This window comes from Okibacterium fritillariae (genome assembly GCF_052783725.1).
The window spans coordinates 1,935,132-2,396,504 of the sequence record NZ_CP199917.1 but is presented as its reverse complement, the minus strand read 5'-3'; the positions used below and the strand labels follow the sequence as shown (position 1 = coordinate 2,396,504).

The following is a 461,373-nucleotide window of genomic DNA, read 5'->3' as shown; positions in this document are numbered from 1 at the left end:
CCGCTCGACGAAGCCACCGCCACGAGCCTGGCCGCCGCGCTCTCCGCGCCCGGCACACCCGTTCGCGTCAGCAAGGTCGAGTCGAAGCCCTACTCGCGTCGACCGGCGGCGCCCTTCACCACGTCGACCCTGCAGCAGGAGGCCGCGCGCAAGCTGCGGTTCTCGGCCCGTCAGACGATGAGCGTCGCTCAGTCGCTGTACGAAAACGGTTACATCACCTATATGCGAACCGACTCGGCGTCCCTGTCGAGCCAGGCCATCAATGCGGCCCGTGCGCAGGCGACGAGCCTCTACGGCGCCGAGACCATTCCCGACAAGCCGCGTCAATACGCCGGCAAGTCCAAGAACGCTCAAGAGGCACACGAGGCCATCCGCCCCTCGGGTGACACCTTCCGCACGCCGTCCTCACTCGCGTCGACGCTGCACGGCAACGACTTCAAGCTCTACGACCTGATCTGGAAGCGCACCGTCGCCAGCCAGATGGCCGATGCCAAGGGGCAGACCGCAACGGTCACCATCGAGGCGACCGCCGACAAGGTCGCCGAGTTCACGGCATCCGGCACCGTCATCACGTTCCGTGGGTTCCTCAACGCCTACGAAGAGGGCCAGGACGAAGACCGCAACGCCGACGCCAGCGCCAAGGAAGCGAAGCTCCCGCCGCTGACCGAAGGCCAGCAGGTCGCACTGCGCGACGTCGAGGCGAAGGGCCACGAGACCAGCCCGCCGCCCCGCTACACCGAAGCAAGCCTCGTCAAGCAGCTCGAAGAGCTCGGCATCGGCCGCCCGTCGACATACGCGCAAACCATCGCCACCATCATGGACCGCGGATATGTGACGCAGCGGGGGCAGGCACTCATCCCCAGCTGGATCGCGTTCAGCGTCGTGCGTTTGCTCGAGCAGCACTTCGGCGACCTGGTGCAGTACGACTTCACCGCCGCGATGGAAGAAGATCTCGACCGCATCGCCAACGGCAGCCAAGACCGCACGGCCTGGCTGCAGAACTTCTACTACGGGGGCGACGACCACACCGGTCTCCGTCAGGTCATCGACAACCTCGGAGAAATCGACGCGCGCGACATCAACTCTCTGCGCATCGACGACGACATCACCCTGCGTATCGGCAAATACGGCCCTTACCTCGAGGTTCCCGACCCCGACAACGCCGAGGGCACGCCGCGCCGCGTCAACATCCCCGAAGAACTCGCGCCCGACGAGCTCACACCGTCCAAGGCGCGCGAGCTGATCGACGCGCCCGTCATCGGAGACCGCGTTTTGGGCGTCAACCCCGAGAACGGCAAGCAGATCGTGGCGAAGGACGGCCGCTTCGGCCCCTATGTCACCGAGGTCGACCCCGAGCCCGCAGAAGTCGCAGCGCCCGAAGCGGATGCCACCACCGTCGACCCGGCAACCGGCGAAGTGCTCGAGGGTGCCAAGAAGCCCGCCAAGAAGAAGGCGCCGGCCAAGAAGGCCGCCGAGAAGCCGCGCACCGCGTCTCTGTTCAAGTCGATGTCGCCCGACACCATCGACTTCGATACCGCCATGCAGCTGCTCAACCTGCCGCGAGTCGTGGGCAACGACCCCGAGAGCGGGGAAGAGATCACGGCCCAGAACGGCCGCTACGGCCCCTACCTGAAGAAGGGCGCCGACACCCGTTCGCTCACGAGCGAGGACGAGATCTTCACGATCGACATCCCCGGAGCCGTCGAACTCTACGCCCAGCCCAAGTACGGTGCGAAGCGCGCGTCGAGCGCCCTGAAAGAGTTCGAGGCCGACCCCGAGAGCGGTAAGCCCATCAAGGTGAAGGACGGCCGATTCGGGCCCTACGTCACCGACGGCGTCACGAACGCGACCATCCCCAAGGCCGAATCGGTCGAAGAGATCACGTTCGACCGTGCCGTTCAGCTGCTGGCCGACAAACGCGCAAAGGGTCCGGCCGCACCGCGGGCGAAGAAGGCCCCGGCGAAGAAGGCTCCGGCCAAGAAGGCCCCGGTGAAAAAGACGGCCGCTGCGAAGACGACGACGGCGAAGGCGACCGCGGCCAAGACGACGGCCGCGAAGACGACGGCCGCGAAGACCACCGCCGCGAAGACCACCGCCGCGAAGGCGCCGGCCAAGAAGCCCGCCGCCAGGAAAACTGCCGCCACGAAAACGGCCGCCGACACGAAATGAGCGAGCGACCGCATCCCGGCCTCTTCGTCACCATCGAGGGAGGGGACGGCTCGGGTAAATCGACCCAAGCCGCCCTCCTCGAACAGTGGTTGACCGACGAGGGATACACCGTGGTTCGCACGCGCGAACCCGGCGGCACCGAGGTCGGACTGCTGCTGCGTGAAATCGTGCTCCACCATCGGGGGGACATCCCGCCGCGCGCCGAAGCGCTCCTGTATGCCGCCGATCGCGCGCAACACGTGGCCACGCTCGTCCGGCCCGCCTTGCAGCGCGGAGACATCGTCCTGCAAGACCGGTACATCGACTCCTCCGTCGCCTACCAGGGCGCAGGCCGCACCCTCGGCGGCGACGAGATCCGCGCCCTGTCCGACTGGGCAACCGACGGTCTCGCACCCGACATCACCCTTCTTCTCGACCTCGACGAAGAAACGGCCCGGGCGCGGATGGGGGCAACCGAACGGCGTTTCGACCGCCTCGAAGCCGAGAAACAAGACTTCCACCGCCGGGTGCGCGGGGCTTTCCTCGCGATCGCCGACAACGAACCCGACAGGGTCGCCGTGATCGACGCCGCCGAACCCGTCGAACTCGTCGCCGAGACGATCGCCGCACGCATCCGCCCGCTTCTGCCGTAAGGGACGTCGCTCCGAGCGCCCGTCCGCTGTCAGGGGCCGCCGGTAAGGTGGAACCGTGGGAGCTTGGGACGACATCATCGGGCAGACGGACGCCGTCGAGCTGCTGACCGACGCCAGCCGCAACCCGCAGGCCATGACGCACGCCTGGCTCATCACGGGGCCACCCGGGTCGGGCCGCTCCAACCTGGCCTACGCGTTCGCCAAAGCGCTCCTCAGCCGCGTGCCCGGCGGCGACGAGCACACCGACCAGCAGGTCGACGCACGCACACATCCTGATCTGACATCCCTGTCCACCAGCAAAGTCATCATCTCGATCGACGAGGTGCGACACCTCGTCACCGGCGCCTCCTATGCGCCCTCCGTCGGCCGCTACCGTGTGCTCGTCGTCGAAGACGCCGATCGGATGGCCGAGCGCACCTCCAACGTGCTCCTCAAAGCGCTCGAAGAGCCGCCCGAGCGCACCGTGTGGATCCTGTGCGCACCGAGCGAAGCCGACCTCATTCCCACCATCCGCTCACGCGTGCGCAGCGTGCGGCTGCGCGTGCCCGACGTCACCGAAGTGGCCGCGCTCCTGCAGCGCCGAGACGGCGTCGACGCCGAGACGGCCGAGCGCGCCGCCCGGCACGCCCAGAACCACATCGGCATGGCGCACCGTCTGGCCACCGACGAGACGGCGAGACAGCGGCGCGACGAGACGCTGCGCGTGGCGCTCACGGTGCGCACCGTTTCAGACGCCGTCGTGGGCGCCGCCACCCTGCTCGAACTCGCCGGCTCCGACGCGAGCGCCTACACCGAGCAGCGCGACGCCGAAGAACGCGAAAACGCCCTACGCTCGCTGGGCATCGAACCCGGCAAACCCGTTCCGCCCGCGCTGCGCGCCCAGATCCGCGGTCTCGAAGAAGAACAGAAGCGCCGGGCCACCCGCAGCCTGCGCGACGGCATCGATCGCATCCTCGTCGACCTGCAATCGGTCTACCGCGACATCGCGCTGCTGCAATTCGGCATCGACGACACCATCATCAACCGCGAGCTGCTGCCGCACCTGCGACAATCAGCAGAATCATCGAGCCAGGCCAGCACCATGGCCACGCTCGACGCCATCGCCACCGCCCGCCACCGCATAGAGGGGAACGTCGCGCCCGCTCTGGCTCTCGAAGCCATGCTCGTCGCGGCACAACGCTGACATGAACAACGACGATATGGGCAACGCCGACCAGAACGCTCCGGGTGCCGACCACAACGCTCCGGGCGCCGGAAACGATGCTCCGGGAGCGCGCCACACCTCGCACGGCTCGACCCCGTGGGAACTCAGGTCTGCTGACACGGCCATCGAGGGCCGCCGCCCGCGCCGGTCTCTGCGCCGCCGCGCGGCCAGCGTCGTGGCCACCGTCACCGTCGCCGCACTCGCCCTGAGCGGCTGTGTCACGGCCTTTCTCCCGAGCGACCATAACGGGGGCGGCAGCAGCACCTCCACGCCCGTAGCCGAAGACGTGGCCGCCGACCTCACACCCTTCTACAGCCAAACCCTCACCTGGAAGAGCTGCGAAGGCGGCGATCTCGAGTGCACCACCTTCGACACCCCCGAGAACTGGGATGACCCCTCGGCCGGTTCCGTCGAGATCGCCGCCGTGCGCTCCCGAGCCACCGGCTCCGACCGCGTCGGCTCTCTGCTCGTCAACCCGGGCGGACCCGGCGGCTCCGGCTACGACTTCGTCGCCGACAGCCTCGACTTCGCCACCGACCAGAAGCTGCAGGCATCCTTCGACATCGTCGGCTTCGACCCCCGCGGCGTCGGCCGATCGACACCCGTCACCTGCTTCGACCCGAAAGCGCTCGACGCCTACCTCTACGACATCCCGGCCAACGCGCGCGGAACAGAGGCGTGGCAGCAGGAGAGCGCCCAGAGCGCCACCGACTTCGGTCAGGCCTGCGCCGACAACACGGGCGAGTTCCTGCACTACGTGAACACCGTGCAGTCGGCCCACGATATGGACCTGCTGCGCGCGCTCGTCGGCGACAGCAAGCTCTACTACCTCGGCTACTCCTACGGCACGTTCCTCGGCGCCACCTACGCCGAGCTCTTCCCCGACAAAGTCGGCCGCCTCGTGCTCGACGGCGCCATCGACCCCTCGGTCAGCAACTTCGAGGTCACCAAGACGCAGTCGATCGGCTTCGAGAACGCCCTCAAGGCCTACCTCGAGAGCTGCCTCGCCGGCTCCGACTGCCCCTTCACCGGGTCGGTCGACCAAGCCATGACGCAGATCCGTGCGCTGCTCGAATCCGTCGACAAGACGCCCATCCGCAACTCGGACGGGCGCATGCTCGGCTCGGGCACCCTCGTCACCGCCATCATCTACCCGCTCTACTCGCAGTCCAGCTGGAGCTACCTCACCCAGATGTTCGACGACGTCATGAAGGGCTCCGCCAGCGTCGCCTTCACGCTCGCCGACGGCTACAACGGGCGCAACCCCGACGGCACCTACGCCGACAACTCCACCGAGTCGTTCACGGCCTACAACTGCCTCGACTACACCTACGACGCCGACCCCGCCGTCATGGCCGAGCAGGCCGCCGAAATCGAGAAGGCCGCGCCCGTCATCGGCAGCTACATGACCTACGGCGACATCGGATGCGCCAACTGGCCCTACACCGACGGCGCAGAGCGGGTCGCCATCAACGCCCCCGGCGCCCCGCCCATCATGGTCGTCGGCACCACCAACGACCCGGCCACGCCCTACGAATGGGCCGTCTCGCTCGCCGACCAGCTCGAGAGTGGATTCCTCCTCACCTATCAGGGCGAGGGGCACACCGGCTACAACAAGGGCTCCGACTGTGTGGACAAGGCCGTCGACGACTACCTGGTCAACGGCACCGCGCTGAGCTCCGATCCGAAATGCACCTGATCACCAAATAAATGACACGCCGATGGCCGCGGTGGGGCTGTGCCCGATTCACACTCGGGCCCAGAAACCGCTAAGATCATTCCTTGTGTTGCCGTACACGCGAAAGCGAACGGCAAACACGCCGCCCTAGCTCAGTCGGCAGAGCGATTCACTCGTAATGAATAGGTCAGGGGTTCGATTCCCCTGGGCGGCTCCACTTCTTCATCCCCTCGTGCGGTCCACGAACACGCACTAAGCTTGCGCCGTGACTAAAGACGGCACGCTCCGCTGGGGCATCCTCGGACCAGGCGGCATCGCACACGCGTTCACCGCAGACCTCATCCAGAACGGCCTCATCGTGCAGGCCGTCGGCTCGCGCCAGCTCATCAAAGCGCAAGAATTCGCCGACGAATTCGACATCGCCAACGCGCACGGCAGCTACGAAGACCTCGTGGCCGACCCCGACGTCGACGTCATCTACATCGCCACGCCGCATCCCTTCCACGCCGAGAACGCCCTGCTCGCGCTGAACGCCGGCAAGCACGTCCTCGTCGAAAAACCCTTCACCCTCAACCAGGCCGAAGCGGAACGCGTCGTCGCGCGCGCCACCGAGCTCGGCCTCGTCGTGCTCGAAGCCATGTGGACCCGCTTCCTGCCGCACATGGTGCGCCTGCGCGAGATCCTCGCCGAAGGCCTCCTCGGCGACCTGGTGGGCGTCGTCGCCGACCACACGCAGTCACTGCCGCAGAACCCCGAGCACCGCATCAACAACCTCGAGCTGGGTGGCGGCGCGCTCCTCGACCTCGGCATCTACCCGATCTCCTTCACGGTCGACGTGCTCGGCCTCCCCGACACCATCCAGGCATCGGCGGCCTTCGCCGAGACGGGCGCCGACTCCACCGTCGCCACCGTGTTCGGATACGACGGCGGCCGCACCGCCACGAGCTTCAGCACCAGCACGGCCAAGGGCACGAACGTCGCGTCGGTGCTCGGCACGCGCGGGCGCATCGACCTCGACGCCGTGTGGTACTCGCCGACCACGTTCCGCCGCTACGACGCCGACGGCGAGCTGCAGGAGACCTACACGTCGACCGTCGTCGGCCGCGGCATGCACTATCAGGCGCTCGAGCTCGAGCGACTCGTCGCCGAGGAGCACCTGACGGGCGACATCCTGCCGACCAGCGAATCCATCGCGATCATGGGTGTTCTCGACGAGATCAGACGCCAGATCGGGCTCGTCTACCCGGGCGAGCGCGACACCGCGGTCTGACGCCAGGGGGTCGCCGCCCCGAACTCCGCACAGATTCCACAATCGATGGGGCGAAACCGCGAACCCCGGTTTAGGATCTTCGGGTGCGCGAAACCTCTGACGACACCACCGAACCTTCTTCGGAACCGTCGACGAACCCGCGCGGCATCGGAGCCTTCTTCGCCCGCCACCGCACCGCCTGGCTGATCACGGCCGCCGCGGCCGGCTTCGCGCTCATCGGCTCGGGGGCCGTGGCCGTCGGCGCGGCAACGTCGCCCGTCGTCACGTCGAGCGCGCAAACGGCAGAAGTGCAAGAAGTCGCGCCCTCGACATCCGCGAGCCCCGCGCCCACCCCGACCGCCACCACGCCGCCGCCGCGCCCCGTGCCCGCCGACGCCGTGCCGGCGTCGAAACTGCGCACCTGCTCCGTGCAGGGCCTCACGACCGACCCCCGTTTCGGCAACATGCAGGCGCAGGCCCTCAACGCCGACACGGGGGAGGTGCTCTTCGACCGCGACGCCGGCACGCCCAACCGCACCGCCAGCGTCTTGAAGCTGCTGACCACGTCGGCCGCCCTCGCCGCCCTCGGCCCCGACTACCGCGCCACCACGCGTGTCGTGCAGGGCTCCGAGCCGGGCACCATCGTGCTGGTGGGCGGTGGAGACGTGACGCTCACGCGTCTGCCCACGGGTCAGGAATCCATCTACAAGGGGGCGGCGCACCTCGACGACCTCGCCGCGCGCGCCAAAGCCGCCTACGAAGCATCCAACCCGGGTGTGCCCATCACGAAGATCGTGCTCGACGCGAGCTACTTCGGCGGCGACGGCTGGCAGCCCAGCTGGGAGACGTCGGAGCGCTGGAACGGCTGGATGTCGATCATCACGGCCCTGCAGGTCGACGGTGACCGCGACAACCCCGTGTTGCAGGATTCGCCGCGCAGCACCGACCCGGTTGCACGCGCGGGAACGGCCTTCGCCAGCTACTTCGGCGGCGTTCCCACGGTCGTCGGCACGGCTCCGGTCGGCGCGGCCGAACTGGCCCAGGTGCAGTCGCAGCCGGTTTCGGTGCTGGTGAAGCAGACGCTCGTGCCCTCGGACAACTCGGTCGCCGAGATGCTCGGCCGCCTCACGGCCATCAAGCTCGGCGCCGGCAACACGTTCGACGCCATCCGCCAGGCCACGCCCCAGGCGCTGCAGGCCTACGGCATCGACGTGTCGGGCATCGTGACGGTCGACGGTTCCGGGCTCAGCGACAACAACGCCGTGCCGCCCACGTACCTCACGCAGCTCATGTTGAAGATCAACAAGCGCGAGGGCAACCTCGGCAACATCTACGACGGCCTGCCGGTGGCGGGTCGATCGGGCACCCTGTCGTTCAGCGACCGCTTCAACGGCGGCAACACCGTCGCGCGCGGTCACATCTTTGCCAAGACCGGTTCGATCAAGACCGGCTACACCCTCTCGGGCATCGTCAAGGCCAAGGATGGCAGCACCCTCGTGTTCGCGATCTTCGCCCTCGGCAAGGTCTCGGCAACCGCTCGCCAGGCCATCGACACGCTCGCGACCGGCTTCTACAATTGTGGAAACAATCTCTCGAACAACTGAAGCGGGGTAGTGAGCGGATGTCGCGGGCACTCTTCATTGTCGACGTGCAGAACGATTTCACCGAGGGTGGCGCTCTGGGCGTCGACGGCGGCATCCAGGTGGCGGGTGCCATCACCGAGTACCTCGCGGATCACGCCGACGACTATGCGCTCATCGTGGCCTCGCGTGACTGGCACGACGCCGACAACGACAATGGCGGCCACTTCGCGGTCGACACCGACCCGAACTTCGTGGACACGTGGCCCGAGCACTGCGTCGCCGGCACGCCCGGGGCTGACTATCATCCGGCTTTCGTCACCGACGAGGTGGACGTGCACGTGCATAAGGGGCAGGGCGAGCCCGCTTATTCGGCCTACGAGGGAGTCGCCGAGAATGGCAGCGCCGTGCCCGCGCTCGTGGAGGAGCGAGGCATCACCGATATCGACGTGGTGGGCATCGCGACCGACCACTGCGTGCGCGCGACCGTGCTCGACGCGCTGGCGCATGGCCGGCGCGTGCGGGTCTTCGAGGACCTCGTCGCGGGCGTGGCACCCGAGAGCACCGTCGCCGCGCTCGAAGAGATGAAGGCCGCGGGGGCTGAAATCATGGGGCGCCCCACGATCGACCTCGTCGAAGCGTCGCTCACGACCGAACCCCGGTGACGCCACCGGCTCGCTGACGGCGGGCCCTCGACGCCGACTGAGCTGCGCCGACGCCAGGGTCGCCTCGACCAGCTAGCCCGCTAGCCAGCCAGCCCGTTATTCGCCCTCGTGCCGCTCGAGGAACGCGTACACCTCGGCGTCGTCGACACCCGGGAACGTGCCGCTCGGCAGCGGCGACAACACGTGCGCGTGCAGCCGCGCACTCGGCCATGCCTGATCGGCCCAGCGCTCGGCCTGCTCGGGCCGCGGGGTCTTGCAGCACGACGGGTCGGGGCACGTCGACACGGCGCGCGCCGTCGTCTCGCGCCCGCGGAACCACTTCGCCTGCGCGAACGGCACGCCCACCGAGATGCTGAACTCCCCGTCGCTCGTCGTGCCCGTCTGAGTGGCGCACCAGAACGTGCCGGCGGGCGTATCGGTGTACTGGTACAGCTCGGTGGTGCGGTTCGTGCGGTCGAACGCGGCGCGGGCGCTCCACCGCCGGCACAGAATCTGGCCCTCCACGGCGCCGGTGACATCGGTGGGCAGGGGCAACCCGTCGTTCTCATAGGCCTTCGCGATCGCGCCATCCTCGTCGACCCGCAAGAAGTGCAGGGGCATATCGAGCGTGGATGTCGCCAGGTTCGTCATGCGCAACGCCGCCGCCTCATGCGTCACACCGAAGGCGTCGCGAAAGTCCTCGACCGCGAGGTTGCGATCCTTCTTCGCCTTCGCGAGGAACTCGACGGCGGCCGTGCGCGGCATGAGGCAGGCGGCCGAGAAGTAGTTGATCTCGAGACGCTGCTGCAGGAACTCGGCATAGCTGGCGGGGCGTTCGTGGTCGAGCAGCCGGTGCGCCATGGCCTGCAACGCCATGGCCCGCAGGCCGTGCCCGCCGGGGATGGAGGCAGGTGGCAGATAGATGCGTCCGTTCGCCAGGTCGGTGACACTGCGGGTGGAATGCGGAAGATCGTTCACGTAGATCAATTGGAAGCCGAGGCGTTCGGCCATGATGCTGACCGTGCGGTGCGTGACGGCGCCGACGCTGTGCCCGGCCGCCTTGATCTGTTTCTCGGCGAGGGCGTCGATATCGGGCAGATAGTTGTTGCGGGCACGCATCCACGCCCGCAGCTCGGTGTTCGCACGCCGGGCCTCCTCGGGGGTGGCGATGGCGTCCGAGGCGCGGCGCTGCAGCTCGCGGTGCAGGCCCACGAGCGCCGTGAGCGCATCATCCGCCATGCCCTTGGTCGGTTTCACGCGGGGGAGCGCCAAGCTGCTGTAGAGGGCGCTGCGTTGCGCACGGTCGAGCTCGATCTCGAGGGCGGCGCGCGGGCTCGGGGGTGCGCTGTCGAGCAGCGTGGCGAGGCTGACGTCGAGGGCCTGGGCGAGCTCGCCGAGCTGAGACAACCTCGGCTCGCGCTTGCCGTTCTCGATGAGGGAGAGCTGGCTGCCCGCGAGGCCGACTCGCGTTCCGAGGTCGTCGAGGGTGAGGCCTCGCTCGAGGCGGTGATGGCGGATGCGGTGGCCCAGAGTCACCGGATCGGTAGCGTCGCTGCTCATTTCTTCACGATAGCGAAAGAACGGCGATTCTTAACACCTTGGGTTAGCGAAAGTCTGCCGATTGCTGCATCAGGCTGGAGTCACGGATCACCGACGACCGGCCTGACGCCGAGAAGGAGACGCGACCATGACGATCGCTCCCGACCGAAAAGAACGTGCCACCATCGAGCGCGCGGACGCCGGCCTTCGCTCCGCCGGACATCGCTCCACAGCCGCTGCTCCCGCCACCGCCACCGCTGCCGCCACCGCTCCCGCCTCGGCCCCCGTTGCTCGCGCCACTCGGGCCGAGCGGACAACCCCGGCCGCCGACAACCCCTACGAGGGCCGCGGGCTGGCCGGGTTGCGCGCCTGGGTGGCCGAGGTCGCCGCGCTGACGACGCCCGACAGCATCCACTGGTGCACGGGTTCGACGGCCGAGAATTACGAGCTGACGCGGCAGGCCGTGGCCGACGGTTCCCTGTTGCAGCTCAACCCCGAGTGGCGCCCCAACAGCTACCTGGCGCGTTCGGCGGCCTCCGATGTCGCCCGCGTCGAGGCGCGCACGTTCATCTGCTCGGCCGACGAGGCGGATGCCGGCCCCACCAACAATTGGCGCGAGCCATCCGCCCTGCGCGCCGAGCTCGAGGGCGTTCTGGCGGGCAGCATGCGCGGCCGCACCCTCTACGTCGTCCCGTTCTCGCTCGGCCCCGTCGGCGGCCCGCTCTCGCTCATCGGCGTGCAGCTGACCGACTCGCCCTACGCCGTGCTCTCGATGGGCATCATGACGCGTACCGGCGATCGCGTGCTCGACCAGATCGCCGCGGGAACCCCCTGGGTGCGCACGCTGCACTCCCTCGGCGCGCCGCTCGAGGAGGGCCAGTCCGATGTCGCCTGGCCCTGCAACGACGACAAGTACATCGCGCATTTCCCCGACACCCGCGAGGTCATCTCCTACGGGTCGGGCTACGGCGGCAACGCGCTGCTGGCCAAGAAGTGTGTGGCCCTGCGCATCGCGTCGGTCATCGGGCGCGACGAGGGATGGCTGGCCGAGCACATGCTCCTCATCCGCATCACGTCGCCCGAGGGCAATCGCTACCACGTGGCCGCGGCGTTCCCGTCGGCGTGCGGCAAGACGAACCTGGCCATGCTGCGCTCGTCGCGCCCCGGATGGCGGGTCGAGACGCTCGGCGACGACATCACGTGGATGAAGCCGGGCGCCGACGGCCGATTGTGGGCGATCAACCCCGAGGCGGGTTTCTTCGGCGTTGCGCCGGGCACGGGCGAGGCGACGAACCGCACGGCCGTCGAGACGCTGTGGGGCAACACGATCTTCACGAACGTGGCCCTGCGCGACGACGGCGACGTCTGGTGGGAGGGTCTCACCGAGACGCCGCCCGCGCACCTCGTCGACTGGCGGGGCGAGCACTGGACGCCCGACGCGGGTCGACCGGCCGCGCATCCGAATTCGCGGTTCACGGTGTCGGCGTCGCAATGCCCGACGCTCGCCGAGGGATGGGATGAGCCCGTCGCCCTCGACGCGATCGTGTTCGGCGGGCGGCGCGCCACCAACGTGCCGCTCGTCACCGAGGCGAGCGACTGGGCGAACGGTGTGTTCTTCGGCGCCACGATCTCGTCGGAGAAGACCGCGGCGGCCGAGGGCACGGTGGGCGAGTTGCGCCGTGACCCGTTCGCCATGCTGCCGTTCTGCGGCTACAACATGGCCGACTACTGGGCACACTGGCTGCGCGTCGGCCGCACGCTGTCGCCCGCGGGCACGCCCAAGATCTTCCAGGTCAACTGGTTCCGCAAGGGTGAGGATGGCTCGTTCCTCTGGCCCGGCTTCGGCGAGAACATGCGCGTGCTCGAGTGGATGGTGCGCCGCATCGAACGCTCTGTGCCCGCCGCCCAGTCGCCCCTCGGCCTCGTGCCGGCGCCCGGCGACCTGAACGTCGACGGCCTCGATGTCGCACCGGATGCCCTCGCCGAACTGTTCGCGGTCGATCGAGAGTCCTGGCTGGCCGAGGCTCAGCTGACCGAGGACTTCTTCGACACGTTCGGCACCCGGGTTCCCGCGGCCCTGCGCGCGGAGCTAGCCGCCCTGCGCTACCGCCTCCGTCAGGCGGAGTAGCGCCCCACAGACGACGAAGCCGGACTGCGGCCCGCTGGGGGCCTGGGCAGTCCGGCTTCGTTTTGTGTGCGGGGGGCATGACGCGGCATCGAGCCCCGCCGAGCAGTGCCGAGCAGCGCAGAGCAGAGCAGTGCCGAGCAGCGCAGTGCCGAGCAGTGCCGCTACACGAGCAACTGGTGCTTGGCGAGGTCGCGGTAGAGCGGCGTGGTCTGCACGAGCTCGGAGTGTGTGCCCACGCCGACGACCTTGCCCTGGTCGATGACGACGATCTGGTCGCTGTCGACGACGGTGGAGAGGCGGTGCGCGATGACGATCATGGTGCGGTCTTCGGCCACCGCGTCGATGGCTTCGCGCATCTTCTGCTCGTTCGCGCCGTCGAGGGACGACGTGGACTCGTCGAGCAGCAGGATCGGGGGAGCGGACAGCAGCGCGCGGGCGATGGCGAGCCGCTGGCGTTCGCCGCCCGACAGCATGATGCCGTCTTCGCCGACGAGGGCGCTGAGCCCGGCCGGGTCGCGATCGAGCACGTCGCCCAGGTTCACCGAGCGCAGCACGTGCACGCACGCTTCGTCGGTGGCGTTGGGCGAGGCCAGCAGCAGGTTGTCGCGCAGTGTTCCAGCGAGCACGGGTGCGTCTTGCTCGACGTAGCCCAGCTGGCCGCGCAGCGCCGTGCGCTCGAGGGTGCGGATATCGACGCCGCCCATGCGCACGCTGCCCGACTCGGGGTCGTAGAAGCGCTCGATGAGTCCGAGGATGGTGGACTTGCCGGCGCCGGACGGACCGACGAGGGCGGTGCGCTTGCCACGAGGGACCTCGAAGCTGATGCCCCGCAGGATGGGGTCGCCCGCAACGCGCTTGGTGACGGTGGTGGAGATCGCCGCAGCATCTTCGGCCCGTGCATCGGCGATCTGGGTTTCTGCGTCGGCGAGCTGGGCCTCGACGGCGGCGAGTTCGGCAGCGCGCGTCTCGTCACGGGCGACCGTGTCGACGCCGCCGATGGCGTCGGCGACGACCGCCGAGGTGGGCTCGCCCGTTGCGGGGACGAGGGCCGAGTCATCCGCACCCGGCGGGATGGCCGCGGGGGAGTAGCGGAACGTGACGTCGACGAACTCGACGGCGGGTGCGTCGTGGTTCCACGAGCCCGGGTCGGCGACGGTGCGCGCGATGGCCTCGTCGTTGGCGTTCTCGAGGGGCAGGTCGATGATCTCCTGGATGCGGCCGAGCGCGCCGAGAGCCTGGTTGGTGGCGCTAATGGCGCCGAAGGCCTGGCCGAGCGGCATGATCATCATGAACAGGAACAGGATGAACGCGACCAGGTTGGCCACCGTGATGGCGCCTGAGGCGACGCGGAAACCGCCGACGCCCAGCACCACGAGGAACGACACCTGCATGGCGACGCCGGCGACGGGCACGACGAGGGCAGAGATCTTGGCCACGTCGATGCCCATGTCGAAGGCACCCTTGGCGTCCTTCTCGACGCTGGCGATCTCGCGCTCGGTGGCATTGGAGGCGCGCACCGTGCGCACCGAGCTGATGGCGCGCTCGACGGCGGCGGCGAGGTCGCCGACCTTGGCCTGGGCGCGCGCGCTGGCCTGGCGGATGCGGCCCGAGAGCACGGTGACGACGACGACCGACACGGCGATGACCAGCACGGTGAGGCCCAGCAGGACGGGGTCGATGATGAGCATGGCGATGAGCGCGCCGACGAACGTGAGTGAACCGCCGATGGCCTCGACGAGACCCTGCGTGAGCACGGCGCGCAGCAGCGTGGTGTCGCTGCCGACGCGGGAGACGAGGTCGCCGGTGCGGCGCGTGTCGAACTCGGAGATGGGCAGGTGCAGCATGCGCGCCACGAGACGGCGGCGGCTCGAGAGCACGACGCCCTCACCCGTGCGCTGCAGCAGGTAGTGCTGGTAGCCCGAGATGATCGACGACACGACGACGAGCGCGATGAGCCCCCACACGAGTCCGCCGAGCCCGCCGCCTTCGCCCACGACCGAGATGACCTGCGACACGAGCAGCGGCTGTGCCAGGGATGCGGCCGCGCCGAGGATCGACAGGCCGATCACGAAGTAGAGCACCTTCTTGTGCTCGAACAGATAAGGGAGCAGCTGCCCGAAGGTGGCGCGCGGCCCCTCGGGCGTGCCGCCACGGCGCCCGAAGGGGCTGCGGCGGGCGGAGGACGTGCGCGGGGTCTCAGAGGATGACATCTGTTCTTTCATCTGTCGTGGTTCGTGATCGACCCCTCTAATCTACGTCTCTTTCCCGGGCAGAACGTCTGCTCGAAGACGCCTGTGAAGAACGAGGCGTGAATGCGTCTGTAAAGAGCGGGCAGACGACGAAAACGGGGGCGGATACCGGGCCGAAGCTCCGACATCCGCCCCCGTTCGGCCGCGCGAGGCGGTCAGGAGCTGTGCTGGCTAGGCGACGTCGTTCTCGTAGTCGACGTCCTTGGTCTCCTTGCTCAGGAAGAGCGCGATAAGCGTGAGCACGGCGGCGGCGCTCAGGTAGGTGCCGACGAGGAACACGCTGCCGTCGGCCAGCTGCCACAGGAAGACGGCGATGAACGGGGCGACGGCCGCACCGAGGATCGACGACACGTTGTAGCTGATCGCCGAGCCGGTGTAACGCACGTTGCCGGGGAACAGTTCGGGCAGCTGCGCACCCATCGGGCCGAAGGTGAGGCCCATGAGCGTGAAGCCGATGACGAGCAGCGCCATGACGCCCACGAAGCCGGCGCCGAACAGCGGCACCCAGAGCAGACCGAAGACGAGGATGCCGAGGGTCACGGTCATGAGCATCTTGCGGCGACCGAACTTCTCGGCCAGCGGCCCGGCGACGAGTGTGAAGATTCCGAAGAACACGACGCCGACGATGAGCATGATGAGGAAGTCGTTGCGGGCGTAGCCGAGCCCGGGCACGAACGTGTCGATCGCCTCGGCCGACATGGGCTTGCCCTTGGCCTCGGCGCCCGCCTGAGCGGCCTCGAGTGTGGAGGCGGTGGTGCCGAACGTCAGCGTGAACGTGGTCATCAGGTAGAACAGCACGTAGGTGGCCAACATGATGAACGTTCCGAGGATGAGCTGACGCCAGCTCGTCTTGAACACGCGGGCGAGCGGCAGCTTGGCCACTTCACCCTTCTCGACGACCTTCTGGAACGCGGGCGTCTCGACGAGCTTCAGACGCACGTAGAGGCCGACGATGACGAGTACGGCCGAGATCAGGAACGGGATGCGCCAGCCCCACGCCGCGAACGCCTCGGGGGAGAGGCCCACGCTCAACCACAGGAAGATGAGGTTGGCGATGATGAAGCCGATGGGGGCGCCCAGCTGCGGGAACGTTCCGTAGATGGCGCGCTTGTTCTTGGGGGCGTTCTCGGTGGCGAGGAGGGCTGCGCCGCTCCATTCGCCGCCAAGGCCGAGGCCCTGCGCGAAACGCATGATGACGAGGAGGGCCGGGGCCCAGAACTCCCAGCCGGCGACCTGGGCGGTGGGCAGGCATCCGATCAAGACGGTGGCGATGCCCATGGTCAGCAGGGAGGCGACGAGCGTGCCCTTGCGGCCGATGCGGTCACCGAAGTGGCCGAAGAGGATGGAGCCGATGGGGCGCGCGACGAAGGCGGCACCGAAGGCGGCGAACGACGAGAGCAGGGCGGTGGCCGGGTCTTGGTTCGGGAAGAAGAGCGCCGGGAAGACGAGCACGGCGGCCGTGGCGTAGACGTAGAAGTCGTAGAACTCGATCGACGTGCCGACGAGGCTCGCGATGACGACGCGCGAACGCGGATTGACGGGGGCCGGGGCGGCGGATGCGGATGACGAAACTGATGTGGACATTGACCTGTGCTTACCTGCGTAGCTGTGAAGGTTCGCGCGCGAGCGGCTGCGGAACCACGAAACACCGTTGGGCGGGTGCGCCGGTCTCGCGCGGGCCGCCTCGGAAAAGGGGGAGATCCGCTTGTGGCGGACCTGAAAACCATACGCCAGCGCGGCGTGTCGCGCTAATCGGCGCGGATCTCAGGTCCGCCGAGCGTGCGACTAGCCCCGCAGCTCGCGCAGGAGGACGGCGGTCGCCACGGCCGCCTGAGCCGCCTCGCGCCCCTTGTCCTCTTTCGAGTCGGGCAAGCCGGCGCGGTCGAGCCCCTGCTTCTCGTCGTCGAGCGTGAGCACGCCGAATCCGACCGGCTTGCCGGTCGCGATGGTCACCTGCGTCAGGCCGGAGGTCGCGGCATCCGACACATATTCGAAGTGCGGGGTGCCCCCGCGGATGATGACGCCCAGTGCCACGACCGCGTCGGCCCCGGACTCGAGGGCCACCTTCGAGGCGACGGGCAGTTCGAAGCTGCCGGCCACGCGCACGAGGCGGTGCGTGACGCCCATCTCGTCGAGCGCCTTCTCAGCGCCCGCGATGAGCCCGTTGGTGATGACCTCGTGCCACTGACCCGCGATCACGACCACGTTCAGTCCGGTTCCGTCGACGTGCAGGTCGGGCTGTCCTTCGCCACTCATGTGTTCCTCTTTCTCTCGGTTCTGTGTTCGGCGTTTTGTGTTCGATGTTCGATGTTCGATGCAGACCGCATCGGATGTCGCGGGTCTAGTTGTCGTGCAGCGCGATGATGTGTCCCATGCGATCGCGCTTCGTGCTCAGGTAGGCCTCGTTGAACGCGCCGACCCCCACTATGAGAGGAACGCGCTCCGAGACCATAACGCCGTGCATCGTGAGCTGGCGCTCCTTCTCGGGGTTGTTGGTCAACAGGCGCACCGAGGTCATGCCCAGGTCGTCGAGAATCGCCGAGGCGGCCTCATAGTTGCGGGCGTCGGCGGGCAGCCCGAGCGCCAGGTTGGCGTCGAGCGTGTCGAGACCGTCCTCCTGCAGGCGGTAGGCGCGCAGCTTGTTGACGAGGCCGATGCCGCGACCCTCCTGACCGCGCAGATAGATGACGACGCCACCGTGGCGCTGGATGGTGTCGAGTGCGGCATCGAGCTGCGGGCCGCATTCGCATTTCAGCGACCCGAAGGCCTCGCCGGTCAGGCATTCGCTGTGCACGCGCACGAGCGCGCCCTCGGCCGCGGGGTCGCCCGAGACGATGGCCACGTGATCGGCGCCCGTGCGGCGGTCGTGATAGGCGCGCATGCGGAAGCTGCCGTGCGTGGTGGGCACGGTGGTCTCGACCTCGAAGCGCACGGCGGGGTCGGCGGGCGCAACGTTCTCGCCGGGCGCGGTGCCGTCGCAGAGGGCTTCGGCGTCGGGGTGCTCGACGATGTAGGCGATGAGATCGGCGATCGTGATGACGGGCAGCCCGAATTCGGCGCCGAGCGCGAGGAGGCCGGGCAGGCGGGTCATCTCACCCGTGTCCTCGACGACCTCGCAGATGGCGCCGACGGGGGTGAGGCCCGCGAGGCGCATGAGGTCGACCGCGGCCTCGGTGTGGCCGGGTCGTTCGCGCACGCCGCCGTCGCGCGCCCGCAGGGGCACGATGTGGCCGGGTCGGATGACGCTCGTGGCGGTCGACAGCGGGTCGCCCAGCACGCGCAGGGTCTTGGCCCGGTCGGACGCCGAGATGCCCGTGGTCACGCCCGTCGCGGCATCCACCGTCACCGTGTAGGCGGTCTGGCGCAGGTCTTCGTTGCGCGCCACCATGGGCGGCAGTTCGAGCCGGTCGGCGTATTCGTTCGACATGGGCGCGCAGATGTAACCGCTCGTGTGCCGGATCGTCCAGGCTAACCACTCCTGTGTGGCATATTGCGCCGAGAGGATGACGTCGCCCTCGTTCTCGCGCCCCTCATCGTCGGCCACGAGCACGGGTTTGCCCGCGCGCAGCGCCTCGAGCGCCTCGGGAATCGTCGACAGGCTCATGAGTGGGTTTCCGTTCTGCGGGTGGTGATGGCCAGCATGCGTTCCATGTGGCGGGCCAGGATGTCGGTCTCGATGTTCACGGTGTCGCCCACGACGCGCTCGCCGAGGGTCGTGGCCGCGAGCGTCTCGGGGATGAGTGACACCTCGAACCACTGCGCGGGTTCGGCCGGGTCGCTCACGGCCGAGACGGTCAGCGAGACGCCGTCGATGGCGATGGAGCCCTTGTCGACGACGAGCGGGGCGTGCTTCTCGTCGAGGCTGAAGCGCAGCACGCGCCAGGCGCTGCCGTCGGTGATCGAGAGCAGCTGCGACGTGCCGTCGATGTGTCCCTGCACGATGTGGCCGCCGAGACGGTCGCCCACCTGGGCGGCGCGTTCCAGGTTGACGCGACGCCCGACATCCGCGCCGGAGAGGGTGGACATGGCCAGGGTCTGCGCCATGACATCGGCCGTGAACGAGTCGGGGGTCTGGTCGACGACCGTGAGGCAGACGCCCGAGACCGAGATGGAGTCGCCGTGTGCGGCGCCCGTGACGGCGAGCGGCCCGCGCACGGTGAAGCGCGCGGCGTCGCCCGTGTGCTCGATGGCCGTGATGGTGCCTGTTTCTTCGATGATTCCGGTGAACATCAGTGCGTCCCTTCTGGGCGGGCGGTGACCACGAGGTCGTCTCCCAGCCGTTCGATCCCGTCGATGACGAGGCGTCGTTGTGCGTCGATGGTGCCGACCCCGAGGTCGGTGGTGGCGAGGCGCCCGCCGCCCAGCAGCGTCGGCGCGAGGTAGATGAGGTAGCTGTCGACGAGGCCCGCGCGCACGATGGCGCTGGCCAGGGTGGGCCCGCCCTCGACGAACAGGGTGCGGATGCCTCGGGCACGCAGTTCGGCGAGGTCGGCCGCGAGGTCGCCCCCCGACAGTGTGACGAGTTCGTGCGGATGCCGGCGCACGGCGGCGTCGGCCGGAACGGGTCGCGTGCCGAACACCACGGGAACGGGCTGCGTGTCGAGCAGCGAACCGTCGTCGGCGCGCGCCGTGAGCGACGCGTCGTCGGCCAGGATCGTGCCCGTGCCCACGGCGATGGCATCGGATGCCGCGCGCCGGCGGTGCACATCGGCTCGCGCCTCGGGCCCCGTGATCCACTGGCTGGTGCCGTCGTCGGCGGCGGCACGACCGTCGAGGCTCGACGCCCACTTCACGGTGACGAGCGGCCGGCCGAGGCGTGCCGTGACGAGCCAATCGCCGAGCAGTTCGGTGGCCGCTGCCTCTTCGAGACCCTCGATGACCTCGACCCCGCCGGCGCGCAGCCGTTCGGCGCCCCCGCCGGAGTGACGGCCCGGGTCGGCCACGGCGTAGACGACGCGCGCGACGCCGGCCGCGAGGAGGGCCTCGGAGCAGGGCCCCGTGCGCCCCGTGTGATTGCAGGGCTCGAGTGTGACGACGGCCGTGGCCCCGGCCGCGGCGCCCGCGGGCAGCTGCGACAGGGCGTCGACTTCGGCGTGCGGCGTTCCGGCACCGCGGTGCCACCCCTCGGCGATGACAGCGTATTCGCCGGTCGCGGGATCGGGCTGGGCGGCCAGGATGACGCAACCGACCTGCGGGTTGACGCCTCGCGCCGGCCCGTTGCCCGCGTCGTCGATGGCGCGGCGCATGGCGCGTCGAAGCTCCGCCTCGGTGGGGGCTGGATTCCCGGTCATGTCGTCCTTGTGGTCTCTGTCGAGACGGACTCCGGGTGCGTTCTGAGCGCTCGCCGTCTGGGCGCGCGCTCTCGCCGGCCGCCGACATCGGTCGACGACCCGTGCTTCCTCTCATCCGGACTCGAGCCTGCTGGTGCAGACCCATAACCGTCGGTTCCGGAATTCCACCGGATCGGCCCTCGATGCGTTCTCGTCGCCGTGGGCCGGAGCCTCGGCGGCAGGAACGTTTCTCGGGTTCGCGGACTATCACCGCCGGTTCGGACTCTCACCGACCCCGGAGCACGTTTCTGTTGCTGACTCTACCGAACGCCGCCGACCACGGGGTTATTCCGAGCGTCTTCGCGGCCTAATCCGACGAATTGTGACGGCGCCAGCGCTCGGCCTGCGTGGCGTCGGCGGGCGCCCCGTCGACCAGTTCGCGCGCCGTGCGCGAGTCGAGGATGAGGTCGGTGATGAGTCCGGCGGCGAGGGCTCCGCGCAGGCTCGCGAGCTTCGAGGTACCCGCCACGATGCACACGCGGCGCGACACCCGGCGCAGCACCTGCAGGTCGGGGCCCGAGGAACGTTGGTTGAGCGCGATGCCGTCGTCCGAGCCATCCTCGCGGAAGAAGACCGTCGCCACGTCGCCGACCACCTTGGCCTCGGCCAGGGACGCGAAATCGTCGTCGTCGAGGTAGCCGCCGATGTAGACGTGGCTCGGCACCCCGGCGAACGGCGAGCCGAGGCCGAAGACCGCGACATCCATGCCGGCCTGGATATCGATGACACGGTGGATGCTGCGCTCGCGCCACAGTGCCTTCTTGGTGCCCGGGTCGTCGAAGAACGCGGGCACGGGGAACTGCTGCACATAGGCGCCATAGGCCCCGCCGAACCGTTGCAGGATTTCGCTGGCGTAGAGGATGCCGGTGGTGCGCGGGTTGGCGGCGCCGTTCAACTGCACGATCGACGAGTTGTGGGTGGCCTTGGCCACGAGGTGCCGCGAGACGGCGCTCATGGTGCTACCCCAGGCCACGCCCATGGTCATGTTCGAGTCGAAGAAGCTGCCGAGAATCCGTGCAGCCGAGATGGCCACGCGTTCAAGCCGGTCGACGTCGCTCGTGAGCTCGGGAACGGGCACCACGTGGGCGACCACGCCATACCGTCGGCGGATGTCTGCCTCGACCTGTCGGGGCATGTCGAGGGGCGAGCGCACCTGGATCTCGACGAGGCCGGTTTCGCGGGCGTGACTGAGCAGCCGGGAGACCGAGGAGCGCGAGGTGTGCAGCTCGGAGGCAATGGCCTCCATCGTGAGGTCTTGCATGTAATACAACTGCGCGGCGGTCAGTGCGTCACGCGTTTTCGGCGTCAGTGCCGTGGTGGGCGAAGGAACCATGAGGCCATCCTTGCACGTTTGTGCACGAGATTTGACCGAGTGTGATCGAGGGCGTTCACTGATACGGACACAGACACAGTGCCGTGCTCCACACCCCCTGAAGCAATGGCGCGTAACAAGAGGAGTGACCGTCGTGAACGCCGCATCATCTTCATCCGCAACCCGTTCCAGCGTCCAGAGCCTGACCGAGCGTCCCCACGCCCAGGTTCTCGTCATCGGCGGCGGCATCAACGGCATCGCAACTTTCCGCGACCTGGCCCTGCAGGGCGTCGACGTCGTGCTCGTCGAGCGCGGCGACTACTGCTCGGGCGCCTCGGCCGCGTCGTCGCACATGATCCACGGTGGCGTGCGCTACCTCGAGAACGGCGAGTTCCGCCTGGTCAAGGAGTCGGTCACCGAGCGCAATGGCCTGCTCAAGATCGCGCCGCACTACGTGAAGCCGCTTGAGACCACCATCCCCATCTTCACCACCGTCTCGGGTGTGCTGTCGGCTCCCGGCCGCATCCTCACGCACAAGGGCGGCAAGCCGAAGGAGCGCGGGGCTGCGCTCATCAAGATCGGCCTGACCATGTACGACTCCTTCTCGCGTGACGGCGGCGCCGTTCCCCGCCACCGCTTCCACGGCCACAAGAAGTCCATGGCCGACCTGCCGAAGCTCAACGACAACCTCAAGTACACGGCCACCTACTACGACGCCTCGGTGCACGACCCCGAGCGTCTGGCCCTTGACGTGCTGCGCGACGGCCTGGCCCAGGGCCCGCACGCCCGCGCCGCCAACTACGTCGAGGCCGTCGGTGCCTCCGACGGCGGTGTCGTGCTGCGCGACGTCGTCTCGGGCGAAGAATTCACCGTGAAGGCGGATGTCGTCGTCAACACGTCCGGCCCCTGGACCGACCTCACCAACGAGGCCCTCGGCGAGAAGACGGCCTACATGGGCGGCACCAAGGGTTCGCACATCGTGCTCGACAACCCCGAGCTGCTCGCCGCCACCAAGGGTCGCGAGATCTTCTTCGAGAACAACGACGGCCGCATCGTGCTGATCTACCCGCTCAAGGGCAAGGTCATGGTCGGCACCACCGACCTCGAGGCGGATGTCCGCGAGCCCGCCGTCTGCACCGAGGAAGAGGTCGACTACTTCTTCGGGCTCGTGAAGCACGTCTTCCCGACCATCGACGTCAACCGTGAGCAGATCGTCTACCGCTTCTCCGGTATCCGCCCGCTGCCCGGCCACGGCGACACGGCCCCCGGCTTCGTGTCGCGCGACTACCGCATCGTGCCCTCGACCTTCGGCACGGCCACGCTGCTCAGCCTCGTCGGCGGCAAGTGGACCACGTTCCGCGCCCTGGCTGAGCACCTCAGCAACGAGGTCCTCGAGCGCCTGCACCAGACCCGCAGCGTGTCGACGCTCGGCATGCCCATCGGTGGCGGCCGCGACTACCCGACCACGGATGACGCGCGCACCGTCTGGGTCACGAGCCACGGTCGCGAGGTGAGCCGCGCCCGCGCCGACATGCTGCTCGAGCGCTACGGCACGCGCGCCGCCGCCGTGATCGACGAGCTGGCCGAATCGGGCGACACCCCGCTCGAGCACGCCGCCGAGTACAGCGTGCAGGAGATCGAATACCTCGTGCGCACCGAGTCGGTCGTGCACCTCTCCGACGTGCTGCAGCGCCGCACGAGCCTCGCCTTCACGGGCCAGGCCACCGACGCGCTGCTCGCCGAGCTTGGCTCGATCACGGCCGGTGTCCTCGGCTGGTCGAACGACGAGACCGCCGCCGAGATCGCCGAGGCCGCGCGCATCCTGCGTGAGGCGCACGGTGTCGCGGTGGGCAGCACCAGCACCAAGGAGGACGCGCTCAGCAAGTAGTCGGTCTGCGGGGAGGCCCGGCGCCCTCGGGTGCGGCCTCCCCGCAAACCAACATTGAACGCATTCTCACGCGGAAGTCTTGTTTGCACGCTAGCGCGGTCGCTAGCGTGCAGATAGGTCGATATATAACCCGGAAGGGTCACCCGCCAGGGGAGGCCCGAGAGTACTCGCAAGGAAGGTCAACGTGGACGTCAATTTGGGAACGATATTCCTCTCGGAAACCGTGGGAACAGCGATGCTGCTCCTGCTCGGTGGAGGTGTAGTCGCAAACGTAGTACTCGCTAAGTCCAAGGGCTTCGACGGCGGTTGGTTGCTGATCAACTTCGGATGGGGCCTCGCGGTCTTCTCCGGTGTGATCGTCTCCTACGCCTCCGGAGCCCACCTCAACCCGGCCGTCACGGTCGGCATCATCACGTCGGGCGCCGAAGAGTTCGTGCCCGGCATCCCCGTCGACTTCCTGTCGACGATCGTCTATCTCGCGGCACAGATGCTCGGTGCCATCATCGGTGCGGTGCTCGTGTTCCTCGCCTACAAGAAGCACTTCGACGAGACGGAAGACGCCGGCGCCAAGCTCGGTGTGTTCTCGACGGGCCCCGGCATCCGCAGCTACGGCTGGAACTTCCTCACCGAGGTCATCGGCACCTTCGTGCTCGTGTTCGTCGTGCTCGGCTTCGGCCGCAACGGTGACGCCGCCGGTCTTGCCTCGCTCGGTGCCCTTCCGGTCGCCCTCGTCGTGATCGCCATCGGTGCATCGCTCGGTGGTCCCACCGGATACGCCATCAACCCCGCACGTGACCTCGGTCCGCGCATCGTGCACGCCCTGCTCCCCATCAAGGGCAAGGGCACGAGCGACTGGTCCTACGCGTGGGTTCCGGTCGCCGGCCCCCTCGTCGGTGGTGCCATCGCCGGTCTCGCCTCGCAGGTCCTCCTGCCCGTCCTGACCTGATCTGATTTCTTTTCTCTTCGCCTGATCGACCCGGTGCGGATGCGCGCCTCACCCCGACGCGCATCCGCCCACCCGAATAACCCTCTACAAAGGAGTAACTCTCATGACGGACTACGTCATCGCCATCGACCAGGGAACGACCTCGACGCGTGCGATCGTTTTCGACAAGAACGGCAACATCATCTCGACCGGTCAGCTCGAGCACGAGCAGATCTTCCCCAAGGCCGGCTGGGTCGAGCACGACCCGAAAGAGATCTGGAACAACACGCGTGAGGTGATCGGTACCGCGCTATCGAAGGCGAACATCACGCGCCACGACATCCAGGCCATCGGTATCACCAACCAGCGCGAGACCGCCGTGGTGTGGGACAAGAACACCGGCGAGCCCGTCTACAACGCCATCGTCTGGCAGGACACCCGCACGCAGTCGATCGTCGACCGCCTCGCCGGTGACGAAGGCCTCGAGCGCTTCAAGTCGAAGGTCGGCCTGCCGCTCGCCACCTACTTCTCGGGCACCAAGATCGTCTGGATCCTCGAAAACGTCGAGGGTGCGCGCGAAAAGGCCGAAGCCGGCGACCTGCTCTTCGGCACGACCGACAGCTGGGTTCTCTGGAACCTGACCGGCGGCACCGACGGCGGCGTGCACGTGACCGATGTCACCAACGCCAGCCGCACGCTCTTCATGGACCTCGAGACCCTCAGCTGGGATGACGAGATCCTCGAGATCTTCGGTGTGCCCAAGTCGATGCTGCCCGAGATCAAATCCTCTTCCGAGGTCTACGGCCACGCGTCGGGCCACAGCCTGCTGCGCGAGGTTCCCATCGCCGGCATCCTGGGCGACCAGCAGGCCGCCACGTTCGGTCAGGCCGCGTTCCAGCAGGGCGAGGCCAAGAACACCTACGGCACCGGTAACTTCCTCATCTTCAACACGGGTGAGGAAATCATCCACTCGGAGAACGGCCTGCTCACGACGCTCGGCTACAAGCTGGGCGACGCCAAGCCGCACTACGCGCTCGAGGGTTCGATCGCCGTCACGGGTTCGCTGATCCAGTGGCTGCGCGACAACCTGGGCATCATCAACTCGGCGCCCGACGTCGAGAAGCTCGCCGCGACCGTCGAAGACAACGGTGGCGCCTACTTCGTGCCCGCCTTCTCGGGTCTCTTCGCGCCGTATTGGCGTTCGGATGCCCGCGGTGCCCTCGTCGGTATGACCCGTTACGTGAACAAGGGTCACATCGCCCGCGCTGCCCTCGAGGCGACGGCCTACCAGACCGCCGAGGTGCTGGATGCCGTCAACGCCGACTCCGGCGTTCCGCTCACCGAGCTCAAGGTCGACGGCGGTATGACGGCCAACGACACGCTCATGCAGTTCCAGGCCGACATCCTCGGCGTTCCCGTCGTGCGCCCTGTCGTCGCCGAGACCACCGCGCTCGGTGCCGCCTACGCTGCCGGCCTCGCGGTCGGCTTCTGGAGTGACCTCGACGACCTGGCCAAGAACTGGCAGGAAGACAAGCGCTGGGAGCCCTCGATGGACAAGGGCGAGCGCGACCGCCTCTACCGCAACTGGAAGAAGGCCGTCACGAAGACCTTCGACTGGGTCGACGAGGACGTGCAGTAATTCTCAGGCAGTGATTCCCGGGTCGGTTGCGATCCGCTGAGAGAGAAAAGAGCCCCGAGGCTGATGCCTCGGGGCTCTTTCGTGTGCGGGGACGCCGCTCGGGAACCGAACGAGGGGATCGCGTATCGGGACCGGTGGCGCGGCCGCTCAAGGTGACTGCGCGCACGGCGAGGCGCCCGCGCCGACGCCTGGGGCTGAGACGTGGTGCTGAGACGTGCGGCGCGGGGGAGCGCCGGAGCCGGTCGGTCTAGAGGACGCCGGCGGTGGCGAGGCCCGCGAGGGCGATGAGGGTGGTCGAGACGGCGGCGATGCCCGCGGCGGCCTCGAGGATGCTCTGGCGGCGCTGGCGAAGTTGGAGGGTCTTCTCGAGGGAGCCGGGCTCGAGGCTGGCCTGCGCTTCGCGGCGCGTGTCGAACGTGCCGATGACGTTGCCGCGCGCGTCGGTAGCGATGTAGCGACCGTTGAGATGTTCGATGAGACCCGCGTAGTTGCCATCGGCGTTGCCGACGGTGAGTCGGTCGTCGATCTCGGTCCAGCTCGCGGGGGCGAAGGTCGTGCTCATCGTCGGTGATCTCTCTCTGTGTGCGCCAATGCTGACGTCATTCAGAGTATAGGTAGTTAGAGACTCTAGCTAAATAAAAAGAACCGGTTGCGGAAGTAGCCGTTGTCGTGCGAGTGTCGCGCCGTTGTGCGCCGGGCGCGCGACGTTGGTCGGCGAGGCTCGCGCGCCGACGTGCGCCTTTAGATCGCCTGGCGGCGGGGGAGGAGCCCCACGCGGTCGTAGACCGTGCGCAGAGTCGTATTGGCGTGCTCGGCCGCGCGGTCGGCGGCGGCGGCGAGCAGACGATCGAGCTCGGCGGGGTCGGCGAGCAGTTCGTTCGTGCGAGCGCGGATGGGCTCGAGCGTGGACGTGACCACCTCGGCGACACCCTTCTTCAGGTCGCCGTAGCCGCGGCCCGCGTACTCGCTCTCGAGCGTCTCGATCGGGGTGCCCGAGAGTGCCGAGAAGATCGTGAGCAGGTTCGAGACGCCGGGCTTCTCGTCGCGGTCGAAGCGGATGGCGTTGTCGGTGTCGGTCACCGCGCGCATGATTTTCTTGGCCGTGACCTTGGGCTCGTCGAGCACGCGGATGAGGCCTGCGTCGGTATCGGCCGACTTCGACATCTTGGCCGTCGGGTTTTGCAGGTCGTAGATCTTGGCCGTGGCCTTCAGGATGTAGGGCTCGGGCACCGTGAACGTCTCGCCGAAGCGGTGGTTGAAGCGCCCCGCGAGGTCGCGCGTGAGCTCGAGGTGCTGGCGCTGGTCTTCGCCGACCGGCACGACATTTGTCTGATAGAGCAGGATGTCGGATGCCATCAGCACGGGGTAGGTGAAGAGGCCGACGGATGCCTGGTCGGCGCCCTGCTTCTGCGACTTGTCCTTGAACTGGGTCATGCGCCCGGCCTCGCCGAAGCCCGTGATGGTGTTGAGGATCCACGCCAGCTCGGGGTGGGCCGCCACGTGCGATTGCACGAACAGCGTCGACTTGGCGGGGTCGATGCCCGCCGCGATGTATTGCGCGGCCGTGGTGCGCGTGCGCTCCCGCAGCTCGGCGGGGTCTTGCGGCACGGTGAGGGCGTGCAGGTCGACGACGCAGTAGTAGGCGTCGAATTCGTCTTGCAGCGCGACCCACTGCGTGAGCGCCCCGATGTAGTTGCCGAGGTGCAGCGACGACGACGACGGCTGCATGCCGGAGAAGATGATGGGCTTGGTCATGAGGTTCTGGTTCTTTCTAAAGGGCGTAATCGACGACGACGGGGGCGTGGTCGGACCAGCGCTTGTCGTAGGCCTCGGCCCGGTCGACCGTGTAGTTGGTGGCGACGGCTGCGAGTGCCGGGGTGGCGAGGTGGTAGTCGATGCGCCATCCGGTGTCGTTGTCGAAGGCCTGACCGCGCCACGACCACCAGGTGTAGGGCCCTTCGGCCTCGCCCACGGATTGGCGGCCCACGTCGACCCAGCCGAGACCCGTGCCGGTCGACCCGTCGGCGCCCTCGACCTGCTCGCCCGCGGGCCCCAGGAAGCGGTCGAAGTAGGCACGCTCGCGCGGCAGGAACCCCGAGCGCTTCACGTTGCCCTTCCAGTTCTTGATGTCGAGCTTCTGGTGCCCCACGTTGAGGTCGCCGAGCACGAGCGCGTAGTCGGAGTGTTTCGCCAGCTCGGGCAGGCGCTCGGACATGGCGTCGAGGAATTTCCACTTCTCTTCTTGTTTCGGTGTGTCTGCTTCGCCCGAGTGCACGTAGGTGCTGACGACCGTGACGACCGTGCCGTTGACCTCGTAGTCGGCCTCGAGCCAGCGGCCCGCGCTGTCGAACTCGGCGGCGCCCAGCTCGACACGGTGGATGTGGGCGCGGTCTCGGCTGGCGAGTGCCACGCCCGCGCGGCCCTTGGCCGTTGCCGGGTCGTGCAAGATGTTCCAGTCGGGGCCGAGCAGGCCCTCGAGGTCTTCGGTGGAGGCGCGCACCTCTTGCAGCGCGAGGATGTCGACGCCGCGCCCGTCGAGCCACTCGCCCATGCCCTTGCGGAACGCGGCGCGCACGCCGTTCACGTTGACACTGGCGATGCGGAGAGGAGCTTTCGACGACATGGACCCAGCTTATAGGGGGCCTCCGACACCCGTTCGGCCGGTCGGACGGGTGGCCGTCGGGGCGGGCATCGCGCCCGTCGGGGAGGCCTCGGCCAGGGCCTCGCGCGCGGCCTGCCACTCGCGGTGGGCCTGGCGCAGGCGTCGGCGGGAGAGGGGGCGCGACATCCATGAGGCGTTCTCGTATTCATCGCGGGCATCGCGCAGCTCGGCCTCGGCAACGACGAGGCGCGCGCGGCGTTCGGCGTCGAGACGCTCGGCGCGCGACATCCGGTGCAATTGCACGCCCCGGTCTTCGACGCTGACGGCGATCCACGAGGCGGCGAGCAGGATGATGCGGCAGATCGCGTTGAACCAGATCAGCAGGCCGATGAAGACGGCGAACGTGGCGAGAAGCGGATTGCGGGACGCCGCCTGGATGACCCAGCCGCTGAAGACGCTGAGCGCCGAGAGGGCCACACTGCCGATGAGCGCCCCGCCCGCCAGATCGCGCCACGGAATGGGGATGCGGCTGAGGATGCGATACATGGAACCGATGGTGATGAGGTTGACCATGACGGCGACGAGCAGGCCGATCGCGCCCGCGGCGACCGTGCTCGCGCCCGAGTTCGAGTCAATGCCGAAGAGGAAGAGGACCCAGGTGACGGCCTGCGTGCTCAGCACCGAGAACACCGCCGAGGCGAACAACATGAGGCCGAATACGAGGGCGAGCCCGAGGTCGACGACCTTCTGCAAGAGATAGGGGCGGCTGTCGCGGGGGAGGGAGAAGACCGAGCGGATGGCCTGGCGCGTGTAGGCCAACCAGCTGATCGCGGTCCAGAGGAGGCCGACGAGGGCGACGGTTCCGGTCCATCCATACAACCCGAGGCCCAGCAGATCGTCGGTGTTGATGAGGCCGCCGGGCCCGATCAGACCGGGGATGGCGCGATCGATGATGTCGACCAGCGCCGAGTAGATGGCGGCATTCGATGTGAGCCAGATGCCGGCCACTGAGAACACCACGACGAGTGCCGCGAAGACGGCGAAGAGTGACTGGAAGCTCATGCCGGACGCCAGAAGGTTGCCGTCGTTGAGGTTGTAGTTCGTAACGACGCGGTAGATCTTCTGGCGCTGCACCCACCGGGTCACGCGCGTGGCCTGCTTGACCGGCCGGTCGAGCCGTTTCACGAGCGCGTTGTCGCTCTGTTCGATGGCGCGCTCGAGGGGTGTGACGCCGGGGCCGTCGGATGCGGTGGGCGGCACACTCTCGTCGCGGGGTGCTGGCACCGTCACAGCGTAGCGAAACCGTTGGGCGGATTACCCGGCAGAGGCGGCGAACTCTTGGCAGAATGGGGGAACCGCGACTCGCCGAGGGTGGCGGGCCGCACCGACAGAAGCCACAGGGATCACCACATTGAGCATCGCCGACACCAGCACATCATCGTCATCGACGCCGTCGCCGACCGCGCCGACTCGCGACGTCGAGGCCGTCCGTTACACGCTCGCCGAACAGGGCTCACCGTGGATTTTCGTGGTCGCCGAGCGCAGCGCCGTCGCCATCAAAGCGCCGTCCGAGCCCGATGTGGTCGAGGGTTTGTGGGCGCTGATGCGGGGCGGCGAGTCCCGCGCCGACGCGTTGGCCGCGCTCATCCCCGAGTTCTCGGGCGAGCGCCGAACGGCCTTCGCGGTGGTCGGTGACGACGAGCCCACCGCGGCCGCCGATGCGCAGAATGCGGGTGCCACGGTCACGGTGATCGCCCACGGGCGAGCGGCCGTCGATGCGCTCGCCGCGGCCGGCACGCGCCACGCCGGCGACGAGCGCAGCGGCTGGGAGCGCATCGAGCCCGACGGCGACGCGCCGTGGGCACGCGAAGTTCTCGCCGGTTCTCGCAAATTCGCACTGGGTGATCTTGCTCAGCAGGCGGGTGCGGATGCCGTGGGCGTCTCGTTCCCGCTCGATGCCGGTGTCGTCGTGGCGAACCGCCTCGACATCGTGCTGGCGGGGGCCGAAGATGCCGACGGGGCAGGCTCCGACGCCGCGGACATCGCTGCTGCGGACATCGGTGCGGCGGACGCCGGCGCCGCGGCTCCCGCTGCCGCTGCTCCCGCTGCCTTGGGTCCCGACGCAGTGGATTCGGACGCGGCGGCCAATGACGCCGCACGCGCCGCTGCGCCGAGTGCCGTCGACGAGACCACACGCCTCGAGCCGCTGGAGCGGACCTCAGGTACCTCGGACGATGTGTTCTCCGAGGAGACGGTCCTGACTCGTCGGCCCGCGGCCTCGGCCGAGCCACGGGTGCTCGACGTGAGTGACCAGGCGGGCGGCATGGACGGTGAGCCGTTGACCAAAGCGCCGGGTGTCGCCGCATCCATCGAAGCAGAGACCGAGACGGTCATCCGCCCCCGACGCAGCGTGGTGCCGCGACTGGCCGACGACAGCCTCCTGCAGCACGATGGCGAGACCGTGCTGCGCCCCGACATCGCACGCCCGGTCGAGGACGAGACCGTGTTCCGCCACGTGCCGTTCGTGCCCGACGACCCGCAGACCGTTATGTACGGGTTCCGCGTCAACGGAGGGCAGGCCTACCCGCTCGACGCCGTGCACTACTTCGGGCGCAACCCGCGGCAGCCCCGCATCCCGTTGCCCGACCCGTCGCGGCTCGTACCCGTCGTGTCGTCCACGAAATCGGTGTCGGCGACACACCTCGAGATCAAACAGGTGGGCGACTCGATCGTGGCCACCGACCTGAAGTCGACCAACGGCACGAGCGTCAATCTGCCGCACAAACACTGGCAGCGCCTGCGTCAGGGAGAATCGATCGTGGTCGTGCCCGGCACGCTCGTCGATATCGGCGACGGTAACGTGATCGAGATCCTGCCGCCCTGGCGCGGCGAGTAGCGCGAGTCGTTCGGGCAGCCAGGGCAGCCCGAGCAGCCGGCCGAGGCATCCAGCCGCCCACACCCGAATTCCGCACCGCCCGAGCCCGAACAAGGAAAGAGAATCGTGGGGAGACGACTGCCGTCACAGCCGCCGACGCTGCCCGGGTTCTCGTTCGTGCGCATTCTCGGGTCGGGCGGGTTCGCCGACGTCTTCCTCTATGAGCAGGACAGCCCCAGGCGTCAGGTGGCCGTGAAGGTGATGCTGGCCGAATATGTGAACAACCACGTGCGCCAGATGTTCGCGGCCGAGGCCGATCTCATGGCGCAGCTGAGCGCACATCCCTCGATCTTGACCGTCTATCAATCGGGCGTCGCGGGCGACGGGCGGCCCTATCTCGTCATGGAACTGTGTTCGCAGACGCTCGGCACGGGCTATCGCAACAACCGGCTGTCGGCCGCCGAGGCGCTGCGCGTGGGCATCAAGATCGGTGGCGCGGCCGAGAGTGCCCACCGCACGGGCGTGCTGCACCGAGACATCAAACCGTCCAACATCCTCATGACGGCATATGGCAATCCGGTGCTGAGTGACTTCGGCATCGCGGGCGCGGTCGACGAGATCGATGACGACGCCGTCGTGGGCATGAGCGTGCCGTGGACCGCCGCCGAGGTGCTGCGCGCCGACACCAACGGCACCATCGCGAGCGAGGTCTTCTCGCTCGGCGCCACCGTCTACACGCTGCTCGCCGGGCGGTCCCCCTTCGAGATCGAAGACGGGGACAACTCCTCGGCGCAGCTCATGTCCCGCATCAACCGCGGGGTCGTGACGCCCATCGGCCGCGACGACGTGCCCGAGAATCTCGAGCGCGTGCTGCGCAAATCACTCGCCCGCAGGCCCGAGAACCGCCACCGTTCGGCCATGGAATTCATTCGCGAACTGCAGGCCGTCGAGGCCTCGATGGGTCTGGCGCAGACCCAACCCGACGTGAGCGTCGACGAGTGGGCGGATGTCGCGCCCGACGATCCCGACGACCGCACGCGCGTGAACCCCATCCGCGACGTGCAGCCCGTCGCGCGTCGACGACGTGCGCGCGGCGCCACGGCGGGGCCAGCGCAGGACGGGGGAGCGCAGCCCGGCAGAGCGCAGCCCGGGGGAGAGCAGCGCGAGACAGAGCGGGGGGCCGGTCGTGCGACTGCACGCGCGAACGCCGGATCGACGCGCACACGTGCGCGGGGTGGCGCGGCCGACGCGCAGTCGCGCTCGAACCGCCGCGGAACGGCCGCCGCCGCACCCGCCGCTTCCTGGCGATCGGGTCGATGGTTCGTGGCGGCGATCGTGGCGTGCGCCCTCCTCGTCGTCGCGCTGGCCGCGACCGCCGTGTACGTGGTCGTGCGGGCGGGAAGCGCCGAAGCGGTTCCGGCCGTGAGCGATGTGGTCGCGACATCCACCGACGGATCGTTGACGTTCAGCTGGCCCGACCCGGGCATCAGAGACGACGACGTGTATGAGATCGAGGTCGACGACAACAGCGCGAGCACCCAGCGCAGCACGACATTCGTCGTGGCGGGCGAACCCGGGGACACCGTCTGCATCACGGTGCGCGTGAACCGCGACGGGTCGCTCGGCACCCGCAGTCCCGAGAGCTGCGGCGTCGTTCCCGAGGCGGGCGCGGGCACCGGATGATTCGAGCATTTCTCGCCCGACGCGGCGCCGCCCTCGCCACCGTCCTGGCGGGCGCGCTGGTGATCGCGCTCATCGCCGTGATCTCGCTCGTGAGCACCGGCTACCGCGCCGACAAGCTGAGCCTCGACGACGACTCGGTATGGGTGACCAATCAGAGCCGTCAGGCGATCGGCCGCGCCAATGTGCGCGTGGGCGAACTGAACGCGGCGCTCGCGGTCGAACGCGCGGGCACCGGTGCGACGGGAGTCGACGTGGTGCAGGACGGCTCGACCGTGCTGCTCGTCGACCGCGCGGCGGGAAGCGTCGGACGCGTCGACCTTGCCACGGCAACCGTGGACGAGCCCATACCGCTTCCTCCGGGGGCGTCCGACGTGCACGTGGCCCGCGGGCGCATCGTCATCGCGCGCGGCGGCGACCTCTGGCTGGTGCCGATCGGTGCGCTCGAGGACTTCCGCTCCGACGACGAGCCGACGGTCTCGCTCGGCGCCGATGCCCTCACCGCGGTGGCGCCCACGGGCGACATCTTCGTCTACCGTGCCGAGACCGGGCGGCTCTCGCACCTTGGGCCGGGCAGCGCTCGGGTCGACGATGCGACGACGATCGCTACGGGCGCCACCGACAGCCCGCAAGACGAGGCAGAGGGCGGGGCGCCGGACACGGCGGATTCCCCGGGGGCCCTGCAACTCACGGCCACGGCCGGGCGGTATGCACTGCTCGACCGCGACGCCGGGGTGCTGCACACGGCATCCGGTGCGACCGACCTCACCGAGATCGACGGGTGGGATGCGGCCACAGCGGTCCTTCAGCAACCCTCTGCCGCGCGCGACTCCGTGCTCGTCGCCACCGCCGGTTCGCTCGTCGATGTGCCGTCGTCGGGGGCGCCGCGCGTGCTCGCGACCGGATCATTCGGCCCCGCCGTGGCACCGGCAATCGCCCCGAATCCCGCCGCGGGCGTGGGCGGAGAATGCCTCGTCGGCGCCTGGCAGAGCGGTTCCGTCGCAACCCTCTGCGGCCGACCGTCAACCGGCGACACGGCCCGGCTCTCGACCGTGACCGGACTGGCTCCCGGCGCAGACCTGGCCTTCCGGATGCTCGACGACCGCGTGGTGCTGAACGACCGCGTGGGCGGCGGCTCGTGGGCCGTCCTCGACGGCAACCGGTCGATCGACAACTGGGACGACCTGCTGGCCGACACCGACACCGAGGAGCAGGTCGAGGAGAACACCGACGACACCCCGCCCGAATACGACGAGGAACAGAAACCGCCGGTCGCCGTCGCCGACAGCCTGGGCGCGCGGCCGGGGCGTTCGACGCTCCTGCCCGTCCTGCTGAACGACTACGACCCGAACGGCGATGTGCTCGTCATCGACAGCGTCGGCGAGGTGCCGACCGACACGGGGCGCCTCGACCTCGTGAACGACGGGCAGAGCATCAAGCTGACGCTGACGCCGGAGGCCCGGGGCGACATCCGATTCGCCTACTCGATCAGCGACGGTCGCGGCGGAACGGCGACGGCCGATGTGACCGTGACGGTTCGCGGGGACGACGAGAACGGTCCGCCCGCGCAGGTGCGGCCGACGCGCACGACCGTGGCGGCCGGTGGTCGCGTGAGCACCCAGGTGCTCGGCGATTGGGTCGACCCCGACGGCGACCCGATCTACCTCACGCGCGCCAGCGTCGAGGCCCCTGACCTGGCCCAGTTCACGCCGGCGGGCGAGGTCGTCTACACCGACGGCGGCACCGGGGCCGAGGCCCGCGACATCCCGCTGCTCGTGTCGGATGGCCGGGCAGAAGGTTCCGGCGTCCTGGCCGTGAGCATCACACCAACGGGCCAGGTGCCCATCGTCGCCGAAGGGTTCGCCGTCACCGCCTACGCGGGCGAGGACGTGCGCGTGACACCCCTCGACCACGCGCGCGGCGGGTCGGCGCCCCTGCGCCTCGTCAACGTTCCGAGCCGCGACGGGTCGACGATCGTGCCCGACTACGATCTCGGCACGTTCCGCTTCACGAGCAGCGAGGCACGCACCCATCTGCTCGAATACACCGTGACCGACGGCGTGCTCACCGAAACCGGCCAGGTGCGTGTCGACGTGCTGCCGAACCCCACGGGCGCGGCACCCGTCACGGTTCCCCACACGGCGTTCGTGCGCGAGCAGTCGAGCCAAGACGTCGCCGTGCTCGAGCAGGACTTCGACCCGGCCGGCGGGGTGCTCGTCGTCACCGGGGCCGACGAGGCGCCCGTCGAGAGCGGCATCCGTGTCGAGGTCATCGAGCAGCGGCTCGTGCGCATCACGCTGACCCGGCCCCTCGATGCACCGACTCCCATCGGTTACCACGTGTCGAACGGCACAGCCGAGAGCGACGGCACCATCACGGTCATCCAGGTGCCGACGCCGGCCGTGCGCCAGGCACCCATCGCCAACCCCGACACGGCCTCGGTGCGCGTCGGCGACGCCATCGACATCCCCGTGCTCGCCAACGACCGGCACCCCGACGGCGACGCCCTGACCCTCGACGCCACACTCAGCCGACAGGTGCCCGGCAACGCGGGGCTGCTCTTCGCCTCGGGCACGGTTCTGCGCTATCTGGCGCCGCGAGAACCCGGAAACTACACGGCGACCTATCGCGTGCGCGGGCCCGATGGGCAGTGGGCCGACGCCGACGTCACCCTCACCGTGCGCGAGGCCGACGCAGCCGCGAACCGGCCACCCGTGCCGAAGACCGTCACGAGCCGCGTGCTCGCGGGCGACACCGTGCGCGTTCCGATCCCGCTGCAGGGCATCGACCCCGACGGCGACTCCGTCAAGCTCGCGGGGCAGGCCAGCAACCCCGAGAAAGGTGCCGTGACGGGGTCCGGCGCCGATTGGTTCGACTACGAAGCGGGCGCGTACTCGACCGGCACCGACGAATTCTCGTACACGGTCGTGGACACGCTCGGCCAGACCGCCACCGGCACCGTGCGCATCGGCATCAGCCCGCCCCGGGACGGGGCCCGCAACCCCGTCGCCACCTCGGACGAGGTCACGACACGGCCGGGGCGCACCCTCACCGTGCGGCCGCTCGACAACGACTCCGACCCCGACGGCGATTCCCTGACGATCACGGGCATCACCCCCACGACCCCCGGTGCCACGGCCGAGGTGCGCGGCAGCACCATCCGCGTCACGGTTCCCGACGGCCGCGGCCGCTACGGATTCGTCTACGACATCGAGAATAGCCGCGGTGGCGCGGCGTCCAGCTTCCTCACGGTGGTAGCCGACCCGGATGCCCCGGCCGCCCGGCCCCTCGCGCGCGACACCGTGCTCTCGCTCAGCGATATCCAGGACGCCGACGAGGTGACGGTCAATCCGCTGAAGAACGTGTTCTTCGCCGAGGGGGAGGTGTCGTCGCTCGACCTGACGATCCCCGGCGACTACGCCCGGGCGGCTCGTGTCACCGATGCGAAGCGCGTCGTCGTGCAGGTAACCGACGCCAGCCAGATCATCCCCTTCGTCGTGGCGCACCCCGACGATGCCGCCATCACCGCGACCGCGTTCATCTGGGTGCCCGGCAAGAGAGATGCCGTGCCGCAGCTCAAGGCGGGCGTGAAACCCATTCGCGTGACGAGCGGCGAGAGCGTCGACATCCCCCTCGCCGATCATGTGATCGCACCCGACGGTCGCGACGTGCGTCTCACCGACACCGCCACGGTGCGCGCCACGCACGGCGACGGCTCGGCGCTGACGGTGGATGACCGCACCCTGCGTTTCCGCAGCGCCGACGGGTACTTCGGGCCGGCGTCGATCTCGTTCGAGGTCACCGACGCGGGTGGGGCCGGGGGCGCGGCGAAGGCGGCCACGCTCGTGCTGCCCATCGACGTCATCCCCGCGCAGAACCAACCGCCCGTCTTCACCGGCGGCCAGATCGACTTCGAACCCGGGCAGTCGAAGGACATCGACCTGACGAAGCTGACGCGCTACCCCTACGCCGACGACCTCGACCAGCTCGACTTCAGCGTGCTCGACCCGCGCGCGACCGGTTTCGACGTGGCGCTGTCCGGGCGCACCCTGACGGTGACGGCCCAGCCCGGTACGCCGAAGGGATCGGCGTCGAGCGCGCTCATCGGGGTGCGCGACGCCGCGAACCCCGGCCAGAACGGGCGCCTCGAGCTGCGCGTCGTCGCCTCGACGCGGCCGCTGGCCCAGCCCGCGACCGACCAGGTCATCGCGCCGCGCGGGCAGACCACGTCGGTCAACGTTCTGCAGAACGATCAAGCCACCAACCCCTTCCCGGGCACACCGCTCACGGTGGTGGCGGTGCGCGGGGTCGACGGGCAGAACGTTCCGGCGGGCGTCAGCATCACGCCGTCGGCCGACCGCTCGACGCTCTCGATCCAGGTGTCGGGCGATGCGGCCGCCCGCGATACGACCGTGCAATACCAGGTCGCCGATGCCACGGGCGACCCGGCCCGCCACACCTGGGGCACCGTGCGCATCAGCGTGCAAGACGTGCCCGACCCGGTGAGCGCCGTGCGCGTGACCGGATTCGATGACCGCGGTATCACGCTCACCTGGGCGCCCGGCGCCGCCAACAACGCCAGCATCACGGGGTTCCGAGTGGGCGTGCGCCCCACGGGCGGAGGCGCCGCGACCACGACGGTCTGCGCCGCGACCGCCTGCCGTGTGCCGACGCCGGGCAACGGCAGCGACAATGCCGTGCGTCTCGACGTGGTCGCCGAGAACGCCATCGGCGCCTCGACCCCGACCGCGCTGGCGGACCGCGTCTGGTCCGACGTCATCCCCGCAGCTCCCGACGGCATCACCGCCGAACCCCTCGACGGCGGCCTCCGCATCGGATGGAGCGCCGTGACCATGCCGTCGGGCGCGAGCCCGGTCGGCACCTACGTCGTGACGGTCGGCGGGCGCGAGCGCAGCGTCTCCGCCGCCGCGAGCTGCTCGGGCGGTCGCTGCACGACCGACGTGCAGGGCCTGTCGAACGGCAGCCGCGTCGACTTCACCGTTTCGGCGCGGAACGACGCCTACCCGGCCCTCTCGAAGTGGAACAGCGCCGCGGGCCAGGGCATCCCCTTCGGAGCGCCGAGCGGGGGAAGCGTGCGCGCCGACGGCGACTCCGGCAGCGGAAGCGTGACGGTGTCGTGGTCGGGGTTCGGGTCGAACGGCGATCCCATCGCCGGTTACTTCGTGGAGCGCCTGAATAGCGCGCAAACGCCGTCGGGCTCCGGCGCGTGCCGAGTATCGAGCCCCGCACCGGGAACCGTCTCGCCGCCCGTCAGCGGGGGATCGGTGGCCGAGGTGCGCCCCGCGGGAGGCGGCGCGACATCCACGGTCTTCAGCGGGCTCGACGAAGCCAACACGACCTACTACTTCGCCGTGTGGGCCTACAACCGCGCGGGCTGCGCCGTCTCGAATGTGGCCGAGGTGCGCATCCGGCCCACGCCGGGCGACACACCGCGCGCGGACGGGGTCATGGTCGAAACCGCTCGCTCCGTCTACGACTACCGTGTCACCAACCTGCAGCCGCGCGCCGACCGCTACCAGATCGCCACCGTCGATGCGTCCGGCAACCGCGTCGGTTCGTGGGTCGCCTTCGCCGCCGGCTCGTTCCCGCGCGAGGTGCTCGGCCTGCCCACCGGCCAGCAGGTGCAGTTCGCGCTGCGGGCCTGCAACGTCTACGCCGTCGTCGAAGTCTGCGGCGACCCGGCCGTCGTGACCGCGCCCGAGACATCCCTCGCGTTCCGGCCCGTCGACCTGCGTTACGACGGCGCGGCCGGCGCCTACAGCTGGACCGCACTTCCCGCGAACGGGCCGGACTACCCGGCCACGAGCCTCTGCGTCGATCAGGCCAACCCCGAGAACACGGGCACGAGCACCGCCACCGGATGCTCGTTCCCCGCGCCGCCCGTCGACCCCGCGTTGTTCATCACCATCGGCGGCAAGAGGGTTCAGGTGACCCCATGACGCGTGCCCCGGCATCCCACCCCCGAAAGGATCCCTCGTGACCCTCACCCCCGAAGAGGCGCGCTGGTTCGCCAGCACGTTCGACTCCCTCGTCGCGAACGTGGAACAGGTGCTGCTCGGCAAGAGCCACGTCGTGCGGCTGGCCTTCACCACGCTCATGAGCCGCGGCCACCTGCTGCTCGAGGACGTGCCCGGCACGGGAAAGACCTCGCTCGCGCGCGCCATCGCCGCCTCCATCGACGGCACGCATTCGCGCGTGCAGTTCACGCCCGACCTGCTGCCCGGCGACATCACGGGCGTCAGCATCTATGACCAGCGCAGCGGCAGCTTCGAGTTCCACCGCGGGCCGATCTTCGCCAACATCGTGCTGGCCGACGAGATCAACCGGGCGAGCCCGAAGACCCAGTCGGCGCTGCTCGAGGTGATGGAGGAGCTGACGGTGACGGTCGATGGGACGACGCATCCCGTGCATCCGCCATTCATGGTGCTCGCCACCCAGAACCCGATCGAGCAGGCCGGAACCTACCGCTTGCCCGAGGCCCAGCTCGACCGGTTCCTGCTGAAGACGTCGATCGGATACCCCGACCACCAGTCGACCATGCAGATCCTCGAGGGCGCCGCGGCTCCCGCGACGATCGCGCCCGTCGTGCCGGCATCGACCATCCGCGACATGTTGGCCATCGCGCGCACCACCTTCGTCGACCCGACGATCAACGACTACATCGTGCGCATCGTCGAGGCCACGCGGCAGGCCGAAGAGGTGCGGCTGGGCGCGAGCGTGCGCGGCGCCCTGGCGCTGCTCGCCGCGGTGCGCACCTGGGCCGTGTCGCAGGGGCGCACGTTCGTCACGCCCGACGACGTGAAGGCGCTCGCCGAACCCGTGCTCGCGCACCGTCTGGTGCTCGACGCTGAGGCCGAGTACGACGGGGTCACGCCGTCGAGTGTCATCTCGCAGGTGCTGATCGACGCACCGCCGCCCGGAGGCGGGGTCGGCCGTGCCGACTAGAGAACGCGCGGCGCCGCAGAGCACGACGCGCCTGCGCGACCTGACCTCGACCTCGTTGCGCGCCGATGCCACGGGCGACGCGGGGCGAACGGTCGATGCCCGCCTCGCCGTGGCGCGCGCCCTGCGTCGGGCGCGCCATGCGGTGGGCGCGGCGTGGTCGGCGATCACGGCGGTCGTCACACCCCTCGGCTGGGCGGTCGGCGTGCTGGCCCTCGCGGGGCTCGGTGCCGGCTACCTTCTGGGCTGGACGGAATTCGTCGTCATCGGCTGGGCCGCCGTCATCGCGGCAGCGGTCGCCGCCCTCTTCCTGATCGGCCGCATCCGCCACGAGGTCACGCTGCACCTCGCCGACGACCGCGTCGTGGTGGGCTCGACGGCCGTCGGCCAGCTCACGATCGAAAACCCCGGCCTGCGGCTGCTGCCCGCCATCACGGTCGACGTGCCCGTGGGGGAAGCGACCCTCGACGTGCCCGTGCCGCCGCTCGCGCCCCGGCAACAGATCGAAGAACTCTTCCGCGTGCCGGCCACGAGGCGAGGCGTGTTCCCGGTGGGGCCCGCCCGCGCCACCCGGCGCGACCCGCTCGGACTCGTGCGCCGCGAACACGCGTGGGCCGAGGCATCCGCCCTCTACGTGCACCCGCCGACAGTCACGGTGCCGAGCCTCAGCACGGGTTTCGTGCGCGACCTCGAGGGCAGCCCGACGCGTGACCTGACGAGCGACGACGTGTCGTTCCACGCGCTGCGCGAGTACGCGCCGGGCGACGAGCGGCGCAGCATCCACTGGCGGTCGACGGCGAAGACCGGCCGTTTCATGGTGCGTCAATTCGAAGAGACCCGCCGCAGCCACCTCATGGTCGCCCTCTCGGGCCGCGCCGACGAATACGCGACCGACGACGAGTTCGAGCTGGCGGTGAGCGTGGCCGCGTCGCTCGGTGTGCGTGCCATCCGCGACACGCGAACGGTCTCGGTCGTCACGGGCGAGGTGACCCCCGAATTCTCGCGGCGCACGGTGCGTTCGGTGCGCGCCTTCGCCTCGGTCACGCCCACGCGTCTGCTCGATGACCTGGCCGCGGTGGAGCTCGAGGAGCGCGCACTCGACCTCGCCACCACGGCCCGCGCGGCCGCCGACACCATCGGCGGCATCTCGCTCGCGTTCCTCGTGTGCGGCAGCGCCACAGACCCCGCCGCGATCCGCGAGGCCGCCCGCCACCTTCCCCTCGGTGTGGATGTCGTCGCCATCGTCTGCGAATCGGAGGGCGTGCCCACGCAACGGGCCTCGGCCGGCCTCACGGTCGTGACGATCGGATACCTCGACGATCTGCGGCCGGCACTCAACCGGGCGGTCGCGCGATGAGCGGCGCTGGCGAGCGGCCGGGCACACCGGTTCGAGGCGGTGTCGCGGTTGGCGATGCGCGGCCATCATCGACGCCCGACCTTCCGACGGCGTCGGCACCCGGCTCGGCGCGGCGGGCCCAGCGCCCGGCCCGACGCGCGCATTCCGAGCGCCCGGGCTGGCCCTGGCTCGTGGCGCGCGTGTTCCCGCCCCTTCTCGCCACGGTCGTGGCCCTCGCCGCATTCTGGCCCGTCTACCAATCCGTCGAATTCGTGCGGATGGCCGCCGTCACCGTCGTCGTCGCGGGTGTCCTCGCCGTGCTGGGCGCCCGATTCCGCTGGTCGCCGCTCCTCGTCGCGGCCGTCACGGTCGGCATCGTCCTCGTCGCGGGTGTGCCCCTCGCCATCCCCTCAGAGGCGACCGCCGGCGGATGGCTGCCCACGGGTCCCGCGCTCCTGCACCTGCTCGAGGCCACGGCGTTCTCCTGGCGGCAACTGGTCACGATCGTGACCCCCGTCGGCGCCTACCAGGCCCTCCTCGTCCCCGCCTTCCTCCTCGTTCTCGTGACGGCCGTGCTTTCGGCGTCGCTGGCGCTTCGGTCCCGGCATCCCCGGCTCGCTCTCGTGCCTCCGTTCCTGCTCCTGGCGGCCGCCATCGCACTCGGGCCGACCGAGGTGGCACCGGCCTACACGATCGGCGTGGGTGCCCTCCTCATGCTCGTGTCGGCCCTCTGGGCAGTCCTCCTGCCCGACGGGACCCTGCGCGAACACTCCATCGGCCGCCGCCGCTCGCTGCGTCTGGCGGTCACGCGTGTGACCGCCATCGCCGTCGTCCTCGCCGTCGCCCTCGCGGGAAGCACCGTGCTGGCCACGGTGTTCGCACCCGCCTCCGACCGGGATGTCCTCCGCGCCCACGTCGAGCAACCGTTCGTGCCGCGCGACTACCCGTCGCCGCTCGCGGGCTTCCGGTCCTATCTCGACCCCGCGACCCGCGACGAGACGCTCCTGACGGTCGAGGGGCTCCCCGCCGACGCGCGCCTCCGCCTCGCCACCGTCGACACCTACACGGGAGTCGTCTACGCGGTGGGCGATGCCTCGACCGGGTCGGCCGCATCCGGTTCCGAGGAGGCCGCCGGGGAGTCCGGGCCGGCCGACGGGTCGGGCATCTTCACGCGCGTCCCCTACCGCCTCACGCCCATGGCCACCGGAACGCGCGTGGACCTCACCGTGCGCGTGGACCAGTTCGCCGACGTCTGGGTTCCCGACGCCGGTGCGCTCGAACAGCTCCGCTTCCACGGCCCGCGCGCCGACATCCTCACCGACAGCTTCAGCTACAACGCCGCCACCGGAACCGCCGCGGTCTCGGCGGGTCTGCGCCCGGGTGACTCCTACCGCCTCACGGCTATCCTCCCGCCCGCGACCGACGACGTGGATGTCTCGAGCCTCCGACCCGGCACGGCCCCCCTTCCCGAACCCGCCGCCGTGCCCGATGCCCTCACCGACTGGCTGACGCGCACGGTGGCCACCCTCGCCCCCACCGACGCCGATTCAGGACCCGCCCCGGGCACCGGCACCGACCCCGGCACCGGCTCCAACCCCGGCACTGCCGCCACGGCCGTCACCCCCGGCGCCTCGCTCCAGCGCGCCCTCGACGCCCTGGCCGCGAGCGGCTACGTCAGCCACGGCCTCGACCCCGACACCCCGCGCAGCGTCTCCGGTCACGGCGTCGCGCGCCTCGAAACGCTCTTCACCGAGCAGCCCATGATCGGCGACCAGGAGCAATACGCCACGGCCGCCGCCCTGATCGCGCGCCAGCTCGGATTCCCGGCACGCGTCGTCCTCGGCTTCCGCCCGAACGGCGACGCCGGCACGAAGGCTCCGGCTACCGCCGCCGGCACCGATACACCGGCCACCGGTCCCGGTTCGGATTCGGCCGGACCCGTCGCCGTCACGGGCGCCGACATCGACGCCTGGGTCGAGATCCAGGACTCCTCGGGCCGCTGGGTCACGATCGACCCCACACCCGCCGTGCGCGACATCCCCGAGCGCGCCCCCGACGAGCCGACCCCCATCTCGAAACCGCAGACCGTCGTTCCGCCGCCCGTCGTCGAGGACCCGGAGGAGATCGCCCCGGCAGCGCCCGACAGCGAGGTCTCGGATCCGCCCGCCGAGCAGCCGTGGTGGCTCTCCGCTCTCCGCGTTGCGCTCGTCGTGGCCGGCTGGACGCTCCTCGTCGCGGCGATCCTCGCGGCTCCGTTCCTCACCGTCATCGCCGCGAAGGCGCGACGCCGCCGCACCCGCCGCCGGCGGGGGAGTGCCGACGCCCGCATCCGTGCCGGCTGGCTGGAGGCGCGCGACACGGCCGTCGACTACGGCATCGACATCCCGGCCTCGGCCACCCGCCGAGAAGCCGCCGCACGCATCGGCACCAAGACGGCCGTCACGCTCGCCTCCGTCGCCGACCGTGTCTCGTTCTCGCCCGACCGCCCCGACGATGACGACGCCGACAGGGTGTGGCAGGGTGTCGACGAACTCCGCCGCCGCGTCGCCGAACGCCACACACGGCGCGAACGCCTGCGCGCCCGCATCTCCCTCGCGTCCCTCCGCCGCCGGCGCTGACCCGCCAGCGCTGACCCGCCGGCGCTGACCCGACCGCGCTGACCGACCGCGCTGACCCGCCGGCGCTGCCCGCCCGCGCTGCCCGCCCGCGTTGGCCCGCCCGCACCGGCCGGCCCGCACTCATCCGCCCCGCCCCGCCCACGCAAGAACGCCCGCCCGCACCTCTCGGCACGAACGGGCGTTCTCAACGCATCTGACGCGTCAGGCGCGGCCGCGCATCACGGCCTGCTTCACTTCGGCGATGGCCTGCGTCACCTGGATGCCACGGGGGCATGCGTCGGTGCAGTTGAAGGTCGTGCGGCAGCGCCACACGCCTTCCTTGTCGTTGAGGATGTCGAGGCGCACGTTCGAGGCATCGTCGCGCGAGTCGAAGATGAACCGGTGCGCGTTGACGATCGCGGCGGGGCCGAAGTACTGCCCGTCGGTCCAGAACACGGGGCAGCTCGACGTGCACGCGGCGCACAGGATGCACTTGGTGGTGTCGTCGAAGCGGGCACGGTCGGCGACCGACTGGATGCGCTCCTTGCCGGCGCCGGGCTTCGACGTGGCCTGCAGGAAGGGCTGCACTTCGCGGTAGGAGGCGAAGAACGGCTCCATGTCGACGACGAGGTCCTTCTCGAGCGGCAGACCCTTGATGGCCTCGACATAGATCGGCTTCGAGATGTCGAGGTCTTTGATCAGGGTCTTGCAGGCGAGACGGTTGCGGCCGTTGATGCGCATGGCGTCGGAGCCGCAGATGCCGTGGGCGCAGGAGCGACGGAACGTGAGCGAACCGTCCTGATCCCACTTGATCTTGTGCAGCGCGTCGAGGATGCGGTCGGTCGCGAACATCTCGACGTCGTAGTCGACCCACTTGGGCTCTTCGTCGACCTCCGGGTTGAACCGGCGGATGATGAGCGTGACGGTGAAGGGTTTGAGGGCGTCGTCGGCGGGGGCGTCGGCGGGAGCGTCGAGTGTGGCGGTAGCCATGTCTAGTACTTCCTCTCCATCGGCTGGTAGCGCGTGATCGTGACGGGCTTCCAGCCGAGCGTGATGTGGTCTGCCGCGTCGGACGACAGGGGGTCGCCGGTCAAGTAGGCCATGGTGTGTTTCATGTAGTTCTCGTCGTCGCGCTTCGGGAAGTCGTCGCGCATGTGGCCGCCGCGGCTTTCCTTGCGGTTGCGGGCCGAGTAGACGACGACCTCGGCGAGGTCGAGCAGGAAGCCGAGTTCGATGGCCTCGAGCAGGTCGGTGTTGAAGCGACGACCCTTGTCCTGCACGGCGATGTTGCGGTAACGGTCGCGCAGGTTGTGGATGGTCTCGGTGACTTCGGCGAGCGACTCGTCGGTGCGGAACACCTGGGCGTTGCGGTCCATGTGCTCTTGCAGCTCTTTACGGATGGTCGAGAGGCGCTCGGTTCCGTTGGAGTTTCGGGCGTTCTCGACGAGCTCCTGCACGAAGGCGGCCGGGTTTTCGGGCAGCGGCGTGAAGTCGACGTTCTGCACGTATTCGACGGCGTTGTTGCCGGCGCGTTTGCCGAACACGTTGATGTCGAGCAGCGAGTTGGTGCCGAGACGGTTGGAGCCGTGCACCGAGACGCAGGCGCATTCGCCGGCCGCGTAGAGGCCGGGCACGATGGTGTCGTTGTCGCTCAGCACCTCGGCGCGGACGTTGGTGGGGATGCCGCCCATGGCGTAGTGGGCGGTAGGCATGACGGGCACGGGCTCGACGACCGGGTCGACGCCCAGGTAGGTGCGGGCGAACTCGGTGATGTCGGGCAGCTTCGTCTCGAGCACCTCGGCACCGAGGTGCGTACAGTCGAGGTAGACGTAGTCCTTGTGGGGGCCGGCGCCGCGACCCTCGGCCACCTCTTGCACCATGCAGCGGGCGACGATGTCACGCGGCGCAAGGTCTTTGATGGTGGGGGCGTAGCGCTCCATGAAGCGCTCACCCGAGGCGTTTCGCAGGATGGCACCCTCACCGCGCGCACCCTCGGTGAGCAGGATGCCGAGGCCCGCCAATCCGGTCGGGTGGAACTGGAAGAACTCCATGTCCTCGAGCGGCAGGCCCTTGCGCCAGATGATTCCGACGCCGTCGCCCGTGAGGGTGTGCGCGTTGGAGGTGGTCTTGTAGATCTTGCCGAAGCCGCCCGTGGCGAAGATGATCGCCTTGGCCTGGAAGACGTGGATGTCGCCCGTGGCGAGCTCGTAGGCGACGACGCCCGACGGCTTCTTGACGCCGTCGACCTCGGTCATGATGAGGTCGAGCGCGTAGTACTCGTTGAAGAAGTTGATGCCGAGGCGCACGCAGTTTTGGAACAGCGTCTGCAGGATCATGTGACCCGTGCGGTCGGCGGCGTAGCAGGCGCGGCGCACGGGCGACTTGCCGTGGTCACGCGTGTGGCCACCGAAGCGGCGCTGGTCGATCTTGCCCTCGGGCGTGCGGTTGAACGGCAGACCCATGTTCTCGAGGTCGATGACGGCGTCGATGGCCTCTTTCGCCAGGATCTCGGCCGCATCCTGGTCGACCAGGTAGTCGCCACCCTTGATGGTGTCGAACGTGTGCCACTCCCACGAGTCCTCTTCGACGTTGGCGAGGGCCGCAGCCATACCGCCCTGCGCCGCACCGGTGTGCGAACGCGTGGGGTAGAGCTTCGAGATGACGGCCGTCTTGGCGCCCGGGCCGGCCTCGATGGCGGCGCGCATTCCGGCACCACCGGCTCCGACGATGACGATGTCGAATTGGTGGTAGTGGACTCCGTCGATGACGGTGGATTCAGCGGTCGTGTCGGCCGAGAATGATGAGGTCACAGGTACATCCGTAATTCTGGTGGGTGGTGAAGCGGGGCCGGAATTCGTGGGGCTGAGGCCAGCTCGTGGTGCGAAGGGATCAGCTCGTGGGGCAGAAGGACGCGACCAGGTCGGCGGGGGCGCCGGCGGGGCACGGGTCGAACGTGAAGACCACGAGCGTGCCGAGCACGATGAGAACGACGGCCGAGACGAAGATGGCGCCCTTCAAGATCTTGCCGACCGTCTGGTTGCGCGAGTAGTCGTTCACGAGCGTGCGCATGCCGTTGGAGCCGTGGATGAGCGCGAGCCAGAGCATCGCGACATCCCACCACTGCCAGAACGGGCTCGAGAGCTTGCCGCCCACGAACGCGAAGTCGATGGCGCTCACGCCGTCGCCCACCATGAGGTTCACGAAGAGGTGGCCGAAGATGAGCACGACCAGCACCACACCGGAGGCGCGCATGTAGATCCAGCCCCACTTCTCCCAGTTCACGCCTTTTTTGGGCGCCGGGCGGATGGGGGTGCGGGGGGCGTCGATTGTCGTCGTCATGATCTGGCCCCTTCTAGTGCGAGAACACGTTGATCAGGTGCCGGGGCACGAAACCGAGCATGGTGATGACCCAGAGGCCGATGACCACATAGAACATGACCTTCTGGTACTTGGAACCCTTGGACCAGAAGTCGATGAGCACGATGCGCAGGCCGTTGTAGGCGTGATACGCGATCGCACCGACGAGGGCGACCTCACCGAGGCCCATGATGGGCGTCTGGTAGGTGCCGATGACGGCGTTGTAGGCCTCGGGGGAGACCCGGATGAGGGCCGTATCGAGGATGTGGACCAGCAGGAAGAAGAAGATGGCGACACCCGTGATTCGGTGAAGCACCCACGACCACATGCCTTCGCGACCGCGGTACAGAGTACCTGCGGGTCGTTTGGGACCGGACTGAGTTATCGGTGGAGTCCCTGCCGTCTTCAGTGACACGAACGACCCTCCCTGACTTTTGCGGCTGACGGTGGCCGTCATGGCCTCCGTCGCGTCAAATCGGCGCGTAATGGAAGTCTATGTCGTTCACCTGTGTAGCGCCGGTTAGGTGTGCCTAAGAAGGGGGGTCGAATGCGGGGAATCGTCACGCGCCGCCGCTATGGTGAGGGCATGACGACTGCCCTCGAACGCTTCTACAGTGTGATCCCCGCCGGCGGGATCGGTTCCCGCCTCTGGCCCCTGTCTCGCGCCGATGCGCCGAAGTTCCTGCACGACCTCACGGGGTCGGGTCAGTCGTTGCTGCGCGCCACGTGGGATCGCCTCGAGCCGCTCGCCGGCCCCGACCGCATCATGGTCGTCACGGGGCGAGCCCACCGCGCCGCCGTCGAGGGTCAGCTTCCCGACCTCGACGACCACAACATCGTCCTCGAGAGCGAGCCGCGCGACTCCACGGCCGCGATCGCCCTGGCTGCAGCCATCCTCATGAAGCGCGAACCGGATGTCATCATCGGCTCGTTCGCGGCCGACCACGTGATCCGCGGCGATCGCCTCTTCCGCAGCACCGTCACGCAGGCCGTGCAGACCGCCGAGGCGGGCTACATCACGACCATCGGCATCCAGCCCACCGAGCCGGCCATCGGCTTCGGCTACATCAAGACGGGCACGCAGCTCGATGTCCCGGGCGCCGAGCTCGCCACGAAGGTCGATTCGTTCGTCGAGAAGCCCGACCTGAAGACGGCCAAGCGCTACCTGCACTCGGGCGACTACCTCTGGAACGCGGGCATGTACATCTCCCGCGCCGATGTGCTGCTCACCGAACTTGAGCGGCACGAGCCCGAGATGCACGCGCTCGTCATGGAACTCGCCGAGGCCTGGGATGATCCCGCCACACGCGGTCCCGCCGTCGACCACATCTGGCCGCGCCTCAAGAAGATCGCCATCGACTACTCGGTGGCCGAGCCCGCCGCGGCCGCGGGTCGCCTCGCGGTCATCCCCGGTCACTTCGACTGGGACGATGTGGGCGACTTCGCCTCGCTCGCCAAGCTCAACTCGTCGGGCCGCAAGACCGATCTCGCGATCCTGGGCGAGAACGCGCGAGTGCTCTCGGATGCCTCGAGCGGCATCGTCGTCAGCCAGTCGAACCGCGTCATCAGCCTCATCGGCGTGACCGACATCGTCGTGGTCGACACCCCCGACGCGCTCCTCGTCACCACGAGTCAGAACGCGCAGCGCGTGAAGAGCGTTGTCGACGCCCTCAAGCTCTCGGGTCGCGACGACGTCCTCTGATCTAACGTCCTCTCCTCTTCCGCATCGGTTTCGGCCGGGGTCTGGCATCGCGCCGCCCCGGCCGTTATCGTTGGTGCCATGAAGTTGTAACGTCGGCACATCCGGCCCGTTCGCGGTTGCGCTCCCCGTCCTCGTTCCCGAGGGTGTCGGTCGAGCAGAGCACCCGGCGGGCATTCCCCATCCGGATGCCGACGCACGTGCCCTGCCCCGGGCGCCGTGTCCTCCTGCCGCCGCCGTCGCTCGTTCGCGCATCCTCGCGCCTAAAGCGTCGGTCGCGCCCGGCCGAGAACGGTGCCGCCCGGCCTCCGCACGTGACGACCCCTCGGGTTCGTCGGCTCCGCCCACGAAAGGCGGTCCCTATGCGACCACAGCACGACACCCATTCCTCCTCCGCACGAACGAACGAGGTTTACCCGGCCGAAACCGCGACCGTGCCCGGAAGGTCAGCCCTCGTCGACTACCTCAAGGTCAGCCACGTCGACCGGCGTTTCGGCGACCGCCGCGTGCTCACCGACGTCTCCTTCAGCGTGCCGGCCGGCAGCCGCACGGGCCTCGTCGGCGAGAACGGCTCGGGCAAGTCGACCCTGCTCGGCATCGTCGCGGGCGAGGCCGAGGCGGATGCCGGCAACATCCTGCGTCCCGTGCGCACCGGCTATCTGCCGCAAGAGGTGCGATACGACCGCAGCGAGAGCGTCGGGGCGCTACTCGAACGCGCGCTCGCCGAGGCGCGCGGTCTCGAACGCGAGCTCGAAAAGGCGGCGGCGGCGCTGGGAGAAGGCTCCGAGGCATCCGCCCGCCGTTTCGACCGCGCGCTGACGGCGGCCGAGCGCGCGGATGTCTGGTCGGCCGACGCGCGTCTCGCCGAGGCCGTGCAGGCGCTCGGCGTCGACACGATCCCGCGGCAACGCCTGCTCGACGAGGTGTCGGGCGGCCAGCGCTCGCGCCTCGCCCTCGCCGCCGTTCTGACCTCGCGGCCCACGGCCCTGCTGCTCGACGAGCCGACGAACCATCTCGATGACGCGGCTGCGGCGTTCCTCACGCGCGTGCTGCACGGATGGTCGGGGCCCGTGCTCTTCGCGAGCCACGACCGCGCGTTCCTGGACGAGGCCGCGACGACCCTGGTCGATCTGGACCTGCGCGATTCGGCCGACGGGGTGACCCAATTCGGGGGAGGTTTCTCGGAGTATCTCTCGGAGAAGCGGCTGGCGCGGGAACGCTGGGAGCGCCGCTATGCCGAGGAGCAGGACGAGCTCGACCGGCTGCGCGGCGAGGCGCAGGAGACGGCGCGCGCGGTCTCGCACAACGCGCCGATCTCGGACAACAACAAGATGGCGTTCGGGATGCGGGGCGACCGCGTCGTGCAACAGATCAGTCGCCGCATCCGCAACGCCGCCGGCCGGCTCGAACGCCTCGAGGCCGAGCAGGTGCGCAAACCGCCGGCACCGCTCACCTTCCAAGGAATCCCGTCGGGCACGACGGTCTCGGCGGACGAGGGTGCGCTGGTCGACCTCCGCGATGTCGAGGTGGCCGGGCGGCTGTCGCTCGACCGCCTGACCGTCGCGCCGCGCACGCGCCTGCTCATCACGGGCGCGAACGGCTCGGGCAAGTCCACGGCGCTCGCCGTTCTCGCCGGGCGCCTGCCGCTGGCATCCGCCCGGGGCACCCGCCGTCAGCGCCCCGGCCTCCGCATCGGCCTGCTCGAACAAGACGTGCGCTTCGCCGACCCGGATGCCTCACCCCGCCGTCTCTACGAACGCGCCCTGGGCGAGCAACGCGCCGAGCGCACGCCCCTCGTCTCGCTCGGGCTCGTGGCGCCGCGCGACCTCGACCGCCCAGTCGGCGTGCTCTCGGTGGGGCAGCAGCGGCGCCTCGCGCTCGCCCTCATCATCGCGCGGCCGCCGCACCTGTTCCTGCTCGACGAGCCCACCAACCACCTCTCGCTCGCGCTCGCCACGGAACTCGAGGAAGCGCTCGACTCCTACCCGGGCGCCGTGGTGCTGGCGAGCCACGACCGGTGGCTGCGGCGGCGCTGGACGGGGGAGGTGCTGCCGCTCGTCTGAACACCGCAGTGCGCAGGCGCGCGGGCGACTTTTCCCTGCTGCTCATGTGAGCAGACGCGTGCACCACCCAAATGTTTCGGCCTAATATCCGGGGAGGAACTGCTTTGTAACGCTTCTGCGGCAAAGCCCGACCCGGCATCGTGGCCTCCGTAACATTGGGTAACGTATGCCCATATGGCTCCGAGAAATCTTCCGGAGCAGCATTCATGGAGGAAACCTTGACAATCACATTCCGTAAGGCAGCAGCGAGCTCCCTCGCCGGTGTCGGACTCGTGGCACTTCTGGCCGGCTGCGGATCAGCACCGTCGTCGGACAACACCTCCGGTGGTGCCGCCGCTTCCGACTTCCTGCCGTGCATCGTCTCCGACGCCGGTGGCTTCGACGACAAGTCCTTCAACCAGTCCTCGTACGAGGGCCTGGTCGAGGCGGCCGACACCCTGGGCGTCGAGCCCAAGGACGTCCAGTCCGACAAGGAAGACGACTACGCTCCGAACATCACCAACCTCGTCGACCAGGGCTGCGGCCTGATCGTCACGGTCGGATTCGCCCTCGCCGACGCCACCAAGGCCGCCGCCGAAGAGAACACCGACGTCGACTTCGTCATGCTCGACGACAACTCGATCGACCTCGAGAACGTCAAGCCGGTCGTCTACGACACCGCGCAGGCCGCGTTCCTCGCCGGCTACACGGCCGCCGCCTACTCGAAGACCGGCGTCGTCGGCACCTTCGGTGGCAGCCAGTTCCCGACCGTCACCATCTTCATGGACGGCTTCGCCGATGGCGTCGCCTACTTCAACGAGCAGAAGAGCAAGGACGTCAAGGTCGTCGGCTGGGACGTCAAGGGCCAGACCGGTTCCTTCACGGGCGGCTTCGAGGCCAACGACACGGCCAAGCAGCTCGCCAACGCGCTCATCGACCAGAACGCCGACGTGCTGCTGCCCGTCGGTGGCCCGATCTTCCTGTCGGCCATCGAGGCCGTCAAGGACTCGGGCAAGGACATCGCGATGATCGGTGTCGACGCCGACCTCTACGAGACGGCTGCTGCCGACAACGGCCTGTTCCTGACCTCCATCCTGAAGCAGATGAAGTCCGGTGTCACCGACATCGTCGAGGCCGCCGGTAAGGGCGACTTCGACGCCACGCCGTACGTGGGCACGCTCGAGAACGACGGCGTCGGAATCGCCCCGTTCCACGACTACGAGTCCAAGGTCCCCGCCGACCTGCAGGGCGAGCTCGACACCATCAAGGCCGGCATCATCGACGGCTCGATCACGGTCGAGTCGCCGTCGTCGCCGAGCACCAAGTAACACCCGCACACAGCACCAAGGCGAGGGGGGCCCAGCCGCAGGCTGGGCCCCCCGACCCGTTCTCTACGACGTAGGATTCAACAACATGAAGCTCGAACTGCGCGGCATCACGAAGAGGTTCGGATCTCTCGTAGCCAACGACCACATCGACCTGGTGGTCGAACCGGGAGAGATCCACTGCCTGCTCGGCGAGAACGGTGCCGGCAAATCCACCCTGATGAACGTGCTCTACGGTCTCTACCAGGCCGAAGAGGGCGACATCCTGCTCGACGACAGCGTGCAGCACTTCGAGGGCCCCGGCGACGCCATGCGCGCCGGCATCGGCATGGTGCACCAGCACTTCATGCTCATCCCCGTGTTCACGGTCGCCGAGAACGTCATGCTCGGCCACGAAGAGACGAAGGCCGGCGGTCGCCTCAACCTCGACGCCGCCCGCGCCCGTGTGCGCGAGATCTCGGCCCGCTTCGGGTTCGACGTCGACCCGGATGCCCTCGTCGGCGACCTGCCCGTCGGCATCCAGCAGCGCGTCGAGATCATCAAGGCCCTGTCTCGGGATGCCTCGGTCCTCGTGTTCGATGAGCCCACCGCCGTGCTTACGCCGCAGGAGACCGACGAGCTCATGACGATCATGCGCCAGCTGAAGAGCGAGGGCACCTCGATCGTCTTCATCACCCACAAACTCCGCGAGGTGCGCGAGGTCGCCGACCGCATCACGGTCGTGCGTCTCGGCAAGATCGTCGGCGAAGCATCCCCGACCGCCTCCAACTCCGAGCTCGCCGCCCTCATGGTGGGCCGCAACGTCGAGCTCACGGTGCACAAAGAGCCCGCGCGCCCGGGCGCCGCCAGCCTCGTCGTCGAACACCTCGACGTCATCGACGCCAACGGTATCAAGGTCGTCAACGACGTCAGCTTCGAGGTGCATGAGGGCGAGATCCTCGCGATCGCCGGCGTGCAGGGCAACGGCCAGACCGAGCTCACCGAGGCCATCCTCGGCATCCAGCCGCGCACCAACGGCTCGATCAGCCTCAACGGCACGCGCCTCAACGGCCAAAGCGTGAAGAAGGTGCTCAACGCGGGCGTCGGCTTCGTGCCCGAGGACCGCACGCACGACGGCCTCGTGGGCGAGTTCACCATCGCCGAGAACCTCATGCTCGACCGCAGCGACCAGCAGCCCTTCGTCAAGGGTGGCACGCTGCAGCTGAAGGCCCTCAACGACTTCGCCGAGGAGAAGAAGCGCGAGTTCGACATCCGCGCCGAATCGATCACCACGCACGCCGGACGCCTGTCGGGCGGAAACCAGCAGAAGGTCGTGCTGGCACGCGAACTGAGCCGCGAACTGAAACTGTTCGTGGCCTCGCAGCCCACGCGCGGCATCGACGTGGGCTCGATCGAGTTCGTGCACAAACGCATGGTCGAGACGCGCGACGCGGGGGTTCCCGTGATCGTCGTGTCCACCGAACTGGACGAAGTGGTGGCTTTGGCCGACCGCATCGCCGTGATGTACCGCGGGAGCATCGTCGGCATCGTTCCAGGGGATACCCCGCGAGACGTACTGGGCCTCATGATGGCCGGAGAAACGGGAGTAGCCGCGTGAGCGACAACAACCAGCAGAACACCCCGGCGCCGGCCTCCAAGCCCGCGCCGAAGCCCGACACCGAGGCGCCCCGCTCGAACAAGATCCTCAACGAGATCCTCGGCGGCAGCTTCCTCATCTCGATCCTGGCCGTGCTGCTGGCGCTCATCGCCGGCGCCATCCTGATCGCCGCCACCAACGAAGACGTGCAGACGGCATCGGGCTACTTCTTCAGCCGCCCCGGCGACACGCTCGGCGCGATCTGGCAGGCCGTCTCGGGCGCCTACTCGGCGCTCTTCCAGGGCTCGGTCTACAACTTCCGCCGCGACAGCTTCGCCGACGGCATCAAGCCCCTCACCGAGACGCTCACCTTCGCCACGCCGCTCATCGCGGCCGGTCTGGGTGTCGGCCTCGCCTTCCGCGTGGGCCTGTTCAACATCGGTGGCCGCGGCCAGATGCTCATCGCGGCCGCGTGTGCCGGATGGGTGGGCTTCTCGTTCCAGCTGCCCGCACCGTTGCACATCACCCTCGCCGTCCTGGCGGGAATCGCGGGTGGCGCCATCTGGGGCGGTCTCGTCGGCTTCTTGAAGGCACGCACGGGCGCGCACGAGGTCATCCTGACGATCATGCTCAACTACGTGGCGTTCTACCTGATCAGCTACATGCTGCGCACGCCCGGCCTGCTGCAGGCACCCGGCTCGCCCAACCCGAAGTCGCCGCCCATGGCCGAGACGGCCGTGTTCCCCGCGCTCTTCGGTTCGAAATACAACTTGCACCTCGGGTTCATCCTCGTCATCGTCGCCACCGCCCTGGTCTGGTACCTGCTCAACCGCTCGAGCCTCGGCTTCCGGTTCCGCGCCGTGGGTGAGAACCCGAACGCCGCCAAGATCGCGGGCATCGACGTCAAGAACACCTACGTCTACGCCATGCTCTTCTCCGGCGGGCTCGTAGGTCTTGCCGGCGTCTCGCAGGTGCTCGGCACCGTGACGGGCGGTTTCTCGGGTGGCATCGACGCGGGCATCGGCTTCGACGCCATCACCGTGGCGCTGCTCGGACGTTCGAAGCCCATCGGCATCTTCTTCGCCGGCATCCTGTTCGGCGCGTTCAAGGCCGGCGGATTCTCGATGCAGGCCGCCGAAGGTGTCCCCGTTGACATCGTCGTGGTCGTGCAGTCGCTCATCGTGCTGTTCATCGCCGCCCCGCCGCTCGTGCGCGCGATCTTCTTCCTGCCGAAGCCCGGCGGCCGCGCCCGCAGAGTGCTTCCCAACGTTTCGAAGGAGGTGGCCGCGAAATGAGCGTCACCACACCCAACACCCCGCACGAGACGGTCGACCCGGTCGACGACGGACTCGAGAAAGCGGTCGTGAAGAAGTGGAAGGCTCCCATCGCCTTCGCCATCTTCGTCATCATCTCGGCCCTCTTGTTCTTCGTGGCCCGCCGCGACGGCGTCACCGAGCTGCGCTTGTCGGCCGAGAACGACGCCATCAAGCTGCCGTCGATCGAGGCACCCGTCATGGCCACGGGCATCGTGGTCGTCATCCTGCTCGCGCTCATGACCGCCGGCGCGTTCTGGCTCGCGAACCAGGCCAAGCGCATCCCGCTGTGGCTGACCGCGGTCTTCGGAATCGTCTTCATGTACGGCTTCCTCACCTGGGCCGGCGCCGACAAGTCCATCCCGATCACGGGTCTGCTGCTCGGCAGCGTCGCCCTCAGCGCGCCGCTCATCTTCGGTGCCCTCGGCGGCGTCATCTCCGAGCGCGTCGGCGTGGTCAACGTGGCCATCGAGGGCCAGCTGCTCGCGGGCGCGTTCCTGTCGGCGTTCGTGGCCTCGATCACGCGCAACCCCTTCGCGGGTCTGCTCGCGGCCATCGTGGCCGGTGTGCTCGTGAGCTTCGTGCTCGCGGCCTTCGCCATCAAGTATCTGGTCGACCAGGTCATCGTCGGCGTCGTGCTCAACGTGCTGGTGGCGGGTCTCACGAGCTTCCTCTACTCGACCGTGCTGTCATCGAACACCGAGGCTTTCAACACGCCGCCGCGTCTGCCGCGCATCCCCATCCCGCTGCTGAGCGACATCCCCATCCTGGGCCGCGTGCTGTTCGACCAGACGATCATCATCTACCTGATGTACATCGCCATCGCGCTCGTCTTCTACGGCCTGTTCTTCACCAAATGGGGCTTGCGCCTGCGCGCCGTCGGTGAGCACCCGCAGGCCGCCGACACGGTCGGCATCCGCGTGAACTCGACGCGCTTCTGGAACGTCTCGATCGCGGGCGCCATCGCGGGCCTCGGCGGCGCGTACTTCACGCTCGGCTCGGTCGGCGGATTCACGAAAGAAATGACGGCGGGTGCGGGCTTCATCGCCCTGGCCGCCGTGATCTTCGGCCGCTGGGACCCCATCCGCGCCACGCTCGCGGCCCTGCTCTTCGGTTTCGCGACCAACTTGCAGAACACGCTCGGCGCCATCGGCTCGGGCGTGCCGAGCGAGTTCCTGCTCATGCTGCCCTACCTCGTGACGATCTTCGCGGTCGCCGGCCTCGTCGGCCAAGTGCGAGGGCCCGCGGCATCCGGTAAACCGTATATCAAGTCTTAGCAAGCGACAGGTCGGAGAACCACACGATGAGTCAATCAACCATGCATTCGAGCGACGAGGTGCACTCGGGCGATATCGACTGGGGCCAGCTGCGGGATGCCGCCATGGAGGCCATGCAGAAGGCCTACGTGCCCTACTCGAAGTTCCCCGTCGGCGTGGCCGCCATCGCCACCGACGGACGCATCATCGCGGGCTGCAATGTGGAGAACGCCAGCTACGGCCTGACGCTCTGCGCCGAATGCGCGCTCGTCTCCACGCTGCACCTCACGGGCGGCGGCCAGCTCGTGGCCTTCACGTGCGTCGACGGCCAGGGCAACACGCTCATGCCGTGCGGCCGCTGCCGCCAGTTGCTGTACGAACACGCCGTTCCGGGCATGCTGCTCGAAACCCTCAGCGGAATCCGAACCATCGACGAGGTGCTGCCGGATGCGTTCGGCCCCCGCACCCTCAACGCCTACACAGAAGAGAACCATGAGTAACACGACCCCCGCCGCATCCGCTTCGTCCGCCGTCGAGTCCTTCGACGCCGTCGACCTCATCCGCACCAAGCGCGACAAGGGCGAGCTGTCGACGGCCGAGATCGACTGGCTCATCGACGCCTTCACGCGACGCTATGTGGCCGACGAGCAGATGTCGGCCCTCGCCATGGCGATCCTCCTGAACGGCATGACGCGCCGCGAGATCCGCGACATGACGCTCGCGATGATCCGCTCGGGCGAGACCATGGACTTCTCGAACCTCGGCAAGGTCACGGTCGACAAGCACTCCACGGGCGGCGTCGGCGACAAGATCACGCTTCCCCTCATGCCCCTCGTCGCGTCGTTCGGCGTCGCCGTGCCGCAGCTCTCGGGCCGCGGCCTCGGCCACACGGGCGGAACGCTCGACAAGCTCGAGTCGATCCCCGGCTGGCGCGCCGAGATCTCGAACGAGGAGATGTTCGCCCAGCTGCGCGACGTGGGCGGCGTCATCTGCGCCGCGGGCAAGGGACTCGCCCCGGCGGACAAGCGCCTCTACGCGTTGCGCGACACGACGGGAACGGTCGAGGCCATCCCGCTCATCGCCTCCTCGATCATGTCGAAGAAGATCGCCGAGGGCACCAGCGCGCTCGTGCTCGACGTGAAGTTCGGCTCCGGCGCCTTCATGACCGACTACGACAAGGCGCTCGAGTTGGCGCAGACCATGGTCGACCTCGGCAAGGATGCGGGCGTCAACACCTCCGCGCTGCTCACCGACATGAGCGTTCCCCTGGGGCTCGCCATCGGCAACGCCAACGAGGTGCGCGAATCGGTCGAGGTGCTCGAGGGTGGGGGACCGGCCGACATCGTCGAACTCACGGTCGCCCTGGCCCGAGAGATGCTCACGCTCGCGGGTCAGCCCGATGCCGACGTCGAGGCCGCACTGGCCGACGGTCGTGCCATGGACACGTGGCGTCGAGCCATCCGTGCCCAGGGCGGCGATCCGGATGCCGCGCTGCCCGTCGCGCGCAACACCCACACGGTCACGGCCGACGCCGACGGTGTGCTCGGCAAGCAGGAGGCGCTGCCCTTCGGCATTGCCGCCTGGCGCCTGGGTGCCGGGCGTGCGCGTCAGCAGGACCCGGTGCTGCACGCATCCGGTATCGACCTGCACGCCAAGCTCGGCGACACCGTCACGAAGGGTCAGCCGCTGTTCACGCTGTCGGCCGACGACGAGGCCCGTTTCCCGCGCGCACTCGAGGCGCTCGAGGGTGCCTACGAGATCCACGCGCCCGGAACAGTGGTGCACCGCTCGCCCCTCGTCGCTTCCCGCGTGTCCTAGTCCACGAGTACGCTGAGACCGTGACTACGACCGAAGAATTCCTGCTCCCCGGCGGCATCGACCTGCGCCAGCTGCCCAAGATCTCGCTGCACGACCACCTCGACGGTGGCCTGCGACCCCAGACCATCCTCGAGCTCGCCGACGCCCACGGCGTCGACGTTCCGGCCGGCACCTCGTCCGAGCTCGCGCAGTGGTTCCTCGACCAGTGCAACGCCGGCAACCTGCCCGACTATCTCAAGACGTTCGACCTGACCATCGCGGTCATGCAGACGCGCGAGGGGCTGGCCCGCGTGGCCCGCGAGTTCGTGCAAGACCTGGCCGAAGACGGCGTCATCTACGGCGAGATCCGGTGGGCGCCCGAGCAGCACCTGCAGCAGGGCCTGTCGCTCGACGAGACCGTCGAGGCCGTGCAAGAAGGCATCGAGCAGGGCATTGACGATGTCTCGCGCGAGGGCTTCGACATCCAGATCGGTCAGCTCATCACGGCCATGCGTCACGCCGACCGCGGCCTCGAGATCGCCGAGCTGGCCGTGCGCCACCGCGAGAACGGCGTCGTCGGCTTCGACATCGCGGGGGCCGAGAAGGGCTTCCCGGCGTCGAAGCACCGCGCGGCATTCGACTACCTGCAGTCCGAGTTCTTCCCCGTCACGGTGCACGCGGGCGAGGCCGACGGCCTCGACTCGATCAAGAGCGCCCTGATCGACGGCCGCGCGCTGCGCCTCGGCCACGGTGTGCGCATCGCCGAGGACATCCACACGGTGCGCTCCGACGACGAGAACCAGTACGTCTCGCTCGGCCCGATCGCCCAGTGGGTGCGCGACCGCGAGATCCCGCTCGAGACGAGCCCGTCGTCCAACCTGCAGACGGGCGCCGTCGAGGCGTGGGGTGAAGACCTGATCGACCACCCGATAGACCTGCTCTACCAGCTGGGCTTCCGGGTCACGGTCAACGTCGACAACCGCACCATGTCGGGCACCACGCTCACGCGCGAGCTCGGCCTGCTGTCCGACGCCTTCGGCTACGACCTCGACGACCTCGAGACGTTCCAGCTCAACGCGGCCGCCGCGGCCTTCCTGCCGATCGAAGATCGCGAAGAGCTGTCCGAGGCGATCGAAGAGGGCTTCGAGGACGCCCAGAACTCACTCTCCTAACAGCCGCGCCGACCCCGGACGGGCTACTCTGACAGGGTGGCCCGCCCCGGGCCGAGCGCGACAGGATGTGTGATGTCATGACCCTTCCCCCTCTTCCGGACAACGCGGTGCGGTTGGGTGTCGCGGTCGACGACTGGCGAGCGGCCATCCGCGCATCGGGTGACGCCCTCGTGGCGGCCGGTGCGACGCTCGACGCCTACACCGACCGCATGATCCAGGTGATCGACGAATTCGGCAGCTACATCGTCATCGCTCCCGGCCTCGCCCTCGCGCATGCCCGGCCCGGCGCCGACATCCTGAGCGACGCGCTCTCGGTGGTCACGCTCGCCGAGCCCGTGTCGTTCGGGCACCCGCACAACGACCCCGTGCGCGTCATCCTCGGCCTCGCCGTGACGACGCCCGACAGCCACGTGACGAGCGTTGCGAGCCTCGCCAATGTGTTCAACGACAGCGCGGCCATCCCCGCCTTAGCCGACGCGCAGAGCATCGACGAGGTGCGCTCGGTGCTCGGCATCGCCGTCGATCCCGCAGCCTGACCGTCCATTTTGTAGGAAGAGAGTCCACGATGAAGATCGTCGCCATCTGCGGTGCTGGGGTCGGCACCTCCGCCATCCTCAAACTCAACGCCGAGCGCGCGCTCGAGCGTCTCGACCTCGAGGCGGATGTCTCGGCCACCGATGTCGCGAGCGTGCAGACGGTCGGCGCCGACGCCCAGATCATCCTCACCTCGCCCGAGCTGGTCGACCGCATCGGCAAGACCTACGCCGACGTCATCGTGATCGAGAACTACTTCGACCTCGACGAGCTCACGCGCAAGCTCGAGATCGCCCTGGGCTGAGGCGACCTCGCGCCGTGTGCATGAACGGCGAGAAACAGTGACGGCGCCACGATCGGCGGTGCCCCGCCATGCGGTGCCGCGGCCATGCGGAGCCCCCCAAGACAAGGCGGTGAGCCAGGTGGGCCGACCGGCCGACACGCCGACCGGCCGACACGCCGACCGGCCGACACGCCGACACGCGAAAGGCCGCCCGACGTTTATCGGGCGGCCTTTCCTTGTGCGCGGAGCGACTTTGACGCTCACGCTCCAGCGTTTAGCGCGCGATGACCTCGTCGGCGATGCGCTGCAGATCGGCGCGCAAGGCCTCGATGCGGTGCGCCGCGGCCTCCGGCTCGCTCTGCTCGCTGCGCGCGTCGAGATAGAACTTCAGCTTCGGCTCGGTTCCGGAGGGGCGTGCCATGACGCGCGACCCGTCGGCCAGGTGGAAGCGTAGCGCGTCGGTGGGAGGCAGCTGCTCGAAACCGTCGCTCAGGTCGTCGATCTGCTCGACCTTCACCCCGCCGAGCTCGGCGGGCGGCTGGTCGCGCAGCGCCGCCATGATGCGGCCGATGATCGACAGGTCCGTGACACGGATGGACAGCTGGCCGCTGGCGTAGACGCCGAACGTCGACGCGAACTGCTCGAGCAGCCCCGCCACGTCGGTGCCGGCCGTGTGCGCCTCGGACGCCAGGTCGAGGAACGCGAGCGCGGCCGAGATGCCGTCCTTGTCGCGCACCACACCCGGGTTCACGAGATAGCCGAGGGCTTCTTCATAGCCGAAGATGAGCCCGGGCACGCGTGACACCCATTTGAAACCGGTGAGCGTCTCGGCGAAGCGCAGCCCGTGCGCCTTCGCCACCTCGCCGAGGGCGGGGGAGGAGACGATCGAGCAGGCGAGGACGCCGTCCACGCCGTCGCGTTCGGCCTGCTGGGCGGCGTGCCAGCCGAGCAACCAGCCGACCTCGTTGCCGGTCAGCTGGCGGAACCCGGCGGGTGCCGAGGTGTCGGGGATGGCGACGGAGAAACGGTCGGCGTCGGGGTCGTTCGCGATCACGAGGTCGGCATGCGCGTCGCGGGCCGCCTGGAACGCCAGGTCGAGCGCGCCGGGCTCCTCGGGGTTGGGGAACGACACGGTCGGGAACGCGGCATCCGGGTCGCGCTGTTCGACGACGGGTTCGACGGGCGGGTAACCGGCGGCGTCGATCACGCGCGAGAAGGTCTCCCATCCGACGCCGTGCATGGCCGTGTAGACGACCCGCAGCGGCGAGTCGAAGGAGCGCACGGGCCCGGCGGTGGCGGCGACATAGGCATCGACGACCTCTTCGGGGGCTGTGTCATAAGAGGTCGAGCGCGGCAGCTCGAGCACGTTGCCCGTCTCGGCGACGCGCAGGATGTGGGCGGCGATATCGGCGTCGGCGGGCGACACGATCTGCGAGCCGCGGTCTTCGTCGCCGAGGTAGACCTTGTAGCCGTTGTCGGCGGGCGGGTTATGGCTTGCCGTGACCATGACGCCGGCCGAGGCGTCGAGGTGCCGCACGGCGAACGCCAGCACGGGGGTGGGAAGCAAACGGGGCAGCAGGATGGCGCGCACCCCGGCACCGGCCATGATCTCGGCCGTGTCGGTCGCGAAGACGCGCGAATTCTTGCGGCCGTCATAGCCGATGACGACGCTCGCGGTCTGGCCGGGCGCCGCGCGCTCGATCAGGTAGGCGGCGAGACCCGCTGCGGCCTGCGACACGAGCACGCGGTTCATGCGCGCCGAACCGGCTTCGATGCGGCCGCGCAACCCGGCGGTGCCGAACTCGAGGCGCGTGTCGAACCGCTCGTGCAACTCGTCGAGCGCGATCTCGTTGCCGGCCTCGGCATCTTTCAGCAGCAGCTCGATCTCGGTGCGCGTCTCGTCGTCGGGGTCTTGCCCCGCCCAGGCGCGCGCGGCCTGCAACACCTGGTCGCGGTCGAGCGTCATTACAGCGCCCCCACGATGCGGGCGAGCAGGGCGCTGATGACGGGCTCGGCTTCGCGGCCGGCCTCGATGACCTCTTCGTGCGACAGCGGCGTCTTCTGGATGCCGGCGGCCAGGTTGGTGATGAGCGACATGCCCAGGATTTCCATGCCGGCCTGGCGGGCGGCGATGGCCTCGAGCGCCGTCGACATGCCGACGATGTGCCCGCCGATGGCCTTGGCCATCTGCACCTCGGCGGGGGTCTCGTAGTGCGGCCCGCGGAACTGCGTGTAGACGCCCTCGTCGAGGGACGGCTCGATCTCGTGCGCCAGCTGGCGCAGGCGGCTGGAGTAGAGGTCGGTCAGGTCGATGAAGGTCGCGCCCTCGAGCGGAGAGTCGGCCGTGAGGTTGATGTGGTCGCTGATGAGCACGGGCGTGCCGGGCTTCCAGTGCTCCTTGATGCCACCGGCACCGTTGGTGAGGATCATGGTGGTCGCGCCCGTGGCGGCGGCCGTGCGCACCGAGTGCACGACGCGGCGCACGCCGTGGTTCTCGTAGTAGTGGGTGCGGGCGCCGATGACGAGCGCGCGCTTGCCGCTCGGCAGCAGGATGCTGCGCAGGGTGCCGGGGTGGCCGGCCAGGGCGGGCTTCGAGAATCCGACGATCTCGTCGGCCGGGATGGTGGCCGTGGTCTCGCCGAGCAGTTCGGCGGCCTTGCCCCAGCCGCTGCCGAGCGTCAGGGCGATGTCGTGGCGGTCGACGCCGGTCTTCTCGGCGATCTGGGCCGCAGCGTTGCGGGCGATCTCGAAGGGATCGGTGGCCGGATCGTCGAGGGGGTGAGAGAAGTGTTCAGACATGAATCCACTCTATTGGCTGGCGCGGGCGCGGCCAGGGCTTGACGCTCGCCTGAGCCGGTGTGGCGACATCCGTGCGCGCGTGAGCGGATCCGTTTTGGTGCGCATCGTCGTGACCCGCGAGAATGGAGCAATGGCTTATGAGTTCGAGCGCAAACAGCGAATCGCCGTCCTGGGTGGCGGCCCGGGCGGTTACGAGGCGGCCCTCGCGGGCGCTCAGCTCGGGGCGGATGTCACGCTCATCGAGCGCACGGGAGTGGGCGGTTCGGCCGTCATCACCGATGTCGTGCCCTCGAAGTCGCTCATCGCCACGGCCGAGGCCGCCATCAGCATCTCCGAGGCCGAAGACCTGGGTGTGCAGTTCTTCAGCCGCAGCGCCGAGGGGCGCCCCGTGCGGCCCGAGGTGGCCGTCAACCTCGCGGCCGTGAACAAGCGTCTGCTGGGTCTCGCGCGCCAGCAGTCCGAAGACATGCGCACCAACCTCGTGCGCGAGGGCGTGCGCATCATCCAGGGCGAGGGCCGGCTCGACGGGCGCAACAACGTGGTCGTCTCGACGGGTGGCGATGCGCCGACCGACTTCGACGGCGTCGAGGCCGACACGATCGTCATCTCGGTGGGTGCGAGCCCGCGTCAGCTTCCGTCGGCCAAACCCGATGGCGAACGCATCCTCACGTGGACGCAGCTCTACAACCTGAAGAGCGTGCCCGAGCACCTCATCGTCGTGGGGTCGGGTGTCACGGGCGCCGAGTTCGCCAGCGCCTACACGGCCCTCGGCTCGAAGGTCACGCTCATCTCCAGCCGCGACCAGGTGCTGCCGGGCGAAGACGCCGACGCGGCAGCCGTCATCGAGAAGGTCTTCAAGCGCAACGGCATGACGGTGCTGTCGAAGTCGCGCGCCGACAGCGTGGCGCGCACCGAGAACGGCGTCGTCGCCACGCTCTCCGACGGGCGCACGGTCGAGGGCAGCCACTGCCTCGTGGCCGTGGGGTCCGTGCCCAACACCTCGGGCATCGGGCTCGAAGAGGCGGGCGTGCAGCTCACCGAATCGGGCCACATCCGCGTGAACCGCGTGGCGCGGACATCCATGCCCAACATCTATGCGGCCGGCGATTGCACCACGCTGCTGCCGCTCGCCTCGGTGGCCTCGATGCAGGGCCGCACGGCCATGTTCCACGCCATGGGCGACGCCGTGAGTCCCATCGAGGTGCGCAACGTGGCCGCCAACATCTTCACGCAGCCCGAGATCGCCACCGTCGGCTGGACGCAGAAGCAGATCGAAGAGGGCATCGCGCAGGGCGACATCTACAAGCTGCCCCTGGCGTCCAACCCGCGCGCCAAGATGATGGGCATCAAGGATGGCTTCGTCAAATTGTTCGCGCGCACGGGGTCGGGCACCGTCATCGGCGGCGTGATCGTGGCGCCTAAGGCATCCGAACTCGTCTTCCCCCTGGCGCTCGCCGTCGAGCACCGGCTCACGGTCGATCAGGTGGCGCGCGCCTTCGCGGTCTACCCGTCACTTACGGGCTCGATCGCCGACGCGGCCCGCGCCATGCACATCGTTCTCTAACGCATGGGCGGTGTGCTGGTCGGTTTCGGCATCATCGGCTTCGTCATCCTGGTGGGGTATATCGCCGGGCGGCTGAAGATCGGTGGGCCCGACGCCGGCTACACGCTCAACCGCATCGCGTTCTTCGTCACCAATCCGGCGCTGCTCTTCACGGTTCTGGCGCACGCCGACCTGCACGTGGTGTTCTCGTCGTTCATCCTCGTGGCCGGCATCGCGGCCGTGGCGGTGGCGCTGGTCTACGTGCTCGTGGCGCGGCTGTGGTTCAAGTCCAGTGCCTCCGAAACCACAATCGGCGCCATGGCCTCGGGCTACGTCAACGCCAACAACATCGGCATCCCGGTGGCCGTCTACGTGCTGGGTGACGCACAATACGTGGCACCCATCCTGCTGCTGCAGCTCATCGTCTTCGCGCCCATCGCGCTGGGCGTGCTCGATGTGGCGGACCGCGGTTCGGCGTCGTTCCGCACCATCGCCACGCAGCCGTTCCGCAACCCCATGATCATCGCGTCGGTCATCGGCGTCATCGTGGCGGCGACCGGGCTGCCCGTGCCCGACGAGGTCTACGCGCCCTTCGAGCTGCTGGGCGGCGCGGCCGTGCCCCTCATCCTGCTGGCGTTCGGCATGTCGCTCAACGGCCAGCGCCCGTTCCAGGCGGGCACGGGCCGCAAGGCCGTCCTCGTATCCTCGTTGCTCAAGTCGGTGGGCATGCCCGTCGTCGCCTACCTCCTCGCCCATTTCGCTTTCGGGATGTCCGGGGCGCCGCTTTTCGCGGCCGTCGTGCTCGCGGCCCTGCCCAGCGCGCAGAACGTCTTCAACTTCGCGAGCCGTTACGGTCGCGGAGTCGTCCTCGCCCGCGACACGGTCCTGCTGACCACGATCGCCTCGGTCCCGGTCCTCCTCGTCATCGCGGCGCTCCTCGCCCCGCTCTAGAACGACCTTGTCGCGGTAAGTGCGCCTGTGCTGTCACCTCAGAAACGCCGCACCGCGTCGTCGGAATCGGGGGAGCGAGCGACGACGTCACCAACGGTCGTTCGTTCAGCGCACCACGCGGCGACGTCAACGCTCGCGTAGCCCAGGATCGTGAGCAACCGCTCGAGAACTCGACGGTGTTCGGCGTTATGGATCGGTTCATGGTGACTCACTCGGTTGCGAAAATTGCGGGCCTGATTGAGCAGCACGTAGAGGTCCGAACGGCGTCCCCGGAAGAGTGGGAACGCGTGTCGGAGAGCCTTCTGCCAGAGCGAGCGTTCATAGTCGACTCCTGCTGCCTTGTCGCCACTCTTCAGCAGACCGGTCCAGAATCCGAAGTCGAGCGCTGCGACGATGTCGTCGGGAGTCGGCGGAGGGAGGCGGCGACGATTGCGTTCCGTCTCCAGTCGTCGAATCTTCTGCCGGAGATCGGCTTCCTGCCGATCGACCAACCGAAGCTCCTGGCTGTTCCACCAGTCCGCGCGTCCAAACCGCTGCGCCAATTGGTCGTTCATGGCGTTCCTGGCCGTGATCTCGACGATATGAAGGGGCCCGAGATAGGCGGCCGCGAGGGCCATGTTGTACACGTATGTGTCGAGGGGGTCGGCGCGAATGCCGCCGCATGTTCGTCGTGGGGCCAGCACATACCCTGTCAAGCGTGGCCGAGAGAGCAGGCGCGTGAGCTCCGAGCGCTGTCGCGCCGTCACGGTGTTTTGATCGGGGATGGCCACGGGATCACCATAGACAACTCGCCCGCGCCTAGTTAGGCTCGTCCTGTACGTGCACGAGACACACCCGGCCATTCGGGTCCCTCGTGCCTAAACTGAATGGCCTCGATGGGAGCCCGACTTGTCGGGCTCCTTTCTTGTTTACAGCTTCAGCCGCGCGATTGCAGCGATCTCCTCTCGAGATTTTCGCCACGCGCGCTCCGAAGCGTGGCACCTACGCCTTTCCACGCATGCGCCGGACCACCCCGAAAATGGTCTAGGGCGTCTGCGCAGCGGAGGCGTGTCGCCCTCTACTCCGAGATCGTCAGCAGCTGGTGGCCGCTCGACACGGTCGTGCCGACCTCGGCCTTGACGTTGCCGACGACGCCGTCTTTGTGGGCCGTGATGGGCTGCTCCATCTTCATGGCCTCGAGCACGAGCAGCAGGTCGCCCTTGACGACGCGTTCACCCTCGGACACCTGCAGCTTCACGATGGTGGCCTGCATGGGGGAGGAGACGCTGTCGCCCGTGGCGGTGACGACGGAGCCGGAGCCGCCGCCGCGTCGACCGGGAGGCGTGGCCGAACGACCCGCGCCAGACGCGCCGGCCGAGCCGACCTGGCCGAGGCCCTCGGGCAGGCTCACGGCGATGCGCTTGCCGCCGACCTCGACGACCACGGTGTCGCGGCCGCCCTGCGGCGAGGAGGGCTCGAGTTCGCCGTTCCAGGGCTCGATGTCGTTCTCGAACTCGTTCTCGATCCACAGCGTGTAGACACCGAACGTGCCGTCGGCGGCCGTGAAGGCGGGCTCGCGCACGATCTTGCGGTGGAAGGGCAACACGGTGGGTAGGCCGGCGACCTCGAACTCGTCGAGGGCGCGGCGGGCGCGCTCGAGTGCCTGCTCGCGCGTGGCGCCCGTGACGATGACCTTGCCGAGCAGCGAGTCGAACGCGCCCGAGATCTCGTCGCCGGCCGTGACGCCCGAGTCGACGCGCACGCCGGGGCCGCCGAGCGAGGAGAACACGTGGATGGGGCCGGGCTGCGGCAGGAACCCGCGGCCCGGGTCTTCGCCGTTGATGCGGAACTCGAACGAGTGCCCGACGGGGGCCGGGTCGCCGTAGTCGAGCGTGCCGCCCGCGGCGATGCGGAACTGTTCGCGCACGAGGTCGATGCCCGTGACCTCTTCGGAGACGGGGTGTTCGACCTGCAGGCGCGTGTTGACCTCGAGGAACGACACCGTTCCGTCGACGCCGATCAAGAATTCGCACGTGCCGGCGCCCACGTAGCCGACCTCTTTCAGGATGGCCTTGGAGGCGCGGTAGAGCTCGGTGTTTTGCGCCTCGGTGAGGAACGGCGCGGGGGCCTCTTCGACGAGCTTCTGGTGGCGGCGCTGCAGCGAGCAGTCGCGCGTCGACACGACGACGACGTTGCCCTCGGCGTCGGCCAGGCATTGGGTCTCGACGTGGCGCGGCTTGTCGAGGTACTTCTCGACGAAGCATTCGCCGCGGCCGAAGGCGGCGACGGCCTCGCGTGTGGCCGATTCGAAGAGCTCGGGGATGGAGTCGCGGTCGCGGGCCACCTTGAGGCCGCGACCGCCGCCGCCGAACGCGGCCTTGATGGCCACGGGCAGGCCGTGGGTGTCGACGAAGTCGAGCACCTCCTGCGCGCCCGAGACCGGGTTGATGGTGCCGGGGGCGAGCGGCGCGCCCACCTTCTCGGCCACGTGGCGGGCCGAGACCTTGTCGCCCAGACGTTCGATGGCCTCGGGCGAGGGCCCGATCCAGACGAGCCCGGCGTCGATGACGGCGCGCGCGAAGTCGGCGTTCTCGGCGAGGAAGCCGTAGCCCGGGTGCACGGCGTCGGCGCCGGACCGTCGGGCCACCGAAAGAAGCTTCTCAATGGAGAGGTAGGTGGTGGCGCTCGTGGCACCGTCGAGCGCGTAGGCCTCGTCGGCGAGTTTCGCGTGCAGGGCGTCGCGATCCTGATCGGCGTAGACGGCGACACTGCCGAGGTTGCTGTCGCGCGCGGCGCGGATCACCCGAACGGCGATCTCGCCCCGGTTGGCAATGAGGACTTTGGAGATAGATGGCACAGTCCCTTAGCCTATTGCCCTTTTCGCGAGGTCCTTTGGTCATTCCTCACAAAAATGCCGGTCGAACCAGGGCGCACATCGACAAGCCTCAGCGGTTGCGCAGCGACGACCAGGAGCCGCCCAGGGCGTTCACGGTGCGACGGAGCGCGGGCAGCGACATCCCCACCACGGTCGACGGATCGCCCTCGATGCGCTGGATGAACGGGGCCCCGAGGCTGTCGATCGTGAAGGCGCCCGCGACCTCGAGCGGTTCGCCCGTCGCGATGTAGTCGTCGATCTCGTCGTCAGTGATGTCGTCGGCGAAGGTCACGGTGGCCGAGGTCGTGCCGCCCGTCGCGCCGTTCAGGCGGCCGCCGCGGTGGTCGATGACCCAGAGGCCCGAGTGCAGGGTGCCCGTCGCGCCGCGCTGCATCTGCCAGCGTTCGCGCGCCCGCTCGGGGGTGTGTGGTTTGCCGTAGGCCACGCCCTCGATCTCGAACGCCGAGTCGCCGCCCACGACGAACCCGTCGAGCACCTCGGATGCCTCGGCCGCCGCCTCGACGACCGCCTCCGCCTTCACGCGCCCCAAGAAAGCGACCATCTCGGCGGGGGACAGGGTGCCGTGCTCGGCCTCGTGACGTTCCACCGCGGCATCCTCGTCGACCTCGGAGGGGATGACGACGGGTTCGACGCCCGCCTGGCGCAGCAGCATGAGCCGGGCGGGGGAGGTGCTTGCCAGGTAGAGGGTCACGGCGATCCTGTCTTTGTGTCGGGCGGTGGGGCGGAGGGGCCGGGTGGGCACGGCAGTGTTGGTGTGCCGCGGCATCCGTGTAATGCTCGACGGATGAGCATTTCAGGTGACACCGCCGACAGCATCGTTCTCGAGATTAGCAATGTGGCCCACGGGGGCGTCTTCGTGGCCCGCCACGAGGGCCGCGTGGTCTTCGTGCCCGACACCATGCCGGGCGAGACGGTGCGCGCGCGCATCACGGATGACTCGAAGAAGAGCTTCTGGCGCGCCGAGACGCTCGAGGTGCTCACGCCCGCGCCCGAGCGGGTGCCGCACATCTGGTCGGCGGCCGCGATCGACCGCGCGCCCGACGAGCGTGCCGGCGGAGCCGAGTTCGGTCACATCGCTTTGCCGCACCAGCGCGAGTTGAAGCGCCGCGTGCTCGTCGACGCCCTGCAGCGTTTCGGCGGCATCGAACGCGACGTCGAGGTCGAGGCGGCCCCGGGCGACGACGAGGCCAACGGTCTCGGCTACCGCAGCCGCGTCAGCCTGCACGTCGACGAAGAAGGCCGCGTGGGCCCGTTCGCCGCGCGCAGCCACCGCGTCGTGCCGGTCGACGACCTGCCGCTCGCCACGAGCGCCGTGCAGCAGGCCGCACCGCTCGGCACCCCGATGCCCGGCCTCGAACGCGTCGATGTCATCGCACCGTCGGTGGGCGCCACGCGCGTCGTCGGCACCGACCCCGACGGCCGCCGCCGCGCCGGTGAGCCGCTCGTCGAGCGCGTCGGCACGCGTGAATTCCAGGTCGCCGAAGAGGGCTTCTGGCAGGTGCACCGCCACGCGGCGGATGTGCTCACGCGCGCCGTGCAAGACATCCTGGTCGACGACGAGTTCGACCCCCAGGCCTTCAACCTCGACCTCTACGGCGGCGTCGGCCTGTTCGCGGCGGCCCTGGGTGACAAGTTCGGTCGCACCACGCGCATCACGACCGTCGAATCCGAGACCACGGCCACCGACTGGGCGGCCGAGAACCTCGCCGAGTGGGTGGGTGCGCAGGCCATCACCGACCGTGTCGACCGCTACCTGCAGCGGCTCGTGCGTTCGGTGGGGGCCTCCGAGCGGCGTCGTCTGCAGGCCGCCACGATCGTGCTCGACCCGCCCCGCTCGGGTGCCGGCAAGAACGTCGTGTCGGCTCTCGTCGACCTGCACCCCGCCCAGATCGTCTACGTGGCGTGCGACCCGGTCGCCCTCGCTCGAGACCTCGGCTCGTTCCGCGATGCGGGCTACGAGCTCGACCGCCTGCGCGCCTTCGACCTGTTCCCGCACACGCACCACCTCGAATCGGTGGCCCTCCTCCGTCCGACGAACCGTTAGGCCCGTCGTGTCGGGCTACGATGAGCACGTGGTACGCGTGGCGATAATCGACGATCATGAATCGGTCCGACTGGGGCTGGCCGCCGTGTGTGCGGCGTCCGGTTACGACGTGGTGCAATCCGTCGCCACCGTCAATGATTTCCTGAGCCGCTCTCAGGCCACGCGCGGTCCCTCGGCTGACGTCGTCATCCTCGACCTGTCGCTCGGCGACGGTTCGCGCATCGCCGACAACGTGCGCCGCGTGCACGACACGGGTTCGGCGGTGCTCATCCATTCGATCGCCGATCGGATGGCCGGGGTGCGTGAGGCTCTCGCGGCTGGCGCGGCAGCCGTCATCCCCAAGTCGTCGCCCACAGGCACGGTCGTCTCGGCCATTCGCACGGTCGCCAACGGACAGGTGCTCAACAACCTCGAGTGGGCCAGCGCCATCGATGCGGATTCCGAGTTCGCGCAGGTGCAGCTGGGCCGGCGCGAGCGCGATGTGTTGCACCTCTATGCATCTGGCCTGCCGATGAAAGACGTCGCCGCCCAGCTCGGCATCGCGCAGTCGACGGCCAAAGAATATCTGTCGCGCATCCGCACCAAGTACGTCGATGTCGGGCGGCCCGCGCCCACTAAAGTAGATCTATTGCGCCGAGCCGTCGAAGACGGCATTCTTCCGGATCTCGGCCCGGGTCAGGGCGACGCGTAGAGACAGACGGGGGGTGCTGGGTGACAACGGGAATTCCCGAGAACATCAACCGCGTCGCGGCTCCGCGACAGCGGCTGTTCAGCACCGAGCGCGTCGAACGTCTCTATGACCGATCCGTCGCCGCCATCTCACTGCTGTTCGGTCTGCAGACCTTCTCGGTCGTCCTGAGCGACGGCAGCCTGATCGACGGTCCGGCCGGAAACGCCACCCTCATCCTGGTCTTCGGCACCCTCACGCTGTTCATCGCGGCGGGTTTCGCCGGTCGTTTCGCGCGACCGATGGCCACGCTGTTCGCGTTCGTCTATCTCGCCGCCGTCATCGCCTGGCCGTTCCTCACGGGCGGTGCCCAAGCGGCATCCGACACCGAACCGTGGCTGTGGTACCTGTGCGGGGCCGTTGCCTGTGCAACCGCCGCGCTCGCCTTCCCCACGGCGCTCGCCATCGCCTACAGCGTCGCCACGCCCGTGATCTACGGCGTCGTGCGCACCATCGGTCCGGGCGGCCAGATCGTCAACGCCGAGATCGGCGTGTTGGATGCGTCCTACGGCGCCATGATCGGGCTCATCATCGTCATGCTGGGCGTCACATTTCGGCACGCGGCCCGCGCGGTCGACGAGGCCCGGGTGACGGCCCTGAACCGCTACGACGAGGCGGTGCACCAGCATGCGCGCGAGGTGCAGCGCATCGAGGTCGACGCGCTCGTGCACGACATGGTGCTCGCAGCGCTGCAGGCCGCCGAGCGCGCGACGACGCCCGCACAGTCCCGGGCCGCCGTGGCTCTCGCCGAGAACGCCATCAAACATCTCGCCACGCACGGTGACACGCTCACGGCAGCCTCCAGGGACGACGGCGATCTCGAACCGACCTACGGCACGGGCGAATTGGTCGCCGCCATCTCGCGCGCGGCCCGGTCGCACAGCGTGCCCTTCGAGGTGCACGACGAGACGAGCGAACACTTCCCGCTGCCGGCGCGCGTCCTCGCCATTCTGTCGAGCGCTACCGAGCAGGCCATGGCCAACAGCGCGCAGCATGCCGGCAGCCGTGTGACTTCCCGCACGGTCACCCTCCGCACGACGGCCGGCCGCGTCGAGATCGTCGTGCGCGATGACGGCGTCGGTTTCGATCCGACGATGGTCGACGAGCGTCGCCTCGGTTTGCGGGTGTCCATCATCGAACGTGTCGTGAAATCGGGCGGCAGCGTCACCATCGACAGCACGGCGGGTTCGGGGGCGACCATCGTCATCCGCTGGGCACCCAATCAGACCATCCAGCCGCCGCGCCCCGCGGCCGCCGATGAGATCGCCGAGCGGGGAGCCGTCTCGTGATCGCGCTCAACCGCTACGCCCTGCTGGCCTTGGCCGCGGCGTTCTCCATCTACAACGTCATCCGGGGTGTCATCACTCTGCCGCAGGCCGAATCGCCGTGGCCGAGCATCGTGGGCATGGCGCTCTACCTCGTCGTCACGGTCATCAGCCTGTGGCCGTCGTCGCCGACCGCCATGCCGCTGTGGCTCGCGAGCCTCAACCTCGGCACGGCCGTCGCCCTCCCGCTGCTCGTGACGTCCCAGCTCGATCCGTCGGTCAACAACGGCTACGCCACGTGGCACGTGGCATCGATCGGCGCCCTGATGACCATCACGGCCGTGCGGCGCCGCGAGGCCTTCGCCTGGATCGGCATCATCTTCCTGACCGCCCAGTCCATCATGTGGGCGGGGGCGGGCGTGGCCCTGCAGATCGGCATCCCCGGCAGCATCCTGTGGGTGGCGCTGGCATCCGTGCTGACGCGGTCGCTCGTGCGGGTCGGGCGCGACGAGCAGAACCTCGCGATCGCCGAACGCGAGGCCGCGCAGTGGCAGGCGGCGCAAGACGCCCACCACGAGGAACGGCGTGTGCGCCTCAAGCAGGCCGAACGGGTCGCCCTGCCGACGCTGCGCAACATCATCCTCGCGGGCGGCTCTCTCAGCCCGCAGGAGCGCGCCGAGGCCAAGGTGCTCGAGGCGGGGCTGCGCGACGAGATCCGCGGTCGCATGCTGTTGAACGATGCCGTGCGGGCGCGCGTGGCCGAGGCCCGCCGCCGCGGAAGCGTCATCTCGCTGCTCGACGAAGGAACCCTCGACGAGATCGCCGAGGAGGACCGCCAGCGCGTGCTCGACCGGGTGGCCGAGGCCGTCGCATCGACGAGGGCCCACCGCATGATCGTGCGCACCGCCCCGGTGGATTCGCCGACGGCGGTCACGGTCGTGGCGCTCAACCCGTCGGGCGACCCGGACGACGACGAGGACGAAGTGCAGCTCTGGCTCGAGATTCCCCGCAAGGCGGCCGTCGAGGCGCACTGACCTCGGTCGTCCCGGCCGTGCGTGGCGTCCCCGCCGTACGTCTCAGCACCGCCGTGTGCGTGGCGTCCCCGCCGTGTGCGTGGCGTCCCCGCGGTGTGCGGCGTCGCTGCGCCCGGAACCCGTGTCTGTCCGTTAACAGTCGGAAGGGCCGGCTCCAGAGGAACCGGCCCTTCACAAACCCCAGGTCGAACGGTAACCCGAATACCAGTCCGACCCGCCCCCAGTCATTCGTACATACCCTTGTTCACACGAGTGACTGGTGGTGAATCTCTTGCGAGAGCCACCTAGCACTACTTATTGTGGCGGTCGGCCGCGAAGCGTACCAGTCGGCATTTCGGAGGACACCCCCGTGTTCGTGGGGTGGGCTCGCGAGCTTCGCCGAGGCGTGTGCGAGGCCGGGGAGGTCAGCCGCTGAAGCCGCGCCAGTGGCCGGGGCCGGGCACGTGGGGCCGACGCAAGCCGCGCTGACTCCGCTGCCACGCGGTCACGCGCACGGGGCGGGGCGCGGCTGCCGCGGCATTCGCGCGGGCCTGCAGCGTGGCGAGGAGCACGGCCGTGACGGCGGCGAGCTCGACATCCGAGGGCGCTCCCGACACCACGCGGAACGCGGGGGATGCCGCAGCCGGCGTGGGCGATCCATCCGCCGAGGTTTCGGCCGGGGCGGCACTCACAGCGGGATGTTCCCGTGCTTCTTGGCCGGCAGGCTCGCCCGTTTGGTGCGCAGGGCACGCAGCGCCTTGATCACGGAGACGCGCGTGGCGGCCGGCTCGATGACGCCATCGAGTTCACCGCGCTCGGCCGCGAGGAACGGGCTGGCCACGTTGTAGGTGTACTCGTTGGCGAGCTTGGTGCGCACGGCCTGCACGTCTTCGCCGGCCTCTTCGGCGCGCTTGATCTCGCCGCGGTAGAGGATGTTGACGGCGCCCTGGCCACCCATGACGGCGATCTCGGCCGTGGGCCACGCCAGGTTGATGTCGGCGCCCAGCTGCTTCGAGCCCATGACGATGTACGCGCCGCCGTAGGCCTTCCGCAGGATCACGGTGACGAGCGGCACGGTGGCCTCGGCGTAGGCGTAGAGCAGCTTGGCGCCGCGGCGGATGACTCCCGTCCACTCCTGGTCGGTGCCGGGCAAGTAGCCGGGCACATCGACGAGCGTGAGGATGGGAATCGAGAAGGCGTCGCAGAAGCGCACGAAGCGCGAGGCCTTCTCACCGGCCTCGATGTTCAGGGTTCCCGCCATGGCCTGCGGCTGGTTGGCGATGACGCCCACCGTGCGTCCCTCGACGCGGGCGAACCCGATGACGATGTTGGGCGCGAACAGCGGCTGCACCTCGAGGAAGTCGCCGTGGTCGACGACATGCTCGATGACGGTCTTCACGTCGTAGGGCTGGTTGGGGGAGTCGGGGATCAGCGTGTTGAGGCGGCGGTCGTCGTCGGTGGTCTCGAGCTCGACGACGGTGTCGAATTCGGGCAGCTCGGCCAGGTTGTTGTCGGGCAGGAAGCTCACGAGCGAACGCGCGTAGTCCAGGGCATCCTGTTCGTCGCTGGCCAGGTAGTGGGCCACACCCGAACGTGTGTTGTGGGTGAGCGCGCCACCCAGCTCTTCCATACCGACGTCCTCGCCCGTGACGGTCTTGATGACGTCGGGGCCCGTGACGAACATCTGGCTGGTCTTGTCGACCATGATGACGAAGTCGGTGAGGGCGGGGGAGTAGACGGCGCCACCGGCGGCCGGGCCCATGATGAGCGAGATCTGGGGGATGACACCCGAGGCGGCCGTGTTGCGGCGGAAGATCTCGCCGTACTTGCCGAGGGCCACGACACCCTCCTGGATGCGGGCTCCACCTGAGTCGAGGATGCCGAGGATGGGGACGCCCGTCTTGAGCGCGAGGTCCATGACCTTGATGATCTTCTCGCCGGCCACCTCGCCGAGCGACCCGCCGAAGACCGTGAAGTCCTGCGAGTAGACGGCCACCTGCCGGCCGTGGATGGTGCCCGTTCCCGTGACGACCGCGTCGCCGTAAGGCCGGGACTTGTCCATGCCGAAGGCGTGCGTGCGGTGGCGCACGAACTCGTCGAGCTCGACGAAGCTGCCCGGGTCGAGCAGCAGATCGATGCGCTCACGGGCCGTCATCTTGCCCTTGGCGTGCTGCTTCTTGATGGCGGCTTCACCCGACGCGGTCACCGCCTCGTGGTAGCGACGCGAGAGGTCGGCCAGCTTGCCGGCCGTCGTCATCATGTCGGGGGTGTCAGGGGCGCCCTGGACCTCGGTCGGTTGAGCAGCGTCTTTGGCGTTCACGTCAAGGTTCTCCGTCACGGGCTTCACTCTACCGTGCACGGAGGGGCCCCAACCGTTGGAGGAACCCCACAAGGTGCGCGCACGAGCCTTGTCGGTATCGCGTTTCCGAGCGCATCGAGCGCATCGAGCGCGTCGCGCGCGTCCGAGAGCGTCCGGATGTCGCGGGCCGCCGTCTCGCGCACGCTTCCGTACTCTTGGGCGCATGCCTCTTACCTCAGCACTGCTTCCTCGGTCGTCCGCTGCGGCCGGCCGGCTCGTCGCGCTGCCGCACGCCCAGTCGACGAACGACGAGCTGACGGAGCGCGTCCACACGGCACCGTCGGAGTGGCCGCATCTCTCGGTCGTGGTCACCGACGACCAGCGCGCGGGCCGGGGACGCCTCGGACGTGTGTGGGTGGCCGAGGCGGGAACGTCCCTGGCCGTTTCGGTACTGCTGCGCCCACAACCCGCCTTCTCGCCCGACGTCTACGGCTGGATCCCGTTGGCCGCGGGGGCCGCTATGACGCTGGCCGTGCAAGAGGCGCTCGCCGAAGCATCCGGTACCGGCGACGATGCGGATGCCGTGGCCGAAGCCGCCGCCCGCCGCGTGCAGCTCAAGTGGCCGAACGACGTGCTCATCGAGGGCCGCAAGGTGGCGGGAGTGCTCTCGGAACTGCTCGCGCTGCCGAACGCCCCGGCGGTCGTCGTCGGCGTGGGCCTCAACCTCTCGATGACGGCCGAGCAGCTGCCCGTGCCCACCGCGACGTCGCTCGCGCTCGCCGGGGTGCGCGACATCGACGTCGACGCGGTGCTCGCACGGTTCCTCACCGAGCTCGACGGGATGCTGCGAGCCCTGCAGCGGGCCAACGGTGACGCGGTCGCGGCCGGCGTGCACGCGCGCGTGGCCGCACTGCTCGGAACGGTGGGCCGCGACATCCGTGCCGACCTGCCGGGGGGTGACGCGCTCGAGGGCCGGGCCACGGGTCTCGCCCCCGACGGCCGCCTGCTCGTGCGCCGACGCGACGCCGGCGTCGGGCACCCCACCGAGGTCGCCGTCGCGGCGGGGGACATCACCCACCTCAGGCTGACCGGTTCGGGAGAGACCCTGGGCTGACCGGCGCGTACACCCGCCGAGGCATGCGCGGTGCGGTACAAAGGACACATGGCCCAGCAGCAGACGAATACGGAGACATCCGCGTTCGACGTGCTCTCGCGCCCCGTGGTTCCCACCGAACGCGTCGTCGCCCGGCTTCGCCCGCACGGCCGCAGGCTGCTCTGGCCGGCGCTCGCGCTCATCCTCGGCTCGGGTGCCGCGGCCTACGCCTTCGGCCTCTTCACCGAGACCTGGCAGATGTGGACCATCGCGGGCCTCCTCGCGGCCTGGGTGCTCCTCGCCGTCCTGCTGCCCTACGCGCTCTGGCTCAACCGCCGCTACATCATCACGACCCGCCGGGTCATCTCGCGCCGCGGTTTCTTCGTGCGCGAGCGCACCGAGATCTTCCACGGTCGGGGTTACTCCACGGCGCTGCGTCGCGGGCCGTTGCAGTCGATGTTCCGCTCGGGCACGCTCGTGCTGACCTCGGGCATCGACAAACCGCTCGTGCTCGCCGACGTGCCGCGCGCCGACCTGGTGTCCGAGGCGCTCAACGAGCTCGTCGAGCGCAGCCAGACCGCGGGCGCCTCGCTGCGTTCGTCGGCCGGTTCGATCGTGCCGCCGCGCCCGCCGCTCCCCGGCAGCTAGCTCGACCTGACCGCCGCACGCGGCGCGGCGCGCGTTCCGCAAATGCGGCAGGATGGTTCCTGGTGGAACGGCCGACCCCAGGCCGTGCGACGTGAGGAGCGATGATGGTGACAGTCGGTGTGATCGGCGGCGGACAGCTGGCACGGATGATGATCCCCCCGGCGGTGAACCTCGGCCTCGACATCCGCATTCTCGCGGAGCAGGAGGGCATGTCGGCGGCCCTCGCGGCGACGGCGGTCGGCGACTACCGCGACCTCGACACGGTTCTGGCGTTCGCCGAGACGGTCGACGTCATCACCTTCGACCACGAGCACGTGCCCGCCCCGATCCTGCGCGAACTGCAGGCCCGCGGCATCCCCGTGCACCCCGGCCCCGACGCCCTGCACTTCGCCCAGGACAAGATCGCCATGCGCGAGAAGCTGTCCGAGATCGGCGTACCCGTTCCCGAGTGGGCGGCCGTGACCGACGCCGAGGAGCTCGCCGCGTTCCTAGCCGACAACGGCGGTGCGGCCGTGCTGAAGACGCCCCGCGGCGGCTACGACGGCAAGGGTGTGCGCGTCGTGCGCTCGGCCGACGAGGCCGCCGACTGGTTCGCCACGCTCGACGAGGATGGCCGCGGCGGCGCCCTCCTGGTCGAAGAACTCGTCGACTTCCGCCGCGAGCTCGCGCAACTCGTGGCCCGCCGCCCGAGCGGACAGATCGTGGCCTGGCCCGTTGTCGAGACCGTGCAGAAGGACGGCGTGTGCAGCGAGGTCTTCGCGCCCGCTCCGCGTTCGGCCGGCCGCGTCGCCGAGATGGCCGAACAGATCGCCCTGACGATCGCCGAGACGCTCGGCGTGACGGGTGTGCTGGCCGTCGAACTCTTCGAGACCACCGACGACCGCATCCTCGTCAACGAGCTCGCCATGCGCCCGCACAACTCCGGGCACTGGACGCAAGACGGCTGCACCACGAGCCAGTTCGAGCAGCACCTGCGCGCCGTGCTCGACCTGCCGCTCGGCGCCACGGGATGCCACGACGACCACACGGTCATGGCCAACATCCTGGGCGGCCCCACCGAGGGCACGCTCGCCGACCGCTATGCCGCCGCACTCGAGGCCCACCCCACCGTCAAGGTGCACAACTACGGCAAGGAGCCGCGCCCGGGCCGCAAGGTCGGCCACGTCAACGTTTCGGGTTCCGATCTCGACGAGGTTGCCTACCAGGCGCGTGCCGCAGCCGCCTTCTTCCAGGACTGAACCTTACGATGGGGGCTATGTCTCCGCTCTCCTCATCTTCTCCCGTCGTCGGCGTCGTCATGGGCAGTGACTCCGACTGGTCCGTCATGCGCGATGCGCGCGACGTGCTCGAGGAGTTCGGCGTGCCCTACGAGGTCGAGGTCGTCTCGGCCCACCGCACGCCCGAGAAGATGATCGACTACGGGCGCCAGGCCCGGGGCCGCGGCATCCGTGTCATCATCGCCGGTGCGGGAGGTGCCGCGCACCTGCCCGGCATGCTCGCGGCCGTGACCGAGCTGCCCGTCATCGGTGTGCCCGTTCCCCTCGCGCGCCTCGACGGCCTCGACTCGCTGCTCTCGATCGTGCAGATGCCGGGCGGCGTGCCCGTCGCCACCGTGTCGATCGGCGGGGCCAAGAACGCCGGGCTGCTCGCCGTGCAGATCCTCGGCACCTCGGATGACGAGCTCGCCGACGCTATGGCCGCCTACCAGGTGGGGCTCGCCGACACCGTCGCCGAGAAGAACGACGCCCTCAAAAAGACCCTATGAGCACCTATACCGCGCTGCCGATCCGGCACCCCAATACGCAGTCGCGCACAGTGATGACGCGGCGTGCCTGGTGGCTCGTCGCGATGAACTTCCTCATCCCGGGTTCGGCCCAGGTGCTGGCGGGCAATCGCCGCCTCGGCCGCATCGGCCTCATCGCGACGCTGACCATGTGGGTGCTCGTCGTCGCGGCCCTGCTGCTCTACCTGGCCACTCCGCAGACGATCTACAACCTCGCGACGAACTCCTACGCCCTGCTCCTGGCCCAGATCGTGCTCGTCGCCTACGCGTTCCTCTGGATCGTCCTCACGATCAACACGCTCTCGCTCGTGAAGCTCATCCGAGCGCGGCCGTCGTCGCGGGCCTGGATCGCGCTCGCCACGGTCGCGCTGCTCGTGGTGTCGGTGGGCGGTGCGGGAGCGGGCGCCTACTACGCGGGCATCACCCGCGGAACGCTGCAGTCGATCTTCGGCGGCGGCGCGGCATCGGTGCCGCCCGTCGACGGGCACTACAACATCCTGCTGTTGGGCGGTGACGCCGGCCCCGACCGCGAGGGTTTGCGCCCCGACAGCATGTCGGTCGTGTCGGTGGATGCCGAGACGGGTGCCGCCACCATGATCGGCCTGCCGCGCGACCTGCACAACATGCCCTTCTCCGACGGCTCGCCCATGAAGAAGCTCTATCCCAACGGGTACGGCTACAACGGCCGATGCGATGTGAGCGCGTGCATGCTGAACTCCGTCTACACCGAGGCCGAGGTGCGGCATCCCGACCTCTACCCCGACGCCATCAAGAACGGGTCGCGTCCCGGCATCGAGGCCACGAAAGAGGCCATCGAGGGAACGCTCGACCTCGAGATCCAGTACTACGTGCTCATCGATATGCAGGGCTTCAGTGACCTCATCGACGCGCTCGGCGGCGTGGACATCACGGTGCCGAAGCGCGTGCCCGTCGGCGGCGACGAGAACCTCGTGGGTGTCGCCGAGTGGATCGAGGTGGGCGACCACCACATGAACGGCTACTACGCGCTCTGGTACGCGCGGTCGCGGCACGGTTCGAGCGACTACGAGCGCATGGAGCGGCAGCGGCAACTGCAGGCGGCCATCCTGAAGCAGTTCACGCCAGCCAACGTCCTGAGCAAATTCCAGGTCATCGCGCAGGCCGGGTCGCAGGTCGTGAAGACCGACATCCCGCAGGACATGCTCGGCTACTTCGTCGAGTTGGCGCTCAAGACCAAAGAGCTGCCGATCACCAACATCGAGCTCACGCCGGCCTCGGGTATCCAGCCCGAAGAGCCCGACTTCGACAAGATCCGCAGCATGGTGGATGCCGCGCTCAACCCCGCATCGCCCGCACCGTCCGGCGGCTAGCCGTCACAAGATACGTGGAAGGGCCCTCACACAGGATGTGAGGGCCCTTCAGTGTTTCGAAGATGCCGTGTGCCGTCCGTGCTGCCCGTGACGCCCGTGACGTCCGCGCCGCCCGGTGGCTCGCGCGCAGGCGCACAATGCTGATGAAGGCTCCGGGGAAGCGGCCGGCATCCGGTGTGCGCAGCGGCGCCTAGAGATCGGCGTGCAGCTGCCAGACGCGTTCGGCCGAGTCGCGCCAGCTGAACGCCCGCGCACGGTCGGAGCCGGCCACGCTGAGGCGCGAGCGCAGGTCGCTGTCGTCGAGCACCTGGGCAATGGCCTCGGCCAAACGCTCGGGGTAGCCCTTCTTGCCGCCGCGTTCGACGACGAGCCCGGCGCCGCCCGCAACCTCGACGAGCGCGGGGTCGTCGGAATGCACGACGGGCGTGCCGAACGACAGCGCTTCGACGAGCGGCAGCCCGAAGCCCTCACGGATGCTGGGGTAGACGAACACGGTCGCGCGATCGAGCACGACGGCCAGGTCGGCGTCGGACAGGAAGCCCAGCGAGCGCACGCGGCCCTCGGGCAGCCCGGCCTCGTCGGCGACGGACGCCAGGGTGAGGTCCCCCCAGCTGTCGGGCCCGATCACGAGCACGGGCAGGTCGGGAGCATCCGTCGCACCCAGGCCGCTGATGAGCGACAGGAGGCCGCGGCGCGGGTCCAACGTGCCAAACGTGAGGATGTATTCATCGGGAAGTTCGAGGTTGCCCGCGCGCCACTCGGCGTCACTCGTGAGCTGCAGACCCGAACCGACGGCGCCCGGGATGACGCGCACGCGGTCGCCGAAGTCGATGATCTCGGCGAGCTGCTCGGCCACGGCGTGCGTCGGCACCACGATGGCGTCGGCGTGCTTCTTGGCGCGCTTGGCCATCGACTTCGTGAACGACACCGACGTGGGCGTAAGCGACTTCGGATGCGTCCACGCCAGGGTGTCGTGGATCGTGACGACCGTCTGCTTGCGGTCGTAGGCCCGGTTGTGCCGCACCAGGGGGGCGAGCAGCGTGGGCGAGTGCACCATGCCGTCGCCGTAGCCCGCCACGAGGCCCAGCTGCCACGCGGCCGACAGCTCGCGTCGGGCCAACGTGGTCTTGTGCAGCTCGGCGAGACCGGGCAGGCGCGTCTCGACATCGGCGATCTTCTCGGGCGGCAGGCTCGACACGATGCCCTCGACCTGGCAGTTGCGCGGGGCCGTGAGGATGAGGGCCTTCGTCATCTCTTCGGTGTAGCGGCCGATGCCGCCGGGAACGGGCGCGACCATCTGGTCGACCACCATGGTCAGTGTCGTGGGCATGAGTGCTCCTGCTCCGGCCGGGGCCTAGGCCTGGGCCGGGGTGGACGTGTCGGCCGGGCGCGCGACCGCGCCGGTCTCGACGGCCTCGTGCAGGGCCTCGCGCCAGTCGCGCAGGGGCGACAGCCCGGCGGCGGACCAGCCGTCGTGGCCGAGCACCGAGTAAGCGGGGCGGGGCGCCGGGCGCACGAAGCTCGCGCTGTCGGTCTTGCCCACACGCTCGGGGTCGAGGCCCACCTCGCTGAAGATGGCGCGCGTAAAGTCGAACCACGAGCCCTGGCCCGCGTTGGTGCCGTGGTAGACGCCCGCGGGGGCGTCGGCGTCGGCGAGGGCCACGATCTGGCGGGCGAGGTCTTTCGTCCAGGTGGGCTGGCCCAGCTGATCGGTGACGACGCTGACGGTGGGGTGGCTCGCCGAGAGACGGATCATGGTGGCGGCGAAGTTGGGGCCGTGCTGGCCGTAGAGCCACGCCGTGCGCACGATGTAGGTGCCGTCGGGGTGCTCGTCGAGCGCGAGCTTCTCGCCCGCGGCCTTGGTGCGGCCATAGGCCGAGATGGGGGCGTGCGGGGTGTTCTCGGCATAGGGCGTCGTCGCCGAACCGTCGAAGACGTAGTCGGTGGACACCTGGATGAGCTTGGCCCCGGCTTCGCGCGCCGCGATCGCCAGGTTCTGGGCCCCGAGTGCGTTCACCGCGTAGGCGGCTTCCTCGTTCGTCTCGGCGTCGTCGACCTTGGTGTAGGCGGCGGCGTTGACCACGACATCGTGGCCGGCGACGGCCTGGCGCACCGCGTCGAGGTCGGTCACGTCGAGGTCGGCGCGCCCGAGGGCGGTCACCTCACGGCCCTGCAGAACGTCGATCAGGTCGGTGCCGAGCATGCCGGATGCTCCGGTGATGAGGTAACGCGTCATGGTGTCCTTCGCCAGCTGAGTCGGCGACGAAATGGCCGCCGAATGTGCGACCCCAGTCTAGCGAGGGGCCACCCTAGCGTCGGCTGAACAGGCCGGTGAGCTGCCGCATCCGACGCTGGAAACCCCACAGCGTGACCTTGCCCATGGCCTCGAAGATGATGTTGCCGCTCATCTTCGATTCGCCGATCTCGCGCTCGCGGAACACGATGGGGACTTCTTCGATGCGGAAGCCCGCCGTGTCGACGCGCAGCGTCATGTCGATCTGGAAGCAGTAGCCGTGCGAGTTGACGTTCTCGAGCGAGAGCGCGCGCAGCACCTCGGCGTTGTAGACGCGGTAGCCGGCCGTGGCGTCTTTCACGCCGACGCCCAGCGCCAGACGCGCATAGACGTTGGCCGCGCGGCTGAGGATCTCGCGGCGCATCGGCCAGTTGACGACGCGTCCACCCGGCACCCAGCGCGAGCCGATGACGAGGGCCGAACCGCCCTGGGCGATGGGTCGAGCCTTGGCCCGGGCCACCATCTCGGGCAGCGTCTCGGGCGGGTGCGAGCCGTCGGCATCCATCTCGATGAGGTAGTCGTAGCCTTCGCCGAGGCCCCAGGCGAAGCCCTGCAGATAGGCCGAGCCGAGGCCCAGCTTGCCCGTGCGGTGCTTCACGTGGATGTGCGGGTCGGCCGCGGCCATGTCGTCGGCCACCTGTCCGGTGCCGTCGGGGCTGCCGTCGTCGACGACGAGCACATGCCCCTCGGGCAGAACCTCGCGCACACGCCCCACGATCTTCGGCAGGTTCTCGCGCTCGTTGAACGTCGGGATGATGACGAGCGCGGATGCTCCGGAATCGCTGGGTGTCACGGTCGTGCAGCTCCCTTGTCGCTGGCGGGCGCGGCGGTGCCGGCGTCGTCGATCGGATGTCCGGGCTCCTCGAACAGCGAACGCTGTCCCTCTTCGACGCGCGCGCGGGAGGACAGACCGTCGCTGCGGTGCATGCCGTAGACCCAGTAGCGGTAGAGCAGGAACCGGAAGATGGTGCCGAGCACGAGTCCGATCACGTTGGCCGAGATGTTGTCGGCGATGATGTTGTCGAAACCGAGCAGGTGGTGCGACACCCACAGGCAGAGCAGGCTGATGAGCAGGCCGCCGACGGCCACGACGACGTATTCGAGCAGCTCGAGCACGAAGTTCTTGCGGCGGTGCTCGCGGAAGGTCCAGTACCGGTTGCCGATCCAGTTGAAGACGATGGCGACGCTCGTGGACAGCACCTTGGCGCCGAGCGCGGTGCTCCACCATCCCTCGCCGAATACGCCGAGGCGCAGGAGGTTGAACAGACCCGTGTCGATAGCGAAGCCGATGAGGCCGACGACCCCGAATTTCAGGGCGTACAGCACGATGCCGTGCCAGGCGCGTTCGGCCAGCTGGCGTATTCTTCTCATCAGACCTCGGAGGGGATCGTCGCGTGAAAGCGACCTCATTCGGTGACCTTCGTCGGTCTCTTCCGGACAGCGTCGCCGTGCAGATGCACGATGACAGACTCATCATCGTATCCGAGGACCGCCTGCATATTGGCTGACCATTCGGCGTGCGTCGTCCATCGACCGCGCGTATATCGTGACGGGCCGCTCATCTCTGCGCTGATCAGCCCGGTCTTGCTAGGATTTCGAGCGTGCAAATACGCGAACTCCGAGTCCCCGACAGTTACGAGATCACCCCGAAGCAGTTCGGCGACGACCGGGGCGTGTTCCTCGAGTGGTACCGCTTCGACAAGCTCGAAGAGACCATCGGGCACTCGCTGAACCTCGCCCAGGGCAACACGTCCGTGTCGAAGCGGGGCGTCGTGCGCGGCATCCACTTCGCCGACGTGCCGCCGAGCCAGGCCAAATACGTCACCGCCACGCACGGTGCCGTGCTCGACTATGTGATCGACATCCGCGTGGGTTCGCCCACCTTCGGCGAGTGGGACACGGTGCTGCTCGACGACACCGACCGCCGCGCCATCTACCTGGCCGAGGGCCTCGGCCACGCCTTCGTCGCATTGACCGACGACGCCACCGTGAGCTACCTCGTCACCTCCACGTTCAACGCCGAGCGCGAGCACGGCATCAACCCGCTCGACGCCGAGATCGGGCTCGTCTTCCCCGAAGAAGCGGGCGAACCGCTGCTGTCGCCGAAGGACACCGACGCCCCGGGGCTTTCCGAGGCCGCCGCGCAGGGACTCCTGCCCACCTGGGAGGCCGCCCGCGCCTACTACGAAACGCTGAACAAGGGACAGGGACACTAGATATGCGCGGAATCATCCTCGCCGGCGGGTCCGGCACGCGGCTGTGGCCGATCACCAAGGGCATCTCGAAGCAGCTCATGCCCATCTACGACAAGCCCATGATCTACTACCCCCTGTCGACGCTCATGATGGCCGACATCCGTGAGGTTCTGATCATCACGACGCCCGAATACAACGAGCAGTTCAAGGCGTTGCTGGGGGATGGCTCCGAGCTCGGCATGCGCATCGAATACGCCGTGCAGCCCTCGCCCGACGGCCTCGCCCAGGCGTTCATCATCGGCGAAGAGTTCATCGGCGACGAGAGCGTCGCGCTCGTGCTCGGCGACAACATCTTCCACGGAACGGGTCTCGGCTCGTCGCTGCGCACGCACAGCGAAATCGAGGGCGCCACCATCTTCGCCTACCACGTGGCGAACCCGAAGGCCTACGGAGTCGTCGAGTTCGACGAGAACTTCACGGCCGTCTCGATCGAAGAGAAGCCCACCGAGCCGAAGAGCAACTACGCGGTTCCGGGCCTCTACTTCTACGACAACAACGTCGTCGAGATCGCGAAGACCATCGAGCCGTCCGCGCGCGGCGAGCTCGAGATCTCCACCGTCAACGAGCGCTATCTCGACGCCGGCAACCTCAGCGTGCAGGTCCTCGACCGCGGCACCGCCTGGCTCGACACGGGCACATTCGAGTCGATGATGCAGGCCTCCGAATACGTGCGCGTGATCGAAGACCGTCAGGGCTTCAAGGTCGGCTGCATCGAGGAGGTCGCCTGGCGCGCCGGCTGGATCGACGACGACCAGCTCGCCAAGCTCGCGGCGCCCCTCGTCAAGAGCGGCTACGGCACCTACCTGCAGGGTCTGCTCGGCGCCTGATCAGCGCTCGATCCATCTCGCAGAGACGGATGGCGGGGTCCTTCGGGGCCCCGCCATTTTCGTGCGCCGCGGCAGGGCCGCCCCATGCCAGCCGATATCGAACATCGGCTGGCGTCGGATCTCCGGTCGCTCCGAATGTCAGCTGGCGTCGTCGGGACCGACGACCGTGCCGGGTGCCTCATGGAGCGGCTTCGGGTAATCGTCGCGATAGCGGGCGACGATCGAGCTGCGCTCCTGGTCGAGCTGCGCATCCGATTCGATCGGGGTCCAGGCCGTTCGCGCGTGCACGCGGTGATTCACGATATCGTCACGCACCGGCACGGCGTCGTTGAGGTACAGCGAGAAGTCGGTCTTCAGATCGAAGATGCCGTGGTGCTGGTCGGCCTCGCGCAGGGCAAAATCGCCCGGGGTGTCGACCTTCGAGAGCCTCCACCCGTTCCAGCGCGCGAAGGCAGACATCCACATGTCTTCGAGGAAGAGGTATCGCTCGGGGAGGGCGTCGAAGAACGCCCGGGAACGCACGAGCCGGGAGTCACACGCCGCGCCGCCCGTGCCGATGTAATTGGCCTCTTCGCCGTGATGCAGGGTGCGGCGCGCGTAATAGGTGCCGTCGTAGCGGTACGCCCACCACCCGGTGATCGAACCGGGTCGATAGGCCGCCAGCAGGTCGCGCAGGAAGTACGGGCTGACCACTTCGTCGTCGTCGAACATGACGAAAGGACCGTCGTATCCCGTGCGGGTGAGCTCCCGCATGGCGAGGAACCGCCCGATGCCGCCCATGTTGATGCCGCTGGAGTGCAGCTCGATGCTCGAGATGTTGCGGAAGATGCGGTGGGCGAAGACATCCTGATAAAGGTCATCGTTCTCGGGGGCGTTGTTCCACAACACGAGGCGGATGGGGCGGCCGACGTTCTGCGCCTCGAGCGTGTCGAGGATTTCGCTCATCCGGGAGGGACGGTGCCACAGGCACATGACCACGGGCAAGGCGTCCACGCGGGGGCGCCCGGACACGACTTCGAGGCGCACGCCGAACTTCACGTCGCGTCGATACCCCCACCAGCGGCGTTTCTCGTCGAGAGCACGAGCGCGGTCGTGCGCGACGCGAACGGCGGTCTGCGCGCCGGAGCTCGTTGCTCGAGCACCCTTCAGTGCCGCGCGGGCCACCGGTCCCAGGCCGAGCCGTTGCGCGGTGCGGCCGACGGCATTGCGGAGCGCCACTCAGGCGCCCTTCCTGAGGCTCCAGCGCAGCCGCGCCCAGAGACCGAAGCGGATGGCGATGCGCAGGGGTGCTTGATACCAGTGCGGGTAGCGCCGCGAGAGGAAGAGGTAGGCGCTGGAGTGGTGAGCGGCGAGCATTTTCCCGGACTCCTGAGAGGTCGAACGGGCGCCCATGTGCACGACGCTCGCCTCGGGAACGTAGCGGATGTCCCAGCCGGCTTCGCGCAACCGGCGGCCGAGGTCGACGTCCTCGAAGTACATGAAGTAGCTCTCGTCGAAACCGCCGATTCCGTCGAATGCCGAGCGGCGCAGCAGCAGGCACGCGCCGGAGAGCCATCCGACCGACGACGCGAGCGTCGGGCCGGCGACGTCGTTGTGGTAGCGCTGCGTCCACGGGTTGTTGCGCCAAATGCGCGAGAAGAGGGCGTGGCCGGCGCCCGTGACGAGCGACGGCTGTGCCCGGGCGGACGGGTAGACGTCGCCCTCCTCGGTCAGGATGCGCGGACCGACCGCTCCGACGCGCGGGTCGGCGTCGAGCGCCGCGGCGAGCGTGGCCACGCTGCCCGGAGACACGATGACATCCGGGTTGCTGATCAGCACATACTCGATGTCGGGTTCGAGCGAGGCGACGCCCGCGTTGATCCCGCCGCCGTAGCCGTGGTTGTCATCGAGCAGGAGAAAACGCGCCCCCGCCTCCTCGGCCTGCGCGCGCGTGTCGTCGTGGCGCGGGGAGGCGTTGTCGACGACGACCGCTGCCTCGGCGGTCGTCCCGCCCTCGTGCAAGGAATGGAGGAACGGGCCGATCTGGTCACCCGAGTTGTAGGTGACCGTGACGACGGCGATCTTCCGGGTGCCCACGGGTCAGGACAGCTCGGCCATCTCGGGGCGTGCATGCACGATCCCGACGGCCAAGGGGTAGTCCGGCGTGTTGAAGGAGGTCGCCTGCGGAAGGTCGTGCAGGTGACGGCCACTCATGTCCATCAGGGAAGCGTTGATGAAGTACTTACCCGTGCCGAGGTTGACATCGTGAAGCGTCAGCTCGACGGTGCGACGCCCTCGCAGCGGCTGGAGCTCGATGCCCAGGCGCTTGGATGTCGTGCCGTAGGCGACCTGGCCCAATTCGTTGTCGATCTGGATGGCGCAGACCCAATCGGTGAGCCCGGTGGGATGCTCGAGCTCGACGCGGATCTTGAGATCGGCCCCCGGTGCGACCGGATCTCCGACCGCGTGACCCGCGGCAAACGCCGTGACGCCCACGACGGTGCCCTCATCGATGGGCGCGACCTCTTCGTGCTTCTCCTTGGCGGTCTCCTGCTCCTGCTCCTTCTCGCGCAGACGGCGTCCCTCGAGGATGTCGCGGAAGTCGGCGACGGCCTCGCGGGGATTGCCGTCGAGCACGACCTGGCCCTGGTTCAGCAGGATTGCACGGTCGCAGAGTTCGACGACCTGGCCGAGCGAGTGGGTGACGAGGATGATCGTGCGCCCCTCCTGCTGGAACGAACGGATCTTGTCGAGGCATTTGCGCTGGAAGGCCTCATCGCCCACGGCGAGAACCTCGTCGACGAGCAAGAGGTCGGGGTCGGTGTGCACGGCGACCGAGAATGCGAGCCGCACGTACATGCCCGACGAATAGAACTTAACCTGGGTGTCGATGAAGTCGCCGATGCCCGAGAACGCGAGAATCGAGTCGAACTTCTCCTCGGTCTCCTCGCGACTGAGACCCAGAATGGATGCATTGAGGAAGACGTTCTCGCGCCCCGTCAGGTCGGGGTGGAAACCCGCTCCGAGCTCGAGCAGGGCCGCGATGCGCCCGCGGCGTTTCACCGATCCCTTGGTGGGGTCGATGATCCCGCCGATGACCTTGAGCAGCGTGCTCTTGCCCGACCCGTTGTGGCCGATCAGGCCGACCGTGGTGCCCGCCTTGATATCGATGCTGACCCCGTTGAGGGCCCAGAAGTCTTCTTTGTGACGCTTGCCCGCGCGCCCGAGCGTGACGATGCGCTCTTTGAGCGAGTTGTCTTTGCGAATGGTGAAGCGCTTGGCGACGTTGTCGATCTCGACGATGTTCGGTCGCGTGTCGACGGGAGTGGATTCGCTGATGTCGGTGCTCATGGATTCGACCTACAGTTCCTGTGCGAAGTTGCCCTGCAGCTTGGCGAAGACGCGCTGCGAGATGAAGAGGAAGACGAGCCCGACGAGGATAGCGATGACCATCTTCAGCATGAGGCCGCCGGGGGCCGAGCCGGCGATGTCGTGACCCGAGATCCAGAACGTGCGCTGGAAGCCGAGAATCGCCAGGGTGATCGGGTTGTTGGTGTAGATCTGCACCGCGAGCTGCGAGATGCCGGGCGTCTCGGTGACCATCTTCCAGGAGTAGACGATGGGGGAGGCCCACATGAGCAGCATGACGACGACCTCGACGAGGTACTGCACGTCACGCAGATAGACGTTGACCGCCGACAAGAGAATGGCGAACGCGGTAGCCCAGATCAGCAGGATCGCCAGCGCGGGCAGGAAGTAGATCGCCTCTTTCGAGAAGGGCGGGCTGCCGAACACGAAGCAGGCCACGATCAGGATCACGAGCTGGATCATGAAGTTGAAGAGCGCCGAGCCGACGGATGCGAGGGGGAACACCTCTCGCGGCAGGTAGATCTTCTTGATCAGGCCGGCGTTCGTGACGATCGACGACGTTCCTCCCGCGACGATTTCGCTGAAGAGGCCGTAGGCGGTCAGACCCGTGTAGACGTAGATGGCGAACTCGGGGATGCCGCGCTCGGCGCCGAGGATTTTGCCGAGGACGATGTAGTAGATCGCGAGCTGCGTAAGGGGGCGCACGAGCGCCCAGATGAAGCCGAGGCTCGAATCCTTGTAGCGGGATTTGATGTCCCGTCGCACGAGCAGAGAGAGCATCTGCCGGTGCTGCAGCACGCCGCGCAGCGATGCCCAGGTCGAGACGACCTTGCCTTCGGACGAGCCGATGGCGACGAGGGGCTGCTTACTGAGCGCGTCGAAACGTTCCTGAGCTTTCATACCTATGTGATCCGTTCCGCTCCACGGGCAAGAAAGCCGACGGGAGCACAGTACAACTCAGGTAGCGTACCCCACCCGTCTGCGGCGGCGGGGTACGCCTCGCAGCACTCGTTCAGCGTCGACGGATAGTGCCGCGCACGTTCCGGGCTGCCTGTCCCACCCAGTCGGCGGCCCGGACGACCCGGCGCCCGTGCAGCTCGTGGTACTGGTTCTCCAGGGCGCGAATGTGCTCGTCGCGCTCCCGCAACTCGTCTTCGAGTGCGTTCATCTTGTGGGCGCCCGTGTGCAAGAGCGTGTCCAGGTCGCTTTCGAGGCGGGCCTTGTCTGCCTCGGCTGCAGCCCGGGTCTCGCGCAACTCCGTCTCGAGGGAGGCGATGTGGTCGAGCTTCTGCACGAGGCTGACGGCGGCCGCACGACCGACCTCGATGGCACCCTCGGGAAGCGCGACATCCGGGATGGCGGGCAAACCCAGGTCGGCGATCGTGCGGTCCACCGTGAGCGTGCCGTCGGCCAAACCCTGCTCGATCTGCTCGGCGCTCGGGTGGCGCGCGATATAGAAGGAGACGAGCGTCCCGTCTTGCAGGCGACGGTAGTCCCGCATGCCGTGGTGATTCGGGCTCGGCACCAGACCGCTCTCGGCATAGGCCCGGCCGGAGTTGTCCACCTTGCGATAGAACTGGTCGAAGGATCGCCAGGGAAAATGCAGCACCTCGATGGCGAACGCGGGGTCGGGCTCGCCCTGGCTCTCGATGTTGACGAAGTGGTTGCCCTGAGACACCTCGACGTTCGGGTCGCCCACGTGTACCGAGTCGGGGGTTGCGTGAGCGTGCAGCCCGATCGTGAGCAGATGGTCGACGCTGCGCTGGTCGCGGTAGATCAGCCGCTCGAAACCGGTACCCGACGCGGCGGGGGCGCCGGTCATATCGATGACCGGCACGACGAACGAGCCGAGGTCGGTCGGGATGTTCTCGAACGCCTGCTTCAGCGTCAGCGAGCGGTCGACCGGCACCCAGAACTCATCGGTGTCGGCGTTGATGACCCAGTCGGCGCCGTGCAGGGTCGCCGCATCCCTGGCCATCCGCGTGACGGCCTCGCCCTGGCGTTTGTTGTGGTGCGGATTGTGACGCAGATCGATGACGCCGGCATCGGCATAACGCTGCAGGATGTCAGTGGTGCCATCGATCGACCCGTTGTCGGTGACGATCAGCAGGTCCACGCCCTGAGCGAGGTGATGATCGACCATGGCCTCGACGATGTCCGCCTCGTCGCGGACCATCAGTGTCATGACGAGTTTCATTCGTTCGGTTCCTTTACTCAGACGACTCGGGGCGGACGGGGGGCTCGACCCGTGGCCATCCACGAGCCTCTAGTATTGGCTAATACCCGCGCGAGGTCGAACCGCCGCGCTGCCTGGTGGGAGAACTTCACAGCCAGGGGCGGCACACTCGATCCTCGCGAGGCCGGGCGCGAACCGGCCGCGGGCAGACACGCGATGAGTACGGGAGAAAACACGGAATGGTAGAGACGAAACCGGGCGTTGTATCGGTGATCCTGGTGAACTTCCGGGGATCAGCAGACACCCTCGAGGCCATCCGTCAGCTCGAGCTGCTCGACTGGCCCGCCGACCGACTCGAGATCATCGTGGTCGAAAACGCCTCGGGCGACGACAGCCTCGAGATCCTCAAGAAGGGTGCGCCTCAGGTGCGCCTGATCGAGTCGTCCGAAAACCTCGGCTTCGCGGGTGGCTGCAACCTCGGTGTGCGCGAGAGCTCGGGCGAATACCTGGCGTTCCTCAACAACGACGCCAAGCCCGACAAGAACTGGATCCGCGCGGCGGTCGAGCGTTTCGAGAAGTCGCCCTCCATCGGCGGCGTTGCCAGCAAGGTGCTCGACTGGGACGGCAAGCTCGTCGACTTCATCGACGCGGGCCTGACCTGGTTCGGCATGGGCTACAAGCCGCTCACGGCGCAGCCCGCACCGAAGAACGACAACGACGCTCCCGAGAACGTCCTCTTCGGCACCGGCTCGGCCATGTTCGTGCGGCGCGATGTATACGACCAGCTCGGCGGCTTCGACGAGCGTTACTTCATGTTCTTCGAGGACGTCGACCTCGGATGGCGCCTCAACCTCCTCGGTTATCACTTCGCCTACGAGCCGAAGTCGCTGGCCTACCACAAGCACCACGCGTCGATGGAGAACTTCGGCGCCTATAAAGAGACCTACCTGCTCGAGCGCAACGCGCTCTACACGATGTACAAAAACATGGGCGACGAGGCTCTGCGCAACAACTTGGCGCCCGCGCTGCTCTTGGCCACGCGCCGAGCCGTCGCGCGCAGCGAACGCGATTCCACCGAGTTCGATCTGCGCAAGCCCGGAGGCGACCGCGACCAGAACATCGAGTTCTCTCGCGCCGCCGTATCCACCCTCTACGGGGTCGACCAGTTCGTCGAGCACCTCGCCGACTTCCGTGGCTCGCGCGCCCAGATCCAGGCCACGCGTCAGGTCTCCGATCAGGCCATCTGGCGCCTCTTCGGCGAGACCAACGCCCCGTCGTTCGGCGGTGAGCACTTCATGCGTGGCTACAGCAACATCATCGAGACCTTCCCCGTGCTCGACGCTCCTGATTCCACGCACGTGCTCATCATCACGGGCGACCCGATCGGGCCCAAGATGGCCGGCCCGGCCATCCGTGCCTTCCACATGGGCGAGGCCCTGGCGGTCGACAACGCGGTGCGGCTCGTGACGCTGTCCGGGGTCACCCCGGTCGACGCTCCGTTCGAGATCGCCCACGTCTCTCCGGGCAGCGAGCGGGAGATGTCGAAGCACGAGGAGTGGGCCGACGTCATCATCTTCCAGGGGCTCGCGCTCGCGCTCTTCAAGACGCTGCGCGACAGCTCGAAGATCATCGTCGCCGACGTCTACGACCCCATGCACCTCGAACAGCTCGAGCAGTCGCGCGAGCTGGGTGCGGCGCAGTGGGACCTCCAGGTCACGAACGCCACCGATGTGCTCAACCAGCAGCTCGAACGCGGCGACTTCTTCCTCTGCGCCTCCGAGCGTCAGCGCCACTTCTACCTCGGCCAGCTGGCCGCTTTGGGTCGGGTCAACACGCTCAACTACCAGGATGACCCCGATCTGACCGACCTGATCAGCGTCGTTCCGTTCGGCCTCTCGTCGACGCCGCCGTCGCACCAGGAAGACGTCATGAAGGGCGTCATCCCGGGCATCGGTAAGAACGACAAGGTCCTGCTGTGGTCGGGTGGTCTGTACAACTGGTTCGATCCCAAGACCCTCATCCGGGCGGTCGCGCAGCTCGCCCAGACCGAGAAGTCGGTCAAGCTCTTCTTCCAGGGCACGAAGCACCCGCACCCCGGCGTCCCCGAGATGTCGATCGTGGCCGAATGCCGCGCGCTCGCCGCCGAACTCGACGTGCTGAACACCGCCGTCTTCTTCAACGACTCCTGGGTCGACTACACGAGCCGCCAGAACTATCTCACCGAGGCCGACGCGGGAGTCTCCACGCACTACTCGCACGTCGAGACCACGTTCTCCTTCCGCACGCGCATTCTCGACTACCTGTGGGCGGAGCTTCCCATGGTCGTCACCGAGGGTGACCACTTCGCCGATCTGGTGCGCGCAGAGGGATTGGGCGTCGCGGTGCCGTCCGAGGACGTCGACGCTCTGGCGGCGGCGCTTGAGCGTGTCCTGTTCGACGAGGACTTCCGTCAGGAGTCGATCGAGAACGTTCGTCGAGTGCGCGAAAGCTACACCTGGGAGAAGGTTCTCGAGCCCCTCACCTCGTTCGTGAAGGACGCGCGTCACGCCGACGACCTCATCGCCTCGGGCATGGTGTCGGTGGCCTCCACGGGGGTGCGCCAGCAGCGCCAGACCTTCGCGCCCTATGGTGCCAAGCGCAACGCGCAGCTCGCCTGGTTCTACCTCAACAACGGTGGGCCGAAGGTGCTGGTGTCCAAGATCAACGCGAAACTTCGACGCCGCTAAAGCTTCAAGTTATACTTCGACGTGAGAGTGCCCATAGCGCTCGCTTTGTTTGCTGTCATGTCGAAGGGCGCTCGCGTTGTCTCTCCCCAAAATCGCATCCTCGATTGTCGCGGTGCTCGCCCTCATCGGCTCGATCGTGTTGACGGCGCCCGCGGCTCCGGCCCAGGCGGCAAACGGCGCCGACTTCCGCGCGGACATGATCATCTCGGACGAGGCGTTCTTCAACAACAACGCCATGACCGAAGCGCAGGTCCAGTCCTTCCTCGAATCCAAGGAGGCGGGCTGCACCGCCAAGAACGGCCAGCCGTGCCTCAAGGACTATCGGGTCACGAGTTCCGATAAGGCCCCGCAGGGTGCGAACCACTGTGGTGCCTACACGGGCGAGGCCAATGAGCGCGCGTCTCGTGTGATCTGGAAGGTCGCCCAGGCGTGCCGCATCAACCCGCAGGTCCTGCTGGTCACGCTCCAGAAGGAGCGCGGTCTCGTGACCAACACGGCTCCGATCTCGGCCGACTACAAGGTGTCGATGGGCTACGCCTGCCCCGACACGGCGGCGTGCGACACGCAGTTCTTCGGCTTCTTCAACCAGATGTACAAGGCCGCCTGGCAGTTCCGCCAGTACACGGTGAGCCCCAACTACTGGCGGTACAAGATCGGCAACGTGTCGGTGCAGTGGCATCCGAACGCCGCGTGCGGCTCGACGGTCGTCAACATCAAGAACCAGGCGACAGCCAACCTCTACAACTACACGCCCTACCAGCCCAACGCTGCTGCCCTGCGCAACATGTACGCCGTCGGCGACAGCTGCTCGTCGTACGGTAACCGAAACTTCTTCGCGTACTTCACCGACTGGTTCGGCAGCACCAGCTACCAGAAGCCGCTCGTGGGTTCCGTCGACAACATCACAGCCAGCTTCGACACCGTTCAGGTGCGGGGCTGGGCTCTCGACCCGGACTCCAAGGCCAACCTCGCCGCGCTCGTCAAGATCGACGGCAAGGATGCTGGAATGCTCAACACCGACAAGAGCCGGCCGGATGTGGCGCGGGTCTACCCGGACTGGGGCGCCCAGCGCGGGTATGAGGGTGAGTTCACTGTCGCGGGCGGCGGTAAGCACGAGGTCTGTGTGCTTGCCGTCAGCGCCTCGCAGATCACGCCCCTGAAGTGCTCGACCGTCGATGTGCCCTCAGCGTCGCCGACAACGGCGCTCGACGTCGTTTCGGGCATCGGAAAAGTGCACATCGAAGGATGGGCTTTCGATCCCGAACAGCCGCAGAAACAGCTCGAAGTGCATGTCTACGTCGATGGACGTGGAACGCCGTATGTCGCAAACAGCCCCCGCGCCGATGTCGGCCGCGTGTACCCGGCCGCTGGGCCGAACCACGGGTTCAACCTCGATATCGCCGCGAGTGACGGAACGCACGACGTGTGTGTCTTCGCGATCAACATCGGTAAGGGGTCAAACAAGCTGCTGACCTGCGAGTCCGTCACGGTGCGATCTGGCGCCCCGATTGGCGTGGTTGACAGTGTGGCGGTCAAGCCGGGCAGCGTGACGGTCACCGGCTGGACCCTCGACCCGGACACGGCCGCTTCGAATGACGTGCACATCTACGTCGACGGAAAGGGGCAGTCGCTGACCGCCTCCGCGAACCGGCCGGACATCGCGCGCGTCTACCCCGGATACGGATCCGCGCACGGTTTCTCGAAGTCCTTCGACCTGAAACCGGGTGCCCATTCAGTGTGCGTCTTCGGTATCAATAAAGTCGGCCCGGGCGGGAACACCTTGATGAACTGCTCCGACGTCACGGTGCCGGGCGGGTCTCCGTTCGGTGTTGTGGACTCGGTTAGCGTGTCGGGCAAGGACATCACGGCGCAGGGTTGGGTCATCGACCCCGATACCCAGGCCGCGGCCGATGTGCACCTGTACGTCAACGGCAAGGGTTACTCCTTCCCGGCCAATGCGGTGCGGCCGGATATCGCACGCATCTACCCGATGTATGGCGGAAATCACGGGTTCGCAAAGACGGTCACCGTCGACAAGGCCGGCTCGTACAGTGTGTGCGCCTTCGGTATCAACACCGGATCCGGTTCGGACACGCTGATGTACTGCACAGACGTGACAGTCCGGTAGCGTTCCGCGTTCGGTGAGGTGCGGCCCGGTAGGCTCCTACGGGGCGTCACCGGAGCCATCGGATCGGCGTGCCTTACCGATCGAGATGCTCTGAGGACTACCCGTGAGAACACCACTGCCCGGCGCGCGCAAGCTCTACGTCGACGCGCACATCCGCTTCGAGAAGTGGGTCGAACCCACTGAATTCGGCCTGCCGAACGCTCGCGTTCTGTGGGTCTTCCCCGGAGTGATCGCCCTGCTCTTCGTGGTGCTCGTCGCCCTGGGCGTTTCCGGCTCCTCGACGGGGGTGTACTGGTCCGTCTTCGGCTCGGGCGGGGCCGACCCCGACCTGCTCAACGGTGTACCCCGTCCCATCCGCAGTGACGAGTGGCTCGTGCAGTCGAGCTGGGTCGTCTCTCAAGTGCAGCAGGGTTTTCCCGCCCTGAATCAGACGTTCCCGGGTGGCATGGACGCCACCGTGCAGAACGACCTGCCCGCGTGGGACTGGTCGACGCTCTTCCGGCCGCACCTGCTGGGTTTCCTGGCTCTTCCCCTCGACCAGGGCATGGCCATCCGCTGGTGGTTGCCTGGCTTCTCGGTCGTCGTCGGCGCGTATCTCTTCATCGTCACGATGCTGCCCAAGCGGCCTCTCACCGCGGCCCTCCTCGCGATCGCGGTCTACTACACGCCGATCTTCCAGTGGTGGTACATGCCCACCACGCTGTGGCCCGCAGCCCTCGCTTTCATCGCCATGGCGGCAACCGTCTGGTGTCTCCGGAGCCCCCGCCTCGGTGTGCGTATCGCGTGGGCCGCTGTGACGGGCTATCTGGCCGTGACCACCGCCATGTCGATCTACGCGCCGTTCATCGTGCCGGCGGCCCTCGTCGTCCTGTTCTTCTTCGTCGGTGCCTGGATCGCCGAAGCGAAACGACAAAGCCTCGGTTTCCGCGGGTCTTTCCGGCGAGTGCTGCCCCTCATCCTCGCGGCCGTCGGCGCCGGCGTTGTGCTCGTGGTGTGGATCCTCACGCGGTGGTCGACCATCCGCGCCCTGTTCGCGACCGTGTACCCCGGTCAGCGACTGGAGCCCACGGGAACCGTCGACGCCAAACGTCTCATCGGCCTGCTGGGTGGGCCGTTCAACGAACTGCTCGCGGGGGACACCTCGGGTGCACAGGGCATCACCCTGGGGCCCAACCAGTCCGAAGCGTCGAGCGTCGTCCTCTACGCGTTGTTCTTCCTCATTCCGCTCTGTTGGCTCATCGCGGCGGACTGGCGCAGCAAGCGTCACGTCAACTGGATCGCCGTCAGCATCGCCGGGTGCACGGTCTTCGTCTTCGCCTTCCTCTTGATTCCCGGTTGGGACCCGATCGCGCATCTCCTGCTCGTCGACCGGACCACGGAAGCGCGCATGCGCCTCGCCTTCGTCATGTTGGGCATCGCCTCGATCGTCGTGATCGTCAAGCGCCTCGATCGCCGAGACATCGCCCTGCCGGGTGGGGTCGTATGGTCCTCCGTCGCGGTGACGGCGTCGTCGATCGCGCTCGTCGCGGCCGTTCTGACCGTGCGCAACCCGGCCGCGCTCGCGCTCGCCACGAACTGGCGCATCACCGCGGTTCTGATCGTGCTCGGGGTCTTCTTCATCCTGAAGCGGTGGGCCTTTGCCGGGGCGGCAGCCATCCTCATCGCGGCACTCTTCGTCGGATCGGGCATCAGCCCGCTCTACCGCGGCGTCTTCGACCTCAATGACACCGAGGTCGGCCAGGCCGTCCGCGCGGTCGACGAGAAGGACCCGGGGACCTGGGTCGGCATCGGCGCTTTCGTGCCGACGGCCGTTCTTGTCGAGTCGGGCGTACGCGCGCTGAACGGTGTGCAGACCTACCCGCCGACCGAGATGTGGTCCATGATCGATCCCGACAAGCGTTCGGAGAACGAGTGGAACCGTCTGGCCAACGTCAATTGGGAGCTCGGTGCCGGTGAACCCGTCGTCACCAACCCTGTGCGGGATCAGATTCGCGTGAGCTTCGACGCCTGCAGCGATTTCGCTCAGAAGAATGTGTCATACGTCCTGTCGGAGACGCCCATCGATTCCGAGTGTGTGACGGCCGTCGAAACGGTGTCCGAAGGCAGCTCCTCGTTCACGATCTACCGGGTCACGAACGGCGGTTAGACACCGGTCCGGCGACGGGTGTGGGTCCGGTACGTGACGGCCGGACCTGTCAGCGGGCCGATTACGCGCCGGCCGTTCCCGTCAGCGGCTCGTCGCGCCCGTCGGCGTCCTCTGAACTCGCCGGTGCATCTGTCGATCCTGCGCTCTCGGCGGGAAAAACGAAACGGCCATACGTCACGTAGCGGAAGGCCGTGGCGAGAATCTGGCCGATGAAGGTGCCGAAGATGTTGTCGGCGACCGGATCATCGAGATGGAGCACATATCGGGAGAACCCGAGACAGGCCAATTGGAGGCCGCCCGCGATGAGGTTGATCGTGATGAAGATCGCGATCTGCCTGACGGACACGCGCGTCGGGCGGTCTCGGTAGGTGAGTAGCTTGTTGCCGACATAGGTCGCGGCAGATGCCGTGGCGATCGAGATGATCTTGGCCAGCAGGGGAAGGTCGTGCAGAGGGCCGTGCCCGCCCCAGTAGACCAACAGGTTATAGAGCCCGGCATCGACGAGGAAAGCTATGCCGCCGATGAACAGGAACGAACTTCCCCGGGCGATCTCGATCAGCGCTCGGCTTCTCGGCATGATGATGTCTCCTTGAACCCCGGTGCGAGATGGTATGCCGGCCGGGCCCGACTCTGCACGATTCTACGTGGCGCAGGCGTGTGCACCCCGTGCAGGTCTATGGGGAGACCACCAGGCGATAGAGGGGCACGCGATGGCGGCATTGGGAGCGTGCCTCCGTCACCCTCCTGCGCCTCTCGGCTATGCTCGGGGACGGCTCAAATCATCCTGTGCCCCACTCGTCTTTATCTTTACCGTGATCTTTATGGAGTCTTTCGTGCCCAGCTTTGACGGCCTCACCATCGCCTGCATCGTTCCCTGCCACAACGAAGAAGTCGCCGTGGGAACGGTCGTCGCCGATCTGAAGCGCGCGCTGCCGACGGCCGACATCTATGTCTATGACAACCGCTCCACCGACAGAACGGTCGAGGTCGCCCTGGCGGCCGGCGCCATCGTGCGGCACGAGCACATCAAGGGCAAGGGAAACGTGGTGCGCCGCGCCTTCGCCGACATCGAGGCCGACATCTACCTCATGATCGACGGCGACGACACGTACGACGCTTCGGCTGCCCCCCGAATGATCGAGACTCTGCTCGCGGGCCCCTACGACCACGTGTTGGGCGTGCGCAAAGAGACGACCTCCACGTCGTACCGCCCCGGCCATTCCACGGGCAACAAGGCCTTCAACAACCTGATCTCGGGTGTCTTCGGCGCGCGCGTAAACGACATGCTCTCGGGCTACCGCATCTTCTCCCGCCGCTTCGTGAAGTCGTTCCCCGCCGTTTCGCGCGAGTTCGAGATCGAGACCGAGCTCACGGTGCACAGCGTCAGCCTGCGGGTGCCGCAAACCGAGGTCGAGGTGGGCTTTAAAGACCGGCCCGAGGGCAGCGAGTCGAAGCTCAGCACCTACCGCGACGGCTTCAAGATCTTGAACCTCATCGTGAGCCTCGTGCGTCACGAGCGACCCGTGCTCTTCCACGGCCTCATCGCCGCGCTGCTCGCCATCATCTCGATCATCGTGGCGATTCCCGTGGTCATCGACTTCTTCCAGACGGGGCTCGTGCCGCGGCTGCCTACGGCGGTGGCGGCATCCTCGCTGTTCGTCATCGCGGCACTCGTGCTGTTCCTCGGTTTCGTGCTCGACGGCATCACCAAGTCGCGGCACGAGAACGCGCGGTTGACCTACCTCGAGTTCCCGGCCGTCGGCCACAAGGCCCGCTAGGTTCACCGATTCCTGTTGCCGCCGATTCGTTGACCCGCCGACTCCTGACGAGAACCGCTTCGTGACCCTCACCGTTTCCGTCGCGCTGTGCACCTACAACGGCGCACGGTTCATCGGCGAGCAGTTGTCGAGCATCCTGGCGCAGAGCCGGCTGCCCGACGAGATCGTGGTGTCCGACGACGGTTCGCGCGACGACACGCTCGCGATCGTCGAGCGGATGGCTGGCACAGCGCCCCTTCCCGTGCGCGTGCTCTCGGGGCTCGAACCGCTCGGGGTGACGCGCAACTTCGAGCGCGCCATCCGGGCCACGTCGGGTGAGATCATCGTGTTGAGCGACCAGGACGACATCTGGAAGGCCGACCGCGTCGAGCGCTGCCTGCGCGTGTTCGACAAGCAGGATGATGTCGACTTCGTGTTCGGCGACGCGCAGATGGTCGATGCGGCCGGGGCAGACCTCGGCTACACGCTCTTCGAAGCCCTCGAGTTCCGGCCCGACGAGCGCCGCGACGTGCAGTGTCCGTCGGCGTTCGACACGCTGCTGCGACGTAACGTGGCCACGGGCGCGACCGCGGCATTCCGGCGTCGGTTGGCCGACGCCGCCATGCCGTTCCCCGCCGACTGGGTGCACGACGAGTGGCTCGCCATCATCGCCTCGTTGACCGGCCGCCTGGCCGTGATCGACGAACCGCTCATCGACTACCGGCAGCACGGCGCCAACCAGATCGGCATGCGCAAACCCGGTTTCGCGCAGAAGGTGTCGCGCGTGCTCGAACCGCGCGGCGACCGCAACCGGGCGCTCGTGCGCCGCACCGAGGCCCTCGTCGAACGCATGCTCGAGGCCGATTTCCCGGCCGAGCACGAACACCTCGAAGCGGCCGAGGGCAAGCTGCGCATCGAACGCGTGCGCGCGGCGTTGCCCAAGAACCGCCTGCTGCGGCTGCCGACCGTGCTGCGCGAGGCCAAGACGGGCGACTACGAGCGTTATACGAGCCAAGGGCGCGCCGAGGTCTTACGCGACCTCCTCCAGCCCGCCTGACGGCTGCCTGGGCCCTACTCCAGCGGCGGCTGCGGCACGAGGGCGTCCTTCGAGCGCAGGCGGCGGCGCCAGCTCTGACCCTGGGACGCGTTCGCTGCACACACCACGAGCAACAGCCAGCCGGCATCCAGCAGGGCGAAGCTCTCGGCGGCCGACGTGGCGATGACGACCACGAGCACGAGCGCCGGCCACGTGTAGGTGACGACGCGGCGGTTGGAGGCCAACAGCCAGGAGCGCACGAACGCCAAGCCGATGAGCGCGACGAAGGCCAGCAGCCCCACGAGCCCCACCTGCAGGTAGACGTCGAGGAAGGCGTTGAGGCCCGTGGAGTGCCCCTGCGAGAGCGCGAAGTCGATATTGGCGAAGGGCGGGATGCCGGTGCGCCAGAATCCGGCCCACCCCCAGCCCTCGAGGGGATGCACGGGGATGAGCTGCCACATCTGGATCCAGAGCGAGTAGCGGTATTCGAACTCGCTGCCGACGTTCAGCAGGTTGATGACGCGCACGCGCGCGAAATAGGTGGCGACGGCACCCACCACCGTCAGGCCGAGAAGCGCCCACTGCAAGCGCAGCCGCACATCGGGTTTGGCCTTGCGCAGCCCGTAGAGGGCCAACGTGGCGAACAGCAGCACCGTGACGACCAGCCAGGTGACGGGCGAGCCGCTGAAGAGCAGGGCGGCCCCGCCGAGGATCGCCGAGAAGATGAACAAGCCTCGGGTGATGGAGCGCGTGCGCCACTCGATCACGAACGTGACGATGGCGATGAGGGCCACGAAGCCCAGCATGTTGCGCGTGCCGAAGATGCCCTGGATGGGGCCGCCGAGTGCGAGCGCACCGTCGACGCCGAGGAAGCGGAACGGCACGTCGAGGATGAGACCCGACAGTAGCTCGACTCCGAAGGACACGACGAGCAGGAATCGCAGCACCGTGCCGACCGAGCGCACGATCTGGATCAGGTCGCGCGTCAGGACGATGGTGATGCCGAGGAACGCGAAGGCCGCCTGATAGAGCACGCTCGACGCCGTGACCCACTGGTACTCGGTCCAGAACGCCGAGAGGCCGCACCATCCGATGAAGATGAGGATGGAGATGGGCAGCAGGCCGTGCCATTCGATGGCGTCGCGCCGGGCGATGAGGATGCCGATGCCGAGCGCCACGAGGACCACGAGGGCACCGATGAGCCCGGGCCAGCCGATGATCGAGCGGATGGCGGGTGTGGCGAAGGCCAGGCCGAAGGTGATCAGGCTGAACGCGGCCGCCGCGTGCGGGCTCTGAAAAGCCTCGGGCACCTCGCGTACGGCCCGCGGCCCGCGACGATCACTCACGCCGGTTCGACCTCGTAGCGCACGGGGTCGGCGGCTGCGGCATCCGAATCGATCACGGGGTGCTGCTTCGATTTGAGGGCGAAGAGCGTGAGCAGCACCCATCCCGATTCGATGAGGATGCGGCTCTCGGCGAAGCTCTGCACGATGAGCACCGTGATGATGAGCAGCGGCAGCAGGCTGAGCGCCGTGTAGGGCCGGTCGTCGCGGAGGTCGAAGCGGGGCCGGTCGACGGCCAGGAACCACACGCGCCACAGCGTGGCGAACACGACGGCCGCGAAGACGATGACACCCAGGATGCCGAGCTGCAGCCAGACGTCGAGCCAGGCGTTGTGCGCCTGCAGCTGCACGACACCGTGCCGCACCACGAGGGAGTCGAACGGTTTGACCCACGGCACCCACGGGCTCGAGAAACCGAGGCCGAACACGGGGGTCTGGGCCGCGAGCGACTGCACCGTGTCCCAGATCTCGAGTCGGCCCGTGAGGTCGGAACTCTTGCCGAGCAGGCCGAGCAGCGGGCGCGAGAACACCGTGGCGCCGAGAACGAGGCCGGCACCCACGACGACCACGCCGAGGCTCAGGGCGCGCCGGGCGGCGGCCGATGCTGCGTGCCGGAACCCGAGGGCCGCGGCCAGGGCCACCGCGGCGATGGCGGCGGCCACGATCATGGTGCTCGACCGCGTGAGCAGGAACTCGAGCACCGCGAGACCCAGCCAGAACCAGCCGCGGAAGCCGCGCGCGGTCTTGCCGGCCAGCTGCAGCGCAAAAACGATGATGCCGATGAGCGCGATGACGCCCAACAGGTTGGCGTTGCCCACGATGCCCTGGATGCGGTCGCCCGTGAACAGCTCGTTGCGCGACCAGTAGGACAGCGCCGGATGCTTGCCCTCGGTGCCGATCAGCGTGACGGGCAGCAACGGATGCCGCAGCACCACGCTCACGAGCAACTCGAACAGGATCGACAGCCCGAGCACCCACTTGACCGCGGCGCCCAGCGCCCGCAAGACCTCGGGCCAGCTCAGCATGGTGGCCACGAACAGCCCGGCGAATGTGCACACGACGACGCCCAGCAGCGTGAACGCGCTGGCCCCCGGATAGGCCGACCACGCGAGCGACGCGAAGGCGAGCAGCAGATAGGCGATGAGCGACTTGGGCAGGCGCGTCGAATCGATGCGCGGGCGTTGCATGACGAACAAGACGACGAGCCACACCGTGACGGCCACCGCGATGATCGAGAAACCCCACATGGTGAAGGCGTTGCGTAGCGCATCGCCGGCGAAGGCGACGAAGAGCGCGGTCGCGGCGGCGGCCCGAACCTGGAGTCGCCAGGTGCTCTCCGACGCTGGCGGGAGAACACGCGTGCGGGTCATGGGTTCTACGGTAGCGCGTCGAAGCCGTGAGGAGACGGGGGAGGGCATGGGAATCCACCGCCCCGGCGCCCGGCAGCCACGATCATCCGGCGTTTAGACGAACGCGGCCTCGCCAGTGATGGCGCGGCCGACGATGAGCGCGTTCATCTCACGGGTGCCCTCATAGGAGTAGAGCGCCTCGGCATCCGCGAAGAACCGGGCCACGTCGTAGTCGAGCACGATGCCGTTGCCGCCGAAGATCTCGCGCGCCCACGCGACGGTCTCGCGCATGCGAGCGGTGCAGTATGCCTTCGCGAGAGCCGAGTGTTCGTCTCGTTGCGTGCCCGCGTCGTGCATCTCGGAGACGCGCACGCACATGGCGAGCGACGCCGTGATGTTGCCGAGGCACTTCGAGAGCAGGTCCTGGATGAGCTGGTGCGCGGCGATGGGCTTGCCGAACTGGATGCGCTCCTTCGAGTAGCGCACGGCCGCCTCGTAGGCCCCGATGGCGACGCCGACGCTCGACCAGGCCACCCCCGCACGGGTCAGCCGCAGCACGGCCGCCGTGTCGCGGAAGGAGTTGGCGTTCTGCAGGCGCAGGCGCTCGGGCACCCGCACGTTCTCGAGCGTGATGTCGGCGTTCTGCACGGCGCGCAGGCTGATCTTGCCCGCGATCTTGGTGGCCGTGTATCCGGGGGTGTCGGTCGGCACGATGAAACCCAGCACCTTGCCCGTCTCGGCGTCCTTCGCCCAGATGATGGTGATGTCGCTGAAGGTGGCGTTGCCGATCCAGCGCTTTTGGCCGTTCAGCAGCCAGTCTCCCGTGTCGGCGTCGCGCGTCGCGGTGGTGCGCAGGCCCTGCGCGCTGTCGCTGCCCGAGAGGGGTTCGGTCAGGCCGAAGGCGCCGATGATCTCGCCCGACGCGAGTTTGGGCAGCCACTCGGCACGCTGCTCGTCCGAGCCGCAGACGCCGATCGAACCCATGGTGAGGCCGTCTTGCACGCCCAGGAATGTGGCGACCGAGGCATCCACGCGCGAGAGTTCGAGGGCGAGCATCCCCCGGAACACGGCCGAGTTCGCGAACGGCGCGGTCTCGGGCCACGAATAGCGGGCGGCGTCGGTAGCAAAGAGCCCCGGCAGGATGTCATGGGGGAACTCGGCCTTCTCCCACGCCTCGTTCACGACCGGTTTCACCTCGCGTTCGAGGTGCTCGCGCAGGCGGCCGAGCGCCTCGCGCTCATCGTCGGTGAGGGTGGACGCGAAGTCATAGAAATCGCTGGCGAGGGTGTCGAACGGCATGTCGTGCTCCAGTGCTCGAGAGGCGTGATCGGATGCCCGTCGAGGCGACAGCGCGTCGACGAGCGTCACGGTCAGCCTAGGCACGCGATCGCGGGGTGCCTCAATCGCTTGGGTGTTTGGACGAAAGCGTGCGCGAGCCCGCCGGGCGGCTTTGTAGGGTGCCGCCAACCGGGCCGGGTCGGCCGGTCACGCGCGCCGCACCGACTGCGCCCGACTGCGCGCGACCACGTCCGACGTGTTAGCCCGCCAGCTCCCGCATGCGCTCCTCGGCGCTCGGCAGGCTGCGCCCGAAGGTGCGCCGATAGTCGTTCGGTGTGGTGTGCAGCACCTTGACGAAGTGGTGCCGCATGACGGATGCCGAGCCGAAGCCCGACTCCTGGGCCACGCGCTCGAGCCCGTCGTCACCGTGTTCGAGCAGGTGCTGGGCGCGCAGCAACCGCTGGCGGTTGAGCCATGCGGCCGGGGTGGCCCCGAGCTCGGCCCGGAACCGGCGCGCGAACGTGCGCTCCGACATATGCGCCTTCTGCGCCAGTAGCTCGACGGGCAGTTCCTCGGCCAGGTTCTCGAGCATCCAGTCGGTCACGGCCGCCAGCGAGTCGCTCGCCCGAGTGGGCACGGGGTAGGGGATGTATTGGGCCTGGCCCCCGTCGCGGTGCGGCGGCACGACCATGCGACGCGCGATGACGTTGGCCGCGGCCTGGCCGTGTTCGCGCCGCACGAGGTGCAGGCACGCGTCGATGCCGGCCGCGGTGCCGGCGCCCGTGATGACGCCGCGGTCCTCGATGTAGAGCACGTTGGGATCGACCTCGGTGAGGGGAAACTGGGTGGCCAGGCGCGCGCTGTGGTCCCAGTGCGTGGTGCTGCGGCGTCCGTCGAGCAGCCCCGCCTCGGCCAGCACGAACGCGCCCGTGCAGAGGCTCAGCACCCAGGCGCCGCGGGCCTCGGCGCGGCGCAGCAGGTCGAGGGATGCCTCGTCGATCGAATTCGCGACCGAGGTCATGTTCGCGACCACGGCGATGAGGTCGGCGTCCTCGGCCGCCTCGAGCCCGTGCTCGACCGTGATGTCGAAGCCCAGGCTCGTGCGAATGGGGCCGGGGTGGGCGGTGACGACCGTGAAATCGAACGGGGGAGCGCCTTCGCGGGTGCGGTCGATGCCGAAGACCTCGCACACGACGCCGAACTCGAACGGGGCGACGCCGGGGGCCACGAGCAGGGCGACTTTTCTCAGCATGGGTGGTCCGTTCGTCGAATGGCAGGAATAACGCGAAGTGTGGCAACTCTGCCACTCGTGGCAGAAAAGCGCAAGGAGAAGGATTACTGCCATGACCTCCTCCTTCCTTCTCCTCGCCGGGCTCGGCGTCCTCGCCCTCACCGCCTCGGCCTACACGATCGTCGACCTCCTGCGGGACGGGTATCGCCGCCGGGCAACCCTCAACGGACCGGAACCCGACCGCACGATGCCGCGCTCACCGGAGCGCTCGCCGGAGAGCCTGTCCGACTCCGCTGTCGGCCGTCCCCGCTTCCCCGCCCGCGATAAGGTAGCGAGGAAAACGTCGACGTCCTCCGCGGCGAAAGCGGCCGCGCGCCGCACCGCTCGGGCGTCGCATCACGCGATGGAGGGCGAATGACCTGGTTGGTCACCGGCGGTGCCGGATATATCGGAGCTCATGTGGTTCGAGCATTCCAACGGGAGGGCATCGGGGTCGTCGTCCTCGACGATCTCTCGTCGGGCCATGAGCGCTTCGTGCCGGCCGATGTGCCGTTCGTGCGGGGCAGCATCCTCGACGGCGCCCTTGTGCTCGACACCCTGCAGAAGCACCAGATCACGGGCGTCGTGCACGTCGCGGGTTACAAATACGCCGGCGTCTCGGTACAGCGCCCCCTGCACACCTATGAGCAGAACGTCACGGGAACGCAGGTGCTGCTCGCCGCCATGGACGAAGCGGATGTCTCGAGCATCGTCTTCTCGTCGAGCGCCGCCGTCTATGGCACGCCCGACACCGACCTCGTCACCGAGGACACCCCCAAGAACCCCCAGTCGCCCTATGGCGAGTCGAAGCTCATCGGCGAGTGGCTGCTGCGCGACCAGGGCGTGGCCCGCGGCCTCGCCCACACGAGCCTGCGCTACTTCAACGTGGTCGGGTCGGGCTATCCCGATGTCTACGACACGAGCCCCCACAACCTGTTCCCGCTGGTGTTCGAGGCGCTGCTCGAGGGGCGCACCCCGAAGATCAACGGCAACGACTACCCGACCGCCGACGGCACCTGCGAGCGTGACTACATCCACGTGGCCGATCTCGCGACCTCGCACGTGGCCGCCGCGAAGCGCCTCGACGCCGGTCAGAGCATCGAGCCCGTCTACAACCTGGGTTCGGGCGACGGCGCCTCGGTCGGCCAGATCATGTCGACGGTCGCTCAGGTGACGGGCATCGCTTTCGAGCCCGAGATCACCCCGCGCCGCCCGGGCGACCCGGCCCGCATCGTGGCCTCCGGCGAGAAGGCCGCGCGTGACCTCCACTGGACCATGCGGCACACGCTCGCTGAGATGGTCGAATCCGCCTGGTCGGCCCGCAAGGCCTCCGCCGTGGCCGACGACGCCGCGGAATAACGAGTCGTGCTCGGATGTCTCGCGAGGGGCATCCGGGCCGCGACACGCCGATGAACCCTCAACAACTCTCCATCCGAACTTGAGGGTTTACTATCCGCGACTTGACGGCAGGGTAATGACAACGGTGTAATTATGTCGAGGCACCGGTCGGTGCATAGGGGATTTTCACCAGAAAGGGGCAGCCATGGCACCCGAGTATCGCGCTGGCGTCCCCGACGACTGGTTCGTCGATCCCGTTCAGCTCGGCGTGCCCGGGGTGCGCAAGCCCGTCGAGGACGACGCGCTCGCCTGGCAGACCGATTCGCTCTGCGCGCAGACCGACCCCGAGGCCTTCTTCCCTGAAAAGGGCGGCTCGACCCGCGATGCCAAGCGCATCTGCTCGAGCTGCGAAGTGCGCTCGCAGTGCCTCGAATACGCTCTCGAAAACGACGAGCGCTTCGGAATCTGGGGCGGCCTCTCCGAGCGCGAGCGCCGCAAGCTCAAGAAGCGCGCGGGCTAACAGCGCGCTTTCGGCGGGGCGGCGAATGTAAGCCACGCCACCGCGCCTGACGGGTGCAACCAGAACGCGAGCTTAGGGTTGAGCCGATGTCTCCCCGAGTAACAGCGATCATCGTCGTCCACGACGGAACAGGTCCCACCGCGTCCCCCCGTGCACACGACCCCGCCGACGACCAGCGGCACCTTCGTCGTACCCTCGACGCCCTCGCGGCGCAGACGCGTCGGCCCGACAACGTGATCGTCGTCGCCTGCGCCACGCCCGAGGCGGAGCTCGAGCTCGTGCGCCGCGCCGTGCCCGATCGCATCGTCACCTCGAACGACCGCTTGTCCTTCGGCCAGGCGGTGGCCGCGGGTCTGCGCGTCGCCGAGCCGCCCACCTCCGACGACGACTTCCTCTGGCTGCTGGCCCAGGACACGGCGCCCGAACCCGAGGCGCTCGCCCGCCTCGTCGGTTCGCTCGAGGTCTCGCCCTCGGTGGCCGTCGCCGCCCCCAAGAACGTGGATTGGCCCGACGGCTCGACGCTCGTCTCCTTCGGTCAATCGATGACCCCCTTCGGCACGACCGTCGAGCTGGTCGAGAACGAACTCGACCAGGGACAACACGACACCGCGAGCGACGTCCTGGGCGCCGCTCCCGCGGGTCTGCTCGTGCGCCACCGCGTCTGGGACGAGGTCGGCGGCTTCGACCCCGGGCTGCCCACGACCGACGACGGCCTCGACTTCTCCACGCGCGTGCGCCTGGCGGGACACCGCGTCGCGCTCGTGCCCGACGCCGTCATCCTCACGGCCGGTGACGGTGTCGCGGGCCCCAACCGCTCGACGCGTGCGCACGCCCGTCGCCGTCGCGCCCGTGCCGCCCGCACCGCCCAGCTGCACCGCCGCCTCGTCTATGCGCCCACCGCCGTCGTCTGGCTGCACTGGCTGAGCCTCGTTCCGCTCGCCGTGCTGCGCGCCGTCTGGCGCCTACTCTCGAAAACCCCCGAGTTCGTCGGCGGCGAGCTCGCGGCCGCCTTCGTCACGGCCTTCGGCGGCACCAAAGTGCTCGCGGGCCGCAAACGCCTGAAGAACGGCAAGACGGTCGGATGGTCGTCGGTGCAACCGCTCCGTCTGCCCTTCGCCGAGGTGCGCCGTCGCCGCCGCCTGAGCCGCGAGGCCGGCCAGGTCGTCTACACGGTCGAGCGCAGCGAACTCCGCTTCTTCTCGGGCGGAGCGGCGTGGGTCGTGCTCGCCTCCGCTCTCGGGGGCGTCATCGCGTTCTTCAACCTGCTGCCCGCGACGGCCCTGCAGGGCGGTGGACTGCTGCCCCTGTCCGAGCAGGTCCCCCAGCTGTGGCAGCACATCGGCTATGGCTGGCGCGACATCGGGCTCGGCTTCGTCGGTGCGGCGGACCCGTTCTCGGCCGTGCTCGCGGTGCTCGGGTCGATCACGTTCTGGGAGCCCTCCTACGCGCTCGTGCTGCTGTGGCTGCTGGCCTTCCCGCTCGCCACCCTCGGCGCGTGGTTCGCCGCCACCCGTCTCACCGAGCGCAGCGGCTACCGCATCTTCGCGGCCATCGTGTGGACGCTCGCCCCCACCTTCCTGTCGTCGCTCGCCGACGGTCGCCCGGCCGCCGTGCTCGTGCACCTCCTCCTGCCGTGGCTGTTCTATGTCGGAGCCGTCGTGGCACGCTCCTGGGCCTCTGCCGGCACGGCCTCGCTTCTGCTCGCGGCAACGGTCGCCGCGGCGCCCTCGCTCGCGCCCGCCATGGCCGTCTTGTGGGTGCTCGCGCTCATCCTGTCGCGCAAGGCCATCGTGCGGGTGGTGTGGACGATCATCCCCACCGCCGCGTTGTTCGCGCCGCTCTTGTGGCAGCAGGGCATCGTGGGCGGCACCTGGCTGCGCCTACTGGCGGATCCGGGTGTGCCCATCCTCGGCCCGCAGCCGACCGGATGGCAGCTCGCCCTCGGTTTCCCGGCCGGTGACGAGGGCGGATGGCTGGCGTTCGGCGAGTCCCTCGGACTGCCCGCCGAGGTGCTGCACGTGCTCGTGCCCGTGCTGCTCGCGCCCCTCGCGCTCCTCGCCCTGGCCGCCCTGTTCCTGCGCGGCAGCGTGCGCGCGGCCGTGCTGCTCTTCGTGGGGCTGCTCGGCCTCGCCACCGCGGTCGGCGCCTCGCACCTCATGCTCACATTCGTCGGATCGTTCAACACCTCGGTGTGGGCCGGCCCCGCGCTCAGCCTCTACTGGATCGGCCTCGTGGGCGCGGCCGTCGTCGGCCTCGACAGCCTGCGCCGGGCCGGCCGTGCGCCCGCCGTCGTCTCGGCGCTGCTGCTCGCCGCCGTCGCCGTGCCCCTCGTCGCCGCCGGCGCCCTCGGCACCTCGGTCGTGCAGCGCACCGACGGCCGCACCCTGCCCGCCTATGTGGCCGCGGCCGCCGCCCAGGAGCCCCGCGCCGGAACCCTCATCCTCACGCCCCAGCCCGACGGTGGCCTCGCGGCTCAGCTCGTGCGCGGAGCCGGAGAGACGCTCGACCGGCAGTCCACGATCGTGAGCACCGACCCCGTGGTCGAGGACGACGATCTGCGCCTGGCCACCCTCGCGGGCAACCTGGTGTCGCAGTCGGGCTACGACCTGCAGGCGGGCCTGGCCGAGAACGGCATCCGCTTCATCCTCGTCGCGCCGCCCGCCACCAACCGCGGCGAATCGGCGACCACACGTTCCGAAGAGCTGCGCGTGCGCGCGATCTCGGCCCTCGACGGCAACGCCCAGCTGGCTCACGTCGGTGAAACAGGGCGCGGGATGCTGTGGCGCAACGACGGCGAGGCCACCACGGGCCCGGCCCCCGAGACGGCCCCGCTCTGGTCGAACATCGTGCTCATCGGCACGGGCGTCGTATTCCTCATCGCGCTGCTGCTGTCGATCCCCACCGCGGCGTCGCGCCGTGCCACCGAGTCGACGCCCCGCACGGTCGGCCGCCGCGACCGTATCCGCCCCGAACGCCGCCGCCGCCGGGCCAAGAAGCCCGCGGTGGATGCCACCGAGGTGGGTGTGACAGCCGCGGGCACCCAGCATCCGGAGCCCATCGAGGTTGCCGCAGAGGATCTGCCGGACGACCGGACGGTGGCAGACGCCCCCGACGAAGACCGAACCGCCGAGCGAGAGGAACACCCCCGTGGCTAACACACGTCGCGCGGCAGCCGTGGGCGGCCGCATCGTCTCGGGCGTCGTCGGCCTCGCCCTCGCCGGAGCCGCCGTCTTCGCCGCGGGAACGGTGCAGCTGCCCGACCTCGGTCGCGAGGCGCCGCGCACCTCGATCACGCCCGAGGGCGCGAGCCAGCTGCGCGCGTGCGCCGGCCCGCTGCTGCAGCTCGCCTCGACCGATACGGCCCTCGCGGCCGTGCAATCGATCGGGGCCGCCAACACCACGCTCTCCGGTCGCGATGCCGCCCAGGAGCCCCTGGCCTCGCCCGACAACACGTCCGGCGATGCGTCGGGCCTGCCCCTGCGACTCACCGCACCCACCGACGACAGCTCCGACGCGGCCGCGCTGCTCGCGGGCGCGCAATCGCAATTCGCCGACCAGGAGAACGTCTTCGGGGCCGCGGCCGCCGATTGCGCCGAACCGTCCGCGAACAGCTGGGTCGTCGCCGGGTCGACCGAGGTCGGCCGCACCAGCCTGCTCGTGCTCACCAACCCCACGGCCCAGGATGCCGTCGTCGACCTCGAGTTCTCGGGCGAGAACGGTCCCATCCAGGCGCCCGGCTCGCAGGGCATCATCGTGCAGACCGGACAGCAGAAGGTCTTCTCCCTCGCCGCCTTCGCGCCCAATGTGGTCATGCCCGTCGTGCACGTGACGACGCGCGGCGGACAGGTCAGCGCCGTCATCCAGCAATCGGTCGTGCGCGGCTTGACCCCGACGGGTGTCGACTGGGCCGGTGCGACGGTTGCTCCGCGCACCGAGGTCACGATCCCCGGCTTCGTCGTTCCGGGCGATATCCCCGCTTCGGCGAATGACGACGCCTACGACGACCAGGCCCCCGTCATCCGTGTCTTCGTGCCGGGGGAGGACGACGCCGACGTGGCGCTCAACTTCATCGGCGAGGGCGACGACCAGAATGCGCCGGCTCCGCTCAGCGTCACGGTGCCGCACCAGTCGGCGGGCGAGATCAACCTCGCGAGCCTCGACCCCGGCAACTACACCATCGTGCTCACGTCGACGCAGCCGCTCGTGGCCGCCGGGCGCTCGACCGCCGTCGCGGGCGACAAGAGCGACTTCACGTGGTCACCCGCCTCGGATGCCCTGGGCGCGGCCGCCTCGTTCGCCGTGCCCGCCGGGCAGAACCCCGTGTTGCACCTCTCGAACCCGGGATCGACGGCGCTCGACGCGACACTGGATGGTGGCGGCGAGAACCGTTCGCTCACCGTGATGCCCGGCACCGCCGTGACCGTGCCGCTGACCGAGAATTCGGGTTACACGTTGACGGGGGCCGTCGGGGCCTTCGGGCGCGTCGTCTATTCGGGGGACCGCGGAATCGCGGGCTTCTCGATCGCGCCGACCAATCCGGCCGCCGACACCGTCACGGTCTACGTGCGCTGATCGCCGCTCCACGCGGGGCGGATCGAGCGGCGTGCGTGACCCGAGCGGGTTGTGCGGTCTGAGCGCCTGGTGACTCTTTAGAGGAAGCGGAACCGCTCGGGGCCCAGGTCCCACGGGTCGCGGCCGAGCATCTCGGCCGTGGCGCGGAACACGCAGCTCTCGATCATCATGCGCTGGTGCAGCTCGTCGTCGCGGTGCAGGCGGCTGAGACGCTGGATGGGCAGCCGATAGAGCACGATGCGCCGCGCCGCCGGGAACGTGGCCCAGCGGGGGACGCCGCCGCCCTCGGGCGCCTCGGCGGGCATGGGCGCCACCTCGTAACGCACGTTCGACAGCTCTTCGGGCCAGGAGCCGCGCAGGAATTCGGCCGTCGACGCGACCGTCGAGTCGAACAGGTCGAGGCGGTTCTGCAACATGGGCAGGTGCGGCCCGGTGACCGCGCTGCGGCCCGAGCGCCCATGCCGGTCGTGTCGCACCGCGCGCTGGGAGGCGTTGCGCTCGGGGTAGGAGCTTCCCCGGGTTTGTCTGGCCATGCATCCAGTGTAGGCCGCTGTCAGGCACAGCCCGGCCCCCAGCTTGTACGCTGTCTGACTGTGACCGAACGACTCTGCACCAAGGTGGGATGCCGCCGCCCGGCCGTCGCCACGCTCACGTACGATTATTCGGATTCCCTGGTCGTCGTCGGTCCGCTCGGCCTCACGCCCGACCCGCACAGCTACGACCTGTGCGCGCTGCACGCCGACCGCCTGAGTGTTCCCCAGGGGTGGTCCGTCATACGCCATGCGTCGATGCGAGAATAAGACCATGAGCATCGCAACCCCCGACGTGGCCACGAGCCCCGCATTCAAAGTCGCCGACATCTCGCTGGCCGAGTCCGGCCGCCACCAGATCCGCCTCGCCGAAAACGAGATGCCGGGCCTGATGTCCCTGCGCGAGGAGTTCGGCCCCTCGCAGCCGCTCGCCGGCGCCCGCATCGCCGGTTCGCTGCACATGACCGTGCAGACCGCCGTGCTGATCGAGACCCTCGTCGCGCTCGGCGCGCAGGTGCGCTGGGCCAGCTGCAACATCTTCTCGACGCAAGACGAGGCCGCCGCAGCCATCGCCGTCGGTCCCACGGGCACGCCCGCCGAGCCCGCCGGCGTGCCGGTCTTCGCTTGGAAGGGCGAGACGCTCGACGAGTACTGGTGGTGCACCGATCGCATCTTCGACTGGAGCGCGGAAGCCTCCGCCCAGGGTGCCGACTTCACGGGCCCCAACCTCATCCTCGACGACGGCGGCGACGCCACGCTGCTCGTGCACAAGGGCCGCGAGTTCGAGCTCGCCGGCGCCGTGCCCGAGACGACGGATGCCGACAGCCACGAGTACTCGGTCATCCTGGGTCTCCTGCGCCGCTCGCTCGCCACGTCCACCGACCGCTGGACCACGGTCGCCGCCGAGTTGCAGGGCGTCACCGAAGAAACCACCACGGGTGTGCACCGCCTCTACGAGCTGGCGCGCAACAGCGAGCTGCTCTTCCCGGCCATCAACGTCAACGACTCGGTGACGAAGTCGAAGTTCGACAACAAGTACGGCATCCGCCACTCGCTGCCCGACGGCCTCAACCGCGCCACCGACGTGCTCATCGGCGGCAAGGTCGCGTTCGTCGTGGGCTACGGCGACGTGGGCAAGGGTGCCGCCGAGGCTCTGCGCGGCCAGGGTGCGCGCGTCATCGTCTCCGAGGTCGACCCGATCTGCGCCCTGCAGGCGGCCATGGATGGCTACCAGGTCGCGCGCCTCGAATCGGTCGTGTCCGAGGTCGACATCTTCGTGACCGGCACGGGCAACCTGGGTGTCATCCGCCCCGAGCACATGCTCGAGATGAAGCACCTCGCCATCGTCGCCAACGTCGGTCACTTCGACAACGAGATCGACATGACGGGCCTCGAGAAGATCGAGGGCGTCGAGAAGGTCGAGATCAAGCCGCAGGTGCACGAGTGGCGCCTGCCGACCGGCCGCAGCATCCTGGTGCTGTCCGAGGGCCGCCTGATGAACCTCGGCAACGCCACCGGCCACCCGTCGTTCGTCATGAGCAACTCGTTCACCAACCAGGTGCTCGCTCAGATCGAGCTGTGGGTGTCGAACGACAACTACCCGATCGGTGTCTACGTGCTGCCGAAGCACCTCGACGAGAAGGTCGCGCGTCTGCACCTCGACGCGCTGGGTGTCGAGCTCACCGAGCTGAGCCCCGAGCAGGCCGCCTACATCGGCGTGTCGGTCGAGGGCCCCTACAAGGTCGACCACTACCGCTACTAAGCGATCGTGAGGGCGGGCGTCTGGCTGAGAGCCGGGCGCCCGTTCGTCATTAACAGATGAAGGTTCTCGTCCATCGTTCGCACGAGGGTTCCGGCCGGGAGGCGCTCGCGCGTTGGCACGGCGGTGAGCCTGTGCGCGGGGCTGGCTCAGCGGGCAGGCCTAGCGGTCGGGAAAGTCGTGCGGCAGCCCGCGGAGGGCGGGTTCGAGGCGCGCGAGCCGCTGCTTCTCGAGGTGCAGGGCGGCGAACTCGCGATCGCGGCGGAGCGCCGATACCCCCGCGAGGAAGATCTCGGGAGCCACGGGTGGCACGGGGGAGACGTAGGCGGAGACCTCCGCTGCCAGCTCGTAGCCCCGGCGGGCCCGCGATTCGGGGGTCAGCTTGTCGGCCTCGCGCAGGTATTGCGCCACGCGGCGCGCCAAGGGGTCTGGCAGGCGACCCACGTCGGCGAGAGGCGCCCATCGGGCCAGCTGGGGCGGCAGGCCGAGGGCGGGGTCGGGGATGCGCGGCACGCGTTCGTGTTGCGAGTAGGTGCCGGCGAGCAGATCGCCGAGGCGTTTCGATCGCTCCGAGAGCAGACCCGTGATCGCGGCGACACCGCCGAACGTGAGGTAGATCTCAAAGAAGCCGACGAGGGCTCGGATGAGGGCGTGGCGGAACGATGTGGCGCCCCCGTCATCCCGCACGATGCGCGCGCCGATGATCAGGCGGCCGAGCGAGCGCCCGTGCGTGACGGTCTCGACGACGCACGGAACGATGACCGTGGAGGTGACGAGGATGACCGAGGACAGCGCGGCCACGGCGGCCTGATCGAGCTCGACCGCGACGCTCGCCGCGCCGAGCAGCAGGAACCCTCCGAGCAGCAGCAGACCGCTCACGAGAACGTCGACGATATCGCCGACCGCCCGCAGCATGAAGCCCGTGGGCCGCACCTCGAGGGCGACGGCCTCACCCGTGATGAGTTCGGAGCCGGGATCGACGCGCGAGCGGGACCCGCCCCCGGGGGTGTAACTCGACGCCGACATGAATAGTATCTAAGCAGATGGATCTGGATGCCTACACCGCCGCCCACCGACAGGAGTGGGACCGACTCGACGCCCTCGGCGCGAAGCGGTCCTTCAGCGGTGCCGAAGCCGACGAGCTGATCGAGCACTACCAGGCCGGCGCCACCCAGCTGTCACAGATCGCCAGCGTCGCCGGCTCGAGCGTGCAGGGGGCCCGGCTGAGTGTCTCGCTGTCGCGGGCGCGCATGCGGTTCACCGCGGCATCCAGCAACGTGCTCAGTCAATTGCCGCGCTTCTTCGTCGTGCAGCTGCCGGCCGCGCTCTACCAGCTGCGCTGGCTCACGCTCATCGTCGCGCTCGTCACGGTGGTCGTCGCCGCCCTGTGGTCGTTCTGGGTGCTGAACGACCCGCAGGTGCTCGCCAATTTCGGCACCGACGCCCAGTTGCAGAAGATCGCCAACGACGAGTTCATCAACTACTACTCCGAGAACCCGGCGGCCTCCTTCGCTGGCCAGGTCTGGACCAACAACGCCTGGATCGCCGCGCAGTGCATCGCGTTCGGCGTGACGGGCATCTGGGTGCCCTACATCATCCTGCAGAACGCCCAGGGCCTCGGCACGACCTCCGCCGTGCTGTTCAGCCAGGGCGAGGCCGACACCTTCTTCCTCTACATCGCGCCGCACGGGCTGCTCGAGCTCACGAGCGTGTTCGTGGCCGCGGCCGCCGGCCTGCGCATCTTCTGGGCCTGGGTGGCGCCCGGCGGCCTGCCCCGCGCGGTGTCGCTCGCGCGCCAGGCCCGCTCCATGTTCACGGTCGTGATCGGGCTCGTGCTGTCGCTGTTCGTCTCGGGCATCATCGAGGGGTTCGTCACGCCGCAGCCGTGGCCGTGGCCCGTGAAGATCGGCATCGGGGCGCTCGCGCTGGCCGCGTTCCTGGCCTACATGCTCGTTCTCGGGCGGCGCGCCGTCCGGGCGGGCGAGACGGGTGATCTGTCGGCCTTCGAGGCGGGCGCCGAGCGCATCTACGCGGCCTAGGAGCCGGGACGCACGACAGCTTCCTGCGCCGCTGTGCCGCTGTGCCGCTGTGCCGCTGTGCCGCTGTGCCGCTGTGCCGCTGTGCCGCTGTGCCGCCTCGAGCAGAAAAGCGCAGCGGCTCGAGACGGCACGGCAGTCGGGCGTTACAGCTGGCCCGTAGCTTTCAGCTGCAGGTACAGGTCCGACAGGGCGGGCGGCAGATCCTCGGGTGATCCCGTCACGACCTGAGCCCCGACCTGTGTGAGCGCCGTGCGCACGCGCTCGATGTCGAGCAGCTGGCGTTCGGCGGCGGCGGCCCGATAGACGTCTTCGAGCGTGGCGCGGGAGGCCGCGGCATCCAGCGCTTCGGGGTCGGTGACCGAGGCCACGACGACGCGGTGCCGACGGGTCAGCTGAGGCAACATCGACAACAGCCCTCGGGATGCGGCGGGCGCGTCGATCGTGGTCAGCAACACGACGAGCGCCCGCTGGTTCGTGATCTGGCGGATCTCACCGGGAACGGACGCCCAGTCGGTCTCGATCAGCTCGGGGTCGACCGGAGCCAACGCATCGACCATGCGCGACAGCAGGGCGGCTCCCGTGGCGCCCTGGATGCGCGCGCGGACCCGACGGTCGAAGGCCAACACGTCGACGCGGTCGCCCGCCTTCGAGGCGAGGGCCGCGAGCAGCAGGGATGATTCGAAGGCCGTGTCGATGCGCGGCTCGTCGGCGATGCGAGCGGCCGAGGTGCGGCCGGTGTCGATGACGATGACGATGCGGCGGTCGCGTTCGGGCCGCCAGGTGCGCACCACGACGTCTTGGCGGCGGGCGGTCGCGCGCCAGTCGATCGAGCGCACATCGTCTCCGCGCACATACTCGCGCAGCGAGTCGAACTCGGTTCCGGCGCCGCGCACCATGACGCTCGTCGAGCCGTCGAGTTCGCGCAGCCGCGCGAGGCGCGAGGGCAGGTGCTTGCGCGCGTTGAAGGGCGGCAGCACGCGCAGGGTGCCGGGGGCGCGCAGCGTGACCTGGCGCGCGGCCAGGCCGAGGGGCCCGAAGCTCCGCAACGTCACGGTCTCGACGTGGCGTTCGCCGCGGCGCGTGGGCGTCAACCGGCTGAGGATCTGTCGTCGTTCACCGGCCGGGATGATGAGTCGCGGCCGGATGCCGGGCGCACCGGCCGAGGGTTGCCAGGCGTCGCGCACGCGTACGCGCAGCGTGCGCCGACCGGTGTTGGTGACGAGCAGTTCGGTGTCGGCGGCCTCTCCGAGTCGCACGCGCTCGGGCAGGCGGCGTTCGAGCGTCGTCGCGCGCGGGGACGCCGCGGCGGCCAGGTCGATGGCGAGCAGCACGACGACGAGCACGAGCCACGCGCCGAGAAGCAGGCCGGGTTCGCCCGTGGCTTGGCCGAGCACGACGACGGGCACGAGCCCGAGCGCCGTGAGCCAGACGAGGCGGCCGGTGATCGCCATTTAGATCGGCACCTGAACCTGCTGCAGCACCTGACGCAGGATGGTGTCGGTGCCGACGCCCTCGAGCTCGGCCTCGGGTCGCAGCTGCAGACGGTGGCGCCACACGGGCAGCACCATGGCCTGCACGTGGTCGGGCGTGAGTGACGGGTAGCCCGTGAGCCAGGCCCACGCCTTGGCGGCGGCCAGCAGCGCCGTGGTGCCGCGGGGGCTGACGCCGAGCCGCACGGAGGGGCTGCGGCGCGTGGCGCGCGCGAGGTCGACGACGTAGCCGAGCACATCGGTCGAGACGCCCGTCGCCGCGGCGGCCGCCTGGGCCGCCACGAGGTCGGCGGGCGAGAGCACCGCGCGCAGGCCGGCGCCCGCGAGGTCGCGCGGGTTGAAGCCCGCGGCGTGGCGGCGCAGCACCTCGATCTCGGTGTCGCGCTCGGGCAGGTCGAGCACGAGCTTCAGCAGGAAGCGGTCGAGCTGCGCCTCGGGCAGGGTGTAGGTGCCCTCGTATTCGATGGGGTTCTGCGTGGCGGCCACGAGGAAGGGGGTGGGCACGGGCTTCGCGAGACCGTCGACCGAGACCTGGCGTTCCTCCATGGCCTCGAGCAGCGCCGACTGCGTCTTCGGGGGCGTGCGGTTGATCTCATCCGCGAGCAGGATGTTCGTGAACACGGGGCCCTCGCGAAACTCGAACTCGCCCGTTTTGGCGTCGTAGACGAGCGAACCCGTCACGTCACCCGGCATGAGGTCGGGCGTGAACTGCACGCGCTTCGTGTCGAGCTGCAGCGCCGTCGACAGCGAGCGCACGAGCAGCGTCTTGGCCACGCCGGGCACACCCTCGAGCAGCACGTGCCCGCGGGCGAGCAGCGCGATGATGAGGCCCGTCACGGCGGCATCCTGGCCCACGACGGCCTTCCCGACCTCGAGGCGCACGGCCTGCAGGCGTTGGCGCAGGTCGTCGTCGGTGGGGCTGGACGGCGAGGTGGCGTCGGTCATGAGTTCCTCCCAAGAGGGTCGGTGGCGTGGCGGATGTCGCGTTCAAGATCGTTCAGGCGGTCGGACAGCGCGACGACGTCGCGGTCGGAGGTGGGCGGCGCGTCGACCAGCAGGGCCCGGATCTCGGACGGATGCCGCCCGAGCGTGGCCGCGGCAGTATCGGCGACCTCGACGACCGCCGACGAGCGGGGCAGTTTGAGGCGTGCGGCGATGCGGCCGGTCGCCCCGATGCGCAGCGCGTCGACGGCGCGACCGCGGGCCGAGCTGCGCTGATAGAGCCGCGCGCGCCCCTCGCGGGTCTCCCCGGAGGGCACGGTCACGGGCAAGTCTTCGACCACGAGCGGGCCGAAGCGTCGCCCGCGCCAGAAGATGGCGACGAGCGCGGTGATGGCGAGAAGAGAGGTGGCGGGCACGAGCCAGTCGGGCGTCAGTGCCTGCAACGTGGGCGGGCCGCTCGCCTCGAGGTCGGCGGTGGTCGGCAGGTACCAGACGAGGTCGCCGGTCTCGCCCAGCAGATTGAGCGCCAGGGCCGCGTTTCCGCGCTGCACGATGTGCTCGTTGTCGAAGACGGCGCGCGGGCCCACGATGCTGATGCCGTCGTTCGTCACGACAAGGGGGTAGCTCGGGGCGTCGGCCGGGCCGCTGCCGAAGCATCCGATGCTCGTGTCGTCGTCGATGCCGAAGGACAGGCCGGATGCCATGCTGCCGGCTCGCTCGGCCGCCGGGACCGTGCAGGCGGCCGCGGGTGCGTCGGCCGCATCCTCGTCCTCATCGGGTGAACCGGCGAGCCGCACGCTGGGGGCGACAGCCTGCAACATGCCGAAGTCGGGCGCAATGAGCACCGTGCGGCCCGCCTCGGAGACGATCTCTGAGAGCCGGTCGCTGTCGAGATATCCCGCGCCGTCGAACACGGCGAGCGTGGCTCCCGGGTTCTCGACGAGTGCGGCATCGGCCTCGGCCGCGGTGTCGGCGACGTGCACGGTCACGCCCTGGTTCTTCAGCACCTCGATGACGGCCTTGGCGCCGTCGGGCGCGGGGGAGTCGGCCGCGAGCGGGATGCTCGTGCCCGACGCCCCGCCGCGCAGGATGGCGGACAGCAGCACGACGCCGAGGGCGACGATGCCGAGCAGGATCCAGAAGGTGTTGCGGCGGAAGAACTGCCGGACGGTCGGCGTCTCGGCGGACGATTCGGAGGCGGTCCGCGCCAGGTCGCTCGCGGGGGAGTCGGTCGGGACCGAGGCGCCGGGGACAGAGTTGATCGGGGTCGTCATCGAAGACCTCCCGCCGCGGATGCCCCGTCGACCGGCGCGGAATCGAATCCGACCGGCGCCTGGCCGGCCAGATCGTCGTCGAGTCGGGCGATGTCCGCATAGCGCTCGGCCGTGCCCGGTTCGCCGAGGTAACGCACCTCGTCGAAGGCGCGCGCGGTGTGGGCCAGCCGGTCGGAGAAAGCGGGGAAGGATGTCGCGGCGCGCGTGGCGACCTCGTGCGCCGTCGTTCCGGGGGTGACCGTCACGATCGTGCGCTCGGACAGGTTGCGGGCCAGGGCGCGGAAACGCTCGGCGATCGCGAGCGACCAGTCGCCCGCCTGGGCGGCACGCTCGGCATCGACCCGGATCTGGCGCGCATCCCGCTCGTCTTCGGCGCTGAATACGCCGGGTTCGCCGGCGCTGCGGCGGTTGAGGCGGGGAACTCCCCAGATGAGCAGTGCCACCACGATCGCCACGACCACGATGGTCACGACGATGGCCGGCAGCAGGCCGTCGGGTGTGCCGCCGCCCCCGGTGAAGAGCGACATGAGCCACTCCCAGATGGCCTGCGAGATGCGGTCGAAAAGGCTCGGCTGGGCCTCGGCGTATCCCGGTTTCGAGAGTTCCTCGAGCAGCAGGCGTTTGGCTTCGGGCGCGTCGGGGTCGACCGGAACCGCGAGCGCGACATCCCGAGCCCAGGCCGAAACCCGGGTCAGTGCTGCCGCCTGCGCGCTGCCGGCCCCCACGACGATGCCCGCGATCACGCCCCGTTACCGCCCCAGGTGCCGGGGCCGGTGTTGCTGCCGGGGCCGCCGCCGGGGTAGCCCTGCGCCGGGCCGCCCTGCTGCTGCTGGCGAGGATCGCCCTCGAATGCATACGGGTTCTCGGTGTCGGAGGCCTGGCCGCGTTCGCGGCTCTCGACGAAGCGCATGAGCTGCAGGTCGAGTCCTTCTTTGCGCATGCGCAGGTCGATGTAGATGAGCGCGCTCGTGGCGCTCTGAGCCACGGCGGTCACCGACGACGTGATGATCGACAGCAGCGCCAACACGATGTAGAGCACGATGATCGTGGTGATGTTGTTGTCGGTAATGGCCGAACCCGTCGGGTCGAGCGACCCCGCCACGACCGAGAAGATGACCGAGACGGGCGTGGTCACGACCTGGCTGACGGTGCCGACGATGAAGGCGACGAGCAGCTGAATTCCGAGCGTCTTCCAGAAGTACCCGGTGGTGAGCGACCACGAGCGGCGGATGGCGGCGGCGAAGCCGAGGCGTTCGAGCACGATTCCGCTCGGGACGAGCGAGAGCTTGGTCGACAGCCAGAAGACGGCCGCAATGAGAACGAGGAACCCGAGGATGCCGACGGCCACCGAGGCCCCGACGAACCCACCCCCGAGCGACACCAAGAGAACGATGAGCCCGATCAGGAGGCCGATCGCGAGCAGCATGGCGAGCGAGGCGACGAGCGTCCAGGCCACGAGCGCCCAGAACCTGGGCCAGGTCGCCTTCCACGCCTCGCCGAGCCGCAGCTTCTCGCCGAGCGTCGCCCGAGCCACCTCGGTGACGATGACGCCCTGCAGGAACACGGCGCCCGCAATGGTCAACAGGAACGGGATGAGGCTGGCGAGCACGATCTGCAGAACGGCGCCGGCCGCGATGGTGTCGCGATCTTCGACGGCCGCCTGCGCGATGCGGCCGAAAGCGAAGTAGCTGACGAGGCCGACGACCAACAACGTGAGGATGGTGGTGACACCCGTGATGAGCAGGGCGCTGCCGAAGGTGGTCTTCGGGTTGCGGCGCAGCGTCTGGAACGGCGCACTGATGAGCGTGCCGAAGGACAGCGGGCGCAGCGGGATGAGGCCGGGCTTGGGCGGGGGAGCCCAGCCCTCGTTCTGCTGCCCGAACGGCTGTTGGCCGTAGGGGTTGTTGGGATCGAACGGTGCCTGCTGGCCGAACTGCGGCTGACCGTATTGCTGGCCGTAGGGTGCCTGCTGACCGTATTGGGGCTGACCGTAGGGCTGCTGCTGACCGTCGGGCCCGGGTTGCCCGTACTGCGGCTGCTGGCCATACGGTTGCGGCTGCTCGCCATACGGCTGCTGCTGCCCGGTCGGCTGCCCGTACGGCTGCGGCGCCTGACCCTCGGGCAGACGCTCCCCGTAGCGCGGAGGAGTTTCGTCGCCCCGCCCCCCGGCGGAACCGTTGGTGTTCGAATCGGCGCCGGGTGAGCGCCATCCATCGTCGTTGGTCATCCAGCGAATCCTCACCGCTCACGGACAGGGTCTTTCCACCATGCTGTCATAGTGCGGGCCCGGTTTACCATCGATCGGACTGCGGCCCCTCAGCGTCCGCCGTTAGGATGACTCGACGACCACTCGCCTTATCGGGGCGAGTCACCCAACTGTGACGTGTCCAGGCGCGCAGGCGAAACGAGAACGAGGCGAATGAGCGCACGCATCTTGGTGGTTGACGACGACACCGCGTTGGCCGAAATGATCGGCATCGTGTTGCGGACCGAGGGTTTCGACCCCGAGTTCTGCGCCGACGGCGACGAAGCCGTCGAGGCCTTCCACCGCACCAAACCCGACCTGGTGCTGCTCGACCTCATGCTGCCCGGCATCGATGGCATCGAGGTGTGCAACCGCATCCGCAGCGAGTCCGGCGTGCCCATCATCATGTTGACGGCCAAATCCGACACGGCGGATGTCGTGAAGGGCCTCGAATCGGGCGCCGACGACTACATCGTCAAACCGTTCAACCCCAAGGAGCTGGTGGCCCGCATCCGCACGCGCCTGCGGCCCGCTCCCACCGAGACCAACGAATCCATCACGGTAGGGGATGTCACGGTCGACGTCTCGGGCCACGAGGTGCGCCGCGGCGACCAGACCATCGGCCTGACCCCGCTCGAATTCGATCTGCTGCTCGCGCTCGCGTCGAAACCGCAGCAGGTGTTCACGCGCGAGATGCTGCTCGAGCAGGTCTGGGGCTACCACTACAAGGCCGATACCCGCCTCGTCAATGTGCATGTGCAGCGGCTGCGAGCCAAGGTCGAGCTCGACCCCGACAACCCCAAGATCGTCATGACGGTGCGCGGCGTCGGCTATCGCGCCGGCTCCGTGGCCTGACCGAACTCCCATGTCTCAGACCGGCCAGGCGCGAAGCAGCCAGGCGCGAACCAGCGGGGCGCGAACCGGCTCAGCGCTGACGGGCACCCAGCGCGCGGCCGCGTTCTTCCGCTCCTGGCGCTCGTGGCCGACCTCCCTCGTGGCCACGTGGCGCCGGTCGCTGCAGTTCCGCACGGTGGCGATCACGTTCGTGCTCGCCTTCCTCGCCGTTCTGATCACGAGCATGTACATGTCGTTCTCGATCGGCAACGACCTCTTCCAGTCGCGCCTCAACCAGGTGCTGGCCGAGTCGAACCGGGCCGTCGCGTCGGCTCAGCGCATCCTCGATTCGTCGAATGCGGAAGACAAAGCGGCGGTGCAAGACCTCATGATCTCGGCGCGCACCGAGATCGCCCAGGCATCCTCGTCGCAGCTCATCGCCGGATATCGCGCGCCCGGCCAGGAGTCGACACCGCTGGCGCCGCAGGACTTCGAGGCGGCCCGGCTCGGCGGCGATGTCATCAGCGAGGATCTGCGGGAGAGCGTGCGGTCGAGCGCCACCGATCAGTGGTGGCAGTCGACCACGCTCACGGCCGACGACGGGTCGCAGAGCGCGGGCATCATCGTGGGCTCGGAGGTGACCGTGCCGGGTGCCGGCCGCTACGAGATCTATATCGGCTACGACCTGGCCGACTCCGAGCAGACCCTCTTGTTCGTGCAGCGCACGCTCATCCTCGGCGGGCTCGCCCTCATGCTGCTGGTCGGCGCCGTCGCATGGGTGGTGGTGCGCCTCGTCGTGACGCCCATCCGGGTCGCGGCCGACACGAGCGAGCGGCTGGCCTCGGGCGACCTGGCGGTGCGCATCCCCGAGCGGGGCGAAGACGAGCTCGCCACCCTCGCCCGGTCGTTCAACGGCATGGCCGACAGCCTGCAGGCGCAGATCAAGAAGCTCGCCGACCTGTCGATGGTGCAGCAGCGCTTCGTCTCGGATGTCTCGCACGAACTGCGCACGCCGCTCACCACCATCCGGCTCGCGGGTGACGTGCTGTTCGATCAGCGCGACGACTTCCCGCCCGCCACGGCCCGCACCGCCGAGCTGCTGCACACGCAGACGCAGCGCTTCGAATTGCTCTTGAGCGACCTGCTCGAGATCAGCCGCTACGACGCCGGTTCGGTCGAGCTCGAGGCCGAGGCGGTCAGCCTCGTGCACCTGGCCGAGGACTCCGTCGAGGAGATGCGCAGCCTGGCCGAGTCGAAGGGCAGCGATCTGCGCCTCGTCGCGCCGGGCGGCTACTCCGAGGTCGAGGTCGATCCGCGCCGCATCCGCCGCATCGTGCGCAACCTGGTGGGCAACGCCGTCGAGCACGGCGAGGGTCGCCCCATCGTGGTCACGGTCGACAGCAACGAGCGCGCCGTGGCTTTGTCGGTGCGCGACTACGGTCTCGGGATGTCGCAGGCCGACGCCCGGCGCGTCTTCGACCGTTTCTGGCGCGCCGACCCCTCCCGCAAACGCACCATCGGCGGAACGGGCCTCGGCCTCGCCATCTCGCTCGAGGACGCCCAATCGCACGGCGGAGCGCTCGAACTCTGGTCGGAGGAGGGCCGAGGAACCTGCTTCCGTCTCACCCTGCCGCGGCGCTTCGGCCAGGCCTACTCCGTGTCGCCGCTGCCGCTGCCGCCCGAGGATGCCGAGGGCACGGCGCCGACCTTCGCCGATGCCCCCGCCACCGACGCCTTCGACGCCGTCGATCTGCCCTCGGAAGCCGACTACCGACGGGAGAACCGGCTATGACCGCCCCACGTTCATCCATCCTCGCCCTCCTCGTCGCGGGCCTGCTCGTGCTCACGGGGTGCGCCGTCATCCCGCGCCAGGGCCCCGTCGAACAGGGCGAGAGCGTGCAGGAGGACACCGACCCCGGGTTCCTCTTCGTGCCGAAGGGCCCCGAACAGGATGCCGATCAACAGGCCATTCTCGAGGGCTTCGTCGAGGCGGCATCCAGCCCGTTGAACAACTACGAGATCGCGCGCGAATTCCTGGCCCCCGGCGCCAAGGTCGACTGGAATCCCGATGCGAGCGTCACGGTCGACGAGCAGTCCAAGCGCCTCTACTCGGCGGTCGACGATCGCACGATCGCGCTCACCACGACGGCCACGGCCGATGTCAGCGCTGCTGGCGAATATCGTGAAGCATCCTCGAATGAGCCCGTCAGCCGCAGCTACCACTTCACCGAGGTCAACGGGCAGTGGCGGTTGAGCGAGGTGCCCGACGGGATCGTGCTCGAACGCAGCAAGTTCGACAGCGTCTTCAGCGCCCACGCGCTCAGCTTCTTCGACCCGAGCTGGACCTACCTCGTGCCCGACCTGCGCTGGTTCCCGTCACGCGCCTCGACCGGCACGCGCATCGTCACGGCGCTGCTCGACGGTCCGAGCGAATGGTTGCAGCAGGCCGTCGTCACGGCGTTCCCCGAGGGCACGGCGCTCAGCAAGGACTCGGTTCCGCTGCGGGGGACGACGGCCGAGATCGACCTCAACCGTGAGGCCCTGCAGGCCGAGACCATCGCGCTGCAACGCATGCAGGCGCAGGTCACGGCGAGCCTCACGGGTGTGTCCTCCATCACGGCCGTGCAGATCTCGATCGCGGGCACGGTCGAAGAGATCCCCACGCTCACGGTGGCCACGCCGCGCGTCGACTCGCGCGCCCTCGTCTTCGACGGCAAGACGTTCGGTTTCCAGAACGCGTCGGCCATCCAGCGCATCGAGGGCCTCTCGACCCAGATCGAAGGGGTCAACCCCCGCGCGGCCACCGTCAACGCGGCGCAAACCCAGGCCGCCGTCCTCACAGCCGGGGGAGTGGCGTCCGTGCGATCGGGCGCCTCGTCACCGACCATGGTGGATGAACGCGCCAACCTCATCGCCCCGGCGCTCGACAATTTCGGCTACGTGTGGACCGTCCCGTCCGACCGCCCGGGAGACGTGCACGCCATCGCGGCCGACGGCACCCAGACGCCCGTCGTGACGAGTTGGCCCGAGGCCTCGCAAATCGTGTCGCTGCAGGTGTCACGGGATGGCACGCGTGTGCTGGCCCTCCTGCGGAGCGGCGGTCAGAACCGACTGCTCGTGGCCGGCATCGAACGCAACAATGCGAACCTGCCGCTCACGCTCGGCGAACCCGTCGAGCTGACGATCGGCTCGGGCACGGCCATCGGTGCCACGTGGGTGGACAGCGTGTCTGTCGCGTCGGTGACCGCGGGCGAGGGCGACGAGCGCACGGTCGTGCAGCAGGCGGTGCGCGGGCAGTCCGAGCAGCTTCCCTCCAGTGAGGGCGCGATCGCGGTGGCGGGCGGCAACACGGCCCGGCAGCTGCGCACGCTCGACGCCGACGGCGAATTGTCGATCTTCCAGGGGTCGTCGTGGCAACAGGTGGCCGACGGCATCCGTTTCGTGGCGACGCAGATGGGCTCGCCCGACTAGCGTTTCGTTCTCCACAGCCGCGATCCGGCCGTCCTTTCCACAGATCGTCAATCCGCGGTTCGGTGGATGCTGCCACGCGGAATGCTCGTGGCATGACCGATTCCGCCCCCGCTCCCGAGCGGCACTCCCCGTTTGCTGCTGCCCTCGGGTGGGCCCTGCCGCTCAGCTGTGTGGGCTGCCAGATGCCCGACCACCCCCTGTGCGGGTCCTGCCTGCGCCGCGCGGCCGCATCGGCGCCGCCGCCGCGCACGCTCCCCGACGGCACGATCGTGTTCGCGGGCAGCTCCTACGCCGACGAGGTGCGGCGGGCTATCGTCGCCTTCAAGACCGAGGGGTTCACGGTCATCGATAAGCGCCTCGCCGTGCTGCTGGGCGCTGCGGTGACGGCTGCGTGTCTCGACATCGCCGACGCCGATCCGGCGGGCATCCCTCCACCCGTCGCCCGTCGGGCAGACGCGCCTCAGGCTGGCGCCACTCCGCTCGCGGCGGTGCGCGAACGCGACGGCCTCGCCACGCGACGCCGTCCGGTGCTCTACGTGCCCGTCCCGTCTTCCCGCCGCGGCTACCGAGCCCGCGGCTATCGGCCGGTCGACCGCGTCCTCGGCCGCACCGGCCGCATCGCGACGCCCGCGCTCGCCTATCTGCGCCAGCCGTCCGATCAGATCGGTCTCGACGCCGACGAGCGCGCGGCCAACATGCGGGGCAGCATCCGCACGACGCGCCGCGTCGCGGGCCGCACGGTCATCCTGATCGATGACGTCTGCACAACCGGAGCAACCCTCACAGAAGCCGCGACGGTGCTCCGTGACGCCGGCGCTCGCCGCGTGTCTGCCGCCGTGATCGCCGCCACGCCGCTCCGTTCGCTGTTGGCACAACCCGCCCAGACTGTCAGTGACTTCTCCGAGGAGGGGGACTACGGTGGGGCGAAAGGCGTGGAAGAACCGCCCGAACTTTCAGGCGGCACGCCCTATCGAGGAGGTCGCTATGGAAACTAACATCGTCGGACTAGGTCTCGGACTCACCGATCGATTTCGCGATTACGTCGAAGAGAAATCCGAGAAAATCGAGCACCTCAACGAGAAGGCCTTGGCCTTCGAGGTAAAAGTCTCGCGTCATAACGACAAATCGGGCCGCGCGGGTGACGACCGCGTCGAGCTCACTCTCATCGGCCCCGGCCCGCTCGTTCGCGCCGAGAGCTCGGGTTCCGACAAGTACGTCGCCTTCGATCTCGCGATCGCCAAACTCATCGAGCAGGTGCGCCGCGCCAAAGATCGCCGCAAGGTGCACCGCGGAAAGCACCGCACCTCGCTGCACGCTGCGGCCGCCGAAGGCTTCAGCGGCATCGACATCCAGCCCGCCGACGGCGAGATCATCGAGGCTGTCGCGACGGGTGCCGTGCCGACACAACGGGTCGACGACGACGAGCAGCCCGAAGACTACAGCCCCGTGGTCATCCGCCAGAAGGTCTTCCCGGCCGAGTGGATGACGGTCGACGACGCCGTCGATCGCATGGAACTCGTCGGACACGACTTCTTCCTGTTCATCGACGCCAAGACCGACCGCCCGAGTGTCGTCTACCGGCGCAAGGGCTGGGACTACGGTGTCATCGGCCTCGACGAAGAGGCGGGCGCCTCGCAGAAACGAGCCTGAGCCCACGCCGTCACGCGCATAATCGCGCGCGCTCTCACGAACGCCGCGTGCAGCCATCCGAGCTGCACGCGGCGTTCACTGATTTACAGCGTGTGCACACCGATCGCCCCGCTAACATAGAGTGCGGTCCGGGCAGAATTGCCCGACGTCAGTCGTGCACACGGCACGACGCGCTCACACGATCGGAGCCCCCGGGCACCGAACATCGCGCGGCGCAGATGACGCGCACCGAGACAACTGGAGTTCAATTCGTGGCCTCAATTCTGGAGAAGGTCCTTCGCGTCGGCGAAGGTCGCACGCTGAGGAAGCTAGAGAACCTCGCGAAAGCGGTCAACGCGCTCGAAGACGACTTCGCCGACCTCACCGACGAAGAACTGAAGAACGAAACCGCCGAGCTGCGCGGCCGGCACGAGAAGGGCGAGTCGCTCGACGACCTGCTGCCCGAGGCGTTCGCCGCCGTTCGCGAGGCCTCCAAGCGCACCCTCGGCCTGCGCCACTTCGACGTGCAGCTCATGGGTGGCGCCGCGCTCCACCTCGGCAACATCGCCGAGATGAAGACCGGTGAGGGCAAGACGCTCGTCGCCACGCTCCCGGCCTACCTCAACGCCATCGCGGGCAAGGGCGTCCACGTCATCACGGTGAACGACTACCTCGCCACCTACCAGTCCGAGCTCATGGGTCGCGTCTTCCGCGCCCTCGGCATGACCACGGGTGTCATCCTCTCGGGCCAGACCCCCGTCGAGCGCCGCGAGCAGTACGCCGCCGACATCACCTACGGCACGAACAACGAGTTCGGCTTCGACTACCTGCGCGACAACATGGCGTGGCAGTCGGCGGACCTCGTGCAGCGCGGCCACTTCTTCGCCGTGGTCGACGAGGTCGACTCCATCCTCATCGACGAGGCCCGCACCCCGCTCATCATCTCCGGCCCGTCGTCGGGCGAGGCCAACCGGTGGTTCACCGAGTTCGCGCGCATCGCCAAGACGCTCACGCCCGGTGAAGACTACGAGGTCGACGAGAAGAAGCGCACCGTCGGCGTGCTCGAGCCCGGCATCGAGAAGATCGAGGACTACCTCGGCATCGACAACCTCTACGAGTCGGCCAACACGCCGCTCATCTCGTTCCTCAACAACAGCATCAAGGCCGTCGCCCTGTTCAAGAAAGACAAGGACTACGTCGTGATGAACGGCGAGGTCATGATCGTCGACGAGCACACCGGCCGCATTCTGATGGGTCGCCGCTACAACGAGGGCATCCACCAGGCCATCGAGGCCAAGGAAGGCGTGGCCGTCAAGGCCGAGAACCAGACGCTCGCCACGGTCACGCTGCAGAACTACTTCCGCCTCTACGAGAAGCTGTCCGGCATGACCGGAACGGCCGAGACCGAGGCCGCCGAGTTCATGTCCACCTACAAGCTCGGTGTCGTGGCCATCCCCACCAACCGCAGCATGCAGCGCATCGACCAGTCCGACCTCGTCTACAAGAACGAAGAGACGAAGTTCCAACAGGTCGTCGAAGACATCGCCGAGCGCCACGAGAAGGGTCAGCCCGTCCTCGTCGGCACGACGAGCGTCGAGAAGAGCGAATACCTCTCGCGCCTGCTTGCCAAGAAGGGCATCCGTCACGAGGTCCTCAACGCTAAGAACCACGCGCGTGAGGCCGCCATCGTGGCCCAGGCCGGGCGCCTCGGCTCCGTCACGGTAGCCACCAACATGGCCGGCCGTGGAACGGACATCATGCTGGGCGGCAACGCCGAGTTCCTCGCGGTTCAGGAGATGAACCAGAAGGGCCTCAGCCCCGTCGAGACCCCCGACGAATACGAAGCCCAGTGGGACGACGTGTTCAAGGCCGTCAAGGCCGAGGTCGGCGAAGAGGCCGAGAAGGTCATCGCCGCCGGTGGTCTCTACGTGCTCGGCACCGAGCGCCACGAATCGCGACGCATCGACAATCAGCTGCGCGGTCGTTCCGGCCGTCAGGGAGACCCGGGCGAGAGCCGCTTCTACCTGTCTCTCACCGACGACCTCATGCGCCTGTTCAATTCGGGTGCCGCCGAAGCCCTCATGGGCCGCAACGGCGTGCCCGACGACATCGCCATCGAGTCGAAGGTCGTCAGCCGCGCCATCCGCAGCGCACAGTCGCAGGTCGAGTCGCGCAACGCCGAGATCCGCAAGAACGTGCTCAAGTACGATGACGTCCTCAACCGCCAGCGCGAAGCCATCTACTCCGACCGCCGGCACATCCTCGAGGGTGACGACCTGCACGAACGCACGCAGAAGTTCCTCGAGAGCGTCATCGACGAGGTGCTCGACGTGCACGTGGCCGACGGCAACGGTGACGATTGGGACTTCGACGCCCTGTGGGTCGAGCTGAAGACGCTCTACCCGATCGGCCTCACGGTCGACGAGGTCGTCGCCGAGGCCGGCCGCAAGGGCAAGCTCGACCGCGACTTCCTGCGCCGCGAGATCCTGTCCGATGCCAAGCTGGCCTACAAGCGCCGCGAAGAGCAGCTCGGCTCCGAGGCTATGCGCGAGCTCGAGCGCCGCGTCGTGCTGCAGGTCATCGACCGCCGCTGGCGCGACCACCTCTACGAGATGGACTACCTGAAGGACGGCATCGGCCTGCGCGCCATGGCACAGCGCGACCCGCTGGTCGAGTACCAGCGCGAGGGCTACGCCATGTTCCAGCAGATGATGGGACAGATCCGCGAGGAGTCCGTCGGCTACCTCTTCAACCTCGAGGTCGAAGTCAACCGCCCGTCGGCCGACGACATCGCGGCCACGGTCTCGGCCAAGGGACTCGAACGCCCCGCCGGCGAAGAAGAGAAGCTGAGCTTCACGGCTGCCAACGACGCGGGCGAAGTCGAGGTGCGCAACCAGAAGGGCCAGATCGAGAAGGCGGCCACCAACCGCGCACAGCGTCAGGCCGAGAGCCAGAAGGCCGCGGCTGCAGCGGACGGCGACGAGGCCCCCGAGGCCCCCAACCGCCCGCAAGAGGCACCCAAGGCTGGTGGTGCCCGCGGCGCCTTCGGCCAGTCATCCGGTGCAGCACCCGCCGCCGCCAACCGTGCCGAACGTCGCGGTCAGGCCAAGAAGAAGTAACCATACGACCGCTGCACCGCCACGCGAATGGCGACACAGCGGCTCAAGTGAGGCGATGGGCGCCACCCCCTGGGGTGGCGCCCATCGCTCGTTAACGGGGCGTCGGCTCGTCACAGCACATGGATGGCGCTCGCGCGCCACCGGCCGCGCACCCACTCGATGCGCAGGGCCACGGCACGCGTGCGGTCGCGCATCGTGACCGTCACCACGCCGTCGACAATGGTGTCGCCGGTGTGAAAGGCGCTGACGCGGGTGCCGAGGATCACGGGGCGCTTACCGACCGCTCCGCGCACCCGGCGCGCCCGGCTCGCCACCGTGACACGGATGCTGAGGTGCTCATAGACCTCGCGCGTCACCCATCGGCCCAATTGCTCGAGGTCGCGTGCGCCCGCGATCACCTCGATGGCCGACAGGGCCAGGTTCTCGAGCACGGGTTCGGGGGTCGCGCGATCACGCGCAGCTCCCTCCGATGCCCCCTGCCCAGCAGCCGCAGCAGCAGCAGCAGGAGGGGGAGCGCCAGCACCGGGGGCAGCGGCAGGATCCGCATCGGGTGAATGGGGGGGCCCTGTGTTCGGTGAGAGGTGAGGCCGATCGGCCCGCGGATACCTCGGTGCCCAGACCCACCTGCGCGGGTGAGGGCCGCGACCGCCCCGGCACGCGTGTCGCTGCCGCCCGGGCCGGGCTGCGGATGGGAGCGCCCGCTCCGGCTGCGGACCTGTCGCGGAGATCGTCGTGTTCGGTTGTGGAGGTTGTCTGTGTCGTGTGTGTCAGGTGTGTTGCCGTGGGGGAGTCGGACGGGGTGTTCGGAAAAGGCGGTGTCATTCGGCTCCTTGATCTCTCGGCGCCGGCCGAGAGACATGATGCCCTCCCGGCGCGCGCCGAGTGACCGTCAGGAATTCTGACGGTCGGTTCGGATACGGTGCCGCCGGGTGGGGGAGGAGCGACGAAGGGCAACTCAACCAGGTGTGCCACCGGTCGGTCTAGAGCATCGTTGCCCTGTGGACAACCGAGCAGGGTCGCTCCGCCCGCATAGACTGGTCGGGTGTCAACGCTCAGTGATTTGGTTCATGCCCAGGGTCTTTCCTCCGATGCCGAGGTCGACTGGTTGCACATGCTCGTGGGCGATGCTCAGCTGCTCGCCGATCTCGCCTTCGCCGATATCGTGTTGTGGATCCCCACGCCCGACGAGGGGTTCATCGCCGTGGCGCACTACCGGCCGTCGAGCGCGGCCACCCTGTTCTATCGGGACTTCGTCGGCCAAGCGATCAAACCGCAGTGGCGCAAACAGGTCACCGACGCCTTCGAGTCCGGCAAGATCATCGACTCGTCGGCACCCGATTGGTATGAGGAGACCCCGACGCGCGTGCGAGCGGTTCCCGTCATCCGCCGTCTGACCTCATCGGGCTCGGAGAACGCGCCGACGCCCATCGCCGTGCTCACGCGCCACACCAACCTTGGCGAGGCGCGCACGCCCAGCCGCCAGGAGCTCACGTTCAACGACTGCGCCAACGATCTGTTCCAGATGATCGCGACGGGTGACTTCCCCGACCTCTCGGCTCCGACCGGTCCGCGCCGAGGAGCCCCGCGCGCCTCTGACGGACTCATCCGCCTCGATGTCGAGGGCATCACCACCTTCGCCAGCCCCAACGCTCTGTCGGCCTTCAACCGCATGGGCTTCGCCGAAGAACTCGAGGGCGAATCGCTCGCCGAGGTCACGACGCAGATCCTGCCGTCCAAACAGGACATCGACGAATCCCTGCCGCTGGTGGTCACGGGTCGTGCTCCCTGGCGCACGGACATCGAAGCCCGCGGCGTGACGGTGTCGTTGCGCGCGATTCCCCTGCGCCACAACGGCGAGCGGGTCGGTGCCATCGTGCTCTGCCGCGACGTGTCCGAGCTGCGGCACCAGGAGCGCGAGCTCATCACCAAAGACGCGACGATCCGTGAGATCCACCACCGCGTGAAGAACAACCTCCAGACGGTCGCGTCGCTGCTCCGCATCCAGGCCCGGCGCACTCACTCCGACGGGGCCCGCGAGGCGCTCACGCAGGCTATGCGCCGTGTTGCGGCCATTGCGGTCGTGCACGACACGCTGTCTGAGGGCCTCAACCAGCAGGTCGACTTCGACGACGTCTTCGATCGTGTGCTCATGCTCATCGCCGAGGTGGCGTCGTCGCACAACACCACCGTGCACCCCAAGAAGACGGGCGCGTTCGGTGTCTTGCCGAGCGAATACGCCACGCCGCTCGCCCTGGCCCTCACCGAGCTGGTGACGAACGCCGTCGAGCACGGCTTGGCCGGCCGCGAGGGCGAGGTCGAGATCGTCGCCGAGCGCACGGATGAGGGTCTGTCCGTGCTCGTGCGCGACAACGGCTATGGCCTTCCCGAGGGCAAGGTCGGCTCGGGTCTCGGCACGCAGATCGTGCGCACACTCATCCAGGGTGAGTTGGGCGGCACCATCGATTGGCACACCGTCACGGGCAGCGGCACCGAGGTCACTATCGAGATGCCGTTCCGCTACATCGAGACGTCTTAGCGCCACATACAGAAACGTCCCGGTGCGAACCTGGTGAGGATTCGCACCGGGACGTCGGTGCTGTGTGCGGAATGCGGCGGTGCTAGGTGGCCGCGTATGAGTCTGTGGGGGAGTGCGCGACTAGGAGGCGCGGCGGGCGCGGGCGGCGCGACGCTTGAGGGCGCGACGCTCGTCTTCGCTGAGGCCGCCCCAGACACCCGAGTCCTGACCGGTCTCGAGCGCGTACTGCAGGCACACCTCCGTGACGGAGCAACGTGCGCACACGGCCTTCGCCTTGTCGATTTGGTCGACAGCCGGGCCCGTGTTCCCGACGGGGAAGAAGAGTTCGGGGTCCGCCGTGAGGCAAGCAGCCTTATCGCGCCAATCCATGGGGGTGCTCCTTTTGTGATTCTCGGGGATGTCGACCGATCGGTCGAGAGTTCGTCGAGGCCGAGTTGCAGAGTGGTTTCCGTCTGGATGTCTTGTGCAGCGTTCGCACCCTCCGAAGTCGTGTTTTCATGAGCACGCCACAAAACGCGTCGATGTGACGCGAATTGTCGTGTGAAATGAACCCAGTAGACTTCGGTATCATCGCCCGCTCGCAGCGGTTCGATAAAGAGGGTGCTCTTCGTGCACCGATCACCGATCGGAATGTGCTCACCACCCTGTGAGCGTCAACTCAGCCTCAAATATGGTCGCATACTGGGTGTGGCAAATCAATAGTTTTGTATGGGATTCGTGGTGACTTCGCACATGTCTGATTCTGAGAGTTCAACTTCCGTTCACGGGCGACACGCCGGTGGACCGCTGTTTACGGCACTCATCATCCTGCTGTTCATCGAGGCGGCGGGCATGATCGCGGTGACCTGTTGGCTCGTGGTGGACCTCTTCACGCTCACGCCCGACTCCTACACGAGCGCTATCGCGATCCTCGTTCTCGCGATTCTGGCGTCGATCTGGATCAGCGCCGTCGCTGTCTCGTCGATTCGCCGTGCGCCGTGGATTCGTGCGGGCGCCGTCATCTGGCAGATCTTGCAGCTGTCGGTCGCGGTCGGCGCGCTGCAGGGCACGTTCGCGCGCGCCGATATCGGCCTCGCTCTGCTGATCCCGTCGCTGCTCGGCCTCGTCCTGCTGTTCATGCCGCGGGTGGTCGCCGCCGTCAAGCGTCCCGACGAATACCCGGCCGAATAGCTCACCGTTCAGGCTGGGCGGCGGCCTGCGGCCGCGTGATTAGGCGTCGACGCCGAGCTTCTTGCGCAGCGACGCGACGTGTCCGGTGGCCTTGACGTTGTAGAGCGCCAGCTCGATGAGCCCGTCGGTGCCGATGACGAAGGTCGAACGCAGCACACCCGTGACGACCTTGCCGTAGAGGTTCTTCTCGCCGTAAGCGCCATAGGCCTGGTGCACGGCGAGGTCGGCGTCGCTCAGCAGCGGGAACGTGAGTTCATCGCGCGCGGCGAACTCGGCCAGCTTGGCGGGGGAGTCCTTCGAGACCCCGAGCACCGTGTAGCCCGCACCCGCGAGCGACGCGATGTTGTCGCGAAAATCGCACGCCTGCGTGGTGCAACCGGGCGTCATGGCGGCGGGGTAGAAGTAGAGGATGACCTTCTGGCCGGCGTAGTCGGCGTTGCTGACCATCTCTCCGTCTTGGTTCTGCAGCGAGAAGACGGGGGCCGGGTCGCCGGCGGACAAACGGATGCTTTCGGTCATGCATCCATTCTAGGTTCGCGGTCTGACAACGCCGTCGCGCGGTCGAGTTCGCGGGCCCGGCGGAAGCTCACGCCGGTGAAGCCGCGCGATCGCGTTCGCGAACGACCGCGCGAGCTCAAGCGAAGGTCGTGAGCAACCGCTGCAACGAGTCGAGCCGGGCCGGGCCGTTGTCGCCGAGTTCGCCCGATTCGGCCGCTTCGATGATGGCGCAATCGGGGGCGTCGGGCAGGTGCGTGCACCCGCGCGGGCAGCGTTCGGCCACGACGGCGAGGTCGCTGAAGGCTTTGAGGATGTTGTCGGTGTTGATGTGCCCGAGACCGAAGGAGCGGACGCCGGGCGTATCGATGACCCATCCGGCCCCCTCCGGCCGCTGGAAGCGGTAGGAGATCGTGGAGGAGGACGTGTGCCGCCCACGGCCCGTCACGAGGTTCACGTGGCCCGTGGCGCGTTCGGCCGTCGGCACGAGTGCGTTGACGAGCGTGGATTTGCCCACGCCCGAGTGGCCCACGAAGACCGTGCTGTGCCCGACGAGGGCCGCGCCGATCTCGTCGACGGGCATGGCGCCCTGACGCGAGGTGTAGACGGGGAAGTCGAGTCCCGTGAAGTTCTTGAGGAACTCGTCCGGGTCGGCGAGGTCGGTTTTGGTGATGCAGAGGATGGGCTCGATGCCGGCGTCGTAGGCCGCGATGAGGTAGCGGTCGACCAGTCGGGCCCGCGGTTCGGGGTTCGCGGCGGCCACGACGAGCAGCATCTGGTCGGCGTTCGCCACGATCACGCGCTCGACCTCGTCGGTGTCGTCGGCGCTCCGGCGCAACAGGGTGGAGCGTTCGCGCACGCGCACGACGCGCCCGAGCGTGCCCTCGTCGCCGGTGAGGTCGCCCACGACATCCACCTGATCGCCCGTGACCGGTTTCATGCGCAATTCGCGGGCTCGGGATGCCGAGATGCGGTGTTCGTTGTCGCCGTCCTCGTCGACGAGCAGCGAGTAGCGCCCGCGGTCGACGCCGAGCACGCGCGCGATCTGGGCGTCCTCGTGAGCCGGGCGGGTCTTGGTGCGCGGCCGGTTTCCCTTGGGGTTCGGCCGCACCTTGATACGCGATTCGTCGTAGTCGGGCTCGTCGTCCTCGCCCGTGTCCCACCAGGTCATCAGGCGTCCTGCTCCGTCTCGGGGGATGACACGGTCTCGGGGGATGACACGGTCGGTTTCAGGGGTGACGTGGCGGACGACGTGACGGGCGAGGCCAGCTGGCCAGCGACGGGCGCGGCCGGCACGGCGGACCCCTGCAACATCTGGCCCCACAGCTCGGTGAACTGCGGCAGCGTCTTGGCGGTCGTCGCCACGTTCTCGATCACGACGCCCGGCACGGCCAACCCGATGATGGCGCCGGCCGTGGCCATGCGGTGATCGTGGTAGCTGTGCCAGAGGCCGCCCTGCAGCGGCTTCGGCTCGATGAAGAGGCCGTCCTCGAGTTCGGTCACGGAGCCGCCCAGCGCATTGATCTCGGTGGCCAGCGCAGCGAGGCGGTCGGTCTCGTGGTGGCGGATGTGGCCGATACCCGTGATGGTCGACGGCGAATCGGCCAGCGCGGCGAGGGCCACGAGGGGAGGAGCGAGTTCTCCGCCCGTGGTCAGGTCGAGCGTGACGCCCGAGATGGTTCCGGATGCCTCCACCGTCAGCCTGTCGCCGTCCCGTGTCACGGTCGCGCCGAAGTGGGGCAGCAGCTCGATGAGGTCGGCGCCGACCTGCGTCGTGGTCTCGGGCCATCCGGTTATGGTCACGCGGCCACCGGCCACGAGCACGGCGGCCAAGAACGGCGCGGCGTTCGAGAGGTCGGGTTCGATGTCGATCGTGCGCCCGGCAATGGGCTGCGGGGCGACCTGCCAGTGACCCACCTCGGGCTGCTCGACGAGCACGCCGCGGGCCGCCAGGGCGTCGATGGTCATCTCGATGTGGGGGATGCTGGGCAGTCGTTCGCCCGCGTGCGTCAGGTCGAGCCCCTCGTCGAACCGTGCGGCCGCGAGCAACAGGCCCGACACGAACTGGCTCGAGCTGGAGGCGTCGATGGTGACGGCGCCGCCGCGCACCGAACCCGTGCCGTGCACCGTGAAGGGCAACGAGCCGCGGCCGTCGTCGTTGATGTCGACGCCGAGCGCCCGCAGCGAGGCGATCATGGTGCGCATGGGGCGACCGCGCGCCGACGAATCGGCGTCGAACGACGTGGGCCCGAGCGCGAGGCCCGCGACGGGCGGAACGAAACGCATGACCGTGCCGGCCAGGCCGCAGTCGATCGTGGTGCTGCCGAACAGCTCGCCCGGCGTGACGCGCCAGTCGGCCCCGAAGGGACCGGCCCCCGGCACCTCGTCGATGGTGGCGCCCAGGGCACGCAGGGCGTCGACCATGTTGCGGCTGTCCATGGAGTGCAGCGGCGCGCGCAGGAGCGACTCGCCGTCGGCCAGGGCCGCGAGCACGAGCTCCCGGTTGGTCAGCGACTTCGAGCCGGGCAGGCTGAGCGTGGCGTCGAGCGGCGCGTCGGCCACCGGAGCCGGCCAGCTGCCGTCATCCGGGACCTTGTCGCTCTCGCCGAAGATGTTGAACTCGGGCGCGGAATATTTCGATTCGAGCATCGTTTACCTAGGGTAGCGGCGAAATTGCCGCGTGATGTCGAACGGAAGGCGAGAGCGGATGTCAATCGCAGTGCTCGAGCGGGAAGCCGATCAGGTCGCAGCCCTAGACTGGGACTCGATGACTACCGTCGATGACGAGGCTACGCCGAACGAGCCCACCGAATCAGAAGTTCGCGCGCTGTTCGAGGAGCAGGCACTGCCGTTCCTCGATCAGCTCTACGGTGCTGCGATGCGCATGACGAAGAACCCGCCCGACGCGCAAGATCTGGTGCAAGAGACATTCGCCAAGGCATACGGGGCGTTCGGTCAGTTCCAACAGGGCACCAATCTCAAGGCGTGGCTCTACCGCATCCTCACGAACACGTACATCAACGTGTATCGCAAGAAGCAGCGCGAGCCCTATCAGGGCACCATCGACGACCTCGAGGACTGGCAGCTGGGCGGCGCCGAGTCGACCACCGCGTCATCCTCGCGTTCGGCCGAGGCCGAGGCCATCGACCACATGCCCGACAGCGCCGTGAAAGATGCTCTGCAGTCGATCCCCGAAGACTTCCGTCTGGCGGTGTACCTCGCCGATGTCGAGGGCTTCGCCTACCAGGAGATCGCCGACATCATGAAAACCCCCATCGGGACGGTCATGAGCCGCTTGCACCGTGGCAGGCGCTTGCTCCGCGACCTTCTCGCCGACTATGCGCGCGACCGTGGTGTGGCCGCGCCCCCCGCAAGGAGAGCACGATGAGCGACTGCGGTTGCGACAAGGCAAAGAAAGACCTCGAGGAGTACCTGCGGAACGAAGTCTGCAGCACCGAGGCCTCCGATATCCGAGCGCATCTCGAAACGTGCGTCGACTGCCAGAACGAAGCTTTGGTGGCGCGCACGCTCACCGAGGCCGTGCAGCGCGCCTGCACCGAGGTGGCCCCCGAAGAGCTGAAGAATCAGGTCCTCGCCCGCCTCCGCGAGGTGCAGGGCACGCACTAGCGGCGCGCTCGTGCCTTTAGCGCCTGCTCGGGCGCCGGAGGCACGACCCTTCATGACTCGGACTATCGAGGCTGCTTTCTCGTGTATCGACGCACTACGGCGGCGTGCACAAGAGTCAAGCAGGCAATGCCGACGACAGTGCCCAGCGCGACCGGGGCCAGGTTGTGCCACACATCGAGCCAAGAGAAGGTTGGGCTCCCCGACTCTTTGATGACGGCCACCGCAAACGCGATCACAATCGAGACGCAGCCCGTTGCGATGTACGAAATGACCGATGCCCTCACGTCCCGCGGGTCGGACTTCTTTGCCCATTTACCGAGCAGAGCCCTCGCGGTCATCGCCGCTTCTTACACGCGCTGTCCCAGTTGATCCCAGACGTCGCTACGTGAACCCCGAGACTGCACGCGGCGCCGCCGATGCCCCCGGTTGCGGCGCCAGCCGCACCGCATACCACCACCGTCCCCACACCCTGAACGAGGAAGCTTCCCCACCATGCCTGGGGGCACGCGGCGCGTGTCTGAATGGCGTTGACCTGCGAAGTCGCGGTCAAGACATTTCCATCGAACGATAACGTCGCCGGCCGCGAAGCGCCGTGCCCGACAGTCGTCACGGGCGCCGCGATGTTGAACAGAGTAGCTCCGTTGCCGTCAATTACGTGTGCGGACGTGGCGTCGGCCGCCAAGACTACGCGGTCGCCGGGAGCGAGGGCCAGGCGCGCTGTCATCGCGCCGCGAATCGGAACGCTGAGGCCCGTGGTCACTGTTCGAATGAACCCGTCACTGCCTTGAATCGAGCTGAATTCACTTGTCGGGGTTTGCACGTTTGAAGAGGGTGACGCGGATGCGGATGCGGGCTGCCCCAGCGTTAGTGGAATAAGAGCCATCACAAGGACGAGCGTTCCGGCGAACGTCGCGCGATGAGCGTGTGCAAAAGCCATTCTGTCTCCTTCGACGATGAAGGCGGACGCCTTCGGTACGGTCAGGATAATGAAATGTCGGAAGATGTTGAATGGCGACGGAAAGGATTGAGTAGGAGAGCCGCGAAGTTGAGTAGCGCGGCCCCTGGTCTGAGTACCCGAAGTCGGCGCGGCGTGCGTAAAGAGACCGCGCCCAGGTGCGCCCTGAGTATCTACTCAGTCGTGGGTGGCCTGGTCGAAGCGGGATTCTTCGATGTCGAGGAGTTGCTGGGCGCGCGCGAGCGTGCGAGAGCTGTAGCTGCCGGCCGAGCGGGCGTCGAGCAAGGCGGCGCGTTCGGCGTCGAGCACGATGCGCCGCAGCTCGCGGTATTGCTCGTGCGGGCCGACGTCTGACGAGGCATCCATGACCTCGGATGCCGCAGCCGACCGGGACTCGCTGTCGCCACGCACGCGGTCGACGACTTCGGGGTCGTAGTCGCCGCCATCCGCCCGTTTCAAGTCGGGGTTCTTGAGCGCCTCGACGCCCACCGACGACATGTCCTGGATGAGCGAGGCATACTCCTGGCGGTCGGCCTGCTCGTCGCTGCCGCGCACGCCCAGGAGGCGGATGACGGCGGGCAGGGTTCCGCCCTGCAGCAGCAGCGTGATGACGGCGATGAAGAACGCGAGCAGGATGAGCTGCGGGCGGTAGGGCATGTCGGCGGGCAGCGACTGGGCTGCCGCCAGGGTGACGACGCCGCGCATGCCGGACCAGGCGAGAACCGCCCCGCCCCGCCATCCGAGGCCCTCTGACTGCAGGAAGTCGAGGTCGGCCGCGCGTCTCGTGAAGAAGAGAGCCGCGCGGTTGCGTCGGTGCGGTTCAATGGCATCGTCGGGCATGGCGTCGAAGCGCCGGCGGGCGGCCTCGAAGCGACCCGACTCGCGGGCGGCACGGCGGCCCTCGCGGCGCAGGAGCGCGATGAGCGGCACCACGAAGAGGAACCGCAACACGATGAGCACGACGGTCACGAGCAGCGCCAACACGAGCGTGCGCTCGACCGAGAGCACGTTGTCGTCGACCGAGGCGATGAGCGTCGACAGCTCGGCGCCCATCAGCAGGAACACGCCGTTCTCGAGCACGAATTGCAGTGTGCGCCAGTTGAGGCGCTCGCTGATGCGGTCCTGCGCCGAGAAGTAACGCGCGCTCTGGTGGCCCGTGACGAGACCGGCGACGACGACCGCGAGCACGCCAGAGGCATTGAGCTCCTCGGCGGGCAGATAAGCGATGAAGGGCACGGCGAACGAGATGGCCGTGGTGAGCACGCTGTCCTTGAGCTTCGAGCGCACGAACACGGTCACCAGGCCGATCACGAGCCCCACGACGAGAGCGACGGCGACGGCGTAGAAGAAGTCGCCGACGACGCCCCAGAGCGAGACGGCTCCGGCGGTTGCGGCGATGGCGGAGCGCAGCAGCACCAGGGCGGAGGCGTCGTTCACGAGACCCTCGCCCTCGAGTACCGTGACGAGGCGGGGTGGCAGGCCGAGTTTCTTGCCGATGGACGTGGCGGCCACGGCATCCGTGGGGCTGATGACGGCGCCGAGCGCAATGGCGGCCGCGAGGTTGAGGTCGGGCAGCAGCCAGAAGAGCAGCAGGCCGACGCCCAGCGCGGTCACGACGACGAGCAGCACCGACAGGCCCGTGATGGCCTTGAGGTTGCGGCGGAAGTCGACGAGCGGAACGTTGACGGCCGCCGAGTAGAGGAGCGGCGGCAGCACGCCGGCGAGGATCCACTCGGGCGGGATGTCGATCGACGGCACGCCCGGAATGAAGCTGTAGACGACGCCCACGACGACGAGCACGAGCGGCGCGGCCACGCCGAGGCGCGACGAGAAGGCCGAGACGGCGACGATCGTGACGAGGGCGACGACGGCGGTCAGGGCGAGGTCCATGCAGTCAGCCTAAACCGCCGCGCGCACGACGCATCCCCGGCCCCGCGAGACGTGTGTCGGGCGGAACCGGGGATGCGAGGAACCATCGATTACTGTTGGCGGAGCGCGTCTTTCAGCAGCGTGGACTGCTCGATGCCGTGGCGCTTGGCCGAACCGGTGGCGGGCGAGGCGGACGCCGGGCGGGAGACGACCCCGAGTGAGCGGTTGCCCAACTGCTGCGAGAGCTCGAACTCCATGAACGGCCACGCACCCTGGTTGGCGGGCTCGTCTTGCACCCACACGACCTCGGCGTTCGGGTAGCCGTCGACGATGTGCTTGATCTCGGCAGCGGGCAGCGGGTAGAGCTGCTCGACGCGCACGAGGGCGATCGTCTCGTCGGGCGCCTTCTCGAGCTCGTTGGCGAGGTCGTAGTGGATCTTGCCCGAGTGCAGCAGCACGCGCGTGACGGCGTTCTTGTCGGTGATGCGCTGGTCGTCGATCACGGGCTGGAAGACACCCGAGGTGAAGGCCTCGACGTCACTCGTCGCACCGCGCAGACGCAGCATCGACTTCGGGGTGAAGACAACGAGCGGGCGGCGGGGGCGAGCGTAGGCCTGGCGGCGGAGCAGGTGGAAGTACGACGCGGGCGTCGACGGGCGGGCCACGGTCATGTTGTTCTCGGCGCACAGCTGCAGGTAACGCTCGATGCGGGCGGACGAGTGGTCGGGGCCCTGACCCTCGTAACCGTGGGGGAGCAGCAGCACGAGGCCGGAACGCTGATCCCACTTCTGCTCGGCGCTCGACACGAACTCGTCAATGATCGTCTGGGCGCCGTTGCCGAAGTCGCCGAACTGGGCTTCCCACAGCACGAGCGCGTCGGGGCGCTCGACCGAGTAGCCGTATTCGAAGCCCATGACGGCGTATTCCGACAGCAGCGAGTCGTAGATCCAGAAACGGGCCTGGTCGTCTGACAGGTTCGCGAGGGGCAGCCATTCCTGGCCGTTGAGGCGGTCGTGCAGCACGGCGTGGCGCTGGACGAACGTGCCGCGGCGCGAGTCCTGACCGCTCATGCGCACCGGGGTGCCCTCGAGCAGCAGCGAACCGAGGGCGAGCAGCTCGCCGAAGGCCCAGTCGACCTTGCCGTTGCGGCTCATCTCGAAGCGCTTCTGCAGCAGCTGCTTGAGCTTCGGGTGCACCGTGAAGCCTTCGGGAGCGTTGTTGAACGCGTCTCCGATGTGCTCGATGACGCTCTGCTTCACGCCGGTCTCGTCGGGCTCGCCCGAGTAGCCGTCGTCGTCCTGCTCCTGCACGATGACGGGAATCGAGGATGTCTGGGCCGCGTGCGTCTCTTGGAAGGCCCGCTCGAGGCGGTCCTGGAAGTCGCGGTGCGACGCGTCGTACTCCTCTTGCGTGATGTCGCCGCGGCCGATGAGCGATTCGGTGTAGAGCTTGCGTACCGAACGCTTGGCCTCGATGAGGTTGTACATGAGGGGCTGCGTCATCGAGGGGTCGTCGCCCTCGTTGTGGCCGCGTCGGCGGTAGCAGACGAGGTCGATGACGACGTCTTTGTGGAACGCCTGACGGAATTCGAAGGCCAACTCGGCCACGCGCACGACGGCTTCGGGGTCGTCGCCGTTGACGTGCCAGATGGGCGCCTGGATGGCCTTGGCCACATCGGTCGAGTACACCGAGGTGCGGCCTTCTCCGGGGGGAGTCGTGAAGCCGACCTGGTTGTTGACGACGATGTGGATGGTGCCGCCCGTGCGGTAGCCGCGCAGCTGCGACAGCTGCATGGTCTCGAGCACGACACCCTGGCCGGCCATTGCCGCGTCGCCGTGCACGAGGATCGGCAGCGTGGAGAACGTGCCGATGGGCTTGCGGTCCTGCTTGGCGCGGACGATGCCCTCGAGCACGCCGTCGACCGCTTCGAGGTGCGACGGGTTGGCGGCGAGGTAGACGGGCAGCTCGGAGCCGTCCGCTGCCCGGAAGGTGCCCTCGTTGCCGAGGTGGTACTTCACGTCACCCGAGCCGTGGCTGTCGCGCGAGGACTGCGTGCCCTCGAACTCGCGGAAGATCTGGCCGTAGGTCTTGCCGGCGATGTTGCTCAGCACGTTGAGGCGGCCGCGGTGGGCCATGCCGATCGCGGCGCCGTCGAGTCCGGCCGAAGCCGCACCCTGCAGGATGGTGTCGAGCAGGGCGATGGTGGACTCGGAGCCCTCGAGGCTGAAGCGCTTCTGGCCCACGTACTTGGTCTGCAGGAAGGTCTCGAACGCTTCGGCCTCGTTGAGCTTGCCGAGGATGCGCATCTGCTCGTCGTGCATGGGCTTGGCGTAGGGGCGCTCGACCTTGGACTGGATCCACCTGCGCTGGGCCGGGTCTTGGATGTGCATGTACTCGAGGCCGATGGTGCGGCAGTACGAGTCGCGCAGAACACCCAGGATGTCGCGTAGCTTGGCCTGGCGCTTGTCGCCGAACTCACCCGTGACGAACTCGCGGTCCAAGTCCCAGAAGGTGAGGCCGTGGTTGGCGATGTCGAGGTCGGGGTGCGAGCGCTGCACGTATTCGAGCGGGTCGATATCGGCCATGAGGTGGCCGCGCACACGGAACGCGTTGATGAGCTCCTGCACACGGGCCGTCTTCGACACCGTGTCGCTCAGGTCGACCGAGATGTCGGAGGCCCAGTCGATGGGCGCGTAGGGGATGCGCAGCGCCGCGAAGATGTCGTTGTAGAAACCGCGCTGCCCGATGAGCAGCTCGTGAACCTTTTTCAGGTATTCGCCCGAACCGGCGCCCTGGATGACGCGGTGGTCATACGTGGAGGTCAGCGTGATGGTCTTGCCGATGCCGAGCTCGACGAGCGTGTGCTCGGACGCGCCCTGGAACTCGGCGGGGTATTCGAGGGCACCGGCGCCGATGATGCAGCCCTGGCCCTTCATGAGGCGGGGCACCGAGTGCACGGTGCCGATGCCGCCCGGGTTAGTGAGCGAGATCGTCACGCCCTGGAAGTCGGCCGCCGCGAGCTTGCCGCCGCGGGCGCGCTTGACGAGGTCTTCGTAGGCGACGAGGTATTCGCCGAACGTGAGGGTGTCGGCCTTCTTGATGCCGGGAACCATGAGCGAGCGCGTGCCGTCGGGCTTCGGCAGGTCGATGGCGATGCCGAGGTTGATGTGCGCGGGCGCGATGACGCTGGGCTTGCCGTCGATCTCGCCGTAGGCCACGTTCTGGCTCGGGAATTCTTTCAACGCCTGGATGAGCGCCCAGCCGATGAGGTGGGTGAAGCTCACCTTTCCGCCGCGGGCGCGCTTGAGGTGGTTGTTGATCACGATGCGGTTGTCGATCATGAGCTTGGCCGGGATGGTGCGCACACTCGTGGCCGTGGGCACCGTGAGCGAGGCATCCATGTTGGTGGCGAGCGTCTTGGACATGCCGCGCAGGGGAGTGACGGTGTCTTGCGGTTCGTCGGCCGGGGTGTCAGAGGAGACGGTCTTCTGGGGGGCCGTGACGGGCGCGTCGGCCGGGATCGGCGCGGGTTTGGCGGGGGCCGAGGTGGTGCGGGCCACGGGCTGGGCCTTCGACTCCTCGGTGGACTGCGTGGCGGTCGCGGCCGAGGTCTGGGGGGCGGCCTGCGGCGGGGTGCCGAGCGCGGGAGCCGAGGTGGTGGGCGCGGCCGGCGTGCCGGGCTTCTGCGCCTGGTCGGCGGCGGGCGCGGATGCGGGGGCCGCCGGAGTTGCGGACGCCGACGTGGCCGGGGCCGAAGCTCCCTGCCCCTTCACGGCGTGGTAGCGCTCGAGGGTGGGCCACCACGACTCGTCGACGGAATTCTTATCGACGACGTACTGTTCGTACAGTTCTTCGACGAGCCATTCGTTGGCTCCAAATTCGGCCGACGAACCCTCGTCGGTTCCTACGCCGGTCACCTGGCTCGACACTAAGGATCGCCCACTCTCTCCGTTGATATCTGATCGACGAGGCGCAGTCCTACGACGCTCGTCGCGTCCAATCATCAAGCCTAAACCCTTCCCCGGACCGTCGCATTGTCAGGAGGTGGCGTTAGCGTTACAGGTATGGAGTTCTACGGCCAAGCGCCCGCCTTCGATCTGACCTATTCCGATGTGTTCCTGGTGCCCTCGCGCTCCGGCATCACGAGCAGAATGGATGTCTCGCTCGCCACCGACGACGGCACGGGTGCCCAGATCCCCATCGTGTCGGCCAACATGAACTCGGTCACGGGCCCGCGGCTGGCGGCATCCCTCGCCCGACGGGGCGGACTCGGCGTGCTGCCGCAAGACCTGCCGCTGCAAGACCTCGACCACGCCATCCGGTGGGTCAAAGACCAGCCGACCGCGTTCGACACGCCCGTGCGCATGACAGCCGACGCGACCGTGGCCGATGCGCTGCTCGCTCTGCCGCCCGTCTCGGGGCACGGCGTCGTGGTCGAAGACGATCACGGGCGCTTCCTCGGCGCCATCCCCTCGACCCGTCTGGGCTCGGCGCTCGCCGATGCCACCCTCGGCAACCTGCTGCACGGTTCGGTCGCCTCGATCGACGCCGACGACGTGCCCACCGCTCGCGCCGCGTTCGACATCATGGTCGCCGCCGACCTCGACTTCGCGCCCGTGCTGCGGCACGGCATCGTCGTCGGCACGCTCAGCCGCACCTCGGCCCTGCGCTCCACGCTCTACACGCCGGCGCTCGACAGCGATGGGCGACTCGTCGTGGCCTCGGCGCTCGGCATCAACGGAGACGTCGCGGCCAAGGCATCCGCTCTGGCCCGCGCGGGCGTCGACGTGCTCGTGCTCGACACGGCACACGGACACCAGGAGGGCATGCTCGAGGCGCTTGCCACGGTGTCGAAGCTCGACCTCGGCATTCCGCTCGTGGCCGGCAACGTCGTGTCCGAGGCCGGTGTGCGTGACCTCGTGGGCGCGGGCGCCACCATCATCAAGGTGGGCGTCGGGCCGGGCGCCATGTGCACGACGCGCATGATGACGGCCGTCGGGCGGCCGCAGTTCTCGGCCGTGCTCGAGACCGCCGAGACGGCGACCGAGCTGGGCGCGCACGTGTGGGCCGACGGCGGGGTGCGCTACCCGCGCGATGTGGCCCTCGCGCTGGCCGCCGGGGCATCCAGCGTCATGGTCGGCTCGTGGTTCGCCGGCACGATCGAGGCGCCGGGCAACCTGCGCACCGACGACGACGGCCGCCTCTACAAAGAGAGCTGGGGCATGGCCTCGACCAAGGCCGTGGTCGAGCGCTTCGGCCGCCTCGACCCCTATGAGCTCGCGCGCAAGATGCTTTTCGCCGAGGGCATCTCGTCGTCCAAGATCTATCTCGACCCGCTGCGGCCCTCGCTCGAAGACCTGCTCGACATGATCACGTCGGGCCTGCGTTCGTCGTTCACCTACGCGGGTGCCACGTCGCTGGCCGAGTTCCGCGAGCGAGCCCGCGTGGGCCTGCAGTCGGCGTCGGGTTACGAAGAAGGCAAGGCCCTCCCCGTCTCCTGGTGAGACACAGAGTTCGCCGGTATAGTTGGGCGAATAATGGATGACCCTCCTTCATCGTCTGTGTCCCTGCCCTCCTCTTCTGAGCCCTCTGCCTCGGGTCCCTCTGCTTCGGGTCCCTCTGCTTCGGGTCCCTCTGGCTCGGGCCCCCTCCGCGGCGCTCGCGTGCCGAGCACCCGAATCGGGGTGGTGTTCGCGTGATGTACGAGTGGATCATGCTCGGCGTGGGCGTCGTGCTCACGATCGGCACCGGCCTCTTCGTGGCCAGCGAGTTCGCGCTCGTCAACCTCGACCGTTCCGACCTCGAAGCCCGGCGCGAGCGCGGCGAGACGAAGCTCAGCATGACGATCGCCGCGCTGCGCATCACCTCGACGCACCTGTCGAGCGCGCAGCTGGGCATCACGCTCACCACACTGCTCACGGGTTACACCATGGAGCCGGCGCTGTCGTCGCTCCTGGCGGGCCCGCTCGGCGCCGTCGGTCTGCCCGAGGACGTCGTGCCCGTGATCGCCACACCCATCGCGCTCGTGATCGCCACGCTCGCGTCGATGGTCATCGGCGAGCTCGTGCCCAAGAACTTCGCGCTGGCCCTGCCGATTCAGACCGCCAAGCTCGTCATCCCCTTCCAGACCCTCTTCACGACCGTGTTCAAACCGGCCATCGTCGTGCTGAACGGCAGCGCCAACGGGCTGCTGCGGTCGGTCGGCATCGAGCCGAAGGAAGAGCTGTCGGGCGCCCGCACGGCCGAAGAACTCTCGAGCCTGGTGCGGCGTTCCGCCAGCGCTGGTGTGCTCGAGCAAGACACGGCCACATTGCTCAACCGCACGCTGCAATTCGCCAACCACGACGCCTCCGATGTGATGACGCCCCGGCCGCGTGTGGCGTGGGTGCAGCGCACCGACTCCGCCCAGGCCGTCGTCGACCTCGCCCGGTCGACGGGTTACTCCCGGTTCCCCGTGGTCGACGAGGGCATCGACGACATCGTCGGCGTCGTGCACGTGAAGCAGGCCGTTGCCGTGCCGCGTGCCCGACGTTCCGAGGTGCCGGCATCCGCCCTGATGACCGAGGCGATCCGGGTGCCAGAGACCATGCGCCTCGACACGCTCCTCTCCGAGCTGCGCGGACGGGGCTATCAGATGGCCGTCGTGCTCGACGAGTACGGCGGAACGGCCGGCGTCGCCACGCTCGAAGACCTGGTCGAAGAGATCGTCGGCGAAGTGGTCGACGAACACGACCGCACGCGCGCCGGCATCGTGCGCGCCCGCGGATCGATCGCGTTCCCCGGCAGCCTGAGGCCCGACGAATTGCTCGAAAGCACGGGCATCCATGTGCCCGAGGACGGGCCGTATGAGACCGTCGCCGGTTTCGTGATGAGCGAGCTCGGCCGCCTGCCCGAACAGGGCGACGAGGTCGAGACCGCCGACGGCACGCTGAAGGTGGAACGCCTCGACGGGCGTCGCATCGACCGTTTGCGCTTCACCGAACGCCCCGTCGACGAGAGCGACGAGGCCGACGGGCGCGACGGGTCGTCGGCCCGCGCCGCTCGATCAGCCGAGCGCGAAGCCACGCGCGCGGCTGACCGCGCCGAACGGGCGTCCGACCGAGCCGACCGCGCCGCAGACCGAGCCGACCGTGACGCCACGCGCGACGCGACACGGGAAGCCGCCCGCGCCGCGCAGGCCGAGAAACGCGAACAGACCGCGACCACCGCGAAGTCGGCCCGCACCCGCGCGGCCGACGCCGTGCTCGAGGGCCGTGGCGAAGCCGCCGAGCCCGTCGAACCTGTCGAGCGCGATAAACGCACCACCACGAAGAAGGGAGACCGATCATGAGCGATTGGGCAGGAATAGCCTGGCTCGTCGTGCTGCTGCTCGGCAACGCCTTCTTCGTCGGCGCCGAGTTCGCCGTCATCTCGGCCCGCCGCTCGCAGATCGAACCGCTCGCCGAGCAGGGCAAACGCAGCGCCATCACGGCGCTCTGGGCCATGGAGCACGCCACGCTCATGCTGGCCACGAGCCAGCTCGGCATCACGGTGTGTTCGCTGCTGATCTTGAACGTGTCCGAGCCCGCCATCCACCACCTGCTCGAGGTGCCGCTGGCGCTCACAGGGCTGCCTGAGGAGTTCATCTCGACCATCGCGTTCGTCATCGCGCTGATCGTCGTGTCCTACCTGCACGTGGTCTTCGGCGAAATGGTGCCCAAGAACCTGTCGTTCTCGATTCCCGACCGCGCCGTGCTGCTCTTGGCGCCGCCGCTCGTGTTCGTGTCGCGCGTGTTCAAGCCCATCATCTGGTCGCTCAACGCCGTCGCCAACCTCGTGCTGCGGCTGTTCCGCGTCGAGCCGAAAGACGAGGCTGCCTCGACATTCACGCTGGATGAGGTGGCCACCATCGTCGGTCAGTCGACGCGAGAGGGCGTGCTCGAAGACTCGACCGGCGCGCTCGTGGCGGCGTTCGAATTCACCGAGAAGAAGGCCCGCGATGTGGCCGTGCCCCTCGACCAGCTCGTGACGCTCGGCGAGAACGCGACGACCGAAGACCTCGAGCGCTCGGTGGCCCGCCACGGGTTCTCGCGCTACGTGGTCGTCGACGACGAACAGGCTCCCGTGGGCTATCTCCACCTGAAAGACGTCCTGAAGCTCGAAGCCGACGAAGAGCCGGGCGAGGAGACCCTGCCGATCCCGTCGAAGCGCGTGCGGCAGTTGGTGTCCATCTTCGACGACACCGATCTCGAAGACGCGCTCACGTCGATGCGCCGCAGCGGTTCGCACCTCGCGCGCACCTTCGACTCCGAGGGCACGACCACGGGTGTGCTGTTCCTCGAGGACATCATCGAGGAGCTCGTCGGCGAGGTCGAAGACGCCACGCAGCGCGGGCAGCGCCAGCGCGGCTGACAGCGCGACGGCGTGACGACCTGACGGCCTGACGGCGTGACGGCCTGACGGCCTGAGGACCTGGCATTCGGCTCGACACACGAAAGGCGGCCACCCCGAGGGGATGGCCGCCTTTCGCATGCCAGCGCCAGAGCGCCCGAGGCCGAGCTAGCTGCGCGGCGCGCGCTCGTACTGGCCGGGCAGGTAGTCGAGCGTGTCGCCCAGCTCGAAGGCTGCACGGGCCGCGAAGTGCGGGTCGCGCAGGAACTCGCGGCCGGCCATGACTGCGTCGGCGTCGCCTGTTGCGACGATCTTGTCGGCCTGGGCCGGCTCGGTGATGAGTCCGACGGCCGAGACGGGCACGCCGGCCTGCTGCTTCACGTGCGCGGCGAACGGCACCTGGTAGCCGGGTCCCACGGTGATGTTGGCGGCCGGCACGTTGCCGCCCGACGAGATGTCGAAGAGGTCGGCGCCGGCGTCTCGGGCCCAGCCGGCCACGGTGGCGGTGTCATCCTCGTTCCAGCCGCCCTCGGTCCAGTCGCTGGCCGAGAAGCGCACGAAGAGGGCCAGATCGCCGGCGACCTCGCGGATGGCCTCGACCACGCGCAGCAGCAGGCGGGCACGGTTCTCGAGCGATCCGCCGTATTCGTCGGTGCGGTCGTTCGACAGGGGAGACAGGAACTGGTGCAGCAGGTAGCCGTGGGCGGCGTGGACCTCGAGCACGTCGAACCCGGCCAGGCGCGCGCGCACGGCCGCACTGCGGAAGTCCTCGACGACCTTCTCGATGCCGTCGGCGTCGAGCGCCTCGGGCGTGGCATAGTCGCCGAACGGAACGGCCGAGGGGCCGACGGTCTGCCATCCGCCGTCGGAGAGGGGCACCGAGCCGTGGCCCGTGTGCGGTCCCCACGGCGCGAAGGTGGAGGCCTTGCGACCCGCGTGAGCGAGCTGGATGCCGGCGGCGGCACCCTGGGAGTGCAGGAAGTCGACGATGCGCACCCAGGCATCCTTCTGCGCGTCGTTCCAGATGCCGGTGTCTTCGGGCGAGATGCGGCCCTCGGGGCTGACGGCCGTGGCCTCGGTGACGACGAGCCCGGCGCCGCCCGACGCGTACTGGCCGAGGTGCACGAGGTGCCAGTCGACGGGGATGCCGTCGCGCTCCATGACCGAGTACTGGCACATGGGCGCCACCCAGAGACGGTTGCGCAGTGTGAGGGTGCGGACGGTGAGGGGGCTGAAGAGGTGAGACATCCTGCTCCTTGTGAGGCTGAACGAGCGGACCGACGGGGAGAGCCGCCGATCGACAGTGATGAGAGCGACGCGGTGCGAGCACACGCGCGCCACAGGGGACAAGCGGCCTGCGCCGCCAGATATTCCGGCCGTAGGGTGGAGGCATGAGCGAGTGGACGGCATTCACCGACGACGACGCGGCACGCTGGATTTCCGTGCCCGCACCCGACGACGACAAATACTCGCGGGGGGTGCTGGGCGCGATCACGGGGTCGACGTCCTACCCGGGGGCCGCCGTGCTGAGCGTGCAGGCGGCGCACCGCACGGGCGTGGGGATGGTGCGCTACCTGGGGCCGCGGCATCCGAGCGAGTTGGTTCTGGCCCGGCGGCCCGAGGTCGTCACGGCCGACGGACGCGTGCAGGCCTGGGTGATCGGCTCGGGTATCGACGAGCAGGCGTTGAAGCCGAAGCGTCGCGCCCGCATCATCCGTGCCCTCGAATCGGGCGACCCCGCCGTGATCGACGCGGGTGTGCTGGGCCTCTTCGCCGAACATCGCTTGATGGGGGGAGATGGTGGCGGGCGCACGAAGAGCATTCTGACGCCGCACTTCTCCGAGCTCGTGGTGCTGCTCGGGCGCGCGGGCATCGATACCGACGTGGATACCGTGAAGCAGGCCCCGGCCGACTGGGCCGTGCGCGCCGCCGAGGCCTCGGGTGCCGTGGTGCTGCTGAAGGGCAACACCACCTACATCGCCGACCCGGATGGCGCACGCCTCACGGTCTCGGGCGCGCCGTCGTGGCTCGCGACCGCCGGCTCGGGCGATGTGCTGGGCGGAGTCTTGGGCGCGCTCGTGGCCACCCACCGTGACGCGATCGACGCGGATGCCGGGGCCCTGGCACCCCTGGCCGCCACGGGAGCGCTGCTGCACGCGCGCGCCGCCGAGCTCGCGTCGGCCGGGGGACCGATGGCCGCGCTCGACGTGGCCGACATCCTCGGATCGGCCATAAAAAGTTGGCTGAATTCGCCCTCACACTAACGTTCAGGTAACCCATCGGCGTCGCCCGGATTCACGGGCACTTCTCCGACCGCCCCGACATTCCGGGCCCGTGGCGCATAGCCTGTTCATAGAATGTTCCCAGTAGTAGCCGCGGTTCGCTTCCTACGGTTGAACCACATCTACCGCCACAGGGAGCAGATCACCATGAAGACCAGTACTCGACAGAACACCGCCGTAGCACTCGCCGGAATCGCCGTGATCGGTGGCCTCGCGGGGTGCTCCTCCGCCGGAGCCGACGCCGAGGGCACGGGCAGCACGTCCGGCAGCGGCAGCACGAGCGCGAGCACGCCCGCGGCGGGCGCCACCTCGGAATCGTCGTCGGGCGCGGCCGGCTCGGGCGCCGACGCCAGCGCGCTGAAAGACGGCACCTACACCGAAGACGGCTCGTACAACTCCCCGGGTGGAGAAGAGTCGATCACCGTGAAGCTGACCCTCGCGGGTGGTGTGGTCGAGGACCTCGACGTCACGTCGAACGCCACCAACCCGAACTCGAAGAAGTATCAGGGCGAGTTCGTCGACGGCATCAACGACATCGTCGTGGGCAAGTCGATCGACGACCTCAACGTGTCGAAGGTGGCCGGGTCGTCGCTCACGAGCGGCGGGTTCAACGACGCCATCGACAAGATCATCGCCGACGCCTCCTAGTGTCGGGCGAGGCCGTGGCACCGACATCCGCCCCGCGTGGGCCCGAGCCTTACGTTTTCGACGCCATCGGCACGCGGTGGCAGATCGACACCGACCGTGAGGTGCCAACGGCCCTGCGCCAGGCGATCGCCGCGCGCATCGATCAATTCGACCGCGATTACTCGCGATTTCGCGAGGATTCGCTGGTGACGCGGCTGGCGCGGTCGGCGGGGGCCTATCGGGTTCCCGCCGACGCGCAGCCGCTCATCGAGGTGTATGAGCGGCTCTACCGCGTGACGTCGGGGGCCGTGACGCCGTTCGTCGGGGACGCGCTCGTCTCGTTGGGGTACGACGCGCAGTATTCGCTCGTGCCCACCGCCGCCGAGCCCGCCCCCTCGACCGTGCTGCGACTGGCGGATGTCGTCGACGACACGTCCGCGGTGCGGGCCGGGTCCGTCGTGCACACCACACGTCCCGTGACCGTCGACGTCGGCGCGGCCGGTAAGGGCTATCTCGTCGACCTCGTCGTGGCGCTGCTCGATGACGCCGGCTTCGACAGCTTCACGGTGGATGCCTCGGGCGATCTGTTCCGTCGCGGTGCGCCCATCCGCGTGGCGCTCGAGCATCCGTACGACCCCTCGAAGGCCGTCGGAGTCGTCGAGCTCGGCGACGCCGCCCTGTGCGCCTCGGCTACCAACCGCCGGGCGTGGGGCAACGGCCTGCACCACGTGATCGACGGCCGCACGGGGCTCCCGACGCCGCAGGTCGCCGCCACCTGGGCCCTGGCCGCCGACGCTCGCACGGCCGACGGCGTGGCCACGGCCCTCTTCTTCACCGACCCGTCGGCACTCCGCGAGGAGTTCGGTGCCGACGGGGTCCGCATCTTCTCGTCGGGTCGCCTCGAACGCACCCCCACTTTCCAGGGAGAGATCTTCGTATGAAACGACTGCTCGATGTGCGCTTGGGGCGCGTGGGCATGTACACCCTCGTGATGGGCGTGCTGTTCGCTCTCCTCGCGGTCACGCTCATCTTCTCGGTGCTCTCGCCCGACCTCATCTCGTTCGACCCGCTGGTGCTGCTCGGCAGCGCCGCGGCCGCCGTGCTCACGTGCCTCGTTGCGGGTCGCGTGTTCGGGCTGCTGTTCCGGGTGCGCCCGCAAGACGGCTCGGCCATCATCACGGGCCTGCTGCTCTTCTTCATCCTGCAGCCGTCGCTCGAACCGGCGGGTCTCGGCGGCATCGTGCTGGCCGGCGCGGTCGCCACGGCGAGCAAATACGCGCTCGCGGTGCGGGGACGCCACATCTTCAACCCGGCGGCCTTCGGCGCGTTCTTCGTCACCGTCACGGCCATCGACCCGTCGATCTGGTGGGTGGCCACCACGCCGCTCCTGCCGTTCGTGGCCATCGGCGCCTTCCTCATCCTCTACCGCACGCGCCGGCTCGGCATCGGCGGATGGTTCATCCTCGTCTCGCTCGTCATCGTCACGATCCGCCTGCTCCTCTTCGGCCAGGATGTCGGGGGAGCCGTCGGCACGGCCCTGGCGTCCTACCCGATCATCTTCATCGCGGGTTTCATGCTCTCGGAGCCGCTCACTCTGCCGCCGAGGCGCTGGCAGCAATTCGTCGTGGCGACCATCGCGGCCGTGCTGTTCGCCATCCCGTTCAACCTGTTCGAGGTGCTGTTCTCCTCGCCCGAACTGGCCCTGCTCGTGGCGAACCTCGTGGCCTTCGGCTTCGGCCAGCGCCGCCGCATCCGCCTGAGCCTCGTCGGCCAGCGGCGCCCGACGCCCGGAACCGTCGAGCTCACGTTCCAGCCGAGCGCGCCCGTGCGCTATCACGCGGGCCAATACCTCGAGGTCACGGTGCCGCACGGGCCCGCCGACAGGAGGGGCAGCCGCCGCGTGTTCAGCCTCGTGTCGGCGCCGTCGGCCGCGCATCCGACCGATGCGCCGACACCCGTCGCCATCGCGTTCAGCCTGCCCGAGCCGGCATCGTCGCTGAAGCGCGCCCTCGTCAGCCTCGAGCCCGGCCAGCGCATCTCGGCCACGGGCGTGTGGGGCGACTTCCTGCTGCCCGCCGACCCGGCCGCGCCCCTGCTGCTCGTCGCCGCGGGCATCGGCGTCACGCCCTTCGTCTCCCAGCTGACCGAGGCGCAGCGACGTGGCGAGAAGCGTGACGTCGTGCTCGTCTACGCCGTATCGGATGTCGAGGCCCTCGCCTATCTGCCCGAGCTCGAAGCCTCGGGGGCCCGCGTGTTCATCTCGGCGCCCGAAGCACCCGACACGCTGCCGACCGGGTGGAAGTACATCGGCGCGGGGCGTATCGACGGCGACCGGTTGCGCGAGCATGTGCCCGACCTGACCGAGCGCACGACGCTGATCTCTGGCCCTCCCGGCCTCGTCGACGCGCTGAAGCCCGCGCTGCGGCAGGCCGGTGTGCGCCGGGTTCACAGCGACTACTTCTCCGGGTATTGATCGGCGGCGGGGCGCGGCCGAACAATAGGATGAGGGCGATGTCTTCCGAACCGTCTTCGTCGTCCGCCGCCGTGCCCCGCTCCGTGCCTGGGGCTGCATCCGCGTCCGGATCTGCCGATGCCGCGTCTGCCTCGGGGCAGGGTGACGCGCCCCGAATGTCGCCGACGTCGTCCCGCGCATCCGGCGGCGTGCCGGCCGCGGACTCCTTCCCGGCCGATGGCTTGCTCTGGTCGGCCCCCGTTCTCTGGGTGGCCTTCGTCGTCGTCCACGTCATCGTCTCGCTCGGCGTCATCTACGCCCCGAACACGCCGCTCAACGACGTCACGGGTGTCTACCTCGGCTGGATGCGCGAGGCGCTCGCCGGGGGACCGGTCGTCGGCATCGACGCCGTCTGGGTCTACCCCATCGCGGCGCTCGTGCCCATGGCGATCCCGCTTCTCGGCGGCACGAGCGTGGTGGGCTACGGCTTCGCCTGGCTCGTGCTCGTGGCTGCGTTGGACGCCGTGGCGTTCTGGTTCCTCCTCGGCAGCGCCCAACGCGGCACCCGCACGCGTGCCCGCTGCCTGGCCGCCTGGTGGTGGCTCGCGTTCCTGCTGCTGTTCGGCGTGATCGGCGTTGCCCGGCTCGATGCGCTCACGGCATCCCTGTCGCTCATCGCCATGCTCATCGCGGTGAATCGCCCGATCGTCGCGTCGGTGCTGCTCGCCGTGGCCACGTGGATCAAGATCTGGCCGGCCGCGATCCTGGCGGCGGCCTTCATCGTGTTGCGCAGTCGCTGGCGCGTGGCCGCTGCGGCCGCCGGCACCTCGGTCGCCATCGTCGCCGCGGCGCTCATCGCGGGCTCGGGCCTCACGGTCTTCAGCTTCATCACCGAGCAGACGGGCCGCGGCATCCAGATCGAATCGCCCGTCGCCGTGCCCTACCTCTGGGCGACGTCGTTCGGGGCGCCCGGTTTCACGACCTACTTCGATCGAGAAATCCTCACCTTCCAGCTCACCGGAACGGGCGCGGGCGTCGTCTCGACCCTCATGACGCCGCTGCTCGTCATCGCCCTCGCCGTCGTGGCCTGGTTCGGATGGCGCGCCACCCGGGCCGGCGCCTCGGCCGTGCGCCTCTTCCCCCAGGTGGCCCTCGCGCTCGTGCTGGTGTTCATCGTCTTCAACAAGGTCGGGTCGCCGCAGTACCTCTCCTGGCTCGTCGCGCCCGTCGCGGCGCTCATCGTGGTCGGCGGCCGGCGCGCGCCCCTGCTGGCCGGACTCACGCTGGTCGTCGCGGCCATGACGCAGATCATCTACCCCTACTACTACGACGCGCTCGTGCAGACCCAGACGTGGATGGTGCTGCTCATCACCCTGCGCAACGCCGGCCTCGCCGTCATGCTCGTCATCGTCGCCGTCGAGATCTGGCGCGCGGGCTCCGAGGCCCGGGCCGCGGTCCCACTCGCATCCGCCTAACTATCCGAGGAGAAATCATGTTGGTCGCCTTCAGCGTCGCCCCATCCGGCGGTTCGAACGAGGATGCCTCGGTGCACGACGCCGTGGCCGCCGCCGTCAAGATCGTGCGTGAATCGGGTCTGCCCAACCACACCGACTCGATGTTCACGACACTCGAGGGGGAGTGGGACGAGGTCTTCGACGTCATCCGCCGCGCCACCGAGGCCGTCGGTGCGTTCGGCCCGCGCGTCTCGCTCGTGCTGAAGGCCGACATCCGCCCCGGCCACACGGGCGAATTGACGGGCAAGGTCGACCGTCTCGAGAGCGCCCTCGACCGCATCCGGGAGTAGCGCGTTCGGTGGCGGGGCGGTGCGGTCGCTTGACTCCTCCGCTGCCCGCCGGTCTGTCCGTTTGGCCCTCGCGCCGGGTTGCGGATTCACCGCTTCGCCGCCGCTTCATCGCCACTCCGTGTCGCCGCCGGAACCCGATGATCGAATCGATTCGATTCCGGATCGGAACGCGCCTAGACTGAGCGCATGCCTGCCGCCACCGACGGGTCGACACCGCTGTCGTCGACCCGCATTCGTCTTGCCCTGATCGCCCTCGCCATCGGGTCGTTCGGCATCGGCACGACCGAGTTCGTCGCCATGGGTCTGCTGCCCGATATCGCGCGCGACCTGCTGCCCGCGCTCTTCGCCGATTCGGCCGAGCACGCCAACGCCCAGGCCGGCTGGCTCATCAGCGCCTATGCCCTCGGCGTCGTCGTCGGCGCGCCCACGATCGCGGCCTTCGTCGCCCGCTACCCCCGGCGTTACGTGCTCGTCATCCTGGGCGCGGCCTTCACGATCGCGACCGTCGCCACGTCGCTCGCGCCCACCTTCGAGACGGTGCTCATCTCGCGTTTCATCGCAGGCATCCCGCACGGCGCCTACTTCGGCATCGCCTCGCTCGTCGCGGCCCGGCTTATGGGTCCGGGCCGGCGCGCACGCGGCGTTGCCCTCGTCATGTCGGGCCTCACGATCGCCAACATGATCGGCGTGCCGCTCGCCACCTTTGTCGGCCAATCGTTCGGCTGGCGCTCGGCCTACTTCCTGGTCGCCATCGTCTTCGCCCTCGCCACCGCGGCCGTGTGGTTCGCGGTGCCGCAGCAGCCGGGCGACGCGGGTCAGACCATGCGCAAAGAGCTCAAGGCGTTCACGCGCGCCCAGGTGTGGTTCGCGCTGCTCATCGGCTCGATCGGTTTCGGCGGTTTCTTCGCCGTCTACAGCTACATCGCTCCCATCGTCACCGATGTCACGGGCGAGAGCGCCGGCCTCGTGCCCTGGGTGCTGTTCGCCATCGGCCTCGGCATGACCATCGGCAATTTCGTGGGCGGCCACATCGCCGACAAGAGCGTCAAGCTCTCGCTCTTCGTGTTCTTCCCGCTCATGCTCGTGGTGCTCGTCGGCCTCGCTCTCACGGCCGCGTGGCTGCCGGCGCTGTTCTTCTTCGTGTTCGCGACCGGTTTCGCGGCACAGGGCATCGGCCCCACCATCCAGACCCGCTTGATGGATGTCGCGGGCGACAGCCAATCGATCGCCGCCGCCCTGAACCACTCCGCCCTCAATATCGGCAACGCCCTCGGAGCGTTCCTCGGCGGTGTCACCATCGCGGCCGGCGCCGGCTACCTCTCGCCCGTCTGGGTGGGCGCCGTGCTGACTGTCGCGGGTATCGCCCTCGCCGTGCTGAGCTACGCCACCGAGAGCCGCAGCGCCGCATCTCGTGGCGTGAAACCGCTCGACCAGAATGCAGAACGGGCGGATGCCGCAGCATCCACCCGTTCGTAAGCTCGCCCTCGCGGGGCCGGCCCGCCGCTAGTCGACGATGATGCCGTCGAGGATGGCGCGCTTGCGCAGCGCCACCTTGGTGCCGACGTCGTGGCCGGCGAGGCGGTACTTCTCGCGGATGCGCTTGAGGTAGCTCTTGGCCGTCTCTTCCGAGATGCTGAGCTCGAACGCGACTGTCTTGACGGGTTCGCCGGCGGCATAGAGCGCCATGACGCGGCGCTCCTGCGCGCTGAGCTTCGGCCCACCCGACACGGTCGCGTTGAGCGCCAGGTCGAGTTCGGCCGAGATGTAGGACTCGCCGCGGTTGGCGGCACGGATGGCCTCGGCGATCATGGAGGCGTCCTCGCTCTTGACGAGGTAGCCGACTGCGCCGGCCGCCAGCGCCTCGCGCACGACGGCGGGGTCGGAGTACGTGCTCATGAGCACGGTCCTGACGCCGGCGGCCTTCAGCGTGGACAGCTTGAGCGAGACGGGGATGTTGTCCTTGAGGTCGAGGTCGAGCAGCACGACGTCGACGGGGAACTCTTTCGCGGTCAGGAGTTCGGGCCAGGTGGGCACGGCGACGACCATGTCGATGTCGTCGGCGGCGCTGCGCACCCACTCGGTGAGGGCTCCGAGGAGCATCCTGTGATCGTCGACGATCGCCAGGCGGATGTTGCTCAGGGTGTTCGGCATCGGTTCTCCTGTCAGTGACGGCTCGGTGTGCGAGCGGCAGGGCTCTCGACCGTGCATTCAATTTCTACCGTAATTCCGAGCGGGCGTGCGGCATCGACATAGCTTCCCACACGCGAGAATCCCAGCCAGGTGCCCGGTTCGACGGCCGTGCGGCGCACGCCCTCGACCACGATGACGAGCGGGAAACGTTGCGTGGGCGTGTCGACGGGCGGCAGCGGCAGGGCCGGGAAACGCAGTTCGACCGACGGAACCTGTCTCGGGTTGGCGCTGATGAGCAGCCAGAGGGCGCTCAGCAGACCGTCGCGTTGCCGCTGATCGAGCGTGGCGGCGAGGCCGTGCGGGTCGACGACGTCGATCGAGTCGCCCAGGAATTCGGATTCGGCGATGGCGTGCACCAGCCAGCTCGTGCTGCGGTTTTGTACGAGGTGTTGCCGCAGCTCGGTGGCGAGCTCCTGCGCCCGCGAGGCGCGCGCGGGTGTCAGCGGCAGTGGTTCACGCCCCGAGGACACGTCGGCGAAGAGTTCTTCGACCTCACGGTCGAGCGCCGCGAGCTCTTCTGTTTCGAGCATGCTGACGCCGAAGGCCGGCGCGGCGACGGTCGACTGGATGAGCACACGGTCGAGCGCCATGCGCACCATGCGCCGGTAGGACGCGACGACGGCGCACCCGACGAAGGCGGGCCCGACCGTGAGGGTCAGCGTGAGCAGCTGCGGCGCGATGGTGGCGGGGGAGGAGCGCTGCTCCGAAAGGAACACGGCGACGAGCGCGAGGCCGAGCAGGGCCGTGACCACGGCGACCTCGCGCGCCGGACGGAGCGTGACGGCGGCGAGAAGCGCACCGCCGACCGCGACGGACGCCGAGGGGTAGAGCCGGGCTCCGCTGAGCCCCCAGATGGCCGTGAGGTCGAGCGCCACGGTGGCGCCCAGGGCCGCGAGCAGCAGGATGAAGACGGGCAGGTCGAGCAGATAGCCGCGGCGCCGCACGAGCCAGGCGATGAGGGCGACCGAGACCGCGAAGACCGCCCACGCGGCCACGTTGAGGGGCAGACGCGGGTAGTCGCCGAGGTGCGTGAGGAACCGCCACAGGCCGTTGGCCACGATGAAGGCGCCCGCCACCGCGAGCCCGCTGCCGAGCTGGGACGTGCCGAGGTTCGACCGCACGCGTTCGGTGCGGCGACCGGCCCGGGGGTTGGTGTCGAGGGGAACGCTCATTGTTTCGTGACCTCCAGGACGACGGTCGTGCCGGCGCCGCGTGCCGAGAAGACGCGCACGGTGCCCCCGATGTCGTCGAGCCGCGCGATGACCGATTCGCGAAAACCGAGTCGTCCGCCGGGGATCTCGTCGGGGTCGAATCCGACCCCCGCGTCGGTCACGACGGCGCGTGCGGCGGTCTCGTCGTCGCTCAGCGTGACATGGGCCCGGGTCACCTGCGCGTGACGGCGCACGTTCTCGAGGCACTCCGACAGAGCGAGCACGAAGGCCTCGAGGTGTTCGGGCGGCAGGTCGACCTCGCCCGCGCCGTGCCAGTCGATCTCGAGGCCGCGCCCGTCGAGTCGCGAGCGCAGCCCGGCGAGTGACGCCCCGACGGGCACCTCGGCCGTCGTGGTGAGTGAATAGTCACCGGATGCTTCGGGCTGCGGTGTCTCGCCGAGGCGCAGTCGTCTGAGCAACTCGCCGTCGGATTCGGCTTGCCGCCGCAGGGCCTCCCCGTTGACGCCGACACCTGAGTGAGCGAGCAGTGTGAGGGTGGCGAGTGCCGTGTCGTGCAGCAACCGGGCGTCGCGCAGCCGGCGCGCCTCGGTCTCGCTCGCGCGGCGCTCGATGTTGTAGGCCCGCCCGATGCGGCCGATGCGACGCATCACGCGCGGGAAGCTGGCGCCCAACCATCCACCGAATGTGGCGGCGACGCCCCAGCCCGTGATGATGAGCGCGACGCCGCCCGACAGGTTGGCGGGGGTGCCCGCGAGCAGCGCGAGGTAGAGGGCGATCGTGAGCATGAATGCGACGGCACCCAGGATGATTTCGCGCCAGCTGACGACGAGGACGGCCGCGACGCCGCCGATGCCGAGCGCCGCGATGAGGCCCATGGCGGACGAACTGCCCACGTTCCAGGCGCCGTCCATGAGCACGCCGATGGTCAGCAGCGACACGAAGCCCAGCGAGACGACGGCGACGATGAGGAAGTCTCGGGGACGCCACGCGGCGAGGGCGTGGGCGGCCGCGAGGAGCACGAGGGGAATGCTGGCCACGATGGGCTGCTCGGGCGCGAGCACGCCGGGGATCCAGAGGATGACGAGGCTCACGACCGTGCCGATGAGCCCGAAGGCGGCGGCGCTCACGGCCAACAGACGGCCCATCTGGTAGGAGAAGCGGTCCTGTTCCCGCCTCGAGAGCCGGGCCTCGGCCGCGCCGAACGACGTCCGGGGGAGGGTGCCCGCCGGGCCCCTGCCGGCGGCGACTCGAGGCGCGCGTGGCATACGAAGAATCCTATCCGGCGCGGGTGACGCGGCGGGTGCGGGTTCGTCAGGCCGCGAGCAAGCGCGCCAGGTGCCGCGCCACGGCCTCGTGTTCGATGAGGAACCCGTCGTGACCGAACGAGGACGACAGCACGGTCGCGTCCGCGTCGATCGACGTGCGGATGCCGCGGGCGATGCGGCTCTGCCCCTCGACGGGGAACAACCGGTCGGAGTCGATGCCGATGACCACGGTGCGCGCCGTGACACGTTCGAGCGCGGCATCCACCCCGCCGCGCCCGCGGCCCACGTCGTGCGAGTTCATGGCCTCGACGAGCACGAGATAGCTGTTGGCGTCGAAGCGCCTCGTGAACTTGTTGCCGTGGAAGTCGAGGTAGGACTCGACGGCCCAGCGCCCGTTGTCGCCGAGCGGCGAGATCTCGGACTGCCACGACCGCCCGAACCGCTCGTTGAGCTCTTCGGGGCTGCGGTAGTTGAGCAGCGCCATGCGCCGGGCCAGCGCGAGCCCCCGGTGCGGCCCCTGCCCGACGGCCGCATCGTAGTAGTCGCCACCCGCCCACTGCGGGTCGATGCGGATGGCCTCGAGCTGCAACGAGTTCAACGCCACCTGATCGGATGTCGTCACGGGGGGCGCCGACAACAGCCCGAGCCGCGCGACCCGTTCGGGATGCGTGACGGCCCACTCGAGCGCGTGCATGCCGCCCATCGAGCCGCCGATGACGGCGAAGAACCGGTCGATGCCGAGCGCGTCGGCGAAGAGCGTCTGCGCGGCGACCTGATCGCGGATGGTCGTGAAGGGGAACCGGGCACCCCACTCGGTGCCGCCGGGAGAGAAGGAGGACGGACCGGTGGAGCCCTGGCATCCGCCCAGCATGTTGGGGGCGACGACGAAGTAGCGGTCGGTGTCGATGGCGAGGCCGGGCCCGACGATGCCGTTCCACCAGCCGCCCGTCTTGTGCCCGGGGCCGCCCTGGCCGACGACGTGGCTGTCACCCGTGAGGGCGTGCAGGATGAGGATGGCGTTGTCGCGCTCGGGCGTGAGCTCGCCCCAGCTCTCGTAGGCCAGGCGCACATGCGGCAGGTGGCCGCCCGATTCGAAGTCGAGGGGGCCCAGCTCGGCGAAGCGGCGGTCGCCCGGCCGGTCGCCGTCGCGCCAGGCGCCCGAGGCCGGCGGCTTGCCGAGCACGGTGCGCGCCTCCGCCTCGGTGACGAAGCGCGACGGAACGGTGTCCGCGGAAGTCTGCCAGTCCATGTCTTCAATTCTGTCGGTACGACGCCGCCCCGGTGTCCATGTTACGGACGCCGGGGCGGCGGGGGAGGTGGCGCTAGGCCTGCGCGCGGACCGCGCGGTTGCTACACGCGCGCGGCGTCGGCCACGCGCTTGGCCGCGGCGAGCGCCTGCGTGAGGTCGGCCTTCAGGTCGTCGATGTTCTCGAGTCCCACCGAGAGGCGCACGAGGCCGGGCGTGACACCCGTCGTGAGCTGCTGTTCGGGCGTGAGCTGCGAGTGGGTGGTCGACGCGGGGTGGATCACGAGCGAGCGCACGTCACCGATGTTGGCGAGGTGCGAGAAGAGGGTGAGGCTGTTGACGAGTTCGCGCCCGGCATCCACCCCGCCCTTCAGCTCGAAGCTCAGCACGGCGCCGACACCCTTGGGGGCGTAACGGTTGGCCGCGGCATACCAGGGGCTCGAGGGCAGGCCCGAGTAGTTGACGCTCGCGATGTCGGGGTGCTGGTCGAGCCACTCGGCGATCTCCTGCGCGTTCTGCACGTGACGCTCGATGCGCAGCGACAGCGTCTCGATGCCTTGGATGAGCAGCCACGCGCTGTTGGGCGAGATGGCGGCACCCAGGTCGCGCAGCAACTGCACGCGCGCCTTGATGATGTAGGCCAGGGAGTCGCCGACCGCGGTCGTGTAGCTGGCGCCGTGGTAGGACGGGTCGGGCTCGGTGAGCCCCGGGAACTTCTCGACGTTCTTCGACCACTCGAATTTTCCGCCGTCGATGATGATGCCGCCGATGGTCGTGCCGTGTCCGCCCAGGAACTTGGTCGCCGAGTGCACCACGATGTCGGCGCCGTGCTCGAGGGGGCGGATGAGGTAAGGCGTGGCGATGGTGCTGTCGACGATGAGCGGAAGTCCGGCGTCGTGCGCGACATCCGCGACGAGACGGATGTCGAGCACGTTGATCTTGGGGTTGCCGATGGTCTCGGCGAACAGCAGCTTGGTGTTGGGGCGGATGGCGCGCGCCCACTCTTCGGAGTCGTCCTGGTTCTCGACGAACGTCGTCTCGATGCCGAGCTTCTGCAGCGTGTACTTGAACAGGTTGTAGGTGCCGCCGTAGATGGACGACGACGACACGATGTGGTCGCCCGCCTGCGCAATGTTGAGCACGGCGATGGTGGTGGCCGACTGGCCGCTGGCCACGAGCAGGGCGCCCGTGCCGCCCTCGAGGGCCGCGAGACGCTGCTCGACGACATCCTGCGTGGGGTTCTGGATGCGCGTGTAGATGTTGCCGAATTCGGACAGCGCGAACAGGTTCTGCGCGTGCTCGGCGTTGTCGAAGACGTAGCTGGTGGTTTGGTAGATCGGGGTGGCCCGGGCCTTCGTGACCGGGTCGGGCTGCGCGCCCGTGTGGATCTGCTTGGTCTCGAATTTCCAGTCGGGGTTGTTCAGGTCGGTCATGAGATCTCCCGGGTCATGGTGCGGATGATGCGAGCGGATGTTCGTGCGGATGTCTGGGGTACTGCGGCGATGCGGTGCAGTGCCGACGCGACGGTGCGTGGTGGACGACGTGTGCGGTGCCTCGCTTCGAGACTAGGAGTGCGGCCGGGTGCGGGCAAATGGCCCGCAACGTGGCGCAATGTGGGGCAACGTTGCCGCTCGCACCGGCGATACGCTGAGGGTATGACGACGACGACGACCAGACGTGCAGTGGTGACGGGTGCGAGTTCAGGCATTGGGGCGGCGACCGTGCGGTTGTTCCGCGAGCGCGGCTGGGAGGTCGTCGGCGTGGCCCGCCGTGCCGACCGGCTCGAGGCGCTCGCCGCCGAGACCGGCTGCGACTGGGTGGTGGCCGATCTGACGAACCAGGCGGATGTCGATGCCCTTGCCGCGCGCGTGGACGAGATCGGCGACATCCATGTTCTCGTCAACAACGCGGGCGGCGCGTTCGGGCTCGATTCGGTCGAGGACGGCGACGTCGACGACTGGGCGCGCATGTACGACATCAACGTGCTCGGCACGAAGCGCGTCATCTCGGCGCTGCTGCCGGCCCTGCGCCGCGGAATCCCCGAGGGCGGATCGGCATCCATCGTGGGTGTGACATCGATCGCGGGCCACGTGGCCTATGCGGGCGGCGGCGGCTACAACGCGGCCAAGTTCGCCGAGCGCGCGCTCTTCGAGGTGCTGCGGCTCGAGCTGAACGGTGAGCCCCTGCGTGTCATCGAGGTGGCGCCCGGCATGGTGCACACCGAGGAATTCTCGCTCGTGCGCTTCGGCGGCGACCAGGCGAAGGCCGATGCCGTCTACTCCGAGGTGCCCGACCCGTTGTACGCCGACGACATCGCCGAGACGATCGTGCACGCCGTCGAGCTGCCGCCGTTCGTCAACCTCGACCTCATCACGGTGAAGCCCGTCGCCCAGGCCGCGCCCTACAAGGTGTCCAAGGGCGCGCTGCGGGTGCGTCAGGCCGACGAAGACTGACTCAGGCCGATCAGGCCTATCTGGCCGACCGGGGCTGAGCTCGCCAACTCGGGCCGACCCGGGCGTTCAAGCCACGGGCGACGTGGCGGATGCCGCATCCGCCACGACCTCGTCGCTGAACGCCAGCTTCGGCACGAAGAACAACAGCACGGCCGCGACCAACGCGCCGCCGCCGCACACCGACCACACGACGAGGTAGCCGCCGAGGCTCGACGCAGTGGACGTGACGGCGCCCGCCGCGCCCGCGAACAGCACGATGCCGAACGTGGCCGACGCGAACGACCCACCGATGGTCTTGGTCGTATTCGTCAGGGCCGACGCCACCCCGGTCTGCCCGCGCGGTGCGGCCGCCGCGGCCGCGGCGGGCATCGCTCCGACGAGCGCCCCCGAACCGAGACCCGCGATGGCCATATTGGTGAACACCTGCCACGTCTCGAGATGGAACGGCAGGAACAACAGGTATCCGCCCGACACGAGGAACGCGGCGACGATGAGCGCGATGCGCGGGCTCGTGCACTTCGACACGAGCGGGAACAGCAGCGCGCCGACGATCATCGACAACAGATAGGCGCCGATCAGGATGGATCGCTGCGACGCGCTCAGCCCGAGCCCGTAGCCGTTCACGGGGTCGGTGCCCGCATAGGTGCTGAGCGGTGCCTGCGCCCCCAGCAGGCTGATGCCCACGAGGCCCGCCGTCAGCTGCACGGGCCACATGGTCGGCTGCCGCAGCACGCGCAGGTCGATGGCCGGGTCCTTCTGCCGCAGCTCCCACCGGCCGAACGGCACGATCGCCGCCACGCCGACCAGGATGATGGCCCACACCCACCACGTCTCGGGCCCGTTCAGCCGCAAGAAGGTGAGGCCCGAGGTCACGAGCAGCAGCGACAGCGAGAGCAGCACGAAGCCCACGACGTCGAGCGTGCGCCCGGGCAGGGGTTCCGATTCGGGCACCTTGAACAGGATCACGAAGAACACGGCCGTGACGGCCACGGCCGGCACCATGAGCGCGAGCGTGACGTTCTCGCTGAGCGCCGCGAAGATGCTGCCCGCGCCGAGCGCGCCGAGGATGGCCCCCGCCTCGAGCGCCACGACGAGCAGTCCGGCGGCGCGGCGCGTATCCGATGCCGCCTGGCCGCTCGTCCTCCCGCGCTCGAAGATGAGGGCGATCTCGAGCGGCAGCCACACCACGTAGAACCCCTGCAGCGCCCAGGCCGCGAGGAACGACCAGAAGTCGTTCGCGAAGCACAGCCACCACGTCGCGCCCGCCGTGAGCACGGTCGCGATGAGAAGCATCCGTTTGTGGCCCATCATGTCGCCGAGCTTGGCGAGCACGGGCACGACGAGGGCCGACAACAGCAGCTGCGCGGCCTCGAACCAGTTGAAGTCGGCGTCGACGATGCCGAGGTGCGCCACCAGGTCGCTGATGAGCGGCACGTAGTAGCCCTGCAGGATGCCGCTCGTCAGCTCGACGAAGAAGAACCATCCGATGAGGGATGCACTGACCCCCACCATCGAGCGCGGCAGGCGTGAGGTGCGGGCGGGCGGCGTCGTCATTGTCGGATGCTACAGCGAGCCCGGGAAGGCCGCTAGCGTTGGAACATGACGAACGATGTGACTCCTCCCGCCGCCGAGAACACGCCCGCCCCCGAGCGCGAGGTGCTCACCTGGGATGACTTCGGCGAGGCCACGCGCACGCTCGCGCACGACGTCCTCTCCTCGGGTTTCACCCCCGACATCGTCGTCGCCATCGCGCGCGGCGGCCTGCTTCTCGGCGGGTCGATCGCCTACGCCCTCGGCGTGAAGAGCTGCGGCGCCCTCAACGTCGAGTTCTACACGGGCGTCGACGAGCGCTTGCCCGAACCCGTCGTCATCCCGCCCATGCTCGACGGAGGTTCGCTGCGCGACAAGAACATCCTGCTCGTCGACGATGTCTCGGACTCGGGCCGCACGCTCGCCCTCGTGCGCGAGCTGGTGGGAGCCTCGGGCGCCCGCGTCAAAACCGTCACGCTCTACACGAAGCCCGGCACCGTGCTCGTGCCCGACTACTACTGGAAGAGCACGTCGCAGTGGATCACGTTCCCCTGGTCGGCGCTCCCTCCCGTCGAGGTGGGCGACGCCGCGGCTCGCTAAGCTGACGGGATGAGCATTCACCTCGTGGGCGGACCGATGCCGGCCGACACAGAACCGGCCATCTACGGGGCGTTCATCGCCGAAGCCGCCGAGCGGGCCGTGCACGGCGAGCGCCTGATCCCGCGCATCGCCGTCGTCATCGTGCACGACGGCAACGGCACCGACGACGCGGCCGCCTGGCGCCGCACGCTCGAGCGCTCGGGCGCCTGCGAGCCCGTGGTCGCGCTCGTGCGCGAGGGCGGAACACTCGAACCGACCGCGCTCGTCGACATCGACGGCCTCATCGTCGCCGGTGGCCTCACGCCCGCCTACGCCGTCGCGCTCGAACCCGTCACGGGTGAGATCCGCCGCCAGGTGGCCGACGGGCTGCCCTACCTCGGCTATTCGGCCGGTGCCGCGCTCGCCGCCGACCGCGCCCTCATCGGCGGCTGGCAGATCGGCGGGGTGCCCGTCTGCCCCGAGGATGCCTCAGAAGAACTCGACGACGTCACCATCCAGCAGGGCATCGGCCTCATCGACGTGACCGTCGACGTGCACGCCGCGCAGTGGGGCACGGTGGCCCGCGCCATCGCCGCCACCGAGGCGGGGCTCGTCGAGGGTGTGCTCGCGATCGACGAGGCGACGGCGCTCGTGGTGGGCGAAGGCCCGCTGCGCGTGGTCGGCCCGGGTAGCGTCTGGCAGATCTCCGGCAGCGAGAACGGCGTGCGCGTCGTGACGCTCGCCGAGGGCTGATCGACCGCCCCGTATGAAACATTCGCTGGCCGAACTGGCCGCCGACGGGTCGATGGATGCCGCGTGGGCGGCAGCCCTCGAACCCGTCGAGGACGACATTCACCGTCTGGGCGACTTCCTGCGGCAGGAGACGGCCGAGGGGCGCGGATACCTGCCCGCGGGCGAGAACGTGCTGCGGGCCTTTCGGGCGCCGCTTCGCGACGTGCGGGTGCTGATCGTCGGTCAAGATCCCTACCCGACGCCCGGGCATCCCATCGGTCTGTCATTCGCGGTCGAGAAGCACGTGCGACCCGTGCCGCGCAGCCTGCAGAACATCTATCGCGAGCTGGCGGATGACACGGGGGTCACGCCGCCCGAACACGGCGACCTGAGCGCATGGACCGACAACGGCGTGATGCTGCTGAACCGTGTGCTGACGGTGCGACCGGGGGAGGCGGCATCCCACCGCGGGAAGGGCTGGGAGGCCGTGACCGACCACGCCATCCGCACGCTCGTGGCGCGCGACCAGCCGCTCGTCGCCATTCTGTGGGGCAAGGATGCTCAGGGGCTCAAGCCGTTGCTCGGCGACACCCCCGTGATCGAGAGCGCGCACCCGAGCCCGCTATCGGCTCGGCGAGGATTCTTCGGGTCGAAACCGTTCTCGCGTGCCAACGAGCTGCTGGCTGGGCGCGGCGCGAAACCGGTCGACTGGACGCTTTACACTTGAGCCGTGCTCGAAGAGGAATACCAGCCCCGACGCCGGCTCCCGCCCCACCTGCGGAAGAAGCCCAGCGAAGAACCGCCGTTCGACTATGAGATCCGCGACGCGCGGCTCGAAGACATGCCCGACGTGCGCGAGATCTACAACCACTACGTCGCCAACAGCGTCGTCACCTTCGATGAAGATGCCATGACGCTCAAGGAGTGGAAGACCAAGTTCGAGCGCCTGCACAAGGCCGGCATGCCGTTCATCGTGGCCGTCTCGCCGAGCGAACAGATCCTCGGCTATGCGCTTGTGGCGCCCTGGAAAGAGAAGCGCGCCTACCGCTACACGGTCGAGAACTCGATCTACCTGCGCGCGGCGTCCACGGGCAAGGGACTCGGGCGCGTGCTGCTCGGCGAGCTCATCGAACGGTCGAAGGCGGCGGGGCTCAAAGAGATGCTGGCCGTGATCGCCGACAAGGGCGCCGAATCATCCATCGCCCTGCATGAGAAGTTCGGTTTCGTCGAGATCGGGCGCATGGGGCGCGTGGGCTTCAAGTTCGAGCGTTGGCTCGGCACCGTGCTCATGCAGAAGTCGCTCAAGTAGCGCTTAGCGGCCCGAGACGCGCCCGGCGACATCGAGCACGAGCCCGCGGGGGAGGACGCCCGCACCCACGGCCTGCACCTTGTTGCGCAGCCCCGACACGACACTCGCGGGGGTGCGTGCGCGGTCGAGCGCCCGGAACGTGGTCTGGATGACCTGATCCACCGTCTCGCGCGGCCCGAACGACTGGTCGTCGTTGCCCGCCACGGCGAAGAACTCGGTCTCGGTGGGGCCGGGCGACAGAGCCAGAACCTTCACGCCCGTCTCCTTGAGCTCGAACGCGAGCGCCTCGGTGAACGACAACACGAAAGCCTTCGTGGCCGCATAGATCGCGAAGTCGGGCACCGGGGCGTGACCGGCGACGCTCGACACCGTGAGCAGCACGCCCGTGCCGGGTTTCGTGGCGGCGTGCGCCGTGAGATGCGGCAGCAGCGCGTGCGTGAGCTTGACGAGCGCCGTGATGTTCAGGTCGATCTGGCCCGTGGCATCCTTCGACGAGGAGCGCAGGAACGGGCCCGCCACGCCATAGCCCGCGTTGTTGACGAGGCTGGCGATGCGGATGCCGCGCCCCTCGAGCCCCGACACCACCTCGTCGACGCCGCCCGGTGCCGCGAGGTCGGCCGCGATCACGGTGGATGTCGTGCCGTACCGTTCTCCGAGCTCATCCGCGAGCGCCTGCAGCTTGTCACGGCGGCGCGCGACGAGCACGAGGTCGGCGCCGCGGCGGGCGAACTCGGCGGCGAAACCGCGCCCCAGGCCACTCGAAGCGCCCGTGATCAGAACAGTGGTACCCATGGGGTCGAAGACGAAAGCCATGGGGCGAGAGTAGCGCGCCGGGCCGGGCGTGGGCGGCGAGTAGGCTCGGAACGTGTACGAGATTCATGATTTGGGTGCCGTCGAACTCTGGGTGTCGCTGCAACGGGGCGAGCTCGGCCCCGTCGAGGTCACCCGCCATTTCCTCGAGCGCATCGAGGCCATAGAGCCTCAGGTGGGCGCCTTCTTGCAGGTCGACGCCGACGCCGCCCTCGAGCGGGCCCGCTTCGTCGAGAAGGAGGTGCCGCAGACGTCGCCGCTCTGGGGCATCCCTCTGGCCGACAAAGACCTCGTGCAGCGCGCCGGCACGGTCACCACCTTTGGCTCGAAGGCCTTCGAGGGCGTGGTGTCGCAGGCCTCCGACGAGATCGTGCGCGTGCTCGACGACGCCGGTTCGATCAGCCTCGGCAAGACGAATACGCCCGAGTTCGGCCTCTTCGGCTACACCGAGAACGCGATCGCCGAGCCCACGCGCAACCCCTACGACCTCGACACCAACGCGGGAGGTTCCTCGGGCGGTGCCGCAGCAGCCGTGGCGGCGCGCCTGCTGCCGTTCGCGCCCGCGAGCGATGGGGGAGGCTCCATCCGCATCCCCGCCGCCGCAACGGGCCTGGTCGGCATCAAACCGTCGCGCGGCCTCGTGCCGTCGGGCTCCGGCATCGATTCGCTGGCCGGGCTCGCCGTCAAGGGTCCCATCGCCCGCAGCGTGCGCGATGCCGCCATGCTGCTCGACGCCATGATCGGGCGCGAGAACGGGCGCATCCCGCATCCCTATGCCCTGCGCGCGCCCGACGACGACGACGGCGATCTGTTGGGTGTCGCGATCCGGGGTGAGGGCCGCTTCAACATCGGCGTGCTCACCAACACGCCGTGGGATGACGCCTACGACATCGTCGTCGCACCCGAGGCCCGCGCCGCCGTGGCCCAGGCCGTCGAGCTGCTGGCCACGTTCGGGCACGGCATCGAGGAGGTCACGCTCGACCACGGCAACGTCTACCCGGATGCCTTCCGCACGGTGTGGCGCGTGTCGGCCGCCACGCTGCCCGTCGACGGCGACCGCATCGCCCTGCTCGAGCCCATCACGCAGGAGTTGCTGCGCGCCGGCCGGCAGATCGGCGCCCGCGAGCTGTCGCAGGTCTTGTCGGTGCTCGGCCGGTTCGAGCGCAGCGTCATCCGCCAATTCGCCCGCTTCGATGCCGTGCTGAGCCCCAGCCTCGCGCTCACACCCCGGCCGAACGGATGGCACGACCAGACCGACCCGGCCCGCAACTTCGAGCAGCAGGTGCTCTATGCCCCGCACACCTCGTTCGTGAACGCCTCGGGTCTGCCCGCCATCACGCTGCCCGTCGCGGTCACGGCCGACGGACAACCCATGGGCGTGCAGCTCATCGGTCGCCCCGGTGGCGAGGCCGCGCTCATCTCGATCGGCACGCAGCTCGAGCGCAAGCTCCGCTGGCAGAACCGGATGCCGGCGCTCGCCGCGTCCCGCTGAGCCCGGGTCGCGTCAGGCGTCGAGCGTCAGGCGTCGAGCGTCGGCACGGCGCTCAGCAGGCGGCGCGTATAAGGATGCTCGGGCCGCCCCAGCACACGAGTGGTCGGCCCCTGCTCCACGATCTCGCCCTCGGTCATGACGGCCACGCGGTTGCTGAGGTGCTGGATCACCCCGATGTCGTGCGACACGATGACGAGCGTGAGCCCCAGCGACGCCCGCAGCTCGGCGAGCAGGTCGAGGATGCGGGCCCGCACCGTGACGTCGAGCGCCGACAGCGGTTCGTCGCCGACGAGCAGGCGCGGCCCGTGCACGATGGCGCGGGCCAGGGCGATGCGTTGACGCTGCCCGCCCGAGAACTCGTGCGGATACCGCGAGGCCGCTTCGGCGTCGAGCCCGACGGCCTCGAGCACCTCGACGACGCGCCGTCGTTGATCGCCCTCGCTGTGGATGCCGAGGCCCGTGAGCGGTTCGGCGACGATGCGTCCGACGCTCATGCGCGGATCGAGCGACGCATACGGGTCTTGGAAGATGATGCCGGTCTCGCGGCGCAACCAGCGCAGCTTCGCGGCCGGGCCGGGTTCGACCGCACGGCCGTCGAAGGTCACGGTGCCGCTGCTCGGGGCATCGAGTGCGAGGAGGAGGCGCACGAGCGTGGACTTGCCCGAACCGGACTCGCCGATGACCGCGAGTGTGTCGCCCTCGTAGACGTCGAGGTCGACGGGTTTCAGCGCATCGGTCACGCGCCCCGGCTGGAAGAGGTTCTCGCGCGGCGACACGAACCGCCGCGACAGCCCGCGCGCGCTCAGCAGCGGCGTGCGGGTCGGGATGTTCGTCTCGTCTCCGTGGGCGGCCGCGCGCGGCGTCGAGCCGCGCCCATCGCGGGCCGCCGCATCGTCGCCGGTCAGACCGTCGTCGGGGTTCCGGGCGTCGCGGCCCGGCACAGCTTCGTCGCGGCTCACAGCGCCCCCTCGTCTGTCGCTCGGTCGTCGTCGTGATCCGTTATAGCACCCGCCGTCCACGTCGTCGCCCGTGCGGCCTCGAGCAGCGCGCGCGTCACCGGGGATGCCGGATCGTGCAGCAGCGTCTCGATCGACGCCTCCTCGACCACCCGCCCCTCGGCCAGCACCGAGGCGCGATCGACGGTGCGCTGCAGCACGGCCAGGTCGTGCGTGATGAACAGCAGCGACATGCCGCGCTCCCGCTGGATGCGTGCGAAGAGGTCGAGGATCTCGGCCTGGATGGTCACGTCGAGCGCCGTCGTCGGCTCGTCGGCGATGAGCACCTCGGGGTCGGCCGCCAGGGCGATGGCGATGGCGACGCGCTGCCGCTGTCCACCCGAGAGCTGGTGCGGGTAGCGGTCGACGATGCGGTCGGGCTCGGGCAGGCGCACGAGGGTGGCGAGCTCGATGGCGCGCCGCCGGGCGTCGTGTTTCGAGGCATCCGTGTGTCGTCGGATGGGGGTCATGATCTGGCGGCCGACCGTGCGGATGGGGTTGAGGGCCGTGCGCGGTTCTTGGAAGACGATGCCGAGGCGGCGGCCGCGGATGCGCGCGAGCTCGCGTTCGGAGAGCCCGACGATCTCCACGTCGCCCAGACGGATGCTGCCCGTCACACGCGCCCCGTCGGGGAGGAGCCCCAGCAGCGCGAGCGCCGTGAGCGATTTGCCCGAGCCGGATTCGCCGATCAGGCCAAAGCGTTCGCCGCCGTCGATATGGAACGACACGTCGTCGACGACCACGCGGCCACCCACCTCGATCGTGAGGTTCGACACGGTCAGGCCCGACGCGGCCAGGTCGGCCGCAGCGGGATTCGCGGCGGCGGGATTCGGCGGTGTGGAATTCATCGGTTTCCTCCCTGGCGCACGCGCGGATCGGTGGCGTCGCGCAGCCCGTCGCCCAGCAGGTTGAAGCCCAGCACGGTGAGCGTGATGACGAGCCCCGGCCACAGCACGGCGAGTGGGTGCACGCCGATGTAGGGCTGCAACTCGGCGAGCAGGCGGCCCCAACTGGGCGTCGACGCGGGTGCGCCGTAACCGAGGTAGGAGAGCCCCGCCTCGGCGAGCACGGCCAGCGCCATCGACCACGACAACTGCACGATGAAGACGGGCGCGATGTTGGGCAGCAGGTGCCGCGTGAGCACCCGCCCGCGACCGAGACCGGATGCCGTCGCCGCCAGCACGTATTCGCTGCGGGCGATGCGCCGGATTTCGCCGCGCGAGACCCGGGCGATGTTCACGCCGAAGCTCACGCCGACGGCCACGATGACGACGCCGAGCGAGCCGCCGAACACGCTCGCGAGCATGAGGGCCACGAGGATGGTGGGGAACGCGATGAGGATGTCGATGAGTACGGCGATGCCCTCGCGCACCCAGCGCGCCGTTAGCGATCCGAGAGCCGCCAGCGCCACGCCGACGACGGCCGCGATGAGCGCCGAACCGACGGCCACCTGCACTGTGGTGCGGCTGCCGGCGAGCAGCACGCTGAAGATGTCCCGCCCCACGTTGTCGGTGCCCATGAGATGGGTCAGCGACGGCCCGAACCACTGGTCGTACGGGTTCGCGGCCCCCGGATCGTAGGGCGTGTAGACGAGCGAGACGCCCGCGGCCGCGACGAGCACGACAACGGCGACGACGCCGTAGAGCCCCGACGGTGTCGCGAGTAGGGCCCGCCACCACGTGCGGCGACCGGCCGGCCTGCCGCCGCGGCGTGCGGCGGATGAGCGACGCGCGAGCTGTCGCACGCGGCGCGGGTCGGGTGTGGGGGCGCCGGTCTGGATGGTGGTCATGCGGTCTCCCGCTGTCGGGGGTCGAGCAGCCGGTGCACGATGTCGACGACCGTGCCGACGACGAGCACGATGGCCGTCAGGGCCAGGAGCTCGCCCTGCACCTTGGTGAGGTCGCGATTGCCCACGTCGGACACGAGCATGCGCCCGATGCCCGGCAGGCTGAAGAGCTGTTCGATGATGATGGCGCCCACGATGAGGCCCGCGACCTGCAGGCCGAGCACCGAGACCACGGAGAGCGCCACGTTGGGCATGCCCTGCGTGATGAGGGCCCGGGTGCGCGTCATCCCCGTCGCCGCGGCCGTGCGCACGTAGTCCTCACCGCTCGCCTCGACGGCGGCCGAACGGATGAAGCGCAGCAGCACGGCGCCCTCGATGATGCCGATCGTGAGGGATGGCAGGACGAGGGATTGGAGGGCGCGACCGGGCTCCTCCCATCCATCGAGCGGGAAGCCCTGCGGGGGCAGCCAACCGAGCCACACCGCGAAGATCGCGATGAGGACGAGCCCGGCCCAGACGGCGGGCACGGCGGCGAGGCCCTGCGACACGAAGCTGACGACCGTGCCCGAGACCCGGCGGCGGCGAACGGCCGCGAGGATGCCGAGGGGAACGCTGAACAGCAGTGCGATGACGAGCGAGAAAACGGCGAGCGGCACGGTGACCTGCGCCTTCTCGGCCAGCTCGTCGGCCACCGACGACGACGTGATGAGTGACGAACCCAGGTCGCCCCGCAGAAGCCCGCCCAGCCAGTCGCCGTATTGCACCAGGATGGGGCGGTCGAGCCCGAGAGACAGCCGAATCGCGGCCACCTGCTCGGGCGTCGACTGCGTTCCGGCGATCACCTGAGCGACGTCACCCGGCAGAATGCGCAGGGTGAAGAAGATCAGGGCGCTGGCCACCAGGAGCCCGACGACGAGGAGCAGCAGCCTCGTCAGGACGAAGCGGATCACTCTTTGACGGCTAGTTCGCCGAGGTCGAGACGCGTCGAGGTGCTGTCGGTCGGGAACCCGGTGACCCCCTTGCGCACGGCCGTGAGCGTCACGGCGTTGTACAGCCAGTCGGCGCCGGCCTGCTCGCTGACGATGCGCGCCGCCTCCTTCAGCTTGGCGGCCGCCGTCTCGGGATCGGCCGCGGCGACCGACTCCTGGTAGAGGCGCTGCACGTCGGCGTTGTCGAAGCCGAAGTAGTAGTCGGGGTTGGCCCAGTTGCCGAAGTCACGCGATTCGGCGTGGTCCACGTAGCTCAGTTGGAAGTCCTTGTTGGTGTAGACGTCGTTCAGCCAGGTCGCGAACTCGACGCTCTTCACGTTCAGCGTGATGCCCACCTTCTCAAGCTCGGAGACGAGCAGCGTGGCCACGCTCGTGCCGTAGAAGGACGGGATGGTGAGGTCGAGCGTGAGGTTCGACTGGCCGGCCTCGGCGAGCAGCTCCTTGGCCTTGGTCGGGTCGTAGGGTGCGACATCCGTCAGGTCTTCATAGCCCGGGTCGAGCTCGGGGATGGGCCCGCCCTGTTCGACGGCGGCGCCGCCCACGGCCTTGACGACGGCGGCGTGGTCGATGGCCATGCGGATGGCCTGGCGCACGCGCACATCGTTCAAGGGCGCGACCTTGTTATTGAACGCGAGCGTGTACTTGTCGGTGGTCTTGCCGCGCGCGATCTCGATGTCGGCGTTGCCGTCGAACTGCGTCGCGAGGTTGGCGTCGACGGCCGTCTGCACGTCGAGGTCGCCGGCCAGCATGGCGTTGATGCCCGCGTTGGCGTCGGTGATGTAGCGGAACACGACGCTCTTCACCCGGGCCTTCTCGCCCCAGTAGTCGTCGTTGCGCTCGAGCGTCAGGCTGTCGCCCTGCTTCCAGCTCTTGAGCGTGTAGGGGCCCGTGCCGACCGCGGTCGTGGACAGGTCGTTGGTGGCGGCCTCGTCGAGCACCAGGCCGGCGCGGCCCGCGAGGTTCCACAGCAGGTTCGAGTCGGGGGCCGAGAGCGCGAGCGTGACGGTGTCGTCGTCGGTGGCCGTGATCGAGGTCACGTTGGCCAGATCGGTGTGGCCCTGCATCCCCTCGTCGTCTTTGACCTGCGAGATCGACCAGACGACATCGTCGGCCGTGACCTCGTCGCCGTTCTGGAACGTGACGCCGTCGTTGAGGTCGAACGTGTAGGTGAGGCCGTCGTCCGAGACCTCGTGCGACTTCGCGATGGTGTCGACGATCTCGCCGGCGGCCGTGCGCGACACGAGCCCCTCGTAGACGTTGTCGATGAGCACCTGGTCGAGGGCGATGCCGTCGGTGGTGCGGATGTCGAGGTCGGTCGGCTCGAGCACCAGGCCCACGTTGACCGTGGCGTCGGCGTCGGGGCTGCCAGACTCGGACGAGCCTCCGCCCGGCGTGCAGGCGGTGAGGACGAGGGCTGCGGCGGCGACGGTGCCGGCGGCGGCGAGGATTCGGGGGGAACGCATGTCGATCCTTTCGGGATGCTTCTGCAGTGCAAGTGTCGGTCATCCCGCCCGCCCGGCCGGGGCCCTCACGGGGCGGCGGTAGAAAGGCGGAGATGAGAGGTGCTGTCCTGGCCGACGGGGCCCGACCGGTGGTGCGGGTGCGTGGCTTTCGGACTCGAGGTGGCTGGCGGCTGCGGCTGGTGCTGCAGGGGCCTGATGCTGTCGATGGTGCGGATGGGCGCGCTGCCCGGGAGAGCGGCGGCGTTGCCGGTTTCAGCGCGCTGCGGGGAGGGTGAACCTTGCCCGGGCACGTGATCGCCGGCGCGAAATGCGCGGCGTCAAGAGAGCGTACCGGATGCCGGGACCTGACCCGGAATCGGCGCGGACTCGTCCACGAAATCGCGGATGGCTTCGGCGAGTCGCACGGGAGCGAACTCCTGCACGTTGTGCCCCGCCTCGATCCGTACCGAACGTGAACCGGGAACGCGGTCGAGGAATTCCCGCTCGGTCGCGTCATCGAGGAAACCGTGCGAGGCGCGCACGAGCAGCACGGGGATGTCGAGCCGCTCGAACGACGCCCACACGCTCGCCAGCTCGAAGGTGAGGGGCACGCGGTCGCCCAGGTTGGCGAGGTGGTGCTTGAAGATGATGGTGCCGTCGGGCTGCTCGCGCGTGTTCAGCCACACGCCGCGCTCGAGGGCCCGGCGGTCGGTGCCGATGCCGAACGCGATCGCGCGGTCGACGATCTCGTCGCGCGAGCGGAACGGCTCGGGCGCCTGCAAGAAATCGCGCACCGACTGGGCACCCTGCTCGTGCAGTCCCGGCGTGATGTCCACGATCACGAGAGCGTCGACGGATGCCGCATCCTCGGCCGCGATGACCGCCGCGGTCAGGCCGCCGAGCGATTGGCCGACGAGCACCTGGGGGCCCGGGCCACCCGTGAGCCGTTCGATGAGCGGGCGCAGCGACCGGGCGTTGGTGGCGGGGGAGTAGTCGGCGTCGTCGCGCCACGCCGAATCGCCGTGACCCGGCAGGTCGACCGCAACGGCGTTCTGCCCGAGCGCCTGCACGGTGGCATCCCACGTGTGGGCGTTGAGGCCCGCGCCGTGCAGGAACGTGACCTCGGGGCCGCCGTCGCCCCACTGCAGATAGGAGATGGCACGGCCATCCGGGTCGATCACGCTGTCGCGCCGCCCGGGCAACGGCACATGCTCGGGGGTGTTGCGGATGCCGCGGTGCTCGAGTTCGCCGGCGAGGAACCGGAATTCGTCCGGGCCGTCGACGTCGCTGTGATCGAGAGTCATGCCTCTAGTCTCTGACATCGGGGGCGGGCGCACGAGTCGGCGGGTCGGATCGTGACCTCTCGTGACATCTCCAGACGCGCGGGGAGAAGATAGGGGTATGAGCACCCCGCGCCGCTACCCCCTGCCCGGCACCTACAACTTCCGCGAGGTGGGTGGCTATCACGCGGGGTCGTCGACCACGAAGTGGGGCAAGCTCTACCGGTCGGATGCCCTGAACCGCCTGACCGACGAGGCGCGTGACGATCTGCGGCAGCGTGACATCCGCACCGTCATCGACCTGCGCGACGACGAGGAGCGGCGGCACAACCCCAGCCTGCTCGAGGGGCTGCCCGTGCGCGTCGTCGAATCGCCCATCTTCAGCGGGTCGGCGTCGTCGTTCCTGGCCTCCGACATCACGCTCGCGCGGCTCTATGAGACCGTCGTGACCGAGAATGCGGATGCCATCGTGCGCGCCATCCGCGTGATCGCGTCGTCGGGCGACGGCGACGGCGACGGTGCCGTTCTCGTGCACTGCACCGCGGGCAAGGACCGCACCGGGCTCGTCGTGGCGTTCGCGCTGCTGGCGGTCGGTGTCGACCGCCAGGAGGTCGTCGCCGATTACGCCATGACCCAGCAGAACTTGCCCGACTCGCTCATGGCGCCCATCATCGCGCGGTTGAAGGCGATGCACGTGCCCGACTCGACCACGATCGACGAGCTCGTGTCGGGGTCGCCCGCGCATGTGCTCGAGGAGACCATCGACCTCGTGGTGCGCCAGCACGGCAGCGTGCGCGCGTTCCTGACCGACAACGGGATGACCGAGGGCGAGCTGGATGACCTCGCCCACGTCCTGCTCGAGCGCGCCTGAACGAACGCCCCGAGAAGTTCTCAAGATAGGTAAGGCATGCCTATACTGAGAGCCTTATGACGAACGATTCCGTCCTCCCCGAGCACGCCGACAACGGCTCTTTCGCGCACCTCGGTCACGGGGCCCACGGCGGACGTCACCGCACGCGCGTGCAGTATCTGCTCGCGGGCGACGAGACGGTTCTGGCCGAGATGCAGGCGCTCGCCGCCACGTTGCCGCTGTGCGCAACGGGCCGCATTTTCGTCGAGGTCGCCTCAGAGGCCGATGTGTTCGAGCTGTCGGCGCCCCCGCGCATGACGGTCACCTGGTTGGCGCGCTCGACGCGCCGCGGGTCGGCCGGTTCGGGCCGTGCCTGCGCCCGAGGCGAGGCCGTGTCACGCGCCGCGCGCGCCTGGGCGAGCGAGATGCTGTGCGACGATCCCGAGTCGGCGCACATCTGGCTGGGCGGGGACGAGCGCGGGGTGGCCGAGACGTATCGGCACCTGACTGTGGGGCTCGACATCCTGCCCGATCACATTCACGGCGCAGCGCGGGCCTAAGACCCGGTTGGCCGGCGGCAGCCGATTGCTCAGCCGCCGCCGACGTCAGTGTCGGCGCGTCTAGCCGCGCGGGCTCGCGCCGAGCTCCTTGTCGACCTGCGGCAGAACCTCGGTCGCGAAGAGCTCGATCGAGCGCATCATGAGCGGCTGCGGCACGCCCGACCAGTCCATCTGCAGGGCGTGGCGGTCGTAGTCGAGGTGCTGGTGCAGCGCGATCATCCGGTCGGCGACCTCGTTGGGGCTGCCGGCGAAGATGGCGCCGCGGGGTGCGGCCTGCGCGTCGAACGAGGCGCGGTCGGGGGTCGCGAAGCCGCGTTCGGCCGAGATGCGCGCCATGCTGTCGATCCAGTAGGGGAAGAACGTGTCGCGCGCCTCTTGGCTCGTGGGGGCGATGAAGCCGGGGCCCGAGATGGCCACCTTGAGGGCGTTGGCATCGTGGCCGGCCTCGGTCGCGGCGCGGCGGTAGAGGTCCACGAGCGGTGCGAAGCGCTCGGGGTAGCCGCCGATGACGGCGTAGTTGATGGGCAGGCCGAGAACGCCGGCGCGGATGCTGGACTCCGGGTTTCCGCCCGTCGCCACCCAGATGTCGAGGTCGTGTCCGTCGGGGCGGGGCAGGATCTGAGCATCCGTCAGCCCGGCGCGGAACTTGCCGCGCCACGTGACGCGTTCCTGGGCGCTGATGCGCAGCAGGAGGTCGAGCTTTTCTTCGTAGAGGGCGTCATAGTCCTCGAGGTTCTGACCGAAGAGGGGGAACGATTCGATGAACGACCCTCGCCCGGCGGTGAGCTCGGCGCGGCCGTTCGACAGCAGGTCGATGGTGCTGAACTGCTGGTAGACGCGCACGGGGTCCTCGGTCGAGAGCACCGTCACGGCGCTGCCCAAGCGGATCTTCGACGTGACGGTCGCGGCGGCGGCGAGCACGGTTGCGGGGGAGGAGATCGCGTAATCGGGGCGGTGGTGCTCGCCGATGCCGAACCAGTGCAAGCCGAGTTCGTCGGCGAGCTTGATGCGCTCGATCGTATTCGCGAGCTGTTGACGGGGTGAGATCTGCTCGCCCGTGACGGGATCGCGGTGGATGTCACCAAAACTGTAGACGCCTAATTCCATACTTATGAATACAACCAGAGCTTAGAGAATATTCCGGCATTCTCTCGGGGATTCGCCGGACCACGTTGCGGGCTTTAGGTAAGGCAAGCCATACTTAGGTAGTGCTTACTACGACGGATGCCCCGACCGCCGCCCCTGCCTCCGAGCCCGTGCTGCCCTACCGCTGCTTCACCGTCCGCGTGAAACGCGTCGACCGCCTCACGCCGCACTTCATCCGCGTGGCTTTCCACTCCGACGACCTGCAATACTTCGGCACCGACTGCCTCGACCAGCGCATCAAGGTCGTGCTGCCCTTGGCCGAGACCGGCCTCGAGACGTTCCCGCAGGGCGGTGACTGGTGGGATGCCTGGCGGGCGCTGCCCAACGAGCAGCGCAACCCGTTCCGCACCTACACCGTGCGCGCCGTGCGCCCCGCCGAGCGCGAGGTCGATGTGCTCTTCGTCTCGCACGGCGACTCCGGGCCGGCCTCCTCGTGGGTCGCGAACGCCGTGGCCGGCGACGAAGCCATCCTGGTCGGCCCCAACGCCCTGAGCGCCGACAGCGCCTCGGGCATCGCCTGGAACCCCGGTGCCAGCCGCCGCCTGCTGCTCGCGGGCGACGAGACGGCGGCCCCGGCCATCCTCGCCATTCTCGAGTCCCTGCCGCAGGACGCGACGGGCAGTGTGTTCATCGAGGTGCCCGACGCGGCCGATGTGCTGCCCGTGGTGGCGCCCGAGGGCGTCGAGGTGACGTGGTTGCCGCGGGCTGATGCCGCGAGCGCAACGACGCACGTCACGCCCGCCGGCTACGGCGCCCGCCTCGTCGAGGCCGTCAACGCGTGGGTCGACAAATTCTGCCTCGACTGCGAACCCGTGGCCGACGCATCCGCTCTCGCCCGCGCCGTGGCCGATGACGAGGGCGAGACCGACAACGGTGTGCTGTGGGATGTCCCGGCCGACACCGCAGCCGGCGGCACCGCATCCGACGCCGCCGCGGGCGACCAGAACGCCGCCGACGCCCCGCGCCGCGACGACCTCTACGCGTGGCTCGCGGGCGAGGCCGGGGCCATCAAGACCCTGCGCCGCCACATCGTCACCACCAACGGCATCGATCGCCGCCAGGTGGCCTTCATGGGTTACTGGCGCATCGGCAAGAGCGAGATCTAGCCCCAACCAGCTCGAACTCGGCCCACCCCGAAACACGGCCCACCCCGTCATTCCACCCGCTCCGGGCTAGAACCCCTGTTGCTCCGACGCCCGTGGCACACCCTCGCCGTGCCTCGGCACCGTTCCACCCGCCCTCTCGAAAGGACCCCGTGACCACCTCACGCCGCCTCCGCCTCCCCGCCCTGGCCCTCGCCGCCCTGACCGCGACCGCGCTCCTCGCCGGTTGCTCGTCCGCGACCGAACCCGCGTCGACCGCGGGCGGTTCCGCCGACGGCGCCTTCCCCGTCACGATCGACTCGACGCTCGGCGAGGCCGTCATCGACGCGAAGCCGAAGCGCATCGTGACCATCGGTCAGGGGTCGGCCGACACGGCCGTCGCACTCGGCACCACGCCCGTCGCCGTCGAGGAGCAGGTGTGGGGCGGCGACGCCGACGCGCAGCAGCCCTGGGTGCGCGAGGCCATCGAGAAGCGCGGTGACGCGCTGCCGACCACCTTCACGGTCACGCCCGAGATCGACATGGACGCCGTCGCCGAGGCCGAACCCGACCTCATCCTGGCGCCGCAGTCGGGCATCACGCAGGAGCAGTTCGACGTCCTCTCGCAGCTGGCGCCCACGGTCGCCTACCCGGGCGAGGCGTGGTCGACCGCCTGGGACGACCAGATCGAGATCGTGGGAGAGGCACTCGGCCAGAAGGACGACGCCGAGAAGCTCATCGACGACATCCGCTCGACCCTCGGAAAGGTCGGCGAGGAGCACCCCGAGTTCTCCGACCTGACGTTCGCCTACCTCTACACGGGCGAGCCGGGCACGCTCGGCGTCTTCCAGCCGAACGAGCCGCGCGCCGCCATCCTCGAGCTCATGGGCTTGAAGAGCGACCCGATCGTCGCCCAGCAGGAGGTCACGGCCGGCACCGCGTCGAGCGTGTTGGGGCTCGAGAACGCCGACCTCTTCAACGACACCGACCTCATCTTCAGCTGGTTCTCCGACGCCGAGGAGCAGGCCACGATCGAGGCGCAGCCGCTCTATGCGCAGATCCCCGCCGTCGAGCGCGGTTCGGATGTCGTCACCTACGACAAGCAGTTCGTCAACGCCGCGAGCATCATCACGCCTCTGTCGGTGCCGTGGGTGCTCGACGAGTACGTCGACCTCATCGCCGACGCCGCGACGCGCGTTCCCCGCTAGGCCGCATTCAGCCCCGCTGGGCCCCGCTCATCCCCGCCGCTCGCCGCGCGAGCACCCCGCATCATCCACGTTCAGGAGAACCCCCATGTCCACCATCTCGTCCCGCCGTCTCGGGCTGCGCGCCCTCTCGGCCACTCTCGCCGCGGGCGTCGCCCTCGCCGGCCTCGCCGGATGCTCGACCGCAGCGTCGACCGACACGGGCTCGTCGTCGTCATCCGATGCCGCCTTCCCGGTCACGATCGACTCGGCGCTCGGCAAGGCCGTCATCGAGAAGAAGCCCGAGCGCGTCGTGACGATCGGCTGGGGCTCGGCCGACACGGTCTACTCGCTCGGCACGACCCCCGTGGCCATCGAGGCCGACCGCTGGGCGGGCGACAAGGATGGCCTGCTGCCCTGGTTCCGCGAGGCCGTCGAGAAGAACGGCGACACGTTGCCGGCCACGTTCGACGTCTACCCCGAGATCGACGTCGACAGTATCGTCGAGGCCGACCCCGACCTCATCCTGGCGCCGCAATCGGGTCTCACGGCCGACCAGTACGACGTGCTCTCGCAGCTCGCCCCCACGGTCGCCTACCCCGACCAGGCGTGGCAGACCCCCTACGACACCCAGATCGAGATCATCGGCAAGGCGCTCGGCAAGACCGACGAGGCGAAGGGTCTGGTCGACGAGATCGACACGACGCTCGCCGACGCCGCGGCATCCCACCCCGAATACGCCGACCACACGTTCGCCTACGTCTATGCGGGCGGCGACCCGGGAACCCTGTCGTTCTACCAGAAGGGTTCGGCGCGCGTCGACCTGCTGTCGGCCCTCGGCCTGAAGATGGACGAGACGGTCGCGAAGCAGCCCATCACACAGGGCACCTTCACGTCGGTCGTGGGTCTCGAGAACGCCGACATGCTGAAGAACGTCGACCTGCTGATCACCTGGTTCAACGACGAGGCCGAGGAGAAGGCCACCGAGCAGCAGCCGCTCTACGCGCAGATCCCCGCCGTGCAGCGCGGCTCCTACATGGTGTCGCTCGACCGCCAGCTGGGCATGGCCGTCTCGGCTCTGACGCCGCTGACGGTGCCGTGGGCGCTCGACACGTACCTGCCGCAGATCGATGAGGCGCTCGCGAAGGTCGGCGAGTAGCCTCACCGCATGACGGCCGTCTCCACACCCCGCGCGAAGGCGCCGCACGACGATGTTTCCGTCGCCGTGCGGCGTCGTCGCGCGTGGGCGCGGTCGGCGGGGCTCGTGACCGCCGTCGTGGTGCTGGGCCTCCTCGTGCTCGTCAGCCTCTCGGTCGGCTCGAAAGAGATCCCGCTGGGGGATGTCTGGGCGGCACTCTTCGGCAACCCGCCCGACGACTACACCGCCACCGTGGTCGAGTCACGTATCCCGCGCACGCTCCTGGCCGTCGTGGTCGGAGCGGCGCTGGCCGTGGCGGGAGCGGTCATGCAGGGCATCACGCGCAACCCGCTCGGTGACCCGGGACTTCTCGGCGTCAATTCGGGCGCCGCCGCCACGGTCGTCACGTCGATCGCGTTCTTCGGCGTCTCGGCCGCGGGCAACGTCTGGGTGGCGCTGCCCGGCGCTGTCGCCGCGGTCGTCATCGTCTATGCCATTGGCCACGGCCGGGGACATGGCTCGCCGGCGCGCCTGGTGTTGGCGGGTGCCGTCGTCACGGCCGTCTTCTCGGCCTATGTGCAGGCGATCTCGCTCAGTTTTCCCGATGCCTTCGCCGCCTACCGGTTCTGGGTCATCGGCTCGGTCGCGGGCCGCGGCTTCGACACGTTCTGGAGCATCCTGCCGTTCATCGTCGTGGGTCTGGTGCTCTGCCTGAGCCTCGTCGGGCGGCTCAACGCCCTGGCGCTGGGCGAGGATTCGGCGGTCGCTCTCGGCGCGCGCCCGGGTGTCACGCGGCTCGTCGGGGGAGCGGGCACCACGCTGCTCGCGGCGGCCTCGACGGCGGGGGTCGGCCCGATCGGCTTCGTGGGTCTGGCCGTGCCGCATATCGTGCGCGCGCTCATCGGCGGCGATCACCGCTGGTTGCTGCCGTTCTGCGTGGTGCTGGGGCCGACCCTCGTGCTCACGGCCGATGTCGTGGGGCGCGTCATCGCGCGGCCCGACGAGCTGATGGTGGGCGTCATCACGGCGTTCATCGGCGCGCCCGTCCTGTTCGTCGTCGTGCGCCGGCTGGGAGCTCGCGCATGACGCGCGTCGATGCGGCGGCCATCGCGGCGGGGGGCGCGGCGGGCGGTGCGTCCCGCACGCCGGCTCGCACGTTCCGGCTGGGCTCGTGGCTCTCGTTCCGCTACCGGCTGCGCCCTGTCGTGGTGTCGGTGTTGCTGGTCGTCGTCACCGTCATCCTGGGGGTCGCAACCCTCACGCTCGGCCGCCTCGGCATCGCGCTTCCCGACCTTCCGGGCGCCCTGCTCGGCGATGTCTCGGGCAAAGAGAAGTTCATCCTGGGGGTCATCCGCGGCCCCCGTCTCGTGGTCGCCCTGGGCGCGGGTTTCGCCTTCGGGGTGGCGGGCAGCATCTTCCAGCGCGTGACGCGCAACCCGCTCGGCAGCCCGGATGTCATCGGTCTGACGGCCGGGGCATCGGCCGGCGCCGTGTCGGTCAGCCTGTTGTGGCCGAATATCATCCCCGTGCCCGTCGGAGCCCTCATCGGCGCCGTCGCCGCCATGATCGTCGTCTATGCGTCGACGGGTCGCGGTTTCGCCGCCCCGCAGCGCCTCATCGTGGCGGGCATCGGCGTCTCGGCGTTGTCGCTCGCGTTCGTGCAATTCGTGCTGAGCCGCGCGCAGCAGGAGCAGGCCACGGTGGTCTCGGGATGGTTGAACGGCAGCCTCGAGGCCAAGGACTGGTCCGATGCGGCCGTCGTCTGGTTCTCGGTCATCGTCTTCACGGTCTTGGCCCTCGCCCTCGCGCCGCGCACCCTGCTGGTCGAGCTGGGCGACGACATCGCGGATGGCGTGGGCGCCCGCTCGTCGGCCACGCGCGTGTTCATCGTGCTCATCGCCATCGCGCTGTCGGCGGCGGCCGTGAGCGTCTGCGGCCCCATCGCCTTCATCGCGCTGACGGCGCCGCACATCGCCCGGGCGCTCACGCGCGACGCGGGCGCGGGCCTCGTGGCCGCGGGCCTCACGGGTTCGGCCCTGCTCGTCGCCGCCGATCTGCTCGTGCAACAGGCGCCGCTGCCTCAGCAGTTGCCGGTCGGCATCGTCACGGCGGGGATGGGCGGCCTGTTCCTCGGCTTCCTCCTCATCCGCCAGTGGCGCCGCACGGGCTGACGCCCGCTAACCGCGCTTCTTCGGCAGGTAGCCGCCCTTCTCCAAACCGGCCTCGATCTCGAACCGGTTTTTCAACGGATTGCGCCCGCTCGCCGCGTAGTACAGCGGGAACAACATGCCGTGGGTCTTCCACTGCTGCTTGTGCACGGCCTCGTGTTCGAGCACATCGTCGGACACGTTGTGGTCGGTCAGGTAGCAGGCGCCCACGCAGCTCCCACCGCGCCCGAACGTCCACTTCGGCATGCCCGTGAACACGAAGAGCCCGTTGCGCCGCTGCACCCGCCCGGTACTCCAGATGGTGCCCCACACCAACCCGACGAGTGTGGCATAGAGGTAGCCCAGCCAGGAGAGGGGAGAGCTCAGGAGCGTTCCTCTCACGCCTCGGCCCGGTAGGTCTCGAGCAGGCGCAGCCAGATCTCGCTGATCGTGGGGTAGGACGGCACGGCGTGCCACAGTCGGGACAGCGGCACTTCGCCGACGACGGCGATGGTCGCCGAGTGGATCAGCTCGGACACGTCGGGTCCGACGAAGGTGACGCCGACGATGACCTGGCGGCTCTCGTCGACGATCATGCGGGCTTGGCCCTCGTAGCCGTCGGCGTGCAGCGCGCTTCCCGCAACGTTGCCGAGCGCGTAGTCGACGACGCGGATGTCGAGCCCCTGGTCGGTGGCCTGCTTGGCGGTCAGGCCGACCGATGCCACCTCCGGCTCGGTGAACACGACCTGCGGAACCGCCTGGTGGTCGGCCGTCGCCACGTAGTCACTCCACGGCACGGGGTTGGATGCCTCGTCGCCCTGCGCGCGCGCCGCGATGACCATGCCGGCGGCCCGCGCCTGGTACTTGCCCTGGTGGGTGAGCAGCGCGCGGTGGTTCACGTCGCCGGCGGCGTAGAGCCAGCCGCCCTCGACGTCGGTGACGCGCATGGTGTCGTCGACGCTCAGCCAGTCGCCGTCGCTGAGGCCGACGCTCGAGAGCCCGAGGTCTTCGGTGCGCGGTGTGCGGCCTGTGGCCACGATGATTTCGTCGGCGACGACGTGTTCGCCGTCGTCGAGCGTCACGGTGACCTCTCCGCTGTCGGCGCGCGACACGGTGGTCGGCGAGCCGTGCACGATGGTGGCACCGCGCGAGCGCAGTTCGGCGGCGACGAGGTCGCCCGCGAAGGGTTCGGAGGCGCCGAGCAGCCCGGAGCGCGCGATCACGGTGACGGTCGAGCCGAGTGCCTGGTAGGCCGTGGCCATCTCGGCCGCGACCACGCCGCCGCCGATGATGACGGTGCGGGCGGGGATCTGTTCGACGGCCGTGGCTTCGCGGCTCGTCCACGGTGCCACGTCGGCGAGGCCGTCGATGTGGGGGAGGAGCGCGGCCGAGCCGGTGCAGACGACGACGGCGTGGGTGGCGTGCAGCGTGCGCGTGCCGTTCTCGGTGGTCACCTCGACGACCTTCTCGCCCGCGAGGCGTCCGTGTCCGCGCACGAGGTCGATGCCCGCGCCGGTCAGCCATTCGACCTGGCCCGAGTCGTTCCATTCGCTCGTGAACGAGTCGCGGCGCTTCAGCACGGCGGCCACGTCGAGCGTGCCGGTCACGCCCACCTTCTCGGCGGCGTGCAGGGCCTGACCGGTGCGCAGCAGGGCCTTCGACGGCATGCAGGCCCAGTAGGAGCATTCGCCGCCGACGAGTTCGCTTTCGACGATGGCCACGCTGAGTCCGGCTTTATGCGCGTAGTCGGCCACGTTCTCGCCGACGGGGCCGGCGCCGATCACGATCAGGTCGTAGGTGTGTGAGGTCATGGCTATCTTCCTTCGAATTGCGGGGTCGTTCGGGTGAGGAATGCTTCCATCCCGATGCGGGCGTCTTTCGACGCGCTCAGCCGGGCCAACAGCGCGGGGAGCTGCGCTTCGGCGGCGGCGTCGGGCCCGCGGTGGGCGAGCTTGGCGTTCTGCAGGGCGGCTTGCACGGCGAGCGGGGCTTGGGCGGCGACGCGTTCGGCCAGGGCGATGGCGTGTTCGAGCTGCTGCCCGTTCGGCACGATGTCCTGCACGAGCCCCAGCCGGCGCGCCTCGTCGGCGTCGAATTCGTCGCCCGTGAGCACCCAGCGCATGGCGTTCGACCATCCCGCGGTCTTGGCGAATCGCGTGGTCGCGCCACCGAACGGCAGGATGCCGCGGCTCACCTCGAGCTGGGCGAACCGCGTCCCCTCAGCCGCCACGACGATCTCGGAGGCGAGGGCCAGTTCGATGCCGAGCGTGAAGCAGATGCCCTGCACGGCGAGCACGACGGGTTTCGACAGCTGCGTGCCGTCGACCTGCCATGGGTGCAGTCCGTCGGGCGGCACGATGTCGAGCGTTCCCGACTGCACGCGCGGACCGATGTCGGCCAGGTCGAGTCCGGCCGTGAAGTGCTCGCCGACGGCGTAGACGACGCCGACCCGCAACTCGGGGTCTCGGTCGAGCAGTCCGTACGCCGCGGACAACTCGCTGAGCATGCGCGCGTCGGCGGCGTTGCGTTTCTCGGGACGGTTCAGGCCGATCAGCAGCAGGTGACCGCGTAGTTCGACGAGCACGCGCGCGTCGGAGTCGGGCACAGGCGTCGTTGCAGGTGTCATATCGCTCACGTTACCCGCCTCCCGTCCGCGGTCAGCGGGCGAGTGCTCCGATGATCCGCAGGATGGTGCCCAGGTCGTCGTCGGCCGCGTCGGCACTGGCGGGCGCAAACCCCGTGAGGCTCGCACCGACCAGCGTGAAGCGCTCTTTCAGGGCCACGATCGCGGGCACGAGCGTGGCGGGTTCGACGCCGAAGGGTTCGGGCCCGGTGATGCCGGCGATGCGGGCGGGGTCGAGCACATCGAGATCGACGTGCACATAAACGCAACGCGCCCCGGATGCTTCGACGGCGGCTACGAGGTCATCCCCCGTCGTGCGTTCCACCGTCAGGGCGGTCATGCCCGACCCCTCGATGAAGGTGGCTTCGGCGTCGTCGAAGGACCGCGCACCGGCCAGCACGATGCGCTCGTCGGCCACGGGATGTTCGGCCGTCAGCGGCCAGGCCCCGTCGCCCATAACGGCACGCAGAACCATGCCCCCGAATGCGCCGGATGTCGATGACTCGGGTGTGTTCAGATCGCCGTGTGCATCGAACCACACGACGGCCAGGTCGCTGCCGTGCGCGCGAGAAGCGTGGTCGATGGCGCCGAGCGCGACACCGCAGTCGCCGCCGACGACGAGCACGGGTTCGGCTTTCGCGGCACCCTCGGTGTTCTCCGCGGCGCTTGTCGCGCTACCGGTGTCGGGCCCGCTGTCGGCGCTCTGCGCGGTGTCAGCCGCGGCGGCCTCGTCGCCCTCGCGGGCGATCCGGTCATACCGCTCGAGCGTGGCGACGACGGCCTCGCGCACCATCTGAATCGACGACGCGCGATGAACGCCGGTGTCCATGGCCGACCCGGCTTCGAGGGGCACCTGGACGACCTCGGTGCGCGAGGCGGGCAGGTCGCCCCGAATCGCCTCGGCCCCGTCGATCAGCTGCATGGCCCGAGCGGAGGGCGAACCCTGCCACTCGGGCACCACGAGGTAGCGCATGGGTTTAGCTCCGCAGCCCTGAGCTTAGAATCCGGCGCCCGGCGTGTAGGGCGGGTTGGGAGCCTCGACGGCGGCGCGGCTGGGGCTGCCCGACTTGAGCGCGGCCAGTCGGGCCTCGACCTCGGTCAGCTCGCCGAGGTCGTCGAGCGATTCGAACTGGGCGTCGAGGCTGGAGGCCGACAGCTCGGCCTGGCCCTTCACCTTGGCCTCTTCGCGGCGGATCTTCTCCTCGAAGCGGCTGACCTCGCTGGTCGGGTCCATGATGTCGATGCTCTTGACGGCGTCGTGCACGCGGGCCTGCGCCTCGGCCGACTTGGCACGGGCGACGAGCTCGTTGCGCTTCGACTTGAGCTGCTCGAGCTTCTGCTTCATGCCGTTCAGCCCGTTCTTCAGCTGATCGACGACCTGCGTCTGCGACGCGATCTGCGGCTCGGCGGCCTTGGCCTCGTTCTCCGACCCGATCTGGCGCTGCAGGGCGACCTTGGCCAGGTTGTCGAACTTGTCGGCATCGGCGGCGTGCCCGCTGCTGCGGTATTCGTCGGCCTTGCGGCTCGCGGCGATGGCCTTGTTGCCCCAGTCGGCCGCGGCCTGCACGTCTTCGCGGTGGTCTTCTTCGAGCAGGCGCAGGTTGCCGATGGTCTCGGCGATGGCGCTCTCGGCGTCGGCGATGGAGGCGGTGTAGTCACGCACCATCTGGTCGAGCATCTTCTGCGGGTCTTCCGCTCCGTCGAGCAGGGCGTTGATGTTCGCCTTCGCCAACTGCGTGATCCGGCCGAAAATGGACTGCTTCGCCATGGTGCTCCCTCTCGTCAAGCGGTGTGATTCCCACTCTAGGGCGGGCCACCGACACCGGCATCAGCTTTTGCAGAGAGAACGCACAGAATAGGATGTCGCGCTCGCACGCCCTTCTGTGTCACCGTGTTACACACCCGTTGCCCCTGTCGGTGGTGCGGGGCAGGATAGGAACACCACCACCACTCGCACTCAGAAAGGGGGCCACCCATGCACGATCTCCACACCGATCTGCGTCTCGCTGTCATCGAGGTCGCGAGCATGCGCGAGCACGCCCCCGATTACGACGAGTTCGTGGCCCAGCTCATCGGGCGCACCGTGTCCGAGGCCGAGAACGCCGGGTGGCAGGTGTCGCGTCACGCGGCCGCCGATCTCGGGGCCGAGGCCCTGCTCGAGGTCACCGACAAGGCCGACGCCATCGTCATCCTCGGGGGAGAAGACATCCACCCGCGTCATTACGGCGAAGAGGTCGGCTACCCCGGCGAGGGCGTGCACTACGACGACGCCGATCTGGCTCAGATCGCCGTGGCCCGCCGTGCCGCCGAGCGCGCAACGCCCCTCCTCGGCATCTGCCGCGGTCACCAGGTCATCAACGTGGCCCTAGGCGGCACGCTCATCCCCGACCTGGGCGACGAGAGCGGCCACCGCAACATCGACGTCCCCATCGAAGACGTGCTCACGCCGCACGAGATCCAGCTCGAGCGATCCTCCACTCTGGCGCTCCGCCTCGGCGGCGCCGCGGTCACCGTGCAGAGCGCCCACCACCAGGCCGTCGGCCGCCTGGGCGAGGGCCTCATCGCGGTCGGCTGGTCGCACGACGGCCACGTCGAGGCCATCGAGCACGAGGTCCTGCCCATCACGGGCGTGCAGTTCCACCCCGAGGCGCCGTCCTCGCCCGCCGGTCAGCTCGCCGGACTCCTCGAGGGTCTCGCGCGCGAGGCCGAGCGCGCCCAGCTCCTGGCGGCTTAGGCTCCCATTCCACGCGTGGCATCCGCCCCGTGTCGGCGCGGTCGCCTAGCGTTGATCCCATGCACGACGACCGCTACTCCACCGATGTCCTCGCCGGCGACTGGAAGGGCCGCAACAAGCCCGTCATCCCCACGCAGCCGGCCACACTCGACCTCGTCGTCGAAGACATCCGCACGGGATGGGCGGGTGCCATCACGCGCGTCGAGGGCAAGATGGTCGAGCTCGAAGACTGGAAGGGCCGCCGCCGCACGTTCCCCCTGGGTGGCGGCTTCCTGCTCGAGGGGCAACCGATCACACTGGTCGCGGCGCCTCGGGCGTCGGCCGGGCGGGCGCGCACGGCATCCGGGTCGTTCGCGGTCGAGCAGGAGCGCGCCCGGGTCGCCCGCAGCAGCCGCATCTTCGTCGAGGGCAAGCACGACGCCGAGCTGGTCGAGCGCGTGTGGGGCGACGACCTGCGCATCGAGGGCGTGGTCGTCGAGTTCCTCTCGGGTGTCGACGACCTCGACCAAATCGTGCGCGACTTCACACCCACCCGCGAGCGACGCGTCGGTGTGCTCGTCGACCACCTGGTGCCGGGCTCGAAGGAGAGCCGCATCGCCGAGACGGTGGCGCGCGGGCCTTTCGGTGCGCACGTGCTGGTGGTCGGGCATCCCTATGTCGACGTCTGGCAGGCCGTGAAGCCCGAGCGTCTGGGGCTCGCCGAGTGGCCCACCATCCCGCGTTCGATGGAGTGGAAGAAGGGCATCTGCAAGGCGCTCGGATGGCCGCACGAGACGCAGGCCGACACGGCCCGGGCCTGGCAGCGCATCCTCGGTCAGGTGCGCACCTTCGCCGACCTCGAACCCCAGCTGCTCGGCCGCGTCGAACAACTCATCGACTTCGTCACCGAACCGACCGCGTAAAGCAGCGGAACGGAACGAATTGCATCGCCGGAACGGCGAGCCACAAACACGGTGCCTCTGACAGGATTTGAACCTGCGACTTCTTCCTCCGGAGGGAAGCGCTCTATCCACTGAGCTACAGAGGCGGACTACTCGTAGAATCTACCAGACATCCCGCGCCCGCCATCGCCCCGCTCAGGGGGTGATCGGGCCCCGCAAACGCGTGCGAAGATATCTCACATGCAGCGCACCGTATCGGCCGACCTCCGCTTCGACCTGGGTGCCACGAGCGATGTGATCCTCTCGCTCGCGGTGGCCGCCGCCACCGGGCTGTTCACCGAAACGCTCACGTGCATGCGCAACGGCGAGGCGGTTCCGGTGACCGAGCTCATCGACCGGCACGGCGCCCGTCTGCACCGCGTGCGAGCGGATGCCGGCAGCTATGTCGTGCGTTACGACGCCGTCATCGCGGCCGATCGCCTGCCCGAGCCCCTCGACCCCGTCGACGTCATCCGCTACCTGCGCCCGTCGCGCTACGCCGAGTCCGACCGCATCGCCTCGTTCGCCGCCCAGACCTTCGGGGGAGCGCAGGGTTTCGAGCTGCTCGACCGCGTCGTCGACTGGGTCTCGAACACGCTGTCCTATGTTCCGGGTTCGAGCGTCGGCACCGACAGTGCCATGTCGACGTTCGCGTCGTCCGAGGGTGTCTGCCGGGACTACGCGCATCTGACGATCGCGTTGCTGCGCGCCCGCGACCTGCCGGCCCGCATGGTCTCGGTCTATGCCCCGGGGCTCTCGCCCATGGACTTTCACGCCGTCGTCGAGGCCTATGTTGACGGCGCCTGGTATGTGGTCGACGCCACGCGTCTCGCGCCCCGGCAGTCGCTCGTGCGTATCGCCACGGGCCGGGATGCCTCGGATGTCGCGTTCCTCACCAACCACTGGACGGGCCTCACCCTCGGCGACGTCTCGGTCACCGCAACCGCCGAGGCGCTCCCGCGCGACGACGGCTGGTCGCGCGTCCAACTCGGCTGAACCGCTGACCGACGCGTTAACGCACGAATGCCCCGGCCGAAACCGGGGCATTCGTCATCCAGCGTCTAGGACGCGGGCAGGTGGGGGATCGCCGCCATGAGCAGCTGCTGCGCGTCGCCCGGCTCGAGGAACTCGTCCGACGACAGCGTCAGCCAGTAGGAGCCGGTGAAGACCTGCGCCTGGCCCTTCGCGCCGTCGACGGTGAAGTAGCCCTCGACTTGGCTCGGGTCACCGTAGGTCGGCACGGATCCGCCGGCGGCGAAGGCGATGTTCTTGAGTGACGTCAATTGGTCGGCCGTGAGCTTCGCCAGCCCGAGGTCGATCGTGTAGTCGCTTGTGCCGTTCTTCCACTGGCAGGTGAGGCCATTCATGCCAGCGATCTGGCCGGCCTTCGAGTCCACGGCGGGAGCTGCCTTCGGCAGCGCGACGTAGTTGGGATTGTAGTTGTACACGTCCTGTGCCGAGAGCAGCTGGTCGCACGTCACGCCGACGGGGGCCGAGATGACGGCATCCGACGTGGGGGCGGCGGTCGCGGCGGGGGTCTCGGTGGCGGTCGGGGTGGCGCTCGCCGTCTCGACAGGGGTGGGCGAGCCGGTCGAGCCCGACGACGCGCCGCACGCGGTCAGCGCGGTGAGAGCGACGATTGCGGCGACGGACAGTGTGGCGGCGCGCGATGCGCGGGCTACCCGGGGCGACAGGGCCATGACTTTTCCTCCTGTTGAGCGGTCTCGTGAACCATACCAAGCACAGATCACGTGCTCCGTTATATAGCCCCGATTCCGCGTTCGATTCCCGGCAGATGGTTACATTCGGTGCACGGTAGAGTTGATCGCTGTGACTCCCGCAGACCTCTCCCGCAGCCTCTTCGACCTCCTCGTCCCGCTCGTCGAGGGGCGACGACCGGGTGCCGCAGCCGAGCTTTCGCCCACCGATGTGGTGCTCGAGCGCCCGAAGAACCGCGAGCACGGCGACTGGTCTTCCAATATCGCGATGCGCTTGGCCAAGAAGCTCGGCACCAACCCGCGCGAGCTGGCTACCGAGATCGCCGAGCGCCTCGCTTCGGTCGACGGCGTGCAGGGCGTGGATGTCGCGGGCCCCGGTTTCATCAACGTGCGCCTCGACGCGGCCGCCGCCGGCCAGATCGCGCACACCATCGTCGAGCGCGCCCACGACTACGGCCGCAACGAGTCGCTCGCCGGGCACGTCATCAACCTCGAATTCGTGTCGGGCAACCCGACCGGTCCTCTGCACCTCGCGCACACGCGTTGGGCGGCCGTGGGCGATTCCCTCGGACGCGTGCTGCGCGCATCCGGAGCCGAGGTCGGCACCGAGTACTACATCAACGACGCGGGCAACCAGATGGACAAGTTCGGCCTCTCCGTGCAGGCCGCCGCCTTCGGTGAGCCCACGCCCGACAAGGGCTACCCCGGCGAGTACATCGGCGAGCTCGCGGCGCGTGTCGTGGCCGCCGACCCGTCCCTGCTCGAGCGCCCGCGCGACGAGACGCTGGCCGAGTTCCGCGAGCGCGCCTACCACCTGCAGATGGCCGAGATCAGAGACTCGCTCGAGCGCTTCAACGTGCACTTCGACGTCTTCTTCACCGAGCAGACGCTGCACGAGAAAGACCCGGCCACGGGCCGCAGCGCCATCGACGACGCGGCCGAGCGCCTCAAGGCCCAGGGCCACGTGTTCGAAGACGACGACGCCGTCTGGGTGCGCACGACTGATTTCGGCGACGACAAAGACCGCGTCATGATCCGCGGCAACGGCATCTACACCTACTTCGCGGCCGACGCCGCCTACTACCTGTCCAAGAAGGACCGCGGCTACACCGAGAAGATCTACCTGCTGGGTGCCGACCACCACGGCTACGTCCACCGCCTGCGCGCCCTGTCGGGTGCCGCGGGAGACGACCCCGACGTCAACATCCAGGTCCTCATCGGCCAGATGGTCACGGTCAACGGCGCCAAGCTCTCGAAGCGTGCGGGCAACATCGTCGAGCTCGACGACCTGCTCGAGTGGGTCGGCGCCGACTCGCTGCGTTACGAGCTGGCACGCTATCCCAGCGACACGCCGCTCGACCTCGACGGCGAGCAGCTGCGCAAGCGCAGCAACGAGAACCCCGTCTTCTATGTGCAGTACGCACATGCGCGCACGCGTAGCGTCGCCCGCAACGCGGCCGAGGCCGGTGTCGACCGCAGCGTGTTCCGCCCCGAACTGCTCGAGCACGAGACCGAGTCGGCGCTCCTCGGCGCGCTGCAGGAGTTCCCGCGCATCGTGGCCCAGGCCGCCGAGCTGCGCGAACCGCACCGCGTCGCGCGCTACCTCGAAGAGATCGCCGGCCTCTATCACCGCTGGTACGACAATTGCCGCGTCATCCCGCTCGGCGAGCAGCCCGTGGAAGACGTGCACCGCACGCGGCTGTGGCTGAACGACGCCACGGGCACGGTGCTGCGCAACGGGCTCGACCTGCTCGGTGTGACGGCACCCGACCGCATGTAGCGGAGAAGGTCAGAGTGGGGGGAACGATGGGGGAGCAGGAGCAGATGAGCGACGGTTTCGATTTCGCATTCGAGGAATCCGATGTCCCGCGGCGCGCCCGCTTCGGCTGGGTGCTGTGGCTGTTCCTCATCCCGGCCATCGTCGGCGTGGGATGGCTGGCGCTCTGGATGCTCGACAGCGCGCTCAGCGACGTCGCCGAAGGTGTCGTGAAGAAGCAGATCGAGGACAACCTGCCCGCGGGTGTCGTCGCCGATGTCGATGTCGAGATCAGCGGCCCGCCGTTCATCTATCAATACGTGACGGGCGTTTTCGAGACCGTGACGGTGACGGCTCGGGATGCGACGATCAATGACATCCCGATCTCGGCCCGGGCCGTTTTGAGCGATGTACCGAAGGACACCACCGAACCGGTGGGACACGTGGACGCCTCGTTCTCGATCTCGCAGCAGGCGCTCGATGTGCTCGCCGAGGCCCCCGACGCCGACCAGGCCCTCACGCTGGGTGACGGCGTCGTCACCTACGACTCCACGCAGACCATCCTGGGCTTCTCGATTCCCTACACGCTCACGGCGACGCCCACGGTGGCGGGAAACGCCGTCGAGCTGGTGCCCGAGAAGGCGTCGGTCGATGTGGGGTCGCTCAACATCGACGTGCAGCCCGTCATCGACCTGCTCCTGCAGCAGCAGCCCCTCTCGATCTGCGTCGCATCGCGTCTGCCGGAGGCCGTCACGTTGACGGGCCTCACCGTGACCCCCGACAAGGCCACCGTCACGGCTTCGGCCGACGACGTTGTTCTCTCTGGCAGCTCGCTCCGCACGCCGGGCACCTGCGGCTAGCCAGCCCGGTTCATATGCCGTTCCGAGGATGATCTCTCGGTAGGTTTGTTCTCCACAGCGCGCCCCGCGCAGAATCGTCCACAGCCCCTCCGCGGGTTCGTGGCCCACAGACGTTCTCGGTACACTTTGGGAGTCGTCCTCTGCCGGGCGACTGCTCCCTCCGCACGATTGGTTCCCCGGTGGCAACACACCCCCTCGCACCCGACTGGCTGGCCCTGCCCGACGACGCCAATGACTTAGGCGACGGTCTCTTCTCGGCCAACACCGAGCGCGACCAATACGGCCAGATCCAGGTGGCCGGTGTCACCGCGGGCGAGCTCGTCGAGACCTTCGGCACTCCTCTCTATGTCGTCGACGAGGCCGACGCCCGTGCCCGTGCCGCCCGCACGCTCGCCGCGTTCCGTTCCGCCGTCACCGCCCGAGCCGAGTCTGCAGCTCGCGCCGGTTCTGTTTCGCGCGCCGGCTCGGCCCCCGAAGCGCCCGCCGGGTCCGACTCAGGCGCCGCAGGTTCCGGTGACACGCCGCGCGTGCCCGATGTGACGATCTATTACGCCGCGAAGGCGTTCCTGTCGGCCGAGGTTGCGCGATGGATGATCGACGAGGGCCTCAATATCGACGTGTGCTCGGGCGGTGAGCTCGCTCTGGCTCTCGCTGCCGGCGCACCGGCCGCTCGACTCGGGTTCCACGGCAACAACAAGTCCCTCGCCGAGATCGAACGCGCCGTCGCGGCGGGCATCGGCACCATCGTGCTCGACAGCCTCGAAGAGATCGAACGGGTCGCCGAGGCATCCGCGCGCCACGGGCGCCGCCAGGGCGTCCGCCTGCGGGTCAACAGCGGCGTGCACGCGCACACACACGAATTCCTCGCCACCTCGCACGAAGATCAGAAGTTCGGGCTGCCGCTCACCGACACGGCAGCCGCCGTGGCCCAGATCCGCAGTCACGACTCGCTCGACTTCCGCGGGCTGCACTGCCACATCGGCTCACAGATCTTCGACGCGTCGGGCTTCGGCGAGTCGGCCGCCCGCCTCCTCGTCGCTCACCGCGAACTGCTCGAGGGTGGGCCGGTGCCCGAGCTCAACCTCGGCGGCGGCTTCGGCATCGCTTACACGACGGCCGACGACCCGCAGCCCATCGAGCAGATCGCCGCGGGCATCGCCGACGCCGTTTTCCGTGCCGCCGCCGACCTCGGCGTCGAGGTGCCGAACCTCGCGTTCGAGCCGGGCCGCAGCATCATCGGCCCCGCCGGCATGACCCTCTACACGGTCGGCACGCGCAAAGACGTGCAGGTCGCGGGCGACGACGGCTCATCGTCGGTGCGCCGCTACCTGAGCGTGGACGGCGGCATGAGCGATAACGCCCGCCCCGCCCTCTACGGGGCCGACTATTCGGTGCGCCTGGCCAACCGGGTATCCGACGCACCGGCTGCGCTCGTGCGGCTCGCCGGCAAGCACTGCGAATCAGGCGATATCGTCGTCAACGCCGACTTCCTGCCGGGCGACGCCGCCTCCGGTGACATCGTCGCCGTGCCCGCCACGGGCGCCTACTGCTGGTCGCTCGCGAGCAACTACAACTATCTCGGTCGTCCCGCCGTCGTCGCGGTCGTCGACGGCACCGCGCGCGTGATCGTGCGTGGCGAGACCGAGGCCGAACTACTGGCGCGTGACGCCGGATTGGACGCACGATGATCGAATACCGCACGCTCCGGGTGGCCCTCCTGGGTGCCGGCTCCGTTGGTTCGCAGGTGGCGCGTCTGCTCCTCGAGAACCGCGAAGAGTTGGCGGCCCGATCGGGAGCCGACCTGCAGCTCGTCGGCATCGCCGTGCGCAACCTCGACGCCAAACGGGATGTCGAGCTGCCTCGAGAGCTCTACACGACCGACGCCGAAACCCTCATCGTGGGCGCCGACATCGTCATCGAGCTCATGGGCGGCATCGAGCCGGCCAAGACCTACATCCTGCAGGCCCTCAACGCCGGGGCCGACGTCATCACGGGCAACAAGGCGCTGCTCGCCGAGCACGGTGCCGAGATCTTCGGTGCGGCCGAGCAGGTCGGGGCCGAGGTCTACTACGAGGCAGCCGTCGCCGCAGCCATCCCGATCATCCGTCCGCTGCGCGACAGCCTGGCCGGCGACAACATCAAGCGCATCCTCGCGATCGTCAACGGCAGCACCAACTACATCCTCGACCGCATGGATCGCTTCGGCGACAGCATGGCCGACGCCCAGAAGACCGCCTTCGAGCTCGGGTTCCTCGAGGCCGACCCCACGCTCGACGTCGAGGGATACGACGCCGCGCAGAAGGCCACCCTGTTGGCCAGCCTCGCGTTCCACTCGAGCGTGCCCGCCAGCGGTGTGCACCGCGAGGGCATCAGCCAGATCACGCCCGAGCAGATCCAGGCGGCGAAAGACGCCGGCTACGTCATCAAGCTCCTCGCCATCGCCGAGCGCATCACCGACGAAGACGGCACCGAGGGTGTCTCGGCCCGGGTCTACCCCGCGCTCGTCGACCGCAATCATCCGCTCGCCTCGGTGCACGGGGGCAACAACGCCGTCTTCGTCGAAGCCGAGGCAGCCGGCCCCCTCATGTTCTATGGCGCGGGAGCCGGCGGCGTGCAGACCGCCTCGGCCATCCTCGGCGACCTCGTCTCGGCGGCCCGTCGCCACGTCGCCGGCGGCCCCGGCCTTGGCGAGTCGACGCACGCCGACCTCCCACTCCTGCCCATCGGCAGTGTCACCACCAAATATCAGATCAGCCTTCTCGTCACCGACCGTCCGGGCGTCCTCGCCCGGATCGCTGGCATCCTCAGCGACGGTGGCGTCTCGGTCGAAACGGTCCAGCAGACCGTCCAACCCGGCGAAGAAGACGACGCCACCGGCACCGCCACCCTGGTGATCGGAACCCACGCGGCCCGCGAGGCCGCGCTGCAGGCAACAGTCGAGGCGTTGACGGCCAGCGAAGACACGCAGGCCGTCGTCAGTGTTCTACGAGTTGAAGGAGCCGAATAATGGCGAAGCAGTGGCGCGGAGTTCTGCACGAATATGCAGACCGTCTCGACATCAGTGACAAGACCCCCATCATCAGCCTCGGCGAGGGTGGCACGCCGCTCATCGCCGCCCGGGCCCTCTCCGAGCGCACGGGCGCCCGCGTCTACGTGAAGTTCGAGGGCATGAACCCCACGGGTTCGTTCAAAGACCGCGGCATGACGATGGCCGTCTCCAAGGCCGTCGAACACGGCGCCAAGGCCATCATCTGCGCCTCCACCGGCAACACGTCGGCCTCGGCTGCCGCCTATGCCGCGCACGCCGGCATCACGGCCGCCGTGCTCGTGCCCGAGGGCAAGATCGCCATGGGCAAGCTCAGCCAGGCCGTCGCGCACAACGGTCAGCTCATCCAGATCCAGGGCAACTTCGACGACTGCCTGAACATCGCGCGTGACCTCGCCGAGAACTACCCCGTGCACCTCGTCAACTCGGTCAACAACGACCGCATCGAGGGCCAGAAGACGGCGGCGTTCGAGATCGTCGAGGTGCTCGAAGACGCGCCCGACTTCCACTTCATCCCGGTCGGCAACGCGGGCAACTACACCGCCTACACGCGGGGCTACACCGAAGAGCTCGAGCGCGGCGCCACCACCAAGCTGCCCCGCATGTTCGGGTTCCAGGCATCCGGCAGCGCCCCCATCGTGCGCGGCGAGCTCGTGCGGCATCCCGAGACCATCGCCAGCGCCATCCGCATCGGCAATCCCGCCTCGTGGGAGCTCGCCCTCACGGCGCGCGAGAAGACCGACGGCTACTTCGGCGCCATCGACGACGACAAGATCCTGCTCGCGCAGAAGATCCTGGCCTCCGAGGTCGGCGTCTTCGTCGAACCCGCGTCGGCCATCAGCGTCGCCGGCCTGCTCGAACGCGCCGAAGCCGGCCAGGTCCCCGCGGGCAGTACGGTCGTGCTCACGGTCACGGGTCACGGGCTGAAGGACCCGCAGTGGGCCCTGCGCACCGAAGACGGTGGCCAGGTCACTCCCACCATCGTTCCCGTCGACACGGCCGAGGTCGCGAGCGTGCTCGGCCTCGTCGCCGAACGTCAGGCGTGACCACCACCCCGCGCCGGGTGGCGGTGAAGGTTCCGGCCACCACCGCCAACCTCGGCCCCGGCTTCGACACGCTCGGTCTCGCACTCAGCGTCTACGACGAACTCGACGTGCAGGTGCGCGACGAGCCCGGCGCCCATGTCACCGTGCACGGTGTCGGCGCGGGCGAGGTCCCGACCGACGAGAGTAACCTCGTCGTCTCCTCCATGGCCTACACGTTCGAGGCCATGGGGCGACGCATGCCCGGCGTGAACGTCACGGCTCGCAACACCATTCCGCACGGGCGGGGGCTCGGCTCGTCGGGCGCCGCCGTCGTCTCGGGCATCATGGCCGCGAAGGGCCTGCTGCAGGGTGACGTCGAGATCGACGCCGACACGCTGTTGCGCATCGCGACCGACCTCGAGGGCCACCCCGACAACGTGGCGCCGGCCCTGTTCGGTGGACTCACGATCGCGTGGCTCACGACATCCGGGCCGAAGCAGAAACGGCTCATCGTGCACCGCGGCGTGGCCCCGCTCGTCTTCGTGCCGCAGTTCACCATGTCCACGAAGCTCGCGCGCAGCCTCCAGCCCGCCTCGGTGCCGCACGAAGACGCCATCTTCAACGTGTCCCGTTCGGCGCTGCTCATCGCGGCCCTCACGCAGAGCCCCGAGCTCATGCTCGCCGCCACCGAAGACAAGCTGCACCAGAACTACCGCGCGGCCGCCATGCCCGAAACGGCCAAGCTCGTCACACTGCTGCGCAACGCCGGCTACGCGGCCGTCGTCTCGGGTGCCGGGCCCTCCATCCTCGTGCTGGCGGATGGCCCCGGCCAACGTCTCGCGGCCGCCGAACTCGTCGCCACCCAGGCCGACACGCCGTGGCAGGCCATGATGCTCGCGGTCGACTTCAAGGGCGCCACGGTGACCCCGGTCGACGACGACGAGCGCCTCGCTTCCGAGAGCAGATGAGGCATCCGACGCGCCAGCGCAACCCCCGGTGCGCGTGGCGGGAGGCCCGAAGTTTGAGTGCTACAGTGGTAGCGATCCCGGGGGAAATGCCGTTCAGGTAAATCTGTCCGTCGGGTGAATCCGCACATTCAATGCTGTTGCCTCCGCAACGTGTGCTCTCTACCGTGTTCACTCGAACGTTCTCTCTCCGGTAGGCACGTTCAGGAGAAGCCCCCAGACGCGTAGGCAACCGGCGCTCCCGACGAGCCGTATGCGCCCGGGCGGGGGGAAGGAAAATACTTTTCGTGACTGACGTCAACATCCACACACCCGTGGAATCCGGCGCTCCGCTGACCTCGCTCAAAGTGGCAGACCTCCAGGTCCTCGCCGCGCAGCTGGGAATCCCGGGCGCATCCAAACTCCGTAAGGGAGCCCTCGTCGAGGCGATCCAGGCAGCGCAGGGCGGCGCACAGCCGACCATCGCGGCCGAAGGTTCCGCCGCGGCACCCGCGATCGACGCGGTACAGGTCCCCGAATCATCCGCCGCTGTGACGGCCGACAGCGTGGCGACGCAGCTGCCCGCCACCGAGCAGGCGCCCGAAACCGCCGCCGCTCCGGCTCGCAAGCGTGCACCGCGTCGTGCCACCACACAGACCGCTCTCGAGGGTGCCCAGGCGCCCGCGACGGGCCCCGTCTCGGCGGTCGGCCACGTGAATGCCGACCAGCCCGCGCAGATCCCCGCGACTCCGGCCGACGACTCGGCCGCTGGCGCGCCTGAGGCCGCGGACTCGAGCAACGGCACCGACGCCCAGAACGGCACAGACGCCCAGAACGGCGCCGACTCCCAGAACGGCACCGACGAGCCCCGCCGCGGCAACCGTCGCCAGCGCGGCAACCGTGCCGACCGCGGCACCGAGCAGGAAACGCTGCCCGACCTCGGCATCGAGCTGCCCAACGAGCCGCGCAAGAACGGCCGCAAGCAGAACGACAACGCCGAACAGGGTGACGAGCCCACCGGCCGCGGGCGCAACCGCAACTCTCGCCAGGGCCGCGCGGCCCAGGGTGCCGACGCGCAGTCGTCCGACCAGGTCGACGACAAGCAGCAGAACGACGATGCCTCCGACCGTCAGGGCGGCGACACCGATGGCGACAACGGCCAGGGCGAGCGCCAGGGCCGCGGCCGCAACCGCAACCGCGCACGTAACGGCGACGGCGACAACGCCCAGAACGCCGGCAACGGCAACGGTCGCGACAACAACGCTCGCGCCGACCGCGGTGACAACCGCGGCGACGCTCGTGCCGACGACAAGAACAACGGCAACCCCCGTCAGCAGGGCCCCGCAGCGGGTCAGGACGACGAAGCAGGCCGTGGCCGCGGGCGTTACCGCGACCGCAAGCGCGGCCGCAACGGCGAAGACGTCGAGCCCGAGATCGCTGAAGACGACGTCCTCATCCCCGTGGCCGGCATCCTCGACGTGCTCGACAACTACGCTTTCGTGCGCACGACCGGTTACCTCGCCGGCCCGAGCGACGTCTACGTCTCCCTCGGCCAGGTCAAGAAGTACGGCCTGCGCAAGGGCGACGCCGTGGTCGGAGCCATCCGTCAGCCGCGCGACAACGAGAACAACGCCCGTCAGAAGTACAACGCGATCGTCAAGGTCGACTCGGTCAACGGCCTGAGCGTCGAAGACGCCGTCGAGCGTGTCGAGTTCGGCAACCTGACTCCGCTCTACCCGCAGGAGCGTCTGCGCCTCGAGACCGAGCCCAACAAGCTCACGCAGCGCATCATCGACCTGGTCGCCCCGATCGGCAAGGGCCAGCGCGGCCTGATCGTCGCGCCCCCCAAGGCCGGCAAGACCATCGTGCTGCAGCAGATCGCCAACGCCATCGCGACGAACAACCCCGAGGTGCACCTCATGGTCGTCCTCGTGGACGAGCGTCCCGAAGAAGTCACCGACATGCAGCGCACGGTCAAGGGCGAGGTCATCGCCTCGACGTTCGACCGCCCGGCCGAAGACCACACCACGGTCGCCGAGCTGGCCATCGAGCGCGCCAAGCGTCTCGTCGAGCTGGGCCACGACGTCGTCGTGCTGCTCGACTCGATCACGCGCCTCGGCCGTGCCTACAACCTGGCCGCGCCCACCTCGGGTCGCGTGCTCTCCGGTGGTGTCGACGCCGCGGCGCTCTACCCGCCGAAGCGTTTCTTCGGAGCCGCCCGCAACATCGAGAACGGTGGATCTCTCACCATCCTCGCCACGGCTCTCGTCGAGACCGGGTCCAAGATGGACGAGGTCATCTTCGAAGAGTTCAAGGGCACGGGCAACTCCGAGCTGCGCCTCAGCCGTCAGCTCGCCGACAAGCGCATCTTCCCGGCCGTCGACGTCAACGCGTCGTCCACCCGTCGCGAAGAGATGCTGCTCGGCGCCGACGAGGTCAAGGTCACGTGGAAGCTGCGTCGCGCCCTCGCAGGTCTCGACCAGCAGCAGGCCCTCGAGGTCGTCCTCGGCAAGCTGAAAGAGACCTCGTCCAACGTCGAGTTCCTCGTGCAGATGCAGAAGACCATGCCGCAGCCGACGGGCCACAGCCACAGCCACGAGCGCGACCACCGCTAGCCTTCTCACCGAACCCGCCTGACCCGCGGCATCCGCTCTGGATGCTCTCGGGCAGGCGGGTTCTCTGATGAGGCAGGATGGTTCAACGGGAGGAAAGCGACATGTTCGAATCGGTACAGGTGCTGCTCGACGAGCACAAAGATCTGCAAGACCAGTTGGCCGACCCGGCGGTACACGCCGACCCGGCACGCTCGAAGAAGATCAACCGGCGTTACGCCGAGTTGTCGCGCATCCAGGCGGCGTACAACACCTGGCACCAGGCGCAGGAAGACCTCGCGGCCGCCCGCGAGCTGGCCAAAGAGGACGAGGCGTTCGCCGAAGAGGTGCCCTCGCTCGAGGAGCACCTGGCCACCTCGCAAGAGAAGCTGCGACGCCTGCTGATCCCGCGCGACCCGGATGACGGGCGCGACGTGATCATGGAGATCAAGGGTGGCGAGGGCGGCGCCGAGAGCGCGCTGTTCGCCGCCGACCTGCTGCGCATGTACATGCACTACGCTGAGTCGAAGGGCTGGAAGACGGAGCTCCTCGAGCGCACCGAATCCGACCTCGGCGGCTACAAAGACGTGCAGGTGGCCATCAAGTCCAACGCCACCGACCCGTCGCAGGGGGTCTGGGCGCACCTCAAATACGAGGGTGGCGTGCACCGCGTGCAGCGCGTTCCCGCGACCGAGTCGCAGGGACGCATCCACACCTCGACGACGGGTGTGCTCGTCTTCCCCGAGGTCGACGCGCCCGAAGAGGTCGAGATCAGCCAGAACGACCTCAAGATCGATGTCTACCGCTCGTCGGGCCCCGGCGGACAGTCCGTGAACACGACCGACTCGGCCGTGCGCATCACGCACCTTCCCACGGGCATCACGGTGGCCATGCAGAACGAGAAGAGCCAGCTGCAGAACCGCGAGGCCGGCATGCGCGTGCTGCGCGCCCGCATCCTCGCGCGTCAGCAGGAGGAGCAGGCGGCCCTCGACAGCGCCGCGCGCAAAACGCAGATCCGCACGATGGACCGCTCGGAGCGCATCCGCACGTACAACTTCCCCGAGAACCGCATCGCGGACCACCGCACGGGATACAAGGCGTACAACCTCGACTCTGTGATGAACGGGGCGCTCGAGCCCGTCATCGAGTCGGCAATCCTGGCCGACGAAGAGGCCCGTCTCGCCGACATCGGCGACCAGAGCTAGTCCACAACACCCCGTTAAACCGACAGAAGGCCGACCCGATCATCCGGGTCGGCCTTCTGCGTGCGATCGTGTCGATTGCACAGAGAGCCACTGGCCGGCCGACGGTGATCGCCCGAGCCCGCGCACCGCGGGTGGTCACTCGGAGGCGGGAGCCGCCTCCGCGTCGTCGCCCAGTTGAGCACGCTCGATGGGCGTCGCCTGATTGCGGGGCCGAGCCGTCGCCGGGATGCCGGTGATGATCGAATGCGGGGGAGCGTCGCGCGTCACGACGGCGTTCGCGCCCACGACCGAATGCGCGCCGATGACGATATCGCCCAGAACCTTGGCCCCGGCTCCGATCATCACGCCGTCGCCGATCGTCGGATGACGCTTCTGTCGTCCGAGGCTCTTCCCGCCGAGCGTCACGCCGTGATAGATCATCACGTCGTCACCCACCACTGCGGTTTCGCCGATGACGACACCCATACCGTGATCGATGAAGAATCGTCGGCCGATCTGGGCACCCGGATGAATCTCGATGCCGGTCAGGAAGCGAGCGAACGCCGACCCGGCGCGGGCGGGCAACCGGATGCCGCGCCGCCACAATCGCGCGTTGAACCGGTGCGCCCAGATGGCGTGCAAACCGGGGTAGGTCAGAAAGATCTCCACCCGGCCGCGCGCGGCAGGATCGTGCACGCGCGCGGCTGTCAGGTCTTCCCTGATGCGGGTGAAAACACTCATAGAGTGTCGAGCCTAGTCGCTGAGGCCAGCCCAGAGAGGCGTCGAGATGTAGCGCTCACCGGTGTCGCAGACGATGGCGACGATCTTCTTGCCAGCGTTCTCGGGGCGCTTCGCGAGCTCGCGGGCGGCCCAGATGATGGCACCCGACGAAATACCGGCGAGGATGCCCTCTTCGGCGGCGAGACGCTTGGCGACGTCGATCGAGTCTTCGAACGACACGTCGATGACCTCGTCGTAGACGGTCGTGTCGAGGATCTCGGGAATGAAGTTGGCGCCGATGCCCTGGATCTTGTGCGGCCCGGGCTTGCCACCGTTCAGGATGGGGGAGTCGAGCGGTTCGACGGCCACGATCTGCACGTCGGGCTTCAGCTCCTTGAGCACCTGGCCGACGCCCGTGATGGTTCCGCCCGTTCCGACGCCCGCGATGAAGATGTCGACGTCACCGTCGGTGTCGCGCCAGATCTCCTGCGCCGTGGTCTTGCGGTGGATCTCGGCGTTGGCCTCGTTCGCGAACTGCTTGGCCCAGATGGCGCCGGGGGTCTCGTCGACGATCTCTTTCGCCTTCTCGACGGCACCCTTCATGCCGAGCGCCGGTTCGGTGAGCACGAGTTCAGCGCCGAAGGCCCGCAGCAGCACACGGCGTTCCTGGCTCATCGAGGCCGGCATCGTGAGGATGACTTTGTAACCGCGGGCCGCTCCGACGAGTGCCAGGGCGATTCCGGTGTTACCGCTCGTGCCCTCGACGATCGTGCCTCCGGGCTTCAGGGCGCCGGATGCTTCGGCCGCGTCGACGATGGCGACGCCGAGGCGGTCCTTCACGCTCGACCCGGGGTTGTAGTACTCGAGCTTGGCTAGCACGGTCGCGCCCGCGCCATCCGTGACGCGGTTGAGCTGCACCAGGGGCGTGTTGCCGAATGCCTCGGTGATGTTCGAATAGATCTTGCCTGCCACGATCTGCCTCCCTGTGCGGTGTGCCGCACGACATCCTTCTGGTGCACGCCGTTCGGCGCATCCTCAAGCCTATTCGTCTGAATGGGGTGTGGGTCGAAGATGACGAGACGCTCGTCATCTTCTCGGCTCAGCCCCGAGATGAGGGTCCGCCGCCTCTGCGCTAGGCTTCCGGGCGGAACGGTCGCCGTCAACGGCCGTCAGCGTATGCCTCACACACCTTCTTCCCCCCAGCCCTCCTCGAGCCCGTCGCCCGAGCCCGTCGCGCTCCTGTCTGAGCTGCGCGATTCGGCCGTCGAGCGTCTCGCACGCGCGGGTGTGCCCAGCCCGGATGTCGACGGCGAACTCCTTCTCGGCCACGTGACGGGCCTCGGCCGCGGCGAGTTGCAAGCCGCCTTCATCACGGGGCGTCGCGCAGACGCCGACGCCGCGACCGCGCTCGAGTCGTTGCTCGAGCGCCGCGCCGCGCGCGAACCCCTGCAGCACATCCTCGGCGTCGCCTGGTTCCGCTCGCTCGAATTGCGCGTCGGCCCCGGGGTCTTCGTACCCCGCCCCGAAACCGAGGGCGTCGTGCAGATCGCGATCGATGCGCTGCGCCAGGTGCCGACCCCCGAACCCGTCGCGGTCGACCTCGGCACGGGCTCGGGCGCGATCGCGCTGGCGATGGCGACCGAGGTGCCGAACGCGCGCGTGCACGCCGTCGAAGCCTCCGTCGACGCCTTCATCTGGGCCCGCGAGAATTTCGCGGCGGTGGATGCATCCAACGCCCGCCTGGTCTTCGACGACATGGGTCGCACGCTGCCCGAGCTCGACGGAACGGTCGACGTCGTCATCTCGAACCCGCCCTACGTCCCGGATGACGCGATCCCACGTGACCCCGAGGTGCGACTGTTCGACCCGGCCATGGCTCTCTATGGTGGCCCCGACGGCCTCGACCTCGTTCGCTCGCTCGAACGCACGGCGCACCGGCTCCTCCGCGAGGGTGGGCTGCTCGTCATCGAGCACGGCGAGCTCCAGGGCGCCGACATCCGATCGATCCTCACTGAACGCGGGTGGCGCGCCGCCGCCACGCACGTCGACCTGACGCTTCGCGACCGCACCACGACGGCCGTCCGCTAGAGCGGCCTACGGTCGCGCCGCAAACTCCTCGACCGCGGCCATCAAGCCGTCGGTGTCGTACCCGTCGGCCGTCTTCGTCAGATGGAAGGCCGTGATGCCCACGGCGCGCGCGGCCTCGACGTTGGCGTGCGAATCATCCGCGAAGAAGGCATCGGATGCCTCGACCCCCAGCCGGCCGAGCGCGCGCGTGTAGATGCGGCGCTCGGGTTTCGCCGCCCCCAGCACGGCCGAGACCAGGTCGTTGTCGCCGCCAATGATCTCGGCGGCCTCCGGGGCCAACACCGACAACTCCTCGCGGAAGATGATCGGGTTGTTGCTCAGCAACGCCGCGGTGCCGAGCTCCGAGGCGCGTTTCAACGCCGCGATCGACCCCGGGATGATCGTCATGGCCGACTTGCGCGACTCGCACCATTGCTCGCGCGTGAGCGGCACCCCGGTCACTTCGGCGAACGCCTCGAGGTATTCGTCGCCCGTGGCGAACTCGCCCGCGTTGGCCGCCCGTTCGAACCCGCCCACCCACCAGGTCGAGGCCAGGTGGTACTGCGTCGACCCCGTCAGCCGCGCCAGATTGGGCAGCCGCTTGAGAAAATCGTAGTCATAGAGGGTCTTGTCGCAGTCGAAGAAGAACACGGATGGTTTCACCCATCCAGTATCTCTCTCCGTTCTCACACGCGGCGGCCCGTTCGCTCTCGGCGGGTGACGGTAGAATCGATCCCAATGTCCCGCATTCATGACTGCTCTGACGACACCGAGCTGCTGATCGGCATGCGAATGGCCCGAGCCGCGATTGCCCGCGGCGAGCTCGTGGTCATTCCCACCGACACCGTCTACGGTGTGGCCGCCGACGCTTTTTCCCCCCGCGCCGTGCAGCGTTTGCTCGACGCCAAGGGCCGCACGCGCCAGTCGCCGCCGCCCGTTCTCGTCCCCGGCATCCACACGCTCGAGGCCCTCGCTGCCGAGGTGCCCGACGCCGTGCGCGATCTCGTCGAGGCGTTCTGGCCGGGCGGTCTCACCATCGTGCTTCCGGCCCAGCCGTCGCTCGCGTGGGATCTGGGCGATACCGACGGCACGGTCGCCGTGCGCATGCCGAGCCACCACATCGCGCTCGAGCTGCTCGAAGAAACGGGCCCGCTCGCCGTTTCCTCGGCCAACCTGACGGGTCTGCCAGCCGCCACGACGGCAGCAGAGGCCGAGCGGATGCTGGGCGACAGCGTCTCCTCTTACCTCGACGCGGGCCCCTCGGGCGACACCGCCTCGACCATCGTCGACGCCACGCGCCTGCAGACCCCGGGCGGCCGCGTCACCGTGCTGCGCGAGGGCGCGATCAGCCGCGCCCAGCTCGCCGAGGTCCTGGGCGACCTGCTCGAACCGCTCGACGCCGCTCCCGCAGTCGACGCGGCCCCGGCCGTCGACACCGAGCCGGCCGACTCCGAGCCGGCCGACACCGAGCCGGCCGACTCCGAGACAGCCCGCGACGCATGATCCAGTATCTGATCATCGCCGCGATCACGGCGGTCATCACATTCGTCGTCTCCCTGGCGGTGTATCGCGGGGCCCTCAAGTACAAGCTCTACCCGACCATCCGCGAACGCGACGTGCACACGCGTCCCACTCCGCGCCTCGGCGGAGTCGCGATGTTCGTGGGTGTGATCGCGGCCTTCGTCATCGCCTCGCAGAACCCGTTCTTCGCCTCGACGTTCGGCAGCCCGGGCCCCATCCTCGCCATCGGGGGAGCGGCGCTTCTCACGGTGCTCATCGGTGTGGCCGACGACATCTGGGACCTCGACTGGATGATCAAGCTCGCGGGTCAGTTCCTCGCCGCGGGCCTCATCGCCTGGCTCGGTGTGCAGATCTACTCGCTCCCGATCGGCGGCCTCACGGTCGGCTCCTCCTGGATGTCCTTCACGATGACGGTCTTCGCCATCGTGCTGGTCATGAACGCCATCAACTTCATCGACGGGCTCGACGGCCTGGTCGCGGGTGTCGCGCTCATCGCCAACGGAACCTTCCTCATCTACGGCTACCTCCTCGTGCGCGAGACGGGCCAGACGAGCTTCTTCAACCTGTCGCTCCTCATCTCGGCCGTTCTGGTCGGTGCCTGCGCCGGATTCCTGCCGCTTAACCGGCATCCCGCCCGCATGTTCATGGGCGACGCGGGCGCGCTCCTCGTCGGCCTGCTCATGGCCACGAGCGCCGTCGCGATCACGGGCACGGTCGACCCCACGTCGCTCGGCCGCAGCCAGCTGCTCGGAATCTACATCCCGATCATTTTGCCCTTCGCCATCCTCGTGGTGCCCTTGCTCGACTTCGGGCTCGCGGTCTTCCGCCGTCTCCGAGCCGGCAAGTCGCCGTTCAGCGCCGATCGCAAGCACTTGCACCACCGCCTGCTCGACATGGGCCACACGCACTTCCAGGCCGTCCTCATCTTCTACGCGTGGACATCCGTCATCGCCATCTCGTGCCTGCTGTTCTTCGTGTTCCAGCCCTATTGGGTGGCCCTCGTGTTCCTCATCGCGGGTGTCATCATCTGCGCCGTGGTCACGCTCGCGCCCCTCGGTCGCCGCAAGACCCTCGAGTTCTCGGCCCAGACCGTCGGCGCCGACGATCCCGCGTTCGAGCGCGTCCGCGAATTCGACCCGCTGGATGCCGCGAGCGAAGACCGGCCCCACGACGCGCCCATCTCGCACGAACTCGTCGCCGAGGTCGTCGCGGTCGCCGAAGCCCAACGCACTGAACCAGAAGCATCCCCGGTCCGACGCTCGGACGATGACGCCCCCGCCCCGAAGGACACCCCATGAGCTCCAACAAAGTATTCGTCGACGCCCTCAAGTACGGCGCGCTCCTCGCCCTCGGCATCGCCCTGGTCGGGGGAGTGATCGGTTTCTTCCTCGACGGCAGCCGCGGCGTCGTCTCGGCCCTGATCGGCACGGCGCTCTCGGCCATCATGCTCGGCATCACCGCCGGCAGCATCCTCTTCGCCAATCGCTTCCACGGCTCCGACCTCTTCGTGGGTGCGTTCTTCGGCATCGTGCTGGGTGGATGGCTGCTCAAATTCGTGGTCTTCCTCGTGCTGGTCTTCCTCCTCGCCGATCAGCCCTGGGTCAACCGTGTGATCATGCTCGTCTGTGTCATCGTGGGCGTCATCGGCTCCCTCGTGGTGGACATGGTGGTCGTCGCTCGTTCGCGCGTGGGGTATGTCAGCGACGCACAGTTGCCCGGAGACCAGAAAAACGCGCAATAACGGGCAAACCGATTCGTCAGCACGCCCAAATGTTGATAGGCTCACTGGAGATTCCCCAAGCATATTTACACGCATTTCGCGTGAGTTGTTTGGCGTCTTCCGAATGTTCGTCGCTCGGAGAGCAGTTCGCTCTCCGCCCCGAAACAGGAGATAGCGCTGTTAGGTAACGCTGTGCTGTTAAGTAACTCGGTGCTGAGTAGCTCCGTTCACTTCAGCGAAAAAATCAACTCTGTGATCAACGCCCCGATCTTCGCGGCTGCTGGCGACGACAACACGTTCCACGGTCCGACCATCAACGAGTTCTTCCCCGAGATCGTTCTCTTCGAAGGCACGCCCTTCGCGATGAACCGGATCATGATCATCCGACTCATCTCGGTGCTGGCAATCGTGGTCCTCTTCTGGCTCGGCACGCGCCGCATGAAGATCGTTCCGGGCCGAGGCCAGTCGATCATCGAGATGGGCCTCGACTTCGTGCGAGTCAACATCGCCGAAGATCTTCTGGGCAAGAAAGACGGCAAGCGATTCCTGCCGATCATCACGACGATCTTCTTCATGGTCCTGTTCATGAACATCACGGGCATCATCCCGTTCATGAACATCGCCGGAACGTCGGTCATCGGCGTTCCACTGGTGCTGGCGCTCGTGGCCTACGTCACATTCATCTACGCCGGCGTCAAGAAGCACCCGGGTGCATTCTTCAAGAACGCGCTCTTCCCGCCCGGAGTGCCGAAGTTCCTCTACATCATCGTGACCCCCATCGAACTGGTCTCCACGTTCGTGCTGCGCCCCATCACGCTGACGCTCCGACTCCTTATGAACATGGTCGTCGGGCACCTGCTCCTCGTCCTCTTCTTCGGAGCAACCTGGTTCTTCTTCTTCAACGCCGACGGCATCTTCAAGGCCTTCGGTGTGGGCACGCTCGCCTTCGGTTTCGTCTTCACTCTCTTCGAGATCCTGGTGGCGGTCCTGCAGGCCTACGTCTTCGCACTACTTACGACTGTTTACATCCAGCTCGCGCTGGCTGAAGAACACTAAACGACGTCAGCATCCGCTGACATCGCCATCACGGAAGGAAACAACACGTGGACGCAACAACCGTTCTCGCCGAGATCAACGGAAACATCGCGACGGTCGGTTACGGTCTCGCTGCAATCGGCCCGGCCATCGGCGTGGGTATCGTGGTCGGCAAGACCATCGAGGGTGTCGCCCGTCAGCCTGAGCTGGCCGGTCGTCTCCAGGTTCTGATGTACATCGGTATCGCCTTCACCGAGGCGCTGGCCTTCATCGGCATCGCGACCTACTTCATCTTCACCAACTAAGCCCTTCGTCATTCGTAGCAAGGAGGCGTGATGATTCACGCACTAGTGAGGGCCGCCGCAGAGGGTGAGGCCTCGCCCAACCCGCTCATCCCCGAGCTGTACGACATCGTTTGGTCGTCGGTCTGCTTCATCATCATCCTCGTCGCGTTCTGGAAGGTCTTCCTTCCCAAGATGCAGAAGATGCTCGATGAGCGTTCTGCCGCCATCGAGGGCAACATCGCCAAGGCCGACGAGGCTCAGCGTGACGCCGAGGCTGCTCTCGAGCAGTACACGGCTCAGCTCGCCGACGCCCGTCAAGAAGCCGCCGCCATTCGTGACCAGGCTCGTGTCGACGGTCAGCGCATCCTCGCTGAACTGAAGGAACAGGCTGCCACCGATGCCGCGCGCATCACGCAGAGCGCCCAGGCCCAGATCGAAGCCGAACGTCAGGCAGCGGTCGTCAGCCTGCGCAACGAGGTCGGCTCGCTCGCGATCGACCTCGCGTCCGGCGTGATCGGCGAGAGCCTGTCCGACGACGCCCGTGCAACCGCGGTCGTCGACCGATTCCTGGCCGACCTCGAAGCATCCGAGGCCTCGAACCAGGCAGAGAAGGCGTAACGCATCATGGGTAGCGCGACTAGAGAAGCACTGCACGAATCGCTGCGCGAGTTGGACTCGACGGGAGCCGTTGGCGACAACGGTTCCGGTCGCGACCTGACGACCGTCAGCGAGCTGTTCGCCGTCGGCCGCGTCGTCGCTCGCACGGCGCACCTGCGCTCGGCCCTGTCCGACAAGGCCGCACCCGCCGAGGTGAAGCGTCAGCTCGTGCAGACGGTCTTCGGATCGTCTGTCTCCGAGCGCACGCTGCGCCTCGTCAGTGCCGCCGCTGCAGGCCGCTGGTCCGACGAGGACGGCTTCGTCGCCGGCCTCGAAGAGCTCGGCATCCGTGCCGCTGTTCAGTCGGTCGGGTCGGACGTGTCGATCGAGCAGGAGCTGTTCGAATTCGGTCGCTACGTCGCAAGCGACGCCGAACTCGAGCTCGCGCTCGGTTCGAAGCTCGGCGACGTGCAGGCCAAGGTCGCTCTCGTCGAATCCCTGCTCGCGGGCAAGGCGTCGCCGCAGACGGTCGAGATCGTCCGTCAGTTGGTGCAGCAGCCGCGAGGTCGCCGCATCCGCACGCTTCTGCGTTACGCGGCCGGCATCGCCGCCGACCAGAGCAACCTCACGGTCGCAACCGTCACGGCTGCGACACCGCTCACCGAGGGGCAGCTCGCCCGGCTTCGCGCCGGACTCAGCTCGCTCTACGGTCGAGATGTCAAGATCAACGTGATCGTAGACGCATCCATCATGGGCGGTCTGCGGGTGCAGGTCGGTGACGATGTCATCGACGGCAGCGTTGCATCTCGCCTGCACGACCTGAAGCTCCAGCTCGCCGGCTGATACCGCCTCACCGCTGATCCAGTCGCACACAACACAGACGCACGATCCCTGGGATCGACACATCGGAAGCGCGAACCGTTTCCGCAACTCAAAGGAAAATGATGGCAGAACTAACGATTAGTCCTGATGAGATCCGCAGTGCTCTCAAGGACTTCGTCGCCGCATACGAGCCGGGCAAGGCCGGAACGACCGAAGTAGGCCACGTGATCGACGCCGGCGACGGCATCGCGCACGTCGAAGGCCTGCCCGGCGTCATGGCCAACGAGTTGATCCGCTTCTCCGATGGCACCCTGGGCCTCGCCCAGAACCTCGACGAGAACGAGATCGGCGTCGTCATCCTCGGTGAGTTCGCCGGCATCGAAGAAGGCATGGAAGTCACGCGCACGGGCGAGGTCCTCTCGGTCCCCGTCGGCGACGGCTACCTCGGCCGCGTGGTCGACCCGCTCGGCAACCCGATCGACGGCCTCGGCGAGATCGCCAGCGAAGGCCGCCGCGCCCTCGAGCTGCAGGCGCCCGGCGTCATGCAGCGTAAGAGCGTGCACGAGCCCCTGCAGACCGGCATCAAGGCCATCGACGCCATGATCCCCGTCGGCCGCGGCCAGCGCCAGCTGATCATCGGTGACCGCCAGACCGGTAAGACGGCCATCGCGATCGACACCATCATCAACCAGAAGGCCAACTGGGAGTCGGGCGACACCAACAAGCAGGTGCGCTGCATCTACGTCGCCATCGGCCAGAAGGGCTCCACCATCGCTTCGGTGAAGGGTGCCCTCGAAGACGCCGGAGCCATGGAGTACACGACGATCGTCGCGTCCCCGGCCTCCGACCCCGCCGGCTTCAAGTACCTCGCCCCTTACACCGGTTCGGCCATCGGCCAGCACTGGATGTACGGCGGCAAGCACGTCCTCATCATCTTCGATGACCTGTCGAAGCAGGCCGAGGCCTACCGTGCCGTTTCGCTCCTCCTGCGTCGCCCGCCGGGCCGCGAGGCTTACCCCGGCGACGTCTTCTACCTGCACTCTCGTCTCCTCGAGCGTTGCGCGAAGCTTTCCGATGAGCTCGGTGCCGGATCGATGACGGGTCTGCCCATCATCGAGACCAAGGCCAACGACGTCTCGGCCTACATCCCCACCAACGTGATCTCGATCACCGACGGCCAGATCTTCCTGCAGTCCGACCTCTTCAACGCCAACCAGCGTCCCGCGGTCGACGTGGGAATCTCGGTCTCGCGTGTCGGTGGTGACGCTCAGGTCAAGTCGATCAAGAAGGTTTCGGGAACGCTGAAGCTCGAGCTGGCTCAGTACCGCTCGCTCGAAGCATTCGCCATGTTCGCGTCCGACCTCGACGCAGCCAGCCGCCGTCAGCTCGCCCGAGGCGCCCGCCTCACCGAGCTGCTCAAGCAGCCGCAGTACTCGCCCTACCCGGTCGAAGACCAGGTCGTCGCGATCTGGGCCGGCACCAACGGCAAGCTCGACGAGGTCCCCGTCGAAGACATCCTGCGCTTCGAGCGCGAGCTGCTCGACTACCTGGGTCGCAACACCGACGTCCTGTCCAAGCTGCGCGACACCAACGTGCTGAGCGACGACATCGTCACCAACCTCGAGTCGTCGATCGACACCTTCAAGAAGGAGTTCCAGACCGGCGAGGGCAAGCCCCTCAACTCGGTCGGCTCCGAGAAGTTCGAAGAGCTTCCCGCCGAAGAGGTCAACCAGGAAAAGATCGTCAAGGGACGTCGATAACCGATGGGCGCACAGCTCCGGGTCTACACGCAGAGGATCAAGTCTGCGCAGACGACCAAGAAGATCACGAGGGCGATGGAGTTGATCTCCGCCTCGCGCATTCAAAAAGCGCAGGCGCGAGTCGCCGCCTCCGGCCCGTACAGCCGCGCGATCACGCGTGCTGTATCGGCCGTGGCGACCTACTCCAACGTCGACCACGTGCTCACCACCGAACCCGAGAAGATCGAGCGCGCAGCGGTTGTCATCTTCGCCTCGGACCGCGGTCTCGCCGGTGCATTCAGCTCACAGGTGCTTCGTCAGGCCAATGAGCTCACCGAGCTGCTGCAGTCTCAGGGCAAAGAGGTCACCTACTTCCTCGTCGGTCGCAAGTCGGTGGCGTACTTCGCCTTCCGCAAGCGCGCCTCCGAGGGGCAGTGGACCGGCGGCACCGACTCGCCGTCGTTCGAGACGGCGCAGGAGATCGGTCAGGCCCTGCTGAAGAGCTTCCTCACGGATGCCTCTGAAGGCGGAGTCGACGAGATCCACGTGGTCTACAACCGCTTCGTCAGCATGGTCACGCAGACCCCCGAGGTCGTCCGTCTCCTGCCGCTCGAGGTCGTCGAGGGTGTCGAAGAACCCGACTCCAAGACCGTCCTGCCGCTGTACGAGTTCGAGCCCGACGCCGCAAACGTGCTGGATGCGCTGCTCCCGGTCTACATCGAGAGCCGCCTGTTCAACGCCATGCTGCAGTCGGCGGCGAGCGAGCACGCTGCCCGCCAGAAAGCCATGAAGTCCGCGAGCGACAACGCGGACAAGCTGATCACCGATTACACCCGTCTGCGCAACAACGCGCGTCAGGCGGAGATCACCCAGCAGATCGCCGAGATCGTCGGCGGCGCCGACGCTCTGTCGGGCGCCAAGTAAGACTCGACGGATAAAGAGAGAAGAAGAGCAATGACAGATACAGCGACAGCTGAGGCGGGAAGCGCCGGAGTGGCCACGCTCGCCGCCGGCCGCATCGCTCGCGTCACCGGCCCCGTGGTGGACATCGAGTTCCCCCACGACTCGATCCCCGAGGTCTACAACGCCCTCGAAACGACGATCACCATCGGCGACGAGCACACCGACATCACCCTCGAGGTTGCCCAGCACCTCGGTGACGACCTGGTTCGCGCCATCGCCCTGAAGCCGACGGACGGCCTCGTCCGCGGCCAGGAAGTGCGCAACACGGGCGCGCCGATCTCGGTTCCCGTCGGTGACGTCACCAAGGGTAAGGTCTTCGACGTCACGGGCAAGATCCTCAACGGCAAGCCCGGCGAGACCGTCGAGATCACCGAGCGTTGGCCCATCCACCGCCGCCCGCCAGCGTTCGACCAGCTCGAATCGAAGACGCAGCTCTTCGAGACCGGCATCAAGGTCATCGACCTCCTGACCCCCTACGTGCAGGGTGGAAAGATCGGTCTGTTCGGTGGTGCCGGTGTCGGTAAGACCGTTCTGATCCAGGAAATGATCCAGCGCGTTGCGCAGGATCACGGTGGTGTGTCGGTGTTCGCCGGTGTGGGCGAGCGCACCCGTGAGGGCAACGACCTCATCGCCGAGATGGAAGAGGCGGGCGTCTTCGACAAGACCGCCCTTGTCTTCGGCCAGATGGACGAGCCGCCGGGAACGCGTCTGCGCGTGGCCCTGTCGGCCCTGACCATGGCGGAGTACTTCCGTGACGTGCAGAAGCAGGACGTGCTGTTGTTCATCGACAACATCTTCCGCTTCACGCAGGCCGGTTCCGAGGTGTCGACCCTTCTGGGTCGTATGCCTTCGGCCGTGGGTTACCAGCCGAACCTCGCCGACGAGATGGGTGTTCTCCAGGAGCGCATCACCTCGACGCGTGGTCACTCGATCACCTCGCTGCAGGCGATCTACGTGCCGGCCGACGACTACACCGACCCGGCCCCCGCGACCACGTTCGCCCACCTCGACGCCACCACCGAGCTGTCGCGTGAAATCGCGTCGAAGGGCCTCTACCCGGCCGTCGACCCGCTGACCTCGACCAGCCGCATCCTCGACCCCCGTTACTTGGGCGAGGACCACTACCGCGTGGCCACCACGGTCAAGCAGATCCTCCAGAAGAACAAGGAACTGCAAGAGATCATCGCCATCCTCGGTGTCGACGAGCTCTCCGAAGAAGACAAGGTCACCGTTTCGCGGGCCCGTCGTATTCAGCAGTTCCTCTCGCAGAACACCTACATGGCGAAGAAGTTCACCGGTGTCGAGGGTTCCACGGTTCCTCTCAAGGAGACCGTCGAGTCGTTCGACGCCATCGCCAAGGGTGAGTTCGACCACGTGGCCGAGCAGGCCTTCTTCAACGTCGGTGCAATCTCCGACGTCGAAGAGAAGTGGGCTCAGATCCAGAAGGAGAACGGCTGATCATGGCTTCCTCGAAGCTGCAGGTCAGCGTCGTCGCCGCCGACCACGAAGTGTGGTCGGGCCAGGCGTCGATGGTGGTCGCGAAGACGGTCGAAGGCGAAGTCGGCATTCTGCCCGGACACGAGCCCATGCTCGCTGTCCTGGCAGAGGGCCAGGTCCGCGTGACGACCGACAATGGTCAGAAGATCACCGCTGATGCGTCTGACGGATTCCTCTCCGTCGAGAACAACACGGTGACCGTCGTGGCTGGCAACGCCAGCCTCGTCAAGTAACTCCTCCTCTCTTCACCGCGTACGCCCCGTGCTTGTCATCCTGCCTCCGTCTGAGACGAAGCGGGATGGCGGCACGGGGCGTTCGTCGTACCTGGAGGACTTGCGTTTTCCCGCCCTGACCGCGTATCGGCAGTCGCTCATCGAGCAGCTCGCCGACCTTGCGGGCGACCCCGAAGCATCCATGAAGGCCCTGAAGATCAGTGCCCGGCAGATCGGTGAGATCGAGCGCAACCGTGGGCTGCACGAGGCCCCCGTCATGCCCGCCATCGACCGTTACACGGGCGTGCTCTTCGATGCTCTCGGCGCCCCGACACTCACGGCCGACGAACGTGCGTTCGCACACGCGCACGTGGCGGTGCATTCGGCCCTCTTCGGCCCGGTCGGCGCACTCGATCCCATCCCCGCCTACCGCCTTTCGCACAGCTCCAGGCTGCCTGAGGGGGGACTTCGGCAGCAGTGGGGTCGCGGCATTCGCCACGAGCTCGCGCAGGTGCCCGGTTTGGTGCTCGACTTGCGCTCGGAGGGGTATTCCGAACTGGGGCCCCTCGAGTTGTCTCCCGAGCGGCTCTATGTGCGCGTGATGGCACGCGGCGCCAATGGTGAAACTCGAGCGCTGAACCACTTCAACAAGAAGACCAAGGGGGCGTTCACCCGCGCCCTGGTGCAGAGCGGGCTTCGATTCGAGAGCGTCGCTGGACTGCGCGACTGGGCCGCCAGCGTCGGCTTCGAGCTCGGGGAGCCCACCCCCGCGCACGAGATCGCCCTCATCGCACCGTCTCCGGAGATGGCACGCGCGGTTTCGTGACCTGGAAGGCGATGCTCTCGTGGCGAAGGAGCCAGAGCTTCGTGTCGAGCCCCGCGCCGCGGTCATAACCGACCGGATCGCGACGGGTGCCGAGCACCCTGTGGCACGGCACGAGGAGCGGCACAGGATTGACGGCGACGGCCGCGCCCACCGCACGGCCGGCTCGAGGCACACCCACAGCAACCGCGATTTCCCCGTAGCTCATCGTCGCGCCAAACGGGATGCTGGCGAGCGTTCGCCACACGGCGTGCTGGAACGCCGTGCCCGAGACCTCGACGTGCAGGTCGAAGGACACCCGGTCGCCGTCGAGGTAATCGAGGATCTGCTTCGCCGCGTCGACAAGGAATGGCGGGGGAGGCTTCGTGGCCGCTCGAGGCGAGTTCAGCGACTCGGGTTGCCAGGATTCGCGGCCGATGTCGCACCCGGTGATGAACTCGCCCTCGGACTGGAGAGTGATGTTCCCCAGAGGGGACGGAAACGCGATGAAGGCTGGCATGGGGCTCCGTTCGTAGTGAGTCCAGGCTAGGGATAGCGTGCGGGGGCGGGGGAGCGCGGATGTCATCTGTGGAGAAAAGGGCGCTGAGACGGGTTGTGGAGAACAAGGCGTCGTAGGGTGGATGGCATGAACGACATGCTCTACCGTCCGCTCGGGCGCTCCGGTTTGATGGTCTCGGCCGTAGGAATCGGCTGCAACAATTTCGGGCGAGCCGACACGATGACCGAAACGCAGGATGGCACGACATCCGTCGTGGATGCAGCGCTCGACAGCGGCGTGAACTTCTTCGACACGGCGGACGTCTACGGAAAGCGACCCGGGCTCAGCGAGGAGCTTCTCGGGCGCGCGCTGGCGGGCCGTCGCGACGACGTGGTCGTGGCCACCAAGTTTGGACACGCGACGCTCGACGGCGGCATCGATCAGCCCTCGGCCCGCGGGTCGAGGCGTTACGTGCGACGCGCGGTGGAAGCATCCCTGCGCCGGCTCGACACGGAGTGGATCGACCTCTATCAGCTCCACACCCCCGACCCGATCACACCCATCGACGAGACGCTGAGTGTGCTCGACGACCTCATCACCGAGGGCAAGGTGCGCTACATCGGCCACTCCAACCTGAGCGGGTGGCAGATCGCCGAGGCGGACTACGAAGCGGTCCTGGGCTCGCATCCCCGCTTCATCTCGGCGCAGAACGAGTTCAGCCTGATCGTCCGGGATGCCGAACGCGAGGTCCTTCCGGCAGCGCGCCGCTTCGGGCTGGGTTTCCTGCCCTTCTTTCCGCTCTATAACGGACTCTTCACGGGCAGGTTCTCGCGCGATGGCGGTCCAGCCGATTCGCGCATCATGCGCATTCGCAGACACCTCCTCGACGATGCTCCCTGGGATGCCATCGAAGCGCTCGAATCCTTCGCCGAGACCCGCGGGCGCACTCTTCTCGAGGTCACTTTCGGGTGGTTGCTGGCCCAGCCGAGCCTCGCGAGCGTCATCGCGGGCGCGACCTCACCGGCGCAGATCCGCGAGAATGCCGCCGCCGGAGTTGCCTGGACGCCAACGCCCGACGAGGTTGCCGAGATCGACCGGTTGTTCCCTGGCCCCGCGCAGACGTCCTAGCTCATCGACAGAACTCCGCGCTCGTCCGGCACCCGCAACCCGCCACCCGGCACCGGGCGCCCAGGCCCCGACCGGTGAGCGTGACCTCGGCTGAGCTCGGCTATCGAGCACACCCAGGGCTGCGCTCAGCTATTGAGCACGGCCAGGGCCGCGTTCAGAGTCGTTGCAAAGAGAACCCACGCCCAGTAGGGGATGAGCATGACGGCCGACGCTTTTCGGATGGGCCAGAACCGGATCATGGTGACGAGGACGGCGATGTCGAGCAGCACGATAATGGCGAGTGCGATCCACAGCGCTGCGGGACCCATCGCGGGATATAGCCCGAAGAAGACCGGGGTCCAGATGCTGTTGAGAACGAGTTGCACAACATAAGCGGTCAGCGCGGGGCGAGTGTCGACGCTGTGGCGCCGACGCCAGACGAGCCATGCGGCCACCGACATCACCAGGTACAGCACAGTCCACACGGGGCCGAACAGCACGTTCGGCGGGTTCCAGGGGGCCTTCTCAGCCGTGGCATACCAGCCGTCGACGTTCCCCGCGGTGCCGATCGACCCGATCGCGGCCACGGCGAACGAGATGGCGATAAACACGACCAGCATGAGGATGTCGCGGCCGATGCTCGCCGATCGCCCCGGCGTTGCGCGTGACGCGGTGTCGTTCGTGCGAGTGTCGGGGTTCCTGTCGGTCATGGTGTTGCCTCCTCGATGTCGTCCCTCCAACTTAGTAAGCTAGCTGACTATTGTGAAGGGCTTGAACCGGCGTGCGCCGTATGCCACTGAGACCTGCTCGAAGACACTAGACTTTTGCACACTGCCTTGTTCCCCTGCCGAAAGGACCCCGGGTGACCGACATCGACGTGCGAACCGGTTCGGGCGCTGTCGACCTCTCCGACGGGCGCACTCTGTCCCTGAACTGGGCCGCAGTCACCGACACCGGCCGCAAACGCCAGGTCAACCAAGACGCGCTCATCGTCGAGCTGCCCGTCTTCGCCGTGGCCGACGGCATGGGCGGTCATGACGCCGGTGAGGTCGCGAGTGCGGCCGTTGTCGAGCGATTCCGCGGGCTCGTCGGCGAAGGCAAACACGTCGACCGCGAGACCATCGAAGAGGCTCTGCGCGACGCCGTCGAGGACATGTTCAACCAGGTCGGTCAAAGCGATCTCGGCACCGGCACGACCGTGACGGGGCTCATGCTCGCCAGCACGCCGAGCCCCGGGTGGACCGTGTTCAACATCGGCGACTCGCGGGTCTACCGGCTGCTGGGGGACGAGCTCATCCAGGTCACACTCGACCACTCGGTCGTGCAAGAACTCATCGCCATCGGCGCCATCACGCCCGACGAGGCCGAGACGCACCCGCACGGCAACGTCATCACGCGCGCGGTCGGCTTCACCGAAGATCCTGTGCCCGATTACACGGATGTCCCCGCCACCTCGGGTGCGCGCTGGCTCGTCTGCTCAGACGGACTGACGAAAGAACTGACCGACTACGGCCTGCAGCATTTCCTCATGCGCGCCGAGTCGCCGAAGGAAGCCGTCGAGCTCATGGTCACGGCGGCCCTCGACAACGGTGGCCGCGACAACGTCTCGGCCATCGTGCTCGACGAGCTCATCACGCCGTAGCGCGCGCCCCGCTGAGGCCGTCGACCACGCGCCGACGGCACCCGCCCTCAGAGAGACGGCGAGACCCGGATCATGCCGACCGGCTGGCCGCCGCCCAGAACCTCGAGGTGCAGCTGCGGCAGGAGATCGTCGACGTCGTTCTGGCTGAGCGCGCCCGCATCGGTCAGCAACCGCAGGGCGACGACTGTCGCCGCGCGCAGGCTGCCGTCGAGGATCTTCGCCGCGACGGTCGTGCCATCGGGGGCCGCCATGACCATGACGCCCTCGGCCCCGAGCTTCGCGAGCACGCCCAGGCGATCGATGACCAGTGTGTTGTCACGCCCGACGCCGTCGAGCGCCCAGCCATCCGCCAGAACGGCCTGCGTCAGGATTCCCGCGTTGCGGTACAGCGCGAAGGGCGACGTGGGTGACGACGTGCGCACCCGGCCGATACCGCGGGCGAGACCGGCGAGGCTGATCGCGTGCACGGGCGCCCCGCATCCGTCGACCGCCGTGGCCTGGGGCTTCTCGCCCGTGAAGCGCTCGATCACGTCGAGGATGGCGCGCTGCAGCGGGTGGTCGACGTCGAGGTAGGTGTCGATGGGCCAGCCGTTGGTGGCACAAGCGAGCAGCATGGCGGCGTGTTTGCCCGAGCAGTTCATGTAGACGGGGGAGGGGCCGCTGCCGTCGCGCACCAGCTCGTCGCGAGCGGCCCGATCGGCCGGCCAATCGGCGGGGCACTGCAGCGCATCCTCGGTGAGGCCCGCCTGGGCCAGGATGCTGCGCACCACCGACACGTGGCGCTGCGTGCCCGCGTGGCTCGCCGTCGCCAGCACGGCCGCCGCACCGCGCAGGCCCACACCCGCGTTCATGACGGCGATGGCCTGGAACGGCTTGAGGGTGGAGCGCGGGATCACGGGCGCCTGCGGGTCGCCGATCTCACGGATGACGTCGGCGTGCTGGTCGATGACGATCGCCGAACCCAGGTGCCGCGACTCGACGAAGCCGTTGCGCACCACCACCGCGAGCTCTCGGGCCGAGGATGCGGGGAAGGTTTCTGCGGTGATGTCTGACACGTGTTGGTTCTCCGTTTTTCTGCGGCGCCCGACGCTCCGCCGCAACAAGCGTAGCGGCCCGAGCGCACCTGTGCCGAGCGTGGCAGACTGGTGCCATGACCGGTCCCGAGCATGTGTACACGATCAGCGCCGAGTGGACGGGTAACACCGGAACGGGCACGTCGAGCTATCGCGAGTACAGCCGCGATCTGACGGTGCGCGCGTCGGGCAAACCCGACATCCTGGGCTCGGCCGATGTCCCCTTCCGCGGCGACCCGGCGCGCTGGAACCCCGAGGAGCTGCTGCTCGCGGCCCTCGCCCAGTGCCACATGCTGTCCTACCTCTACGTCGTCACGACCGTCGGGGTCGTCGTCACCGACTACCGCGACGAGGCCCTCGGCACCATGATCGAAGACGGCAAGGCGGGCGGCGAGTTCACGCAGGTCGTGTTGCGGCCCGTGGTGACGGTGGCTGAAGCATCCATGGTGGATGCCGCGCGCACGGCGCACAAGCGCGCCTCAGAGCTGTGCTTCATCGCGCGTTCGATGAACTTCCCGGTGCTGCACGAGCCGGAGATCCGCGTCGCGTCCTAGAGGCCTGTTCGGCGCCCGCTAGAACCGCCCGCGCCGGCTAGAACCGCTCGCGCCGCAGGATGTTGCGCTTGAACTTCTCCATGGCGTCGGCCGGGGGCGACTCGTTGTAGGCGTGCGCCAACTCCTGGCCCGTCAGGGCATGGATGGCCGCCATGATCTCGTCGGTCGCCGCTCGCCTCGCGCGTCCGCTCGTCGCCGGCCCGTGGTGCGACACGTCGATGGGCTCGCCGAAGACGACGCTGACTTTTTTGAGCTTCGGCATCTTGGTGCCGACGGGCATGAGCTCGTCGGTGCCGATCAGACCGACGGGCACGACGGGGGCGCCGGTCGACAGGGCGAGCCAGGCCACACCGGTGCGGCCGCGATAGAGGCGACCGTCGAGCGAGCGGGTGCCCTCGGGGTAGATGGCGAAGGCGCTCTCGGATTCGAGGATCTTCTTGCCCTCGTCGAGTGCCTCCTGCGCGGCCGCTCCCGCACCGCGGCGCACGGCGACGGCCCCGATGGACTCGAAGAAGACTCGAGACATCCACCCCTTTGCGCCGGTGCCCTCGAAGTAGGTCGATTTGGCGAGGAACTGCACGCGCCGCGGCGTGACCACCGGGATGGCGATGCTGTCGATGAACGACTGGTGGTTGCTGGCCAGGATCACCCGACCGTGGCGCGGCACGTTCTTGCGCCCGACGACCTTGGGTCGGTAGATGAGGCGCGCAATGGGCATGAGCACGAGGCGCCCGAGCGCATAGACGGGGCCCGACGACGACGCGACGTCGGCGGTTTCTCGTGTTTCTTCCTCGGCTGGCACGCAGATGAGGCTACAGGGCAAGACATTCCACGGCCGGAATGGTCCGGTCCTCCGCGTGTTGCGTGACGGGCGGGGCGGATGATCGGAGCACGATCGGGTGCGGCAATACACAGTTTCGTCGGGCAGACTAGTCGCATTCCCCTCCAACGAAAGTGATCGTCGTGCAGAAACGTGTTCCCGCGCTGTTGGCCGCTGCCGCAGCATCCGCCCTTCTGTTGAGCGCATGTTCGGGCGGCGCCAGCCCCACCAGCACGCCGTCGGCCTCATCGAGCGCCGCCGCCACCGCGTCGCCGTGCAAGGACACGCCGTCGGGCAGCGAAGTCGAATCGGTCAAGGTCTCGGGCAACCTGGGAGAAGCGCCCACGGTCGAGATCCCCGCGCCTCTCGCCATCGACGCCACGCAGCGCACCCTGGCGGTCACGGGCACGGGCGACGAGACGAAGACGGGCGACACCGTCGAGGTCTCGATCACCATGTACAACGCTCAGACGGGCGCCGAGGTTGCACCCATGCAGAAGGCCGCCGCCACGGTCGACGACACGAAGTTCCTGCCCGGGTTCGTGCGCGCCATCGAGTGCGTTCCGGTCGGTTCGCGCGTGGTGGCCCTGGTCGACTCGGCCGACGCTTTCGGCACGACCGGCTCGAGCGACAGCGCCGTCAAGGCCGACGAAGACGTCGTCATCGTGGCCGACATCCTGAGCATCACCCCCGACCGTGCCACGGGCGAACCGCAGCCCGAGGTCGAGGGCATGCCCAAGGTTACGCTCGACGACTCCGGCCGCCCCACCGTCACGATTCCCGACGCCGAGGCGCCGAAAGACCTAAAGCTCGCCGTGCTGAAGCAGGGCGACGGCGAAGAAGTGCAAGAGGGCGACACGGTCTCGGTGCAGTACCAGGGCACCAACTGGTCCACGGGCAAGGTCTTCGACGAGAGCTGGGGCAAGCAGATCGCGTCCTTCCAGACCACCGGCGTCGTGAAGGGCTTCTCGCAGGCCCTCGTCGGCCAGAAGGTCGGCTCTCAGGTGATCGTCGTCATCCCGCCGGCTCTCGGTTACGGCGACGCCGGCCAGCCGAGCGCGGGCATCAGCGGCACGGATGACCTCGTCTTCGTGATCGACATCCTGCAGACCACGCGCTAAGAGGTTCTGCCGCCACACATGGCTGCACGCGACGCCCCGGATGCCGACAGGCCCGGGGCGTCGCGTCGTTAACGCGTGCGCGTGCCCGGTCGTGTTCGCGCCTGTGCCGGCCTCGGTGCGAGCATTCGCGCCCGGGCAGAGGTCATGCTTCCGACCCGCCGGACTAGGGTGGACAGCATGCGACGCGTCATCATCCTCGGCAGCAGCGGTTCCATCGGCACCCAGGCCCTCGACGTCATCCGGGCCAACCCCGAGAAGTTCGAGGTCGTCGGCCTCGGCACGGGCTCCAACGCCGCCGTGCTGGCCGAGCAGGCCGAGGCGTTCGGCGTCGAGCACACGGCCCTCGGTGCCGACGAGGCCGAGCAATTGGTGCGGGATGTCGACGCCGACGTCGTCCTCAACGGCATCACCGGCTCGATCGGCCTCGGCCCGACCCTCGCCACGCTGCGCGCGGGAAAACAGCTGGCCCTCGCCAACAAAGAATCGCTCATCGTGGGCGGTGACCTCGTGAAACAGCTCGCCGCGCCCGGCCAGCTCGTGCCCGTCGACTCCGAACACTCGGCCATCGCCCAGGCCCTGCGCTCCGGCACGGCCGCCGAGGTGCGTCGACTCGTGCTGACGGCATCCGGTGGCCCCTTCCGCGGGCGCACGCGCGCCTCGCTCGCCGATGTGACGCCTCAGGAAGCCCTCGCCCACCCCACGTGGGACATGGGCCTCATGATCACGACCAACTCGTCGACCCTCGTCAACAAGGGCCTCGAGGTGATCGAAGCTCACTTGCTGTTCGACGTCGCCTATGAAGACATCGCCGTGACCGTGCATCCGCAGTCGATCGTGCACTCAATGGTCGAGTTCGTGGATGGTTCGACGATCGCGCAGGCCTCGCCGCCGAACATGCGTCTGCCCATCTCGCTCGGCCTGGACTGGCCCAGCCGCGTCTCGGGCGTCGGCACCCCACTCGATTGGACGGCGGCGCAGAGCTGGACGTTCGAACCGCTCGACGACGAGGCCTTCCCCGCCGTGTCGCTGGCCAAGAAGGTCGGGCGCGCCGGGGGCACCTACCCGGCTGTGTTCAACGCGGCCAACGAACAGGCCGTGCTCGCGTTCCACGACGGTCGCATCGGCTATCTCGACATCCTCGACACGGTCGACCAGGTCGTCGACGAGCACGCCGAGGTCGACACGCTCACGCTCGAGTCACTGGCCGCCGTCGAGCAGGACGCCCGCCGGGCGGCCGACGCCGTCATCGCGCGCCGCAGCACGCACGGCTAAAACCAGCGCCGAGCGCCCGGGGTCGGCAGGGCCTAGGACGCGTCCCAGCCGGCCTCTCGCAGCGCCTTGCGGGCCTCCTCGCGCGCCGAGTAGGGCGTGCGCACACCGCGGATGTCGCGGTAGTCCTGGTGTCCGGGACCGGCCCAGAGAATCGCGTCGCCCTCGCGCGCCAGCGAGACGGCCTCGCGGATGGCGGTCTCGGGCGGCGACACCTCGTGGATGTCCCCGTCGGGTCGGGCCGCCCGAGCGCCCTCGACGAGCGTCGCCCGGATCGAGTCCGGGTCTTCGAAGCGCGGGTGGTGATCGGTGATCACGAGAATGTCGCTGCCGAGCACGGCTTCCTTCGCCATGTCGTGCCGCTTGGTCGCATCGCGGTCGCCGTCGGCGCCGAAGACCATGATCACGCGGCCCGGGGTGACGCGCCGCACGGCCGCGAGCGTCTTCTCGAAGGCATCCGGGCTGTGACCGAAGTCGACATAGACGGTAGGGCCGGCGTCGCCCGACACGCGTTCGGTGCGGCCGGGCAGGAAGGCCTTCACACCGCCGTCACGCGTCAGTGCGGCATCGATGTCGGCGAACGGGATGCCGCCCTCGACCATCATGGCGATCGCGAGTCCGGCGTTCGCGGCCATGTGGGCCCCGATGAGCGGAATGCGCGAGTGCAGCGTGCCGTGGGCCGCGTGCGTGAGCGAGAACTCCGTGTATTCGGGCTTCTCGTCGCCGATGGTGACGGTCCAGTGCGCCTCGGTGTCGGGGAGCGACGTGATGGTCACGACGGGGATGCCCGCGCGCTTCACGAGACCCTCGCCCCATTTGGTGTCGAGCGATACCACGCCGCGGCGAGCTCGGTCGGGCTGGAACAGGGCGACCTTCGCGTCCATGTAGTCGTCGAAGTCGCGGTAGTCGTCGAAGTGGTCGTGGCTCAGGTTAGTGAAGGCCGCGACGTCGAACATGATGCCGTCGACGCGGTGGCGGCTGAGGGCCTGCGCGCTGACCTCGACGGCCACGGCTTCGACGCCCGACTCGCGCATGCGGGCGAGCAGCGCGTGCATCTCGCTCGACTCGGGCGTGGTGAGGCGCGACACGATGGTCAGGTCGCCGATGTGGCGCTCGGCCGTAGAGCTCAGGCCCGTGACGAGGCCGACCTGCTGCAGGATGCCCTCGAGCAGGTGCGCGGTCGACGTCTTGCCGTTGGTGCCCGTGATGGCGTAGAGCGTGGGCATGTCGGCGGTGGTGTCATAGACCCAGGCCGAGATCATGCCGAGCACGACGCGCGGCGACTCGGTGATGAGGATGGGGAGACCCGCGTCTCGGGCCAACTCGGCGCCCGCGGCATCCGTCAGAATCGCGACGGCACCCTTGTCACGCGCGTCGGCGGCGAAGGATGCTCCGTGCCGGTTCGCGCCCTGGATCGCGACGTAGACCTCGCCCCGCTGTAGATCGTTGGTGGAGAGGGTGATGCCGTTCAGGCTGACCCCGTCGATGTCGCCCTCGACCCCGAGTCCGAAATGCGTCGCCAGATCGGCGAGAGATTTCACGGGCGGGGTGTCGGGCCGGAGTACCGGCGGCATACGCGATTCCACGGAGATTCGTCCTTCTTTCTCGCTTGCCTGGTGGGAAGCCATCCCATCGTCTCATAGCCCGCACAGCAACTTTCGAGCGCCGGGCGGTATCGTCGCAAGGTGGAATCGGCGCTTCTCTATGTTCTCGGTGTGCTCATCGTTCTGGTGGGCCTCATCGTGTCTATCGGCCTGCACGAAGTGGGGCACCTCGTGCCCGCCAAACTCTTCGGGGTCAAGGTCACGCAATACATGATCGGCTTCGGGCGCACGCTGTTCTCGCGGCGCCGGGGTGAGACCGAGTATGGAATCAAGCTCATTCCCCTGGGTGGTTACATCTCGATGATCGGCATGTATCCGCCGTCCAAGACCGGTGGGGCCGCGCGCAATGCCACCACCAGCGTGTTCGAGGCGATGGTGCAAGAGGGCAGCGCGGTCAAGACGCGGCGCGATGCCCGGCAGGCCCAGGGCGGGGCTGCGGATGACTCGGGCGACGCGCTCGAGGGTGCCCCGGGAGCATCCGTGCCCATCGATCAGTCGCCAGATGCTCGCGTCGAGGTCGTCTCGGCCGGGGCCACCGATTTCCCTCCTCTCGACGAGGGGGAGCGGCGTCGCTTCTTCGGATCGATGGCCGAGGATGCCCGCGAGGCCAGCGCCGAGACCATCGGCGAGGGTGAAGACCACCGTGCCTTCTACCGCCTGCCGGTCTACAAGCGCATCATCATCATGCTGGGCGGCCCCTTCATGAACCTCGTGCTCGCCTTCGTGTTCTTCGGCATCTCGCTCGTGGCCTTCGGGGCGCCCGTGCAGACGACCACCCTGTCGATGGTGAGCGAGTGCGTGCTTCCCGCGGGCAGCACGAAGACGTCGTGCGATGCCTCCGACCCCCTCGCCCCGGGGGCCGCGGCCGGTCTCAAGCCGGGCGACACGATCGTGTCGATCGACGGCACGCCGGTCTCGAGCTGGGCCGAGTCGACCGAGATCATCCGCCAGTCCTCCGGTGACGCGCTCGACGTCGTCATCGAGCGCGGGGGTGCCGAGCAGAGCGTCACGCTCACGCCGCTGCTGACGAAACGTTACGTTCTCGACACCGCCAACCGCGTGGTGAAGAACGCCGATGGCTCGCCGAAGACCGAAGAGGTCGGCTTCGTCGGCATCTCGTCGACGCAGGAGGTGCAGCAGCAGCCTATCACGGCCACGGGTCCGATGGTCTGGCAGAGCATCTCGGGCGTCGGGGACATCATCATCCACCTGCCCCAGCGCATGGGCGATGTGCTGAACGCGGCGTTCGGGCCGGGCGAGCGCGACCCGAACGGCCCCATCAGCGTGGTCGGCGTCGGGCGCATCGCCGGCGAGGTGGCGGCCTCCGACCAGATCCCGTTCGTGTCGAAGGGGGCCTCGCTGTTCGCGGTGTTGGGGTCGCTCAACATCGCGCTGTTCGTGATCAACCTGGTGCCGCTCATGCCGCTCGACGGCGGACACGTCGTCACGGCGCTATGGGAGGGCATTCGCCGGTTCTTCGCCAAGCTGTTCGGGCGGCCCGATCCCGGTCCGATCGACGCGGCCAAGCTCATGCCCCTGACGTTCGTCGTGGTGATCTTCTTCATGGCGATGAGCGCCATCCTCATCTACGCCGACATCGTGAAGCCGGCGAACCTCTTCGGCTGACGGCTGACGCCTGACGCCTGACGGCTAATGCCTGACCGCTCATGGCCGCAGGCCCACCCGCTCGTGTACTCCCGGGGGAGTAGTGCCTCCTCGATGCTCGTTCGGCGGGCCGATTCGTCCGGTATGAGCGACGGGTACGCTTCAGGAATGACGCCGCCCACTCTGCCCGCTTCGCCGCTCGACGGGCGTCTTTCCGGCCCGCCGCGCGCCGTGCGGGTGTGGGTGCCTGTCGTGGTGTCCCTGGTCGTGCAGGTTCCGATAGCAGTCCTCCTCCTTGTCCATCAGATCGCCGGATCCATCGACGCCGACGGTCCCGATCGCGGCCGGGGGCCGGAACTCGGCAACGGTGTGGGGCCCGGCTCGGGACTCGTCGAGTTCGAATCCGCGGGCAGCGCGATCTGGGTTGCCGTCGTGGCACTCCTCCTCGCGGTACTCACAGCTCTCGCGCTCGCCGTCATCCGACGCTATCCGCGCACCGTCGTCGTCGCCATCATCGCGGCCACCGCCGGCGAGGCGTTGCTCTCGCCGATCGGCCCGCCGTTCGTCTCGGTGGCCTTCGCCGTGATTCTCGCGGTGCGCCACGGCGCTCGGGCGTGGGCTTACATCGCTCTCGCGACGGCCTGGATGCTCGTGCTCTTCGTCGGCCCGTTGACGGGCGCACCGTGGTCCGCGCATCTCGTGGCCCCCACCACCCTGGCCCTCCTCGTCGTCGTGGGCGCGGCCGAATTCTCGAAGCGTCGCAGTGATGTGCGCCAGAAGCTCCACGACGATGCCCTCGCCCGGCGCCGTGCCGACGAGGCTCGACAGGAGGCGGCGGGTCAGCAGGAGCGGGTTCGCATCGCCCGCGAATTGCACGACGTGCTCGGGCACTCGCTCTCGCAGATCACCGTTCAGGCCAACGCGGGACTGCACCTCATGGACCGAGACCCGGCCGAGGCGCGACGTGCGCTCGTCAACGTGAAAGAGACCTCGGCGGCGGCGCTCGCCGAGGTGCGTAATGTGCTCGGCATTTTGCGCGACCCGGCGCCCGGCTCTTCGGCCGTGCGCGATCACCGGTCCGGTCCGGCTCGGCCGCATCCCGCCTCCGAGGCCGATACCGACGTCCCGCCGGAACCCGGCTTTGCTCCGCGAACGCCCGGCCCGGGCCTCAGCCAGCTCGACAACCTCTTCGACACGGTGCGCGCTGGTGGGGTCGCGGTCCACGAATCGCTCTCGCTCGGAGACGCCGCGACGATTCCGCTGGGTGTCGGCCAATCCGTCTACCGGATCGTTCAAGAATCCCTCACGAATGTGGTGCGCCACAGCGCGGCGCGCTCGGCCCGCGTCCGGGTCGATCGCGAGGGGGACGCGTTAACCGTGACGGTCGAGGACGATGGGACGGGCAGGACGGCAGCTCTGTCGTCGTCGCCCGACGCCACCACGGCAGCGCCCGGCAACGGCCTGCTCGGCATGCGTGAGCGCGCCGAGCTCCTGGGCGGCACGTTCGCTGCCGGGCCCACGCCCACCGGCGGCTGGCGCGTCGTCGCCAGCGTGCCCGTGCAGGTGCGCGCATGATCCGCGTGTTACTGGCCGACGACCAGGCCCTCATCCGTGCGGGGTTCCGCGCCATCCTGCACGCCGAAGACGGTATCGAGGTCGTGGCCGAAGCGTCGTCGGGCGAAGAAGCGGTGGCGCTCGCCGCCGTGCACCACCCCGACGTCGTGCTCATGGATATCCGCATGCCGCACGGCGACGGCATCTGGGCCACCGGCCAGATCGTCGCCGATCCCGCCCTCGCCTCGACGCGTGTGGTCGTCGTCACGACGTTCGAACTCGACGACTACGTCATCGACGCGATAGCCGCCGGCGCGAGCGGGTTCCTCGTGAAAGACACCGAGCCCGTCGAACTCATCCGGGCGGTGCGCGTGGTCGCCTCGGGCGACGCGCTGCTCTCGCCCGGGGTGACGCGCACATTGCTGCAACGCGTGTCACCCGCGCTGAAGCAAACGGTCGATGCCACGGCGCTCGCCCCGCTCACCGAGCGCGAACGCGAAGTGCTCGGCCTCGTCGGCCGGGGGCTCAGCAACGACGAGATCGGCGCGGCGCTCTTCCTTAGCCCGCTGACCGCCAAGACTCATGTGTCCCGCATCATGCAGAAACTCGACGCCCGCGACCGCGTGCGACTCGTGGTCGTGGCCTATGAGTCGGGGCTCGTCGCGCCCGGGTGGGGGTAGCGCGGCCGCTCGTGCGCCTGGGGGAGTAGTAGCGAAGCATCCCGACGGCAGATGTGGTGCGAGCCGGGCCCGAGGAGGCTGGACTCAGGACGGTCGACGAGCGACCGCCGAGGAGGAAAGATGCTTCACACCGCACTCGCCACACTGGCGCAGCACTATCCGGGCTACGGCCCCGGCCCGGGAGCACACTTGTGGTTCCTGCTCATCCCGTTCTTCTGGCTGATCCTGGCGGTCGTCCTGCTCGCCATCTTCGGACGCCGCTGGTCGAAGCGCGCCGGCGAACGCCGCGAGTACATGCGCCAGCACTGGCAGTCCGAGGCCCAGGGCGGCGCCGAGAAGGTGCTGGCCGAGCGTTTCGCGCGCGGCGATATCGACGAGGTCGAATACCGAGCCCGGCTCGAGGTCATCCGCGCGTCCAGCCTGCACGCGACACAGGGCCCCGGTGCGGGCCCCGGTTTCGGCGGTGGTTTCGGGCCCGGCGCGGGCACCGGCCCGGGGATGCCGCCACAGCGCTGATCGCGACAGCCCGGCTCGCTGCGGCACGGCCCGCAGTGTAGCCGGGCGGTGCGGCGCAGGCATCCCTCACCGATTCGCAGCGCGTGCACACCAAGAGGACCTAAACTGAGCGAGTGGTAGCAGTCAATTTGGGTCTCCCTAAAGTCCCTGAAGTTCTGGCGCCGAGGCGTAAGTCCCGTCAGATCAAGGTCGGTAAAGTTCTCGTCGGTGGCGACGCTCCCGTGAGCGTGCAGTCGATGACCACGACGCCCACCCCCAACATCAACGCGACACTGCAGCAGATTGCCGAACTCACGGCATCCGGCTGCGACATCGTGCGGGTGGCCGTTCCGAGCCGCGACGACGCCGAAGCTCTTCCGATCATCGCGAAGAAGAGCCAGATCCCGGTGATCGCCGACATTCACTTCCAGCCGAACTACGTCTATGCGGCCATCGACGCCGGTTGCGCCGCGGTTCGTGTGAACCCCGGCAACATCCGCAAGTTCGACGACCAGGTCGGCGAGATCGCGCGCCGCGCGAAGGCCGCCGGCGTATCGGTGCGCATCGGTGTGAACGCCGGTTCGCTCGATCCCCGCCTGCTGCAGAAGTACGGTAAGGCCACGCCCGAGGCTCTCGTCGAGAGCGCCGTGTGGGAGGCGAGCCTCTTCGAGGAGCACGACTTCCACGACTTCAAGATCTCGGTCAAGCACAACGACCCCATCATCATGGTCAAGGCCTACCGCCTGCTCGCCGAGCGTGGCGACTGGCCCCTGCACCTCGGCGTCACCGAGGCCGGCCCGTCGTTCCAGGGCACCATCAAGAGCGCCACGGCGTTCGGCATCCTGCTGTCCGAGGGCATCGGCGACACCATCCGCGTGTCGCTGTCGGCGCCTCCCGCCGAAGAGGTCAAGGTCGGCCTGCAGATTCTGCAGTCGCTCAACCTGCGCGAGCGCAAGCTCGAGATCGTCTCCTGCCCGAGCTGTGGCCGCGCCCAGGTCGACGTCTACAAGCTCGCCAACGACGTCACCGACGGCCTCGAAGGCATGACCGTTCCGCTGCGCGTGGCCGTCATGGGCTGCGTCGTCAACGGTCCCGGCGAAGCGCGCGAGGCCGACCTCGGTGTCGCCTCCGGCAACGGCAAGGGGCAGATCTTCGTCAAGGGTGAGGTCATCAAGACCGTTCCCGAGTCCGAGATCGTCCAGACCCTGATCGACGAAGCCAACCGGCTCGCCGCGGAGATGCCCGCCGACGACACGTCGACCGGCAGCCCGGTAGTGACGGTCGGTTCCTAACGAAGGCAGTGGCCGCATGACCATTACCCCGCCTCCCGCAGCCGGACCGATCGGTGCGCCTCCCGCGCCCGGTCCGGCGTCCGGCGCGGGCACCGGTCCCATCACGCCCGACGAGTTGCAGCGCGCGCGCCGCATCTTCGACACGATCGTGGCGGGTTACAGCCAGAAGGTCGTCGGTCAAGACAGCCTGCGCACCACGCTGCTCGTGGCGCTGATCACGGGCGGCCATGTGCTGCTCGAGAGCGTCCCCGGTTTGGCGAAGACGACGGCGGCCGAGTCGATCGCCGAGTCGGTGTCGGCCAGTTTCCGCCGCATCCAGTGCACGCCCGACCTCCTGCCCGCCGACATCATCGGCACGCAGATTTACGATCCGTCCACGGCCACGTTCGGCACGCAGCTCGGGCCCGTGCACGCCAACTTCGTGTTGCTCGACGAGATCAACCGGTCGAGCGCCAAGACGCAGTCGGCCATGCTCGAGGCCATGCAGGAGCGGCAGACGACGATCGGCGGGGAGAATCATCCGCTGCCCTCGCCGTTCCTCGTGCTCGCCACGCAGAACCCCATCGAGCAGGAGGGCACGTATCACCTGCCCGAGGCCCAGCTCGACCGCTTCCTCGTGAAAGAGGTGCTCGGCTACCCGAGCCCCGCCGAAGAAGCCGAGATCGTGCGCCGCGTCAATGCCGGCGTCTATGAACCGGGTGGCACCCACGGCCAGGCCGTCACCCTCGACGATGTGCGTTTCCTGCAAAAGCTCGTCCACCGCGTCTATCTCGACCCCGCCGTGCTCAACTACATCGTGCAGGCCGTCTATGTCACGCGTCACGCCGAGCAATACCTTCCGCCGGCACTCGCGGGGTATGTCGAATACGGTGCCAGCCCGCGCGCCAGCATCGCCTTCGCCAGCGTGGCCCGTGCGCTTGCGCTGCTGTCCGGCCGAGGCCACGTGATCCCCGAAGACGTGAAGAGCTATCGCTATCAGGTGTTGCGGCACCGACTCATCCTCGGGTTCGAGGCTGATGCCGACGGCGTGACGCCCGAGACCATCATCGACGCGATCTTCGGCGCCATCCAGGCACCCTGAGCGCCCCCGAAGCCGAAACGTGCCTGCGCTCCTGCCCCGCGTGAAGACCACGCTGTCGATCGTTGCCCATCGTCGGGTGCGCGGCTGGCTCGACGGTGAGTATCGCTCGGTTTTCCACGGCAAATCCCACGACTTCGACGACCTGCGGCCCTACGTGCCGGGCGACGAGATCCGCGACATCGACTGGAAGGCGACCGCTCGGCACGGGTCGCCGCTCACGAAGCGGTACATCGCCTCGCGCAAGCAAGCCGTCATGATCGTCGTCGACTCGGGGCGCGACCTGGCGGCCGTGAGCGCGTCGGGCGAACCCAAGCGCGACCTCGCGATCCAGGCGGCCGGCGTGCTGGGCTACATCGCCCACCGTCACGGCGACCAGGTCGGACTCGTCACCGGTGACGCGGCGGGCAGCGCATTAGTGCCGTTGGGCGGCACCGAGGGGCACCTCGAACGGCTGCTGCAGATCATCCACGCCCGCGCCAGTCTGCAGGGCAGCCCGAGCGACTTCGTAGGCCAGCTCGACTACGTGGCCCGGCGGTTCCGGCGCCGCATGCTGCTCGTCGTCATCAGCGACGATCAGGCCTTGGCGGGCACGGGGCACGGCACGAGCGGCACCGGCGGCACGAGCAGTGCCAGCGGCGCGAATGCGCGCACGCAGAGCACACCAGGTGCCCCCGCATCCGATCTGCGCCCCCTGCTGCGACGCCTGCACGCGCAGCACGAGATGATCTGGGTGTCGATCGCCGACGCCGACCTCGTGGCGGCGACCCCGCGCGGCGCCGAGCTGCTCGACGTGCAGACGTTCGGCGAGCTGCCCGAGTTCCTGCGCCGCGACCCGCAGGTGCGGCGGGAGTACGCCGAACGCGCGACCGCGCAGAAGACCGAGACCCGAGACATCCTCGATCGCATCGGCATCGCGTCGACACGCATCGAGTCGACGCGCGACGTCGTGCCGAAGCTCTTCCGCCTGCTCGAGAGGCACAATCATGCCGGGCGGTGAGTACTATCCGCTGGCCGACTTCTCGCCGTGGTGGGCCGTCATCGCGGTGGCCCTCGTGCTGCTCGCGGCCGCCTGGTATGCCTTCGTCATCTGGTTCCCGCGCTGGAAGCACCGGCCGAGGGGCGCCGCGGCGATTCCCGAGCCGGCGCCGTGGCAGCGTCAGCAGCGCATCAGCGAGCATTACCTCGCCGAGATCGACCGCGTCGAGCGTGACTACGCCGACGGGCGCGTCGATGTGCGGGCCGCCCACGTGCGCCTGGCCGAGATCGTGCGGCGCTACACGCTCGAGGCCCGCGGCATCCCCACGCTGCCCATGACGCTGCAGGAGCTGCGGCAGGCACGTCTGCCCGAACTGGCCGAGGTCGTGCAGGGTCTCTACCCGAGCGAGTTCGGGGCCGAGGCCTCCGGTTCGGTGCACGGTTCGGCCCAGGCGGCCCGGCGGGCGGTGACGTCGGCATGGAACTGAGCTTCTGGTGGATGCCGCTCCTCTGGGCGTTCGTGATCGCGGGCGTCCTGGCCCTGGCCTTCGTTCTCACCCGTCGGCGGATGCGGCGACGCCCGGCCCGCGCGGCCGTCCCCGTCGCCCACACCGAACGTCTCACGGCGTTGCCCGCCTACCGCCGCGCGCTCACGCGATACCGCGCGCTCCTGGCGCTGAGCGTGGCTGCCGTGGTCGTGGCTCTCGCAGCCGCCGTCGTGCTGAGCGCACGCCCCGTGGCGGTGTCGGCCTACCAACCCGAGCTGCGCAACCGTGACATCGTGCTGTGCCTCGACGTCTCGGGTTCGATGGTCGACTACGATGCCGAAATCGTGGACACGTTCAGCGATCTGGTGGACGAGTTCGACGGCGAGCGCATCGGCCTCGTGCTCTTCAATGCCTCGGCGGCCACGGCCTTCCCGCTGACGAGCGATTACGCGTTCGTCGAGAAGCAGCTCAGCGAGCTGGGCGACAAGATGAGGAATGCAGACGAGGACTACTCGTTCGCGAACGGAACGCTGCTCGGCAACGGCTCCTCGCTCATCGGCGATGGGCTCGGCTCGTGCGTCATGCGCTTCGACGACATCGGGCAGGAGAGGTCGCGCTCGATCATCCTGGCCACGGACAACTTCGTCGCGGGCGAGCAGATCGTCACGCTGCCCGAGGCGGGCGAATTCGCCACCGAGAACGACGTCACCGTCTATGGCATCAACCCGGGCGATGTCGCCAGCAAGTCCTACATCAAGGATCTCGCCGACGAGTTCGAGAAGGTCGTCACCGACACGGGCGGGGCCTACTACGCGCTCGACGACCCGGGTGCGATTCCCGCCATCGTCGGGCAGATCCAGTCTGAACAGGCCGCCGATATGACGGGCGCCACGCAGATCGTCAAGACCGACATCCCGGTTTGGCCCATCGTGGCGGGTCTCGTCGGCACGGCCGGCCTCATGTTCCTCGGGTGGAGGCTCAAGCGATGATCGTCCACCCCATCTTCACGCCGCCCGTGCTCATCGTCGTCTTCGGCGGGCTCGCGGCCTTCGCGCTGTGGCAGGCGGCCCGCAACATCCGCCGCCCGGGCGGGTGGCACTGGTTCGTGCGGCTCGCGCTGGTGGGCCTCCTCTTCGGCATGTCCTTGCGGCCGGGACTGCCCGAGACCGAGCATCCGCCCGTCGCCGCCGCCCAGACCGACGTCTACTTCGTGCTCGACACGACCTCGAGCATGGCCGCCGAGGACTACGGCGACGGCCAGCCGCGCCTCACGGGGGCCAAAGCCGACATCGAGGCCATCGCCGACCGTCTCGCCGGTTCGCGATTCTCCCTCATCACCTTCGACGCCGACACCGTGCAGCGCCTGCCCCTCACCACGGATGCCTCGGCCCTCGCGTCGGGCGTCGCCTCCACCACGCAGGAGATCAGCGTCTACTCGCGCGGCAGCAGCATCGGCGCGCCCGCCGCGTTCCTCGAGAAACAGCTCGCCGCCGACAAGGACGCCGCTCCCGACCGCACGCGCATCGTCTACTACCTGGGCGACGGCGAACAGACCGTCAGCACGGCGCCCGAGTCGTTCGCGCCGCTCGCCGACCTGGTCGACGGGGGAGCGGTGCTGGGCTACGGCACCGACGAGGGCGGGCCCATGCGCACGTTCTCGGGCTACCGCGACGAATTCTTCGGCGACGATCAGTCGGATGATTCGGGGTCGGATGATTCGGGGTCGGATGGTGCGGGGTCGGATGGTTCGAGCACCGACGACCCCGGCACCGCCGACGACTACATCCAGTACTACGGCCCGAACGGCCAGGAGACCGCCATCTCGAAGATCGACGAGAAGGCGCTCGGCACCATCGCCGGGCAACTCGGCGTCGAGTACGTGCACTCCGAGCCCGGCAGCGACGTCGTGCTGCAGGCGACGCGCGGCATCGATGTCGGGGCCGCGACATCCGCCCCCAGCGGGCCGCCCTCGGCGCCCGAGTTCTATTGGCTGCTCGCCATCCCGTTCGGCCTGCTGTTGCTGACCGAACTCGTGCCGCTGCTGCTCGCGCTGCGCGCGCTGCGTCGCCCCACCAGCAGCAGCCCGGCCCCGACGGAGGTTTCCCGATGACCCTGTTCGAGCACGACCTCCAGTCGCCCCAGCCGGTGTCGCCCGCGCACGGCGGGCCGCACGAACCCCCGCGCCGACCCCAGCCCCCGCAGCATCTCGTCCGGCGCACACGCCGCCGCCTCTTCTGGTGGTCGCTGCCCGTCGTGCTCGTCATCCTCGCGATCGCGTGGAAGCTCGTGAGCCTGCAACTCGTGACCGACGGCGCGAAGAACGACTTCGAGGCCGGTGACTACGAGGGCAGCGCCGACCGTTCGGGCTCCCTGCTCGTGGGCAACGTCGTCGAGCCGTGGATCCCGTACTACAACCGCGGAACCGCCCTCGCCACGTTCCAGAACTACACGCCCGCCACCGACGACCTGGGCGAGGCGCTCACGCGGGCTCCGGCATCCGAACGCTGCATGGTGCGCGTCAATCTCGCGCTCGCGTGGGAACAGCAGGGGGATGCTTACCGCGGCGCCGGCTATGAGGAGGGGGCCATCCGTCTCTACGAGACGTCGCTCGCCGTCATCCGCGACGGAGCCGCCGACGGGTGCCAGACCGACGAGACATCCCGCGCGCTCGAACAGCGCGACACGCTGCAGACCGCCGACGAGCGCGTGCAGGCGAAGATCGATCAGCAGCCGCCGCAGGTGCTGCCGCAGCCCGGCCAGGATGACGCCCAGGGCGAGGGCTCATCGGGGGAGAGCGACCCGAGCGCCGAGGAGAAGCTGCAGGAACGCGGCGATCAGGCGGCCGAAGAGAAGGCCCAGCAAGACGCCGAGGAGCGCGGTCGCGGCGGCGCCGGACGCACGACCGACAAGCCCTGGTGACCTCGTGACCGCGCCCGCCCGGCGCGGTCACCCGACGCGCTCGACCGGCCCCTGCCACTAACATGGTCAGGTGGTCACGCGTCTCAGTAATTACTTCCTCCGCACCCTCCGTGAAGATCCCTCCGATGCGGAGGTGACGAGTCACCGGTTGCTGGTGCGCGCGGGCTACATCCGCCGCCAGGCCCCCGGCGTCTTCGCCTGGCTGCCCATCGGCCTGCGGGTCAAGAACAAGATCGAGCAGATCATCCGCGAGGAGATGGCCGCGGCCGGCGCGCACGAGGTGCATTTCCCCGCCCTGCTGCCGCGCGAGCCCTACGAGATCACCAACCGGTGGACCGAATACGGCGACGCCCTGTTCCGCCTGCACGACCGCAAGGGTGCCGACTACCTGCTGGCCCCCACGCACGAAGAAGCGTTCACGCTCCTCGTCAAGGACCTCTACGGCAGCTACAAAGACCTGCCGCTGTCGATCTTCCAGATCCAGGACAAGTACCGCGACGAGGCCCGCCCCCGCGCCGGCCTCCTGCGCGGCCGCGAATTCACCATGAAGGACGCCTACTCCTTCGACTACACCGACGCGGGCCTCGACGCGAGCTACCAGGCCCAGCGCGACGCCTACGAGCGCATCTTCCAGCGCCTCGGCCTCGAATACGTCATCGTCAAGGCGGATGCCGGGGCCATGGGTGGCTCGCGCAGCGAAGAGTTCCTGCACCCCACGCCCGTCGGCGAGGACACGTTCGTGCGCTCCGACCACGGCTACGCGGCCAACGTCGAGGCGTTCACGACCGTCGTCCCCGAGGCGCTCCCCATCGAGGGGCTGCCCGAGGCGGTCGTGCGCGACACACCCGACACCCCCACCATCCAGACGCTCGTCGACGTGGCCAACGCCCAGGCGCCCCGCGACGGAGAGCCCTGGACGGCCGCCGACACCCTGAAGAACGTGGTGCTCGCGCTCACCCACCTCGACGGAACGCGTGAGCTCGTCATCGTGGGCCTGCCGGGCGACCGCGACGTCGACCTGAAGCGCGCCGAGGTGGCGTTCGCCCCCGCCGAGGTCGAAGCCGCCACGGCCGAGGACTTCGCCAAGCACCCCGGTCTCGTCAAGGGCTACATCGGGCCCGGCGACCAGCGCGGCCTCGTGCTCGGCGAGAACGGCAGCACGGGCATCCGCTACGTGCTCGACCCCCGCGTCGTCGACGGCACGTCGTGGATCACGGGCGCCAACGTCGAGGGCAAGCACGTCTTCGGCCTGGTCGCCGGTCGCGACTTCACGGCCGACGGCGTCGTCGAGACGGCCGCCGTGCGCGAGGGCGACGAGGCACCGGATGGCTCGGGCCCCGTGCACCTCGCCCGCGGCATGGAGATCGGCCACGTGTTCCAGCTCGGCCGCAAGTACGCCGAAGCGCTCGGCCTGAAGGTGCTCGACGAGAACGGCAAGCTCGTCACGGTGACCATGGGCTCCTACGGCATCGGCGTCACGCGCGCCCTGGCGATCATCGCCGAGGGCAACAACGACGAGAAGGGCCTCATCTGGCCCGAGAACGTCGCCCCGTTCGACGCCTACGTCATCGCCACGGGCCGCGACCAGGCGGTCTTCGAGGCCGCCGACGGCGTAGCCCAGGCGCTCGAGGGTGCCGGCTACGACGTGCTCTACGACGACCGCCCCAAGGTGTCGCCCGGTGTGAAGTTCGGCGATGCCGAGCTCATCGGCGTGCCGAAGATCGTCATCGTCGGCCGCGGCGTGGCCGACGGCGTCGTCGAGCTGTGGGACCGCCGTTCGGGCGAGCGCACCGAGGTGCCCATCGCCGAGGTCGTCGAGCGCCTGCAGGCCCAGCGCACAATCTGAGTCACGCTCGACTCTCTACCGCAGGGGCTCGTTCGAAAGCCCGCTCGTCGTCCTGCACGTCTCCTCGCTCACTGCGTGGTGTCGTGCGGGCCCCGAGTCCGGTACGCTAGCAAGTTGTTCCGTTCTTGGTGAACGGATGTATCTGAATAGAGGAGGCCGCCGGTGGATATCGACCTCACCGTTTTGAAGATGATGGAGCGGGAACGAGAGATCCCGTTCGACGAGCTCGTGCACATCATCGAGCAGGCGATCTTGACCGCCTACATCAAGAGTGAGACGCAGGGCGGCCAGGATGCTCCAGAAGCCCGGGTCGAACTCAACCGCAAGACCGGCCACGTGTCGGTTCTCATTCCCGAGCGCGACGAAGAGGGTGTCGTCATCGGTGAGTCCGAGACCATGCCGGATGACTTCGGCCGCATCGCCGCTTTCGCCGCCAAGCAGGTCATCAACCAGCGTCTGCGCGATATCGCTGACGACGCTGTTCTCGGCCAGTTCAAGGGCCGCGAGGGCGACATCGTCGCCGGTGTGATCCAGCAGGGTCCGAACCCGCGTATGATCCACGTCGACCTGGGAACGGTCGAGGCCATCATGCCTCCCGAGGAGCAGGTGCCGGGCGAGGACTACAAGCACGGTTCACGCATCCGTGTCTACGTCACCTCGGTGGCGAAGGGGCAGAAGGGTCCGCAGATCACGGTCTCGCGCACCCACCCGGGTCTCGTGCGCAAGCTGTTCGCGCTCGAGGTTCCCGAGATCGCGTCGGGCGTCGTCGAGATCATCTCGCTGGCCCGCGAGGCCGGCCACCGCACGAAGATCGCGGTCAAGGCCAACGACCCGAGCGTCAACGCCAAGGGCGCCTGCATCGGCGAGCTCGGCCGCCGCGTGCGCGCCGTCACCGACGAGCTCGGCAACGAGAAGATCGACATCGTCGACTACTCGCCGAACCTGCCGGTCTTCGTCGCCAACGCGCTGTCGCCCGCCAAGGTCTCGAGCGCTTTCGTGCTCGACGAGGCCACCAAGGCCGTTCGCGCCCTGGTGCCCGACTACCAGCTCTCGCTCGCGATCGGCAAGGAGGGCCAGAACGCCCGCCTCGCCGCGAAGCTGACGGGCGCGAAGATCGACATCCAACCGGATTCCGTAATGGAATCCGATTAGAGGTCGATCTTCGCGCCGGGGAGAGACGGCGAATCAGCCGTCTCTCCCCGGTCTCGGGCTTCGCCCGAGCACAAGCGCAGCTATTCAGCCACCACCGCGCGGCCTCTAGCCCATGCAACCCCAACGCATCACCCCGAAGGCCCCGGCCTCGAAGTCTCCCGCCCCGAAGGCCCTTGCCCCCAACGCTCATCACACCCCCCAGCCACTCACCCTTCCCCCCAAAAGTGAGTGGCTGAACCCATGTCAGGAGGGGAGTGCTACGATGGAACCACTACGAACGTGCGTCGGATGCCGTTCACGTGCCCCACAAACCCACCTCTTGCGATTCGTCGCGCGCGGTACGGAGCTCGTCGTCGATGAGGCGGCGGTTCTGCCCGGTCGAGGGGCATGGATCCATCCGAATCTCGATTGTTACCACCTCGCAGAGAAACGCCGAGCTTTCGGTCGCGCTCTTCGCGCTGGTAACGCCATCGACACGACACACCTAGAGAAATGGCTGAACGGCTAATGGACAACTAATGAGCGGCTCGAAATGAGACCCGTCCGTAAGTGAGGTCTGCCCTGTCCGGGGTCAGACCCAGACAGGAGAATAGTGGCTGGAAAACCACGCGTACACGAGATCGCATCCGAACTCGGTGTCGACAGCAAGGTCGCCCTTGCGAAATTGAAAGAGCTTGGCGAGTTCGTCAAGTCCCCGTCTTCGACGATCGAACCCCCCGTCGCGCGCAAGCTGCGTGCGGCGCTGGAGTCCGAGGCGTCGAAGGCTCCCGCAGAGTCTGGCGCACCCGCGCCCAAGGCTCCCGCGGCCAAGGCTCCCGCAACGGGTGCCAAGTCCGCGGCGAAGCCGTCGTCGGGCCCCACGCCCGCAACGGCCAAGAAGGCTCAGGATGCTCCGGCTCCCGCGCCCGCCGCGGCAACCCCCGCTCCGGCCGCTCCGGCCCCGGCTGCGCCCGCCGCACCGGCCGCCGAGAAGCCCGCCGCCGCATCCGCTCCGACGCCCGCAGCTGCCGCGCCGAAGACCGAAGCTGCTGCAGCGCCTGACGCCGCCTCGGCAGAGTCGTCGGCCGCTCCCTCGTCCTCCAAGCCGACCCCTGGCCCCGCCGCTCCTCCCCGTCCGGGTGGCGCAGCAGGTGCCCGTCCCGGCGCCCCGCGTCCGGGCAACAACCCCTTCGCGTCGTCGCAGGGCATGGGTCAGCGCCCGCCGCGTCCCGGCAACAACCCCTTCGCCAGCGCGCAGGGCATGGGCCAGCGTCCGACGCCGGCCAACATTCCTCGCCCGCAGGCTCCTCGCCCCGGCAGCCCCCGTCCCGGTCAGCCGGCTCAGGGTCAGCGCCCCGGCGGTCCCGGTCGTCCGGGTGGAGCCGGTCGCCCCGGTGGCGGCGGCTTCCAGCGTCCCGGCGGTGCCGGTGGCGCCCCCGCGGCTGGTGGCTTCCAGCGTCCCGGCTTCGGCCCCTCGCGTCCCGCGGGTGGCGGCGGCGGTCGCGGCCGTGGCCCCGGTGGTGGAACCGCCGGTGCGTTCGGTCGTGGTGGCGGCAAGAGCAAGTCGCGCAAGTCGAAGCGTACGAAGAGGCAGGAATTCGAGCTGCGGGAGGCCCCGTCGCTGGGTGGCGTGAGCGTTCCCCGCGGCGACGGCAACACGGTCGTCCGCCTGCGACGCGGTGCCTCGATCTCGGACTTCGCCGACAAGATCGACGCGAGCCCCGGAAACCTGGTCACGGTTCTCTTCCACCTCGGTGAGATGGCCACGGCCACGGAGTCGCTCGACGAGGCCACCTTCGAGGTGCTCGGCGACGAACTCGGCTACAAGATCCAGATGGTTTCGCCCGAGGACGAAGACCGCGAGCTGCTCGAGGGCTTCGACATCGACCTCGACCAGGAGCTCGAAGACGAGGGCGACGACCAGCTGGTCATCCGTCCCCCCGTCGTCACGGTCATGGGTCACGTCGACCACGGTAAGACCCGTCTGCTCGATGCCATCCGTAACGCCAACGTCGTCGCCGGCGAGGCCGGTGGCATCACGCAGCACATCGGTGCCTACCAGGTCGTCACCGAGCACGAGGGCCTCGAGCGCGCCATCACCTTCATCGACACCCCGGGTCACGAGGCGTTCACCGCCATGCGTGCACGTGGTGCGCAGGTGACCGACATTGCGATCCTCGTGGTCGCGGCCGACGACGGCATCATGCCGCAGACGGTCGAGGCCTTGAACCACGCCCAGGCGGCCAACGTGCCGATCGTGGTCGCGGTGAACAAGATCGACAAGCCCGACGCCAACCCCGCCAAGGTTCGTCAGCAGCTGACCGAATACGGTCTGGTTGCCGAGGAATACGGTGGAGACGTCATGTTCGTCAACGTCTCGGCTCGCGAGAACGTGGGCATCCAGGACCTGCTCGACGCCGTTCTGCTCACCGCAGACGCCGGGCTCGACCTGCGCGCCAACCCCGATAAGGACGCACGCGGTGTGGCCATCGAAGCGAAGCTCGACAAGGGCCGCGGTTCGGTTGCCACCGTGCTCATCCAGTCGGGAACGCTGCGCGTCGGAGACGCCATCGTCGCCGGCACGGCTTATGGCCGTGTGCGAGCGATGGTCGACGAGAACGGCGACACCGTCGCCGAGGCCGGCCCGTCGCGCCCCGTGCAGGTTCAGGGTCTGTCGAGCGTTCCCCGCGCCGGCGACACGTTCCTCGTCACCGAGGAAGACCGCACCGCCCGTCAGATCGCCGAGAAGCGTGAAGCCGCCGAGCGCAACGCCTCGCTGGCCAAGGCCCGCAAGCGCATCAGTCTCGAGGACTTCACCCGCGCACTCGAAGAGGGCAAGGTCGAGTCGCTCAACCTCATCATCAAGGGCGACGTGTCGGGTGCTGTCGAAGCGCTCGAAGAATCGCTGCTCAAGATCGAGGTCGACGACAGCGTGCAGCTGCGCATCATCCACCGTGGTGTGGGTGCCGTCACCGAGTCCGACGTCAACCTGGCGACGATCGACAACGCGATCATCATCGGGTTCAACGTCCGCCCCGACCCGAAGGCCCGTGAGCGCGCCGCCCGCGAGGGTGTCGACATCCGGTTCTACTCGGTCATCTACAACGCACTCGAGGACGTCGAGCAGAGCCTCACCGGCATGCTCAAGCCCGAGTACGAAGAGGTCCAGTCGGGTGTGGCCGAGATCCGCGAGGTGTTCCGTTCCTCCAAGTTCGGAAACATCGCCGGTGTCATCGTCCGCTCCGGAACGATCACGCGAAACGCCAAGGCTCGCGTCATCCGCGACGGCGTCGTGGTCGGCGACAACCTGGCCATCGAATCGCTGCGTCGTTTCAAGGACGACGTCACCGAGGTGCGCACGGACTTCGAGGCCGGTATCGGTCTCGGCAAGTTCAACGACATCCAGATCGGCGATGAGATCGAAACCACCGAGATGAAGGAAAAGCCGCGCGGCTAATCCCCACCTCCGAACCGGAGCCGGTCGGTCGCCTCAGGGCGGGCCGACCGGCTCCGGCCGTTAACGGATGTCCGAGCCACAACGGGGCGCGCAGGCATCCGATCACCGAGCGATAAGCTCGAACTCGCAGATTGAAAGAAAGAGGACACCATGGTCGATCACGCACGCGCCCGCAAGATGGCTGACCGCATCAAAGTGGTCATCGCCGAACGCCTCGACCGCGGCATCAAAGACCCGCGGCTCGGGTTCGTCACCATCACCGACGTTCAGGTGACGGGCGACCTGCAGCACGCCAGCGTCTTCTACACCGTCTACGGTTCCGACCAGGAGCGTGCTGACACGCAGGCCGCGCTGAAGTCCGCGACCGGCATGCTGCGCTCCGAGGTGGGCAAGAACATCACGGCGCGCCTGACGCCGTCGCTCGAGTTCATTCTCGACGCCATCCCCGAGAACGCTCAGCACATCGAAGACCTGCTGCGCACGGCGCGCGAGCGTGACGCCGAGGCGCTGAAGTTGGCGCAGGGCGCGAGCTATGCAGGTGACGAGAACCCGTATGTCACCGATGACGACGAAGACGAAGAGGCGGATGCTGCCGCGGCCCCCGTCGCGGCCAGTGCCCCTGTCGCAGCCGACGAGACCGCCGCGTCTGACGCGAGCATCTCGGAAGATGACGAAGCCGTCTCGGGCAACGACGACGCGAAGTAGCGTGAGCGTTCGTCGGCGCTGAGCCGAGGAACAGAACTGATCGGTAGACCGGCGGGCACAGGGTGTCCGCCGGTTTGCTGTTCCTGTCGCGGCGTCGGTCTCGGGCAGCAGCCGGAGCTACGGCAGGACGTAGCCCTCGTCTTCGGGCACGGCCAGGCCATCCGCGATGAGACCGGCCAGTGCGCGTTGCAGCTGGTCGACGTCGGGCCAGAGGCCGGCGATCTCGGCGGGGGTGACGGGGCGATGCGTGTGCCGCAGCTCGGCCATGATGAGCCCGCGCACGTGGCGGTCCGAGCCCTCGTACTTCTTCTGCACGGCCTTCTTCTGGCCCGTGTACTTCGGGTAGCCGGCGGCGCGCCAGCGGCAGATGTCGCGGAGCGGGCAGTCGTCGCACTGCGGGGAGCGGGCGGTGCAGCGGATGGCGCCGAGCTCCATGATGCCCGCGTTGAACGCACGCGCGTCGGCGAGATCATCCGGGAGCAGTGCCGTCATGGCGGGGAGGTCGCGTTTGGCCGACGGGGGACCGGGCTGGCCGTTGCCGTGGACGGCGCGCGCGATGACCCGGCGCACGTTCGTGTCGACGACGGGGTGCCGCAGGCCATAGGCGAAGACGCTGACGGCCCGCGCGGTGTAGTCGCCGATGCCCGTGAGCGCCAGCAGCTGATCGACGTCGGAGGGCACGACGCCGCCGTGTCGCTCGGTGATCTCGACGGCCGCGCGATGCAGCCACAGGGCGCGCCTCGGATAGCCGAGGTTAGCCCAGGCGCGCACGGCCTCTCCGGGCGGCGAGGCGGCGAGGTCGGCGGGTGTCGGCCAGCGGGCGAGCCACTCCTCGAGGCGCGGGATGACGCGGGCCACGGGGGTCTGCTGCAGCATGAATTCGCTGACCAGGGTTCCCCACGCCGTGAAGCCGGGGCGACGCCAGGGCAGGTCACGGGAGTTCTCGGCGAACCACGCGATGATCGGCGTCGCGACATCCAGGCCCGAGGATCGCTCATGTGCGGCGGCGTCGGACAGCGGCGACTCGGATGATTCGGGCATCGGTTTCAGAGTACCCGCTGGTCGAGCGCTCGAACGCCTGTCGGGTGTGCGGAGTAGGCTGAAAACATGATGCTGGCGAATACTCCGAGGGTTGTCCTTCTGCGCGATCTGCGCGACGAGATCTCGCACAACTACGGCGTCGGGCGCACGATCGTGGCGGTCGACGGCATCGGTGGTTCGGGGTCGGCGGAGTTCGCCGACGGCCTGGCCGAGGTGTTCCGCGAGCAGGGTCGCGCGTCCTTCCGCGCCTCCATCGACGACTTCCACCGGCCGCGCACCGAGCGCTACCGCCGCGGAGAGAACGATCCTCACGGCTACTTCGAGGACTCGTTCGACTACAGCCTGTTCCGCCGCGTGCTCATCGAGCCCTATCGTCTGGGTGGCAGCGCGGGCTTCCAGCTCGTGGGCTTCGACGAGCGGCGCGACCAGACGGCGCAATCGGCCTGGACGACCGCGCCACGCGACGCCGTGCTGATCGTCGACGGCGTCTTCCTCAACCGCACCGAGCTGCGCGGGCTGTGGCACTACTCCATCCGCCTCGACGTGCCCTACGGCGAGGCCTACCGCCGGTTGCACGAGACGCTGGGGGTCGACGCCGATCCCGAGGCTCCCTCGAACGCGCGCTACGTGGGCGGGCAGGATCTGTACCAGGCCGAAGGCGATCCGCGCACGCGGGCTTCGGCCGTGATCGACAACGCCGACCCCGCGCATCCACGTCGCTTGTTCCTCGATAGCTGCTGACCGAACTGCCGACGGCTGTTCTGCCCGCACGGCTGGCGGTTGTTCGGTATGCACGGCTGATGGCTCCGCTGAGTCCCGGCACCGACCCTCGACCCGCCCCCGCGCGGGCCGGCACACGGGTTATGGCAAGATTCTTGCGGGGCTGAACGAGGAGTGACGAACGTGGTGTCTGCAATTCTGCTGGTCGACAAGCCGATGGGCGTGACCAGCCACGACGTCGTCGCCAAAACCCGCCGCGCGGCCGGCACGCGCAAGGTGGGGCACGCGGGAACGCTCGACCCCATGGCGACCGGCCTCCTCATCCTGGGCATCGAATCGGCCACGCGGCTGCTCACCTATGTGGTGGGCGCCGACAAGGAGTACTTCGCGACCATCCGCCTCGGGCAGACGTCGTCGACGGATGACGCCGAAGGGGAGCTGGGGGAGCGCGCAGAGTCAGCGGCGTTGGCCGCGGCATCCGACGACGCGATCGCTCAGGGCATCGCCGCACTCACGGGCGAGATCTCGCAGCGGCCCTCGAGCGTCAGCGCCATCAAGGTCGACGGAAAACGGGCCTACGCGCGCGTGCGCGACGGCGAAGAGGTCGTGCTCGCCGAGCGCGTCGTCACGGTCTCCACGTTCGAGGTGCTCGAGCGACGCGACGAGGACGGCTTCGTGGACCTCGACGTGCGCGTCGAATGCTCGTCGGGCACCTACATCCGTGCCCTTGCGCGCGACCTGGGCGAAGCGCTCGGCGTCGGCGGACACCTCACGGCGCTGCGGCGCACGCGCGTGGGCTCCTTCCACGTCGACGGCGCGCCCACGCTGGCTGATGTCATGGCCGAGGGGTTCGATGTCGCCGGAGCGTCCATCACTCCCGCGGATGCCGCCGCTGCCCTCTTCCCGGTCGTGCACCTCGACGAGCACACGGCCGTCGACCTGGGCCACGGCAAGCGCATCCCCGCCGACATCCTGCCCGACACCGACGGCCCGATCGCCGCGATCGCTCCCGACGGGCGCCTCATCGGGCTCGTCGAGAAGCGGGGCGGCGCCGGAAAGACCGTCGTGAACTTCCCGCCTGATCCGGCCCAGGGAGGCACGAAATGATCGAATGGTTCACCTACGTGCAGGTGGGAGTCGCCGTCGTGGCGGCGCTGATCTGCTTCATCGCGGGGCTCGCCGGCAAGAAGCCCAACGATCTCACCATGGGGGCGACCGCCCTCGTCGAGGTGCTCCTCATCGTGCAGCTCGTCGTCGCCATCGCGGCTCCGTTCGTCGGCAACGAGGCATCCGGCAGCGTGCCCGAGTTCTACGTCTACCTCATCTCGGCCCTCATCCTGCCCGCCGCGGCCGGGTTCTGGGCGCTGCTCGACCGCAGCAAGTGGAGCACCGTCATCCTGGGGGTCGCGTGCATCGCCATAGCCGTCATGGTCTACCGCATGTACCAGATCTGGGCGGTCCAGGGCGCCTGAGCGCGGGCGGCCTGCGGCAACGAGAATAGAATCGATACGACATGACTGAGCAGAGCGCACCCGCCCCCGCACCCGCCGGAACCCCCGCATCCGGTCGCATCACCGGCATCGGCCGACTCCTCGTGGTCGTCTACGCCATCCTGGCGCTCGGCGCCACCGGCCGCTCGGTGTTCCAGCTGGCCACCAAGTTCGACGAAGCCCCCGTGGCGTATTCGCTGTCGGCCGTCGCCGCCGTGGTCTACATCGTCGCGACCGTGGCGCTCGTGCTTTCCCGGCGCGGTGCCGCGCGCCTCGCCTGGATCACCATCGGCTTCGAGCTCGCCGGTGTGCTCGTCGTGGGCCTCTGGAGTGTGCTCGACCCGGCGCTCTTCGCGCACCCGACCGTGTGGTCGTACTTCGGCGTGGGTTACCTGTTCATCCCGCTCGTGTTGCCCGTGCTCGGCCTGATGTGGCTCGCCGGTCAGCGCAAGCGCGAGCGGACGGCCGTCTGATGCTCTACACCGATCTCAGCGAGATCCCCGCGGGTTACGGCCCGTCGGCGGTCACGATCGGCAAGTTCGACGGTGTGCACGCCGGGCACCGCGCCGTGATCGGCGAACTCCTGGAAGAGGCATCCGCACGCCACGCGCGCAGCGTCGTCGTCACCTTCGACCGGCATCCGCTCGCGCTGCTGAAACCCGAGAAATGCCCGTCGTCCCTCGTCGGCAACCGACAGAAGACCGACCTCATCGCGCAGACGGGCGTCGACGACACCGTGCTGCTGCGCTTCGACGAGGCGTTCAGCCAGAAAAGCCCCGACGCCTTCGTGCGCGACATCCTGGTCGAGGCCCTGCACGCCGTCGTCGTGCTCGTCGGCGCCGACTTCCGCTTCGGTCACAAGGGCGCCGGCACGGTCGACACCCTCACCGAGTTCGGCCGGCAGCACGGCTTCGAGGTGCGCGTCGTCGAAGACGTCGCCCCGAAAGACGGTCGGCGCGTGTCGTCCACGTGGATCCGCGAACTGCTGGCGCAGGGCGAGGTGCGTCAGGCCGCCGAGTTGTTGGGCCACCTGCCCACCGTCAGCGGCGTCGTCGTGCACGGCGCAAAACGCGGCCGCGAGCTCGGCTTTCCCACCGCCAACCTCTCACCCGACTCGGATGGTCTCATCCCGAGCGACGGCGTCTACGCGGGCTGGTTGGTGCGCGGGGGTGCCTCCTACCCGGCCGCCATCTCCGTGGGCAACAACCCCACCTTCGACGGCGTGCCGCAGAAACAGGTCGAGGCCTACGTGCTCGACGAGACGCTCGACCTCTACGACGACGTCGTCGACGTGAAGTTCGTCGAGCGGTTGCGTGGCCAGGTGGCCTATCGCGGCATCGAACCGCTCATCGAGCAGATGCACGAAGATGTCGCCAAGGTGCGAGAAATCCTCACTCAGACTGCCTGAGGAGCTCCGGCCTGGCGCCTTGACCGCGCCGGCACGGAGCCGCGACGGGGATGGCGCATTGCGGCAAGCTACGCCAGCTCGGGCCCGCGGAACGGCGCATTACCCGGCGCCTCGATATGCGTGCGCGCCAGCTTCGCCGGGTTGGGCCCCTGCGCCTTGCGGCCCGCGAGATAGAGAATGATGCTCGCGGCGTCGGCCACGATGGGTGAGCCGTTGCCGATGCTCCAGCCCGCGTCGGCCGCCACGAGGCGACGGTTGCGCAGCAAGAGCCGGGCGTCGCGGCCGGCCGTGGCCTGCGCCATTCGAGCCACCTGATGGGTCGACTCGGGCGCGAAACCGAGCGGCACCGAGAGCGGCTGCAGGGCGTCGTACCCGTGCACGATCACTTCCATGAGCTCGCCCGGGCTGGTGCGACCGACCCCCTTCGACTTCTGCGCCGCGATGCGCCGAAGCTCGGCCACGAGCATGGGGATGCTGCGCGCCTGCCCCTCGCGCCGCGCGATGTCGTCCATCGAGGCCATGGGGTTGAGGTGCCGCTTCTGCGCCGTCGTGACGAGGATGTCGCCCACGAAACGGTGGGTCGGGCTGCCGACGCGCCACACGAGGTGGCCCACGACGTCGCGTGTCGACCATCCGTCGCACAGGCTCTGGAAGCCCCACTGCTCGTCGCTGAGCGTGTCGAGCGCGTCGGCGACGACCCCGAGGGCCATGCCGATCGGGCGCCCCCGCGATGCGGTGCGGCCGGAGTGCAAACGCTGAGCTGCCATGGAGCAACTTTAGTCCGAGGTGCGCTCGGGGGACAGGGTGCGAGTGCGGCGGGGCGCACCAACGGCCGCGGGCCAACCCCGCCAAAACCTGCTCACATGAGCAAAACACCTCGCATGTGTTGAAACGAGCAGGGGCCGGCCCTAGCCTGGAGGGAGCCCCCTCGGGCGCCCACCACGATCGTGAAGGAGTGCAGCATGTCCGACAGCGACGAACTCCTCTCCATCCGCGCGGCCGAGCTCTACTACGACGAAGACAAGACGCAAGACGAGGTCGGCCAGATTCTCGGCCTCACGCGCTGGAAGGTCGGGCGGCTGCTCGCCCAGGCCAAGGAAAAGGGCTACATCCGCATCGAGATCGTGCACCCGCGCGCCCGCAAGCTCGGCCTCGAGCGCGAACTGCGCGATGCCTTCGGCCTGGCCGACGCCATTGTGGTGCCCGTCTCGGGTGCCAAGAACGACGCCGAGATCCGCGACCGGGTCGCCCAGGGTGCCGCCGACTACCTCACCGCTCTGCGCCCCGTTCCGCGCACGCTCGGCATCAGCTGGGGCCGCACGCTCGACGATGTCGCCGCCAAACTCACCGACGGCTGGGCTACGCGTGTCAGCGTGGTGCAGATCAACGGCGGCGTCACCCTCAACCAGCGCGCGGGCACGGCCGCGGCAACGGCCGTCTCGATCGCCAAGAAGGCCTCGGGCGACGCCACTCTGCTGCCGAGCCCCGCCATCCTCGAACGCCTCGAGACGAAGAAGAGCATCGAGGGCGACCGCATGGTCGCACAGGTGCTGGGCATGGCCGCCGAGGCATCCGCTTATCTCTATTCGGCCGGTGTGGCCGGGCCCGACAGTGCCCACGTGCACAGCGGCTACCTGACCACCGAGAACGTGCGCGAACTCGTGCGCCGCGGCGCCGTGGGGGATGTCGTGGGCCGCTACATCGACGCCAACGGCATGATCGTCGACCCCTCGCTCGACGAGCGCACGCTCGGCCTGAGCCTCGATCAACTGCGCGCCGCACCCACGAGCATCGCCGTCATCGCGGGGCTGGCCAAACAAGCCGTCGCCCGCGCCATGGTGTCGTCGGGCCTCTGCACGGTGCTCGTCACCGACGAAGAGACCGCCCGCGCGGTGCTCAACCCCTAAACCTCTGAACCTCTGAACCCCAGCACCACAGAACGAGAAGAGACCTCATGCACGACGCCGGAAAAGAACTGGCACGGCCGACGGCCCTCGAGATGCTCGACGGCCCCATCACCGACGCGAGCCTGCGCCGTTACCTCGACGGCATCCCGGGTGTCGACGCCGTGGGCCTCGAGCAGCGCGCCGCCGATCTCGGCAGCCGCAGCATCAAGACCACCTCGAAGGCCTGGGCGCTCGACACCATCATCCGACTGATCGACCTGACCACGCTCGAGGGTGCCGACACCCCCGGCAAGGTGCGCTCGCTCTCGGCCAAGGCCGTGACGCCGGATGCTTCAGACCGCAGCACCCCGCAGGTGGCGGCCGTGTGCGTCTACGGCGACATGGTGCCCTACGCCGTCGAGGCGCTCGGCGCCCACCACTCCGTGGGAGGCGAGGGCGGCATCAACGTGGCCGCCGTCGCGACCGCGTTCCCGTCGGGCCGCGCCTCGCTCGCCGTCAAGCTTGCCGACACGGCCGACGCCATCGACGCTGGGGCCGACGAGATCGACATGGTCATCGACCGCGGCGCGTTCCTCTCGGGCCGCTACGGCCAGGTCTACGACGAGATCGTCGCCGTGAAAGAGGCGTGCCGCCGCAGCGACGGCAGCTACGCGCACCTCAAGGTCATCCTCGAGACCGGCGAACTGAACACCTACGACAACGTGCGCCGCGCCTCGTGGCTCTCGATCCTGGCGGGCGGCGACTTCATCAAGACGTCGACCGGCAAGGTCTCGCCCGCCGCCACGCTGCCCGTCACGCTGCTCATGCTGCAGGTCGTGCGCGATTGGCACCTGCTGACGGGCGAGAAGGTGGGCGTGAAGCCCGCCGGCGGCATCCGCTCGTCGAAGGATGCCATCAAATATCTCGTGACGGTCGCCGAGACTGTGGGCGAGGAATGGCTGCAGCCGCACCTGTTCCGGTTCGGCGCCTCCAGCCTGTTGAACGACGTGCTGCTGCAGCGCCAGAAGCTCACGACGGGCCACTACTCGGGCGCCGACTACGTGACCATCGACTGACCCGCAGCCGGCCCACCCCACCCACTTTCGCTCTGCCAGCATCCATAGAAAGGCACGACATGAGTTTTCTCGACTACGCCCCGGCGCCCGAGTCCACCTCCGTCCTGAACCTGAAGAAGCAGTACGGCCTCTTCATCAACGGCGAATTCGTCGACGGTCGCGGGGATGGTTTCGCCACCATCTCGCCCGCCACCGAGAAGCACATCGCCCAGATCGCCACGGCCACCGACGCCGACGTCGACGACGCCGTGCGCGCCGCCCGCCGCGCCTACGACACCGTGTGGTCCACCATGTCGGGAAGCGACCGCGGCAAGTACCTCTTCCGCATCGCGCGCCTCGTGCAGGAGCGCGCCCGCGAGCTCGCCGTGGCCGAGAGCCTCGACAACGGCAAGCCCATCAAGGAGAGCCGCGACGTAGACGTGCCCCTCGTGGCCGCCTGGTTCTTCTACTACGCCGGCTGGGCCGACAAGCTCGACCACGCCGGCCTCGGCGCCAACCCGCGTTCGCTGGGCGTTGCCGGTCAGGTCATCCCGTGGAACTTCCCGCTGCTCATGCTGGCGTGGAAGATCGCGCCCGCCCTCGCCGCCGGAAACACCGTCGTGCTGAAGCCCGCCGAGACGACGCCGCTCACGGCGCTCATCTTCGCCGAGATCCTGCAGCAGGCCGAACTGCCCGCGGGTGTCGTGAACATCGTGACCGGTGCGGGAGCGACGGGCCGCGCGCTCGTGGCCCACCCGGGCATCGACAAGGTGGCGTTCACCGGGTCGACCGCCGTGGGCCGCGAGATCGCCCGCACCATCGCGGGAACCTCGAAGCGCGTCACGCTCGAACTGGGCGGCAAGGCCGCCAACATCGTCTTCGACGACGCGCCCATCGACGAGGCCGTCGAGGGCATCGTCAACGGCATCTTCTTCAACCAGGGCCACGTGTGCTGCGCCGGCTCGCGCCTGCTCGTGCAGGAATCCATCCACGACGAGGTCATCGAGCGCCTGAAGCGCCGCATGTCCACGCTGCGCGTTGGCGACCCGCTCGACAAGAACACCGATGTCGGCGCCATCAACTCGCGCGAACAGCTCGACCGCATCCGCGCGCTGAGCGACCAGGGCGAGGCAGAGGGCGCCGAGCGCTGGAGCCCCGACTGCGAGCTGCCCACCGACGGCTTCTGGTTCAAGCCCACCATCTTCACGGGCGTCTCGACGAGCGACACGATCGCGCGCGAAGAGATCTTCGGACCGGTGCTCTCGGTCCTCACGTTCCGCACCCCGGCCGAGGCCATCGCGAAGGCCAACAACACGCCCTACGGCCTGTCTGCGGGCATCTGGAGCGACAAGGGCAGCCGCATCCTGGCCGTGGCCGACAAGCTGCGCGCCGGCGTGATCTGGGCCAACACGTTCAACAAGTTCGACCCGTCGTCGCCGTTCGGCGGCTACAAGGAGTCGGGCTACGGGCGTGAGGGCGGCAAGCACGGGCTCGGCGCCTACCTCGCCACCGCGGCATCCGGCACGTCGCTGCCGTCGAGCATCGCGCCCTCGGTGCCGGCCGAGCTGAGCGCGCCCGCCGAGCCGACCACGCCCGCCGAGCCGACCGCCGCCGAGCAGGCATCCACGACCGAGACCACCACCGCCCCGAACGGAGCAGCAGAATGAGCCGCCTGACCGTGCCCAAGACGTACAAGCTCTACATCGGCGGAAAGTTCCCGCGCAGCGAATCCGGCCGCACCTACGAGGTGCGCGCGGCCGACGGCGGGTTCCTCGCCAACGCCGCCCAGGCCTCGCGCAAGGATGCCCGCGATGCCGTGGTCGCCGCGCGCGCCGCGGTTTCCGGATGGTCGGGTGCAACGGCCTACAACCGCGGACAGGTGCTCTACCGCATCGCCGAACTGCTCGAGGGCCGTCGCGCCCAGTTCATCGACGAGATCGTGCACGTCGAGGGCGTCTCGCCGGCCGAGGCCGCCGCGCAGGTCGACGCCGCCATCGACCGCTGGGTCTGGTACGCCGGCTGGGCGGACAAGTATCAGCAGGTCACGGGCAACGCCAACCCGGTCTCGGGCCCGTACTTCAACCTGAGCGTGGCCGAGCCCACGGGCGTCGTTGCGGTCATCGCGCCGCAGCAGAACAGCCTCATCGGCCTGGTCGGCGTCGTCGCGCCGGCGCTCGTCGCAGGCAACACGGTCGTCGTCGTGGCCTCCGAGGCCGCGCCCCTGTCGGCCATCAGCCTGGCCGAGGTGCTCGCCACGAGCGACGTGCCCGGGGGAGTCGTCAACATCCTCACGGGTTCGCCCGCCGAGATGGCGCCGTGGCTCGCCGGCCACGCCGACGTCAACGCCATCGACCTGACGGGTGCGGCCGAGCTCGACTGGGTCGACCTCGAGATCGCGGCCGCCGAGACGCTCAAGCGCGTGCTGCGGCCCGCCGGCGGTGTGGATGCCGCAGCCCCCGCCCTCGAGCGCATCACGTGGCTCACCGAGACGAAGACCGTCTGGCACACCAAGGCGCTCATCTAGCGCACCCTGCCGAAGCGCTCTGCGCCTCCCTTCGACGGCCCCGCCCCGTGCTCGCATGCACAGGTCGGGGCCGTCGTCAACGCATCGGACGGTGTCGGTGGTCACGCGTAGTGTCGGAACATGGACCAGCCTCACGCATCTTCCCGCCACATCCTCGTCACCGGTGCCACCGGTTACATCGGCGGGCGCCTGGTTCCGCGGCTGCTCGAGGCGGGGCACACGGTCACGGTGCTCGCGCGCAGCCCGCAGAAGCTGAGCGATGTGCCCTGGGCGTCGGAGGTGACGGTCGTCGAGGGCGACCTCTCCGATCGCGAAGCCGTGCGGCGCGCGGTCGATGGCGTCGACGTCGTCTATTACCTCGTGCACTCCATGGGGCAGAAGGGCGACTTCGAGCAGGCCGACCGCGAGGCCGCAGCCACGATGGCCGAGGCATCGGCGCGTGCGGGTGTCGCACGCATCGTCTACGTGGGCGGGCTGCATCCCGACGACCCCCACCTGTCTCGCCACCTGCGCTCGCGCGTCGAGGTGGGCAACGTGTTCCTCGAGTCTGCGGTGCCCTCGATCGTCTTGCAGGCGGGCGTCGTCATCGGTTCGGGTTCGACGTCGTTCGAGATGATCCGCCACCTCACCGATGTGCTGCCCTACATGCCCGCGCCCAAGTGGGTGCGCAACAAGATCCAGCCCATCGCCGTGCGCGATCTGCTCTACTACCTGGTCGAGGCGGCCGTCGTGCCCGGTGAGATCAACCGCACGTTCGACGTGGGCGGCCCCGATGTGCTGCGCTACGGCCAGATGATGAACGGCTACGCCCTCGAGGCCGGTCTGCGCCAGCGGGGCATCGCCGCCCTGCCCGTGCTGACACCGTGGCTGGCGTCGCAGTGGGTCAACCTGGTCACGCCCGTGCCGCGCTCGCTGGCCGTGCCGATCATCGCGTCGCTGCAACAGAACTGCGTCATGCGCGAACACGATATCGACGGCGTGATCCCACGCCCGCCCGAGGGCCTGCTCACCTACCGCCAGTCGGTGCGCCTGGCCCTGCAGCGCGTGAAAGACGGCGAGGTCGAGACCAGTTGGCGCAACGCATCGGTCGAGGGTGCACCGAGCGACCCGCTGCCGAGCGACCCCGATTGGGCCGGTCACACGGTGTGCATCGACAAGCGCCAGCAAGAGACGGATGCCTCACCCGCCGAGTTGTGGCGCGTCATCGAGGGCATCGGCGGCGAAAACGGGTGGTACTCGTTCCCGCTAGCCTGGGCCATCCGCGGCTGGATGGACCGCATCGTCGGGGGAGTGGGCCTGCGCCGCGGCCGCAGCAACCCCGCGCGACTCAACACGGGCGACGCCCTCGACTTCTGGCGCGTCGAGCACATCGAGCGTGGGCGCCTGCTGCGGCTGCGCGCCGAGATGCGCGTGCCCGGTGGTGCCTGGCTCGAGATGGGCGTCGAACCGCGCGGCGACGGCGGCTCGACCTACACGCAGCGCGCCGTCTTCTTCCCCAAAGGACTGGGCGGGCGCCTCTACTGGTATTCGTTGGTGCCGTTCCACGGCGTGATCTTCACGGGCATGGCCAACCGCATCACGGCGGCTGCCCTCGCCCAGACGAAGAAAGACGTCCCGACGGACGAGAACGTCCCGGCCTAAGCCTCCTCGCACCCGGCGCGGCACACCGTAGCCACGCCGGTGCCACACCGGCGTCATCCAGGCCCCGCAGAGTAGACTGGTCACGCGCCCGTCGTTTGTGATGCCGAGCCGCGAGTCTTCTCGCGTTGATCGATCATCCCCGCGCCGCCCGCACTCATCGACCACCGGCCTGTCGGCCGGTACTTCGACTGCTCAGGAGGAGCATGCCGTACTCCGGCTTCGGCCAATCATCGGGGGGCCGTTCTGCCGGCTCCCGCTCGTCAGGGGGCCGTTCGACCGGCCGCGCCACCACCCGGGGCGGTTCCTCGGGCCGCTCGAGCCGTGGGCAGGGCAACCGCCAGTCGTCCCGCCACGACGACGCCGCGCCCATCATCCCGATCCTCGCCCGCAAGGTGCGCGAGGTCGAGGCCAAGGCGCAGAAGGGCAAGGTCGGCCCCACCAACCGCACCAAATTCCAGGTCATCGCGTTCCTGGTGCGCGAAGAGCGTGCCAAGGTCAAAGCCGACCAGGAGATGGACCCGGCGATCCGCACCGAGCTGCTCAAGCGCCTCGACGGTGTCGCCACCATCCTCGCCAAGACCGCCGCGCGCGACACCTCGCTCATCACACTGCTCGAAGCGGATGCCGCCACCACCCCCGTCGCCCAGAAGCTGCGCCGCGACTGGCTGCTCGAATCGGGGGCCGAGCTGAGCCCCGACGAGCTCATCATCACGACGACCAAGCCCGCGCCCGCCGAGGTCGTTCCGCCCGAATTGGCGCAGCGCCAGGTCATCCCGCAGTCGGTCAAGGCCCGTCAGCTGGCGAACCCGTTCCTGCCGCCCGACTTCAGCAAGGTTCAGCCCACCGAGGCCCCGCGCCGTCGCCTCGACAGCTGGGAACTCATGGGCCCGCTGTACAAGGCGTTCGAAATGGGATCGGGTGGGTCCGTCGCCTCGATGGAACTGCCCGAGGCCCCCAAACTCGACCGCATCTCGCCTCCCGGCCGCGAGGTCATGAAGCACCAGGCGCGTTTCGTCGAGAGCGTGCGCCTCGGCCACCGCAGCTTCCTGCTGGCCGATGAGCCCGGCCTCGGCAAGACCGCGCAGTCGGTGCTTGCCGCGTCGGTCGCCGACGCCTACCCGCTGCTCGCCGTCGTGCCCAACGTCGTCAAGATGAACTGGGCGCGCGAGGTCGAGCGGTGGACCCCCAATCGCCGGGCCACCGTCATCCACGGGGATGGCGCCACCCTCGACGCCTTCGCCGACATCGTCGTCGTCAACTACGAGGTTCTCGACCGGCACCTCGCCTGGCTCGGCACCCTCGGGTTCCGCGGCATGGTCGTCGACGAGGCGCACTTCATCAAGAACCTGCACTCGCAGCGCTCGCAGCACGTGCTCAACCTGGCCAACCGCATCCGCAGCAACACGCCGGGCGGCGACCCGCTCATGCTCGCGCTCACGGGAACGCCGCTCATCAACGACGTCGAAGACTTCAACGCCATCTGGCAGTTCCTCGGCTGGGTCAAGGGCGACCGTCCCTCGCCCGAGCTCATGGAGCGGCTCGAAGAGACGGGTCTCACGCCCGCCGACCACGGCTTCTATCCCGCGGCCCGCACGGCCGTCATCGACATGGGCATCGTGCGCCGGCGCAAGACCGACGTGGCGAAGGACCTGCCCGACAAGCTCGTGGCCGATCTGCCCGTCGAACTCGACGACGAGGTGGGTCGCAGCATCCGCCAGGCCGAGCGCGAGCTGGGCGATCGCCTGCGCGCGCGCTACGACCGCATCATCGAGGCGCGCCCCGACCGCCCCGACCGCATCACGCGCTTCGGTGAGCCCGACGAAGACATCATGCGCCTCGTGGCGCAGGGCGAACTCGACGAGGCCAAGGGTTCGGGCGGCGCCGAGAACGTCTTCACCATGGTGCGCAAGATCGGCCAGGCCAAGGCCGGGCTCGCGGCCGACTACACGGCCCAGCTCGTGCGCTCGGTGGGCAAGGTCGTGTTCTTCGCCAAGCACATCGACGTCATGGACACGGCCGAGCGCGTCTTCGCCGAGCGCGGCCTCAAGACCGTCTCGATCCGCGGCGACCAGACCACGCCCGTGCGCCAGAACGCCATCGACGCGTTCAACGGCGACCCGGATGTGCAGGTCGCGGTGTGTTCGCTGACCGCCGCCGGCGTGGGCCTCAACCTGCAGGCCGCGTCGAACGTGGTGCTCGCCGAGCTCAGCTGGACGGCCGCCGAGCAGACGCAGGCCATCGACCGCGTGCACCGCATCGGCCAGGGCGAACCCGTCACGGCCTGGCGCATCATCGCGGCGCACACGATCGACACCAAGATCGCCGAGCTCATCGACTCGAAGCAGGGTCTCGCGGCCCGCGCGCTCGACGGCAGCGATCAGGATGTCGCCTCGAGCGATTCGGTGCAGCTCAACGCCCTCATCCACCTGTTGCGGTCGTCGTTCGAGGTCATCTAGTGGCGGGGCGCACGTCACGCCCGGCCGCCGGTGGCGGCGACGGGCGCAAGAGCGCGTTCCAGCGCGGCCGTGAGGCGGCGGCTCGGGGCGACTCGTTCCGCTCGGGTTCCGGTGGGGCTTCGGCCTCCTCCGGTGGGCGCGGCCGCGGCCGCACGCCCGAACCGATCCCGACCCGCCCGGCGCTCGCGCCCGCCCTCGTGGCGGCCATCGCGTTGTTCGCGGGTGTCGCCCTCATCGGCAACACCTGGTTCGTCGTCATCCTCTATGTCGTGGCCATCTTCGCCGCGATCATGGCCGTCTATGCCGTGCAGGCGGGCAAACCGTTCTGGCTTGCGCTCTTCGTTCCGGTCATCGTGCTGTGGAATCCGATCTACCCGCTGCCCTACGCGGACTGGTTCGCCAGCAGCGAGGGGCTGCCGTGGATACTCGCGCAACCGATCGCGGCCGTGTTGCTCGTGCTCGCGGGCATCTTCATCCGGGGCGAGCGCATCCCCGAACGCGACTGAGCGCGCATCCAGCGCATCCAGCGCGCCAGCGCCGACAACGAGAAAGGGCCGATCGCACAAGCGATCGGCCCTTTTCCTCACCGGGGAACTACACGCCGAGGCGCTGCTTCACCTCGATGACGGACGGGTTCGTGGCCGTCGAGCCGTCCGGGAAGATGACGGTGGGCACGGTCTGGTTGCCGCCGTTGGCCTTCTCGACGATCTCGGCGGTGCCGGGCACCTCTTCGATGTTGACCTCGGTGTAGCCGATGCCGGCCGACGTCAGCTGCTGCTTCAAGCGGTTGCAGTAGCCGCACCACGAGGTGCTGAACATGGTGATGGTTCCGTTTTCGGGGGTGTAATCCATGATGTCGATCCTCTCAGACGCTGGGGCGCGCTATCTTGGTTGAAGCGCAGACGCTGCCTCTTTCATTCCCCCAGCACTAGAGGAAACGAACTTTATGAGAATTGGTGTGCTCACCAGCGGTGGAGATTGTCCGGGACTCAACGCGGTCATCCGCGGGGCCGTGCTCAAGGGCACGAAGATCTACAACCAGGAGTTCGTGGGCATCCGCGACGGCTGGCGGGGGGTTGTCGAGGGTCTGACGATGCCTCTCGATCGGCACAGCGTGCGCGGTCTATCGAAGCAGGGCGGCACGGTGCTCGGCACGAGCCGCACCAACCCGTTCGAGGGTCCGCACGGCGGCCCCAAGAACGTGCAGGCCACGCTCGACCGCCTCGGCATCGACGCGCTCATCGCCATCGGCGGCGAGGGCACCCTGGCCGCGGCCAAGCGTCTCACCGACGAGGGCCTCAAGATCGTGGGCGTGCCGAAGACCATCGACAACGACCTCGACGCCACCGACTACTCGTTCGGCTTCGACACGGCCGTCGAGATCGCCACCGAGGCCATCGACCGCTTGCGCACCACGGGCGAGTCGCACAAACGCTGCATGGTGGTCGAGGTCATGGGCCGCCACGTCGGCTGGATCGCGCTGCACGCCGGCATGGCCGCCGGGGCCCACGCCATCCTGATTCCCGAGCGCCCGCAATCCGTCGAGCAGATCTGCGATTGGGCGAAGAGCGTCGCCGATCGCGGCCGCGCGCCCGTCATCGTCGTGTCCGAGGGTTTCACGCTCGACACCATGGAATCGGCGCACTCCGAGAAGGGCCTCGACGCCTTCAACCGCCCCCGCCTGGGCGGCATCGGCGATGTGCTCGCCCCCATCATCGAGGAGCGCACGGGCATCGAGTCGCGCTCGACCGTCCTCGGTCACCTGCAGCGCGGCGGCGTGCCGAGCGCTTACGACCGCGTGCTGTCCACGCGCCTCGGCATGGCGGCCATCGACTCGGTCATGAACGGCGAGTGGGGCACCATGGTGGCGCTCCGCGGCACCGACCTCGTCAACGTTCCGTTCGCCGACGCGCTCGGCGGGTTGAAGAAGGTCCCCGCGGCGCGCTACGACGAGGCCGCGATCCTCTTCGGCTGATCGGCTTGCCGATACAACGGGCCCCGGATGCTTCAGCGTGACGCTAGGACATCCGGGGCCCGTTTCGTGCAATCTGGCGCTTAGGCCTCGGCGCCAGCCTCGTCGGCCAACCCCAGCACGTCGAGAATCCACGCGAGCTCGTAGGCGCGCTCGTGCCAGGCGTTGTACCGCCCGCTCACGCCGCCGTGCCCGGCGCTCATCTCGGTTTTCAGCAGCACGGGTGCCCCGACCTCGCGCAGCCGCGCCACCCACTTCGCGGGTTCGACGTAGAGCACACGCGTGTCGTTGATGCTCGTCACGGCCAGGATGCGCGGGTACTGCACATCGTCGCGCACGTTCTCATACGGGCTATAGGACTTCATATAGGCATAGACGTCGGCGTTGTCGAGCGGGTTGCCCCATTCATCCCACTCGATGACCGTGAGGGGCAGCGACGGGTCGAGGATGCTGGTGAGCGGGTCGACGAACGGCACGGCGGCCAGGATGCCCGCGAAGGTTTCGGGGGCGAGGTTCGCGACGGCGCCCATCAGCAGGCCTCCCGCGCTGCCACCCTCGGCGACGAGTCGCTGCGGCTCGGTGTAGCCCGCCTCGATGAGGTGGTGTGCGGCATCCACGAAGTCGGTGAACGTGTTCTTCTTCGTGAGCGTCTTGCCGTTCTCGTACCAGGTGCGACCCATCTCGCCGCCGCCCCGCACGTGCGCGATGGCGAAGACGACGCCGCGGTCGAGCAGCGAGAGCCGGGCGACCGACATCGACGGGTCCATGCTGGCCTCGTAGGAGCCGTAGCCGTAGAGCTCGAGCGGCGCGGGCAGTGTGACGCCCTTCTTCCAGACGAGCGAGATCGGAACGCGGGTTCCGTCGGCCGCCGTGGCCCATTCGCGCTTCTGCTCGTAGTCGGAGGCGTCGTAGCCGCCGCGCACGGGCTGCTGCTTCAAGAGCACGCTCGTGCCCGTGACCACGTCATAGTCGAAGACGGTCGAGGGTGTGACGAGCGAGCCGTAGCCGTAGCGCACGGTCGGCTGCGACCATTCGGGGTTGGAGGACGCGCCCACCGAGAACAGCGGTTCGTCGAACGACAGCTCGCGCGGCACGAGGTCGTCGATCGACGAGTCGGCGTCGAGGGGCCACACGGCCAGGCGCGTGAGGCCGTCGCGGCGGTAGCCGAACAGCAGGTGTTTCTCGAACGCCTCGACGTCTTCCAGGCGCACGTCGTCGCGGTGGGGGAGGACGGCGCGCGCGTCGGCCGGCCCGGTTCCCGGGTTCGACGGGGACACCGTGACGAGCTCGAAGTTCAGCGCGCCGTCGTTGTGCAGGATGAGCAGGTGGTCTTCGCCCCCGATCACGGCGTGCTCGACCGAGTATTCGACGTCGTCGCGCCGCGGCCATACGACGGTCGCCTCGCCCTCGGGGTCGGCGGCGTCGAGCAGGTGCCACTCGCTCGTCACGCTCGACGACGACACGAAGACGATGTATTTGCCCGAGCGGGTCGTGCCGGCCCCCACCCAGAAGCTCTCGTCGGGTTCGGTGAACACGGCCACATCGTCGGATGCCGCGCTGCCCACCCGGTGACGCCACACGGTGTCGGGCCGCCAGCTGTCGTCGACGGTCGTGTAGAACACGTAGCGCCCGTCGGGGGAGAACGATGCCCCGTGGAACGTGTTGGGGATCTCGTCGGGCAGGTTCTGCCCGGTTTCGAGGTCGCGGATCTTCAGCGTGAAGCGCTCGTCACCCGACGTGTCGACGCCGTAGGCGAGGTAGCGCCCGTCGAGCGAGACATCGTAGGAGCCGATCGAGAAAAAGTCCGAGCCGGCCGATTCGACGTTGCCGTCGAGCAGGATCTGTTCGCCCGGCACGGGTTCACCGGCGACGAGCTGCGGCGGCGTCCAGTCGTTCGGCGAGTCGAGCGGAGCGCGGCAGTTCAGCGTGTACTGCTGCCCCTCGACGCTGCGCGAGTAGTACCACCACGAGCCCTCGCGCACGGGCACGCTCAGGTCGGTCTCCTGCGTGCGGCTCTTGATCTCGTCGAAGATGCGTCCGCGCAGGCCTTCCAGGTGGCCGAGCTGCTGCTCGGTGTAGGCGTTCTCGGCCTCGAGGTGGCCGATGACGGCGGGGTCTTCTTTGTCGCGCAACCACTCGTAGGGGTCGATCACGGTGTCGCCGTGGTGTTCGCGGGTGCTCGGTCGTCGGGCCGCGGTGGGCGGCGTCAGTTCTGGCATGACTTCAGGCTAGTCGGCGCGGGCGCGCGCGTTCGATCACGCAAGGGGCTGTGCGCTCCCAGCGAGCGGGCATAGTGTCGTTTTCATGACGACTACTCCGGTTCATGCACTCAACGACGGCAATCAGCTTCCGGCCATCGGCTTCGGAACCTACCCCCTGAAGGGCGACGAGGGCGCGGATGCCGTGGCCAGCGCGCTCTCGTTCGGCTACCGTCTTCTCGACACCGCGGTCAACTACCGCAACGAGGATGCCGTGGGCCGCGGCATCCGCCAATCGGGTCTGCCGCGCGACGAGGTGCAGGTCACGACGAAGTTGCCGGGCCGCCACCACGCCTACGAAGATGCGCTGCGCTCGTTCGAGGAGTCGCGCAAGCTGCTGGGTGTCGAATACGTCGACCTCTACATCATCCACTGGCCGAACCCGTCGGTGGGCAAGTTCGTGGATGCCTGGAAGGCGCTCGTGACCCTGCAGAACGACGGCCTCGCCCGCTCGATCGGCGTGTCGAACTTCACGCCCGAGCACATCGGCCAGATCGTGGATGCGACGGGTGTGGTGCCAGCGGTCAACCAGATCGAGGTGCACCCGTACTTCCCGCAGGAGGAGCTGATCTCGTTCCACCGCGAGCACAACATCCTCACCGAGGCGTGGTCGCCGCTCGGCAAGGGTTCGGCGCCGGGGGAGGAGCAGGTGGTGCAGGATGCCGCCGGGGCCCACGGTGTGAGCCCCGCTCAGGTGCTGCTGCGCTGGCACACCCAGCGCGGCGTGGTGCCCATCCCCAAGTCGTCGAAGCCCGAGCGTCAGCGCGAGAACCTCGACATCTTCGGCTTCGAGCTGAGCGACGACGAGGTCTCGGCCATCACCGCTCTCGGCCGCACGGACGGACGCCTCTTCGGGGGTGACCCAAACACGCACGAAGAGCAGTAGACCACCGCGCGGGAGGCGATGCATCCCGCAACTGCCCGGGTCGGCGCACATATCGGCGTATATGCCGTGTGTGCCGCCCCGGGCAGTGTCATGCCCACGGGTGTCCCCGTCAAAGTTGACGCCCGCCGCGCGGGGTGTAAGTATCAATACGGCCTCGCCAATTGGCAACCTCACCCGCACGAATTCTCCCCGAACTTTGGGTGAACGGTGTGTGGCGGGGGCGTCCCGAACCAGAGAATCGTGCCGGTGGACATCACCCTCATTGTTGTACTCGTCGTAGCGTTCGCGCTCTTCTTCGACTTCACGAACGGTTTCCACGACACCGCGAATGCGATGGCCACGCCCATCGCCACCGGTGCCATGAAACCCAAGGTCGCGGTCGGTCTCGCCGCCATCCTCAACCTGGTGGGAGCCTTCCTCTCCACCGAGGTGGCCAAGACCATTTCCGGCGGCCTGATCAAAGAGGGCGACGGTGGCGTGCTGATCACGCCCGAGCTCATCTTCGCGGGCCTCATCGGCGCCATCGTCTGGAACATGGTGACCTGGCTCTTCGGCCTGCCGTCCTCCTCGTCGCACGCGCTCTTCGGCGGCCTCATCGGTGCCGCCATCGTGGGCTTCAGCTTCGGGGCCATCGACTACGGCGTGCTGCTGTCGAAGGTCATCCTGCCCGCCCTCATCGCGCCCGTCACGGCCGGCCTCATCGCCTTCACGGCCACGCGCCTCGCCTACGCCATGACGCGTCGCTACGACGGCAAACCCGACGGCCGCGACGGCTTCCGCTACGGCCAGATCTTCACCTCCTCGCTCGTCGCCCTCGCGCACGGCACCAACGATGCGCAGAAGACCATGGGTGTCATCACGCTGACGCTCATCACGGTCGGCGCCCAGGCTGCCGGCACGGGCCCCGAATTCTGGGTCATCGCGGTCTGCGCCCTGGCCATTGCGCTCGGCACCTACATGGGCGGATGGCGCATCATCAAGACGCTCGGAACGGGACTCACCGACGTGAAGCCCGCCCAAGGTTTCGCGGCCGAGACCGGCACGGCGGCCACCATCCTGGCGTCGTCGCACCTCGGTTTCGCGCTCTCGACCACGCAGGTCGCCTCGGGCTCGGTCATCGGCTCGGGTCTCGGCCGCCGCGGCTCGAAGGTGCGCTGGGGCACGGCCGGCCGCATCGCGCTCGGCTGGTTGCTCACCCTGCCCGCCGCCGGCATCGTGGGCGCGCTCGCGGCCCTGATCGCGCACCTCGGCCCCATCGGCATCACGATCGACGCCATCATCGGCATCGGCGTGATCCTCGGCATCTTCCTGCGCTCGCGCAAGGACAAGGTCGACCCGCACTCCGTCTCCGAGGTCGCGGCGTCGGGTCAGGCCGTCAAGATCAAGCGGAACCCCAAGCCCAAGAAGGTGCGCAAATGATCGACTGGGGTGCGTTCCTCATCGTCTTCGTCTCGGCCATCATCGCGACGATCATCGTCGTGGGGCTGTATTCGCTCGGACTGCGGCTCTTGACGCGCGCGGGCCGCGTGCCCGTCGTCGGCCCCGCCGAGTTCACCGACGCCATCACGGTCATCACCGAGGCCGAGGCGCAGCATGCCGCCAAGCGGGCGGCCAAGGCGGCGCGCAAGAGCCCGCTCACCGACGCGCAGAAGAACATGGCCCGCTTCGGCGCCTACCTGTGCTTCGCGGCGTGTGGCGCGGCCGTGCTCTACGGCATCTACCTGATCGTCCCGTACTTCCACCAGTAGCGCGCTGGGTCAACGAGAAGAGCGGATGCCGAGGCATCCGCTCTTCGTCGTTGGGGGCGCGTGTCAGTCGGTGCCGCGCACCCGACCGATGGCGTTCATGACGTGATAGATCACGATGGCGGCGATGGTGCCGAGCGCGATGCCGTTGAACACGAGCGAACCGGCCGTGAACGAGAAGTTCGCGATGCCGACGATGAGCGCCGTCGCGGCCGTGAACTGGTTCTTGGGCTTCGAGAAGTCCACGCGGTTGTCGAGCCAGATCTTCACGCCGATGATGCCGATCAGGCCGTAGAGCGCCGTCGTGACGCCGCCCAGCACGCCCGCGGGCACGGTGGCGATGAGCTCTCCGAACTTGGGCGACAGGCTCAGCAGGATGGCGAAGAGGCCGGCCACCCAGTAGGCGGCCGTCGAGTAGACGCGCGTGGCGGCCATGACCCCGATGTTTTCGCCGTAGGTGGTCGTGCCCGAACCGCCGCCGAAGCCGGCCAGCAGCGTGGCGAGGCCGTCGGCGAAGAGCGCCCGGCCGGTGACCTTGTTGACGCTGGGGTCGGTCATCTGGGCGACGCCGCGGATGTGGCCCACGTTTTCGGCGATGAGCACCAGCACGACGGGGATGAAGGCCGGCAGGATGGCCCAGAGCGCCGGGTTCTGGAACGGGTTGTCCATGATCTGGAACGCGGGGAGCCCGATCCAGTCGGCCTTCTCGACCTTGCTGAAGTCGAGCTGGCCCTGGAACGCCGCGGCGATGTAGCCCACGACGACGCCCACGAAGATCGAGAGTCGCCCGAGCATCCCGCGGAAGAGCACGGTCGTGAGGATGACGGCGGCCAATGTGATGAGCGCCGTCAGGGGGCCCTTGTTGTAGTTGTTGAGGGCTGCGGGCGCGAGGTTCAGGCCGATGAGCGCGACGATGGCGCCCGAGACGACGGGAGGCATGAGTGCGTCGATCCAGCCGCTGCCCGTGACGCGCACGATGAGGCCGATGATCGCGAGCAGCAGGCCCACCAGGAAGATGCCGAAGAGCGCGCTGCCCATGCCCTGAGCCTGCACGGCGACCATGATCGGCGCGATGAACGCGAACGATGAGCCGAGGTAGCTCGGCAGGCGGTTGCCCGTGATGAGAAGGAACAGCAGCGTGCCCACGCCCGAGAAGAACAGCGTGGCGCTCGGCGGGAAGCCCGTGAGCACGGGCACGAGGAACGTGGCGCCGAACATGGCGACCACGTGCTGGGCGCCGAATCCGATGGTGCGCGGCCAGCTCAGGCGTTCGCCGGGCTGAACCACCTCCAACGCTCCGACGTTCTTACCGTCTCCGTGCAGTTTCCAGGGCAGCGCCATCGTTCTCCAGCTTTCGTCGCGGGGCGGGGGTGGGGTCCGGCGACGTTGCCGGCGAGAATTGCTCTCGTTACCGTATCGGTCCCTAGCGCATTACGATGAAATCTTCCCGCACATTCTCCGAGAGGACGCCTTCGGTGGCATCGACTCCCACGCGTACGACCCCCACGCGCTCAGCCCCCAGCCGGATCGACACCTTCTTCGACATCACGAAACGTGGGTCGAACATCGCCACCGAGATCCGCGGTGGTGTCGTCACCTTCGTGGCGATGGCCTACATCGTCATCCTCAACCCCATCATCCTGTCGAGCGGTCAGGATGTCGCGGGCAACGCCCTCGGCTTCCCGCAGGTCGCCGCGGTCACGGCGCTCACCGCCGGCGTCATGACGATCCTGTTCGGCATCGTCGCGCGCCTGCCCTTCGCGTTCGCGGCCGGTCTCGGCATCAACTCGTTCCTGGCCGTGAGCGTCGTCGGCCAGGTGACGTGGCCCGAGGCCATGGGCCTCGTCGTCATCAACGGTCTCATCATCGTGCTGCTGGCCGCCACGGGCCTCCGCCGCCTCATCTTCAACGCCGTGCCCGTGCAGCTCAAGATCGCCATCACGGTGGGTATCGGCCTCTTCATCGCGTTCATCGGCTTCGTCGACGCGGGCTTCGTGCGCACGACGGGTTCGGCATCCCCGCCCATCGGTCTCGGCATCGCGGGGTCGGTCGCCACCATCCCGACCGTCATCTTCGTGGTGTCGCTGCTCATCACGGGCATTCTCGTGGCGCGCAAGGTCAAGGGTGCGCTGCTCATCGGCATCGTGGCGTCGACCATCATCGCGGTCATCGCCGAGCTCATCTTCAAGGTGGGCGCCTCGAACGGCGGCGAGAACCCGGCCGGCTGGAACCTCAGCGTGCCCGCCCTGCCCGCGCAGATCGTGAGCCTGCCCGACCTCAGCCTCATCGGCCAGGTCAGCTTCGGCAGCTTCGAGCGCATCGGCGCCCTGGCCGCGCTCATGCTCGTCTTCACGCTCGTCTTCACCAACTTCTTCGACGCCATGGGCACCATGACGGGCCTGTCGCGCGAGGCGAACCTGGCCGACGCCGAGGGCAACTTCCCGCGCCTGCGTTCGGCCCTGATCGTCGAGGGCATCGGCGCCGTGGCGGGTGGCGCCACCTCCGGGTCGTCCAACACGGTCTTCATCGAATCGGGTGCCGGCATCGGCGAGGGCGCCCGCACGGGTCTCGCCAACGTGGTCACGGGTCTGCTCTTCATCCTGGCCATGTTCTTCACGCCGCTCACGCAGGTCGTGCCGACCGAGGTCGCCGCCGCCGCGCTGGTGATCGTCGGAACGCTCATGATGGCGCAGATCAAGGACATCGTCTGGACCGAGTTCTCGGCCGCCCTGCCGGTGTTCCTCACGGTCACGGTCATGCCGCTGACCTACTCGATCGCCAACGGCATCGGTGCGGGCTTCATCTCCTGGGTCATCCTGCGCGCGTTCAGCGGCAAGGCCCGCGAGATCAGCCCGCTGTTGTGGGTCGTGGCGGCTGGGTTCGCGATCTTCTTCGCGCGCGGCCCGATCGAGATGCTCATCGGCTAGCAGCCGGCCGGCCGTGTTCGTCCGAAGCCCCATCGACCGCTCCGTGCTGTCGGTGGGGCTTCGTACACTGGATGCATGAGCGCCCCATTCGGTCAGTACCCGCCCGCCCGTCAGACCATCGTTCACCTGAGCGATCCCCACTTCTTGGGCGGCAACGCGCCCCTCTACGGGGTGGTCGACACCGAGCAGCACCTCGCCCAGACGCTCGAGCAGATCCGCGCCATGCAGATCCGCCCCTCCGCCCTCGTCTTCACGGGCGACCTGGCCGACCTCGGCGAACCGGATGCCTACTCCCGCCTGCGTGCGCTCGTCGAACCGGTCGCGGCCGACCTCGGCGCGCAGCTCATCTGGCTCATGGGCAACCACGACGAGCGGGCCGAGTTCCGCGCGGGACTGTTCGGGGCGGCCGGCTCGTCGCAGGCGCCAGGCTCGACGGCACAGACGGATGCTTCCGACGCCAGGGTTTCCGCGCCCGCTCAGCAGGGCACCGACGCCCCGGTCGACGTCGTCTACGACCTCGACGGCCTCCGCTTCATCGGTCTCGACTCGTCGGTGCCGGGTTGGCACCACGGCGCCCTCGGTGACGACCAGCTCGAGTGGCTGGCCGACGTCTTGTCAGAGCCCGCCGAGCACGGCACGATCGTGGGGCTGCATCATCCGCCCGTGCCGTCGCCGCTGTCGTTCTTCGACATCCTCGAGCTGCAGGAGCAGCACCGCCTCGAGAGCGTCCTGCGGGGCAGCGACGTGCGCGCCATCCTGGGTGGTCATCTGCACTACAGCACGCATTCGGTGTTCGCGGGCATCCCCGTGTCTGTCGCCGCGGCTACCTGTTACACCATGAACCTCACGCGCCCGCTCGACCACCCGGGCGGCGTCGACGGCGGCCAGTCCTTCAGCCTCGTGCACGTCTACGACGACCGCGTCACGTTCTCCACTGTGCCCGTGGGTGACTACCCGGCGTCGAACACGTTCCCGGCCGATTTCGTCGAGCGGATGTCGCGCCTCACGCCCGCCGAGCGCCTCGAGGCCTTCTCGCGCAAACGCTGAGCCCGTCGTTCTCCCCAGCGTCGGAACGCCGTTTTTCTCCACAGGTGCGCGCCCTGCCGAGACAGCGCCACGGCCCCCGGAGTAGGGTGGAGGCATCCGGTCACGAGCCGGATTTCCTCTGCGTCGGCCACAAATTCGGCGCGCCCCGATGAGGCAATGGAGCCACAGTGAACCCTTTCCGAAGTGCGAAGAAGACGTCGACCGCCACGCGTGCGATCGACCACCCCTACCTGCAGGAGGCCGAGATGCCCGAGACCGATACCGCTACGCGCGTCGAGTCCGATTCGCTCGGCAGCATGCAGATCCCGGCCGACGTCTATTGGGGCATCCACACGGCCCGCGCGCTCGACAACTTCCCGATCTCGAAGCGGCCCATCTCGGTCTACCCCGACCTCATCGTGGGCCTCGCGTGCGTCAAGCAGGCGGCCGCTCGGGCCAACGTCGAGCTCGGTTCGCTCGATGCCGAGAAGGGTGAGCTCATCGATCGCGCCTGCCAAGAGGTCATCGAGGGCCGGTTCCACGACCAGTTCGTGGTGGGCGTCATCCAGGGCGGCGCCGGCACGTCGACCAACATGAACGCCAACGAGGTCATCACCAACATCGCGCTCGAGCTGGCGGGCCGCGAGAAGGGCGACTACGCCTTCCTCTCGCCCATCGACCACACCAACCGCTCGCAGTCCACCAACGACACCTATCCCACGGCCATCAAGATCGGCCTGGCGCTGTCGCTGCGCACCCTCCTCACCGAGCTCGAGCTGTTGCGCCGCTCATTCTCGGTGAAGGCCGACGAGTTCCGGCACGTGCTGAAGGTCGGGCGCACGCAGCTGCAAGACGCCGTTCCCATGACCCTCGGGCAAGAGTTCCACGGCTTCGCGACCACGTTGGGCGAAGACCACGAGCGCCTCGGCGAGACCACCTGGTTGCTGGCCGAGGTCAACCTCGGGGCCACGGCCATCGGCACGGGCATCACGGCCGATCCGCGCTACGCGTCCACCGTCATCCGCCACCTCAACGACATCACGGGCCTCACGCTCGAGACCGCGCCCGACCTCGTCGAGTCGACGAGCGACGCCGGCGCGTTCATGTCGTTCAGCGGCACGCTCAAGCGGTCCGCCATCAAGCTGTCCAAGATCTGCAACGACCTGCGCCTGCTGTCCTCGGGTCCCCAGGCCGGCTTCGGCGAGATCAACCTGCCGGCCAAGCAGGCGGGTTCGTCGATCATGCCGGGCAAGGTCAACCCCGTCATCCCCGAAGTCGTCAACCAGGTCGCCTTCTCGGTCGTCGGCGCCGACATGACCGTCACGATGGCGGCCGAGGCCGGGCAGCTGCAGCTCAACGCCTTTGAGCCCGTCATCGCGCACTCGCTCTTCCAGTCGATCACGTGGATGGCCGGGGCGTGCCACACCCTGCGCGTCAACTGCATCGACGGCATCACCGCCAACCACGAGCGCCTCGAGACCATGGTGGGCTCGTCGGTGGGCGTCATCACGGCGCTCACGCCCTACATCGGTTACACGGCCGCGGCGGCCCTCGCCAAGACGGCCCTGCTCACGGGTCGCAACATCGCCGACCTCGTCGTCGAGTCCAAACTCATGTCGCGCGACGAGGTCACCAAGCAGCTGTCACCGGCACGCCTGTCGGGCCTCGAGGTCATCACGACCGCCATCCCCGTCATCGACGGCAGCGCGGCGAGCGAGAAGGCCTCGACGCAGGCGCACTCAGACCATGCGGCAATGGGTGGTGAGTTCGCCGATACCCTCGACGGACACGGTGACCGTTGACCGGTCCCGCAAGAAGACCTGGGGGTCGCGGCTATAACCCGCGCCCCCGGGGCTGCCCGTCGAGATGAGGGTGCCCGGCAGCAGCGTGATCGAGCGCGAGATCTGCTCGATCAAGATGGCCACGCTCCGCACCATGTGCGACGTGTCCGAGTCCTGCATCACGTGACCGTCGAGCACCGTGCCGACGTGCAGGTTCTGCGGGTCGGCGATCTCGTCGCGCGTGACCACGAGCGGCCCGGTCGGAGTGAAACCGTCGAAGCTCTTGCACCTGGTCCACTGCGCCTCTGAATACTGGATGTCGCGCGCCGTGATGTCGTTCACCACCGTGTAGCCGAACACATAGTCGAGCGCATCGTCGCGGCTCACGTTCTTGGCCGGCTTGCCGATGATCACGCCGAGCTCGGCCTCGTAGTCGATCGACTCGGACAGGCTGCGCGGCCACGTCGTCGTGCCACCGTGCCCCGCCAGTGAGTTCGTCCACAGCGAGAACAGCGTGGGGGAGTTGTCGGTCTTCAGGTTGAGCTCGCTCGAGTGGGCCGCATAGTTGAGGCCCACCGCGATCACCTGCGGCGGTCGCAGAACGGCGGATGCGTGCGTGAAACCGCCGAGCGGATAGACACGTTCGTGCTGCCACCCCGCCGCCTCGACGGCCGCGCGGATGCGTGCGTCCTCGGAGTCGCCGCGCTCGATGAGCTGTTGCAGATCGACGGGGGAATCCTCGACGAGATCCTCGACGTATTGGACGAGGTCGTCGTGTCGCACCACCAGCCTCGTCGTCTCGGAACGGTCGTCGGCAATGAGATGGGCGTACTTCACCCCTTCAGGCTATCGGGTCGGATGACCCCCGTTCGGGTTTTGTGCGATTCGTTCACCCAGGCGAGAGCGCTTATTCTAGGTCGATGACGTACCCGACCCCGCGCGACGACCCGAACTCGTCGCACGGCCGGTTGCCCTCCGGCCCACCCATCCTCAACGCGCCCCCGGGCGCGCCCTCCGCCCCGAACAGCGCCCAGCCCGAGCAGCAGCATGCCTACGCCGCCCCCGATCGCTCGGGTCAGCAGGCGCCGCTCGCCCCACAAGAACCGCCGCTCACCCCGCGCGATCCCTACGCCACCGACGGTCGCGCCCCCGGCGCCGACGCCCAGAACGCACCGTCCTCCGCCCCCAATTCGGGGCGTTATTACCCGCCGCAGCCCGTCTATGGCGGCCCCGGGTTCACCCAGCCGGCGCGCGACGCGCAGCCGCAATACGCGCAGCCGGCCAAGGCGCCCTACTTCGTGCAGCCCGTCTGGTCGCAGCGCGTCAAGCCGTCCTCCGTCATGGCCGTCCTCGCCCTGTCCGCGATAGCCGTGCTCGGCCTGCTGCTCGGCGGGCTCATCATTTACTTCGTCTCGCAGCTCGGCGCCATGGCGGTCGGACTCTCGTTCTTCGGCGCGCTCATTCCGCTCGCCGTCGTGCTCGCCGCCGTCGCCTGGGTCGACCGGTGGGAGCCGGAACCCCGTCTCGCGCTCGTCTTCTCGTTCCTGTGGGGTGCCGCGGCCGCAGCATCCATGGCCCTACTCGTCGGGCTCGGGGTCGAGGTCGCCGCCTATCTGGCCACGGGCTCCGGTCCGGGTGCGTTCTTCTCGGCCGCCATCCAGGCACCCATCGTCGAAGAGATCGCCAAGGGTCTCGGCATCCTCATCGTCTTCTATGCCGCGCGCCGCCACTTCGACGGCCCGCTCGACGGCATGGTCTATGCGGCCGTCATCGCCGCCGGGTTCGCCTTCACCGAGAACATCCTCTACTTCGCGCAGGCGCTGTGGGATGGCGGCTTCAGCGGTTTGAGCGTCACCTTCGTGCTGCGCGCCGTGCTCTCGCCGTTCGCGCACGTCATGTTCACGACCATGACGGGTCTCGCCCTCGGTTTCGCCGCCCGACGTTCCACGTCTCTCGGCGCACTGCTCTACTTCCTGGTCGGCCTCGTGCCGGCCATTTTGCTGCACGCACTCTGGAACGGTGCGCTCTTCTTCATCGACTCCCTCGGCAGCTACATCGTCTACTACCTGCTCGTGCAGGTGCCCCTCTTCGCGGGCGCGGTCACGCTCACGGTGCTGGTGCGCCGCCACGAGATCAAGCTCACGCAGGCGCGACTCAACGAGTATGCGGCCGCCGGCTGGTTCACGCCCGCCGAGGTCACGATGCTGGCCACCTGGTCGGGTCGCCGCCGCGCCCGCGCCTGGGCCGCGACGCTTCCGGGCGACAAGGGCAAGGTCATGCGCCAGTTCGCCCGCGACGCCACGCGCCTCGCCTACACGCGCCAGCGCATCATCACGGGCCGCAACCACCTGGTCAACCGCCGCACCGAACAAGAACTCCTCGCCGCGGTCACCACCGACCGCGCGGTCCTTCTCGGCCCCTAGCCCGGCTCACCTACCCCCGCGAGGCAGATCGTGGGCTAACACAGACTCATCGCCCGGTGCTGCGGCACTGCCTGCAAGTCTCCCGGGCGACGAGTTATGTTCTCAGAATGCTCCCGTCGCGCCAGAAATGCAACACTTTTCTGGCGATCGGATGACGCGCCGCACCGCCCGCCGGGACCGCCCCGTTTTTGACTCCCGAGCCTCGCTCGGCTTGGATGGTTGCATGACTGATTCTGCGAAGAGCAAGCCCGAGATCGAAGCCCCCTCCGGCCCCGCGCCCGAGACCCTCGAGGTCGTCGACCTCATCATCGGCGATGGCGACGAGGCGGCCGCGTCCTCCACCGTCGACGTGCACTACCTGGGCGTTGCCTACGACTCCGGCGAGGAGTTCGACTCCTCGTGGAGCCGCGGCCAGTCCATCAACTTCCCCCTGCGCAACCTCATCGCCGGCTGGCAGGAAGGCATCCCCGGCATGAAGGTCGGCGGGCGCCGCCAGCTCACGGTTCCGCCGCACCTGGCCTACGGCCCGGCCGGTGGGGGACACCCGCTCTCGGGCGAGACCCTCATCTTCGTCATCGACCTGTTGGGTGTGAAGTAACCCTTGACCGTCGAAGAGATGGTGCTCTCGCTGAGTGACACCATCCCGGACTTCCCGAAGCCGGGAATCCTGTTCCGCGATCTGACCCCCGTGTTCGCCGACGCCGACGCTTTCCGCGCCGTCATCGACGACCTGGCGGGGCGCTTCGCGGGGCGGTATGACGCGGTGGCGGGCGTCGAGGCGCGCGGCTTCTTGCTGGCCTCGGCGTTGGCCTATGCATCCCACACGCCCCTCGCGATCGTGCGCAAGGCCGGAAAGCTCCCGGGCGAGGTGCTGAGCGAGGACTACGGCCTCGAATACGGTGCCGCCACGCTCGAGATCCGCCCCGGGCAGTTGCCGCAGGGTTCGCGCGTGCTGATCCTTGACGATGTGCTCGCCACGGGCGGGTCGTCGAACGCGGCGGCCACGCTCATCGAGCGCGCGGGCTACGTCGTCGCCGGCATCGGGCTCGTGCTCGAACTCGACGGCCTCGGCGGCCGCCAAGTGCTCTCCGACTACGACGTCTACTCGATCGTGGCCGAATAGCCCCGACAGCAAGAGCAACACGCACAGCGAGCACGATAGACACGCTCCACACACGAAACGCGCCGCCCCGAGGGACGGCGCGTTTCGTGTGTCACGGCGCGAAGAGCAACGCGGGCGGTCAGACGAGACCGGGGTTCAGCCATCCGACGATGTAGAGCACCACGGTGATGAGCGGCAGGGTGCCCTGCACGATGGCCGGCTTGATGCGGCCCGGGCCCGTGGTGGTGAGAACGATCGCGGCGGCGAGCATGGATGCGACGGAGAACAGTCCGATCGCGAATCCGGCCTGCTGCACGCCCACGCCATAGAGGATGCCGCCGAGCAGGGCTCCGACCGCGAGGAAGAGGTTGTAATACCCCTGGTTGTACATGAGTGCCTTGACGGCGGGCTGGTCGGCTTCCTCCTGCGACGACAGGCCGAAGCGGCGCCAGACGGTCGGGCGGGAGAACGCGTACGACTCCCAGTAGAAGATGACGATGTGCAGAACGGCCGAGAGCGTCGCCGCGATAGTTACCAGGATCACCATGACCCGAGCGTAGGACGCCCGGGTGCCGCGCGTCGGCACGCCGCGCCGCTCTCATTTCGGCCGATCCGGGAATGGAGTGGCCCATCTGACGTTGTCTTTACGGTGAGAAAGGATGTGCGTTGAAACTCTCCGTACTCGACCTGGTGCCCGTTCGCACCGATCAGAACTCCTCAGAGGCGATCGCCGCGTCGATCGGGCTGGCTCAGGCCGCCGACCGTCTGGGGTACACCCGCTACTGGGTGGCCGAACACCACAACATGGCGTCCGTCGCTTCGACGAACCCGCCCATCATCATCGCGATCCTGGCGTCGCGCACCGAGCGCATCCGCGTGGGGTCGGGCGGCGTCATGCTGCCGAACCACGCGCCGCTCGTCGTGGCCGAGCAGTTCGCCGCTCTCGAGGCCGTCGCTCCGGGCCGCATCGACCTGGCCCTCGGCCGCGCCCCCGGCAGCGACCCCGTCGTCACGGCGGTGCTCAACCGCTCGGGTGCCACCTCCGATGTCAACGCGTTCCCCAACTCGGTCGGCGACATCATCGCCCTGCTCTCGCCCGAGGGTGCCACGGTGCGCCTCACGTCCGGCCAGGAGTACGGCCTCAAGGCCACACCGCGCGCCACGAGCGTTCCGGATGTCTGGCTGCTGGGTTCGAGCGACTACTCGGCGCAACTCGCCGCCTCGATGGGCCTGCCCTACGTGTTCGCGCACCACTTCAGCGGCGAGGGCACCGAGCGCGCGCTCGACCTCTACCGCTCGCAGTTCCGCCCGTCCGAGTTCCTCGAGGCGCCGCGCACGTTCTTGACCGCCAACGTGGTCGCCGCCGACACGGCCGACGAGGCCGCTCTCCTCGCGCTGCCGCAGATGCAGCAGATGGCGCGCCTGCGCACCAATGATCCGCTCGGCGCCCTGCTGACGGTGGAGGAGGCGCTCGCCGCCGACGTCACCGACCTGCAGAAGGAGTTCGTCGAGCGCATGCGCGGCACCTGGATCGTCGACGACGGTGCCGGTGCGGCCGCACGCGTGCGTCAGCTGGGCGAGCGTTTCGGTGTCGACGAGGTCATGGTCTCGCCGGGTGCGTCGGCCCGCCAGGGCACCGCTCCGGATGCCGCGCCCGCCCGCATCCGCACGCTCGAACTCCTGGCCGAGCAGCTGCTCACGAGCGACGCGGCCTGATCCGTCGCACTGCACACGCATGAAGAAGGGCCCCGGATGATTCCGGGGCCCTTCTTCTGTGTCCGATGCTCCTCGATGTCGGGGAGCGCGGGGTGACCGGTGGGTCAGAACCCGCCGAAGTCTCCGCCGCCGAAGTCGCCGCCGCCACCGAAGTCGCCGAAGCCGCCTCCGCCGAAGTCTCCGCCGCCGTCGGCCGAGATCGTGTCGGCACCGGGGTCGCCGCCCGCGTCGGATCCGGCGCCCGAGTCGGCCCCGGCATCCTGCGAGCCGTCGCCCGAACCGTCCTGTGAGCCGTCACCCGAGCCATCGCCCGCCGCATCGTTGCCGCCCATGTCGTTCGGCAGGAACGCGGACATCAGCGCCGAGGCCACGAAGAAGCCGGCCACCGTGCCCATCAACGAACCGGCGAACATGCTGCCCATGCCGGGCCCGCCGCGACCGCCCTGGTTCGAGAACGAGCGCTCGAGCGTGCCGGGCTGGCGCATCTCGGATCGCGTCGCCGACGAGGCGAGAGCCGCGGGGGAGTCGTCGCGCGGGGCGTCACCCTGCGGCGCGTTCTGGCTGAGCTCCTGGAACACCTGCTGGCGCTGCTCGTTCGTCAGCTTGCCGAACGCCTCGCGGTGCACCTCTTCGATCTGCTCGGGGGGAGCCGTGCGCAGCAGGTAGCGGTAGCGCTCGATGGCGATCTCGTCCTCGCTGCGAGCTTGGCCGTTCTGGCCGGCGCCGTTCTGCCCGGCGCCCTGCTGACCGGGATTCTGCGGCCCGCCCTGCGGCGCGTACCCGCCCTGCGGCTGATCGTAGGACTGCTGCCCGTAGCGGTACTGCCCCTGGCCGTACTGCCCGCCGGGGTTTTGCTGATTCTGCGGGTTCTGCTGGTTCGGTTCTTCGCGTCCGAGAAGTCGGTCGAGGAATCCCATGTCGGTGGCCCTTCAGCTATGAACGAGGTATGTTCACACGAGCCTAGGCACGCGGCATCCCGGATGTCTGTGCCCCCACTGTGAGAGCACTGGCAGCGCCCAGCCTCTGATAGACTCGCTCAGTTGCCGTCTGAACGGCCGCGGATAAAGAGAGCCACAGCATCCCGCTGGTAGGCACCGCGCAACGAGAGAAAGGGGATCGGCTCTATGGCACTTAATGGAGAAGCTAAGAAGGCGATCATCGAAGAATATGCGACCCACCCTGGCGACACCGGTTCCCCCGAGGTTCAGGTAGCCATCATGAGCGCTCGAATCAAGGAATTGACCGAGCACCTCAAGGAGCACAAGCACGACCACCACTCGCGTCGTGGCCTGCTTCTGCTGGTTGGTCAGCGCCGTCGTCTGCTCGGCTACCTCGCCGACGTCGACATCGCCCGCTACCGCACGCTCATCGAGCGTCTCGGACTGCGCCGCTAATTCTCGTCAGAGAACGAAGGCGTTGCGGGTCTCTTCGCTGAGACCGCGATCTTCTTCACGAATGGCCGTCACCCTCGGGTGGCGGCCATTCGTCGTTCCCGCCGCAGGTCCCGGGCGCGCACATCGTCACCGCCGAGCCCGCCGCCGAGCCCGCCACCGGGCGCGCGCATGCGGTCGTTGCACTCGTCACCGGTTCACGGCGTGCGGCGAGACCCCGTCGGGTCGGTGCGCGACGGCCCCACGCGCTCCTCGTCGGCCGGGCGCACGAACAACCAGCGCGGTTTCGGTTCGATGAGCGGCCGGAACACGCGGCGCACGGGCGCGGTCGACAGAACGACGGCGATGCCCACGGCCGCGACGAGCATGATCACGAGCCAGACATCTGGATCGAGCCCCTGCCGCAGCATCCCGGATTGTCGGATGGGATAGAGCACGAAGCTGTGCAGCAGATAGACGTACATAGTGGCCTGCCCGAACCCTGTCATCCAGGTCTGGCGCCGCGGCACGAGCACGAAGAACGCCGCGCTCATTAGCACGGCGAGGGAGATCAACCCGAGTCTCACGAGCCCGGCCCACCACACGCCCTCGCCGAGACCCTGATACGAGTCGTCGTAGAAGAACCACAGCCGCAGGTCGATGTCCCGCCACACGTCGATGAAGGCGACGAACACGGCCGCGAGCGCCGCGAAGAGGCCGAGCGCCACCGCACGCACCGGCCAGGTCTGCCGCTCGGTCACGCGCCACCGGTCGACGAGCTTCCACGACCGCAGTTTCCAGCCCAGCACGAAGAACGGCAGGATGCCGAGCGTGCGGCTGAGCGAGAACGTACTGTCCACGTTGTCGAGATAGCCGACGCCCACCGAGACGACCACGGCCCAGAGCAGAGGCCACCGGATGAGCGCGAGATACGGCAGGATCAGCCGGAAGATGCCGAGCGCCAGCAGGAACCACAGCGTCCACGACGGCTGCGTGGGGTTCACGTTGAGCTCGCCCTCCACCCCGAACTGCACGAGCGTCCAGATGCTCTCCATGATCAGATACGGCAGCAGGATGTCGGTGATCACGCGCGCCATCTGCCGCCGCCCGGGCGGGTCCGACTTCGAGAAGTAGCCGCTCACGATCGCGAACGCGGGCATGTGGAACGCGTAGATGAGCAGATAGACCGTGAGTGCGGCATCCGAATCTTCGGTCAGGCGCTGGATGCCGTGGCCCATGACGACCAGCACGATGCAGGCGAACCGCGCGTTGTCCCAGAACGGCACGCGTTTCTTCTGAGGGCGGGCGGCGGATGGCGTGGCGCCCGGCTCGGTCTCGTCGGGGGAGAGCGTCATGACTCCTCGTTTCGGTCGGCACCAAACCTATCGCGACGTGCACCGCCCGGCCCCGCTGTTCGGCCCGTGAAAACGCGTCACGGCACGCCCGGCCCGAGCCCCCGGCATCCGCCCGTTCCTGAATGCAATATGTGCGCCTCCGGTGCAAACGAACCCTTCTCTGGTAGAATTTCGATGTCCGTTCACCTGTGATCGGGCGTGAGTAACACGGAGCAGGCCGGCAGGAAGCTGGTCCTCGGTGGTGAACTCCCTTCCCTCGGTCGACAGATCTGGTCCCCAGATCCGTTCGATGCGCGCGGGATGGTGGCTTTCTACTGGAGATCAGCCAAGTCCCAAAAGTTCGGCGACTTGAGTACGTACTGCCTGTTCCTGCTTTGGTATGTCTGAATCGGGCGCGAATGACCGCGCCCCCTGCCGCGTGAACCCGCGGCACCAACGTAAGGAGTGACCTGTGGAAGGTCCAGAAATCAAATTCGCCGAAGCCGTGCTCGATAACGGCTCCTACGGCAAGCGAACGGTCCGCTTCGAGACCGGTCGCCTCGCGCAGCAGGCTCAGGGAGCCGTCGCTGCCTACCTCGATGAAGAAACCATGCTTCTCTCGGCCACCTCGGCCTCGAAGCACCCGAAAGACAACTTCGACTTCTTCCCGCTGACGGTCGATGTCGAAGAGCGCAGCTACGCTGCCGGCAAGATCCCCGGTTCGTTCTTCCGCCGCGAAGGCCGTCCCTCCACCGAGGCCATCCTCGTGTGCCGCCTCATCGACCGCCCGTTGCGTCCGTCCTTCGTGACCGGCCTGCGCAACGAGGTCCAGATCGTCGTCACCGTGCTGTCGATCGCCCCCGGCGAGTTCTACGACGCGCTGGCCATCAACGCGGCTTCCGCCTCCACCCAGATCTCCGGCCTGCCCTTCAGCGGCCCGATCGCCGGTGTGCGCCTCGCCCTCATCCCCGGTGCCAACAACGGCTCCGGTCAGTGGGTCGCGTTCCCCAAGGCTGAGCAGCTCGAAGAGGCCGTTTTCGACCTCATCGTCGCCGGCCGCGTCGTCACCGACGCCGAGGGCAACCAAGACGTCGCGATCATGATGGTCGAGGCCGAAGCCACCGAGAACAGCTGGAACCTCATCCAGGGCGGCGCCATCAAGCCCAACGAAGAGGTCGTGGCCGAGGGCCTCGAGGCCTCGAAGCCCTTCATCAAGGAGCTCGTCGCGGCACAGAGCTCGCTCGCCGCCCAGGCTGCGAAGGAGATCGCCGACTACCCGGTGTTCCTGCCCTACAGCAAGGAAACCTACGACCACGTCGCGGGCCTCGCCTACGACGACCTGGTGAACGTCTACCAGATCGCCGACAAGGTCGAGCGTCAGAACGCCGACGACTCGCTCAAGGAGCGCGTCAAGGCTTCGCTCACCGAGCGCGTCGAAGCCGGCGAGATCGACGGCGAGGTCCTGCGCGACTTCTCGGCGGCCTACAAGTCCGTCACCAAGGTGGTCGTCCGCGGCCGCATCCTGCGTGAGGGCATCCGCATGGACGGGCGCGGCCTGGCCGACATCCGCCCGCTCGACGCCGAAGTCCAGGTCATCCCGCGCGTTCACGGTTCCGCCGTGTTCCAGCGTGGCGAGACCCAGATCCTCGGTGTCACCACCCTCAACATGTTGAAGATGGAACAGCAGATCGACTCGCTCTCGCCCGTCAAGAGCAAGCGTTACCTGCACCACTACAACTTCCCGCCCTACTCCACCGGTGAGACCGGTCGTGTCGGCACCCCGAAGCGTCGCGAGATCGGGCACGGCTTCCTCGCCGAGCGCGCTCTCGTTCCGGTTCTGCCGAGCCGCGACGAGTTCCCCTACGCCATCCGTCAGGTCTCCGAGGCGCTGTCCTCCAACGGCTCGACCTCGATGGGCTCCGTCTGCGCGTCGACCCTGTCGCTGCTGAACGCCGGTGTGCCGCTGCGAGCACCCGTCGCCGGCATCGCCATGGGCCTCGTGTCCGACACCGTCGACGGCCAGACGCGCTACGCGGCTCTGACCGACATCCTCGGTGCCGAAGACGCGCTCGGCGACATGGACTTCAAGGTCGCCGGCACCAGCGAATTCGTCACCGCGATCCAGCTCGACACGAAGCTCGACGGCATCCCCGCCTCCGTGCTCGCTGCCGCTCTGACGCAGGCGAAGGATGCCCGCACCACGATCCTCTCCGTGCTCAACGCGGCGATCGACGCTCCCGACGAGATGGCGCCCACGGCTCCTCGCGTCATCAGCGTGCAGATCCCCGTCGACAAGATCGGCGAGCTCATCGGACCCAAGGGCAAGACGATCAACGCCATCCAGGACGAGACCGGCGCCGACATCTCGATCGAAGAGAACGGCACCGTCTACATCGGCGCCGTCGACGGTCCGTCGGCCGAGGCAGCTCGCGCCCAGGTGAACGCCATCGCCAACCCGACCAACCCCGAGGTCGGCGAGCAGTTCCTCGGAACCGTCGTGAAGATCGCCGCCTTCGGCGCGTTCGTCTCGCTGCTCCCCGGCAAGGACGGCCTGCTGCACATCTCCGAGGTGCGCAAGCTCGCCGGTGGCAAGCGCGTCGAGAACGTCGAAGACGTGCTCGGTGTCGGCCAGAAGATCCTCGTCGAGATCACCAAGATCGATGACCGCGGCAAGCTGTCGCTCGCACCGGTCGTCGCCGAAGAAGCTGACACGCAGTCGAGTGCTGCCGCCAGCGAGGGCCCCGAGGCTCCGGCCGAAGGCTAAACCCTTCCCGGTCACACGCCGCTGGAGTATCTCTCCCAGAGCTCCGGTGCGTGCGACCTGTCGCCCACGGCGACTCACGAACGCGCTCGTCCCACATCGGGGCGGGCGCGTTCGTCGTTGTCGAATCGTTATGATCCAATCTGTCAAGGGCGCGCGAGATATCCATTGCGGCTGTCGGAAGTGACCTACCCTCGAAGTAGGCGATGGGGGTCGCCTGATACGTGTCCGGGCAGTACCGCAGGCGAGAGGGGGCGGAGATGGCGAAGTTCATCCCGCGGCTCTTCACCGTGTCCGAACCGGCTGAAGCGGCGGTCGATGAGACCGATTCCGCCCTTCCCCTGACCTCCGGCGTCGCCGTGCGGACCGGACGCCATGCGGCTCGAGCGAACGCGGTCACGGCGACGGCCGAAGCGGTCGCCGAAGCCGAGGCCGAGTCGGTTGCAACGGGCGGCATCGACGCGATCGCTGCGGTAGAAGCACGGTTGCGTGCCTCTGCGCCCGTCGTCACCGGCGTGGTGCCGGCAGACGCCAGCGTTACCACCGGGTCGACCCCGGCACAGACCACTCCGCGGGCCGATGTGCCCGCCCACCCGTCCGCCCCGATCCCGGTTCTCGGTGATGGCGTGGGGGCGAGCATCCGCAACACCGTCGGCGACAGCGACCTCGAGGTCTTCCCGGTCTCGCTCGGCACCAGCGTGTTCGGGTGGACGGCCGAGTCGGCAGCGTCCGAGGCCATCCTCAACCGCTACGCCGACTTCGGCGGCAACTTCATCGATACGGCCGACAGCTACTCGGGCGGGCGCAGCGAACACATCATCGGGCGCTGGATGTCGCGTCGGCGCAACCGCGACGACATGGTCGTCGCCACGAAGATCGGCCGCCACCCGGACAGCCCGGGCCTCGGCCCCGTGAACATGGTGCGCGCCGTCGAGGCCAGCCTCGAGCGGCTCGACACCGACCACATCGACCTGCTCTACTTCCACGACGACGACGATTCCGTGCGGCTCGAAGACGCCCTGGGCACGGCTCAATGGCTCATCGAGACGGGCAAGGTGCGCTACCTCGGCGTATCGAACTTCACGCCCGAACGCCTGATCGAGGCACGCATCCTCGCGGCGGCCGGTTACCCGCGCTTCGAGGCCATCGAGACGCACTACAGCCTGCTCACGCGCGAGCGTTACGAGGGTGGCCTGCAGCTCGTCGCTCAGGGTCAGGGGCTCGGCGTCATGCCGTACTACGCGTTGGAAAACGGGTTCCTCACGGGCAAGTACCGCTCGCGCGCCGATTTCGCCGACCGTTTGCGGTCCGCCAAGGCCGCCGAGCACCTCGGCCGACGCGGCCTGCGCGTGTTGAAGGCTCTCGACCAGGTGGCACTCGAGATCGGTGTGAGTGTGACGACCATCGCGATCGCGTGGCTGCAACACCGCCCGGGGGTCGCAGCGCCGGTCGTGAGTGCATCCCGACCCGAGCAGGTCGATGCCATCGTGCAGTCGGCCGGCGTGCAGCTCACGCGCACGCAGGTGCTCGATCTCGAGCGCGCCTCACGGAACTAGGGCCGCGTCGACTTTTGTCGAGATGCCCTGCGGGCTCCCAGGCGCGCACCCCACCCCTGTCGTAAGCTGAATGCTGGAAAACGTACCCCGTCGACACCGACGATCCCGGCGCCGAAGGCGGGAACGCGGGCCGCGCGGGGCCAAGGAGTAGCACCGGTGTCACACTACATTTACCTCGTCCGCCACGGAGAACAACAAAACGCCGAGCACGGCATGCCCGATGGGCCGCTGTCCGCTCGGGGGCGTCGTCAGGCGCAGCTCTTGGCCGAGCGGCTCGGGGGAGTGCCCATGGATAACGCCTGGCATTCGCCCCTGCAGCGGGCATCCGAGACGGCCAAGATCATCGCCGAGCGCTTGCCCGCCCTCGAGCCCGAGCCCTCTGCCCTGCTGTTCGACTGTGTTCCCTCGGGCAAGACGGCCAATACGCCGGCCGCCTACGATGCGTTCTTTGGATCGGTGACCGACGACGAGGTCGACGCAGGGTCGGCGCAGATGTCCGATGCCGTGGCCGAGTTCCTGGCGCCCGTGCGCGGCGAGCGTCACGATCTGCTCATCACGCACAACTTCGTCATCGGATGGTTCGTGCGCGAGGTTCTCGAGGCGCCCGAGTGGCGATGGACGACGTTGAACCAGGCCAATTGCGGGCTGACGATCATCCACCAGAAGGCCGGACGGCCGTGGACGCTCGTCACGCACAACGATCTGTCGCATCTGCCGTTCGAGATTCGCACGGGGCTGCCCGACACGATCCCGGCCTAGAGCGGATTCGCCGGTACGGGCAGGGCCTCGGGCGCAGTCGTGTGGCGCTTGGTAGGTTTGAGGTATGACAACGAGAGTCGCCGTCGTCGGCGCCACCGGAAAGATGGGCACCCTCATTCGTGAGCTGGTCGAGCAGACCGACGGCTTCGAGGTGGTGGCCACGCTCGATTCCTCATCGCCGCTGACCGACATGGATGATGCCGACCTCGTCGTCGACGTCACGTCGCCGGCGGTCAGCCCTCAGGTGGTGCAGCACGCCGTCGAGCGAGGGCTCAAGGTGCTCGTCGGGTCGTCCGGGTGGTCGAGTTCGCGCATCACGTCACTCGAGGCGCAGGTCGCCCAGTCGACCAGCGGCGTCGTCATCGTCCCGAACTTCTCCCTCGGATCCGTTCTGGCTACGGCGTTCGCCGCCATGGCGGGCCGTTTCTACGACTCGATCGAGATCATCGAGGCGCACCGGTCGTCCAAGGTCGACTCGCCGAGCGGCACGGCCGTGCGCACCGCCGAGCTCATCCAGGCCGCCCGCGCCGGTCAGGGCCCCGTCGAGGCGCCGCACACCGACCAGCGCGCCCGCGGCCAGCAGGTGTCCAGCATCACCATTCACAGCCTGCGCATGCGCGGCGTGGTGGCGAAGCAGGATGTCGTGTTCGGCGGCACCGGCGAACTGCTCACGATCTCTCACGACACGCTCGACCCGTCGGCCTATGAGCGCGGCATCGTCATCGCACTCGAGGCGGCTCGATCGGCCGTCGGCGTGACCGTCGGCCTCGACAGGCTCCTCGACCTCGATCTGTCGGCGTCGCGTTCGGCGGATGCCGCGGCCCCCGTCGACGACACCGCCCCGGGCCCCGAGAACACCTCGGGCCAGGCCGCTCAGGCGGCGACCCCTCGATGACCACGCGCCTGCTCGTCGGCGTCATGGCCGTGCTGTTGCTGCTCTACATCGTGCTGGTCGGCCAGCGGGCCGTGCTCCTCGTGGCCACGGGCGAGCCGATCGCCATCGTCATGGGCGTCGCACTGATGGTCATCCCGCTCATCGGATTGTGGGCACTCGCGCGTGAGCTGCTGTTCGGCATCCGCGCCGACAAACTGGGGCGCCAGCTGGGCGACGAGCACGCTTTGCCCGACGAGGAGCTGCCCGTGCGTCCGTCGGGCCGACCTCTGCGTGAGGCGGCTGACGAGGTCTTCCCGCGCTATCGCGCCGAGGTGGAACAGAACCCCGAGGATTGGCGAGCGTGGTACCGCCTCGGCCTCGCCTACGACGGGGCGGGCGATCGTCGCCGTGCCCGCCAGGCGATCCGCGAGGCGATCAGCCTCGAGCGCCGCGCCGTGTGAACCCCATCGGCATCACGCTGTGGCCGGACTCGAGTCAGGACGTTCAGCGTTCAGCGTTCGGCGTTCCGCGTTCGTCTGAGCGCCACCGCGGGGTGAGGCGATGAGCCTCGACCGAGGCGCTACCGAGAGACGGGGCCGGGCGGTTAGCCTGCTGCCAGCGCCGCGTCGACGGCCTCCTCGACCGTGCGGTGCGTGAACGTGAACCCCGTGCGCTCGAGCACACCGGGTTCGATGCGCTGATCGATGAGCAACAGATCGTCGGCCGCCTGCTGCAACGCAGCCTTGAGCGCGAACTTCGGCGCACGCAGCAGGTAGGGCCGCTCGAGTCGCCGTGCGAGGTGGAACATGAGGTCGTTGGCGCTCGAGGGCGTGGGCCCCACGAGGTTGACGGGCCCGTCGATGTCGGTGTCGAGAACGTGTCGGATGCCGCGCACCTCGTCGTCAAGACTCACCCAGGGCCAGCGCTGTGTGCCCGAGCCGAGGGGCCCGGCCAGGCCGAACCGCGTGAGCGGCATGAGCGGTTTGAGAATTCCCCCGAGGGCCAGCACGACACCCGTGCGCAGGCGCACGGTGCGCACCGAGTCGGGTGCCTTCAGCGCCTCGGCCTCCCAGCGCACGCATACGCCCGCGAGGAACCCGTCGCCGTAGCTCGACTCCTCGGTGAGGGTCTCACCGGGCCGGGACCCGTAATAGCCGGAGGCCGACCCGCTCGCGAAGATGGCCGGGGGAGTGCTCGTGCGATGCAGTGCCTCGACGAGCGTGCGTGTCGCCTGCACGCGCGACGACAGGAGTGTGCGGCGGTAAGAGGCCGTCCACGGCAGCTTCGAGATCGACGCGCCCGACAGGTTGACCACGGCATCGACGCCGTCGAAGGCCGACACGTCGAGCCGACCGGCGGCGGGATCCCACGAGACCTCACCGGCGCCCGCGGCGTCGCGCCGCACGAGATGGACGACCTCGTGCTGATCGTCGCGCAGCGAGCGCGTGAGGGCCGTGCCGATGAGACCGGATGCTCCGGCGATGAGAACGCGCATGTTTAGGCCAGGCTCGCTTCCAGCGTGATGGTGATGCCGGTCAGGGCCTGTGACACCGGGCAGTTGACCTTGGCGTCTTCGGCAATGCGCTCGAAGGTTTCTTCGTCGAGACCCGGCACGACGGCCGACACGAGCAGGTGGCTCGACGTGATGCCCGTGCCCGGCTGGAAGGTGACGGCGGCCGTGGTCTGCACGCGCTCGGGCGGCGTTCCGTTCTCGGTCAGGGCGTTCGAGAACGCCATCGAGTAGCACGCGGCATGCGCGGCGCCGAGCAACTCCTCGGGCGTCGTGACGCTCGCCGAACCCTCGGATCGTGCCTTCCAGTCGACGGGCAGGCTCGCGGCCTTCGACGAATCGAGGGTGACCGTTCCCGAGCCCTCGAAAAGCGTTCCGTTCCAGACCGTCGTGGCTTCGCTGGTAACCGCCATGGTGCACCTCCGTGAGTTGTTCAGGCGCTCGATACGCCTGCCGTCAGCCTAACGAGGGCGTCCGACATCCGGGTAGGGTTGACGCGTGCCAGAGATTGAATTCCGTTCCGATGTAACCGTCGAGCTCGTGCGTTCGAGCGCCTCCGATTCCGATGTGCTGTTCGCCGCGCGCGTGTCGACGCAGGGTGAGCAGACGCTTGAGGCCGCGCAAGACGGGCACGACGCGACATCCCGCGATCGGGGTCTCATCAACTACCTGATGCGCGACCGCCACGGCTCGCCGTTCGAGCACAACTCGATGACGTTCTATGTGCAAGCTCCCATCTTCGTGTTCCGCGAGTTCATGCGGCACCGCATGGCCAGCTATAACGAAGAATCGGGCCGCTACCGCGAGCTGCGCCCCGTGTTCTACGTGCCGTCCGACGAGCGCAACCTGGTGCAGGTCGGCAAACCCGGTGCCTACGACTTCCTGCCCGGCACGCCCGAGCAGACCGCGCTCGTGCGCGACGAGACCGTGCGGGCATCGACGCAGGCCTTCGAGGCCTACCAGCGCATGCTCGACGCCGGCGTCGCCCGCGAGGTGGCGCGCATCGTCCTGCCGCTCAACATCTATTCGTCGATGTACGTCACGGTCAACGCACGCTCGCTCATGAACTTCCTGTCGCTGCGCACCAAGCGCGAGGGCAGCCAGTTCCCGTCCTTCCCGCAGCGTGAGATCGAGATGTGCGCCGAGAAGATGGAAGACGTGTGGCAGAAGCTCATGCCGCTCACGCACGAGGCGTTCCAGAGCAAGGGCCGCGTTGCGCCGTAAGGCTTCCGGGCGTTCGGCGTTCGAGGCGCCGGCACCGGGGCGGCGGATGTCGTCAGCCCCCGTCGAACCGGTAACCTAAGACCGTGAGTGTTGAGAATCCTTTCGGGCAGGTCCTCGTCGCGTTGGTGACACCGTTCTTGAGCGACGGAGAGGTCGACTGGCCCGGCGTCGAGAAGCATATCGACGACGTTATTTCGGCCGGTGCCGACGGCATCGTCGTCACGGGCACGACGGGTGAGACATCCACCCTCACTGACCCCGAGAAGCTGCGCCTCGTCGAGGTGGGCAAGTCGGTGTCGGCGGGCCGCGCCAAGATCATCACGGGCGGTGGCTCCAACGAGACCGCGCACGCCATCGAGCTCTACAAGGCCAGCGAGAAGGCCGGGGCCGACGGTGTCATGATCGTCACGCCCTACTACAACAAGCCCACGCAGGCCGGCATCCTCACGCATTTCCGCATGATCGCCGACGCCACCGATCTGCCCGTCATCCTCTATGACATCCCGGGTCGCACGGGTGTGCCCATCAAGTACGAGACGATCCTGCGGGCCGCGAAGCACCCCAACATCCTCGCCGTGAAAGACGCCAAGGGCGACTTCAGCGAGGTCAGCCGCGTGCTCAACCAGACCGACCTCATGTACTTCTCGGGTGACGACGCCAACGCGCTGCCGCACATGGCGATCGGCGCGGCGGGCCTCATCGGCGTGACGGCCAACATTGCGGCGCGCCCCTACCGCCAGATGGTAGATGCCGTCAACGCGGGCGATCTGCACACCGCAACGCTCGCGCACCAGCAGCTCGAGCCCCTCGTGCGCGCCGTCATGACGCACGTTCCTGGCACCGTTGCCGCCAAATACATCCTGCACGGCCTCGGCCGCATCCAGACCCCGCGCGTGCGCCTGCCGCTCGTGGGCCCGGAAGAGGCGGAAGCCGCGCAGATCGAAGACGAACTCGCCCTCGTGCGAGACATCCCGGGTGTCGACCTCTCGAGGTTCCGCCCAGACCGCAATGCGGCCGCCGGAGGTGCCCTGCCCAAAGTGCACGGCACCACACGGTAGCCCCATAACTCAACAAGGAGGGCGCATGCCCGTTTCCGTATACGAACCGCCGGCTCTCGAACCCGGCACACTCCGCGTCATCCCGATCGGCGGTCTCGGCGAGATCGGTCGAAACATGACCATGTTCGAGATCGACGGCAAGATCCTCATCGTCGACTGCGGCGTGCTCTTCCCCGAGGAGCACCAGCCGGGCGTCGACCTGATCCTGCCCGACTTCAGCCCCATCAAGGACCGCCTCGGCGACATCGTGGGCGTCGTGCTCACGCACGGTCACGAAGACCACATCGGCGCCGTTCCCTACCTGCTGCGTCTGCGCAACGACATCCCGCTCATCGGCTCGGGCCTCACGCTTGCGCTCGTCGAGGCGAAGCTCAAAGAGCACCGCATCAAGCCCTACAGCCTCACCGTGACCGAGGGGCAGACCGAGAAGCTCGGCCCATTCGACCTCGAATTCGTGGCCGTCAACCACTCCATTCCGGATGCCCTCGCCGTCGCCATCTCGACGAGCGCCGGCACGGTGCTCGCCACGGGTGACTTCAAGATGGACCAGCTGCCGCTCGACGGCCGCCTGACCGACCTGCGGGCGTTCGCGCGCCTCGGCGAGAAGGGCATCGACCTGTTCATGGTCGACTCCACCAACGCCGATGTTCCCGGTTTCACGCCGCTCGAATCATCCATCGGGCCCGTGCTCGACCAGGTCATCCAGAAGGCCACGCGCCGCGTCGTCGTCGCCAGCTTCTCGTCGCACGTGCACCGCGTGCAGCAGGTCCTCGATGCGGCCGCCGCCAACGGTCGCCGCGTCGCGTTCCTCGGCCGCAGCATGGTGCGCAACATGGGCATCGCCGCCGACCTCGGCTACCTCAAGGTGCCGAAAGACGTGCTCATCGACTACAAGAAGGCGAAAGACCTTCCCGACGATCGCATCGTCTACATGTCGACGGGTTCGCAGGGCGAGCCCATGGCCGTCCTCAGCCGCATGGCCAACCTCGACCACGCGATCGAGCCGGGCCCGGGCGACACCGTCATCCTCGCCTCGAGCCTCATCCCCGGCAACGAGAACGCCGTCTACCGCGTCATCGACGGCCTCACCAAGCTGGGCGCCACCGTCGTGCACAAGGGCAACGCCAAGGTGCACGTCTCCGGCCACGCGGCCGCGGGCGAGCTGCTCTACTGCTACAACATCCTGAAGCCCAAGAACGTGCTGCCCGTGCACGGCGAATACCGCCACCTCGTGGCCAACGCCAAGCTCGCTATGCAGACCGGCATCCCCGAAGAAAACACCATCCTCGGTGAAGACGGCACGGTCGTCGACCTCAAGGATGGCGTGGCCAAGGTCGTCGGTCAGCTCGATCTCGGTTTCGTCTACGTCGACGGCTCGACCGTGGGCGAGATTACCGACGCCGACCTCAAGGACCGCCGCATCCTGGGCGAAGAGGGTTTCATCTCGATCATCGTCGTGGTCGAGGCCGCGACGGGCAAGGTCGTGGTCGGGCCCGAGATCCACGCGCGCGGTTTCGCCGAGGACGACGCGGTGTTCAACGAGGTCAAGCCCAAGATCGTGTCCGCCCTGGCCGAGGCCGCGAAGAGCGGGACGCGCGACCCGCACGCCCTGACTCAGGTCGTGCGACGCACGGTCGGCCGCTGGGTGAACACGTCCTACCGTCGCCGCCCCATGATCGTTCCCCTCGTTATCGAGGCGTAGCAGCGATTGCCCCTCGAAGCCCCGCCGGTCTGGATGACGGCGGGGCTTCGTCGCGCGCCGGCGCGGCCATCGCCGTTCGAGTGGGTGCGCGAACGCGGGGATGTCTGGTCGCACGGTGCGGTGGCGAGCGGGGCGGCCAGCACCGCGATCAGTACGGCGGCGACCTGGCCCGGAGCGCGGTCATGTGTTGGCTCTGCATTCCGACACGCCGCCGGGCCCAATATTTACTGCGGGGGCGCAGGGGGGCCGGGCGGTGCTCCTGAGGCGGAATGACGGGGGAGTCGACGGGCCCAGTGTTTCAGGCCCGATCTGGGGGCCCTCGCGAGCCCCGTTCGGCCCGCGCGGGTGGCATCGCGCTGGATACCATCGAGCCACGGATAGCCCGCACGCACGAAGGGTGCGGCATCCGTCGTCAGTCCGGCCTCGTGGTGCGGGCGAGCCGGAAGATCTTCGGCGGGGGAGGGCCTGCGGGCCGCAAGGGGAACGTAATGGGTGTGTGGCGTCGGATCATTCTGCCGATCGTGCGGGTCGTCCTGGTGGCGGCGATAGCGGCCGCCCTCGTCAAGATCGCGTTCTTCCCAGATGCGTCGGCCGAGAGCGCGCCGGCAGAGGCCTCGGCGTCGATCGAAGAACCCGTCGTCACGGCTGGATTGTCCTCTCTGCAGAACTCATTGACCGTGCCGGCAAGCGTTCGAGCCGATACGGCAGTCGACGCCAAGGCCACGCTGCAGGGCTCGGTCTCCGAGTTGACGGTCACGATCGGGCAGAAGGTCTCGGCCGGCGAGCGCATCGGGGCCGTCCGTCAAGAAACGCCCGTCGACCCGGTGACACGCATGGCTCCCGACGGCACCGAGACAGTTGTTCCGCAGAAACCCAAAGTGGTCGCCGAAGCCATCGTCGCGCCGGCCGCCGGAACGATCAGTGCGCTCCCGGTCATCACCAAGCAGGAGGTCGCGGTGGGTGATGTGGTCGCGAAGATCACCCCCGATGCGTTCATCGTGCAGGGTTCGCTGAAACCAGAGGACCTCTATCGCCTGTCGTCGATTCCCGGCGAGGCGAGCGTGAGCCTCAAGGGTGGTCCGGGCGAATTCACCTGCACATCCCTGCAGATCAGCGACCCGGCGACAGCGGGGGATGGTTCGGCCGCGAACGGTTCCGACCCGTCGGGCGAGGCAACCGGCGGCGGCGGTGCGACGGCGCTGACCTGCCGTGTCCCCGCCGAGGTCCGGGTGTTCTCGGGCCTGACGGGCGCGCTCACCATCCAGGCCGGATCGGCCGAGAACGTCGTGACACTGCCGACGACCGCCGTCAAGGGAAACGCCGACAGCGGGTCCGTGTGGGTGCAAAATGCCGAGGGCGAGGCTGAGGAGCGGCCCGTCAAGCTCGGGATCACCGATGGAGTGCAGATCCAGATCGTCGAAGGCGTCGCCGAGGGTGACACGGTTTATGAGTTCGTCCCCGGCACGGATGTCACCGATCCCGAGTCGACGGGGTGCGCCCTCCAGCCCGACGGCAGCGAAATCTGCGACGAGGGTCTCGTCCCGTGAGCCTCGTCGCGGCACAGGGGATCGGGCGCGTCGTCGAGCGCATCGATGACGAACCTCTCACCATCCTCGCCGACGTCTCGTTGAGGGTCGAGGCGGGTGAGCGTGTGTCGATCGTCGGACGATCGGGGTCCGGCAAATCCACCCTCCTTAATCTGCTGGGCATGCTCGACCTCCCGACCAGCGGCGCGCTCGAGATCGCGGGGGAGGACGTGCTGACCCTGTCCAATCGCCGGCGCGATCGCCTGCGCGGTGCGAACATCGGCTTCGTCTTCCAGCAGTTCAACCTGCTCGACGGGCGAACCGCCTCGGAGAACGTTCAATTGCCGCTCGTCTACGCCGGTGGCTCGAGCTATTGGCGGCGGGAAGCGCTCGCCGATGAGATGCTCGACCGCGTGGGGCTGTCCCACCGGCGACGGTCCCTGCCGCATAACCTCTCGGGCGGCGAACAGCAGCGCGTCGCCATCGCGCGCGCCCTCGTCAGGCGGCCGAGACTGATCCTCGCCGACGAGCCGACAGGTGCGCTCGACGTCGAAACGGGCATCTCGATCATGGGGTTGCTCGACGAGATCGTCGCCGAAGAACAATCCGCGATCGTCACCATCACCCACGATCCGGCCATCGCCGCGCTCAGTGAGCGTCACTATCGGCTGGCGTCCGGGTCCCTCGAAGAGGCGGTATTCGCGTGAACGCCGTCGTGACGAACGTCCTCGGCGTGCTCGTCGAAGCCTGGCAAGAGATCCGGGTGCACCGGGCACGGGTTCTGCTCTCGCTCCTCGGGGTGGCCATCGCCGTGTGCGCGTTGAGTGCTTCTGTGGCCGCGGCGAGCCTGGCCCAGCAGGCCATCGCCGAACAGAATGAAGTGTCGGGCGGGCGCGATGCGACGCTCTCGGTCAACGCCTACCCCTCGGATGCCTCGCCCGCGGCTCTTGACGCCGTAGACGATGCCTGGGCGAGATCGGTCGACAGGCACCGCATGGACTTTGTCTCCAACGTCACCAATACGGGTCTGCCGATGCGCTTCCCGGGCGGCGGCGAGATCGACACGAACTTCACGGTCGTCAGCCCGTCCTACCTCGAAATGCACCGGGTGCGCCTCGCCGACGGCTCCTGGTTTGCGGCCGACGACGACGACCGCCTCGTGCCGGCTGTCGTCGTCGACAAGTACTTCTACGAAGCGCTCGGCTCGCCCCCGCTCGAGAGCCACCCGGTGGTGTCGATCGACGGAGATCCGGCGCACCGCGTCGTCGTCATCGGCACGTTCGTGCCGCCCTACGACAGCGGTATGCCGGCGGCGTACATCCTGCCAGGCGGGGCCGAGAAGGTCCTGCCGCAGGACGTCCTGTCGGGCAGCGGTCGCACCTTCGAGGCGTGGGTGCCTCCGGCCGACGTCGACGTGCTGCGGGGCCAGCTCGAAAGCGAGCTGAAAGCATCGCTCGGATCATCGGTGAGCGTCGATGTCACGCGCACCGATGCAGGCGCCTACACCAATGGCGAAGACCCTCTGCTGCCGCTCCGCATGCTGACCAACGCCGTCGCGGTCGTCATCCTCATCCTCGGAGCCCTGAGCTTGTTGAACATCTCCGTCGTCACCATGCGTCAGCGCATCCGCGAGGTGGGCATACGTCGGAGCTTCGGGGCGTCATCCGCGCGCGTGTTCTCGGCGGTGCTCCTCGAGAGTGTGCTGGGCACGCTGGTCGCAGGTATCGCGGGCGTGGCAGCGGCGATCCTCATCATGAGTCTCCCAGCCGTGCGGGAGCTCTTCGCTGCCGGGGGATTGAGCGATCCACCCCCGTTCCCGATGGATGCCGCGCTCCTCGGAATCGGCGCGGCGCTCGCCGTCGGGGTGCTCGCCGGAGCCCTGCCGGCAACGATCGCCGTGCGGGTCAGGGTTATCGACGCGATCCGTTCGTGATGGCCGACCGGCCGCGTCAATACGGGCGATCGTCGGTGGTGCGGGCTAGCGTGGACGGTATGGCTCCGAGTTCAGCACCGACGGGCCGCGGCCGCACGAAGGCTAGCGGCAGCGCATCCAGTGCGCCCAAGAAGGGCGCGGCGACGAAAACGTCGACCTCCACGCGAGCCGGTTCCGGCAGCGCGGCGGTCAAGGGGGCTGCCGCCAAGACAACCGCCTCGGCGAATAAGGCCTCGTCCCGCACGGTCGCCTACCCGACCGCCGACGAACAGGCGCCGAGCACGAACATCCTCGCCCGTGCCTGGATGGGGCTTGCTCACCTCGCGGGCGGGGGCGCTCGCGCATTCGGCCCTGAGAACCTCGCCAAAGACGAGCGTCGCGACGGCGTCCCGTTCTTCATCCTCCTTCTGGCTGTCGCCGGTGTCGTCATCGAATGGTTCGGCGTCAACGACCCCGTCGCGCAGAATCTCGACGCCTACACCTTCGGCGGCATCTTCGGTCGTGCGGCCTTCATCATGCCCATCGTCATGTTCGCCCTGGCCGTGTGGCTGTTTCGACACCCCAGCTCCGTCAATGACAACGGCCGCATCGGCATCGGCGTAGGCCTCGCGGTCGTCTCGATCTCCGGGCTGTGCCACTCGTTCTCGGCCCTGCCCAACCCGAGCGACGGCATGCCCGCCCTCGCGGCCGCCGGCGGCGTCATCGGTTGGCTCTCCGGTGCACCGCTCACGGCCCTGCTCACGCCCATCGGCTCGGGCATCATCCTGTCGCTGCTCCTCTTGCTCAGCCTGTTCATCATCACGAAGACGCCGCCCAACAAGGTCGGCCAGCGCTTCCGCGAGCTCTACGCGTGGATGTTCGGCACCGACATCGTCGAAACCGCCGAGCGAGACGCGGCGAAGCGTTCCGCCGCATCCGACGATGACGAGGCTGTCGACGCCGCAGACACCGATTCGCTTCCGTGGTGGCGCCGCAACAAGAACCAGCGTGAAGAAGACCCCGATTTCGAAGCGTCGTCGGACGACGCCGTCACCGAATTGCTCGGCGGCAAAGCCGGCCGGGGCGTCGGTGGCTTCGATACGGCACTCGAGCGGCCCGACGACGAGCGTCCCTCGCCCATCGTGCCCGCCACGCCTCTTCCCACCGACGAGGGCATGACCGCCGTCATCGGCGACCTCTCCCGTGCCGAAGCAGCACTCGGCGAGTGGGAGCACTCGAAGCGCGTGGCCGGAGCGGGCTCGGCGACGCCCAGCACCTCAGGCCTGCGCGACGACGGGCCCGAGAGTGTCACCGAGGTCCTGCCCGGTATGGGCAGCATCGGTCTGCTCGACGAGGATGGCCTCGGCACGCCCGAGCCGTCCGATTCCCCCGAGAATCCCTACCGTCTGCCGTCCGTTACCACGCTCGCCGCGGGTGAGCCGGCCAAGCAGCGGTCCGAGGCCAACGACGAGGTCGTCCGCGCCATCACCGAAGTCCTGACCCAGTTCAGCGTCGACGCGCGGGTCACGGGCTTCTCCAGAGGCCCGACCGTCACACAGTACGAGATCGAACTCGGCCCCGGCGTCAAGGTCGAGCGGGTCACGGCCCTGTCTAAGAACCTCTCCTACGCCGTCGCATCGAACGAGGTCCGCATCCTGTCGCCCATCCCGGGCAAATCGGCCATCGGTGTAGAAATCCCCAACAGCGACCGCGAAATCGTCACCCTCGGTGATGTGCTCCGCTCGGGGGCAGCCGTCAAGAGCACGCATCCCATGACGATCGGTGTGGGCAAAGACGTCGGCGGCGGCTATGTCGTGGCCAACCTCGCCAAGATGCCTCACCTCCTGGTCGCGGGTAGCACGGGGTCTGGTAAGTCCAGCTTCGTCAACTCGATGATCACGAGCCTGCTGATGCGGGCGAAGCCCAACGAAGTGCGCATGGTCCTCATCGACCCCAAGCGTGTCGAGCTCGCGCCCTATGCCGGTGTGCCGCACCTCATCACGCCCATCATCACGAACCCCAAGAAAGCCGCCGAGGCGCTGCAGTGGGTCGTGAAGGAGATGGACATGCGTTACGACGACCTGGCGTCGTTCGGCTTCCGCCACATCGACGACTTCAACAAGGCCGTCGTCAACGACGAGATCGTGCTCCCCGCGGGCAGTGAGCGCGTCCTCAAGCCCTACCCCTACCTGCTCGTCGTCGTCGACGAGCTCGCCGACCTCATGCTCGTTGCCCCGCGCGATGTCGAAGAGTCGATCGTGCGCATTACGCAGCTGGCGCGAGCATCCGGCATCCACCTCGTCCTCGCCACGCAGCGCCCGTCGGTCGACGTGGTCACGGGTCTGATCAAGGCCAACGTGCCGTCTCGACTGGCCTTCGCCGTGACGAGCGTCACCGACTCGCGAGTCATCCTCGACCAGCCGGGCGCCGACAAGCTCATCGGCCAGGGCGACGGCCTGTTCTTGCCCATGGGCACGTCCAAGGCTATTCGTGTGCAGGGTGCCTGGGTGAACGAGGCCGAGATCGAAAAGGTCGTCAAACACGTCACGCAACAGGCCCGCCCCGACTATCGCAAAGACGTCGAGGCCGTGGTCGAGCGCAAGGAGATCGACGCCGATATCGGAGACGACCTCGAGTTGCTCCTGGCAGCGGCCGAGCTCGTCGTCTCGACGCAATTCGGTTCGACCTCGATGCTGCAGCGCAAGTTGCGCGTCGGTTTTGCCAAGGCTGGTCGCCTCATGGACCTCATGGAATCCCGCGACATCGTGGGCCCCTCCGAGGGTTCCAAGGCCCGCGATGTGCTGGTAACGGCCGAGCAACTGCCCGCTTTGATGGCGCGCATCAAGGGAGAAGACGGCCCGTCGGCGCCGTCCTTCACGCCGCCGTCCGCGAACAACGGGGGTGCTGCAGGAATGGCTTCCGGGGCTGCCTCCACATCTCAGGGCTCGCCCCACAGCGACCCCGACGATTCGGATGACCGCTACCACGACGATCCGGTCGCGCGAATGTCTCACGGGTATCCTGAGGTCGAGGGCGAACCCGATGAAGACGCCTGGCAGCTGACCGGCAGGGAGTAACACATGGCGTCACGCGACGCGTCGTTCGAACAGGGCGGCCAGCCTATCCGCGATCCGGCTGCTCGGCCGTCCAACCTCAACCTGCCGAATGCCATCACGGTGGCCCGCATCATTCTGGCCCCGATCTTCGTCTGGCTTTTGTTGGCCGACAACGGCGAGAATGGCACGCTGCGGTGGGTCGCCGGCATCCTCTTCATTCTGGCGATCGCCACGGATGGCATCGACGGCGCGATCGCCCGCCGCCGCAACCTGGTCACCGATCTCGGCAAGCTCCTCGACCCCATCGCCGACAAGGTGCTGACGGGAGCCGCCCTGGTGGCCCTCTCGAGTCTCGGAGAGCTTCCCTGGTGGATCACGGCGGTCGTGCTCGTGCGCGAGGTCGGCGTCACCGTGCACCGCATGATCGTCGCGAGCGACCATGTCGTCGCAGCCGCGTGGATGGGCAAGCTCAAGACCGTCATGCAGGCTGTCGCCATTTCGCTCGCGCTCCTCCCGCTTGCCGGCGTCGTGGGGGAGTGGGTCGTCGTGCTCAACATCATCACGATGACCGCGGCCGTGGTGCTCACGATCGCGAGCGGCATCGACTACGTTCTCACCGAGGTGCGCGGTCGACGCTCCCCGCGGTGACGCTGACGACATGACTCGCGCACTCGACTCGGCCGCCATCGTCGCCCTACTGCGTGACAAGGGGTGGTCCATCGCGGTTGCCGAGTCGCTGACGGGTGGCCTTCTCGTCTCGGCCTTGATCGACACCCCCGGGGCCTCTCGCGCGGTCCGTGGCGGCATCGTGGCATACGACACCCGCCTCAAACACTCGCTCGTGGGCGTCGACGCTCAGCTGCTCGCTGAGAGCGGCGCTGTTCATCCGGATGTCGCACATCAGCTCGCCGACCGCGTGCGTCATGCCGCCGCCATCGACGGGGCTTCGGCGGATGTCGGCGTCGGAACCACGGGCGTCGCGGGTCCCGACCCGCAAGACGGTCAACCGGTCGGAACGGTCTTCGTGGGCATCAGCATCCGGGGCGAAGTACATGTCGTCGCTCTCCAGCTCGAGGGAACGCGCGACGAGATCCGACGCTCGACGGTCGAGCAGGCGCTCCGCGAGCTACGGACCGCGCTCGAGAGGCTCTGAATCGACGTCCGATGCGGGCTCGGCGCATTCGGATCCCTACCCGAATAACGAGCTGGAATAGTTCTCGTTTCGGTCGCGTTACAGGTTACTGATTCACAAGAAAAGCCCAGTGATCGTGGTTAGTGTTTTTTTCACGGCAGCAGGTATTGTTAGCCATCCCCGAAGCGCATGCTCCGGCGGTCGAAAGGGCACCAGGCCCGCGGGCTCACGGGTTTCGTCCCTGAGGTTCAGGGCACAGAGAGGGAGGCTGCAATGGTTTTAGTTCGTCAAGAGATCGGCGACGTTCTTCGCGACTTCCGCCTGCAAAAGGGGCGCACGCTTCGTCAGGTCGCGAGCAAGGCGAGCGTCGCGCTCGGTTATCTCAGTGAGGTAGAGCGCGGTCAGAAAGAGGCGTCGAGCGAGATTCTCGCCTCGGTTGCCGAAGCGCTCGAGACTCCGATATCGACAATCATGCGCGAGGTCGGCGATCGCTTGGCCGTCATCGAGGGCATCGATCCGATTCCCGACACCGTTCCCGACGCTTTCGTCGCCGAACTGGATGCCGATCTGGTCACTCGCTAAACCGGCCCTCCTCGATTGCCCGGCTTCGGCCTCAGCTTCAGAAACCCCGCCTGACACCAGGCGGGGTTTCTGCGTTCCCCCGGCGTCGGGTTCTGATCTGGTTCTCACTGTCGGCCGTGCTTGATAGCGTTGAGGACGTGAAGCAGAGTGAGTTCAAGCAAGCGATCGCCGATGAATTCGGTGCCGGCTACGGTCGTGTCCTCGCCGCTGATCTCGTCCTCGGGGATATCGGGTCCCGCACCGCTAACCAGGCCATTGCCGACGGCGTTCCCCCTCGTGAGGTCTGGCTTGCCCTGTGCCGGGCCACCGATGTGCCTCGCGAGCGCTGGTATGGCGTGGGAACGCCTCCACCGCGCGCCTGACACCATTACGTCGTGCTCGTCGCGCTCGTCGTGCTCGTGGTGGCCGTCGCGCCCGCTGCGCCCTTTATGCCCGTTGTCGTTCGGGATGCTTGCGCTCCCGGTACCTTCCCTGCCGAAACGGTATTCGACACGCCCGAACGATTCTCTCGAACATCCGTTCGGATCGCGCTAAGCTCCTCACAGGAGCGGAAACTCGGATTTCTCCACAGATCGCCTCGTGCCATTCGCAATGTCGGTGGTGGGTCGTACTGTCGAAAACGTCGAGGAGAAACCTCCAGCCTTGTCACCGGCCGCCCTGGTCGCGACAGCCTATAGGCGCATCGAGAACGAGCAGAGAAAAGAGTGACGACATGCCTTCACCCGCAGATCGTGAAAAATCATTAGAAACCGCGCTGGCCCAGATCGATCGCCAGTTCGGCAAGGGATCCGTTATGCGGTTGGGCAGCGACGAGCGCGCTCCCGTCGAGGTCATTCCGACCGGATCGATCGCGCTGGACGTCGCTCTCGGCATCGGGGGCATCCCGCGCGGCCGCATCGTCGAGATCTACGGCCCCGAGTCGTCGGGTAAGACGACCCTCACACTCCACGCCATCGCTAACGCGCAGCGTGCCGGCGGCATCGCCGCCTTCATCGATGCCGAGCACGCGCTCGATCCCGAATACGCCCGCAAGCTCGGCGTCGACATCGACGCGCTGCTCGTGTCCCAGCCCGACACGGGTGAGCAGGCTCTCGAGATCGCCGACATGCTGATCCGTTCCGGCTCGATCGACCTCGTCGTCATCGACTCTGTCGCGGCCCTGGTGCCGCGTGCCGAGATCGAGGGTGAGATGGGTGATTCGCACGTCGGTCTCCAGGCTCGACTCATGTCGCAGGCCCTGCGCAAGCTCACCGGTGGGCTGAGCCAGACCAAGACCACGGCCATCTTCATCAACCAGCTGCGCGAGAAGATCGGTGTCTTCTTCGGAAGCCCCGAAACGACCGCCGGTGGTAAGGCGCTGAAGTTCTACGCTTCCGTCCGCATGGACATCCGTCGCATCGAGACGTTGAAAGATGGCACCGAGGCCGTGGGAAACCGCACGCGCGTCAAGGTGGTCAAGAACAAGATGGCTCCGCCCTTCAAGCAGGCCGAGTTCGACATCCTCTACGGCATCGGCATCTCGCGAGAGGGCAGCCTCATCGACTTCGGTGTCGAGCACGCCATCGTGAAGAAGTCCGGCGCCTGGTACACCTACGGTGGCGACCAGCTCGGTCAGGGCAAGGAAAAGGCGCGCGACTTCCTGCTGAAGAACCCCGACATCGCCAACGAGATCGAAGACAAGATCAAGTCGAAGCTCGGCATCGGTGGGGCGGCCCCGCTCGAAGAGGCCGAGACGACGGATCAGCTCACCGCCCGCCGCGGCGCCTGATCGCTGCGCGACACTGTCGCGCAGCACCCATCCATAGAGCGAGAAGGAGGTCACCATGGTGGTCAGATTCACAGCAGGTCCCGCAGACGAGAGCGACGCGGGCCAGCACGAACTGGCTCCGGTGATCTCCTTCTCGGCGTCGCGCAAGGCGAAACGAGGCGAAGAGCATGGCCGGGCTCGGGGAAACCATCCCGCCGGCTCCGCCCTCGATCCCGTCGATGACACGGCACCCAGCACCGGCGATGGCTCGAGCACTTCGGGCGTCGAAGCTGTGGCTCCTGTCGGCTCGCGCCGACCGTCGACACGCCACGACGTCGCCACGATCGCGCCCGTGTCGGCTTCTTCGACACCGCACGCCGGTGAGTTCTCACCCGCTCCCGGCGAGGAGCGCTCCGCAGGGGGACACCTCTCCGGGTCCGCGGCTTCGGGCACCGGGCCCGGTGACATCGGCGGTGAGTCCGCACGGCGGGCGCCGGTGGCGAGCCTCGCCCGCAAACGCGGTGGCGCCGACGTCTCCGCGATTGATGACGACATGGTCGACGAGCTTCCGCCGTCGATCGACGACGTCGAAAACGCCATTCTCAAGAAATTGCGGCGTCGAGGCCTCAGTGAGGCCGAGATCCTCGCCGAATGCCTGGCCCTCGACCTCACGGCGCACCAGGCCAACGAGCTCCTCGAGCGCCTCCGCGAACTCGGTTACGTCGACGATCGGGCCTTGGCCGAGCAGCTGCGTTACTCCCACTACGAGCGCAAGAGCCAGAGCCGTCAGGTCGTGGCGCGCCTCATGAGCACGCGCAAGATCCCCGCCGAAGTAATCGATGAGGTGCTCGAAGACATCGACTCCGACGACGAGCTGAGCGCAGCCCGCGAGGTGGCCGAGAAGCGGGCGTCGCAGATGACCTCTCTCGACGACGCCACGATGGAGCGCCGCCTAGTGGGGTTCCTCGCACGGCGCGGCTATCCGGGCGGGGTCGTGCGCACGGTGGTCGGCGAGATCATCCGCGGGCGCCGATCCAGCGTTCGCTTTCGCTAGTCCGTAAGCTAGTCCCATCATGAGTGACCTGCTTGAAGCCCCACGCCACATCAGCCCCTCCGTCGCGGCCCACAAGTCCGACGGAAGTGCGCGCACCTACGAGGTGCGCACATTCGGGTGCCAGATGAACGTGCACGACTCCGAGCGCCTCAGCGGTTCTCTCGAGGCCGCGGGATACGTCAAGGCCGACGGCGTCGAGGCCGACATCGTCGTCATCAACACGTGCGCGGTGCGAGAAAACGCCGACAACAAGCTCTACGGCAACCTGGGCCACCTCGCCTCCGTGAAGAAGCGGCACGAGGGCATGCAGATCGCCGTCGGCGGATGCCTCGCCCAGAAGGACAAGAACACCATCCTCGAAAAGGCCCCCTGGGTCGACGTCGTCTTCGGCACCCACAACATGGGCGCCCTGCCCAACCTCCTCGAGCGCGCCCGCCACAACGACGAAGCGCAGATCGAGATCCTCGAGTCGCTCGAGACCTTCCCGTCCACGTTGCCCACCAAGCGCGACTCCAGCTACAGCGGCTGGGTGTCCATTTCGGTGGGCTGCAACAACACCTGCACGTTCTGCATCGTTCCGTCACTGCGCGGCAAGGAGAAGGACCGCCGCCCGGGAGACATCCTCGCTGAGGTGCAGGCCCTCGTCGACGACGGGGCCATCGAGGTCACCCTGCTGGGCCAGAACGTGAACAGCTACGGCGTCGAGTTCGGCGATCGTCAGGCCTTCGGAAAACTGCTGCGTGCCGCCGGCCAGATCGACGGTCTCGAGCGCGTGCGCTTCACGAGCCCCCACCCCGCCGCCTTCACCGACGATGTGATCGACGCCATGGCCGAGACCCCCAACGTCATGCCGCAGTTGCACATGCCCCTGCAGTCGGGCTCCGACCGCATCCTGAAAGCCATGCGGCGGTCCTACCGCTCGAGCAAATTCCTCGGCATCCTCGACCGCGTTCGCGAGAAGATGCCGCACGCAGCGATCTCCACCGACATCATCGTCGGGTTCCCCGGAGAAACCGAAGAGGACTTCGCCGAGACACTGCGGGTCGTCGAGGCCGCGCGTTTCGCAACCGCGTTCACGTTCCAATACTCCGTGCGCCCCGGCACCCCCGCAGCAACCCTGCCCGACCAGATCCCCAAAGCGATCGTGCAGGAGCGTTACGAACGGCTCCTGGCCCTGCAAGACCGCATCTCCCTCGAAGAGAACCGCGGCATCATCGGCCGGCAGGTCAACGTGCTCGTCGCAACGGGCGAGGGTAAGAAAGACTCCGAAACCCTGCGCATGAGCGGCCGAGCCGAAGACTCCCGCCTCGTGCACTTCGACCTGCCCGAGGGGTCCGACGTCCCGCGGCCCGGCGACGTCGTCACGGTGACCATCACGCAGGCTGCGCCATTCCACCTGATCGCCGATTCTCTCGACGGAGCGCCTCTCGTGGTCCGCCGCACGCGCGCAGGCGACGCCTGGGATCGCGCCCAAGCCGACAGCTGCGGCGCTCCGACGCCCGCCGGCGCCGTGACGTCCTCGTCGGCCGCCGGGGGAGCCGTGTCCCTTGGGCTTCCGACCATCCGTATCGGCTCGCGCGAACCGCTCACGAGCCCCGGTGTCGGCACGATGCCCATCTACCACCCCGACGACGCCCAACGGTGACCGACGGCTCCACCGGCGGCGGCGCGCCACTGATCGTCGTCGTCGGCCCGACCGGAACCGGCAAGAGCGATCTCTCACTGGCACTCGCCGAACGCCTCACCGGCACGACCGGCGACGTCGAGATCGTCAACGCCGACTCGATGCAGCTCTACCGCGGCATGGACATCGGCACCGCCAAACTCCGACCGGAGGAACGCCGCGGCGTCCCGCACCATCTCCTCGACGTCCTCGACGTCACCGAAGAGGCGACGGTCGCCCGCTACCAGCCGACCGCGCGGCAAGCCATCCGGAACATCCTCGACCGCGGCAAGACCCCCGTGCTCGTCGGCGGGTCGGGGCTCTACGTGTCGAGCGTCATCTACGAATTCGATTTCCCCGGCACCGATCCGGTCATCCGGCAACGACTCGAAGACGAGCTGGCGGCCGTCGGCCCCGGCATGTTGCACCGGCGGCTCACCGTCATCGACCCGACCACGGCCGAACGCGTCGGGCCGCATAACGGTCGTCGCATCGTGCGCGCCCTCGAGGTCGCCGAAATGACGGGGGATGCCCCGAGCGCCGCGCTGCCCGACGAGCCCACGCCGTGGCATCCCAGCGTCATCCTCGGCCTCCGAGCGCCCCGAGAGCAGCTGGTCGAACGCCTCGACCGCCGCGTCGACCGCATGTGGGCGGACGGTCTCGTCGCCGAAGCCGACGCCCTGCGGCAGGCGGGCATCGAGCGCGGGGTCACCGCCAGTCGCGCGATCGGTTACGCCCAGGCCCTGGCGCAACTCTCCGGCGAACTCTCGGCCGACGAGGCGCGCGCCCAAACAGCTGCACTCACCCGCCGTTACGCCCGGCGCCAGGTGAGCTGGTTCAAGCGCTACCCGCACGCGCACTGGCTCGACTACGACGACCCACGACTCGTCGACCACGCCTTGCGCCTGATCGCGGAGCATCAGGCCCCGTAGGTTGGATCGCACGGGAGGGCTCCAATCGCCCGATGTTCCTGACATGACCGATGTTCCTGACATGCCCGACGTTCCTGACTTTCCTGACGTTCCTGACGTGTTCGACGTGCTCGACGTGCCCAGAGTGCCCGATGTGCCCCGGGGTGCCAGGGATGCGCCCTCCGTCGCCATAAACTGGTCCCATGTCGACGCTGCACTTCACCAAAGGCCACGGTACGGGCAATGATTTCGTCCTGTACTCCGACCCCGTCGGTGAGCGCGAGCTGACGCCCGCGCAGATCGCCGCGATTTGCGACCGGCATTTCGGTGTGGGGGCCGACGGCATCATCCGCGCGGTCCGCTCGGCGAACATCGACGCGGGTGCAGCGGCCCTCGCCGAGGACCCTGACGCCGAATGGTTCATGGACTACCGCAACGCCGACGGCTCGATCGCCGAGATGTGTGGCAACGGCATCCGTGTCTATGTGAAGTACCTCATCGAGCAGGGCCTCGCCACCATCGAGCCCGGCAGCACCATGGCCGTGGGCACGCGCGCCGGCGTGCGCGACGTGCAGGCGTCGAACAACGGTTTCCAGGTCGACCTCGGCCGGTGGCGCCTCGACGGCAACGAGCCCCTCGTGCGCGCCAAGAACCTTAAGGTCGCACGCCCGGGCCTCGGCATCGATGTGGGCAACCCGCACGTCGTCGTCGCCCTCGCCGACGACAGCGAGCTCGATCAGGCCGACCTCAGTTACATCCCGCACCTCGAGCCCGAACAGCTCGCGGGCGCCAACGTCGAATTCGTCGTGCCGGCAGAGCCGCTCGTGAGCGACGGGGTCGCCCGCATCCGCATGCGCGTGCACGAGCGGGGCAGCGGCGAGACGCTCTCCTGCGGAACCGGTGTCGCGGCGGCCGCGCTGGCGACCCGTCACTGGGCCGGTCAGGCGGCGCCGAATCACTGGCGCGTCGACGTTCCCGGCGGAACCCTCGGCGTGCGCATGTTCCCGACGCAAGACGGCGAGCACGTCTCACTCTCAGGGCCCGCCGAACTCGTCTACTCCGGGTCGCTCGAGATCAACTGAGCACCGGAGCGGCGGGCGCGCAACACGCGATAGCCCTTGCCGGTCGCGGCGCGCGTCACGTGGAAGTCGTCGGGAAGCGTGTCCGAGAGCCAACGGTGCAGGCTGTCCGAGCCGAGGTTGCGCTGCACCACGAGCCAGGCGTCCGAGGACGGCTCGAGCCGCGGCATCCACTTCTCGAGCATGCCGTGCAGCTCGTTCTTGCCGACACGGATGGGCGGGTTCGACCAGATCGTGCGAAAACGCACGTCGTCAGGAACATCTGAGGGCAGAACGGCGTTGATGTTGGTAACGCCGGCCTTCTCGGCATTACGACGCACCAGATCGAGGGCGCGCTCGTTCACATCGACGGCCCAGACCCGCGCATGCGGGCTCGACAGGGCCAGGGTCAGAGAAATCGGCCCCCAGCCACACCCGAGATCCAAGAAGTCGCCACCCGGCGGCGGCTCGGGAGTATTGGCCAACAGAACCTGAGTCCCCTGATCGAGACGGTCGGGGCTGAAAATGCCTGACGCGGTGACCAGATCGAGGTCCTGCCCCGCGAGCTTCACCGACAACGGTCGGAGTTTCAGCTCGCTCTCCGGCACCCCGGTGAAGTAGTGATCGCTAGACATACAGGCAACCTACAAGAGGAAGAGGAAGTAAGGTTAACCGGATGAATGAACCCCGCACGCTCCCCGAAGACGAGGCGCGCAACGATGACGTCGTAGCGCGGGTCCTCAACAGTGCCGCCAGCACATCGGCGGGCTTCACGCTCTTCGGTGCCAACCGTGCGGCAGCTCTCCAAGACGAGTCCACGGCTCGCCACACCGACCCGAACGGCGTCAACCACGACGGCGACCAGTTCGACCGCTCCGACCGGCAGGCGCTTCGACGCGTCGCGGGTCTCTCCACCGAGCTCGAAGACGTCACCGAAGTCGAATACCGTCAGCTGCGCCTCGAGAACGTCGTCCTCATCGGCGTCTACTCCCAGGGCACGCTGAGCGACGCTGAGAACTCCATGCGTGAACTCGCCGCACTGGCCGAGACGGCTGGCGCGCTCGTGCTCGACGGCCTCCTGCAGCGCCGTCCGCACCCCGACCCGAGCACCTACCTCGGCAGCGGTAAGGCCGAAGAGCTGCGCGGAATCGTGCAGGCGCTGGGTGCCGACACGGTCATCGCTGACACCGAGCTCGCCCCCAGCCAGCGGCGTGCCCTCGAAGACGTGGTGAAGGTCAAGGTCATCGACCGCACGGCCGTCATCCTCGACATCTTCAGCCAACACGCCAAGAGCCGCGAGGGCAAGGCCCAGGTCGAGCTCGCCCAGCTCGAATACCTCCTGCCGCGACTGCGCGGTTGGGGTGACTCGATGAGCCGACAGGCCGGTGGCCAGGTCGGTGGCGCGGGTGCCGGTATGGGTTCGCGTGGCCCCGGTGAGACGAAGATCGAACTCGACCGTCGCCGCATCCACACCCGCATGTCGAAGCTGCGCAAGCAGATCATCGCCATGAAGCCGGCCCGTGAGGCCAAGCGTGCCAACCGTCGCCGCAATGCGGTGCCGTCGGTTGCCATCGCCGGATACACCAATGCCGGCAAGTCGAGCCTGCTCAACCGCATCACGCGCGCCGGTGTGCTCGTCGAGAACGCGCTGTTCGCCACGCTCGACTCGACGGTGCGTCGCGCCGAGACCGAAGACGGCCGGCTGTACACGCTCGCCGACACTGTCGGTTTCGTGCGCAACTTGCCACACCAGCTGGTCGAGGCGTTCCGCTCCACGCTCGAAGAGGTCGCCGATTCGGATGTCATCGTCCACGTCGTCGACGCGTCGCACCCCGACCCTGGCAGCCAGATCGCCACGGTTCGGGATGTCATCGGCGAGGTCGGTGCCCGCGATATCACCGAGTTGATCGTCTTCAACAAGAGCGACCTGATCTCGGATGACGACAGGCTCGTCCTGCGCGGCATCGAGCCCAACGCGATCTTCGCGTCCGCACGCACGGGCGAGGGCATCGAGGAGATCCTGTCGCGTATCTCCGATCTGCTGCCGCGCCCGGCGGTCGACCTCGAGGTCGTGCTGCCCTACGATCGCGGCGAACTCGTCGCGGCGCTGCACGAGCGCGGTCAGGTGCTCGACACCCGCTATGAAGAAGAGGGCACGCGTGTGCACGCGCATGTGTCCGAGGAGCTTGCCGCCCAGCTCGGCGAGTTCACGGTCGCCCGCCAGCAGACGGCTCCGCAGTAGAGTCGTCGCACATCCCGGCGCAGCCCGGCACAGCCTGGCACGACAACGCGAAAGCCCCCTCGACGCATCGAGGGGGCTTTCGCGTGTCGGAGGGCCGAGACGGCTCGGCCGCTAGACGGCCCGCAACACGGCGACGATCTTGCCGAGCACGTCGGCCTGGTCGCCGAGGATCGGCTCGAAGTTGGAGTTGCGGGGGAGCAGCCACGTGTGACCGTCGCGCTGGCGGAAGACCTTGACGGTCGCCTCGCCATCGAGCATGGCGGCGACGATGTCGCCGTTCTCCGCGGTCTGCTGCTGGCGCACGACCACCCAGTCACCGTCGCAGATGGCGGCGTCGATCATGGATTCGCCCTGCACCTTGAGCATGAACAGGTCGCCCTTGCCGACGAGCTGGCGGGGGAGAGGGAACACCTCTTCGACCTGCTGGTCGGCGGTGATGGGCACGCCGGCCGCGATGCGACCGACGAGGGGCACCATGGCCGCGTCGCCGACGGGCGTCGCATTCTCGAAGTCCACCGACGGCGACGACGTGGGCAGGTCGATGAGAATCTCGAGCGCACGAGGGCGGTTCGGGTCGCGACGCAGGTAACCGCTGAGCTCGAGCTGGTTGAGCTGGTGGGTCACGCTCGACAGCGAGGCGAGCCCGACGGCGTCGCCGATCTCGCGCATGCTCGGCGGATAACCCCGCTGGCTGACCGACCTCTGGATGACCTCGAGGATGGCGATCTGCTTCTCGCTGAGGCTCTTGCGGCGGCGCGTTCCGCCCTTCTCGCCGGGGTCGGCACTCGGCTTGTTGAGGGTCATCTCGCTCCTGTCGCACCAATGTCAGTGGTCCCTGGTTGAGTAACAACCATCAGTCGAAACTGTATCCATATCAGGGCGGCTGAACAAACATCTGTTCGAGTGTGTCGCCGAATTTGAAACCTAAAAGTTCGAATCAAAGGTTGAATGTTCGAACATTCGAAGATATATTCGGAACAGAGATTCGTTCCCGGCCCTCCCGGCCGAGGGTCGGGAACGCTCTCGTAACGGACACGACCCCGTGACCCCAGGAGGACACCATGTACACCGCAACCGCTCAGCGCCCCACCGCCTTCGGTATCACCGAATTCGGCGCCCAGGTCTCGCCGCGCGTCGCACCCACGGCGCCCCGGCTCAAGATCACCCGCCGCGGCCGCCTCGTGCTCAGTGCGCTTGTGGCTGCGCCCCTGGTCATCGGAGCCGTCGCCGTCGGCATGAACGCGGGAGGTGCCGTCGCGAACTCGTCGACTGGCCACACGTCGTTCGACTACGAGACCATCGCCTCGGGCGAGACCCTCTGGCACCTCGCCGAGACCGTCGCGCCCACCGCCGACCCGCGTGACGTGATCGCCGACATCATGCGCCTGAACGGGCTCGAGACGGCAAGCGTCGTCCCCGGCCAGCGCATCGCCATTCCCACGCAGTACAGCTAGAGGCGGCACAGCTCGAAGCGGCACGGCTCGATGCAGCACAGCTCGGTGCAGTACCGCCCGACCCGGCACGGCCTGACGCCGTAACCCGGGAAGGCGTCACCTAAAATAGCCAGGTGACTTCTCTCGACGATCTGCCCGTCCGCGACGACCTGCGCGGTAAGACCCCCTATGGCGCACCGCAGCTCGCCGTGCCCGTGGCCCTGAACGTCAACGAGAACACGCATCCGATTCCCGAGGGCGTGGCCACCGACATCGTCGCGTCGCTGGCTGCCGCGATCCTGGGCGTCAACCGCTACCCCGACCGCGAGTTCACCGAGCTGCGCACGTCTCTCGCCGCCTACCTCGGTTACGACCTGTCACCGGAGAACCTCTGGGCCGCCAATGGGTCCAACGAGGTGCTGCAGCACATCCTGCAAGCATTCGGTGGCCCCGGCCGTTCGCTTCTGGGCTACGTTCCCACCTATTCCATGTACTCGATCCTCGCCTCGGGCACGGGAACGCGATGGATCGGCGCCGAGCGCGACGAGCGCTACGAGCTCACCCCCGAGACCGCCGTGGCGGCGATCCGGCGCGAACAGCCCGACATCGTCTTCCTGTGCTCACCCAACAACCCGACGGGCACGCCGCTCTCGCTCGAGACCATCGAAGCCGTCTACGCAGCCAGCACCGGCATCGTCGTCGTCGACGAGGCCTACGCCGAATTCTCGACCACGGGGGAGGAGAGTGCGCTCTCCCTTCTCCCCGGCCGCCCGCGACTCCTTATCTCGCGCACCATGAGTAAGGCCTTCGCGTTCGCCGGCGTTCGCGTCGGTTATCTCGCCGCCGACCCCGCGGTGATCGACGCCCTCCGCCTGGTCCGCCTGCCGTACCACCTGTCGGCGCTCACGCAGGCTGCCGCCGTCGCCGCTCTCCGCCACAGCGGCGAGATGCTGCGCATGGTCGACGAGATCATCGGGCAGCGCGATCGCATCGTCGACGGGTTGCGCGACTTGGGCTATGACCCGTTCCGCACGGGCAGCAACTTCGTCCTGTTCGGGGGTGTCGACGACCCGCAGGCCACCTTCCGCGCGCTGCTCGATCGAGGCGTGCTGATCAGGGATGTCGGCATCCCGAATTCTCTGCGCGTGTCGGCGGGCACCACGGCCGAGACCACGGCCTTCCTCGACGCCATGGCCGCACTAAACTCGAACGCATGAGCGACACACACCGCACCGCCCGCATCAGCCGCACCACCAGCGAGTCCTCGATCGAGTTGCACCTGGACCTCGACGGCACGGGTCAGTCGACGATTAACACCAGTGTGCCGTTCTACGACCACCTGCTCACGGCCTTCGCCAAGCACTCGCTCACCGACCTCACGGTCACGGCCACGGGCGACACCCACATCGACGTGCACCACACGGTCGAAGACATCGGCATCGCGCTCGGCCTCGCCATCCGTGAGGCGCTCGGCGATAAGGCCGGCATCTCCCGCTTCGGTGACGCCCTCGTGCCCCTCGACGAGGCGCTCGTGCAGGCCGTCGTCGACATCTCGGGCCGCCCCTACCTCGTGCACACGGGGGAGCCCGCGGGCTTCGAGCTCCACCTCATCGGCGGCCACTTCACGGGCTCCATGGTGCGCCACGTCTTCGAGGCCATCACGTTCAATGCGGGCCTCACCGTGCACGTCACGGTTCTCGGTGGCCGCGATCCCCACCACATCGCCGAGGCCGAGTTCAAGGCCTTCGCGCGCGCCTTCCGTGAAGCCAAGGCGCTCGACCCGCTCGTCTCCGGCATCCCCTCCACCAAGGGTGTGCTGTGAGCGCCGACAGGCCTCGCGTCGTCGTCCTCGACTACGGCAGTGGCAACGTGCACTCGGCCGTCAAGGCTCTCGAGCGAGCGGGGGCGGATGTCGAATTGACGGGCAACCGTCAGCGCGCGCTCGAGGCCGATGGTCTCCTCGTTCCGGGCGTCGGTGCCTTCGCCGCCGTCATGAATTCGCTCGAGGCCTCCCGCGGGGGCGAAGTCATCGATCGCCGCCTGGCGGGCGGCCGGCCGGTGCTCGGCATCTGCGTCGGCATGCAGGTCATGTTCGATCGCGGCCTCGAGCACGGCGTCGACCGCGAGGGTCTCGGCGAATGGCCGGGCGATGTTGCCAAGCTCAACGCGCCCGTGCTGCCCCACATGGGCTGGAATACTGTCGAGGCGCCCAGCCACTCCCGCCTGTTCGCGGGTCTCGACGACGAGCGTTTCTACTTCGTCCACTCCTACGCCGCGCGCGACTGGACTCTCGAGGTGCAGCCCCCGTTCCCCGAGCCCGCCGTCACGTGGTCAAACCACGGCGAGCGGTTCGTCGCGGCGGTCGAGAACGGCCCGTTGAGCGCCACGCAGTTCCACCCCGAGAAGTCGGGGGAGGCCGGCATCCGGCTGCTGCGCAATTGGATCGACGGGCTGAAGGACAACTAGTATCAGGTGCTTGTGCGCGAGACGCCGCGCCGTCACTTCCGAGCAAGGGAAACAATGAGCGAGTTCAACGAGACGCCCGATCTGGTGTTGCTTCCGGCCGTCGACGTCGCCGACGGCAAGGCCGTTCGTCTGACGCAGGGCGAGGCCGGCAGCGAGACGAATTACGGCGATCCCGTCGATGCGGCGGCCGACTGGGCCAACCAGGGCGCCGAATGGATTCACCTCGTCGACCTCGATGCGGCTTTCGGTCGCGGCAACAACGCGTCCGTCATCCGCAAGGTCATTAAGCAGGTGCGCGGCGTGAACGTGGAGCTGTCGGGCGGCATTCGGGATGACGCATCCCTCGAAGCCGCGCTGGCCACGGGTGCCAAGCGCATCAACCTGGGCACGGCCGCCCTCGAGAACCCCGAATGGGCCGCCAATGTCATCGGCCAGTACGGCGAAGCGATCGCCGTGGGCCTCGACGTGCGCGGCACGACCCTCGCGGCTCGCGGCTGGACCCGCGACGGCGGCGACCTGTGGACCGTGCTCGAACGACTCGAAGACGCGGGCTGTGCGCGCTACGTGCTGACCGATGTCACGAAGGACGGCACGCTGCAGGGCCCCAACGTCGAGCTGCTCACGCAGGTCATGGAGCGCACGAACCGCCCGGTCATCGCGTCGGGCGGCATCTCGAGCCTCGACGACATCCAGGCGCTGCGCGATCTCGTGCCGCTCGGCCTCGAGGGTGCCATCGTGGGCAAGGCTCTCTACGCCGGCGCGTTCACGCTGGCAGAGGCGTTGGATGTCGCAACCGACTGATCCTCACGACGCCCACGCGGCCTCGCACCACCACGGTGCGGCCGATGCTGCGTCGAACCACCTGACCGACTCGGCCGGCCAGCCCTGGAAGGGCCGCAGCTTCCAGTCGAACGACCACTCGTCCGACGACGGCTCGGCTCCCGAACATCTCGCCGAGGCCTTGCGCCGTTATCGTGCGCGCGAGGTCACCGAGGTCGAGGTCGTCGACGCCTTCCGCTCGTCGCGCCTGCTGATCCCGCTCGTCGCCCACGCGGGCGAGGAGGGCGAAACCGAGGCGGGCCTGAAGGTCGACAAGACGCAGGAGCTCTCGATCGTCACGGTCCAGGGCCCCGACGGGCGCACGGTCATGCCGGTCTTCTCGTCGGTCGCCGCGATGTCCCGCTGGAACCCGACGTCGCGCCCGGTGCCGGCCGACGGCGTTCGTGTGGCGTTGGCGGCGGCGAGCGAGCACACCGATCTGGTGGTCCTCGACCCCGTCAGCGACACCGAGTTCGCGATCCGTCGCCCGGCCGTCTGGGCCATCGCGCAATCGCTCGAGTGGATGCCGAGCTTCACCGATCCCGATGTGCTCCAGTCGTTCCGCCAGAGCGTCGCGTCCGAGCTCGCGGTCACCGACGTGCATCTGCGTGCGGGCGACCCCGACGCCCGACTTGCGGGCCCGGAGGTCGTCGTTACCCTCGAGCTCCTGGCCGGCCTGACGCGCCCCGAGCTCGACGCGGTCCTTGCGCGGCTCGCCCAGCGCTGGGCGGCCGACGATGTCATCGCCACGCGCGTCGACTCCTTGGCCGTCACGCTCTCGTCCACCCCGCTCGACGCGCACTGACGCATGACGAGCGCTGACGCTCAACGAGCACTGACTCTCAACAAGCGCTGACGCTCAACGAGCACTGACTCTCAACGAGCACTGACTCTCAACGAGCACTGACGGTCGACGAGCGCTGATCGTCGACAAGCGCTGTTGCTGATGCCGAAGCGCGCGGCCTCGGCGTGAGCATCAGCCCGCGATCGGGCCCTGGCCTAGTTGACGGGGCCGGTGTACTTCTCGCCCGGACCCTGCCCGATGGCGTCGGGAATCGCGGATGCCTCGCGGAATGCCAACTGCAACGACCGCAGGCCGTCGCGCAGGCTGCGCGCGTGCATGTCGCTGATCTCGGGGGCACCGGCGGTGATGAGACCGGCGAGGGCGTTGATGAGTTTGCGCGCCTCATCGAGGTCGGTCTGGGTGTCGGGGTCGTCGGCGAGGCCGACCTTGACGGCCGCGGCGCTCATGAGGTGGACGGCCGTGGTGGTGATGACCTCGACGGCGCCCACGTCGGCGATGTCCCGGACGGCCTGGTTGCTCGCCTCTTCGTAGCTCTGGCCCTGGTAGCTCTCGCCCTGGTCGACGTTGCCGTCGTTGCTGTTCTCCACACTCATCCTCTGCTAGACTTCTGTCGGCTCCGAAGTTCATCTTCGGTACGAAAGAGGAAATTTTCCCACCCGCGCTTGACCGCTTCACTAGGTTACCGGGTTGTAACGCTCCGCCGAGGCCGATGCAGAAGAACGAATCGTGAGGTTCGATCATCCGCTCGGGCACGGTAGTCAGGGTGTGGCTCGATGGGTAAACGATGATCGGCAGAGGTGTCGCATCATCCGATCGCCCCTCGATGCGGTTCAACTTCTCTCTCGCCTGAATCAGATACGTGTCTGGCTCAGTAGCCGTTCGTTTTTCATCAGAGGAGTTACGCATCAGCGATCCCCGTACAAATGACCGCATCCGAGTTCCCGAGGTTCGTCTCGTGGGTCCCGGCGGCGAGCAGGTCGGCGTTGTCAAGATCGAGGTCGCCCTTCGGCTGGCTCAAGAAGCTGACCTCGACCTGGTTGAAGTTGCCCCCAATTCCAAGCCCCCCGTGGCGAAGATCATGGATTACGGCAAGTTCAAGTACGAGGCTGCGCAGAAGGCCAAAGAGGCCCGGCGCAACCAGGCCAACACGATCCTCAAAGAGGTTCGTTTCCGCCTCAAGATCGACACCCACGATTACGAAACGAAGCGCAAGCGCGCCGAGGGCTTCCTGCAGGCCGGCGACAAGGTGAAGGCAATGATCCTTTTCCGTGGCCGCGAGCAGTCCCGACCCGACCAGGGTGTGCGCTTGCTTCAGAAGTTTGCCGAAGATGTTTCGGAGTTCGGCACGATCGAGTCGACCCCCACCATCGACGGACGCAACATGGTCATGGTTATTGGCCCGTTGAAGAACAAGTCGGAAGCGAAGGCTGAAGCCAACGCACAACGAGCTGCCACCAAGGCAGCGAAGCAGGAGGAAAACAATGCCTAAGCAGAAGACGCACTCGGGTGCGAAGAAGCGTTTCAAGCTCACCGGTAGCGGCAAGATCAAGAAGCAGCAGTCGGGCATGCGCCACAACCTCGAGCTCAAGTCGAGCCGTCGCACGCGCCGCCTGAACCAGGATCAGATCGTTTCCAAGGCTGACCACAAGAACATCAAGAAGCTTCTCGGCCACTAGACGCCACGCGTCCTGAACCGAACACCCCGTTAGGAAGATAGAGAAATGGCAAGAGTAAAGAGGGCCGTCAACGCCCACAAGAAGCGTCGCGTCATCCTGGAGCGCGCCTCGGGTTACCGCGGACAGCGTTCGCGCCTGTACCGCAAGGCCAAAGAGCAGGTCACGCACTCCCTGGTCTACTCGTACCGCGACCGTCGCGCCAAGAAGGGTGACTTCCGTCGCCTGTGGATCCAGAGAATCAACGCCGCGTCGCGTCAGAACGGCCTCACCTACAACCGCCTCATCCAGGGTCTCGGCCTCGCCGGCATCCAGGTCGACCGCCGCATCCTGGCCGAGCTCGCCGTGAACGAGCCCGCCACGTTCGCCGCGCTGGTCGAGAGCGCCAAGCAGGCCCTTCCCGCCGACACGTCGGCCCCGAAGACCGCCGCCTAGGCATTTCTTCTGCACGAGAGGGACGCACCCGAGAGGGTTGCGTCCCTCTCGTCGTTAACGATGAGCCCGGCCGCGACAGGCCGCTCCCGCGCCCGCTTGCGCCCCCTCGGTAGACTCGACACGTGCTGGATAATCCGAGATCTCCCCGTGTTCGTTCCGTCGCGAAGCTCGCCAAGCGTGCCGCCCGGCAAGAGACGGGCCTGTTCCTGCTCGAGGGGCCGCAGGCCGTCGCCGAGGCGCTGACCTTCCGCCCCCAGCTGCTTGTCGAGCTCTACGCCACGCCCACGGCGCTCGAGCGTTACACCGACGTCGCCCAGACGGCCGTCGATGCGGGCGTCGATGTCGAGTTCGTCACCGAAGACGTGCTCGACCAGATGGCCGACACGGTCACACCCCAGGGCTTCATCGCCGTGGCGCACCAGTTCCCCACGTCGATCAAGGACATCTTCGCGGGCGACCCGAAGCTCGTCGTCATCCTCGAAGAGGTGCGCGACCCCGGCAACCTGGGCACCATCATCCGGGCAGCGGATGCCGCGGGCGCCGACGCCGTGATCCTCACCGGTCGCACGGTGGACCTGTACAACCCGAAGGTCGTGCGCTCCACGACGGGATCGCTCTTCCACCTGCCCATCGCGGTGGGCGCCGAGCTCGAAGCCGCGCTCGTGCGCGCGCACGCCGCCGGCCTCAAGACCATCGCGGCCGACGTGAAGGGCGAGAGCCTGCTCGACGTGCGCGCCGACGGCGACCTCTCGGGGCCCACGGCGTGGGTGTTCGGCAACGAAGCGCACGGGCTGGAAGACGACCAGCTGACCCTCGTCGACCGCGTCGCCTCGGTGCCCATCTACGGGGCCGCTGAGTCGATGAACCTGGCCACGGCCGCGAGCGTCTGCCTCTACGAGAGCGCCTTCGCCCAGCGCGCCTGACCGGCCGAGGCGCGCGCTAGGCGCGGGCGAGGCACGTGTGAGCGCGGCCCAGGCGCGCGCTGGGCGCGGGCGAGGCGCCTGTGAGGACGGGCGAGACACGTGTGAGGCGCGGGCGAGGTGCTCGCGACACACGGTCGACGCGCGGGCAGCGCACCGATGTCCGAGAAGTTCTGTCGCGGCATCCGTGGGGGACTGGAGCGGCTGCAGCGCCCTGTTCGCGCGGCACACCCCCGTTTCGGTGCCCCCTGCTTGGGTCACGAATCGGTAACGACCGAATTCTGACACGCGCCTGAAACACGGTGTCATCTAGCGTGGCCTCATGGCTCCCACAGATGAGACGAACCCGAGCGCCTCCACAGGATCGACGCCGATCAGCCGCTACGAAACGACGAGCAATCCGATCGTGGCCGGCCGCGGTGAACCCCTGGTGGTCGTCGAGAACGTCGAAAAGCACTACGGCGACTTCCACGCGCTGAAGAACATTAACCTGACCGTCAACAAGGGTGAGGTCGTCGTGGTCATCGGCCCGTCCGGGTCGGGCAAGTCCACGCTCTGCCGCACGATCAACCGCCTCGAGACCATCTCCTCGGGCGAGATCCGCATCGACGGCACCAAGCTCCCCTCCGAGGGCAAGAAGCTCGCAGCGTTGCGGGCGGATGTCGGCATGGTGTTCCAGTCGTTCAACCTCTTCGCGCACAAGACCATCCTCGAGAACGTGACGCTCGGCCCCATGAAGGTGCGACGGCAGAAGAAGGCGGATGCCGAGAAGGCCGCCAAGGTGCTGCTCGAGCGCGTCGGCATCGAGCAACAGTCGGCGAAGCTGCCCGCGCAGCTCTCGGGCGGACAGCAGCAGCGCGTCGCCATCGCCCGCGCCCTCGCCATGAAGCCCAAGGTCATGCTCTTCGACGAGCCGACGTCTGCGCTCGACCCCGAGATGATCACCGAGGTGCTCGACGTGATGACGCAGCTGGCTGCCGAGGGCATGACCATGATCGTCGTCACGCACGAGATGGGCTTCGCCCGCAAGGCCGCCGACCGCGTGGTCTTCATGGCCGACGGCGAGATCGTCGAAGACACCACCCCCGAGGAGTTCTTCGACCACCCGAAGAGCACGCGGGCCAAGGACTTCCTCTCCAAACTCTTGACGCACTGATCACCGGTGCACCCCGAGAGGCGACGCACCGTCGCCGTCCTCCCTTGAAAGGAACAGCAATGCGCAAGAAGCTCACTCTCCTCACGGCCGGGTTCGCCACCGCGGCCCTGGCACTGACCGGATGCGGCGGATCCACCGCCATCTCGACCGCGCCCGCCGGTTCGGGCGACACCGAGACCGACAGCTCGCTCTTCGAGGTGGCGTCCGACGTCACGCTCGAGGGCAGCCCCACCTTCGACAAGATGAAAGAGGCCGACAAGGTCATCATCGGCGTGAAGGAAGATCAGCCCGGCCTCGGCTTCCTCGACGCCGGCACGGGCGAGCGCAGCGGCTTCGACATCGAGATCGCGCGCTGGATCGCAGCATCCCTCGGCTTCTCGGCCGACAAGATCGACTACAAGGCCATCCCGTCGGCCAACCGCGAGTCGGCCATCGTCAACGGCGACGTCGACTACTACGTGGGCACCTACTCGATCACCGACAAGCGCAAGGACCAGGTCGGCTTCGCCGGACCCTACTTCGTGACCGGCCAGGGCCTCCTCGTCGAGGCCGACAACTCCGACATCAAGAGCGAAGACGACCTCGCTGGCAAGACCGTGTGCTCCGCGACGGGTTCCACGCCCATCCAGAACATCAAGGACAACTTCCCCGACACGAAGACCACCGAGTTCGACACGTACTCGCAGTGCGTCGACGCGCTGAAGGACGGACAGGTCGACGCCGTCACGACCGACCAGGCCATCCTCATCGGCTATGCCGCCCAGGACCCCGACGCCCTCAAGGTCGTCGGTGAGCCTTTCTCCACCGAGAAGTACGGCGTCGGCATCGCCAAGGACGACACCGCCCTGCGCGAGTTCATCAACACCATGTTCACCGACGGCGGCGAGACCTGGACCAAGATCTACGACGCCACGCTCGGCGAGAGTGGCACGAAGGTCGACCAGCCCGAGGTCGAAGCGTACTAAGCAGCATCCGCGACCCCCGGTCGTAGCGTGTCGGGGCCGGTCAGCCGGCCCCGACACCACCCCACCGCCCGCGCGCCCCCGTGCGGCCAGAACGGAAGGAGAGTGTCACACCCGTGGACACCCTCTTCAACAACCTCGACATCTTCGTCGACGGTTTCCGGATGACATTCGTCCTCTTCTTCTTCTCGGCGATCTTCGCGCTCATCCTCGGCACCATCGTCGGTGCCATGCGCGTTTCGCCCGTCACGCCGATGCGAGCCGTCGGCACCGTCTACGTCAACCTGGTGCGCAACACCCCGCTGACGCTGCTCATGTTCTTCTTCGCGTTCGGCTATCCCAAGCTGGGGCTGCCGGATGTCGGTTACACCACGCTCGCGATCATCGCGCTGAGCCTCTACACCGCCACCTACGTAGCCGAGACGCTGCGCTCGGGCATCAACACCGTGCCCGTCGGTCAGGCCGAGGCGGCGCGTGCGATCGGCCTGCCATTCGGGCAGACCATGTCCCTCGTCATCCTTCCGCAGGCGTTCCGGGCAACGGTGCCCCCCATGATGAGCGTCTTCATCGCCCTGCTGAAGAACACGACCATCGCCGCCGGCTTCTCGGTGGCCGAGGCCGGAACGATCCGCCAGGTGCTCTCCGAGCGCGGCGAACCCCAATTGACCGTGCTGCTCTGGGTGGCCCTGATCTTCATCCTCGCCGTGGGCGTGTTGTCCCTCCTGCAGCGCTATCTCGAGAACAAGTGGAGGGTCGCGCGATGAGTTCCGTCCTGTACGACACCCCCGGCCCCCGCGCCATCCGCCGCAACCGCATCCTCGGAGTGGTCACGGTGCTCGTGGTCGCCGCCGTGCTCGCCTTCGTCGTCTACCGCCTCTTCGAGACCGGCCAGTTCGAGGCGAAGAAGTGGGAACTGTTCACGCTGCCGCTCGTGCACCAGAACATGTTCAACGCCCTGCTGAACACGCTGCAAGCCTTCGCCTACGCTGCCGTGCTGTCGCTCATCCTGGGCCTCGTGCTCTCGCTCGGGCGCATGTCGGTGCACAAGTGGGTCAAGTACCCGGCCACCGCGTTCATCGAGCTGTTCCGTGCCGTGCCACTGCTCATCCTGATGTTCATCCTGTACTACGGTCTGCCGCCGCTCGGGGTCGAGGGCATCACGCCGTTCATCGCCGTGGTGACGGGCCTGACGTTCTACAACGGTTCGGTCCTCGCCGAGGTGTTCCGCGCGGGTGTGGAGGGTCTGCCGATCGGGCAGGCCGAGTCGGGCTACGCCATCGGTCTGCGCAAGAGCCAGGTCATGCGCATCATCCTGCTGCCCCAGGCCGTGCGCAACATGCTGCCCGTGATCATCTCGCAGCTCGTCGTGGTGTTGAAGGACACGGCGCTCGGGTTCCTCATCACCTACCAGGAGCTGCTGTTCCTCGCGAAGTTCTACGGCTCGCAGGGTCAGTACGGTTCGCCCATCATCCCGTCGGCCATCGTCTTCGGCACGATCTACATCCTGTTGTGTCTCGCGCTCGCGGGTGTGGCGAAGCTCGTCGAGCTGCGCCTGCGCTCGAAGGTGGGCGTGGCGACCAAGGCGGCCGGGCAGGAGATCGACGCCGGCGTCTAAGATGGTGAACCGTGTCAGACACCACTCCCATCTCCGAAGAATCCGTCCAGGCCGCGGTTGACGCGGCCCTCGCGGCCATCGCCGGCGCGGCCGACTCCGAGCAGTTGAAGGCCGTTAAACAGGCCCACACCGCCGAGGCGTCGCCGCTGGCCGCCCTGAACGCGCAGCTGCGTCAGGTCGCCCCCGAAAATAAAGCCGCGTTCGGCAAGCTCGTCGGCGGCGCTCGCGGGCGCGTGAATCAGGCGTTCCAGGCTCGCGAGGCCGAGATCGTGGCCGAAGAGGCCGAGCGCCAGCTGGCGGCAGAGGCCGTGGATGTCACGGCCCTCCCGTCGCGCCGTGCGGTGGGTGCGCGTCATCCGCTCTCTGTTCTGCAGGAAGACGTCGCCGATGTCTTCGTCGGCATGGGGTGGGAGATCGCCGAGGGGCCCGAGCTCGAGAACGAGTGGTTCAACTTCGACGCGCTGAACTTCGACGCCGACCACCCGGCCCGCGCCATGCAGGACACGTTCTTCGTCGACCCCGTCGAGCGGCACCTCGTGCTGCGCACGCACACGTCGCCCGTGCAGGTGCGGTCGATGCTCGAACGCGATCTGCCCGTCTACATCCTGGCGCCCGGTCGCGTGTACCGCACCGACGAGCTGGATGCCACGCACACGCCCGTCTTCACGCAGTTCGAGGGTCTCGCCGTCGACAAGGGCCTGACCATGGCGCACCTGCGTGGAACGCTCGAGCACGTGGCCAAGATCATGTTCGGGCCCGAGGCGAAGATCCGCCTGCGCCCCGCGTTCTTCCCCTTCACCGAGCCGAGCGCCGAGCTCGACCTGTGGCACCCCACCTTCGTCGGCGGCGCCCGCTGGATCGAGTGGGGTGGCTGCGGCATGGTCAACCCGAACGTCCTGCGCGCCGCGGGCATCGATCCGGATGTCTACTCCGGTTTCGCGTTCGGCATGGGCATCGAACGCACACTCATGTTCCGGAACGACGTCAGCGACATGCGAGACATGATCGAGGGCGACATCCGGTTCTCACAGCACTTCGGAATGGTGGTTTAAGACGATGCGGGTTCCGCTCAGCTGGTTGGCCGAATACGTCGACCTGACACCCGGCACGACGCCGGAAGACGTGCACGAGGCGCTCGTGCGCGTCGGGCTCGAAGAAGAAGAGATCCACACGTTCGACCTGACCGGGCCCATCGTGGTCGGTCAGGTGCTCGATTTCGTCGAGGAGCCGCAGAAGAACGGCAAAACCATCCGCTGGTGCCAGGTGCGTGTTGCGCCGGGCGACGGCGAAGAGGCGGTGCGCGGCATCGTCTGTGGCGCCGGCAACTTCTTCCCCGGGGACAAGGTGGTCGTGACCCTTCCCGGCGCCGTGCTGCCCGGCCCCTTCCCGATCGCCGCGCGCAAGACCTACGGGCACGTGTCCGACGGCATGATCGCGTCGTCGCGCGAGCTCGGTCTGGGCGACGACCACGACGGCATCCTGCGCCTCACGACCTTGGGGCTCGACCCCGAGGTGGGCACCGACGCCATCGCGTTGCTGGGGCTCGACGATCAGGCCGTCGAGATCAATGTCACGCCCGACCGCGGTTACGCGTTCTCGATCCGTGGCGTCGCCCGCGAGTACTCGCACGCGATGGGTGCGGCCTTCCGCGACCCCGCGCTCGCCGTCTCCGACCCGCTCGCCGGCGCGCTCGAGGGCTTCTCCGTCTCGATCGACGACCAGGCGCCCATCCGCGGCCGCGCGGGCTCGTCGGTGTTCGTCACGCGCGTGGTGCGCGGTGTCGATGCCACGCGTCCGACGCCGCCCTGGATGGTCGCGCGCCTGAAGCTTGCCGGCATCCGCTCGATCTCGCTGCTCGTCGACATCACCAACTACGTCATGCTTGAGCTCGGCCAGCCCATCCACGGCTACGACTTCGACGCGCTGCAGGGTGGCATCGTGGTGCGCCGTGCCGCCGCGGGCGAAACGATCGTCACGCTCGACGATGCCACGCGCACGCTGCACGCCGAAGACCTCCTGATCACGGATGGCTCGGGCCCCATCGGCCTGGCCGGCGTGATGGGCGGAGCCGCCACCGAGATGAGCGCCGAGACGACCAACGTGCTCATCGAGGCCGCCAACTTCGACCCCGTGTCGATTGCCCGCACGGCTCGCCGGCACAAGCTGCCGAGCGAGGCGTCGAAGCGTTACGAGCGCGGAGTCGACCCGCAGATCGCCGTTGCTGCCGCCGCCCGTGTCGCCCAGCTCATGGTCGACCTCGCCGGGGGAGTGGCCGACACGACCGGTTCCGTGTTCAGCGACATCCCCGACCGCCAGCCCATCGAGCTGCCGGCGGGCTACGTCGCGGGCCTCGTCGGGTTCCCGATCAGCGCGGACGACGAGAAGCAGGCGCTCGCCGAGATCGGTGCGACGGTCGCAGACGGTGCGGATGCCGCATCCCCGGTGTTGCTCGTCACGCCGCCCAGCTGGCGCCCCGACATCACCGACAAGTCCGATCTGGCCGAAGAAGTCGCCCGCATCATCGGGTACGAGCACATCCCGGCCGTTCTGCCGGTCGCGCCTCCCGGTCGCGGGCTCACGGTGTCGCAGAAGGTGCGTCGCCGCGTGGCCAACGCGCTCGCCGCCGACGGTTTCACCGAGGTGCTCGCCTACCCGTTCGTGTCGGCTGCCCAGAACGACCTGTTCGGCGCACCCGACGAGGCCGAGGTCGCGGGCATCAAGCTCGCCAACCCGCTCGACGGCACCGTGCCGTTCCTGCGCACCTCGCTGCTGCCCGGTGTGCTCGACATCGCTCGCCGCAACCTGTCGCGCGGCTTCACCGACCTGGCACTCTATGAGCTGGGCTCGGTGTTCCGCCCCGAGGCGGGGGTCGACTACGGACTCGTCGACCTCCCCGGCGTCGAGGGCCGACCCGATGCCGAGACGCTCGCCGCACTCGAGGCGTCGATCCCGCGTCAGCCCCGGCACGCCGCCCTGCTCGCGCTCGGCAGCCTGATCCCGAAGCAGCCGGGGCAGCCCGCCGTGGCCGCGGGAATCGCCGATGTGCTCGACGCCGCACGCGTGGTGGCCGCGGCATCCGGAGCTCACCTCACGGTGCGCCAGGGTGCGCACAAGGCGTTCCACCCCGGTCGCACCGCCGAGCTCTTCGTCGGTGAGCAGTCCGTCGGTTTCGCCGGCGAACTCCTGCCGCAGATCGCCGCCGAGCTGCACCTGCCGCGCGTCGTCGCGCTCGCCGAGCTCGACCTCGACGCGTTGACCGTCGCCGGTTCGGGCGTTATCGAGGCCGAGCCCGTGCGCGCCATGCCCGCGGCCACGCAGGACCTGTCCCTGCTCGTCGACGCGGCCGTGCCCGCGGGGGATCTGCTCGAGGTCGTGCGCGTCGGCGCGGGCGAGCTGCTCGAAGACATCCACCTGGTCGACGACTACCGCGGTGCGGGTGTGGCCGATGGCGCCAAGAGCGTGACCTTCGCGCTGCGGTTCCGTGCGGCCGATCGCACGCTGACGGCGGCCGAGGCCTCGGAGGCGAAGCTGGCCGGCGCCGAGCGGGCCAAGGAGACATTCGGCGCGACCGTGCGCGAGTAACGCTCGCGCTCACGCACGGTGCGCCTGCCGCACCGGCTGAATTGTGAACGGGTCGTCTTCCTCGTGGGGGCGGCCCGTTTGCGTGCATCGATACGCCGCCAGGCGCACCATTCATGCATCCAGGCCGGCTCTGACGCTCTGTCGCTGCGGCCCATGCACGGGATGCCGCGTCCCGCAGGCTCCCTCCGCTGGAAAAGGCGGCCTCAACCCCTGTAAGGTGATCCCATGGTTTTCGTTCGGCGCATCGACCTGCTTCAGGTCACCACGGCACAGGGTTCCGCCCGTGCGCGCCGACGCCGCTCGAGCGACCGAGTCTAGGCGACGCTCACCCGACCCTGCCGTTCTTCCGAACGAAAGCGTCAGAGGGCGTCGCCGATAAGGCACAGACCCCCGTCGCTTCTCGTCAATAAGGTAGAACCATGGCTTTCTCTGTAGCCGTAGCCGGTGCATCCGGTTACGCCGGTGGTGAGTTGCTGCGCTTGCTCGCGGCCCACCCCGAATTCCGCATCGACACCGTCACCGCGCACTCGAATGCGGGCCAGCCGCTCGTCCAGGTGCATCCGCATCTGCGCTCGCTCGCGCATCTCACGCTCGTCGACACCACGCCCGAGACGCTCGCCGGCCACGACATCGTCTTCCTGGCGCTGCCGCACGGCAAGTCGGGCGAGTTGACGGCGGCGCTCGACCCGTCGACGCTCGTCGTCGACTGCGGGGCCGACCACCGTCTGACCTCCGAAGAGGATTGGGCTGCGTTCTACGGCGGCGACTACTTCGGCGCCTGGGCCTACGGCGTTCCCGAGCTCATCGTCGGCGACGGCAAGCAGCGCGACCACCTGGTGGGCGCCACCCGCATCGCCGCTCCGGGCTGTAACGCCTCCACCGTGGCGCTCTCGCTCGCCCCCGGCATCGCGGCGGGCGTCATCGAGGCCACGGATATCGTCTCGGTGCTTGCCGTCGGGCCCTCCGGCGCCGGCAAGGCGCTCAAGACCAATCTGCTCGCGGCCGAGATCCTCGGCTCGGCCAACCCCTACGCGGTCGGTGGCACCCACCGGCACATCCCCGAGATCGCGCAGTCGTTGCGCGGCGCGGGGGCCCAAGCGGTCTCGCTGTCGTTCACACCCGTCCTCGTGCCCATGTCCCGAGGAATCCTCGCGACATCCACGGCTCGTATCGTCCCGGGCACTCCGGCAGAGGCCGTGCGCGCCGCGTGGCATGACGCCTACGGCGACGAGACCTTCGTGCACCTTCTCCCCGAGGGCGACTTCCCGCGCACGGCCGACGTGCTGGGTGCCAACACGGCGCTCATCGGCCTCGCGATCGATGAGGCAGCCGGCCGCGTTGTCGTGGTCGCGGCCGTCGACAACCTCGTCAAGGGCACCGCGGGTGCCGCCATCCAGTCGGCGAATATCGCCGTCGGCCTGCCGGAATCCACCGGCCTGAGCGTGAACGGAGTTGCACCGTGAGTGTGACAGCAGCCAACGGTTTCCTCGCGGCGGGCGTCGCCTGCGGCCTCAAGAACTCGGGCGGCCTCGACCTCGCGCTCGTGCAGAACGTGGGCCCCATCGCATCCGCCGCCACGGTCTTCACGAGCAATCGCTGCCAGGCCAACCCCGTGCTGTGGAGCAAGCAGGTCATGAGCGACGGTCAGGTTCGGGCGATCGTGCTCAACTCGGGCGGCGCCAATTGCTACACGGGCAGCCAGGGGTTCCAGACCACGCACGCCACGGCCGAAGCGGTCGCCGACGCCCTCGAGGTCTCGGCGGGCGACGTGCTCGTGTGTTCGACCGGCCTCATCGGAGAGCAGCTCGATCTGGCCAAACTGCGCGCGGGTGTCGCCGACGCCTCGGGGGCGCTCACGGGCGATGCGGATGCCGCAGCCTCCGACGCCGCAGCGCTCGCCGCCGCGCAAGCCATCATGACGACCGACACGACGCCCAAGCAGTCCACCTTCACCTCACAAGAGGGTTGGACCATCGGCGGCATGGCCAAGGGCGCCGGCATGCTGGCCCCCGGCCTCGCGACGATGCTTGTCGTCATCACGACCGATGCCGACCTGAGCCCGGCCGAACTCGATGCGGCCCTGCGTCGCGCGACGGCCGTCACCTTCGACCGCCTCGACTCCGACGGCTGCATGTCGACCAACGACACGGTCTCGCTCCTGGCTTCGGGCGCCAGCGGCGTCACGCCCGGTGCCGACGACTTCGCGGCCGCCCTCACAGCCGTGTGTCAAGACCTCACCCTGCAGCTGCAGGCCGATGCCGAGGGCGCCGACCACGATGTCGCCATCGAGGTCGTCAATGCGGCAAGCGAATCCGAGGCCGTCGAGGTGGCGCGAGCCGTCAGCCGCAGCAACCTCTTCAAGGCCGCTATCTTCGGCAAGGACCCCAACTGGGGCCGGGTGCTCGCGGCCGTCGGCACCACGCAGGCCGCGTTCGACCCCTACAACATCGACGTCTCGTTCAACGGTGTGCAGGTGTGCACCGCGGGTGAGCCCGATCAGCCGCGCGAGCTGGTCGACCTCTCGCCTCGGGCAGTCCACATCCTCATCGATCTGCACGCCGGCGACACGCGTGCGACCGTGTGGACCAACGACCTCACGCACGACTACGTGCATGAGAACAGCGCGTACTCGAGCTGATGACCATGACCGATCACATCTCCGACGAGATTCCCGACAACTCGCCCGCCGAGGCGCTGTCGAAGGCCAACGTGCTCATCGAGGCGTTGCCGTGGCTCAAGCGCTTCCACGGCGAGATCGTCGTCATCAAGTTCGGCGGCAACGCCATGGTGTCCGAAGAGCTCAGTCGGGCCTTCGCCGAGGACATCGTCTTCCTGCGCTTGGCCGGTGTTCTCCCCGTCGTCGTGCACGGCGGCGGTCCCCAGATCTCGGCGCGGCTCACCGAGCTGGGCATCGAGAGCGAATTCCGCGGCGGCTATCGCGTCACCACCCCCGAGGCCATGACCGTCGTGCGCGATGTGCTGCGCGGCCAGATCAACGCGTCCATCGTGGCGGGCATCGAGGCGCACGGCCAGAAGGCCCTCGGCCTGGGCGGTGACGATGCATCCCTGTTCGGCGGTCGCAAGCGCGGCGTCGTGATCGACGGTGAGCCCGTCGACCTCGGTCAGGTCGGCGACGTGGTCCAGGTCGGCACCGCGGCGGTCATCGACGCGCTCTCGATCGGCACGGTGCCGGTCGTCTCGTCGATCGCCCCCGATCTCGACAGCGCCGGCGATCTTCTCAACGTCAACGCGGATGCCGCAGCCGCCGCCCTCGCGGCCGCCCTCGGTGCTGCCAAGCTCGTCATCCTGACCGACGTCGCCGGGCTCTACAGCGACTGGCCCAACCGCGAGTCACTCGTCTCGAGCATCACGACAAGCGACCTGCGCGCGCTGCTCCCGACGCTCGAGTCGGGCATGATCCCGAAGATGTCGGCGTGCCTCGAAGCCGTCGACGCGGGTGTGCAGAAGGCGGCCATCATCGACGGGCGTATCGCCCACTCCATCCTGCTCGAGGTCTTCACCAGCGAAGGCATCGGCACCGAAGTCGTTCCCGAGGAGGAATCATGAGCACCTGGCGCGACGATGTCGAACGCGACATGATGCGCACGTTCGGACCCCCGGCCGCGTTCCTCGTCAAGGGCGAGGGATGCTCGGTCTGGGACTCCGAAGGCAACCGCTACCTCGACTTCCTGGCGGGCATCGCCGTGAACTCGCTCGGCCACGCCCACCCCGTGCTCGTCGAGGCGGCGGCGCGCCAGGCGGCCACGCTCGTGCACGTGTCCAACCTGTTCTCCACACCGCCGCAGCTCGAGCTCGCCTCCCGGCTGAAGCGACTCGCGGGCACGGGCGAGGCTGGGCGCGCCTACTTCTGCAACTCGGGCGCCGAGGCGAACGAGGCCGCGTTCAAGCTCGCGCGCCTCAACCAGGCCGGTGGCAAGCGCACGCGCGTTCTGACCCTCGAGAATTCCTTCCACGGTCGCACCATGGGCGCGCTCGCGCTCACGGGCAAGCCCGCCATGCGGGCACCGTTCGAACCGCTGCCGGGTGGCGTCGAATACCTCGAGACCACCATCCAGGCGCTCGAAGACAACATCGACGACACGGTGCAGGCTCTGCTGCTCGAGCCCATCAAGGGCGAGTCCGGGGTCATCGACCCGCCAGAGGGCTACCTCAAGCGGGCGCGCGAATTGACCGAGCAGCACGGTGTCCTGCTCATCATCGACGAGATCCAGACGGGCGCGGGCCGCACCGGCACGTGGTTCGCGTTCCAGCAGGCCGACATCGTGCCCGACGCCATCACGGTGGCCAAGGGCATCGGCGGCGGCATCCCGATCGGAGCCATTGTCACGTTCGGCTGGGCGAGCGACCTGTTCTCGCAGGGTCAGCACGGCAGCACGTTCGGCGGAAACCCCTTCGCCACGGCAATCGCCAACGCCGTACTCGGTGAAATCGAGCGCGCCGACCTGGTCGGCAACGCCCAGCGCCGGGGCGCCGAGTTGCGCGACCTCATCCGCTCGTTCGAGTCGCCGCTGATCGAAGAGGTCCGCGGCCGCGGCCTGCTCGTCGGCATCGGGCTGTCGCAGCCCATCGCGCCGGCCCTGCAGCAGGCCGCGCTCGCGCACGGGCTCATCATCAACGCGCCCAACCCCACGAGCATCCGACTCGCGCCGCCCCTCATCGTGGGCGATGCCGAGCTGGCCGAGTTCCGCGAGAAGTTCGGCCGGGCGCTCGAGGATGTCTCGGATGCCGCGGCTGCGGTCGATGCGCCCGCGCATGCTCCTCACGACGGCGCCGCGGTGTCCGCCCCTGCATCCGCACCGGCTCCCGAGGCCGAGCCCGAGCCAGTTCTCACCCCGGCGCTTCCGCCCGCGATCGCCGAGCCCGACTCGGACTCCGACTCCGCCTCCGCCTCCGCTCCGAACGCTTCCGTCTAGACCCTAAGGAACGACATGACCCGCCATTTCCTGCGTGACGACGACATCACGCCGGCCGAACAGGCCGAGATCCTCACCCTGGCCCACGAACTGAAGCGCGACCGCTTCCAGGCCAAGCCGCTGGCCGGCCCGCAGACCGTCGCGGTCATCTTCGACAAGTCGTCCACGCGCACGCGCGTCTCCTTCGCCGTCGGTATCGCCGACCTCGGGGGAGTGCCCCTCATCATCTCGACCGCCAACTCGCAGCTGGGCGGCAAAGAAACGGCCTCCGACACCGCCCGCGTGCTCGAACGCCAGGTCGCTGCCATCGTCTGGCGCACCTACGCCCAGTCCGGGCTCGAAGAGATGGCCGCCGGCACGACCGTCCCCGTCGTCAACGCGCTGTCCGACGACTTCCACCCCTGCCAGCTTCTCGCCGACCTCCTCACCATTCAGGAGCACCGGGGCGAACTCGCCGGTCTTACCATCACGTTCATCGGCGACGGCCGCAGCAACATGGCGCAGTCCTACCTGCTGGCCGGTGCGACGGCGGGTGCCCACATCCGCATCGCCGCGCCCCACGAGTACAGCCCCGAGGCCGATGTCGTCGCGGATGCCGAGCGCATCGCCCAGCAGACGGGCGGAAGCATCCTCATCACCACCGATGTGACCGCGGCCGCAACCGACGCCGACGTCATCGTCACCGACACCTGGGTCTCGATGGGCAAGGAAGACGAGAAGGCCGCCCGGGTCGAGACCTTCGGCGGATACCGCGTCGACGACGCGCTGATGGCGCGGGCGAAGAGCGACGCGTTGTTCCTGCACTGTCTTCCGGCCGACCGCGGCTACGAGGTCACCGCATCGGTGATCGACGGGCCGCAGTCGATCATCTGGGACGAGGCCGAGAACCGTCTGCACGCGCAGAAGGCCCTCCTCGTCTGGCTCCTGCGCCAAGCGGCCTGAGCCACCACACAACTCACCACCACAACGAAAACAAGGAGAAACAGGTCATGGCAGAACGGGTAGTCCTGGCATATTCCGGCGGGCTCGACACGTCGGTCGGTATCGGCTGGCTGAAAGACGCCACCGGCAAAGAGGTCGTCGCCCTCGCGATCGACGTGGGACAAGACGGCGAAGACATGGATGTGATCCGCCAGCGTGCGCTCGACTGCGGCGCCGTCGAATCCGTCGTCGTCGACGCCAAGGATGAATTCGCGAACGACTACCTGGTGCCGGCCATCAAGGCCAATGCGCTCTACCAGAAGCGTTACCCGCTGGTGTCCGCCCTCAGCCGTCCGCTCATCGCCAAGTACCTGGCGTCGACGGCCAAGGAGCTCGGCGCCAACAGCGTCGCCCACGGCTGCACGGGCAAGGGCAACGACCAGGTGCGTTTCGAGGCCGCGGTCGCCGCTCTCGCGCCCGACCTCACGTCGCTCGCTCCGGTGCGCGACTTCGCCCTCACGCGCGACAAGGCCATCCTCTACGCGCAGGAGCACAACCTGCCCATCGAGCAGTCGAAGAAGAGCCCGTACTCCATCGACCAGAACGTCTGGGGTCGTGCGGTCGAGACCGGTTTCCTCGAGGACCCGTGGAACGCGCCCATCGAAGACCTCTACACCTACTCCAAGGACCCGGCCGAGGCTCGCGAGGCCACCGAGGTCACCATCACGTTCGACCAGGGTGTCCCCGTTGCGATCAACGGCCAGCCTGTCACGCCCCTGCAGGCCGTCGTGCAGCTGAACAAGCTCGCCGGTGACCAGGGTGTCGGCCGCATTGACATCGTCGAGGACCGTCTCGTCGGCATCAAGAGCCGCGAGGTGTACGAGTCGCCCGCCGGTCTCACGCTCATCGCCGCACACGAGGAGCTCGAGAACGTCACGATCGAGCGCGACGTCGCCCGCTACAAGCGCCGCGTCGAGGCCGAGTGGGCCGAGCTGGTCTACGACGGCCTATGGTTCTCCGGCCTCAAGCGCGCGCTGGACTCGTTCATCGACGAGACCCAGCGTTTCGTCACGGGCGAGGTGCGTCTGTCCCTCCACGCCGGCAAGGCCACCGTCACGGGTCGCCGCAGCGAGGTCGGTCTGTACGACTACAACCTGGCCACCTACGACACCGGTGACACGTTCGACCAGTCGCTCGCCAAGGGCTTCATCGAGCTGTGGTCGCTGCCGTCCAAGATCTCGGCTCGCCGGGACCTCGCGAACTAGCATGGCCGTCGACAACACGTCGGGTGGGGCCACCCCGAGCGGATCCCTCTGGGGTGGCCGCTTCGCGGGTGGCCCGTCCCCGGCCCTGCAAGCGCTCAGCAAGTCCACGCAGTTCGACTGGATCCTGGCGCCCTACGACATCGCCGGTTCGAAGGCGCACGCCACGGCATTGCACGCCGCCGGTTATCTGACCGCGGATGAACTCGAGCGCATGCACCACGCCCTCGACGCGCTCGCCGCAGACGTCGCCGACGGCAGCTTCCAGGCCGTCGAGGCGGACGAAGACGTGCACGGTGCGCTCGAGCGGGGCCTCATCCAGGTCGCCGGCCCCGAGCTGGGCGGCAAACTCCGCGCCGGCCGCAGTCGCAACGATCAGATCGCCACGCTCGTGCGCCTGTACCTGCTCGATCAGGCGGGCGCTATCGCACACGGCGTCATCCAGCTGATCGATGCCATCGCGGCGCAGGCGGATGCTCATCACGGCGCCGTCATGCCGGGGCGCACGCATCTCCAGCACGCTCAGCCCGTTCTCCTGTCGCACCACCTCCTCGCGCATGCCTGGCCGCTGGTCCGCGACCTCGAGCGCCTGGGGGAGTGGTCGAAGCGTGCCAAGGTCTCGCCTTACGGCGCGGGGGCCCTCGCCGGCAGCTCGCTCGGTCTCGATCCGTCGCTCGTCGCCCGCGAGCTCGGCCTCTCGGGCGCGCTCGAGAATTCGATCGACGCAACGGCGGCGCGCGATGTGGTGGCCGAGTTCGCCTTCATCGCCTCGCTCATCGGGGTGAACCTCTCGCGTTTTGCCGAAGAGATCATCCTGTGGAACACGCGCGAGTTCGGTTTCGTCACGCTCGACGACGGCTACTCGACGGGTTCGAGCATCATGCCGCAGAAGAAGAACCCCGACATCGCCGAGTTGGCGCGGGGCAAGTCGGGTCGCCTCATCGGCAACCTGTCCGGTCTGCTCGCCACGCTCAAGGGTCTGCCGCTCGCCTACAACCGTGACCTGCAAGAGGACAAAGAGCCCGTCTTCGATTCCGCCGAAACGCTCACGGTCCTCCTCCCGGCCTTCACGGGCATGGTGGCAACGCTCACGTTCCACACCGACCGCATGGCCGAGCTCGCCCCTCAGGGCTTCTCCCTGGCAACGGATGTCGCGGAGTGGCTCGTCAAGCAGGGCGTGGTGTTCCGTGAGGCCCACGAGATCAGCGGCGCCCTGGTGCGCTTCTGCGAAGAACGCGGTCTCGATCTCGCTGACCCGTCCGACGAGGAACTCGCCCAGGTGTCGCCGCATTTGACGCCCGCGGTGCGCGAGGTCCTGACGGTCGAGGGCTCGGTCTCGAGCCGCATCGGCACCGGCGGCACGGCTCCCGTGCGTGTTGCTGAGCAGCACCAGGCCCTCACGAAGCGCGTCGCCGAACTCGCGTCGGGTCTCTTCGCCTGACGCACGCGCTCCGCAGCACTCGCCAACAGGGGCGGCCCGATCTCCGTCGAGCCGCCCCTGTCGCGGTGGTCTTCGGTTGTTCTCAGCGCGCCAGCAACGCGATCGCCGCGCCCGCACTCGCCCACACGAGGCTGGCGAACGTGCCGATGATGAACCGTTCCCGCGTCTCCGGCTCGGACAGCTCGGTGAACCGGCCGACACCCTTGATCGCCACGACCACGGCGAGCCCTTCGGGGTATCCGGCGAGCAGCGACGCCGCAACGGCCACGCGCTCCAGATATCCGATCGTCGCGCCACCCCTCAGCACTTCCAGAGGCTTCCCATCGCGCCCCGTGCCTGACGCATCCGCGGGTGACTCGCTCGCTCCGGCTCCGGCCTTCGCCCCGACCATGATGCCGCCGTGGTCCCCATCCGGAACCGACCCCCGCGTGGCCAGATCGAGCACGGCGACGACGGCCGGCCCGCCACCCACGACCGCGATGGCAACACCCAGGAGCGCGAGCACGAAACCCACTCCGTCGAGCAACGGCGGCAGCGGCACGAGCAGCAGGACGATCTCGGCGACGACGAGCACCGCGCTGGCGATGACCACGAGATGCCGCCCGGGCCTGCTCGCGATGATGGCGCACACGAGCGCGGCGACCCCAATCAACAGGGCGATGCTCGACACGGTGATCGCTCCGTACAGCTCGTTCTGGTTCATGCGTTCATCCTCCCGCGTCGGTACCCGTCATTCCATCGGAAACCACTGACACGGATGCTCAAGCCGCGAGTGTCCCCAGTCGCTCCAGCAGGCGCCGCAACGCCACCACCGAGCGTTCTTCGAGCCGTATTCCGGCAGCTTTGATGCGCAGGCTGGCCGCGGATGCCGTGATCCCCAGCGCCTCGGCGGCCTGCTTCTGGCTCATCCCGCCCGCCAAGAGGTCGGCGATTTCCCATCCGCCGTCGGTGCGTCGTTCCCGCAGCGACAGCAGCAGGTCGATCAGCGCCTCGCAATCGCGCGCCAGGTCGGCTGCTTCGCCCTCGTCGGCACCTGTCTGGAGCGCGAATCGTGTCGGCGCCTTCTTCGCTCGATCGACCGCGGTCCGGGCTGCGTAGTACGCGTCTCCCGTGGCTTCCCGGGTCGACGCCGGCAGTGGATGTCGCACCCCACCGACCCCGACACCCACACTCCACCAGGCTGCTCGTGTCAGCCCCAGCACGATGTCGAGTACGACCGCGGCGTCGTCGACGGCGACCTGGAACTCGTCGCCCGCAGTTCGTTCAGCCGGCAGCACGAGGGTCTCCCCATGTTTCGCGGTCACCTCGCGCACCGCTCGGGCGACGAGATCATCGTGCGTTCGACTCTGTACCTGATCTACGGTCACCACAAACATCTTCACTCCCACCCTCAATTCCCCCAACATAAGCCCAAACACTCAACAAAACAACATCAAGCAAATACCCAAAACCCCAGAGTCAGCGGCACCACTGGATATTGAGCAGGCAGCCGTCCCTGCCCCCGGTAGTGATGTCATCTCGCCTCATCGAACGCGGAACGCCGATCGGGGCTGCTTCCCTATCCCCACGCAGCCGCGCTGATAGCCTTATGCCCGTGCCCGACCTGCAACGAACCCCCGCAAACGACCCGACTTTCGACAATGTGTGGGATGAGATCCTCTGGCGAGGCCTCGTCCACGTGTCCACCGACCAGGAGCAGCTCCGCGCCCTCCTCGGAGGAGAGTCGATCACGTACTACTGCGGTTTCGACCCCACCGCTCCGAGTCTTCATCTCGGCAACCTGGTCCAGCTGCTTCTCATGCGGCGCCTGCAGCTCGCCGGCCACCGCCCACTCGGTCTCGTCGGTGGGTCGACGGGTCTCATCGGCGATCCTCGTCCCACGGCCGAGCGCACGCTCAACACCCCCGAGGTGGTCGCCGGCTGGGTGAGCGATCTGCAGAAGCAGGTGTCGACCTACCTCAGCTTCGAGGGTGACAACGCCGCGAGCCTCGTCAACAACCTCGACTGGACCGCGCCCCTCACGGCCATCGAGTTCCTTCGCGAGATCGGCAAGCACTATCGCGTGGGCACGATGATCAAAAAGGATGCCGTGAGCGCGCGGCTCAATTCCGAGAACGGCATCAGCTACGCGGAGTTCAGCTACCAGATCTTGCAGGGGCTCGACTACCTCGAACTCTTCCGCACACGGCAGTGTGTGTTGCAGACCGGTGGCAGTGACCAGTGGGGCAACCTCACGAGTGGCACGGACCTCATCCACCGGGTCGAGCGAGCCATGGTGCATGCGATCGGCACACCGCTGATCACCAACTCCGATGGGACGAAGTTCGGCAAGAGCGAGGGTAACGCCATCTGGCTCAACCCCGAGATGACGAGCCCGTACGCGTTCTACCAGTTCTGGGTGAACACGGACGATGCCGATGTCATCGAGCGCCTCAAGGTCTTCACTTTCCTCACGCGCGCCGAGATCGAAGCGCTCCAGGCCTCGGTCGAACAGGAGCCGTTCAAGCGTGAGGCGCAGAAGACTCTCGCGTTCGAGGTCACGAGCCTCGTGCACGGCGTGGATGCTACGAATTCGGCCATCCTCGCCGCGCAGGCTCTCTTCGGCCAGGCCGATCTGACAGACCTCGACCCGGGCACCCTGCGCGCCGCCCTTTCAGAACTCCCGAACGTCAACGTCCCGTCGGGGTCATCTGTCACCCAACTCCTCGTCGACACGGGCCTCACGTCGAGCCTGGGCGAAGCGCGCCGAGCGGTCGCCCAAGGTGGCGTCTACGTCAACAACGTCAAGGTCACGGATGATTCGGCCATAGTCGTCGATGCCCTGCCCGGGGGAGTGGCGGTCCTTCGCCGCGGCAAGAAGACCCTCGCGGGCATCTTCCTCGAGCAATAACTCGCACAACGAACAATGGATGCCGGTCACCCCTATGGTGGCCGGCATCCGCCGTTTCCGCGTAAACACGGGCGACACGCCCGGGATGCAACCCGAATTTGCGGCGGTCCCAGGACCTGCGTAGAGTAACTACTCGTCACCCCAAAGGTGCGGGAGAGCCGAAGAGCTTCCCGGCCTCAAGCGGGGGCCAATCCCAATCAGTTACCACGTTGAACTTGTTCAACTGAGCGTAATGATCTAGGATTGAAAACCCACCACCGGAGTTATTTTCTCCCACTTGTGCGCCTCGGTGCCAGACGTGAGAAGCTCTTGAAAATGTGGTGTAGGTTAGAGAAGTTGCCCTGATGAACAGCCTTCGGGTGGGTTTGTTGGGTGCGTCTGATCTTTGAGAACTCAACAGCGTGCACAATGTCAAATGCCAAATAACCTCGGCATCCATTTTTTGGGTGTTTGAGATTTCTTTGAGATTGAAAATGAATGTCAGTTGATATTCGGATTTGGTCAGATTGAACTCGTGTGGATTGTTCGCCTATTCCGGTGGCTGTTCACACATCTGAATGTGCCGTCGCTTCTTTGGGAGTGGTTGGCAGATAAACATTTACGGAGAGTTTGATCCTGGCTCAGGACGAACGCTGGCGGCGTGCTTAACACATGCAAGTCGAACGATGAAGCCCAGCTTGCTGGGTGGATTAGTGGCGAACGGGTGAGTAACACGTGAGTAACCTGCCCTTGACTCTGGGATAAGCGCTGGAAACGGCGTCTAATACCGGATATGACAACCGACGGCATCGTCTGGTTGTGGAAAGAATTTTGGTCAAGGATGGACTCGCGGCCTATCAGCTTGTTGGTGAGGTAATGGCTCACCAAGGCGACGACGGGTAGCCGGCCTGAGAGGGTGACCGGCCACACTGGGACTGAGACACGGCCCAGACTCCTACGGGAGGCAGCAGTGGGGAATATTGCACAATGGGCGAAAGCCTGATGCAGCAACGCCGCGTGAGGGACGACGGCCTTCGGGTTGTAAACCTCTTTTAGCAGGGAAGAAGCGAAAGTGACGGTACCTGCAGAAAAAGCACCGGCTAACTACGTGCCAGCAGCCGCGGTAATACGTAGGGTGCAAGCGTTGTCCGGAATTATTGGGCGTAAAGAGCTCGTAGGCGGTTTGTCGCGTCTGCTGTGAAATCCCGAGGCTCAACCTCGGGTCTGCAGTGGGTACGGGCAGACTAGAGTGCGGTAGGGGAGATTGGAATTCCTGGTGTAGCGGTGGAATGCGCAGATATCAGGAGGAACACCGATGGCGAAGGCAGATCTCTGGGCCGTAACTGACGCTGAGGAGCGAAAGGGTGGGGAGCAAACAGGCTTAGATACCCTGGTAGTCCACCCCGTAAACGTTGGGAACTAGATGTGGGGACCATTCCACGGTCTCCGTGTCGCAGCTAACGCATTAAGTTCCCCGCCTGGGGAGTACGGCCGCAAGGCTAAAACTCAAAGGAATTGACGGGGGCCCGCACAAGCGGCGGAGCATGCGGATTAATTCGATGCAACGCGAAGAACCTTACCAAGGCTTGACATATACGAGAACGGGCCAGAAATGGTCAACTCTTTGGACACTCGTATACAGGTGGTGCATGGTTGTCGTCAGCTCGTGTCGTGAGATGTTGGGTTAAGTCCCGCAACGAGCGCAACCCTCGTTCTATGTTGCCAGCACGTAATGGTGGGAACTCATGGGATACTGCCGGGGTCAACTCGGAGGAAGGTGGGGACGACGTCAAATCATCATGCCCCTTATGTCTTGGGCTTCACGCATGCTACAATGGCCGATACAAAGGGCTGCAATACCGCAAGGTGGAGCGAATCCCAAAAAGTCGGTCCCAGTTCGGATTGAGGTCTGCAACTCGACCTCATGAAGTCGGAGTCGCTAGTAATCGCAGATCAGCAACGCTGCGGTGAATACGTTCCCGGGCCTTGTACACACCGCCCGTCAAGTCATGAAAGTCGGTAACACCCGAAGCCAGTGGCCTAACCCTTGTGGAAGGAGCTGTCTAAGGTGGGATCGGTAATTAGGACTAAGTCGTAACAAGGTAGCCGTACCGGAAGGTGCGGCTGGATCACCTCCTTTCTAAGGAGCATATGGCGCCTCTTCGTTGAGGTGTCCAGAGCCGCGATCGAGACGAATGTTCTCGCGTGGTGCTCATGGGTGGAACATTGACATTGACATCATCGTGAACGTGTTTACGGCGAGTACGTCTTCTTCGGGAGATTGGAAAGTTGTGGCAGGGGAGTGGTGGTGTATGCACGCTGTTGGGTCCTGAGGGACCAGAAACGTGAAGGCCTCCTATTGAGGGGGATTTGCGGGACTGACTCTTACGGACCTTTTTGGTCTGGGACCTAGTTGATCGGCATTACTGGCCGGTTGGGTAGGTACCGCCCGTACTTTGAGAACTACACAGTGGACGCGAGCATCTTAGATGCGGAACTTTATGTTCCGTGTCTTGATAAACACAATGATTTATCCAACACTTCGGTGTTGGTGATCCATTGGTCAATTTCTTACGAGAAATTCGATTCGAACTCATGTGATTTCAAGTTTCTAAGAGCAAACGGTGGATGCCTTGGCATCTGGAGCCGAAGAAGGACGTAGTAATCTGCGATAAGCCTCGGGAAGCTGATAAACGAGCTGTGATCCGAGGATTTCCGAATGGGGAAACCCCGCCAGGCCCTTTGGGTGACCTGGTGACTCCCGCCTGAATATATAGGGCGGGTAGAGGGAACGGGGGGAAGTGAAACATCTCAGTACCCTCAGGAAGAGAAAGCAAAAGCGATTCCGTGAGTAGTGGCGAGCGAAACCGGAACAGGCTAAACCGATTATGTGTGATATCCGGCAGGAGTTGCATGGTCGGGGTTGTGGGACTTTTCTTTTCTGTCTGCCGATGGAGAAGGGTTAGAGCGCTGTATAGACGAATGATTTTGAATGATCAGTCAGAGAGGGTGCGAACCCCGTAGTCGAAATGCAGTTATCGCCCGAAGAGTATCCCAAGTAGCACGGGGCCCGAGAAATCCCGTGTGAATCTGTCAGGACCACCTGATAAGCCTAAATACTCCCAGATGACCGATAGTGAACAAGTACCGTGAGGGAAAGGTGAAAAGTACCCCGGGAGGGGAGTGAAATAGTACCTGAAACCGTTTGCTTACAAACCGTTGGAGCCTCCTTGTAGGGGTGACAGCGTGCCTTTTGAAGAATGAGCCTGCGAGTTAGCGATATGTGGCGAGGTTAACCCGTGTGGGGTAGCCGTAGCGAAAGCGAGTCTGAATAGGGCGATTCAGTCGCATGTCCTAGACCCGAAGCGAAGTGATCTATCCATGGCCAGGTTGAAGCGACGGTAAGACGTCGTGGAGGACCGAACCCACTTCAGTTGAAAATGGAGGGGATGAGCTGTGGATAGGGGTGAAAGGCCAATCAAACTTCGTGATAGCTGGTTCTCTCCGAAATGCATTTAGGTGCAGCGTTGCGTGTTTCTTGCCGGAGGTAGAGCTACTGGATGGCCGATGGGGCCCAAAAGCTTACTGACGTCAGCCAAACTCCGAATGCCGGTAAGTGAGAGCGCAGCAGTGAGACTGTGGGGGATAAGCTTCATAGTCGAGAGGGAAACAACCCAGACCACCAACTAAGGTCCCAAAGCGCGTGCTAAGTGGGAAAGGATGTGGAGTTGCACAGACAACCAGGAGGTTGGCTTAGAAGCAGCCACCCTTGAAAGAGTGCGTAATAGCTCACTGGTCAAGTGATTCCGCGCCGACAATGTAACGGGGCTCAAGCACGCCACCGAAGTTGTGGCATTTATATTTTAGCCCGGCCCACTTGTGGGTCCAGGCGTATGGATGGGTAGGAGAGCGTCGTGTGGCGAGTGAAGCGGCGGTGTGAACCAGCCGTGGACGCCACACGAGTGAGAATGCAGGCATGAGTAGCGAAAGACGGGTGAGAAACCCGTCCTCCGAAAGACCAAGGGTTCCAGGGCCAGGCTAATCCGCCCTGGGTAAGTCGGGACCTAAGGCGAGGCCGACAGGCGTAGTCGATGGACAACGGGTTGATATTCCCGTACCGGCGAAGAACCGCCCAAACTAATCCAGTGATGCTAAGAGTCTGAATCCTTGTCACTGATCCCTTCGGGGTGACGGTCAAGGCCTAGCGCTCGACCCTATGCTGGTGCGGTTAGCGTATTAACAGGTGTGACGCAGGAAGGTAGTCGGTCCTAGGCGATGGTTGTCCTAGGCCAAGGTTGTAGGCCGAGAGATAGGCAAATCCGTCTCTCATGAAGGCTGAGAACTTAAGGGGAGCCCGTAAGGGCATGATCCGATGATCCTATGCTGCCAAGAAAAGCATCGACGCGAGGTTCTAGCTGCCCGTACCCCAAACCGACTCAGGTGGTCAGGTAGAGAATACTAAGGAGATCGAGAGAATCGTGGTTAAGGAACTCGGCAAAATGCCCCCGTAACTTCGGGAGAAGGGGGGCCTAAGGCGTGAATGGACTTGCTCCAGTAAGCGCTGCAGGGCCGCAGAGACCAGTGGGAAGCGACTGTTTACTAAAAACACAGGTCCGTGCTAAGTCGCAAGACGATGTATACGGACTGACGCCTGCCCGGTGCTGGAAGGTTAAGAGGAACGGTTAGCCGTAAGGCGAAGCTGAGAATTTAAGCCCCAGTAAACGGCGGTGGTAACTATAACCATCCTAAGGTAGCGAAATTCCTTGTCGGGTAAGTTCCGACCTGCACGAATGGCGTAACGACTTCCCAGCTGTCTCAACCGCGAACTCGGCGAAATTGCACTACGAGTAAAGATGCTCGTTACGCGCAGCAGGACGGAAAGACCCCGTGACCTTTACTACAGCTTGGTATTGGTGTTCGGTGTGGCTTGTGTAGGATAGGTGGGAGACTGTGAAGCGGGCACGCTAGTGTTCGTGGAGTCATCGTTGAAATACCACTCTGGTCACTCTGGATATCTAACTTCGAACCGTAATCCGGTTCAGGGACAGTGCCTGGTGGGTAGTTTTAACTGGGGCGGTTGCCTCCCAAAAAGTAACGGAGGCGCCCAAAGGTTCCCTCAACCTGGTTGGCAATCAGGTGGCGAGTGTAAGTGCACAAGGGAGCTTGACTGTGAGACTGACAAGTCGAGCAGGGACGAAAGTCGGGACTAGTGATCCGGCAGTGGCTTGTGGAAGCGCTGTCGCTCAACGGATAAAAGGTACCTCGGGGATAACAGGCTGATCTTGCCCAAGAGTCCATATCGACGGCATGGTTTGGCACCTCGATGTCGGCTCGTCGCATCCTGGGGCTGGAGTAGGTCCCAAGGGTTGGGCTGTTCGCCCATTAAAGCGGTACGCGAGCTGGGTTTAGAACGTCGTGAGACAGTTCGGTCCCTATCCGCTGCGCGCGCAGGAAATTTGAGAGGATCTGACCCTAGTACGAGAGGACCGGGTTGGACGAACCTCTGGTGTGTCAGTTGTTCCGCCAGGAGCACCGCTGATTAGCTACGTTCGGGATGGATAACCGCTGAAAGCATCTAAGCGGGAAGCCGGCCTCAAGATGAGATTTCCATGCCTTCGGGCGAGAGGCTCCCAGCCAGACGACTGGGTTGATAGGCCGGATGTGGAAGAGAGGACTAAAGACTCTCGGAGCTGACCGGTACTAATAAGCCGATAACTTGATAATCACCCACCCCCTTTGAGGGGTGAAGCATGAAATTCGTATCGAATGACATGATGCTACGCGTCCACTCTGTGGTTCTCGATGTACGGTCGAGAACAAAGCAACACAACATAACTGAACAGCTACACCCGTTCAGAACCCCACAACACCCGTGTTGTGACAGGTTCCCAGGGGTGAAGTCTTCGGAACATGAACTGATCGTATGATCCCTAATGTTTCGGCGGCCATAGCGAGAGGGAAACGCCCGGTCACATTCCGAACCCGGAAGCTAAGACTCTCAGCGCCGATGGTACTGCAGGGGGGACCCTGTGGGAGAGTAGGACACCGCCGGACTTAACATTGAAAATGGCCACCCAACACGCTTGGGTGGCCATTTTCGCTTTAACACCACCAGATGAGACAGACTGGTACTTACACCTCAACAGTGACCACACCACCTCGGGAGAGAGCTATGTCCGATAACACCGACAACGAGCGACGAAACGATCGCACCAACCGAGGAGACGGCGAGCGGCGCGCAGGCGGCGAACGTCGAGGCGGTAGCGCCGGTGGTCGGTCAGATGGGCACGGAGCGGGCAATGGAGCCCGCGGTGACAACAATTCGGCCCGCGGGGGTTACGGCGCTAGCCGCGACGGCCAACGCAACGAACGTTCCAGCGGCTCGGCCGGGCGTGAGGGTCAGCGCGGCGACCGTTCCTACGGTGCGCCTCGCGACGGAGGCCGCACCGATCGGCCCGCTGAACGCGGGCGCGACGGGCAGCGATCCGAGCGACCGTACGGCGCCGGTCGAAGCGGTGAGCGTAACGAACGTTATTCGGGCGGCGCGGGTGGGGCGCGATCATCCGATCGATCGTCTGGGGGTGACCGCGGCGGCCGTTCCTACGATGGCAACAGCGGGAACCGTTCTTACGGCGGAAGTGGTGGCGCCCAGGGTGCACGCCGCCCGAACGACGGGGGGCGTGACGGCGGCGGGGCCGGGCGTTCCTACCCTGAGCGGGGCGGCCAGGGTGGCGATCGTTCCTACGGAGAGCGTGGCGCCCAGGGCGCAGGTCGGGGCTACGGATCCGGTTCACGTGATGGTGAGCGGGGCGAACGATCCTACGGCGCAGGCTCGCGCGACAGCGGTCGCGGTGAGCGTTCCTTCGGCGGTGGAAGTCGTGACGGTGGACGGGACGGACGTTCGTACGGCGCCGGGCGCGACGGGCAGCGTTCCGGGGGCGACCGTGACGGTCATCGTTCAGCGCGCCCGAGCGGTGGACGGGACGGCGACCGCGGTCAGCGTTCCTTCGGCGGTGGACGCGACGGGGAGCGCTCCGAGCGTTCGTTCGGAGGGGGCGCGCGTGGCGGAAGCGGAGAGCAGCGCGGTGGAGATCGTTTCCCGCGACGCGACGACCGCGGCGGGCGCGACGATGCGCGGCGTTCCGATCGTCCGAGCTATGGCGACCGCGATGGTGGACGAGGGCGCGATGATCGTGGTCGGGGGAAAGACTCCCTGTGGACGCGCGACGGACGCCCCGCCCGCGGTGACCGCGATGCCCGTGCCCAGGAAGAAGAGCTGACTGAAGAGCAGAGAATGGCTCGGGAGCTGCGCTCGGTTCGTACGAGGCACGATGACCCCGACATCCCGGAGAGTGTGAAGCCCGACGACCTCGATCGGGTTGCTCGAAACGAATTGAAGACTCTGACCAAAGAGAACGCCGAATGGGTTGCACGACACCTGGTGATGGCGGCGACGCTGATCGATGACGATCCGACGCGGGCCCACCAGCATGCGTTGTCGGCGGCGCGACGCGCGGGCCGTATCGGTGTCGTGCGTGAGACTCTTGCGATCACGGCATACGAGACCGGTGATTACGCTCTCGCATTGCGCGAACTGCGTACCTATCGCCGCATCACGGGGTCGAACGACCAGTTGCCCCTGATGGTCGACTCGGAGCGTGGTGTGGGGCGGCCCGAGCGCGCGCTCGAGTTGGGGCGTACGGTCGACCGCGCAACGTTGACGCCGGCCGTGCGTGTCGCCCTGTCGATCGCGATGTCGGGAGCACGACTGGACCTGGGGCAGTCGGATATGGCACTTGCCGAGTTGCAGGTTCCCGAGCTCGATCCGAACAAGGCGTTCGAGTGGAGCCCGGAGCTATTCGCGGCCTATGCCGAAGTTCTCGGCGAGCTCGAGCGAAGTGACGAGGCCGCCGTGTGGCGGAAGCGCGCGATCGTCGCGGCCGAGGTGCTTGATGAGCGCAACGGCGTTTTCGAGTCCGAGACGATGGATGTCTACGAAGAAGAACTCGAAGGCGTTGACGCGGCTGAGGATGTTGACGTTGCTGAGGATGTTGACGTTGCTGAGGATGTTGACGTTGCTGAGGATGTTGACGTTGCTGAGGATGTTGACGCGGCTGACGACGTTGACGCGGCTGACGACGTTGACGCGGCTGACGACGTTGACGCGGCTGACGACGTTGACGTTGACGTTGACGACGCGACTGACGGTGCTGACCCGGTTGGGGGCGTTGTCGAGGCTGACGGCGCTCATGATCGTGACGCCGCTGAGGGTGTCGACAACTTTGAAGGCGACGACGACCTCGACGACATCGGTGCGAGCGTGGATGTCGACGACCACGGTGTGGATTCTGAGGAATCGGATAGCGCGCATCGGAGGGCATCTGAAGCGTCCGCGGACGTGCCACCTGTGAGCGTCGAGGACGATCTGTCAGAGGCAGGGGAGCCTGTCGCGCCGAGCGCGAACGAAGCGTCGTACATCGATGACAATGCGGGTGAAAACAGCGCGGGTGATGACGGCGCAGCGCTGAACGGCGAGAACGGTGCCGAAGTGGCTGACGGTGCCGAGGAGGCTGACGGAACCGACGGTGCCGACGAGGTCGGCGAGAAGGATGAGCGTCGTGCTGAGAAGGAAGACTAAGGCCGTGCGGGCTCCGCTGGATGGGGTTGACGTTGTGCTGGCCGACCTCGACGGGGTCGTGTATGCCGGGGCTGGCGCCATCCCACACGCTGTGGAGAGTTTGAATCGCGCTGCAGAGAGCGTGCGCGTGGGGTACATCACGAATAACGCGTCTCGAACCGATGCGACCGTTGCCGGCCATCTGAACGAGTTGGGGCTGCACGTCGCCCCCGAGGAGATTGTGACGAGCCCTCAGGCGGCCGTGCGGTTGCTGGCCGGGACCGTCGAGCCCGGCGCGACCATTCTCGTCGTGGGTGGCGATGGTCTCGTGCGCGAGATCGAGAAGGCCGGCTATCGCGTGACGCGGTCGGCGGAGGATTCGCCCGCCGCCGTGATGCAGGGGTTCGCGCCCGAGGTGGGCTGGAGTCAGCTGGCCGAGGCGGCGTTCGCCCTGCAACGGGACGACAACCTGCCGTGGATTGCGACGAATACGGACTGGACGATTCCTCAAGCACGGGGCATCGCTCCGGGCAATGGGACGCTCGTGTCCGCTGTGCACACGGCCATCGGGCGGCTCGCCGTCGTGGCCGGCAAGCCAGAGGTTCCGATCTTCGAGGAAGCCAAGGCGCGTTTCGGGGCGACCAAGCCGTTGTTCATCGGCGATCGTCTGGACACCGACATCCTGGGGGCGAACCGGGCGGGGATCGATTCCGTGCTCGTTTTGACCGGCATCGACAAGGCGAAGCATGTGCTGGCGGCGGACAAGTTCTCGCGGCCGACCTACATCCTCGAAGATTTGCGGCAGCTGCACGAGCCCTATCCCGAGACCCGACTGTCGAAGGATGGTCGGACGGCGACGGTGCGGGAGGCGACCGTGTCGATCGAGGGCAACGACGTCGTGATCGTCGCCGAGGGTGATGGTGGCATCGATCTGCTGCGCGCCGCGTGTCAGGCGATCTGGTCGTCGGGGCGCGCGATCTATGGGCTGAACGTGCCGGAGCGGTTGTACGCCTGACCGAATCGAGGCCCGACGTTCTCCACAGCGCTGAGAGCTGAAATCTGTCCACAGGCGGGCTGCTGCGGCATCCCGCTGGGGCGGAAGAGCTACGCTGGAGAGTGTGATGGAGACCGACGAAACCCGCGACGACGATGGACTCGTGTCGCGCCTTCGTTTGATCGAAGACCGGCCCCTCGAAGACCGCGCCGGCGCTTATGCAGCCGTGCATGAAGAGCTGCGCGCCGTGCTCGAAGGGGGCGACACTCCCGTCGACGGGCGAGCCTCATGAGCGAGAGGCTCGATGTCGCCCTGGTGACGCGCGGGCTCGTGCGGTCCCGCACTCAGGCTGCACAGGTGATCGCAAACGGGCTCGTCTCGGTCAGCGGTGCCACCATTCTGCGCGCCTCGCACAAGGTGACAGAAACGGATGACGTGACCGTCGACGGCCTCGATCATTACGTGAGCCGAGCGGCACACAAATTGCTCGCCGCTCTGGACGTGTTCGGTGTCGACGTGACCGGCCGATCCGCCCTAGATGTCGGCGCGTCCACAGGCGGTTTCACGCAGGTGTTACTCGAGCGCGGAGCGCGATCGGTTATTGCGCTCGACGTGGGTCACGGGCAACTCGCAGAAACCATTCGGCACGACCCGCGAGTGACGGTCGTCGAGGGATTCAACGCCCGCGAGTTGTCGGCCGAGGCCGTGGAGAAGATGGCCCCCGACGGTGACCGTCCCTCGGTGGTGGTCGGCGATGTGTCCTTCATCTCCTTGACCCATCTGCTCGGCCCGATCGTGCGCAGCGCAAGCACCGACGCCGACCTGTTGTTGCTGGTGAAGCCCCAGTTCGAAGTGGGGCGCGAGAGCATCCGAGAGGGTGTCGTGCACCGGCCCGCGCTGCGTGAACGCGCCGTATGCGATGTTCTGTGGGCGGCCTGGGACGAAGGGCTCGGCACCGTGGGCGTCGCCGAATCGCCGCTCGTCGGCAACCACGGCAATCACGAGTACCTGATCTGGCTGCGCCGTGTCGAGGCCCCGGGTCGTTCAGGTGTTGTCGCCCAGAATCCGACAGAATGGTTGGAACGCATAGCAACCATGACAGGAGTGTGAACGCGTGACCGACGCTTCTGAGCGGTACATCCTCGTGGTGTCCCACACCGGCCGAGCCGATTCGATCGACGCCGCCGTGCAGGTGGTCAACCAGTTGCGCGCCGCCGACATCACGCCCGTCCTGTTCGCCGCCGAGCGCGACGACATTCTCGAGCGCGTGCCCGACCTGGGATATGTGGCGATCCTCGATCAAGACATCGTTCCGTCCGAGCTCGAGCTCGTCATCGTCTTGGGTGGCGATGGAACGATTCTGCGCGCGGCGGAGATCGTGCGTGGATATTCGGCGCCACTCCTCGGCGTGAACCTCGGGCACGTCGGCTTCCTGGCCGAGAGTGAACGTGATGATTTGGCCGACGCTGTGAAACGCGCCGTGGCCCGCGACTACCTCGTCGAAGAGCGCATGACGCTGTCCGTGCGAGTGAAAGTCGGCGACGAGGTCGTCTACAGCAGTTGGGCGCTCAACGAAGCGACCGTCGAAAAGGCGAGCCGCGAACGCATGCTCGAGGTTGTCATCGAAGTAGACGGGCGGCCTCTGTCCTCCTTCGGCTGCGACGGCGTCGTCGTGTCTACGCCTACCGGGTCAACCGCCTACGGGTTCTCGGCGGGCGGGCCCATCGTGTGGCCGACCGTCGAAGCCATCACACTCGTGCCCCTGAGCGCGCACGCGCTCTTTGCTCGACCCATCGTGGTCGGCCCCGACTCGCCCCTCGCCATCGAACTGCTCGAGCGCACCGACGGCACGGGAGTGCTGTGGTGCGATGGGCGTCGCACGCACGATCTGGCGCCCGGAGCGCGCGTCGTGGTGCGGCGATCGTCGACGCCCGTGCGGTTGGCCCGGCTGCACCAGGGTCCGTTCACCGATCGACTCGTCAACAAGTTCGAACTTCCCGTGACCGGATGGCGGGGGCCGGCCTAACGTGATCGAAGAAATCGATATCCGCGACCTCGGCGTCATCGCGCGGGCCACGTTGCCGCTCGGGCCCGGGTTCACGGCCATCACCGGCGAAACCGGGGCGGGAAAGACCATGGTCGTCACGGCCCTCGGGTTGCTGCTCGGCGACCGATCCGACAGCGGTGTCGTGCGGTCGGGGGCGAAACAGGCTAGTACTCAGGGACGGTGGCTCGTGGCATCCACGGGGCCCGTCGCCGAACGTGTGCGAGAAGCGGGCGGCGAGCTCGACGACGTCGACGATGGACGCGCGGAGTTGCTTCTGGGGCGAAGCGTGTCGGCCGAAGGGCGCAGCCGAGCGACAGTCGGCGGCCAGGGCGCACCCGTCGGCGTGCTCGCAGAGGTCGGGGCGCAGCTCGTGGTCGTGCACGGACAGTCCGAACAGATCCGGCTGAAATCCGTGGCGGCACAGCGGCACGCCCTCGATCGATATGCCGGGGCTGATCTGCACACGGTGCTCGAGGAGTACCGACACGTATATCGACGGCTGAACGCGAATCGCCAGGAGCTCGACCTCATCGTCGAAGAACACGATCGTCGGCAGCGGGAAGCCGACGACCTGCGCCGGGCCATCGCCGAGATCGAGGCGGCCGCTCCGCAGCCGGGCGAAGACGCCCAGCTCACCGAACGCGCGGAACGACTGACGAACCGGGAAGAGCTGCGCATCGCCGCCGCATCCGCTCGAGAGAGCCTGTCCGCCGAAACGATCGACGCGGTCGACGTGATCGCGCTGGTCGACGGCGCGCGCCGCGAACTGGAACGCGCCTCCGCCCACGACAGCGAGCTCGCGGCCCTCGCCAGCCAGATCGAAGGCATCAGCTTTCAGGTGAGCGAGATCGCCGGCGAATTGTCCACCTATCTCGCGGGACTCGACGAAGACGGGGCGCGCGAACTCGAGATCATCCAAGAACGGCGCGCCGAACTGAACAGCATCGTGCGCAAGTACGGGCCGTCGCTCGACGATGCACTGGCGCTGCTCGAAACGGGGAGCGCCCGGCTGCTCGAACTCGACAGCGACGACGAGCGGATCGAACAGCTGCGCGCCGATATTGCCGAAGACCAGCAGGTCGCCGACACCCTGGCCGGCCAACTCAGCACGCTGCGGCGTGAGGCGGCCGCGGCGCTCGGAACGGCCGTGAGCGAGGAGCTCAGCGCGCTGGCCATGGCGGGGGCGCAGCTCGTGGTCGACGTGACCCCCACCGACGAGCTCGGCCCTGACGGGCGGGATGCCGTGGCGATTCTCCTGAAGCCGCACTCGGGCACCGAGCCGCGACCCATCGCACGTGGTGCGTCGGGCGGTGAACTGTCGCGCGTGATGCTGGCCCTCGAGGTCGTGATCGCCGGGACCGACCCCGTGCCGACATTCGTGTTCGACGAAGTCGACGCCGGTGTGGGCGGTGCCGCGGCGATCGAGATCGGGCGGCGGTTGCAGGAGCTGTCCCGCACATCGCAGGTCATCGTCGTGACGCACCTCGCGCAGGTCGCGGCTTTTGCGCAGAACCACCTGAGCGTCGTGAAGGGGAGCGACGGGTCGGTGACGGCGTCGAGCGTTCGTCAGCTCGACGGCGATGAACGCGCGGCCGAGATGGCCCGACTGCTGTCCGGGCTCGCCGACTCCGAAAGCGGACTCGCGCACGCGCGAGAGCTTCTCGAGATGGCGCACTCCGCAACTGCGTAGCGGACCGGCGACAGCAGAACGCGAAACGCAGAACGGCGAATGCAGATTGCCGACCGCCGACCGCAGACTGCACCGCCGACCGCAGACTGCACCGCCGACCGCAGAACGCACCGGCGACTACAGAGTGCACCGGCGACCGTCGACAGCCGAACGCACTGGCGACCGGCGACTGCAGGCTGTAGATCGCCGTGCAGAACGACGATTGGAGCACGGAGCCGTGGCCGCGGACGGTGTTTGCGGCGGCAAAAGAGGCCGCGTGACCCGAACCGGGGGAGTGGGCGGTATCGGCGGCGGCCGGTCGATGATATTGTTGAAGCCCGTGGTGAATAAAACTAACGCGGGCACATCGAACGGCATTACCAAGCACATTTTCGTGACGGGTGGTGTCGTTTCTTCATTGGGTAAAGGGTTGACCGCAGCGAGTCTCGGCAACCTGCTCACGGCGCGGGGGCTGCGTGTCGTCATGCAGAAACTCGACCCCTATCTGAACGTCGACCCGGGAACGATGAACCCGTTCCAGCACGGCGAAGTGTTCGTGACCGACGATGGCGCCGAAACGGACCTCGACATCGGGCACTACGAGCGCTTCCTCGACATCAACCTCAACCAGGCCGCCAACGTGACGACCGGTCAGATCTACTCGACCGTCATCGCCAAGGAGCGTCGCGGCGAATACCTCGGCGACACCGTCCAGGTCATCCCGCACATCACCGACGAGATCAAGCGCCGCATGCGGCTGCAGGCCACCGAGCCCGCCGCACCCGGAGAACCGCTGCCCGACGTCATCATCACCGAGATCGGCGGAACGGTCGGCGACATCGAGTCGCAGCCGTTCATCGAATCGGCCCGCCAGATTCGCCACGAGCTCGGCCGCGCGAACTGCTTCTTCGTGCACGTGTCCCTCGTGCCCTACATGGGCGCATCGGGCGAGCAGAAGACCAAGCCCACGCAACACTCCGTTGCCGCCCTGCGCTCAATCGGCATCCAGCCCGACGCCCTCGTGCTGCGCAGCGACCGCCCCGTCTCGGACAGTAACAAGAAGAAGATCGCGCTCATGTGCGACGTCGACGAGGACGCCGTGGTCAACGCCATCGACGTGCCCTCGATCTATGACATCCCGACCATGCTGCACGACCAGAACCTCGACAGCTACATCATCGAGCACCTGGGCCTGCAGACGAACAACGTAGACTGGTCCGGCTGGGCCGACCTCATGAAGGCCGTGCACGAGCCCAAACACGAGGTCACCATCGGACTCGTCGGCAAGTACATCGACCTGCCCGACGCCTACCTCTCGGTCACCGAAGCCCTCAAGGCCGGCGGTTTCGCGCACGACACCAAGGTGAAGCTGCAGTGGATCCCGTCCGACGAATGCGAGACGACGGATGGTGCCGCCAAGGCCCTGGCCGACGTCGACGGCATCTGCGTGCCCGGTGGCTTCGGCATTCGCGGTATCGAGGGCAAGCTCGGCGCCCTGAACTTCGCGCGCAAGCAGGGCATCCCGGTGCTCGGACTCTGCCTCGGACTGCAGTGCATGGTCATCGAATACGCCCGCAACGAGGCCGGTCTCGCCGGAGCATCGTCGTCGGAGTTCGACCCCGACACGCAGTTCCCCGTGATCGCGACCATGGCCGAGCAGGTCGAGATCATCGCGGGCGGCGACCTGGGCGGCACCATGCGCCTCGGCCTCTACCCGGCCGCACTGACCGCCGGCTCGATCGTCGCCGACGTCTATGGCTCGACCGAGATCTCCGAACGCCACCGCCACCGCTACGAGGTCAACAACCAGTACCGCAAGCAGATCGAAGACGCCGGCCTGGTGTTCTCGGGCACGAGCCCCGACGGTCACCTCGTCGAATTCGTCGAGCTGCCGCGCGAAGTGCACCCCTACTATGTGGGCACCCAGGCGCACCCCGAGCTGCGCTCGCGCCCCAACAACGCGCACCCGCTGTTCGCCGGACTCGTCGAGGCAGCCCTCGAGCGCCAGAAGTCGAACCTGCTGTTCGACGTCAACCAGGACTAGGTTCGAAGCACACGAGAACACGCCGCCTGCTCGCCACGCCTCCGCCACGCGGGGCCGGCGGGCAGGCGGCGTCTTCGACGGAGGGAACGAGGAGACCGATGGGTGACACGCAGCACGGCACGGCACCGGTGACGACGGATGCGGGCAGCGAGACGCCCCTGAGCGACGACCACGCCGACGTGAGCATCGTCTCGTCCGAGACGGTTTTCACGGGCAAGGTGTGGAACATTCGCCGAGACGTCTTCGACTACTCGGGTTCTCAGATCACACGCGAATACATGGACCACACGGGGGCTGTCGCCGTGCTCGCGCTCGACGACGAAGACCGGGTGCTGCTCATCAAGCAGTACCGGCACCCCGTGCGCGTGCGGGAGTGGGAGATTCCGGCGGGGCTGCTCGATGTCGAGGGCGAGGACCCGCTCGTGGCCGCGCAACGGGAGCTGGCCGAGGAGGCCGACCTCGAGGCATCCGAGTGGCATCTGCTGTCGGAGTTCGCGAGCTCGCCCGGGGGGAGTGACGAGGTCATCCGGGTCTATCTGGCACGCGGGGTGCGGGCCACGGAGGAGGCGTTCGAGCGCACCGAAGAGGAAGCCGATATCGAGGTGCGGTGGGTTCCGCTCGCGGAGGTCGTCGATGCCGTGCTGGCGCACCGGGTGCAGAACCCGTCGCTGACGATCGGCGTGCTGACGTTGCTGGCCGTGAAAGAGCGCGGGCTCGACACGTTGGCCGATGCGCAGACGCCGTGGACGCGGCATCCGAAGCTCGCGGGTGCGGGTGCCAGTGCGGGTGCCAGTGCGGTCAACGCCGAGCGCGACGATCGGTGAGATGACGCTGCGGCGCGAGCTCGACCGATATCTGCGGCACGTCTCGATTGAACGGGGGTTGTCGCCGAACACGGTGGCCGCCTACCGCCGCGACCTCGGTGCCTACCTCGATGCGCTCGAGGAGAAGGGCGTCACCGAACCGGAGGCCGCAACCGAGGCCGTGGCCGCTGGGTATGCGGCCGAGCTCGCCGCGCCGTCGGAGCATCCGCTGGCCTCGTCGTCGTTGTCGCGCAAGCTGTCGTCGGTGCGCGGCTTCCACAAGTTCTTGGTCGACGAGGGCCTGACGACAACGGATGCCGCGCAGCGGCTCGCGCCCCCGAAACTGCCCAGCCGGCTGCCCAAAGCCCTGACGGTCGAACAGGTGCAGGCGCTGCTCGACGCGACGGGCGGCGACGACCCGCAGGCCCTGCGCGACAAGGCGCTGCTCGAACTGCTCTATGCCACGGGTGCGCGCGTGACCGAGGCCGTGAGCCTCAACGTGGACGACGTGTTCGACGAGGACATCGTGCGGCTGCGCGGCAAGGGCGACAAGGATCGCATCGTCCCTCTCGGCAGCTATGCGCGTCGGGCGATCGACGACTACCTGGTGCGGGCGCGTCCGATCTTCTCCGCCCGCGGGCAGGCGACGCCGGGCCTGTTCCTCGGGTCGCGCGGACAGCGGGTGTCGCGCCAGAACGCGTGGCTCGTCATCCGCCGCGCCGCCGAGCGTGCCGGCATCACCGAGGAAGTCTCACCGCACACGCTGCGGCACTCGTTCGCGACGCACCTGCTGCAGGGCGGTGCGGACGTGCGCGTCGTGCAGGAACTGCTCGGACACTCCTCGGTGGCGACGACGCAGATCTACACGCTCGTGACGGCCGACACGCTGCGGGACATGTACACCACGGCGCATCCGCGGGCGCGGTAGGGGTGGGCCGGGCGCGGGGTGCGGCATCCGCTGGCATCAGGCGAGAAGAGTCGACCTGGCACTCGGCCAGTCGTAGCTGCCGGACACGGGCCTCGGGGGAGTGACGGCGCACTTCGCGGCGCGGGCCCACAGGATGACTGGCGTGGCCCCGCCTGAGAAGCTCCCCGGACCGCTAGAATCGGGGGCGGACGGTCTGCTGACAGACCCGACGAACGAGGAAAGACGAGGACTCAGCCAGTGGCGAAGAAGAACACGACTCAGATGCTGGATGGAATGCCCGAGACCCCGACGCTCGGCGCGACCGGACGGCCGCTGAGAGAGTTCGCCGAGCCGCAGCCCCTCGCCCAGCACGGGCCCGCCCGCATCATCTCGCTGTGCAACCAGAAGGGTGGCGTCGGCAAGACGACGACCACCATCAGCCTGGGCGCAGCGCTCGCCGGCTATGGCCGCCGCGTGCTGTGCATCGACTTCGACCCGCAGGGCGCACTGTCCGCCGGTCTCGGCGTCAACACCCACGACGCCATCACGATCTACGACCTGCTGCTCGGCTCGGCGAAAGACCCCAACGCCGCCATCCAGCGCACGTCGACCCCCGGTCTCGACATCATCCCCGCCAACATCGACCTGTCGGCCGCCGAAGTGCACCTCGTCAACGAGGTCGCCCGCGAGCAGATCCTCGCCAGCGTGCTGCGCAAGGTCTCGGGCGACTACGACGTCGTGCTCATCGACTGCCAGCCCTCCCTCGGCCTGCTGACCGTCAACGCGCTCACCGCGAGCCACGGCGTGCTCATCCCGCTCGAATGCGAATTCTTCGCCCTGCGCGGCGTGGCCCTGCTCATCGAGACCATCGACAAGGTGCGCGACCGCCTCAACCCGGCCATCGAACTCGACGGCATCCTGGCGACCATGTACGACTCCCGCACGCTGCACTCGCGCGAGGTGCTCGAGCGCGTGGTCGACGCCTTCGGCACCGATGTGCTCGACACCGTGATCGGGCGCACCGTCAAGTTCCCCGACGCCTCGGTGGCCGGCACGCCCATCACCCAGTTCGCGCCCGAACATCCCGCCGCGAAGGCCTACCGCCAGCTCGCCCGGGAACTGGTGTCCCGTGGCGCCGTCGCCTAGCGCGGCCGACGCCGACACCGGTTTTCGCGTAGCCGTCAGCGGGTTCGAGGGCCCGTTCGACCTGCTGCTGTCGCTCATCACCAAACACGAGCTCGACATCACCGAGATCTCGCTGTCGAAGGTGACCGACGAGTTCATCGCCTATCTGTCGGCGCTCGAATCGGACAGCGACCTCGACGAGGCATCCGAATTCCTCGTCGTCGCCGCAACGCTGCTCGACATGAAGGTCGTGGGGCTGTTGCCGCAGGGCGAGCTGGTCGACGCCGAGGATGTCGCGCTGCTCGAAGCCCGCGACCTGCTGTTCGCACGGCTGCTGCAGTATCGGGCGTTCAAACAGGCCTCGGAGTGGTTTCAGGAGAACCTGCAGCGTGAGGCATCCCGGCACGCCCGCACCGTGCGGCTCGAGGAGAAGTACCGCGCGCGCACGCCCGACCTCGTCTGGACCCTCACACCCACCGACTTCGCGGCCCTCGCGGCTCTGGCCATGGCGCCGCGCGAGATCCCGACCGTCGGCCTCGACCACCTGCACGCGCCACTCGTGAGCATTCGCGAGCAGGCGGCCATCATCGTGACCATGCTGCGCGACGGAGAACCGAAGACTTTTCGGCAACTCATCGCCGGGGCCGATCAGAAGGGCGTCATCATCGCGCGCTTCCTGGCGGTGCTCGAGCTGTACCGTCGCGCGGCGATCGGTTTCGAACAGATCGAACCCCTGGGAGAATTGACCGTGCACTGGAGTGCGGAACACTTCAGCGACGCAAACCTGGCCAATCTGGGAGCCGACTATGACAACTGATCGAGACGTGACAGCGGATGTCGCGCTGCCCGACGTTGTCGAGCCGTCGGAGGAGATTGCCGAGCGGCAGTCCGAGCCGCAGCCGGATGGTGCCGAAGCGCGAGCTGCACAGGAACCGGACGTTGCCGAAGCGCAGGCCGAGTCGGCGCCCGAACCCGTCACCGATCTGCCGCGGGCGCTCGAAGCCATCCTGATGGTCGCCGACGAGCCGCAGAGCATCGTGTCTCTGGCGACCACCGTAGGCCGCCCGGTCAGCGCCGTGAAGCAGGCGATCGCAGCGCTCGTGCGCGACTACGACGGCCTCATGGGCGGGCCGAAGCGCGGCTTCGAGCTGCGCGAGGTCGGCGGAGGCTGGCGCCTCTACGTGCGCGAGGAGTACGACCGCATCGTGACCGATCACGTGCTCACGCAGAATCCGTCGCGGTTGTCGCAGGCGGCACTCGAAACGTTGGCCGTGATCGCCTATCGCCAGCCGATCACGCGCAGCCAGGTGGCATCCATTCGCGCGGTGAACGTCGACTCGGTCGTGCGCACACTGGCCGGGCGTGGGCTCATCACCGAGCTGTTCACCGACAGCGAGACCGGTGCCATCAACTATGGAACGACCGACCTGCTCCTCGAGCAGCTCGGAATCAACACGATCGACGAGCTGCCGCCCATATCGCCGCTGCTCACCGACGGAACAGAAGGGTTCGACAGTGACATTCGCTGACCACAACGGCACCGACGACGAGACGGCCGGCCGCGCTGACACGCACCAGGCTGACGCCGCGTACGCAGACGCCGAGCAGACGGGCGCCGAGCGCGCGAATGCTGAGCAGACCGACGCAGGGCAAACCGACGCCGAGCAGACCGACGCCGAGCGTGGAGACGCCCGCGACTATGCGGACGTGGAAGTCGACGTCGAGCTCGACGGGTCGAGCTTCGGCGAGTACTACGACGAAGACGACGAGGAATACGACGCCGAGGCCGCCGAGCGCAAGGCCGCCATCGTCGAGCACACGGGTGTGCGCCTGCAGAAGGTCATGGCGTCGTCGGGCGTCGCGTCGCGGCGCGTGTCGGAGGACATGATCGCGGCGGGACGCGTGCGCGTGAACGGCGAGGTCGTGCGCGAGCCCGGACGCCGCGTCGACCCCGAGAAGGACGAGATCCTCGTCGACGGCACGGCTGTACAGGCCGACACCTCGAAGCGGTACATCATGCTCAACAAGCCCGTCGGCATCTACAGCTCGCTGCGCGACGAGCGCGGACGCCCGGACCTGAGCCGCTACACCGACGAGTTCGAGGAGCGACTGTTCAATGTGGGGCGACTGGATGCCGAGACATCCGGCCTGCTGATTCTGACGAACGACGGCGACATGGCGCACGTGCTCGCGCACCCATCGTTCGGCGTGACCAAGATGTACATCGCCAAGGTCGAGGGGCGCATGACGCCGCAGACCATCGCGCGCCTGACCAAGGGCCTCGACCTCGAGGACGGTTTCATCGCGGCCGACAAGGCGCGGCTGCTCGACGCCTCGGCCGACGGCACGAGCCTCGTCGAAGTGACGCTGCACTCGGGCCGCAACCGCATCGTGCGCCGCATGCTCGACGAGGTGGGGCATCCGGTCATCGACCTGGTGCGTCGCCGCTTCGGACCGCTGCACCTCGGCACGCTCGCCCCGGGCCAGATGCGCGACCTGACTAAAGTAGAGATGAGCGAATTGCTCACCATTTCGCGGCAGGCGGCGAAGGACACACCCGCCGGTGACGCCGCTGACGCGAACACCGACGACGCGAACACGGATGCTTCGGCCGACGAGTAGACCGCGTCGCCGAGTCTGAGAGACACCATGACCGATACCTCGAGCGCTCAGGCGCGCGACAACGCGACGGCCGAAACCGGCATCGCGCTCGTCGGCGACGGCTGGACGAAACCGGCGGGGCGCACGCGCGGTCCCGTGCGCATCGTCGGGGCCGGGCTGTTGGGCGCGAGCATCGGTTTGGCGTTGCGGGCGAACGGTGTCGACGTCGAGCTCGATGACGCCTCGCCGTCGCAGCTTCGGTTGGCCGTGGACTACGGGGCCGGGACCGCAGCGGTCACGGCTGACCCGGGGGCCTCGAATGGTCGTGACGCAGGGAGCACCGAGATCGACCCGTCGGCATCCGCATCGGCTGCGGCATCCGAGCCCGTGTCGATCGTTGTCGTGTGCGTGCCGCCTGATGTCACGGCCGATGTCGTGGAACGCGAGCTGGCCGCGCATCCCGAAGCCGTCGTCACGGATGTCGCGAGCATCAAGCTCGAGCCCTACCGCACGCTGCTGTCGCGCGGCGTCGACCTCACGCGCTACATCGGCTCGCACCCCATGGCCGGGCGCGAACGCGGCGGAGCCATCTCGGCCCGCGCCGACCTCTTCTATGGGCGGCCCTGGGTGATTTGCCGCGACCACGAGACGCCCACCGATCTGCTCGCGCTCGTCGAAGGCCTGGCCCTCGACCTCGGCGCGACGCCCATCGAGATGACGCCCGAGGAGCACGACCGCTCGGTGGGGCTGGTCTCGCACGTTCCCCAGCTCGTCGCCAGCCTGCTCGCCGCGCGCCTGCGCGACGCCCCCGACGCCGCCGTGCGCCTGGCCGGACAGGGTCTGCGCGACACCACCCGCATCGCCTCGAGCGCGCCCGAACTCTGGGTGCAGATTCTCGGCGCCAACGCGGCACCCGTCGTCGACGTGCTGGATGCCTTCGCCGACGACCTGGAACAGGTGACCGAGGCGCTGCGTCATCCCGATGCCGCCGGCTCGCGCCGCCGCGTCGCCGAAACCATCGCCGCCGGCAACTCGGGTGTGGCCCGCCTGCCCGGCAAGCACGGCCAGGATCGCCGCTTCGACAGCATCGTCGTCATGGTCGACGACACCCCGGGCCAGCTGGGCCGCCTGTTCACCGAGTTCGGCGAGATCGGCGTGAACATCGAAGACCTGCGCCTGGAGCACTCTCCCGGCGCCCAGATCGGGCTGGCCGAAATCTCGGTGCTCCCCGAAGTGACAGAACGAACCATCCGCGATCTGGAAGCGCGCGGCTGGCGGATTGCGAGTATCTGACCTATGACCGACATGATCGTGGCCATCGACGGGCCCGCCGGCAGCGGCAAATCCAGTGTGTCCAAGGCGACCGCCGCGCGCCTGGGCTTCGACTACCTCGACACCGGCGCCGCCTACCGCGCGCTGGCGTGGTTCGCCCTCGCGTCGTCGCGCGACACCGCCGACAGCCAGCAGGTGATCTCGCTGCTCGTCGATTTCGACTACGAGATCGGCACGAACCCGGGGGAGTACTACGTGCGCGTCGGCGAGGACGACGTGACCGAGGCCATCCGTGAGCCCCGTGTCACCGCGGTCGTCAGCGATATCGCCCGGGTGCCCGAGGTGCGTGCGTTCGTGACCGATCTGTTCCGCTCGATCATCCGCTCGTCGCCCGCTGCCGGCATCATCGTGGAAGGCCGCGACATCACGACCGTCGTGGCTCCCGACGCCCCCGTGCGCATCCTGTTGACCGCGTCGCCCGAGGCCCGCATGGCCCGGCGCGCGGCCGAAGTGACCACCCAGACGGCCGAAGATGTGGCCGCTCAACTGCACAAACGCGACAGCGCGGACTCGCGCGTCGTAGACTTCATGACGGCTGCGCCCGGCGTGACGACCCTGGATTCGACGGACCTCGACTTCGAGGGAACCGTTCGGGCAGTGGTCGATGTGATCAACGGCGGCACCCCGCCGAACAAGGAGAAAAACCATGGCTGACTTCGAAGAACCTCTGGAGTCGGACGACTCACTCGCCGAGCGTCTCGGCACGCTCGACGACGACCTGGCCACCCAGCGGGCCAACGCGCTGCGCTCGGGCCTGTCCGACTATGACCTCGATGACGAAGACTTCGATCTGCTCGAGGCCGTCACCGACGACCCCGACGCGATCACCTACCTGCCGGCGCTGCCCGTCGTGGCGATCGTCGGCCGCCCCAACGTGGGCAAGTCCGCGCTCGTGAACCGCATCCTCGGCCGCCGCGAGGCCGTCGTCGAGGACACCCCCGGCGTCACGCGCGACCGCGTCACCTACAAGGCCGAATGGAACGGGCGCCCGTTCTCGCTCGTCGACACCGGCGGCTGGGAGCCCGACGCCAAGGGCATCGACGCGTCCGTCGCCATGCAGGCCGAGGTCGCCATCGACCTGGCCGACTCGGTCATGTTCGTCGTCGACGCCAACGTCGGGGCCACGAGCACCGACGAGCAGGTCGTGCGCATGCTGCGCAAGGCCGGCAAACCCGTCTTCCTCGTCGCCAACAAGGTCGACGACGTGCGCCAGGAGCCCAACGCCGCCGCGCTGTGGTCGCTCGGCCTCGGTGAGCCCCTGCCCGTCTCGGCCCTGCACGGCCGCGGCGTCGCCGATCTGCTCGACACCGTGCTCGAGAAGCTGCCGCTCATCTCGGCCGTGGCCAAGCAGGAAGTGGGCGGACCGCGTCGCGTCGCCATCCTCGGCCGCCCCAACGTGGGCAAGTCGAGCCTTTTGAACCGCGCCGCCGGCGAAGAACGCGTCGTCGTGAACGAGCTCGCCGGCACCACGCGTGACCCCGTCGACGAGCAGGTCGAGATCGCCGGCAAGGTGTGGCGCTTCGTCGACACCGCCGGCATCCGTCGCCGCGTGCACCTGCAGCAGGGCGCCGACTTCTATGCGTCGCTGCGCACCTCGGCCGCGCTCGAGAAGGCCGAAGTGGCCGTCGTCATGATCGACGTCTCGCAGGCCATCAGCGAGCAGGATGTCCGCATCATCGACCTCGTGCTCGAATCGGGCCGTGCGCTCGTGCTGGCCTTCAACAAGTGGGACCTGCTCGACGACGAACGTCGCCGCTACCTCGAACGCGAGATCGAACAGGACCTCGCCCACGTGGCCTGGGCTCCCCGCGTGAACATGTCCGCGCGCACCGGCCGCCACCTCGAGAAGCTCGTCCCCGCCCTCGAGCTCGCGCTCGAGTCGTGGGACACCCGCATCCCCACGGGCAAGTTCAACGCCTTCCTCGCCGAACTCACGGCGGCACACCCGCACCCCGTTCGCGGTGGCAAGCAGCCCCGTGTGCTCTTCGGCACGCAGGTGGCGTCGCGCCCGCCGACATTCGTGCTCTTCACGACCGGGTTCCTCGACCCGGGCTACCGCCGCTACATCCAGCGGCGCCTGCGCGAGATCTACGGCTTCGAGGGCACGCCCATCGTGGTCAACATGCGCGTGCGCGAGAAGCGGAAGCGCACCTAAGCGATGACCCGGGACTCCGGCGACGCGTGGGTGGAAGGCCCCGGCGGCATACGCCGTTGGGGCGTCTACGGCGCTGCCGGGGTGCTGGTGTTCGACCCGGCGCGCGGCGTACTGCTGCAGCATCGGGCCGAGTGGAGTCACTTCGGTGGCACCTGGGCGCTGCCGGGCGGCGCTCGGCATGAGGGCGAGTCGGCCGTCGACGGCGGGTTGCGCGAGGCGGCCGAAGAGGCCGCCGTTCCGCGCGATGGCGTGCGGCTGCGCTCGGCGATCGTCGTGGACATCGGGTTCTGGAGCTACACGACCGTGATCGTCGACGTCGTGCGGCCGTTCGAGGCCGTCGTCGCCGACCCCGAGTCGATCGAGTTGCGGTGGGTGGCGGTCGACGAGGTCGACGGGTTGCCGCTGCATCCGAGCTTCGACGAAGCCTGGCCGACGTTGCGCGCGCTGCTGCGCGAACGCACGACGCTAGTGGTCGACGCCGCCAACGTTGTGGGGTCTCGGCCGAACGGGTGGTGGAAGGATCGGGCGGGGGCGACATCCGCTCTGCTCACCCGCATCGAGGATGCGGCGGCGGGCGGGTTCGATCTGGGCGACGGCGTTCTTCGTTGGCCACGCGTCGTTGTCGTTGTCGAGGGTCGGGCCGCGAGTGTGGCCGAGACGTGGGCGGGCGATGAGGCGCGTGAGGCGTTGCTGCCGGGTGTCGAGGTGCGGGTTGCCGAGCGGGATGGCGACCAGGCGGTTGTGGATGTCGTGGGGGAGGTGTTGGCGTTCGCCGATGCCGATGCCGATGCCGATGCCGATGCCGATGCCGATGCCGATGCCGATGCGGATGCCAGGGCGAGTGCGGGTGCAGGTGCAGGTGCGGGCGCGGGAGCGAATGTCGTGACCGTGGTGACCGCCGATCGTGAGCTCGTGGAACGTGTCGAGATGCTCGGCGCGACGACGCTCGGGCCCAGCTCGTTCTTGCAGCTGGTCGACGCCGCCGAACGCTGAAGCGCGGGCGGGTCGAGCGACCGGGTTACCAAGACCGCACTGTTGGAGGCGGTGGTTAGGCGCGCTTGCGCGCCCAGATCGACGGTCGGAACGTTCAGCGTGCGTTCATGGAACTGCCGGGCCACACCCGGCTGAGTTTCGGCGTACGGGGGAGAAGCTGCGAGCATAGATCAGTAGTTGTGAACGATGGCGTTTGCGTGACACCGACAACCGTGACCCGTGAGTGGAGCCATCCGTGCAGGAATTCTTCGACAATGTCTTCGTGAGGGCGGGCGTCTCCGCCGCCCTCGGAGCACTCGCCGCCATCGTGATCACCGCGATCGTGGCGTTCGTGTTCCGGCGCATCGCCCGGCGGGAACGCTGGGTGCAGCGCTTCGTGGACCGCGTGCGGCGGCCGTTCCGCGTCGTGCTGCTGATCGCCCTCGTTTGGGTGGCGCTGGCCATGGCCGTCAACGATGCCGAGTGGCGCAACTCGATCGACTTTGTGGCGCGGATTCTGATGATCGCGGCCGGGGCGTGGCTCGTGGCATCCCTGGCCCTGTTCTTCGAGGACGCCGGACTCGACCGGTATCGCATCGATGTGGCGGACAACCGGGTGGCGCGACGCGTGCGCACGCAGGTGTTGATCCTGCGGCGCCTGACCGTTGTGGTCATCGTGATCGTCGCGATCGCGTCGATCCTGCTCACGTTCCCGGGCGCGCAGGCGGTGGGTGGCAGCATCCTGGCGTCGGCCGGTGTGGTGTCGATCGTGGCCGGTCTGGCCGCGCAGTCGAGCCTGGCGAACGTGTTCGCGGGCATGCAATTGGCGTTCAGCGATGCCATCCGCGTGGACGACGTCGTGATCGTCGAGACCGAATGGGGCCGCGTCGAAGAGATCACGCTGACCTATGTGGTCGTGCACCTGTGGGACGACCGCCGCATGGTTCTGCCCTCCACCTACTTCACGTCGACGCCGTTCCAGAACTGGACGCGTCGCAACTCCGAGCTGCTGGGTGCCGTCGAGTTCGACCTCGACTGGCGCGTGTCGCCCGCGCAGATGCGAGAAGAACTCGACCGTGTGCTGGCCGAAACCGAGCTGTGGGATGGTCGCGCCTCGGTGTTGCAGGTGACGGACGCCGTGGGTGGCTATGTGCGCATCCGCGTGCTCGTGACCGCGGTCGACGCGCCGACGCTGTTCGACCTGCGCTGCTACGTGCGTGAGGCCCTCGTGACGTGGCTGCACGAGACGAGCCCGGGTGCGCTGCCGCGCGAGCGCGTCGTCATCACGGAGCCCGGCGAGAAGCGGGCGCCGACGCGCGAGAAGAAGAACGTGCCGACGGATGCGCACGGCTTGTTCTCGGGCGACCAGGCGGGTGAGGAGCGCGCGAGTCTGTTCACCGGGCGGATCACGACGATCAGCCCGGAGGAGGCGGCGCTGGCAGCGGACGGTTCTGATCGCGGCTAGGCCGCTCAGGCCGAGACGGGCGTGGGCCACCAGGCCGGCAGAAGCGACATGACGGCCGCGGCATAGGCCTCGGCGTCGGTGTCTTCGCCCAGGGCCCACTGTTCGATGCAGGCCATCGTGCCGCCAGCGAAGTAGGCGGCCGCGGCCTCGGCCGAACCCGCCGGCGACATCTCGACACCGGCCTCGCGCCAGAAGTCGAGGGCGATGGAGATGCGCTTGTGCAGGGTCGACACGAGGATGCGTCGGAACCCGGCATCGTTCTTCGCGAGGAACAGTGCGCGATAGGCGGGGCGCTCCTCACTGACGTGGGCCAGGATCTGGCGCATTGACGCCTGGTAGCTGGCGCTCACGACCGACGGCTGGGCGAGGCTGTCACGGGTGACGTCGACCGTGGCGAGGCGGTCGACGATGCGCCCGAAGATGTCGGCTGCGAGTTCCTCGATGCCTCGGTAGTGGCCGTAGAAGGTGGTGCGGTGCACATCGGCCGCCCGGCACAACTCGGCGACACCGATGTCGTTCAGGTCTTTGTGTTCGAGCAGTTCGAGCAGCGCCGTGGTGAGGGCCCGCAGGGTGCGTGCGGTGCGGGGCTCGTCGGACGGTGGCGTGCCGATATCGCGCAGCGAAATGATGGGTGCGGTCATCTCTCCATTATCGATCGCGGGCGTGTGGTTCGTGCGCCGGGTCATGCGTCCCTCAATGGAGCGTGGAGTATCGCGAAAGTTGCCGTTGGTCCACCATAGGCTGCTGCGGTGTCGTCCGGGACGGCATCGTCGCCAGTAGTCAGTTAACGCGTCGTCCAGGATGTGAGGAGCTGCTCTTCATCGGCGTCGGAGAGACCAGCCCGCGTGGTGTTGCGTGCTGCGGCAGCAGTTTTCTCGGTGTCGTCGGTGAGGGCGCTGGCGTCAGAATTCGATTGCTGCGAGTTCGCCGCGCGCTCGGCGGCCAGGATGTCGGCCAGCGTGTCGGCGAGGGGGCGCAGCTGCACCCCCGCTTCGAGGGCTCGCGACACGTCGCGGTCGTTCATGCCCCACCAGTCGCGATCGTCGATCCAGAGCGGGAGGCTGCGCGGGCCGGCCCACGGGGAGACGCCGTTGTCGAGCAGCCAGCGTTCGTCGACCTCGATGACCGGGCCCATGTGGTTGACGGCCTGGCGTGCGATGGCGACGTGCTCGGAGAAGGGGAGGGCGGGGCTGGTTGCGTTGAAGACTCCGCGGATGCCGCGCTCGACGAGGCTGACGATGAAGGCCGCGAGGTCGCGCACATCGATGAGCGCCGTCGGCAGGTCGGGGACCGCGGGGACGAGAACCGGGCGCTGGGCGTGGGTGGGAACTATCCGCTCGTCGTCGGACGGGGATGTGAGCTGCGCTGTTTTAGCCGGCTCTTCGGCTGCCGGCGCGAAACGGGTGGGCTCTTCCGCTGCCGGCGTGATACGGGTGGGCTCCTCGGCGGCGCGCGCGAAACGGGTGGGCCAGTAGGTGCTGCGGCCGGTCGGGTCGCCGGGGCCGCCGATCAGGCCAGGGCGGACGATGGCGCTACGGTCGGGGCCGAAGGCTGCGAGGACGGCTCGCTCGGCGGCGGCCTTCGCGACCCCGTAAGGCACGTCGGCGGCCGGGGTGGTGGGGTCGGGATCGGGGAAGGTGACGGCATCCTCGTCGGCGTTGCGTTCGGATTGGCTGGCGTAGGCGCTCGTCGAGGAGACAAAGAGGTAGGCGTCGGCGTGGGTCTCGAGGGCGTCGACGGCGGCTCGCACCTGGTCGAGGGAGCGGGAGAGGTCGATGACGGCATCCCAGCGTTCGGGCGATGGCTCGGATGTCGAGGGCAGCACGCTGGCGTAGGCATCCGGCTTGTCGCGGTCGGCGCTGATGAAGCGGGCACCGGTGGGCACACGACCCGATTCGCCGCGCGCGAGGCACGTGACCTCGTGACCCGAGGCGAGTGCCGCCGTAACGATCTCGCCGCCCAACCATGCTGTGCCGCCCAAAACGAGGAGTCTCATGGGGTCAGTCAACCAAGGTGCGGGGCCGGAGCGGGCCGGGTTCGCTGACGGCAGACCTGGCGCGTCGCGCGCGATGGCGGCATAGTCGGAGCATGCATCACAAAGAACAGCTGCACGGGTACCTGAAAGTCAGGCGCGCCGACCTGCTCGGCAAGCTCGACGGGCTCGGCGAATACGACGCCCGGCGGCCCCTCGTGCCCACCGGCACTAACCTGATCGGCCTGATCAAACACGTTGCGAGCACGCAGCTCGGTTACTTCACGGACGTGTTCGGGCGCCCCGCCGACCGCCCGATCGCATGGGACATGACGACCGACGCCGATATGTGGGCCACGGCCGACGAGTCGCTCGCCGAGATCATCGACTTCCACCACTACTCGAACGAGCAGACCGACGCCACCATCCAGGCCCTCGACATCGATGCGCCGGGCCGGGTGCCGTGGTGGCCGGGGGAGCGCGGCAACGTGACGCTGCATCAAATTCTCGTGCACATGACGGTCGAGACATCGCGTCACGCGGGGCACGCCGACATCCTGCGCGAACTCATCGACGGCTCGGTGGGCAACGGGCCGAATGACCCGAACATCTCGACGACGGATGCAGCGCACTGGGTCGAGGTGCACGACACGATCGAGCGTGCGGCTCGTGAGGCGGCGGGGTTGACCGAATAGGGGCGCTCACAGCATCCGAATCACCGGCGAAGGGCTCGGCGGACGGGGAGGGTAGGAGTACCCCTTCCTCGACGCGTCGCCGCCTGGCACTCTGGGTGCGAGCCCCGACGAGTGGGCTCATTCTGGCTCTGACGTCACAAAGGGGAACGCTGTGAAGAGAAGGTCGCTACACATTTTGGCCACGGGGGCCGCCGCCGCCCTGGCACTTGCGCTGCTGCCAGCGGCCGCCGCCACCGCCGCCACGACCATCACCACCAACGGCAACATCTACCACGGCTACGGCTACACCATCAAACCGGACGGCACGTCGTCGGGCATTGCGAAATACGCCGGCGCCACCATCTATGACCAGAACGTTTCGTTCTCACCCGACGGTACGCGCATCGTCTATACGTCCCAGCCGGAGGCCGGGCAGCCGTCGAACGTCGTGACCGCCAAGGCGGATTACACCAACAAGAAGACGCTCTACAGCGGGGAGACCTTCACGACGAACTACCCCCTGGCCCCGGTCTGGTCGCCGAACGGCGCGCGCATCGCCTACGTGGTGAGCTCGGACAATGCGGCGTCGCGCATCGTCACGTCTAACCCGGATGGCACAGGGAAGAAGGAGGTCACCAACACGGCCGATATGCCGAGCGTGTCTCGCTCCGTGTCGTGGTACCCCGATAGCGACCGTGTGCTGTACGTGAACAAGACCAACCAGCTGTGCACGATCTCGACGACGACCAGCGCGAAGACGTGTAAGAACTTGCCGAGCCAGTCTGTAACCGGTGCTGAGTTCAGCTCGCCGTTCAGCGCACCGCGACTGGCGCCGGATGGTTCCACCGTTCTTCTGACACTGTGGCAAGGCGAAACCACTCAGCGTCTCGACATCGCACGCGTGTCGGTGAACGGAACGAACTTCGTCAACCTGACCGCCAACATGGGCCTGCGCCAGGCAACGGACGTGGTCTGGTCGCCCGACGGATCCTCGATCGCCTTCGTCTACAGCCCCGCCGCGCAGAACGAATACCAGCAGATTGCGGTCATGTCGAAGAACGGCACGAACCTGAAGTTGCTCGCTGCGACGACCGGCCACGCGGGTGCGACCGCCTGGCAGCCGAAGGTGACCGCGGTCAACGACCCGAGCGCGCTGGCCGTGTCCCGCGTGGGCTACTGCGGGAACAACGGGGGAACCTACGCCTGGCTGGACTTGAAGGCCTCGTGGAAGGCGGACCCCAAGGCATCCGTTGCGTCGTATCACATTTATGAGAACGGCACGAACATCAAGAATGTGACGAACACGCGCTTGAACGCGGGGACGCTCTCGACGACCTTCTCGAGCACGCAGTGGTGGGCGCAGGATGCCAAGACGCTTATTTACACCGTGAAGGGTGTGACCGCCGCGGGTGTCGAAACCGGGCCGTCGAACACGGTGACGATCAACGTTCCCGCTCTGGACTGCTGATCGGTTGACTCTCGGACGAGCCCGGCTGACGTGTGATGCGTCGGCCGGGCTCGTTTTTTGTGCTCGGGCGACCGACTGATTCTGGTGTCGCACGAGCGGATCGTTGCTGGCCGACGATGACGCCGAGGAGGACCAGGATGACGCCGCCGATCTGAATGATCGTCAGGGGTTCGGCCGCGAAGATCGTGCCGAGCAGCACGCCCGTGACGGGGTTGAGCAGGCCGATGACGCCGACCGTTCCGGCGCTCAGGCGCTTGAGGCCCATGAACCAGCACCAGAAGGCCAGGGCTGTTGCGATCACGCTGACGTAGGCGAAACCGAGGATGGCTCCCGTGTCGAGTGCCGGGGGAGCGCCCTCGAATATGAGCGCCGCAACAGTCAAGGCGCCTCCGCCCGCGAGCAACTGCCATGCCGTCAGCGACAAGACGGGGATGTCGCTCGCCCACCTCTTCGAGAGCACGTAGCCGAGCGCCGACATCACCATGGCGCTCGCCGAAGCGATGACACCCCACGCGTTGACCCCCGTGGACGAGGTGGCGACGATGAGGAGCACCCCCAGCATCCCGATCAGTGCGCCGGCGACCACGCGGGGGACGGGGCGTTCCGAGGCGAGGGCCCAGGCAAGGCCGATCATGATGAGGGGTGCGGCGGCCATGATGCTCGCGGCGACGCTCGACGGCAGCAGTTGCGCGGCCACATAGAGCAGCACGAAGAACGCGCCGACGTTGAGGATGCCGAGCACCGCCGACCTCCACCACCACATGCCGCGCGGCCGGCGTCGGGCGAGCAACATGAGCAGAATGCCGGCCGGAAGTGCGCGGATGGCGGCTCCCCAGAGCGGGCTGTCGGCGGGGAGGAGTTGTTTCGTCACGAAGTAGGTGCTGCCCCACGCGATGGGTGCGACAGCGGTGATGAGGACCCAGTGCCATTTATCTTCCATGGAAGTTAATATAGCTTCCTGGGAAGGTATAGTGCAGGCATGAGTGCGAAACCGGGTTCCCCGCGCGATGACCCCGAAGAGCGTGCTGGGCGCGAGGGGTGGGCTGTGCGCGACGACCGAGCTCAGCGCGGGGACCGCGATGGCCGGGACGACCACGTTGCCCGCATCCAGGCCGAGTGGGAGCGTGAGCGCCCTGACCTCGACGTGTCGCCCCAGGGCGTCTTCGGGCGTCTGCATCGACTCGCGGCGCTCCTGATGGACGAGATCACGGTCGTCTATCGCGAGCACGGCCTCACCGAGGGGGAGTTCGACGTGTTGGCCGCCCTGCGCCGCGCCGGCGAACCCTTCGAGCGGGCACCCGGCGAGCTCGCCCAGCACACCATGGTGACGACGGGCGCGATGAGCAAACGCATCGACCGGCTCGAGGGTGCCGGACTCGTCACGCGCCGGGCCTCGTCCGAGGATGGGCGCGGGCGCGTGGTGGCCCTGACGGCCGAGGGGCGGCGCGTGATCGACGCGGCGTTCACCGACCACATCGCGAACGAACATCGGCTGCTCGAGGGCATGCCCGCGGCGGATGTCAGGCAGCTCGAGTCGCTGCTCGCGAAGTGGTTGGGGCACGTCGACGGCTGAACACCCACCTCGTTACAATCTCGCGCAAGCATCCCGCCACGACACGCCGAGGCGCTAGTGTGCTGATGACATGAGGGGGAGTCATGAGCGCATCTGAGCGCCCGAGCGAGGCCGCACTGTGGCGTGCCGGGTGGCGGCTTGTCGCGGGGTATGTGCCCTACGTGCTTCGTGGGCGTCGGCGGACGATGGCGATCGTCATCGGTTTTGTTCTGGCGATCTTCGTCGGGAGCGCCTCTCTTGGATTCGATGTGCTGCTTTCGGGCGGGCTGAATACGTTGATTGTCGGATGGGCCGCGGTTGCAGCAGGAGGCGGCGCGCTACTTGGAGTGTCCCTCACAATCTGCAGCGCAACCATGCTCGAATACGAGCTCCAGCCGCGACCTCGAACCAGCTCGCGCGTCGACCGAGCACGCAATCGCGCTCTGCGTCGTAACCCGTCCACGGCCCCGCACGCCGACGACGCGACGCTCGTGCGGGTTACCGATTCACTGCGGACTCATCGTTCGACGTTATCGGCGAGCATCGTCGGCAACGGTCTGCTCATCGGTTTGTGGATCGTGCTCGTTGCGACCAACGTCTCCGCCAGCGGCGAGATCAGCGTGGTCGGCCGTGTCTGGGCTGCAACGATCGTGGTCATGGTCGGCATCCAGGTGTTCGGCGTTCGCATGCTCGGTCTCACGGACTGGCGCCTGGGGCTGATCGAGCCTGTTGCGCGACAGAGATTCGGCCACCCATCCCGAGTAACGAATGTCTGAGCGGATGCCTGAGCGCGCGGCCGAGCGTGAGCTCCCGTCCGGATCGGGCGTCTGGCGCCACATACCGTGGTGGTATGTGGGTGGCGCGGCCGTCACGACCGCGGTCGGATTCTTCGTCTTCTTCGCGATCGGGCCGTTCCCCGCAGGGTTCGCCCTGTTGTGGTTGCCTATCGTCGCTGGTTACGTGCGTTCGTCGAGGCAGGATGAGGCCGACGCGCGCGCCTATGTCGAGACGGCGAGCGCCCAGGGTGTCGCCCCCGCCGATGCTGCCGATGAATACCGTCGTATCGTCGGCGGCGAAGCCCCCGACTTCTGGTTCGACCTCTCTTCAGGCGGATGGCGCGATGAAGCGCGCTTCGCGGTCGCGCTCACACTCGCCATGATCGGCGCGGGGATGGCTCTGCTCGCGTGGCGTCACCCCGAAACTCTTGCGCCCGAAACGGGACCCACTGTTCTCCTCTGGTCGCTCGCGACAATGGGTGCCGGCTTGGTGTTGCTCCTGGCAAGCCGATGGATCGCCTCGAGAAGGGACCGCGATGTCTCGCAGTGACGTGTCTCCGAGCGGTTGGTGGGGCGAGGGTTGGCGACTGATCGCCGTTTACGTGAGACGGGTGTTTCCGCATCCGGCTGGTCGACGGGTTGTGATCGTTGGAGCGGTCGGAGCGCTGGTCGGCGTCGTGGGCGGTCTGCTGCTGAGCGTTCTGTTCGCCCGGATCGGCTCGCCCGATTCATCGGTCGTCCAGTCGGTCGCGACTGTCGTGACGCTGGGTGTGTTCTTCGGTGCACTGGCGATCACCTGCGCCGCATCCATCCGCCTCATTGGAGCGATGGAGAGGGACACCAGGCCGCGAGCGCTCGAACGCGCCGAGGAACGCCAGGTGCGAATGCTGGTGGTGCACCCCGAGCGGGGCCAGGAAACTGAAACGCGGCTCATCGAAGTTGCCAGAGACCGTTTGCGCATCTCCCAGCGCACAGCGCCGAGCGGGCTCATTGCGGTTGCTCTCGGTGGCGTTCTCTACACGACCTATAACGTGATGCTGCTCGTTCAAGACGATGCTTCGATGTATGAATTGCGCCTCGTTGCCGGTGCTGTGCTCATCGTGGTCGGGGGTGCGAGCCTCTTCCTGGGCTTCCGCTCGCTCGGTCGCTCGACGGCCCACATCGCTGCGCTCGAGGCGCTCCTGCTCGAAAGATCGTCGGCGCCGTCCGCATCCGAAGCTTCTTCGACGACGACGACGACGACGACGGCGGAGGGGGAGTCTCGACCGTGACGAACCTTCCAGCTCCTGACCGGCCGACGCATGCTCCCGGCTTTTGGAGGCACATATCGCCTTGGTATGTCGGCGCGTTCGTCGTCTGCTTCGTGATCGGGATCATGCTCGTCGTCCAGCTGGGCGCTTTCCCCCTGGCTGTGGCGTTTCTCTGGATCATCCCCGTGCGGGAACATTTCGTTCTCTCCCGCCGCACCACGGAGCCCGTCGACAACCGGCCACCCTCGGTACCGATCGGACATCCGAAGGAAGAGGCGTTGTTCGCCCTCTCCGTGTCCTCGCTCACGATAGGAATCGGTTTGATCGCAACATCGCTCATTTCGGCCGACGACCTCACCGTCTCCGACCCGAGAGGCATCTACCTGTGGGCCTTTATCCTCACCGCCCTCGGAACGGCCGGCATCCTCATCGGTCGCGTCTTCATCCGACGCCGTGCCGTGGCGCACGTGATCGAGGGATGGTCTGAGCAATGACATCGAGCAATGGCAAGAAGTTCTTCGATCACCCGTCCGGGAGGCGTGCCCAGGGGCAAGGGGCAGCGACACCCGCAGAGCCCCACCGGCGGCGAAGGAACGTCTGGCGCCTCGTGCCGATCGAGTACGTGGTGGGCGCAGTAGTGACCACGTCTACGCTCATCGTGCTGAACCGCATCAACCCCGATCTTCACCTGTCACTCGTCGTGCTGCCATTCCTGCCGCTGGTCCTTCACTACGTCGTGGTTCGCCAAGCCGACCGCCAACGCGGACCCGGGTCTGAGCGACCCAACATCGATCCGCGGCGCCTGCACGCCAGCCTCGCCCTCGTCGCCTTCTCCGTCGCTGCGGTCACGATCGGCAGCAGCATCATGGTGGGCGTATGGCTTGCGGCGACCTCGTCATCATGGACGGCCAACGCCTCGGCTTGGATGTGGGCGGGCGCCGCAACGTTCGCCCTCGTCATCCCGGCGGCGGTCGCGCTCTTGGCAGTGAACCGCCGCGCAACCGCACCCTCGTCTGAGAACCCGAGCAGCGCCCCGGCTTCGAGCGGCAGCCCTCACGATCACAGGATGGTCTGAACCATGACTTCGAGCACAGACGAGGGGTCCCGAAAGCACGTGACGGGCAAGAATGCCCCGTTCGCTTCGATAGTTCGACCCCCGATCGCCGTGTGGTGGCGCGACGGATGGCGCCTCACCGCTGCGTCTGTTCGACACACGCTGCGTTCCCCGCGGTGGCAGATCGGTCTGGCCGTCGTGACCGTCGCCGGTGCTGTGGGTGGATTGTTCGGCTGGTGGCTCAGCTCGGCTCTTCCGGGTGCCGGTAACGAGTCCGCCACATTCTTCGTCGGGCTGTTCGGCTTGTTCACGGGTTTTGTCGCCGCTGTGCTCACCGGTCTCATAGTGAGCCGGCGTGACCGCACCGCGCGGAGGGTGTCGCGTATCGCGCCGGTCGAGACTCGCCGCGTCTTCTCGGGCGAGACTGACCCGGCGCTCGCCGACCTTCCGACCCAGACCTACGTACGAGGACTCATAGCCGATCTGCGCGAGCGCCTGCCGCTCTTCATCCTCATCTACTTGTCCGTTTCGCTGCTGATGCTCCTCGCGGCGAGCTACGGTGTCGTCACGCGAGGCTCACCGATCCTTGTTGTCCTGATGGCATTGATGGCCATCTCGAACGGAACCTTGAGCATCCTCGCCCTCAAGCTCCTGGGCTCCCACGGCCCACTCCTCAGCCGCCTCGGCAGCGCCCGGCCGGACACCACCCAGCAGGGCCCATCTCATGACTAGCGCTCACCTTGACCATCCCACAGCCGCCCCGCGCAACTGGTGGTCCGAAGGCTGGCGCGTCTACGCCCGCAGCGTGCGCCAGTTCTTCTCGCTGCGCCGCATCCTCACCCTGCTCCTCATCGTTGCAGCATCGGCCGTCGTCGGCGGGCTCGTGGGCGCCGGAATCATCGCGCTCGCCGCCAACCCCCGCCTCTCGGCCGGCACCCTCATCCTCATGCTCGCGGCCGCCGCGGGAGGCGCCTCGATCGTGATCGCACTCGGCGTCTGGTATCTGCGCGACCTCCGCGCTGACGCCCTCTCCTGGACCCCGCTCCCACCCGTCATCGCCGCCCTCGAGAAAGCCCCCATCCCCGACGGCTATCACGTGGATGCCGACACCAAAGCCCTCGTCATCTCAATCGTCCGCCGTCGACGCCGTTCCCTGACCTTCGCCGTCACAGCCCTGATGTCCGTCTTCTTCGTCGGCCTGACCTCCGGCATCACCATCCTGTCTCTCGGCGAAGCCATGACACCACGTCAGATCCTCATCTTCCTTCAGTGCTTCCTGTTCCTGTTCCTCGCGCTCTCGGCTTTGCGGTCGCTCGGCCAAACCACCACGCTCCTCGCCCACACGTTCAGCGGCACCATCCCCGACGTCTCTATCAGCACCCCGCCCACGAAAGCAGTCGGATGATGACACCCCACGTCTCGAGCACCTCAGACGCCCCGCCGCTCACCGAAAGGACCCCTGAGTGACCGGCACGCACCGCATCACCTGGTGGCGCGAAGGATGGCGCGTCTACCGCGTCGCCGCGCCCCTCTTCTTCACGCGCCGCCGCGTCGTGACCGGGGTGGTGACCGTCGTCGCTGCGTCTGCCCTCGTCTACGGTGTCGTGTCGCTGATCCCCGTGCCCGAGTCGGCGCCGCTCTCGTCGGACTTCTTCGCCAGCATCCTCGCCGGTATTGCCGCATTCTTCGTCCTCATAGGTTTCGGAACCTCCTGGTTCACACGCGACAATCGCACCGACGGCCTCTCCGCGGGCAGTACGCTTCCGGACGAACTCGCGCCCCTGCAGAAGGCGCCACCGGCCGCGGGGGAGAGGATCGATCCAGCCCGCCGCGCCCTCGCCATCTCGGTCGTGCGACGCCAACGCCGCAACTACGTCGCCATCCTGACCATGTTCATGCTGGTCACACTGGTGCAGATCACCGGGTTCGTCTTCGCGCTCACGACCCCTGGCTCCCAGCTGTTGTGGCCGCTCGCCACCGTCGTGGCCGCGCTCGCCATCGAATGCTGGATCCTCAACGCCCTGGCCCAAACTTCCGTTCTGCTCGAGAACGCAACCGCCCACCGTGACCCTCCCGCCGAACCGAACGCGCGGTAACCGACCCTGGCACACAGTCGCCCAAATTATCCGCTAGGATTATCAAGTTGTCTTCGCCGCTCGCGGTGGATGACTTCGGGCTGTGGCGCAGCTTGGTAGCGCACTTGACTGGGGGTCAAGGGGTCGCAGGTTCAAATCCTGTCAGCCCGACCATGAAGTCCCGGAAACTCACGAGTTTCCGGGACTTTCAGGTTAACGGATTTGACTACCCCATTAGCAACCGTCCTTGTACTCTACGGCACGGCACGGCACAGCACAGCGACCGCGCCCCAGTCCGCCGCACTGACGTTGCTCAGGGTCCGCTCCGATCATTCGGAATCCGCGTGCGAACCTCATGGGTATGATCATCCACAAGAACATCCAACCTCTCCTCCGACCAACGCATGGGGTCTGGAACCCCTGATGGACGTCGCCGAACGACTCCGATCTCGGCATACCGCTCTCCACGGTCTACGACCGGCGCGTCCACGACGGCCTACCGGTTCGGCAAACATCCGGAGTTCGCCGTTTCCGACGTGCGGGCCTGGCTCGCCGAGCAGCGGGAACCATCCAGCCAACCGGCCACTCCGATCGGCGGTGAACTGAATGGCCTGGCCGCGGTTGACGATCGGCGCCTCCGGCGACATCACCACGCGGGTGATGCCATCCGGCCGATTCGAGGCACGGACCCGCTACCGCGACTGGGTCGGCCGAGCGCGCCAAGTGCAGGCCACCGGCGCCGCCGCCAAGGCAGCCAAGGGCGCGCTGAAAGCGAAGCTGGCCGGGCGGTCCCTCTTCCGACTCACCGGCCCACCGACAGCACCCTGACGCCCGATAGCCTGTTCGCAGACCTCGTGGCCGATTGGTTGATGGGCATCGATGTGGAGGGCCGGGTCTTCAAAACCGCCCGGAACCGGTACGAGCGCAATATGCGGACCCTCGTCTCTGTGGCGTTCGGCAGTCTCACGCTGCGCGAGATCGGCGCCGCCCGGTGCGGCCAGTTCATTAAACAGTTGGCGAAGCTCTCCTACGGCCGCGCCAAGCGGGCCCGGGTGGTGCTGCGGCTTGCCTCGGAACTGGCGGTGCGGTACGAGGTCCTCCCTCGCAACCCGAGCGACTACGTGGGCCGCCTGCACCGCGAGCCGCACATCCCCGATGCGCTCACGGCCCCCGAGGTGAACATGATCCGCCCGGCGATCGCCTAGTGGGAGAGTGCGGCCGACCACATCTCCGGGCCGAAGCCCGACGGCCAACTCGGTGCGATCATCGAGTTGTTGGCGGTCCGCCGCCCGGACGTCGACGTCACTAGCCCTGTGCCCTCCATCCGCGTGCCCGGCAGGATCCCCCAAGACCGCCAGGTCCACCCGCGTCGTGGCCATACCCACCTTCACCGCCCACGCGGTCCGCCGGCGGCTAGCCAAGGTAGAGAGTCTCGGCCTGGACGAATTGCTGTTCCCGTCCCGGGGCGGCACGCCGCTGACGACCGCGAACGTGCGCCCCCAATTGGGACAGGTACTCGAGGGAGCGGGCATCAAGGGAGTGACCCCGCACATGCTCCGCCGCACGGTTGTCACAGCGGTCAGCACCGACGCCTGCATCGAACTAGCCTCAGAGATGCTCGGCCACACGGACACGAAAATCGCTGTGCAGCACTACATTCAACGCAGCGGCATGGTGGACCCGGCCAGGGCCGCACTCCTCGACCGAGCATTCGCGAAGGCGGAAGAGTGTCCGCGATGCTGATGCGGTGGCAGCACGGTTCCGCCCGGTGGTTCCTCAGCTCTTCAGCGGATCAGTGGCCCAGGCCACAGCTGCGTTCCTCACCGGTTGTTCGCGATGGATGTCGGCTATACGGTGCCGCTCCGGTGGCGACAGCGCGTCTTCTTGGATTTTTCCGGCGAGTGTCGACCACGGATCACGGTGGCACCATCATCTCTTATGGAGTTGTGCCGGAAGCCCGAGAATCAAGTCCTCGATGCAACACGCGGGCCTCCTCAGAACTGCCTTCCATTGTGCGCCCACGATCGAGGGTTCGCTATGGCTCCATCGGCTAAGGCGGAACCCTCCGCGAGACACCAAAAGCGTTGCTCCAAGCGTTGAGGGTTGAAGAATGATCACCTTAATGCGACGCACCTCCGCGAGGTGCGTACCTTAAACAAACGATGCAGGACTGAAATTTCAAGCCAGGCGATCGCCGATAGGATCAAGGATTGAGTGCATCATTCAAGTGAAACGGGGACGCAGTGACGCGAGAGGAATTCACCCGTCCGGTGCGAAACGCGCTCGCCGCGAGAGCAGGACATCGGTGTTCATATCCGGGTTGCTCGAATCCGACGACTGGTCCTAGTGGATACGACGCCGTTGCCAGTGCCGGCATGGCATGCCACATTTACCCGGCATCTGGTGGAGGCCCTCGCTCCTCCCTTCCCCTACCACCTGGTGTTGGACGAACCGACCTCGAGAACGGGGTTTGGATGTGCTGGACGCATGGTCGGATCATCGACCAGGATGACGGAAGGTTCAGCCCTCGCACGCTTATCGATTACCGCCTCCGAGCGGAGGAACGTGCAGGCGAACAATTGTATGGACCGGAAGTGTCCCTCGGATCTCGCTTCCTTGTTCGCCATTCAGCGACCATTCATGTACTTAACAACGCTGAGGCTTGGGATGACCGGCTTCGCTTAACGTGGCGAGAAGACCTCGCCAACGCGCTCACGGACGGCGGCGTATTGGCTGTCTGGGGAGAGGAGGCCGAGCATGCCGTGTGGATGTTGTTCGCGGAGATGATTCGAAACACGCTCGAGCACGGCTCCGGTTCAGGGATCTTCATCACGACGAACCACAACACGGCCGAAGTGTTCATTCAAGACGAAGAGTTCGGTTTCGAACAACTCCGGTCTCAGAGCCGACCCGGGGGTGGGGCTAAGAGTCTCGAGGCCTTCGCGCATGATTTGGGTGAGCGGTTCGAGGTTAATGCCGAAGTGCATGACGGCGGGATCTATATTCGCGTATGCGCCCGCGCTTACGCATCCCCGTTTGATCCGTGCTCTGTGCAGCTTGAACATGAAGAACTAAACGACGCTCAATTAGATGAGCTTGAAGGTTGTTCGACCGTGCACGTATATGCGCCGGAGCGCTTGATGTTATCGGACGGCTGGGTCGTGCCGAACGCGGTGCAAGAAGTTTTCAAACTCGGCGCGAGGGTAGTAGTGCACCACCGACGGGTGCAAGGCGCCCTAGTTCAAGACGAAGTCAGGCGGCAATTCCAGGACAAGATGGACTTAGTCGCATTCGCTGAAATCGAGTGACGTTCCGCTCATGGCGATGCGCAAGACTGCCTGTCGGGCCTTTGACGTTGCCTCGATCTGCCGATCACTGCTCCAATGAAGGAACAATGCTGGCGTAGACGCGGTCGACTGCAACTTGATCTCAACGAGCCGACCGAGAACCTCCCTATTGAGGTCGACGGTCCCGATTCTGGCCTATGCCATTTCAACGCACCAGCGCTAAGGCTTCCTCAGAACACGACATATCCATGGCCTTGGATCGAAAGGAGCACGTTGGTCGAGAGCAGTCCCAGCCTCAGTATTAGCTTGAGCTAGAAGCTCAGGCATTGCGGTACGTAGTTGACGGGCTGTGTTTGCCGCAATTCGAGCAACTAGATCGTCCAGCTCGGCTTCTCGTGCCTCGTCGTCCAATTTTACGTACCGCTTTTGTAGGCCTTTGGAAACCAGGCTTACGGAAAGGAGAGAAATCGCAGAAAGGACCAGGTAAGTCCCATAAAGCCAGAACGACGTCTGGAGCTCAGCGCGAACCACGAAGCCAAGTGCGAATGCAATTGTGATCCCAGTCGCGGTCTGCCAACGTAGAACCATCTCAATGCGAGGAAGACGGTATCGCACATCTGGCTTCACCGGCCATATCAGGGCGGCAGTGTAGAAAATCGAGAGAACAGTCGCTCCGAAGAAAAAGGGGCTGGCTTCCTGGAATTTGGGTTGAGGCCAAACGGCCAGTAAACCAAAGGTCAATACGGTGACGGCGCTCCAACAGACCGCGAAAAAGCGAAAGACTAACGCTAGCCGATGGAGGCGCCGTATTTCGTTTTCTGTTGTCGATGGCATTGTTCGATTCTCTCGAAGGACTTCGAAGTCAGTAAGTCTGAGGCAGGTGAAGAAGCTGTTTCCACTCGCGCCGTTCGGTGATCAGTTGCTAGCGGAGCAGGACTCCCGCAACTCTCTCGAAGAATGGGGCTTCTCGGGACATTTGTCGCGGCATTTGCGCCTTTCCCGACAATATCGGATTGCTCAGCAGTAACATCGCGACTGTTTCCTAGTCTTGACTTGAAGCACCTGCGAGCGGGAGGTAACCCTCTTCAGGAGTTGAAGAGGGTTACGGGGCCCGAGGGAAGGTAGCCTGCTTTTCGGGCACTTCGACCGTCGGGCTGTCAGATGGAGTGGCCGCATGGTGAAGTACAGCGCGACAGCGGTTCCACTTCAGAACCTGCTGGTCGACCCCAATCACTTCAAGTTGAGACGTCCAAGCCTGCCCGTCAACTTTGCTGAATCTCGATTCGAAGGACCACTGTGAGAGATATCCACGCTGAGGTGATCAACCAAACCGTGAGCGCACTTACCACCACGATCGACGCACTCGATCCGGAGAGACCTCTAGAGGCGCTTGACGGTCAGATCGATGATGCGATCGCAACTATGGTCGAATTGATAAGAGGGCATGACCCAATCGAGGTCATCGAGCAGAGTCGCCTTTGTGCCTTTCCATGGCAGGCCGGTCAGCCGGTCTATCAAGCCGGCGTAGAGAACGGGTGGAGTTGCACCGAACTCGTCGCGATAGTTGCGAGTAAGTCTAATCTCTCAAACACGACCGCATCACGGCCTGGGGAGATTATCGAAAGTTGTCTGGAGATCGCCGGACAATTGCTCCGTCTAGGAATGATTCGCGCGACGATCAGTGCCGAGCCTACAAATCCGCTGGCGTTGATCGGCGCAAAGCTGCAAGCTTCAGAGCTTATGATGAGGGGGTCCTCCTACTCTGAGCTCCTAGAAACAACCACGCGAACGTTGTTCGGCGAGCCAACCGTTGACGCTAATTTGCGTGAAGCAATTGGTTTCGGTGCTCCAGAGGCGATATCCGTCCTGGGCGCGCTACATGACCTTCAAGTCGCGAACATGAATCGTCGTCAAGAAGCAGGTCTCCGAGCTATGGACGCCGCCAGACGTCGTCACGAGCTCGGAATCGCATCACGGGAGGATATAGCGGAGGCGGCCAAGAAGTTTGATCGCGCTTGCAACCCCGATTCTGCCGCCGCGTCTGTCTCGGTAGCGGACCTCGTCCGCTCGACCGGATTAGCTGACAAGGTCGTCATGGACGTGCTGGATGCCTTCACCTGGCGTCCTGACGTGACTCAGAACGTTGACGAGGAAGTGCGGGCGTTTCTTTCGGGCAACAACCCCTTACGGGTGTCGCCCGTCGTGCGGACCAAGTCCTCGCGAGCACTGCTCATTCACCCGGTGTTGACGCAGGGGGCGATCCGGGAGCGCTTGGAGTCCGCTCTACGATCAAGCGCAGGCTGGGAGCAGTATCAGAATCACCGAGGAGCCCTGCTCGAGCAACGCACCCGCCAGGCCTTCGAGCGATTGGTCGGACCGGCATGCGCATGGCACTCGCTCCTCTACTACGTCCCAGCGTCCGAGGCCGAGCGGCAAGCTGATCCGGTTGGATATAGCAAGCGGGTGGAGGGTGACCATTTGATCGTCCTTGACGACGTGGCGATCGTGATCGAGGACAAAGCCGTTGCATTGAGTCCTCAGTCCCGTTCCGGGGCCAGTTTCCGGTTGCAAAAGGACCTAACTGGCATCATCACTAAAGCGTCCGAGCAAGCTGATCGTCTCGTCCGTCGCATCCAGGCAGATGGAGGGCTCCGTATTCACGGAGAAGGCTGGATCGACCTGAGTCACATTCGTGAGTTTCACACAGTTGCCGTTAGCCTAGACGATCTAACCTCCACGTCCACGGCAACCGCGCAGCTCGTTCAAGCGGGCCTGATCGCAACTGAATCCGTACCGTGGACCGTTTCTATTCACGATCTGGACCTCATTGCGGAGCTATCCGCTCACCCAGCCGAGTTTCTCCTTTACCTCCGCAGACGTCGCCACCCGCTCGCTACAGTCCTCTATACGGCACCGGACGAGCTAGATCTGTTTCTGTACTTCTTCGAAGCTGGGTTGTACGTCGAGGAAGATCCACATGAATTGCGCGCGGCATTCCCTTTCCTACCGGAGCCTACCCCCGCCGAGCTCGATCGCTGGCGCAAACAGATCCCGAGTGTAGTCACTAGCCGGACGGATCCATTAGATGCTTGGTATCAAGAGGACTTCCTTCGCGTTCGTGCGGGAAAATCGCGGACGCCGTCGGCCCCTAGCAAGCCGCGCAGGACCCCTAGTCCTCTCGACGAACTCGTCGAACAGATGGATGAGTTGGGTGCATTTGGAAGGACGTCAATCGCGGCAACTCTTCTTTCCGGAGATCGGAAAACTCAGCAGCAAATGTCTCGCCATGGCAGGGACGTAGTCCGTGCGTCAGATCGAGGCACGCTCCGGCGAAGCGTCACCGTTCCAGTCCAGAGCCTGAGCGACGGTGGCTGGCTACTCGTCTGGGCTACGTGTCCAACGGAAGAGAGCCGCCACGACTGGGAGCGTGAGATGCGTGAGTACGTTCGAGTGAAGGGGCATCAGCTGAGATTGGCGCGAGGAGCCCTGTTCGCGTTCGACGGAGCAAGCGGCGAGATGTTCGCCGTGTATTCGGAGACAGTCCCCAACGACCTAAGCCCGTCCGAGCTAGCAAACGCTAAGAAGCTTCTTCCGTTATCTGCCCTTCGCCCAGTTGAACAGGTGAAGAAAGCGATGAGTGGCCAGCGCACTCAACCACGCCGCAAGAAAAAACATGGATAAGTAGGTGGCCGGTTGTTTCATGGTAGCGCGCAACGGGATGTTCGAACGGAAGAGTGGCGAGATGCGCGTGAGTGTTCCAGGCAGCGCTAGGTCATTGCTCTGCGATGCGGTGTATACGTCGGCGGTACTGGCGATTTGGCCATGGCGCCAGTCAGCACGAGCACGGGGCGCTGACAGAGATTGCGTCGACACCTACCGCAAGAGGATGAAGTGGGCCCTTGGCAAGTAGCCTGATCCGCGCGGTTCAGTGGCGCGAGGACGACATTTTCGCTGTCAAATTCGGTAGTGGTCGGGTTGTCGGATTTCCAGCTCCCGACGGTTTCAAGGACTCCGTCCTCGGCATGACCATGGTCGAGTATCGACCATGGTCGAAGCGCCTCATATTCGAACGCGGCGCTGGCTTTGTGTACAACTGGGAGGTAGGTTCGCCCAGCAACTGGGCACCCCTCAAGGGCCGGCCGGTTGTATATCTCGATCAGAACCATTGGAGCACTCTGAGTAAACAGGTGTTCGCTCCACATAGGGTCTCACGAGCCGCGGAAGGAAACGCCGCTCGCGCGCTTCTTCAGCTAGCTGAGGCGAAAAAGGTTATTCTTCCCTTCTCTGCTGCTCACCTCTCGGAAACGGCGGCCTGGTCCAATGAGCGTGGGCGACTAGAGTTGGTGGACACAATTTTCTCCGGCAGCGGTGGCTGGCAAATGCTCGATCCTCTCAAGGTTCGGTCGGCCGAATTTCGGGCTTCCCTTCGAGCATCCGCAGGCCTGTCCAGTGAGCGCTTTCCAGATGTATTTACGCTTGCTCCGTTCGCAGCGCTGGATTCTGAGAAGCGGAATGTACGGTCCAACCACTCCTTGGATATCGTTCCTGACGGCTGGGAGTGGATCCATCAGATGTTGCTTTCGGCTGTAGTTTACGTTTCATGCATGATGGACCGTGCTCCTACACCACGCGGCAATCTAGATGGTTGGGTAGATCGAGTACGAGAGTTTTCTGAGTGGCTATCTGGGGAGAAGCAGCGGACCAAAGAACAGCGCCGTCGTGCTGCTTACGTGTTCGCGCTCTCTGATACGACCAACGAGGTGTCGAAGGCTGCTTTCGAGGTCGGCCTCACGCCTGATCAAATGAGCTATTGGAACAGGGCCACGTGGGACAGTGTCGAAATCGGAGCGCCAGGGATATCTCTCTTCCGAGCTGCAATGGTGGACAAGTTACTCGCAGGCTCGCCCTGGGAGGCGAACGATTTGACGGATCTCGTGTATCTAAGTACGGCCGCCGCCTATTCGGATCACGTTGTTGGTGAGCGTGGCACGATCGCGCTACTTCGTCAGGCGGCTGCGAGGCTCAAGCTGCCCGTCCAGCTGCATAGCAATCTCGCTTCTCTTGAAGCCGTTCTAACGACGACTCGCGTGCCGTCCCAGTGAGCTTTTGGCAGGCTTGCCTGCCGTCGCCTTTTCAGGCCGGCTGCGGGATAATTTCAAGGCATGCTAGCCGAATTGGCAGGCGAGCCTGCACGAACGACCGTCGGGGAACGCGAGGATTGTTGCCGTTAATCGACGGATCATCCATGTTCCGCTCCGTCCTAATTTGCTTACTATGGTGTTTGCGGCCGTCGCAGTCGTTAGAACCGTTTTTGTGCGCGCGACATGGCGACTAACACCAACCTTGCTTTGAGTTTCGGTCCCCTTTATGGTGTGCACATGTCCCTCCGCCTCGAAGAAGTTGTCATCGACTGCAGCGAACCATCCGCTCTCGCCCGCTGGTGGGAGGTGGCGACCGACTGGCAGGTCATCGATGAAGATGAGGACGGCGTCGAACTCGCGCCCGCGCCCGGGCAGACGCCGACGCTCATGTTCGTGAAAGTCGCCGATCAGAAGAGCGTCAAGAACCGACTGCACCTCGACTGGGTGCCCGACGATCAGCAGGCCGAAGTCGACCGCCTGATCGGGCTCGGCGCGACGCGCGTCGACGTGGGGCAGGGGGAGCAGTCGTGGGTGGTGCTGGCCGATCCCGAGGGCAACGAGTTCTGCATTCTCGCCGCGCGCTAGCTGGCCGTGAGTTGGATGTGCGTGACCGACGAGCCCTTGTCGCACGAGCGTGAGCGACATATCGTTAAGTATCGTTCGACATCCAATTATGCGAGGAGAACATCATGGCTAGTTCGTTCCCGACCGGTGGTTTCGGCGGAGTCAACGCCGACAGCATGTGGCAGACGATGGAGCAATTGCGCGCCAACTTCGAGAAGCGCGTCGGCGGCGGCACCCGCATGGGTCGCGGCGACGTGCGCGCGGCCGTTCTGGCCCTGCTCGCCGAGCGTCCCATGCACGGATACCAGATCATCCGCGAAATCGAAGAGCGCAGCGGCGGCAGCTGGAAGCCGAGCGCCGGCTCCGTCTACCCGACGTTGCAGCTGTTGAGCGACGAAGGACTCATCGGCGCCGAAGAATCGAACGGGCGGAAGACGTATGCGTTGACCGAGGCCGGGCGTGAGGTTGCCGCATCCCACACCGAATCGGCCCCCTGGGAGAGCGCCGCCAGCGAAGAAAAGACCGGGTTCACCGCGCTGCCCAAGGCCGGCGTCGAGCTCGCGCAGGCCGCCGCGCAGGTGGGCCGCACCGGTTCGCCCGAGCAGGTGAAGCAGGCCGTGGACGTGCTCGATGAGGCACGCCGCCGGCTCTACTCGATCCTCGCTCAGGACTGACCGGGGTGACATCGGCTCGGCCGGGTCGACAACACGCCGAAGCTGACGCAGAGGCGGCGGCGAGAGCGGGCGCCGGAAACACAAAAGCCCGCTATCGCCGCATCCTGCGGTTCGCCAGCTACCACCTCGCGGTGACCTGGTTCTACGAGCTGTTCCTACCGCGCATCGGCCTGCACAAAATCGCCGAACGCACCCGCACGCGGCGCATGAAGAAGTTTGCTCGCAAATTCCATGTGCTGGCGGTCGACCTCGGCGGGCTCATGATCAAGGTGGGGCAGTTCATGTCGTCGCGCCTCGACGTGCTGCCACCCGAAATCACCGCCGAACTCGAAGGCCTGCAAGACGAGGTGCCGCCGGTGCCGTTCCCCGCCATCCGCGCCCTCGCCGAACGCGAACTGGGCGTGCCACTCGGGCAAGCGTTCACCTGGGTCGACGAAATTCCCGTGGCCGCCGCATCCCTGGGGCAAGCGCACCGCGCACAGCTGACACCCATCGCCGCCGCCGACTCAGGGCTCACCCACGTCATGCTCAAAGTGCAGCGCCCCGGCATCGACACCATCGTCGACGTCGACCTGAAAGCGCTGCGCAAAGTGGGCGGATGGCTGAGCCACGTGCGCCTCGTCTACGACCGCGTCGACATGCCCGCGCTCGTCGAAGAGTTTGCCGCCACCAGCCTCGAAGAGATCGACTACCTGCACGAGGCGGCCAACTCGGAGCGTTTTGCGGCGGACTTCGTTGGTGACGACCGCGTGGATGTCCCCGCCATCGTGTGGGAGCGGACGACCCGACGCGTGCTCACGTTGCAGGACGTGACCGCTATCAAAATCAATGACCGCGAGGCGTTGCGCGATGCTGGGATTGACCCGGCTGAGGTTGCGCCCGTGTTTGCGGCCGTGATGTTTGATCAGCTCTTTACCAACGGGTTCTTCCATGCCGACCCGCATCCCGGCAATATCTTCGTCACGCCGGTTGCGCGGTGTGGTTCGAGTGCTGGCGCGGGGTCGGATGCTTCCTCTGCGGCAGGCGCGGCCGGAGGGCTTGGCTCAGCAGGCCTCGCCGATGCGGCAGAGGGCACGGATGCCGCGGCCACACGCGGATGGAAGCTCACCTTCATCGACTTCGGCATGATGGGCGAGGTCCCGAGCAACACCCGGAGTGGCCTGCGCAAACTACTCATCGCCGCCGCCTCACGCGACGGCAAGGGTCTGGTCGACGCCATCCGTGATGTGGGTGTGCTGTTGCCGACCGCCGACACCAACGAGCTCGAGCGCGCGATGACGCAGCTCTTCGCCCGCTTCGGCGGCATGGGGTTCGCTGAGCTACGTGAGGTCGATCCGCGGGAATTCCGCGACTTCGCCGAACAGTTTGGCGACGTGGTGCGGTCGCTGCCGTTCCAGCTGCCCGAGAACTTCCTGCTCATCATCCGCGCCATGTCGCTCGTGTCGGGTGTGTGTAGCTCGCTCGACCCCGCCTTCAACTTGTGGGACTCGGTCGAGCCCTATGCCCAACGTCTCATCCGCGACGAACGCGGCAACGTGGTGCAAGACCTCGGCCGCAAAGCCCTGGATGCAGCCACCCTCGCCGTGCGGCTGCCCGGCCGCCTCGACGGCCTCGTCACCCGCTTCGAGCAGGGCACGCTCTCTGTCGAAAGTCCGCGCCTCGAGCGCCGGGTCGCCCGAATCGAGCGCACGGCCCGCCGCATCGTCTCAGCTGTGCTGTTCGGGGGACTACTCGTTGCGGGCGCCATCGTCCGCGCCGACGACGTCGTCTTCGGCACCGTGCTGATGTGCGTGTCGGTGTTGCCGCTGCTGCACGCGCTATTTGGCGGCCGTCGAGGGGTCTGACGAACCGACTTTGCTCAAGACGCTGCGGCACGCACCAAGCGCGGTGTTTCGAAGCGCGTGGACGTCGGCGCCTAAATGAAGAATTTGCGGAGGTATTCGCGGAGCGGCTCGTCGCAGACATAGACGTAGGTGCCCCGCATCCCGCGTGTAAGCAGCACCCCGTAGATGTTGCGAACCAGCTTCAGAAGATCCTCATCGGTGTAGACCAGCCCGAGGGCAGGATTGTTCTCCTTGCCCTTTTTGTCGAAGTAGTGCGCGCGATCGAAAACGACGCGTTGTTGCTCGACGTCGAACCGCAGATCGGGCCCGATGATGACGCCTGCGTAGTTGAGGTCGTAGCCCTGGACCGTGTGAATGGAACCGACCTCGAATACCGAGGTCGACGAATTAATCCAGTCCTTCTGCGTTCGATTCCACTGCAACTCGATGCCGTCGATCTCAATATCGACCGCAGAGGCGTCGTTCTTGCTGTTCCAGTTCCAGGCGTAGCCGGCGAGCAGACGGGCGAGACCGAACTGCCCTTCTCTTTCCGCGAGTTCGGTGCGGAGGTCGCCAAGGTTGTCGAAAAGGCGGAAGTCGTAGTTGTCGAATGCCTGCGGTTCCGGGGCGTCGGCGGTCAGCATGGAGCGCACATAGCGGATGTAATCGCTGCCGCCAGCGACTCGCATTTGCGACGTCAGAGGGTACAGGCGATAGGCCGATCGTGCCGTGGCGACCAGTTTCTCGACGACCGCGGGCGGGAGGTCGGCGGGACGAACGCTCTGCGCGGCATCCAGCAGAAAGATCTGGTGCGTGCTCTTCTCCAAAATCCAGTCGAGCTGCGTCTTATGCAGGTCGTTCGAACCGAAAAGCGCTTCGGTGATTTCGGTGAACTTCTTGTTGAGCGGGCCAGAGGCCTGGTTAGCGCGCTGGTTGAGTCGGTGCGCTTCGTCGACGATCAGAAGGTCGAAATGTCCGGGATCGCCGCCGACCTCAAACGGTGTCATGACCCTCGTTGTCGTGAGGCCGGGGGTGCGCTTGAAAACACGCTCGATGGATTTGCGCAGCGACTGCTGCGGGACGACCAGGCCGACGCGAAGATCGCGCAACAGCTCGGGGGAGTCACCCAAGAAGAACTCGGAGAACACCGAATCGGCGTCGAGGTCTTCGGCGCCGGTCGAGTCGGCAATATCTCGAATGAGCTTCATGAGGTAGATCGCCACGATTGTCTTGCCGGTGCCGGGGTCGCCCTGAATCACGCTCATGCTGGCGGTATGCGAGCGGAGATCGGCAAACAGTCCCTCCAGGATGTCCTCGACCGCGGCCGCCTGGTCCACGTTCAGCGACTTGAATGGCGACAGCTTGAAGAGGTCGGAGTTGACGATCTCGGGGATCGTGCGTGTGAACAGTCCTTGCTGGAACAGCTCATCGAAGATTTCGGTGAAGGTCGCCTGGTAGCCCTGCCGGCCGAAGTACTCCGCATCCGTTATGCCGTCGTTGCGGTTGAGGACACGGAAACGCCCGTCGCCCGCCAAATACCGGATCAGGTAAGACTCGAGGTCCAGGGCTGCCGACTTGTTGAAGGTCTCATCGACGACAAGTCGGACGTCGGTGAGGTGCGATTTGGTTCCGGTCTGCTGGTGCTGCCGCATCCGACTGGCCACGTTGAGTGATTCGCCGACATAGATCTCTTGAGCGCCGGCCGAGCCCGAATCGATCGTGTAGACGACCGGCCAGTTGCGGTGCCGTTCATCGGACTCGGCCCATGCCTTCTGCTGCGCCGCAGAAAAGCTCAGGCGCTCGATCTCAAAGCTGGTCATATTTGTCGCTTCGACCGCGAGCTTTCTCGACCGGGTACTTTGCGCGCGTGACGGCCAGCTTGTCGAGCACGATCTGATCGGGGTCGACGCCCAGACGGTCAGCGAGGAGGAAGCAGTAGGTCAACACATCGGCCAATTCGGCCTGGACATCTGCGGTCTCAGCGTTGGAGTTCCACTGAAAGCACTCGAGTAGCTCGGCGGCCTCGATCGAGATGCTCTTCGCCAGGTTTTCGGGAGTGTGGAACTGGGCCCAGTCGCGTTCGGCCACGAAGGCGCGCAGGGCATCCTTGCTGGAAGACTCGGTCACAGTGACACCGTAGCAATGGTTCAGCTAATGCTGGATAGCCTTGGGGGGAGCGGGCGCAGCCCGACGACTTTCCGGATGGCTGGACCCCGCTTCTGCGGTTCGCCCAGTCCGGCGTGAATACACAAGGTGAGAGGGCGTCCGGCGTGAGCTTGGTTCGTTTGAATGATGTCGAGGTGCGGTACGAGAACACGCAGATCCTGCGGGAGGCGTCTTTTCGGTTGGAGAACAAAGACCGCGTCGGCGTCATCGGGCGGAACGGGTCGGGCAAGACTACGCTGCTGAAACTTGTGCTCGATCAGGTGCAACCCGACTCGGGAACCGTGAGCGTCGAGGCGGGCATCCGGATCGGCTATTTCTCTCAGTTCTCGGAGCTGGATGGCACCGCCACGATCACCGAGGTGCTCGACGCGTTGTTCGCCGACGTGCACGCCGTTGAAGATGAGCTGGCCTCTATCGACCTGGCGATCGGCGAAGGGGCCGACGGGGGAGCGCTCGACACACTGATCGAGCGCCAGGCCGAACTGTTCGGCGAGATGGAACGCCTCGACGGCTGGGACTACACGCGCAAGATCGACCAGGCGCTCACCACGCTGGGCTTCACCGAGGCGCACCGCACGTGCGCGATCGACGAGCTGTCCGGCGGATGGCGCAACCGGGCTGCCCTCGCGAAGATCGTGCTCGAGGAGCCCGACATCCTGCTGCTCGACGAGCCCACCAACTTCCTCGACGTGGCCGGCGTGGAATGGCTCGAGAATTGGTTCCGCGACTTCAAGGGCGCCGCCATCATCGTGTCGCACGACCGCAAATTCCTCGACGCCGTCGTGACCCGCATTGTGGAGGTCGAGAACTTCCACCTGCACGAATACCCGGGCAACTTCGCCGAATACATCGTGCAGAAGCAATTCCGGTTGAAGACCCTCGAGGCGCAGTTCAAACACGAGAACGAGCTGCTGGCGTTCGAGGCCGAGGGCATCGCCGACCGTCGCGAGGCCGCCAAGGCGTCGAGCAAGGGCCTGGGCAAACAGCTCGCCAACGTGAAGAAGTCTCGCGCGCCCCGGCCCGTCGACGACATCATCACCGAGATTTACTCGGGTCTGCACGTCAAGGATGTCCTGTGCCGCATCGTCGGGCTCACGAAGTCCTACGGCGCCCGCACGCTCTTCGAGGGGCTCGACCTCGAGATCCGCCGCGGCAACCGTATCGTCGTCCTCGGCGCTAACGGCAGCGGCAAGAGCACCCTGCTGCGCGTCCTCACGGGCGAAGAGAAGCAGGATGCCGGCAGCGCGGCGTGGGCCGGCGGCGTGAAAGTCGTCTCTTACAACCGTGTGCTCGACGAGCTGGATGACGACGACACCGTCACCCACGCCGTGAACGCCTACCCCGACAGCCTCGCCCTGACTGCAACCCGCAAGTCGGTCGGGCGCTTCCTCGACATGTTCCAGTTCTCGGAGGCCGACAAGAAGAAGCGCATCCGCGAGCTGTCAGGCGGTCAGCGGGCTCGTGTTGCGATGGCGCAGTGCTTGCTGTCGGGGGCATCCGTTCTATTGCTCGACGAGCCGACGAACCACCTCGACTTGGCCAGCACGCAGGTGATGGAGCGTGCGCTCGTGCACTTCCCGGGCGCTGTCGTGGTCGTGAGTCACGACCGGTTCTTCACCGACAAGGTGGCCAACCATGTGTTGGAGTTCGATGTCGCCGGTTCCGAGCCGGGCGAGATTACGGTGCGCGCGGCTTAAGCAGCCGCAGCCGCAGTCTCAATTGCGGCTGTCACGACGGCTATATAAGCAACCGCGACCGGTCGGGCTGAGTCGCCGCACATTCGAGCAGCGGCCCAGCCCGGCAAACGTTAGGCCGCAGCCCCACCCAGGAACTGCTTCATCGCCTCCGCGATCTCGGGCGACTTCGTGTGGTGGAGATAGTGATCCGCGTCGAGCAGGATGAGTTCGCCGCGCTCCGCGTGGGCCGCCTGCTTTTCGTGCAGCTCGGCCCAGCCCTCGACGCCCGTGTTGTTCTGCTGCGCGAAGAGGAGGACCGGCAGGTCGGCGGGGAAGGTGCGGCTCTCGGCCTCGGCGAAGTTGGGGGCGATGTGTTCCATCTCGTTGAGCATGGTGGGGCTCATCGAGTTCTTGTTCGCGAAGAGGGCCAGCTGCTCCTTCTGCGCGGCGGTGTAGGACGTGCCCGCGTAGGGGTCGTCGCTGAGACCCGCGATGAGGCGCACGAGCCCCAGGTTCTTGAGCGTGCCGAAGAGGCCGAGCGGGAGGTCAGCATCCATGCCGGGTTGGCCGGGGACGCTGGTGTCGATGCCGACGAAAGCGGTGACCTCGTCGCGGAAACGTTCGACGTAGTCGAGGGCGTAGATGCCGGCGATCGAGTGGCCCGCGAGCACATACTCGTCCACGCCCAGAGATGAGACGGCCTCGTGCACCTCGGAGGCGATGTTGGCGGTGGTGCGCGGGGTGTCGGTGTCGTCGCTGCGGCCGTAACCGAACGGTTCGACCGTGATGACGCGGTAGCTGTCGTCGAGCTCGTCGATGAGGGGCGCGAAGTCGATGGCGGGGGAGGCGGTGCCCTGGCCCGGCAGGAGCACGATGGTCTGCTCGCCCGAACCCTGGTCGACAACGTTCATCTTCTTGCCATCGACGTCGACCAGCTGGCCGTAGACCTGGCGGTCGGCGGCCTCCACATTGGTGGCGACGACGTTGACGGTGGCGGTCGTGCCGACGAAGACGACGGGGATCGCGACGAGGACGCCGACGACAATCAGGGTGACTTTGAGAGGTTTCTTCATTACTCGTTCCGGGTTCGGGTCTGGAAACAGGGCGCACGTATGCGCATACATCCTCAGGTTATGGGCCGAGCGCGGGTGGCAGCATCCGCCCTACGATGGATATATGGGTTTTCTCGACGAGTACGACGTCCGTTCCTTCCCCGCCGCAGTCACGCCGGAGGGTGGGGCCGAACCCGCGACGGCGGCGTGGCTCAACGCCGAGGCGCGAGGATTCCACGACTCCCGGCTGACCGGTAAGCGACTCGACGACGCTGCACAGGACCTCGTTGCCGACGGTCGCGAACTGGTGGGCGTGTATGCCCGCAGCGTTCCGACACACGCGCTCGGCACCGACATCCCGGTCGCCACGTTCTCGTCGTTCACCAGCACGCTCAACGTGGGCGCCCCCGAACTGCTGCCCGTGCACCTCGTGTCCAACGTGACGGTGCGCCCCACCCACCGGCGCAAGGGGATGCTGCGCCACATGATGACCGACAACCTGCGCGCCGCGGCCGACGCCGGGTTCGCCGTCGCCGCCCTGACCGCGTCGGAGGCCACCATCTACCGCCGCTTCGGGTTCGGCGCCGCCACCTGGCTGCACCATGTGAGCGTGATCACCGACTCGCGCTTCAAGCTGCTCGGCACGCCGAAGGGCCGCTCCGAGTTCATCGAGGCCGCGCAACTGACCGAGATCGCACCCGCCGTGTTCGCCGAGTTCCACGCCACGCACCCCGGCTCGGTCGAGCAGCACAACCGGCACTGGGACCACATCAGCGGCGTGCGCTACGACAAGGGTGACGAAGACCTCACGATCAATGCGGCCGTGCACTACGACCCGTCGGGTGCCATCGACGGCTACGTGTCCTACAAGATCCGCGACGTCTACAAAGACACCCAGACGCTCGAGGTGATCGAACTGGTCGCCACCAACGACGACGCCTACCTGGGCCTCTGGGACCTGCTCGCCTCGATCGACCTGAACGACCGGGTCGAATGGAACGGTGCCCCGGCCGAGGGACCCCTGCGCTGGGCGCTGACCGACGCGCGCCTCGTGAAGCCGACCGAGATCGAAGACCTGCTGTGGCTGCGCATCCTCGACGTCGTGCGAGCCTTCGAGGCGCGCAGCTATGTCGGCGAGGGCGAGATCGTGCTGGCCGTGACCGACGCGCTCGGTTATGCCGAGGGCACCTATCGGTTGCGCGTCTCCGGCGGCACGGCGCGGGTCGAGCGTGACGACAACGCGAATCCGGATGTCTCACTCGAGGCCCCCGCCCTGGCGTCACTGTATTTGGGCGGCGTCGACCCTCTGACCTTGCGCGCAGCCGGCCTGCTCGACGAGCGCACGCCCGGCGCGGTCCTGCGCCTACGCGGACTGCTCGCGCCCACGGCCCCCGTCTACGGCATCTCGCACTTCTAGACCGTCGCCGGAACGAACGGATGCCCCGACCAGCAATGCGCTGGTCGGGGCATCCGTGTCTCACCCGAAGGTGTCGGGCGTCGTGCTCAGCCCGAGGCCGCAGCCGCGGCTACACCTCCTCGGAGGACGACGAGCCGTCAGCCGTCGTCGACGCGGCAGCCAACCGCTGACGTCGACGCAGCATCATGAAGGCCGCACCCGCCAGCAGCAGCACGGCGGCCGCCGTGCCGAGCGGGATCATTCCGGCCGCACCCGTCACGGGCAGGCCCGACCCGCCGATGAGCACGGGCGGCTGCGCGGCCGGGTCACCGGTCACCGGGGGAGCGGGCGTCGCGCCGCCGTCGACCGGGGGAGCCGTCGGGTCGGGCGTCGGCACGGCCGCGGGGGTGACCTCGATGAGCACGCTGCCCGTCGCGGTGCCCACCGTCGCCGTGAGGGTGTGCGGGCTGGCCGTCGGGAACGTGACGGTGTTGCCCGCGATCACATCGGTGGCGACCGAGCTCGTGAAGGTCGCGAGGTCGGTGACGTCGCCGAGCGAGGTGCCGTCGGCGTCGAAACCCTCGGCCGTGAGTGTCACGGTGTCACCCTGGTCGACCGTCGTGTCACTCGCCGTGACCTTGACCGTCGTGGTCGCCTGGGCGACCGTGAACCAGCGGGCGTAGACCGTGGCATCCGCGGCGAGAGGCGCCGTGAAGTCGAACGGAACCGTGAAGCCGGCATCGGCGAACCAGCCCGCGAAGATGCGGTCGTCGTCGGTCGGCTCGGCGGGTTCGACGGGGGCCGAACCGTAGGCCACGGTCTGCGGCTCGATGGCCGTGCCTTGGCCGCCCAGGTCGAAGCTCAGGGTGCTGGGGGCCGGAGCGCCCAGACCCTCAGCGGCCGCAGCGGCGGCGAGACCGCCGACGACGGGCAGCGTGATGCTCGACTGCTTCGCGTCGACCGTGACGGTCGCACTCGGCGTGCCGGCGACGAAGCCGGACAGGTTCGTCGTCACGACGACACCGATGCGGTGACCGGCGGGGAACACCTGGTCGTAGGGCTCGAGCGGCCACTCGAAGTCGTACTTCTGGCCGGGCGTCACGGGTGTGGCCTGGCCGTCGACGAGCGTGTCGCGGTTGGAGGAGTCGAGCACGCCTCGGCTGGCGCGCCAGAAGTCGGCCGTCGCGGTGCGGCGTTCGACCTCGAGGTAGCAGGCATTGTCGTACTGCGACTGAGCGCCCCAGCAGGAGCGGTTGGCGGTGTTCTGCACGCCGTCACCCGTGCCGCGCGGGGTGCGCGCGGCCGTGCCGTAGTCGACGAGCATCGCGGCCAGGTTGGACTGGCCCTGGCTGAGCGACGCCGACAGGTTCACGATGGGCGTGCCCGAGATGCGCAGATCTTTCGTGAGCGGTTCGGACAGGAAGGTGAGGCGCGTTCCCTGCTGGCCCTCGGGGGCCGTGATGAGGGATGTCTCGTTCGGCGCGTTCGCGGGGCCGGTGAAGGTCAGCGTCTCGGCGCCCGTGCCCGGTGCGAGCAGCAGGTCACCGGCGGCGCCGGCCTCGGTTCCGGCAAGGTTGACCGAGACGTTCTCGGTTCCCGGGGCGGGCCAGCTCGCGGCATCCTGCCAGACGTTCGGCTGCATCTCGACCGTGGCCTGGGGCTCGGACATGATGCCGTTCTGCACGTCCATCAACCAGAAGTCGAACCACTTGTGCAGGGTGTCGACCCACTCGGCTCGGCGGGCGTCGAACGGGTCGACGTGGCCGAGTCGCGGCAGCCACACCTTGCGCGGCACGTTGTTCTCGGCCAGGGCGGACCACCATTCGCCGAACTGGCTCATGCGCACGTTGTCGTCGTTGAGGCCGTGCACCGCGAAGACGGATGCCTTCACGTTGTCGACGTCGTTTTGGTAGTTGCGCTCGTCCCAGAACGCGTTCACGTCGCCGGTCTCGTCGCCGTCGACCAGGTTCATCTCGTCGCGCGTCGGTGCGCACAGGTCTTTGCGGTCGGGGTTGGTGACGTTGTTCGAGAGGCCCGCCGGGTAGTTGGTGTTGTGGCGGATTCCGTTGGTGCGCGAGTAGCGGTACCAATCGCTGATGGCCGCGATCGGGACGATGGTCGTGAGGCCGGGAACGCCCGTGGCCGCGACGCCGTTCGAGAGCGTGCCGTCGTAGGACTTGCCGATCATGGCGGCCTTGCCCGAGTGCCAGGCGGCCGTCTGCGCGGCGCCCTCGTCGTCGTAGCCGGGGACGCGTCCCTGCAGCCAGTCGATGACGACCTTCATGCTCTTGATGTCGCCCTCGCCGCCGTGCATCGGGCAGCCCGTCGAGTTGCCGGTGCCGTTCATCTGGGCGTGGATCACGGCGTAGCCGCGCGGCACGAAGTAGTTGTCGTAGAACAGCGGGAAGAGGTCGGCGGCGCCGTCGCCGTCGTTGTCGGTGAGCAGCTGGGACTCGTTGCCGCGCCCGACGGTCGTGTAATAGGGGCTGGGGTCGATGATCGCGGGAACCTTCAGAGCGCCGTCGCTCTCCTTCGGCCGGATGATGTCGATCGCGGTGACGTCGGTGACGCCATCCCGGTCTTGGTCGACGCCCTCGACGGGAATGAAGACGCGCTCACGCACCGCGGTCTCGTAGTCGAAGATTGCCTCGGTTTTGCCGCCGACGACCGAGATGCCCGCGGGGGTCGCGGCCTGGGCGGTCACGGGGGCCAGTGTGCTGCCGATCACGGCCACGGCGAGGGCACCGACGATGGTGACGCGCCGGGCACGGTTCTGGGGCTGTTGTTCCGCCGGCCTGTGTCTGGATCTTTGTGGAGTCTGTGAAGTTCTCAAGAAAGTCATGGCTCCTGAATACCCTCAATCGGGGGTAATTCTGAGAACGTTTACGAATACGTAACACTTCGGCTCGAATGGAAACCTGCCTGGAACTTAACGGCCCGAAAAGCGCATTCGATGGGTGATTCCATCCCTTCGTCGTCGCAGGATGCGAAAAGCCCCGCCTCGGCGAACCGGGGCGGGGCTGATCGTGCGGATAGCGCGAGTGCTACTTGTGGCGCGGCTTGCGGGCCGGGCGTTCGCCGTCGAAGTCACGGGCCCGGGCGGGGGCGCCGCGGTCGGGACGGATCTCGATGAGCTGGCCGCTGATGCGCGTGTCCTTCAGGCGGTCGAGCGTGTCGGACGACATGTTGGCCGGCAGCTCGACGAGCGAGAAGTCGGGGCGGATGTCGATGTGACCGAAGTCTTCGCGGCTGAGCCCGCCCTCGTTGGCGAGGGCGCCCACGATCTGGCGGGGCTCGACGCGCTGACGGCGGCCGACCGCGATGCGGTAGGTGGCCATGGGGCCCGACGAACCACGGTCGCGGCGCTCGGGACGCTCACGACGCTCGCCGCGGTCACCGCCGCGGTCGCCATCGCGGTCGAAGCGGTTGCCGCCGCGCGAGTCACGGTCTCCGCCACGGGAATCGCGGTCGTAGCGGTTGCCGCCGCCGCGGGAGTCACGGTCGCCGCCGCGCGAGTCGCGATTGTCGAAGGTGGCGGCACGCTGGGCGCGCTCGTCCTCGGCAGACAGCAGCAGGGGGCTGTCGCCCTGCGCCACCACGGCGAGGGCCGCCGCGACATCCGCCTCGGGGGCGTCGTGGTGCTGCACGTAGTGGGCGACGATGTCGCGGAAACGCTCGATGCGCTCGGGGTCGGAGAGGGCCTCGGTGATGGCGTCGTCGAAACGCGACAGGCGCGTGGCGTTGACGTCGTCGACCGACGGCAGCTGCATCTGGGTGAGCGGCTGGCGCGTGGCCTTCTCGATGGCGGTCAGCAGGCGACGCTCACGCGGGGTGACGAAGCTGATGGCGTCACCCGAGCGGCCGGCGCGGCCCGTGCGACCGATGCGGTGCACATAAGACTCGGTGTCGATGGGGATGTCGAAGTTGACGACGTGGCTGATGCGTTCGACGTCGAGGCCTCGGGCTGCGACATCCGTAGCGACCAGGATGTCGAGCTTGCCCGACTTGAGCTGGTTGACCGTGCGCTCGCGCTGCACCTGGGCGACGTCACCGTTGATGGCGGCCGCCGAGTAGCCGCGGGCGCGCAGCTTCTCGGCCAGCGTCTCGGTCTCGTTCTTGGTGCGCACGAAGATGATCATGCCCTCGAAGTTCTCGACCTCGAGGATGCGCGTCAGGGCGTCGACCTTCTGCGGGTAGGACACGATCAGGTAGCGCTGGGTGGTGTTGACCGACGTGGTGGTCTTGGCCTTGACCGTGATCTCTTCGGGGTCGTTCAGGTACTGCTTCGAGATGCGGCGGATGGCCGAGGGCATGGTCGCCGAGAACAGCGCGACCTGCTTCTCTTTCGGGGTGTCGGCGAGGATCGTCTCGACGTCTTCCGCGAAGCCCATCTTGAGCATCTCGTCGGCCTCGTCGAGCACCAGGTACTTCAGCTGCGACAGGTCGAGGGTGCCCTTGGCGAGGTGGTCCATGATGCGGCCGGGCGTGCCGACGACGACGTGGACGCCGCGGCGCAGCGCGCTGAGCTGCACGCCGTAGCCCTGGCCGCCGTAGACGGGGAGCACGTGCACGCCGCGCAGGTTGGCGGCGTACTTCTCGAACGCTTCACAGACCTGCAGGGCCAGCTCGCGGGTGGGCGCGAGCACGAGGGCCTGCGGGGCTTTCTGCGAGAGGTCGAGGCGGCTGAGGATGGGCAGCGCGAACGCGGCCGTCTTTCCCGTGCCGGTCTGGGCGAGGCCGACCACGTCGCGGCCCGCGAGGAGCGGCGGAATGGTGGCTGCCTGGATGGCGGAGGGGTTCTCGTAGCCCACCGTCTTGAGGGCTTTCAGTACTGCGTCATCGAGGCCGAGATCGGAGAAGGTGAGGGCGTCGGTAGGTGATGTTGCTTCGCTTGTGGCGTCGGCGTCGGTTGTGCTCATAAGTCAACGGTAGTGTGTCGCACCCCTTATCGCCTTTTCGGCCGCACCGAAAGGGTCTGATCTCTCATGATTCTTTGTGCCCGGCTGCGCGAACGGGCTCCGGAACGGGCCACGATGTGCACGTGGGGGAGGGCGCGGTGCACCTCGACCTCGAGTGTGAGCTGGCCGCGGCGGGCGAGCACGATGCCGACGATGGCCGCCGCGAGGGCAGGCATGGCACCCGAGACGATCATGCCGATGTGGGCGCCGAACGTTTCGACGATCCAGCCCATGAGCGGTCCGCCGATGGCCTGGCCGCCGAGGAGCACGAGCACGTAGAGCGACATGACCCGACCGCGGATGCCCACGTTGGACGACAGCTGCACGAGCGAGTTGCTGGCGGTCTGGAACAGGAGCGCAGACATCCCGACCGTGACGAGGATGGCGGCGAAGAAGCCGACCGAGGGCATGAGACCCGCGGCAGCCTGCAGCACACCCGTGATGAACACGCCGAACACGATGGTGCGCAGGCGGATGGAGGCGCGACGCGTCGAGAGCAGTGCGCCCGTGAGCGCGCCCACCGCCACCATCGAGTTGAAGAGGCCGTAGCCGCCGGCGCCCACGTTGAACACCTCGTCGGCGTAGGAGGCGAGCAGCACGGGCATGGTCAGCCCGAAGACGGCGAAGACCGCGACCAGGATGACGGGGTAGACGATCGTGGGCTTCGACACCGCATAGCTGAGCCCCTGTCGCAATTGCCCCTTCGTGCGGGGAGCGGGTGCGAGACGCGTCATCTGCGAGGTGCGCAGCAGCGTCAGCATGCCGACCACCAGGATGCACGCGACGCCGTTGATGGCGAAGGCCCATCCCGCGCCGACCGCGAGCAGCAGCACGCCGGCGATGGCGGGCCCGATCATGCCGCCGAGCTGGAACACCGACGAGTTGACGCTGATGGCGTTGCGCAGGTGCCGGTGGCCGACGAGCTCGGACACGATCACCTGACGCGCGGGGTTGTCGATCACGGTGACCATGCCCGTGGCGAAGGCGATGGCGAACACGTGCCAGGCCTCGACCGCGCCCGAGAGCGTGAGGGCCGCGAGCCCCAAGCTCAGCACGGCGAAGATCGACTGCGTGATCATCATGAGCATGCGCTTGGAGTAGCGGTCGACGAAGACGCCGCCCAGCAGCCCGAAGAAGAGCATGGGCGCGAACTGCATGGCCACCGTGATGCCCACGGCCGTCGCGCTGCCGGTGAGCTCGAGCACGAGCCAGTCCTGGGCGATGCGCTGCATCCATCCCGCGGTCATGGCGACGAAGTTGCCGGCTGTCCAGATGCGGAAGTTGGGGATGGAGAGGGCGATGAAGGTGTGCTTCCACGGCGGCCGCACGGTGGTGACGGACAGGGGCTCGGTGGGAGGGAAGGCGGCGGCAGTTGCGGTAGAAGGAGAAGAAGTCACGGATGTCTCTGGTCAGGAAGGAGGCGGCTGGTTACGTATAGGTCTAGATACTGATTCAACGCTAAACGCCACCTGTTTATTCGGACCCTCAATGGCTACTATTACTGCCATTGGTTTTATCAATGCGAGCGGATGTCGCGCCGCCCGCCCCGAGAGGTGCACCGTGTTCGATCCCATCCTTCTGAAGACGTTGCTCGTGGTCGCCGAGACGCACAGCTTTACGCGCGCCGCCCAGCAGCTGGGCCTCAGCCAGCCCACCGTGAGCCAGCAGATGAGCAAACTCGAGAAGGCGGCCGGGCGCACGCTCATCGTGCGCGACACGCGCGAGGTGCGGTTGACCGACAACGGCGACGCCATGGCCGGTTTCGCCCGCACGATCCTGGCGGCGCATGCGGCGGCCGAGAGTTACTTCAGTGGCTCGGCCATGAAGGGGCGGTTGCGCTTCGGTGCGGCCGACGACCTGGCCATCACGCAGCTTCCGCGCATCCTGAGGCATTTTCGCCAGTTGTATCCGCAGATCAACCTCGAGCTGACCGTGAACCAGAGCGGGCCGCTGCGGCGGCGGCTCGAGGCCGGGCACCTCGACCTCATCTTCATCAAGCAGAGCGCGGGCGACGAGACGGAATCGACGCGTGTGGCCCGCGACTCGATGGTGTGGGTGGGGCAGGAGAAGATGACGATCGAGGACGGCGCGCCCGTGCCGCTCATCGCCTATCAGGGGCCGAGCCTCAGCCGGCAGATGGCGATCGAGGCGCTCGAGGCGGCGGGGCGCACGTGGCGCATCACCTGCAACACGCGCGATGTGAACGGGGTGCTGGCTGCCGTGCGGGCGGGGATGGGCGTGGCCGTTTTTCCGCAGGCGCTGATTCCCGCCGACCTCGTGAAGGTGAGCAATCGTTTCACACTGCCCGAGCTCGGCGACGTCGACTACGTGTTGATGGCGAATCCGGCGGCGGCGCAGGACTCGGTGGAGGCGCTGAAGTCGGCCATCGTGAGCCGCGGGGTGAGCCGCGCGGCGTGAGGTGCGCGGCGTACGACGCGGGCCCGGCGCTGACGTAATCTGAGAGCGTGCCACGCTTCTCCGACCTCGCCCGCGTTTTCTCTCGACGGGACCGGTCCGAAGCCGCTGGACAGCCGGGCGTGGGAGCCGAGCTCGTCGACGTGACGGGCGAATCGAGCGCTCTGCCGGGAGCGACCTCTGGCGCGACATCCGGCCCGCGCTCGAAGCCCGGAAAGGTGTCGCGCGAGAAGCTGCCGCGCGATGTGCTCGTGCTCGGCGTGGTCGCCTTCTTCGTGATGGTCGGTTTCGGCGTCGTCGTTCCCGTGTTGCCCGTCTACGTGCGCTCGTTCGGTGTCGGTTATGTCGAGGTGGGCGCTGTCGTCTCGGCGTTCGCGGTCATGCGTCTCGTGGCCAACCCGTTCGTCGGCAAGCTCATGGATTGGGCGGGCGAGCGCACCATCCTCGCGATCGGCATCGGCATCGTGGCCCTGTCGTCGGGGCTGGTCGGGCTGGCGCACACCTACCCGCAGGTGCTGCTGCTGCGCGGCGCCGGGGGCATCGGCTCGGCCATGTTCTCGGTCGCGTCCATGACGTTGCTGCTGTCATCCACGTCGCCGAAGTTGCGGGGCCGCGCCGTCGGTTTCTATCAGGGCGGGTTCCTCATCGGCGGTATGGCGGGGCCCGCGGTCGGTGGCCTGCTCGCCACGGTGTCGCTCACCGCACCCTTCTTCTTCTACGCCGTGACGCTCGCCATCGCGGGCCTGGTGGGCTTGTTCCTCTTGAGCGGTCGCAAACGGGCCGAGGTGGATGCCGCGGCCGAGGTCATCCCGTTGGGCCGGGTCATCCGCGACCGCCGTTTCCAGGTGGCGTGCCTCTCGAACCTGGCGCAGGGCTGGTCGGCCATGGGTGTGCGCGGGGCGTTGATCCCCGTGCTCGTCGTCGAGGCGCTGCATCAGGAGCCCGCGTGGACGGGCATCGCGTTCGCGGTCGCGGCCGTCGCGCAGACCATCGCGCTGGCGCCGGCCGGGCGTTTCGTCGACACCGTCGGCCGCAAACCGGCCATCGTCGGCGCCTTCGCGGTGGGGGCCGTCACCATGATGGCGATCCCGTTCGTGACGTCGCTGTGGGTGCTCATCGTGCTGCTGTGCGTCTATGGCGTCGCGGCCGCGTTCATGGGCACGGCGCCCGCCGCAGCCGTGGGCGACGCGGCCGGTGCGCGCGGCGGCAAACCGGTGGCCCTCTTCCAGGCATTCTCGGATGCGGGAGCCATCGCCGGACCCCTCGTGGCCGGCCTGCTGCTCGACCTGTACTCCTTCCCGGCGGCGTTTGCCTCGGCGTTCGTCATCATGGCGGCGGCTGCGCTCTTCGCCCTGCGCATGCCGTCCGACCGCGTGAAGCCGGTCGCCGCGTCGTAGCGACTCCTGCTCCGGCGCCGCGCGCGTTGTCGGACGCCGCAAGCGGGGCGCCCGTTTCGTAACAGTGGTTCGCATTCGCGCGGCCGCGGCGAGCGCGTGCGAGTCTGTGACAACGCACCGGATGCCCCGAACCTCCGGTTGGCAGACGGAAGGAGCGGCGCCATGGCACCCCTCGATACGCGGGAACCCGAGCTGGGATTCAGCACGCAGCAATTGCACGGCGGCGTCGGCACGGATGGCGACGGCTTCCACGCTCGAGCGACGCCCATCTATTTGAGCGCGGGCTTCGTCTTCGACGATTTCGAGCAGGCCGCGGACCGCTTCGACGGCGCGACGGGTTCCGGCGACGGGTACTCCTACACGCGCACGGGCAATCCGACGACGGCTTCTGTCGAGCGCCGCCTGGCGGTGCTCGAGCGGGGGCGCAACGCGTTGCTCGTGGGCAGTGGGCAGGCTGCGGCATCCGTGGCGCTGTTGGGACTGTTGCAGGCGGGGGATCATGTGCTGGCGGCATCCAGCCTGTATGAGGGGTCTCGCGGGTTGCTCGTCGAGAACTTCGGGCGGCTGGGCATCGAGGCCGGGTTCGTCGACGACGCGAACGACGCGGGGGCGTGGCAGGCGGCGATCCGGCCGAACACGAGGGCGGTGTTCGTCGAGTCGATTCCGAACCCGAAGAATGATCTGGTCGACATCGAGTTGGTCGCGGCGGTCGCGCATCGCAACGGCATTCCGTTGGTGGTCGACAACACGTTCGCGACGCCCTATCTGCAGCGGCCGATCGAGCACGGGGCCGACATCGTCATCCACTCGGCGAGCAAGTTCTTGGCCGGGCACGGGTCGGTGCTGGGCGGCGTCATCGTCGACGCGGGCACCTTCGACTGGGCCGATGCCGCACGTTTTCCGCACCTCAACGAACCGTCGCGGTCGCTTGGCGGGCTGTCGTTCGTCGAACGTTTCGGGCCCGACGCCTACTTCGTCTACGCCAAGGATGTCGTGGCGGCCCGTTTCGGCCCGACACCGTCGCCGCTGAACGCGTTCCTCATCCAGCAGGGGGTCGAGACGCTGTCGCTGCGCGTGGAACGGCAGTCGCGCAACGCTCTGGCCGTCGCCCGGTGGTTGGAGCAGCGACCCGAGGTGCACTCGGTCGACTACTCGGGCCTGGAGTCGAGCCCGTATCACGCGCTGGCCGAGCGGTATCTGCCGCGCGGGCAGGGCTCGGTGTTCTCGTTCACGCTGCGCGGGGGAGTCGAGGCGGCGCGCGCCTTCTTCGACGCCGTCCAGATCTTCACGAGGATGACTCACCTCGGCGATGTGCGTTCGCTCGTCATCCATCCGGCCTCGACGTCGCACGCGGCGCGCACCGAAGACGAGCGACGGGCGGCCGGTGTGTGGCCGGGCCTGTTGCGTCTGTCGATCGGCATCGAGGACGAGGCCGACCTGCTGGCCGATCTGGAGCGAGCCCTCCGGGCAGCGGCCGCCGCCGGTGCCGGTGCCGTTGACGGTGCTGGTGCTGGTGCTGCTGCTGGTGGTTCCGGGGCTGGTGCTGGTGCTGGTGCCGCTCCCGGTGACGGAGCCGCCCTCGACACGTCGGCCCCTGCCGCGCTCGACCCGATCGGACACCTCGCATGACGAAAGCGCAACACTTCGGCTGGTTCCTGTCCCGCGGCTTCGGCCCGCACGGGTGGGGTCATCCCTATTACGAGTGGAACTACCCCTGGTATGAGCCGCAGCTCTACCAGCAGTCCATCCGCGATCTCGAGCAGGCGGGCTTCGACCTCGTGATCATCGAGGATGCCCTGTCCCTCGGCAATGCCGACACGCTCGACCTGCGCATCCGCAGCGCCTATGGCGGGCCGAAGCACGACCCGCTGATGCTCGCGCCCTACCTCTTCGACGTGACCTCGCATATCGGCATCGCGCCGACCGTGAACCCGCTGGCGTATTCGCCCTACCAGGCGGCCCGGCAGTTCGCCACGTTGCAGCACCTGAGCTCGAACCGCTTCGGCATCAATGTGGTCACCGACGTGGGGTCGAGCCGGCACTTCGGTGTCGAACCCGTGTCGCACGATGCGGCCTACGACCGGGCCGAGGAGTGGCTCACGAGCATCCGACGCCTGTGGCACAGCTGGGGTGATGACGCCCTGATCGCGGATGCCGCGACGGGCCGTTTCGCCGACGGGACCCGACTCGATGCGGTGCAGCACCGCGGTGCCAATTACTCGTTCGATGGTCCGCTGAACGCCCTGCCCTTCGCCGGCGGGGACCCGGTCGTCGTGTCGCCGGGCGGTTCGCCGCGCGGGCTCAACTTCGCGGGCGAACAGTCCGAGGTGCAACTGGCCCTCGCATCGCTCGATGTCGACACGATTCGCGCCTACCGGGCCAAAGTGTTGGATGCCGCGACGGCGCACGGGCGAACCGCCGCCGATATTGACATCCTGTTCGTGTTCAAGCCCATCATCGTGGCGAGCACGGAGGAGGCTGACCGACTCGTTCAAGCATCGGCACACCCCGACGACGCCACGCTGCTGCAGGTGGCCGCCGGGCAGTCGAGTGACCTCGAAACCGACCTCACGAAGCTCGACCTCGACCGCCCCGTCGACGAGGCGATCTTCGGCGACCACGTGTCGCGCGGCAGCATCAAGGGGCTGCTCGGCAAGGCCGACAGCTTCGCGTCGACGACCCTGCGCGAGCTGTTGACCGCCAAGGCCCGGCTCGGCCGCATCTCGTCACGCGAGGGCTTCGTGGGCACGGCCGACGAGATCGCCGACTTCATCGAGCAGATCGGTGACGAGGCCGATAACGACGGGTTCATCTTCTCGGGCGATCTGCACCCCGTGACGATCCACCGCATGCTCGACGAGCTGGTGCCGATCCTGCGGCGGCGCGGCATCTTGCGCACGTCGTTCGGCAACGGCGGCCTGCGCGGCAACCTGCGCGACTTCTAGCGGCGCGGTGCGCTGAGGATGGCCACAGTGGGCAGGTCGGGCGCGGCCCAGGTGAGGGAGCCGAGGTCCTGGGGCAGGAGCCAACGCAACTCGTCGTGGTCGAGGCTCTGCGTCGGCAGGGTTTCGGCGAGCGCGTCGTAGCAGGCGAGATCGATGAGTCGGCCCGAGTCGAGGGCCGTCGTCGAACGATCGATGAGGCCGCCGACACGGATGTCGATGCCGAGCTCTTCGCGGATCTCGCGAGCCAGCGCGGCTTCGGGTGTTTCGCCGGGCTCTACCTTGCCGCCCGGGAACTCCCACAGGCCGGCCGACGAGATGCCCGGGCGCCGGCGGCAGGCGAGGATCTCGTCTCCGCGGCGCAGGACGGCGGCGACGACACGGATGGCGGCGGGGGTTTCGGTGTTCGAGGTCACGTCAGAGAGGCTATGCCGTGCGTGGTCGCCCGGCCGAGTGGCGCGCCCCGGCTGAGTGGCGCGCCCGACGTGCCTGACCGAGTGGTCGCCTGACCGAGTGGCGCGCCCGCGTTGCTTGGGGCCGTTTCGCCGGAGCCGCCCGGGTAACTGCCGCCCAGCGGAGCACCGTACTCCTTTCGCATCATCCGTTCAAAGGGCTGCATGGGGCGGCGGCGGCGGCGTACCGTTGCCGGGGGACAGTTGTGGAAAGGAGCATCCGATGCCCGCTTCAGAGGAATTGCCGTCGACGCTCGAGCGCTCGCCGAAGCATGCCCAGGCCATCTGGTCGAAGGCCCACGATTCTGCGGTGCAGGAGTACGGCGAGGGTGAGCGTGCGCACCGCACCGCTTTTGCCGCGCTGAAGCACGAGTACGAGAAGGTGGGCGACCACTGGGAGAAGAAGGAGTCGAGCGGCCCCTCCGACGCACAGGCCGAGGGCGGCGCCGGCCGCAGCGAGAAGAAGACGCAGGAGGGTGTCGACGCGAATGCGACGAAGGAGCATCTGCTCGGCGTCGCGAAGAAGCTCGACATCTCGGGTCGTTCGTCCATGAACAAAGATGAACTGGTCGAGGCCATCAAGAAAGCCAATGCCCGCGAAACCCGAAAGGCCCGTTCATGACGACATCCAGCGAGATCATCTGCGACGGTTTCGACCGCGTGCGCGGCACGTTCGATACAGTGGCGACCGGTTTGACCGAGGAGCACCTGCAGTTCACCCCGGCGCCGGGTGCCAACCCGATCGTGTGGCTGCTGTGGCACCTCACCCGCGTGCAGGACGACCACGTCGCGGATGCGGCCGGGTCGGAGCAGGTGTGGATGACTCAGGGGTTCGCCGACAGTTTCAAGCTTCCCTTCGCCGATGTCGCGACGGGTTACGGAATGGATCCGGCGCAGGTGTCGCTCGTGACCGGTGTCACGGCCGACCAACTGCTCGACTACCACCACGCGGTGCACGAGCGAACGGTCGAATACGTGCGGTCGCTCACCGAGACCGACCTCGACCGCGTGGTCGACACCCGCTGGAACCCTCCTGTGACGTTGGCCAGCCGCCTCGTCAGCGTGATTGCCGACGACCTGCAGCACGTGGGTCAGGCGGCTTACGTAAAGGGCCTGCTGGGCTCGGTGTAACGCGTTCCCGTCTAACGGGCCGATGCTCAGTGACTGACCGCCCGACCGGGCGATTGGGCAGCTGGGTAATCTACCGCCCACCTAGGCGCCGTCCCGCAGGGTGTCAACCCGTGAGCGCCGTTCAGGACCGGGTGCAAACATGGGATGACGGCATCCAACAATTTGAGGAGTGCGACACATATGGCTGAAAAGACTTCGGGTTCGGATGCGGCGGTCTTCGTCCTGTTCGGGGCGACGGGCGATCTGGCGAAGCGCATGGTTCTTCCGGCGTTCTTCCAATTGGCGCAGCACGGTCTGCTGCCGAAGCAGTGGCGCTTGATCGGGAACGGTCGCGGCGACGTGTCGCATGAGGACTTCACGCAGCACGTGTTCGATGTGTTGACGGAGTTCGGGCCGAAGCCCGAGGACGGCCCGTGGGACGAGTTCTCGAAGAACCTGCGTTTCGCGGGTGGCGGTTTCGACGCGTCGAACCCGGGCAGCTTGCTGGATGTCATCGGCGAGGCGAAGTCCGACCTGGGGGAGGGTGCTCAGCTCATCCACTATCTGGCGATTCCGCCGAGCGCGTTCATCTCGATCACCGAGGGTCTGGGCGAGCACGGTCTCGCCGAGGGTTCCCGCGTGGTTTACGAGAAGCCGTATGGCACGTCGCCCGACAACTTCCGCAAGCTGAACGAGGCGGTGCAGAAGGTTCTCGATGAGAAGCAGGTGTTCCGCATCGATCACTTCCTCGGCAAGGAGGCGACGCAGAACATCCATACTCTTCGTTTCGGCAACTCGGTGTTCGGTGACGTCTGGAACCGTGACCACATCCGCGCGGTGCAGATCGACGTGCCCGAAACGCTCGACATCGCGGACCGCGCCGAGTTCTATGACGAGACGGGCGCCCTGCTCGACATGATCGTCACGCACCTCTTCCAGTTGGCGGCGGAGATCGCTCTCGAGCCGCCGCTGTCGATGAAGGCGGACGACATGCAGGATGCTCGCAACGCCATCATCGCGGCGTTCCGGCCCATCTCGCCCGATGACGCCGTTTTCGGCCAGTTCGAGGGTTACACCGACACCGAGGGTGTTGCGGATGATTCGACGATGGACACGTTCGTCGCCGCGAAGCTCTTTATCGACACGGACCGTTGGCGCGACGTGCCGTTCCTCTTGCGCACGGGCAAGCAGCTGGCTCGCGGGGGTCAGCGCATCAGCGTGATCTTCGAGAAGCCGCACACGGGTCCGTTGAGTCACGACACCCCGGTGCTCGGCAATGTGCTCACGTTCGATCTCGAGGGTTCGGGCTCGATCGACATGCGCGTGGTCGTGAAGCGACCGGGTGCCGAGTTCGAATTGGCGACCGACATCGCCCGGCTTCCTTTGTCCGCGGTCGAGGATGCCGATCCGCTGCCCCCCTATGTGAAGTTGATCAACGACATCATCGAGGGCGACCGTTCGCTCTTCACCCGACCGGATGGCTTGGAGCACACGTGGGAGGTCATCGGGCCGTTGCTCGACAACCCGCCCCAGATCCAGCCCTATGAGCGCGGCTCGTGGGGTCCCGCGGCCGCCGCTGCGCTCGCGGCACCGGACGGTTGGTTGCTGGGCGACACGCACAATGAGGATGGCCCGCTCGATGGCGAGGGCGAAGCGGATGCCGCGGATGCCGACACCGACCTGAACGACTCCGCCGAGAACTAGACGCGTCACTCCGCCGCTCGCGACGCGGCGCAGGCAGCCGGGCAACGGGACATGTTCCGAGCCCGGCTGTCTGCGTCTGAGCAGTACCCGCCGGAGGCGGCCGCGCGCTCGGGCCGTGCTTCTTCAGCATCATGGCTGCGGCTCTCCGTCGAGCCCCCGTGCCTCTGCATTCGGATGTTCCGTGTTCACCCCGACCGGCTATCGTTCAGCGGGTGACCTCTCATCCCGCCCTGGCTCGCAGGTTGTCGCTCACGACTGCGATTTTCCTCGGCCTCGGTTCGATGATCGGCGCGGGACTCTTCGCGGCTTTTTCTCCGGCGGCACGCGCGGCGGGCAATGGCCTTCTCATCGGCCTCGCGGTCGCTGCCCTGGTCGCCACGTTCAACGCTCTGTCGACGGCCCAATTGGCCGCCGCGATGCCGCAGTCAGGCGGCACGTACGTGTATGGACGCCGTGTGCTCGGTGAGTGGTGGGGCTTCATCGCGGGCTGGGGCTTCGTCATCGGCAAGACGGCGAGTTGCGCGGCCATGGCCCTGACCTTCGCCGCAGCCGTCTCCCCGGCAGGGTGGCTGCGCCCCGTCGCGGTCGCGGCGGTTGCAGCGATCACCCTCATCAACATCGCGGGTGTCACCCGCACCGCGCGGGCCACCCAGATCATCGTCGTCTTCGTCCTGGCCGCGATAGCAGTCGCCGTGGCCGGCGGCATCTCGGCTGCTGGCGGCTCGGCGTCGCAGCTGGCCGGCTTTGTATCCGACGGCTCGCTCTGGTCGGGCGGCGCCTACGGAATTCTTCAGTCCGCCGGCCTCCTCTTCTTCGCCTTCGCGGGCTACGCCCGGGTCGCCACTCTCGGCGAAGAGGTGCGTGACCCGGCGCGCACCATTCCGAGGGCGATCATCGTGGCGCTCGCCGTGTGCGTCGGGGTATATGCCGTGGTCGCTGTGGTCTTGTTATCGGTGCTCGGTTCCTCCGCCGTGGCGGGGAGTGCTTCTCCGGTTGTTGCCTTGGCCGCGTCGTCCGGGTGGCCGTGGGTGGAGTGGTTCGTGCGGGCAGGCGCTGCCGCTGCTTCTCTCGGCGCCCTCCTGGCGCTGGTCGCCGGGGTCAGCCGTACGGTTCTGGCGATGTCTCGCGGCGGCGATCTTCCGGCGTGGCTGTCTGCGGTGCATCCCCGGTTCTCGACCCCTCACCGCGCAGAGGCGACCGTCGGTCTTGTGCTCGTCCTCCTCGTCTCGATCACCGATCTGCGGGGCGTGATCGCGTTTTCCTCGTTCGGTGTGCTCGTGTATTACGTCATCGCGAATATCTCGGCCTGGCATCAGGATGCGTCGGAGCGCCGCTTCGGACGCCTGAGTCCCACGCTCGGCGCGGCGCTCTGCGTGGTGCTCGTCGTAACGTTGCCCGTCAGCGCGATCGTGACGGGCGTCGCGGTCTTCGCGGTGGGGGCCGTGTACCGTGCTGTCCGCCTGCGCGGGGCACCTACCGATTAGAAGAGCGTGCTCGTGTCGGGTGCGACCGGTAAGGGAACGGCAATAGCGCTCGCAAGGACCGCCCGCCCGAGCCGCAGCGTTCCGGTCGTCGTCGGTGTGCTGCGGATGCCGCCCCGGCCGCGCATCGCTGTGTGTGCACCCGGTGCAAGCACGGTGTTCATCCAGCCGCATGGAGAGGCGGGCCGTTGCCCGTCGAAGTGAACGGGCCCATCGCCCGAGTCGATGCTGAACGGCTGGCGCGTCAGGAGGTCGATGTCTGCGCCGCGGAGGATGATGTTGCGCCTCGTCGCCACCGGGTCGAGCGGCCCGCAGGCGAGCACTGCTTCGAGATGCTCGAGTGTTTCGGCGGCGAAGAGGGTGACCGCGGCCGTTCGGTGAGCCGCACGGCCGAAGAATCTGTCGCCCTTGATGCCCAAACCGGCCACGACGGCTATGACATCAGGAGTTTCATCGACCGATTCGTCGAGCGGCACGGGGCCGTCGGCCGGCCGGCCCTCGTAGCGGTGGATCGGCGAGACGACGAACCATTCGATGAGGATCTCGGTGCGGAAGGGGAGGTCGGGTGACACCTGTTCAGGCTAATCGACGGGTGATCCGGCCGCAGCCGTCACCGCTTCGAGGTGTCCTTCACCCGATCGACGAGTTCGCGCCACGGCCCGTCGAGCTTCTTCTCGGGGATTCGTGCGCCTCGCTCCTCGGCCGTCGCCGTTTGGCGTCCTTCGTGGACCGGAGGCTCATCGCTACTGGTCTCGGAAGGATGTACCAGCACGCGAATCGTGTAGACGAAGCGGTCGGCTCCCGCGTCATCGTCGGCGTCTTCGTCGTCCCACGGGCAGGAGTCGACGAGCGCGAGCCACTCGGCGACGTCGGGCTCCTCCTGCGCTTCGACCGTCCACCGCGGGCTGAGCCCGGCGACGCCTCCAGAGCGCGTCACCGTGATGCGTAACGTGCTGGCCGGCTCGATGTCACTCATGGGTCGTCACTCCCACAGTCTGCCAGGCGTCCTCGACGGCCACATGTTCGGGGGAGCCGTCGCCGAACCGCGCCGCGGCCGATGCGATCGTTAAGTCGGCGAATTCAGCGAATGTCGCTCGGGGACTGATGTCGCCTCGGATGGCGTCGTACCAGACGAGACCGACGCCGTTCCAAGCCGGGCCGCCGAGGGTGGTCGCGGCGACCGCGAACGCGCGGTTCGGAATGCCGGAGTTCAGGTGCACGCCCCCGTTGTCGTCCTCCGTGTCGACGTAGTCGGACATGCGGGCGGGCTGCGGGTCCCGGCCGAGCACATCGTCGTCGTAGGCTGTGCCCGGTTCGAGCATGTTGCGCAGGGCGCGGCCACTGACGGCCGGCGTGAACAGGCCCTCTCCGATCAGCCAGCTCGCTTCACCAGCCATCTGGCCTCGATCGTATTGCTCGACGAGCGCCCCGAAGACGTCGGAGATGCTCTCGTTGAGAGCGCCGGATTGGCCCTCGTATTCGAGCGCTGACGTGTACTGCGTGACGCCGTGCGCGAGCTCGTGGCCGATGACCGAGAGCGACGCCGTGAACCGGTTGAATACCTCGCCATCGCCGTCGCCGAACACCATGCGGCTGCCCTCCCAGAAGGCGTTGTCGTATTCGTCGCCGTAGTGGACCGTTGCCAGCAGCGGGAGGCCGCGATCGTCGATGGAGCTGCGACCGAAGACGTCGAGGAAGAGCGCGTGAGTGGCGCCGAGCCCGTCGAACGCCTCGGTGACCGCGATGTCGTCAGTGGCGGCATCCGTTTCTCGTCGGACGGTGACGCCCGGGAGAGTCTCCTGACCCTGGGCGTCGAAGATCGTTCTGTTCACACGGCTGTCGGCCACGCGGGTGCCCGCAGCGGTCGGACGGGAGGCGGTGAGATGAGCTCGTTCGTGGCGCAGGGGCGGGTCGACGAGGAGGGAACGACGGGCCGCGGCGGACGCGCGTGAGACGCGATCGTCGTCGGCCGTGGCGAGACGGTTGAGGAGGTAGGGCGGAACGATTGAGTAGGTCATGGGGTGACCATACGCGGCGCCTCCGACGGCGTCGAGGGCCTGTGGAGAAGATCGGAAATCGCTGCCTGTGAAGAACTTTCCGGGGGTGTCATCGGCGGAACAGGCCCGCTAGCGTTGAAGGATGACTGACCCGAACAACGCATCCAGCACCCCTCGCGACGACGAGAATGCGTCGGCTCCCGCCGACTCCGAGCTGCCCCTCCTGCAACAGGGCGACCCTGAGGCAGAACGACTCAATAGCGAAAAGATCGATGAGCTCGCTCACGCCGCCCGAGACGCCGGCGTCGACGACATCGCCACTCAAACGGCTCTGTGGAAGGAGGTCTTCTCGCTGGAACGCTGGTTCTTCATCCCGCGCGGTGACATGGACGCCATGGCCGACGTGCAGCCGCTCGCAGTCGTGGTCGATGAGCAGCCCATGCTCTTGGCTTTCACCTCGCCCGAGCGAGCTCGCCAGTCGGCCATCACACTGGGTCTCACCGATGAGGAGGCTGCCCACGTCCTCGCCGTTCCTTCGGAGGGGATGGTCGAGTCTGCCGATGGTTACAGCAAGGTGGGGCTGCAGGGTGTGCTCTTCGACTACGGGTGGACGGGCTTCTACGCGCCCCTCGGCCAGCTCGGGCCGATTCGCTCGCACTCGCTCGCGAACTGAGGAACGCGCCGCCGGATGAGACGAGGGGTCAAGAGGCTGCTGCCGTCTTAGAGGCGGTGGCCCGCGACATCCGGCCGGCCGAGGTCGACAGGCGCAATGCAATGAGCATGACAACCAGCGCGGCGAGCGTCAGGGCGGCACCCACCCACAGGGGAGAGGTGTAGCCGAGACCGGCGGTGATGGTGATGCCACCGAGCCAGGCACCCAGCGCGTTACCCACGTTGAAGGCGGCGATGTTCGAGCTCGACGCGAGGGTCGGGGCGTGGTCGGCGAAGTGCATGATGCGGGTTTGCAGCCCCGGTACCGTGCCGAATCCGAACCCACCCATCAGGGTCAGGAGGATGACCGTGGCGACCGGGTTCGCGGCGAGCAGCGCGAAGGCGGTCAGAACGACGCTGAGGCCGGCGAGGAAAACGGTGATGGTGCGGTCGCGCGAGCGGTCAGCCGCCTTGCCGCCCAGGATGTTGCCGAGGAAGGTGCCGACGCCGAACAGGATCAGGAGCCACGGCACCGTCGCGCTCGCAAACCCGCTCACCTCGGTGAGAATGAACGCAATGTAGGTGAATGCGCCGAACATGCCGCCGAACCCCAGCACGGTGACGATGAGAGAGAGCCAGACCTGCCGCGAGCGGAACGCGCTGAATTCTGTGCGCAGGCTCGTCTGCGCCGTCGCGACGCCCCGGGGCGCCGGCACGAGGGCGATGATGCCGATCAGCGCGATGACACCGATGCCCGTGATCGCCCAGAAGGTGGAGCGCCAGCCCGCGGCCTGACCGAGGAAGGTTCCGAAGGGGACACCCAGCACGTTTGCCAGCGTCAGACCCGTGAACATGATGGCGATGGCGCCCGAGCGCTTGCGCGGCTCGACCATGTTGGCCGCGACAACCGAGCCGATGCCGAAGAAAGCTCCGTGGCAGAGCGCCGCGACGATGCGGCCGAGCAGCATGATCGAGTAGGTGGGGGCGAGGGCCGACACCAGGTTGCCGATGATGAACAGCACCATGAGGCCGAGGAGCACCTGCTTGCGGGGGAGCTTCGTCACGGCGGCCGTCAGGAGGATGGCGCCGGCCGCAACGCTAAGTGCATAACCGGAGATCAGCCACCCCGCGGCCGCTTCGTCGACCTGGAAGTCGGCAGCCACCTGAGGCAGGAGGCCGGCAATGACGAACTCGGTGAGACCGATACCGAAGCCGCCGAGGGCGAGAGCTAAGAGTCCGATAGGCACGGGTGTGACCTCCACGATCTGTACTTACGCCGATCAGACGCATACGCTGTTATTTGCAGGCGCGGGGTAAATACTTGCACACGCTAGGTATCCGCGCAAGCAACTACTTGTGTCGACCGCGCGCGGTCAGGGGAAGGACATCGCATGAGCATCGAAGACGACGCCGTCGAGGTGCGCGCCCAGGGGTGGCGCACGCTCGCCGCGCTACACGGTCGCATCGAGGCGGACCTCGAACGGGCGCTGAACGCCGAAGCCGACCTCTCGGTCGTCGAATACACCGTTCTCGAGGCGCTCAGCCGACAGGACGGCTGGCACATGCGCATGCAGCAACTCGGCCGGGCCGCGGCCCTCAGCAGCAGCGCCACCACGCGTCTGGTGAACCGCCTGGAAGACCGAGGGTTGCTCACGCGCGTCCTGTGCCTCGACGACCGGCGCGGCGTGTACACCGAACTGACCGCGGCGGGACACAAGATCTTCGATCAAGCGCGGCCGGTGCACGATCACACACTCGAGCAGGCGCTCGCCGAGGCGACGGACGCCCCCGAGCTCGCGCCCCTCGTCGACGCCCTGCACGCGTTGAGCCCCGTGCCGTCGGCCTGACGTTCTCCATAGCCTGCCGAGCGGAATGTTCTGCACAGATGCACGAATATTCCGCAAGCTGTATCGCTCCGGCCGCAGAATAGTCAGATGAGTCCCACACCCGCCACGGCATCGTTCCTCGCCGCCCGCGACATCCTTCTCGACGAGCGTGAGAACGCCGCCGCCGCCCGCGAACGCTTCCGCTGGCCCGACGTCGGGGCCCACTTCAACTGGGCCGTCGATTGGTTCGACGCCATCGCCCTCGAGAACGACAGCGTTGCCCTCTGGATCGTCGAAGAAGACGGCCGCGAGACAAAAGTGTCCTTCCGTGAGATGTCCCGTCGCTCCAACCAGGTGGCGAACTGGATGCGGGAGCGAGGCGTTCGTCAGGGCGACCACGTCATGCTCATGCTCGGCAACCAGGTCGAGCTGTGGGAGACGATGCTGGCCATCATGAAGCTCGGTGCCGTCATCCTGCCGACGTCGACCGTGTTGGGGGCCGATGAGCTCGCCGATCGTATCGATCGGGCGGATGTGTCCCACGTGATCGCCAACGCCGCGGATGCGCCGCTGTTCTCGCACCTGCGCTCGCGGGCGGATCGCTCGGAGGTCGGGCGGATCGCGGTCGGCGATGTGGTCGACGGGTGGTCTGCGTACGGCGACAGCAATCGTGCGTCTGATGACGCACCCGGCGTGCTGGTGTCGTCCGACGACCCCGCCCTGATCTATTTCACCTCGGGCACCACGAGCAAGCCGAAGATGGTGGTGCACACCCACTCGTCCTACCCGGTCGGCCATTTGAGCACACTGTCCTGGTTGGGTCTGCAGCCGGGCGACGTGCACCTCGCGATCTCGTCACCCGGGTGGGGCAAGCACGCCTGGAGCTGTTTCTTCGCGCCGTGGATCGCCGAGGCCACGGTCTTCGTCTACAACTATTCGCGGTTCGACGCGAAAGCCCTCGTCGCGCAGCTCGATCGAGCACGCGTGACGACGTTCTGCGCACCCCCCACCGTCTGGCGCATGCTCATTCAGAACGACATCACCGAACGGCCGGGGGCCTTGCGAGAAATCCTGTCGGCGGGTGAACCTCTCAACCCCGAGGTGATCAGCCGCATCCGCAGATGGTGGGGGCTCGTCATTCGTGACGGCTATGGGCAAACCGAGACCACCGCGATCATCGCGAACCCGCCAGGCTCGGCGCTCGTCGCCGGTTCGATGGGCACACCGCTTCCCGGCGTCACCATCGCGCTGATCGACCCGCTCACGGGGGAACCCGGCGACGAAGGGGAGATCTGCATCGACCTGAGTGTGGCACCCGTGAACCTCATGTCCGGTTATCTCGGCGACGAAGCGAAGACCGCGACGGCGATGGCTGACGGCTACTTCCACACGGGAGACGTCGCTTCGCGCGACGAACGGGGCTACATCACCTTCATCGGCCGCACCGACGACATCTTCAAATCGTCCGATTACAAAGTGTCCCCGTTCGAGGTCGAGAGCCTCCTGCTCGAGCACGACGCAGTCGCCGAGGCGGCGGTCGTCGGCGCCCCCGACGACATCCGGCTCAACGTGACGAAGGCGTACGTCGCCCTCGCGGACGGGTGGGCGCCGAATGAGGCGACAGCCCGAGAAATTCTTCGACACGCGGCCGAGGTCATGCCGCCCTACATGAAGGTGCGGCGGGTCGAATTCTTCGAACTCCCGAAAACGGCCTCGGGAAAGATACGCCGGGTGGAACTCAGGGACCGGGAAGTCCAGGCCGCACAACGCCGCGAACGCCTCCCGCGCGAGTGGCGAGAGGGTGACACGAAACCTTCGACATAGGCGTTGATCTATCCCAGCATCCTGATATATTGCTAACCGGCGGCTCGTCATAGGTCATGACCTGCGCCGGAAGGAGTACGTCATGTTCGGGATGTTCGCACCGCCCAGCGCCTCGCGTGAAGCTTCGTCGAAGAAGGGCACGCGCGCTGCCGTGATCAGCCTGGCAGGTGCGTTGGCGATCGGAACGGTCTGCGCCGGGTCGGCCGTCAACCCGCAGGCTGCACACGCGGCAAACGGTGACCCGTTCAGCCCCGAGACCGCCGCGATCTTCATCTCGCCAGGACGGCCCACACAACTGCTGCGCGCCGAATCCGACGGGCGAAGTTCGGCCCTCCACTTCGTGCCCGAGGGCGGCACCAGCCGCTACTCGTACAACGCGATCGCCTTCAACCCGGCGGACAACTACATCTACGGGGTGCTGTCGCAGCAAGGCCCCGGCATTCCTGCCGGATCTGTGGTGCGCATCGCGTCAGGCGGCGTCGTCACACGCGTCGGCACGGCCGTGCACGCCAACGCGCTGCGCGGAGCCATCGGGCCCGACGGTCACCTCTACATCGAAGGCGGACGTGCAAACCGCCTGCACGTGATCGACCTGTCGAACGGCAACCGGACCCGCATCATCGACCTCGCCGCAGACCTGGATGTCGCCGACTTCACCTTCGCCGGCTCACACCTCTGGGGCGTCAACGTGACCGGCGCGCTCGTCAGGATCACGCCATCCACCGGTGCGGTCACGCGATTCTCCGCCGTTGACGAGGCGGGATCCCACGGCGCCGCCTGGACCTACGGCAACGGCAATCTCGGGTTTTCGAACAACGAAACCGGAACGGTCGTGCAGGTTTCCGTCGCCGACGCCGATGCGGCGTCCCCCACAGTCACAGTCGTCAGCAAAATTGCCGGCCCCGCCTCAGAACGCAACGACGGCACAGCCATACCAGGCTCACCGATCGACCTCCAGATCACCAAAACCGCGGCGGCCAGCTACACGCCCGGCGAATCCATCGCCTACACACTCACGGTGAAAAACGTCAGCACGACCAGAGCAAGTGGATACGTCGTCACCGACGCGGTTCCCGAAACGCTCACGAACGTGAGCACCACGAGTCCGGGGTGCACCGTAGACGGCCACACCCTCACCTGCTCCGGGGCGGCGCTCGCACCCGGAGCACAAGCCGCCATCTCCCTCACGGCCGACACGGCCGCAACGACGACCGGATGCATTCAGAACACCGCCCGAGTGAGCGGAAACGAACGCGACCAGGTCGACGGAAACAACACCTCCACGAGTGAGACGTGCGCCGTCGTACCGCCGACTCCGACTCCGACTCCGACTCCGACTCCGACTCCGACGCCCACGCCGACTCCGACACCGACTCCGACGCCGACTCCCACACCGACGCCGACGCCGACGCCGACGCCGACGCCGACGCCCACGCCCACGCCCACGCCGACTCCGACTCCGACTCCCACGCCCACTCCGACGCCGATTCCGACGCGCAGCGCTCCGGCTGTCTCCGCACCGGTGCCGCCGCCCGCGCCGTCACCCTCGATGGCGGCGCCCGCACCGGTGCTCCCTCAAACGGGTGCCGGTGGTCTCGTGCCGGTCATGATCGGCGGGGGAGTGCTCCTCGTGGCGGGTCTCGTGCTCGTGATCGCGCGCCGCCTGCGTCGGCGACGGAACGAGTAGCCGCCTAGAGGTCGAGCTCCCGCCGGAAGAATTCGAGCATGCGCGGGAGCTCGTCCACGTCGCCGGCCTCGTGGCCGTTGTAGGGCCACACGGTCATCTCCTTCGGCCCGCGGTGTTCGTGGAACGCCGCGAAGACGGTCGAAGGTGGGGTCACAGCATCCATCAATGCCGCCGCGAAGTAGGTGGGCACCGTGGACAGGCGAGCGAAATTGACCGTGTCGAAATAGCGCAGAGTCTCGTGCACCTGGGCTGCCTTGTCGCGGTGGATCTTCAGGAACTCACCGATCTCGCGGAAGGGCAGCGCGTCCGTGATGACGGTCGCGCGCGGAAAATCGGACAGGAACGGCACCACCGAGGCCGACGCGCGAACCCGAGACGATAAGGCCGAGGCGGCCATCGCCAGAGCCCCGCCCTGGCTGTTGCCGCGCACCGCGATGCGCGAGGCGTCGACGAGCGGCATTCCGGCCACGGCCTCCACCGCCAGCACGGCATCGGTGATCAATCGACGGTAGTAGTAGGTCTCACGATCGAGGATGCCGCGCGTCATGACACCCGCGAACTGCGGTCCCGCACTGCCCGATGCGTCCGCCGTATCGCCCACCGACCAGTTGCCGCCCTGCCCGCGCGTGTCCATCTGGAAATGCGCGAAGCCCGCCGACGCCCAGAACAGCTCGGCCCACGGGCGACCGCGGCCGCCGCCGTAGCCGACATACTGGACGATCGTCGGCAACGGACCGGATGCGCCGGCCGGAACCCGCAGCCATCCTCGGATGGGGTCGCCGCCGTATCCCGAGAACGTGACGTCGTAGACATCGATCGTCGACAGGCCGGCATCGATCGGGGTCACCTCGACGAAGGACCCGTGCGAGCGGGAATCGGCCAGCGTGCGATCCCAGAACTCCGCGAAGTCGTCGGGAAGAGTTTGACGGCTGCGGTAGGATGACAGGTCCTCTTCGGACAGGTCGGTGAACATGAAGCTCCTTCGGGTCGGGGTAGACATCAGTATCGAGCGCTCCGGGTGCGGGCGGACCGCGCCACGCGGACCTCGGCATGTTCTCGTCCGGAGCTCAGCGATCGCCTGGGAGCGGGTCCGGCCTGAGCCTCATGCGCGGGCGGGGGCCCGATGCTCGGCACCCGGTTCGTACGACACCCGCGTGACCCGCACCGGCGCGGGCGCGCGATCGCCCGAGGTGTGTGCGGATACCGCGAAGGCGCCGAGCCAGACTCCGAGGAAGCCTCCGGCGTGCGGCGAGGTGAGGAAGCCCCCGTTCACGTCACCCACCGTGACGACGCCCGATGCTCGCCCGCCGTCGGACCGGTCGATCGGGCGGGAGGCGCCGGAATCGCTGGTCGTCGTGTTCGGTCCGAGTTCGAGCGAGAAGGTGCATCGGTCGTCATCTAGCGAGACGACCACGCCGCAGACGGCGTCAGCTTCGCCCGGCGGGGCCGACAGCGCAACGGCGTGGACAACCGACACCACTCCCGCGATGCACGTGTGCAGTTCGGCCTGGAAAACCCGGTCCTGCCCGGAGGCGGAGGCGGGGGCGGAGGCGGAGGCGGAGGCGGGGCCGGGACGCCGGGCCGCGAGGGGACGAAGCGACAGTGCGATCCAATCCGACTCGGACTGGCGCACCGCGAGGCCCGCGCGCACACGTGTATCGCGCCATAGCGTGAGCGACGCACGGAAGACGGCACGGTGGTGCTGCTGGCGCCGGCCGACGAAGGTCGGGGCACCGACATCCGACAGCGAGACCGGGCGGGGATGAAGGTCGAATCGCCGTGGATCGTCGGCGAAGAACTCGACGCGGGGCTCGCGAGTGGTCCGCACGAGCGACCAGGCGTCATGTCGGAGACCACCACCGGCGCCATCATCATGAGAGCCGGCTGGGACACCGATGCGGACATCGACGGCGTTGCCGGGGAGGAGCGGCCCGTCGATCGACTCGGTGACCCGTCCCGTGCCCGGCGCGAATACCGGCCACCCGTTCTGCCACTCCACCGGCACGAGGAACGCCTCGCGCCCGAGCGGCTCGGCACCCGTTTCACCGACCGAGCGGCTGCCGAGGACGACCGCCCACCAGGTGCCGTCCGTGTGTTCGACCAGATCGGCGTGGCCGACGCCCGTGATCGAAGACCCGCGACCCAGGTGGCGGTGGGTGAGGACAGGGTTCGCCGGATTGCCGAGATAGGGGCCCGTGACGGAGTCTGCAGCGGCGACGCTGACCGCGTGCTCGAACCCCGTGCCGCCTTCCGCGGCGACCAGGTAGTAGCGGCCGTCTTTGCGGTACAGGTGCGGCCCCTCGGCCCAGATCGCTCCGTGAAGCGCTCCCCGCCACAGCAGATACTCCTCGCCGACGAGATCGATCGAGCGGACGGCAGGGGTCTGCGCGGGGTCGGGTTGCCGCCCGATGCGCATCTGCCGCAACCACACGTCGGTCTGCCCCGGCCACAGCCCGGGGTCGGCGAGCCGGGTCCCGGTCATCCAGGCGCGGCCGTCATCGTCGAAGAACAGCGACGGGTCGATGCCCGGGGCGTCGTCGAGCCAGAACGGGTCCGACCAGGGGCCCGCCGGGTCGGATGCCGTGAGCACGAAGTTTCCGCGACGGCCCTGCCCGTGCACCAGTGTGCAGGCGACGAAGAACAGCCCGTCGTGGTGGCGGATGGTCGCCGCGAAGAGGCCGCCGGACGACGGGACCGTCGACAGATCGACCTGGTCGGGGCGGTCGACGGCGTGGCCGATCTGCTGCCAGGTCACGAGGTCTCGGCTATGGAAGATCGGCAACCCCGGCCAGTATTCGAACGTCGAGGTGACGAGGTAGTAATCCTCCCCGACCCGGCAGATGCTCGGGTCGGGGTGGCAGCCGGGGAGGACCGGGTTCGTGAACGCCGTCACGTCAGCCGGCGTCGGGCTCGGGCGCAGGTGTAGGCGCAGACACCGCCACAGCCGCGGGGGCGACGCGGATGTCGGCATGCAGCGCGCGCGTGTGGTCGACGACGCGTCGCTCACCCGTGAGGCGCACGGGAACGGTCAGCGGGATGTCCCCGCTCGAGTGTCCGAAACCGATCACGAGGTCGCCCGTGTCGACGATGCGTTGGCCGTCGCGACCCGTGAACGACGTGAGGTCGGCGGGGAGGTCGACATGGACGCGCGCCGTGGCCCCGGCATCCAGCTCGACGCGGGCGAACGCGATGAGGCGTTGCACGGGCCGCACGACATCGGCGACCGGATCGTGCAGGTAGACCTGGACGACGTCGGTGCCGGGCCGCTCCGAGACGTTGCGCACCTCGACGCTCAGCCTGATCGTGCCGTCGGTCGGGACGGATGTGCTCGCCGACGCACCGACCCCGACCCCGACCTCGACGTTCGACCATTCGAACGCGCTGTAAGACAACCCGTGCCCGAACGGGTATGCGGCCGTCGGGTCGATGTTCGAGACCTCGGTGGGCCCGGCCAGCGTCGCCGCCAGATAGGTGGATGGCTGAGCACCCGGGCTGCGCGGAACGCTCACCGGCAGCCTCCCCGACGGGTTCACCCGTCCGCTCAGCACCCCGGCGAGGGCCCCGGTACCCTCTTCGCCGGGGAAGAACGTCTGCACGATCGCCGCCGCCTCGTCGACCGCGGCTCCGAGCGCATACGGCCGACCCGCGAGCAACGTGACGACGACGGGGGTGCCCGACGCGAGCGCCAGGTCCAGCAGATCCTGCTGAGCGCCCGGCAGTCGCAGCGACTCGGCGTCGCAGCCCTCGCCGCTCGTGCCCCGGCCGAAGAGACCGGCGCGGTCGCCGAGCGCGAGGAGGACGACATCCGCCGAACGGGCCGCCTCGGCCGCACGGTCGAACTCCGATCGATCGAAGTCGTCGACGCCCGTGCCGCTCACGACGACGAGTTCGGCCTCGGGGAACTCGTCCCCGAGGGCATCGACGAGGGTGGGCAGGGCAATGCCGACGGGCAGCTCGGGATGCTGCACCCCCACGTGGGCGGGGAAGCTGTAGCAGCCGAGAACCGCGAGCGGCTCGTCAGCGTTGGGTCCGAGGACGGCGATGCGCCGTGCCGACGCCAGCGGGAGAATGCCGTCGTTCTTCACCAGGACGATCGCGCGCTCGGCGATCTCGCGGGCCAGGGCGCGGTTCTCAGGAGGATCGAGATCCACGGTTCCCGCTTCCCGCGTCCCGGCCGCGGAGTGCGCATCGGTGCTCGTGGCCCGCGGCGAGTCGTCGCTCGTCCGCAGCGCACTCGGCACCGCCGACCAGCCCGCATCGAGCAACCCCAGCTCGAGCTTTTGCCGCAGAACCCGCTCGAGCGCGCGGTCGACGAGCGCCTCGTCCACCGAACCGCTCCGCACGGCCTCGACGAGCGGCGCCCCGAAGGTCTTGACGGTCGGCAGCTCGACGTCGACGCCCGCCGCCAGTGCCGCGCCCGCCGCATCCGCCCACGTCTCGGCGACCCCGTGCAGCAGCCGCAGGAACGCGATGCCGAAGTAGTCGGCGACGACGGTGCCCTCGAAACCCCACGTGTCGCGCAGCAGTCCCGTGAGAAGCGACGCATCGGCGGCCGACGGCACGCCGTCGATATCGGTGTAGGCGTGCATGACCGATCGCACGCCGGCCCCGCGCACGGCCATCTCGAACGGCGGCAGCAGCACATCGGCCAGCTCGCGCGACCCCACCGACACGGGCGCGAGGTTGCGCCCGGCCTTGGACGCCGAGTATCCGACGAAATGCTTCAGCGTCGCGACGATGCCCGCGCCTTCGAGCCCGCGCACATACGCCGACGCCACGGTGCCGACGAGGTACGGGTCCTCGCCGATCGTCTCCTCGACGCGGCCCCAGCGCGGGTCGCGCACCACGTCGAGCACGGGCGCGAGCCCCTGGTGCACACCCACCGAGCGCAGGTCGCGGCCGATGTGACCCGCCAGGCGCTCGATGAGCTCGGGGTCGAAGGTCGCACCCCACGACAACGGCACGGGGTAGGCCGTCGCACCCCAGGCGGCGAAACCCGCCAGGCATTCCTCGTGCGCGACGGCGGGGATGCCGAAGCGGTTCGAGCGCACGATGCGCTCCTGCGTGCGTTGCAACGACCGCGCTCCGACGGCGGCGTCGACGGGCGCGCTGCCGAAGGGCCGGGTCAGTTGGCCGAGGCCGTGGGGGAGCAGCGCGTCGAGGTCGATGTGGTCGTCCATGTCGTGCTGGTGCGGGGCCACCTCGCCGCCGTCGTTCGAGGCACCGACCCACACGCCATAGAGCTGGGCGATCTTCTCCTCGAGCGTCATCGCGGCGATCAGGGCAGAGACGCGGTGGGATGCGGGCAGCGCCGGGTCGTTCCAGGGCGGCAGGCTCGAGTCATCCACCGTCTCGGCGGCGCTCTCGGCGGCACTGTTGGTGGCACTGTCGGCGGCACTCTCGGCGGAACCCCGGCCGGCCCGGGTGTCATCGTGAACGGTCATGGTTATTTTCCTCCCATGCCCATGAGGCCCTGCACGAGGGCCCGGCGAGCGAAGAGATAGACGAGCAGCACGGGAATCATCGACAACATGACGGCGGCGAGCAGCCCCGGAACGTTGACGCCGTACTGCGACTGGAAGTTGAAGAGGCCGAGCGTCACCACACGGGTGCTGTCGGACTGGGTGAGGATGAGGGGGAACAGGAAGCCGTTCCAGGCCTGCAGCGCGGCGAACACGACGATGGTCGAGATGCCCGACTTCGACAGGGGCAGCACGAGCCGGAAGAACGTGCGAACGGGGGTGGCGCCATCCATGGCCATGGCCTCATAGAGCTCGGGTGAGATATCGCGCATCGTGCCCGACAGGATGAGCGTCGACACGGGCAGCGCGAACGCTGCGGTGGGCAGGATGATGCCCAACAGGTTGTCGTAGAGGCCGACCACGTTGATCAGGTAGAAGATCGGGACGATCACGGCCGACGACGGCACTGCGAGCCCCAGCAGGAAGAGCCGGAAGACCCCCGTGGCGAACCGCCCGCGGCTGCGCACGATGGCGTAGCTGAGCGGCGCGACCAGCACGACGACGATGAGCACGACCGCCACGGTGACGATGACGGTGTTGATGAAGTAGAGCCCGAAACCGGAGGAGATGGCGTTGGCGTAGTTCTCGAACGTGAAGGTCGTCGGCACCGCGAGCGGCCCGTCGGTGCCATACCCCTGCCGCGTCTGGAACGATGCCGACACGAGCACGTAGAGGGGCAGGATGACGACGAGCAACCAGACGATCGATCCGAACCCGGCCAGATAATTGGGACGAGGTTTCATCAGATTCCTTCTTGCTCGCTCTGCATCTTGTCGTAGCCCGAGAGCCGCACGACGAGAAGCGAGATGGCGGTCGCGACGACGACGAGCACCACGGCGATGGCGCTACCGGTGCCGAAATCGAAGCTGCGGAACGCCTGCTGGTACATGTAGAACGCCGTGATGGTCGTATCGGTGCCCGGGCCGCCGTTGGTCAGGATGAGCACAGTGTCGAACGTGGTCAGGCCGCCCACGACCATGAGGATCATGGAGGTGATGACGCTGTTCTTCAGCTGCGGCAACGTGATGCTGAAGAACTGCCGCACCGTGGACGCGCCGTCGATCTGCGCTGCCTGATAGAGCACCTGCGGAATGGCCCGCGCGGCACCCTGATAGATGAGCGTGTGGAACGGCGTGAACTGCCACATGCCCACGAACGTGAGCACGGCTATGGCGCCGGCCTGGTTGCCGAGCAGGTTGCCGTCGCCGAAGAGCCAGGGCAGCTGGCCCGGGATGCCGAAGTTCGGGTCGAGCAGCGCCCGCCACAGCACCGAAATGGCCGCCGCCGAGAGCAGCAGGGGCACGAAGTAGATGGCCGACAGCACGGCCCGGTTCTTTTGGTGCCCCGCGGCCCACACGCCGAGCAGGATGCTGAGCGGGGTCTGCGTGACGACCCCCAGGACGACGAGCAGCACGCTCAACCAGAGGCTTTTCATCATGACCGGGTCGGAGGCGAGGTCGGTCCAGTTCTCGAGCCCCACGAAGCGCGGGCTGCCGATGCCCGACCACTGCGTGAACGACAGCACGACGACCATGACGAGGGGAACGAGCGCGAAGAGCCCGAAGAAGAGGGTGGCAGGCAGAGCCCACACGGCACCGGGGCGGCCGACAGAGGGGCCGCCCCGGTTCGTGGAGCGCCTGCGGGGAGCAAGCGTTGTCACGGTGGTCCTTACTTCAGAGCCTGCATGGCCTGGATGAAGCCGGCCTCGTCGATCTGTCCGCTGAAGAACTGCGCGACGGCCTGGTGGATGGGCGTGATCGCCGACGGCGGGTAGGCCTGGTCCCACGAGAGCTGGAACGAGGGGGCGGCTTCGACGAGACCGAATTGGTAGGCGGCGTAGTCGGGGCTCGCGGCATCCTGGAAGAACTCGGGCGTGTTGGTCGTCGTGGGCAGGTTGCCGATGCCGAGCTGCGCCTCGACGAACTCGTCGGAGTACATGAGCTTCAAGAAGTCGCGCGCCGTGTCGGGGTAGCGCGTGGCCTTCAGCACCGAGTAGAAGTTGTTCGTGTTGCCGACGAGGTTCTTGGCGTCGCCCTTGCCGCCCTCGATGGCGGGGAACTCGGTGTAACCCAGGTTGGTCTCGGCGAACGTCGGGTCGACGTCCTGCTGCGTGGCGTACTCCCACGAGCCCATGAGCTCGAAGGCGGCCTTCCCGGTGCGCAGGAGCGTGGGCGAGCCGCCGTCGGTGAACTTCACCGAGTCGTAGTTGGTACCGAACGCGCCCGCGTCGATGAGGTCCTTCAGCATGCCGAGCGACTTCTTGCTGGCGGCCGACTCCCACACCTTCGGGTCGCCCGCGAGGGCCTTCTCGAACAGCTCGGGCCCGGCCACGCGGTCGTAGACGTACTCGAACCACATGAGCGTGGTCCACTGGTCGGCACCGCCGAGGGCGATGGGCGTGATGCCGGCGGCCTTGAGCTTCTCGACGGCCTCGAGCAATTCATCCCACGTAGCGGGGGCCGTGATGCCGTTGTCGGCGAGCACCTGCTTGTTGTTGAACAGCATGACGGGCTGCGTGCCGCGCATCGGGATGCCGTAGGACTTGCCGTCGATGACCGCGGTGTTGAAGACCGAGGGCAGGAAGTTGTCCTTCAGGCCCGGGTCTTCCTCGATGAAGTCGTCGAGGGGGAGGAGCAGGTCGCTCTCGACGAAGTCGGAGATGCTGCCGCCGCCCCAGTTGAAGAAGATGTCGGGCGCGTTGGACGTGCCGATGATGGTCTGAAGCTTCTGCTGGTAGTCGGCGCCGGGGATCGTGTCGAGCACGATCTTGACGTCGCTGGTCTTGTTGAACGTGTCGACGAGCTGCTGCTCGACGGTGTTGCCCGAGTCGCCATAGACGGCGACGTGGATCTCGTTCTCGGGTCGGTCGGATCCGCCGGAGCCGCCGGACGCGCATCCGCTCAAGGTCAGACCGACGGCGAGGGCGACACCCCCTGCAAGAAAGCGGGTGACGCGGGATGTGCTCTTGTTCATCTTTGAACGCTCCTCGAAAGTTTCGATTTCATTATCGAAAGTGGTTAGGATGACCTGAGCATACGTGTTCGGCTATTTGGGGTCAACACCAACAAATCACGGATGTGTCACGAAGCCCGACAAAACTCCACGGCCCGAGCCGGAACGGCGGATACGATCCCACCATGACCATCGACAGCACCGAACCGCGCGTCACCCTGGCCGAACTCGCGGTCGAAGCGGGCGTTTCGCTCTCCACCATCTCGAAGGTGCTGAACGGCCGATCGGATGTCGCGGCCCGCACGCGCACGCGCGTCGAGCAGATCCTCGAGTCGAACGGGTATCGACGCCGCGGGGGAGACAACCGCGACGCGACGCTGCTCGAGGTGGTCTTCCACGAGCTCGAGAGCGCCTGGTCGATGGAGATCATCAAGGGTGTCGAACGCGTCGCCCGCGAGAACGGCATGAGCGTCGTCGTGACCGAATCGGGCAGCCGCCACGCACCCGGTCCCGAGTGGATCTCGGGAGTTCTGCGCCGCCGGCCGGCCGGGGTCGTGCTCGTCTTCTCCGATCTGGCCGAGGAGCACCGCGAACAGTTGCGGTCGCGAGCCATCCCCTTCGCCATCATCGATCCGGCCGGCGACCCGTCACCCGGCGTGCCGTCGGTGGGCAGCGCTAACTGGTCGGGCGGGGTCATGGCCACGCGGCACCTCATCGAGCTCGGCCACACGCGCATCGCCGCCATCACGGGCCCCGAAGACATGATGTGCTCGCTCGCCCGGCTCGACGGGTTCCGATCGGCGCTCAGCCAGGCGGGCCTGCCCGTCGACGAATCGCTCGTGCGTTTCGGCGACTTCCACGTGGATGGCGGTCGCGAACGCGCCCTCGAGATCCTCGACGTTCCGGTCGACCGTCGCCCCACGGCGATCTTCGCGGGCAGCGACCTGCAGGCGCTCGGCGTCTTCGATGCGGCACGGATGCTCGGGCTCAAGGTTCCCGATGACCTCTCGGTCGTCGGCTACGACGACGTTCCCGTCGCGCGCTGGGCCAGCCCCCGCCTCACGACCGTGCACCAGCCGCTGCAGCGCATGGCCGAGGAGACGGCGCGTCTCGTGCTGCGGCTGCGTGATGTGGCCGCTGCCGAGGCGGCGGGGGATACGCGCATCGATCTCGCGACGCATCTCGTCGTGCGCGACTCGACGGCGCCGCTGTCAGGGCACTGAGTAATCGCGCATTCTCGGCTCGTCCCGCGCGCCAATCCTGCGGGTGAATCGGGCGGTTTTCCGAACGCCTGGGCGAAACGCTTGCGCTGCCCCGACATCCCCTCGTATAGTCGCTGTAAACGTTCTCGTAAACGTTTACACGCTCTGCGAAACCCTCCGATGACGTAAAGGGATGCCATGTCCGCGACGAAGAAGTCCACGCTCGTGCTCGTCGCCGAGCGCGCCGGCGTCTCGATCGCCTCGGTCAGCCGCGTCATGAACGGGCTGCCCGCCTCCGACGCCATCGTCGAGCGCGTGCAGCGGGCCGCCGACGAGCTCGGCTACGTGCCCGACGCCACGGCGAGATCGCTCAAGGCCGGCAAGACGCAGCAGATCGCCCTCGCTGTTGCGGATGCCGGAAACCCCGTCTACGTCGCGATGATGCACGAGATCTCGCGCGTCGTCACGAAGGCCGGCTACCGCCTCATCCTCTCCTCGACGGGTAGCGAGCCGGGTGACCAGATCGACCTGCTCACGAACCTCAACCGCGGGTTCGCCGACGGCCTCGTCATGAGCCCGCTGAAAGTCACCGACGAACTGGTCGCCCGCATCCAGGCCAGCCGCCTGCCCATCGTCGTGATCGGTTCGCTGCCCGCCGACGTCGAGATCGACAACGTGCGCGCCGACTCGGTGCGGGGCGTGGGCCTCGCGGTGGAGCACCTCGTCGAGCAGGGCCGGCAGCGCATCGCTTTCGTCAACGGCCCCGTCGACACCGTGCCGGGTGCCGCGCGACTCGGCGGCTACCTGCGCGCGCTCGACGAACAGGGCCTGCCGCACAACGCCGACGCCCAGATCAACGCACGCGACTTCACCTACAAGGCGGGCCTCAAGGCCGTCACCAAACTGCTCGACCGCTCGACGCCCGACGCCATCGTGTGCGCCAACGACCTGCTCGCCATCGCGGCGATCAAGGTCATCACGGCTCGAGGCCTGCGGGTCCCCGAAGACATCGCGCTCGTGGGAATGGACGACACCGACCTGGCCGAGCTCGCCAACCCCTCGATCACCAGCGTCAACCTCGGCTCGGTCAAGCGTGCCAAGACAGCCGCCAAGCTGCTGCTGCGCCGCCTGGCCGACCCCGACGCGCCCGTGCGGCGCGAAGTGATCCAACCCACGCTCACGATCAGGGAATCGACATCCGCCCCCGTGCTCCCCGAAACCACCCGAAACCAGAAGAGGGAACCCTTGCTATGACCTCAACGGTAAGCCCCGCCACTGTCGCCGAGGCTTCCGCTCCCCAGAAACGTCGCCGGTCCTCCGGCGGCTCTCCGGTGAACGGATCCCGCCGCGACGCCTGGCTGCTCGTGCTGCCGGCACTGATCCCGGTCGTGCTGTTCAGCGTGTACCCGCTCGTCCAGGGAATCCTGCTCGGTTTCACCGACGCGAAGGCCGGACTCGGACAGGTCGTGTCGTTCAACGGCGTCGACAACTACACCCGGCTGGCCACCAACGAGCTGTTCTGGAACTCGTTCCGCATCGGCCTGATCTGGGCCTTCGGCGTGACCATCCTGCAGTTCTTCGCCTCCCTCGGGCTGGCGCTGCTGCTGAACCTCAACCTGAAGATGCGCTGGCTCGCTCGCACGCTCGCGCTCGTGCCGTGGGCCATGCCGCCCGTGATCATCGCCATCATGTGGCGCCTCATGCTGAACCCCACCTACGGCCCCATCAACGGCGGGATGCGCGCGCTCGGTCTTCCCGGTGACATCAACTGGCTCGGCGACTTCTCAACAGCCCTGCCCGCCGTCATCGTGGTGGGCGTCTGGGCCGGCATGCCGCAGACCACCATCACGCTGCTCGCCGGACTGCAGAACGTGCCGAGCGAGCTGCACGAGGCCGCCGCCATCGACGGCGCGAGCACGTGGCAACGGTTCTGGCACGTCACCCTGCCGGCGCTGCGACCCATCATCGTCGCCATCACGACGCTCGACCTGATCTGGAACTTCAACTCCTTCGCCCTCGTCTACGTCTTGACGGCCGGCGGGCCGGGGGGTCAAACGATGCTGCCCATGCTCTTCGCCTATAACGAGGCGTTCCGCTACGGCAACTTCGGCTACGCCGCCGCCATGGGCAACGTGATGGTGATCGTCATCGCCGCGTTCCTGTTCCTCTATCTCCGCAGCCAGGCAAGGAGCCGTCAGTCATGAGCAACGCCACGGTCACCCCGACGCCCGCCCGCCAGGAGACGGTGCCGCCCGAGACGCCGCGCCGGCGCAAGAGCCAGGACTCCGGCATCCCGCAGAGCCCGATGCAGCGCCGCGTCACCCGGCCGCTGCAATATGTGGCGCTGGCCGGATACATCGTCTTCCTCGGTTTTCCGCTGCTGTTCCTGCTCACCACGGCGTTCAAGACGCCCGCCGAGCTGCAGTCGCCCAACCCGACGTTCCTGCCCACGAGCCTCAACTTCGACAACTTCATCCAGGCCATCGCCAAAGCGAACCTCGTGCAGGCGGCGGGCAACAGCCTGATCGTGGCGGTCGCGACGACCGTTATCGTCACGCTCATCTCGCTGCCGGCCGCCTATGCGCTGGCCCGGTTCCGCACCAAACTGCGGTCGATCGCGACGGGGTGGATCCTGCTCAGCCAGGTGTTCCCCTTCATCCTGATCATCATCCCGCTGTTCCTCGTGCTGAAGCAGATCGGCCTGATCAACAACCTGCTGGGGTTGATCCTCGTCTACTCGGTGTGGTCGCTGCCGTTCGCGCTCTGGATGCTGCAGGGCTACGTCGCGGGCATCCCCGTCGAGCTCGAAGAGGCCGGCGCGATGGATGGCGGCTCACGCATCCGTGTGCTCGTGTCGATCGTCCTGCCGCTGCTCGCCCCCGGGCTCGTGGCCACGAGCCTCTTCACCTTCATTTCGGCCTGGAACGAGTTCTTCTTCGCGCTCGTGCTCATCCAAGACCCGGCCCTGCAGACCCTGCCCCTCACGCTCGCGCGGTTCGTGGGGGCCGAGGGGCAGGTGCAGCTGGGCCAGCTCGCCGCGGCATCGTTGCTCGCCACCATCCCGAGCCTCGTGTTCTTCGCCCTCATCCAGCGCCGACTCACCTCGGGCCTGCTGTCGGGCGCCGTCAAGGGCTAAACGCTTCACCCCGCATCACCACCCGTGTCACAACGCAGTGAAACCACGACAAAGGAGTAACACCATGAGAAAACAAGCCTTGCTCGGCGTCGGCGCCCTTGCGCTGGCCGGCCTGCTGGGCGGCTGCGCCTTCTCCGGCGGCGGCAGCACCGGCGGCGGCGAATCGGAGGGTCCCGTCACGCTGACCTTCCAGAGCCTCGCCTACCAGGACTCCACGGTCGCCGCGACGAAGAAGATCGTTGACGACTGGAACGCCGACAACCCCGACATCCAGGTGAAGCTCACGCAGGGTTCGTGGGACAACGTGCACGACCAGCTGGTGACGCAGTTCCAGGGCGGAACGGCGCCCGACATCATCCACGACGAATCCTCCGACATCCTCGGTTTCGCCAACCAGGGCTACCTGGCCGATCTCACGCCCTACCTCAGCGACGACGTGAAGAAGTCGGTCTCGGATGACGTGTGGAGCACCGTGACCACGGCCGACGGCAAGATCGTCGCCGCCCCCACCCTCTTGCAGACCTACGTGGTCTACGCCAACAAGCAGGCGTTCGCGGATGCCGGCGTCGACGTTCCCGCGGGCGACGAGCTCACGTGGGACGACCTGCAGAAGGTCTCGAAAGAGCTGACGGCCGACGGGAAGTTCGGCGTCGGCTGGGGCCTCAAGCAGCCGACGGCCGCCATCATGAACACGGCGCTCGGCTATGACGGCACCTTCTTCGACGTGGCCGACGACGGCTCGGCGAAGATCGAGGTGGGCGACGACGAACTCGCCGTGCCCGAGAAGATCCACGCCATGGCCTATGACGACGCCTCGCTCGACCCCGTGACCCTCACGCAGTCCGGCTCGGACGTGCTGCCCGGCTTCCTCGGCGGCAAGTACGCCATGTATGTCGGCGGCAACTTCCTCGCCCAGCAGATCACCGAGACGGCGCCCGAGGGCTTCGACTGGACGGTTCTGCCGCCCCTCGCCGGCAGCGACGGACCCGTGCAGGCCGCCAACCCGCAGACCATGTCGGTCGCGGCGGAGTCGAAGCACCCCGAGCAGGCCGCCGAGTTCATCAACTACTTCATGAACGCCGACAACCAGGCCGCGCTCGCCCAGGGCGACTGGCTCATCCCGTCGTCCTCTGACGCGCGCGACAAGGTCGCCGAACAGACGGCCGACCAGACCGGCTGGAAGGAACTGCTCGCCACGGGCGAAGACCTGAAGGGCGCTCCGTTCCAGAAGGCCACGAACTACCCGCAGTGGAAGGACCAGTTCGCGACTCCCGGTCTGCAGCAGTACTTCTCCGACTCGATCTCGCTCGACGAGCTGAAGAAGCAGCTCACCGACGGCTGGTCGGCGATCGGCGGTTAGCCGCACCCGGTCGGCGGGGCGGATGCCTGCAGCCCACGCATCCGCCCCGCCGCCCACCGGCCCGCCGACCGCCCGGCCGGCCCCACACACTCAACGCACGAACAAGGAGACGACGCAGATGGATCTGCTCGAGGACAAAGCAACCGGAGCCTTAGCGGGCGCAGCCGTCGGAGACGCGCTCGGGGGAGCGGCGGAGGGCAACACGCCCGAGGCCATCCAGGAGCGGTACGACGGGTTCATCGAGGGGATCGTTCCGCCGTTCCTCGCCGACTGGAAGAACGCCCGGCCCATCGCGCCCTATCACAAGGGCGACGGGCACATCACGGACGACACCCTCATGACCACGGCGCTCGTCGATGTCTATGACACCGTGCGCACCCACCTCGACGCCTACTCGGTGGCCGACCACCTGGTGCCGCTGCTGATCGGCGAGAAGCGCTGGATTCCCGAGCTCGAGGCCGAGAACATTCTGCTGCAGCGCATCTTCCTGGCCGAGAAGTGGCTCGTCGCACGCATCCACTACGGTCACATCGACCCGCGTGAGGCCGGTGTCGGCAACATCGTCAACTGTGGTGCGACCATGTATGCGGCGCCCATCGGCATCGCCAACGCGGGGTCGCCCGACGGCGCCTACGCCGAGGCCATCGACGTCGCGGGCGCCCACCAGTCGAGCTACGGCCGCGAGGCCGCGGGCGTCTATGCGGCGTGCGTCGCCGAGGCCATGCGTCCCGGCGCCACCGTCGACGACGTCATCGAGACGGCTTTGCGCCTGGCCAAGGACGGCACGTGGGATGCCATCGATGCCGTCGTTACCGCCGCTTCGGGTGCGCTCGGGGATGCGGGCGGATTCGCGACGGATGGCTGGCGCACCTCGCTTGCGTTGCTGCGACGCGCCGTCGAACCCTACGACACCGTCGGACCGAACTACCGGGCGCCGGCTCGCGACGCCCGCATCCCCAGCCGCACCAAGTCGATCGAGGAGCTGCCCATCGCACTCGGTATGCTCGTGCTCGCCGGTGGGGACTACCGCGACAGCGTGCTCGGATCGATCAACTACGGCCGCGACTCGGACTCGATCGCCGTTATGGCGGGGTCGATCGCGGGGGCGTTGGGCGGAGCATCCGTCGTGCCCACCGAGTGGGTCGAGGGCGTGTCGGCGGGAAGCGCCATCGATATCACGGCGACGGGCCCGCGGATGGCCCGCATCGCTCGCGAGATCTGGGCGAAGGACCGTGCGCGGTTCGAGGCGCAGCAGAGTGCCGTGCATGCTTTGGCCGCCGAGGTTGCCGCCGACCCGGCGCGTCGGGAGCGTGAGCACGCGTGATCCGCCTGAGCTGGACCCAGCCCGAAGACCTCGTGCCGCACGCGCTGCGGGCCGCCCAGATCGACGGTGTAGATGCCGCGACACTGGCCGCGGCGCGCGTGCGCTGGCTCGAGGCCGGCGGGTCGGATGTCGCGCCCGTGAGTGGGGCGACGCCCGAGCGTGCGTTGGCCGAGCTGCGGGCGCTGGGTCGCGAGATGTTGGCCGAGATCGACACGTGGGAGGTGTCGGCCGAGATCGCGGCGAACGAGCCGGACGGGTTCGAGGAGATCATCGCTTCGGCTTCGGCTTCGGCTTCGGCTTCGGCTTCGGCTTCGGCTTCGGCTTCGGCTTCGGGCCCGGTTGGGGCCTCGGCCTCCTCTTCCTCCGACCTCACCGACCGCGTGCACGGCGCGTGGCTCGGTCGCGCCGCCGGATGCCTGCTGGGCAAACCCGTCGAGAAGATCCCGCGCGAGGGCATCCGTGCCATCGCCGAATCGACCGGCAACTGGCCGATCGCGGGATACTTCACCGAACGCGGCCTCGACGACGAGATCGCCCGCCGCTACCCCTGGAACCGCCGCAGCCGCCCCACGAGCCTCGTCGAGAACATCGACGGCATGCCCGAGGACGACGACCTGAACTTCCCGCTCATCGCGCTCGACCTGCTCGAACGCCTGGGCCGGGACTTCACGACCGACGATGTGGCGCAGTCGTGGCTCGCCAACCTGCCCGGCGGGCGCGTCTTCACGGCCGAGCGCATCGTCTATCGCAACCTGCTCGACGGCTATGAGCCCGACGAGGCCGGCCGCGTGGCGAACCCGTTCCAGGACTGGATCGGGGCGCAGATCCGCACCGATGTGTACGGCTGGGTATCGCCCGGTGACGCCCGCGAAGCCGCGCGGCTCGCCTACATCGACGCGCGCCTCAGCCACTCCCGCAACGGTGTCTACGGCGCGATGTTCGCGGCGGCGTGCTGTTCGGCGGCGCTCGTCGCGTCGAGCGTGCAGGAGGTCATCGACGCGGGCCTCGGCGTCGTGCCGGCCCACAGTCGTTATGCGGCCGCCATTCGGCGAGGAGTCGAGCTGGGCGCGTCTGACCTGTCTCTCGACGACGCACTCGACGCCATCTACGCCGACTACGGCGACCTGCACTGGGTGCACGCCGTCAACAACTCGGCCCTGCTGGCATTCGCGCTCGTGCGCGGCGACGGCGACTACGCGCGCACCATCACGACGGCCGTCTCGGGCGGCTGGGACACCGATTCGGTCGGCGCCACGGCGGGGTCGATCGCGAGCGCCCTCACGGGAGCGCGGAACTTGCCCGACGCCTGGATCGAACCGCTGCACAACCGTCTCGCCACGAGCGTGCCGGGCTTCGACGCCGTGACCTTCGACGCCCTGGCCGCGCGCACGTTGGCGCTCGTGCGGGAGGCTTGACCCATGACCGTCACCGTTCTCGGAAGCGCCAACCTCGACCTCGTCTACCGCGTCGAAAAGATCCCGGCCCCGGGAGAGACCGTGCTCGCCACGGGTTTCGCCGAACACCCCGGCGGCAAGGGCAACAACCAGGTCATCGCCGTAGCGCGAGCCGGAGCATCCGTCACCTTCGTGGCCGCCCTCGGTTCGGACGCCGCCGCCTCGACCCTCACCGACCAACTGCACGCGGATGGTGTGAACACCCTTATTCGCACGGTCGACGCCCCGACCGGCACGGCGCTCATCACCGTGGACGACGGTGCCGAGAACAGCATCGTCGTGAACTCGGGCGCCAACGCGCTGCTCGTCGACCTCGACGAACGTGAGGAACAGGCCATCCGAGACGCCGACGTGTTGCTCATGCAGCTCGAGACCCCGGTCGAGACCGTGCAGCGGGCGGCCCAGATCGCTCGGGATGCCGGAACCACCGTCGTCCTGAACGCCGCGCCGATTCTCGACCTGCCGTCGGCCGTGCTCGAGGCCCTCGACATCCTGATCGTCAACGAACACGAGGCGGCCGACCTGGCCCGGTTCGCGGGGATGGACGTGGCGGCTGCCGATGACGCTGACTCGCTGCAAGCCCACCGCCAGCTCGCCTCGACTCTCACCGAACTGGTGCCCATCGTCGTCGTGACGATCGGGGCTGCCGGCGTCGTCGTGGCGCAGCGGGGCGCTGAAAACACTCGGCACATCGCCGGTCGCCGGGTCACGGCAACCGACACGACGGGCGCGGGCGACACCTTCTGTGGAGCATTCGTCGCCGCGCTCGACGCGACCCGAACTGGCACCGACGTATCGCCGACCGATGCCGCGGCATCGGGCGTTGCGGCATCCGGCGATGGCGCGCTGGGCGACGACGCTGCAGCTGCGCGCTCGACGCGCATCGACGCCGACGCCCTCGAACGGGCCGCCCTCTTCGCCACGGCCGCCGCCGCGCTCTCGGTGCAGCGCTCGGGCGCCGTGCCCTCCATCCCGAATCGCCAGGAGATCGACGATGCACTCTGACACGACCGTGCGGCCGGATGCGCCCGTGCACGACCCCGACGAAGCGCACACCAACGGCCTCAACCCGCTCGTGCCGCGCCCCATCGACCGCCCCACCGAGCTGCCGCTGCCGGGTGACGGTCGCGAGCCGCTCGACCCCGCCGTCGGCGATATCGCCAAGATCTTCAGCGCCCCGAGCGACCCCGCCGACTGGCCCGCCTGGCGCGAGGCCCTGGCCGCCTGGCGCGACGACGCGCGGGCCCGCCTCGCTTACACGGGTGAGGCGTATGACCGCCCCGACCAGCGTTGGACGAGCAGCTGCTACAGCGTCGCACTCGTGTGGCTGTGGGACGAGCGCCTCTTCGACCGCGCCACCTCCCGCTTTACGGTCGAGGCGTTCCTCGAGCGCACGGCCGACCACGGCGGATTCGACGGCGTCGTGCTGTGGCATGCCTACCCCGTCATCGGCATCGATGAGCGCAACCAGTTCGACTTCTACCGCGATGTTCCGGGTATGGCCGATGTCGTGCGCGCGTTCCAGCGGCACGGCATCCGGGTCTTCATCAACTACAACCCGTGGGACACCGGCACGCGGCGGCCCGACGGCGACGACCCGACCGAGCTGGCGGCCCTCGTGGGCGAGCTCGGCGTCGACGGCGTCTTCCTCGACACGCTGAAACAGGCCGACGATTCGCTCGTCACGGCCCTGCGATTCGCCACACCGCCTCAGGTTCTGGAGGGGGAGTCGCGCGTTCCCAACGAGCGCATCGCCGACCACCAACTGAGCTGGGCTCAGTGGTTTGCCGACAGCGACGCCCCGGGCGTCATGCGCGCGCACCTGTTCGAGCAGCGGCACATGATGCACTCGACGAGGCGCTGGAACCGCGACCACTCGGCCGAACTGCAATCGGCCTGGATGAATGGCACGGGCATGCTCGTGTGGGACACCGTCTTCGGCGTCTGGGTGGGCTGGAACGAACGCGACAAGGCCACCCTTCGCTCGATGCTGCGCGTGCAGCGCGCGTTCGCCGATGTCTTCAGCCACGGTGACTGGCAGCCGCTGGCGGGCGGCACCGACGCGGCCATCGCGGCGGGTGTGTACACGAGCACCTACCGGCTCGGGTCGACGACGCTCTTCACGCTCGTGAACCGCGGCGACAGCGACTATCGGGGCGAGGCCGTCGCGGCGCTGGTGGATGGGCTCCCGTCCGACGGATCGCGCGCCTACGACCTGTGCGCCGGGGTCGAGCTTGACGACGCCCGGGTGTCGGTGCCCGCGCGGGGCGTGACAGCCGTGCTCGTCATGATGGATGCCGCAGCCCCGACATCCGGCGACCGTGTCGATGCGTCCGCGTCCGCGTCCGCTTCGGCGTCCACGCGGTTCGAGCTTGGCCATGCCGAGCTTTCCGCGCTGCTGGCCGAGGCGGCCGACGATCGTGCCCGGTCCGCCGAAGTGCGGGACAGCATGCCCGATTGGTCGGCATTCCCGGCGCGCACCGCTCGGCGCACGCTGCCCGAGCGATCCCGGTTCACGGGCGCGGGCTCACACGTCGGCGTGGTTCCCGTGGCCGCCGGCGACTACGCGCTTCCCTTCCGCTACCGCCGTCGCGAGACGGGCACCTATCAGGGCGCCCCCTACGTCGAAGAGTGGAAGCCGCTTGCGCCCCGCCTGCACGATGACCGCGACGAGATCATCGAGGTCACGCTCGGCTCCGCTTCGGTGGCCGACCGCGAGGTGACCGTCGCCGAGTTCACGCATTTCGTCGCCGAGACCGGCTATCAACCGGCTTCGTCGAACCGATTCCTGATCGGCACGGCGTCGGGCTTCAGTCATCCGGATGTCGCGGTGACGGGTGTCTCGCTCGACGACGCCCGCGCCTACGCCGCCTGGGCCGGTGCGCGCCTGCCGACCGAGTTCGAGTGGCAGGTCGCGGCCGAACAACCCGGCTTCGAACGCATCCGCCCGCTCGTGTGGAACTGGACGGAAAGCGAGCACACCGACGGCATCACGCGATTCAGCATGCTGAAGGGTGGCTCGGATTACGAGGCCCCGGGCTCGGATTGGTATGTCGACGGCGGCGAGCGCGAGCCCGCCTTCAGCCTGAAGTTCCTGGCGACGGGACTCGGAATCGACCGCTCGCCCCACATCGGATTCCGCCTGGCGTGGGACACCGCCGACGCGGACGACGAGGGAGGAACCCGATGACGCAGACCTCATCGTCGCGCCCGCTGCCCCTCGCCGATGTGCGCGTGCTCGACATCTCGACGCTGTTCGCGGGTCCGCTCGCGGCGACCTTCCTCGGCGATTTCGGGGCCGATGTGATCAAGGTCGAGCATCCGACCAAACCCGACGCGGCGCGTGGCCACGGCCCCGCGCGCGACGGCATCAACCTGTGGTGGAAGACCCTCGGGCGCAACAAGCGCACCCTCACGCTCAACCTGGGCCAGGCCGAGGGCGCCGACATCCTCTTGCAGCTCGTGCGCGACGCCGATGTGCTGGTCGAGAACTTCCGGCCGGGAACCCTCGAGCGCTGGGGTCTCGGCCCCGAACAGCTGTTGGCCGCCAACCCGCGGCTCGTCATCGCGCGCGTGACGGCGTTCGGGCAGATCGGCCCGTATGCGGGTCGCCCCGGGTTCGGGTCGCTCGCCGAGGCGATGAGCGGCTTCGCGGCACTCACGGGGGAGCCCGACGGGCCGCCGACGTTGCCGCCGTTCGGTCTCGCCGACGGTATCGCGGCCCTCGCGACGGCCTACGCCATCATGGTCGCCCTGCGCCAGGCCGAGGCCACGGGCGCCGGCCAGGCCATCGACATGGCCATCATCGAACCGATCCTCATGTTGCTCGGCGGCCAGATCACGGCCTACGACCAGCTCGGCCGCGTTCAGCCGCGCACGGGCAACCGATCGGTCAACAATGCTCCGCGCAACGTCTATCGCACGGCCGACGGCGAGTGGGTGGCCGTGTCGACGAGTTCGCAGTCGATCGCCGAACGCGTGATGACGCTCGTCGGGCGCCCCGATGTGGTCGACGAGCCCTGGTTCGCCTCCGGGCACAGCCGCGCCGAGCACGCCGACGAACTCGACGCGGCCGTCTCGGCGTGGATCGCCGAACGCTCGACCGATGACGTCGTCACGAGTTTCGAGCAGGCCAACGCGGCCGTTGCGCGCGTGCTCGACGTGTCGGGGGTGATGGCCGACCCGCAATACGAGGCCATCGGCACCATCCGCACGGTCGACGATGACGACCTCGGGCCGGTGAAGATGCAGAACGTGCTGTTCCGGCTGTCCGAGACACCCGGGGAGATCCGCTTCACGGGACGCGCGCACGGCGCCGACACCGCGGCCGTGCTCGAAGAGGTGGGCGTGACGCCCGAGCAGCTGGCCGCCCTGCGGGAACGGGGAATCGTATGAACGACCGCATGTCGGACTTCCCGCCGATCACGGGTCTGTATGTGCCCGGCCACCGCTCCGACCGCTTCGAGCGGGCCTTCACGTCGGGCGCCGATCTCGTGATTCTCGACCTCGAAGACGCCGTGCCGGACGCGCAGAAGGCCGAGGCGCGGGAGGCGATCGTGGCGACTCTGCTCGCACGACGTGAGTCCGTCGACGCCAGCGAGGGGCCCCTCATCCAGGTGCGCGTCAACGCCGGTCCGTTCCTCGCCGACGACCTCGCCGCCATCGCCCCCTTCGTGCACGGCGATGGGGCCGCTCCGGCAGTCGAGGTCAGGCTGCCCAAGGTGGAGGCGGCCGCGGACGTTGACCGCGTCATCCATGTGCTGGATGAGGTCAGCCCGGGCTCGAGCCCACACATCGCCGTGACGGCCATCCTCGAAACGGCTCTGGGCGTCGAACGCGCCCTCGAGATCGCCTCGCACCCCGCCGTGACCCGTGTGGCCCTGGGGGAGTCGGATCTTGCGAGCGACCTGGGCACGAGGCATCCGGATGTCATCGGCTACGCCCGCACGCGTGTGCTGTTCGGTGCCCGCGCCGCCGGTCTCGATGCGCCCATGATGTCGGCCTACCCCGACATCCGCGACCAGGCGGGGCTGCGCGCCGACACCGCCGACGGGGCGACCCGGGGATGGCTCGGGCGCGTGGCGATTCATCCGAGTCAGTTGGCCGTCATCGCGAGCGCGTTCCGCCCCGAGCCCGCCGAGGTGGTCTGGGCCGAACAGGTGCTCGAGGCCATGCGCGACGGGGGAGTGACGACGCTTGCGAGCGGCGAGATGGTCGACCCCGCCATGGTCGGCCGGGCCCGCAGCATCGTCGCGCGCAAGAACGCCACCGCCGCCGTCACCTGATCCCGCACCGCCAGAACGCCTCACCCCACAACCGAATCCTCAGGAGCCACAATGTCGTGGAAGTCATCCGTCACCCTCGCCGCAAGTCTCGCCCTGGCCGGCGCACTGGCCCTGGCCGGCACATCGTCGGCAACGGCCGTCACGAGCGCGACCGCGCCCGCTGCGCCCAATGCGCCCAATGCGCCCACTGCGCCCGCTGCGCCCGGCGTGCCGGCGCTCAGCCGGGCAAAAACCGCCGCGGCGCCAGCCAGCCAGCTCGTCCCCGGCCACGTCGACACCGACGCCGTCGCGGGTGGCATCGACTACACGACCTACCTGCCCGCCGGTTTCGACGCCGATGCCGCCGAGCGCTACCCCACGCTCTACCTGCTGCACGGCCGCGGCGACACCCAGGCCGCGTGGCAGCAGGTCGCCCCGAAACTCGACGCGATGATCGCCGACGGCCAGGTGCCGCCGCTCATCGTCGTCATGCCCGACGCGCCCTGGTCGGGACGCGGCAGCTACTACGTCGATTCGCTCTACACGGGCGGGGCCGCCGGCACATCGCCCGGCCAGGCCGTCGAGACCGCCTTCACCTCCGACCTCGTCGACCACATCGACGCCACCTACCCGACCGTCGACGACCGCGCGGGCCGCGCCGTGGGCGGCTACTCGATGGGCGGCGCCGGGGCCCTGCGCTTCGCGACCGTGCACCAAGACCTGTTCTCGTCGGCGCTCGTCCTCTCGCCGGCCGTCTACGTGCCGAGCACCCCCGCCGATTCCTCCACTCGCGAGTTCGGAGCCTACGGTCGCGGCGACGCCCTCTACGACGAGGCCCGCTACCAGGAGCTCGCCTACCCGGCCGCGCTCGAGGCCTTCGACCCCGCGCTGCCCGTGCACCTCTTCATCGCGGTCGGCGACGACGAATACGCCAACCCCAAGCCCGAAGACGCCATCCACGACCTCGACTACGAGGCCGCAACGCTCTACAACCGCGCCAAACGCGTCCCCGGCATCACGGCCGAGATGCGCACCTACGACGGCGGCCACGATTGGGATGTCTGGGCGCGCGGTTTCGCCGAGGGCCTCACCGATATCGGCCCCCGCCTGTCGACCACCCCTCCCACCCCGTTCACGGGAACGCAAACCGGTTCGGCGGGCGACGATCGCGCCAGCGGCATCCTCACCCTGGCCGACGGCAGCGTCGTCGAGGCAATCACAGCCCCCGGGGATGCCTGGGGCCACCGCTCGGCGGGCGGCACCGACATCCTCGTGCAGAAGCGGTCGTCGGCGGGCGCCGTGCAGTGGACGACGGCCATCGCCTCGCCGCTCAACGAACGCGCCTACGGCCTCGTGGAAGGTGACGATGGCTCGGTGATCGTGGGCGGCTACCGGCGCGTCGATCACGCCGGTGCCCAGAACGACGACGTGCTCGCGGCCGCGGTATCGGCCGACGGCGCCGTGCTGTGGACGATCACGGCGGGTGACCCGGCAGCCGCCGACCGCGCCTATTCGATCGCCTCAGACGGTGCGGGCGGCGCGTTCCTCGCGGGCTACACCTCGGGCCGCGTCGGCGGTGCCCCATCGGCCGGCGACAAGGATGCCCTGGTCGTGCACGTGGGCCGCGATGGCGCCGTGGCGGGCACGCATCAATTCGGCGGCGCGGGCGAGGACAAGTCCCTCACGATCGCGCGCGCGGGCGACGGCCGTCTGGCTCTCGGCGGTGTTACGACAGGCGCCATGCCCGGCGCAACCGCCCATGGCGGAACGGATGGGTGGGTCGCCGGTTTCAGCGACGATCTGACCGCCGGGCCGAGCTTCGTCGCGCAGATCGGCACCGACTCGTCCGATCAGGTCAGCGCCCTGCTCGCGCGGGGCGACGGCTGGCAGGCCGCCGGCTTCACGGGCGGAGCGCTGGCGACGACACCGTCGGCGGGTGGCAACGACGCCTTCGTCGCCGAGGTCGACGGCGCGGGAACGGTCTCGGGCCTGCGGCAATACGGCACTCCCGGTGACGACCGTGCGGCGGCGCTCGTGGCGGGCGCGGGCGACGCGACGCTGCTCGTGGGCCACACCGACGGCCGGTTCCAGGCATCCGCGGGGAGCGTCGATGTGTTCGCGCTCGACCTCGCGGCGGACGGAAGCATCCGAACCTCGACGCAGTTCGGCAGCGTGGCGCGCGACGGCGCCGACGAGTACGACGAGGCGAACCTCTTCGCGGCGGCGGCCGGTGCCGACTCGGTTCAGATTCAGGGCCTCACCTATGGCGCTGTCGAGGGCGTGACCAACGCGGGCGGGGGAGACGTCTTCCTGTCGACCGTGGCCTTCGCCGTGTCCGGGGCCCCGGGCGAGCCGAGTACTCCGACCACCCCCACCTCGCCAGCGAATCCGGCCGTGCCGGGCGGACCGAACACGGGCGGCGGCACCGCGGGTAGCGGCGTTGCGGGCTCCTCCGCCGGTTCGACGGCGAGCGCCCTCGCCCTCTCGGGCACCCAGCTCGGTCAGATCGCCGCCTTCGCTCTGCTTGCTCTCGCGGCAGGCGCATTACTTGCGCTTCGCCGTCACCGGGGACGCGGCCCGCTGGAGACCACCGTTCGCTGACCCGGCCACCGGGCGGATGGTCCCAGCGGCGACCAACACCCGCTAAACCAGCTACCCGATATACGGCCACTCATGGACACCAAGGCTCGCGGGCTCTCCTCCCTGAGCCGTGCCGTGGCCCCGATCATCCGTCGCGCCGCCGTCAACCCGTTTCGTCGATCGGCCCGCCGCGATACCGTCGAAGGTGAGCGGCGTTCACCAAAGCGCCCGACACATACGAAACCGAAGGGATGACGATGAAAGCGTTGCAGTACACGAAGATCGGGTCGAAGCCAGAGGTCGTCGACATCCCCATCCCGACGGTCGGCCCCGGGCAGGTGCTCCTCAAGGTCACCGCCGCGGGCGTCTGCCACTCCGACGAGTTCATCATGGGCCTTCCCGAGGACCAGTACACCTACGGCCTGCCGCTGACGCTCGGCCACGAGGGCACGGGCATCGTGCACGAGCTCGGCGAGGGCGTCGAGCACCTCTCGGTCGGCGACGCCGTGGCCGTCTACGGACCCTGGGGCTGCGGTCGCTGCCACAACTGTTCCGAGGGCAAAGAGAACTATTGCACCAACGCCGCCGCCGAGGGCATCACCCCTCCCGGCCTCGGTTCGCCCGGTTCGATGGCCGAGTACATGCTCATCGACGACCCGCGGCACCTCGTTCCGCTCGGCGACCTCGACCCCGCCAAGAACGTCTCGCTGACGGATGCCGGCCTCACCCCGTATCACGCCATCAAGCAGTCCCTGCCGAAACTCGGCGCCGGTTCGACGGCCGTCGTCATCGGCACGGGCGGCCTCGGACACGTGGGCATCCAGATCATCCGTGCGCTCTCGGGCGCTACCGTGATCGCCCTCGACGTCAACGACGAGAAGCTCGCCCTGGCGAAAGAGGTCGGCGCGCATCACGCCATCCTGAGCGACAAGAACGCCGTCGACACCATCAAAGAACTGACGGATGGCCTGGGCGCCGACGCCGTGTTCGACTTCGTCGGCGTGCAGCCCACCGTCGACATCGCGACCGCATCGGTGGCCACGGGCGGCGACGTCACGATCGTGGGGATCGGCGGCGGAATGGCCTCGGTCGGTTTCGGCACCATCGCCTACGACGCGGCGCTGCGCGTGCCGTATTGGGGTTCGCGCGGAGAGCTCATCGAGGTGCTGGAGATGGCGAAGCGCGGCCAGCTGAGCGTCGAGATCGAGACGTACAGCATCGACGAGGGTCCGAAAGCCTACGAGCGCCTGCACGAGGGCTCGATCCGCGGCCGCGCGGTCATCCTGCCCAACGGCTGATCTCGGCGCTGTGGCCGGTGGGGGTGTCGCGTGGTGCGACGACCCCACCGGTTTTCTCCGCGTAGAGGCCGGGAAGGATCCCAGCACGGCTTCAGGCCGTCGACCGTGACCGGTCGCGACGGTCAGACGGCGGTCGACCGGAGCGACGCGATCCGCTTGCGCGCGGCGCGCTCAGAGGTCGAATCCGGTCCGAGCACGATTCGCACAAGCGCTAACACGAGGCGAGTCGCCGTGACGACGGGCAGCGGAGACCGCTTGAGCCCCAGCATCTGCCGATACTCGCGAGGAATGGTGGCGACGGCGCCCGCGAACATGACGCGATAGGCCGGCATCATCCCCTTGCGGAGCGGCGGATTGCGAATGAACCGCACGGCCTCGTCGACGCGTTCGCCGCCCATCAACGTGCCGGCGGCGCGGAACCCCTCGAGCTGAGCGCGCAACTCGGCCTCGCTGTGCGGTGCGCCCACAACCCCGATCAGCTCGCCCGCCGTGGCCCACTCGTCGACATAACGATCGGCACCGCCCGGGATGCTGCCACCCCACGTCTCGTGCGACCGCAGGAACGCATCCGTGAACACCACGTGCACCCACGAGAGCAGCTCGGCATCGCCCGCCGCGTACGGCCGCTCCTCGCCGCGCGCATCGACATACGTGCCGACCACACGATCGTGGAAGCGCCCCACGCGCGTCGACGCCTGCTGGGCCAGCGCCCGATCACCGTAGGTCACCGTGAGCAACCACTGAATGGTGCCCGACAACCGCCCGAGCGGATCTTCCTGATAGCGCGACCAATCGTGCACACCCGCCATGGCTCCCGGGTGCAACGTCTGCATGAGCAACGCACGGATGCCGGCGACCATCGTCGAGATGCCACCGTGCACGGCCCACGACGCCGACCCGGGCCCGAAGTATCCGGCGTCATCGCCCGTCTCGAGCGATTCGACCCAGTAGGGGCGGCCGTCGTCGTCGCCCGACAGCGTCGACAGGAGATGCGATCTCCAGACGTTCGTGAGTGTGCCCATAGGGCGACGTTAACCCCGACCCCTGACACCCGGATGGGAGTGGGGCGCGCTATCGCCGGGCGTTCTTCGGCAGCGACGCCGATCGCTCGACCGCGGGCCGCGCATGCCGCGGCAGCTTCGCCACGACGAGGTCGTAGGAGTTGCCCACGAGGTCCTCGACGAACGTCGCATCGGCCTCGCCGGCCAGGTCGACCGTCACCCAGTGCCGCTTGTTCATGTGATATCCGGGCCGCACGGCGGGATGATCGCGCACGAGCGCTTCGCCGTGATCGGGCATCACCTTGAGGGTGATCGTCGTCGGCAGCTCGGTCATCCCGATCATGGCGAACATCTTGCCGCTCACCTTGAACACGGCGGTCTCCTCGCCGAACGGATACTCCTCGACGGCATTCGGCAACTCAAGACACGCCCCCCGCGCCGCCTCCAGCGCCCGTCGAAACTCGACCTCGCTCACCTCATCCATGCCCCCACGCTACCGAAGGTGAGAAGGAAACTACCGAAGGTGAGAAGGAAAGCTCGTGGCTATCGGGACGGGGCCTCGAGGTTCTCGAACGACGAGCCCGGACCGGACAACGCGCGACGCTCATGGTTGCCGTGCCGAGCTCGCTCAAGGGACCCCAACAAGCGGCGCGCTCCCTCCGCATTTCGGAGCAAGTACGTTGTCTCGTCCTCGGCGCTTTCACATGATGACGAATCAGACATGTCGATATTCTAGGCTCAGGATCTGACTAAAGGGTGTCGCTTCGAACGGCCCTGCAGGCGACCGCAGTCGCACATCACCATGATTCGTTGGTGAAGTCGCGAGGTGGCCTTGGCCGATCGATTAAAGAGCAGAGGGCCCGCCATGCGTGCCCAGTGAGCAGAGGCAACGGCGAGCCCTCCATCCGCGTGCGATCATGACCGCAGAGGCGGAACGAAGAAAGGATAACACGGCGTGCTTGAGCGAAAAATAGGCTGGGTGTCGGCAGCACGGTTTGCACCGTTCCTAGCTGCGTGTAGTCATGATGAACTTCTGGCGTGGGAGCTTTACGAGTGGAACGCCAAGGTGGCGTCCTCCCTTTTTGAGTGTTTCCATCACACCGAAGTGCTCCTGCGCAACGCGGTGATGGGACGCCTCGAGACGATCCATCCACTTGCCTACCCGTGGCAACAGGATCTCGGGAGCGTCGTCAACGCGGCGGCGCGCCGCATGGATGCCACGACGAAAGTCGCAACTCCCGACTCGATCATCTCGGAGCTGACACTGGGATTTTGGACGAGTTTGTTGGAACAACGGCCCGCGAATGAGGAGCTGTGGCGTCAGCATCTTCGTCACGTCTTTCCCGGTTCGCCTGGGACCCGAGACGCTGTTCACAAAGCAGTGTCTGATATGCGCAATTTGCGAAACCGTTGCGCGCACCAAGACTCTCTGCTGGAATTCGATCCCGGTATCGAATTGAAGAAATTGCTATCTCTGGTCGAGTGGATTGATCCTGCCGCTCGCACGTGGCTGGAGAGCGTTGAAAGCGTTTCCTCCGTCACCGGCGCGCGCCCGGTCGCGCCTGTGCGCGACGTTGTTATCGTCGTCGCGAGCGCCGACGTTGCACTACGGATGTATGAGCGAGTGAGCGCCTACGTATGCCCCAGCGATCGTTCCTTCGCCCAAGTTACCCACATGGGCTTCTACGCAAACAAACAGATCGAAAGCTATTTCCCCGCAATCCAGGAAAAAGTCGTCCCGGCTCGATGGAACCGCGCCGAGGCGGCCCGACTACGCGCATCTTCTCTGCCCGTCGATCAGCAAGTGGGACAGGTGATGGGATATGCCTTGGACAACGGTTGGGAACCCGGAGGCCGGTTTCAGGTCTTCTTGCTCAGCCGGAAGAATGCCGCCGCCACGATTGCCCGCGCAAACGCGGCTCCAATCCCGCACTCGAAAAAGGGGCGCGGATCTGCCTTCGTGCAGAACAAGCGATACTTCTCCCGCGCGGCGCTTTTAGCAGCCGACGACACCGGTCATCTCGCCGACTGAACCCGCCGCGTCGGCCGTTACTGCCCTACTGCAGGGCCGGGCGGATATCGCGCGCGATGGTCTCGAGCAGGTGCGCGTTGTAGTCGACGCCGAGCTGGTTGGGCACCGTGACGAGCAGCGTGTCGGCGGCCATGACGGCCGCGTCGCCGAGCAACTCTTCGACGATCTTGTCGGGTTCGCCGACGTAGCTCTTGCCGAAACGGGCGATCGAGTTGTCGATGTAGCCGACCTGGTCCTGGCGCTCGCGCGTGGCGAGGTTGCCGAAGTAGGCGCGGTCCTGGTCGGTCGTGATCGGCAGGATGCTGCGGCTCACCGAGACGCGCGGTTCCCAGTCCCAGCCGGCCGTGGCCCAGGCATCCCGGAACAGCTGGATCTGCTCGGCCTGCAGGTCACCGAACGGCACGCCGGTGTCTTCGGTCAAGAGCGTGGATGACATGAGGTTCATGCCCTGCTCGGCGGTCCACGTGGCGGTGCCGCGGGTTCCCGACCCCCACCAGATGCGCTGGCGAAGCCCGGGGGACTGCGGCGTCAGAGGCAAGAGGGCTCGGGTTCCGGTGGCCTGCGGGTTGGCGGGCGCGATTCCGTGGCCCTCGAGGCCGCGGAGGAAGTCGGCCGTGTGCTCGCGCGCGAGATCGGCGTCGGTCTGGCCGTCGGCGGGCACGTAGCCGAACGATTCCGAACCGTTGAGCGCCGTTTCGGGCGATCCCCGGCTCACGCCGAGCTGCAGTCGCCCGCCCGAGATCAGGTCGGTAGCGGCGGCCTCTTCGGCGGCGTAGAAACCGTTCTCGTAACGCATGTCGATGACACCCGTGCCGAGTTCGATGGTCTTGGTGCGCGCGGCCATGGCGGCGAGCAGCGGATACGGCGAGGCCAGCTGGCGCGCGAAGTGGTGCACGCGCACGTAGGCGCCGTCGATGCCGATCTCTTCGGCGGCCACGGCCAGGTCGATGCTCTGCAGCAGAGCGTCCTGCGCGGTGCGCGTAAGGGAGCCCGGCACGGGCTGCCAGTGGCCGAACGAGAGGAAGCCGATTTTCTTCATACCCACCTCAGCGCCTGCGACCCCGGATCTATTCCATGCGTATGCATGAAGCATCGCTTCGGGTCGACATCGACCGCAGCGTCACCACTGCGAGCGTTCGTAGTCCTTCAGGAAGCAGCCGGTCAGGTCTTCGCCGGCCTCGCCGCGCACGATGGGGTCATAGACGCGGGCGGCCCCGTCGACCAGGTCGAGCGGCGCGTGGAAACCCTCTTCGGCCAGCCGAACCTTGGTGGGGTGGGGGCGTTCGTCGGTGATCCACCCGGTGTCGACGCTGGTCATGAGGATGCCGTCATCCAACATCTCTTTCGCACTCGTGCGCGTGAGCATGTTGAGCGCGGCCTTGGCCATATTCGTGTGCGGATGCCCGGGGCCCTTGTAGCCGCGCCCGAAAACGCCCTCCATGGCCGAGACGTTGACGATGTAGGTGCGGCGGGCGGGCGAGGCCTTGAGCGACGGGCGCAACCGCCCGACCAGGATGAACGGAGCCGTCGTATTGCACAGCTGCACCTCGAGCATCTCGAGGGGGTCGACGTCGTCGACGTTCTGGGTCCACGAGTTCACTGCGTGCAGGTCGGGCACGAGGCCGCCCGCGTCGATGGCGGTGCCGTCGGCCAGCTTGTCGAGGCTCGACGACCCGGCCGTCATGGCGAGCGTGGCGATATCGGTGGGCGTCAACGCGGGCGCATCGTCGCTGCGGCGCGCCGGCGTCACGCCCGCCAGAATCGGATGCCCGGCTACCGAGGCCGCGAGGGCCAACGGGTGCTGGTCGTTGGTGTGTCCGAACGTCTCGAGCTCGGGCAGCGGGCCGTCGGGCAGCGGCGCGGTCTCGGCGTCGGCGAGCAACGAGTAGGAGCCCGCCGAGCGGCGCACGGTCTGCGCCGCATTGTTGATGAGGATGTCGAGGTGCCCGCGCTCGGCCACCGAATCGGCCAGGGCGATCACCTGGGCCGGGTCGCGCAGGTCGATGCCCACGATGCGCAGGCGGTGCAGCCACTCGGCCGAGTCGGGCAGGGCCTGAAAACGGCGCACGGCGTCGCGGGGGAAACGCGTCGTGATGGTGGTGTGGGCGCCGTCGCGCAGCAGCCGCAGGGCGATGTGCATGCCGATCTTGGCGCGGCCGCCCGTGAGCAGCGCGCGGCGGCCCGTGAGGTCGGTGCGGGCGTTGCGCTTCTGGTGGCTGAGCGCCGCGCAGCGCGGGCACAGCTGGTGGTAGAACGCGTCGACCTCTGTGTACCGCTCCTTGCAGATGTAGCAGGGGCGGGCCTTCAGCAGCGTTCCCGCGGTGGGGGCGGCCGCCGTGATGGCCAGCTCGATGCCGCGCGTCTCGTCGTCGATGCGGTCGGGCGCGCCCGTGGCCGTGGCGGCGACGACCGCGCGGTCGGCTGCGCTGATGCGCTGGCGCTTCTCGGCCCGGCGCGACACCTTCACGGATTTGAACATGTTCGCGGTGGCGCGGCGCACGGCGATGAAATCGGGATGCTGGTCGTCGATCGTGTTGAGCGACGCCAGGGTGCGCAGCGTGGTCTCGAGATCGGCCGGGTCGATGCCGGAGGCGCCGACGGGGCCAGTGGCGCCGTCGGATTCGCCCCGATCGGTGGTCTCGTCGGTCTCCGGAGCGGAAGTCAAGTCATGTTCGTGCACTGGGCGAGTTTACTCGCCACGGCTGATGTTCGCGGGTGCGTCACGAGCGGAGCGGGCTGGGACCCGTGCGCCCGGAGCGTGACGGGCGCGGACCCCGCTGAACCTCGTCTACTCCCGAATGCAGCCGCCCGACGACACGGGAGCGTCGAGCGACGCCGCCTGCGCGGCCACAGGCGACAGCTCGGCGAGCGTCATGGCGTAACCGACGTTCTGCACGGTCGTCGCGCGCGCGAACACGACGCCCACGACCGTGCCGTCGGTGGCGAGCAACGGCCCGCCCGAGTTGCCGGGCTGCACGTTGGCGGCCAGGGTGTACACGCTGCGGTCGCTCGACGATTCGTTGCGGATGTCGGGAACGCGCAACGAGCTCACGCTCAGCACACCGGCCGGGCCGGTCGTGAACGGTCCGCCGTGCGGATACCCGTCGACCACGGCGTCGGCCCCCGCGGCGAGGTTCTGGCCGAGAGGGATCGGCCGCGCATCCAGATCGTCGACGGCGATGACGGCCAGGTCGTCGACCGGGTCGAAGTAGACGACACGCCCCGGCCGGGGCAACTCGTTGGGTGCCTCGATCACGGGGTCGGTGACGCCCGCCAGCACGTGCGCGTTGGTGACGACGCGGTCGTCGGACACGACGAAACCCGAACCCGTGAGCCCGAGCCCGCATTCGGCGGCCGTGCCCGAGATGCGCACGACCGAGTCGGCCGAGGCGGCGAGGGAGGCCGAATCGGTGGCCACATCGGGCACATCGGGCGTCTCGCTCGGCACGCCGAGCGCCTCGGTGATCCAGGGCAGCGCGTCGTCGACGGCCGCCGTGCGCACCTGCGCGAGCCACGTCTTGACCGGATCGGGCGTGAGACCGTCGATGGCCTTGATGACCGCGGAGGACGCCGTCATCTGAGTGAGCGCGGGCACGCCGAGCGCGCTCACCTGCGACGCGATGAGGCCGAGCATGAGTGCAGCGACGGCCACGTTGGCGACGGCCCCCAGCAGTCGGTCGACGAAACCGAGTTTGACGATCTGCACGCCGCGCCGCAGCACGCGCCCGATCGTCGCGCCGACCGTGAAGCCCAGGGACAGCAGCAGCAGTGCCACCACGATCACCGTGAGCACGCGCCACTCGGGCGGAACGGCGGTCGCCGCGAGCGGCACCACGAAGTACGCCGCGATGCCTCCGAGCACGAGCCCCGCGATGCCGAACAGCGTGCGCAGAATGCCCACGCGGTAGCCATAGACGAGATAGGACACGAGCAGGATCACGAGCAGGATGTCGACGATCCAGTGGGTCTCGGTCATGTGGTGCTCCTGTCGCGGGTGCGCCTCGCGGGCGGGTCGGGCACGCGTTTGCCGGCCAACACGTCGCCCCAGCCGATGTGCACGGGCCCGCGTGTCGTCTCGACGTCGATGCCCGAGTCGTCACGCGAAAAGAGCACGCCCAAGGCATCCGTATAGCGATGGATGCCGTCGGCCTCTGGCATGCCGTCACGCAGCGCCCAGCGCACGACGACGCGCGCGCCGAGGGGCAGGGCGCGCAGTTCGGCGGTCGGATCGAGCGAGGGCATGAGTGCAGTGTAGGAGAGACGTCCGACAGGAAACCCGACAGTAGGGCAGGATCGAAGCATCATGACTGACGCCGAACCTGCCGACGACACCACCTCCGTCCCCGCTTCGGCGACCGATCCCGCGAACGATCGCGCGGCCGATTCCGCGGACGATCAGGCTGCAGCATCCGTGCCGCCCGCGCCCACACTCACGGCCCGCGTGCCCGACAGCTACGACCCGGATGTCGTCTTCGAGCGTTTCGAAGAGTGGGCGGGCGGCCGCGGCCTCTCGCTCTACCCCGCACAGGAGGAGGCGGTGCTCGAGATCGTGACGGGGGCCAACGTCATCCTCTCGACCCCCACCGGAACGGGAAAATCCCTCGTCGCGATCGGCGCCCACTTCGCAGCCCTCGCGGAGGGCAAGCGCAGCTATTACACGGCCCCCATCAAGGCGCTCGTCAGTGAGAAGTTCTTCGCGCTGGTCGAGATCTTCGGGGCCGAGAACGTGGGCATGGTCACGGGGGACTCGTCGGTGAACGGCGACGCGCCGATCATCTGCTGCACGGCCGAGATTCTTGCCAACCTCGCACTTCGGCAGGGCGACGCGGCCGACGTCGGCCAGGTCGTCATGGACGAATTCCACTTCTACTCCGACCCCGACCGCGGCTGGGCCTGGCAGGTGCCGTTGCTCACGCTGCCCCGGGCCCAATTCCTCCTCATGTCGGCCACGCTCGGCGACGTCGAGTGGCTCGCGAAAGACCTCACGGCGCGCACCGGCCGCCCGACGGCCACGGTCACGGGCGTCGAGCGACCCGTGCCGCTGCACTACTACTACGCCAAGACCCCCGTGCACGAGACGGTCGAAGACCTGCTGCAGACCGGCCAGTCGCCCATCTACATCGTGCACTTCTCGCAGCTCGCGGCCCTCGAACGCGCGCAGGCCATGACGAGCATCAAGGTCGTCACGCGCGAACAGCGCGACGCCATCGCCGAGCTCATCGGAGGGTTCCGCTTCACGACGTCCTTCGGCAAGACGCTGTCCCGCCTCATCCGCTCGGGAATCGGTGTGCACCACGCGGGAATGCTGCCGAAGTACCGCCGGCTCGTCGAACAGCTGGCGCAGAAGGGTTTGCTGCGCGTGATCTGCGGCACCGACACGCTCGGCGTGGGCATCAACGTGCCCATCCGCACGGTGCTCCTGACCGCCCTGACCAAATACGACGGGCAGCGGATGCGGCAGCTCAACGCGCGCGAATTCCACCAGATCGCCGGGCGCGCGGGCCGGGCTGGTTACGACACCGCCGGAACCGTCGTCGTGCAGGCCCCCGAGCACGAGACCGAGAACGCGAAGGCCATCGCCAAGGCGGGCGACGACCCCAAGAAGATCCGCAAGATCGTGCGCAAGAAAGCGCCCGACGGCTTCGTCTCGTGGGGCGAGCCCAGCTTCCAGCGCCTCATGACCGCCGAACCCGAGACGCTCACCGCGAGCATGCAGATCACACACGCCATGATGCTCAACCTCATCGGGCAGGGCGGCGACGTCTTCACGACCGTGCGCACGCTGCTCGAGGACAACCACGAGCCGCGCGCCAAACAGTTGGCCCTGCTGCGCCAGGCGCTGTCCATCTACCGCAGCCTGCGCACGGCCGAGATCGTCGAACAGATCGAGAGCCCGGATGGCGGGCGTGCGACCATTCGCCTGACCGTCGACCTGCAGCCGAACTTCGCGCTCAACCAGCCGCTGTCGCCCTTCGCGTTGGCGGTCTTCGACGTGCTCGACCCCGAGAACGAGAACTACGCGCTCGACACCATCTCGGTGCTCGAGGCCACGCTCGACGACCCGCGTCCCGTGTTGTCGGCGCAGCAGTTCATGGCGCGCGGCGAGGCCGTGGCCCAGATGAAGGCCGACGGCATCGAATACGACGAGCGCATGGAGATTCTCGAGGGGATCACGCATCCGAAGCCCCTCGAAGAGATGCTCGACGCCATGTTCGAGACCTATTCGGCCACGCAGCCGTGGATCGGCGACTTCGAGTTGCGGCCCAAATCGGTCGTGCGCGATATGTATGAGCGCGCCATGACCTTCGGTGACTTCATCTCGTTCTACAAGCTGGCGCGGTCGGAGGGGCTCGTGCTGCGTTACCTGTCCGACGCGTTCCGGGCGGCGCGTCAGACCATCCCCGACGAGGCGAAGACCGACGAGCTGCGCGACCTGATCGAGTGGCTGGGTGAACTGGTGCGGCAGGTGGATTCGAGTCTGCTCGACGAGTGGGAGGAGCTCATCCACCCGTCGTTCGATCCGGGCGACCCCGACAGTGTGGTGCCGCCCGCGCCCAAGCGGCTCACCAACAACGTGCGCGCTTTTCGGGTGCTGGTGCGCAACGAGATGTTCCGGCGCGTGCAGCTCGCCGCCCGCGAGGACTACGAGGCGCTCGGCGAACTCGATGCGGCCTCGGGTTTCGACGCGGATGCCTGGCGTGACGCCCTCGACGGGTTCTTCGCCGAATACGAGGACACCGAGTCATCCCGCCCACTCTCGCCCATCGGCACGGATGCGGCGGCGCGCAGTGCCTCGTTGCTGCTGGTCGACGAGCAGCCCGGCACCTGGGTGGTGCGGCAGATCCTGGCCGACCCGGCCGGCGACCACGACTGGGGCATCAGCGCGACGGTCGATCTGGCCGAGTCGGACGAACAGGGCGTGGCGGTCGTGCGCATCGACAGGGTGGGGCAGCTGGGGGCCTGACGAGCGGCCGAAAAGAGGCGTACGCTGGAACCTAATCGACAGATGTCGAAAAGAAAGGTTTCACTCATGACACGGTTCGAGGGCAAAGTCGTCCTGATCACTGGCGCGGCCTCCGGTCTCGGCAAGGCCACCGCACTCCACATCGCTCGCGAGGGCGGCGCGCTCTCGCTCGTCGACCTCAACGCGCAGGGTCTCGACGACGTCAAGGCGGCCATCCTCGAGGTCGCCCCCGACGCCCAGCTCGAGACGATCACCGCCGACGTCTCGAAGGAAGCGGATGTCGAGAACTACGTCGCGAAGACGGTCGAACGCTTCGGCAAGATCGACGGTTTCTACAACAACGCCGGCATCGAAGGCAAGCAAAACCTCACCGAAGACTTCGGCAGCGACGAGTTCGCCAAGGTCATCGGCATCAACCTCAACGGCGTCTTCTTCGGCCTCAAGCACGTGCTCAAGGTCATGAAGGAGCAGGGCTCGGGCTCGGTCGTCAACACGGCCTCCGTCGGCGGCATCCGCGGCGTGGGCAACCAGTCCGGCTACGCGGCCGCCAAGCACGGCGTCGTGGGCCTGACCCGCAACTCGGCCATCGAATACGGTCAGTTCGGCATCACCATCAACGCCATCGCACCCGGCGCCATCATGACGCCCATGGTGGAGGCATCCCTCAAGCAGATCGACCCCGTCAACTGGGAAGAAGCCGGCACCGAGTTCGTGAGCGTCAACCCGGCCAAGCGTTTCGGCAAGCCGCACGAGGTCGGAGCGGTCGTCGCGTTCCTGCTGTCGGGCGAGGCCTCGTTCGTCAACGCCACCGTCATCCCCATCGACGGCGGGCAGTCCTACAAGTACTAGGGCGCTCGCTGGTCGGTGAGCCCTAGCCGGGGGAGCGGGCGAGGTCTAGCATGACCACCATGCAGACCATCAGCCCGTTCCTCTGGTTCGACGACCGCGCCGAAGAGGCCGCCGAACTGTATGTGTCGATCTTCGACGACTCGCGCATCACGAACGTGTCGCGCTACCCCGAGGGCACGCCGCAGGCCGGGCAGGCGCTGGCCGTCTCGTTCGTGCTCGAAGGCCTCGAGATGAACGCCCTCAACGGCGGGCCGATGTATCAGTTCACCCCGGCCATCTCGTTGTTCGTGCGGGCCGACACGCAAGAGCGCATCGACTTTCTCTGGGATTCCCTGATTGCCGACGGTGGTGCGCCGAGCCGGTGCGGATGGCTCGTCGACAAGTTCGGCCTGTCGTGGCAGATCGTTCCTGCCGCCCTCGATGAGGGCTTGTCCGACCCTCGGCCCGGAGTAGCGGGACGCGTCATGGAAGCCATGATGAAGATGGACAAGCTGGATGTCGCGCTGCTGAAGGCCGCCCGCGAAGGTTGAGCGCTGCTCAGCTACTGACGCCTGAGCTACTGACGCCTCAGCTACTGACGCCAGAAGGCTGCGCCGTGCCGTAGAGCTGCGATGGCATGGCGTCCGCGAAGATGCGCGCCGTCACGGGCCCGATCCCCGTGAACGCGGTCAAACGTTCGATCAGTTCATCCCGATCGGCGGACGACGCCACGAGGTGATGGACCGACCCGTATTCGTCGGCCAGGCCGGGCATCACATCGCGCAACTCGTCGGTCATGATGTAGTCGAAGCGGGCATAGCCGCCCTCGTCGAGGATGCGTCGCAACTGTTCGCGTCCCACCGTGGAGAAGCGCGCCGGCGAGGTGAACCCGTGGTCGATGAGTGTGCGATAGGTCTGCGCGGCGATCTCCTGCTGGATGCGGCGGCCGAAGAGCAGGCTCGCGAGCAGCCAGCGGTAGAGCTGCACGGGCGAACCCGTCGACGGGTCGATGTCGAGATCGGCCGGGGTCAGGTTGTCGCTCATCGGGGTTCTCCGCGGGGATCGTTCGGTCGGTGGATCAGGGGTGCGTGAAGGCGCTGGCCTGCGCGGCGCGCACGGCGTCGTCGCCCTGTTCGGCGGCCGAACCACTCGGAGCGGCGCCCTCGTCGGCAGCACCCGGGCCGTCGACGTCTTCGGCGGCGTTGTCGCCCGTTCCCGAGCGGTGTTCGGGGGAGTCGGCTTCGTCGGCGGCGTCGAGGTCGGCTGCGACATCCGAATCGGACTGGGCAGTCGCAGCGTCGTCATCGGCGGTGTCGGCGTCGTCGGCGACCGTGTCGCCGCCCGAACTCAGGCCGTCCTCGGCGGGAAGGGAGTCGTCGTCGACGTGGCTGAGCGCTGTGCCGTCGGGAGCGACTCCGCCGATCGAGCTGTCGCTGTCGTCTTCACCGGGAACGTGGGACTGGACGCCGGGGGTCGATCCGTCTGTCGTGCTCATGTGATTCCTCCATACCGTGTCGAAGCGGCACGCTGGTCGGCCGCACCATACAATCCAACGACATGACGGACGGGCGCGACAGGGGATGGCGTGGGACCGCGTTCGCGCGTATGGTGCCGCCGTGCCGTGCCGTGCCGTGCCGTGCCGTGCCGTGCCGTGGTTCGCTGTGCCGCGGTCTGCCGTGGCGGCCGCGGGATGTCGGGGGTGCTCAGTAGGCTCGACACATGCGCATCCTGCACACCTCCGACTGGCATATCGGCCGCACGTTCCACGGCCATGCCACCGTCGAGGCGTTGCATGAGGTGCTGCAGTCGTTGGCCCAGGTTGTGGGCGACGAGCGGGTCGACGTGGTCATCGTCGCCGGCGACATCTTCGATTCAGCGATGCCGTCGGGCGAGCATTTCCGTGTGCTCACGGCGGCGCTCACGTCCCTGCGCGAGGCCGGTGCCGTGGTCGTCGCCACGAGTGGCAATCACGATTCGGCGGCGCGACTCGGGTTTCAGGCCAGTTTCGCGCGGCTCGCCGGCATCCACGTGCTCACCGATCCCGAGCGTGTGCTCGAACCCGTCACGGTCGACGGCGTGCACATCTACGGCATCCCTTATCTCGAGCCGTCGCTCGTGCGCCATCTCTTTCCCGGCGAGACCCTGCGGCGGCACAACGACGTCCTGGCGCGCGTCATGCAGCGCATCCGCGACGATGCGGCTTCGCGCGGCGGCCGCTACGTCGTCGTCTCGCACAGTTTCGTCGGCGCGGTCGGCGCCCCCGACGAGGCATCGGATGTCGAGAGGGACATCACCGCCGGCGGGCTCGACATCGTGTCGCTCGATGTCTTCGACGGTCCCGACTACGTGGCGCTCGGGCATATCCACGGCCGGGCGGTTCTGGGCGAACGCATCCGCTATTCGGGGGCACCCCTGCACTATTCGTTCTCCGAGGCGGGCAAGCCGCGGGGCGTCTGGATCGTCGAGCTCGACGACGACGGCTTTTCGGGCGCGCGGTGGGTCGATCTCCCGATTCCTCGCCGGCTGTCGGTGCTGACGGGCACGATCGACGACCTGCTCACGCTCGACCGGTTCGCGTCGGCCGAGGAGGACTGGGTGTCGGCCATCCTGACCGATGATGTGCGGCCGCTCGACGCCATGGCACGCCTGCGCGCGCGTTTTCCCTGGTGCGCCACGCTCGAACACCGACCGGCCACCGTCGCGCCCGCATCGACCGAGAGCTATGCGGCGCGCATCGCCCAGAAGAGCGACCTCGACATCGTCGACGGTTTCCTCGGCCACGTGCGCAACGGGCAGGCGCTCACCGACGCCGAGCGCGACCTCGTGCTCGATGCGCTCGGCGAGCTCGACGCGGACGGGGTGGCGTCGTGAAGATCAACGCGCTCACCTTTGCGGGAATCGGGCCGTACAAAGCCGAGCAACACATCGACTTCGACGCGCTCGAAGACGACGGGATCTACCTCATCTCGGGCAAGACGGGTGCGGGCAAGTCGACCATCCTCGACGCGATCTGCTTCGCGCTCTACAACGCCGTGCCGCGTTTCGACGGCGGCCCGAGTCAGACCCGCCTGCGCAGCGACTACTGCGCCCCCGAGGATCCCTCGTTCGTCACGCTCGAATTCTCGGTGCACGGCGACCGCTACCGGGTGACGCGCACGCCCGAATACGTGCGGCCAGCAAAGCGCGGCGGCGGGCTGACCACGCAGAAACAGACGGCCGTGCTCGAGCGCCTCGACGCCGGCGAGTGGCGGGGCATCGCGGCCCGCCCGGTGGACGTGTTCCCCGAGATCGACCGCATCGTCGGGCTGAACAAAGATCAGTTTTTGCAGGTCATCCTGCTGGCGCAGAACCGTTTCCAAGAGTTCCTTCTCGCGAAGAACGACGACCGCCTGCAGGTGTTGCGCAGCCTCTTCGGCACGCGCCGCTTCGGCGACCTCGAGCAGAACCTCGCCGACCGCCGGGCCGCGCTGAAGGGCGAGGTCGAGGCGCTCGGCGACACCCTGCGGCGCCTCGCCGATCGGGCCGTCGCCACGGCCACCTTCGAGGATGACGCGATCGAGGATGACGCGATCGAGGATGACACGGTCGAGGTGGATGACACCGACAACGTGAATGACCTGATCGACGTGAATGGCGCGGCCGTGAGCCCGCCCGCGGAACCACTCTCCGCTCCGGCCGAGCCCGACAGCGCGTGGTTCGATCGGGCCGCCCGGTCTCTCGCTCCGCGAGTCGCGTCCGCCCGTGCGGCGCTCGATCAGGCGACACGAGAGCTGGATGAGGCCGAGGGACGCGTCTCTGACGCTAAAGACGTTGCGCGGCGGCAGACTCGGCGAGCCGACGCCGCGGCGACGCTCGAACGGCTCGGCGAACAGGCGGCCGACATCGTCACGCGCCGGGCGCGGCTTGCGGCTCACGAGCGGGCGCACGCGTTGTGGTCCCTTCTCGATGGTGTCGACAGCGCCGATGCCGATGTCTCCCGCGCACGCGGCCGGCTCGCCGACGCCACCAAAGCACTTCTTGCCGACGCCGGCGCCGCCGATGCACTCGACGATGGGGCCCTGGACGATGGGGCACTGGACGACGAGGCTGTGAACGTGAAGGCGCGGGTCGCTGAGGCGCCGGTCGTCGCGGCGGTCGATGTGCCGACGGCCGAGCGCGTGGGCAGGCTCGTCGACGAACTGAACCGCACGCTGGGCGAGATGTCCGAGGCGCTGCGTGACGAAGAACGGGCCGTGACGCTGGCCGCCGAGCTCGCCACCGCCGAGGAACGGTTGCAGGACATCGACGCTCGCGCCAGCGAACTGCGCGCGCGACTCGACGTGTTGCCGGAAATGCAGCACGATCTCCGGGCCCAGCGAGATGCGGCGCGCCTCACCGCCGCTCGGCGGGACGATCTTTCCGCGAGCGTCGACGACCTCGCTCGCAAGCTGGAAGCGGCCCGGGCTGGTGAGCGAGCCGAACAGGCCGCCGCCGCGGCGTTGCGCGCCGAGGCGGACGCAGTGTCGGAGCACGCGCGGGCCGCGGGCGAGCTGAGCGACCTGTTCTCGCGCCGCCTGAACGGCGACGCCGCGCACCTCGCCGCCCAGCTCGAACCGGGCGAACCGTGCGCGGTCTGCGGATCGCGCGAACACCCGCAGCCCGCAGCCGCCGACGGCGAAGCCGTCACCGACGAGGCGCTGGACGAGGGCCGGGCCCGCGTCGAACGCGCCGACCAGATATCGAAGAAAGCCGCTCACCGCCGCCGGGCCGCCGATGACGAGGTCGCGGCGCTGAAGATCGCGTC

General features: G+C 67.8%; 396 protein-coding genes, 3 tRNA genes, 3 rRNA genes, 1 pseudogene and 1 riboswitch (2 of these 404 running past the window's edge). Of the genes and pseudogenes, 277 read left to right on the top strand and 126 right to left on the bottom strand.

Annotated elements, in window-relative coordinates; genetic code table 11:
• The 8 genes from topA to ACUWEX_RS10950 all read left to right on the top strand — a co-directional run.
• Window positions 1-2,169 carry the 3' portion of a type I DNA topoisomerase gene (topA, locus tag ACUWEX_RS10985; RefSeq protein WP_445996254.1) on the top strand. Its footprint begins 744 nt before the window's first position, so the window shows 2,169 of its 2,913 coding nt (coding positions 745-2,913); its start codon lies beyond the left edge, outside the window; it ends in the stop codon at window positions 2,167-2,169.
• Entirely contained in the window at window positions 2,166-2,801 is a 636-nt protein-coding gene (gene tmk / locus ACUWEX_RS10980; RefSeq protein WP_079728207.1) for a dTMP kinase, read from the top strand. Before topA ends, tmk begins: the two co-directional genes overlap by 4 nt.
• 55 nt (window positions 2,802-2,856) lie before the next feature.
• Window positions 2,857-3,984 carry a DNA polymerase III subunit delta' gene (locus tag ACUWEX_RS10975; RefSeq protein ID WP_445996253.1) on the top strand — a complete coding sequence of 376 codons (1,128 nt, stop codon included), beginning with the start codon at window positions 2,857-2,859 and terminating at the stop codon, window positions 3,982-3,984.
• Window position 3,985: 1 nt separating this feature from the next.
• The gene (locus tag ACUWEX_RS10970; RefSeq protein ID WP_445996252.1) at window positions 3,986-5,704 is read left to right on the top strand and encodes an alpha/beta hydrolase; all 1,719 of its coding nucleotides are present in this window, start codon (window positions 3,986-3,988) and stop codon (window positions 5,702-5,704) included.
• 120 nt (window positions 5,705-5,824) lie between these two features.
• Window positions 5,825-5,900: transfer RNA gene (locus ACUWEX_RS10965), tRNA-Thr, on the top strand.
• A 48-nt stretch (window positions 5,901-5,948) separates the two neighbouring features.
• The gene (locus ACUWEX_RS10960) at window positions 5,949-6,953 is read left to right on the top strand and encodes a Gfo/Idh/MocA family protein (RefSeq protein ID WP_445996251.1); all 1,005 of its coding nucleotides are present in this window, start codon (window positions 5,949-5,951) and stop codon (window positions 6,951-6,953) included.
• Window positions 6,954-7,036: 83 nt separating this feature from the next.
• Window positions 7,037-8,536 (top strand): D-alanyl-D-alanine carboxypeptidase/D-alanyl-D-alanine endopeptidase, encoded by a 1,500-nt coding sequence (dacB, locus tag ACUWEX_RS10955; protein ID WP_234991156.1) that lies wholly within the window; start codon window positions 7,037-7,039, stop codon window positions 8,534-8,536.
• A 17-nt stretch (window positions 8,537-8,553) separates the two neighbouring features.
• Window positions 8,554-9,177, top strand: a complete 624-nt coding sequence (locus tag ACUWEX_RS10950; protein ID WP_079728210.1) for an isochorismatase family protein — start codon at window positions 8,554-8,556, stop codon at window positions 9,175-9,177.
• A gap of 96 nt (window positions 9,178-9,273) precedes the next feature.
• Here ACUWEX_RS10950 and ACUWEX_RS10945 read toward each other — a convergent pair whose 3' ends face one another.
• Window positions 9,274-10,716: a helix-turn-helix domain-containing protein gene (locus ACUWEX_RS10945; RefSeq protein WP_445996250.1), complete on the bottom strand. Its 1,443-nt coding sequence runs from the start codon at window positions 10,714-10,716 to the stop codon at window positions 9,274-9,276.
• A 127-nt stretch (window positions 10,717-10,843) separates the two neighbouring features.
• On the opposite strand from ACUWEX_RS10945, the gene ACUWEX_RS10940 reads away from it, so the two are divergent.
• Complete coding sequence (locus ACUWEX_RS10940) at window positions 10,844-12,823, top strand: phosphoenolpyruvate carboxykinase (GTP) (RefSeq protein WP_445996249.1); 1,980 nt, start codon at window positions 10,844-10,846, stop codon at window positions 12,821-12,823.
• 161 nt (window positions 12,824-12,984) lie between these two features.
• Here ACUWEX_RS10940 and ACUWEX_RS10935 read toward each other — a convergent pair whose 3' ends face one another.
• The 7 genes from ACUWEX_RS10935 to ACUWEX_RS10905 all read right to left on the bottom strand — a co-directional run bounded on the left by ACUWEX_RS10935 (window position 12,985) and on the right by ACUWEX_RS10905 (window position 21,735).
• Complete coding sequence (locus tag ACUWEX_RS10935) at window positions 12,985-15,033, bottom strand: ABC transporter ATP-binding protein (RefSeq protein ID WP_445996248.1); 2,049 nt, start codon at window positions 15,031-15,033, stop codon at window positions 12,985-12,987.
• 210 nt (window positions 15,034-15,243) lie between these two features.
• Window positions 15,244-16,656, bottom strand: coding sequence for an MFS transporter (locus tag ACUWEX_RS10930; RefSeq protein ID WP_445996247.1), 1,413 nt, complete (start codon window positions 16,654-16,656; stop codon window positions 15,244-15,246).
• A 201-nt stretch (window positions 16,657-16,857) separates the two neighbouring features.
• Window positions 16,858-17,328 carry a 6,7-dimethyl-8-ribityllumazine synthase gene (gene ribH, locus ACUWEX_RS10925; protein ID WP_445996246.1) on the bottom strand — a complete coding sequence of 157 codons (471 nt, stop codon included), beginning with the start codon at window positions 17,326-17,328 and terminating at the stop codon, window positions 16,858-16,860.
• 85 nt (window positions 17,329-17,413) lie between these two features.
• A complete protein-coding gene (ribA, locus tag ACUWEX_RS10920) occupies window positions 17,414-18,676 on the bottom strand; it encodes a GTP cyclohydrolase II (protein WP_445996245.1) in 1,263 nt (420 codons plus the stop codon).
• The gene (locus ACUWEX_RS10915) at window positions 18,673-19,302 is read right to left on the bottom strand and encodes a riboflavin synthase (protein WP_079728218.1); all 630 of its coding nucleotides are present in this window, start codon (window positions 19,300-19,302) and stop codon (window positions 18,673-18,675) included. Before ACUWEX_RS10915 ends, ribA begins: the two co-directional genes overlap by 4 nt.
• Window positions 19,302-20,363 (bottom strand): bifunctional diaminohydroxyphosphoribosylaminopyrimidine deaminase/5-amino-6-(5-phosphoribosylamino)uracil reductase RibD, encoded by a 1,062-nt coding sequence (ribD, locus tag ACUWEX_RS10910; RefSeq protein WP_445996244.1) that lies wholly within the window; start codon window positions 20,361-20,363, stop codon window positions 19,302-19,304. The genes ACUWEX_RS10915 and ribD overlap by 1 nt, the downstream gene beginning before the upstream one ends.
• Window positions 20,364-20,461: 98 nt before the next feature.
• Window positions 20,462-20,649: riboswitch (FMN riboswitch) on the bottom strand.
• 60 nt (window positions 20,650-20,709) lie between these two features.
• Complete coding sequence (locus tag ACUWEX_RS10905) at window positions 20,710-21,735, bottom strand: sugar-binding transcriptional regulator (RefSeq protein ID WP_077055246.1); 1,026 nt, start codon at window positions 21,733-21,735, stop codon at window positions 20,710-20,712.
• A 133-nt stretch (window positions 21,736-21,868) separates the two neighbouring features.
• Between ACUWEX_RS10905 and ACUWEX_RS10900 the strand changes: the two genes are divergently transcribed.
• The 3 genes from ACUWEX_RS10900 to glpK all read left to right on the top strand — a co-directional run bounded on the left by ACUWEX_RS10900 (window position 21,869) and on the right by glpK (window position 26,166).
• Window positions 21,869-23,602, top strand: a complete 1,734-nt coding sequence (locus ACUWEX_RS10900) for an FAD-dependent oxidoreductase (protein WP_445996243.1) — start codon at window positions 21,869-21,871, stop codon at window positions 23,600-23,602.
• A 235-nt stretch (window positions 23,603-23,837) separates the two neighbouring features.
• Window positions 23,838-24,548 carry an MIP/aquaporin family protein gene (locus ACUWEX_RS10895; RefSeq protein WP_234991162.1) on the top strand — a complete coding sequence of 237 codons (711 nt, stop codon included), beginning with the start codon at window positions 23,838-23,840 and terminating at the stop codon, window positions 24,546-24,548.
• Window positions 24,549-24,651: 103 nt separating this feature from the next.
• Entirely contained in the window at window positions 24,652-26,166 is a 1,515-nt protein-coding gene (gene glpK / locus ACUWEX_RS10890; RefSeq protein WP_445996242.1) for a glycerol kinase GlpK, read from the top strand.
• A gap of 247 nt (window positions 26,167-26,413) precedes the next feature.
• On the opposite strand, the gene ACUWEX_RS10885 is transcribed toward glpK, so the two are convergent.
• The 4 genes from ACUWEX_RS10885 to ACUWEX_RS10870 all read right to left on the bottom strand — a co-directional run bounded on the left by ACUWEX_RS10885 (window position 26,414) and on the right by ACUWEX_RS10870 (window position 30,052).
• Window positions 26,414-26,728 (bottom strand): hypothetical protein, encoded by a 315-nt coding sequence (locus ACUWEX_RS10885; RefSeq protein WP_079728223.1) that lies wholly within the window; start codon window positions 26,726-26,728, stop codon window positions 26,414-26,416.
• A gap of 179 nt (window positions 26,729-26,907) precedes the next feature.
• Window positions 26,908-27,921, bottom strand: a complete 1,014-nt coding sequence (trpS, locus tag ACUWEX_RS10880; RefSeq protein ID WP_445996241.1) for a tryptophan--tRNA ligase — start codon at window positions 27,919-27,921, stop codon at window positions 26,908-26,910.
• Between the two features lie 16 nt (window positions 27,922-27,937).
• A complete protein-coding gene (locus ACUWEX_RS10875) occupies window positions 27,938-28,789 on the bottom strand; it encodes an exodeoxyribonuclease III (RefSeq protein ID WP_445996240.1) in 852 nt (283 codons plus the stop codon).
• Window positions 28,790-28,798: 9 nt separating this feature from the next.
• The gene (locus tag ACUWEX_RS10870; protein ID WP_445996239.1) at window positions 28,799-30,052 is read right to left on the bottom strand and encodes a YihY/virulence factor BrkB family protein; all 1,254 of its coding nucleotides are present in this window, start codon (window positions 30,050-30,052) and stop codon (window positions 28,799-28,801) included.
• A gap of 127 nt (window positions 30,053-30,179) precedes the next feature.
• Here ACUWEX_RS10870 and ACUWEX_RS10865 point away from each other — a divergent pair, with 127 nt between their 5' ends.
• The 6 genes from ACUWEX_RS10865 to ACUWEX_RS10840 all read left to right on the top strand — a co-directional run bounded on the left by ACUWEX_RS10865 (window position 30,180) and on the right by ACUWEX_RS10840 (window position 44,240).
• Entirely contained in the window at window positions 30,180-31,664 is a 1,485-nt protein-coding gene (locus ACUWEX_RS10865; protein WP_445996238.1) for an FHA domain-containing protein, read from the top strand.
• Window positions 31,665-31,769: 105 nt separating this feature from the next.
• Complete coding sequence (locus tag ACUWEX_RS10860; protein ID WP_445996237.1) at window positions 31,770-33,326, top strand: serine/threonine-protein kinase; 1,557 nt, start codon at window positions 31,770-31,772, stop codon at window positions 33,324-33,326.
• Complete coding sequence (locus ACUWEX_RS10855; RefSeq protein WP_445996236.1) at window positions 33,323-39,283, top strand: Ig-like domain-containing protein; 5,961 nt, start codon at window positions 33,323-33,325, stop codon at window positions 39,281-39,283. The genes ACUWEX_RS10860 and ACUWEX_RS10855 overlap by 4 nt, the downstream gene beginning before the upstream one ends.
• A gap of 37 nt (window positions 39,284-39,320) precedes the next feature.
• Entirely contained in the window at window positions 39,321-40,289 is a 969-nt protein-coding gene (locus ACUWEX_RS10850; RefSeq protein WP_445996235.1) for an AAA family ATPase, read from the top strand.
• Window positions 40,279-41,643 (top strand): DUF58 domain-containing protein, encoded by a 1,365-nt coding sequence (locus ACUWEX_RS10845; RefSeq protein ID WP_445996234.1) that lies wholly within the window; start codon window positions 40,279-40,281, stop codon window positions 41,641-41,643. The genes ACUWEX_RS10850 and ACUWEX_RS10845 overlap by 11 nt, the downstream gene beginning before the upstream one ends.
• A 179-nt stretch (window positions 41,644-41,822) precedes the next feature.
• Entirely contained in the window at window positions 41,823-44,240 is a 2,418-nt protein-coding gene (locus ACUWEX_RS10840) for a DUF3488 and transglutaminase-like domain-containing protein (RefSeq protein WP_445996233.1), read from the top strand.
• Window positions 44,241-44,441: 201 nt separating this feature from the next.
• Here the strand turns inward: ACUWEX_RS10840 and ACUWEX_RS10835 are convergent, their stop codons facing one another.
• The 4 genes from ACUWEX_RS10835 to sdhC form a co-directional block, all read right to left on the bottom strand.
• Window positions 44,442-45,209 (bottom strand): succinate dehydrogenase iron-sulfur subunit, encoded by a 768-nt coding sequence (locus ACUWEX_RS10835; protein ID WP_077055258.1) that lies wholly within the window; start codon window positions 45,207-45,209, stop codon window positions 44,442-44,444.
• A 2-nt stretch (window positions 45,210-45,211) separates the two neighbouring features.
• Window positions 45,212-47,029, bottom strand: coding sequence for a succinate dehydrogenase flavoprotein subunit (sdhA, locus tag ACUWEX_RS10830; protein ID WP_445996232.1), 1,818 nt, complete (start codon window positions 47,027-47,029; stop codon window positions 45,212-45,214).
• A 79-nt stretch (window positions 47,030-47,108) separates the two neighbouring features.
• Window positions 47,109-47,558, bottom strand: a complete 450-nt coding sequence (locus ACUWEX_RS10825; RefSeq protein WP_077055260.1) for a succinate dehydrogenase hydrophobic membrane anchor subunit — start codon at window positions 47,556-47,558, stop codon at window positions 47,109-47,111.
• 13 nt (window positions 47,559-47,571) lie between these two features.
• The gene (sdhC, locus tag ACUWEX_RS10820) at window positions 47,572-47,904 is read right to left on the bottom strand and encodes a succinate dehydrogenase, cytochrome b556 subunit (RefSeq protein ID WP_234991163.1); all 333 of its coding nucleotides are present in this window, start codon (window positions 47,902-47,904) and stop codon (window positions 47,572-47,574) included.
• A gap of 258 nt (window positions 47,905-48,162) precedes the next feature.
• Between sdhC and ACUWEX_RS10815 the strand changes: the two genes are divergently transcribed.
• From ACUWEX_RS10815 to ACUWEX_RS10765, 11 genes are all read left to right on the top strand, one after another.
• Window positions 48,163-49,278 carry a mannose-1-phosphate guanylyltransferase gene (locus ACUWEX_RS10815; protein ID WP_079728474.1) on the top strand — a complete coding sequence of 372 codons (1,116 nt, stop codon included), beginning with the start codon at window positions 48,163-48,165 and terminating at the stop codon, window positions 49,276-49,278.
• 431 nt (window positions 49,279-49,709) lie between these two features.
• Window positions 49,710-51,338 carry an ABC-F family ATP-binding cassette domain-containing protein gene (locus ACUWEX_RS10810; protein ID WP_445996231.1) on the top strand — a complete coding sequence of 543 codons (1,629 nt, stop codon included), beginning with the start codon at window positions 49,710-49,712 and terminating at the stop codon, window positions 51,336-51,338.
• Window positions 51,339-51,556: 218 nt separating this feature from the next.
• Complete coding sequence (locus ACUWEX_RS10805) at window positions 51,557-52,645, top strand: BMP family lipoprotein (RefSeq protein ID WP_079728475.1); 1,089 nt, start codon at window positions 51,557-51,559, stop codon at window positions 52,643-52,645.
• A gap of 85 nt (window positions 52,646-52,730) precedes the next feature.
• Window positions 52,731-54,239 carry an ABC transporter ATP-binding protein gene (locus tag ACUWEX_RS10800; protein ID WP_079728236.1) on the top strand — a complete coding sequence of 503 codons (1,509 nt, stop codon included), beginning with the start codon at window positions 52,731-52,733 and terminating at the stop codon, window positions 54,237-54,239.
• Complete coding sequence (locus tag ACUWEX_RS10795) at window positions 54,236-55,513, top strand: ABC transporter permease (protein WP_445996230.1); 1,278 nt, start codon at window positions 54,236-54,238, stop codon at window positions 55,511-55,513. The genes ACUWEX_RS10800 and ACUWEX_RS10795 overlap by 4 nt, the downstream gene beginning before the upstream one ends.
• Window positions 55,510-56,808, top strand: coding sequence for an ABC transporter permease (locus ACUWEX_RS10790; protein ID WP_079728238.1), 1,299 nt, complete (start codon window positions 55,510-55,512; stop codon window positions 56,806-56,808). The genes ACUWEX_RS10795 and ACUWEX_RS10790 overlap by 4 nt, the downstream gene beginning before the upstream one ends.
• Window positions 56,809-56,834: 26 nt before the next feature.
• Window positions 56,835-57,287: a cytidine deaminase gene (locus ACUWEX_RS10785; RefSeq protein ID WP_077055263.1), complete on the top strand. Its 453-nt coding sequence runs from the start codon at window positions 56,835-56,837 to the stop codon at window positions 57,285-57,287.
• Entirely contained in the window at window positions 57,280-58,605 is a 1,326-nt protein-coding gene (locus tag ACUWEX_RS10780) for a thymidine phosphorylase (protein WP_077055264.1), read from the top strand. Before ACUWEX_RS10785 ends, ACUWEX_RS10780 begins: the two co-directional genes overlap by 8 nt.
• Window positions 58,606-58,625: 20 nt before the next feature.
• Entirely contained in the window at window positions 58,626-59,756 is a 1,131-nt protein-coding gene (locus tag ACUWEX_RS10775) for an adenosine deaminase (RefSeq protein ID WP_079728241.1), read from the top strand.
• A gap of 77 nt (window positions 59,757-59,833) precedes the next feature.
• Window positions 59,834-60,292 (top strand): PTS sugar transporter subunit IIA, encoded by a 459-nt coding sequence (locus ACUWEX_RS10770; protein WP_445996229.1) that lies wholly within the window; start codon window positions 59,834-59,836, stop codon window positions 60,290-60,292.
• 29 nt (window positions 60,293-60,321) lie between these two features.
• Window positions 60,322-60,594, top strand: coding sequence for a PTS sugar transporter subunit IIB (locus ACUWEX_RS10765; protein ID WP_079728243.1), 273 nt, complete (start codon window positions 60,322-60,324; stop codon window positions 60,592-60,594).
• Window positions 60,595-60,847: 253 nt separating this feature from the next.
• Here ACUWEX_RS10765 and ACUWEX_RS10760 read toward each other — a convergent pair whose 3' ends face one another.
• Window positions 60,848-62,539 carry a phospho-sugar mutase gene (locus ACUWEX_RS10760; protein WP_445996228.1) on the bottom strand — a complete coding sequence of 564 codons (1,692 nt, stop codon included), beginning with the start codon at window positions 62,537-62,539 and terminating at the stop codon, window positions 60,848-60,850.
• Window positions 62,539-63,372, bottom strand: a complete 834-nt coding sequence (locus tag ACUWEX_RS10755) for a purine-nucleoside phosphorylase (protein ID WP_079728245.1) — start codon at window positions 63,370-63,372, stop codon at window positions 62,539-62,541. Before ACUWEX_RS10755 ends, ACUWEX_RS10760 begins: the two co-directional genes overlap by 1 nt.
• 130 nt (window positions 63,373-63,502) lie before the next feature.
• On the opposite strand from ACUWEX_RS10755, the gene ACUWEX_RS10750 reads away from it, so the two are divergent.
• The gene (locus tag ACUWEX_RS10750) at window positions 63,503-64,936 is read left to right on the top strand and encodes an NAD(P)H-quinone dehydrogenase (protein ID WP_079728246.1); all 1,434 of its coding nucleotides are present in this window, start codon (window positions 63,503-63,505) and stop codon (window positions 64,934-64,936) included.
• Between the two features lie 3 nt (window positions 64,937-64,939).
• Window positions 64,940-65,866 carry an AEC family transporter gene (locus ACUWEX_RS10745; protein WP_445996227.1) on the top strand — a complete coding sequence of 309 codons (927 nt, stop codon included), beginning with the start codon at window positions 64,940-64,942 and terminating at the stop codon, window positions 65,864-65,866.
• Between the two features lie 38 nt (window positions 65,867-65,904).
• Here the strand turns inward: ACUWEX_RS10745 and ACUWEX_RS10740 are convergent, their stop codons facing one another.
• The 3 genes from ACUWEX_RS10740 to ACUWEX_RS10730 form a co-directional block, all read right to left on the bottom strand.
• Window positions 65,905-66,636, bottom strand: coding sequence for a hypothetical protein (locus ACUWEX_RS10740; RefSeq protein WP_445996226.1), 732 nt, complete (start codon window positions 66,634-66,636; stop codon window positions 65,905-65,907).
• Between the two features lie 287 nt (window positions 66,637-66,923).
• A complete protein-coding gene (locus tag ACUWEX_RS10735) occupies window positions 66,924-68,702 on the bottom strand; it encodes an ATP-binding protein (protein WP_445996225.1) in 1,779 nt (592 codons plus the stop codon).
• An 88-nt stretch (window positions 68,703-68,790) separates the two neighbouring features.
• Window positions 68,791-69,438: a Maf family protein gene (locus tag ACUWEX_RS10730; RefSeq protein WP_445997639.1), complete on the bottom strand. Its 648-nt coding sequence runs from the start codon at window positions 69,436-69,438 to the stop codon at window positions 68,791-68,793.
• Between the two features lie 87 nt (window positions 69,439-69,525).
• Between ACUWEX_RS10730 and ACUWEX_RS10725 the strand changes: the two genes are divergently transcribed.
• The 4 genes from ACUWEX_RS10725 to ACUWEX_RS10710 are packed head-to-tail and all read left to right on the top strand — an operon-like array spanning window position 69,526 to window position 73,811.
• Window positions 69,526-70,785, top strand: a complete 1,260-nt coding sequence (locus ACUWEX_RS10725; protein ID WP_445996224.1) for a class I SAM-dependent RNA methyltransferase — start codon at window positions 69,526-69,528, stop codon at window positions 70,783-70,785.
• A gap of 28 nt (window positions 70,786-70,813) precedes the next feature.
• Complete coding sequence (locus tag ACUWEX_RS10720; protein WP_234991166.1) at window positions 70,814-71,476, top strand: response regulator transcription factor; 663 nt, start codon at window positions 70,814-70,816, stop codon at window positions 71,474-71,476.
• A gap of 20 nt (window positions 71,477-71,496) precedes the next feature.
• A complete protein-coding gene (locus ACUWEX_RS10715; RefSeq protein WP_445996223.1) occupies window positions 71,497-72,801 on the top strand; it encodes a sensor histidine kinase in 1,305 nt (434 codons plus the stop codon).
• Window positions 72,798-73,811: a hypothetical protein gene (locus ACUWEX_RS10710; RefSeq protein ID WP_445996222.1), complete on the top strand. Its 1,014-nt coding sequence runs from the start codon at window positions 72,798-72,800 to the stop codon at window positions 73,809-73,811. Before ACUWEX_RS10715 ends, ACUWEX_RS10710 begins: the two co-directional genes overlap by 4 nt.
• Window positions 73,812-74,215: 404 nt before the next feature.
• On the opposite strand, the gene ACUWEX_RS10705 is transcribed toward ACUWEX_RS10710, so the two are convergent.
• Together ACUWEX_RS10705 and ACUWEX_RS10700 are read right to left on the bottom strand one after the other, a co-directional pair.
• Window positions 74,216-74,482 carry an acyl-CoA carboxylase subunit epsilon gene (locus tag ACUWEX_RS10705; protein ID WP_445996221.1) on the bottom strand — a complete coding sequence of 89 codons (267 nt, stop codon included), beginning with the start codon at window positions 74,480-74,482 and terminating at the stop codon, window positions 74,216-74,218.
• A complete protein-coding gene (locus tag ACUWEX_RS10700) occupies window positions 74,479-76,050 on the bottom strand; it encodes an acyl-CoA carboxylase subunit beta (protein WP_079728477.1) in 1,572 nt (523 codons plus the stop codon). Before ACUWEX_RS10700 ends, ACUWEX_RS10705 begins: the two co-directional genes overlap by 4 nt.
• 262 nt (window positions 76,051-76,312) lie before the next feature.
• On the opposite strand from ACUWEX_RS10700, the gene ACUWEX_RS10695 reads away from it, so the two are divergent.
• The 5 genes from ACUWEX_RS10695 to ACUWEX_RS10675 all read left to right on the top strand — a co-directional run bounded on the left by ACUWEX_RS10695 (window position 76,313) and on the right by ACUWEX_RS10675 (window position 80,962).
• Complete coding sequence (locus ACUWEX_RS10695; protein WP_445996220.1) at window positions 76,313-77,203, top strand: biotin--[acetyl-CoA-carboxylase] ligase; 891 nt, start codon at window positions 76,313-76,315, stop codon at window positions 77,201-77,203.
• 48 nt (window positions 77,204-77,251) lie between these two features.
• On the top strand, window positions 77,252-77,830 hold the full coding sequence (locus ACUWEX_RS10690) for a PH domain-containing protein (RefSeq protein ID WP_079728255.1): 579 nt from the start codon (window positions 77,252-77,254) through the stop codon (window positions 77,828-77,830).
• 101 nt (window positions 77,831-77,931) lie between these two features.
• Window positions 77,932-79,068 (top strand): 5-(carboxyamino)imidazole ribonucleotide synthase, encoded by a 1,137-nt coding sequence (locus ACUWEX_RS10685; RefSeq protein WP_445996219.1) that lies wholly within the window; start codon window positions 77,932-77,934, stop codon window positions 79,066-79,068.
• Between the two features lie 17 nt (window positions 79,069-79,085).
• Entirely contained in the window at window positions 79,086-79,595 is a 510-nt protein-coding gene (gene purE, locus ACUWEX_RS10680; RefSeq protein WP_445996218.1) for a 5-(carboxyamino)imidazole ribonucleotide mutase, read from the top strand.
• Window positions 79,592-80,962: an LCP family protein gene (locus ACUWEX_RS10675; RefSeq protein ID WP_445996217.1), complete on the top strand. Its 1,371-nt coding sequence runs from the start codon at window positions 79,592-79,594 to the stop codon at window positions 80,960-80,962. The genes purE and ACUWEX_RS10675 overlap by 4 nt, the downstream gene beginning before the upstream one ends.
• Before the next feature lie 190 nt (window positions 80,963-81,152).
• Here ACUWEX_RS10675 and ACUWEX_RS10670 read toward each other — a convergent pair whose 3' ends face one another.
• The 4 genes from ACUWEX_RS10670 to ACUWEX_RS10655 form a co-directional block, all read right to left on the bottom strand.
• Window positions 81,153-82,292: a glycosyltransferase family 4 protein gene (locus ACUWEX_RS10670; protein ID WP_079728259.1), complete on the bottom strand. Its 1,140-nt coding sequence runs from the start codon at window positions 82,290-82,292 to the stop codon at window positions 81,153-81,155.
• A 24-nt stretch (window positions 82,293-82,316) separates the two neighbouring features.
• Window positions 82,317-83,198 (bottom strand): dTDP-4-dehydrorhamnose reductase, encoded by an 882-nt coding sequence (rfbD, locus tag ACUWEX_RS10665; RefSeq protein WP_445996216.1) that lies wholly within the window; start codon window positions 83,196-83,198, stop codon window positions 82,317-82,319.
• Between the two features lie 73 nt (window positions 83,199-83,271).
• Window positions 83,272-84,048: a polyprenol monophosphomannose synthase gene (locus tag ACUWEX_RS10660; RefSeq protein WP_445996215.1), complete on the bottom strand. Its 777-nt coding sequence runs from the start codon at window positions 84,046-84,048 to the stop codon at window positions 83,272-83,274.
• Window positions 84,045-84,626: a GtrA family protein gene (locus ACUWEX_RS10655; protein WP_159449526.1), complete on the bottom strand. Its 582-nt coding sequence runs from the start codon at window positions 84,624-84,626 to the stop codon at window positions 84,045-84,047. The genes ACUWEX_RS10660 and ACUWEX_RS10655 overlap by 4 nt, the downstream gene beginning before the upstream one ends.
• Before the next feature lie 230 nt (window positions 84,627-84,856).
• Here ACUWEX_RS10655 and ACUWEX_RS10650 point away from each other — a divergent pair, with 230 nt between their 5' ends.
• Together ACUWEX_RS10650 and rfbA are read left to right on the top strand one after the other, a co-directional pair.
• Complete coding sequence (locus ACUWEX_RS10650; protein ID WP_079728263.1) at window positions 84,857-85,471, top strand: dTDP-4-dehydrorhamnose 3,5-epimerase family protein; 615 nt, start codon at window positions 84,857-84,859, stop codon at window positions 85,469-85,471.
• A 2-nt stretch (window positions 85,472-85,473) separates the two neighbouring features.
• Window positions 85,474-86,337, top strand: a complete 864-nt coding sequence (gene rfbA / locus ACUWEX_RS10645; RefSeq protein WP_079728264.1) for a glucose-1-phosphate thymidylyltransferase RfbA — start codon at window positions 85,474-85,476, stop codon at window positions 86,335-86,337.
• A gap of 138 nt (window positions 86,338-86,475) precedes the next feature.
• Here rfbA and ACUWEX_RS10640 read toward each other — a convergent pair whose 3' ends face one another.
• From ACUWEX_RS10640 to ACUWEX_RS10620, 5 genes are all read right to left on the bottom strand, one after another.
• Complete coding sequence (locus ACUWEX_RS10640) at window positions 86,476-87,555, bottom strand: hypothetical protein (RefSeq protein WP_445996214.1); 1,080 nt, start codon at window positions 87,553-87,555, stop codon at window positions 86,476-86,478.
• Entirely contained in the window at window positions 87,556-88,413 is an 858-nt protein-coding gene (locus tag ACUWEX_RS10635) for a glycosyltransferase family 2 protein (RefSeq protein ID WP_079728266.1), read from the bottom strand.
• Between the two features lie 3 nt (window positions 88,414-88,416).
• Window positions 88,417-89,667, bottom strand: coding sequence for an ABC transporter ATP-binding protein (locus ACUWEX_RS10630; RefSeq protein WP_079728267.1), 1,251 nt, complete (start codon window positions 89,665-89,667; stop codon window positions 88,417-88,419).
• Window positions 89,668-89,676: 9 nt separating this feature from the next.
• Entirely contained in the window at window positions 89,677-90,585 is a 909-nt protein-coding gene (locus ACUWEX_RS10625) for an ABC transporter permease (RefSeq protein ID WP_079728268.1), read from the bottom strand.
• 112 nt (window positions 90,586-90,697) lie between these two features.
• Window positions 90,698-91,882, bottom strand: coding sequence for a glycosyltransferase family 2 protein (locus ACUWEX_RS10620; RefSeq protein ID WP_445996213.1), 1,185 nt, complete (start codon window positions 91,880-91,882; stop codon window positions 90,698-90,700).
• Between the two features lie 218 nt (window positions 91,883-92,100).
• Here ACUWEX_RS10620 and ACUWEX_RS10615 point away from each other — a divergent pair, with 218 nt between their 5' ends.
• The 3 genes from ACUWEX_RS10615 (at window position 92,101) to ACUWEX_RS10605 (ending at window position 98,861) form a co-directional block, all read left to right on the top strand.
• On the top strand, window positions 92,101-94,587 hold the full coding sequence (locus tag ACUWEX_RS10615) for a glycosyltransferase (RefSeq protein WP_079728269.1): 2,487 nt from the start codon (window positions 92,101-92,103) through the stop codon (window positions 94,585-94,587).
• 76 nt (window positions 94,588-94,663) lie between these two features.
• Window positions 94,664-96,715 carry a hypothetical protein gene (locus tag ACUWEX_RS10610; protein WP_445996212.1) on the top strand — a complete coding sequence of 684 codons (2,052 nt, stop codon included), beginning with the start codon at window positions 94,664-94,666 and terminating at the stop codon, window positions 96,713-96,715.
• 103 nt (window positions 96,716-96,818) lie between these two features.
• On the top strand, window positions 96,819-98,861 hold the full coding sequence (locus ACUWEX_RS10605; RefSeq protein WP_445996211.1) for a DUF7657 domain-containing protein: 2,043 nt from the start codon (window positions 96,819-96,821) through the stop codon (window positions 98,859-98,861).
• 61 nt (window positions 98,862-98,922) lie between these two features.
• On the opposite strand, the gene ACUWEX_RS10600 is transcribed toward ACUWEX_RS10605, so the two are convergent.
• Window positions 98,923-99,438, bottom strand: coding sequence for a GtrA family protein (locus ACUWEX_RS10600; protein WP_445996210.1), 516 nt, complete (start codon window positions 99,436-99,438; stop codon window positions 98,923-98,925).
• 256 nt (window positions 99,439-99,694) lie between these two features.
• On the opposite strand from ACUWEX_RS10600, the gene ACUWEX_RS10595 reads away from it, so the two are divergent.
• Both ACUWEX_RS10595 and ACUWEX_RS10590 read left to right on the top strand, forming a co-directional pair.
• Window positions 99,695-100,639 carry a glycosyltransferase gene (locus ACUWEX_RS10595; protein ID WP_234991167.1) on the top strand — a complete coding sequence of 315 codons (945 nt, stop codon included), beginning with the start codon at window positions 99,695-99,697 and terminating at the stop codon, window positions 100,637-100,639.
• A gap of 61 nt (window positions 100,640-100,700) precedes the next feature.
• Window positions 100,701-101,675, top strand: coding sequence for a glycosyltransferase family 2 protein (locus ACUWEX_RS10590; RefSeq protein WP_445996209.1), 975 nt, complete (start codon window positions 100,701-100,703; stop codon window positions 101,673-101,675).
• 14 nt (window positions 101,676-101,689) lie between these two features.
• Here the strand turns inward: ACUWEX_RS10590 and ACUWEX_RS10585 are convergent, their stop codons facing one another.
• The 4 genes from ACUWEX_RS10585 to ACUWEX_RS10570 all read right to left on the bottom strand — a co-directional run bounded on the left by ACUWEX_RS10585 (window position 101,690) and on the right by ACUWEX_RS10570 (window position 106,876).
• Window positions 101,690-103,000 carry an O-antigen ligase family protein gene (locus ACUWEX_RS10585; protein ID WP_445996208.1) on the bottom strand — a complete coding sequence of 437 codons (1,311 nt, stop codon included), beginning with the start codon at window positions 102,998-103,000 and terminating at the stop codon, window positions 101,690-101,692.
• A complete protein-coding gene (locus ACUWEX_RS10580) occupies window positions 102,997-104,367 on the bottom strand; it encodes an O-antigen ligase family protein (RefSeq protein ID WP_159449527.1) in 1,371 nt (456 codons plus the stop codon). Before ACUWEX_RS10580 ends, ACUWEX_RS10585 begins: the two co-directional genes overlap by 4 nt.
• Before the next feature lie 93 nt (window positions 104,368-104,460).
• Window positions 104,461-105,645 (bottom strand): acyl-CoA dehydrogenase family protein, encoded by a 1,185-nt coding sequence (locus ACUWEX_RS10575; protein ID WP_079728277.1) that lies wholly within the window; start codon window positions 105,643-105,645, stop codon window positions 104,461-104,463.
• 238 nt (window positions 105,646-105,883) lie between these two features.
• Window positions 105,884-106,876 carry a GlxA family transcriptional regulator gene (locus ACUWEX_RS10570; protein WP_079728278.1) on the bottom strand — a complete coding sequence of 331 codons (993 nt, stop codon included), beginning with the start codon at window positions 106,874-106,876 and terminating at the stop codon, window positions 105,884-105,886.
• A gap of 91 nt (window positions 106,877-106,967) precedes the next feature.
• Between ACUWEX_RS10570 and ACUWEX_RS10565 the strand changes: the two genes are divergently transcribed.
• The 5 genes from ACUWEX_RS10565 (at window position 106,968) to ACUWEX_RS10545 (ending at window position 113,324) form a co-directional block, all read left to right on the top strand.
• Window positions 106,968-107,273 carry a hypothetical protein gene (locus ACUWEX_RS10565; RefSeq protein WP_445996207.1) on the top strand — a complete coding sequence of 102 codons (306 nt, stop codon included), beginning with the start codon at window positions 106,968-106,970 and terminating at the stop codon, window positions 107,271-107,273.
• The gene (gene galE, locus ACUWEX_RS10560; protein ID WP_445996206.1) at window positions 107,270-108,253 is read left to right on the top strand and encodes a UDP-glucose 4-epimerase GalE; all 984 of its coding nucleotides are present in this window, start codon (window positions 107,270-107,272) and stop codon (window positions 108,251-108,253) included. Before ACUWEX_RS10565 ends, galE begins: the two co-directional genes overlap by 4 nt.
• Window positions 108,254-108,437: 184 nt before the next feature.
• Entirely contained in the window at window positions 108,438-108,752 is a 315-nt protein-coding gene (locus ACUWEX_RS10555; RefSeq protein ID WP_077055305.1) for a WhiB family transcriptional regulator, read from the top strand.
• A gap of 86 nt (window positions 108,753-108,838) precedes the next feature.
• A complete protein-coding gene (locus ACUWEX_RS10550; RefSeq protein WP_445996205.1) occupies window positions 108,839-111,907 on the top strand; it encodes a glycosyltransferase in 3,069 nt (1,022 codons plus the stop codon).
• Window positions 111,900-113,324, top strand: coding sequence for a DUF5719 family protein (locus ACUWEX_RS10545; RefSeq protein ID WP_143785461.1), 1,425 nt, complete (start codon window positions 111,900-111,902; stop codon window positions 113,322-113,324). The genes ACUWEX_RS10550 and ACUWEX_RS10545 overlap by 8 nt, the downstream gene beginning before the upstream one ends.
• Window positions 113,325-113,401: 77 nt before the next feature.
• On the opposite strand, the gene ACUWEX_RS10540 is transcribed toward ACUWEX_RS10545, so the two are convergent.
• A complete protein-coding gene (locus ACUWEX_RS10540; protein ID WP_445996204.1) occupies window positions 113,402-113,857 on the bottom strand; it encodes a metallopeptidase family protein in 456 nt (151 codons plus the stop codon).
• Window positions 113,858-113,917: 60 nt separating this feature from the next.
• On the opposite strand from ACUWEX_RS10540, the gene ACUWEX_RS10535 reads away from it, so the two are divergent.
• Together ACUWEX_RS10535 and ahcY are read left to right on the top strand one after the other, a co-directional pair.
• Window positions 113,918-114,124, top strand: a complete 207-nt coding sequence (locus tag ACUWEX_RS10535) for a DUF3499 family protein (protein ID WP_077055309.1) — start codon at window positions 113,918-113,920, stop codon at window positions 114,122-114,124.
• A gap of 4 nt (window positions 114,125-114,128) precedes the next feature.
• Window positions 114,129-115,616 (top strand): adenosylhomocysteinase, encoded by a 1,488-nt coding sequence (gene ahcY, locus ACUWEX_RS10530; protein WP_445996203.1) that lies wholly within the window; start codon window positions 114,129-114,131, stop codon window positions 115,614-115,616.
• A 159-nt stretch (window positions 115,617-115,775) separates the two neighbouring features.
• Here ahcY and ACUWEX_RS10525 read toward each other — a convergent pair whose 3' ends face one another.
• On the bottom strand, window positions 115,776-116,639 hold the full coding sequence (locus ACUWEX_RS10525; protein ID WP_079728284.1) for an RDD family protein: 864 nt from the start codon (window positions 116,637-116,639) through the stop codon (window positions 115,776-115,778).
• A gap of 17 nt (window positions 116,640-116,656) precedes the next feature.
• Between ACUWEX_RS10525 and ACUWEX_RS10520 the strand changes: the two genes are divergently transcribed.
• Entirely contained in the window at window positions 116,657-117,652 is a 996-nt protein-coding gene (locus tag ACUWEX_RS10520) for a stage II sporulation protein M (RefSeq protein ID WP_079728285.1), read from the top strand.
• 143 nt (window positions 117,653-117,795) lie between these two features.
• On the opposite strand, the gene ACUWEX_RS10515 is transcribed toward ACUWEX_RS10520, so the two are convergent.
• The 5 genes from ACUWEX_RS10515 to ACUWEX_RS10495 are packed head-to-tail and all read right to left on the bottom strand — an operon-like array spanning window position 117,796 to window position 123,585.
• A complete protein-coding gene (locus ACUWEX_RS10515) occupies window positions 117,796-119,103 on the bottom strand; it encodes a DUF58 domain-containing protein (protein WP_445996202.1) in 1,308 nt (435 codons plus the stop codon).
• Window positions 119,104-120,087, bottom strand: coding sequence for an AAA family ATPase (locus ACUWEX_RS10510; protein WP_445996201.1), 984 nt, complete (start codon window positions 120,085-120,087; stop codon window positions 119,104-119,106). It lies immediately after the preceding gene.
• The gene (locus tag ACUWEX_RS10505; RefSeq protein ID WP_445996200.1) at window positions 120,084-121,358 is read right to left on the bottom strand and encodes a DUF4350 domain-containing protein; all 1,275 of its coding nucleotides are present in this window, start codon (window positions 121,356-121,358) and stop codon (window positions 120,084-120,086) included. Before ACUWEX_RS10505 ends, ACUWEX_RS10510 begins: the two co-directional genes overlap by 4 nt.
• Complete coding sequence (locus tag ACUWEX_RS10500) at window positions 121,355-122,101, bottom strand: DUF4129 domain-containing protein (RefSeq protein ID WP_445996199.1); 747 nt, start codon at window positions 122,099-122,101, stop codon at window positions 121,355-121,357. Before ACUWEX_RS10500 ends, ACUWEX_RS10505 begins: the two co-directional genes overlap by 4 nt.
• Complete coding sequence (locus tag ACUWEX_RS10495) at window positions 122,098-123,585, bottom strand: glycerophosphoryl diester phosphodiesterase membrane domain-containing protein (protein WP_445996198.1); 1,488 nt, start codon at window positions 123,583-123,585, stop codon at window positions 122,098-122,100. The genes ACUWEX_RS10500 and ACUWEX_RS10495 overlap by 4 nt, the downstream gene beginning before the upstream one ends.
• 192 nt (window positions 123,586-123,777) lie before the next feature.
• On the opposite strand from ACUWEX_RS10495, the gene mtrA reads away from it, so the two are divergent.
• The 6 genes from mtrA (at window position 123,778) to secA (ending at window position 132,656) form a co-directional block, all read left to right on the top strand.
• Window positions 123,778-124,458, top strand: coding sequence for an MtrAB system response regulator MtrA (gene mtrA / locus ACUWEX_RS10490; protein ID WP_077055317.1), 681 nt, complete (start codon window positions 123,778-123,780; stop codon window positions 124,456-124,458).
• 10 nt (window positions 124,459-124,468) lie between these two features.
• On the top strand, window positions 124,469-126,229 hold the full coding sequence (gene mtrB, locus ACUWEX_RS10485; protein ID WP_445996197.1) for an MtrAB system histidine kinase MtrB: 1,761 nt from the start codon (window positions 124,469-124,471) through the stop codon (window positions 126,227-126,229).
• On the top strand, window positions 126,226-127,908 hold the full coding sequence (locus ACUWEX_RS10480; RefSeq protein WP_079728292.1) for a GerMN domain-containing protein: 1,683 nt from the start codon (window positions 126,226-126,228) through the stop codon (window positions 127,906-127,908). The genes mtrB and ACUWEX_RS10480 overlap by 4 nt, the downstream gene beginning before the upstream one ends.
• Window positions 127,909-128,000: 92 nt before the next feature.
• Window positions 128,001-128,903, top strand: coding sequence for a ComF family protein (locus ACUWEX_RS10475; RefSeq protein WP_445996196.1), 903 nt, complete (start codon window positions 128,001-128,003; stop codon window positions 128,901-128,903).
• A complete protein-coding gene (gene hpf / locus ACUWEX_RS10470) occupies window positions 128,893-129,558 on the top strand; it encodes a ribosome hibernation-promoting factor, HPF/YfiA family (RefSeq protein ID WP_079728294.1) in 666 nt (221 codons plus the stop codon). The genes ACUWEX_RS10475 and hpf overlap by 11 nt, the downstream gene beginning before the upstream one ends.
• 251 nt (window positions 129,559-129,809) lie before the next feature.
• The gene (gene secA, locus ACUWEX_RS10465; protein ID WP_445996195.1) at window positions 129,810-132,656 is read left to right on the top strand and encodes a preprotein translocase subunit SecA; all 2,847 of its coding nucleotides are present in this window, start codon (window positions 129,810-129,812) and stop codon (window positions 132,654-132,656) included.
• A 110-nt stretch (window positions 132,657-132,766) separates the two neighbouring features.
• Here secA and ACUWEX_RS10460 read toward each other — a convergent pair whose 3' ends face one another.
• Entirely contained in the window at window positions 132,767-133,087 is a 321-nt protein-coding gene (locus tag ACUWEX_RS10460) for an Rv3235 family protein (protein WP_079728295.1), read from the bottom strand.
• Window positions 133,088-133,698: 611 nt separating this feature from the next.
• On the opposite strand from ACUWEX_RS10460, the gene ACUWEX_RS10455 reads away from it, so the two are divergent.
• The gene (locus ACUWEX_RS10455; RefSeq protein ID WP_079728296.1) at window positions 133,699-135,192 is read left to right on the top strand and encodes a sensor histidine kinase; all 1,494 of its coding nucleotides are present in this window, start codon (window positions 133,699-133,701) and stop codon (window positions 135,190-135,192) included.
• Window positions 135,193-135,312: 120 nt separating this feature from the next.
• Here ACUWEX_RS10455 and ACUWEX_RS10450 read toward each other — a convergent pair whose 3' ends face one another.
• Window positions 135,313-135,561, bottom strand: a complete 249-nt coding sequence (locus ACUWEX_RS10450) for a WhiB family transcriptional regulator (protein ID WP_077055322.1) — start codon at window positions 135,559-135,561, stop codon at window positions 135,313-135,315.
• Between the two features lie 363 nt (window positions 135,562-135,924).
• On the opposite strand from ACUWEX_RS10450, the gene ACUWEX_RS10445 reads away from it, so the two are divergent.
• Window positions 135,925-136,362: a hypothetical protein gene (locus ACUWEX_RS10445; RefSeq protein WP_143785462.1), complete on the top strand. Its 438-nt coding sequence runs from the start codon at window positions 135,925-135,927 to the stop codon at window positions 136,360-136,362.
• Between the two features lie 39 nt (window positions 136,363-136,401).
• Here the strand turns inward: ACUWEX_RS10445 and bcp are convergent, their stop codons facing one another.
• From bcp to aroA, 3 genes are all read right to left on the bottom strand, one after another.
• Window positions 136,402-136,881, bottom strand: a complete 480-nt coding sequence (gene bcp / locus ACUWEX_RS10440; RefSeq protein ID WP_077055323.1) for a thioredoxin-dependent thiol peroxidase — start codon at window positions 136,879-136,881, stop codon at window positions 136,402-136,404.
• Window positions 136,882-136,996: 115 nt separating this feature from the next.
• A complete protein-coding gene (gene rsgA / locus ACUWEX_RS10435; protein ID WP_079728298.1) occupies window positions 136,997-138,028 on the bottom strand; it encodes a ribosome small subunit-dependent GTPase A in 1,032 nt (343 codons plus the stop codon).
• Window positions 138,028-139,506: a 3-phosphoshikimate 1-carboxyvinyltransferase gene (gene aroA / locus ACUWEX_RS10430; RefSeq protein ID WP_445996194.1), complete on the bottom strand. Its 1,479-nt coding sequence runs from the start codon at window positions 139,504-139,506 to the stop codon at window positions 138,028-138,030. Before aroA ends, rsgA begins: the two co-directional genes overlap by 1 nt.
• 118 nt (window positions 139,507-139,624) lie before the next feature.
• Here aroA and ACUWEX_RS10425 point away from each other — a divergent pair, with 118 nt between their 5' ends.
• Window positions 139,625-140,245 carry a sigma-70 family RNA polymerase sigma factor gene (locus ACUWEX_RS10425; RefSeq protein WP_179100282.1) on the top strand — a complete coding sequence of 207 codons (621 nt, stop codon included), beginning with the start codon at window positions 139,625-139,627 and terminating at the stop codon, window positions 140,243-140,245.
• Window positions 140,242-140,484 (top strand): zf-HC2 domain-containing protein, encoded by a 243-nt coding sequence (locus tag ACUWEX_RS10420; RefSeq protein WP_077055326.1) that lies wholly within the window; start codon window positions 140,242-140,244, stop codon window positions 140,482-140,484. Before ACUWEX_RS10425 ends, ACUWEX_RS10420 begins: the two co-directional genes overlap by 4 nt.
• A gap of 1,132 nt (window positions 140,485-141,616) precedes the next feature.
• Here the strand turns inward: ACUWEX_RS10420 and ACUWEX_RS10415 are convergent.
• Both ACUWEX_RS10415 and ACUWEX_RS10410 read right to left on the bottom strand, forming a co-directional pair.
• Window positions 141,617-143,329, bottom strand: a complete 1,713-nt coding sequence (locus ACUWEX_RS10415; protein WP_445996193.1) for a cation:proton antiporter — start codon at window positions 143,327-143,329, stop codon at window positions 141,617-141,619.
• 89 nt (window positions 143,330-143,418) lie between these two features.
• Window positions 143,419-147,237 carry a multifunctional oxoglutarate decarboxylase/oxoglutarate dehydrogenase thiamine pyrophosphate-binding subunit/dihydrolipoyllysine-residue succinyltransferase subunit gene (locus ACUWEX_RS10410; protein ID WP_445996192.1) on the bottom strand — a complete coding sequence of 1,273 codons (3,819 nt, stop codon included), beginning with the start codon at window positions 147,235-147,237 and terminating at the stop codon, window positions 143,419-143,421.
• Window positions 147,238-147,372: 135 nt separating this feature from the next.
• Here ACUWEX_RS10410 and guaB1 point away from each other — a divergent pair, with 135 nt between their 5' ends.
• The 3 genes and pseudogenes from guaB1 (at window position 147,373) to ACUWEX_RS10395 (ending at window position 151,699) form a co-directional block, all read left to right on the top strand.
• On the top strand, window positions 147,373-148,812 hold the full coding sequence (gene guaB1 / locus ACUWEX_RS10405; protein ID WP_079728304.1) for a GMP reductase: 1,440 nt from the start codon (window positions 147,373-147,375) through the stop codon (window positions 148,810-148,812).
• Window positions 148,813-149,006: 194 nt separating this feature from the next.
• Window positions 149,007-150,326 (top strand): annotated as a pseudogene (locus ACUWEX_RS10400) (hemolysin family protein); the annotation flags it as partial.
• Window positions 150,327-150,634: 308 nt separating this feature from the next.
• Complete coding sequence (locus ACUWEX_RS10395) at window positions 150,635-151,699, top strand: hemolysin family protein (protein ID WP_445996191.1); 1,065 nt, start codon at window positions 150,635-150,637, stop codon at window positions 151,697-151,699.
• Window positions 151,700-151,846: 147 nt separating this feature from the next.
• Here ACUWEX_RS10395 and ACUWEX_RS10390 read toward each other — a convergent pair whose 3' ends face one another.
• Window positions 151,847-152,926: an NADH:flavin oxidoreductase/NADH oxidase gene (locus ACUWEX_RS10390; protein ID WP_445996190.1), complete on the bottom strand. Its 1,080-nt coding sequence runs from the start codon at window positions 152,924-152,926 to the stop codon at window positions 151,847-151,849.
• Window positions 152,927-153,069: 143 nt separating this feature from the next.
• Here ACUWEX_RS10390 and ACUWEX_RS10385 point away from each other — a divergent pair, with 143 nt between their 5' ends.
• The 7 genes from ACUWEX_RS10385 (at window position 153,070) to ACUWEX_RS10355 (ending at window position 160,319) form a co-directional block, all read left to right on the top strand.
• Window positions 153,070-153,942 carry an ADP-dependent NAD(P)H-hydrate dehydratase gene (locus tag ACUWEX_RS10385; protein ID WP_445996189.1) on the top strand — a complete coding sequence of 291 codons (873 nt, stop codon included), beginning with the start codon at window positions 153,070-153,072 and terminating at the stop codon, window positions 153,940-153,942.
• Window positions 153,943-154,107: 165 nt separating this feature from the next.
• Window positions 154,108-154,608, top strand: coding sequence for an FMN-binding protein (locus ACUWEX_RS10380; RefSeq protein ID WP_079728309.1), 501 nt, complete (start codon window positions 154,108-154,110; stop codon window positions 154,606-154,608).
• Between the two features lie 14 nt (window positions 154,609-154,622).
• Window positions 154,623-155,528 (top strand): FAD:protein FMN transferase, encoded by a 906-nt coding sequence (locus ACUWEX_RS10375; protein ID WP_445996188.1) that lies wholly within the window; start codon window positions 154,623-154,625, stop codon window positions 155,526-155,528.
• The gene (locus ACUWEX_RS10370) at window positions 155,525-157,060 is read left to right on the top strand and encodes an FAD-dependent oxidoreductase (RefSeq protein WP_445996187.1); all 1,536 of its coding nucleotides are present in this window, start codon (window positions 155,525-155,527) and stop codon (window positions 157,058-157,060) included. Before ACUWEX_RS10375 ends, ACUWEX_RS10370 begins: the two co-directional genes overlap by 4 nt.
• 38 nt (window positions 157,061-157,098) lie before the next feature.
• Window positions 157,099-158,514, top strand: a complete 1,416-nt coding sequence (locus ACUWEX_RS10365) for a glycosyltransferase 87 family protein (protein WP_445996186.1) — start codon at window positions 157,099-157,101, stop codon at window positions 158,512-158,514.
• Between the two features lie 17 nt (window positions 158,515-158,531).
• Window positions 158,532-158,843 carry a thiamine-binding protein gene (locus ACUWEX_RS10360; RefSeq protein ID WP_445996185.1) on the top strand — a complete coding sequence of 104 codons (312 nt, stop codon included), beginning with the start codon at window positions 158,532-158,534 and terminating at the stop codon, window positions 158,841-158,843.
• Between the two features lie 186 nt (window positions 158,844-159,029).
• Complete coding sequence (locus ACUWEX_RS10355) at window positions 159,030-160,319, top strand: MFS transporter (protein WP_079728313.1); 1,290 nt, start codon at window positions 159,030-159,032, stop codon at window positions 160,317-160,319.
• Between the two features lie 27 nt (window positions 160,320-160,346).
• On the opposite strand, the gene ACUWEX_RS10350 is transcribed toward ACUWEX_RS10355, so the two are convergent.
• The 5 genes from ACUWEX_RS10350 to ACUWEX_RS10330 form a co-directional block, all read right to left on the bottom strand.
• Window positions 160,347-160,994 carry a response regulator transcription factor gene (locus ACUWEX_RS10350; RefSeq protein WP_079728314.1) on the bottom strand — a complete coding sequence of 216 codons (648 nt, stop codon included), beginning with the start codon at window positions 160,992-160,994 and terminating at the stop codon, window positions 160,347-160,349.
• Window positions 160,995-161,005: 11 nt separating this feature from the next.
• Complete coding sequence (locus ACUWEX_RS10345) at window positions 161,006-162,205, bottom strand: hypothetical protein (RefSeq protein ID WP_445996184.1); 1,200 nt, start codon at window positions 162,203-162,205, stop codon at window positions 161,006-161,008.
• Window positions 162,202-163,470, bottom strand: a complete 1,269-nt coding sequence (locus tag ACUWEX_RS10340; RefSeq protein ID WP_445996183.1) for a sensor histidine kinase — start codon at window positions 163,468-163,470, stop codon at window positions 162,202-162,204. Before ACUWEX_RS10340 ends, ACUWEX_RS10345 begins: the two co-directional genes overlap by 4 nt.
• Window positions 163,471-163,516: 46 nt before the next feature.
• Entirely contained in the window at window positions 163,517-164,719 is a 1,203-nt protein-coding gene (gene metX / locus ACUWEX_RS10335) for a homoserine O-acetyltransferase MetX (RefSeq protein ID WP_445996182.1), read from the bottom strand.
• Window positions 164,720-164,820: 101 nt separating this feature from the next.
• Window positions 164,821-166,149: a bifunctional o-acetylhomoserine/o-acetylserine sulfhydrylase gene (locus ACUWEX_RS10330; protein WP_077055339.1), complete on the bottom strand. Its 1,329-nt coding sequence runs from the start codon at window positions 166,147-166,149 to the stop codon at window positions 164,821-164,823.
• A gap of 222 nt (window positions 166,150-166,371) precedes the next feature.
• Between ACUWEX_RS10330 and ACUWEX_RS10325 the strand changes: the two genes are divergently transcribed.
• Entirely contained in the window at window positions 166,372-167,169 is a 798-nt protein-coding gene (locus tag ACUWEX_RS10325; RefSeq protein ID WP_445996181.1) for an SDR family NAD(P)-dependent oxidoreductase, read from the top strand.
• Window positions 167,170-167,235: 66 nt separating this feature from the next.
• Here ACUWEX_RS10325 and ACUWEX_RS10320 read toward each other — a convergent pair whose 3' ends face one another.
• Window positions 167,236-168,723 carry an MFS transporter gene (locus ACUWEX_RS10320; protein WP_445996180.1) on the bottom strand — a complete coding sequence of 496 codons (1,488 nt, stop codon included), beginning with the start codon at window positions 168,721-168,723 and terminating at the stop codon, window positions 167,236-167,238.
• 45 nt (window positions 168,724-168,768) lie between these two features.
• Between ACUWEX_RS10320 and ACUWEX_RS10315 the strand changes: the two genes are divergently transcribed.
• The 4 genes from ACUWEX_RS10315 to ACUWEX_RS10300 are packed head-to-tail and all read left to right on the top strand — an operon-like array spanning window position 168,769 to window position 171,319.
• Window positions 168,769-169,299, top strand: a complete 531-nt coding sequence (locus ACUWEX_RS10315; protein ID WP_079728320.1) for a phosphoribosyltransferase — start codon at window positions 168,769-168,771, stop codon at window positions 169,297-169,299.
• A gap of 9 nt (window positions 169,300-169,308) precedes the next feature.
• The gene (locus tag ACUWEX_RS10310) at window positions 169,309-170,031 is read left to right on the top strand and encodes a peptidase S51 (protein WP_079728321.1); all 723 of its coding nucleotides are present in this window, start codon (window positions 169,309-169,311) and stop codon (window positions 170,029-170,031) included.
• A gap of 13 nt (window positions 170,032-170,044) precedes the next feature.
• Window positions 170,045-170,737: a uracil-DNA glycosylase gene (locus ACUWEX_RS10305; protein WP_079728322.1), complete on the top strand. Its 693-nt coding sequence runs from the start codon at window positions 170,045-170,047 to the stop codon at window positions 170,735-170,737.
• 3 nt (window positions 170,738-170,740) lie between these two features.
• Window positions 170,741-171,319 (top strand): GNAT family N-acetyltransferase, encoded by a 579-nt coding sequence (locus ACUWEX_RS10300; protein ID WP_077055345.1) that lies wholly within the window; start codon window positions 170,741-170,743, stop codon window positions 171,317-171,319.
• A 3-nt stretch (window positions 171,320-171,322) separates the two neighbouring features.
• On the opposite strand, the gene ACUWEX_RS10295 is transcribed toward ACUWEX_RS10300, so the two are convergent.
• Complete coding sequence (locus ACUWEX_RS10295; protein ID WP_445996179.1) at window positions 171,323-172,132, bottom strand: SDR family NAD(P)-dependent oxidoreductase; 810 nt, start codon at window positions 172,130-172,132, stop codon at window positions 171,323-171,325.
• 52 nt (window positions 172,133-172,184) lie between these two features.
• On the opposite strand from ACUWEX_RS10295, the gene ACUWEX_RS10290 reads away from it, so the two are divergent.
• Window positions 172,185-173,621, top strand: a complete 1,437-nt coding sequence (locus ACUWEX_RS10290) for an amidase (protein ID WP_445996178.1) — start codon at window positions 172,185-172,187, stop codon at window positions 173,619-173,621.
• Between the two features lie 26 nt (window positions 173,622-173,647).
• On the opposite strand, the gene ACUWEX_RS10285 is transcribed toward ACUWEX_RS10290, so the two are convergent.
• The 6 genes from ACUWEX_RS10285 to ACUWEX_RS10260 form a co-directional block, all read right to left on the bottom strand.
• The gene (locus ACUWEX_RS10285) at window positions 173,648-174,448 is read right to left on the bottom strand and encodes an ABC transporter ATP-binding protein (protein WP_445997638.1); all 801 of its coding nucleotides are present in this window, start codon (window positions 174,446-174,448) and stop codon (window positions 173,648-173,650) included.
• Window positions 174,449-174,576: 128 nt separating this feature from the next.
• A complete protein-coding gene (locus ACUWEX_RS10280) occupies window positions 174,577-175,464 on the bottom strand; it encodes an ABC transporter ATP-binding protein (protein WP_445996177.1) in 888 nt (295 codons plus the stop codon).
• Entirely contained in the window at window positions 175,461-176,405 is a 945-nt protein-coding gene (locus ACUWEX_RS10275; RefSeq protein ID WP_079728326.1) for an ABC transporter permease, read from the bottom strand. Before ACUWEX_RS10275 ends, ACUWEX_RS10280 begins: the two co-directional genes overlap by 4 nt.
• On the bottom strand, window positions 176,402-177,352 hold the full coding sequence (locus tag ACUWEX_RS10270; RefSeq protein WP_445996176.1) for an ABC transporter permease: 951 nt from the start codon (window positions 177,350-177,352) through the stop codon (window positions 176,402-176,404). Before ACUWEX_RS10270 ends, ACUWEX_RS10275 begins: the two co-directional genes overlap by 4 nt.
• Window positions 177,349-178,854 (bottom strand): ABC transporter substrate-binding protein, encoded by a 1,506-nt coding sequence (locus tag ACUWEX_RS10265; RefSeq protein ID WP_445996175.1) that lies wholly within the window; start codon window positions 178,852-178,854, stop codon window positions 177,349-177,351. Before ACUWEX_RS10265 ends, ACUWEX_RS10270 begins: the two co-directional genes overlap by 4 nt.
• A 317-nt stretch (window positions 178,855-179,171) precedes the next feature.
• Window positions 179,172-180,137, bottom strand: a complete 966-nt coding sequence (locus tag ACUWEX_RS10260) for an alpha/beta fold hydrolase (RefSeq protein ID WP_445996174.1) — start codon at window positions 180,135-180,137, stop codon at window positions 179,172-179,174.
• A gap of 97 nt (window positions 180,138-180,234) precedes the next feature.
• On the opposite strand from ACUWEX_RS10260, the gene ACUWEX_RS10255 reads away from it, so the two are divergent.
• Together ACUWEX_RS10255 and ACUWEX_RS10250 are read left to right on the top strand one after the other, a co-directional pair.
• Entirely contained in the window at window positions 180,235-180,984 is a 750-nt protein-coding gene (locus ACUWEX_RS10255; protein WP_445996173.1) for a tyrosine-protein phosphatase, read from the top strand.
• Between the two features lie 56 nt (window positions 180,985-181,040).
• Complete coding sequence (locus ACUWEX_RS10250; protein WP_445996172.1) at window positions 181,041-181,523, top strand: SIP domain-containing protein; 483 nt, start codon at window positions 181,041-181,043, stop codon at window positions 181,521-181,523.
• Window positions 181,524-181,583: 60 nt separating this feature from the next.
• On the opposite strand, the gene ACUWEX_RS10245 is transcribed toward ACUWEX_RS10250, so the two are convergent.
• Entirely contained in the window at window positions 181,584-182,630 is a 1,047-nt protein-coding gene (locus ACUWEX_RS10245) for an LLM class flavin-dependent oxidoreductase (RefSeq protein ID WP_079728332.1), read from the bottom strand.
• Between the two features lie 101 nt (window positions 182,631-182,731).
• Between ACUWEX_RS10245 and ACUWEX_RS10240 the strand changes: the two genes are divergently transcribed.
• The 5 genes from ACUWEX_RS10240 to ACUWEX_RS10220 all read left to right on the top strand — a co-directional run bounded on the left by ACUWEX_RS10240 (window position 182,732) and on the right by ACUWEX_RS10220 (window position 188,244).
• On the top strand, window positions 182,732-183,775 hold the full coding sequence (locus ACUWEX_RS10240) for a siderophore-interacting protein (protein ID WP_445996171.1): 1,044 nt from the start codon (window positions 182,732-182,734) through the stop codon (window positions 183,773-183,775).
• Window positions 183,776-183,924: 149 nt separating this feature from the next.
• Complete coding sequence (locus ACUWEX_RS10235) at window positions 183,925-184,959, top strand: iron-siderophore ABC transporter substrate-binding protein (protein ID WP_079728334.1); 1,035 nt, start codon at window positions 183,925-183,927, stop codon at window positions 184,957-184,959.
• Window positions 184,960-185,044: 85 nt separating this feature from the next.
• On the top strand, window positions 185,045-186,094 hold the full coding sequence (locus tag ACUWEX_RS10230) for an iron-siderophore ABC transporter substrate-binding protein (RefSeq protein ID WP_445996170.1): 1,050 nt from the start codon (window positions 185,045-185,047) through the stop codon (window positions 186,092-186,094).
• A gap of 9 nt (window positions 186,095-186,103) precedes the next feature.
• Window positions 186,104-187,159, top strand: coding sequence for a FecCD family ABC transporter permease (locus tag ACUWEX_RS10225; protein WP_445996169.1), 1,056 nt, complete (start codon window positions 186,104-186,106; stop codon window positions 187,157-187,159).
• Entirely contained in the window at window positions 187,156-188,244 is a 1,089-nt protein-coding gene (locus tag ACUWEX_RS10220) for a FecCD family ABC transporter permease (RefSeq protein WP_445996168.1), read from the top strand. Before ACUWEX_RS10225 ends, ACUWEX_RS10220 begins: the two co-directional genes overlap by 4 nt.
• A 6-nt stretch (window positions 188,245-188,250) precedes the next feature.
• On the opposite strand, the gene ACUWEX_RS10215 is transcribed toward ACUWEX_RS10220, so the two are convergent.
• The 5 genes from ACUWEX_RS10215 to ACUWEX_RS10195 are packed head-to-tail and all read right to left on the bottom strand — an operon-like array spanning window position 188,251 to window position 192,611.
• On the bottom strand, window positions 188,251-188,622 hold the full coding sequence (locus ACUWEX_RS10215; RefSeq protein WP_445996167.1) for a Fe-S oxidoreductase: 372 nt from the start codon (window positions 188,620-188,622) through the stop codon (window positions 188,251-188,253).
• Entirely contained in the window at window positions 188,619-190,031 is a 1,413-nt protein-coding gene (locus ACUWEX_RS10210) for a dihydrolipoyl dehydrogenase family protein (RefSeq protein ID WP_445996166.1), read from the bottom strand. The genes ACUWEX_RS10215 and ACUWEX_RS10210 overlap by 4 nt, the downstream gene beginning before the upstream one ends.
• Window positions 190,032-190,033: 2 nt before the next feature.
• Entirely contained in the window at window positions 190,034-190,846 is an 813-nt protein-coding gene (locus tag ACUWEX_RS10205; RefSeq protein ID WP_445996165.1) for a crotonase/enoyl-CoA hydratase family protein, read from the bottom strand.
• Window positions 190,847-190,877: 31 nt separating this feature from the next.
• Entirely contained in the window at window positions 190,878-191,816 is a 939-nt protein-coding gene (locus tag ACUWEX_RS10200; protein WP_445996164.1) for an arginase family protein, read from the bottom strand.
• A gap of 24 nt (window positions 191,817-191,840) precedes the next feature.
• On the bottom strand, window positions 191,841-192,611 hold the full coding sequence (locus ACUWEX_RS10195; protein ID WP_079728342.1) for a PspA/IM30 family protein: 771 nt from the start codon (window positions 192,609-192,611) through the stop codon (window positions 191,841-191,843).
• A 207-nt stretch (window positions 192,612-192,818) separates the two neighbouring features.
• Between ACUWEX_RS10195 and ACUWEX_RS10190 the strand changes: the two genes are divergently transcribed.
• Both ACUWEX_RS10190 and ACUWEX_RS10185 read left to right on the top strand, forming a co-directional pair.
• Complete coding sequence (locus ACUWEX_RS10190; RefSeq protein ID WP_445996163.1) at window positions 192,819-193,577, top strand: gamma-glutamyl-gamma-aminobutyrate hydrolase family protein; 759 nt, start codon at window positions 192,819-192,821, stop codon at window positions 193,575-193,577.
• Between the two features lie 59 nt (window positions 193,578-193,636).
• The gene (locus tag ACUWEX_RS10185; RefSeq protein WP_079728344.1) at window positions 193,637-194,479 is read left to right on the top strand and encodes a DUF3097 domain-containing protein; all 843 of its coding nucleotides are present in this window, start codon (window positions 193,637-193,639) and stop codon (window positions 194,477-194,479) included.
• A 52-nt stretch (window positions 194,480-194,531) separates the two neighbouring features.
• Here the strand turns inward: ACUWEX_RS10185 and ACUWEX_RS10180 are convergent.
• Window positions 194,532-194,604 (bottom strand) — tRNA-Arg (locus ACUWEX_RS10180).
• 94 nt (window positions 194,605-194,698) lie between these two features.
• Here ACUWEX_RS10180 and ACUWEX_RS10175 point away from each other — a divergent pair.
• The gene (locus ACUWEX_RS10175) at window positions 194,699-195,493 is read left to right on the top strand and encodes a transglutaminase-like domain-containing protein (RefSeq protein ID WP_079728345.1); all 795 of its coding nucleotides are present in this window, start codon (window positions 194,699-194,701) and stop codon (window positions 195,491-195,493) included.
• Between the two features lie 65 nt (window positions 195,494-195,558).
• Here ACUWEX_RS10175 and ACUWEX_RS10170 read toward each other — a convergent pair whose 3' ends face one another.
• Entirely contained in the window at window positions 195,559-196,197 is a 639-nt protein-coding gene (locus ACUWEX_RS10170; RefSeq protein WP_445996162.1) for an iron ABC transporter ATP-binding protein, read from the bottom strand.
• Window positions 196,198-196,327: 130 nt separating this feature from the next.
• On the opposite strand from ACUWEX_RS10170, the gene argS reads away from it, so the two are divergent.
• The 8 genes from argS (at window position 196,328) to prfA (ending at window position 207,642) form a co-directional block, all read left to right on the top strand.
• A complete protein-coding gene (gene argS / locus ACUWEX_RS10165) occupies window positions 196,328-197,995 on the top strand; it encodes an arginine--tRNA ligase (protein ID WP_445996161.1) in 1,668 nt (555 codons plus the stop codon).
• Between the two features lie 44 nt (window positions 197,996-198,039).
• Window positions 198,040-198,831 carry an LmeA family phospholipid-binding protein gene (locus ACUWEX_RS10160; protein ID WP_445996160.1) on the top strand — a complete coding sequence of 264 codons (792 nt, stop codon included), beginning with the start codon at window positions 198,040-198,042 and terminating at the stop codon, window positions 198,829-198,831.
• 179 nt (window positions 198,832-199,010) lie between these two features.
• A complete protein-coding gene (gene lysA, locus ACUWEX_RS10155) occupies window positions 199,011-200,519 on the top strand; it encodes a diaminopimelate decarboxylase (protein ID WP_445996159.1) in 1,509 nt (502 codons plus the stop codon).
• Window positions 200,516-201,838 (top strand): homoserine dehydrogenase, encoded by a 1,323-nt coding sequence (locus tag ACUWEX_RS10150; protein ID WP_079728350.1) that lies wholly within the window; start codon window positions 200,516-200,518, stop codon window positions 201,836-201,838. The genes lysA and ACUWEX_RS10150 overlap by 4 nt, the downstream gene beginning before the upstream one ends.
• Window positions 201,838-202,923, top strand: coding sequence for a threonine synthase (gene thrC, locus ACUWEX_RS10145; RefSeq protein ID WP_445996158.1), 1,086 nt, complete (start codon window positions 201,838-201,840; stop codon window positions 202,921-202,923). Before ACUWEX_RS10150 ends, thrC begins: the two co-directional genes overlap by 1 nt.
• The gene (gene thrB / locus ACUWEX_RS10140; RefSeq protein WP_445996157.1) at window positions 202,920-203,870 is read left to right on the top strand and encodes a homoserine kinase; all 951 of its coding nucleotides are present in this window, start codon (window positions 202,920-202,922) and stop codon (window positions 203,868-203,870) included. The genes thrC and thrB overlap by 4 nt, the downstream gene beginning before the upstream one ends.
• A 284-nt stretch (window positions 203,871-204,154) precedes the next feature.
• Window positions 204,155-206,461: a transcription termination factor Rho gene (rho, locus tag ACUWEX_RS10135; protein ID WP_445996156.1), complete on the top strand. Its 2,307-nt coding sequence runs from the start codon at window positions 204,155-204,157 to the stop codon at window positions 206,459-206,461.
• A gap of 101 nt (window positions 206,462-206,562) precedes the next feature.
• Entirely contained in the window at window positions 206,563-207,642 is a 1,080-nt protein-coding gene (prfA, locus tag ACUWEX_RS10130) for a peptide chain release factor 1 (protein ID WP_079728354.1), read from the top strand.
• A 135-nt stretch (window positions 207,643-207,777) separates the two neighbouring features.
• Here prfA and epsC read toward each other — a convergent pair whose 3' ends face one another.
• Both epsC and cysK read right to left on the bottom strand, forming a co-directional pair.
• Complete coding sequence (epsC, locus tag ACUWEX_RS10125; RefSeq protein WP_079728355.1) at window positions 207,778-208,362, bottom strand: serine O-acetyltransferase EpsC; 585 nt, start codon at window positions 208,360-208,362, stop codon at window positions 207,778-207,780.
• A 12-nt stretch (window positions 208,363-208,374) separates the two neighbouring features.
• Complete coding sequence (gene cysK / locus ACUWEX_RS10120; protein WP_079728356.1) at window positions 208,375-209,313, bottom strand: cysteine synthase A; 939 nt, start codon at window positions 209,311-209,313, stop codon at window positions 208,375-208,377.
• 204 nt (window positions 209,314-209,517) lie between these two features.
• Here cysK and prmC point away from each other — a divergent pair, with 204 nt between their 5' ends.
• Complete coding sequence (gene prmC, locus ACUWEX_RS10115) at window positions 209,518-210,429, top strand: peptide chain release factor N(5)-glutamine methyltransferase (protein ID WP_445996155.1); 912 nt, start codon at window positions 209,518-209,520, stop codon at window positions 210,427-210,429.
• A 6-nt stretch (window positions 210,430-210,435) separates the two neighbouring features.
• Here prmC and ACUWEX_RS10110 read toward each other — a convergent pair whose 3' ends face one another.
• Window positions 210,436-211,071, bottom strand: a complete 636-nt coding sequence (locus tag ACUWEX_RS10110) for an HAD-IA family hydrolase (RefSeq protein ID WP_234991171.1) — start codon at window positions 211,069-211,071, stop codon at window positions 210,436-210,438.
• Window positions 211,072-211,146: 75 nt separating this feature from the next.
• Between ACUWEX_RS10110 and ACUWEX_RS10105 the strand changes: the two genes are divergently transcribed.
• The 12 genes from ACUWEX_RS10105 to ACUWEX_RS10050 all read left to right on the top strand — a co-directional run bounded on the left by ACUWEX_RS10105 (window position 211,147) and on the right by ACUWEX_RS10050 (window position 221,624).
• Complete coding sequence (locus ACUWEX_RS10105; protein ID WP_445996154.1) at window positions 211,147-211,911, top strand: L-threonylcarbamoyladenylate synthase; 765 nt, start codon at window positions 211,147-211,149, stop codon at window positions 211,909-211,911.
• The gene (locus ACUWEX_RS10100) at window positions 211,908-213,227 is read left to right on the top strand and encodes an MraY family glycosyltransferase (RefSeq protein WP_445996153.1); all 1,320 of its coding nucleotides are present in this window, start codon (window positions 211,908-211,910) and stop codon (window positions 213,225-213,227) included. The genes ACUWEX_RS10105 and ACUWEX_RS10100 overlap by 4 nt, the downstream gene beginning before the upstream one ends.
• Entirely contained in the window at window positions 213,224-213,670 is a 447-nt protein-coding gene (locus ACUWEX_RS10095) for a hypothetical protein (RefSeq protein ID WP_079728360.1), read from the top strand. Before ACUWEX_RS10100 ends, ACUWEX_RS10095 begins: the two co-directional genes overlap by 4 nt.
• 231 nt (window positions 213,671-213,901) lie before the next feature.
• Window positions 213,902-214,705 carry a F0F1 ATP synthase subunit A gene (gene atpB, locus ACUWEX_RS10090; protein WP_407668763.1) on the top strand — a complete coding sequence of 268 codons (804 nt, stop codon included), beginning with the start codon at window positions 213,902-213,904 and terminating at the stop codon, window positions 214,703-214,705.
• A 47-nt stretch (window positions 214,706-214,752) separates the two neighbouring features.
• Window positions 214,753-214,989, top strand: a complete 237-nt coding sequence (gene atpE, locus ACUWEX_RS10085) for an ATP synthase F0 subunit C (protein WP_079728361.1) — start codon at window positions 214,753-214,755, stop codon at window positions 214,987-214,989.
• Between the two features lie 30 nt (window positions 214,990-215,019).
• On the top strand, window positions 215,020-215,586 hold the full coding sequence (locus tag ACUWEX_RS10080) for a F0F1 ATP synthase subunit B (RefSeq protein WP_079728362.1): 567 nt from the start codon (window positions 215,020-215,022) through the stop codon (window positions 215,584-215,586).
• Window positions 215,587-215,592: 6 nt separating this feature from the next.
• Window positions 215,593-216,408, top strand: a complete 816-nt coding sequence (locus tag ACUWEX_RS10075; protein ID WP_445996152.1) for a F0F1 ATP synthase subunit delta — start codon at window positions 215,593-215,595, stop codon at window positions 216,406-216,408.
• A 101-nt stretch (window positions 216,409-216,509) separates the two neighbouring features.
• The gene (atpA, locus tag ACUWEX_RS10070) at window positions 216,510-218,147 is read left to right on the top strand and encodes a F0F1 ATP synthase subunit alpha (protein ID WP_079728364.1); all 1,638 of its coding nucleotides are present in this window, start codon (window positions 216,510-216,512) and stop codon (window positions 218,145-218,147) included.
• 3 nt (window positions 218,148-218,150) lie between these two features.
• Window positions 218,151-219,050, top strand: coding sequence for a F0F1 ATP synthase subunit gamma (locus ACUWEX_RS10065; RefSeq protein ID WP_077055383.1), 900 nt, complete (start codon window positions 218,151-218,153; stop codon window positions 219,048-219,050).
• 30 nt (window positions 219,051-219,080) lie between these two features.
• Window positions 219,081-220,547, top strand: a complete 1,467-nt coding sequence (gene atpD / locus ACUWEX_RS10060; protein ID WP_077055384.1) for a F0F1 ATP synthase subunit beta — start codon at window positions 219,081-219,083, stop codon at window positions 220,545-220,547.
• Between the two features lie 2 nt (window positions 220,548-220,549).
• On the top strand, window positions 220,550-220,819 hold the full coding sequence (locus ACUWEX_RS10055; RefSeq protein WP_445996151.1) for a F0F1 ATP synthase subunit epsilon: 270 nt from the start codon (window positions 220,550-220,552) through the stop codon (window positions 220,817-220,819).
• A 28-nt stretch (window positions 220,820-220,847) separates the two neighbouring features.
• Entirely contained in the window at window positions 220,848-221,624 is a 777-nt protein-coding gene (locus ACUWEX_RS10050; protein WP_445996150.1) for a YaaA family protein, read from the top strand.
• On the opposite strand, the gene ACUWEX_RS10045 is transcribed toward ACUWEX_RS10050, so the two are convergent.
• Window positions 221,584-222,186 carry a methylated-DNA--[protein]-cysteine S-methyltransferase gene (locus ACUWEX_RS10045; RefSeq protein WP_445996149.1) on the bottom strand — a complete coding sequence of 201 codons (603 nt, stop codon included), beginning with the start codon at window positions 222,184-222,186 and terminating at the stop codon, window positions 221,584-221,586. The genes ACUWEX_RS10050 and ACUWEX_RS10045 overlap by 41 nt on opposite strands.
• A gap of 60 nt (window positions 222,187-222,246) precedes the next feature.
• Here ACUWEX_RS10045 and ACUWEX_RS10040 point away from each other — a divergent pair, with 60 nt between their 5' ends.
• On the top strand, window positions 222,247-223,227 hold the full coding sequence (locus tag ACUWEX_RS10040) for an aldo/keto reductase (RefSeq protein ID WP_445996148.1): 981 nt from the start codon (window positions 222,247-222,249) through the stop codon (window positions 223,225-223,227).
• Between the two features lie 125 nt (window positions 223,228-223,352).
• Here ACUWEX_RS10040 and ACUWEX_RS10035 read toward each other — a convergent pair whose 3' ends face one another.
• Window positions 223,353-223,916: a TspO/MBR family protein gene (locus ACUWEX_RS10035; RefSeq protein WP_445996147.1), complete on the bottom strand. Its 564-nt coding sequence runs from the start codon at window positions 223,914-223,916 to the stop codon at window positions 223,353-223,355.
• A 152-nt stretch (window positions 223,917-224,068) separates the two neighbouring features.
• Here ACUWEX_RS10035 and ACUWEX_RS10030 point away from each other — a divergent pair, with 152 nt between their 5' ends.
• Window positions 224,069-224,848 (top strand): PP2C family protein-serine/threonine phosphatase, encoded by a 780-nt coding sequence (locus ACUWEX_RS10030; RefSeq protein ID WP_234991173.1) that lies wholly within the window; start codon window positions 224,069-224,071, stop codon window positions 224,846-224,848.
• Between the two features lie 47 nt (window positions 224,849-224,895).
• Here ACUWEX_RS10030 and ACUWEX_RS10025 read toward each other — a convergent pair whose 3' ends face one another.
• The gene (locus ACUWEX_RS10025; protein WP_445996146.1) at window positions 224,896-225,903 is read right to left on the bottom strand and encodes an asparaginase; all 1,008 of its coding nucleotides are present in this window, start codon (window positions 225,901-225,903) and stop codon (window positions 224,896-224,898) included.
• Between the two features lie 95 nt (window positions 225,904-225,998).
• On the opposite strand from ACUWEX_RS10025, the gene ACUWEX_RS10020 reads away from it, so the two are divergent.
• Window positions 225,999-226,475, top strand: a complete 477-nt coding sequence (locus tag ACUWEX_RS10020) for an OsmC family protein (RefSeq protein ID WP_445996145.1) — start codon at window positions 225,999-226,001, stop codon at window positions 226,473-226,475.
• A 37-nt stretch (window positions 226,476-226,512) separates the two neighbouring features.
• Here ACUWEX_RS10020 and ACUWEX_RS10015 read toward each other — a convergent pair whose 3' ends face one another.
• Window positions 226,513-227,193, bottom strand: coding sequence for a lysophospholipid acyltransferase family protein (locus tag ACUWEX_RS10015; protein WP_079728486.1), 681 nt, complete (start codon window positions 227,191-227,193; stop codon window positions 226,513-226,515).
• A gap of 245 nt (window positions 227,194-227,438) precedes the next feature.
• Here ACUWEX_RS10015 and ACUWEX_RS10010 point away from each other — a divergent pair, with 245 nt between their 5' ends.
• Complete coding sequence (locus ACUWEX_RS10010; RefSeq protein WP_445996144.1) at window positions 227,439-228,416, top strand: FKBP-type peptidyl-prolyl cis-trans isomerase; 978 nt, start codon at window positions 227,439-227,441, stop codon at window positions 228,414-228,416.
• A gap of 177 nt (window positions 228,417-228,593) precedes the next feature.
• A complete protein-coding gene (gene dxr / locus ACUWEX_RS10005; protein ID WP_445996143.1) occupies window positions 228,594-229,688 on the top strand; it encodes a 1-deoxy-D-xylulose-5-phosphate reductoisomerase in 1,095 nt (364 codons plus the stop codon).
• 32 nt (window positions 229,689-229,720) lie between these two features.
• On the opposite strand, the gene ACUWEX_RS10000 is transcribed toward dxr, so the two are convergent.
• Window positions 229,721-231,259 (bottom strand): Mur ligase family protein, encoded by a 1,539-nt coding sequence (locus ACUWEX_RS10000; protein ID WP_445996142.1) that lies wholly within the window; start codon window positions 231,257-231,259, stop codon window positions 229,721-229,723.
• Window positions 231,260-231,370: 111 nt separating this feature from the next.
• Here ACUWEX_RS10000 and ACUWEX_RS09995 point away from each other — a divergent pair, with 111 nt between their 5' ends.
• The 16 genes from ACUWEX_RS09995 (at window position 231,371) to rbfA (ending at window position 249,517) form a co-directional block, all read left to right on the top strand.
• A complete protein-coding gene (locus ACUWEX_RS09995) occupies window positions 231,371-232,915 on the top strand; it encodes a M50 family metallopeptidase (protein WP_445996141.1) in 1,545 nt (514 codons plus the stop codon).
• Window positions 232,916-233,062: 147 nt separating this feature from the next.
• Window positions 233,063-234,469, top strand: a complete 1,407-nt coding sequence (locus ACUWEX_RS09990) for a sensor histidine kinase (protein WP_445996140.1) — start codon at window positions 233,063-233,065, stop codon at window positions 234,467-234,469.
• Window positions 234,466-235,128: a response regulator gene (locus tag ACUWEX_RS09985; RefSeq protein WP_079728376.1), complete on the top strand. Its 663-nt coding sequence runs from the start codon at window positions 234,466-234,468 to the stop codon at window positions 235,126-235,128. The genes ACUWEX_RS09990 and ACUWEX_RS09985 overlap by 4 nt, the downstream gene beginning before the upstream one ends.
• A gap of 120 nt (window positions 235,129-235,248) precedes the next feature.
• A complete protein-coding gene (locus tag ACUWEX_RS09980) occupies window positions 235,249-235,644 on the top strand; it encodes an SHOCT domain-containing protein (RefSeq protein ID WP_234991175.1) in 396 nt (131 codons plus the stop codon).
• 113 nt (window positions 235,645-235,757) lie between these two features.
• Window positions 235,758-236,915: a flavodoxin-dependent (E)-4-hydroxy-3-methylbut-2-enyl-diphosphate synthase gene (gene ispG / locus ACUWEX_RS09975; RefSeq protein WP_077055397.1), complete on the top strand. Its 1,158-nt coding sequence runs from the start codon at window positions 235,758-235,760 to the stop codon at window positions 236,913-236,915.
• Between the two features lie 16 nt (window positions 236,916-236,931).
• Complete coding sequence (locus ACUWEX_RS09970; RefSeq protein ID WP_079728377.1) at window positions 236,932-237,996, top strand: AAA family ATPase; 1,065 nt, start codon at window positions 236,932-236,934, stop codon at window positions 237,994-237,996.
• 19 nt (window positions 237,997-238,015) lie between these two features.
• Window positions 238,016-238,993: a DUF58 domain-containing protein gene (locus ACUWEX_RS09965; RefSeq protein ID WP_445996139.1), complete on the top strand. Its 978-nt coding sequence runs from the start codon at window positions 238,016-238,018 to the stop codon at window positions 238,991-238,993.
• Window positions 238,980-239,459, top strand: coding sequence for a hypothetical protein (locus ACUWEX_RS09960; protein WP_445996138.1), 480 nt, complete (start codon window positions 238,980-238,982; stop codon window positions 239,457-239,459). The genes ACUWEX_RS09965 and ACUWEX_RS09960 overlap by 14 nt, the downstream gene beginning before the upstream one ends.
• Window positions 239,450-240,448 carry a vWA domain-containing protein gene (locus ACUWEX_RS09955; RefSeq protein WP_445996137.1) on the top strand — a complete coding sequence of 333 codons (999 nt, stop codon included), beginning with the start codon at window positions 239,450-239,452 and terminating at the stop codon, window positions 240,446-240,448. The genes ACUWEX_RS09960 and ACUWEX_RS09955 overlap by 10 nt, the downstream gene beginning before the upstream one ends.
• Window positions 240,445-241,569, top strand: a complete 1,125-nt coding sequence (locus tag ACUWEX_RS09950) for a VWA domain-containing protein (RefSeq protein WP_445996136.1) — start codon at window positions 240,445-240,447, stop codon at window positions 241,567-241,569. Before ACUWEX_RS09955 ends, ACUWEX_RS09950 begins: the two co-directional genes overlap by 4 nt.
• The gene (locus ACUWEX_RS09945; protein ID WP_445996135.1) at window positions 241,566-242,378 is read left to right on the top strand and encodes a hypothetical protein; all 813 of its coding nucleotides are present in this window, start codon (window positions 241,566-241,568) and stop codon (window positions 242,376-242,378) included. Before ACUWEX_RS09950 ends, ACUWEX_RS09945 begins: the two co-directional genes overlap by 4 nt.
• A 70-nt stretch (window positions 242,379-242,448) precedes the next feature.
• Window positions 242,449-244,224 carry a proline--tRNA ligase gene (locus ACUWEX_RS09940; protein ID WP_445996134.1) on the top strand — a complete coding sequence of 592 codons (1,776 nt, stop codon included), beginning with the start codon at window positions 242,449-242,451 and terminating at the stop codon, window positions 244,222-244,224.
• Between the two features lie 162 nt (window positions 244,225-244,386).
• Window positions 244,387-245,376, top strand: a complete 990-nt coding sequence (nusA, locus tag ACUWEX_RS09935) for a transcription termination factor NusA (RefSeq protein WP_079728384.1) — start codon at window positions 244,387-244,389, stop codon at window positions 245,374-245,376.
• Window positions 245,377-245,488: 112 nt separating this feature from the next.
• Entirely contained in the window at window positions 245,489-245,884 is a 396-nt protein-coding gene (locus ACUWEX_RS09930; protein ID WP_445996133.1) for a YlxR family protein, read from the top strand.
• An 84-nt stretch (window positions 245,885-245,968) separates the two neighbouring features.
• Window positions 245,969-248,812: a translation initiation factor IF-2 gene (gene infB, locus ACUWEX_RS09925; RefSeq protein ID WP_445996132.1), complete on the top strand. Its 2,844-nt coding sequence runs from the start codon at window positions 245,969-245,971 to the stop codon at window positions 248,810-248,812.
• A 150-nt stretch (window positions 248,813-248,962) separates the two neighbouring features.
• Window positions 248,963-249,517: a 30S ribosome-binding factor RbfA gene (gene rbfA / locus ACUWEX_RS09920; RefSeq protein WP_445996131.1), complete on the top strand. Its 555-nt coding sequence runs from the start codon at window positions 248,963-248,965 to the stop codon at window positions 249,515-249,517.
• Between the two features lie 117 nt (window positions 249,518-249,634).
• Here rbfA and ACUWEX_RS09915 read toward each other — a convergent pair whose 3' ends face one another.
• Window positions 249,635-250,558, bottom strand: coding sequence for an A/G-specific adenine glycosylase (locus tag ACUWEX_RS09915; RefSeq protein WP_445996130.1), 924 nt, complete (start codon window positions 250,556-250,558; stop codon window positions 249,635-249,637).
• 66 nt (window positions 250,559-250,624) lie between these two features.
• Here ACUWEX_RS09915 and ACUWEX_RS09910 point away from each other — a divergent pair, with 66 nt between their 5' ends.
• The 5 genes from ACUWEX_RS09910 (at window position 250,625) to ACUWEX_RS09890 (ending at window position 254,176) form a co-directional block, all read left to right on the top strand.
• Window positions 250,625-251,299: a uridine kinase gene (locus ACUWEX_RS09910; protein ID WP_445996129.1), complete on the top strand. Its 675-nt coding sequence runs from the start codon at window positions 250,625-250,627 to the stop codon at window positions 251,297-251,299.
• Window positions 251,300-251,461: 162 nt separating this feature from the next.
• On the top strand, window positions 251,462-252,385 hold the full coding sequence (gene truB / locus ACUWEX_RS09905; RefSeq protein WP_445996128.1) for a tRNA pseudouridine(55) synthase TruB: 924 nt from the start codon (window positions 251,462-251,464) through the stop codon (window positions 252,383-252,385).
• On the top strand, window positions 252,382-252,750 hold the full coding sequence (locus ACUWEX_RS09900) for a hypothetical protein (protein ID WP_445996127.1): 369 nt from the start codon (window positions 252,382-252,384) through the stop codon (window positions 252,748-252,750). Before truB ends, ACUWEX_RS09900 begins: the two co-directional genes overlap by 4 nt.
• A gap of 41 nt (window positions 252,751-252,791) precedes the next feature.
• Window positions 252,792-253,241: a hypothetical protein gene (locus ACUWEX_RS09895; protein ID WP_445996126.1), complete on the top strand. Its 450-nt coding sequence runs from the start codon at window positions 252,792-252,794 to the stop codon at window positions 253,239-253,241.
• Window positions 253,238-254,176, top strand: a complete 939-nt coding sequence (locus tag ACUWEX_RS09890; RefSeq protein ID WP_445997637.1) for a bifunctional riboflavin kinase/FAD synthetase — start codon at window positions 253,238-253,240, stop codon at window positions 254,174-254,176. Before ACUWEX_RS09895 ends, ACUWEX_RS09890 begins: the two co-directional genes overlap by 4 nt.
• Window positions 254,177-254,244: 68 nt before the next feature.
• On the opposite strand, the gene ACUWEX_RS09885 is transcribed toward ACUWEX_RS09890, so the two are convergent.
• Window positions 254,245-254,943 carry a maleylpyruvate isomerase family mycothiol-dependent enzyme gene (locus ACUWEX_RS09885; RefSeq protein ID WP_445996125.1) on the bottom strand — a complete coding sequence of 233 codons (699 nt, stop codon included), beginning with the start codon at window positions 254,941-254,943 and terminating at the stop codon, window positions 254,245-254,247.
• Between the two features lie 195 nt (window positions 254,944-255,138).
• Here ACUWEX_RS09885 and ACUWEX_RS09880 point away from each other — a divergent pair, with 195 nt between their 5' ends.
• The 7 genes from ACUWEX_RS09880 (at window position 255,139) to ACUWEX_RS09850 (ending at window position 264,244) form a co-directional block, all read left to right on the top strand.
• Window positions 255,139-256,083, top strand: coding sequence for a sugar-binding transcriptional regulator (locus ACUWEX_RS09880; RefSeq protein WP_079728392.1), 945 nt, complete (start codon window positions 255,139-255,141; stop codon window positions 256,081-256,083).
• Window positions 256,084-256,175: 92 nt separating this feature from the next.
• Window positions 256,176-257,138 carry a deoxyribose-phosphate aldolase gene (gene deoC / locus ACUWEX_RS09875; RefSeq protein WP_445997636.1) on the top strand — a complete coding sequence of 321 codons (963 nt, stop codon included), beginning with the start codon at window positions 256,176-256,178 and terminating at the stop codon, window positions 257,136-257,138.
• 59 nt (window positions 257,139-257,197) lie between these two features.
• Window positions 257,198-258,784 carry an aldehyde dehydrogenase family protein gene (locus ACUWEX_RS09870; protein ID WP_445996124.1) on the top strand — a complete coding sequence of 529 codons (1,587 nt, stop codon included), beginning with the start codon at window positions 257,198-257,200 and terminating at the stop codon, window positions 258,782-258,784.
• A complete protein-coding gene (locus ACUWEX_RS09865; RefSeq protein WP_445996123.1) occupies window positions 258,781-259,641 on the top strand; it encodes an aldehyde dehydrogenase family protein in 861 nt (286 codons plus the stop codon). Before ACUWEX_RS09870 ends, ACUWEX_RS09865 begins: the two co-directional genes overlap by 4 nt.
• 120 nt (window positions 259,642-259,761) lie before the next feature.
• Window positions 259,762-261,282 carry an SDR family oxidoreductase gene (locus ACUWEX_RS09860; protein ID WP_445996122.1) on the top strand — a complete coding sequence of 507 codons (1,521 nt, stop codon included), beginning with the start codon at window positions 259,762-259,764 and terminating at the stop codon, window positions 261,280-261,282.
• Window positions 261,283-261,485: 203 nt separating this feature from the next.
• Window positions 261,486-263,738: a DEAD/DEAH box helicase gene (locus tag ACUWEX_RS09855; RefSeq protein ID WP_079728396.1), complete on the top strand. Its 2,253-nt coding sequence runs from the start codon at window positions 261,486-261,488 to the stop codon at window positions 263,736-263,738.
• Window positions 263,738-264,244, top strand: coding sequence for a hypothetical protein (locus tag ACUWEX_RS09850; RefSeq protein ID WP_234991177.1), 507 nt, complete (start codon window positions 263,738-263,740; stop codon window positions 264,242-264,244). Before ACUWEX_RS09855 ends, ACUWEX_RS09850 begins: the two co-directional genes overlap by 1 nt.
• 88 nt (window positions 264,245-264,332) lie before the next feature.
• On the opposite strand, the gene ACUWEX_RS09845 is transcribed toward ACUWEX_RS09850, so the two are convergent.
• Window positions 264,333-264,590, bottom strand: a complete 258-nt coding sequence (locus tag ACUWEX_RS09845) for a mycoredoxin (protein WP_077052809.1) — start codon at window positions 264,588-264,590, stop codon at window positions 264,333-264,335.
• A 94-nt stretch (window positions 264,591-264,684) separates the two neighbouring features.
• Here ACUWEX_RS09845 and ACUWEX_RS09840 point away from each other — a divergent pair, with 94 nt between their 5' ends.
• Window positions 264,685-265,713 (top strand): 6-phosphofructokinase, encoded by a 1,029-nt coding sequence (locus ACUWEX_RS09840; RefSeq protein ID WP_079728397.1) that lies wholly within the window; start codon window positions 264,685-264,687, stop codon window positions 265,711-265,713.
• Between the two features lie 80 nt (window positions 265,714-265,793).
• Here ACUWEX_RS09840 and ACUWEX_RS09835 read toward each other — a convergent pair whose 3' ends face one another.
• Entirely contained in the window at window positions 265,794-267,929 is a 2,136-nt protein-coding gene (locus ACUWEX_RS09835; RefSeq protein WP_445996121.1) for a S9 family peptidase, read from the bottom strand.
• A gap of 85 nt (window positions 267,930-268,014) precedes the next feature.
• Between ACUWEX_RS09835 and ACUWEX_RS09830 the strand changes: the two genes are divergently transcribed.
• The 3 genes from ACUWEX_RS09830 to ACUWEX_RS09820 all read left to right on the top strand — a co-directional run bounded on the left by ACUWEX_RS09830 (window position 268,015) and on the right by ACUWEX_RS09820 (window position 270,602).
• Entirely contained in the window at window positions 268,015-268,854 is an 840-nt protein-coding gene (locus ACUWEX_RS09830; RefSeq protein WP_445996120.1) for an aldo/keto reductase, read from the top strand.
• 246 nt (window positions 268,855-269,100) lie between these two features.
• A complete protein-coding gene (locus ACUWEX_RS09825) occupies window positions 269,101-270,273 on the top strand; it encodes an inorganic phosphate transporter (RefSeq protein WP_079728400.1) in 1,173 nt (390 codons plus the stop codon).
• On the top strand, window positions 270,270-270,602 hold the full coding sequence (locus ACUWEX_RS09820; RefSeq protein WP_445996119.1) for a peptidase: 333 nt from the start codon (window positions 270,270-270,272) through the stop codon (window positions 270,600-270,602). The genes ACUWEX_RS09825 and ACUWEX_RS09820 overlap by 4 nt, the downstream gene beginning before the upstream one ends.
• A gap of 63 nt (window positions 270,603-270,665) precedes the next feature.
• Here ACUWEX_RS09820 and ACUWEX_RS09815 read toward each other — a convergent pair whose 3' ends face one another.
• A complete protein-coding gene (locus ACUWEX_RS09815; RefSeq protein WP_445996118.1) occupies window positions 270,666-271,940 on the bottom strand; it encodes a uracil-xanthine permease family protein in 1,275 nt (424 codons plus the stop codon).
• A 95-nt stretch (window positions 271,941-272,035) separates the two neighbouring features.
• Here ACUWEX_RS09815 and ACUWEX_RS09810 point away from each other — a divergent pair, with 95 nt between their 5' ends.
• From ACUWEX_RS09810 to ACUWEX_RS09800, 3 genes are all read left to right on the top strand, one after another.
• Window positions 272,036-273,526 carry an NCS2 family permease gene (locus tag ACUWEX_RS09810; RefSeq protein ID WP_079728403.1) on the top strand — a complete coding sequence of 497 codons (1,491 nt, stop codon included), beginning with the start codon at window positions 272,036-272,038 and terminating at the stop codon, window positions 273,524-273,526.
• Between the two features lie 75 nt (window positions 273,527-273,601).
• Window positions 273,602-274,573, top strand: a complete 972-nt coding sequence (locus ACUWEX_RS09805) for a phosphodiesterase (RefSeq protein WP_445996117.1) — start codon at window positions 273,602-273,604, stop codon at window positions 274,571-274,573.
• Between the two features lie 245 nt (window positions 274,574-274,818).
• On the top strand, window positions 274,819-276,354 hold the full coding sequence (locus ACUWEX_RS09800) for an aspartate ammonia-lyase (RefSeq protein WP_445997635.1): 1,536 nt from the start codon (window positions 274,819-274,821) through the stop codon (window positions 276,352-276,354).
• Here the strand turns inward: ACUWEX_RS09800 and ACUWEX_RS09795 are convergent.
• A complete protein-coding gene (locus tag ACUWEX_RS09795) occupies window positions 276,292-277,170 on the bottom strand; it encodes a fumarylacetoacetate hydrolase family protein (RefSeq protein WP_079728405.1) in 879 nt (292 codons plus the stop codon). The genes ACUWEX_RS09800 and ACUWEX_RS09795 overlap by 63 nt on opposite strands.
• Before the next feature lie 83 nt (window positions 277,171-277,253).
• Here ACUWEX_RS09795 and ACUWEX_RS09790 point away from each other — a divergent pair, with 83 nt between their 5' ends.
• From ACUWEX_RS09790 to ACUWEX_RS09780, 3 genes are all read left to right on the top strand, one after another.
• Complete coding sequence (locus ACUWEX_RS09790; RefSeq protein WP_445996116.1) at window positions 277,254-278,756, top strand: PrsW family glutamic-type intramembrane protease; 1,503 nt, start codon at window positions 277,254-277,256, stop codon at window positions 278,754-278,756.
• A 223-nt stretch (window positions 278,757-278,979) separates the two neighbouring features.
• Complete coding sequence (locus tag ACUWEX_RS09785; protein ID WP_079728406.1) at window positions 278,980-279,354, top strand: FKBP-type peptidyl-prolyl cis-trans isomerase; 375 nt, start codon at window positions 278,980-278,982, stop codon at window positions 279,352-279,354.
• Window positions 279,355-279,372: 18 nt separating this feature from the next.
• A complete protein-coding gene (locus ACUWEX_RS09780) occupies window positions 279,373-279,879 on the top strand; it encodes an adenine phosphoribosyltransferase (protein WP_079728407.1) in 507 nt (168 codons plus the stop codon).
• A 118-nt stretch (window positions 279,880-279,997) separates the two neighbouring features.
• Here ACUWEX_RS09780 and ACUWEX_RS09775 read toward each other — a convergent pair whose 3' ends face one another.
• Window positions 279,998-280,405, bottom strand: coding sequence for a DUF1304 domain-containing protein (locus ACUWEX_RS09775; protein ID WP_445996115.1), 408 nt, complete (start codon window positions 280,403-280,405; stop codon window positions 279,998-280,000).
• A 119-nt stretch (window positions 280,406-280,524) separates the two neighbouring features.
• Here ACUWEX_RS09775 and ACUWEX_RS09770 point away from each other — a divergent pair, with 119 nt between their 5' ends.
• A complete protein-coding gene (locus ACUWEX_RS09770) occupies window positions 280,525-281,574 on the top strand; it encodes an LLM class flavin-dependent oxidoreductase (RefSeq protein ID WP_445996114.1) in 1,050 nt (349 codons plus the stop codon).
• A 104-nt stretch (window positions 281,575-281,678) separates the two neighbouring features.
• Here the strand turns inward: ACUWEX_RS09770 and ACUWEX_RS09765 are convergent, their stop codons facing one another.
• On the bottom strand, window positions 281,679-282,491 hold the full coding sequence (locus ACUWEX_RS09765) for a hypothetical protein (protein ID WP_079728409.1): 813 nt from the start codon (window positions 282,489-282,491) through the stop codon (window positions 281,679-281,681).
• Window positions 282,492-282,698: 207 nt separating this feature from the next.
• On the opposite strand from ACUWEX_RS09765, the gene rpsO reads away from it, so the two are divergent.
• Window positions 282,699-282,968, top strand: a complete 270-nt coding sequence (gene rpsO, locus ACUWEX_RS09760) for a 30S ribosomal protein S15 (RefSeq protein ID WP_079728410.1) — start codon at window positions 282,699-282,701, stop codon at window positions 282,966-282,968.
• A 194-nt stretch (window positions 282,969-283,162) separates the two neighbouring features.
• On the opposite strand, the gene ACUWEX_RS09755 is transcribed toward rpsO, so the two are convergent.
• Window positions 283,163-284,299, bottom strand: a complete 1,137-nt coding sequence (locus ACUWEX_RS09755) for an acyltransferase family protein (protein WP_079728411.1) — start codon at window positions 284,297-284,299, stop codon at window positions 283,163-283,165.
• A 451-nt stretch (window positions 284,300-284,750) separates the two neighbouring features.
• Between ACUWEX_RS09755 and ACUWEX_RS09750 the strand changes: the two genes are divergently transcribed.
• From ACUWEX_RS09750 to ACUWEX_RS09730, 5 genes are all read left to right on the top strand, one after another.
• Window positions 284,751-287,042, top strand: a complete 2,292-nt coding sequence (locus ACUWEX_RS09750) for a polyribonucleotide nucleotidyltransferase (protein ID WP_079728412.1) — start codon at window positions 284,751-284,753, stop codon at window positions 287,040-287,042.
• 257 nt (window positions 287,043-287,299) lie between these two features.
• Window positions 287,300-288,595 (top strand): aldo/keto reductase, encoded by a 1,296-nt coding sequence (locus ACUWEX_RS09745; RefSeq protein WP_445996113.1) that lies wholly within the window; start codon window positions 287,300-287,302, stop codon window positions 288,593-288,595.
• A gap of 156 nt (window positions 288,596-288,751) precedes the next feature.
• Window positions 288,752-289,354 (top strand): histidine phosphatase family protein, encoded by a 603-nt coding sequence (locus ACUWEX_RS09740; RefSeq protein ID WP_445996112.1) that lies wholly within the window; start codon window positions 288,752-288,754, stop codon window positions 289,352-289,354.
• A 64-nt stretch (window positions 289,355-289,418) separates the two neighbouring features.
• On the top strand, window positions 289,419-290,249 hold the full coding sequence (gene dapB, locus ACUWEX_RS09735) for a 4-hydroxy-tetrahydrodipicolinate reductase (protein ID WP_445996111.1): 831 nt from the start codon (window positions 289,419-289,421) through the stop codon (window positions 290,247-290,249).
• Window positions 290,246-290,689, top strand: coding sequence for a hypothetical protein (locus tag ACUWEX_RS09730; RefSeq protein WP_445996110.1), 444 nt, complete (start codon window positions 290,246-290,248; stop codon window positions 290,687-290,689). The genes dapB and ACUWEX_RS09730 overlap by 4 nt, the downstream gene beginning before the upstream one ends.
• Before the next feature lie 143 nt (window positions 290,690-290,832).
• Here the strand turns inward: ACUWEX_RS09730 and ACUWEX_RS09725 are convergent, their stop codons facing one another.
• Together ACUWEX_RS09725 and ACUWEX_RS09720 are read right to left on the bottom strand one after the other, a co-directional pair.
• Window positions 290,833-291,723: a TIGR01777 family oxidoreductase gene (locus ACUWEX_RS09725; RefSeq protein WP_445996109.1), complete on the bottom strand. Its 891-nt coding sequence runs from the start codon at window positions 291,721-291,723 to the stop codon at window positions 290,833-290,835.
• A gap of 2 nt (window positions 291,724-291,725) precedes the next feature.
• On the bottom strand, window positions 291,726-292,151 hold the full coding sequence (locus ACUWEX_RS09720; protein WP_445996108.1) for an OsmC family peroxiredoxin: 426 nt from the start codon (window positions 292,149-292,151) through the stop codon (window positions 291,726-291,728).
• 85 nt (window positions 292,152-292,236) lie between these two features.
• Between ACUWEX_RS09720 and thyX the strand changes: the two genes are divergently transcribed.
• The 16 genes from thyX (at window position 292,237) to dapF (ending at window position 310,387) form a co-directional block, all read left to right on the top strand.
• Window positions 292,237-292,962: an FAD-dependent thymidylate synthase gene (thyX, locus tag ACUWEX_RS09715; protein ID WP_445996107.1), complete on the top strand. Its 726-nt coding sequence runs from the start codon at window positions 292,237-292,239 to the stop codon at window positions 292,960-292,962.
• Window positions 292,963-293,045: 83 nt separating this feature from the next.
• Complete coding sequence (gene dapA, locus ACUWEX_RS09710; RefSeq protein WP_445996106.1) at window positions 293,046-294,020, top strand: 4-hydroxy-tetrahydrodipicolinate synthase; 975 nt, start codon at window positions 293,046-293,048, stop codon at window positions 294,018-294,020.
• Between the two features lie 25 nt (window positions 294,021-294,045).
• A complete protein-coding gene (locus tag ACUWEX_RS09705) occupies window positions 294,046-295,722 on the top strand; it encodes a ribonuclease J (protein WP_445996105.1) in 1,677 nt (558 codons plus the stop codon).
• A 488-nt stretch (window positions 295,723-296,210) separates the two neighbouring features.
• Window positions 296,211-297,269, top strand: coding sequence for an HlyD family efflux transporter periplasmic adaptor subunit (locus ACUWEX_RS09700; protein WP_445996104.1), 1,059 nt, complete (start codon window positions 296,211-296,213; stop codon window positions 297,267-297,269).
• Window positions 297,266-297,955 (top strand): ABC transporter ATP-binding protein, encoded by a 690-nt coding sequence (locus ACUWEX_RS09695; RefSeq protein ID WP_445996103.1) that lies wholly within the window; start codon window positions 297,266-297,268, stop codon window positions 297,953-297,955. The genes ACUWEX_RS09700 and ACUWEX_RS09695 overlap by 4 nt, the downstream gene beginning before the upstream one ends.
• The gene (locus ACUWEX_RS09690) at window positions 297,952-299,181 is read left to right on the top strand and encodes an ABC transporter permease (RefSeq protein ID WP_445996102.1); all 1,230 of its coding nucleotides are present in this window, start codon (window positions 297,952-297,954) and stop codon (window positions 299,179-299,181) included. Before ACUWEX_RS09695 ends, ACUWEX_RS09690 begins: the two co-directional genes overlap by 4 nt.
• A 59-nt stretch (window positions 299,182-299,240) precedes the next feature.
• On the top strand, window positions 299,241-302,237 hold the full coding sequence (locus tag ACUWEX_RS09685) for a DNA translocase FtsK 4TM domain-containing protein (protein ID WP_445996101.1): 2,997 nt from the start codon (window positions 299,241-299,243) through the stop codon (window positions 302,235-302,237).
• A 3-nt stretch (window positions 302,238-302,240) separates the two neighbouring features.
• The gene (pgsA, locus tag ACUWEX_RS09680; protein ID WP_445996100.1) at window positions 302,241-302,864 is read left to right on the top strand and encodes a CDP-diacylglycerol--glycerol-3-phosphate 3-phosphatidyltransferase; all 624 of its coding nucleotides are present in this window, start codon (window positions 302,241-302,243) and stop codon (window positions 302,862-302,864) included.
• A 10-nt stretch (window positions 302,865-302,874) separates the two neighbouring features.
• Window positions 302,875-303,369 (top strand): CinA family protein, encoded by a 495-nt coding sequence (locus ACUWEX_RS09675; RefSeq protein ID WP_079728425.1) that lies wholly within the window; start codon window positions 302,875-302,877, stop codon window positions 303,367-303,369.
• A 252-nt stretch (window positions 303,370-303,621) separates the two neighbouring features.
• On the top strand, window positions 303,622-303,930 hold the full coding sequence (locus ACUWEX_RS09670; protein ID WP_077052838.1) for a helix-turn-helix domain-containing protein: 309 nt from the start codon (window positions 303,622-303,624) through the stop codon (window positions 303,928-303,930).
• A gap of 137 nt (window positions 303,931-304,067) precedes the next feature.
• Window positions 304,068-304,292 (top strand): DUF3046 domain-containing protein, encoded by a 225-nt coding sequence (locus tag ACUWEX_RS09665; RefSeq protein WP_079728426.1) that lies wholly within the window; start codon window positions 304,068-304,070, stop codon window positions 304,290-304,292.
• A 350-nt stretch (window positions 304,293-304,642) separates the two neighbouring features.
• Window positions 304,643-305,698, top strand: coding sequence for a recombinase RecA (gene recA, locus ACUWEX_RS09660; RefSeq protein ID WP_077052840.1), 1,056 nt, complete (start codon window positions 304,643-304,645; stop codon window positions 305,696-305,698).
• Between the two features lie 55 nt (window positions 305,699-305,753).
• The gene (locus ACUWEX_RS09655; protein ID WP_445996099.1) at window positions 305,754-306,731 is read left to right on the top strand and encodes a regulatory protein RecX; all 978 of its coding nucleotides are present in this window, start codon (window positions 305,754-305,756) and stop codon (window positions 306,729-306,731) included.
• 19 nt (window positions 306,732-306,750) lie between these two features.
• Window positions 306,751-308,376 (top strand): tRNA (N6-isopentenyl adenosine(37)-C2)-methylthiotransferase MiaB, encoded by a 1,626-nt coding sequence (gene miaB / locus ACUWEX_RS09650; RefSeq protein ID WP_445996098.1) that lies wholly within the window; start codon window positions 306,751-306,753, stop codon window positions 308,374-308,376.
• Window positions 308,373-309,326 (top strand): tRNA (adenosine(37)-N6)-dimethylallyltransferase MiaA, encoded by a 954-nt coding sequence (miaA, locus tag ACUWEX_RS09645; RefSeq protein WP_445996097.1) that lies wholly within the window; start codon window positions 308,373-308,375, stop codon window positions 309,324-309,326. Before miaB ends, miaA begins: the two co-directional genes overlap by 4 nt.
• A gap of 182 nt (window positions 309,327-309,508) precedes the next feature.
• Window positions 309,509-310,387 (top strand): diaminopimelate epimerase, encoded by an 879-nt coding sequence (gene dapF / locus ACUWEX_RS09640; RefSeq protein WP_445996096.1) that lies wholly within the window; start codon window positions 309,509-309,511, stop codon window positions 310,385-310,387.
• Here the strand turns inward: dapF and ACUWEX_RS09635 are convergent.
• A complete protein-coding gene (locus ACUWEX_RS09635; RefSeq protein WP_445996095.1) occupies window positions 310,360-310,998 on the bottom strand; it encodes a class I SAM-dependent methyltransferase in 639 nt (212 codons plus the stop codon). The two genes, dapF and ACUWEX_RS09635, sit on opposite strands and share 28 nt — an antisense overlap.
• Window positions 310,999-311,039: 41 nt before the next feature.
• Here ACUWEX_RS09635 and hflX point away from each other — a divergent pair, with 41 nt between their 5' ends.
• Window positions 311,040-312,605, top strand: coding sequence for a GTPase HflX (hflX, locus tag ACUWEX_RS09630; protein ID WP_079728431.1), 1,566 nt, complete (start codon window positions 311,040-311,042; stop codon window positions 312,603-312,605).
• Window positions 312,606-312,716: 111 nt separating this feature from the next.
• Here hflX and lexA read toward each other — a convergent pair whose 3' ends face one another.
• A complete protein-coding gene (gene lexA, locus ACUWEX_RS09625; RefSeq protein ID WP_077052847.1) occupies window positions 312,717-313,409 on the bottom strand; it encodes a transcriptional repressor LexA in 693 nt (230 codons plus the stop codon).
• A 257-nt stretch (window positions 313,410-313,666) separates the two neighbouring features.
• On the opposite strand from lexA, the gene ACUWEX_RS09620 reads away from it, so the two are divergent.
• The 6 genes from ACUWEX_RS09620 (at window position 313,667) to ACUWEX_RS09595 (ending at window position 318,128) form a co-directional block, all read left to right on the top strand.
• Complete coding sequence (locus ACUWEX_RS09620; protein ID WP_143785472.1) at window positions 313,667-314,059, top strand: LysM peptidoglycan-binding domain-containing protein; 393 nt, start codon at window positions 313,667-313,669, stop codon at window positions 314,057-314,059.
• A 113-nt stretch (window positions 314,060-314,172) separates the two neighbouring features.
• The gene (locus ACUWEX_RS09615) at window positions 314,173-315,255 is read left to right on the top strand and encodes a histidinol-phosphate transaminase (RefSeq protein ID WP_445996094.1); all 1,083 of its coding nucleotides are present in this window, start codon (window positions 314,173-314,175) and stop codon (window positions 315,253-315,255) included.
• On the top strand, window positions 315,252-315,860 hold the full coding sequence (hisB, locus tag ACUWEX_RS09610) for an imidazoleglycerol-phosphate dehydratase HisB (protein WP_079728433.1): 609 nt from the start codon (window positions 315,252-315,254) through the stop codon (window positions 315,858-315,860). Before ACUWEX_RS09615 ends, hisB begins: the two co-directional genes overlap by 4 nt.
• A complete protein-coding gene (gene hisH, locus ACUWEX_RS09605; protein ID WP_445996093.1) occupies window positions 315,857-316,504 on the top strand; it encodes an imidazole glycerol phosphate synthase subunit HisH in 648 nt (215 codons plus the stop codon). Before hisB ends, hisH begins: the two co-directional genes overlap by 4 nt.
• Before the next feature lie 54 nt (window positions 316,505-316,558).
• Window positions 316,559-317,305: a bifunctional 1-(5-phosphoribosyl)-5-((5-phosphoribosylamino)methylideneamino)imidazole-4-carboxamide isomerase/phosphoribosylanthranilate isomerase PriA gene (priA, locus tag ACUWEX_RS09600; protein ID WP_445996092.1), complete on the top strand. Its 747-nt coding sequence runs from the start codon at window positions 316,559-316,561 to the stop codon at window positions 317,303-317,305.
• Entirely contained in the window at window positions 317,289-318,128 is an 840-nt protein-coding gene (locus tag ACUWEX_RS09595; protein WP_445996091.1) for an SseB family protein, read from the top strand. The genes priA and ACUWEX_RS09595 overlap by 17 nt, the downstream gene beginning before the upstream one ends.
• A gap of 194 nt (window positions 318,129-318,322) precedes the next feature.
• On the opposite strand, the gene ACUWEX_RS09590 is transcribed toward ACUWEX_RS09595, so the two are convergent.
• Window positions 318,323-318,721, bottom strand: coding sequence for a DUF1844 domain-containing protein (locus ACUWEX_RS09590; RefSeq protein ID WP_445996090.1), 399 nt, complete (start codon window positions 318,719-318,721; stop codon window positions 318,323-318,325).
• 266 nt (window positions 318,722-318,987) lie between these two features.
• Between ACUWEX_RS09590 and infC the strand changes: the two genes are divergently transcribed.
• The 17 genes from infC to argH all read left to right on the top strand — a co-directional run bounded on the left by infC (window position 318,988) and on the right by argH (window position 337,029).
• Window positions 318,988-319,617 carry a translation initiation factor IF-3 gene (gene infC, locus ACUWEX_RS09585; protein ID WP_234991185.1) on the top strand — a complete coding sequence of 210 codons (630 nt, stop codon included), beginning with the start codon at window positions 318,988-318,990 and terminating at the stop codon, window positions 319,615-319,617.
• Window positions 319,610-319,804 (top strand): 50S ribosomal protein L35, encoded by a 195-nt coding sequence (gene rpmI, locus ACUWEX_RS09580; RefSeq protein ID WP_077052855.1) that lies wholly within the window; start codon window positions 319,610-319,612, stop codon window positions 319,802-319,804. The genes infC and rpmI overlap by 8 nt, the downstream gene beginning before the upstream one ends.
• A 45-nt stretch (window positions 319,805-319,849) precedes the next feature.
• A complete protein-coding gene (rplT, locus tag ACUWEX_RS09575; protein ID WP_077052856.1) occupies window positions 319,850-320,236 on the top strand; it encodes a 50S ribosomal protein L20 in 387 nt (128 codons plus the stop codon).
• A 122-nt stretch (window positions 320,237-320,358) separates the two neighbouring features.
• Complete coding sequence (locus ACUWEX_RS09570; RefSeq protein WP_445996089.1) at window positions 320,359-321,159, top strand: TrmH family RNA methyltransferase; 801 nt, start codon at window positions 320,359-320,361, stop codon at window positions 321,157-321,159.
• A gap of 319 nt (window positions 321,160-321,478) precedes the next feature.
• Entirely contained in the window at window positions 321,479-322,312 is an 834-nt protein-coding gene (locus ACUWEX_RS09565; RefSeq protein ID WP_079728439.1) for an amino acid ABC transporter ATP-binding protein, read from the top strand.
• Window positions 322,313-322,371: 59 nt separating this feature from the next.
• A complete protein-coding gene (locus tag ACUWEX_RS09560; protein ID WP_445996088.1) occupies window positions 322,372-323,277 on the top strand; it encodes a transporter substrate-binding domain-containing protein in 906 nt (301 codons plus the stop codon).
• A 113-nt stretch (window positions 323,278-323,390) separates the two neighbouring features.
• Window positions 323,391-324,038 (top strand): amino acid ABC transporter permease, encoded by a 648-nt coding sequence (locus tag ACUWEX_RS09555; RefSeq protein ID WP_077052764.1) that lies wholly within the window; start codon window positions 323,391-323,393, stop codon window positions 324,036-324,038.
• A complete protein-coding gene (locus ACUWEX_RS09550; protein WP_445996087.1) occupies window positions 324,035-324,889 on the top strand; it encodes an amino acid ABC transporter permease in 855 nt (284 codons plus the stop codon). Before ACUWEX_RS09555 ends, ACUWEX_RS09550 begins: the two co-directional genes overlap by 4 nt.
• 11 nt (window positions 324,890-324,900) lie before the next feature.
• Window positions 324,901-325,941 (top strand): phenylalanine--tRNA ligase subunit alpha, encoded by a 1,041-nt coding sequence (pheS, locus tag ACUWEX_RS09545; protein WP_445996086.1) that lies wholly within the window; start codon window positions 324,901-324,903, stop codon window positions 325,939-325,941.
• Window positions 325,942-325,945: 4 nt separating this feature from the next.
• Window positions 325,946-328,471 carry a phenylalanine--tRNA ligase subunit beta gene (pheT, locus tag ACUWEX_RS09540; RefSeq protein ID WP_445996085.1) on the top strand — a complete coding sequence of 842 codons (2,526 nt, stop codon included), beginning with the start codon at window positions 325,946-325,948 and terminating at the stop codon, window positions 328,469-328,471.
• A gap of 419 nt (window positions 328,472-328,890) precedes the next feature.
• Window positions 328,891-329,934 carry an N-acetyl-gamma-glutamyl-phosphate reductase gene (gene argC / locus ACUWEX_RS09535; protein ID WP_445996084.1) on the top strand — a complete coding sequence of 348 codons (1,044 nt, stop codon included), beginning with the start codon at window positions 328,891-328,893 and terminating at the stop codon, window positions 329,932-329,934.
• Complete coding sequence (argJ, locus tag ACUWEX_RS09530) at window positions 329,931-331,109, top strand: bifunctional glutamate N-acetyltransferase/amino-acid acetyltransferase ArgJ (RefSeq protein ID WP_445996083.1); 1,179 nt, start codon at window positions 329,931-329,933, stop codon at window positions 331,107-331,109. Before argC ends, argJ begins: the two co-directional genes overlap by 4 nt.
• A 5-nt stretch (window positions 331,110-331,114) precedes the next feature.
• Window positions 331,115-332,038, top strand: coding sequence for an acetylglutamate kinase (gene argB / locus ACUWEX_RS09525; protein WP_079728498.1), 924 nt, complete (start codon window positions 331,115-331,117; stop codon window positions 332,036-332,038).
• Complete coding sequence (locus ACUWEX_RS09520) at window positions 332,035-333,405, top strand: acetylornithine transaminase (protein ID WP_445996082.1); 1,371 nt, start codon at window positions 332,035-332,037, stop codon at window positions 333,403-333,405. Before argB ends, ACUWEX_RS09520 begins: the two co-directional genes overlap by 4 nt.
• A 15-nt stretch (window positions 333,406-333,420) precedes the next feature.
• The gene (gene argF / locus ACUWEX_RS09515) at window positions 333,421-334,347 is read left to right on the top strand and encodes an ornithine carbamoyltransferase (protein ID WP_079728447.1); all 927 of its coding nucleotides are present in this window, start codon (window positions 333,421-333,423) and stop codon (window positions 334,345-334,347) included.
• 47 nt (window positions 334,348-334,394) lie between these two features.
• Window positions 334,395-335,591: an argininosuccinate synthase gene (locus tag ACUWEX_RS09510; RefSeq protein ID WP_079728448.1), complete on the top strand. Its 1,197-nt coding sequence runs from the start codon at window positions 334,395-334,397 to the stop codon at window positions 335,589-335,591.
• A 1-nt stretch (window position 335,592) separates the two neighbouring features.
• Window positions 335,593-337,029, top strand: a complete 1,437-nt coding sequence (argH, locus tag ACUWEX_RS09505; RefSeq protein ID WP_445996081.1) for an argininosuccinate lyase — start codon at window positions 335,593-335,595, stop codon at window positions 337,027-337,029.
• An 82-nt stretch (window positions 337,030-337,111) separates the two neighbouring features.
• Here the strand turns inward: argH and ACUWEX_RS09500 are convergent, their stop codons facing one another.
• Both ACUWEX_RS09500 and ACUWEX_RS09495 read right to left on the bottom strand, forming a co-directional pair.
• Complete coding sequence (locus ACUWEX_RS09500; protein WP_445996080.1) at window positions 337,112-337,732, bottom strand: hypothetical protein; 621 nt, start codon at window positions 337,730-337,732, stop codon at window positions 337,112-337,114.
• A gap of 58 nt (window positions 337,733-337,790) precedes the next feature.
• Window positions 337,791-338,405, bottom strand: coding sequence for a hypothetical protein (locus tag ACUWEX_RS09495; RefSeq protein ID WP_079728499.1), 615 nt, complete (start codon window positions 338,403-338,405; stop codon window positions 337,791-337,793).
• Window positions 338,406-338,617: 212 nt separating this feature from the next.
• Here ACUWEX_RS09495 and tyrS point away from each other — a divergent pair, with 212 nt between their 5' ends.
• The 4 genes from tyrS (at window position 338,618) to rrf (ending at window position 345,952) form a co-directional block, all read left to right on the top strand.
• The gene (gene tyrS, locus ACUWEX_RS09490) at window positions 338,618-339,919 is read left to right on the top strand and encodes a tyrosine--tRNA ligase (RefSeq protein ID WP_445996079.1); all 1,302 of its coding nucleotides are present in this window, start codon (window positions 338,618-338,620) and stop codon (window positions 339,917-339,919) included.
• 597 nt (window positions 339,920-340,516) lie between these two features.
• Window positions 340,517-342,038 (top strand): 16S ribosomal RNA (locus tag ACUWEX_RS09485).
• A gap of 461 nt (window positions 342,039-342,499) precedes the next feature.
• Window positions 342,500-345,622 (top strand): 23S ribosomal RNA (locus tag ACUWEX_RS09480).
• 213 nt (window positions 345,623-345,835) lie between these two features.
• Window positions 345,836-345,952 (top strand): 5S ribosomal RNA (gene rrf / locus ACUWEX_RS09475).
• Together the 16S, 23S and 5S rRNA genes form the textbook arrangement of a ribosomal RNA operon.
• Window positions 345,953-346,856: 904 nt before the next feature.
• On the opposite strand, the gene ACUWEX_RS09470 is transcribed toward rrf, so the two are convergent.
• A complete protein-coding gene (locus tag ACUWEX_RS09470) occupies window positions 346,857-347,228 on the bottom strand; it encodes a hypothetical protein (RefSeq protein ID WP_445996078.1) in 372 nt (123 codons plus the stop codon).
• A 24-nt stretch (window positions 347,229-347,252) separates the two neighbouring features.
• Between ACUWEX_RS09470 and ACUWEX_RS09465 the strand changes: the two genes are divergently transcribed.
• The 18 genes from ACUWEX_RS09465 (at window position 347,253) to ACUWEX_RS09380 (ending at window position 366,629) form a co-directional block, all read left to right on the top strand.
• Window positions 347,253-348,536 (top strand): hypothetical protein, encoded by a 1,284-nt coding sequence (locus ACUWEX_RS09465; RefSeq protein ID WP_445996077.1) that lies wholly within the window; start codon window positions 347,253-347,255, stop codon window positions 348,534-348,536.
• The gene (locus ACUWEX_RS09460; RefSeq protein WP_079727850.1) at window positions 348,508-349,530 is read left to right on the top strand and encodes an HAD-IIA family hydrolase; all 1,023 of its coding nucleotides are present in this window, start codon (window positions 348,508-348,510) and stop codon (window positions 349,528-349,530) included. Before ACUWEX_RS09465 ends, ACUWEX_RS09460 begins: the two co-directional genes overlap by 29 nt.
• Before the next feature lie 103 nt (window positions 349,531-349,633).
• A complete protein-coding gene (locus ACUWEX_RS09455) occupies window positions 349,634-349,801 on the top strand; it encodes a hypothetical protein (RefSeq protein ID WP_445996076.1) in 168 nt (55 codons plus the stop codon).
• Complete coding sequence (locus ACUWEX_RS09450; RefSeq protein ID WP_445996075.1) at window positions 349,798-350,619, top strand: TlyA family RNA methyltransferase; 822 nt, start codon at window positions 349,798-349,800, stop codon at window positions 350,617-350,619. Before ACUWEX_RS09455 ends, ACUWEX_RS09450 begins: the two co-directional genes overlap by 4 nt.
• A 4-nt stretch (window positions 350,620-350,623) precedes the next feature.
• Entirely contained in the window at window positions 350,624-351,535 is a 912-nt protein-coding gene (locus ACUWEX_RS09445) for an NAD kinase (RefSeq protein ID WP_079727848.1), read from the top strand.
• Window position 351,536: 1 nt separating this feature from the next.
• Window positions 351,537-353,246, top strand: coding sequence for a DNA repair protein RecN (recN, locus tag ACUWEX_RS09440; RefSeq protein ID WP_445996074.1), 1,710 nt, complete (start codon window positions 351,537-351,539; stop codon window positions 353,244-353,246).
• A gap of 301 nt (window positions 353,247-353,547) precedes the next feature.
• Window positions 353,548-355,269 (top strand): CTP synthase, encoded by a 1,722-nt coding sequence (locus ACUWEX_RS09435; protein ID WP_079728006.1) that lies wholly within the window; start codon window positions 353,548-353,550, stop codon window positions 355,267-355,269.
• A 98-nt stretch (window positions 355,270-355,367) separates the two neighbouring features.
• Window positions 355,368-356,093, top strand: coding sequence for an NUDIX domain-containing protein (locus ACUWEX_RS09430; RefSeq protein WP_445996073.1), 726 nt, complete (start codon window positions 355,368-355,370; stop codon window positions 356,091-356,093).
• Window position 356,094: 1 nt separating this feature from the next.
• On the top strand, window positions 356,095-357,000 hold the full coding sequence (gene xerD, locus ACUWEX_RS09425; RefSeq protein WP_445996072.1) for a site-specific tyrosine recombinase XerD: 906 nt from the start codon (window positions 356,095-356,097) through the stop codon (window positions 356,998-357,000).
• A gap of 261 nt (window positions 357,001-357,261) precedes the next feature.
• On the top strand, window positions 357,262-358,125 hold the full coding sequence (locus tag ACUWEX_RS09420; protein WP_077053870.1) for a ParA family protein: 864 nt from the start codon (window positions 357,262-357,264) through the stop codon (window positions 358,123-358,125).
• Window positions 358,109-358,921 (top strand): segregation and condensation protein A, encoded by an 813-nt coding sequence (locus ACUWEX_RS09415; RefSeq protein WP_445996071.1) that lies wholly within the window; start codon window positions 358,109-358,111, stop codon window positions 358,919-358,921. The genes ACUWEX_RS09420 and ACUWEX_RS09415 overlap by 17 nt, the downstream gene beginning before the upstream one ends.
• The gene (gene scpB / locus ACUWEX_RS09410; protein WP_445996070.1) at window positions 358,911-359,633 is read left to right on the top strand and encodes an SMC-Scp complex subunit ScpB; all 723 of its coding nucleotides are present in this window, start codon (window positions 358,911-358,913) and stop codon (window positions 359,631-359,633) included. The genes ACUWEX_RS09415 and scpB overlap by 11 nt, the downstream gene beginning before the upstream one ends.
• Window positions 359,634-359,910: 277 nt before the next feature.
• Window positions 359,911-360,726, top strand: coding sequence for a pseudouridine synthase (locus tag ACUWEX_RS09405; protein ID WP_268794192.1), 816 nt, complete (start codon window positions 359,911-359,913; stop codon window positions 360,724-360,726).
• A gap of 27 nt (window positions 360,727-360,753) precedes the next feature.
• A complete protein-coding gene (locus ACUWEX_RS09400) occupies window positions 360,754-361,998 on the top strand; it encodes a prephenate dehydrogenase (protein ID WP_445996069.1) in 1,245 nt (414 codons plus the stop codon).
• Between the two features lie 3 nt (window positions 361,999-362,001).
• On the top strand, window positions 362,002-362,691 hold the full coding sequence (gene cmk / locus ACUWEX_RS09395; protein ID WP_445996068.1) for a (d)CMP kinase: 690 nt from the start codon (window positions 362,002-362,004) through the stop codon (window positions 362,689-362,691).
• Window positions 362,684-364,192: a ribosome biogenesis GTPase Der gene (gene der / locus ACUWEX_RS09390; RefSeq protein ID WP_079727840.1), complete on the top strand. Its 1,509-nt coding sequence runs from the start codon at window positions 362,684-362,686 to the stop codon at window positions 364,190-364,192. The genes cmk and der overlap by 8 nt, the downstream gene beginning before the upstream one ends.
• A 3-nt stretch (window positions 364,193-364,195) precedes the next feature.
• Window positions 364,196-365,185, top strand: a complete 990-nt coding sequence (locus ACUWEX_RS09385) for an NUDIX hydrolase (protein ID WP_445996067.1) — start codon at window positions 364,196-364,198, stop codon at window positions 365,183-365,185.
• A 235-nt stretch (window positions 365,186-365,420) separates the two neighbouring features.
• Entirely contained in the window at window positions 365,421-366,629 is a 1,209-nt protein-coding gene (locus ACUWEX_RS09380) for a mechanosensitive ion channel family protein (RefSeq protein ID WP_079728004.1), read from the top strand.
• 5 nt (window positions 366,630-366,634) lie between these two features.
• Here ACUWEX_RS09380 and ACUWEX_RS09375 read toward each other — a convergent pair whose 3' ends face one another.
• Window positions 366,635-367,270 carry a hypothetical protein gene (locus ACUWEX_RS09375; RefSeq protein ID WP_445996066.1) on the bottom strand — a complete coding sequence of 212 codons (636 nt, stop codon included), beginning with the start codon at window positions 367,268-367,270 and terminating at the stop codon, window positions 366,635-366,637.
• Window positions 367,271-367,413: 143 nt separating this feature from the next.
• A complete protein-coding gene (locus ACUWEX_RS09370; protein ID WP_445996065.1) occupies window positions 367,414-368,625 on the bottom strand; it encodes an NAD-dependent epimerase/dehydratase family protein in 1,212 nt (403 codons plus the stop codon).
• Between the two features lie 92 nt (window positions 368,626-368,717).
• Here ACUWEX_RS09370 and ACUWEX_RS09365 point away from each other — a divergent pair, with 92 nt between their 5' ends.
• Complete coding sequence (locus ACUWEX_RS09365) at window positions 368,718-369,296, top strand: DinB family protein (RefSeq protein ID WP_445996064.1); 579 nt, start codon at window positions 368,718-368,720, stop codon at window positions 369,294-369,296.
• Window positions 369,297-369,447: 151 nt separating this feature from the next.
• A complete protein-coding gene (locus ACUWEX_RS09360; protein ID WP_445996063.1) occupies window positions 369,448-370,743 on the top strand; it encodes a TolB family protein in 1,296 nt (431 codons plus the stop codon).
• On the opposite strand, the gene ACUWEX_RS09355 is transcribed toward ACUWEX_RS09360, so the two are convergent.
• A complete protein-coding gene (locus ACUWEX_RS09355; RefSeq protein ID WP_445996062.1) occupies window positions 370,718-371,683 on the bottom strand; it encodes a DMT family transporter in 966 nt (321 codons plus the stop codon). The two genes, ACUWEX_RS09360 and ACUWEX_RS09355, sit on opposite strands and share 26 nt — an antisense overlap.
• 39 nt (window positions 371,684-371,722) lie before the next feature.
• On the opposite strand from ACUWEX_RS09355, the gene ACUWEX_RS09350 reads away from it, so the two are divergent.
• The 18 genes from ACUWEX_RS09350 to ACUWEX_RS09265 all read left to right on the top strand — a co-directional run bounded on the left by ACUWEX_RS09350 (window position 371,723) and on the right by ACUWEX_RS09265 (window position 388,960).
• Entirely contained in the window at window positions 371,723-372,316 is a 594-nt protein-coding gene (locus ACUWEX_RS09350) for a MarR family winged helix-turn-helix transcriptional regulator (protein ID WP_445996061.1), read from the top strand.
• 83 nt (window positions 372,317-372,399) lie between these two features.
• Window positions 372,400-373,071 carry a hypothetical protein gene (locus ACUWEX_RS09345; protein WP_445996060.1) on the top strand — a complete coding sequence of 224 codons (672 nt, stop codon included), beginning with the start codon at window positions 372,400-372,402 and terminating at the stop codon, window positions 373,069-373,071.
• Between the two features lie 4 nt (window positions 373,072-373,075).
• Entirely contained in the window at window positions 373,076-373,621 is a 546-nt protein-coding gene (locus ACUWEX_RS09340) for a hypothetical protein (protein WP_445996059.1), read from the top strand.
• A 91-nt stretch (window positions 373,622-373,712) separates the two neighbouring features.
• On the top strand, window positions 373,713-374,342 hold the full coding sequence (locus tag ACUWEX_RS09335) for a hypothetical protein (RefSeq protein WP_445996058.1): 630 nt from the start codon (window positions 373,713-373,715) through the stop codon (window positions 374,340-374,342).
• Window positions 374,343-374,446: 104 nt separating this feature from the next.
• Complete coding sequence (locus ACUWEX_RS09330) at window positions 374,447-374,815, top strand: hypothetical protein (protein ID WP_445996057.1); 369 nt, start codon at window positions 374,447-374,449, stop codon at window positions 374,813-374,815.
• A 143-nt stretch (window positions 374,816-374,958) separates the two neighbouring features.
• Window positions 374,959-375,396, top strand: a complete 438-nt coding sequence (locus tag ACUWEX_RS09325; protein WP_445996056.1) for a hypothetical protein — start codon at window positions 374,959-374,961, stop codon at window positions 375,394-375,396.
• Between the two features lie 177 nt (window positions 375,397-375,573).
• The gene (locus ACUWEX_RS09320) at window positions 375,574-376,107 is read left to right on the top strand and encodes a hypothetical protein (protein WP_445996055.1); all 534 of its coding nucleotides are present in this window, start codon (window positions 375,574-375,576) and stop codon (window positions 376,105-376,107) included.
• Entirely contained in the window at window positions 376,100-376,780 is a 681-nt protein-coding gene (locus ACUWEX_RS09315; protein WP_445996054.1) for a hypothetical protein, read from the top strand. Before ACUWEX_RS09320 ends, ACUWEX_RS09315 begins: the two co-directional genes overlap by 8 nt.
• Before the next feature lie 58 nt (window positions 376,781-376,838).
• Window positions 376,839-377,471 (top strand): hypothetical protein, encoded by a 633-nt coding sequence (locus ACUWEX_RS09310; protein WP_445996053.1) that lies wholly within the window; start codon window positions 376,839-376,841, stop codon window positions 377,469-377,471.
• 76 nt (window positions 377,472-377,547) lie between these two features.
• Window positions 377,548-377,624 (top strand) — tRNA-Pro (locus ACUWEX_RS09305).
• 680 nt (window positions 377,625-378,304) lie between these two features.
• Window positions 378,305-378,655, top strand: coding sequence for a hypothetical protein (locus ACUWEX_RS09300; RefSeq protein WP_445996052.1), 351 nt, complete (start codon window positions 378,305-378,307; stop codon window positions 378,653-378,655).
• A 166-nt stretch (window positions 378,656-378,821) separates the two neighbouring features.
• Window positions 378,822-379,193, top strand: a complete 372-nt coding sequence (locus ACUWEX_RS09295; RefSeq protein WP_445996051.1) for a tyrosine-type recombinase/integrase — start codon at window positions 378,822-378,824, stop codon at window positions 379,191-379,193.
• Between the two features lie 851 nt (window positions 379,194-380,044).
• Window positions 380,045-380,758 (top strand): hypothetical protein, encoded by a 714-nt coding sequence (locus ACUWEX_RS09290; RefSeq protein WP_445996050.1) that lies wholly within the window; start codon window positions 380,045-380,047, stop codon window positions 380,756-380,758.
• Between the two features lie 1,275 nt (window positions 380,759-382,033).
• Window positions 382,034-384,418 carry a hypothetical protein gene (locus tag ACUWEX_RS09285; RefSeq protein WP_445996049.1) on the top strand — a complete coding sequence of 795 codons (2,385 nt, stop codon included), beginning with the start codon at window positions 382,034-382,036 and terminating at the stop codon, window positions 384,416-384,418.
• A gap of 218 nt (window positions 384,419-384,636) precedes the next feature.
• Window positions 384,637-385,839, top strand: coding sequence for a hypothetical protein (locus tag ACUWEX_RS09280; RefSeq protein WP_445996048.1), 1,203 nt, complete (start codon window positions 384,637-384,639; stop codon window positions 385,837-385,839).
• Between the two features lie 276 nt (window positions 385,840-386,115).
• Window positions 386,116-386,463: a VOC family protein gene (locus ACUWEX_RS09275; protein ID WP_445996047.1), complete on the top strand. Its 348-nt coding sequence runs from the start codon at window positions 386,116-386,118 to the stop codon at window positions 386,461-386,463.
• Window positions 386,464-386,567: 104 nt separating this feature from the next.
• On the top strand, window positions 386,568-387,116 hold the full coding sequence (locus ACUWEX_RS09270; protein WP_077053006.1) for a PadR family transcriptional regulator: 549 nt from the start codon (window positions 386,568-386,570) through the stop codon (window positions 387,114-387,116).
• 5 nt (window positions 387,117-387,121) lie between these two features.
• On the top strand, window positions 387,122-388,960 hold the full coding sequence (locus ACUWEX_RS09265; protein ID WP_445996046.1) for an ABC1 kinase family protein: 1,839 nt from the start codon (window positions 387,122-387,124) through the stop codon (window positions 388,958-388,960).
• A 71-nt stretch (window positions 388,961-389,031) separates the two neighbouring features.
• Here the strand turns inward: ACUWEX_RS09265 and ACUWEX_RS09260 are convergent, their stop codons facing one another.
• Window positions 389,032-390,759 (bottom strand): DNA/RNA helicase domain-containing protein, encoded by a 1,728-nt coding sequence (locus ACUWEX_RS09260; protein ID WP_445996045.1) that lies wholly within the window; start codon window positions 390,757-390,759, stop codon window positions 389,032-389,034.
• The gene (locus ACUWEX_RS09255; protein ID WP_079727812.1) at window positions 390,746-391,066 is read right to left on the bottom strand and encodes a nucleotide pyrophosphohydrolase; all 321 of its coding nucleotides are present in this window, start codon (window positions 391,064-391,066) and stop codon (window positions 390,746-390,748) included. Before ACUWEX_RS09255 ends, ACUWEX_RS09260 begins: the two co-directional genes overlap by 14 nt.
• 143 nt (window positions 391,067-391,209) lie before the next feature.
• On the opposite strand from ACUWEX_RS09255, the gene ACUWEX_RS09250 reads away from it, so the two are divergent.
• A complete protein-coding gene (locus ACUWEX_RS09250; protein ID WP_445996044.1) occupies window positions 391,210-392,802 on the top strand; it encodes an ABC-F family ATP-binding cassette domain-containing protein in 1,593 nt (530 codons plus the stop codon).
• Between the two features lie 110 nt (window positions 392,803-392,912).
• Here the strand turns inward: ACUWEX_RS09250 and ACUWEX_RS09245 are convergent, their stop codons facing one another.
• Complete coding sequence (locus ACUWEX_RS09245) at window positions 392,913-393,854, bottom strand: alpha/beta hydrolase (RefSeq protein ID WP_445996043.1); 942 nt, start codon at window positions 393,852-393,854, stop codon at window positions 392,913-392,915.
• A 103-nt stretch (window positions 393,855-393,957) separates the two neighbouring features.
• Here ACUWEX_RS09245 and ACUWEX_RS09240 point away from each other — a divergent pair, with 103 nt between their 5' ends.
• On the top strand, window positions 393,958-395,250 hold the full coding sequence (locus ACUWEX_RS09240) for a GNAT family N-acetyltransferase (protein ID WP_445996042.1): 1,293 nt from the start codon (window positions 393,958-393,960) through the stop codon (window positions 395,248-395,250).
• A 109-nt stretch (window positions 395,251-395,359) separates the two neighbouring features.
• On the opposite strand, the gene ACUWEX_RS09235 is transcribed toward ACUWEX_RS09240, so the two are convergent.
• The 3 genes from ACUWEX_RS09235 to ACUWEX_RS09225 all read right to left on the bottom strand — a co-directional run bounded on the left by ACUWEX_RS09235 (window position 395,360) and on the right by ACUWEX_RS09225 (window position 401,584).
• A complete protein-coding gene (locus ACUWEX_RS09235; protein ID WP_445996041.1) occupies window positions 395,360-397,933 on the bottom strand; it encodes a CocE/NonD family hydrolase in 2,574 nt (857 codons plus the stop codon).
• 340 nt (window positions 397,934-398,273) lie between these two features.
• Window positions 398,274-400,148, bottom strand: a complete 1,875-nt coding sequence (locus ACUWEX_RS09230) for a DEAD/DEAH box helicase (RefSeq protein ID WP_079727806.1) — start codon at window positions 400,146-400,148, stop codon at window positions 398,274-398,276.
• Window positions 400,149-400,174: 26 nt separating this feature from the next.
• Complete coding sequence (locus ACUWEX_RS09225) at window positions 400,175-401,584, bottom strand: MFS transporter (RefSeq protein WP_445996040.1); 1,410 nt, start codon at window positions 401,582-401,584, stop codon at window positions 400,175-400,177.
• A 163-nt stretch (window positions 401,585-401,747) separates the two neighbouring features.
• Here ACUWEX_RS09225 and ACUWEX_RS09220 point away from each other — a divergent pair, with 163 nt between their 5' ends.
• The 4 genes from ACUWEX_RS09220 to ACUWEX_RS09205 all read left to right on the top strand — a co-directional run bounded on the left by ACUWEX_RS09220 (window position 401,748) and on the right by ACUWEX_RS09205 (window position 406,944).
• On the top strand, window positions 401,748-402,605 hold the full coding sequence (locus tag ACUWEX_RS09220; RefSeq protein WP_079727805.1) for a LysR substrate-binding domain-containing protein: 858 nt from the start codon (window positions 401,748-401,750) through the stop codon (window positions 402,603-402,605).
• 47 nt (window positions 402,606-402,652) lie between these two features.
• Window positions 402,653-403,999, top strand: a complete 1,347-nt coding sequence (locus ACUWEX_RS09215; protein WP_445996039.1) for an MFS transporter — start codon at window positions 402,653-402,655, stop codon at window positions 403,997-403,999.
• A gap of 162 nt (window positions 404,000-404,161) precedes the next feature.
• Entirely contained in the window at window positions 404,162-405,628 is a 1,467-nt protein-coding gene (locus ACUWEX_RS09210) for an O-acetylhomoserine aminocarboxypropyltransferase/cysteine synthase family protein (RefSeq protein ID WP_445996038.1), read from the top strand.
• Window positions 405,625-406,944 (top strand): LLM class flavin-dependent oxidoreductase, encoded by a 1,320-nt coding sequence (locus ACUWEX_RS09205; protein WP_445996037.1) that lies wholly within the window; start codon window positions 405,625-405,627, stop codon window positions 406,942-406,944. Before ACUWEX_RS09210 ends, ACUWEX_RS09205 begins: the two co-directional genes overlap by 4 nt.
• Here ACUWEX_RS09205 and ACUWEX_RS09200 read toward each other — a convergent pair.
• Window positions 406,941-407,357, bottom strand: coding sequence for a (deoxy)nucleoside triphosphate pyrophosphohydrolase (locus ACUWEX_RS09200; RefSeq protein ID WP_445996036.1), 417 nt, complete (start codon window positions 407,355-407,357; stop codon window positions 406,941-406,943). The genes ACUWEX_RS09205 and ACUWEX_RS09200 overlap by 4 nt on opposite strands.
• A 259-nt stretch (window positions 407,358-407,616) precedes the next feature.
• Here ACUWEX_RS09200 and ACUWEX_RS09195 point away from each other — a divergent pair, with 259 nt between their 5' ends.
• From ACUWEX_RS09195 to ACUWEX_RS09180, 4 genes are all read left to right on the top strand, one after another.
• Window positions 407,617-408,015 carry a ChaB family protein gene (locus ACUWEX_RS09195; RefSeq protein WP_079727802.1) on the top strand — a complete coding sequence of 133 codons (399 nt, stop codon included), beginning with the start codon at window positions 407,617-407,619 and terminating at the stop codon, window positions 408,013-408,015.
• Window positions 408,012-408,524, top strand: a complete 513-nt coding sequence (locus ACUWEX_RS09190) for a mycothiol transferase (RefSeq protein ID WP_079727801.1) — start codon at window positions 408,012-408,014, stop codon at window positions 408,522-408,524. Before ACUWEX_RS09195 ends, ACUWEX_RS09190 begins: the two co-directional genes overlap by 4 nt.
• Before the next feature lie 180 nt (window positions 408,525-408,704).
• Window positions 408,705-410,207, top strand: a complete 1,503-nt coding sequence (locus tag ACUWEX_RS09185; RefSeq protein WP_445996035.1) for a glucose-6-phosphate dehydrogenase — start codon at window positions 408,705-408,707, stop codon at window positions 410,205-410,207.
• Between the two features lie 212 nt (window positions 410,208-410,419).
• Window positions 410,420-411,691 (top strand): APC family permease, encoded by a 1,272-nt coding sequence (locus tag ACUWEX_RS09180; protein ID WP_445996034.1) that lies wholly within the window; start codon window positions 410,420-410,422, stop codon window positions 411,689-411,691.
• Here the strand turns inward: ACUWEX_RS09180 and ACUWEX_RS09175 are convergent.
• The 3 genes from ACUWEX_RS09175 to ACUWEX_RS09165 are packed head-to-tail and all read right to left on the bottom strand — an operon-like array spanning window position 411,688 to window position 413,706.
• Complete coding sequence (locus ACUWEX_RS09175; RefSeq protein WP_079727798.1) at window positions 411,688-412,260, bottom strand: MOSC domain-containing protein; 573 nt, start codon at window positions 412,258-412,260, stop codon at window positions 411,688-411,690. The genes ACUWEX_RS09180 and ACUWEX_RS09175 overlap by 4 nt on opposite strands.
• Window positions 412,261-412,298: 38 nt before the next feature.
• Window positions 412,299-412,664, bottom strand: a complete 366-nt coding sequence (locus tag ACUWEX_RS09170) for a protealysin inhibitor emfourin (RefSeq protein ID WP_079727797.1) — start codon at window positions 412,662-412,664, stop codon at window positions 412,299-412,301.
• Window positions 412,657-413,706 carry a M4 family metallopeptidase gene (locus ACUWEX_RS09165; protein ID WP_079727796.1) on the bottom strand — a complete coding sequence of 350 codons (1,050 nt, stop codon included), beginning with the start codon at window positions 413,704-413,706 and terminating at the stop codon, window positions 412,657-412,659. The genes ACUWEX_RS09170 and ACUWEX_RS09165 overlap by 8 nt, the downstream gene beginning before the upstream one ends.
• A gap of 121 nt (window positions 413,707-413,827) precedes the next feature.
• Between ACUWEX_RS09165 and ACUWEX_RS09160 the strand changes: the two genes are divergently transcribed.
• Window positions 413,828-414,358 carry a hypothetical protein gene (locus ACUWEX_RS09160; RefSeq protein ID WP_445996033.1) on the top strand — a complete coding sequence of 177 codons (531 nt, stop codon included), beginning with the start codon at window positions 413,828-413,830 and terminating at the stop codon, window positions 414,356-414,358.
• Window positions 414,359-414,386: 28 nt separating this feature from the next.
• Here ACUWEX_RS09160 and ACUWEX_RS09155 read toward each other — a convergent pair whose 3' ends face one another.
• Window positions 414,387-415,583 carry an MFS transporter gene (locus ACUWEX_RS09155; RefSeq protein WP_445996032.1) on the bottom strand — a complete coding sequence of 399 codons (1,197 nt, stop codon included), beginning with the start codon at window positions 415,581-415,583 and terminating at the stop codon, window positions 414,387-414,389.
• A gap of 144 nt (window positions 415,584-415,727) precedes the next feature.
• On the opposite strand from ACUWEX_RS09155, the gene ACUWEX_RS09150 reads away from it, so the two are divergent.
• The 3 genes from ACUWEX_RS09150 (at window position 415,728) to ACUWEX_RS09140 (ending at window position 419,673) form a co-directional block, all read left to right on the top strand.
• Window positions 415,728-416,183: a MarR family winged helix-turn-helix transcriptional regulator gene (locus ACUWEX_RS09150; protein WP_079727794.1), complete on the top strand. Its 456-nt coding sequence runs from the start codon at window positions 415,728-415,730 to the stop codon at window positions 416,181-416,183.
• Window positions 416,184-416,270: 87 nt separating this feature from the next.
• Window positions 416,271-417,986 carry an AMP-binding protein gene (locus ACUWEX_RS09145; RefSeq protein WP_445996031.1) on the top strand — a complete coding sequence of 572 codons (1,716 nt, stop codon included), beginning with the start codon at window positions 416,271-416,273 and terminating at the stop codon, window positions 417,984-417,986.
• 82 nt (window positions 417,987-418,068) lie between these two features.
• Window positions 418,069-419,673, top strand: a complete 1,605-nt coding sequence (locus tag ACUWEX_RS09140; protein WP_445996030.1) for a DUF6923 family protein — start codon at window positions 418,069-418,071, stop codon at window positions 419,671-419,673.
• Between the two features lie 4 nt (window positions 419,674-419,677).
• Here the strand turns inward: ACUWEX_RS09140 and ACUWEX_RS09135 are convergent, their stop codons facing one another.
• The 6 genes from ACUWEX_RS09135 to ACUWEX_RS09110 all read right to left on the bottom strand — a co-directional run bounded on the left by ACUWEX_RS09135 (window position 419,678) and on the right by ACUWEX_RS09110 (window position 428,168).
• Window positions 419,678-420,646 (bottom strand): acetylxylan esterase, encoded by a 969-nt coding sequence (locus ACUWEX_RS09135; protein ID WP_445996029.1) that lies wholly within the window; start codon window positions 420,644-420,646, stop codon window positions 419,678-419,680.
• Between the two features lie 129 nt (window positions 420,647-420,775).
• On the bottom strand, window positions 420,776-422,566 hold the full coding sequence (locus ACUWEX_RS09130; protein WP_445996028.1) for a family 43 glycosylhydrolase: 1,791 nt from the start codon (window positions 422,564-422,566) through the stop codon (window positions 420,776-420,778).
• Between the two features lies 1 nt (window position 422,567).
• On the bottom strand, window positions 422,568-425,117 hold the full coding sequence (locus ACUWEX_RS09125) for a beta-xylosidase/alpha-l-arabinosidase (RefSeq protein ID WP_445996027.1): 2,550 nt from the start codon (window positions 425,115-425,117) through the stop codon (window positions 422,568-422,570).
• Between the two features lie 2 nt (window positions 425,118-425,119).
• The gene (locus tag ACUWEX_RS09120) at window positions 425,120-425,938 is read right to left on the bottom strand and encodes a carbohydrate ABC transporter permease (RefSeq protein WP_445996026.1); all 819 of its coding nucleotides are present in this window, start codon (window positions 425,936-425,938) and stop codon (window positions 425,120-425,122) included.
• Entirely contained in the window at window positions 425,938-426,855 is a 918-nt protein-coding gene (locus ACUWEX_RS09115) for a carbohydrate ABC transporter permease (RefSeq protein WP_234991024.1), read from the bottom strand. Before ACUWEX_RS09115 ends, ACUWEX_RS09120 begins: the two co-directional genes overlap by 1 nt.
• Before the next feature lie 8 nt (window positions 426,856-426,863).
• Entirely contained in the window at window positions 426,864-428,168 is a 1,305-nt protein-coding gene (locus tag ACUWEX_RS09110; RefSeq protein WP_445996025.1) for an ABC transporter substrate-binding protein, read from the bottom strand.
• Between the two features lie 164 nt (window positions 428,169-428,332).
• Here ACUWEX_RS09110 and ACUWEX_RS09105 point away from each other — a divergent pair, with 164 nt between their 5' ends.
• The 13 genes from ACUWEX_RS09105 (at window position 428,333) to ACUWEX_RS09045 (ending at window position 445,765) form a co-directional block, all read left to right on the top strand.
• Complete coding sequence (locus tag ACUWEX_RS09105) at window positions 428,333-429,370, top strand: LacI family DNA-binding transcriptional regulator (protein WP_445996024.1); 1,038 nt, start codon at window positions 428,333-428,335, stop codon at window positions 429,368-429,370.
• A 177-nt stretch (window positions 429,371-429,547) separates the two neighbouring features.
• Window positions 429,548-430,603: a LacI family DNA-binding transcriptional regulator gene (locus ACUWEX_RS09100; protein ID WP_445996023.1), complete on the top strand. Its 1,056-nt coding sequence runs from the start codon at window positions 429,548-429,550 to the stop codon at window positions 430,601-430,603.
• Entirely contained in the window at window positions 430,600-431,553 is a 954-nt protein-coding gene (locus ACUWEX_RS09095; RefSeq protein WP_077053032.1) for a carbohydrate ABC transporter permease, read from the top strand. The genes ACUWEX_RS09100 and ACUWEX_RS09095 overlap by 4 nt, the downstream gene beginning before the upstream one ends.
• Window positions 431,550-432,485 (top strand): carbohydrate ABC transporter permease, encoded by a 936-nt coding sequence (locus tag ACUWEX_RS09090; RefSeq protein ID WP_445996022.1) that lies wholly within the window; start codon window positions 431,550-431,552, stop codon window positions 432,483-432,485. Before ACUWEX_RS09095 ends, ACUWEX_RS09090 begins: the two co-directional genes overlap by 4 nt.
• A 64-nt stretch (window positions 432,486-432,549) precedes the next feature.
• Window positions 432,550-433,845, top strand: a complete 1,296-nt coding sequence (locus ACUWEX_RS09085; RefSeq protein WP_079727783.1) for an ABC transporter substrate-binding protein — start codon at window positions 432,550-432,552, stop codon at window positions 433,843-433,845.
• A 118-nt stretch (window positions 433,846-433,963) separates the two neighbouring features.
• The gene (locus ACUWEX_RS09080) at window positions 433,964-435,169 is read left to right on the top strand and encodes an ADP-ribosylglycohydrolase family protein (protein ID WP_079727782.1); all 1,206 of its coding nucleotides are present in this window, start codon (window positions 433,964-433,966) and stop codon (window positions 435,167-435,169) included.
• Window positions 435,166-436,584: an ADP-ribosylglycohydrolase family protein gene (locus tag ACUWEX_RS09075; protein WP_445996021.1), complete on the top strand. Its 1,419-nt coding sequence runs from the start codon at window positions 435,166-435,168 to the stop codon at window positions 436,582-436,584. Before ACUWEX_RS09080 ends, ACUWEX_RS09075 begins: the two co-directional genes overlap by 4 nt.
• Before the next feature lie 3 nt (window positions 436,585-436,587).
• Window positions 436,588-437,628, top strand: coding sequence for a ribokinase (locus ACUWEX_RS09070; RefSeq protein ID WP_079727781.1), 1,041 nt, complete (start codon window positions 436,588-436,590; stop codon window positions 437,626-437,628).
• Window positions 437,618-439,813, top strand: a complete 2,196-nt coding sequence (locus ACUWEX_RS09065; RefSeq protein WP_445996020.1) for an SUMF1/EgtB/PvdO family nonheme iron enzyme — start codon at window positions 437,618-437,620, stop codon at window positions 439,811-439,813. The genes ACUWEX_RS09070 and ACUWEX_RS09065 overlap by 11 nt, the downstream gene beginning before the upstream one ends.
• Complete coding sequence (locus ACUWEX_RS09060) at window positions 439,810-441,018, top strand: CaiB/BaiF CoA transferase family protein (protein ID WP_445996019.1); 1,209 nt, start codon at window positions 439,810-439,812, stop codon at window positions 441,016-441,018. The genes ACUWEX_RS09065 and ACUWEX_RS09060 overlap by 4 nt, the downstream gene beginning before the upstream one ends.
• Window positions 441,019-441,026: 8 nt before the next feature.
• Window positions 441,027-441,908: an HpcH/HpaI aldolase/citrate lyase family protein gene (locus tag ACUWEX_RS09055; RefSeq protein ID WP_445996018.1), complete on the top strand. Its 882-nt coding sequence runs from the start codon at window positions 441,027-441,029 to the stop codon at window positions 441,906-441,908.
• Between the two features lie 51 nt (window positions 441,909-441,959).
• The gene (locus ACUWEX_RS09050) at window positions 441,960-444,488 is read left to right on the top strand and encodes an alpha/beta hydrolase (RefSeq protein ID WP_445996017.1); all 2,529 of its coding nucleotides are present in this window, start codon (window positions 441,960-441,962) and stop codon (window positions 444,486-444,488) included.
• Window positions 444,489-444,724: 236 nt separating this feature from the next.
• Entirely contained in the window at window positions 444,725-445,765 is a 1,041-nt protein-coding gene (locus ACUWEX_RS09045; RefSeq protein ID WP_445997634.1) for an NAD(P)-dependent alcohol dehydrogenase, read from the top strand.
• A 122-nt stretch (window positions 445,766-445,887) separates the two neighbouring features.
• Here the strand turns inward: ACUWEX_RS09045 and ACUWEX_RS09040 are convergent, their stop codons facing one another.
• Window positions 445,888-446,787 carry an oxygenase MpaB family protein gene (locus tag ACUWEX_RS09040; RefSeq protein WP_079727775.1) on the bottom strand — a complete coding sequence of 300 codons (900 nt, stop codon included), beginning with the start codon at window positions 446,785-446,787 and terminating at the stop codon, window positions 445,888-445,890.
• A gap of 49 nt (window positions 446,788-446,836) precedes the next feature.
• Entirely contained in the window at window positions 446,837-447,241 is a 405-nt protein-coding gene (locus ACUWEX_RS09035; RefSeq protein ID WP_234991022.1) for an MmcQ/YjbR family DNA-binding protein, read from the bottom strand.
• A 480-nt stretch (window positions 447,242-447,721) separates the two neighbouring features.
• Here ACUWEX_RS09035 and ACUWEX_RS09030 point away from each other — a divergent pair, with 480 nt between their 5' ends.
• Window positions 447,722-448,798: a hypothetical protein gene (locus ACUWEX_RS09030; protein ID WP_079727771.1), complete on the top strand. Its 1,077-nt coding sequence runs from the start codon at window positions 447,722-447,724 to the stop codon at window positions 448,796-448,798.
• A 25-nt stretch (window positions 448,799-448,823) separates the two neighbouring features.
• Here the strand turns inward: ACUWEX_RS09030 and ACUWEX_RS09025 are convergent, their stop codons facing one another.
• The 4 genes from ACUWEX_RS09025 to ACUWEX_RS09010 all read right to left on the bottom strand — a co-directional run bounded on the left by ACUWEX_RS09025 (window position 448,824) and on the right by ACUWEX_RS09010 (window position 453,040).
• Window positions 448,824-449,837, bottom strand: coding sequence for an LLM class flavin-dependent oxidoreductase (locus ACUWEX_RS09025; protein WP_079727770.1), 1,014 nt, complete (start codon window positions 449,835-449,837; stop codon window positions 448,824-448,826).
• Window positions 449,838-449,918: 81 nt separating this feature from the next.
• The gene (locus tag ACUWEX_RS09020; RefSeq protein WP_445997633.1) at window positions 449,919-451,382 is read right to left on the bottom strand and encodes an SDR family NAD(P)-dependent oxidoreductase; all 1,464 of its coding nucleotides are present in this window, start codon (window positions 451,380-451,382) and stop codon (window positions 449,919-449,921) included.
• Between the two features lie 204 nt (window positions 451,383-451,586).
• Window positions 451,587-452,774 carry a MarP family serine protease gene (locus tag ACUWEX_RS09015; protein ID WP_445996016.1) on the bottom strand — a complete coding sequence of 396 codons (1,188 nt, stop codon included), beginning with the start codon at window positions 452,772-452,774 and terminating at the stop codon, window positions 451,587-451,589.
• Window positions 452,771-453,040: a hypothetical protein gene (locus ACUWEX_RS09010; RefSeq protein WP_445996015.1), complete on the bottom strand. Its 270-nt coding sequence runs from the start codon at window positions 453,038-453,040 to the stop codon at window positions 452,771-452,773. Before ACUWEX_RS09010 ends, ACUWEX_RS09015 begins: the two co-directional genes overlap by 4 nt.
• Window positions 453,041-453,101: 61 nt before the next feature.
• On the opposite strand from ACUWEX_RS09010, the gene ACUWEX_RS09005 reads away from it, so the two are divergent.
• From ACUWEX_RS09005 to ACUWEX_RS08995, 3 genes are all read left to right on the top strand, one after another.
• Window positions 453,102-455,762: a DEAD/DEAH box helicase gene (locus tag ACUWEX_RS09005; protein ID WP_445996014.1), complete on the top strand. Its 2,661-nt coding sequence runs from the start codon at window positions 453,102-453,104 to the stop codon at window positions 455,760-455,762.
• 66 nt (window positions 455,763-455,828) lie between these two features.
• Window positions 455,829-456,611, top strand: a complete 783-nt coding sequence (locus tag ACUWEX_RS09000) for an SDR family oxidoreductase (RefSeq protein WP_079727763.1) — start codon at window positions 455,829-455,831, stop codon at window positions 456,609-456,611.
• A gap of 59 nt (window positions 456,612-456,670) precedes the next feature.
• Window positions 456,671-457,141 (top strand): VOC family protein, encoded by a 471-nt coding sequence (locus ACUWEX_RS08995; protein ID WP_445996013.1) that lies wholly within the window; start codon window positions 456,671-456,673, stop codon window positions 457,139-457,141.
• A gap of 37 nt (window positions 457,142-457,178) precedes the next feature.
• On the opposite strand, the gene ACUWEX_RS08990 is transcribed toward ACUWEX_RS08995, so the two are convergent.
• Complete coding sequence (locus tag ACUWEX_RS08990; protein ID WP_445996012.1) at window positions 457,179-457,634, bottom strand: hypothetical protein; 456 nt, start codon at window positions 457,632-457,634, stop codon at window positions 457,179-457,181.
• A 34-nt stretch (window positions 457,635-457,668) separates the two neighbouring features.
• Window positions 457,669-458,085, bottom strand: coding sequence for a hypothetical protein (locus ACUWEX_RS08985; protein ID WP_445996011.1), 417 nt, complete (start codon window positions 458,083-458,085; stop codon window positions 457,669-457,671).
• Between the two features lie 224 nt (window positions 458,086-458,309).
• On the opposite strand from ACUWEX_RS08985, the gene ACUWEX_RS08980 reads away from it, so the two are divergent.
• Together ACUWEX_RS08980 and ACUWEX_RS08975 are read left to right on the top strand one after the other, a co-directional pair.
• The gene (locus tag ACUWEX_RS08980) at window positions 458,310-459,461 is read left to right on the top strand and encodes an exonuclease SbcCD subunit D (protein ID WP_445996010.1); all 1,152 of its coding nucleotides are present in this window, start codon (window positions 458,310-458,312) and stop codon (window positions 459,459-459,461) included.
• Window positions 459,458-461,373, top strand: partial view of an AAA family ATPase gene (locus ACUWEX_RS08975; RefSeq protein WP_445996009.1) — the 5' portion only. The gene runs 1,327 nt beyond the window's last position; the window shows 1,916 of its 3,243 coding nt (coding positions 1-1,916); the start codon lies at window positions 459,458-459,460; the stop codon falls past the right edge of the window. The genes ACUWEX_RS08980 and ACUWEX_RS08975 overlap by 4 nt, the downstream gene beginning before the upstream one ends.

Bases quoted from the DNA above. Each gene is read 5' to 3' on its own strand.
- ACUWEX_RS10525 (WP_079728284.1), bottom strand. From the start codon at position 116,639: ATGTCGGCGTCGAGTTACACCCCCGGGGGCGGGTCCCGCTCGCGCGTC.
- ACUWEX_RS10780 (WP_077055264.1), top strand. From the start codon at position 57,280: ATGAGTAACACGACCCCCGCCGCATCCGCTTCGTCCGCCGTCGAGTCC.
- atpD (WP_077055384.1), top strand. From the start codon at position 219,081: ATGACAGATACAGCGACAGCTGAGGCGGGAAGCGCCGGAGTGGCCACG.
- ACUWEX_RS09730 (WP_445996110.1), top strand. From the start codon at position 290,246: ATGACCACGCGCCTGCTCGTCGGCGTCATGGCCGTGCTGTTGCTGCTC.
- ACUWEX_RS09015 (WP_445996016.1), bottom strand. From the start codon at position 452,774: ATGACCGAGACCCACTGGATCGTCGACATCCTGCTCGTGATCCTGCTC.
- ACUWEX_RS09675 (WP_079728425.1), top strand. From the start codon at position 302,875: ATGACTCGCGCACTCGACTCGGCCGCCATCGTCGCCCTACTGCGTGAC.
- argB (WP_079728498.1), top strand. From the start codon at position 331,115: ATGACCGATCACATCTCCGACGAGATTCCCGACAACTCGCCCGCCGAG.
- ACUWEX_RS09165 (WP_079727796.1), bottom strand. From the start codon at position 413,706: ATGACCTACTCAATCGTTCCGCCCTACCTCCTCAACCGTCTCGCCACG.
- ACUWEX_RS10395 (WP_445996191.1), top strand. From the start codon at position 150,635: ATGAGCGATTGGGCAGGAATAGCCTGGCTCGTCGTGCTGCTGCTCGGC.
- ACUWEX_RS10785 (WP_077055263.1), top strand. From the start codon at position 56,835: ATGAGTCAATCAACCATGCATTCGAGCGACGAGGTGCACTCGGGCGAT.
- ACUWEX_RS09160 (WP_445996033.1), top strand. From the start codon at position 413,828: ATGACTGACCCGAACAACGCATCCAGCACCCCTCGCGACGACGAGAAT.
- ACUWEX_RS09775 (WP_445996115.1), bottom strand. From the start codon at position 280,405: ATGGTGATCCTGGTAACTATCGCGGCGACGCTCTCGGCCGTTCTGCAC.
- ACUWEX_RS10495 (WP_445996198.1), bottom strand. From the start codon at position 123,585: ATGACCAACGACGATGGATGGCGCTCACCCGGCGCCGATTCGAACACC.
- ACUWEX_RS09140 (WP_445996030.1), top strand. From the start codon at position 418,069: ATGTTCGGGATGTTCGCACCGCCCAGCGCCTCGCGTGAAGCTTCGTCG.
- ACUWEX_RS09315 (WP_445996054.1), top strand. From the start codon at position 376,100: ATGACTAGCGCTCACCTTGACCATCCCACAGCCGCCCCGCGCAACTGG.
- ACUWEX_RS10670 (WP_079728259.1), bottom strand. From the start codon at position 82,292: ATGCCCACGACACTGACCATGGTGGTCGACCAGATGGTCGCGCCCGTT.
- trpS (WP_445996241.1), bottom strand. From the start codon at position 27,921: ATGACCAAGCCCATCATCTTCTCCGGCATGCAGCCGTCGTCGTCGTCG.
- ACUWEX_RS10510 (WP_445996201.1), bottom strand. From the start codon at position 120,087: ATGACCGACGCCACCTCGCCGTCCAGCCCCACCGACGACGACCTGCGC.
- ACUWEX_RS10725 (WP_445996224.1), top strand. From the start codon at position 69,526: ATGAGCATTTCAGGTGACACCGCCGACAGCATCGTTCTCGAGATTAGC.
- ACUWEX_RS10160 (WP_445996160.1), top strand. From the start codon at position 198,040: ATGAGCGACGGTTTCGATTTCGCATTCGAGGAATCCGATGTCCCGCGG.
- ACUWEX_RS10970 (WP_445996252.1), top strand. From the start codon at position 3,986: ATGAACAACGACGATATGGGCAACGCCGACCAGAACGCTCCGGGTGCC.
- ACUWEX_RS09120 (WP_445996026.1), bottom strand. From the start codon at position 425,938: ATGAAACCTCGTCCCAATTATCTGGCCGGGTTCGGATCGATCGTCTGG.
- ACUWEX_RS08990 (WP_445996012.1), bottom strand. From the start codon at position 457,634: ATGAGCGACAACCTGACCCCGGCCGATCTCGACATCGACCCGTCGACG.
- hpf (WP_079728294.1), top strand. From the start codon at position 128,893: ATGGAAACTAACATCGTCGGACTAGGTCTCGGACTCACCGATCGATTT.
- ACUWEX_RS10625 (WP_079728268.1), bottom strand. From the start codon at position 90,585: ATGAAAGCTCAGGAACGTTTCGACGCGCTCAGTAAGCAGCCCCTCGTC.
- ACUWEX_RS09025 (WP_079727770.1), bottom strand. From the start codon at position 449,837: ATGAAGAAAATCGGCTTCCTCTCGTTCGGCCACTGGCAGCCCGTGCCG.
- ACUWEX_RS10230 (WP_445996170.1), top strand. From the start codon at position 185,045: ATGTCCACCATCTCGTCCCGCCGTCTCGGGCTGCGCGCCCTCTCGGCC.
- ACUWEX_RS09375 (WP_445996066.1), bottom strand. From the start codon at position 367,270: ATGACCGCACCCATCATTTCGCTGCGCGATATCGGCACGCCACCGTCC.
- ACUWEX_RS09685 (WP_445996101.1), top strand. From the start codon at position 299,241: ATGGCTCCGAGTTCAGCACCGACGGGCCGCGGCCGCACGAAGGCTAGC.
- ACUWEX_RS09460 (WP_079727850.1), top strand. From the start codon at position 348,508: ATGAGCGTCGTGCTGAGAAGGAAGACTAAGGCCGTGCGGGCTCCGCTG.
- prfA (WP_079728354.1), top strand. From the start codon at position 206,563: ATGTTCGAATCGGTACAGGTGCTGCTCGACGAGCACAAAGATCTGCAA.
- ACUWEX_RS09955 (WP_445996137.1), top strand. From the start codon at position 239,450: ATGGAACTGAGCTTCTGGTGGATGCCGCTCCTCTGGGCGTTCGTGATC.
- ACUWEX_RS09755 (WP_079728411.1), bottom strand. From the start codon at position 284,299: ATGACGCTCTCCCCCGACGAGACCGAGCCGGGCGCCACGCCATCCGCC.
- ACUWEX_RS09145 (WP_445996031.1), top strand. From the start codon at position 416,271: ATGAGTCCCACACCCGCCACGGCATCGTTCCTCGCCGCCCGCGACATC.
- ACUWEX_RS09855 (WP_079728396.1), top strand. From the start codon at position 261,486: ATGCCGTACTCCGGCTTCGGCCAATCATCGGGGGGCCGTTCTGCCGGC.
- ACUWEX_RS09720 (WP_445996108.1), bottom strand. From the start codon at position 292,151: ATGGCGGTTACCAGCGAAGCCACGACGGTCTGGAACGGAACGCTTTTC.
- ACUWEX_RS09885 (WP_445996125.1), bottom strand. From the start codon at position 254,943: ATGGCAGCTCAGCGTTTGCACTCCGGCCGCACCGCATCGCGGGGGCGC.
- ACUWEX_RS10520 (WP_079728285.1), top strand. From the start codon at position 116,657: ATGGATCTGGATGCCTACACCGCCGCCCACCGACAGGAGTGGGACCGA.
- ACUWEX_RS09005 (WP_445996014.1), top strand. From the start codon at position 453,102: ATGACTGACGCCGAACCTGCCGACGACACCACCTCCGTCCCCGCTTCG.
- ACUWEX_RS10825 (WP_077055260.1), bottom strand. From the start codon at position 47,558: ATGACGACGACAATCGACGCCCCCCGCACCCCCATCCGCCCGGCGCCC.
- ACUWEX_RS10815 (WP_079728474.1), top strand. From the start codon at position 48,163: ATGACGACTGCCCTCGAACGCTTCTACAGTGTGATCCCCGCCGGCGGG.
- ACUWEX_RS10675 (WP_445996217.1), top strand. From the start codon at position 79,592: ATGAGCACCTATACCGCGCTGCCGATCCGGCACCCCAATACGCAGTCG.
- ACUWEX_RS08985 (WP_445996011.1), bottom strand. From the start codon at position 458,085: ATGAGCACGACAGACGGATCGACCCCCGGCGTCCAGTCCCACGTTCCC.
- ACUWEX_RS09080 (WP_079727782.1), top strand. From the start codon at position 433,964: ATGGATCTGCTCGAGGACAAAGCAACCGGAGCCTTAGCGGGCGCAGCC.
- ACUWEX_RS09980 (WP_234991175.1), top strand. From the start codon at position 235,249: ATGCTTCACACCGCACTCGCCACACTGGCGCAGCACTATCCGGGCTAC.
- ACUWEX_RS10685 (WP_445996219.1), top strand. From the start codon at position 77,932: ATGATGGTGACAGTCGGTGTGATCGGCGGCGGACAGCTGGCACGGATG.
- ACUWEX_RS09950 (WP_445996136.1), top strand. From the start codon at position 240,445: ATGATCGTCCACCCCATCTTCACGCCGCCCGTGCTCATCGTCGTCTTC.
- ACUWEX_RS09450 (WP_445996075.1), top strand. From the start codon at position 349,798: ATGAGCGAGAGGCTCGATGTCGCCCTGGTGACGCGCGGGCTCGTGCGG.
- ACUWEX_RS09765 (WP_079728409.1), bottom strand. From the start codon at position 282,491: ATGGGATTCCTCGACCGACTTCTCGGACGCGAAGAACCGAACCAGCAG.
- xerD (WP_445996072.1), top strand. From the start codon at position 356,095: ATGACGCTGCGGCGCGAGCTCGACCGATATCTGCGGCACGTCTCGATT.
- ACUWEX_RS10915 (WP_079728218.1), bottom strand. From the start codon at position 19,302: ATGTTCACCGGAATCATCGAAGAAACAGGCACCATCACGGCCATCGAG.
- ACUWEX_RS10170 (WP_445996162.1), bottom strand. From the start codon at position 196,197: ATGGCCCTGTCGCCCCGGGTAGCCCGCGCATCGCGCGCCGCCACACTG.
- ACUWEX_RS10630 (WP_079728267.1), bottom strand. From the start codon at position 89,667: ATGAGCACCGACATCAGCGAATCCACTCCCGTCGACACGCGACCGAAC.
- tyrS (WP_445996079.1), top strand. From the start codon at position 338,618: ATGCCCGTGCCCGACCTGCAACGAACCCCCGCAAACGACCCGACTTTC.
- ACUWEX_RS10420 (WP_077055326.1), top strand. From the start codon at position 140,242: ATGAGCGACTGCGGTTGCGACAAGGCAAAGAAAGACCTCGAGGAGTAC.
- ACUWEX_RS08980 (WP_445996010.1), top strand. From the start codon at position 458,310: ATGCGCATCCTGCACACCTCCGACTGGCATATCGGCCGCACGTTCCAC.
- prmC (WP_445996155.1), top strand. From the start codon at position 209,518: ATGCCTCACACACCTTCTTCCCCCCAGCCCTCCTCGAGCCCGTCGCCC.
- ACUWEX_RS09190 (WP_079727801.1), top strand. From the start codon at position 408,012: ATGACGACATCCAGCGAGATCATCTGCGACGGTTTCGACCGCGTGCGC.
- ACUWEX_RS10885 (WP_079728223.1), bottom strand. From the start codon at position 26,728: ATGAGCACGACCTTCGCCCCCGCGAGCTGGACCGAGATCGACGACCGA.
- ACUWEX_RS09050 (WP_445996017.1), top strand. From the start codon at position 441,960: ATGTCGTGGAAGTCATCCGTCACCCTCGCCGCAAGTCTCGCCCTGGCC.
- ACUWEX_RS10095 (WP_079728360.1), top strand. From the start codon at position 213,224: ATGAGCTCCAACAAAGTATTCGTCGACGCCCTCAAGTACGGCGCGCTC.
- ACUWEX_RS10310 (WP_079728321.1), top strand. From the start codon at position 169,309: ATGAGCATTCACCTCGTGGGCGGACCGATGCCGGCCGACACAGAACCG.
- ACUWEX_RS10760 (WP_445996228.1), bottom strand. From the start codon at position 62,539: ATGACGCTCGACCGCGACCAGGTGTTGCAGGCCGCGCGCGCCTGGGCG.
- ACUWEX_RS09060 (WP_445996019.1), top strand. From the start codon at position 439,810: ATGACGCAGACCTCATCGTCGCGCCCGCTGCCCCTCGCCGATGTGCGC.
- ACUWEX_RS09230 (WP_079727806.1), bottom strand. From the start codon at position 400,148: ATGAGCACAACCGACGCCGACGCCACAAGCGAAGCAACATCACCTACC.
- ACUWEX_RS10105 (WP_445996154.1), top strand. From the start codon at position 211,147: ATGTCCCGCATTCATGACTGCTCTGACGACACCGAGCTGCTGATCGGC.
- ACUWEX_RS09125 (WP_445996027.1), bottom strand. From the start codon at position 425,117: ATGACCGTTCACGATGACACCCGGGCCGGCCGGGGTTCCGCCGAGAGT.
- ACUWEX_RS10875 (WP_445996240.1), bottom strand. From the start codon at position 28,789: ATGTCGTCGAAAGCTCCTCTCCGCATCGCCAGTGTCAACGTGAACGGC.
- hflX (WP_079728431.1), top strand. From the start codon at position 311,040: ATGAATGAACCCCGCACGCTCCCCGAAGACGAGGCGCGCAACGATGAC.
- aroA (WP_445996194.1), bottom strand. From the start codon at position 139,506: ATGCTCGAATCGAAATATTCCGCGCCCGAGTTCAACATCTTCGGCGAG.
- argH (WP_445996081.1), top strand. From the start codon at position 335,593: ATGGCCGTCGACAACACGTCGGGTGGGGCCACCCCGAGCGGATCCCTC.
- ACUWEX_RS10930 (WP_445996247.1), bottom strand. From the start codon at position 16,656: ATGTCCACATCAGTTTCGTCATCCGCATCCGCCGCCCCGGCCCCCGTC.
- ACUWEX_RS10195 (WP_079728342.1), bottom strand. From the start codon at position 192,611: ATGGCGAAGCAGTCCATTTTCGGCCGGATCACGCAGTTGGCGAAGGCG.
- ACUWEX_RS10260 (WP_445996174.1), bottom strand. From the start codon at position 180,137: ATGACTCTCGATCACAGCGACGTCGACGGCCCGGACGAATTCCGGTTC.
- ACUWEX_RS09845 (WP_077052809.1), bottom strand. From the start codon at position 264,590: ATGGATTACACCCCCGAAAACGGAACCATCACCATGTTCAGCACCTCG.
- ACUWEX_RS09945 (WP_445996135.1), top strand. From the start codon at position 241,566: ATGACCCTGTTCGAGCACGACCTCCAGTCGCCCCAGCCGGTGTCGCCC.
- ACUWEX_RS09170 (WP_079727797.1), bottom strand. From the start codon at position 412,664: ATGAGTGACATCGAGCCGGCCAGCACGTTACGCATCACGGTGACGCGC.
- ACUWEX_RS10945 (WP_445996250.1), bottom strand. From the start codon at position 10,716: ATGAGCAGCGACGCTACCGATCCGGTGACTCTGGGCCACCGCATCCGC.
- atpA (WP_079728364.1), top strand. From the start codon at position 216,510: ATGGCAGAACTAACGATTAGTCCTGATGAGATCCGCAGTGCTCTCAAG.
- ACUWEX_RS10800 (WP_079728236.1), top strand. From the start codon at position 52,731: ATGAAGCTCGAACTGCGCGGCATCACGAAGAGGTTCGGATCTCTCGTA.
- ACUWEX_RS10755 (WP_079728245.1), bottom strand. From the start codon at position 63,372: ATGTCTGAACACTTCTCTCACCCCCTCGACGATCCGGCCACCGATCCC.
- ACUWEX_RS09960 (WP_445996138.1), top strand. From the start codon at position 238,980: ATGCCGGGCGGTGAGTACTATCCGCTGGCCGACTTCTCGCCGTGGTGG.
- ACUWEX_RS10340 (WP_445996183.1), bottom strand. From the start codon at position 163,470: ATGCCACGCGCGCCTCGAGTCGCCGCCGGCAGGGGCCCGGCGGGCACC.
- ACUWEX_RS10360 (WP_445996185.1), top strand. From the start codon at position 158,532: ATGTTGGTCGCCTTCAGCGTCGCCCCATCCGGCGGTTCGAACGAGGAT.
- ACUWEX_RS09400 (WP_445996069.1), top strand. From the start codon at position 360,754: ATGACCGATACCTCGAGCGCTCAGGCGCGCGACAACGCGACGGCCGAA.
- ACUWEX_RS09820 (WP_445996119.1), top strand. From the start codon at position 270,270: ATGATCGACTGGGGTGCGTTCCTCATCGTCTTCGTCTCGGCCATCATC.
- ACUWEX_RS10600 (WP_445996210.1), bottom strand. From the start codon at position 99,438: ATGCCGAGAAGCCGAGCGCTGATCGAGATCGCCCGGGGAAGTTCGTTC.
- ACUWEX_RS10100 (WP_445996153.1), top strand. From the start codon at position 211,908: ATGATCCAGTATCTGATCATCGCCGCGATCACGGCGGTCATCACATTC.
- ACUWEX_RS10330 (WP_077055339.1), bottom strand. From the start codon at position 166,149: ATGACCGACCTGAACAACCCCGACTGGAAATTCGAGACCAAGCAGATC.
- ACUWEX_RS10515 (WP_445996202.1), bottom strand. From the start codon at position 119,103: ATGGCGATCACCGGCCGCCTCGTCTGGCTCACGGCGCTCGGGCTCGTG.
- ACUWEX_RS09245 (WP_445996043.1), bottom strand. From the start codon at position 393,854: ATGAAGAAACCTCTCAAAGTCACCCTGATTGTCGTCGGCGTCCTCGTC.
- rbfA (WP_445996131.1), top strand. From the start codon at position 248,963: ATGGTCGATCACGCACGCGCCCGCAAGATGGCTGACCGCATCAAAGTG.
- ACUWEX_RS10075 (WP_445996152.1), top strand. From the start codon at position 215,593: ATGGGTAGCGCGACTAGAGAAGCACTGCACGAATCGCTGCGCGAGTTG.
- ACUWEX_RS10190 (WP_445996163.1), top strand. From the start codon at position 192,819: ATGCACGATCTCCACACCGATCTGCGTCTCGCTGTCATCGAGGTCGCG.
- ACUWEX_RS09590 (WP_445996090.1), bottom strand. From the start codon at position 318,721: ATGAGTGTGGAGAACAGCAACGACGGCAACGTCGACCAGGGCGAGAGC.
- ACUWEX_RS09150 (WP_079727794.1), top strand. From the start codon at position 415,728: ATGAGCATCGAAGACGACGCCGTCGAGGTGCGCGCCCAGGGGTGGCGC.
- ACUWEX_RS09565 (WP_079728439.1), top strand. From the start codon at position 321,479: ATGGCTCCCACAGATGAGACGAACCCGAGCGCCTCCACAGGATCGACG.
- metX (WP_445996182.1), bottom strand. From the start codon at position 164,719: ATGGACTGGCAGACTTCCGCGGACACCGTTCCGTCGCGCTTCGTCACC.
- ACUWEX_RS09430 (WP_445996073.1), top strand. From the start codon at position 355,368: ATGGGTGACACGCAGCACGGCACGGCACCGGTGACGACGGATGCGGGC.
- ACUWEX_RS10355 (WP_079728313.1), top strand. From the start codon at position 159,030: ATGCCTGCCGCCACCGACGGGTCGACACCGCTGTCGTCGACCCGCATT.
- ACUWEX_RS10750 (WP_079728246.1), top strand. From the start codon at position 63,503: ATGGCTTATGAGTTCGAGCGCAAACAGCGAATCGCCGTCCTGGGTGGC.
- tmk (WP_079728207.1), top strand. From the start codon at position 2,166: ATGAGCGAGCGACCGCATCCCGGCCTCTTCGTCACCATCGAGGGAGGG.
- ACUWEX_RS09520 (WP_445996082.1), top strand. From the start codon at position 332,035: ATGAGCACCTGGCGCGACGATGTCGAACGCGACATGATGCGCACGTTC.
- ACUWEX_RS10655 (WP_159449526.1), bottom strand. From the start codon at position 84,626: ATGAGAAGAATACGCCAGCTGGCCGAACGCGCCTGGCACGGCATCGTG.
- ACUWEX_RS09345 (WP_445996060.1), top strand. From the start codon at position 372,400: ATGAGCGCATCTGAGCGCCCGAGCGAGGCCGCACTGTGGCGTGCCGGG.
- ACUWEX_RS09595 (WP_445996091.1), top strand. From the start codon at position 317,289: ATGTCGCAACCGACTGATCCTCACGACGCCCACGCGGCCTCGCACCAC.
- argF (WP_079728447.1), top strand. From the start codon at position 333,421: ATGACCCGCCATTTCCTGCGTGACGACGACATCACGCCGGCCGAACAG.
- ACUWEX_RS10580 (WP_159449527.1), bottom strand. From the start codon at position 104,367: ATGACCCGCACGCGTGTTCTCCCGCCAGCGTCGGAGAGCACCTGGCGA.
- ACUWEX_RS10620 (WP_445996213.1), bottom strand. From the start codon at position 91,882: ATGAAACTCGTCATGACACTGATGGTCCGCGACGAGGCGGACATCGTC.
- ACUWEX_RS09110 (WP_445996025.1), bottom strand. From the start codon at position 428,168: ATGAACAAGAGCACATCCCGCGTCACCCGCTTTCTTGCAGGGGGTGTC.
- ACUWEX_RS10080 (WP_079728362.1), top strand. From the start codon at position 215,020: ATGATTCACGCACTAGTGAGGGCCGCCGCAGAGGGTGAGGCCTCGCCC.
- deoC (WP_445997636.1), top strand. From the start codon at position 256,176: ATGCTCGACGGCCCCATCACCGACGCGAGCCTGCGCCGTTACCTCGAC.
- ACUWEX_RS09070 (WP_079727781.1), top strand. From the start codon at position 436,588: ATGACCGTCACCGTTCTCGGAAGCGCCAACCTCGACCTCGTCTACCGC.
- ACUWEX_RS09090 (WP_445996022.1), top strand. From the start codon at position 431,550: ATGAGCAACGCCACGGTCACCCCGACGCCCGCCCGCCAGGAGACGGTG.
- ACUWEX_RS10615 (WP_079728269.1), top strand. From the start codon at position 92,101: ATGGTAGAGACGAAACCGGGCGTTGTATCGGTGATCCTGGTGAACTTC.
- ACUWEX_RS09805 (WP_445996117.1), top strand. From the start codon at position 273,602: ATGAGCGCCCCATTCGGTCAGTACCCGCCCGCCCGTCAGACCATCGTT.
- guaB1 (WP_079728304.1), top strand. From the start codon at position 147,373: ATGGAGTTCTACGGCCAAGCGCCCGCCTTCGATCTGACCTATTCCGAT.
- ACUWEX_RS09100 (WP_445996023.1), top strand. From the start codon at position 429,548: ATGTCCGCGACGAAGAAGTCCACGCTCGTGCTCGTCGCCGAGCGCGCC.
- ACUWEX_RS10055 (WP_445996151.1), top strand. From the start codon at position 220,550: ATGGCTTCCTCGAAGCTGCAGGTCAGCGTCGTCGCCGCCGACCACGAA.
- ACUWEX_RS09870 (WP_445996124.1), top strand. From the start codon at position 257,198: ATGAGTTTTCTCGACTACGCCCCGGCGCCCGAGTCCACCTCCGTCCTG.
- ACUWEX_RS09330 (WP_445996057.1), top strand. From the start codon at position 374,447: ATGCTCGTCGTCCAGCTGGGCGCTTTCCCCCTGGCTGTGGCGTTTCTC.
- purE (WP_445996218.1), top strand. From the start codon at position 79,086: ATGTCTCCGCTCTCCTCATCTTCTCCCGTCGTCGGCGTCGTCATGGGC.
- ACUWEX_RS10475 (WP_445996196.1), top strand. From the start codon at position 128,001: ATGACCGATTCCGCCCCCGCTCCCGAGCGGCACTCCCCGTTTGCTGCT.
- ACUWEX_RS09370 (WP_445996065.1), bottom strand. From the start codon at position 368,625: ATGAGACTCCTCGTTTTGGGCGGCACAGCATGGTTGGGCGGCGAGATC.
- ACUWEX_RS09185 (WP_445996035.1), top strand. From the start codon at position 408,705: ATGGCTGAAAAGACTTCGGGTTCGGATGCGGCGGTCTTCGTCCTGTTC.
- ACUWEX_RS10895 (WP_234991162.1), top strand. From the start codon at position 23,838: ATGCTGCTCCTGCTCGGTGGAGGTGTAGTCGCAAACGTAGTACTCGCT.
- ACUWEX_RS09435 (WP_079728006.1), top strand. From the start codon at position 353,548: ATGATATTGTTGAAGCCCGTGGTGAATAAAACTAACGCGGGCACATCG.
- rplT (WP_077052856.1), top strand. From the start codon at position 319,850: ATGGCAAGAGTAAAGAGGGCCGTCAACGCCCACAAGAAGCGTCGCGTC.
- ACUWEX_RS10380 (WP_079728309.1), top strand. From the start codon at position 154,108: ATGAAGACCAGTACTCGACAGAACACCGCCGTAGCACTCGCCGGAATC.
- ACUWEX_RS10765 (WP_079728243.1), top strand. From the start codon at position 60,322: ATGAAGATCGTCGCCATCTGCGGTGCTGGGGTCGGCACCTCCGCCATC.
- ACUWEX_RS10225 (WP_445996169.1), top strand. From the start codon at position 186,104: ATGACGGCCGTCTCCACACCCCGCGCGAAGGCGCCGCACGACGATGTT.
- ACUWEX_RS10275 (WP_079728326.1), bottom strand. From the start codon at position 176,405: ATGACCACCATCCAGACCGGCGCCCCCACACCCGACCCGCGCCGCGTG.
- ACUWEX_RS10280 (WP_445996177.1), bottom strand. From the start codon at position 175,464: ATGAATTCCACACCGCCGAATCCCGCCGCCGCGAATCCCGCTGCGGCC.
- hisB (WP_079728433.1), top strand. From the start codon at position 315,252: ATGAGCGACACACACCGCACCGCCCGCATCAGCCGCACCACCAGCGAG.
- scpB (WP_445996070.1), top strand. From the start codon at position 358,911: ATGACAACTGATCGAGACGTGACAGCGGATGTCGCGCTGCCCGACGTT.
- rpmI (WP_077052855.1), top strand. From the start codon at position 319,610: ATGCCTAAGCAGAAGACGCACTCGGGTGCGAAGAAGCGTTTCAAGCTC.
- ACUWEX_RS09040 (WP_079727775.1), bottom strand. From the start codon at position 446,787: ATGGGCACACTCACGAACGTCTGGAGATCGCATCTCCTGTCGACGCTG.
- ACUWEX_RS10700 (WP_079728477.1), bottom strand. From the start codon at position 76,050: ATGATGACGACGGCCGGCAAGCTGGCCGACCTCTCGCGTCGCTACCAC.
- ACUWEX_RS09340 (WP_445996059.1), top strand. From the start codon at position 373,076: ATGCCTGAGCGCGCGGCCGAGCGTGAGCTCCCGTCCGGATCGGGCGTC.
- recA (WP_077052840.1), top strand. From the start codon at position 304,643: ATGCCTTCACCCGCAGATCGTGAAAAATCATTAGAAACCGCGCTGGCC.
- ACUWEX_RS10695 (WP_445996220.1), top strand. From the start codon at position 76,313: ATGCCTCTTACCTCAGCACTGCTTCCTCGGTCGTCCGCTGCGGCCGGC.
- ACUWEX_RS09355 (WP_445996062.1), bottom strand. From the start codon at position 371,683: ATGGAAGATAAATGGCACTGGGTCCTCATCACCGCTGTCGCACCCATC.
- ribH (WP_445996246.1), bottom strand. From the start codon at position 17,328: ATGAGTGGCGAAGGACAGCCCGACCTGCACGTCGACGGAACCGGACTG.
- ACUWEX_RS09205 (WP_445996037.1), top strand. From the start codon at position 405,625: ATGACGAAAGCGCAACACTTCGGCTGGTTCCTGTCCCGCGGCTTCGGC.
- ACUWEX_RS09785 (WP_079728406.1), top strand. From the start codon at position 278,980: ATGACTGATTCTGCGAAGAGCAAGCCCGAGATCGAAGCCCCCTCCGGC.
- ACUWEX_RS10325 (WP_445996181.1), top strand. From the start codon at position 166,372: ATGACGACGACGACGACCAGACGTGCAGTGGTGACGGGTGCGAGTTCA.
- ACUWEX_RS10305 (WP_079728322.1), top strand. From the start codon at position 170,045: ATGAAACATTCGCTGGCCGAACTGGCCGCCGACGGGTCGATGGATGCC.
- ACUWEX_RS10255 (WP_445996173.1), top strand. From the start codon at position 180,235: ATGAGCACCCCGCGCCGCTACCCCCTGCCCGGCACCTACAACTTCCGC.
- ACUWEX_RS10550 (WP_445996205.1), top strand. From the start codon at position 108,839: ATGTCTCCCCGAGTAACAGCGATCATCGTCGTCCACGACGGAACAGGT.
- ACUWEX_RS10000 (WP_445996142.1), bottom strand. From the start codon at position 231,259: ATGCCGCCGGTACTCCGGCCCGACACCCCGCCCGTGAAATCTCTCGCC.
- ACUWEX_RS10505 (WP_445996200.1), bottom strand. From the start codon at position 121,358: ATGACGACCCCGATCAACTCTGTCCCCGGCGCCTCGGTCCCGACCGAC.
- ACUWEX_RS09045 (WP_445997634.1), top strand. From the start codon at position 444,725: ATGAAAGCGTTGCAGTACACGAAGATCGGGTCGAAGCCAGAGGTCGTC.
- ACUWEX_RS09550 (WP_445996087.1), top strand. From the start codon at position 324,035: ATGAGTTCCGTCCTGTACGACACCCCCGGCCCCCGCGCCATCCGCCGC.
- ACUWEX_RS09790 (WP_445996116.1), top strand. From the start codon at position 277,254: ATGACGTACCCGACCCCGCGCGACGACCCGAACTCGTCGCACGGCCGG.
- ACUWEX_RS09275 (WP_445996047.1), top strand. From the start codon at position 386,116: ATGTCCCTCCGCCTCGAAGAAGTTGTCATCGACTGCAGCGAACCATCC.
- ACUWEX_RS09930 (WP_445996133.1), top strand. From the start codon at position 245,489: ATGCAACCCCAACGCATCACCCCGAAGGCCCCGGCCTCGAAGTCTCCC.
- ACUWEX_RS10770 (WP_445996229.1), top strand. From the start codon at position 59,834: ATGACCCTTCCCCCTCTTCCGGACAACGCGGTGCGGTTGGGTGTCGCG.
- ACUWEX_RS10045 (WP_445996149.1), bottom strand. From the start codon at position 222,186: ATGACATCCGCGCTCCCCCGCCCCCGCACGCTATCCCTAGCCTGGACT.
- rsgA (WP_079728298.1), bottom strand. From the start codon at position 138,028: ATGACCTGGTGGGACACGGGCGAGGACGACGAGCCCGACTACGACGAA.
- cmk (WP_445996068.1), top strand. From the start codon at position 362,002: ATGACCGACATGATCGTGGCCATCGACGGGCCCGCCGGCAGCGGCAAA.
- galE (WP_445996206.1), top strand. From the start codon at position 107,270: ATGACCTGGTTGGTCACCGGCGGTGCCGGATATATCGGAGCTCATGTG.
- ACUWEX_RS09895 (WP_445996126.1), top strand. From the start codon at position 252,792: ATGACTGAGCAGAGCGCACCCGCCCCCGCACCCGCCGGAACCCCCGCA.
- ACUWEX_RS09000 (WP_079727763.1), top strand. From the start codon at position 455,829: ATGACACGGTTCGAGGGCAAAGTCGTCCTGATCACTGGCGCGGCCTCC.
- ACUWEX_RS10940 (WP_445996249.1), top strand. From the start codon at position 10,844: ATGACGATCGCTCCCGACCGAAAAGAACGTGCCACCATCGAGCGCGCG.
- priA (WP_445996092.1), top strand. From the start codon at position 316,559: ATGAGCGAGTTCAACGAGACGCCCGATCTGGTGTTGCTTCCGGCCGTC.
- miaB (WP_445996098.1), top strand. From the start codon at position 306,751: ATGAGTGACCTGCTTGAAGCCCCACGCCACATCAGCCCCTCCGTCGCG.
- ACUWEX_RS09135 (WP_445996029.1), bottom strand. From the start codon at position 420,646: ATGTTCACCGACCTGTCCGAAGAGGACCTGTCATCCTACCGCAGCCGT.
- dapB (WP_445996111.1), top strand. From the start codon at position 289,419: ATGACAACGAGAGTCGCCGTCGTCGGCGCCACCGGAAAGATGGGCACC.
- ACUWEX_RS10150 (WP_079728350.1), top strand. From the start codon at position 200,516: ATGATCGAATACCGCACGCTCCGGGTGGCCCTCCTGGGTGCCGGCTCC.
- ACUWEX_RS10040 (WP_445996148.1), top strand. From the start codon at position 222,247: ATGAACGACATGCTCTACCGTCCGCTCGGGCGCTCCGGTTTGATGGTC.
- ACUWEX_RS10480 (WP_079728292.1), top strand. From the start codon at position 126,226: ATGACCGCCCCACGTTCATCCATCCTCGCCCTCCTCGTCGCGGGCCTG.
- ACUWEX_RS09970 (WP_079728377.1), top strand. From the start codon at position 236,932: ATGACCATTACCCCGCCTCCCGCAGCCGGACCGATCGGTGCGCCTCCC.
- ACUWEX_RS10250 (WP_445996172.1), top strand. From the start codon at position 181,041: ATGACGAACGATTCCGTCCTCCCCGAGCACGCCGACAACGGCTCTTTC.
- ACUWEX_RS10035 (WP_445996147.1), bottom strand. From the start codon at position 223,916: ATGACCGACAGGAACCCCGACACTCGCACGAACGACACCGCGTCACGC.
- dxr (WP_445996143.1), top strand. From the start codon at position 228,594: ATGCGACGCGTCATCATCCTCGGCAGCAGCGGTTCCATCGGCACCCAG.
- ACUWEX_RS10245 (WP_079728332.1), bottom strand. From the start codon at position 182,630: ATGGAATTAGGCGTCTACAGTTTTGGTGACATCCACCGCGATCCCGTC.
- ACUWEX_RS09800 (WP_445997635.1), top strand. From the start codon at position 274,819: ATGCCCGAGACCGATACCGCTACGCGCGTCGAGTCCGATTCGCTCGGC.
- ACUWEX_RS10185 (WP_079728344.1), top strand. From the start codon at position 193,637: ATGCACGACGACCGCTACTCCACCGATGTCCTCGCCGGCGACTGGAAG.
- rpsO (WP_079728410.1), top strand. From the start codon at position 282,699: ATGGCACTTAATGGAGAAGCTAAGAAGGCGATCATCGAAGAATATGCG.
- pgsA (WP_445996100.1), top strand. From the start codon at position 302,241: ATGGCGTCACGCGACGCGTCGTTCGAACAGGGCGGCCAGCCTATCCGC.
- ACUWEX_RS09815 (WP_445996118.1), bottom strand. From the start codon at position 271,940: ATGGCGCTGCCCTGGAAACTGCACGGAGACGGTAAGAACGTCGGAGCG.
- glpK (WP_445996242.1), top strand. From the start codon at position 24,652: ATGACGGACTACGTCATCGCCATCGACCAGGGAACGACCTCGACGCGT.
- ACUWEX_RS10565 (WP_445996207.1), top strand. From the start codon at position 106,968: ATGACCTCCTCCTTCCTTCTCCTCGCCGGGCTCGGCGTCCTCGCCCTC.
- ACUWEX_RS09500 (WP_445996080.1), bottom strand. From the start codon at position 337,732: ATGAACCAGAACGAGCTGTACGGAGCGATCACCGTGTCGAGCATCGCC.
- ACUWEX_RS09385 (WP_445996067.1), top strand. From the start codon at position 364,196: ATGACCCGGGACTCCGGCGACGCGTGGGTGGAAGGCCCCGGCGGCATA.
- pheT (WP_445996085.1), top strand. From the start codon at position 325,946: ATGCGGGTTCCGCTCAGCTGGTTGGCCGAATACGTCGACCTGACACCC.
- ACUWEX_RS09495 (WP_079728499.1), bottom strand. From the start codon at position 338,405: ATGTTTGTGGTGACCGTAGATCAGGTACAGAGTCGAACGCACGATGAT.
- ACUWEX_RS09900 (WP_445996127.1), top strand. From the start codon at position 252,382: ATGATCGAATGGTTCACCTACGTGCAGGTGGGAGTCGCCGTCGTGGCG.
- ACUWEX_RS10365 (WP_445996186.1), top strand. From the start codon at position 157,099: ATGTCTTCCGAACCGTCTTCGTCGTCCGCCGCCGTGCCCCGCTCCGTG.
- ACUWEX_RS10540 (WP_445996204.1), bottom strand. From the start codon at position 113,857: ATGGCCAGACAAACCCGGGGAAGCTCCTACCCCGAGCGCAACGCCTCC.
- ACUWEX_RS10210 (WP_445996166.1), bottom strand. From the start codon at position 190,031: ATGACCTCACACACCTACGACCTGATCGTGATCGGCGCCGGCCCCGTC.
- ACUWEX_RS09670 (WP_077052838.1), top strand. From the start codon at position 303,622: ATGGTTTTAGTTCGTCAAGAGATCGGCGACGTTCTTCGCGACTTCCGC.
- ACUWEX_RS10345 (WP_445996184.1), bottom strand. From the start codon at position 162,205: ATGAGCGTTCCCCTCGACACCAACCCCCGGGCCGGTCGCCGCACCGAA.
- ACUWEX_RS09620 (WP_143785472.1), top strand. From the start codon at position 313,667: ATGTACACCGCAACCGCTCAGCGCCCCACCGCCTTCGGTATCACCGAA.
- ACUWEX_RS09210 (WP_445996038.1), top strand. From the start codon at position 404,162: ATGGCACCCCTCGATACGCGGGAACCCGAGCTGGGATTCAGCACGCAG.
- ACUWEX_RS09635 (WP_445996095.1), bottom strand. From the start codon at position 310,998: ATGTCTAGCGATCACTACTTCACCGGGGTGCCGGAGAGCGAGCTGAAA.
- ACUWEX_RS09780 (WP_079728407.1), top strand. From the start codon at position 279,373: ATGGTGCTCTCGCTGAGTGACACCATCCCGGACTTCCCGAAGCCGGGA.
- rfbD (WP_445996216.1), bottom strand. From the start codon at position 83,198: ATGACGCGTTACCTCATCACCGGAGCATCCGGCATGCTCGGCACCGAC.
- mtrB (WP_445996197.1), top strand. From the start codon at position 124,469: ATGTCTCAGACCGGCCAGGCGCGAAGCAGCCAGGCGCGAACCAGCGGG.
- dapF (WP_445996096.1), top strand. From the start codon at position 309,509: ATGTCGACGCTGCACTTCACCAAAGGCCACGGTACGGGCAATGATTTC.
- ACUWEX_RS10745 (WP_445996227.1), top strand. From the start codon at position 64,940: ATGGGCGGTGTGCTGGTCGGTTTCGGCATCATCGGCTTCGTCATCCTG.
- ACUWEX_RS09910 (WP_445996129.1), top strand. From the start codon at position 250,625: ATGATGCTGGCGAATACTCCGAGGGTTGTCCTTCTGCGCGATCTGCGC.
- argC (WP_445996084.1), top strand. From the start codon at position 328,891: ATGGCTTTCTCTGTAGCCGTAGCCGGTGCATCCGGTTACGCCGGTGGT.
- ACUWEX_RS10935 (WP_445996248.1), bottom strand. From the start codon at position 15,033: ATGTCATCCTCTGAGACCCCGCGCACGTCCTCCGCCCGCCGCAGCCCC.
- bcp (WP_077055323.1), bottom strand. From the start codon at position 136,881: ATGACCGAAAGCATCCGTTTGTCCGCCGGCGACCCGGCCCCCGTCTTC.
- ACUWEX_RS09010 (WP_445996015.1), bottom strand. From the start codon at position 453,040: ATGCCCTCGCTCGATCCGACCGCCGAACTGCGCGCCCTGCCCCTCGGC.
- ACUWEX_RS09085 (WP_079727783.1), top strand. From the start codon at position 432,550: ATGAGAAAACAAGCCTTGCTCGGCGTCGGCGCCCTTGCGCTGGCCGGC.
- ACUWEX_RS10905 (WP_077055246.1), bottom strand. From the start codon at position 21,735: ATGGTTCCTTCGCCCACCACGGCACTGACGCCGAAAACGCGTGACGCA.
- ribA (WP_445996245.1), bottom strand. From the start codon at position 18,676: ATGAGCCTGTCGACGATTCCCGAGGCGCTCGAGGCGCTGCGCGCGGGC.
- ACUWEX_RS10175 (WP_079728345.1), top strand. From the start codon at position 194,699: ATGCAGCGCACCGTATCGGCCGACCTCCGCTTCGACCTGGGTGCCACG.
- ACUWEX_RS10445 (WP_143785462.1), top strand. From the start codon at position 135,925: ATGTCTGATTCTGAGAGTTCAACTTCCGTTCACGGGCGACACGCCGGT.
- ACUWEX_RS10370 (WP_445996187.1), top strand. From the start codon at position 155,525: ATGAAACGACTGCTCGATGTGCGCTTGGGGCGCGTGGGCATGTACACC.
- ACUWEX_RS10390 (WP_445996190.1), bottom strand. From the start codon at position 152,926: ATGTCTCACCTCTTCAGCCCCCTCACCGTCCGCACCCTCACACTGCGC.
- ahcY (WP_445996203.1), top strand. From the start codon at position 114,129: ATGAGCATCGCAACCCCCGACGTGGCCACGAGCCCCGCATTCAAAGTC.
- ACUWEX_RS09725 (WP_445996109.1), bottom strand. From the start codon at position 291,723: ATGCGCGTTCTCATCGCCGGAGCATCCGGTCTCATCGGCACGGCCCTC.
- ACUWEX_RS09065 (WP_445996020.1), top strand. From the start codon at position 437,618: ATGCACTCTGACACGACCGTGCGGCCGGATGCGCCCGTGCACGACCCC.
- ACUWEX_RS10950 (WP_079728210.1), top strand. From the start codon at position 8,554: ATGTCGCGGGCACTCTTCATTGTCGACGTGCAGAACGATTTCACCGAG.
- ACUWEX_RS10425 (WP_179100282.1), top strand. From the start codon at position 139,625: ATGACTACCGTCGATGACGAGGCTACGCCGAACGAGCCCACCGAATCA.
- ACUWEX_RS10015 (WP_079728486.1), bottom strand. From the start codon at position 227,193: ATGCCCATTGCGCGCCTCATCTACCGACCCAAGGTCGTCGGGCGCAAG.
- ACUWEX_RS09745 (WP_445996113.1), top strand. From the start codon at position 287,300: ATGGCGAAGTTCATCCCGCGGCTCTTCACCGTGTCCGAACCGGCTGAA.
- ACUWEX_RS09095 (WP_077053032.1), top strand. From the start codon at position 430,600: ATGACCTCAACGGTAAGCCCCGCCACTGTCGCCGAGGCTTCCGCTCCC.
- ACUWEX_RS09260 (WP_445996045.1), bottom strand. From the start codon at position 390,759: ATGACCAGCTTTGAGATCGAGCGCCTGAGCTTTTCTGCGGCGCAGCAG.
- ACUWEX_RS10690 (WP_079728255.1), top strand. From the start codon at position 77,252: ATGGCCCAGCAGCAGACGAATACGGAGACATCCGCGTTCGACGTGCTC.
- ACUWEX_RS09365 (WP_445996064.1), top strand. From the start codon at position 368,718: ATGCATCACAAAGAACAGCTGCACGGGTACCTGAAAGTCAGGCGCGCC.
- ACUWEX_RS10320 (WP_445996180.1), bottom strand. From the start codon at position 168,723: ATGACGACGCCGCCCGCCCGCACCTCACGCCTGCCGCGCTCGATGGTG.
- ACUWEX_RS09705 (WP_445996105.1), top strand. From the start codon at position 294,046: ATGCCCGTTTCCGTATACGAACCGCCGGCTCTCGAACCCGGCACACTC.
- mtrA (WP_077055317.1), top strand. From the start codon at position 123,778: ATGAGCGCACGCATCTTGGTGGTTGACGACGACACCGCGTTGGCCGAA.
- ACUWEX_RS09840 (WP_079728397.1), top strand. From the start codon at position 264,685: ATGAGAATTGGTGTGCTCACCAGCGGTGGAGATTGTCCGGGACTCAAC.
- thrC (WP_445996158.1), top strand. From the start codon at position 201,838: ATGGCGAAGCAGTGGCGCGGAGTTCTGCACGAATATGCAGACCGTCTC.
- ACUWEX_RS09830 (WP_445996120.1), top strand. From the start codon at position 268,015: ATGACGACTACTCCGGTTCATGCACTCAACGACGGCAATCAGCTTCCG.
- ACUWEX_RS10790 (WP_079728238.1), top strand. From the start codon at position 55,510: ATGAGCGTCACCACACCCAACACCCCGCACGAGACGGTCGACCCGGTC.
- ACUWEX_RS10835 (WP_077055258.1), bottom strand. From the start codon at position 45,209: ATGGCTACCGCCACACTCGACGCTCCCGCCGACGCCCCCGCCGACGAC.
- ACUWEX_RS09985 (WP_079728376.1), top strand. From the start codon at position 234,466: ATGATCCGCGTGTTACTGGCCGACGACCAGGCCCTCATCCGTGCGGGG.
- ACUWEX_RS10200 (WP_445996164.1), bottom strand. From the start codon at position 191,816: ATGCGCTACCTCGTGGTGCCCGAGTGGCAGGGTTCGCCCTCCGCTCGG.
- ACUWEX_RS09195 (WP_079727802.1), top strand. From the start codon at position 407,617: ATGCCCGCTTCAGAGGAATTGCCGTCGACGCTCGAGCGCTCGCCGAAG.
- ACUWEX_RS10450 (WP_077055322.1), bottom strand. From the start codon at position 135,561: ATGGATTGGCGCGATAAGGCTGCTTGCCTCACGGCGGACCCCGAACTC.
- ACUWEX_RS09055 (WP_445996018.1), top strand. From the start codon at position 441,027: ATGTCGGACTTCCCGCCGATCACGGGTCTGTATGTGCCCGGCCACCGC.
- ACUWEX_RS09835 (WP_445996121.1), bottom strand. From the start codon at position 267,929: ATGCCAGAACTGACGCCGCCCACCGCGGCCCGACGACCGAGCACCCGC.
- rfbA (WP_079728264.1), top strand. From the start codon at position 85,474: ATGCGCGGAATCATCCTCGCCGGCGGGTCCGGCACGCGGCTGTGGCCG.
- ACUWEX_RS10350 (WP_079728314.1), bottom strand. From the start codon at position 160,994: ATGCCGAACACCCTGAGCAACATCCGCCTGGCGATCGTCGACGATCAC.
- ACUWEX_RS10555 (WP_077055305.1), top strand. From the start codon at position 108,438: ATGGCACCCGAGTATCGCGCTGGCGTCCCCGACGACTGGTTCGTCGAT.
- ACUWEX_RS09700 (WP_445996104.1), top strand. From the start codon at position 296,211: ATGGGTGTGTGGCGTCGGATCATTCTGCCGATCGTGCGGGTCGTCCTG.
- ACUWEX_RS09655 (WP_445996099.1), top strand. From the start codon at position 305,754: ATGGTGGTCAGATTCACAGCAGGTCCCGCAGACGAGAGCGACGCGGGC.
- ACUWEX_RS09560 (WP_445996088.1), top strand. From the start codon at position 322,372: ATGCGCAAGAAGCTCACTCTCCTCACGGCCGGGTTCGCCACCGCGGCC.
- ACUWEX_RS10220 (WP_445996168.1), top strand. From the start codon at position 187,156: ATGACGCGCGTCGATGCGGCGGCCATCGCGGCGGGGGGCGCGGCGGGC.
- ACUWEX_RS10575 (WP_079728277.1), bottom strand. From the start codon at position 105,645: ATGCCGTTCGACACCCTCGCCAGCGATTTCTATGACTTCGCGTCCACC.
- ACUWEX_RS08995 (WP_445996013.1), top strand. From the start codon at position 456,671: ATGCAGACCATCAGCCCGTTCCTCTGGTTCGACGACCGCGCCGAAGAG.
- ACUWEX_RS10385 (WP_445996189.1), top strand. From the start codon at position 153,070: ATGAGCGAGTGGACGGCATTCACCGACGACGACGCGGCACGCTGGATT.
- ACUWEX_RS09105 (WP_445996024.1), top strand. From the start codon at position 428,333: ATGACCATCGACAGCACCGAACCGCGCGTCACCCTGGCCGAACTCGCG.
- sdhC (WP_234991163.1), bottom strand. From the start codon at position 47,904: ATGTGGTCGTGGGTGCTTCACCGAATCACGGGTGTCGCCATCTTCTTC.
- ACUWEX_RS10855 (WP_445996236.1), top strand. From the start codon at position 33,323: ATGATTCGAGCATTTCTCGCCCGACGCGGCGCCGCCCTCGCCACCGTC.
- ACUWEX_RS10265 (WP_445996175.1), bottom strand. From the start codon at position 178,854: ATGCGTTCCCCCCGAATCCTCGCCGCCGCCGGCACCGTCGCCGCCGCA.
- ACUWEX_RS10570 (WP_079728278.1), bottom strand. From the start codon at position 106,876: ATGCTGAGAAAAGTCGCCCTGCTCGTGGCCCCCGGCGTCGCCCCGTTC.
- ACUWEX_RS09990 (WP_445996140.1), top strand. From the start codon at position 233,063: ATGACGCCGCCCACTCTGCCCGCTTCGCCGCTCGACGGGCGTCTTTCC.
- ACUWEX_RS10415 (WP_445996193.1), bottom strand. From the start codon at position 143,329: ATGGACCTCGCCCTGACCGCCGTCGTCGCCCTCGTCACGATCGTCGCC.
- ribD (WP_445996244.1), bottom strand. From the start codon at position 20,363: ATGACCGGGAATCCAGCCCCCACCGAGGCGGAGCTTCGACGCGCCATG.
- ACUWEX_RS10065 (WP_077055383.1), top strand. From the start codon at position 218,151: ATGGGCGCACAGCTCCGGGTCTACACGCAGAGGATCAAGTCTGCGCAG.
- ACUWEX_RS09240 (WP_445996042.1), top strand. From the start codon at position 393,958: ATGGGTTTTCTCGACGAGTACGACGTCCGTTCCTTCCCCGCCGCAGTC.
- ACUWEX_RS10205 (WP_445996165.1), bottom strand. From the start codon at position 190,846: ATGACACCTGCAACGACGCCTGTGCCCGACTCCGACGCGCGCGTGCTC.
- ACUWEX_RS09865 (WP_445996123.1), top strand. From the start codon at position 258,781: ATGAGCCGCCTGACCGTGCCCAAGACGTACAAGCTCTACATCGGCGGA.
- ACUWEX_RS09420 (WP_077053870.1), top strand. From the start codon at position 357,262: ATGCTGGATGGAATGCCCGAGACCCCGACGCTCGGCGCGACCGGACGG.
- lexA (WP_077052847.1), bottom strand. From the start codon at position 313,409: ATGACCCTCAACAAGCCGAGTGCCGACCCCGGCGAGAAGGGCGGAACG.
- ACUWEX_RS09880 (WP_079728392.1), top strand. From the start codon at position 255,139: ATGTCCGACAGCGACGAACTCCTCTCCATCCGCGCGGCCGAGCTCTAC.
- der (WP_079727840.1), top strand. From the start codon at position 362,684: ATGGCTGACTTCGAAGAACCTCTGGAGTCGGACGACTCACTCGCCGAG.
- ACUWEX_RS09510 (WP_079728448.1), top strand. From the start codon at position 334,395: ATGGCAGAACGGGTAGTCCTGGCATATTCCGGCGGGCTCGACACGTCG.
- ACUWEX_RS09350 (WP_445996061.1), top strand. From the start codon at position 371,723: ATGAGTGCGAAACCGGGTTCCCCGCGCGATGACCCCGAAGAGCGTGCT.
- ACUWEX_RS09860 (WP_445996122.1), top strand. From the start codon at position 259,762: ATGGACCAGCCTCACGCATCTTCCCGCCACATCCTCGTCACCGGTGCC.
- ACUWEX_RS09810 (WP_079728403.1), top strand. From the start codon at position 272,036: ATGAAATCTTCCCGCACATTCTCCGAGAGGACGCCTTCGGTGGCATCG.
- ACUWEX_RS10295 (WP_445996179.1), bottom strand. From the start codon at position 172,132: ATGGCTTTCGTCTTCGACCCCATGGGTACCACTGTTCTGATCACGGGC.
- ACUWEX_RS09270 (WP_077053006.1), top strand. From the start codon at position 386,568: ATGGCTAGTTCGTTCCCGACCGGTGGTTTCGGCGGAGTCAACGCCGAC.
- ACUWEX_RS10315 (WP_079728320.1), top strand. From the start codon at position 168,769: ATGACGAACGATGTGACTCCTCCCGCCGCCGAGAACACGCCCGCCCCC.
- epsC (WP_079728355.1), bottom strand. From the start codon at position 208,362: ATGAGTGTTTTCACCCGCATCAGGGAAGACCTGACAGCCGCGCGCGTG.
- ACUWEX_RS09915 (WP_445996130.1), bottom strand. From the start codon at position 250,558: ATGCCCGAATCATCCGAGTCGCCGCTGTCCGACGCCGCCGCACATGAG.
- ACUWEX_RS10020 (WP_445996145.1), top strand. From the start codon at position 225,999: ATGACCGGTCCCGAGCATGTGTACACGATCAGCGCCGAGTGGACGGGT.